This is a genomic window from Polaromonas sp. P4_F6 (genome assembly GCF_056401275.1).
In genome coordinates, this window is sequence record NZ_JBFUJQ010000001.1 from 561,530 (window position 1) to 1,006,286 (window position 444,757).

A 444,757-nucleotide genomic window follows, 5' to 3' on the forward strand; every position below is an offset into this window, starting at 1 on the left:
AGGAACTCTCGCAGGCGGTGACCCAGCAGGAGGCCGGCCGCATCATCAAGGTGCCCGGCATCGGCAAAAAAACCGCCGAACGCCTGCTGCTCGAATTGAAAGGCAAGCTGGGCGCCGACATCGGCGTGCAGGTCAGCGTGGCCAACGACGCCCAGTCCGACATCCTGCAGGCCCTGGTGGCGCTGGGCTACAGCGACCGTGACGCGGCGCTGGCGCTCAAGGCCCTGCCCAAGGACATAGGCGTGAGCGACGGCATCAAGCTGGCGCTGAAGGCATTGGCGAAATGATGCGGTTCTTGTCGACTCTTGGTTCGACGTTGCTGGCAGCGAATTTGTTTTTATCGGCGACCGGGGTTTTTGCTCAATCGCCCGATGGCATCCTTCTTCGTGAAATTGCACCCTGTCAGGTGCTTCTTGGTGGATACACCTCACCGCCTGAGGCAGAGCATGAACAACCTTGCAGACAGCCTGCAATCAACCAGTTGTTGATTCGAAGGTTTGGCGATCAAACCTATGGCGTATCTCTGGAATACACGGACTATTCGCGGTCTTGGGCGCGACTTCTGGAATGTGGCTTTACCGGCATGGGTGTTCGAAAAGGTTCAGCAATCGTTGTATCCCCGGTGGAAGGGGAAAGCGCAAAAGCGCCGCCGGGCAAGGCATGTCAAATATTGGTAAAGACAATGCCCCCACTTGACGCCAAAAATGAAGCCTATACGCTGGAAATTGGTCCTGATTGCAGTACTGTTTGCAGCCACCCCGAGGATATCAATTCAGTTTCGATAGAGTCGCGCAAAGGAAAACCGTTCTCGCCATCCTTCGATTGTCGAAAAGCATCTACGCTCGTTGAAAAATCCATATGCCTGGATTGGAACTTGTCGGAGCTTGATTTCAAGGTGGCTGAACTTTGGTACGAGAAATATGGGGCGGGAGAAGACATTCCAGGCGAGGCCAGGTCGACCCATGCTAAATGGCTGTTGAGCAGAAACCAATGCCGGTCCGACGTCTCCTGCATTCGAGAGAAGTATCAGCAAAGAGTTAAAGCGTTATGCAATGCGTTAAGTCGAAAAATTGACAAGAGCGGCTCTTGCCCAATTTAAAACCATGAGCATTCAAACTGACGATTTCTCCTCCGGCGACTTCCCGCCCACCAAGCGCGTGATGTCGGCCGCGCCGGCCTCGCCCGGCGAGGAAGCCATTGAGCGCGCGCTGCGCCCCAAGCTGTTTGACGAATACGTCGGGCAGACCAAGGTGCGCGACCAGCTTGAAATCTTCATAGGCGCGGCCAAGAAGCGCCAGGAGGCGTTGGACCATGTGCTGCTGTTCGGCCCGCCCGGCCTGGGCAAGACCACGCTGTCGCACATCATCGCGCACGAGCTCGGCGTGAACCTGCGGCAGACCTCGGGCCCGGTGCTTGAAAAACCCAAGGACCTTGCGGCGCTGCTGACCAACCTCGAAAAAAACGATGTCCTGTTCATCGACGAAATCCACCGCCTGAGCCCGGTGGTGGAGGAAATCCTCTACCCCGCGCTCGAGGACTACCAGATCGACATCATGATCGGCGAGGGCCCGGCGGCGCGCAGCATCAAGCTGGACCTGCAGCCCTTCACCCTGGTGGGCGCCACCACGCGCGCCGGCATGCTGACCAACCCGCTGCGCGACCGCTTCGGCATCGTTGCCCGGCTGGAGTTTTACACACCCGATGAGCTGGCCCGCATCGTGCGGCGCAGCGCCAAGCTGCTCAATGCGCCCATGGACGAGGAGGGCGGTTTTGAGATCGCCCGCCGTTCGCGCGGCACGCCGCGCATCGCCAACCGCCTGCTGCGCCGCGTGCGCGACTATGCCGACGTCAAGGGCAGCGGCCACATCTCGCTGGACATCGCCAACAAAGCGCTGGCCATGCTGGACGTGGACCCGCAGGGCTTTGACGTGATGGACCGCAAGCTGCTCGAAGCCGTGATCCACCGCTTTGACGGCGGGCCGGTGGGCCTGGACAACATCGCCGCCAGCATAGGCGAGGAGCGTGACACGATTGAAGACGTGATCGAGCCCTATCTGATCCAGCAGGGCTATCTGCAGCGCACGCCGCGCGGGCGCATCGCCACGCTGGCCGCCTACCGCCACCTGGGCGTGGCGCCACCGGCCAGCGGCAACGACATGTTCAGCGCCTGAGCATGGGACGGTGGGTGGCGATATCGCCTGGAGCCGATCCCTACTGGTCAGAAATCGGCGCGGTATGGCGTTTCTATAACTCGGTGGTTCTAGGCCTGACGGCGACTGTCATTGTTTCCTACGCCGTGAGCGGGCTGGTGTTCGGTCATTTACCCGTGTTTGTGATGACTGGCTTCTTCATGCTGCACGGGATGCCTGCCTGGCTCGCGGCAGCCGGTACCTTGGTGCTTGCGATGGCTTGGGCGAACCAACTTGTGCAGTGGCATTGGTCGCAGGCTTCAGCGGATTTCTGCCGTCGTTTCCGCATGATGTGTTATGTCGCCTGGGCTACCGCGTGGAGTGTCGCGGTGGTGGTGACGGTGTTTGATGCCAAGCCGTGGGGGCGCTGGGATGGACTGGCGCCCACAGCAGAATGGTTTTTTGCGCCCTTGCCCTGGCTCTGGCGCGACTTGCTGCCGCTGGCGTCACCCCACGTGACGAGCAAGCTCTATGTCGCAGGCGCAGCGGCTTTCGGGCTCTTCGTCGTTTTCCTCAAAAGCACTTGGTGGCCCCGAGGTTTTCCTTTCTTCCTGGGGGTGACCGTTTGTGTAGCAGGCCTTTATTTTCTGGGTGAGGCAGCTTTTGACTACGGCGCCGCCCGCGGACTTGCCGGAGCCTCTGTGAATTTCCCGAATGAGCTGAACGCCAACCCTGGCCGCTATAACGCATGGAACTTCCTGTCATGGTGGGGCGCGGTTACCAGCATGGCGTACGGCACGGTCTTAGTGTCCTGCGCATTCGTTCTCGGCCCGCACGACCTTAAGGCCCGCACCGATTGATCATGAAACTACCAGTGCATTTTGTGAACCGCCACATGGCGCCTGCTGTCCGGAGCGTGACCCTGGTCGGGCTGCTGGCAGGCTGCGCGGCGATCAGCAACCCGACCCCGCCGCGCACACCCAATCCAGCCGTGCCGCTGGCGGCCAGCTCCAGCCTGCCGGAATTTCCCGAGCTGTTCAAGCAGATGAGCAAGCTCTACGCCGACCACCCGCAGGCGCCGAAGATGCAGGACGGCGACGGCATGGGGCAGAAGATTTCCATCGCACGCGTGCGCAAGCCCGGCGCGCTGGACGCGCTGCAGGCCTATCGCGCGCAGGGCCTGCACGGCCGTGTCGTGGTGATTGCGCTGCTGGATGCCGAGGGCAAGCTGCTCGATGTGCGCGTGCTGTCGTCCACGCATGCTGAGCTCAATGAGGCGGTGCTGCAGTCGGCGCGCGAGGCCGAGTACCGCGGCGGGCGCATCAACGGCGCGGCTGCGCCCATGTATGCCGTTTACGGCGTGAACTTCTAGCGCGCAGCCGGCGGCTCAGGTCAGCGCGCCGCGCGCATCGACCCGGAAGATGCGCTGCACGGTGCCGTTGCGCAGGCCGCCCGTCACGCCAATCATCACGTCGTGCAGGTTCACGGTGGGGTCGCAGTGCCCTGGGATCAGCCACAGCATGCGGCCCAGGCCGGGCAGGCGCTTGCTCTCGCCGGCGGGCCGCAGGATGCCGTGCTCGTCGCCGCCGTTGAAAAACTCAAGCTCGCTTTCGGTGTCGAAGGCATGCACCAGCGGCAGGCCGGAGTCGATCGCGTGGCTCTTGTGGCCGGCGTCGCACACCGCGTGGCCGCCGTGGGTGCTGATGACCTGGGTCTTGACGAAAAGCGCATGCTCGAACTGCGGCTGGGCCGGGTCGCGCTCGTTTTTGGCGTAGTCAGCGTCCATGAACATGAAGGAGCCGGCCTGCAGCTCGCCGTAGACGCCGCTGGCCGCTTCCAGCATCAGGCTGCCGGTGCCGGCGCCGGTCACCAGGTCCACCGTGATGCCCTGGGCCTCGACCAGCTTGCGCGTGAGCACCACCGCCTCGACAGCCTTGGCGATGGCGTCGCGCCTTTCGTGCGCGCTGCGCATGTGCTGGGCCTTGCCGTGGTAGGCCTGCAGGCCGGCAAAGCGCAGGGCCGGGTGCTTGCGGATTTCCAGCACCAGTGTGACGGCGGCGGCGCCGGGCTCGACGCCGCAGCGGCCCTGGCCGACGTCGATTTCGACAAACACGTCGATCACGGTGGCCACGCCGGTGGCGCTGCGCGCCTCGGTCATGGCCTGCGCCAGGCGGATCACGCCTTCGGTGCTGTCGACCGCGATGGCCAGGTGGCCGCCCTGGGCCGCGAGCTTTTGCGCCAGCACGGCCACACGCGCCAGTTTGGCCGGGGCAATGACTTCGTTGCTGATGTAGATGTCGGTGACGCCGCCGGCCGCCATGATTTCGGCCTCGGAGGTCTTTTGCACGCAGACGCCGACCGCGCCGGCGCGCACCTGCATCTTGGCCAGCGAGGCGCTTTTGTGCAGCTTGGCATGCGGGCGCCAGCGGACGTTGTGCTTTTTCGCGAACTCGGCCATGCGCGCGAGGTTGCGTTTCATCGCGTCCATGTCGATGACCAGGGCGGGGGTGTCAATATCGTTGACCGGCTTGCCTATCAGTTCAGCCAGGCGGGTGGGCATGGTGCTCATGAGGTGCGTCTTATCTCTTCTGGTATTTGTGATGGCACGCCCAACGGGTCTGGCGAGCCGCCGGAAATTGCGCTGTCGTCCAGTGTGCCATCGTCCAGGTGCTGGGTGTCGGCCCAGCCGACGAGCGTAAAGCCTTCGGGTGTCCAAAGGAGGCGGTTGATGGCCGCATTGCCGAGCTCCCAGGTGCGCGGCGCCTGGATGTCCAGCCGCGTCGCGGCGCGGTAGAGCACGTCCATCACGCCGCCGTGGCCGACCAGCGCGATCAGCTCGCCCGGGTGCGCGGCCGCCAGGCGCTGGGCTGTGGCGACCACGCGGCTGCGCAGGGCGATCAGCGATTCGCCGCCGGCGGGCGCGAATTCGGGGTCGCGCTTGCGCCAGCGCATGGACTGTTCGGGCAACAAGGCCTCGATCTCGGCAAAGGTCTTGCCCTCGAAGTCACCGAAGCCGCGCTCGCGCAGGCCTTCCTCGCGCGTCACTTCAATGCCCTGGACGCGGGCCAGGTACTGCGCGGTTTCCCATGCGCGGGTCAGGTCGCTCGCGTAGATGGCGCTGATGGGCTCGTCGGCCAGCGCCCGCGCCATGCGCTCGGCCTGCCTGCGGCCGGTTTCGTTGAGCGGGATGTCCAGGTGGCCCTGGATGCGTGTATCGACGTTCCAGGTGGTCTCGCCATGGCGAATGGCAATAATGCGCGTTGGTTCCATGGTCATGAAGCCCCCACGTTCGCCCACTGCGTGTGGCTCTCTGCCCCCCGAGGGGGCCGCCCGCCTGCGGCCCGGCAAAGCCGGTTCCGCGGCTCAGACTGGTACAGAACTGTTTCGCAAACTGAAAAATGTGGGGGCCGTATCACCGGGGAATCTCCACGTTAATGCGGCGTGTGCCGGCGGGCGGTTGCGGGAAACCGCGCAGGGCCGAGTCCAGCATGGCGGGCAGCACCGCCAGCGTGTCACCCCAGACGCCGTCGTGCAGGGCGCGTGTTTCAAAGCTGACCTGGTTGGTGCGCAAATCGCGCATCACGATGCTCAGCTCGCGCTTGAAATAAGGCGGCTCGGCAATCCCGCCGCCAATCGGAAACGACAGGCCGACCGAAGCGCCGCGGCTGCCGCCGCCCACAAACACGCCGCTTCCGAAGCCAAAGCCACCGTAGGGGCTGTAACCATAAGGCCCGCGGTCGATGATCTGGGTGTTGGCCGTGATTTGCACGCTGTAGCGCGCGGCGGGCGGGTTGAGCTCCATCCCCACTTTGGCCAGGGCGGTGCGCGCCAGGCCTTCCACATGGTCCTGCTGGCTGCCCGCGGCCTGCTGCGAGGGCAGCCGTTCAAAGCGATAAGGCGTGGCCGGCGCGGGGGGCGGGCCGTTCCAGTTGTAGAAGGCGGTGACGTCGCTGTCGACCACGCGCACGGTGGAGCAGCCCGCCATCAGCAAGGCCATGGCGGCGACGGAAAGAATCACTGCGAATGCGCGTTTCATAAGCTCCCCGGAGTCAGCTGTTGAAGAAAGGCTTCCTCAGCGCGAAGTGATGTCCACGACGGACAGCCCCGGCAGCGCCGGCTCGCGGAACTCCTCGGGGTCGAAGGCCTTGTCGCCGTCGGCATCGGCCACGCCGGTGGCCTTGATGGCCTTGAAGTCGTGGCGCTTGTTGTCCATCAGGTGCGAGGGCACGATGTTCTGCAGCGAGGCGAACATGTTCTCCAGGCGGCCGGGGAATTTTTTCTCCCATTCGCGCAGCATGTTGCCGACCTGCTTGCGCTGCAGGTTTTCCTGGCTGCCGCACAGCGTGCACGGGATGATGGGAAATTCGCGCACCTGGGCCCAGCGCGTGAGGTCTTTTTCGGTGACGTAGGCCATGGGGCGTATCACCACGTTCTTGCCGTCGTCGCTGACCAGCTTGGGCGGCATGCCCTTGAGTTTGGCTGCGAAGAACATGTTCAGGAAAAAAGTCTGCAGCATGTCGTCGCGGTGGTGGCCCAGCGCGACCTTGGTGCAGCCGAGCTCCCCGGCCACGCGGTACAGGATGCCGCGGCGCAGGCGCGAGCACAGCGAACACAGCGTCTTGCCTTCGGGAATCACGCGCTTGACGATGCTGTAGGTGTCCTGGTTTTCGATGTGGAAGGGCACACCCAGCTTGCTCAAATACTCGGGCAGCACATGCTCGGGAAAACCGGGCTGCTTCTGGTCGAGGTTCACGGCCACCAGCTCGAAGTTGATGGGCGCGCGCTTTTGCAGCTTGAGCAGGATGTCGAGCATGGCATAGCTGTCCTTGCCGCCCGAGACGCAGACCATGACCTTGTCGCCCTCTTCAATCATGTTGAAGTCGACAATCGCGCGGCCGACTTCGCGGCACAGGCGCTTTTCGAGCTTGTGGTCCTCGCGCTCTATCTTCATGCTGTTTTGCACGCGCGCCGAGCTTTCCTGCTGCTCGTATTCCGCCACGGCTTCTTCCCAGACTGCGCTCATGTCGTTCGCTCCCATATCGTTCACCACTGTCCCGTCTCGATGCGAATGGCCACTTCGCAGTCGTCAAAAATTTCAAGTTTGGCGATCTTCACGCGCACGCCCAGCACGCCGGGCAGCTGCATCAACCGGTGCGCCAGCTTGCCGATCAGGCTTTCCAGCAGGTTCATGTGCTCGGCCGTGCACTCGCTGATGATGATCTGGCGCACCTTGCGGTAGTCCAGCACATGGTGGATGTCGTCGTCGTGCGGCAGCAGCGGCTGCGTGCCCAGGTTCAGCTCGGCATCGACCTGTATCGGCTGCGGCGCGGTTTTTTCATGGTCCAGAATGCCCAGGTTGGCGTCAAAACGCAAGCCGCTGAGGTTCAGGGTCTGGGTTCCGCGGGTGTTGTACATGGTGCCAGTCTGTGGTGTGTGGGTGGGGGCAAGCGGCGGCTGCGGCTTACATCAGCGAAAAATCGCGCTCGAACTTCATCAGGTGCTGGCCGCCGTCCACCAGCAGCGTGGTGCCGGTGATGGAGCGGTTCTCCAGGGCAAATTTGACCGTGGCCGCGACGTCGGCGGGCGTGGAGGAACGGCCCAGCGGCGACAGCTTGTGCCTGGCCTGGAACTGCTCGTCGCTCAGCAAATGGCTGGTCAGCGTGAGGCCTGGCGCCACGCCGACCACGCGCACCCGCGGCGCGAGCGCCAGCGCCAGCATGGTGCCGGCCGCTTCGAGCGCGGCTTTGGAGAGGGTGTAGCTGAAAAAATCGGGGTTCTGGTTCCACAGCTTCTGGTCCAGCAGGTTGACCACGGCGCCTTGGGCGCCCTGCTCACCTTCCGCACCTTCGCCACGCGCCACGATGTGGGCGTGCAGCGCCTGCGCCAGCAGCACGGCGGCGCCGGTGTTGCTGTGCAGGTGCTTGTCCAGGGCCGCAAAACCGAAGCTGGCGGCGCTGTCCTCTTCAAAGGTGGAAGCGTTGTTGACCACCGCATCGATCCGGCCCATGCGCGCCACCACGGCCGGCAGCAGGCCGCGCACCGCGGCTTCGTCGCCCAGCTCGGCCTGGAAAGCCGCCGAGACGCCCGACAGCCTGGCGCAGTCGGCAACAGTTGCCATGGCCTCGGCTTCGGAAGCGCGGTAATGCACCGCCACCTGCCAGCCACCGGCCGCCAGCGCCAGCGCGATCGCGCGCCCCAGCCGCCGCGAGGCGCCGGTCACGAGGACCACGGGTGGAGAGGACGGAGTTGGGTTCATGGGCGGGCGTTGAGGCTCAAAAAGGGGGCAAAAACGGTGGCGGGGCGCGGGCTGAAGAGGCCGTGGGGATCGCCGACAATGGCGGGTGGTGACCCCATGACCCCGACGACCGATACCCCTATTTTAACGACCGGCCTCGCCGCCCACATTGCCAAGGCCATTGAGGCCGCCGGCGGCTGGCTGGGTTTTGACAAATTCATGGCCCTGGCCCTCTACACCCCTGGCCTGGGCTACTACGCCAACGATTCACGCAAATTCGGCCTGATGCCGGGCGCCGGCAGCGATTTTGTCACCGCGCCCGAGCTCTCGCCGCGTTTCGGCCAGGCCCTGGCGCGCCAGGCGGCCCAGGCGCTTGAGGCCACCGGCACGGCCGAGGTCTGGGAATTCGGCGCGGGCTCGGGCGCGCTGGCGCAGCAAGTGCTTGAGGCGCTGGGGCCCAAGCTGGAGCGCTACACCATCGTCGATCTTTCGGGCAGCCTGCAGGCGCGCCAGCGCGAACGGCTGGCCGCCTATGGCGACAAGGTGCAATGGGCTACGGAACTGCCACCCAGGATGCGCGGCGTGGTGCTGGGCAACGAGGTGCTGGACGCCATGCCGGTCAAGCTGCTGGCGCGCCTGCAGGGTGTGTGGCATGAACGCGGCGTGGTGCTGCACGAAGGCGGCTTTGCCTATGCCGACCAGCCCACCACGCTGCGGCCGCCTTTCGACGTGGAAGGTGCGCATGACTACCTTACCGAAATCCATCCCCAGGCCGAGGGTTTTGTCGCCACCCTGGCCGACCGGCTGGAGGCCGGCGCGGTGTTTCTGCTCGACTACGGCTTTCCGGAACACGAGTATTACCACCCGCAGCGCAGCATGGGCACGGTGATGTGCCACCGCGGCCACCTGGCGGACGCCGATGCGCTGGCCGATGTGGGCGGCAAGGACATCACCGCCCACGTCAACTTCACCGGCATCGCGCTGGCCGGCCAGGAGGCCGGGCTCGAAGTGCTGGGCTACACCAGCCAGGGGCGCTTTTTGCTGAACTGCGGCCTGGTCGACGGCATGGAGGGCGCGCCGCTGGAGCAGCGCGCCATGGTGCAAAAACTGGTCGCGGAGCACGAGATGGGCGAGTTGTTCAAGGTGGTCGCCTTTGGGGCCAAAGGCCGTCCGGTCTGGGAGCCTATGGGCTTTGCCACCGGCGACCGCATGCATACGCTCTAAACTGGCCACCATGATCCGCTGGTTTATCGTCATCTTCCTGGCCCTGGTGCTGATCAGCTGGTTCAGCCCGCTGCTGCAGAAACTGGGGTTCGGCAAGCTGCCCGGCGATTTGCGTTTTCGCCTGTTCGGGCGTGAATGGTTCATCCCGTTGACCACCACCATCCTGCTGAGTTTTATCGCCAGCCTGCTTGCCAAAATTCTTTAAGGAAAACATCCCATCATGAAAGCCTGCGTCGACCTGGGAGGCACCAAGATCGCGGTCAGCCTGATAGAAGCCGGGCAGGAGCTCAGCCTGGCCCAGGCCTCCCGGGTCCTGCAGTCCCGCCGCGTGGAGCCCACCGAAAAATCCGGCCCGACGGATGCCGTGGCACGCCAGGTGCTGCGCATGCTGGGCCAGGCCTGCGAGGCCACCGGCATCACCGAGCAGGACATCACGGCCGTCGGCATCTCGTCCTGCGGCCCTTTCGTGGCGGCGGACGGCATGCTGGAGATTTCCAACCCCAACATTTGCGGCGGCCTGGCCGGCCCGGCGCGCGGCCTGCCCAACGACTGGGTCAGCGTGCCGCTGGAAGCCCCGCTGCGTGCCCGTTTTGGCGAAAAACTTCAACTGGAGAACGACGGCGTGGGCGCCCTGCAGGCCGAGCGCCGCTGGGGCGCGCTGCAGGGCTATAGCCACTGCGCCTACGTGACCTGGAGCACCGGCATAGGCTTCGGCCTCTGCGTGGACGGCCGCATCCTGCGCGGCAAGCACGGCAACGCCGGCCACGCGGGCCACACTTTCGTCAGCGACCACAGCGACGCGCTGTGCGGCTGCGGCAACAGGGGCGACCTCGAAGGCGTGGTGGCCGGCAACGCGATTGCAAGGCGCTTCGCCGGCGCGGGCTACCCCGGCGCCTCCGCGCTTTTTAGCGCCGCACAGTCCGGCGACGCGGCCGCCCAGGCCATCGTCGACGAACTGTGCCGAGTGATGGGACGCGGCCTCTACAACATGGTCGCCACCCTGGACCTGGAACGTATCAGCCTGGGCGGCGGCGTGTTCTGGAACCATCGCGAGTACTTGCTGCCCCGCCTGAGCGCAGAGATCCACGGCAAGCTGCCCGCGTTGACGGATGCATTTGAGCTGGTGGAGGCTGGTTTGGGGGAGAGGGTTGGGGATTTTGGGGCGCTGGCCTTAGTGAGTTGAGTCGGCCGGGTCTTGTTCCGGTCTTGCGCGCTCATCCTCCTCATCCTCCTCTTTCCTCTGCTGAGAGCTGCCGGCCGGGGTTGCCCGGCGGCAACTCACTTTTCTTTGGCGAAGCAAAGAAAAGTACTTCGCCCGCCGGGGCGAGACCCGGCCAACCAACCTACCCCTTGATGATCTTCGCCGGCCTCTTCCAGTTAGGCAAACTGACCTGCTTGCCGCGCGCCACGCTGAGCGAATCCGGCGGCGTACTCTTGGTAATGGTGGACCCACCCCCCACAGTGCCACCCGCGCCTATGGTCACAGGCGCTACCAACACACAATTGCTGCCGATGTGCACGTCGGCCTCAATCACCGTGCGGTGCTTGTTGGCGCCATCGTAATTCGCGGTGATGCTGCCGGCGCCGTAGTTGACGCGTTCGCCCACGGTGGCGTCGCCCAGGTAGGCCAGGTGGTTGGCCTTGGCGCCTTTGGCCAGGGTGGAATTCTTGACCTCGACAAAATTGCCGATGTGGACTTCCGCGCCCAGCTGCGCGCCGGGGCGCAGGCGTGCGAAGGGGCCTATGAGCGCGCCCTCGCCGACTTGCACGCCCAGCTTTTCGCCGTCGATGTGGGTGAAGGGGTGGATCACGGCGCCGGCGGCGATGCTGCAGTTGGCGAGCACGCAGTTCGCGCCTATGCGCACGCCCACGCCCAGGCTGACCTTGCCTTCAAAGATGCAGTTCACGTCGATCTCGACGTCCTGGCCGCAGCTGAGCGTGCCGCGCACGTCCAGGCGCGCCGGGTCGGCCAGGCGTACGCCCTGCTCCATCAGGGCCACGGCCAACCGGCTTTGGTAAACACGCTCGAGCTCGGCCAACTGCACCGGGCTGTTGACGCCGGCCACCTGGGCCGCATCGGTGATCTGGTGGGCCACCACGGCCACACCGTCGGCCACGGCGAACTTCACGATGTCGGTGAGGTAGTACTCGCCCTGGGCATTCTTGTTGTCCAGCCGGGCCAGCCAGGCGCGCAGGAGGCGCGTGGGCACGGCCATGATGCCGCTGTAGATTTCGCGGATCTCGCGCTGGGCGGCGCTGGCGTCCTTGTGCTCGACGATGGCGCGCACCTGCGCCGAGGCTTCGGGGCCGGCGCGCACGATGCGCCCGTAACCGGTGGGGTCGGCCATGCTGAGCGTGAGCAGCGCCAGGCGCTGGCCGTCGCACTGGGCGATCAGGGCCTGCAAGGTGGCGGCCTCGGTCAGCGGCACGTCGCCCGACAGCACCAGCGTGACGCCGTCGTCGGCCAGCAGGGGCAGGGCCTGCTGCACCGCGTGGCCAGTGCCCAGCTGCGGCTCCTGGCGCGCGAACTGCAGCGCCACGGGGGCGCCGGCGGAGGGGCTGAAACGGCCGCAGGCGGCCTCGACCTCGGCCGCGCCGTGGCCGGTGATGACCACCGCCTGGCGCGCCGACACGGAGGCGGCGCATTCGACGACATGCGCGAGCAGGGCTTTCCCGCCCAAACGATGCAGGACTTTGGGTAAGCTGCTCTTCATCCGCGTGCCTTTGCCCGCGGCCATGATGACGACATCGATTGGGGTTGCTGCCATGAAATTTCCTCTGGATCTTGGGGTGGAGACGCGCTCCCGGGCCGCCGGAGCGGGCGCGGGGCACTGCACAAGGATTATCGGCGGGCTGGCGGTGCTGGCGCTGGCCGGGCTGCTGCAAAGCTGCAGCCTCATGAAAATCGCCTACAACCAGGCGCCCGAGCTGGCCTACTGGCAGCTGGACCGCCATTTCGACCTCACCGACGCGCAAAGCCTTCAGGTCAAGGCCGACCTGGAAAAACTGCAGGCATGGCACCGGCAGACGCAACTGCCCGGCTACATCGAGGCGCTGCAAAAGCTGCAGAAACAAATGCCCTCGGACATGGACGCCGCAGCGGCCTGCGCGATCTACACCGACGTGCGCGGCAAGCTGGTGCTGCTGTCGCGCCAGGCGGAGCCGCCCATGGCGACCCTGGTGGGCTCGCTGCAGGCCGGCCAATTAAAAAACCTGGAACGCCGCTTCGCCAAAGGCAATGAGGAGTACCGCGAGGACTTCCTGGAGGCCTCGCCCAAGGCCCAGCGCGACAAGCGCTACAAAGAGGCGGTCAAGCGCGCCGAAATGCTTTACGGGCGGCTCGATAAAAAGCAGCTGGCCGTGATCGAGCGGCGCATAGACGCCTCGCACTTCGACGCGCCGCGCAGCTATGCGGAAAAAATCCGGCGCCAGCAGGACGCCCTGCACACACTGCACCCGCTGGTGGCGGGCCAGGCCACACCCGAAAAAACCCAGGCCGCGGTGCGCGGGCTGTTCGAGCGCACCCTGAACTCGCCCGATGGGGCTTACCGCGACTATATGGAGAAGCTCACGCAGGACGCCTGCGCCACGCTCGCCGAGCTGCACAACAGCACCACGCCGGCGCAGCGCCACAAGGCGGTGGAGACGCTGCACCGCTACGAGCAGGACTTCAGGACGCTGAACGCGCAAAAGTCCTGAGCCGCCGCCCGCTAGGACTTGGAGCCGGCCTGGCCGGGCTTGCCCTGGTATTGGCGCTCGCCACCGCCCATCTGGCTGGACGGCACATCGAAGGGCTGCGATCGGTGCGGCTGGAACTCGCGTGAGCCGCTGCTTTGCTGTTGCTGGCGGTCCATGAAGCGCTGCGGCTGCTGCTGCAGCCGTGCGCCCGGTGCTTGTGCGTGGTTCATGGGAGGCTCCTGGATGACGCGTCGCCGCGGTTTCCTTCGCATGAAAGAACGGTCCATCGAAATGGCATATCGCGGGCAAGAGCAACACCTTAAAACCCGGCGTCGGGGGTGTTTGTAGGCCAACACGCCGCCCGGCTGTCAGCGGCAGCCTACAGTGCTGAATCAGAGCAAAGGGACTTGCGGCGGCGGCGTGTCGTAGTAATCCGCAATACGCTCCAGCGCCCGGGTATTGAGCAGCCGCAGCTTGCCGTCCTGGATTTCGTGCAGGCCCAGCTGGCGCAGGCGCCGCAGGGTTTTGTTGGTGTGCACCAGCGACAGCCCCAGCGCATCGGCGATATGCTGCTGGTTGATGGGGAACTCCACCATGCCGCCATCGGCCATGCCCACGCGTTCCAGCCGTCGGAACAAATGCATGAGCAGCATGGCCACGCGCTCGGTGGCGTTACGCCGCCCGGCGGTCAGCAGGTGGTCGTCCACCATGCCTTCCTCGCGCGCCGCCAGCCAGGTGATGTCATAACCCAGGTTGGGGAAATTGCGGAACAGCTCCCACAGCCTTTCGCGCGGAAACACGCAGAGGCTGGTGTCCGTCACGGCCTCTATGCCGTGCATGGGACCGTCGGCGAATTTCTGCTGCAGGCCGATGAAGTCGCCCGGCAGCAAAAAATTGAGGATTTGCCGCCGGCCGTCGCTCAGGGTTTTGTAGCGAAAGGCCCATCCCGAGTACAGCGTGAACAATTTGCCGTTGGGCTTTTGCTCATAAAGAATGGTGCCGCCGGCCTTCACCGCCGTGGTGCCGGTGCGGAAGGTTTCAATGAACGTCAGTTCTTCGGCGTTCACCGGCATGAAGGCCCCGGTACGCCGCAAGCCGCAGGCACTGCAGTGCGGCGGGCAGATCGCTGAAGTTGGCGTTGGGATACTCATGGAAGACTTATCTTAGGCGTATATCCCTGTGTCTTTTGACATTGTGCGGTGCAAGGCGTGCCGCTACATTGTGCCGCGATGACACTCACAAGCACCTCTCTGTATGAAATCCTTTATGTCAGCACGCTGGCCCCTGAAGCGCCGCTCAGCGTTGTGGGAGATATCGCCGCCAAGGCCCGGCAGGCCAACGCCGAGCGTGCCATCACCGGCCTGCTGATCTTTGACGGCATGCGTTTTTGCCAGCAGCTGGAGGGCGGGCAGAAACAGGTGCTGGCACTGCTGGAGCGCATACGCCAGGACAGCCGCCATACCAACCTGCAGGTCCTGCACCATGGCGAACTGGCCGCCCGGCGCTTCAAGCGCTTCAGCCTGGGTTATTGCCTGGTCGAGGATGACGACGTGCTGGAACGCATGGAAAGCATGGACGGCCAGGCCGCGCTCGATGCTTTTGCCGGGCTGCTGTCCGGGCTGGACCTGGATACCTGAGTACGGCGCTAACCCTGGAGCGCACTCCACATTTCCTGGTCGCGCTCCGCCGTCCAGATGCGCGGATTCTTGATGCCGCTGGCTTCGTCAAACGCGCGGCTCACGTCAAAGGGCAGGCAGTGCTCGTAGATAAACACATGGCCGAAGACCGGGTCCATGCTTTTGCGCGTGTGGGCCATGGCGGCTTTCAGGTCCATGCCGGCGGCGGCCGCTTCCTTGCCGGCCTGGTACAGGGTTTCGACCCAGCGTTTGGTGTAGTCCAGCGCCTTGTTGACGTTGGCCGCACCTTTCATGGCCTCGCCGCGGCCGGGGACTATGGCCTCGGCCTTGAGCGCGCGCAGCGCTTCCAGCGTGGCGGGCCATTCCTCGAGCTGGGCGTCGCCGGTGTAGACACCGGCCTCGTATTCGACCAGGTCGCCTGAGAACAGCACTTTTTCCTCTTCAATCCAGGCAATCGTGTCGCCGCGCGTGTGGCCGGGGCCGGGGTGCCAGACTTGCACCTTCACGCCGCCCAGGTCCAGCACCAGCTTGCCGGGCTTTTCGCCCTTCACCGGATTGCCGCCGTCTATCACCAGGGTCGGCCAGGTCAGGCCGGGCACGCTTTCGGCATTGCGAAAGAGGCGCGGGAAGCGCTCCATCTCGCTTTGCATGTCCTGCGCGCCGCGCTCGACGATCAGCTCGTACGTGCCCTGGCTCGCGATGATCTCAGTCGCGCCTTCGGCCGCGTAGGCGCTGGCGCCCAGCACGCGCACCGCGTGGTAGTGCGTGAGCAGCACGTATTTGATGGGCTTGTCGCTGACAGTGCGTATGCGCTTGATCAAGTCCTGCGCCATCGCCGGAGTGGCCGTGGCGTCGCTGACCATGATGAATTTGTCGCCGATGATGACCCCTGAATTGGGGTCGCCCTCGGCGGTATAGGCCCAGCAATGCGCGCTGAGCTGCTCGAAGGTGATGGTCTTGTCCGTCAGGTCGGACTGCGAGGCGAAGGCTTTGGACATGGGGTTTCCTGGGTGGGGCGCGGCGCAGGGCGGAGCAGCCGCCGCCGGCTTTGCCCGGGAATTTTACTTAAACGTAATGCATTACGAATAGTTGAATCCCGAAACCCCGCGGCTCCCCTGCCCTTATTCGGGCTCTATGCCCGCCGCCTTGATGATTTTTCCCCACTTGAGGGTCTCGTCCGCCTGGAACTTGCGCAGCCCCTCCGGGTTGCTGGTGAAGATCTCGGTGCCGCTGGACTGGTAGAAAGGCGCGGCCGAGGGGCTGCGCGCGGCGCGCGCGAGCATGTCGGCGAGTTTGGCCACCACATCGGCCGGCGTGCCGGCGGGCGCATAGGCGGCAAACCAGTAGGTCATCTCATAACCCTTCACGCCGGCCTCGGCGATGGTGGGCACATCCGGCGCCAGCGGCGAGCGTTGCCGCGTGGACACGCCCAGGGCCTTGAGCTTGCCGGCCTTGACCTGCGGCAAGCCGGTGGCCATGTCGGTGATCATCATGTCGATCTGCCCGCCCAGCAGGTCGGTCACGGCCGGCGGGTTGCTTTTGTAGGGAATGTTCAGGATGTAGGTGCCCGTCATCTGCTTGAACTGCTCGCCCGCGACGCGGCTGGAGGAACTGCCGCTGCCGAAGGACAGCTTGCCCGGTTTGGATTTGGCCAGCTTGATGAAGTCGGCGACGCTGTTCACCGGCAGCGCCGGGTTGACAACCATGATCTGGCCGCCGCGCCCCAGGGCCGTGAGCGGCGCGAAATCCTTGACCGGGTCATAGGGCAGCTTCTTGAACAAATGCTCATTGGCCGACTGCGTGGTGTTGGTGGTGATGAAGACGGTGTAGCCGTCGGGCTTGGCCTTGGCCGCCGCCTGCGCGCCTATAAAACTGTTGGCGCCGGGCTTGTTGTCCACCACCACGCTGGCCTTGCTGTCGTTGGTCACGGCCTGGCCTATGGCGCGCGCCAGCTGGTCGGTGGCGCTGCCGGCGGCAAAGGGCACGATAAAGGTGATGGGTTTGTCGGGAAAGCCCTGGGCCGGCGCCAGAGCGGGCGCCAGCGCGCAGAGCGCGGCGGCGGCGAGCACCAGGGGGCGCAGGCGCGGGCTGGTGAAACGGGGTGTTGAGGGGGTCATGTTTGTCTCCTTTTTTGAATTAAAAGTCGGTCGCCGTCCGTCGCAAGCCTCAGGGCGGACCCGCCAGCAAGGGCGCCAGCGCGGCGGGAATCTCTATGGGCAAATCCAGCAGCCAGAAGGACAGGGCCTTGCCGTGGGTGTCCAGGTTCAGCGCGTCGTTGACGCCGCCGTCCAGCACCTCGTCGAGCACAAAATTGAGCGCCGCCAGCCCCGGCAGCTCAAAACGCTGCACGCGGGCCGGCCGCCTGTGGGCAAAGTGCCGGGCCACCACGGCCTCGGTCACTTGCGCCAGCAGCACGGGGTAAAGATCGGGGTGCCAGGCGATCACGCTGATGTTGGATCGGTTGCCCTTGTCACCGGTGCGGCCGTGGGCGGCGCGGTACAAAGGTACTGTGATACTGGCGCTCATCGCACGTCCTCCAGCATCTCAAAGCGCAGCGGCACCGCCTCGCGCGGTACCAGGCAGGACAAGGTATTGAGCCTGGGCGTCAGCGAAGTGCGCACGCCGCCGCCGCCGGCCGGGCCGCAGCAGTACAGCGCCGTCACTTCACGCGGCAGGCGCTCGGCCTGCGCGCGTTCGGCATGGGTGGCGGCCACGCGCAGGCGCACATCGCGCGCATCACCCGCAGGGGTATCCGCCAGCAAACGGCCCGCGTCGTCGCCCATGATGCTGAGCGCGCCTATCAGGTCCACACGCAGCGCGAGTTCCGGCAGGCGCCGGCGCAGCACCTCGGCGGCCAGGCGGGCGCGCGCCTCGGCGCGCGGGCCGGCATAAGAGATTTCACCCTCGGCCAGCCAGCCGCCTTCATGGCAGACATTGACCTTGAGGCTGGCCGGCCGCGCGTGGCCGCGCACGCCGCTCAGGGCCACGCGGTCGCGCCCGGCCGGGCTGAGCCGCGCGGCGCTGATATCGGCCACTACGTCGGGCGTGAGATACGCGGCCGGATCGTGCACCTCATACAGCAGCTGCTCCTTGACGCCGGCCAGGCTCACCACACCGCCGGTGCGCGCCGCCTTGCCGATGACGCAGTGGCCCTCGCTGTCGATTTCGGCGATGGGGTAGCCCACGGCGTACAGGTCCGGCACCTCCTTGTAGCCGGGGTCGGCGAAATAGCCGCCGCAGACCTGTGCGCCGCACTCGAGCAAATGGCCCGCCATGGTGGCGCGCGCCAGCCGGTCCCAGTCGTCGGCGCGCCAGCCGAAATGCGATATGGCCGGCCCCACCGTCAATGACGGGTCGGCCACGCGCCCGGCCACCACGATCTGCGCGCCGGCGTCCAGTGCGGCGGCGATGGCTTCAGCGCCTATGTAGGCGTTGGCGCTCACCTTGCGTATGCCGTCCATGGCCGCGCCCAGCTGCGCGCGCAGCAGCGGCTCATGCTGCGCGCCCGACAGGTCGTCGCCCGCCACCACGGCGATGCGCGGCGCGGGCAGGCCCATGCCGGCGGCCATGGCCTGGATGTGGCGCGCGGCCGCCAGCGGGTTGGCGGCGCCGAAATTGCTCACGATGCGGATCTTGTGCGCCAGGCAGCGCGCCAGCACGGGGCGCAGCATGTCGTCCAGCAGCGGCTCGAAGCCGGCATCGGGGTCGGCGCGGCGGCGCAGCTGCGCGAGTGCCAGCGTGCGTTCGGCCAGGGTCTCAAAAATCAGGAAGGCCGGCCCGCCGCGCGCGATCAGCGTGTCCACCACCGGCCCGGCGGCATCGACGCGGTCGCCGGAGAAGCCGGCGGCGCAGCCTATCAACAAAGGGGAAGGAGGGGATGAAGTCATGGGCGTGGCGTGCAAGCCCTGAATCTAGGCCTTGGGTACTTATTTGTAAAATTTAAAATACTGATCTATTAATTTGAACTACAGATAAATGGCCCAACCCAACCTCTCGCTGCGGCAACTGCGCGCCTTCCTGGCCCTGGCCGAGCAGCGCAGCTTCACGCAGGCCGCGGCCACCTGCCATCTTTCGCAGCCGGCCTTCAGCGCGCTGATACGCACGCTGGAGGGCGAACTCAACACGCGGCTGTTTGACCGCGACACGCGCAGCGTGGAACTGACGGCCGAGGGCCGGCTCTTCGCTACCTCGGCACGCCGGCTGGTCGAGGATTTCGGCGCGGCCCTGGTCGACCTGAACGACCATGTGGAGCGCCGCAAGGGCCGGGTGCACATCGCCGCCCTGCCCTCGCTGGCGGCGGGCTGGCTGCCCGCGGTGTTCGCCGAATTCAGGAAGGCCTGGCCCGGCATAGAGCTCAACCTCAGCGACCTGCTGTCGGATGCCTGCGTGGACCTGGTGAGGAGCGGCAAGGCCGACTTCGCGCTGGCCTCGACCGGCGTCAGCCATGCGGGCCTGAGCACGCGGCTGGTCTGCACCGACCGCTTTTACCTGGTGTGCCGCAAGGACCACCCGCTGGCAGCCGAGGCCTCGCCCACGCTGAAAAAACTGGCGCCCTACCCTTTTATCCACATGTCGCGCAACAGCAGCGTGCGCCAGGCGCTGGAGGCGGCACTGCATCCGCAGCAGGCCAATACCGTGCTCGAAGTCGACCAGTTGGCCACGGCCGCGGGCATGGTCGAGGCCGGGCTGGGCATCAGCGTGGTGCCGGCGCTGACGCTGTTTCACTTTGAGCGAAAAAGCCTGGTGACCCGGCCCCTGGCCGCCAGCGGCCTGACGCGCAAAATCTACCTGGTGCGGCGGCAGGAGGGCAGCCTGTCGGCGGCCGCGCAGGCCCTGCACGACCTGGTGATTGAGGCCATGAAGGCGCGCACGCCCTGACTCAGGAACTGGCGCCGGACAACCAGTCCGCCGCGCTGCGCGCCAGTGATTCCAGCGGCGCATCACCGGCCAGCGTCAGCACGCCGGGCTCGGCCGAAGGATCCTGCAAGGCCTCGAACTGGCTGGCCACCAGGCTGGGCGGGTAGAAGTGGCCGGGACGCACGGACACGCGGCGCAGCGACTCGGCCTGGCTGATCGCCAGGTGCACAAAGCGCAAGCCCGCAGCCGCGGCGCGCAGGCTGTCGCGGTAGCCGGTTTTCAGGGCCGAGCAGGTCAGCACCACGCCCTCAGGGTGTCGCGCCAGTTCGGCGCCCAGCTGCCGCAGCCAATCGGCACGGTCTTCGTCGGTCAGGGCGATGCCTTGCTGCATCTTGGCGATGTTGCCGGGCGGGTGGAAGTCGTCGCCCTCGATCAGCGGCAGTGAGAGCTGCTGGGCCACCAGGCGCCCGACCGCCGACTTGCCACAGCCCGCCACACCCATCACCACCACGCGCACGGGCAAGCCGCCATGGGGCGTGACGGAAGCGGGAAGGGGGCGGGTCTGGGATGCGGCGGTCATGCATAAATTATCGCGGCCCGCGAGCGCTTGGCGCGCCCATGAGTGACAGCCGAGGCAAAACCGCTGTTGATGGAAGCGCCCGCGCTTTGTTATCGTTGCGCCATGGCCTCACCCAAAAATGATTTTGCAATGTACTGCTGCGAGCTCTTGTCGGGCGTGGGGCCCTGCACGGCCAAACGCATGTTCGGCGGTTTCGGCATCAGCACCGGCGGCCTGACTTTCGCGCTGGTGGCCGACCTGGGCGGTGGCGAGACCTTGTGGCTCAAGGCCGATGAGGCCACGCGCGGCCTGTTCGAGGCCCAGGGCTGCGGCCGCTTCACCTACGAGATGACCCGCAACGGCGTGCGCTCCCCACACAGCCTGGGCTACTACAGTGCGCCCGAAGAGGCCATGGAATCGCCGTCCTTGATGCTGCCCTGGGCGCGCCTGGCACTGAACTGCGCGCTCAGGGCGCGCGCGGCCAAGCCGGCCAAGGAGCCGAAAGCCAAAACAAAAGCCCCCGCCAAGGCCAAAACCCAAGCCAAGGCGGTGCCAGCCAAAAAAAGCCGCGCATAAAAAAACCCGCAGCCTTGCGGCCGCGGGTTCAAAGCTCCCTTGCGGAAGGAGCCACTGACTAGAACGGTATGACTAGACGAGGTTGGACATGGCCAGCACGTTGTAGCGGTGCGGGTGCCGGCGCTGGTCGTCCTTGAAAGTGTCAAAGTCGTGGCCGGCCGCCATGGGGCGGGCGCGGGCGGTCAAAAAAACCATGGCCAGCGGGGTCAGCAGGGCTTCAAACGCCGCTGCCGCACCCAGCACCAGGCCGCGGGCCAGGCGGCCCAGGGCGCCGGCGGCCAGGCCGAAGGCGGCGCGTAAGTCGCTCAGCGGCTGCAGCACGCCGGCGCGCCAGCCGGCCGGCTCGGCGGCGGGCTGCCTGACGGCGGCGCAGGCCGCAACAGGCTCCCAGCTGAAGTAGGCCGATGCGGCATGGCCCGCGCTGAAGGACTCGATCACCAGCGACTCACCGGCCTGGAGCGTCAGGCTTTCGCCCCGGCTCAGGAAATGGTCGCCGGCGCGCACCTCGGCGTCCAGGCTGGCGGAATCAAAGGTGGCCCAGACCCGGCCATGCGCAATTCGCAACACACCGGCCTGGGCGGCGTGCAAGGTCAGGGCCCGTCCCGCACCCAGCTTCCAGAAGCCCGCCAACCCGTCAACCTGGCCGGTGGTGGCATCGGTAGCCTGTTGCAAAAAGCGGTCGCCTGCGTGAGAAGCTGAGTGTTCCATGGTGTTCTCCAAAAAAGGCACAAAGTGAGTGATGAGGGTTGAATCATCTCGCCGCCGGCTTGCGCGGTCCAATGAAATCGCGGTAAGCTATTCATTCCATAATCGCATCAATCAATCAGGCCGAAATTGCCCTAATACCCCCGAACTGTCATGCTGCATTCACAAACACACTTGCGTTCCCGGCCGATTTCCGCAGGCCAGCTCCGGGCTTTCGAGGCCGTGGCGCGGCATCTCAACTTCCGCGCCGCCTCGGAGGAACTGGCCCTGACCCAGTCGGCCGTGAGCCGGCAGATCCAGGGCCTGGAAGAAGACGTGGGTGTGAGCCTTTTCCACCGCCACACCCGGGCCGTGGAACTGACCGCCGCCGGCGGCATCCTGCTGCGGGCCGTCACGCCCTCGCTGGAGCGCATAGACAACGCGGTGCGGCAGATACGCCAGACAGCAGGGCGCAAGAGCGTGTCGCTGACCACGTTTGCCTCCTTCGCCTCGATGTGGCTGATCCCGCGGCTGGAGGGCTTCCAGCGCGACAACCCCGACATCGACATCCGGATTGATGCGTCTGACGTCGCGGTGGACCTGGACATTTCGGATCTGGACCTGGCCTTGCGCTACGCCCCGGCCAGCCACATGCCGCCGGGCGCGATACGGCTTTTCGGCGAGCAGATCACGCCGGTGATCAGCCCCTGGCTGCTCAAAAGCGGGCCGCGCCTGAAAAAACCCGACGACCTCGCGCAGTTCACGCTGATCGAGGCGGGCGACGCCCACCAGACCCACCTGGAATGGCTGACCTGGCGGCGCTGGCTGGACGAGCACGCCAGCCCCAAGCTGGAGGCCAAGCGCTGGCTGTACTTCAATTACGCCTACCAGATGGTGCAGGCCACGCTGACCGGCCAGGGCGTGGTGCTGGCGCGCCTGCCGCTGATCGCCGAAAGCCTGGCCTCGGGCGACCTGGTCGAGCCGCTGCCGCAGACACGCATGGAGTCGCCCATGAGTTACTGGCTGATCGTCGGCCCGCGCAATGTGGCCAGGCCCGAGGTCGTGGCTTTTTGCGACTGGCTCAAAAGCCAGGCTGCGCTCACGCGCGAGGCCATAGGTGACGTGCCCGATCCGGACACGGTGGATAGTCTTGATTAGCCCCCACGGTCGCTCACTGCGTGTAGCCTTCGGCTTCTCCCTGCCCCTTTCATCACGTGAGGGGGCCGCTGCGCCTGCGGCCCGGCAAAGCCGGTTCCGCGGCCCCTGCTGGGTTGGGAGCCCCTCAGCAGCTTTGGGCTCAGGCCGCGCCGCGCTTTAACAAACGCCCTGCCCTCGCCTGCACCCCGGCATGCGCTGCATCGGCATCACCGGCCACATAGGCCAGCTCGCCGTTCACAAACACCTTCTCGATGCCTTCCGACACCGCGATCGGATCCTGGTAGGTCGCCACGTCGCGCACGCGGGCCGGGTCCAGCACCACGACGTCGGCGTGCCAGCCGGGCTGCAGCTGGCCGCGCTGGTGCAGGCGGAAGTTGCGCGCCGACAGGCCGGTCATTTTGTAGATCGCGGTTTCCAGCGGGAAGAGGTTTTGCTCGCGCCAGTAGCGGGCCAGCACGCGGGGAAAAGCGCCCCAGAGGCGTGGGTGCGGATGCTTGTCATGCGGCAACCCATCCGACCCGATCATGGAGAGCGGATGCGCGATGACGCGCTTGACGTCGTCCTCGTGCATCTGGAAATAACAGGCGCCGCCCGGCTGCAGGCGGCGGCAGGCGGTTTTCTGGTCCACGCCCCATTCCTCGGCAATCGAGGCCAGCGTGCGGCCCATCATTTCGGGATGCGGGGTGGACCAGCTCAAGAGGACGTCGATGACGCCGTCAACCAGGTCTTCGCGCAGCACCGTCGAGCCGGCCACATAGGGATAGACATCCATCGCGATGTCCTGGCGCCTGGCCAGCGTATCGATCAAGGGCAGCGTCTCGCGCGTGCGGCCCCAGTTGTCCGGGCCGGCGCATTTGTGGTGCGAGATCACCAGCGGCACGCCGGCCTCGAAAGCGCAGTCACTGGCCTCGTGCATGGCTTCCAGGATCTCGGCCATCTCCGAGCGCATGTGGGTGGCGTAGATGCCGCCGTACCGCGCGACGACACGCGCCAGCGCGGTCACCTCGGCCGCCGGCGCCGGCATGGCTTCGGCGTAGAACAGGCCCGAGGACATGCCGATCGCGCCCTGGGCCATGCACTGCTCCAGCAGAGCGCACATGGCGGCCACTTCTTCGGCCGTGGCCGGCCTGCTGAGGTCCTTCATGCACGCATAGCGCAACGTGGTGTGGCCGATCAGCGGCGCCACGTTGACGGCCGGCTGCGCCTCGGCCACCGCGCCTGCATAGGCATCCACCGAAGGGTACTTGAACGAATTGCCCAGCAGGGTGAGGGCGCCCTGCGGTTCTTCCACCACGAAGGGCGCAACCGACAGGCCGCAGTTGCCGGTGACCACCGTGGTGATGCCCTGCGACAGCTTGGGAAACATTCCGGGTGCGTTCAGCACGATGGCGTCGTCGTGGGTGTGGACGTCGATGAAGCCGGGCGTGATGGCAAGGCCGGTGCAATCGTGCACCTGGACGTCGGCGATGGCCAGGCCTTGCGGCAGGTGGTGGCGCAGGCCCGGGCCGACGGCCGCGATGCGGTCATCCACCAGCAGCAGATCGCCGGGTTGGCCTGGCGCGCCGGAGCCGTCCACCAGCAGGCCGTTTTCAAGCAGGGTGGCGCGGGTCATCGCACTTTTCCTGTCGTGAGCTTGGCATCTTCGTCCCAGTCGAGCCGGGGATGGTGGTGCATGTCCACACCGCGCGTCTCCAGCGTGCGCTGGATGTTTGCCAGCCGGTTCACCGCCTTGTCGCCCAGCCGCTGCGCCACGAGCACGGTGAGAATTTCGATCACCGTCAGGTGCGCCAGGTAGGCTTCGGGACCCACCGGCATCACCGGGTCGGGTGCCACTTCCACACCCAGCACGATGTCGGCCAAGGCCGCCAGCTGTGAGCCGGGCTGCGTCAGCGCGATGACGGTGGCGCCCTGCGAGCGCGCCACGTCCACGGCCTCCAGCAGCGAGGGCATGCCGCCGACGTGGGTGATGGCCATCACCACGCCGCGCGGGCCGATGGTGGCGGCCGAGATCAATTGCAGGTGCGGGTCCAGGTAGCTGCTGGCAGCCAGGCCCATGCGGAACAAGCGCGCCTGCAAGTCCGAGGCCATGAAGTTGGAGGTCACGCCGACACCGTAGCAATCGACCCGGGCGCCGGCGACGATGGCGTCGGCCGCCGCCTGCGTCGCCTCCACGCTGAGCTGGGCCTGCACGCTGTTGATCACGATGGCGGCGCCGCGCGTCACCTTGGTGATCACCTGGCGGGTATCGTCGTCGATGCGCACGCGCCGGTTCAGCGGCGAGCCGCCCACGGCCATTTCCTGCGCCAGCGCCAGCTTGAACTCGCGCAAGCCCGGGTAACCCAGGTCGCGGCAGGTGCGCATGATGGTGGGCACCGAGCTGCCCGCGCGCTGCGCCAGCTGCTCAAAACTTTCATCCAGCACGCGCTGGGGGTCCTGCAGGATCAACTCCAGCACGCTGCGCCTGGACGTGGGTGCGCTGGCGATGGCGTCGGCGATTTTGGCAAGAACTTGTGAGGTCATGAGGACTTTGGTTGCGGTGCACGGAAAGCTGTACAGACCATTACACCAGGGAGATCAAACGGCTTAAAAACACGTGACGAGGGCATCGCAGACCGTGTAATTTTCATCGACAACCGGCATCCAGCGCCATTTGTCGAAGGTGGTGCAAGGATGGGAGATGCCCAGCGCGACCAGGTCGCCGACCTTGAGCGCAGCCAGTTCGGGGCCGCTGCCGCGCAGGTAGGCATGCTGGTCATTGAGCGCCGTGACCTTCCAGTCCGCGGGCGCGGCCACGGGCGCGGCGCCAGGTGCGCTTATCGAGGACAGCGGTATCGGCATTTCCAGGTCATAGGACAGGTCACGCCGGCCCACGGCCAGGATGGCCAGGCCCGGTTCGGGGCAGGATTGCACCGTGGCCCACACCTCGATGGCCGGTTTCAGCCCGTCGCTGTCATGCAGTCGCGCATTGACCGAACTGACCAGGCGTTTGTAGTTGCCGTGGTCGTGCGTGATGTAGCAGCCCGAACGCAGCAGGCCGCGCACCGGCCGCGAGAGTTTGGGCGTGAGCCAGCCGCTGACCAGGTCGAAGATGGCCGAGCCGCCGGCCGTCATCAGGATTTCGTCGCCGTCAAACAGCCCCTGCTGGTCGCAGGCCAGGGCAATGTCGCAGGTGCGCCGCATGAGCGCATCGGCATAGGCCTTGTCGGCCTCCGAATCGCCGGTGGCGCCCTGCCCTTCATAGGTCTCTATGCCGACCAGGCGGCAGGCCAGGCTGGTGCGCAGGGCGGCGGCCAGAGCCATGGCATCGGCTTCGCTGCGCACGCCGGTGCGTGCGCCCATGACGCCGATCTCCAGCAGCACCTCGAAAGGCGCAACCATGGCGGCGTCGTTGGCGCGCGCCCAGACTTCGATCAGCGCGAGCTGGGCCAATGAATCGACCAGGAAGACGATGCGCAGGCCCGGGTATTCGCGCAGCATGCCCTGGATGCCGGCCAGGTCCATGGCGTTCACGACCTGGTTGGCGATGATCAGGCGTTTGGCGCCGGCCGTGATGCCGGCGCGCATCTGCGTGACGGTGGCAAAGGTCAGGCCCCAGGCGCCTTCGTCGAGCTGGCGCTTGAGCAATTGCGGCGACATGGTGGTCTTGCCGTGCGGCGCCATGTCCACCCCCTGGCCTTTGGCAAAGCGCTGCATCCAGCCGAGGTTGTGTTTCATCGCCGACTGCTTGACGACGGCCAGCGGCAGCGGCAGGTCGCCCTTGAGCACGTTCCAGCCCTGTTTGCCCATCTCGGAGCGGCGCACCGGCCCGCTGTTGTGCGGAAAGCCCTTGAAGGAACGGTCAAGTTGCGGGTCGAGAAGGTCTTGCAATGTGGTCATGAGTTTTTTTGGGTGGTCAGGCAGCGGCCAATGTAGCAGCGGGCACGAACGCGACCGGCACGGCGCCGGCGATATCGTCGCGTATGCAGGCCTTGAAGCGGCCATTGCCCATGTCGCGCAGTTCGGGGCGCGCCGTGGAGCAGGCGTCCACCACATGCGGGCAGCGCGTGCGGAACACGCAGCCCGAGGGCGGGTTGACGGGGCTGGGGATGTCGCCCTTGAGCGCGATGCGCTCGCTTTTGTGTTCGGGGTCGGGCTTGGGCGAAGCCGCCAGCAAGGCTTGCGTATAAGGATGCAGCGGCTGCGCGAACAGCTCGGCCGTGGGCGCGACTTCCATCACGCGGCCGAGATACAGCACCACGACGCGGTCGCACAGGTACTCGACCACGTCGAGGTCGTGCGAGATGAACAGCATGGTCAGCGAGAGCCGGTCGCGCAGGTCGCACAGCAGGTTGACCACCTGCGCCTGGATGGACACGTCGAGCGCCGACAGCGGCTCGTCGGCCACGATGAATTCAGGCTCGACCGCGAGCGCCCGCGCCACGCCTATGCGCTGGCGCTGGCCGCCGGAGAACTCGTGCGGGTAGCGGCTGGCATGTTCGCCGCGCAGCCCGACCAGCTCCAGCAGCTCGGCGATGCGTTTGTCACGCGCCTCTTTGCCCTTGGCCAGGCCGTGCACCTGCAGGGCTTCGCCCAGGATGTCCCTGACCCGCATCTTGGGGTTCAGGCTGGCATAAGGGTCCTGGAAAATCATCTGCAGCTTGCTGCGCAGCGCGCGCATGCGGCCGCTCGATGCCGAGCCCAGGTCCTCACCGCGGTACAGCACCTGGCCCGAGGTGGCCTCGATCAGGCGCAGCAGTGTGCGGCCTATGGTGCTTTTGCCCGAGCCGGATTCGCCGACCAGGCCCAGCGTCTCGCCGGGCTGGATGCTGAAGGAGACGTCGTCGACCGCGCGCACCGGTTTGGCGGCCGCGCCGAAATAACGCTGGAGGTTCTTGACCTCAATCAAAGGGGCGCTCATACCGTCTCCACCGTGGCAACAGCTGTTTCTTCCACGCGTATGCAACGCGCGCTGCGGGTCGGCCCTGCCGCCAGCAGCGCCGGCATGGCGTCGCGGCAGGACGGGATCGCCAGGTCGCAGCGCGGCTCAAAGGCGCAGCCCGGCGGCGGCGCCAGCGGGCTGGAGACCTGGCCGCGTATGGCGTAGAGCCGGCGTTTGGCGCCGGCCTGGCCGCTGGCCAGTTCGCGCTTGCGCTGTTGCGCGGGCAGGCAGGCCAGCAGGCCTTGCGTGTAGGGGTGGCGCGGCTGGGCAAAGAGTTCGCGCACCGGCGCGGCTTCCACAATGCGGCCCGCATACATCACGGCCACGTCGTCGGCATGGTGGGCCACCACGCCGAGGTTGTGGGTGATGAAGAGAATGCTCATGCCGGTCTCGGCCTGCAGCCGGCGCATGAGTTCCAGGATCTGCGCCTGGATCGTCACGTCCAGCGCGGTGGTGGGCTCGTCGGCGATCAGCAGCGTCGGGTTGCAGGCCATGGCCAACGCGATCATCACGCGCTGGCGCATGCCGCCCGAGAGCTGGTGCGGGTATTCGTGCAGGCGCTGCGCGGCGGCCGGGATCTCGACCAGCTCCAGCATGCGCAGCGCATGGGCCAACGCGGCCTTGCGGTCCAGCCCCATGTGCAGGCGCACCGATTCAGCGATCTGCTCGCCCACGGTGAAGACCGGGTTCAGGCTGGTCATGGGCTCCTGGAAGATCATCGCGATCTCATTGCCGCGTATGCGCCGCATCTCGGCCTCGGGCAGGGACAGCAGGTCCAGCGTCTGGCCGGCGCGGTTGGTAAACATCGCCTCGCCGCTGACCTGGGTGGAGGCGGTGCGCGACAGGAGGCGCATCAGGGTGAGGCTGGTCACCGACTTGCCGGAGCCGGACTCGCCGACCAGCGCGGTGGTTTTGCCGGGGCGAATGCTGAAGCTCACGTCGGCCACCGAGCGGATCAGGCCTTCGTCGGTATCGAAGAAGGTGCTGAGATGGCGGACTTCCAATCGGTTCACGTCGATTTCCTTCACATCGATTTCCTCAAGCGTGGATCCAGCAGGTCGCGAATGCCGTCGCCCAACAACTGCAGCGAAAGCGCAGTGAGGATGATCGCCAGCCCCGGGAACAGCACAATCCACAGCGCCTGGTGGGCGTACTGCTGGCTGCCGGCCACCATGGTGCCCCAGGTCGGAATTTCAGGCGGCACGCCCACGCCCAGGAAGGACAGCGCGGCCTCGGCCAGGATGGCGTAAGCAAAGATAAAGGAGGTCTGCACCAGGATGGGCGACATCAGATTGGGCAGGATGTGGCGCCACAGGATGCGCGCGGTGGAGACGCCCACGGCGCGCGCGGCCTCCACAAACAGCAGCTCGCGCACCACGAGGGTGGAGGCGCGCACCACGCGCGCCACGCGCGGCGTGTAAACCAGCACCAGGGCCAGCACCACGTTCAGCATGGACGGCCCCAGGATGCCGACCAGCGCGATCGCCAGCAGTATGTCGGGAAAGGACATCATCGCGTCGACCACACGCATCACCGGCGCATCGAGCCTGCGAAAGAATCCCGCGACCAGGCCGAACAGCGTGCCGCTCACCACCGAGCCCAGCGCGGTCAGCAATGCGATGGTCAGCGAATAGCGGCCGCCGAAGGCAATGCGGGCGAAAAGGTCGCGGCCCAGTTCGTCGGTGCCGAACAAATGGGAGGACGAGGGTTGGGACAGCCGCTGGCTCACAGCGGTCTCGTTCGGGTCCAGGCCGCTCAGCGGACCGGCAAAGAGCGACACCAGGACGACTATCGCCAGCGCGATGGCCGCCGCCAGCACGATGCGCCGACGGAACAGCTTGCGAAGAATAAGAGGGAACTTCATCAGAGCGGGCCTTTTCCAGTGGGCACCAGGGAACCGGCTTTGCCGGGCCGCCGGTGCTGCCCCCTCGAGGGGCAGGCGCCGAAGGCGCTTCGGGAGTGAGTCATAGCTTCACCCGAGGATCAACGACGGTGTAGAGCAGGTCGATGGCGAAATTGATGACCACGTAGATCGCGGCCACCACCAGCAGCGCGCCCTGGATCACCGGGTAGTCGCGCCGTATCACCGCGCTCACCACGAGGTTGCCCACGCCGGGCAAACCGAACACGGTCTCCGTCACCACCGCGCCGCCTATCATCAGCGCCACCGTCAAGCCAAGGACGGTGACGATGGGCACCAGCGCGTTGCGCAGCGCATGCTTGAGCACCACCACGTTTTCAGACAAACCCTTGGCCCGCGCGGTGCGCACATAGTCCTCGCCCAGCACGTCCAGCATGGAGGCGCGGGTAAAGCGAATGATCAACGCCGAATTGAGCACACCCAGCACCGCGGCAGGCAGCACCAGGCAATGGATGCGCTCGGCCAGCGAGGCGCCCGGCTCGCCGTAGCCCGAGACCGGGAACCAGCCCAGGGAGACAGCGAATATCTGCATCAGCACCAGGCCGAACCAGAAGCTGGGCACGCTGGCGCCCAGCATCGCGAAGCCGGTAAAGGCCTGGTCGACCGGCTTGCCGCGAAACACCGCCGAGACGATGCCGCAGGGCACACCGATCAAGGCGGCGATCGCGACCGCCATCAGCGACAGCAAGGCGGTGGGCTCAGCCCGTTCCCAGAGCGCCTGGGTCACGGGCCGCTGCAGAAAGATCGATTCGCCCAGGTTGCCGTGCGCCAGTTCACGAATCCACAAGGCGAACTGCACCGGCAGGGATTTGTCCAGGCCGTAGACCTTCTGCACCCGGGCGATGTCTTCGGCCGTGGCCTGGTCGCCCAGCAGCACGGCGATCGGGTCGCCCGGGGCGGCGCGCGTGAGGATGAACACCAGCACTGCCACGATGGCCATGACCACCAGCATGCCACCCAGCCGGGACAAGAGATACCGTGTCATGACTTTTTTCTATTCAGTGGGTTGAATCTTTTAACCATAAAAGGGAATCTGCCTCGAGTCCGGATCACTACGCAACTACGTCGCCACGTTCGACGAAACGAGCCGGAATAAAAGCCAGCTCAAGCCGCGGAACCGGCTTTGCCGGGCCGCAGGCGGGCGGCCCCCATAGCGAGGAAAGGGGCAGCGCGCCGCAGGCTCGCAGTGGGGGAGCGTGGGGGCTCAACTCTTCAGGCTGGTGTTCCAGAAGAACGGATAGGTATAGGGCGTGTAACCCTGCAGCGCCGGGGCGCGCGCCGACAGGCTGGCGAATTTGCCGACCTGGATGTAGGGCACCTCGTCGTAGACCACCTGCTGCACCTTGCCCCATAGCGCCCCGCGCTTGGCCGGGTTCGGCTCCTGGTTCAGCGCGGCCAGCGCCTCCTGCTTGGCAGGCGAGTTCCACCAGCCCGGCGCACCGTCGCCCAGTTGCGGGGGCGAGAGCATGGGCTCGGGGAACAGGCCGGAATGCGTGATGTAGATATCCCACAGCTTGGGGTCGGCGCGGCGCTGCAGTAGCGTGGCCCACTCCACCACGTTCAGCTCGGCCTTGAAGCCGGCGCGCTTGAGCTGCTCGGCCATGATGAGCGCCATGTTGTAGTGAAAGTCGTACTGGCGGCTGGTCAGGATGCGCACCGGCTCGCCCTTGTAGCCGGCCTGCTCGGCCTGGCTCTTGGCCTTCTTTGCGTCGCGCTCGTTGTAAGCGGCGGTGCCGGCTGTCGAATAAAAAGGCGTGCCCTTGGGAAAGTGGTTGCCTTCGGCGATGAAAAAGCGGGTGTCGCCGAAGCCTGCCGCCAGCATTTCGCCTTCGCCCAGCGCGGTCTGCAACGCCTTGCGCACCGGTTGATGCGCCAGCGAGCCTTCCTTGGTGTTGAACACCAGGTAAGGAAAGCCAAAGGAGGGCGTCATGATGGGCACCACCTTGCCGCCGGCCTTTTCCAGCCGCGGCAGGGCCTCGATAGGCAGCAGGTCGGCATAGTGAAACTGGCCGGCCAGCGCGCCTTCCACCCGCGTGTTGGCATTGGGGACCGGCACGAAGCGCAGCTCTTCCACCGCGGCCACCCGCTTGCCGCCATAGCCACTGGCAGCTTCCTTGCGCGCGGCGTAACCGTCAAAGCGGGTGAGCAGCACGTACTGGTCGGGCTTGCGTTCCTTGAATTTGTAGGGGCCGGTGCCCACGTACTCGCGCAGCGGCTGGGCCAGCGACTCCTTGGCCATGATGGCCGCCATGCCCGAGGCCATGGCCAGTTGCGAAAGCAGCGGCGCGTAGGCGTTCTTCAGCGTGATGTCGACCGTGAGCGGCCCCTTGGCCGCCAGGTCGGCCACTTGCACCGCCACCGACTTGCCGCGCGGCGAAACGTCCATCCAGCGCTTGAGGCTGGCCACCACGTCGTCGGCATTGAGTTCACGGCCGCTGTGCAGCATCACGCCTTTTCGCAGGGTGATGGTGTAGAGCTTGCCATCGGCAGAGATTTTCGGCATGGCCTCGGCCAGCATGGGCACCAGCGTCGCCTTGGCATCGAAGGTGAACAGCGGCTCGTAAACGTGCTGCATGATGATGCAGACCAGGTCTGCCGGCGTGGACTGGATGTCCAGCGTCGGCGGCTCGGCCACCATGGCCAGGTTCAAGGCCGATTTGCCGCCCTGCGCGGCGGCCGGGCCGAAACCGGCGCCGGCCGCACCCAGGGCCAGCAGGGAGGACAAGGCGGTGCGGCGGTGCATGCGGATTCCACGGGTCATAAAGAACTCCTGATTGAAGTTAAATTTCACGCTTGAAGATTAATTGGTCTATAAATGGTATTTTTCAGGATAAACCCGAATAAAAGGCGAAATTCTGAAAATATTTTTCATCTTTATGATTAAACGGCACTTAAAAAGGAGTTTTTCATGCCTCTGGAATATTTAGGAAATCCCCCTCTGGCCTCCGACCACCAGCCCCGCCCGTTTTCGCCCGCGGTGCGCGCCGGTGACTTCGTCTATATCTCGGGCCAGGTGCCGGGCGACGAAAAAGGCGAGATCGTGCAGGGCGGCATCGAGGTGCAGACCCGCCAGGTCATGAAAAACCTCCAGGCTGCCCTGGCCCTGGCCGGCTGCACGCTGGACGACGTCTGCAAGACCACGGTCTGGCTACAGGACGCGCGCGACTTTGGCAGCTTTAACCGGGTTTATATGAGCTACTTCACGGGCGGCAAGCCGGCTCGCTCTACTACCGAGGCTCGCCTGATGGTGGATGCGAAGGTTGAGATTGATGTGGTGGCTTATAAGCCGAAGGGCTAGGCCTTGCTTGTTTTGGGGCTGTGATTTTTGCTGAGGACTGCTGGCCAGGCCCCCCCCGGCCAGCCGAACTCAGCAAAGGGGACTCCCGCCGGAGCAGGAGCCGCTCACTGCGACCAGGGCTCCCCCCGGTACCACGCATGCCGCGCCAACCGCAGCATCGGTTTGTCGCCGGACGTATCCCCATAGGCATAAAGCACCACCCCATGGAGCCCGGCCGCGCCAAAGCGCCCGGCCGCCCACTCCCGTAGCCTGACAACCTTCTGCTCGCCATGGCAATTGGGCGTGCGCATGCGGCCCGTGAGGCGGCGGGCCTCGCCCTCGCCCGCCGTTTCCATTTCAGTGCAGAGCAGCGCGTCAAAGCCCAGCTGCCGCGCCACCTGCTTGAGGTAGATGTCGGGCGAGGCGCTGACCATCACGCAGCAGTGGCCAGCCTCGCGGTGCCGGGCCAGCTGTGCCATCGCGTCCTCCCGCAGCTGGCCGGGGAAATCTTTTGCCAGCCATTGCGCGGTCCACTCATCCATCTCGGCAAGGCTGCGGCCGGCCAGCGTGGCCCGCATGAGCTTGCCTTTGGCGACGTGGTTGGGCACGATGCGCAGCGCATAGCCGGCCAGCCAGGGCGAGCAGCGCAGCAGGGCCCACACAAAACGCGGCCAGCCCAGGCCGCGCGCGAGGAAAACCGTGAAGGTGTCGCGCCGGGTCAGCGTGCCGTCGAAATCAAAGGCCGCGACAACCGGGCCGGCATCCTGGGCGCTTAGCTCGGGCATCGCACCTGGCCGCAATAGCGTTCGCAGAAAGGGCAGCCCGTCATGGGCAGCCATTTGGGAATATTGAAGTAGCGCTTGAAGACCGTGCCCAGCACCCCTTCGCGATAAGCCTGGTAGTTAAAGCCCGTGCCTTCGAGGGCGTAAAACGGCACGCCGTTTTGCTCGAAGCTGAGCACGCGCACCGAGGCGAAGTAAGGCGCGAACTCCTCCAGGCGCGGCTTGTCGGCGAGGATGATGCGTATCGTCTTGCCCTGGTACAGCGAAAAATCGACCAGCATGTCATCCTGGCGCGCATGGAACTTGCCGACGCCGAAGACCGGCATGTACTGCCGGCGCTCAAAACCGAATATCGAGGCCGGCGTGTAGGCCTCGCCCATCAGCGCCACGCCGGGCGCCGTGACCTGCTGGAGCATTTCGGCGGTCTTGTAGCTGCGAACGATCTGGGGATAGAGCTTGGACAAAGGCGGTGTTGAGCGCCAGGTGTCCAGCGTGGTCATATACAGCCCCGCCACCACCAGCACATGCAGGCCGGCGAACACGGCCAGCCCCTTGGCGCAGGCCCTGAGTTTGCCCTCCGGCAGGGCAAAGGCCAGGAAGGCAAAACCGAAGGGGTAAAACGACAGCACCCAATGCAGGCCGATGATTTTCTTGGCCGACAGCAGCGCGAAAAACAGCAGCGGCACCACCACCAGGCAGGCCAGCAGGCGCTGCGAGCGCGCCGCGGCCAGCAGCGACTGGCGGTAGCGCACCGCCATCCACAGCGCGGCCGGCGTGACCAGGTAGGCCATCATGCCGATATAGGTCAGCGGCTTGCGCCACTCGAAATTCGCATCTTCATTGCGGTTGTACACATTGAACATGATGTTGGACCAGCCGTGCGACATGTTGTAGGCGATGTTGATCGCCGGGCCGGGCAAGGCGCACAGCACCAGCAGGGCCAAACCGGCCAGGCGCTCGCGGCGATACAGCACGAAGTACACGAGGTAGCTGAGGCCCAGCACCACCGAAAAATACTTGGACAAAAAGGCGCAGCCCAGGAACACACCGGACAGCGCGTACAAACCCCAGGCGGCGCGGTCCATCTGCGCGCGGCGCTCGGCGCGCATCAGCGCGGCGACCGACAGCACCGACCAGAAGATCAGCGGCGTGTCGGTGGTGATCAGGGTGTTGAGCCAGTTCAGCGGCGCCAGCCAGAAAAACAGCACGGCCCAGGCGGCGCGCACCCGGTCCGCGCCCTTCAGCGCCCACCACAGCGCCGCGCCCAGCGCCAGCGGCAGCAGCACGATGGGCAGGCGTATGGACCAGAGGCTGTCGCCCAAGGTGGCGCGCATCAGCGCGATCAGCCAGCCCACCATGGGTGGGTGGTCCGAATAACCCCAGTCGGGGTACACGCCCCACCAGTAGAAAAAGGCCTCGTCGCCGGTGACCGGGAAGCTCACGGAAATCCAGACCCGCAGCAGCAGCGAGAGCAGGCCGGCGGCCAGCAGCCAGCGGCTCAGCGTGACGGGAAAGGCGGCGGAAGCGGCGGAGGCGGCGGAATCGTGGTTCTGGGACATGAAGGCTCAAAAAGGGGAGCGGCGCCGGCGGCAAAGCGGCCGCGGGCAAGGCGGGAGCAGGCTAGCGCAAGCTGATTTCCTTGCGGATGGCCGCACTATAAAGCAAGGCCAGCACGCCCAGGGCCACGGCCAGCCACAGCGTCAGCAGCCGCGCCAGCACGGTGACAGCCAGCGCCGCCGCGGGCGTGGCGCCCTGCGCCACCAGCAGGCCCGTGAGCACGGCCTCGGTGCCGCCCAGGCCGGCGGGCAGCGCGGACAGGGCACCGGCTACCATGGCGACGGCGTAAAAGCCCGTGGCCGTCAGCACATCAAGCCCCACACCCATGCCGCGGCAGACCAGCCAGACCGCGACGCCCTGCGCCGCCCAGGCCGCCAGGGTCAGCCCCAGCCAGCGCCAGGGACGCAGCGCCAGGCAGTGCCAGGCCTCCTGCAGCCAGGGCAGGCGCGCAAACAGCCGGGCGCGGTGTTTGAAGAGCAGGCCCAGCACCGCCAGCAACACCAGCGCAGCCACCGCCAGCAGGCCAGCCAGCAGCGTGGACGCGGCCTGTACCGCCGGATGCCGCAACACCCAGCCGGCGGCCGGCAGGCACAGCAGCAGCAGGCACAGCAGGTCGGCCAGACGTTCAGCGCCGAAGATGGCCAGGCTTTGCCCGGCGCCCAGGGGCTGGCGCGCCAGCATCAGGCCGCGCGCCGCCTCGCCGACATTGCCGGGTGTGGGGGTGAAGGCATAGCCCGCCAGGTAGAGGCGCAGGCCCTGCAGCCAGCCGAAATGGCGGCCGTAATGCGCCATCCAGAGCCGCCAGCGCAGGCCGCGCAGCAGGTAATTGAGCAGGCACAAGCCGGCGGCCTGCGCGCCCGTCCAGGACCAGAGCAGCGCCAGCGAGGCCTTGGGGCTGTCGCCCCAGACCAGCAGCGCGGCCGCGTAGGCCGTGGCCACCACGCCCAGCACCAGCAGCAGGCGCTTGAAGGGAAGGCCCGCCGCGGCCGGCGCGGGTGAAGCGGGCGCGGGCTTCACAGCCAGCGGCTCAGGAAAATGGCCAGCCACAACGCGCCGGCCCCCAGAATCCAGGGGTCGCGCAGCATGTCGCGCGCCACGTCTTCACCGTGGCCGCGGTGCACCTGGTAGGTATAGCGCAGCATGCCGAAGATCACCACCGGCACGGTGTAGAGCAGGCGCTCGCCGTGCTGCATCTGCGCCTCGGGACTGGTGGCGAACAGGCTGTAAGTGGTCAGCGTGGCGGTCATGGTCACGGCCATGAAGGTGTCCAGCAGGGCCGAGGGGTAGTGGGCCATCACCGCGCGCTGGCTGGCCTCTTCATGGAAGCTTTCGGCCTTGCGCTTGGCAAAACCGAGGAACAGGGCCACAAAAATGCCGGTCAGCAGCAGCCAGCGCGAGGGCGGAATACCGACGGCCACGGTGCCGGCCAGAAGGCGCAGCATGAAACCCGAGGCGATGATGGAGACGTCGACCACCGGCACCTGCTTGAGCCGCCAGGAGTACGCCAGGTTGAGCAGCACATAGGCCGCCAGCAAAGCCAGCAGGCTGCGGTGGCCGGCCGCCAGCAGCAGGCCGGCCACCAGCAGCAGGCCGGCCAGCACCAGCGCCACGGGCACCGGCACCGCGCCGCTGGCCAGGGGCCGGTGGCGTTTGCTGGGGTGCAGGGCGTCGCTGGCGCGGTCATGCCAGTCGTTGATGATGTAGACCATGCTGGAGAGGCAGCAGAACGCGGCAAAGGCGTGGAAGACGCGCCAGTCCAGCGCCATGTCCTGCCAGTTTTGGCTGAACACCAGGCCGGCGAACACAAAAACGTTTTTCAGCCACTGGTGCGGCCGCATGAGGCGGACCAGGGCCAGCGGGAAAGAAGAGGAAGAGGGCATCGGGAAAGAGGGGTAACACCCCGGGACACCCCGGGAACAACGAGCTTGAAGCATAACTGAGCGCCGCCGATTCCCGAATACGGCCAAAATGGGGCCATGGCTCTTGCACCCTCCCCCACCCTCACCCCTTCCTCCCCCATCGCCCTGCCCGCCGTCTCGCCCCGCGCCCTGGAGCTGATCCAGGCCCTGGTGCGCATGAACACCGTCAGCGACAACAGCAACCTGGAACTGATCCATTTCGTGCGCGACGAGCTGGCCCGGCTGGGCGTGGCCAGCCGCATCACCACCAACGCCGGCAAGACCAAGGCCAACCTCTTCGCCACGCTGGGCGAAGGCCGGCCGGCCGGCATCATCCTGTCGGGCCATACCGATACCGTGCCCTGGGACGGCCAGGACTGGACGCTGGACCCGCTGTCGGCCGCCATCGAGGGCGGCCGGCTCTACGGGCGCGGCAGCTGCGACATGAAGGGTTTTATCGGCATGGCCCTGGCCCATGCCGGGGACTTCCTGAACAGCCAGGCGCCCTTTGCGCTGCACCTGGCGCTGAGCTACGACGAGGAAGTCGGCTGCCTGGGCGTGAGGGAGCTGATCGCCGACATGAAGGACGCCGGCATCGCGCCGCTGGCCTGCATCGTCGGTGAACCCACCAACATGGTGCCGGCCACCGCGCACAAGGGCGTGTACCGCTACAAATGCTGCGTGCGCGGCAAGGAGGCGCACTCCTCGCTCACGCCGCAATCCGTCAACGCCATCGAGATGGCGGCGCGCGTGGTCGGCAAGCTGCGCGACATGGCCGAGGGCTTTGAGGCCAGCGAGCCGCGCTACGAGGGTTTCGACGTGCCCTTCAGCACCGCCAGCGTCGGGCAGTTCCACGGCGGCATTGCCGACAACGTGGTGCCGCGCGACGCCGAGTTCCGCTATGAATTCCGCAACCTGCCCACGGCAGACGCGCATGCGATGCAAAAAGAGATTCTGGCCTATGCGGAGCGCGCGCAGCCGGCGATGCAAAAAGTCGCACCCGATGCGGGCTTCAGCTTTGAGACGATTTGTGAGGTACCGGCTTTTCTGGGTTCGGCCGGCGACGACGTAACCCGCCTCGCGCAGCGCCTGGCCGGCACGCGGGAAACCACGCTGGTGGCCTTCGGCACCGAAGCGGGCATCTTCAAGGGCGCCGGCATTCCCACCGTGGTCTGCGGGCCCGGCAGCATCACCCAGGCGCACCAGCCCGACGAATTTGTGAGCCTGGAACAGCTGGCGCGCTGCCAGGACTTCATGAAAGGCCTGGTGAACACGCGCGAGCTGCGCTAGGCCTGTCTTTCAAGCTCAAGGCTTGGCGGCAACGGGCTCCATGCCAGTGCCGCGCACAATGAATGCGGCCGCCGGCGAAGCCAGGAAGCGGATCAGGTGTCGGGCCGCTTCGGGTTCCCTGGCGCCCGTCATGAGGCCCGCTGAAAAGAAGATGGTCTGCTGGACTTCATCGGGCAAGGGCCCCACAAAGTCCAGCTCCTTGAAGGGCAGCAATTCACTGACTTGCTGGAAACCGATCTCGGCATCGCCCCGCGCCACCACCGTCCCGACCCGCTCACTGAAAATCTTGCGGGCCTTGTCCTTGATCTGGTCGGCCACGCCCAGGCGCTGAAAAAGCTCTGTCGACAGATAAGTGCCGCTGGCGCTCGCGGAATAGGCAATCGACTTCGCGTTCAGCAAAGTCTGGCGCAAGGCATCCACCGTGCTGATGTCCGGCTTGGGTGTGCCTTTGCGCACCGACATGCCGATCACGGAGCGCGCCAGATCGACACGGCTGCCTGGAATGACCTTGCCCTCCTTGACCAGCGTCTCCAGCCCGGCGTCGGCCAGGATCACGATGTCAAAGGTCTCGCCGCGCGCCAGCCGGCTGGGAATCGAGTCCGGCGCATTGCCAATGGAGGCGCCGTAGCTGGTGATGACCTTGTTCTGGCTGGCCTGTTCATAGAGCGGTATCAGCTGCTGGTAGGCGGCGGTGAAGCCGCCCGAACTGATCACCCGGATATCGGCGGCCAGGGCATTGCCTGCGAGCAGCACGAGGCTGAGGGCGGCCAGGATGACGCGTCGTATCCGCTGGAATGTGAATGTCATGGCAAGGGTCTCCTTTTTGTCGTTGGTTTGGCGCATGTGCGCCAGTGATGTGGCCCGGTGCGTGGCTGGAGCCGGGAATTCAGTCTTCCTTCATGTTGGCGGCCTTGGCGATCGGGCCGAGCCTGGCCTTCTCACCCGCCAGGAATTTGCTGAAGTCGGCGCGGCTGCCGTTGACCGGGTCTATGCCCTGCGGGATCAGGCGGGCGCGCAGTTCCGGGGACTTGAGCGCCGCATTGATCGCGCCATTCATTTTTTCCAGGATGTCTTCGGGCGTGCCGCGTGGGGCAAACACACCGGACCAGTGGCCGATGAACACATTGGGGTAGCCCTGCTCTTCGGCGGTCGGCAGATCCGGCAGCGCCGCGATGCGGCGGTTCCAGGTCGACGCGATGGCGCGCAGCTTGCCGCCCTTGACTTGCGGCAGGACCACCACGCTGGCTTCAGAGGTGGCGTCGACCTGCTTGCCGATCACGGCCACCATGCCCTCCGAGCCGCTCTTGTAGGGAATCACCTCAAGCTTCGCGCCGGACTTGAGCTTGAGCATCTCGGCGACGAAGTGCGGCGTGCTGCCGGTGCCGGCGGTTGAAAAGTTCAATCCGCGGCCCGTTTTTGCCGCGGCTAACAGGCCCTTGAGGTCCTTGATCGGCGAGTCGGCGGACACCACGATGACCGACGGGCTGACCGCCATCATGGCCACGGGCACCAGGTCTTCTTCCTTGTAGGGCATTTTGGTCTTGATCAGCGCATTGGTGATCACGCCGCCGGCAGGTGTCAGGAAGGTATAGCCATCGGGCAAGGCCTTGGCCACCAGGTCGGCGCCCAGCACCGAGCCCGCGCCCGGCTTGTTTTCCACAATGATGGGTTGGCCCAGTTGTTTCGATGCCGCCTCCGCCACGGCGCGGGCCACCAGATCGTTGGCGCCGCCTGGGCCGAAGGGCACGACGAAGCGGATGGGCCGGGACGGCCAGGTATCGGCCATTGCCGACAGTGCGGTGGTGACCAATGCAAGGGCCACGGCAAGACGGGGAAGCAGGTGTTTCATGGGCATCGGCAGCGTCGATTGAAGAGAAAGCGATGCTAGATGGCGCACAATCATTTGTATATTGCAACTTTCTGACTGATTAGTGCATGAGGCGGATCAATTTCGGGCTGGACGAGCTCCAGGCTTTTGTGGCGGTCGCCGAAAAGGCCAGCTTCAGGGTGGCGGCAGAAGACCTGTCCATTTCTCCGCCGGCCCTCAGCCGCCGCATCGACAAGCTGGAGGCGACGCTCGGCAGCCGCCTGCTGGACCGCACCACCCGCCGCGTGTCCCTGACCAACGTGGGGCGGCAGTTCCTGGAGGAGGCGCGCGCCGCCCTCAACGGCCTCGAATATGCGGTGCTCAGGCTGGCGGACAACGCCAGCCTGCGGCGCGGCCAGGTGACGGTTGCCTGCCTGCCGTCGGTGGCGCACCACCTGCTGCCCGGCGTGCTCAAGCGCTTTGCCGACCGGTTTCCCAGCGTCCGGATCAAGGTGGTGGATGAGAGCGCCAATGCGGTGCTGACCAGCGTGCTGTCCGGCGATGCGGACTTCGGTGTGAATTTCGTGGGCGTGCAGGAGCCCGAGATCCGTTTCGAGGCCCTGCGGCAGGAAGACTACGTGCTGGTCATGCCGCGCGACCACCCCTGGGCGCTTCGTGAATCGATCGCCTGGGAAGAGCTGGCTGATGAAAAGATGGTGGCTTTGTCGCGCCAAAGCGGCAACCGGCTGCTGCTGGACAGCGTCCTTTCAAGCCTGCGCCGGCCGCCCAGCGCCTTTTACGAAGTCAACCACGTGACGGGTGCACTCGCGCTGGTGGAGGCCGGGCTGGGGCTGGCGGCGCTGCCGGGCCTGTCATTGCCGCAAACACATGCCACGCTCAAGGGGATTGCGCTGGTCGAGCCCGGCATCCACCGCCTGCTGGGGCTGATTGCGCGCAAAGACCGGCCTTTGCAGCCGGCTGCGGCCATGCTGTATGGGATGTTGAAAGAGCTGGCAGGATGAGCGCCACTCACAATGCCCGCGCCCAAAAAGAAAACGCCTGACTGAGTCAGGCGTTTTTCATGCGGGCCGCTGCGGGGCCGGGGAGTCAAATACTTCAGGTCCTTACCCGGCCGTCGCCCGTCAGCATGGACAGTTCCACGAAGTTGGACGCCACGTGATCCGTCGCCGAAAACGACACGGTGAAACCGCCCATTGACTGGCTGCCCATGCCCTCCAGGCCGGCGATCAGCGACTCGCGGCTGACCTTGGCGGCCCCGCCGCGCTTGAGCCCGTCCACAAAGACCTTGGCGGCCACATAACCCTCCATGCTGGAGAAATTGACCTGGGCGTTGCCCGCCGCCTTGGCCGCATCGACAAACTCGCGCGCGATGAGGCGGGCCGTGTTGTAGGGCGACGGCATGACCTGCGAGACCACCACGCCCGCGCCGTCCTTGCCGAGTTCGTCGGCCAGCGCCTGCGTGCCGACAAAGGACACGTTGTAAAAGGTGCCGCCGTAGCCGGCCTTGCGGGCCTCACGGATAAAGGCCGCGCAGGCCTTGTAGGCGCCGATCTGCACCACCGCGTCGGGCCCGGCCGCGACCAGGGTCTTGACCGCGCCGGCCACGTTCACCGTGTTGCGTTCCACCGTCGCCAGCGCCACCGGCTTGAGGTTTTGCGCCGCCAGGGCCAGCGTCACGCCGTCCAGGCCGGCCTTGCCGTAGGCGTCGTTCTGGTAAAACACCGCGATTTTTTTCAGGCCCAGGCTGGTCAGCTGTTTGACGATGAGGCCGGTTTCGTCGTTGTACGAAGCGCGCACATGGAAGGCGTACTTGTTGAAGGGGTCGCGCAGCGCCATGGCGCCGGTGAAGGGGGCGAAAAACGGCACCTTGTCCTTGGTCGCCAGCGGCAGCGCGGCGATGCTGGTGGGCGTGCCGATGTAGCCAAAGAGCGCGAACACGTCGTCGGCGATCAGCTTGCGGGTGTTTTCGGCGCAGCGCTCGGGCTCGTAGCCGTCATCGAGGTTGCGGATCTCGATCAGGCGCTTGCCGATGCCGCCCTGGGCGTTGACCTGGTCGAAGTAGACCTTGGCGCCCGAGTGGAACTGTATGCCCAGTTGCGCGGCCGGACCGGTGAAGGCGGCCGACTGGCCCAGGATGATTTTGTCGGCCTGGGCATGGGCGACGTTAAAGCCGGCCAGCGTGGAAGCGCCGGCCAGGATGGAAAATTTTCTGCGAGTGAGGTTCATCCCTCGATTCTCGCAACACAACTTACAGCCTGGTTACCCCCATTCGTAACAGTAGGAAAGCCTGTGCGATAGGTCACTACTTTGGGCTTACACGGAAGGCCGGCCGTCAGCAAATTGCCAGCTTTCCAAGGGAATAGCCCTATTCCCGGACCCGCCCGGCGCTATTCCCTGACCCGTCCCAATGCGTCGATCAGGCTGAGCTCGACCAGCTTGGAGCCCACGCGATCGCCGTCGAAGTGGACACGAAAGCCGCCCAGGTTCAGGTCCTGCAGGCTGTCCAGCGCCTTGCGCAGCTTGGCCCGGGTCGGGTCCTTGCCGGCCCTGCGCAGGGCTTCGGTGTAGGTCCAGGCGGCGATATAGCCTTCCAGCATGTAGACATTGGACTTGCCGAGCTTGGCCGCCAGCGCATCGGCCTGCATTTCGCGCACCAGCACGCTTTTGGCGTTGTCCGACTTGGGCGTCACGCGCACCACCACCACGCCGGCGCCGGCCGCGCCCAGCTGTTCGGCCAGCAGGCTTTCGCCGGTGCTCGAAAAACCGTAGATAGGCCCGCGAAAGCCCTTGCTGCGCAGGTCGCGTATGGCATTGGCCGCGCCCGAAGCATCGCTGATCACCAGCACCGACTCCGGTTTTTTGGCCAGCACCTGGTCCACGCTGGTGGCCACGCTGCCGCCGGAAAGCGCCGACTTGGCCACCAGGTTGGCGCCCAGGCCGCCCATGGTGCGCTCGGCCGAATCCAGCGCCGCGAGCGACTCCAGGTCCTTGCCGTGCAGGATGGCCAGCTTGCGCATGCCCAGGGTCTCGGCGTGGCGCGTGATCATCGCGGCCTCTTCGGAATAGCCGGGCCGCACCGAATAGACATTCGGGTAGAGCGAGCCGCGCAGCTCGTCGGCGCCGGCCATGGGCGCGAACAGCAGGATGTCGGTGTCCTTGAGCAGCGGATTGACGGCAGTGACCTGCGGCGAGCCGTAGTAGCCGAATAAAGAGAACACCTTCTGGTCCAGCAGCTTTTTGGTGTTGGCCACGGTGGTGTCGGGGTTGCCCATGTCGTCCAGCGTGCTGAGCTCAATCTTGCGGCCGTTGACGCCGCCGCCCGCGTTGACCCGATCGAAGTAAAGCCGCGCGCCCTGCGCGAAGGGCAGGGCCAGCGTGGCGCCGGGCCCGGTCATGGCCAGGGACTGGCCCAGGGTGACGGCGGTCTTGCTGACGCCGTCCTCGGCATTGGCCCCTGCCGCGAGCAGGCCGGCCAGGGCCGCTACCATGGTGACTCTGGCGGCGGCGCGGAATGCCCGCATTCCGTTCATTGTTGTTGTCATGCTGTGTCTCCCCCGGGATGCGACGATCAAGCCAATATAAAGTTGAACCATGAGCAATACCATCAGCATCTCCCCTAGGACCGAGGCCAACCCTGACAGCCGGCTGAAGCCGGGCGCCGCGCAGGTGCTGGGCGCCTGCCCGCACGACTGCCCCGACACCTGCTCGCTGCTGACCACGGTGGAGAACGGCATCGCCACCCGCGTGCAGGGCAACCCCGCGCATCCGCATACCGGCGGCGTGCTGTGCAACAAGGTCTCGCGCTACACCGAGCGCAGCTACCACCCCGAGCGCCTGCTGGGCCCGCTCAAGCGCAGCGGCCCCAAAGGCAGCGGGCAGTTCGAGCCAGTGAGCTGGGAGGCCGCGCTGGCCGACATCGCGGCGCGCCTCAAGGCCATCGCGGCGCGCGACCCCGAGGCCATCGTCCCCTACAGCTACGCCGGCACCATGGGCCAGGTGCAGGGCGAAAGCATGGCCGGGCGCTTTTTCAACCGGCTGGGCGCGTCTTTCCTGGACCGCACCATCTGCTCCTCGGCCGGCGGCGAGGCCCTGGTGCAGACCCTGGGGGGCAAGGTCGGCATGCGGGTGGAGTTTTTCGCCGAATCCAAACTCATCATCATCTGGGGCAGCAACTCCATAGGCAGCAACCTGCATTTCTGGCGTTATGCGCAGCAGGCCAAGCGCGACGGCGCCAAACTCGTCTGCATAGACCCGCGCCGCAGCGAAACCGCCGAGAAATGCCATGAGCACATCGCGCTGCTACCCGGCACCGACGCCGCGCTGGCGCTCGCGCTGATGCACGAACTCATCATCCACGACTGGCTGGACCACGACTACATCGCGCGCCACACCCTGGGCTGGGAAAGCCCGCAGGGCGGGCTGCGCGAACGCGCGCTGCAGTGGAGCCCCGAGCGCGCCGCCGCCGTCTGCGGCGTGCCGGCCGAACAGATACGCTCGCTGGCGCGCGATTACGGCGAATGCATGGTGAACAGGCAACCGGCCGCCATACGCCTGAACTACGGCATGCAGCGCGTGCACGGCGGCGGCAACGCGGCCCGGGCCATCGCCTGCCTGCCCGCGCTCACGGGTGCCTGGCGGCACCGCGCCGGCGGCGTGCTGCTGAGCAGTTCGGGCCTGTTCCCGGTGGACAAGGCCGCGCTGCAGCGGCCCGAGCTGCTCAAGGGCCGGCAGCCGCGCACCATCAACATGAGCACCATAGGCAATGCGCTGCTGGCGCCTGCCTCGCCGCTGTTCGGCCCGAAGATCGAGGCCCTCATCGTCTACAACAGCAACCCGGTGGCGGTCGCCCCCGAGTCCGGCAAGGTGGTGCAGGGCTTTGCGCGCGAAGACCTGTTCACCGTGGTGCTCGAACACTTCCAGACCGACACCGCCGACTACGCCGACTACATCCTGCCGGCCACCACGCAGCTGGAGCACTGGGATGTGCACGGCGCCTACGGCCACACCGACGCGCTGCTGAACCGCCCGGCCATCGCGCCGCTGGGCCAGGCCAAACCCAACACCCAGATCTTTCGCGAGCTGGCGGCCCACATGGGATTTGCCGATCCGTGTTTTTCCGACAGCGACGAGCAGCTGTGCCGTGCGGTGTTCGGCGACAAGGTCGACTTCCAGCAGCTGCTGGACAAGGGTTTTGCCACGCTGGACCTGCCCGACGCGCCTTTTGCCGAGGGCCGCTTCCCCACGGCCTCGGGCCGCTGCGAATTTTTCAGCGCGCGGCTGGCGGCCCAAAGCGCCGACGGCCTGCCGGACCATGTGCCCAACCATGAGGCCGCGGGTTCTTCCGCGCAATTTCCGCTGGCCATGATCTCGCCGCCGGCGCGCAACTTCCTGAATTCGAGCTTCGTCAACGTCAAAAGCCTGCGCGACATCGAGGCCGAGCCGGTGCTGGAAATCCACGCCGACGACGCCGCCGCGCGCGGCATCACCACCGGCGCCATCGTCAAGGTGTTCAACCAGCGCGGCGAATACCGGGTCAAGGCCGAGGTCTCCGCGCGGGCCCGGCCCGGCGTGGTCAACGGCCTGGGCATCTGGTGGCGCAAGCTGGGCCTGGACGGCACCAATGTCAACGAACTCACCAGCCAGCAACTCACCGACATGGGCCGCGGCCCGGTGTTTTACGACTGCCTGGTGCAGGTGCAGCGCGAGGCGCAGGCCGCCTGAGCTTGCCCATGAAACGCGGCACGCTGAAGCGGACCCTGGCCGTGGCGCTGGCCGCGGCCCTGGGCCTGGCGGGCTGTGCCGACCTGGGCTACTACTGGCAGTCCGTCAGCGGCCATTTGCAGATGCTCAACGCAGCCCGGCCGGTGGATGACTGGCTGAACGACACGCAGGCGTCCGGGCAGCTCAAAGACCGGCTGGCGCTGTCGCAGCGCATACGCAGCTTCGCCGTGAGCGAACTCAAGCTGCCCGACAACCCCAGCTACCGGCGCTACGCCGACCTGCGCCGCAGCGCCGTGGTCTGGAACGTGGTGGCCGCGCCCGAGTTGTCGCTGACGCTCAAGACCTGGTGCTTCCCGGTCACGGGCTGCGTGGGCTACCGCGGCTACTTCAGCGAGGCCGAGGCGCGCGCCGAGGCCGACCGGCTGAAGGCGCAAGGACTGGAAACCAGCGTCTACGGTGTGCCCGCCTATTCCACACTGGGCTGGATGAACTGGGCCGGCGGCGACCCGTTGCTCAATACCTTCATCGGCTATCCGGAAGGCGAACTGGCGCGGCTGATCTTTCATGAGCTCGCGCACCAGGTGGTCTACGCCAAGGACGACACCATGTTCAACGAGTCCTTCGCCACCGCCGTCGAGCGCCTGGGCAGCCAGCGCTGGCTGGACAGCGAGGCCGCCCACGGCAACGATAAAGCCCGCCAGGATTACCTCCAGTTCGACGGGCGGCGCCGGCAGTTCCGCGCGCTGGCGCTGGCCACCCGGCTGGAACTGGCTGCAATCTACGAGCAGAAGCCGGCCAGTGACGCCGACAAAGCCGCGCAGGCGGCCGCGAAAGCCCGGGCCTTCGCGCGCTTTCGCGAGGACTACGCCGTACTCAAGGCCTCCTGGGGCGGCTTCGCGGGCTACGACCCCTGGGTGGCGCGCGCCAACAACGCGGCTTTCGGCGCGCAGGCCGCCTATGATGAGCTGGTGCCCGGTTTCGAAATGCTGTTCGAGCGCGAGGGCCGCGACTGGCAACGGTTTTATGATGCGGTGAAAAGGCTGGCCGGCCTGCCCAAGGAAGAGCGGCGCAAGGCGCTTAAAACGAACAACACGGACAACAACACGGAGACGATCAATGGCTGACATCCACATCCAGCGCGAACACGGCCTGGGCCTTGCCGAGGCACGCAAAATCGCCTTCAAGTGGGCCGAACAGGTCGAAGAAAAGTTCGACATGGAATGCACCTATGAAGAGGGCAAGACCGAAGACCTCGTGAGCTTCACCCGCTCGGGCGTCAGCGGCACGCTGGTGGTCACCAAGGACAGCTTCGACCTGAACGCCAAGCTCGGCTTCCTGCTGGGCGCTTTCAAGGACACGATCGAAGGCGAGATCGTGAAGAACCTGGACACGCTGATCGCGAAAAAGCCCGCCGCAAAAAAAGCAGCCGCCAAAAAGAAGGCCGCCTGAAAATCGAAGGGCGCGGCCCGTGAGCTACAACCTCGCCCGCTTCGACCTGGTGTCCGTGCGCCTGGCCGTGGCTTGCGCCCAGACCGGCAGCCTGACCGCGGCGGCGCGCGATTCGCACCTGGCGCTGGCTGCGGCCAGCCGGCGCATACGCGAACTCGAGGACGCCCTGGGCGAAGCCCTGTTCGAGCGCCACGCGCGCGGCCTGCTGCCCACGGCGGCCGGCCGCGTATTCGTCAAGCACGGCCTGACCCTGCTGCAAACCATGGAGCAGCTGGGCGGCGAACTGGCCGACCTGCGGCGCGGCATCGCGCGCCACATACGCCTGTGCGCCAGCAGCGCCGCCATCAGCCAGTTCTTGCCGCCGCTGCTCGCGCGCTACGGCGAGCTGCAACCGCAGGTGCACATAGACCTCGAAGAGCAGGTGTCCGAGGCCGTGGTGGCCACCCTGCGCGAAGGCCGGGCCGACGCGGCGGTGTTTGTCGAGGGGCCGGACACCACGGGGCTGGACACGCGCCTCTTTCGCGAGGACGAGCTGGTGCTGATACTGCCGGCCGGCCACGCGCTGGCGCGCAGCAAGGCGCCGCTGGCCTTTGTGGATGCGCTCGACGAGGAATGGATCAGCCTGACGGCCGGCGCCGCCATGCTGCAAAAGCAGCAGCAGGCCGCGCTGGCCGCGAACCGGCCGCTGAAACTGCGCATGCAGGTGCGCAGCTTTGATGCGGTATGCCATATGGTGGCCTCGGGCCTGGGCGTGGCCGTGCTGCCCAAAGGCGCCACGCTGCCCCTCATCAAAAGCATGAAGCTGGGCTGGCGGCCGCTGGCCGATGCCTGGGCCAGGCGCCGCCTGCTCGCGGCCACCATGGCGGGCCAGCCCGACGCGGCCATCACGGCGCTGGTGGATTTCCTGGTGGCGCCTGTTGGGCCTGGGAGGCCGAAGGGCGCCCTGCCTTCGCAAAACGCGAAAGCCAGAGGTCCAAAGCGGTAATGGACGCGGCAGGCCCCGGGCGGCACACTGCCGGCCATGGCCTCCACTGAAACCTCCCCTCCCGCCCCCGCCGCCACCGGCCCGCTCGCCGGCCTCAAGGTACTGGAACTGGGCCAGCTGATCGCCGGGCCCTTTGCCGCCAAGACACTGGCGGACTTCGGCGCCGACATCATCAAGATCGAAACCCCGGGCGCCGGCGACCCGCTGCGCAAATGGCGTTTGCTCAAGGATGGCACTTCCGTGTGGTGGCAGGTGCAGTCGCGCAACAAGCGCTCGGTGGCGCTGGACCTCAAAAGCCCCGAGGCGCAGGACATCGTGCGCCGGCTGGCGCTTGACGCCGACGTGCTGATCGAGAACTTCCGCCCCGGCGCCATGGAAGGCTGGGGCCTGGGCCCTGACGAACTGCTGGCGCTGAACCCGCGCCTCATCATGCTGCGCATCAGCGGCTACGGCCAGACCGGCCCCTACCGCGACAAACCGGGCTTCGGCGTGGTGGCCGAAGCCATGAGCGGTCTGCGCCACCTGACGGCCGAACCGGGCCGCGTGCCGGTACGCGTGGGCGTGAGCATAGGCGACACGCTGGCCGCGCTGCACGGCGTGATCGGCATCCTGCTGGCCATGCAGGAGCGCCAGCACTCCGGCAAGGGCCAGGTGATCGACGTGGCGCTCTATGAGGCCGTGTTCAACTGCATGGAAAGCCTGCTGCCCGAATACAGCGCGTTCGGCGCGGTGCGCGGCGCGGCCGGCAGCGCCCTGCCCGGCATCGCGCCCAGCAATGCCTACCTCTGCAAGGACGGCGGCTATGCGCTGGTGGCGGGCAACGGCGACAGCATTTTCAAGCGGCTCATGGCCACCATAGGCCGGGCCGACCTCGGCAGCGACCCGGCGCTGGCCGACAACGCCGGCCGCGTGGCGCGCGTGGCAGAAATCGACGCGGCCATAGGTCAATGGACTTTGGGCCTCACGGTGGACGAAGTGCTGGTAGCGCTCGACAAGGTATCGGTGCCTGCGGGCCGCATCTACACCGTGGCCGACATCGCGGCCGACCCGCATTACCAGGCGCGCGGCATGCTCGATGAAGTGCGTATGGACGACGGCAGCATGCTGGCCGTGCCCGGCATCGTGCCCAAGCTCTCGCGCACGCCGGGCGGCCACCGCCGCAATGCGCCGCAGGTGGGGCAGGACACCGATGCGGTGCTGCGGGAGATGGGACTTTCTGCCGAGCAGATCCAGGCCTTGAAGGACAAGGGCATCGTGGCCGGGAAGGACGCAGCATGAAGAAGCGAATTTATTTCAACGAGGTCGCTACGCGCGACGGCTTCCAGATCGAGCCCAACTTCATTCCCACCGACGAAAAGGTCGCGCTGGTCGATGCGCTGAGCGGCTGCGGCTACGCCAAGATCGAAGTGACCTCCTTCACCTCGCCCAAGGCCATTCCCATGCTGCGCGACGCCGAGGAAGTCATGGGCCGCATACGCCGCGCGCCCGGCGTGGAATACACGGTGCTGGTGCCCAACCTGCGCGGGGCAGAGCGCGCGCTGGAGTCGCGCGCCGACGAGCTCAACCTGGTGATGTCGGTCTCGGAAACCCACAACCTGGCCAATCTGCGCATGCCGCGCGAGAAAAGTTTTGCCGCGCTGTCCGACGTGATTCGCCATGTCGATGGCCGCACGCCCATCAATATCTCACTCTCATGCTGCTTTGGCTGCCCCATGGAGGGCGAGGTGGCCGAGGACGAGGTGCTGCGCTGGAGCGAGCGTTTTGCCGCCTTCGGCGCGGACCGCGTGCGCGGCCTCACGATTTGCGACACCACGGGCATGGCGCACCCGGCGCAAGTCAGCCGTATGGTCGAGGTGCTGCAGCAGCGTTTTGCCGGCCTGCAGCTGACGCTGCACTTCCACAATACGCGCGGCATGGGCCTGGCCAATGTGCTGGCCGCGGTGCAGGGCGGCATCACGCGCTTTGACGGCTCGCTGGGCGGCCTGGGCGGCTGCCCTTACGCACCCGGCGCCAGCGGCAATATCAGCAGCGAAGACGCCATCCACATGCTGGACGCCATGGGCTACGACACCGGCATGGACATCGCCAGGCTGCTGGAAGTGGCGCGGCAAATGCCGGCCATCGTCGGTCATGAAGTCCCCGGCCAGGTCGCCAAGGCCGGCCGCATCAGCGACCTGCATGCACCGCCGCCCTATGTGGCGGAGCTGCGGGAGGCGTCCACATGATCGACCATCTTGACCACCTGGTGCTGACCACGTCGGACGAGAAAGCCTGCGTGGACTTTTACACCCGCGTGCTGGGCATGGCGCTGGAAACCTTTACCGGCGGCACGCCGCCCGTGGAGCGCAAGGCCTTTAAATTCGGCCAGCAGAAGATCAACCTGCATGTCAGAGGGCGCGAGTTCGAACCCAAGGCCCATTTGCCGGTGCCGGGCGCGCTGGACCTGTGCTTTCTGGCCGGCGTCCCCCTTGCCGAGGTGATCAGCCGCCTTGAGCGCGAGCGCTGGCCCGTGATCGAAGGCCCCGTGCTGCGCACGGGCGCGACGCAAAAAATCCGGTCGGTCTATGTGCGCGACCCGGACCTGAACCTCATCGAGATTTCCGAACCCGCCTGAAAACGGCAAACCTACAACTACGACTGGAGACAAGACCATGACTTTCATTTCCCGCAGGACACTGCTGACCGTTGCCGGGCTCAGCACCGCCGCCTGGTTGAACCCGGTGCGCGCACAGCTCGCCGGCAAGCCCATCACGCTGGTGGTGCCCACGGCGGCCGGCGGCACCACCGACATCGCCGCGCGCATGCTGGCCGAACCACTGGGCAAGATTTTGCAGGCCTCGGTGGTGGTGGACAACCGCGGCGGCGGCAACGGCAACATCGCCGGCCAGCTGGTGGCGCGCGGCCCGGCCGACGGCAGCAGCCTGCTGGTGCAGTACTCGGGCTACCAGTGCATCACGCCGCTGATCCAGCCGGTACCGGGTTTTGACCCGGCCACCAGCCTCAAGCCCCTGGGCCACCTGATCGACGCGCCGCAGCTGCTGGTGGTGCGCGGCAATTTCCCGGCCGACAACTTCGCGGACTTCCTCAAGTACGTCAAGGCCAACCCGGGCAAGGTCAACTACGCCTCCAGCGGCAACGGCTCGCTGCAGCACGTGACCACCGAGCTGCTCAAAGACCTGACCAAGACCTTTATGGTGCACATCCCCTACCGCGGCACCGGCCCGGCACTGACCGACCTGCTGGCCGGCACGGTGGACTTCACCATCACCACGCCGCCGCCGCTGCTGCCGCATATACGCGCGGGCAAACTCAAGGCGCTGATGGTGACCGGCCGCACGCGCCTGGCCGCCCAGCCCAATGTGCCGACGGCCACCGAAGCCGGCGTGCCGCTGGTGGCCTCGTCGTGGTTCGCGGTCTACGGGCCCACGGGCCTGTCCGCCGACCTGCAGGGCCGGCTCTCGCTGGCGATCAAGCAGGTGGTGGAATCGGAGAACTTCAAAAAGCGCGCCGAAGAGCAAGGCGCCAAGGCTGTGGTCATGAGCGGTGCCGAGCTGGGCGCCTTGGGCGACAGCGAACGCAAGATGTGGGGCCGGATTGTGAAGCTGGCCAATATCAAGGCAGACTGAAACCGCCCACGGGCAGCAAAAAAAGCGGCACAGCCCCGGCGCAAACTGCGCGGGGGCTGTGCCGCTTTTGTTGTACGAAAGGCCGGGGCTTAGCTCAGGTCAGCAATCAGGTCGATGTACTGCTGCATCGCATCGTCCTGCGACGTGCCCTTGAGGCTGTTCCAGGCGTCCCACTTGGCGCGCGCGACCATGTCGCCGAAGCCGGGCTTTTTGTCGGTGTTGTCGCCGCTGCTGCCTTGCTTGTAGAGCGCGTAGATCTTCAGCAGCGTGGCGTTGTCAGGACGCTCGCTGAGGTTTTTCGAATCGGCCATGGCTTTGTCGAAGGCGGCTTTCAGGTCTGACATGAGGGGATCTCCGTTTTTAGAAGTGGGTCACCAATGAGGTGCTTGGGGTAACTGCCCGGTATCTTAGCGAGGCCGTTCCTTGCAAAATAGGGAAGTTACCCCATCCGGGGTGGATTCGCAGCAGTTTTGCATCGGGAGTGCTCATGGTTACACGCGTTACCGCCCAGGCCGCCGGCCGGAAAGTGGCAAAAAACGTCCAGAAGAACGTCAAGCGGGCCGTCTCGGGAACCCTGGGCATTTCGGGGGAACGCATGAGCAAGGTCGACACGGCCTGGCTGCGCATGGACAACGATGCCAACCTCATGATGATCGTGGGCGTGTGGCAGCTGGCACCCGGCGTCAAGCACGCGGCGGTCCGCGAACGTATTGAAAACAGCCTGCTCAAGTACGACCGCTTCAAGCAGCGCGTGATGGAAGACGCGGCCGGCGCCACCTGGGTGATGGACCGCAATTTCGACCTGGCCAACCATGTGGTGGCCGAGAAACTGCCGAAATCGGCCAACCAGGAGCAGGCCCTGCAGGACCGTGTGGCCGAGCTGGCCACCCGGCGCCTGGACCCGAAACGCCCGCTGTGGCAGATCCACCTGATTGAGGACTACACCGGGCCCGACGGCGTCAAGGGCAGCGCCATGATCGTGCGCATCCACCACTGCATCGCCGACGGCATCGCGCTGATTTCGGTGACCATGTCGCTGGTCGACGGCGGCGCGCCGCCGCCCGAGCGGCGCAAGAAGGCGGCGGCCGCCGGCCCGGAAGACTGGATTACCGACACCCTGCTCAAGCCCTTTACCGACATCACGGTCAAGGCGCTGGGCGCCGTGGGCGAAGGCGCGGCGCGCTCGTTGGGCATGCTGGGGGACCCGAAAAAAGGCATGGAGCAAGGCGTGAGCGGCTCTTTCGACATGGCCAAGGTGCTGTTCCAGCTGCTGTCCGACTCGGCCGCGCTGGCCCTGATGCCCGACGACTCCAAGACCCGGCTCAAGGGCAAGCCCGGCGGCGCCAAAAAAGTGGCCTGGTGCCAGCCGATTCCGCTGGACGAGGTCAAGGCCGTGGGCAAGGCGCTCAACTGCTCGATCAACGACGTCCTGCTCAGCTGCGTAGCCGGCGCCCTGGGCGAGTACCTGAAAACCTTTGGCGACGACGTGGCGGGCCAGGAAATCCGCGCCATGGTGCCGGTGAACCTGCGGCCGCTGGACCAGGCGCACAAGCTGGGCAACCGCTTCGGCCTGGTGCCGCTGGTGCTGCCCATAGGCATAGACAACCCGATCGAGCGCGTCTACGAGGTGCGCCGCCGCATGGCAGCGCTCAAGGGCAGCTACCAGCCGCTGCTGGCCTTCAGCCTGCTGGCGGTGGCGGGCCTGCTGATCAAGCCGGCGCAGGACATGATGCTCAACCTGTTCGCCAAAAAGACCACGGCGGTCATGACCAATGTGCCGGGCCCGCGCGAAAAGCTCAAGTTCTGCGGCTCCACGCTGGAGCAAAGCATGTTCTGGGTGCCGCAGTCGGGCGACATGGGCCTGGGCGTCTCCATCCTGAGTTACGGCGGCGGCGTGCAGTTCGGCGTGATCACCGACAGCACGCTGTGCCCGGAGCCGCAGCGCATCATTGACGAGTTTGTGCCAGAGTTCGCCAAGCTTTCGATTGTGACGCTGATGCTGCCCTGGGGAGAGTGAGCGTCGCCTGAGGCACCGCCGCCTTAAAGGGCGAAGCGACGGGAAGCGATTTCCAGAAGCCCGTCAAAGATCAGGCTGTCCACCAGCTCGAATTTGACCGACATGCTGGGCGCCATCTTCCAGCCCGCGCCGCCGGTCATGATGCATTCGGGCGTCTCGCCGCAGTGGCGCGTGATGTTTTCGACCATGCGCTGGACGGCGCCGGCAATCGCGAAGGTGCCGCCGCTGGTCAGCGCGTCGCTGGTGTTGGTGGGGAAGTCGCGAACCTCGCCGGTGGGCACATGCAGGCCGGCCGTGCCGGACTCGAGCGCGCGCAGCATGATGCCATGGCCCGGCAGGATGATGCCGCCCAGGAATTTGCCGGAGGCGTCTATGGCCTCGACGGTGACCGCGGTGCCCACCATGACGACCACACAGGGCTTGTGCACGCCGCGCGCCAGCAGCCGGTGGCGCGCCCCTATGATGGCGACCCAGCGGTCGGCGCCCAGGCGGGCCGGATGGTCGTAGCCGTTGCTCACGCCCGCCTCCTGCGGGCTGGAGACCACCCAGCGCGGCGCCACGTCCCAGAGCTCCATCTGCTCGGCCACACGCCGCTTGATGGCGTCGCCGGCGACGATGCAGCCCAGGGTGCGCGAAGGGATGGGCAGGCCATTCCACTCCTCTTCGGCCAGCCTGTCGATGTTCTCCAGGAACACCGCCCCCTGTGCCAGCAGTTTGGCGCCGGCCGCGGGCGCCTCGTACTGGGCCCATTTCAGGCGGGTGTTACCCACATCAAGCGCTAGGAAGGTCATTTGGCGGATTATGAACAGGTTTGGCGCCGCGCCCCGGCCGGCGGCCTAGGGGTTTCCAGTAGGGTTTGGCGGGAAATCCAGGGTCAAATCAATCCGAACCAGCAGGCGCGCTGGATGGCGGCCAGCTTGTTGTCGACCCTGAGCTTGGTCATGGCATTGGAGAGGTGGAAATTGACGGTGCGCTCGCTGCAGGCCAGCAGCTCGCCGCTTTCACGCGCGGTCATGCCCTGGAAGGCCAGGCTCAGGCACTCGAGTTCGCGCGGGCTCAGCGGGCTGCGCGCCTCGGCCAGCGCGCGCTTGAGCAGCGGCCAGATGTTGAGCGCCGACCAGGCCAGCAGGGCCGCCTCGCTGCGGTCGTGCCACTGGCGCGGGCTGAACAGGTAGCACTCGAAGGCGCGGCCCACGGTGAGCGGAAAGGCGATGCGCACCACGCTTTGGTAGCCATGGGCCAGCCAGAGCCGGCGCCAGCGGCCCAGGCTCTCGAAAGCCGATTTGGAGATATCCTGCCAGGCCACCAGGGGCGCATCGGAGTCGCGCCAGGGAGCGCCGAAGTCGCGGCTTTCGGCCAGGGCCTCGGCCGCCTCGAGCAGGCGCGGCGGGTGGATGGCCAGCACCAGCCGGTCCTCCTGGCCCGCAAAAGGGTCGGGGCCCAGCACCATCAGGGCCTCGACCGAAAATTCGCGCAGGGCGCACAGCCAGTCGCTGATGACGCCATCGAGGCTCACGCTGTCAAAGTTGGCAGGTAATAGCATTAGCTTGACGGAAAAAGAACCCGGACAATACAGTCACATGTCAAATGCATCATCAGTCAGGTTCCCTGTTGTGCTGGAGAGATCTTTAAAGTGAGGAGCGCCCGCTTCCACGCGTGGCTGGCGCAGCGCCCCTTGCTCCAGTGGCTGCGCGAGGAGCTGGTACTCGCCCCGCTGGAGCCCATTTTGCATCCATCGCCGCGGCGTCTGTGGTGGCTGGGGCTTTCTTTTTTTTCGGGCAATGCCCTGTTCGCCTGGATCTGGTCGGCCTGGCTGCCCCAGCCCTATGAAAACCTGCCCCTGCGCGTGATGGCCAGCCTGCTGGGCTACAGCCTGATGACGCGGCGCGTGAACCACGACCCGAGCAGCCGCCTGGCGCAAAGGGTGTTCGGCCTGGTGTTCTGGGTGGAACTGCCGGTACTGTTCAGCTGGATGTACCTGTGCAACAGCGGCAGCACGGTGTGGCTGGCCACCATGGCGGCCATGGTGCTGATCTACTACCACGTGACCGACTGGCGCCTGGCCACGCTGGGCACCATCACGGGGGGCCTGCTGGCCTTCGGGGCCTTCATGGCCATCGGGCCCGCGGTTCCCTTGCTGCCGCCGGAGCAGCGCGCCGTCCACGCCGTGGTCTTTGCCTTTGCCTGGTCGATCGCGCTGGTGCTCAACCTCTCTTCGGCCAACCTGCGGCGCGAACAACTCTCCAGCACGCTGACCACCATAGGCATCATGGCCCATGAACTTCGCACACCGCTGTCGACGGCGGCCCTGCTGGGCGACGCGATCCAGCTGGAGGTGCAGCGCCAGCCCGACAACCCGCGCGCGCAGCAGCTGGACAAGCTGGCGCTGCGCCTGCACGCCCTGGTGCGCAACATGAACCACCAGATCGACACCCAGATTGCCAATGCCAAGCTGCTGCAGCTGCCGCGCTACACCGAGCGGGTCTGGGCCAGCAAGGTGGTGCAGGACGTTGTGGTGGCCTATCCCTACCAGTCGAGCCGCCAGCGCGACTGTGTCAAGGTCATCATTCATGACGATTTCAGTTTCCGCTCTTCCGCCACCCAGTTTTCCCAGGTGCTGGACAACCTGATCAAGAACGCCCTGCACTCCCTGATGGCGGCCGACTCGAAATACCCGGCCGGCGCGCTGCGCATCGAGGTGGGCCATTCGCAGTATCGCGGCCGCATTATCGTGGCGGACGAGGGCATGGGCATAGACGCCGCCTTGCTGCCGCAGATTTTCAAGCCTTTTTTCTCCAGCAACCGCGGCACCGGCCACGGCCTGGGTTTGGCGTTTTGCCAGCAAGTGGTACAAAGTGCAGGCGGCAACATTCATGTGAAATCCGAGTTTGCCGTGGGCGCCGTTTTTACCATTGAACTGCCCATGGCGCCCTGATGCCCCTGAAAGCCCGTTTGCGACTTTGTACGACTGCTTTTGACAACCCACCCTAAAACGACAAACATGTCCTTTGCACTCTACCGCCGACCGGGAGGCGTGGTCTTTCTGGACGACGACCCGGACTATCTTGAAATGCTGGCCGAGGTCATGCCGCTGGACTGGTATGTGCGCCTGTTCCTGCGGCCTGTGGCCTGCATAGACCTGCTGCTCAAGGAGCCGGCGCGCTGGGAAGCCGACGCCTGGCGCCAGCAGGAAATCATCAACCGCTGGCGCGAGGGCGCTGCCCTGATCCCGCAAATCCTGCAGTACTGGCGCGAAGACGGCACGGCGCGCTTTGCGCTGACCCAGGTCTGCGTGGTCGACTACTCGATGCCGGCGATGAGCGGGCTGCGGGTGCTCAGCGAGCTGACGGGCTGGTCCGGCGCGCGCGTGCTGCTGACCGGGCGCGCCGACGAGCAGCTCGCCGTCTCGGCCTTCAACCGCGGGCTGATCGAGCAGTTCATCCCCAAGCAGTCCCCCGAGATCCGGCTGCGCCTGACCGACGCCATCCAGGCGCTGCTGCGCCAGCCCGACGGGCGGCACCAGCAGACCTGGCGCTCCACGCTGTCGCGCGAGCAGCACGCCCTGCTGTGCGAACCCACCATCGCCCAGGAACTCGAAAACCTGGCGCTGCGCCAGGGCTGGATAGAACATGTGGTGATAGGCGCGCCTTTCGGCGTGCTGGCGCTGGACCGCAAGGGCAGCGCCAGCTGGCTGCAACTGGAGCCGGCGGCCAACCTGCGCGAACTCGCGGAGATCGCCGAGTCCCAGGGCTGGGACGCGGCCACCGTGCAGGATGTGGCCGCGGGCAGAAAACTCATAGACCTCGAACTGCAGCTGGCGCTGGGCGCCGGCCAGAAGCCGCAGCCGCGCCAGGCCTTCGCCATCGCCTCGGGCACGGCCGTGCTGCACGCCGCGCTGTTCAGCGTCGGCGAGGCCTTCAGCCCGGGCTTTATGACCAGCCACGAGCGCTTTATCGCCACCTCCGGCGAACGGCAGCTGCAAGACTAACTATGCCTCGGCCTGGCCGGCCCGGGCGCGCCGCGCGATCGGCCAGTCCCAGGGTTTGACGATGGGGGCGATCTCGCGGGCCACGGCCTCCACATGCTCCAGCTCCGACTCGGTCAGGCCGGCGTTCAGCGTCATGCGCATCATGGCGCGCTTGGCGCTGGTGGCCGGCGCGCAGAACATCGAGGAAAACACATTGCGCTCCTCCAGCCGGTCGCGCAGCACCATGGTGTCGCTTTCCGAGCCGACTTCCAGCGCGATGATCTGCTGGCTGCCCTGGTGGATGGGGTAGCCGAGCTCGCTCAGCGAGGCGCGCAGCCGGCGCGTGTTCGCGTGCAGGCGCTTGCGCGCGTCGTCGCTGCCCCGGATCAGCTCCAGCGTCGCGGCCAGGCCCGCGATCTCGTGCGGCAGCAGGCTGGAGCTGAAGATGTTGGGGAAACTCGAGCACAGGATGTAGTAGCGCATATGGGCCGGGGCGGTGAAAAAGCCGGCGCGGCCCGCGAAGGCCTTGGCCAGGCTGGCGGTGATGAAGTGCACCCGGTCCGTCAGGCCCAGTTCGGCGCACAGGCCGGCGCCCTGGGGGCCGTGCGTGCCCAGCGAGTGGGACTCGTCGACCAGCATCATGCAGCCATGGGCCTCGGCCACGTCCACCATTTCCACCAGCGGGCTGACGGCGCCGGTGGTGCTGTAGACCGAATCCACCACCACAATGCCGGGACCGTTGCGCGCGATCATGCGCGCCAGGTGGGCCGGGTCGTTGTGGCGGAAGGCGAAAGCCGGCGCGCGCGCCGCGTGGGCGCCTTCCCACAGCGAGGCATGGGCCAGGGTGTCCAGGTAGACCGGTGTCTGCGCGTCGGCAATCGCCTGCAGCAAGCCGACGTTGGCCGCGTAGCCCGACTGGCAGATGAAACCGTCGTCCTTGCCGACCCAGGCGGCCAGGGCCGTCTCCAGGGCATGCGTGGGATGCTGGTTCAGGTGGAAGACGCCGGACTGCACCACGAACTCCTGCGCCTTGCGCAAGGACTCGACCTGGGCATGCACGATCTGCGGATGCCCGGTGATGCTCAGGTAGTCGTTGCCGTCCAGGCGTATGGCATTGGAGTCGGGCGTGCGGCCATGGAGCATGAATTTCCCGCCCCATTGCTGGTCCCAGCGCGGCTTGAAGTCGCGCGCGATGCGCTGGCTCAGTTGGGCCCCCAGGGCGGGATTGATGGGCGCCTTGGCGGCGGGTGAAAGTTCGCGTTCGAGTACTTGCATGGGGAGCTCCGTTAGAAAGAGGAACCCCCATTGAAAGCGCTCAAACAAATTGATACGTGTTATCCCCTGTCAGAACTGACAGGGGTCACCCCCATACACCAATTTTCAGAAAAAGTAATGTGAACTATTCACTTCATTTTTTCCAAACTCTCACCTATTGCCTTACATGGCGAAGTTACAAAAGGTACGGTCACCCTGGGATGGCCGGGGATATTCCGGGCATTTTTCACCCTTGCTTCCATGGCAGGCCCTGCAGACGCCAGCCGCCCTTGTGGCCGCGCTGTCCCTGTTCGTCGGCATCGCCCTCAAAGCCCTCCAGGATGTTGTAGGCCTCCAGGCCCAGCTCCGCCGCGCGTTTGGCGGCCGCCACCGAACGCACACCGCTGCGGCATAGCAGCACGGCCTTCTTGCCGGCGGGCACGGCCGCCTTCAGCCCCTCGTCAAAGCCCGCATTCATGGCCATGCCTGGCCATTGCTTCCAGGCCAGCGGCACGGCGCCGGGCACATAGCCCACCCATTCGCGCTCGGCATCGGTGCGCACGTCCACCAGCACGGCCTGACCCGACTGCATCCATTCAAACGCCAGGCGCGCGGGGATGTCTCCGGCATAGCCGGCGGCCGGCCGGACTTGAAGCGGAGAGCCGGCGTTCGCTGCGGTAGAGCTGGTCATGTCATTGCCTGTCATATAAGAAAGAGGAAAAAGCGGAAAAGTGAGAGCGTCCATGCAGTTTATTCCCGGGCCGCGGCCCGCGGCAACAGCAGGGGAAAAGCACGGCAGGCACAATCACAGCGGCAAGCCCGCCCATCGCCGACCGGAGACATCGATGCCGACCACTCGCACAGACCCGCCTCTTTTCCCCGACACCGCGGCCGGCAAGGCGGAGCTCAAGGCCCTGGCCAGGCTGCTGGCCCGGTGGCAGCCACCGCCAACCGGCATGGACGGCCAGCCGCCCTCCGGCAAAAAATCCGCCAAGCCCTGGGCATTGGCCGACCTGGACCCGGCCGCCAAGCCCTTTTCCAGCGGCGACAAGCAGCGCGACAAGGCCCTGGTCGACACCCTGGCGGCGGAACTCGACGAGTTGCAGAACCTGTTCTACGCCGACAAGCGCTTCAAGCTGCTGGTCATCCTGCAGGGCACCGACACCGCCGGCAAGGACGGCACCCTGCGCGGCGTGTTCGGCCGCATCAGCCCGCTGGGCGTGCATACCGTGAGCTGGCGCGCGCCCAATGAGGCCGAGCGCGCCCACGACTACCTGTGGCGCATCCACCAGCAGGTGCCCGCGGCCGGCGAGATCACCCTCTTCAACCGCAGCCACTATGAAGACGTGCTGGTGCCACCCGTCAAGGGCTGGATCACGCCGGCGCAGACGGCCCAGCGCTACCGCCACATCAACGACTTCGAGCGCCTGCTCGCGCAGACCGGCACCGTGGTCCTCAAGTTCATGCTGCACATCAGCCGCGACGAGCAGCGCGAGCGCCTGCAGGCGCGGCTGGACGACCCGACCAAGCAGTGGAAGTTCAACCTCGACGACCTGGAGGCGCGCAAGCAGTGGAAGCAGTACCAGCAGGCTTACGAGGACCTGCTGCGCGCCACCAGCACGCCCTGGGCGCCGTGGACGGTGGTGCCCGCCGACTCCAAGACCCACCGCAACCTGATGATCGCCACCGTGGTGCGTGCAACGCTGGTGCAGCTGGGCCTGCGCTTTCCGCCCGGCGACGCCGCGCTAAAAGGACTCAAAGTGCCCTGACATATCTATCGCTGCGAAACGAAAGCGTTACGCGATTCCCGCCCCGACTGCAAAAACAGTTTCACCCGTATCGGGGGTAATCGAAGAGCCCTCCAGCCGCTGCGTTGGTGGAAACCCTCTTTGTAAGCCTTGGGCAAGGCTGAATGATGAGTGTTCTTAGTGTTCGTATGTTTTCCCACAACAGGAGACAGTCATGACCGAGAGCAAAAGCCCCCGCAGGCGCGGCCTGCTGAAAGGCGCCGCGATTGCCGCCGGCGCCCTGTCCGCCCCCATGGTCGCCATGGCGCAGACAACCTCCTTTCGCTTCCAGAGCACCTGGCCGGCCAAGGACATCTTCCACGAGTTCGCCAACGACTTCGCGAAAAAAGTCAACGACATGGCCGGCGGCCGCCTCAAGATAGAGGTGCTGCCCTCGGGCGCGGTCGTGCCGGCCTTCCAGCTGCTGGAAGCCGTGAACAAGGGCACGCTGGACGGCGGCCACGGCGTGGTGGCCTACCACTACGGTAAAAATTCGGCGCTGGCCCTGTGGGGCTCCGGCCCCGGCTACGGCATGGACTCCAACATGGTGCTGGCCTGGCACAACTACGGCGGCGGCAAGGCCCTGCTCGAGGAAATCTACAAGGCCATCAACATGGACGTGGTGTCCTACCTCTACGGCCCCATGACCACCCAGCCGCTGGGCTGGTTCAAAAAACCCATCGCCAAGGCCGATGACCTCAAGGGCCTAAAGTACCGCACCGTGGGCCTGGCCGTGGACATGTTCACGCTGATGGGCGCCGCGGTCAACCCCCTGCCCGGCGGCGAAATCGTGCCGGCCCTGGACCGCGGCCTGATCGACGCGGCCGAGTTCAACAACGCCTCCTCCGACCGGATGCTGGGTTTTCCGGACGTGGTGAAAAACTGCATGCTGCAGAGCTTTCACCAAAGCGGCGAGCAATTCGAGATCCTGTTCAACAAGACCAAATACAACGCCTTGCCGGCCGAGCTCAAGTCCATCATCGACTATGCGGTGCAGGCGGCCAGCGCCGACATGAGCTGGAAGATGATAGACCGCAACTCCAGCGACTACATCGAGATGAAGAAGCAGGGCATCAAGTTCTACAAGACCTCGGACGCCGTGCTGCGCGCCCAGCTCGACGCCTGGGACAAGACCATCGCCAAGAAGGCCGGCGAGAACCCGCTGTTCCAGAAGGTGCTGGATTCGCAAAAGGCGTTCGCCCAGCGGGCCGTGTCCTGGCACAACGACTACTCCGTCGACTTCAAGATGGCCTACAACCATTATTTCTCCGGCAAGAAAGCCTGACCGCCGGCGCTCGAGTTTGAGCTTGAAGCACAGCAGCCATCCGGTTCCACCTGGATGGCTGCTTTTCTTTGTCACCGCACGCCACCGGAACCGCCATGAACGTTCAACGTCTCCTGCACACCGCCGACGCCATCAGCACCTGGGTGGGCAAGGCTTTTGCCTGGCTCATCGTGGTGCTGATGCTGCTGGTCTGCGCCGAGGTCTTCAAGCGCTACGCGCTCAACGCGCCGACGGCCTGGATCTTCGACGCCAACAACATGCTCTACGGCACGCTGTTCATGATGGGCGGCGCCTACACCCTGGCCCATGACGGCCATGTGCGCGGGGACTTCCTGTACGGCAACATGAAGCCGCGCACCCAGGCGCTGCTGGACCTGGTGCTGTACGTCCTGTTCTTCCTGCCCGGCATCGCCGCGCTGACCTGGGCCGGCTGGACTTATTTCAACGACTCGTGGTCCATCCATGAGCAGACCTTCAACGCCGACCCGATCCCGCTGTACCCCTTCAAGTTCGTGATCCCGCTGGCCGGCGCCATCGTGTTGATGCAGGGAATCGCCGAGATGATCCGCTGCGTGGTCTGCCTCAGGACCGGCGCCTGGACGCCCCGGCTCAGGGACGCCGAGGAGGCCGACGTGGTGGCGCAGCAGCTGGCCGGCAGCGAATTCGTCGACGAGGACGCCAAGCGGCTTGCCATCGAAAAATCCAAGGGAATGAAGGGATAGATGATGAGCAATGCTGCACTCGGCATGACCATGCTCTGCCTGATCGTGGTCGTGATCATGCTGGGCTTTCCCACCGCCTTCACCCTGATGGGCCTGGGCATCATGTTCGGCTTCGTCGCCTTCTACGACCCGTCGGCGCACTGGCTGGACAACAAAATATTCGACCTCATGGTGCAGCGCGCCTTCGGGGCCATGACCAATGAGACCCTGTTGTCCATCCCGCTGTTCGTGCTGATGGGCTATGTGATGGAGCGCGGCGCGCTGGTGGACAAGATGTTCCACAGCGTGCAGCTGGCCTTTCGCAGCGTGCCGGGCTCGCTGGCCGTCACCACGCTGATCATCTGCACCTTCTGGGGTATCGCCAGCGGCCTGGTGGGCGCGGTTGTGGTGCTGATGGGCGTGATCGCCATGCGGCCCATGCTCAACGCCGGCTACGACACCCGGCTGGCGGCCGGCGTGATCACCGCCGGCGGCACACTGGGCATCCTGATCCCGCCCTCGGTGATGATCATCGTCTACGCCGCCGTCGCCGGCCAGTCGGTGGTCAAGCTGTACGCCGCCGCCATGTTTCCCGGCTTCTTCCTGGCTTTGCTCTACCTCGTCTACATCATCGTCTGGGTGCTGATCAATCCGAAAATCGCGCCCAAGCTGCCGCCCGAGCAGCAGCAGGTGCCGGTGCCGCCCTGGCTGCACGCCGTTGCCGGCGCCTACTCGCACCGCATGCTGCCCGCGCTGCTGGCCGCCACCGCCTCACCCGGCCGCGCCCTGAAAGCCGGTGTGGACGGCATGAAGATCACGCGCGGCCTGCTGGCGCGCAGCCTGGGCCTGGCGCTGGTGCCGCTGGCACTGGCCGCCGTCACCCTGGGCGCCGTCTGGTGGTATGTGGTGATCCACTCCCAGGAAGACAACGTCGCCAGCGCCGCGGCGCAGGTGACCCAGCGGGCCCAGGCGCCCGCAGCGGCAGGCGCCGGAACCGGCCTGCAGGAGGCCCCCGGCGCCGAGGCGGTCCAGGCGCCGCCGTCCGCCGGCGGCGTGCAGGAACCGCCGGCCGAAACCAGCGGCCTGCAGGAGCTGTCGGCCCCGCCCGGCGCCGTCGGCGAGCCGGCCGCCGGCCCCGCCAAGGACGAGCCCATGCAGCAGTTCGGCGACCCGGCGGCCGAAGGGCCGCACACCGCCGCCGTTCCCGAGCTGTTCTTCACCGGCTTCTGGATCGCCTGCGCCATCACCTTGCTGCTGCTGGCCTGGTACTACTGGAAGTTCGACGCGGAGCAGTTCGAGATCCTGCGCCTGCTGGTGTCTTCCGTCATGCCGCTGGCCATACTTACTTTCGTCGTGCTGGCGGTGATCCTGTTCGGCATCACGACGGCCACCGAATCCGCGGCGGTCGGCGCGGCAGGCGCCTTCCTGATGGCCTGGCACGCCAAGACCCTGAACTTCCAGCGCATCAAGGAGGCGGTTTTCCTGACCGCCAAGACCACCTCCATGGTGTGCTGGCTGTTTGTCGGCTCGGCGCTGTTTTCGGCCGTGTTCGCCCTGCTGGGCGGACAGGCCGTGATCGAGAGATGGGTGCTGTCGATGGAACTCACGCCGCTGCAGTTCCTGCTGGTGTCGCAGGCCATCATCTTCATCCTCGGCTGGCCGCTCGAGTGGACCGAGATCATCGTGATCTTTGTGCCCATCTTCCTGCCGCTGCTGCAGCATTTCCAGATCGACCCCATCCTCTGGGGCGTGCTGGTCTTCGTCAACCTGCAGGCGGCCTTCCTGTCGCCGCCGGTCGCGATGAGCGCCTTCTACCTCAAGGGCGTTTCGCCTTCGCACGTGACCCTGAACCAGATCTTCGCCGGCATGATGCCCTACATGCTGATCGTGATCCTGTGCATGGTCTTCATGTACATCTGGCCGGGCATGACGCTCTGGCTGCCCAAGTTCCTGTACGGCGGCGGCTGACCGGCCGGTTCCGGCCCCGGGGCGCCCCAATCCCTTGCCCGGGCGCGGGCGCTTGAACAGCCCCCGCTTACGGAGTAAGATTGACGTTTACGTAAACGTCAACTACAGTGGGCGGGGCAGATACGCCACCGCCCGGAGACAACCATGACCGACATGTCCGCTGAATACAAAGCGCTCGCCAGCTATCGCCCCACGCACAAGGTGCGCTTTATCACGGCGGCCAGCCTGTTCGACGGGCATGACGCGGCCATCAACATCATGCGGCGCATCCTGCAGAGTATGGGCGCCGAGGTCATCCACCTGGGCCACAACCGCAGCGTTGACGAAGTCGTCACGGCCGCCCTGCAGGAAGACGCCCAGGGCATCGCCATAAGTTCCTACCAGGGCGGGCATGTCGAGTACTTCAAGTACATGGTCGACCTGCTCAAAAGCCGCGGCGGCGAGCACATCCAGGTCTTTGGCGGCGGCGGCGGCGTGATCGTGCCGCCCGAGATCCGCGAGCTGCATGCCTACGGCGTCACCCGCATCTACAGCCCCGAAGACGGCCAGAAGATGGGCCTGGCCGGCATGATCGGCGAGATGGTCATGCGCTGCGACAAGGACTTGACCGGCTTTGCGCCCAAAAACGTCAAGGCCATTGATGGCCATGGCGAGATGAACTGGCGGGCGCTGGCCCAGCTGATCACTGCACTGGAGAACGGGAAGGCGGATGCGGCGCTGGTTGACAAGGTGCGCACCCAGGCCGCCACTCGCAAGATCCCCGTGCTGGGCATCACCGGCACCGGCGGCGCCGGCAAGTCCTCGCTAACCGACGAACTGATACGCCGCCTGCGCCTGGACCAGAACGACAAGCTGCGCGTGGCCGTGATCAGCATTGATCCCTCGCGCCGCAAGAGTGGCGGCGCGCTGCTGGGCGACCGCATCCGCATGAACGCCATCAACCCCTGGACAGTTCCCGCGGCCGGCCAGAAGAACGCCGACAGCGGCCAGCGCGTCTTCATGCGCTCCCTGGCCACACGCGACTTCGGCTCCGAAATCAGCCAGGCCCTGCCCGACGTGATCGCCGCCTGCAAATGCGCGGGCTTTGACCTTATCGTCGTCGAGACCTCGGGCATAGGCCAGGGCGACGCCGCCATCGTGCCGCATGTGGATGTGCCCATGTATGTGATGACGCCCGAGTTCGGCGCGGCCAGCCAGCTGGAAAAAATCGACATGCTGGACTTCGCCGAGTTCATCGCCATCAACAAGTTCGACCGCAAGGGCTCGCTAGACGCCTTGCGCGACGTCTCCAAGCAGGTGCAGCGCAACAAGGAAGCCTGGAGCACGCCGGCCGACAAGATGCCGGTCTTCGGCACCATGGCCGCACGCTTCAACGACGACGGCGTGACCGCGCTCTACCAGGCCCTCAAGCCGCGCCTGGCCGCGCTGGGCCTGGCGCTCGAAGGCGGCGTGCTGCCCGCGGCCGGCGTGCGCCACAGCACCAACCAGACGCCGGTGGTGCCGGCCGCGCGCACGCGCTACCTGGCCGAGATCAGCGACACGGTGCGCGGCTACAAAAAGCGCGCCCGCGCCCAGGCCCAGCTCGCGCGCGAGGTGCAGCAGCTCAAGGCCGCTGCCGCCATGCTGAAAATCGACAAGCCTGACCGCGCACCGGCCGCCGAAGCCGCGCTGGACCTGGCAGGCCACCGCAAGGCCCGCATGGACGCCGACGCCCGAGCCCTGCTGGCCCAGTGGCCCGACATGCAGGCCGCCTATGCGGGCGATGAATATGTCGTGAAAATCCGCGACAAGGAAATCCGCACCGCGCTGACCACCAAGTCACTCTCGGGCACCACCATCCGCAAGGTGGCCCTGCCGCAGTACGAAGACCACGGCGAAATCCTCAAATGGCTGATGCTGGACAACGTGCCCGGCAGCTATCCCTATACCGCCGGCACCTTTGCCTTCAAGCGCGAGGGCGAGGACCCGACCCGCATGTTCGCCGGCGAGGGCGACCCCTTCCGCACCAACACCCGCTTCAAGCTGCTCAGCGAAGGCATGGCCGCCAAACGCCTGTCCACCGCCTTCGACTCGGTCACGCTTTACGGCAACGACCCGGCCCTGCGCCCCGACATCTACGGCAAGGTCGGCAACTCGGGCGTGTCGATTGCCACGCTCGACGACATGAAGGTGCTGTACGACGGCTTTGACCTGTGCAACCCATCCACCTCGGTCTCCATGACCATCAACGGCCCTGCGCCCACCATCCTGGCCATGTTCATGAACACGGCCATCGACCAGAACCTGGACAAGTTCAAGAAGGACAACGGCCGCGACCCGACCGCCACCGAAGCCGCCAAGATACGCGAATGGGTGCAGGAGAATGTGCGCGGCACGGTGCAGGCCGACATCCTGAAAGAAGACCAGGGCCAGAACACCTGCATCTTCTCCACCGAGTTCAGCCTCAAAGTCATGGGTGACATCGCCCAGTACTTTGTGCACAACCGGGTGCGCAACTTCTACAGCGTCTCCATCAGCGGTTACCACATCGCCGAGGCCGGCGCCAACCCCATCAGCCAGCTGGCCTTCACGCTGTCCAACGGTTTTACCTTTGTCGAAGCGTATCTCGCGCGCGGCATGCACATCGACGACTTTGCGCCCAACCTGAGCTTTTTCTTCAGCAACGGCATGGACCCGGAGTACACCGTGATGGGCCGCGTCGCGCGCCGCATCTGGGCCGTGGCCATGAAGGAAAAATACGGCGCCAACGAACGCAGCCAGAAGCTCAAGTACCACATCCAGACCTCGGGCCGCAGCCTGCATGCGCAGGAAATCCAGTTCAACGACATACGCACCACGCTGCAGGCGCTGATCGCGATTTACGACAACTGCAACTCGCTGCACACCAACGCGTTTGATGAGGCCATCACCACGCCCACCGAGGAATCGGTGCGCCGCGCCATGGCCATCCAGCTCATCATCAACCGCGAATGGGGCCTGGCGAAGAACGAGAACCCCTCACAGGGCGCCTTCATCATCGAAGAACTTACCGAGCTGCTCGAGGAAGCGGTACTCAGCGAGTTCGAGCGCATCGCCGAGCGCGGCGGCGTGCTGGGCGCCATGGAAACCGGCTACCAGCGCGGCCGCATCCAGGACGAGTCCATGCACTACGAGATGCTCAAGCACACCGGCGAGCTGCCCATCATCGGCGTCAACACCTTCCGCAACCCGCACGGCGACGCGGTGCAGGACAAGCTCGAACTGGCCCGCTCCACCGAGGAAGAAAAACAAAACCAGCTCAAGCGCCTGGACGACTTCCACCGCCGCCACGCCGCCGAATCACCGGCCATGCTCAAGCGCCTGCAACAGGCCGTGATCGAAAACCTCAATGTGTTCGAGGTGCTGATGGACGCGGTGCGCGTCTGCTCGCTGGGGCAGATCACCAATGCGCTGTTCGAAGTGGGTGGGCAGTACCGGCGGAATATGTAAATCGCCGGGGGCTGCTCACCCAACTGATCAATGGCAAATTATTTGAGCTATTGACGAACCCTTCCAGCACTGGTGACGATGGATAACTCGACGAAGCTGGAGCCAGAGCGCTGTCCGGGTTTAAAGCTGATCACGTAACCACCAAGGTCAAAATTGCTCATGCCGTCCAAGGCTAGAACGGTCCCTTCGCGGCTGGGCCTGCTGCCTTGGCGGCGTATCGCCTCGGAAATGACGCGAGCGGCGATGTAGCCCTCCATCATGGCGTAGCTCACAGGCACTTCCAGGCTGCGCGCCTTGGCTGCAATGTCGGCAAATTCCTTGACGAGCGGGTTGGAGACCTTGTACGGACTTGGCGTCACTTGGGCGATAGCCACACCTTGCATCTGCTCCGGAGACAGCCGTTTGGAGAGTTGCTCGATGTCGGCGCCCGAGTGCGCAAGCAGTTGAGCCGCGCCGCCGGCGATACGGTACTTCTCAATAAAGCCGGCCGCAGCAGCCCCGCTGGAAACCATGATGATCGCTTGCGGCTGCATGTTCATGAAAGTGTCCACGGCGTCAGTGACGTTGACCGTGTTTGCGACGTAGGAGCCGCGTCCCTCGATAGTCGCCCCGGCTTTCCTGGCCGCATCCTCGGCCGCGGCGATGACCGAAGTCGAGCCCGGCCCAGCCTCATGGAAAAATCCCAGGCGCTTGATCCCGATGGTGGCCAGATGCTCGATGAGTCTGGAAATCTCGTCGCGCAGGCCTGCCCGCACGCTATAGAGGTAGGGAGCGTCCGGCTGGATCTCCGAAGTGCGGTAACCCACCAGGGCAATCTTCTCTTTTGCCAAAATGCCTGCAGACACCAGACCGGCCACATTCCTGCCGCCAAAGTAACCGGCCAGGACCAGCGGCTTATCTTCAGCAATCATCTGCTTTGTCAAGGTGACGGTGTCCTCGGGTGCTCCCCCGTCGTCCTTGCGCAAGAGTGTGAACTTATGACCGTTGATGCCGCCGGCCTTGTTCAGGGCGGTGAAATGCAATTGCATGCCGGCGGCGTAAGCGCGGCCCTGACCGGCCTCCGGCCCTGACATGGGGCCGACCTGGCCCACCACGATCTCGGCGGCGAGTATCGGACCCGTTCCCGTCACAAGGGCAGCCACGGCCAGTGCCGTCAGGGCCTTGGCGAAAGCCGACGATAAACAACGCTTGCGCATGATGAGAGTTTCCTTTTGTGCTGCGAATCTGACGGACCTGGGTATCGATCAGCGGTCAGCAAGGCCGTATTCCAGGGATCAAGGAAGGGACTCTGGCCTGCCTCTTCGTGGGCGGCCGAAACGTGTACCGTCATCGACCTCGGCTTCGAACTGCAGCTGCGCCAGCAGTTGGCGAACCTTGACGCCTTGCGGCCTGGCAAGGCTGTCGCGAAGCGGTGCCAGGCGCTCCTCCGGAAGGATGCCCGTCGTGCATTGTTCGAATTTGATTTGCCGCTCCAAGGCCGAAAACGGATTCAGGAATGACCCTTTGGCGTGTTGAACGACGCGTTCCAGGCGTCGTCCGTCCTTCAAGGTCACGGCTGTGGTGTGGGCAAGCAGCTGCGTCGCGGTTTCTGTACGTGCCGGGTTCAAGCGCAATTCGACGCGTGGCATGAGCCGCCGGGTCATATCGTCATGCACCGCTTGCGGCGTGAAGTCGGCCAAGGTGACCGTGCCGTAACGGAGCATCGTGGCCACCGCGTAAGGCATGGAGAACATGGCTTCGCGGGGATTCCTGGGTTCCGGGTATTTGAGGTTCACCAGGTTGACGCGCCCCACCCATGTTTCGACACGCTCAACGTCCTCCATGCCGAATCGGTATTCGGTGGCGAGGGCTTGCAACGCGTCCAGGCAGCGGTGTGTGGACGCGCAGTTGGGATACAGCTTGAACGCCAGGCCGTGGCTGTCGATCGCCAGCGGACCGTCACCGACCGCAGCCACGGACTGCCAGTCGGCCGCAGAGCCCCCGGCGTAGAGCGCGCCAAACCCGTGCGGGCCTTCCAGGGCTTTCTCGCTGCCCGTGACGCCCGACGCTGCCAGCGATGCGGCCAGGACACCGCCTTGCGCCGCCAGTCCGGCATGTACGGGTTTCGTGTCGGTGCCGAACTGGACCTTGGGTCCAGCTGCCATGGAAACGGCCAGGCTCAGGGCATGCGTCATCCTGGCCGCGTCCAGCCCAAGCAGTCTGCCGCAAGCGACTGCGGCAGCGATCACGCCAATGGTTTGAGTGCCGTGCCAGCCTTTTTCGGCATGAGACCGGTCCATCGCCATCCCGACGCGGGCCATCACCTCGCTCCCGACGATCAGCGCGTCCAGCACGGCGTCCAGCGTGGCGTCAAGCTCGTGGGCTTGGGCCAGAATGGCTGGGATCACAGCGCAGCCAAAATGGCCACCAGCGACGAAAAACATCTCATCCAGCTCCCGCGCATGGGCGGCCGTGCCGTTGGCCAGCGCACTGAAGGCGGCACAAGTCCCGGTGTTGCTACCCACCACCGGGACCGGTCCCGCGACACGCAATCCCGCCCGTACCGAGGCGCAAACCGGATCCCCCGCGCCTGCCACCATGGCGGCGATGGTGTCCTCCAGGGAGTGCTCTGCCGTGCGCAGGGTGGATTCGCCCCAATGATTGGGGACCGTGGCGGCCCAGTGCGCGAGAACATGGGTAGCGGGAACGGAGGAACTGGGCATGCTTGTCTTTGAGGTGTGTTTGGTATGGGGTGCGCCTGTCAGCGCATCCTTGTGTGAAGCGAATAGCCGAAACGCAACTGCAGGCCTACGCGAAAGGCCAGGCAACATCAGTCAAGCTTTACGCCGGCGTTACGGATCACGTCACCCCATTTTTTCGCCTCGCTGTCGATATGCGTCTTGAAAAACTCGGGCGTTCCGCCGAGCGCGACCTGCCCCACTTGCGCGAATTCGGCCTTTGTCGCAGGTGCCTGCAGCCAGTTGTTGATTTCGCGGTTCAGGCGCAGGATCACCGGCCGGGGCGTGCCCGCCGGAGCCACAATGCCGCCCCAGGCTACGACCTCGAAGCCTGCAATGCCGGCCTCCTCCATGGTCGGAACATCCGGCAGCAGCGCCGAGCGACGTTTGCTGGTGACCGCGAGCGCACGCACCTTGCCCGACTGGATGGCGCCCACCATGGACGGCAGGTTGTCAAACATGAAGTCGATCTGCCCGCCGATCAGGTCAGTCTGCGCCTGCGGGGCCCCGCGGTAGGGAATGTGGCTGAAGCTGATGCCGGCTTTTTCCTTGAGGATTTCGCCGCTGAGGTGGCTGGTGGTGCCGTTGCCGCCGGAACCCATGGTCAGACTGCCCGGGTGGCTCTTGGCATAGACGACCAATTCGCGCACCGAGGTTGCGGGCAGGCCATGGCGGACCACCAGCACATTGGGCACCTGCGAGAGCACGGCCACCGGCACCAAGTCTTTGTCGGGGTTGTAGGGCATCTTGGAAATCAGGCTGCGGTTGATGGCCATGGTCACGATATTGCCGAAGCCCAACGTGTAGCCATCGGGCTTGGCGGTGGCCACCGCCTGCATGGCGATGGTGCCTGCCGCGCCCGGGCGATTCTCGACGATCACCGATTGCTTGAGCTTGTCCTGCAGGTAGTAGGCCAGTTTGCGGCTGGTCTGGTCGGGCGTACCGCCGGCGGCCGAGGGCACGATCAGTTTGATAGGCTGGGTGGCGGGCCAATCCGCCGCCAGGACGGTGCCAGCCAGCGTGGCCGCCGCCAGCAGCAGTACAAGGCGTGCTTGAAATTTCGACATCTATAACTCCAACTTCTGTTCTTGAGGGGCCCCTTACCGGGCGCCCTGAATATCTGACATGCGCGATGGCCTGTCCAACGGAATAAACGAATGCCCCCCTGCATTTATTTCATGGCCACACAGCCTTTTTCATTGCGGACGAATCGATGCCATGCCAATAATGGCCGTAACCGCCATGAAATATCCGACGCAGCGCCACCTGCCCTCCATCGTCAACCTCAACACCTTCGAGGTGATTGCGCGGCGCCTGAGCATCACTGCCGCCGCCGATGAACTGGGCCTGACGCAAAGCGCGGTGAGCCGCCAGCTGTCGGACCTGGAGGGCTTTGTCGGCGTTGCGCTGTGCCGGCGCACAACCAGCGGGATGGAGCTGACGGTTGACGGTGCCAGCTACCTGCGGCGGGTACGAACCCTGCTGGACGAGCTGGAGTCAGCGACCATCGCCGCGTCCATGGGCTCCATGCCGGGCAAGATACTGCGGCTGTCTGTGCCCACGACCTTTGGCACGCTGTGGGCCATGCCACGGCTGTGCGCCTTCGCCACCGCGCACCGGCAGATCCAGCTGGACGTGGCCACGCATACCGGGCCCATCAGCATGCGCGACTCGGGGCTGGACGCGGCCATCGTCCACTGCGAAGGGCCGGAGCCTGGCTGCGTGGCCGACCTGCTGCACCCTCTGCACTCCTTTCCTCTTGCGGCGCCCACCCTGAGCCGGCTGGCGGCGCCGCTGACGGGCGCGCAAATGGCAGCACTGCCCTTGCTGCACCAGAGCATGGCGCCCAACTCATGGGCGGCCTACCTGCGGCAGCTGGGCGCGTCTGTAGAAGTCCCGATGCCGGGCGCCCACTACGGTCTGCTGTCGCTTGGATTGATGGCGGCAGAAGCCGGCCTGGGCGTCGCATTGGCGCCGGACTATGCGAGCGCCTCGGCGCTGCAAGCCGGGCGCCTGATCAAACTGAATGACAAGCCCTTCATTTCGCCGCGCAGTTACTTTCTGGTGACGACGAACGAGCGCGCCAAGGCGCCCGTCATCCAATCGCTGCGCCAGTGGTTGACGGGCCAGTCGCCGCCTGGCCCCTGACGCTGCGGCGGTGGCCTGCTGAATGAGGCAGAGGCGGCGTGATTCAACACACGTGGACGGGGAGGATAGAGACTGCTGCCGCCGTTTTTTGACGCTTCATCTCAGGACGGCAACGGGCTCCTGATTGACACTCTGGTAGAGATGCCGGCGGCTGCGCGGATGCGGGCAGATCACCAATGCGCTGTTTGAGGTGGGTGGGCAGTACCGGCGGAATATGTAGGCTGGCCCCTATGAATAGGACTGCCCGTTAATAACCCACGCTGCGGTCCACGGCATTGAGCACCGGCCGGCCGCTGCGCACGCGCTGCAGGTTGTCCAGGATCTGGCCAACGATGGCCGCCGGCTGCGCGGCCGAAGCCATGTGCGGCGTGACCACCACCCGTGGGTGCGTCCATAGCGGGTTCGATGCCGGCAACGGTTCCTGGGCAAACACATCGAGCACCGCACCGCGCAGATGGCCTTGGTCCAGCGCCTGCAGCAGGTCCTCGACCACCAAATGCTCGCCCCGGCCGCAATGCACCAGCGCCGCACCGGGTTTCATGGCCTGCAAGAACTCGCGGTTCAACAGCCCGCGGGTGGCGTCGGTCAGCGGCAGCAGGCAGACCAGCACATCGGGCTCGCGCAGGAAAGCCTTCAGCGTCTGCGGTCCCGCATAAGCAGTGACACCGTCGATGGCGTGCGCCGAGCGCGACCAGCCGCTGACGGCAAAACCCTGGGCCCGCAGCACCCGGGCCACGTGGCTGCCCAGTACACCCAGGCCCAGCAGCCCTACATGGGTTTGGCCGGCGGCTTTTTGTGCCGGCATCTTCCACAGGCGCTGCGCCTGCTGCTGCTGCGCCTGGTCCAGCGCACGGTGGTAGTACAGCACGGCCCACAGCACGTACTCGGCCATGCCGGCGGCCAGGCCGGGGTCCACGATGCGGCAGACCGGCACCTCGGGACGCGGCTGGGCCGGGCCTAGAACATGGTCAACCCCGGCGGCAATCGACGAGGCCAGGCGCAGATTCGGCAGGCTGCGCATCAAACCGGCGGGCGGATACCAGCCGGCCACGGCCTCGACATCGGCGGGATCGGGCATGTCGGGCCACAGGCGTACCTGCAGGCCGGGCACGCAGCGCGCGGCCTCGTGCTGGAAGAGCGTGTGCAGGTCGCTCAGGTCATCGGTGGCACTACAGAGCAGCAGAGTCGGCATGCAGGTACAGGGTCAATCGCGGTAAGAGGGATCGATGCGGTCCAGCCGGCGCAGCCAGGCCTGCCAGAGGACCTGGCGCTCGTGCTCCACGCTCTGCAGCTGCTCGCAGGCGTGCTGGCTCAGGTGCGCGGGGATTTCGGTGACCGGGCCGGCGGTGGCGGCCATCTGGCTGGCCGCCATCTGGATCTCGCAGGCGCGGTTCAGGTAGAACATGATGCAGAACGCGTCGGCCACGGTGCTACCCACCGACAACAGGCCATGATGCCGCAGCAGCAAGGCGATGTTCGCGCCCAGCGACTGCTGGATGCGCTCGCGCTCGCCCAGGTCAAACGCCACGCCCTCGTAGGCATGCACGCCCACACGCTGGTAGAACTCGGCGCTGATCTGGTTCAGCTGCAGCAACCCGCCCTCGCAGGCCGCCACCGCCATGCCGGCCAGGGTGTGGGTGTGCAGCACGCAGTGCGCGTCGTCGCGCGCCATGTGCACGGCGCTGTGGATGGTGAAGCCGGCCACGTTGTAATCGGAGCCACCCGACACCACGCGGCCGCGCATGTCCACCACCAGCAGGTCGCTGGCGCGCACTTCCTCAAACAGCAGGCCGAAGGGGTTGATCAGGAAGCGGTCGTCTTGCGGCGCCGCGCCGTCCGCGCGCGGCAGCCGCACCGAGAAGTGGGTGTACAGCGTGTCGTCCCAGCCGAACAGTGCGGCCAGGCGATAGGCGGCCGCCAGGTCGCGGCGCAGGGTGGCTTCATCAGAGCTAGGGCTCATCTCAGGATTCCAATCCCATGAATCGACGCACGCGCTGCGTTGTGCCATCCGGCGCGTCGGGTTGTTGTATCTGCCGCGGCGCGGCGTCGAGCTGGATCAGGCCGTTCTCCATGAACAGCACACGGTCGGAGATCGCCAGCGCGAAGTCCATTTCGTGGGTCACGATCACCATGGTCATGCCCTCTTGCGCCAGGTCCTGGATCACCTTCAACACCTCGCCGACCAGTTCGGGGTCGAGGGCCGAGGTCGGCTCATCGAACAGCATCACGTCGGGCGACATGGCCAGCGCGCGGGCAATCGCCACGCGCTGCTGCTGGCCGCCGGACAGCTGGTGCGGGTACTTGTGCTGGTGTGCCAGCAAGCCGACCTTGTCGAGCAGTTTCTGGGCCCGGGTCTGGCGCTGCCCGGCATCCGCGGGCTGGCCGTGGTAGCACGGCGCCAGCAGCACATTGTCCAGCACGCTGAGGTGCGGGAACAGGTTGAAGCTCTGGAAAGCCATGCCGATGCGGCGTACGCCCTTGCGCACCCGGCGGCTCTCCAGAGATTCGTGGGCGTGGATGTGGCTTTCGCCGAACAGGATGATCTCGCCCTGGTCGATCTTCTCCAGAGCGTTGATGGTGCGGATCAGCGAGGTTTTCCCCGAGCCGGACGGGCCGATGATGGAGATCACCTGGCCTGCGCCGACCTGCAAACTGACGCCCTTGAGCACCTGGTGCGCACCGTAGGCCTTGTGGATGTTGCGCAGCTCCAGGGCGGCAGGCTGGCCGGGGGCCGCAACCACCGGGCGTATCGCCGCCGGGCCGCCGAGACGGCTGCGCAGGCTGGCGCAGGCCGCATCGTCCAAAGTGGTGGGGCGGCGCAGCTGCAGGTCCAGGCGCTTTTCCAGCCAGCCCAGCAGCGTGCTGAATACGGTGACCAGCATCACGTAATACACCGCCACGCCCAGCAGGGTTTCCATCACCAGGAAATTTTGCGAATACAGCCGCAAGCCGGTCATCAGGAGCTCGGGCAACGAGATCACCGAGACCAGCGAGGTCAGCTTGATGATGGTGACGAATTCGTTGATCAGCGTGGGCAGCGCAATGCGAAACGCCTGCGGCACCACGATCAGCCGCATCGCGCCAAAGCGACCCAGGGCCAACGCGCGGCCTGCCTCGCGCTGGCCGCGCGCCACCGACAGCAGGCCGCCGCGGTGAATTTCCGCCATGTAGGCGGCCTCGGTCAGCACCATGGCGACCAGGCCGGCAAAAAACGGCTCGCCGATCACGCCGCGGCTTGCCGGAAAGATCTGCGGCAGGTTGAATACGAACACCACCACCACCAGCAAGGGCACGCTTCGGAACAACCAGATATAAACCCTCGCCAACGCACTGACCCAACGGGTCGCAGAGATGCGCGCACAGGCCAGGAAGAAACCCAGCACCAGGCCCAGCGTCCAGGCCAGTGAGCCCAGTTGCACCACGGTCACACACGCCCGCCAGAAAACCCTCATGGAAAACAGCGAGAAAAAATACGACCAATCCAGTTCCATGCAAAGGCTCCAGGAGGCAAAACTATCGAAAAGGCGCAGCAGCGCCACGCCCTCGCGTGTTGACTTGCTTGACAACGGCTCCCCAGGCGCAGGCAGGCAGGCAGGATGCCCCCTCCCGTAGAAGCCGTGGAACCGGCTTCGCCGGGCCACGGGCATCGCTCCGTGCAAGGGGACAGGCGAAAGATGCGCAGCACTGCAGCCTGGGGGTGAGACCTTACTTTGCCGCGATCGGCTCAAGGTCGTACTTCTTGACCAGGGCCGCGTACTCGCCGCTGGCTTTCACGGCAGCCAGGGCTTTCTCAAACGCCTGGTACAGGGCCGTGTTGCCCTTCTTCACGTAGATGCCCAGGGTTTGCGGATACACCAGGCCCGTCGAGCTGATGGCGATGCGGCCCTTGCTGCGCTCTGCAAGCATCTTCGCGGCGCCGGCAATCTCAAGCTGCGCCTGGACGTTCTTGGACAGCAGGGCTTGCGACACCTCGGGCGCGGTGGGGAACTCGCTCACCGCCACGGCGGGCTTGCCGTTCGGCACGCAGTATTCGGCGGACAGCTTTTTCAGCGCGGCAACCCAGCTGGTGCCCTGCTGCAAGCCCACTTTCAGGCCGCACAACTCCTGCTCGGTCTTGGGTGCGACGCCGCCGTCCTTGGCCACCATGATGGACGCGCCGGTGCGGGCATAGGCGATGGCATCGGCCTGGGCGGTGCGCTCCGGGGTGATGTACATGCCGGAGATCACCGTGTCGAACTGGCCGCTGCCCAGGCCGAGAATCAGGCTGGGAAACTTGGTGTCCACGAAGGCGGGCTTGGTCTTCATCTCGCGGCCCAGCATTTCGGCCACATCGGGGTCGAAGCCCACCACCTTGTCGCCTTGCCAGGATTCAAATGGAGGATAGGTGATCTCCATGCCGACCTTGATCTGGCCGGGCACGATGGTTTGGGCGAATGCGGCGACCGGCAGCAAGGCCGCCAGTGCGACAGCCAGCAGGCTGCGGTTGAGGGACGCGGTACGGATGGTTTTCATCATGGTAGCTAACTCCTGGGGTGGGTGGACGAACAAGGGAAACGAAAAAGGGTTCAGGCGCCGGCCTGGGACTTCAGGTGGCCGAAGCTGTTCGGCTTCAGCGCGCCGTCGGGCAACGCAATCTCACCGGCCTGCAGCTTGCGTTTGAGGTAGGTGTAGGTCTGCTGGGCTTGCGAATACATGTGCTCGCCGATCGACAGCTCGCTGTAGCGGGTGGTCGCGGCGCCCTTCGCGAACTGCGGCAGCGGCCGGATGCGGGTGTGGTAATCGCAGGCGAAGAACAGCGGGAAGGAATAGCGCTCATGCTGCACCTTGCGGACACGGTGCGAAGTGGCGGGGAAAGCGCCGGCGGTCATCACTTCCAGCATGTCGCCGATGTTGATCACGAAAGCCTCTTCACCGTTTGGGCCGGCTTCGGCATACGGCGGCGCATCGATCCATGCGCCCTGGTCGTTCAGCACCTCCAGGCCCGGCTGGTCGGCCAGCAGCAGGGTGAAGCACTCGTAGTCGGTATGCGCGCCTATGCCGGGGGCGTCGACGGCCTCGGTGTCCACCGGGTAGTGGATCAGCCGCAACTTGGACGGCGGGCAGGTCACCAGGGCCTCGAAGGCGTCTTCGGGCTGGCCCAGCGACAAGGCAAAACCACGGAACAGCTGGCGGCCGAGCGCGAACACGGCCGCGTAGTAGCCGGCCACGGCGGCTTTGAACCCGGGCAGATCCGGCCACTTGTTGTTGCCGATCAGCGGTGTGCCGGCCAGTACCAGCGGGTGGTCATCCGGCGTCTCGAAGCCGATGTCAAACGCCTCCTTGTGGTCGGGCCGGCCTTTGGAATACACCTCTTCGCCCTCGGGCACATAGCCTTTATGGCCCCAGGATTCACCGATGTAGTAGCGCATCTTCCACTCCATCGGCTGCGCGAACAGGGTGCGGCCGGCCTGGCGCAGGCCGGCGATCAGCCCGGCATCGATGCCGTGGCCGACGACGTAGAAAAAGCCCACATCGCGGGCTGCCGCACCGAGTGCGTCGGCCACCGCCTGGCGTTGCGCCAGGCTGTCGCTAAAGAGGCCGCGGATGTTGATCACGGGCAAGGCCGTGAAATTACGTTGTCCGGGTTGCATGGTCAGGGTCCTGCCGTGGTGTGAGGTTGAGAAAGGTGGTGTTGCGACCAGCGTTCGAAATGCCGCCGTTCTTCCAGCGCCATCCAGCGATTCACCTGCCACAGGTCCGCCACCGGGCTGCGGGTGTAGGGCAGCAGATGCATGTAGCCGTCGGGGCCGAACTCGGGGGTCAGCGTGGTGGTGGCGTAGCCCTTGCGCAGCTGCAGCGCCCAGACCGACTCCCAGATGCGTTGGTGGAACGCCAGCTCGGCGGCGTATTCGGGCGCGGCCGGGTCGGGCACCTGCGGGCCCTGGGCGTAGGCCACGCGGGCCTGAACATGGTGCACGCGCTCCAGGAACGGCGTCAGGTCGTCCAGCGGGTCGTCCAGCAGGCGCTCGCACACCACCACCCAGTGGCTGATGTCGGCCGTGTACTGCAGCTGCGGCAGCTGGCGCACAATGTCCAGCGTGACCCAGGGGCTGTACAGCGAGCTTGCGCGGTGGGTTTCAAAAGTGCAGGCGATGCCCGCGGCATCGGCCAGGGCCTGGGCCCGGCCCAGAAAATCCACCTGCGCCGCCAGCGGCCAGCGGTCGTTGCCGGCCAGCAAGTTGACGAAACGGGGAGCCAGTTCCGCCGCGGCATCGAAGGCCCGTGCCAGGTGCCGTAAATGCACCTGCGGCCCGTCTTGCTGGCGCGGAATCACATCGGCGCCGCTGAACACGGTGGCGATGTAGTCCAGCGCTTCGGCCTGCAGGCTGCCACGCAGCGCGCGCCGCGCCGGTGCATCCATCGGCAGGCGGGCCTCCAGGCCGGCGCAACCGGCTTCGCGCAGCTGGGCCACGCACGCGGCCATATCGCCTTGCGCACCCCAGGTAGAGCGGAATATCTTGAGTTCCATGGACAAAGAGCTGTTAGCGGTACGCCACGCCGGGCAGTACACACAGCATTTCGTAAAGCAAGTTCGCTGCCAGCTGGGAGGTATTGCCGCTGAGGTCATACGGCGGCGACACCTCGACCAGGTCACAGCCGACGATGTTCATGCCACGGCAGCCGCGCACGATTTCCAGCGCCTGGATGGCGGTCAGGCCGCCGACCTCGGGTGTACCGGTGCCGGGTGCCCAGGCGGGGTCTATGCCGTCGATGTCAAATGTGAGGTACACCGGCCTGTCGCCGATCTGGGCCCGCGCCTCGGCCATCAGCGGCGCCAGCGACTGGTACCAGCATTGCTCGGCCTGCACCAGGCGAAAGCCCTGGTCCACGCCCCACTGGAAGTCGCCGCTCGCATAGCCTTGCGCGCGCTGGCCGATCTGGACCACGCGGCCGCAGTCCAGCAAGCCCTCTTCCACCGCACGCCGGAAGGTGGTGCCGTGGGCGATTTTTTCACCGAACATGTCGTCGTTGGTGTCGGTATGGGCGTCCACATGCACCAGGGCCACGGGGCCGTGCTTGCGCGCGATGGCCCGCAGAATCGGCAGGGTGATGGTGTGGTCGCCGCCCAGGGTCATGGGCACCACCGGGTACTGCATCAGCCGGGTATAGCTGTCCTCGATGATGCGCACCGACTCCAGCAGGTTGTAGGTATTGATGGCCACGTCGCCGATGTCCGCCACGGCCAGGGAATCGAAGGGGGCGGCGCCCGTGGCCATGTTGTAGGGCCGGATCATCACGGACTCGGCCCGGATCTGGCGCGGCCCGAAGCGGGTGCCGGCGCGCAGCGAGGTACCAATGTCCAGGGGCACGCCGATAAAGGCCGCATCCAGGCCCTCGGCCGTCTCCATGGCGGGCAGCCGCATCATGGTGGCGCGGCCGGCAAACCGGGGCATCTCGTTGCCGCTTTGGGGTTGGTACAGAACTTTGGACACCATGCATAGGCCTTTTCATGTGGCAGCTCGCCTGCGGGCTGCGATGGGTCGAACTTTAGCCAGTCTGGGTTATGAAAAAATAGCAGTAACCAAATAATCAGTTTTAGAATTTCATAACTAAATACAAGGTCGTCCCATGGCACAAAGCGCTGACCTCAAGCTGTTGCGGATTTTTGCGGCCGTGGCCCGCCACCAGGGTTTTGCCCGGGCGCAGCAGGAGCTGAACCTCACCACCTCGGCCATCAGCACCTATATGGCCCAGCTGGAAAGTGATGTCGGCTTCTCGCTGTGCCGGCGCGGACGTGGCGGCTTTGCGCTGACGGCCAAGGGTGAGTTGCTGCTGTCGGAAACCCTGCGCGTGCTGGGCGAGCTGGACAGCTTTGATCTCTACACCCGGTCGCTCAAGGGCGAGCTCGGCGGCACGCTGAAGATGGGCGTGCTCGACACCACGGTGACCGATGCCTCGCTGCCGCTGGCCCAGGCGATAGGGGTGTTTTCCGGCAAGTACCCGGGCATGCACCTGAGCCTGATGATCCGCAGCCCCTATGAGCTGCAGAAGGGCCTCCTCGACAACGAACTCGACATCGCCGTGGGCTTCTTCCCCGCCAAAGCCAATGGCCTCGTCTATCAGCCGCTCTACCGCGAGCAGCAATGGCTGTATTGCAGCGACCGGCATCCCTGCTTTACACAGAAGAAACTGCAGCCAGCGGTGGTTTCCGAACTCAACGTAGTGAGCCGCAGCTACTGGAGCCAGACCGAGCTGGGCCGGCACGGCTTCAAGCGCAGCGTGGCCACGGTGGAGAGCATGGAAGCCCAGCTGATCCTGATACTGTCGGGCGGCTACATCGGCTATCTGCCCGAGCACTATGCCCAGTCCTGGGTCGAGCAGGGCCGGCTGAAGGTGCTGCTGCCCGCCGAGTTTGGCTACCAGTCGCAGTTTTCTCTGGCCTTGCGCCGCGGCCGCAGCCGCGAACTGCCGCTGCAGGCCATGCGCGAGCTGCTGCAAAAGCTTTAGCCGCCCGCCGCGGTATGTCGGCCCGATGGACACGGCTTCACCGGGCTCAAGGCCTCGATGCAAGACCCCTGGCGCGCTTTTGATGCAAAGATGGGGACAGACTTCAGCGCGAATCAACACCTATGCACAAAACCATGATTTCCATGATCGCCGCGTCCATCGCCGCTGCGGCGCTCCTAGCTTTCTGGATCAAGCGCGAGCACAGGCCGGAAGAGACCATCGCCGCGACCCGGGCCTACATCGAAGGCGTAGAGGCTGAGGCCGGCTGGAAAGCCCGTTTGCGCGGCTGCATCAACCCGAGCTCGTTCACACCCTTCCAGACCAATGGCAACCGCCTTCGCCGCCTGGCGGGCAAGCAGGACCCGGACCCGGCGGAAGTCAGCGTGGATTTTTTTGATTGCTCGGTTCGCTTCTACCTGCGCAAGCAAAGCTCAGGGGTCTGGCAGGTCTACAAGGTTCAGAGCCATGCGGGCTAGGGCCTGGTGCCCTTGAACCTGCCCAGCCTGCTGGAGTGCGGGCACTACTCCGGCACATCGCACAATTCGAAGAAAATCACCAACATCCTCGCCACCTGAAAAAGGAAACCTCGATGGCCACCAACGCCTCGCTTGCCAAGCTGTTTGCGCCAACCGGAACGCTGCGCGCCTCCATCAACCTGGGCAACCCCATCCTGGCCAATGCCGACCCGGCCACGGGCGCGCCTTTCGGTGTGTCCATAGACCTGGCAAAAGCCTTTGCGCAGCGGCTGGGCGTGCCCCTGGAACTGGTGGTGCTGGATACTGCGGCCAAGTCCGTGCAGGCGGTGAACGAGGAGCGTGCTGATTTTGGTTTTTTTGCGATCGACCCGGTGCGCGGCAAGGAGATCGCGTTCACCGCGCCCTATGTGCTGATCGAGGGCTGCTACCTGGTGCGCGAAGACTCCCCGTTAAGCGCAAACGAAGAGGTGGACAAAACCGGCCGCCGCGTCGCGGTGGGCCTGGGCAGCGCTTACGACCTGTTCCTGACCCGGGAACTCAAGCACGCCGAAATCGTCAGGGCGCCAAGCTCGCCGACCACGGTGGCCACTTTTATCGAACAAAACCTCGATGTCGCGGCCGGCGTCAAGCAGCAGCTGGAAGCCGATGCCCGGCAGAGGGGTGGATTGCGTTTGCTGCCGGGCCACTTCATGGTGATACGGCAGGCCATGGGCGTGCCCAAGACGCGCGGCGAAGCGGCCGCTGACGAGCTGCGCGCTTTTGTCGAAAAGATGAAGGCCAGTGGTTTTGTGGCCGAGGCCCTGGCGCGCCATGGCATAGAAGGCGCCGCGGTGGCGCCGCCGGGCCAAGGCTAAAGCTTTAGCGTCAGCCGCCGCCAGGCGCCTTCCTGCTGCTCCTGCGCGAGCACCGCACCGGCAAAGCTGAGCTTGCGTTGCTCGGCGGCGGGCAGCAGCAAGACCAGGGTGTCTTGCACAGGCGGCTTAGCGCCCTCGCGGGATACAGCGATGTGCAGGCCTTGTTCGCTGGACTCAACGCGCAGGCGCCACTGCCCATAAGCCCCGCTGCGCCAGGCCTGGCTATGGCCGTCGTCTTCAAAGCAGCTGGCCTCAAAACCGCCCTCACCCTGCTGCGGAAAGACCTGGAAGCCGCGCACATCCTGCGCGCTGGCAAAATGGACCTCGCCGAGGTTGAGCGGTATTGCGCAGCCTTCGCGCGCGAGCACAGGCGGCGGGCCGTCCAGCGGCGCCTCCAGCGTTATGGACTGGCCGGCATCAAAGCGCCGCGCCGTGTGCACCTCGTACCAGCCCCCGGTGCCGGGCAGCCATACGGGGCGCTGCGTCTGGCCGGGTTCGACCACTGACGCGACCAGCAAGTTGGCACCCAGCAGCATGTCGTCGTTTTCCTCCAGGCAGCGCGCATCTTCGGGGAAGTCGTGGTAGGTCGGGCGGATGATGGGCTCGTAGGCGCTGTGGTAGCGCCACACCAGGTCGTACAGATAAGGCATGAGCCGGTAGCGCAGGCGTATCAGCGCGCGTACCTGGGGCGTGGCCTCGGGGTACATCCAGGGTTCGTTGACGGTCTTGTCGTCGTTCCACGAATGGATGCTGAAGCGCGGCAAAAAGATGCCGTGCTGCACCCAGCGCAGCAGCAACTCGGGCCCGGGCGCGGGCCCGGAGAAGCCGCCTATGTCATGCCCGGTGTTGGAGACGCCCGACATCGCCAGGCCCAGGCCCATGCGGATGTTGTAGCGCAGCGTCTCCCAGGCCGTGTAGTTGTCGCCCGACCAGGTCTGCACATAACGCTGCATGCCGGCGGCGCCTGAGCGCGACACCAGGTAAGGCCGCTCGGCGGGCGCGAACTCGGTCTGCGCGGCGTGCGAGGCCTGCATCATCAACAGGGTCTGCAGTGGGCGCACCTCGCGCGCGGGCCGCGGCGCGCCGAAGCCGTGGGCCAGCGCCTTGTCGCTCCAGATTTCGTATTCGTTGTTGTCGTTCCAGGTGGCTGGAATGCCGTATTGCAGCAGCTGTTCGGTGACCTGCTTTTTCCACCAGGCAATGGTCTTGGGGTTGGTGAAGTCGAGGTAAGCGCCGGTGCCGTCCCAGAACTGGATGGCGGTGGGCTGGCCGTCCGGATCCTGCACCAGCAGGCCGGCTTGCCGGGCTTCCTCGAAGCGCGGGTGGTTGCTGAGCAGCGCGGGCTTGATGTTGGGCACCAGGCGCACGCCGCGGTCGAGGTAGCTCTGCACAAAGCGCGCGGGGTCGGGGAATTTGTCGCGGTTCCAGTGGAACACATAACGCCCCCCGCCTATGGAGGTGTAGCCCGAGGACAGGTGAAAGGAGTCGCAGGGAATGTCGTGCTCTTCGCAGCGCTCGAGGAATTCGCCCATGCGCTCCTGCGCATTCGGCGCGTCGGTGTAGCTCATGGTCGAGCCCGAATAACCCAGCGCGTAGCGCGGCGGGAAGATGGGCCGGCCAGTGAGCCAAGTGTAGCGGCGCGTGATGGCGGCCGGGCCGTCGCCGGCGATGTAATACAGGTCGAGGTCGCCGTGGTCGGCCACGAAGTAGCGGTAGTGGCCGTGGTAGTTGTCCATCTCGCGGCCCATGTCAAAGCTGCAGTCGGACAGGGTGTCGTAGAACAGGCCGTAGCTCAAACCGGCGTCGTGCTCGCCACCCTTGCGCGTGATGTAGAAGGGGATGTGTTTGTACAGCGGGTCGGTGCTGCGCGCGCTGTAGCCCATGGGGTCCAGGTTGCACATGCGGTAGCGCTGGCCGGCGCGGTTGGCGTCGCCGGCGCGCTCGCCCAGGCCGAAGTAGGCCTCGCCGCGCTCGCGCTGCAGGTAGTGGTAGACCTTGTCGTCCCACCAGCCGAAGTTGTAGCTCTGGGTGGGGCGGTCGGCGGCGCTGGCCTGCCAGCGGCCCTGGTGCCGGCTTTCCCAGTTGCAGAAGAAGCCCTTGAGCGTGATGCTCAGGCGCACGGCGGCGGTGCTGATGCGCAACTGCGCGCCGTCCTGCACAAGCTCACACGCAAAATCGGGCAGCGAAAAGCCGCTCAGGTCAAATCGGTCGCGGCCTTCGGCGGGCAGGTTCTCCAGGCCGGGCGCCACGGTCCAGCTGCGCGGCATCTGCGGCCGGCCCTGCGGCAGCAGCATCACGCGCACGATGTCTTCTTCAAGCACCCAGATGTGGGCCACGGCGGCGCCGTCGCTGCCCAGCACAAGGTGGTTACCGCTGCGGGATTGCAGGGCGAATACGGGGGGATGGTCCAGGCGCATGGCGGGCGTGTCGTGTGGGATGGGCATGGCGCTCACAGGCGCAGGCCGTTCTGGTCGAAATAATGCAGCTGCTCCGCGGGCGCGCTCACCCGCACGGTGTCGCCGCGCTTGATGCTTGTCTGGCCGCTCAGGATCAGCTCGAAAGGCGCGCCGTCCACCACCGTGCCGTGCAGGATGCTGGTGCTGCCCAGTTGCTCGACCTGCGACACCGCCAGTTGCAGCGGGCCGTCGTCCGCCAGTCGCGCGTGCTCGGGCCTGATGCCCACGGTCTGGGCGCCGGCCTTGGCGCCGGGCATTTCGGCCGCCGGCACGAAGTTCATGCGCGGGCTGCCGATAAAGCCGGCCACAAACTGGTTGCAGGGCCGGTTGTACAGTTCCAGCGGCGAGCCGACCTGCTCGATGCGGCCGGCGCGCAGCACCACGATCTTGTCGGCCATGGTCATGGCCTCGACCTGGTCGTGGGTGACGTAAATCATGGTCGCGCCCAGGCGGGCGTGCAGGTCGCGGATTTCGGCGCGCATGGAGACGCGCAGCTCGGCGTCCAGGTTGGACAGCGGCTCGTCGAACAAAAACAGTTTGGGTTCGCGCACGATGGAGCGGCCTATGGCCACGCGCTGGCGCTGGCCGCCGGAAAGCTGGGTCGGCTTGCGCTGCAGCAGCGGCGTGAGCTGCAGCATGGCGGCGGCGGCGCTGACCTTGCTTTCGATGAGCGCCTTGGCCACGCCCAGGTTTTCCAGGCCGAAGGCCATGTTGTCGTAAACGCTCATGTGCGGGTACAGCGCATAGGACTGGAACACCATGGAGCAGCCGCGGTGCGCGGCGCTGACCTCGTTGACGCGCTGGCCGTCTATGCGGATGTCGCCGCTGCTGGCCGGCTCCAGCCCCGAGATGATGCGCAGCAAGGTGGATTTGCCGCAGCCCGAGGGGCCGACGAAGACCACAAATTCACCGTCGGAGACGGCTAGGTCCACACCATGGATGATGGTGGCTTTGTCGAAGGTTTTGACGACGTTGGCGAGTTCAAGAGTGGCCACGGGAGAGTCCTCGGTTTATTTGACGCCGGCGCTGGCAATGCCGGTCGCGATGTATTTCTGCAGGAAGGCGAAGACCAGGGTGATCGGAATCAGCGTGATCACGGTCATTGCCAGCAGGTAATGCCACTGCGTGTTGAGCTCGCCCTGGAAGGCGTTGAGCGCGAGCTGCAGGGTGAAGTGCTCCGACTTGGACAGCACGATCAGCGGCCAGAGGAAATCGTTCCAGCGCCACATGAAGGAGAAGATGGCCAGCACCGCCATGGCCGGCGCGGCCAGCGGCAGAATGATCTTCCAGTAGATGCGCCACTCGCTGGCGTTGTCCATGCGCGCGGCCTCCAGCAGCTCGTCGGGAATGGTCAGCATGTACTGGCGCAGTAGGAACACGCCGGTGGGCGTGGCCACCGCGGGCAGGATCACGCCCCAGAGGTTGTTGAGCAGGTTGAGCTCCGAGATCACCAGGAAGGCCGGCACCAAAATGATGGTGGGCGGAATCATCAGCGTGGCGATGATCAGCACGAACACCGTCTTCTGCCCGGTGAACTGGTACTTGGACAGCGCGAAGGCCGCCATGGAGTTGAACAGCAGCGTGAGCAGGGTGGCCACCACGGTGATGAACACGCTGTTCCACAAATAGGTGCCGAAGGCGAACTTGCCGAAGATTTCGGTGTAATTGCTGCCGGCGAATTTGAGTTCGTTGACCGGCTTGCGGTCGTTGATGTTGACGCGCAACTCGGTCTGCGGCGCCGCGGGGTCGACCATGGTGGCGACCAAGCCTATGCGCCGCACCTGGGCCAGCTCGCGGGTCTTGCCCTGCTCATCCTTGGCCTGATACAACGGCAGCGGCTTGTCGTAACCGGCCACCACCACTTCTTTCTGGGTGTAGGGCAAAAAGGTGGGCGGGAACTGGCTCAGCGCGCTTTCGGTCTTGAACGACGATGCCACGAGCCACAGCACCGGGCCGAACATCACGATCAGGCCGGCCAGCAGGTAGGCGTAGGAGACCCAGTCGGTCCAATGCAGGTGGGTGCCACCGTGTTTATGGCCCTTGGTACGGGTAAAGAAATTTGCCATGACCCTTGTCCTGTTCTCTGCTTATTTCTTTGTCTTGCCGGCTTCGCTGGCCTTGGACAGCCGCAACTGCGCAAGCGTCAGGGCCATCAGTCCGGCCGCCAGGATCAGCGAGGCCGCTGCCGCCAGGCCGTAGAGGTGGATCTGCTCGGCAAAACCGGTCTGGTAGATGTACTGCACGATGAAGGTGGTGGCCGAGCCCGGGCCGCCGCCGGTGAGCACAAAGACCTCGTCAAAACTTTGCACCGCGCGGATCATTACCAGCACCAGCACCACGATCAGGTTGGGCATGAGCAGCGGCAGCGTGATGCGCCTGAGCACGCGCCAGGGCGGCGCGGCGTCCATCTCGGCGGCTTCATACACATCTTTCGGGATGGCCTGCAGGCCGGCCAGCAGGATCAGCGTGTAAAAGCCCATGTGGGCCCAGATCGACACCACCACCACCCAGAAGAAAGCCCAGTGCCTGTCCAGCAGCCAGTCCATGGGCGAGCCGCCCATGGCCACCAGGCCGGCATTGAACACGCCCTGGCTTTGCAGCAGCCATTTCCAGATCAGCGCCACCACCACCGGCGACAGCAGCACCGGGTAGAAGAACACGCCGCGCCAGAAACCGCGGCCTATGATTTTTCGGTTCAGCACCAGGGCTGTGGCCAGCGAGAAGAACACCATCAAGGCCACCTGGATCAGGCTGAACTTGACCGTGTTGGCAATGGATCGCCAGAAGATGTCGGTGCGGCAGGTTTGCAGGTCCGCATAGTCGCGGCATTCGAGCAGGATGGCGAAATTCTCCAGCCCCGTGAAGGGCCGCTGCGTGGGCAGCAAATTCACCCCGCCGGTCACCGCATACACCAGGTTCACCACAATCGGCAAAAAAGTGAAGATGCTGATGATCACCAGGTTGGGCCCGACAAACAGCCAGCCTATGCGCGATGCGCCCAGCCATTTCTGGCCCAACCGGAAGACCGGCTCGAACAGGTTGAACAAAAAGCCCAGAAAGGCCGAGAAGATTGACATACCGACTCCGATCTACTGTCCCAAGGGCACTCGCTACGCCCCGGCCTTATGCCAGTGACAGCGCGGAACCGGCTTTGCCGGGCCGCAGCTGTCGCCCCCTGCAAGGGGGGAGGCGCACACGCAGTGCGCGCCACGGGGGTGTGCTACTTCTCAGCTTGTTTGACCGCCTCGGCCATGTCGGTGCCGATCTTGGTCACGGCTTCGTCCACACTGATCTCCCCCACGATGGCCTGGGTGACGCGGGTCACGGTCGGCAGCATCAAGGCGCGGTTGTACTTGTAGCCTTGCAGCGCGTAGGCCGGGGCCGCGATGGTGCCGGTGCCGTTGGTAAAGACGGTGAGCGCCGCCTTGGCGGCCGGGCCCGCACTGGTGTAGGCCAGGCCCCGCTTGGCCACCCCGGCGTGGGCTGGAATGGTGTTGGTGCGCGATGCGAATTCGGCGACATTGGCCTCCTGCGCCATGAAGTCCAGGAAGCGGCCGACCTCTTTCGGGGACTTGGTGGTCTTCAGCGCCACCCAGGCCGCGCCGCCGGGCATGCCCGAGCAGGCCGCGGGGCCGCAAGGGTTGGGTACGGCGACCCAGTCGAAGGCATTGCCGATTTCCTTTTGCATGCGGTTGATCTGCCAGGAACCCGACAGGATCATCACCACACGGCCGTTCTTGAATTCGCCCACGGCATCGGCATAGCTGGAGCCGCCCGAGCCGCCCCAGACGTCCTTGAGCATGGTGCCGTCCTTGTGCCAGCCGACGAACTTGCCCACTGCGGTCTTGTAGCCCGCGTCAACCGTGAGGTTGCCCTTGGCGTCGAAGATCTTCGCGCCGTAGCTGACGGCGGGGCCCGCGAAGCGGTGGCCCGAGCGGTCCCAGGCCATGGCGGCCGGGGTCTGCGTGGCCTTGGCCACCTTGCGCGCCGCATCGACCCACTCTTCCCAGGTGGCCTTGGGGCCGGGCATGGGCACCTTGGCCTGCTCGAACAAGGTCTTGTTGACGAAGGGGCCGGTCATGGTCATCTGCGACAGGAAGCCGTAAATGCCCTTGTCGCCCGCCTTGTTGCGCATCCAGGGCAAGGTGCTGCCGAAGTTGTCTTCCCAGTACTTGCGGTCCTTCACATAGGCACTGATGTCGATGTAGTTCTTCGACAGGCCGCCGATCTCGGCGACGCGCGCGATGTCGGGGCCCTGGCCGGCCGCGAGCTGCACGGGCAGCTGCTCGACCACGGTCTTGTAAGGCACTATGTCAAGGATCACCTTGGCGCCGGCGTTCTGGGTTTCATAACGTTTGATCAGGTCGGCCGTGACATCACATTCATTGCCGTCCTGGTAGCACATGACACGGATGTCGGCGAAGGCGCTGGTGCCCAGCGTGGCGACGGCGGCGCCCAGGAGGCCGGCGCGCATGGCGTGCCTGGCGAGGGAACGAAGCTGGAAGTTCATGCTTGTCTCTTTCTGGAAAAAAGGAAGGTGGGCCGATCGGTCGTCGGCTTCAGGATGCGGCGTCGGCCGCCGGCGAGGTGAAAACCATGTCTTCTTGTGCCGTTGTGTTGCGATTCTTGTCGGCTTTGGGCTATTATGGCAAACGTTTGCCAACGCTTGGCAATCGTTTGCCATACTTGTCAGTCGCGGTTTTCTCGGTTATATGTTGTTGATGGCACGCACCGATCGCGCCGCCGGTCGGCCACCCGCCGTCGCCCCCTGTTTTCCCACAATACGACCCATCGATGCTTCGCTTTCCACTCGCCGGACTCCCGCCTCGCCATCCGCCTGTCCGGCCTTCGCGCCAACCTGACATCCGCTGCGGCGTCCTGACCCGGCAGGCCTGCCGTCCGCAGCGATGACCGACGACACCCCGCGCAGGCGCAAGGGCGTCGGCCCGGTTTCGCTGAGCGAAGTCGCCGTGCAGGCCGGCGTCTCCATCTCCACCGTCTCGCGCATCGTGAACGGCGAGACCCGGCGGGCTTCGCCGGAAACGCTGGCGCGCGTGCGCGAGGCGATCAAGACCGTGGGCTACCACCCGAACCAGCTGGGGCGCGCGCTACGCAGCCGCGAGAGCCGCCTGGTCGCGATGCTGGCCGCCAACCTCGACAACCCGGTGATGGCCACGCTGGCCGCCTCCACCGAGGCCGCGCTGCGCCAGGCCGGCTACACGATGATCCTGTGCGACACGCACGACCGGCCGGAGCTGCAGGACGACTATCTCAACGCCATGCGTTCGCAGGTCGTGCAGGGCTACGTGATGGTCGCGGCGCAGCCCAGTGACGGCCTGCGCGACTTCGTGGAGCGCGGTGCGCCCATGGTCTTCGTGAGCCGGCGCAGCCCGTTCGGCACCTGCGCCTTCGTGGGGCCGGACAACCTGGCGGCCGGTGCCGCCGCCGCGGACTACCTGCTCGACCGCGGCATCGACGCGCCGGCCGTGGTATTTCCGTCACGCGGATCGTCCACGACCCGGGAACGCGTGCAGGGCTTCTGCGAGCGGGCCGTCGCCAGAGGCTTGTCGGCCGACCGGATCCGCCGGGTGGAGGCCCCCGGGATCTCGCACCTGGAAATCGGCTACGCCGCCGCGGCCCAGTTCGCGGCGCCCGGTGCCTGGCCGCGTGGCGCGATGTGCATCAGCGACCAGGTCGCCTATGGGCTGCACCGCGTGGCCCGCGAGAGCGGAATCCGGGTGCCCGGCGACTGCGAGCTGGTCGGCATCGACGGCAACCCGATCAATGCCTGGCTCGCCCCGTGGCTCACCTCAGTCGAAATTCCGCACCAGGATTTCGGACCGGTCATCGTGGACCTGATGCTGAGCCTGTGGGGCGGCGCAGCGCCACGCGAACGCCTCATGCCGCACCGCATGGCGGCTGCGCTCGAGAGCTGAAACCAGCCTGCAGCCGGCCCCGGCCACGGTACGCATCAACGGCACCCGCATCGGGCAAACGGCCGCGCAGTACATCGCCGACCGCGCCGAAGGCCGCGGCGTCACGCAGCCGATTGTGGACATCGGTTTTTCCATCGTTGAGTGGGCCACGGCTTGAATTGGTTGTGCGTTGCAGACACGGCACTGCTGGGGAGCTTTCGTACCGAGCTCACTCTCACATGTTGCGAGCAAGACCTGCACGCCTTGCAACTTCGCGGACGGACTTCTGATCCCGAAACGCCCAACGCCTGACGACTGCGCTGCATTGACCACGTCGGGCCCACCACAGATAATGCAACAAAATGTTTATCGAGGAGTAGGTATGCGAAGAAATCGTCAGGCATTAGTAGTAGCACTGGTAACTTTTTTTTTGACCACCGCTTGCTATGCGCAACTTGGTGCAGCACCGCTTCCGCAAATTAAGAAAAAAGCGGGGCCCACGCTCGAAGAGACGACTCAGTGGATCACGCAAAAATTTGAAAGCATCTCCGTCGTTCGAATGACGGGGCAAGGGCGCCTGGACACCGACGAAAAAACCAATATCGAATTTGACGGCTGCAAGCTGAGCGTGATCAGGGAAAGCTACTTGCCCGCACAGAGCGGTCTCCGGGCTGAGTTTGGATATGGGGCCTATTATTTTGATTTGCAGACCATCGAGTCGGAAAAGATTCGGGTGTCGTCTCCTTTTGGGACATACGCACAGGTAGGTCTGTATAGAACAGGCGAAGTCAAAAGCATCAGATCCATGTATCTCACGTACGCCGATCGTGGACAAGGTAGATTGAGCAAGGCTTTTTTGGATTCACAAATGGAGATTCTGAAGTCCTCGCAAAGGGATGGCAGGGAAGATTTCCTCCTAGGGGGAACACGAGAATCGCTTTCTCGTAACGGGACATACTCCGTGAATTTTTCTGTCCCCGATATGGAAACTGCTCAAAGTGCTGCCAATGCCTTCAAGCACGCGGTAGCGCTGTGTCAACAAAAGGCGGCTCAGGAGAAAGCAGCCGAGCCAGCCAAGCCTAAATCCTTGTTCTGAAGGTTTCTGTCATGAACACCTTCGAATTAGCCATCACATAAGCACGCTGGCATGCTTTGCCGAGAAATTGCGGCAAAACCGGCTACTTCCAAAGCGCTTTTCCAAAGTGGGACTGCATGAAAAATCTAAAATTCTTGGGGCTTATCGCCTTATTCCTGGCAGTCAACCTGCCTGCCTTCGGCGTAGATTTGGATCACGGCTTATCGGCTTTAAAGACTGGAAAGTACGCCGAGGCACTGAAAATATTGATTCCAATTGCCAATGGCGGCGACGATGAGGCTCAACGAATTCTGGGGGAGATGTGCTACAAGGGCCAGGGCATGAAGCGGGATCTCGTTGCTTCTTTTAAGTGGACGGAAGTTTCAGCGTCTAACGGCAACAAGATTGCGCAGTACAACCTGGGTTACCTTTACGAAAAGGGCGAGGGAGTCGCCTCCTCCTCATCACTGGCCATTGATTGGTACACCAAGGCTGCCATTCAAGGTTATGTTTTGGCCCAGCACAAACTAGGCGATTTATACGCCTCGTCGGATCGCAATAAGGCTATCTATTGGTATGACGCTGCGGCCCAAAGAGGCGATGACGTAGCCCGTAAGCAGTTCTCAAGTCTGTCCTCCGCGCGCGCAGACGACTCAAGAGTCGCTCAACAACGTGCAGACGCCGAGAAGAAGGAGCAAGAGCGCCTTGAAGAGATTGAGCGGCTGAGAGAACGAAATGAGCGATCTATCCGGGAAGCCCAGGAACAGCAATCGACGCGGGACTACAACGCAGCCATCGGAGCCCAGATACGCCAGAGGGGAGCGCAGGACGCGGCGCTGTTGAACAGAATAGATCGCCAGACAAATGCCGCGTCCGCGAATGCCAATCGAAAACCGGCCGAACAAGCCACGGAACGCGACAGGGCAAGGGCGGAGCGTGAATCTCAAAAACACAATGATGCAGACCGAGACCGTGAAGCACGTGTAGCGTCTACAACAACCACAACGCGAGATGCTGTACGAGACAACAATAGCCAGCAAACTGTAGCCGCCCAAAGAAGCACTTGCATTTTTGAAAATCGCACGAATAGCAGCGACTACTCCGAAGCTGTCGCAAGGGCCAGCCTGCAAAAAGAAATCAACGGTGTGAGGGCGCTCACTCAAAACTCTGCCGGCGATCCGGCCCGCTATCTGAGTGACAGCGGCATCACTTGCCAGAAGGAAGCGACGAATATCAATCCTGAGTACAAGTGCGTGGTTAGCATCAAGACCGAAGTCAAGCTCTTCGGGTCTTGCGGTAAAGACAGTGCTACGGCCGTCCGAGCAAAGTAACCATCAGAAGGGTAGCGAGCTCAATGAGTTAAGTCACATGAGGTACGGGAGCCATGGATTGATTTCAATGAATACCGGCCAATGCTGGGCCCGGACATGTACGCCATGCGCGAGCCGCTGGCCAAGGCCGGGCTGCGCTGCATCGACTGATGCCCATCGATTGAGATTCACGCCCGCGCCTTGGGCCGTGATTCGCTAAACTTTCAAGCATCAGCGAAGCTGCCACCTGGAAGGAGCACCTGCATGAGCACACGGCACCTCACTTACCGCGGCACGGTCTACCCCTGGCATTGCGACCATGTGGGCCACATGAATGTGATGTGGTACGTCGGAAAATTCGACGAAGCGACCTGGAACCTGTTTCACCAAATAGGCATCACCCCCGGCTACCTGCGCGAGCAGGGGCGCGGCATGGCGGCGGTGGACCAGCACATCGAATACAAACGGGAACTCAAGGCCGGGGATGTGGTGACGGTGTACTCGGAGATTCTTGAGCTGCACGACAAGAAAATCCGCTTTCGCCACGAAATGCGCAGCGCGGACGGCGGCGAGGGAGACGGCGAACTCGCCGCGGTGACGACCCTGCTGGGCGTTCACATGAACACACAACTGCGCAAGTACTGCGCATTTCCGCCGGCGCTGGGCGAGCGCATGAAGGGCTTCATGCAGACCCAGGCCTGAGTAAGGCGTGGGCGTAAAAAAAGCGCCCTGAGGGGCGCTTTTTTTGGATGCGGCCTGCAGTCAGCGAGGCCGCATCAGCAAAACCGACTCAACCCTGGTGAGGGCGCTTGCCAGGGTTCTTTTTGCTGCGGGTGTGCGAACCGCGCTCCAGGCTGATCTTCTGGCCGCGGCCGGTGGTGATGGTGTAGCCCTTGGGAGGGACTGGCTTTGGGGCGCAGATGTCGGCTTCGACTCTGATTTTCTTGGGCATGGAGAACTCCGGTTAAAAATGGCGTAGCCCGTGATTTTAAGCCACTCCGGGCTCCGGGCCGCTTCAGGGGGCGGTCAGCCGTACAGGGCGGCCGGCGCCAGCTCCCGGGTGCATTGCTTCTGGACCGCCGTCAGCGCGCGCGACACGGGCTCCCAGGTACTGGCATAGGCCGGCAGCGCATCGGGCGCGAAGGCGGTATGCGGCCAGTCGGAGCCCCAGACCAGGCGCCGGCCGAACAGCGCCGCCATCCTGCGGATCACGTCATAAAGCGCCTCATACGGCGCCTGCGCGCCCAGGCGGTACCAGCCCGAAAGCTTGACCCAGGCGTCCTGGGCCGTGAGCTGCTCCAGCGCGCGCCAGGCCGGGTGGCCGGGCGCTATCCCCGCGTGCATGCCCGCGAGATGGTCCAGCACCGCGGGCACCGGGTTGGCGGCATGCAGGGCCGCGATTGCCGGCAGGTCCTCGGGCGAGGCATACCACTGCACATGCCAGCCCAGGGCGCGCAGGCGCGGCGCCAGGGCCTGGAAACGCTCCGTTGCGCCGCCCTGCGCCGCCTTCAGGCTGTCGCCGACGGGTGACACCAGGTTAAAACGCACCCCGCGCACGCCCAGCGCATGCATGTCGGCCAGCGCCGCGTCGTCCACCGAGGGCGGCAGCACCACCACGCCGCGGTGCCGGCCCCGGCCGGCGCGCAGCGCATCGAGCAGCACGCTGTTGTCGGTGCCATAGACGCTGGGCTGCACCAGCACCAGGTGGCCGAAGCCGTAGGCATGGGCCAGTTGCTCAATGTCGGCCAGCGGCCGGTGCGCGGGGCGGTAGTGGCCCACGGCCACGGGCGCTTGCGCATCGAACACATGGACATGGCTGTCCCAGCCGGGCGCCACCGGGGCTGTCACTGCATTTCGCACGGCCAAGGCTCTAGCCTGCGGTGATCTTGCGGTCTTTGATGATGCGGCCCCACTTGAGCTGCTGGGCCTTGAGAAAGGCCACGGTCAGCGCTTCGGGGCCTTCGGGGAAGACTTCGCCGCTCAGGCTGCGGATGCGGCCCAGCACCTCGGGGTCGGCCATGGTCTTGCGGATGGCCGCGACCAGGGCGGCCCTGGACTTGGCGTCTATGCCGGCGGGCGCCAGCACCGGGTTCCACTCGAGCACCTCGTAGGCTGGCACGCCGGCTTCTTCCATGGTCGGCATGTCGGGCAGCGAGCGCGTGCGGCGCCGGCTGGTGACCGCCAGCGGGCGCAGCCGGCCCGACTGGATTTGCCCCAGCGAGGAGGCCACGTTGGCGAAGAACAGCGGCACCTGGCCGGCCATCACGTCGTTCATGGCCGGGCCGCCGCCGCGGTAAGGCACGTGCACCAGCTTGACGCCGGCCAGGTCCTCGAACAGCGCGCCGGCCAGGTGCTGGGCCGAGCCGTTGCCCGAGGAGGCATAGGCGATCTGCCCAGGCCTGGCCTTGGCCATGCGGATCAGGTCCTTGACGCTTTTGGCTTCAAAGCCGGGCGTGCAGACCAGCACGTTGGGAAACTGCGCCAGCACGGCCAGCGGTGCAAACGCCGTGTCGACGTCGTAAGGCAGCTTGGGATAGAGCGCGGGATTGACCGCGAAGGACGAGGCGTCGACCAGCAGCTGCGTGCCGTCGGGCGTGGCGCGCGCCACCTGGGTCGCGGCGATCTGGCCGCCGGCGCCGGGCTTGTTGTCCACCAGCACGGGCTGGCCCAGGAACTCCGCCAGGCGCGGCGCGATCAGGCGCGCCATCAGGTCGGCCCCGCCGCCCGCGGCATAAGACACCACCAGCGTGATCGGCTTGCCGCCGGCGATCTGGCCGGCCGCACTGGCGGCAAAAGCCCAGGGCGCGGCGACGGCCGCGCCGGTGGCCTGCAGCATCAGGCGGCGCGAGCGGTTCAGCGGCCGGGCCGCGGTTGCGGGGTGATGGGGTTTGGCTGGCATGGTTTCTCCGGTTTCAGGGATGGTTCAAAGACGTGCAAGGACGTGCAAGCAGGTGTTCAGGTGATGGTGACGGTGTAGTGAAAGGCATGGGCGTCGCCGCGCGTGTGGCGCACTTCCACGCAGCGGCCGGCCAGGTCGTAGGCGCTGCGCGTTACCCGCGCGCAGGGGTGGCCGGCCGACAGGGCCAGGTGCCTGGCCTGCGCCATGGTCAGTACGCCGAAGGCAATTTCATCGACCGCACGGGCCACATGCACGCCGCAGCGCTCGGCAAACATCGGGTAGAGCAAATCGCCCCAGGCAGCGGTATCGCCCTCGGCGAGCCCGGCGAACAAGGCCAGCGGCAGCCAAATTTCCTCGTAAACACAGGGTTGGCCCGAGAGCGAGCGCACACGTTGTACTCGCAGCGCGGTGTCGCCAGGCGCCAAGCCCAGGCGGCGTGCCACCTCGGCGGGCGCGAGCAGCAGCTGGCGCGACACGATGCGCGAGGCCGGCACCTCGCCCGTGCCCTCGCCGAAGCGAAAGAAACGCATCATGGTGCCGCCCGTCAAGCCGGCGCGCACAAAAGTGCCGCGGCCATGAATGCGTTCAATCAAGCCCTGGCTGGCCAGCAGTTCCAGCGCGCGGCGCAGCGTGCCCAGCGCCACGCCGTGCTCGGCGGCCAGGGTCTGCTCGGCCGGCAGCGCACTGCCCGGAGGCCATTCGCCCGCCACCACGCGCGCCCGCAAGGCGGCGGCGAGCGCGGCATAGCGGCTTTGGCCCGGCTCGGCGGGCACCACGGTCAGGAGGGGTGCGCTCATGATTGATCTAGTCCTATAGATGACTAGATCATGTCATGCGCCTTGGCTTTCGCCTCCTAGGGTTTTCACGTAGCGATTGGAGCCTGCCCGAAAAAAAAAGCGGCGCCCTTACGGACGCCGCTTTGCGCGGAGAGCCTTGGACCGCGGCTTATTCGATGGTCGCGCCGGAAGCCTGCACGATGCTCTTCCATTTCACGTAGTCGGTCTTGAGCAGGCTGGAGAACTGCTCGGGCGTCATGTTCTGCACCTCCGCGCCCTGGGCGTGGATGGCGGCCTTCATGTCGGCCGTGGCCAGCAGCTTGTTGACCTCGGCATTGACGGTGGCCACGATGTCCTTGGGCGTACCGGCCGGCATGAACAGGCCGTACCAGGTGCTGACGTCAAAGTCCTTGTAGCCCAGCTCGGCCACGGTGGGCACTTCGGGCAGCGAGGTGCTGCGGCGCGCCGAAGTGACGGCCAGCGGGCGCAGCTTGCCCGACTTGATATGCGCGATGGCCGAGGGCAGCGAGGACACCATCAGGTCCACATTGCCGGCCAGCACGTCCATCATGGCCGGATTGGAGCCCTTGTAGGGCACGTGGCGCAGCTTGATATTGGCGGCGCCGTTGAAGATTTCGCCGGCCAGGTGGATGGTGGTGCCGTTGCCGGGCGAGCCGTAGGTGACGCTGTCGGGCGCGGCCTTGGCGGCGGCCACCACGTCGGCCAGGGTCTTGAAGCGCGACTGCACGCCCGTGACGATGACCACCGGCGTGTAGGCCACGTGGGCCACGGCCACCAGGTCCCTGGTCGGGTCGTAGCTCAGGTTTTTGTAGAGCCAGGGCGCGACGACCAGGTTGTCCTTCTGGCCCATGACCATGTCGTAGCCCGTGGGCGCGGCGCGCACGGCTTCGGCGATGCCTATGGTGCCGCCCGCGCCGCCGCGGTTGTCGGGGATCACCGTCCACTTGCTGGCCTCCGTGAGTTTGGTGGCCACCAGGCGCGACAGGATGTCGGTGCCGCCGCCGGGCGGGAAAGGCACGATCAGGCGGATGGGCTTGGTGGGATAACTCTGGGCCTGCGCGGCACAGAGCACCAACGCGAGGGCAAGAAAGGACAGGATTTTGCGAAGCATGGGGGAAGGTCTCCAGATGGGGCTTGCAAGCATAAGGCGACCGGAAAAGATGCCTTGCATGCAGCCGGTTTAGCCCTCGATTTTATTCACCGCCCTGTCTATACAACATGGCGACGCAGCTTGGCCGAGCCGTGATCCGCGGGGGCCGGCGTCTCCATCGGCGATGGCGCAAACATGCAGCAACGCCCGGCAGACGCGATTGCCGGACGCGTCGAGGGACGGGTGTCGGACGCAGTGGCGACCGTGTGTCTTATTCAATATATTCAGCATCCTTAAGATTGATATATTAAACAATAGAATGACTAATATATTTGACATTATTGAACGCCTCGGTAAACTTGCAACATGGCCATCCTCCATGAACTGTCAAACGTTGTGAAGCGCCAGCGTTCCGACATGGGCCTCAGCCAGGAACGCCTCGCCGAGCTGGCAGGGCTGTCGCGCGCCACGATCAACGAGCTCGAGACGGGCAAGCTCACGAACCTGAGCCTCACCCGCGCCGAGCGTCTGGCGAATGCGCTGGGCTTTGGCCTGGGCATGACAGGTGTCCGCAGAGGCAAGTCCGGGCGCGATACCGCCGACGCGCTGGAAACAGCGGCACTGTCTGGAAGCATCAGCTATGGCGATCGGATTTCGGCAGCCACGCTTCGCCACGCCCTGCTCACCGGCGTGGTTCCGCCCAAGCACATCGCGCAACTGCGCGCCCTCCTTGACGAGGCGTCGTTGAGTGTGTTGTCGGCCGCTGCGGCGCAGATCGAAGCCGAGAACGATGTACCGCGCAAGGCGACTTGGCAGAAGATGCGCCAACTGGCCGCGGCAGTGGCTTGTACGCGGCCTGTCTGGCAATGAATCCTGTCCAGTTCGATCGCCCAGGAATCTGGCGCGACCTCTTCACAGCCGCGCTGACGCTGACAGATCACCTTGCAACCGTGGTGCGCAAGCCGACCTGGAGTTTTGGCGGAGGCACTGTTCTGATGCTGCGGCTGAACCATCGCCAGAGCAAAGACGTAGACCTGTTTGTGCCGGACCCTCAGTACCTGGGACATTTCTCACCCCGGCTAACTGACGTGGCCGAAGCATTGACCACGGAGTACCAAGAGGCGGCCGAGTACACGAGGTTGATGCTGCCGATCGGAGAGATCGACATCGTGGTTGGCACACCGCTCACCGACGAACCCTGGGAGGTCGTGGATTTTGACGGCCGGCCCATACGCGTGGAGACGTGCGCTGAAATTGTCGCCAAGAAGATGTGGCACCGGGGCGACCAGGCCAAGGCGCGCGACCTTTTCGACCTCTGCGCGGTTGCAGACCTGGAGCCGGGCGCACTGGATGCTGCCCGGCCGTTCCTGGCCCGTCACTCGGCAGCTTTTCTGGCGCGACTGAAACAATACCGTGAGATCAGCGAAGAAGAGTTCAAGCAGATCGACCGCATCGATTACACCCGTTCCTTCGATGAATGCATGGACCTGGCGGAACGTCTCCTCATGCAGCCATCCCCCGTCTAGATCATCTCCAGCGGGCTAGCGTTGGACGGCGGCTTGAACAGTTCATCCAACTCGTCCAGTTGTTCGCCGCTGAGCTGAATCTGCGCCGCCGCGACGTTCTCGCGCAAGCGGTCCGGGTGGCCGGTTTTGGGGATCGCGATCACGCCCTGCTGCGCCAGCAGCCAGGCCAGCGCAGCCTGGGAGGGCAGCATGCCGTGGTTTTTGGCGAAGCGGGCCAGGCCCGCATGGCGCAAGAGGCGCGCCTGCTCAATCGGTGAATAGGCCATCACCGGCACGCGGCGCTCGCGCAGCCAGGGCAGCAAGTCCCACTCGATGCCGCGCCGCGTGAGGTTGTAGAGCAGCTGGTTGGCCTGCACGTCCTTGCCGCCGGGCAAGGCCCACAGTTCTTTCATATCGGCGATGTCCAGGTTGCTGATACCGTGGTGCCTGATCTTGCCCGCCTTTTGCAGCGCCATGAAGGACTGCAGGGTTTCGGCCAGCGGGACCGATCCGCGCCAGTGCAGCAAATAAAGGTCTATGCGGTCGGTGCGCAAGCGGCGCAGGCTGCGCTCGCAGGCCGCCACCATGCCGGCCTTCGACGCATTGTGCGGATAGACCTTGCTCACGACAAAGGCCTCGTCGCGCCGGCCTTGCAGCGCTTCGCCGACCAGTTCCTCGGACAGGCCTTCGCCATACATTTCCGCGGTATCGATCAGCGTGCAGCCCAGGTCCAGGCCCAGCCGCAAGGTCGCAAGTTCATCAGCGCGCCGCGAGCGCGCATCGCCCATGTTCCAGGTGCCCATGCCGAGGGCGGGAACGGCTTCGCCGCCGGGCAGCAATACGGTTTTCATGCGGTCATCTTAGCCCTCGGCCGCTCATGTCAGTGATGCGGATACGGAATCAATCCACACCGAAGAATTCATGTTTGCGGCGGCCCCGCGACGTAGCATGGCGTGGCTTTCATTGCGCCACGCGCTCACCTGTTGGAGACCCACATGAAGATCATTCGAAGCAAGGATTTCACCGCGACACGCGCCTGGGGCGCGATGACGGTGGCCAATATGCAGGGCATCACCACCCGGCTGCACTGGACCGACAAACCCTACAAGTGGCACATCAACGAAGGCGAGGAAGTGTTTGCGGTGCTCGACGGCCGCGTCGAGATGCGCTACCGCGACAACTGCGGCCAATGCTCGGTGATGCTGGAAACCGGCGACATCTTTTTCGCGAGCGCAGGCACCGAGCATGTCGCCTCGCCGGTGGGCGAGGCCCGCGTATTGGTGGTGGAGGTGGAGGGCAGCGACTGAGAGCCGTTCACAAAACCCTCCTGGCGTTGTTGCGCCGCCTTGCCGTGCTGGTGCACTGTCTGCGGCGACGCGCCTAGCCAGGACCGCTTCGCTGGATTTTCTGAACGGCTCTTACCCCAGCACGCGATCAGGAAGCCGCGTCCGGCAGCGGCAGGTTGACCAGCAGGTTTTGCGGCTTGAGCCTGAGCACGCCGCCAGCGTCCATCGTCATTCCCAGGTAGACCGGCTTGCCCGCCACGTCGGCGCGCATCTCGCGCGGGTCGGCAAACTCCAGCCGGAACAGGCTGACCAGCCGCTGCAGGCGCGCCGGCTCCACCTCGCGGCCTTCATACAAATCATTGAGCAAGGCCGTGGCCCCGGCGTCCAGGCCCACATGCCAGCGCCAGGCTTCGTCGTCCACCTTTTGCACTGGCCGAATGGTGACGGCCACGCCCAGCAAATGGGCTATCCATTTCTGCAGCACGGCGGCCAGCGCTTTCAGGCCCGAGTGCGCGCGCACCACGGTCAGCACCAGGCCGTGGCCCAGCTCGTTGTTGATCTCATGCGTGAGGTCCAGCAAAAAACGGTGGCCGCCCGCCCTTTCGGCCTCTTCGGTTTCCTGCCAATAAGCGGCCGCATTGTCCTCAGCCAATACCCGCAGCTCGATGGCAGGCACAGGCGCGCCGGCCTCGGCCAGGAAGCGGCCGAAGTCACCCACGCCGCCGGTTTCATGGAGCATGTCCAACACCGCCAGGTCGCCGCTGAGCACGCGCCCGCCTTCGGTGCTGATGCGCTGCGGGCGAAACAGCATTTCGGCCGCACGCACTTCATAGGCATCGGTGCAATCGTCCAGCAGGCTGCGCAGCATGGCCTGCACCATCAGGTCGATAAAGAGCGGCGGTATGTCCACGCGGCCCGTGCCATCGCGCGGAAACAGGCCCAGGTAATAGGCCTCCAGCGTGCCCGCGGCCAGCAGGCCGTCGCGAAAGCGCAGGAAATGCGCATAGTTGTCCCGCGCGTCCGCGTCCTGCAGCGCCTGCAGTTCGGCTGGCGCCACCGGCCTTGAGGGCGCAGCCGCCAGCGCGGCATGCAGGGCACGCTCGGCTTCGCAGGACTCCGGCACCAGGGCCAGTTCGGGCCGCGCCAGGAACAGCCGCAGGTAGTCGTCGGTGGGCTGCAGCCAGCCGCGCGGGCTGCGGCGCAATTGTTTGAAGCCGCTGGAGGGCCAGAAATCTTGCATGGGCGACATCGTCGCACATCGTTTAGGTGTGTTTCGGTGCCCGTGCCTTACATCCTGTTTCATCGCCCCCGCGAATGGCGCAATCTTTACCGCTTGTTAGCACTCCATCCATCGTCGGGCGCGTTGTCATGGGTATGGTGGTCCTCATAGGGCCACAGCCTGAGCCACTAGCTTCATCCGGCCTCATCAACGGTCACATCGATGAGGCCCCAACGACAGGAAGAGAGCGTGCACCATGACCCGCACCGACACCGAACCATTTCGCGACGACCCCGGCCAAGAATTCCGGGGCTTTCGTTTCTCAGACCTCTATTGGTACCTTGTGCTGCTGGCGGTCGCCTTTGTGCTGGCGCTGCTGCAGCCCATAGCCTGGGCCCAGCAACCCGCACCGCAGGCTGACGCGATAGACCCGCCCGGCCGCGTGGCCCGGCTCAACCTGGCTGAAGGCCCCGTGAGCTTCGCACCCGGTGACGCCAATGACGCATGGACTGCCGCCAGCTTGAACCGCCCGCTGACCGCCGGCGACAGGCTGTGGACGGGCCCGCAGGCCCGCGCCGAACTCCATGCCGGCTCCACCGCCGTGCGCATGAACGGCCAGACCAGCCTGGACCTGCTCGCGCTGGACGACAACAGCACCCAGCTGCGCCTGGCCCAGGGCACGCTCAAGCTGCGCGTGCGCCAGCTGTTTGACGGCCAGCGCCTGGAAATCGACACACCCAACCTGGCTTTTGTGGTCTCGCAGCCCGGCGACTACCGCCTCGACGTGGACCCGGCCGGCAACACCACGCGCGTCATCGCGCAAACGGGCGGCGGCGTGATTTACGGCGACAACTCGGCCTCGGTCAACCTGGGTGCCGGCCAGCAGGCCAACTTCAGCGGCACGCAGCTGGTGCCGGCCGGGCCGGGCGCCTCGCGCCAGGACGACTTCGACCTGTGGGCCGCGAACCGCGACCGGCTCGAGGACCAGTCGGTGTCCGCGCGTTATGTGCCGCGCGAGACCGTGGGCTACCAGCAGCTCGACAGCTACGGCAGCTGGAGCCAGGACCCGAGCTACGGCGCCATCTGGATACCGCGCGCCGTGCCCGTCAACTGGGCGCCCTACCGCATGGGCCACTGGGCCTGGGTTTCACCCTGGGGCTGGACCTGGGTGGACGACGCGCCCTGGGGCTTCGCGCCCTTTCACTACGGCCGCTGGGCACAGATAGGCCCGCGCTGGGCCTGGGTGCCGGGACGGCTTGCGCCGCGGCCGGTGTACGCGCCCGCGCTGGTCGCCTTTGTGGGCGGCAGCAGCGGTGGCGTGAGCTGGAACATCTCGATAGGCGGCGCGGCGCGCCCCGGCGTGGGCTGGTTCCCGCTGGCACCCGGCGAGGCCTTCCGTCCGGCCTACCGCGTGAGCCCGCGCTACGTCACGCAGGTGAACAACAACATCGTGGTCAACAAGACCGTCAACGTGACCAATAACGTGACCAATGTGTACCGCTACCAGCGCCAACCCGCCGCCGTGACGGCCGTCAGCCGCGAGGACTTCGAGCGCGGCCGGCCGGTGCGCGTGCAGCAGGCGCTGAGCCGCGCCGACCTGGGCCGCGCGCAGCTTGTGGCCGACCGCGGCGCGCTGCCGCAACGCCCGAATCCGGCGGAGCTTCGCGAACGGCAGCGCCCCGTGGCCGCTGCCGCCTTGCCGCCACCGGCAGTGGCCGCACGGCCCGTGCCCGTCGTCAGCAGCCGAGACGACAGGCGTGACGAGCGCCGTGATGGCCGTGACGGCCGCCGCGATGACAGCAACCGCGATGAACGGCGCGCCGGCCCCGCCGCGCCAGTCACCGTGGGAGCCGCACGTCCCGCGCCCGCACCGGAACGCAGCACCCCCGAAGCCAGCCAGCACGCGCAGCGCGAACTGCAACGCCAGCAACGAGAGCAGAAGGAACAGCTGCAGGCCCCGCAGCTGGAGCAGCAGCGCCGCTCGGGTGAAGAGCCCATAGGCCAGCGCGCACTGCGCGAGCAGGCCCAGCGCGACGCGCGGGCCCGCAACGAGGCGCAGGAACGCGCCCAGGCAGCCAATGCCGGCGCGCAAGCCCGCGCCGAGGCCGAGCGCCATGCCGCCGAACAGGCCCAGCGCAACCAGCAGCAAGCCCAGCGCGACCAGCAGCGCCAGCAAAGGGAACAGCGGGAACAAAGGGAAAAGCTGCAAGCCCCCCAGCTGGAACAGCAGCGCCGCTCGGGTGAAGAAGCCATTGGCCAGCGCGCACTGCGCGAGCAAGCCCAGCGCGACCAGGAAAACACGCGCCAGCAGCAGGCGGCGCAAAGGCAGCAACAGCAACAACATCTGCAACAGCAGCAGCACCTGCAACAGCAACAACAGCAACAACAGCTACGTGCCCAGCAGGAGCAGCAACGCCAGCACCAGGCTCAAGCCCAGGAACAGCAACAGCGGCGGCAACAGCAATTGCAGCAACAACAGGCGCAGCGCGAAGCCGCCCAGGCCAGAGACGCGGCGGCCGACAAAGCCGTCCACCAGGCCGACGCCGCCAATCCGCGCGGCCAACGCGGTGAAGGAAACCCCAACCGAAACCGCGAGCAATAAAAAGGCAAAAGGCCAGTGGCGGCAACAGTTTTTACCGGGATGCGGCACTCTTCCCCAAGCAGGGGCCGCGGAACCGGCTTCGCCGGGCCGCAGGCGCAGCGCCCCCGAGGGGCTGGAGCCTGCGGCTCTAAAGCTGCTTGAGCAGCTTTGGACAGGCGACAGAGGCGAAGCGTCTCGCGAGCCGCGGCCTGCAAGGCCTCGCGCATTACGCGAAGCCGAAGGCGAAGTGAAAAGCGTGGGGGCTTTAGATCACGCAAAACTACCTAAGGGTCTGACCGGGTACCGCCTGCGGGAGGGGATGGCTAGGATGACCAGCTGTGTTTCACGGGCCTATGTCCGCGGCTGCATACCCGCCGCGGCCGCCCTGGCGCCCCGTGATGTCCAACCCCTTACCTGCCGGAGAGCGATTTGTCCGTGGAGTTCATTCTCGAAACACGAGGGCTGACCAAGGAATTCAAGGGATTCGTGGCCGTCAACAACGTGGACCTCAAGGTCCAGCGTGGGCACATCCACGCGCTGATCGGGCCCAACGGCGCCGGCAAGACCACCTTCTTCAACCTGCTCACCAAGTTCCTCACGCCTACGCGCGGCAGCATCGTCTACAACGGCAGCGACATCACCTTCGAGCAACCCGCACAGACCGCGCGGCGCGGCATCGTGCGCTCCTTCCAGATCTCGGCCGTGTTCCCGCACATGACGGTGCTGGAAAACGTGCGCGCGGCGCTGCAGCGCAACCTGGGCACCTCCTTCCATTTCTGGAAGGCCGAGGACAGCTTGTTCCACCTGCACGGCCGCGCCCGCGAGCTGCTGGCCGAGGTCGACCTCAGCGCTTTCGCCGACGAGCTCACGGTGAACCTGCCCTACGGCCGCAAGCGCGCGCTGGAACTCGCCACCACGCTGGCGCTGGAGCCCGAGCTGATGCTGCTGGACGAACCTACCCAGGGCATGGGCCACGAGGACGTGGACCGCGTGACGCAGCTGATCAAAAAAGTCTCGGCCGGCCGCACCATCCTGATGGTGGAGCACAACATGAACGTGGTGTCATCGATTGCCGACCGCATCACCGTGCTGCAGCGCGGCGCCATCATCGCCGACGGCCCTTATGCCGAAGTAGCCAAAAACCCGCTGGTGATTGAAGCCTATATGGGCACCGCCAACACCGAGTTGCAGGGAGCCCACTAGATGACCAAAGAGCTCCTCAAGATTGAAGACCTGCACGCCTGGTACGGCGAATCGCACATCCTGCACGGCGTGAACCTCACGGTCAACGAAGGCGAAGTGGTGACCCTGCTGGGCCGCAACGGCGCCGGCCGCACCACCACCATGCGCGCCATCGTCGGCATGACCGGCGCGCGCAAGGGTTCCATCAAGATCAACGGCGAGGAAGCCATCAAGCTCGCGCCACACAAGGTGGCCCGGCTGGGCGTGGGCTACTGCCCCGAAGAGCGCGGTATTTTCGCCAGCCTCACGGCCGAGGAAAACCTGATGCTGCCGCCCACCATAGGCCCGGGCGGCATGAGCCTGGACGAGATCTATGCGATGTTCCCCAACCTCAAGGAGCGCGCCGCCAGCCCTGGCACGCGGCTGTCGGGTGGCGAGCAGCAGATGCTGGCCGTGGCGCGCATCCTGCGCACCGGCGCGCGCCTCTTGCTGCTTGATGAAATCTCCGAAGGCCTGGCGCCCGTCATCGTACAAAAACTCGCCGAGATGATCCTCACGCTCAAGGCCAAGGGCTACACCATCGTGCTGGTGGAGCAGAACTTCCGCTTTGCAGCGCCCCTGGCCGACCGCTTCTACGTCATGGAGCACGGCCGCATCGTCAAGCAGTTTGCCCAGGCCGAGCTGGCCGGCAACATGGGCATGCTGCAGGAATACCTCGGCGTCTGAGGCCGGCGGCCGTCCATTTCCAATTTTTGATTCCCCCGTTCACCCCATCCATACCAGGAGACACCATGAAACTCAAAACACTTGCTGCCGCGCTCGCCCTGGGCCTGACCGGCGCCGCCTTTGCGCAGAACACCGGCCCGATCAAGATCGGCATCATCACCGACATGTCCAGCCTGTATGCCGACATCGACGGCCCCGCCGGCGCGGAAATGCTCAGGTGGGCGGCGCAGGATTTCGGCGGCAAGGTGCTGAACCGCCCCATCGAGGTGCTGAGCGCCGACCACCAGAACAAGGCCGACGTCGCCTCGTCCAAGGCGCGTGAGTGGATAGACAAGGACGGCCTGCAGATGCTGATTGGCGGCACCAATTCCGGCACGGCGCTGGCCATGTCCAAGGTCACCACCGAAAAGAAAAAGCCCTTCATCGTCATAGGCGCCGGCTCGGCCCGCCTGACCAATGAGGACTGCTCGCCCTACACCGTCCACTACGCCTACGACACGGTCTCGCTGGCCAAGGTGGCCGGCTCCGCCCTGGTCAAGGCCGGCAACAAGAGCTGGTACTTCCTGACCGCCGACTATGCCTTCGGCTACTCGCTCGAAGGCGACGCCTCCAACGTGGTCAAGGCCAACGGCGGCACCGTCGCCGGCACCGTGCGCCACCCGCTGAACGCTTCCGACTTTTCGTCCTTCCTGCTGCAGGCGCAGTCTTCCAAGGCGCAGATCCTGGCCCTGGCCAATGCCGGCGGCGACTTCACCAACGCCATGAAGGCCGCCAAGGAATTCGGCATCGGCAAGACCATGAAGGTGGCCGGCCTGCTGGTGTTCATCAACGATGTGCACTCCCTGGGCCTGGCCAACACCGAAGGCCTGCAGCTGGCCGACAGCTGGTACTGGAACCAGGATGACGCCTCGCGCAAGTTCGCCAAGCGCTTCTTCGACAAATACAAACGCATGCCTTCGAGCCTGCAGGCTGCCGACTACTCGGCCACCATGAGCTACCTGAAAGCCGTGCAGGCCGCCGGCACCACCGACTCCGACAAGGTCATGAGCACGCTCAAGGACATGAAGATCGACGACTTCTACAACAAGGGCCAGATCCGCGCCGACGGCCGCATGATCCACGACATGTACCTGTTCCAGGTCAAGGGTTCCAAAGAGTCCACCACGCCATGGGACTACTACAAGACCGTGGCCAAGGTGCCGGGCGAGCAGGCCTTCACCACGGTGGCCGAATCCAAGTGCGCAGCCGTGAAGAAGTAATGGCGCAAGCCTTGAACTGACAAGAAAAGAGAAAACGGAGAAGAACGAGGGGTTTGGTCCAGCCGGTCATTTCGCAGAAATGACCGGCTGCTTCCTTCAAAGCCCCTACGGCTTTCGCCACGACTAACGGCAATCGGTGTCCTGACAGGTTCCCATGGAAATTTTCGGTATTCCCCTGCAAGCATTTATGGGCCAGCTGATGCTGGGCCTGGTCAATGGCGCCTTCTACGCCATGCTGAGCCTGGGGCTCGCGGTGATTTTCGGGCTGCTGGGCATCGTCAACTTCGCGCACGGCGCGCTTTACATGCTGGGCGCCTTCGCCGCCTGGATCATGCTGGACCAGTTCGGCATGAATTACTGGTTCGCGCTGGTGCTGGCGCCGCTGGTGGTCGGCACCCTCGGCGTGGTCATCGAACGGCTTTTCCTCAAGCACCTCTACAAACTGGACCCGCTTTACGGCCTGCTGCTGACCTTCGGCCTGGCCCTGGTGTTCGAGGGCGTGTTCCGTGAAATCTACGGCGTCTCGGGCCAGAACTACAACGTGCCCGACCTCCTGGCCGGCGCCATGGACCTGGGCTTTATGCGCCTGCCGATTTACCGCGCCTGGGTGGTGGTGGTTTCGCTGGTGGTCTGCCTGGGCACCTGGTTCCTGATCGAGCGCACCCGGCTGGGCGCCTACCTGCGCGCCGGCACCGAAAACGCGCCGCTGGTGCAGGCCTTTGGCGTCAACGTGCCCATGATGGTCATGCTGACCTACGGCGCGGGCGCCGGGCTGGCGGCTCTGGCCGGCGTGCTGGCCGCGCCCATCATCCAGGTCAACCCGCTCATGGGCTCCAACCTGATCATCGTGGTCTTTGCCGTCGTCGTCATCGGCGGCATGGGCTCCATACTGGGCTCGGTCATCACCGGCCTGGGCCTGGGCATCGTCGAAGGCCTGACCCGCGTGTTTTACCCTGAAGCCTCCAACATCGTGGTGTTTGTCATCATGGTGATTGTTCTCATGTTCCGGCCCGCCGGCCTCTTCGGAAAAGAGGTTTGAGCATGAGCGCCCTTTCCACCAAAGCCGCCAACATGCTGCGCATCACCTACCTCGTCCTGCTGGCGTTTGCGCTGGCCGCGCCTTTCCTGGGCCTGTACCCGGTGTTTGTGATGAAGCTGCTGTGCTTCGCGCTGTTCGCCTGCGCCTTCAACCTGCTGCTGGGTTTTACCGGCCTGCTGTCTTTCGGCCATGCGGCCTTCTTCGGTTCGGCCGCTTATGTCACCGGCTGGTTCATCAAGTCGCAGAACTGGACGCCCGAGCTGGCCCTGCTGGCCGGCGCGGTGGCGGCCGGGCTGATAGGCCTGCTGGTCGGCCTGGTGGCCATACGCCGCCAGGGCATTTATTTCGCCATGATCACGCTGGCGATTGCGCAGATGGTTTACTTCGTCTGCCTGCAGGCGAGTTTTACCGGCGGTGAAGACGGCCTGCAGGGCGTGCCGCGCGGCAAGCTCTTCGGGCTGTTGCCGCTCGAATCCGACATCACCCTGTATTACGTGGTGGTGGCGATTTTTGTGGCCTGCTTCCTGTTCATCTCGCGCATCGTGCATTCGCCTTTCGGCCAGGTGCTCAAGATGATCCGCGAGAACGAGCCGCGCGCCATCTCGCTGGGCTACAACGTGGATCGCTACAAGCTGCTGGCCTTTGTGCTGTCGGCCGCGCTGGCCGGCTTGGCCGGCTCGATGAAAACCCTGGTCATGGGTTTTGCCACGCTGTCCGACGTGCACTGGTCCATGTCCGGCGAAGTCATCCTGATGACCCTGCTGGGCGGCGTCGGCACCTTCTTCGGCCCGGTCATGGGCTCGGGCATCGTGATCGCGCTGCAAAATCTGCTGGCCGACAAGGTCGGTTCCTGGGTCACCGTCATCATCGGCGTGATCTTTGTACTCTGCGTGCTGGCCTTCCGCAAGGGCGTGATCGGCGAGCTGCAGGCCTTTCTGGAGCGCCGCCGCAATGCCGCCAAGGCGGCATCGCAGCAGGCCTGAACGGCACACCACCCACAAAAAAGCGCGCAGGCCCTGCGCGCTTTTTTACTGGCCGGCCTACTTAGGCAATCACGGCCCGTCCGTCGACAGCGCGTAGTTCACATGCTGGGGCAGCACCAGCAGGCCCAGGCTGTTGGGCACGGCCTCAATGTGCACCTGCGGCTGCGCCGCGCGCACGCTGCCGAAAATCGTGGCAAAGGCGATGTCGGCCGCGTCCCGCCCGGTGGCGAAACGCACAAACCCCATCGGAATCGCCGTGCCCGAGGGGTCGAAGAGGTACCAGCGGTCGCCCAGGTAGACCTCGACATAGGCATGGAAATCCGGCGGGCCCAGCGCGGGGTCGGCGCCGTAGTCCATGCCGCTGGCCATGCGCGCCGGCAGGCTGGCCGCGCGGCACAGCGCGATCATCAGGTGCGCGAAATCGCGGCACACACCCACCCGCTCTATCAGGGTGTCTATGGCCGAGGTCGTGCTGTTGCTGGTATTGCCCTGGAAGCTCACATGCTGCTGCACCCAGTCGCAGATCGCCCGCGCCCGGCCGTAGCCCAGCGGCAGGTGGCCGAACTGGCTGTTGGCCAGGGTCAGCAGGCGGTCCGACTGGCAATAACGGCTGGGATACAAATAAGGCAGCACCTCGCCGGGCAGGGCCAGCGGGCTCAGCTCGGGCAGCGAGCCCGGCTGCGCCTCGTAGTGGACCAGGTCCACCACCGCCGTATAACTCAGCGTGAAGTGGCCGGGTTCGGCGTGCAGGCGCAGAAAGCGGCTTTGCGTGGCAGGGTCGGTGTAGCTGCTGGTGGCCACCGGCTGGCTCAGGCCCAGCGATTCATGCATCACCAGCTGCCGGGGTGTGTAGGCGGCCTGGATGTTGAAGATGAAATCGCAACCCGGCGCCATCACCTCGTAATCCAGCACGGCGGAAAATTCAAGCCTGACCATAGGGTGTCTTATGCCTTGGGGATTGGCTCCGCAAAAGGAGCCTGTATGTCCGCGGCGGCGGGAACCCGCCACCATCGCTACCCATTAGGCGCGCAAAAGAGGCCGGTATTCGCGCCTGGCGATATTTGCCGGGAAACCCTGGCCGCCAAGGCCGACACCGCGGCGTCGCCCGCGCCTACAGATCAGGCCGAGCGGAACTCGCGCCGGTAGGCCGACGGCGAAGTCCCCAGCGTTGCCGCGAAATGCTGGCGCAGCGACACCGCCGAGCCAAAACCCGCGTCGAGCGCGATCTGCTCCATGGAGCGGTCTGTCGATTCAAGCTGGCGCTGCGCCAGGCCCAGGCGCTGGCTGGTGAGCCACTGGCCCACCGTGGTGCCCGTGACCTGCCGGAAATGGCGCGTGAAGCTGCGCCGGCTCATCAGCGCGCGCGACGCCAGCGCGTCCAGGCTGTGCGGCTGGTCCAGGTTTTTCTGCACCCAGGCCAGGATGGCCGACAGCCGGTGGCCCGCGCCCGTGGCCGGCAGGGGCTGCTCCACATACTGCGCCTGCCCGCCCTGGCGCTGCGGCGCCACCACCATGCGGCGTGCCACGCGGTTGGCCACCTCGGCACCGTAGTCCAGGCGCAGCACATGCAGGCAGCAGTCTATGCCCGCCGCCGTGCCGGCCGAGGTCAGCACCTCGCCGTCATCCACATAGAGCACATCGGGCTGCAGCCGCACCTGCGGGTAGCGCGCGGCGAATTCACCGGCCAGCGCCCAGTGCGTGGTCGCCGGCCGGCCGTCGAGCAGGCCGGCCTCGGCCAGCACAAACGCGCCCAGGCACAGGCCCACAATGCGCGCGCCGCGTTGATGCGCGGCCTGCAAAGCCTTGAGCAAGGCCTCGGGCGGGCGCTCCATCGCGTCGCGCCATGACGGCACCACAATGGTCTGCGCCTTTGCGAGCGCAGCCAGGCCTTTTTGCACGCTGATGCCGAAGCCCGAGGTGGTACGCAAGGTGCCCGGCTTTTCGGCGCAGACCACCAGCTTGAAGCGCGGCAGGTCGGCCCCCGAAAAATCGTTGCCGAACACCATGCAGGGCACCGACAGGTGAAAAGGGCTGATGCCGTCAAACGCGACCACGGCCACACTGCCGTCCTGTTTTGCGGGCCTGGCAGGTTTGGCGGCTTTTCGGCTTGGTTTCAGGGTACGCGGTGACATGGCCCGATTCTATCGAGTATTGGCATTTGGGCCACTGTCGACAAAACGGATGCCGGCCAACAATCCCTGCATCACCCACCGCTTTCAACACAGGAAACTTTTCATGACCGCAAGCAACACCCCCAAAGCCCCACGCCGCGCCCTCGTTGTCATTGACGTGCAGATGGAGTACTTCAACGGCGGCCTGCTGATCGAACACCCACCCGTGGCGCAGACATTGCCCAATATCGCGCGCGCCATGGACGCCGCCCGCGCGGCCGGCATTCCGGTCGTCGTGGTGCAGCACAGCGAATCCCCCGCGGCGCCGGTCTTTGCCAAGGGCTCCGCCACCTGGGCGCTGCACGAGGCCGTGGCCAGCCGCCCGCGCGACCACTACATCGAAAAAGCCTGGCCCAGCGTCTACACCGGCACCGACTTTGCCGCCTGGCTGGAGCAGCGCGGCATAGACACCCTGACCGTCATCGGCTACATGACGCACAACTGCGACGCCTCGACGATTTTTGAAGCCACGCACCGCGGCCTGCATGTCGAGTTTTTGAGCGACGCCACCGGCGCCCTGCCCTATGCCAATGAAGCCGGCAGCGCCAGCGCCGAAGAAATCCACCGCGTGTTCAGCGTCGTCTTCCATTCGCGCTTTGCCGCGGCCGGCTCCACCGATGCCTGGATCAAGGCCATAGAAGCAGGCGGCCGGCTTGAGAAAGGCAACATCCTGGCCTCCAACCGCGCGGCGCTGGCCGCGCGCTGAGCTCAGTGCCAGCTGGCGGCCAGCACGGGCGCCAGCGCGGTCTGCTGCGCGGCCGTCAAGCTGGTCTGGCCCATGGCAGGCGGCGTAAAAACGGCCATGGCCTGGACCAGCTTGTCCACCTGGGTATCCAGCAGCAGCTTGCCGTCGCCGGCCTTGATCTGCTCCACATGGTAGGCGTTGCCCAGATACCAGTTTTGAACCGTGGCCTTGTCGGCCGTGCCTATGATGCTGACCTCCAGGTTGTTGCTCGCCCTGCGGAACCACAGCTGGTCCGCGCTGGTGCCGGCCATGAACTGCAGCACGTCGGTGTTGCCGGCCGTGGCGTCGTTTTCCTGGAGGGTGTCGCTTCCGTAGCCCCGGTCCATCTGGTAACGGTCATTGCCCGCACCGCCGGCCATGATGTCATTGCCCAGGCCGCCGTCCAGCACATTGGCCGCGCCATTGCCCGTCAGCGTGTTGGCCAGGGCATTGCCCGTGGCATTGAGGGCGGCAGTTCCCGCCAGCGTGAGGTTCTCGACATTGGCCGTGAGTGTGTAGCTGATGGAGCTCGTGACGCTGTCCAGGCCTTCGTTGAGGTTTTCGACCACCACATCACCCGCGTCATTCACCGTGTAGCTGTCATTGCCGGCCAGGCCCTCGAGCCGGTCGGCACCCACCGTGCCGGCCAGCGCATCGGCGCCAGTGGTGCCCACCATGCGGTTGACCGCCGCGGTGGCCGCACTCACCGTACTTTCAAGCGTGCCGCCACCATCGGTATAACTGACGGCCACGCGCAGGTTCTGCCCGGCCAGCCCTGGCGTGAGCGTGAACGTGGCCGCCGTGGCGCCCGCGATGTCGCTCCAGCTGCCGCCGCCATTCAGCGCGCTTTGCCATTGGTACTTCAGGCTTCCCAGCCCGTCGGCATCGGCCAGCGTGCTGGCAACCGACAGGATGTTTCCCTGCTGCACCGTGGTGGCGGCCGTCACGGCCGCGCCGCTGCGCAGCAGGCTGAGCCCGCCCGTGGGCGCGTCATTGACATTGGCCACTGATGCCGTGGCCGCGCTGGCCAGGCTCTCAAGCTTCCCAAAGCCATCGGTGTAAGAAGCCTTGACGCTGATGGCCTTGCCCACCTGGGCCTGGGCCAAGGTGAGCGTGGCGCCGGTGGCCCCGCTGATCGCCGCGCCATTGGCCAGCCACTGGTAGCTGACCGTTCCCAGGCCGTCCGCGTCGGCCAGGCTGTGGGATGCGCTCAGGACCTGATTTTGCATCGCCGTTCCGCTGATGCTCACCATACCGGTGGGCACATCGTTGACATTCACAACCTTGGCCGTAGCCGCACCGAGCACGCCTTCGGCCGTGCCAAAGCCGTCGATGTAGCTCACTCTGACACTCATGGCCTGGCCGACCTGGGCCTGGCCCAGGGTAAAGGTTTTGCCGACAGCGCCGGCAATCGCCACGCCGCCGGCCAGCCACTGGTAGCCCAGCGCGCCCAGCCCATCGGCGTCGGCCAGTGTGCTGTTGACAGTCAGGACACTGTTTTGTGCGGCGCTGCCGCTGATGCTGGCCGCATCGCGGCTGAGCCGCACGTCAGAGGCGTTCACATCCAGAAAGAGAAGGGTGTCTTTCGTACCCGCCTCATCAGCCGCTTCATTGATGGTGTCGCTGCCATCCCCCTTGGACCATTGGTAAGTGTCGGAGCCAGCGCCTCCAAAAAGAATATCGGCGCCTTGCCCTGCAGCAAAAAAATTGTCGGCGTCCGCAGTGCCATTCAGGGTATCCACATCCATCGTTCCGACGACCGGATTGCCGCCCATGGTGGCCAGGTACAGATCAAACCCCTGCCCATGAACATCGCCGCACTGCCGCAGATCGGCGCGAATCCTAGCGCTCGCCTCCCCCATGACCTCAAGAGTGTCCGAAAAATCGGCGATCATGCCCTGGCCTTGTGCCGGGTTGGCGTCATACCAGGTTCTCAGCATGGCGGCCAAAGCGCTCACATCCAGCGCCAGCGTCTGGGCACCCGCATCCCAGCGCAAGGCAATGCTCTCGTACAGCGGCTTGTACTGGCCTTGGACCATGAGCTGGTCGTACAGTGACCGCCGGAACCCGGTATAAGCCTGATTTAGCAGCGCCGCCGCGTTGAGGTAAGGATCGGTGGAGTATTCCATCTGCAAAAACCCTTGCCCCACAAAAGCCTCGACCGTGTAGAGCCTGCGCGCGTCGATGTACACACCACGGCTGTCGGCCTCATGCTGATCGGCCCCCGTCCAGGCCCAAAGAAGCTGATCCAGCAAATCGAGGCGCGCCGCCACATCCCCGCAGTTCAGGAACCCCTGCAAAAGCGCCTGCAGCCTGCCAGTGCCATCGCGTGCCATGGCCTGGTGCAGACTGTGCACATTGCCAAAACCAGCCAGCTCAGGCAGGGCGGCAATGGTGTTGTTGACGGCCACCAGGTCGGTATCAATGCTGCGCGCGGTATCCACGGCAAACCAGACATCGTCCATTGCACGGCTTTGCCCGTCTAGGGTGGTGAAGCTGCCGGCCTGCAGGTGCAGGTTGTCGTTGGCATCGGTCATGTCCTCGTCGGTGCAGTCGGTGTAGCGGGTGTTCAGGCTTTTGACGCCGGCTTCTGTCAGCGTGAGCAGTTCACCAGCATCGACGACACCGTTGGAGTTCGCGTCCTTGAATACACGCAGACTGGCGAAGGCGCCATCGTCAGCGTTGACTTTGCCGTCCTTGTTGGCATCGAGTTCCGCCAGTGCGACAAAACCGTTGGCGGCTTTGCTGCCGCTGTTGAGAACCGTGTTGTTGCCAAACAGTTCGGTACCGTTGTCGATCTGGCCGTTGCCATTTCTGTCCCAGACCAGCAGGCCGTCGCCCTTGCTCACCCAACCGGTCAGCTCGGAAAACTTGTTGCCGTCATGGTCGAAGTGAATGCCGGCGGATTTGCCAAGGGTTTCCGCGCCGTTCTGGCCGTCGAGGTCCAGGATCAGGGGGCTGATGGTTTGTTCGGCTTGGCCGAATTGGGTTTGCAGGGGGCTGATGAGGTTCTTAATAGCCGCGCCTACATCGCCGACGGTGTATCCATTCCGATTGGAAACCAATTGGGTAGCTGCAGCTGCAAGCCCTAAAACCCCAATCAAAGGTGCCGCGACAGTTGCACCGGTTGTCACGGCTACAACTGCCGCTACAACCGTAGCGGCCCCAGCAACGACTTGAATAACGTCGCCAAGGCTGATGTCACTTGGCGAGACATCATGGTTCAATTCCGCAGCAATCTTGACAAGGGTAAAGCCACCAAGCACGGCTTGAATTTGTCCATTAACAGCCAGGGTTGTAAATGGCCCGGCGAAAGAGGCAAATATGTTCCCCCCCGCGATGCCAACTCCACCAATACTGCCAGAAGTTTGACCGGAGAATGCATCTGAAATTGACGAACCGTTGTCTAGAACGGTTGGGACTATCGCAACGATATCGATGGTTGAAGCCATTCTTACTCCAATTAGTTTTTATCTGGGAAAAAAAATAAACAAACTCGCCGCAACATACATATTCAGGAATGCCAGCGCGAGCAGACGTGCTCCCGGTTTTTTACTTTTTAGAACTCTTTTCAAATTCGAATAAAAAGACTCTCCATTCCTCATCTCATCGAGAAACGGGAAGCTCGCAGCCAGGAAGAGAATTCCAGAGAGAGTGAAATAGGCCAGTTTGTATAAAAGCACTGTGAAATAACTTTCCATGTTTTCGGTAATAGCGTGACTCCCCGCTCAACAAACAAGGGCCAAGTACGGTGTATCTCTATGGCCCATATCGCAGACAGGCATATCGAGGCGGTTGAAGTCCACTTGCGTGAGCCGTCCCACCCCATCAAAGACCCAATCCATAAGCTCCACATTCCTTCTTAGAGCTTCTATGCACTTGCAACAACCCACACCACGAATGTGAAAACAGCAGCCAGCACCACCAGCAAAATACCGATCAGTTCGTAAGACCCGTCACTCAGATTTCTTTTGCGCGTAAATTCAAAAGGCAAGGCGCGCCAAACCGCTCGACCCAGACAGGAGCACAGAAATTCCAAAATATCCCATTCCATATTGATCGCGGCTCTTTACTAGGAAGACTCTTTTATCCGGCGTCCTTATTCCACTTTTTCCTCGGAACCGCCAGTCCGATGACCGCCCACACAACAAAGAGCAACCCAATCAGCACAAGCAAAACGGGATATCCGTTTGCACCGACGAGCTGAATCGCCAGATGCCTGAGCCATCCCCACCTGGCCGACACCCACGACGAAGGCTCCAGGCATTCCATCCAGCCCATGCAGATCGCAAGAGCGCCTATCGCGACTTGAGCTATTCCGCAGTCGCCCAGTTTGAAATTCCATCGACTGGGTAGGGAGGAATTTTTCAATGCCGTCTTTCTTTGCAATCCATCAGTCGCTGGACTGTAAAGACATGCCGGGAAACACGCCAATAGTGTTTAAACATCCGCGCATACGCTTCCCTCATAGAGAGAATGGACACAAACACGCTCATGGACACAGACCCAGACAGGCGTGCGCCTGCCTGCACAGCTCACGTGTTCGGATAGAAAAACGGGATTGAATGCGGAGGACGCTGATGTCCCCCGGAGGTTTTTTCGTTAACGAAAATCAGGCGACGCGAATGCTCGCACAAGAAGCACGGCAGGATACCGGCATAAAGAACAGGGAAAGAATGTCCTCGGAGCGGTGAACACCCCAGGCCTTAATCTTCCAGCAGCCGCACCTTCACGCTCTTGCCCTTGACGCGGCCGGTCGAGAGCTTGTTCAGCGCTTCGTTCGCAATGCGGCGATCCACCGCGACATAGGTCGAGAACTCATTGACGTTGATCTTGCCAACCTGCTCGCGCGTAAAACCGGCCTCGCCGGTCAATGCACCCAGCACGTCGCCGGCGCGGATTTTTTCCTTGCGGCCGCCGACGATCTGCAGGGTCACCATGGGCGGCAGCAGCGGCTCATTGCTGGCGGGCGTCAGCTCGGCCAGTTTGTGCCATTCTGATTCGGTTTTCTGCAGCACTTCGATTTTTCCGACGTGGCCCATCTCGTCCATGCTGGCCAGGCTGATGGCCCAGCCTTCTTCGTCGGCGCGGCCGGTGCGGCCTATGCGGTGGATGTGCACCTCGGCGTCGGGGGTGACGTCGACGTTGATGACCATCGCCAGTTGCGCGATGTCCAGGCCGCGTGCGGCGACGTCGGTGGCGACCAGCACCGAGCAGCTGCGATTGGCGAACTGCACCAGCACCTGGTCGCGCTCGCGCTGCTCGAGTTCACCGAACAGGGCCAGCGCGCTGAAACCCTGGTCTTTCAGATACGCCACCAGGGCGCGGCACTGCGACTTGGTGTTGCAGAAGGCCAGCGTGCTGGCCGGGCGGAAGTGCCGCAGCACCTGTGCGACGGCGCCCAGGCGGGCTTCATCATGGTCGCTGTCGGGCACCTGGTACCAGCGCTGCTGTATCTTGGTTTTTTCATGCTGGGCCTGGACCGTGATGGTTTGCGGCGCCTTCATGAACTGCTGGCTCAGTTTGGCGATGCCTTCGGGGTAGGTCGCCGAGAACAGCAGGGTCTGCCGCTCTTTGGGGCATTGTTTGGCGACGGTGACGATGTCCTCAAAGAAACCCATATCCAGCATGCGGTCGGCTTCGTCGAGCACCAGGGTGTTGAGCGCCTCGAGCGTGAGGTTGCCGCGCGCCAGGTGGTCCATGATGCGGCCGGGCGTGCCGACCACGATGTGGGCGCCGTTTTCCAGGCTGGCGGTCTGGTTGCGCAGCGGCACACCGCCGCACAGCACCACGACTTTGGTGTTTTCCTCGGCGCGCGCCAGGCGGCGGATTTCGGTGGCCACCTGGTCGGCCAGTTCGCGTGTGGGGCACAGCACCATGGCTTGCACCGCAAAGCGCCGCGCATTGAGGTTGGCCAGCAGCGGAATCGCAAAAGCGGCGGTCTTGCCGCTGCCGGTCTTGGCCTGGGCGATCAGGTCCTTGCCCAGCAGCGCCACCGGCAAGCTGGCCGCTTGGATAGGTGTCATGCTGAGATAGCCCAGCTGCTGCAGGTTGGCCAACATGGCGGGGTTCAGCGAAAGGCTCGCGAAATCGGTGTTTGCCGCGCCGGATGCGGGTGTCTTGGAAGGAATGCTCATGCACCGATTATCGGCGCATGGGTATTCAGGGCCTTCAGGCGCCGGTTTGCGCCACGATGGGCAGGAGCAGCTGCGAGGGATATTGCGCCGACAGATGCACCCGGTTGACGGCCGCCTGCCTGTGCTGCGCGCAACCTTCGTCCTCGCCCGAGTTGGGGTTCACATCAAAGCGCGGGAAGTTGCTGCTGGAGATGTCGAGGCGGATGCGATGCCCTTTTTTGAACAGGTTGGAGGTGGGCATGGGCTCGATGGTGATCTCGGCCACTTCACCGGGCGCCAGCAGTTCGGGGTTTTCCCAGGACCGCCGGTAACGGCAGCGCAGGATGCCGTCGGTGAGGTTCATGGCGTAACCCTGCGGGTAGTCGGCATTGGGCGGGTGCACATCGATCAGCTTGGCGGTGAAGTCGGTATCGGGCGCGCTCGAGGAAACCCACAGCCTGATGACGACGGGTCCCGTCACTTCAAGGTCGTCCTCGAGCACGGGGGTCTCAAACACCAGAATGTCCGGCCTTGCCGCGAGCGGCAGGTAAGGCGGCTTCGCGCCGAAAATCCCGCCGTGCGTGCGCTGGTCGTAGGCACCGGCCGTCATCAAAGGCTCGCCCGAGGTGATGGAGCCGCCCAGGGTCGGGACCGGGCAGGCCGGATCGAACTCAAACGCCATCGCGGCGTCCCGCAGCGGGGGCTGGGCTTGCAAGCTGCCGTCTTGCTGCAGGTAATAGGGCCGGAACTCGGTGCCGGGAACCGGCCAATCACCGGCCGTGCACCATCGGCCGCCGTGGTCCAGCCGTCCGCTCGCGGTGCGGCGCCCCGAGCCGCCGCCCATGCGGAAATAGCGCACCGCGGGATCGTCCAGGGCGCGGCCCGTGCCCTCCGGCGCATCGCCCTTGAGCCAGCGGTCAAACCAGGCCAGCCGAAAAGCCAGGTGATCCTCGGCCAGGTTTCCATCGAGCGTGGCTTGCGGGCCAAAGTCGACGTCCCCGGCGAAAGTGACGCTGCGCTCGCCGTGGGTCCACGGCCCGAGCACCAGGCGCGCCGTGCCCTTGGCGCGGCGCGAAATGCCGAGGTAGTTGTCCGTGGTGGTCTGCGCGTAGGGGTCCCACCAGCCGCACATCAGCAGGGTGGGGATGCCGTCAAAGCTGTCGTAGTGCCCGGCGGCATAAAGCTCCGGCTGGCGCCAGTAGGCGTCGAAGCGGCCGTGCTCCCATTGCTCGAACAGGTAGTTCTCATATTCGGGTACCCATTTCAGCGGTGAATGCCCGCGCTTCCAGGGCATGGCGGCGAACCAGGCGGCGATGTCCTCGGCAGCCAGTGCCGCCCGGATGACGGGGTCGCGCAGCGCGGGGCCGGTCCGCTGGGCGTTGGTATAGGCCCAGGTCGCCTGCTTGAGTTCAAACGCGCCGCCGTGGCGGATGCCGCCGCGATAGGCGTTGGCAAAACCGCCGGCCTCCAGGAACATCGCCGCAAGGCCGGCCGGGCGCTGGCTCACCAGCGCGGTCTGTGTGTGCGCCGCATAGGACAAGCCCAGTGTGCCGATGCGGCCGTTGCACCAGGGCTGGGCGGCAACCCAGGCCAGCGTGTCATGGCCGTCGTTGGCCTCTCCCAGGTATTTGGTGAAGACCCCTTCCGACGCGAAGCGCCCCCGGCAGTCCTGCAAGACCACGGCATAGCCGCGGCGCGCGAACCTCGCCGCCACCTCGGCGCGGGAGACGGGGCGCGGATCGCGCGCCGTGCGCTCGCGGACGGTTTCGTTGGTTTTGCCGTAGGGCGTGCGCTCCACCAGCACCGGGAACGGGCCCGGCAGGGCCCGGCCATCGCAAGCCGGCAGGTACACGTCGGTCGCCAGCTGTATGCCGTCGCGCATCACCACCATGACATCGCTTTGGACAGCCACCTCATGCGCCAGGGCCGTTTGCGGCCTTTGCTTCAGATCGTTCATAGCGCGCATCCCCCGGTCAATCGATCTTGAGCTTGCGCTCGGCGATCAGCTGGGTCCAGCGTGCCGTGTCTTCCCGGATGTAACGGGCCAGGTCCTGCGCGCTGCCGGGTGCCGGCTCGCTGCCCTGCGCCACCAGTTGCCTGGCCACCCCGGGGTCGCGCAGTGCCCGCTGCAAGTCCGCGCTGACCTTGTCCACCAGTGCGGCCGGCGTGCGGGCCGGCGCAAACAGGGCATACCAGATGTCGTACTCAAAACCCGGCACGCCCGCTTCAGCCATGGTGGGAAGCTGCGGCAGCAAGGGGGAGCGCCTGGCGCTGGCCACGGCCAGGGCCGTGAGCTTGCCGGTGTTGATCTGCTGGGCCACGCTGGGCACCGCATTGATGCCCAGCTGCACATGCCCGCCCACCAGCTCATTGACGGAAGGCGCGGCCCCCTTGTAGGGCACGTGAACCATCTCGGTCCCCGTCATTGCCAGGAACATTTCCATGGCCAGGTGGTTGGGGCCGCCCGTGCCGCTGGAGCTGTAATTCAGTTGCCCCGGCTTGCTTTTTGCCAGCGCGATGAGTTCCTTGACGGATTTCACGCCGACCGAAGGATGGGTGGTCAGCACCGGGGTGTTGGTCAGCACCTTGCCCACGGGTGTGAAATCCCGGGACGGGTTGTAGGGCAGTTTGCTGTTCAGGAGCGGCGTGGTCACGATGCCGGAGCCGGCGCCCAGCAGCAAGGTGTAGCCGTCCGCGGGCGCCGCCGCCGCGGCCTGCATGCCCGGAACGCCGGGGCGGTTGTCGACAATGACGGGCTGGCCCCAGTACTCCGAGAGCTTGCGCGTGACCACACGCATGGCGTTGTCCGCCGCGGCCCCCGGTGGAAACGGGATGATGATGCGCACGGGTTTGTCGGGGTAGCCGGCGGCCCGGGCGGCATCGGCCGCGGCCAGTCCGGCGAAGGTGCAGAAAGCGGCGGTCAGCAGGAAGAGGCGTCTGAGCATGGAAGTATTCTCCGGGAGAAGGGGTGTATGGTGCTGTCGGGGATGTCGGTGCTCATCAAGCCCCGGCATCAAAAATCGTGGCGGATGCCGGCGCCCACCGAGCGGATGGCGGCGCCGGCCTTGCTTGAGTCCACACCGTCCCGGTCATAAAAGGCCTGCAGTTCGGTGCGCTTGGACAGCGCGTAGGTATAGGCCAGCTGCTGGCGCCTGCGAACGCCGTTCGGTGAAGCCTGCACGTCCCTGCGCAGCAGGTTCAGCACGAGGGCATGGGCACCCTGGCTGTATTTGGCGCCCGCGATCCAGTAATTCACATAGCGGCGTGTGAGCGCGGTGTTCTGGAATTTGTCCTGCCCGGCCAGCACATAGGGCTCCACCGCGCCGAAGGCGTAGCGCACACCGGCTTGCCACTTGCCCGAAAACTCGTTGGCCAGCAGGCCGGACGGACGCGTGTCTTTCCCGAATCCGATCCCGGCCTTGATCGGTCCGGCGGCGTAGTTGAGTCCCAGGTCCAGCGATTTGGAGCCATCCTCGACATCGGGCGTGGCGACCGCGCCGCGCAGGTAATAACGGGCGCGGACGTCAAAGCCCGACAGAGTGGGGCTGGCGTATCCCACGGCATTGGAGGTGCGGTTGCGCGCGTTCAGCATGGACGTGCCGATGGCGGTGGCGCCGGCATCGTTCGCGGCGAAACTGGTGATGGCGGTCACCTGCGAATAAAGGGGCGAGCCGGTGGGGTTGGCGGAATCCAGGCGTCCCAGCGCCAGGGCGCCCCAGTCGCCGCGCAGCCCGACATAGCTGTTGCGATAGGCCGGAACGGTGGCGGCCCCGGTATCCGCGTCGATGCCCATCTCCATCCCGAACAAGGCCGCCAGGCCCCCGCCCAGGTCTTCGCTGCCGCGAATCCCCAGGCGCGACGCGTTGTCGCGCATTTCCGTCATTTCTCCCGCGGGAGCAGCCTTGGTGCTGTTGAGCGTCAGGCGTATCTGCCCATAGATGACGTTCTGGCCGGCCGCCGGCACAGCGGCCGCGGCGAGCAGGAGGCCGCCGAAAAGGATTGCGCACGCATGAAGGTTCATGAAAAAGGTCTCCCGTCGTTGGTTGGATGGATGGCAGAGGGCTGCTGCGACGGGATTCTGGTGCGCGGGTTCGGGACCCGCAACGCTATGATGAATCCGCATTGGGCTATGCGATTCGCAAACAAGTGGCGGTGCGCCCGCAGCTGCAATAGCATGGCCCGGACAGCACGAACAGACGGCGGGCGACATGAATTTCAAGCAACTCGAAGTTTTCCAGGCGGTCATGGCCTCGGGCTCGACCACGGGCGCGGCGCAGCGGCTGGACTTGTCACAGTCGGCGGTCAGCCGCCTGCTGGCCCAGTTTGAAGAAGACCTGGGCCTGCGCCTTTTTGTGCGCGAAAAAGGACGGCTGCTTCCCACGCGCGAAGCCCAGGCCCTGCTGCAGGACACCCAGGGGCTGGTCGACGCCGCACAGTGCTTTCGCCGCCACACCGAGCAGCTGCGCCTGGGCGGGTTCAACCGCCAGCTGCTAAAGGTCGCGGTGCCCGGTACCCTGTCCCAGCAGCTCATGCCGTCCGTGGTGGACAGCTTTGTGCGGCTGCATCCGGGCGTGGTGCTTGAGGTGCTGTCCGGTTCCTATTCGGAGGCGGAGCGGGCCGTGTTGAGCCGTGAGGCTGACATGGGGCTGGTCAGGCTGCCGGTGGAAATCGCCGGCCTTCAGGCAAAGGCCTGCCTCGAAGCGGAGGCCGTCTGCATCATGCCCCGGGGCCACCCTTTGGAGAAACTGGAAACCGTCGGCGTGCTGGACCTGGCTGATGTGTCGCTGGTCCTGCTGGGCCGCCAGCGGCTGATCCGCCACGAGATCGACATGGCGTTCCGGCAGGCTCGCGTGATGCCGCGCATAGGCGCCGAAGTGCACTCCGTGGGCGTGGCCTGCGCTTTCGTGGCGCAAGGCCTGGGGGTGTCCATCGTCAACGCGCTGTTGGCCAGCTATTGCCGTGACATGAATTTCAGCAGCCGCCCGTTTCGCCCCCGTATTGCTTACCAGCTGGGTATTGCCTCACTGGAAAAGTCACCGCTGTCCGCGCTGGGGGAGGCGTTCTCGCGGCACCTGGTCGACGCCATCATGGCGGCGGTGCGGCCTGAAGACTGCACGCGCCGTATCTGAAAAAAGGGCTTCAGCGGTGGCAAAACACCGCCGGCCGCTTCTCGACAAATGCCGCCGTGCCCTCGCGCGCATCCCGCGAGGCGGCCGCAACCATGAACTGCGCGGCCTCTATGGCCAGGCCTTCGTCGATGGAGACATTGAGCCCGCGCGTCACGGCGCGCAGCGAGGCCGCCACGGCGACGGCGGAGTTCTCGGCGATGCGGTCGGCCATGCGCAAACAGGCCGGCAACAGCTCATGGGCCGGGACCACATGGTTGATGAGGCCTATGAGCAGGGCTTCTTCGGCGCTGATGGCGTCGCCGGTGAGGATCATTTCATTGGCGCGCTTGCGCCCTATGTGGCGCGGCAGGCGCTGTGTGCCACCAAAGGGCGGCGGGAAGCCGAGCCGTATCTCGGGCTTGGCAAAGCTGGCGTGCTCGGCCGCGATCGCAATGCTGCAGGCCTCCATGGTTTCGCAGCCGCCGCCGTAGGCCATGCCGTTGACGGCGGCGATGATGGGCTTGGGGTAGTTTTCAATACGCCGTGTCATGGCCTGGCCGCGCATGACGAAGTTGCGGTACGCGGTTTCGGGCGATGCGGCAATGTCGGGCGCGAAACCCGCGATATCGGCGCCTGCGCTGAAAGCCTTGTCGCCCTGCCCCGTCAGCACCAGGCAGCGCACGCTGTCATCGCGCTCCAGGGCCGTGAGCCTGTCCATCAGTTCATCGATCAGTTCGTAACTCAGTGCGTTGAGTTTTTCGGGCCGGTTCAAGGTGAGCACCACATGCTGGCCGCGGCGTTCGGTTTCTATCAGCATGCGGTCTCCGTGCCTTGGGGGGCGGGTGAAAAATCCAGCACGCCGCAACCGCGCGGCGCACCCACAAAATAGGTCGCGGCTTGCGGCGTGACAAAGGACTGGCCGCTTTCCAGCACGATGTCGCTGTCGCGGCGGCCTGCCAGCGCATCGCTGGTGATCCAGAGGCAGCCGCCGGTGCAGGTCAGGACTTCGCCGCGCGGCAGGCGAAAGCGTTCCGGGACGGGCCCGAGCTTGAGCGGGGTTTGCGGGATTTGGGGGGCATGCATGGCGGACTCCTTGGAAAGTGTGGTTTGATTCTTCTTTGGAACCGGCCCCAGCGGCCGGATGGTTTGTCATCCGGGGTATTCCTTTCACTCATGTTGTTCATGCCATGCTGAACCCATCCTCTTCCCACGCACTGCGCGCCATGTCGCTGGACGCGATACGCGGTTTTGAATCGGCGGCACGGCACCTGAGCTTCACCGCCGCGGCCGAGGAGCTGTGCATCACGCAGTCGGCGGTCAGCAAGCAGGTCAAAAGCCTGGAAGACGCGCTGGGCGCGCCGCTGTTCCTGCGCGGCGGCAAGGGCCTGAGCCTCACGCCCCAGGGCCGCGAACTCTATGAGGCGGCGCGCGCCGCACTGTCGCAACTGGCCTCGGCCGTGGACCGCCTGCTGGCGGTGGACAGGGCCTCGGTGGCGGTCACCACCACCCCCTCTTTCGCGGCGCTGTGGCTGGCGCCCAAGCTGGCGAAATTCCAGCAGCTGGAGCCGGCCATCGACGTGCGGGTCGACGCCTCGGAAGCGCGTGTCAACCTCGAGCGTGAAGGCATGGACCTGGCCGTGCGGCTCTATCCGGTGCAGCCTGGCGACGAGAGCCCACCGCTGTTGCAGGAGCAGGCCTTGCTGGTGGCGGCGCCGGCCGTCGCGGCGCGCATCCATTCGGCGGCCGATATCGCGCATATGCCGCTGCTGGTGTATTACGACCCGGCCACACGTTTCCCCTGGATGTCGTGGCCGGACTGGTATGAGCGCCTGGGTTTAAAACAATCGGCGCAGCAGCCCTGCCTGTACTTTTCGCAGTACGAGCATGTGCTGAACGCGGCCGTGCAGGGCGGCGGCATCGCCATAGGCCGCACGCCGCTGGTGCTGCCGCTGCTGCGCGGCGGCCAGCTCACGGTGGTCCTGCCGGGCCAGACGGTGGACGGCCTGGGCTACCGCATCATCACCTCGGCCCACAGTGCGGACAGGCCGGCGGTGCAGAAATTCCGCGCCTGGCTGGAGCGCGAACTGGCGCTCGAAGCGATAGGCTAAGGTTGCCTGGTCCAGCTACCTGTGGCTTCCAGCACCGGCGATAGTTCGGCCTCGCCCCAGCGCAGCGGCAGCGAAGACTCCACCAGGCGCATGGACTGCACCTTGAAACGCATCAGGCGCTGCGCGCCGGCAAAAGCATCCACCTCGGGGCCGTCCCACACGATGTCGGCCGTGACGGCCAGGTAGAGCAAATCGCCGGTGTCGAAATCGACGAACAGCAGGCCGGCGCGCGGGTTCACCACCAGGTTGCCCAGGGTGTTGAAGAAGTAGTTGCCGACAAAGTCCGGCACGGTCAGCGTGCCGTCGGCGTCCACGCGCACAAAGCCGGGCTTGCCGCCGCGGTGCGAGACGTCCACGCCGCCGGCGCGGCCGGCCCGCGCCCCGTCGCCCGCGTAGGCCGTGGCGATAAACAGGGTGTCGGCCTGCTCCATCATGCGGCGCGCCGCATCATTGAGTTGCGCCGACTCGTGCACCACCGGCCCGGTGGCTGAAGTGGGGCGCTCCACATAGACCGGCTCACGCGCCTGGATGTATTTGGGGCAGTTGCCGAAGCTCTGGCTCAGCTCCACCGCAAAGCCCTCGGCATGGAGGCCGCGGACTATGCCATTCATGCGGTTGCGCCTGCGTGTGTGGGGCTCTATCCCCAGCAGGCCTATCGCGGCGCCGTCGGCCAGGGTTTGCTGCAAAGGATCGCCCGCCAGCGGCTGGGCACGCAAGGTCAAATGGCGAGCATCCGGCGAATGGATAAAACCCGGAGGCTGGGCCAGCACCGAGGCCCAAGGCTGGCCGCCAGCATCCACCGTGCCGGCGATGACGAAGGGCAGTTGTTCAAAGAACTCGCGGTGCTGGTCGGGCATGAAGTCGCGTATCACGCGCGGGCCGATTTCTTCCATGCGTTCGCGCACGGCCGCGCCCACGCGCGCCTGCGCCGCGCGCTCGCCTTCATGAAAAGCCGGGGCGTTCATGCGGCCAACCCGATCGGTGTTCTGACCATGGGCACAAAACGCGGCAAGGCTTCGATGCGGGCCAGCCAGGCGCGCAGGCGCGGATAGGCTTCCAGCGAGACATTGCCCTCGGGCGCATGGGCCGCGTAGCTGTAGTTGGCGATGTCGGCCAGCGTGGGCGTGCTGCCCGCAAGAAAAGCCGACTGGCCCAGCTGCTGCTCCATCACCGCGAACAAGGCGTGCGCGCGCTCAATGGCTTCGGGGTTTTCCGGGCGCTTGAACAGCTGCACGACGCGCGCGGCCGCCGGGCCGAAAGCCAGCTGGCCGGCCGCCACCGAAAACCAGCGCTGCACCGCCGCGGCGGCCAGCGGGTCGCGCGGCAGCCATTGCTCGGCATCCGGCGCGTAACGCGCATTGAGGTAGACCAGGATGGCATTCGAATCGGCCAGCGTGACGTCGCCGTCCTGGATCACCGGCACCTGGCCGAAGGCATTCATGGCCAGGAAGGCCGGTGTCTTGTGCGCCTTGGCGGCCAGGTCGATTTCGATGCGCTCAAAAGGCAGGCCCAGCAGCGAGAGGAACAGCTCCACGCGGTGTGAATGCCCGGAAATGGCGAAACGGTAAAAGCGTATGGGCTGGGCGGGCGGGGCTTTGGCGGCGGGTGTGCTCATGGCGGGCTTTCGGTGGGTTGCAATGAAGAATCTCTGGGATGGATTCTGTTTGAACCGATATCCTGAATAAATAGCAAGATTTGCATTTAACTAATCCATTAACTGGATTAATGGCCGTCACAGGCGTAGCATCCCTCCCATGGACAAACTCAAAGCCATGCAGGCCTTTATCCATATTGCCGAGCAAGGCAGCCTCACGGCCGCGGCCCAGGTCATGGAGTCCTCCTTGCCGGCCATGGTGCGCACGCTGGCGGGTTTTGAGGCGCAGCTGGGTGTGCGGCTTTTCAACCGCACGACACGGCGCATCTCGCTGACCGAGGAAGGCCGGCGCCACCTGGAGAGCTGCCGCCAGCTGCTGGCCGCGCTGGCCGATGCCGAGTCGGCGCTTTCGGCCGACGCGGCCGAACCCGCGGGCCAGCTGACCATCACCGCGCCCATGCTGTTCGGGCAAATGCATGTGGCGCCCGCCGTCACGCGTTTTGTGCAGCAGCACGAAAAGATGCGCTGCTCCATGGTGCTGCTGGACCGCGTGGTCAACCTGCTGGAGGAAGGCATAGACGTGGGCATACGCATAGGCGAGCCCGAGGACTCCAGCCTGGTGGCGCAGAAGGTGGGCCAGATACGCCGACTGGTGGTGGCCAGCCCGGCCTGGTTGCGCCGCCACGGCGTGCCCAAACACCCGAAAGACCTGCTCAAGGCCAACTGCGTGCGCGTGACCGACCATTCCCCCACATGGGGCCCGTTCATGGACCAGGGCAAGCCGCTTCGCCTGGCGGTCAGTGGTAATCTGGAGTTCAACCAGATCGCGCCGGCCGTGGCGGCTTGTGCGGCGGGTGCGGGTTTTGGCTCGTTCCTCTCTTACCAGGTGGCGCCGTATTTGCAGACCCAACAGCTGCGCACCGTGCTGGAGGAGTTCGAGCCACCGCCCCGGCCCATCAACATTGTTTACCCGCACGCCCGGCTGCTGCCCATGCGCACGCGGGTGTTTATTGAGTGGATGAAACAGGAACTCAAGGAGTTCCAGCCTTGAGGGCCGGCATTCAGGCACCAGATAAGAGAAGACGATAAGAAGGAACACAGCGCATGCAGACATTTGACTTTGACCTCTTTGTGATCGGCGGCGGCAGCGGCGGCGTGCGCGCCGCGCGCATGTCGGCCCAGCGCGGCGCGCGCGTGGGCCTGGCCGAGGTCGCCGCCATGGGCGGCACCTGCGTCAACGTGGGCTGCATCCCGAAAAAACTCTACAGCTACGCCGCCCACTACGGCGACAGCTTTGAGGAGTCGCACGGCTTCGGCTGGGTCGGCGAGAAGCCGGTGTTCGACTGGGACATCCTCAAGGCCAACCGCGCGCGCGAGATCTCGCGGCTCAACGGCGTGTATATGCAGCTGCTCGAAAGCGCGGGCGTGAAGATCATCAAGGGCTGGGCCCGGCTGCTGGACGAACACACCATTGAAGTCGACGAGCAGAAGTTCACGGCCAAACACATCCTGGTCTCCACCGGCGGCACCGCCACCGTGCCGGCGCTGCCGGGCCGCGAACATGTGCTGACCTCGGACCACATGTTCGACCTCAGCCCTTTCCCGAAGCGACTGATGGTGGTGGGTGGCGGCTACATCGCCTGCGAGTTTGCCTCCATCTTCAACGGCCTGGGCTCGAAAGTGACGCAGGTGCACCGCCGCGACATGCTGCTCACGGGTTTTGACGAGGATGTGCGCCGCTTTATCGCCGCCGAGATGGGCAAGACCGGCATCACGCTGCGGCTGGGCACCGAAGTAAGCGGCATCAGCAAGACCGATAGCGGCCTGCAGGTCGAGTTCAAGGGCGGCGGCGCGGGCCTGGAAGTGGACGCGGTGCTTTACGCCACGGGCCGCGTACCGAATGCGAGCGGCATAGGCCTGGAAACCGTGGGCGTGGCGGTCAACGCCGCCGGCGCGATCCAGGTCAACGAGCACTACCAGACCTCCGTGCCCTCGATCTACGCGCTGGGCGACGTGACGGCGCGCCTGCAGCTCACGCCGGTGGCGCTGGGCGAGGCCATGGTGGTGGTGGACCAGCTTTTCGGGCCGGCCGCCGGCAGGAAGCCGCGCAACATGAGTTATGAGTTTGTGCCGACCGCCGTCTTCACGCATCCCAATATCGGCACCGTCGGTTATTCAGAAGCCGATGCGCGCGCCAGATTCGGCAAGGTCACGGTGTTCCGCGCCGATTTCAAGGCGCTCAAGCACACACTGAGCGGCAGCACCGAACGCACGCTGATGAAGCTGCTGGTCGAGGACGCTACCGACCGCGTGGTGGGCCTGCACATGGTGGGGCCGGACGCCGGCGAGATCGTGCAGGGTTTTGCCGTAGCCATGAAGGCCGGCGCGACCAAGGCGATTTTTGACGGCACGATTGGCATACACCCCACGGTGGCGGAGGAATTCGTCACCATGCGAGAGCCGGTGAAATCCTAGTCAGCATCCGGATCTTCTGGCGTATCGGCATCCGGCTCGCGGTCCTTGAGGCGCTCATCCAGCCGCTTGCGAATAGACCCCGCCTCATCCAGAAACTGCGCCACCGGCACGGCAGGCGCCATGCGCAATGAGGGCGGGTGCAGCGTGGACAGGTAAAGCTTGTTGGACAGGCGCTTGTTCTGCAGCCAGTTGGTACCCAGCAAGGCCACCGTGGCGAGCACGGCGATGCCGGCCACCAGCGCGGCCAGGCCGCGGCGGCGCTGCGGCGCGATGACGGTGAGGTGCACATAGATGCCGGCCGCGGCGCCCAGCAGCAGCAGCATCCCCTCAAAGCGCGCCAGGCTTTCGAGCGAGAACATAAAGGCCAGCAGGCCGGCCAGGGTGGACACCGCCTGGACCGCCAGCGAGCTGAAGCAGGCGATGCGCACATGGCGCCAGAACTGCAGGTGGCCGGTGAACAGCTTGGTGGCCAGCGCCCACAGCCCGGCCCAGACGCTGACCGCCAGGACCACCCCGCCCAGCACGCCGGGCAGTTGCCGCGCAAGCTGCGAGGGCTCGGTCAGCGTGAGCCAGGACTGGCCCAGCACCAGGGCCAGCATGCCGGCCAGGGCCAGCAGCGTCCAGCCGGTGGTGCGCCAGGGGAAATGCGGCAAGAGCTCCTCGGCCGCCACCGGCGCCTCGGCCAGGCGCAGGCCCAGCTTGAGGCGGCCCAAAGCCAGCACCTCGCCGTCGGGCCAGTTGAACTGCGCACCCTGGCCATGCCGGGCGCGGCCCAGGGCCGCGCCGTTGACGCTGTCCAGCACCTGTACGCTGACGCCGCCCTCGGGCGTGCGGTCTATGCGCAAATGCTCGCCGGCCACATGGCTGTCGTCCAGCACCAGGTCGCACGTGAGCGCGCGCCCCACGGTGACGGGCCAGTGCCGCACCTCAAGGCGGGCGACCAGGGCGCCGTTACGGTCGGTGGCCTGCAGCAGGCCCAGGATGGGGGTGGCGCTCATTTGGCGGCCTCCCACTTGAAGCCGGCCAGGTAATGCGCGACCAGCTTGAGGCCGTTCTCAAAACTCACGCCCTGCGCATCCATGCGGCCCTGCACGCCGCGCGTGGACTGGTTGACCGACATGGTCAGCACCGACACGTCGTAAAGGCCGGCCAGCTTGCGGTAGGCGCTCATGCAGACCACGGCGCGCATGGGCATGCCGCCGGTCTCGATAAAGCGTTCCGAGCATTCGGCGGGCGTGGCCTTGCGCGAGCCGCGCGTGGCAAAAAATTCATTGGCAAAGCTTTGCGAGTACATCGCGGAAAAGCGCAGGGGACCCAGCTTGGGCGCGTTGTAGGCTTCGTAGCGCAGGCGTATGTAGCCGGTGTTGAAATCGCCGGCGTACACATGGCTGTCGATCTGGCAGTCGGTTCGCTCCAGGTCGAAGGCCTTGAAGTCGGGCTCGCGCCCGCGGCCCCAGCAGCGGGCCAGCGCGTCGTCGGGCACGGGCACGCTGTAGCCGCCGTGCTTTTGCGCGGTCAGCGGCTGGGCGGTGAAGCGCTTGGTCAACAGGGCCTGGTGCTCGCCGAGCTGGCGCGCGACCTCGGCATGCGCGGGTTTGGTGATGGGCTGGGCCGTGGCCGCCCTGGCCAGCAGGGCCTGGGCGAATTCGGCGGGAATCAGAAAGCTCAGCAGATCTCCGTCCAGGCGCTTGGAGACGTTGACGCCGACCACCTGGCCCGCGTCGTCCAGCGCGGGGCCGCCGCTCATGCCGGGATTGAGCGCGCCGCCGAAAAAGATGCGCGGGTAAAAACTGCGCTGCACCAGGCCGTTGTACGTGCCTTCGGTGACGGCAAAGCCTATGTCCAGCGGGTTGCCCAGCGAATAGATGCGCTCGCCGCGCGCCAGCGGGCGGTCGGCGCCGCGAAAGGCCAGCTGCGGCGTCGCGCCCGCGGCCGGCGCCTTCACGCGCAGCAGGGCCAGGTCGTTGCGCACGTCAAAGGCCAGCAGTTCGACCTCGGCCTCCTTGCCATCCACCGGCACATAAACCCCGCGGTAGCGCTCTGGCTCCAGCGCGAGCTGGCTGGCCACGTGGAAGTTGGTGATGATCAGGCCGTTGGCCGAGACAAAAAAGCCCGAGCCCACGCTGGCCTGGGTGTTGGAGTTGCGCAGCAGGGTGCGTATCTGCACCAGCTTGTCGCGTGTGGTCTCATAGGCGCGCTGGGCGTCGCGGGAAATCTGGGCCGGCGCCGCGGCCGGCGCGGGGGCCTGGGCATGGACGGCCTGAAGGCACAAGGCCCCCAGAAGAACGAGGGCGCCCCGCATCGCGCGCAAGGGCCCAAAGAGTCGCCCAAAGGGCCTGGATGGATTCATCGACGCATTCTAGGGTCTGAAGATGAAGCACGGCTTGCGGGGAGTTGCCGCACAATGGCAACCTACACAGTACACAGCAGAAAGACAGGCCGGCCCTTCATGCCCTATCTCCCTCCCTTTATCGCCCCCACCCGTTACAGCGACCCGGCCGCCGCGCTGGCCCAGGTCCGCGCGATTTACGACCAGCAGATCGCCCATTTGCGCGACGCGATGCAGCGTTACGTGGCCGGCGAAACCCTGCCCGGCCATGTGCGCGCCTGCTACCCCTTTGTGCGCATACACACCGACACGGTGGCGCGCGCCATCCTGGAGACGCCGGACATCGCGCAGTTGAGCTTCGGTTTTGTCGCCGGCCCCGGCCGCTTTGAAACCACGCTGACGCGGCCCGACCTTTTCGGCAACTACTACCTCGAGCAGTTCCGCCTGCTGATGCAGAACCACGACGTGGAGCTCGAAGTCGGCACCAGCGCGCAGCCGATACCCATCCACTTTTCGTTCGCGGAGAACGACCACATCGAAGGCAGCATGACGGCGGCGCGCCGCATGCTGATGCGCGACGTGTTCGACCTGCCCGACCTGAGCGCCATGGACGACGGCATCGCCAACGGAACATACGAGCCCCTGCCCGGCGAACCGCAGCCGCTGGCGCTGTTCACCGCGGCGCGCGTCGACTATTCGCTGCAGCGCCTGCGCCACTACACCGGCACCTCACCGCACTGGTTCCAGAACTTCGTGCTGTTCACCAACTACCAGTTCTATATCGACGAGTTCGTGCGCCTGGGCCATGAAGCCATGGCCGACCCGGACAGCGAGTACATCGCCTTCATCGAGCCCGGCAACGTGGTGACCCGGCGCACCGGCCTGCCCGCCGCCGAGGGCGACGAGCTCGGCGTGCCGCCGCCGCGCCTGCCGCAGATGCCGGGCTACCACCTGCTGCGCGCCGACCACAGCGGCATCACCATGGTCAACATCGGTGTGGGCCCTGCCAACGCCAAGAACATCACCGACCACATCGCGGTGCTGCGCCCGCACGCCTGGGTCATGCTGGGCCATTGCGCGGGCCTGCGCAACAGCCAGCAGCTGGGCGACTACGTGTTGGCCCACGGTTATGTGCGCGAAGACCATGTGCTGGACGAGGAGCTGCCGCTGTGGGTGCCTATCCCGGCGCTGGCCGAAATCCAGGTCGCGCTGGAAAAAGCCGTGGCCGACGTGACCCATGCGGTCGGGCCCGACCTCAAGCGCATCATGCGCACCGGCACCGTGGCCTCCACCGACAACCGCAACTGGGAGCTGCTGCCGGGCAACCAGCCGCAGCGCCGCTTCAGCCAGAGCCGCGCGGTGGCGCTGGACATGGAAAGCGCGACCATCGCGGCCAACGGTTTTCGCTTCCGCGTGCCCTACGGCACCCTGCTGTGCGTGAGCGACAAGCCGCTGCACGGCGAGATCAAGCTGCCCGGCATGGCCAACCACTTCTACCGCGAGCGCGTGGACCAGCACCTGCGCATAGGCATACGCGCCATCGAGCTGCTGCGCGCCGAGGGCATCACGCAGCTGCACAGCCGCAAGCTGCGCAGTTTTTCGGAAGTGGCTTTCCAGTAAGCCGGCTCAGGGCGAGGCGGCGACGGGCTTGCCCTCGCAGGCGCTGCGCAGGTCGGCGGCATAGGCCTTCAGCGCATCGGCCATGCCGAGGTTCAGGGTGGCCATGTACTCGGCGTTGCCGTTGGCGAAGTTCATCTTGGTGCCGAAGCCGTGGTAGCGCTTTTTGACCTCGCCCGCGGGCGTGGGCACGGTGGCCTGCAGCATCACGTAGGAATGCATGTTCAGGCCTGAAGTCCAGGCCTGCGCCAGGCGCAGGGCGACTTCCGCCGAACGGTTCCCGGCCGCCGCCTCGCTCGCCTCGGTCTGCACGCCGGAGGCCTTGAGCGAGGGGAGCGCGCTGGTGGTCCACTTCAGGCCGTCGCCGCTCAGCAGCGACGCGCCGCCCAGCGGCACCCCGGTCGCGCCGGGCATCATGAAAATCGAGCTCCCCACGGTTTCGGTATTCAGGCGCAAATCCTCCACCTTGCGAACATGGATGCGGCAGCCGCGCGGATATTGAACTGGCGCGGGGGCTGCCTGGGTCGGCCGGCCGAAGCTGTTGGGGGCCGGCTCTTCAAACACCATGCTCAGGGCTTCGGTGTCGGTCAGCGCGTGGGCCGCCGGCGGCAGGCCGCAGGCAAGGGCCACCAGGGCGAGGACGGCGCGGAGGATGTGATGTGCGTTCATGGGAAATCCTTTTACTTCTGCACCGAGAACAGGATGCCGCCCTTGTCGCGCAGGACCACGCGGTCGCCCTCCCTGGCGATGAGGTCACCGGCCAGGGGCACGCGCGTGCCGCCCATGGCAAACGTGTACTGGGGCTTGGCATCGGCCTTGCGGGGCGCGGCGGACGCAGCTGGCGTGGCGGGCGCTGGCTGGTTGATATCCAGGCTGGCCATGCGCAAGGTCTGCAGCACGGCGCGCCGCATCATCTCGCGCACCGCGGCGGCTTCCGCGCCGGGCGCGGCGCCCGCCAGCGCGGCCGGTGCCGCCTCCTGGTAAATAAAGCTGCCGGCGTAGCTGCGCTCCGCTGCGCCGTCCTGCCACATCTGCGCATAGCTGCGGGTGGTCAGGGTGAGGGACTTCGGATCCAGCGTGTAGTAGACAAACAGGCGCATGAAGGCGCTGCCGCCTTTTGTCCTGGCGATGCGCGCGTCGAGGGCGCTCTTGGTCGGGATGCGGGCCAGCACTTCGGCGGTGCTCACCTTGAGCGCGAAGCCGGACGTGGCGTCGGCCAGCGCCGCCTTGCTCTCGCCGCGAAAGTCGATGTCGGCCAGGCGGTCCAGGAAAAGTCCCATTTCGGCGCTCATCGCCTCCTGGCGGGACTTCTGCACCGATGCGTCAATGAGCGCGCCTATCAGGCCGCCACCCAGGGCCGCGGAGACGTTGGGCGAGTCGGCGCTGAAGATCACGGTTTCCTGCGGCATCAGCACCTGCACGTCGACATCGCGCACACGGGTGCGGTTTTCGGCGGTCAGCGCCTTGTTGAGCATGGGCGCGCAGCCCTGCAACACGCCGCAAAAAGCCAGCAGCAGGCACGGCCGCAGCAGCGCCGATAAGAATGGACTCATGGGGGACCGCTCCTCGATAGTGCCCCCCTGGGGGGGTCGGTTGTTATGGATTTCGGGGCAGTATAAGTTGGCGCCCCGGCTAAACTGTCCCTGGGCAGACGATCTTGTAGAACTTTTGTAGCAAGCCCACCACACACCCTTCCCTGTCACGATTGCGCCGCACCATGCCGCCTTCCAGCCCCCTGGTCCAGATCACCGAAGCCACGCACGACGTCGTCATCGACATGATGTATGCACGGCCCGACAACTTCACCGGCCAGGTGATCTACGGCCACACACTCTGCTTTCTGCACCCCGAGGCCGAGGCCTGCCTGCGGCGCGCGGTGGCGGGGGCGCGTGCTTTCGGTTTCAAACTTAAGATCTTTGACGCCTTCCGCCCGCATGAGGCGCAGGAGGCGCTGTGGGCGGTTCTGCCCGTGCCCGGTTATGTGGCCGACCCGGCCAAGGGCTCCAACCACACGCGCGGCGTGGCGGTGGACCTGACCCTGCTGGACGAGCAGGGCCATGAGCTGGACATGGGCACGCCGGTGGACACCATGACGGCGGCCTCGCACCATTTTTACGCCGACCTGTCGGCCGCGGTGCAGCTCAACCGCATGAAGCTGCTGACCATCATGCTGGAGGCCGGCTTTGTGCACCACCCCATGGAGTGGTGGCATTACCAGTTGCCCGAGGCGAAAGAGTTCGAGCTGGTCAGCAGCGCGGTGTTTGCCGGCTGCCTGGACGCCGCGGCCTGAGAAGCCGCCCCCGGGCTCAGGCCTGCGCGGGCAAGCCGCCGGGGGTCTTCGCCCCCTCGGGATCGCCCTTTCCCATGATCTCGGCCCGCATTGTCGGCAGGAACTGCGGGTACTCGCGCTGCAAAAAATCCACCAGCGCCTCGCGCACCTTGCAGCGCAGATCCCAGTTCAGGCCCGAGTTGCCTGAGGTCACCAGCACACGCAGCTGCATGCTGCGCTCACCGGCTTCCACCACCTGCAGCAAGCACAAACGCTTGTCCCATTCGGGCGCGGCTTCGCAGGCGCGGCGCGCGGCCTGGCGCAGCGGCTCCAGCGGCATGCGGTAGTCCACCCACAGAAACACCGTGCCTATGATCTGCGCGCTGTTGCGCGTCCAGTTCTGGAAGGGGTTCTCGATAAACCACTGCAGCGGGATGACCATGCGCCGCTCGTCCCAGATCTTGAGCACCACATAGGTGCCGGTGATTTCCTCGACGCGGCCCCACTCGCCCTGCACGATGAGCACGTCGTCGATGCGCAGCGGCTGGGCCAGCGCGAGCTGCAGGCCGGCGATCAGGTTGCTGAACACCGGCCGCGCCGCGATACCGGCCACGATGCCGATCACGCCGGCCGAGGCCAGCAGGCTGGCGCCCAGCTGGCGCGCGCCCGGAAAGGTCATCAGCATCAGCGACAGGCCGGCGATCAGCACCATGACATCGGCGGTGCGCGCCAGCAGCCGCGTCTGGGTATGGATGCGGCGCGCATTGAGGTTGTCTTCGACCTCGACGGAATGCTGGCCGATCACGCCCTGCGCCACGCCGTCGATGGCGCGCAGCGCCAGCCAGGTCAGTGTGGCCAGCAGCAGCAGGGCATTGCCGTGGCGCACCTGGGAGATCAGCGGCAGCGCATCGGGCGCGGCCTGCCAGACGGCTTGCAGCGCGATCAGGGGCAGGGCAAAACGCGTGGGCCGCCAGCTGCGGCGCGCCACCGCGCTGGAGATGGGCAGGTTACGGGTGAGGCGCCAGATCACCGCGGCGCCCACGCGGTGCACCACCAGGGCCAGCACCACGGCCACAACGGCCGAGATCAACACGCGCCAGGCGGAATCCTCCAGCAGGTGAAGATCGGCGAAATTCATCGCGAAGGGCTTCTCATCCGGCCTTGCGCGGGCGCACCAGCGCGGCCGCCGTTTTGGCATTGATGCGCGCGGTCTCCACGTCGGCGTCAAAAGCCAGGGCCACGCCCATGCGGCGTTTCACAAAACTCTCGGGCTTGCCGAAGAGGCGGATGTCGGAATTGGGCACGCGCAGCGCCTCGGCCACGCCCTCGAAGACGATGCCCTGGGCATCGACGCCGCCGTAGATCACGGCGCTGGCGCCCGGGCTCTTGAGCGCGGTGTTGACCGGCAGTCCCAGGATGGCGCGCGCATGCAGCTCGAACTCGTTCTGCCACTGCGTGCACATCGTGACCATGCCGGTGTCGTGGGGGCGTGGGCTCACTTCGCTGAACCAGACGTCCTCGCCCTTGACGAACAGCTCGACGCCGAACAGGCCCTGGCCGCCCAGGTTATCCGTGACGGCCTTGCAGATCTCGCGGCATTTTTTCAGCGCGGCCGGCCGCATGGGGTGCGGCTGCCAGCTTTCCACATAGTCGCCGCTGACCTGCACATGGCCTATGGGCTCGCAGAAATGGGTTTCCACCTTGCCGTCGGCGCCGAGCGCGCGCACGGTGAGCTGGGTGATTTCGTAGTCGAAGTCGATAAAACCCTCGACGATCACGCGGCCGTGGCTCACGCGGCCGCCGGCCATGGCGTAGTCCCAGGCTTTTTTCACGTCAGCGGGCCCGGAGATCTTGCTCTGGCCCTTGCCCGAAGAGCTCATCACCGGCTTGACGACGCAGGGGTAGCCGGTGGTCGAATCAATAGCGGCCTGCAGTTCCTCCAGCGAATCGCAGAACACATAGGGGCTGGTCGGCAGGCCCAGGGTTTCGGCGGCCAGGCGGCGTATGCCTTCGCGGTCCATGGTCAGGCGCGCGGCGCGAGCCGTGGGAATCACGCGCACCGTGCCGGCGGCTTCGAGCTCTTCGAGCATGGCCGTGGCAATCGCCTCGATCTCGGGCACGACCAGGTCGGGTTTTTCTTTTTCAATCAGGGCCTTGAGCTGGGCCGGGTCGCTCATGGTGATGGTGCGCGCATGGTGGGCCACCTGCTGGCCGGGCGCGTTTTCATAGCGGTCGGTGGCAATCGTTTCCACACCCAGGCGCTGCAGCGCGATCAGCACCTCCTTGCCCAGCTCGCCGGAGCCGAGCAGCATGACTTTGGTGGCGTGGGGGGACAAGGGGGTTCCGAAGGTTGTCATAGATATGTAGGTATGGGTAAGCGCTGAAGGGGACGTGGGGAAAGAGAGGGCGGGTAAAGCCGGGGGGCGCCGCCTGGGCTTACTTTACTGCACGGGGCGCGCGCCCCCGGGTAGGACACCTTCTTGCTTAGCCCTTGCAAAGCACCGGACATTGCCCAAGATGATAATTATTCTCAACTAGAACACCTCAACTCACGCGGCCTTGATATGCCGCCTTCCGAAAGACCCCTATGTCCACCCTACCCGCATCCCCATCCGCTCCCGCTCCCGAGGCCGCACCGCGCAAACGCCGTCCACCACGCCGCGTGCAGGTCACCCGCGTGCAAACCTTGAGCCCGCTAATGCGCCGCATCACCCTGCAGGGCGCGGAGCTTGAAGGCTTTGAGGTCAACGACCCGGCCTGTTACATGAAGCTGATTTTTCCCGAGCCCGGCCAGACCGAGCCGGAGCGCCCGCTGCCCGACGGCCCCAGGCCGAAGTCCATGCGCACTTACACGCCGCTGGCCGTGCGCGCGGATGTGCACGAGGTCGACGTCGACTTTGTGCTGCACGGCGACGGCCCCGCGTCCACCTGGGCCGCGCAGGCGCAAACCGGCCAGGTGCTGTTTTTGATGGGGCCGGGGCCCGGCTACAAACTCGCGCTGGACGCGCCCGTGCACATGCTGATCGGTGACGACAGCGCCCTGCCCGCGTTTGAAACCATTCTGGCCGCCTTGCCCTCGAGCGCGCAGGCGCAGGTGTTGGTCGAAGTGGTGGACGCCGCCGAAGAGCGCCCGCTGCACAGCGTCGCCAAAGTCGACGCCCGCTGGGTGGCGCGCGGCGCCGACAACAACAAGGCCGGCACCGCGCTGGAAGCGGCCTTGCGCCAGGCTGGCGCGCCCGCTGCCGACGCCCGCATCTACCTGGCCTGCGAAGCCGCGGCCATGCGCAGCCTGCGCCGGCTACTGATTGAAGAACTGGGTGTGGAGCGCAGCCGCATTGTGGGCCGGGGTTACTGGAAGCTCGGTACGGTCAACCACCCCGACCACGATTACGGCGAGGATTGAGCCCCCTCACTGCCGCGCATAGCTAACCGTCAGCATCTCCCACTGGTGCCCCTCGGGTTCGTTCCAGTAAACACCCTTGCCGCCGAACTGTGTGTCGATCTGCCGGTCCATCGGGCCGCGCACCGTGCTGCGATAGGGAATGCCAGCCGCCTGGATGCGCGCCAGGATGGCGTCGAACTCCTGCGGGCTCACGCGAAAGCAGAAGTGCTGGACGGGGAAGTCCTCGTCGGTGTCGATGAAGTCCAGCGTCAGGCCTTCGTTGACATAGACGGCGGAGAAAGGCCCCAGCGCCGTGGGCGCCCAGGGCACGCCCAGCAGTTCAGCCAGCTGCCGGGCCGCGGCCACCTTGTCGCGGGCCGAAACGATGGAATGGTCGAGTTCGATGGTCATGCGGGTCTCCCTTTGGGGAAACCGCTTTTATAGACCTTTTGCACCCGGCCCATCACACGCGGGCGTCACAAGCCCCCACGCCTTCACAGGTCGAAAAACACCGTCTCCTTGTCACCCTGCATATGGATGTCAAAGCGGTACTGCGGCCCGGCCCCCGTCATTTCGCGCTTGGCGACCAGGGTGGCGCGCCGCGCGGCCGGCACGCTGGACAGCACCGCGTCCTTGGTGTTGGCCTCGGCTTCATCCTCAAAGTAGATGCGCGTAAAGGTGTGCACCAGCAGGCCGCGCATGGTCACGCAGACGTTGATAAAGGGCGCCTGCCCCGCCGCGGCCACGCCGGGCTTGACGGTAAAGAACTCGTAGTGGCTTTGCGGCAGGGTGCCGGTGCCGCAGCGGCCGAAACCGGTGAAGCCGCGCGCTTCAGCGTCGGCCAGCGAGGTGATGGGCTGGCCGCTGCCGTCGGGCTGAGCGATCTCGACCATGGCGTCCATGATGGCGTTGCCGGCGCCGTCAAAGACCTGGCCGGTGATGCGTATGTGTTCGCCTTGGGCATTCGGCTGGGCCAGCACGGGCGTGAACAGGCTTTTGAGGTCGTAGCCGTATTGCGTGGGCGTGAGGCCGTAGGCGAAGAAGGGGCCGACGGTTTGCGATGGGGTTTGTTTGAGCTGGCTCATGGTGATGGTGTCTTCCCGCCGTTTATTCAAAACGCGTGGCCTTGGGGCCGCGCAGCACGATGTCGAACACATAACCGAGCGCGTAGTCGGGCTGGGTCACGTCCAGGCTGAACTTGGAGACCATCAGCTCGCGCACGCTGTCGGGCGCGCCCATGTACATGGGGTCGTAGCTGAGCAGCGGGTCGCCGGGGAAATACATCTGCGTGACCAGGCGGCTGGCGAAGTAGTCGCCGAACAGCGAGAAGTGGATATGCTGCGGCCGCCAGGCATTCGGGTGGTTGCCCCAGGGGTAGGCGCCTGGCTTGATGGTCTTGAAGCTGTAGCGGCCCTGGTCGTCGGTCATGCAGCGGCCGGCGCCCAGGAAGTTGGGGTCCAGCGGCGCGTCGTGCTGGTCGACCTTGTGCACATAACGGCCGGCCGCGTTGGCCTGCCAGACTTCAACCAAGGTGTTGCGCACGGGCCGGCCGTCTTCGTCCGTCACGCGGCCGGTGACGATGATGCGCTCGCCCAGCGGGTCGCCGTTCATGACGGCGTTTTTGGTGAGGTCGTTGTCCAGCGGGCCGAATTGCTCCACACCGTAGACCGGCGCGTTGAGCTGGGCCAGCGCCTGCTTGATAGGCACCAGCGGCTGCTTGGGGCCGCGCAGCAGGGTGGATTTGTAGCCGGGGTAGATATGCGGCGAATGGCTGGTCCAGTCACGCGGGGCGAGAAAGCTGTTGTTCAGGTCGGGTTTCATGCGGGGTGTCTCCGTGGGTCAGATGGGCGGCCTGGACGCTTTTTGAGGCGAATTCCGGCGCTGGAACGACTTTAATCGCACTGAATGGTTATGTATATTGAGATTTTTTCGCTTTATCCATAACCAAATTGGCCGATGATGGTTAAATCAGGCCATGGTCGACGAGCGCATCAAATACCGGCATTTGCAATGCTTCCTCGCGGTAGCGCAGCACGGCAGCCTGCAGAAGGCAGCCGACGTGCTGGCCGTCACCCAGCCGGCCGTTTCCAAAACCCTGAAAGAGCTCGAAGACCTGCTGGCCGTGCGCCTGTTTGAGCGCGGACGCCGGGGCGCGGTGCCCACGCGTGAGGGCGAGGCTTTTTTGCGCCATGCCGGCGCCAGCGTGAGCGCGCTGCGCGAGGCCGTGGCCAGCGTGGCGCAAACGCGGCGCCAGGGCAATGCCGTGGTCGCGATTGGCGTGCTGCCCACGGTGGCGCCCTGGCTGCTGCCGCAACTGCTGCTGCGCCAGGATGCCGAGGCCGGGGAAGGCGCGCACACCAGCCTGCGCATACACACCGGCGCCAACCCCGAATTGCTGGCGCGCCTGCGGCAGCGCGAGCTGGACCTGGTCATAGGCCGCTTTGCCGAGCCGGCCCATATGCTGGGCCTGAGTTTTGAGCACCTGTATGCCGACCCGCTGGTGCTGGCGGTGCGGCCCGGCCACCCGCTGCTGGAACACGCCGCGCTGAAGGCCGGCGTGCTGGCCGGCCTGCAGGCCTTCACGGTGGTACTGCCCACCCAGGGCACGGCGATCCGCCACACGGCGGACGGCTTTTTCCTCTCGCGCGGCCTGGCCCTGCCGGCGCGGACCATAGAGACTTTGTCGGTGTCGATTGCGCGCGGCTACACGCTGCAAAGCGATGCGGTCTGGGTCTCGCCGCTGGGCGCGGTGCGGCCCGAGCTGGACAGCGGTGTGCTGCTGCAATTGCCCGTCAGCATGGCGGGCACCGAGGAACTGGTGGGACTCACGCTGCGTGCCGACATGGCGCCCACGCCGGCTCAGCAGGGGCTGATCGCGAATATCCGGCAACTGGCCGCGGAACGCCGCGGCGAGGCCGCGCCCCGGGCTTAAGCCGGCTCGGCCTGGACGCCGAAACGCGCCGTCAGCTCGCCCAGTCCGAGTTCATCCAGCACTTCGCGCAAACGCGCTTGCGCCGCGCGGGTCTTGCCGGCCTGGGGCTGGGCCGGGCGGCTGGCCAGGATCAGCTCGTTCTTCATCGAGTGCTCCCAGCCCACGAGTTCGGTCACGGTGACCTGGTAGCCGTTGGCTTCGAGCTGCAGGCAGCGCAGCACATTGGTGATCTGGCTGCCGAATTCGCGCGTGTGCAGCGGGTGGCGCCAGAGTTCGGCCAGCGGGGTTTTGGCCAGCGACAGGGCCCGGCTTTTCTTGAGCACGCCGGCCACCTCGGCCTGGCAGCAGGGCACCAGCACCATGTGGCGCGCGCCCTTGGCCAGGCCGAAGGCGATCGCGTCGTCGGTGGCGGTGTCGCAGGCATGCAGCGCGGTGACGATGTCGACGGCGGGCGGCAACTGGTCCGAAGTGGTGGCCTCCTGCACCGTCAAATTCAGGAAGGACATGCGCGCAAAACCCAGGCGCGCGGCCAGGCTGCGCGATTTGTCGACGAGTTCGGCGCGGGTTTCTATGCCGTAGACATGGCCGGCCACGGGCTCACCCGCGTGCGCCACGTTGAAGAACAGGTCGTAGAGGATGAAACCCAGGTAGGACTTGCCGGCGCCGTGGTCGGCCAGCGTGAAGCCGGCTTTCTGCGCAGCGGCCTCCTTAACGTTATTAAGCAGGGGCTCTATGAACTGGTACAGGTGGTAGACCTGCTTGAGCTTGCGCCGCGTATCCTGGTTGAGCTTGCCCTCGCGCGTGAGGATGTGCAGTTCCTTGAGCAGCTCGATGGACTGCCCGGGGCGCAGCTCTTCAATCACTTGCGCGGCGGGGGATGGCTTTGCCGCGCCTTTGGAAGGTTTTGCGGCGCGCGCGGAGCTGGAGGTTTGCATGGCCCCAAGTTTAGTGGGGGTGCTGCGAGGCCCCGCTTCGGGCGGTACAAAGCCCTTTTCATCACGCGCTCCCAGGGGGAGAGGGAGCAAGAAACAGGGGGAAGAAAAACTAAAAAAGGGCTTTTGGCACTTATGGGCGCATAATCGAGCAGTACGGGTGTGCAAAACACCCGCACAAGTTGGTGATCGGTCAGTTTCGCGCGCTACGGCGTTACTTTTGAGTTTGTTGTGCTTTCGGGACCCCATCGCTTTGTTTTTATGTGTTTTTAGGAGTCCCCATGGGCAATAAACTTTACGTCGGCAATCTGCCATACACGGTCCGCGACGAAGACCTGCAACAATCTTTTGGCGCCTTCGGCTCCATTACCAGCGCCAAAGTCATGATGGAGCGCGACACCGGCCGCTCCAAGGGTTTTGGTTTCGTCGAAATGGGCAATGATGCCGAAGCACAAGCCGCAATCGCCGGCATGAACGGCCAGTCCCTGGGCGGCCGTAGCATCACCGTGAACGAAGCCCGTCCGATGGAGGCACGTCCTCCCCGTACCGGCGGCTTCGGCGGCGGTGGTGGCGGTTACGGCGGTGGCGGCGATCGCTCCGGCGGTGGCGGCTACGGCGGCGGCGGTGGCGGCCGTTCCGGTGGCGGCGGCTACGGTGGTGGTGGTGGCGGCGGCCGCGGCGGCTACTAAGCCCTGTTAACCCGCTGACCCAGCTTCGTGCTGGGCCAAGCACCAAAGGCTTCAAAACTTCGGTTTTGGAGCCTTTTTCTTTTGGGGCCGCGCTTTTAGCAGGCCCGCCCCCCGCGCACCTGCAGCCTCTGAAGCATCTTTTTAAATTAACTTGTACACAATTTAATTGTGAGCTACAATTCATCCATGCCCAACAAAACCGACTCCGTGGACGCCATGCTGCAGCTGGACAACCAGCTGTGTTTTGCGCTGTATTCCACCTCGCTGGCCATGACCAAGCTCTACAAGCCCCTGCTCGAGGATCTGGGCCTGACCTACCCGCAATACCTCGCGATGCTGGTGCTGTGGGAGCAGGACGGCCTCACGGTGTCCGAGCTCGGCGAGCGGCTGTACCTCGATTCGGGCACGCTGACCCCTTTGCTCAAGCGCATGGAAACGGCCGGGCTGGTCTCGCGCCTGCGCGCCGTGCAGGACGAGCGCCGCGTGCACATCACGCTGACGGCCGCAGGCCGCAAGCTCAAGGACAAGGCCGCCAAGATTCCGGGCTGCATCCTGAGCGCCACGCAATGCTCGATTCCCGAACTGGTGTCGCTGACGCAGCAAGTGCAATCTTTCCGCAAGCGCCTGACGGCCTGACCTCTTTCACCTATCGATTTTTAACCCGCCCCTGACGGGGTATTTTCCAAAGGAAGCCACCATGACCACGCTCGAAAAAGTTCTCTACACCGCCCACGCCCACACCACCGGCGGCCGTGACGGCAAGTCCAAGACCGACGACGGCCGCCTGGACGTCACCCTGAGCTCGCCCGGCACCTCGGGCACCGGCACCAACCCCGAGCAGCTGTTCGCGGCCGGCTACGCAGCCTGCTTTATCGGCGCGATGAAGGCCGTGGGCGGCATGAAGAAGATCGACGTGCCCGCCGACGTGTCGATCGACTCCAGCGTCGACCTGGGCAAGATCCCCAACGGCTACGGCATCGCCGTGCGCCTGGATGTGACCCTGCCCGGCATGGACCGCGCCGCCGCCCAGGCCCTGGTCGATGCAGCCCACCAGGTTTGCCCATACTCCAACGCAACCCGCGGCAATATCGACGTGACGATTACCCTGAAGTAATCAGGCCTCAGTGTCACTAATGCGGCCCGCCGGTGTTGAACCGGCGGGCCGTTTCATTTACGGTGCGGTGATGAACATCGCCACCTTCCAGGTCCGCAAGGACTCCCTTACCGAAACCCGCTGGCAAACCGCAGCCCCGCTTGCGCTGGCCCCCGGCCAGGTGCGGCTGGCCATCGAGTCCTTTGCGCTCACGTCCAACAACATCACCTACGCGGCCTTTGGTGAGGCCATGAATTACTGGCAGTTCTTCCCGACCGGCGACGACGCATGGGGCTGCATCCCGGTCTGGGGTTTCGCCGTGGTGACGCAATCGCAGTGCGAGGGTGTCGCCGTGGGCGAGAAGTTTTACGGCTACTACCCCATGGGCAGCGAGCTGGTGGCGCAGCCCGCGCGCGTGACATCCGCGGGCTTTTTTGACGGCGCTGCTCACCGGCAAGCGCTGCCGGTGGTCTACAACCAGTACATGCGCTGCGCCACCGACCCGTTTTACGACGCCGCCACCGAGGATGTGCAGTCGCTGCTGCGACCGCTGTTCATCACCTCCTTCCTGATCGACGATTTCCTGGCCGACAACGATTTTTTCGGCGGAGGCACCACCCTGCTGCTGTCCAGCGCATCGAGCAAGACCGCTTACGGCACGGCCTTCCAGCTCGCCAGGCGCGCGGGCCTGGCGGTCGTGGGCCTGACCTCGCCGGGCAATAGGGCTTTTTGTGAAAGCCTGGGCTGCTACAGCCGCGTGCTGGGCTACGAACAGCTGGACAGCCTGGCCGCCGATACGCCCTGCATTTATGTCGATTTCGCGGGCAGCGCCCCCTTGCGCCAGCGCATCCACGACCGCTTCGGCCAGCTGCGCTACAACTGCTCCATAGGCGGCACCCATGTCGACGAACTCGCGGCCAAGGGCGGCAGCCGGGATTTGCCGGGTCCCCGGCCGGTGCTGTTTTTCGCGCCGGCCCAGGTCAAAAAGCGCGTCGCCGATTGGGGCGCGGAAGCCTTCGGCCGCAAGCTCGCGCAAGCCTGGCAGGACTTCACCGGGCAGGTGAGCAGCGCCCAGCCGCCCTGGCTCAGCCCCCGGCGGCATGCCGGCCGGGCGGCCGTGCAGGCGGTGTACCAGGAGGTGCTCGCCGGCAAAGGCGACCCGCGCACCGGCCATATCCTGCTGCCCTGAAAAGCTGTTCGCGGGAACAGCCGTTTACACGCCCCACTGGCTGGGCCCGGCAACTGCGCCGACAATCGGTGCATGACCGAGAAAAGCCAAGCCCCCGCCAGCGCCGCGCTGCATGCCTACGAGACGCTGACCCCTGACCGCGTGCTGGACGCGCTGGCCAGCGTGGGCCTGCTGGGCGACGGCCGCCTGATGGCGCTGTCCAGCTACGAAAACCGGGTCTACCAGGTGCATCTCGAAAGCCCGGTGGGCGAAGCCGAGCTGGCGGGCGACGTGGTGGTCGCCAAGTTCTACCGGCCGGACCGCTGGAGCGACGCGCAAATCATCGAAGAGCACGCCTTCGCGGCCGAGCTGATGGCCGCCGAGATCCCGGTGGTCGGCCCGCTGCTGCTGGAAGGCGCCACGCTGCACCACTTCGGCGGCTTCAGCTTCAGCGTCTCGCCCAGCCGCGGCGGGCGCCGGCCCGAGCTCGACAACCTCGAGGTGCTGGAGTGGATAGGCCGCTTCCTGGCGCGCATACACACCGTGGGCAGCGCAAAACCGTTTGTCCATAGACCGGCGCTCAACCTGCAGACCTTCGGCTTTGCCCCGCGCGACATCCTGCTGGGCGGCGACCACAGCGCGAAAGGCGCCCACGGCTACATCCCGCTGGACATGGAATCGCGCTGGCGCAAGGCCTTTGACGAAGCCATGCTGGTGGCGCAAACCGTGTTCGAGAGCGTGGGCGACGTGCGCACCCTGCGCCTGCACGGCGACTGCCACCCCGGCAATATTTTGTGGACGCCCGAAGGCCTGCCGCTGGCGGGGCCGCATTTTGTCGACCTCGACGACGCGCGCAGCGGCCCGGCCGTGCAGGATTTGTGGATGCTGGTCTCCGGCGACCGGGCCCAGAGCACCCGGCAACTGGGCGCACTGGTCGACGGCTATGAGGAGTTCCGCGAATTCGACCGGCGCGAACTCGCGCTGATAGAGCCGCTGCGCACCCTGCGCCTGGTGCACTACAGCGCCTGGCTGGCGCAGCGCTGGCACGACCCCATCTTCCCCATCAATTTCCCGTGGTTCGGCTCCAGCGACTACTGGAAAGGCCAGGTCGACATGCTCGAAGAGCAGACCGAGGCCATGCAGGAAGCGCCGCTGGTGGTCTAGCGGCTGTCAGCGCCCCCCGGGGACGAAAGGGCGCAAAAAAAGCCCGCATGCAGCGGGCTTTTTTGGGTCGGCCAGGTTCACACCAGCAAAGCGTTGACCCGCCGCACATAGGCCGCCGGGTCGTTCGGCATGCCGCCCTCGGCCAGCAAGGCCTGGTCGAACAGGATGTGGGCGAGGTCGTCGAAGTGTTCGCCGCTTTCGAGCTTCTTCACCAGCGGATGCTGGGCGTTGACTTCCAGGATGGGCTTGACCTCGGGCACGGCCTGGCCGGCCTGCTTGAGCATGCGGGCCAGCTGGGTCGACATGTCGCCGTCCTGCACCACCAGGCAGGCCGGTGAGTCGACCAGGCGCGTGGTGGCGCGCACGTCCTTGGCCTTGTCCTTGAGGGCTTCCTTGAGCTTGTCGAGGATGGGCTTGAACTGGGTCTGCGCCTCTTCGGCGGCCTTTTTCTCGTCCTCGTCCTGCAGCTTGCCCAGGTCCACCGCACCCTTGGCCACCGACTGCAGCGGCGTGCCGTCGAACTCGTGCAGGTAGTTGAGCGCCCACTCGTCGACGCGGTCGGCCATCAGCAGCACTTCAATGCCCTTTTTGCGGAAGATCTCGAGCTGCGGGCTGTTCTTCGCGGCGGCCAGCGTGTCGGCGGTGATGTAGTAGATCGCGTCCTGGCCTTCTTTCATGCGCGCCTTGTAGTCGGCAAAACCCACGCTCACCGTGTCGGTGGTCGAGGAGGCGAAACGCAGCAGCTTGGCCAGGCGCTCGCGGTTCGCGAAATCCTCGCCCAGGCCTTCCTTGAGCACGGCGCCGAACTCGGCGTAAAAAGTCTTGAACTTTTCGGCATCGTTGGCGGCCAGGTCTTCGATCATGCCCAGCACGCGCTTGGTGCAGCCTTCGCGTATGGCCTTGACGGCGCGGCTTTCCTGCAACAGTTCACGCGAGACGTTGAGCGGCAAGTCGGACGAGTCCACCACACCCTTGACGAAGCGCAAATAGGTCGGCATCAGCGCCTGGGCGTCGTCCATGATGAAGACGCGTTTGACGTAGAGCTTCACGCCCGCGGCCTTGTCGCGGTTGAACATGTCCATGGGCGCCTTGGCCGGGATGAACAGCAGCTGCGTGTACTCGGTCGCGCCTTCCACGCGGTTGTGCGTGGTGGCCAGCGGCGCCTCGCTGTCGTAGCTGAGCTGGCGGTAGAACTCGTCGTACTGGTCCTGGGTGATGTCCTTCTTGGCGCGCGTCCACAGGGCCGCAGCCTGGTTCAGGGTTTCCCACTCGCCGGTCGTCACCATCTCGCCGGGCTGGTCGTTTTCGCCCTCTTTCCATTCCTCTTTCTGCATCAGGATGGGCAGCGAGATGTGGTCGGAGTATTTGTTGATGATGCCCTTGAGCTTCCAGGCATTGAGGTAGTCGAGCGAGTCCTCCTTGAGGTGCAGGATGATGCTGGTACCGCGCCCGGCGCGCTCGATCTCGCTGACCTCGAACTCGCCGGTGCCGTCGCTGGCCCAGCGCACGCCCTGGCCCGCCGGCAGGCCCGCGCGGCGGCTTTCCACCGTGATCTTGTCCGCCACGATAAAACCCGAATAAAAGCCCACGCCGAACTGGCCTATCAGCTGCGCGTCGTTCTTCTGGTCGCCCGAGAGTTTGGCCATGAAGTCGCGCGTGCCGCTCTTGGCGATGGTGCCCAGGTTGTCGATGGCTTCCTGCTGTGACAGGCCTATGCCGTTGTCGGTGATGGTCAGCGTGCTCGCGGCCTTGTCGAAGCTCACGCGCACCTTGAGCTCGGCATCGTTCTCGTAGAGCGAAGCGTCGTTGAGCGCCTCGAAGCGCAGCTTGTCGCAGGCATCCGACGCATTGGAAATCAGCTCGCGCAGAAAGATCTCTGGGTTCGAGTACAGCGAGTGGGTGACCAGCTTGAGCAGCTGCGCCACCTCGGCCTGGAAGGAAAGGGTTTGTTTTTGCATGGTCTGGGTCATGGTTGTTTCAAATCTGTTACTAACTCGCTATTTGGACGGGAAATAACCACCCTTATTGGTGGTATTTACCTTTGTTACGTGTAATTCTTTTGGGTTCATTTACGAATAAATCCAATCTTTTCAACGATCTGACGTGATAAATTCCCCACTCCGGTGCTCTGTTACGGTTACAAATGTGCGTTTTTTTGAAATACCTAGTTACAGTTCACTCACCTTCACATTTTGTCCCCCCGTTAACTCGCTCACTCAACCGGAGACCCGTCATGAAAAAGCTTATTTTAGTAATCGCCCTCGGCCTTGCCGCTATCGCCGCCGTGCCCGCCCAGGCAGCCACGGCCACTGGACAGTTCGATGTCACCATCAACCTGACCAGCGCCTGCAAATACGTCAAGACCTCGGACGTGGTGTTCAACTACACCTCGTTCCAGGCCGGCGCCCAGGCACACACCACCGCCGGTGCGTTCACGATCCAGTGCACAAAAACCCTGCCTTACACCCTGGCGCTCGACTCCACCGCCGTAACCGACGATGCCGTTGACCTTGCCTACACCCTGGCACTGAGCGCAGCAGGCGGCACCGGCAACGGTAACACCCAGGCTTACACCGTGACCGGTTCCATGGCTGCTGGCCAGGCCGGCAAGTGCGCCACCGCCGGCGGCGCCTGCTCGAACACCGCAGCGACCAACAAAACCCGCACGCTGACGATCACGTACTAAACGGATCTTGACGTTCGCGGCCCCGATCATGGCAACACCGATGCGCTCGCTCGCAAAGCTGGCTCTCGGTGTGTCCCTGCTTTCGGCGAGCGTTTTCTGTTTTTCCGGTACCGCCGGCGGCCAGTTCGGCGTACAGATCCACCTGAACGGCGGCGACCCCGCCGGCAACGCCTGCACCAGCGCTACGGGCTCGGGCAGCGGCGGCGCCTCGGTGCAGGTCAGCTGCAACTCCAACGTCTTTGTCAATATCGCACAGGTCCGCAGCGTCAGCGCCCAGGGGAATTCTCTGAGCAACTCCCGGTTCATGCCCGGCTACCGCCCCACCCGCGACTCCCTGCTGCCCGATTACTGCCGCAGCGAGGCATCCCGCAACGACCCGGGTCCCCGCATGGCTTGCCGGCTGGATGACCAGCGCCAGGCCTCGGCCGGTGATGAAGCCGACGATGGCTGGGAATTTGAAAGCCGGCGCTACGCCATGGGCCCGGAAGCCGCAGAGATCGAAAAACAGGCCCGCTTGCGCTTTCAGGACATCCGGGGAACGCTCACGGCCGTGCGCCTGGCCCACGCTGGTAATCAGCCGAAATCTATCGAGATGCTGGTATCCTTCTAGGGATGAACGTCCCAAAGCGCCGAAGCAGCCTCGTCACCTATGCTCTCCTGCTGAGTCTGCTTGCGTCCTGGGGTCCCGCCACGGCCGGCGTGTTTTCCGTGACACCCGTGCGCCTTTACATGACGCCGCGTGATCGCGCCATCGCCGTCACCCTGACCAACGAAGCGGACACCGAGGTCGTCCTGCAAGCCGACATCAACACCTGGAGCCAGAAGCCGGACGGCACGGACGAACTGGTGCTGACGGAAGACCTGATCCTGGCGCCGCCCATCATCAAGCTCGCGCCCAAGGCCCGGCAGGTGGTCCGCCTGGCCTTGCTCAAACCCGCCGACGCAAGCCGGCAGCTGACCTACCGCATGATCATCCGCGAGGTGCCGGAAGCCCTGCCCGCGTCCGGCATTCAGGTTCCCATCGCGCTGGCCCTGAGCATGCCGGTATTCATCACCCCGCCGGCGGCCAAGCGCGAGGTCAGTTGCACCAACCAGGCGGCTGACGCCAAGACCCTCACCCTGCAGTGCAGCAATACCGGCTCGGCCTACGCGCAAATACGGGAAGCCGTCGTGACGCGGGGCCCGCAGACGCTGGCCCGCTTTGAAGGCGGCAGCTACATCCTCCCGGGCGCCCGTAAAACCGTCAGCCTCAAAGGCGAGCAAGCCTTGACCGCAGGCCAGGCCCAGCTGGTGGTGACCTTTGACGACGGACAAAGCCTGACGACCAGTATCGCGCTGCCCTGACGGGCGCCCTATCCCATGAGGTGTAGACGGGCTCTACGAAAGCATCCCCTCGCAATAGGCATTGCCGTCCTCTGCTATGGCCTGCCGGCCCAGGCGCAGGTGGCGGCTTCCTCCAATGCGCCGCCCGCTGCCCGCGCCGCCAATGACCGCCTGCTTCCGCTGGAGGTCTTCATCAACAGCACCAAGGGCGGCGTCTGGACGCTGCTGGAGCGCAACGGCATTCTGTATGCGCCCGAGGACGCTTTCGAGGAATGGCGGCTGAACCGCCGCCCCAGCGCGCAGGACATCGATTTCCAGGGCCAGCGCTGGTATGCCCTCTCATCCATCCCGGGCTTCGAGGCGCGCCTGAATTTTGCCGAGCAGTCGGTCGATCTGGTCTTTTCTCCGTCGGCCTTCAATGCCGTGCGCCTGACGCAGGAGTCGGCCATGCGGCCTCCGCTGTCGCCGTCGATCCCGGCGTTCTTTGCCAACTACGACCTCAACTACCTCACCAGCCGCAACCGCGACTCTATCGGCGGAAACACCGTGGCCCGCGACCTGGGCGCCCTGACCGAATTCGGGTTCTCAGGGCAGTGGGGGCTGCTGACCAGCAGCTATGTGGGCCGCAACCTCGTGAGCCAGGACCCGACGCTCAAGGCCTCCTGGCGGCGGCTGGAAACCACCTATACGCGCAATTTCCTGGAGTCCAACAGCACCCTGCGCCTGGGCGACAGCAGCACGCGCACCGGCATCTCTGGGCGGTCGGTCTATTTCGGTGGCGTGCAGTTTGCGAAAAATTTCTCCCTGCAGCCCGGCTTCGTCACCCAACCCATCCCGACCGTCACCGGGCTGTCAGCCGCGCCCAGCACCGTGGAGCTGTACGTCAATGACGCGTTGCGGCAGACCTCCAAGGTGCCTTCCGGCCCCTTCAGCATCGACAACTTCCCCGCCTTGACGGGCGCCGGCGAAGCGCGGGTGGTGGTGCGCGACATCCTGGGCCGAGAGACCGTCATCACCCAGTCCTTTTTCAGCAATGCCAACCTGCTGGAGGAAAACCTCAGCGACTGGAGCTTCGAGCTGGGCGCCATACGCAACCAGCTGGGCATCGAGAACGCCGACTACGGCCCGCGCTTTGTGTCGGGCCTGTGGCGCCAGGGCCTGACCAAAAGCATCACCGTCGAGGCCAACGGCGAATGGTCCCGGCCGCTGGCGCGCGTGGGCGCGGGCGCCAGCTATGAGCTGCCCTTCCAGATGCTGGGCCAAACCGCGGTCTCCTTCAGCCGCAGCGACACCGCCGGCCGCGGCCACAACTGGCTGGTCGGCATAGAGCGCACCGGCTTGCGCCACGGCGTCTCGCTGAGCGCCGAAGGCGCCTCGCGCGGCTACCGGCAACTGGGCATAGACACGGCAAACCCGATGCCGCGGCTGCAGACCACCGCCAGCTACAGTTACAGCACCGACAAGTTCGGAGCCTTCAACATCAGCTATGCGGGCTTTGACAACTATGACCTGGGCAAACTCGACACCCTCAGCGTCAACTACACCATGCGGCTCGGGCCGCACAGCGCGCTGACGCTCAGCGCCACACGGCTCAGCGGAATCTCCACCGGCACCTCGGTGGGCGCGACCCTGATCGTGCCGCTGGAAAACCGCGTCACGATTGCCTCAGGCGTCACCCGCCGCAGCGGCACCACCGAAAGTTATGTGAATGCCAGCCGGGCCCTGAGCGCAGAGACCGGCTGGGGCTGGCGCACGGCGCTGGGTTCGCGCGCCGACGGCGGCTACACCGAGGGCGGCGCCTATTACCAGGGCAGCAAAGGCCTGTTTTCAGCCGACGTCAGCGCGGGGCAGACCCAGCAGAACCTGCGCCTGGGCCTGATTGGGGGATTGGTGATGGCCGAAGGCCAGGCGTTCGCCACACGCCGGGTGCAGGACAGTTTCGCCATTGTCGAAGTGCCGGGCTACGCCAATGTCGGCGTGGGCTTTCAGGGCAGCACGCTGACCCGCACCGACGAGAAGGGCATCGCGCTGCTGCCGCGCTTGCTGCCCTTCCAGCGCAACAGCGTGCGGCTGGACCCGACCGAGCTGCCCATCAGCGCCGAGCTCGACTCCATCGAGCGTGAGGCCGTGCCGGCCCTGCGCGGCGCGGTCAAGATCAGCTTCCCCGTGCGCTCGGGCCGCGGCGCCCTGATACGCATCGTGCTTGACAACGGCGAGCCCGCGCCGGCCGGCGCCGAAATCGAGCTGGTCGGCGACAAGAAGGAGTTTTTTGTCGCCCGGCGCGGCGAAGCCTTCGTCACCGGCCTGCAAACCACCAACAGCCTGCGCCTGAAATGGAACGGCGCGAGCTGCACCTTTAGCGTCGAGCTGCCGCCCGGCAGCCTCGAAGACATCACCCGCGTGGGCCCGGTCCACTGCCCAGGAGTCAAACCTTGAATCTCATGAAAACCTGGCGCCTTGGCGCCGCGGCAGCAGGCCTGTCCCTGCTGGGCGCGGCGCCGGCCATGGCCGCGCTGGTCTGCAACGCCACGGCGACACCCGTGCAGATGGTGTACTTTGAGAACGACCCCAACCCCACCGACGGCGCTTGGACCGTGACCATCAATTGCTCGCGCGGCCCCGCGGACCCGACCACCTCGGCCTACACGCTGCGGGCAGACGACGGCTTCAACCCGGGCGCCGGAAGCAGCAACCAGGCGGTGAACGGCACCGGCACGGCCAACCAGATGGCCTACGACCTCTTCAGGACGGCGCCGGGCAACGGGGAATGGGGCTATACCAATGCCACGGACTTCGCGGGCACCATCAACTTCGGCACGGCCCTGACGGCCAGCGTCACGCACGTCTTTTACAGCCGCATCGCGGCCGGGCTCAACAAGAACGCCAAGCTCTTCACCGATACCGTGACCATGCGGCTGCGCTACGACAACGGGCCCGGCAATACGGACGTCTTTCCGACTTTCCCCGTGAGCATCAACAACCAGTCCGTCTGCCTTCTCAGCACGCCGCCCGGCAACATCCAGTTCAACTACACCTCGTTCCAGGTGGCCGCAGCTACGGCCAGCACGGCGTATGCCGTGCGCTGTACCCAGGGCGAAACCTATACCATGGCCCTGGACGCAACGACGGGAACCCTGCTCACGCTCACTTACACCCTGGCCTTGAGCACCCTCGCCGGGCAGACCGGGACGGGCTTTCCGCAGAATTTCACGATCAACGGCAGCATCCCGGGCGGCCAGTCCGGCACCTGCGGCATGGGCCAATGCACCAGCGCGCCACAAACACGAACCCTGACCATCACCTATTGAGCGGCCACCGCTTCACGGCCTCGCGCCCACACTTGGGCAGCGCATCAGCCCGCACAGTGTGACTTTTGTCACGAATTTGCAGCACCTGCGCCCTCGAAAACGGCGCAAAACAACACCATTCGCGATACTGCTACAAGACGTTACTATCACGGGATAACAGCCATCGCACTTGCACAGACCTGGGCGATGCAACGGAGTCGTCATCGATGAGTGTCTCTTACGTCATGCGCCTCGCCTTGGCCGCCCTGCTGTGCACCTGTGCACTGCAGGCCGAGGCTGCCATCACCTGCACGCTCACCACCACGTCGGTCAGCCTCAATTACACCAATGGGCAGGGGACCAATGCCAATGCCAGCGGCACCATCACCGTGAACTGCACGCGGCTGTCGACGGACCCCACCAGCACGACCTACTGGGTCAGCATTGACTACGGCAGCCGCACAGGCCTCACCCGCCGGGTTTTCCGCCATGGCGGAGGAACCATCAACGCCGACCGGCTCGATGTCAGCGTCTACAAGAGCGGGACCACGACCGACTGGATCAATACCGGCACCGGGCGCGTGAACGGGACATTGAATTTCGGCGCCGCGCTGAGCGCCAGCGTGCCTTTGACCTACGACTTCCGGGTGGGCGCGGGGCAAACCGGCAACACCGCAGGGATCTATGACGAGACCTTCATCACCACCCTTCAGCTCACGACCGCCGGGGCCGTTGTCGCAACCGGGAGCTTCACGCCGACGGTCAGCATCACCGCCCAGTGCTTCGTGGGCCAGGTCGCTTCGGGCAACGCGGCGCCCGGCGCGATTTCACCTTCCACGCTGACCTTGAACTACACCTCTTTTGTGGCCACACCGCAGACCGCCACCATGAATTTCACGGTGGACTGCACGCGCGGCACCAGTTACACCCTGGCACTTTCGCCGACCTCGGGCACGCTGCTGGGCCTGAACTACACCCTGGCGCTCAGCAGCGCGGGTGCCACAGGCGATGGCTTCGCCCAGCCTTACACCGTGACAGGCAGCATCGCGGCCGACCAGGCAGGCACCTGTTCCACAGGCGCCTGTACGGCCACCCAGACCGGGGTGACGGTCACCATCACTTACTAGGTGGGGCGCCCACCCGGGCATCCATCAAGCCCACCGGCCGCCGCCCAGACGCGGCATTTTTGCCGCCTTTCGCTGCCGCAAAATTGATAAAACGCCCGTTTTATTGCCAGAAACCTCTGTCAAAACCATTAATTTGAGGGAAAAATCAAATTTAGCCTGCGATTTGTGTAATAAATCACCAATTAACAGTTTTATTGTTAATTTTACCAATTGCTTCAAATTATCAGATTCGCTAGCATGGACCGCAACAGCTCATCCTCTTGAAGGAGTTGCGCCATGAAGACCGTCAAATTTGCCTTTGTCCTTGCCCTGTCCCTCCAGTCCCTGCTGGGGCTTCACGGCACGGCCCAGGCGCAAACGGCTTCTGGCTCCTTTGACGTGACCATCGTGCTGCGCACTTTCAGTGAAGCCGTGACGGCTGACCATCGCTGCACCCACCGCGGACAGCCCGACGGCAATGCAGGAACCCTGCGTATCAGCTGCCCGGCCACGGTGGACGTCAAGGCCATTGCCAGCGCTTCAGCCAGCAGAAGCGGCCAGACGCAGCGCATGAACACCCTGCCCGATTCCGCCGGCAAGCGCCTGGCCGTGGTGGCGGGCAAGCCCATGCATTCCCTGGAACCAGTGGAATTGACGATTTCGTGGTGAGCACTCGCTAGCGGCACCCAGCTGCCCTGCATTCGTCCGCAACAAAGGCCAGGAGGGCCGGCCACCCAGCCAGGACACCAGCTGCCGCGTAAGCTCCGGCCGCCTCAGCAGCTCCAGGTGGTTCATGCCCTGCGCAATCCACTGGTTCTCGGACGCAACCGCCTGCGTACCGGTCACTGCGGCATAAGCTCAGCGGGTATTTTCGAGGAACCAGTAGCGCCGCTTGCGCACCGGCGTGATGATGGGCGTCACTTTGGAGCCTTCAATGCCGGACCCTTTGGTATTGGGCGCCCCAATGATGAAAGGAACCTGCTTGCTGATCGTTTGCCCCGTGGTCGGTGAGGTGTAACTCACCGTCACCGTACCGGTCACCGGGCTGGGCGGCAATCCGCCACCTACCAGGACCTGGCTGGTTGCGGCCGTGCAGAACAGGGGCGCTGAATATACCTTGGCGATTCCCAGGTTGGCGCTGCAGGAAGCGGTAGAAGTCGGCGACGGCATGTTGGTACTGAAATAAGTGATCCCGCCCACTGACACCGGTGCGTTGACGATTTTTTCTCCGCTGGTGCTCATGGGAATCTGGCAGCCTGCGACCATGCTGCTCGTGCTTCCGACAACGCCGAGATCGGTGGACGTGATCGCCGTGAAAGCAGCAGTCGGCGTGCCCTTGATTAAACGCGTATCCCTGACGGTGAAAAACGCATCGGTACTGGTAGTCGCCAGCGGCTTTTCCCGGTCACCGGAGCCCACCATCACGGCGGAAAAAGTGGGCGTTATCACCACATCGGGCGGATAGAAGAACTTACGGGTTCCCGTGCCGCTGAGCGCAGCCAGCTTGTAAATACCCCAGTCCGCGACGGCAGCACTCGTTGTGGATCCGGTTGTTTTCTCCAGATCGATCCGATAGACATTTCCGCCCAAATCCACCGCGTAAACGCGGTCCACATAGCCGTCAAAGTCCGAGTCGATCAGCGAAACATCCGACGGAACACTGCGGGTCGTGGAGAAGGTCTTGAGAACGGCACCGGTGAAAGCATCCAGCACCAGGACCGCATTGCCCATGGTGGTGCTGCCTTGGGGCGTCACATCTTCCGCCGCCGCGTCGTACCCGGCACCCATGATGAGGACCGGATTGGTGTTGCCCTGGATCTTCGCCACCTTGGGTTCCGACCAGGTCTGGCCCAGGACGGAAATATCGGACTGCGTTTTCCTCCATAAGAATTTCGGGGCTGAAGGGATCGTGACATCCAGGGCGTAAAGAACCCGGCCTCCGCGGCGCATCGCCACATAAAGATAGACCTTGTCGATAGTCCCGTCGGTAAGAACTTTCTGGTAAACGCCAATCGGCCCATCCACAAAATAGTCACGGGGCGTGGGTGTCGAAGCCGTGGTCGGGGTGCCCACCGCCGTTGTGGAGAGCCGTATCTCGGGCGAGTTGGCACGCAGCCGGTTCAATTTGGAGAAATGCTCTTCCGGAATGAAACTCCACAACTCCTGCCCCGCGGTCGTACCCGTCTGGTTGCCATTGACCGCACGCAAGGTGCCGTCGTTGGAGCCATAGAACACGACCACGCCGGTCGCTCCGCCGTAGTTGACAACCGCGGGCCGGGAATGCAGCACGTCGCCGTGAACGCTGGGGCGCACCGTCGTGGTTCCGCCAGGTCCGGACTCGTCGCCGGCGTTGTCATTTCCACGCACCCAGTTGATCAGGTTGTTTCGTTCAGTGGTGCTGGCAACACCCAGCATTGCCGACGTAATGGCGCTGGTGGCCGTCGTGAATTGGGTCGTGGTGCTGCTGGCCAAGTTGGTGTTGGCCGCGCACGAAATGCAGGTAAAGACGTTTCGGCTCGACTGGTCGGCGGCGTATGCCGCGCGAAGTTGCTGGGCGACACCGCCCTTTTCCACCACTTCACCATCCGGGGAGTCGGAGCTGGAAAGCGGTGTTCCCAGCTGCTGGTTAACCCAGAAGCTGCTCGACGAAGTCCAGTAGGACACTGCCGACGGCGAAATAAAACCCGTGGTACCGCTGATGGCGGCATTGCCGTTTTTGTCGCTCAAAAACAAGGTGTCGGTAGCCGCTTCATAGCCAAACTTGTACTGCTTCAGGTTGCCACGCCAGCGCGGGCGGCCATCGCCGTCGGGGCGGAACATGCCCATGAAAATCTGGTTCAGATAGGTTCCCCGTGCGTTCACGCTCACAGGCAGACTGGCCGATGAAAAGACGCTGTTCACCGCCTGTATCTGATTAAGAATCTTGGTCAGGGCATCAACGATCTCCGTGCCGGCACCGCCGGAGCTGACGGAAAAATACTCCCCCCCGCTGTTGGTCGCCATGCTTTTAAGCATGGCCGTCCAACCAGGACCTTGCCCGGTGGTGATTTTGTCGACGTCCAGCGTAAAGGTGGAAATATTCTGCGGCGTTTTTTTCATGAACCGCGCCCATTCATCCGCGACACCGGACTGGGATCCACTTGGAAACAAGGCGATGTCGGCCGGCCTCGTCATGCTCAGGGCCGTATAGGCCGCGGAAAGCTTTGTTGACGCCGTCGAAGTGTCCGATGCGTTGTCCTGGACCGCGCCGTTGCTGATGTAGATGATGTAATTCCGCTGGCAATCGCTCAATACGGGACTGACGTAGGGCGAGCCGGATTTTGACGCCAGCGCATTTCCGGCGATGGCATAAATGGCGTTGGACGCGGCCGTGCCGGAAACGTTGCCGGCGTAATCTGTTTTGGCCTTGTTGTTGCCGGCGTACGGCGCTTTCCCGGCGAAATAGTAGTAGGCCTCTGCCATGGTAAGTCCGGCCTTGCCGCCATTGGACTTGTCACCATTGGAGTTCAAGCTATTGAGCAGCGCCGCCAGTTTGGTCTGGTAATTGGTGTCCAGCAAGCGCACCGCCGAACGAACATAGGCGCCATCGCTGCCCGAGTTGCCGCTACCCGTTTCGGTGAACATCATCATGCCCACGCGAAACTTGTTGGCGGGCAGGGAATTGAAGGTGGAAACCAGCGCGGCTATTTCATTCGTGAAAGCCGTATTCCAGTTGGCCGTGTTGTCCACCACGAAAAGAATGTTGGGTGCGTCGGCAGACGCTGCGCTGCCGCTGTAGATGTCGATGTCGCTGGTGTACTGGGCATAGACAGGCGCGGCCGCCAGAAGGCTCAAGGCAATGGCCGCAAACCGGAGAATTTTTTGACGGATAGCGTTCATGTCATACCCCTAGATGCATGCATTAACGGCATCAGTTTCGAGCACTCGCACGGCAATGCCCTGGTTTAAAGTCACTTTGGCTCCAGATCGCACATCCACCACTTTCGCTCCGATATTCCATTCACTGTTGGCACACAGCGAGTTACCGGCATCAGCGGCTGCATCGGGGATATCCAGCCCGCCTTGCTGGACAACGCTGGACTTCATGCAAGCCAGGTCCGCGGGAAGCGATGGATTGAGTTCGCTGCTTTTAATGGCTTTCGTACGAAAGCAATGCGGCTGCGGGTTCATGGTGGCGGTGTAGTCCATGGTCCCGTTGCCGTCGATGTCCACTTGTATCGGCGTGGCAGCGACATTGGCTGGATTGGTGGTGAAATACGATGAACTGATAGTCTGTTCAAGCGCTTTCTGGCCTACCGCTATAGCTTCCTGGCGGGACTGCATGTTCCCGACAATTCGCAGGTTTCCGGTGGAATCCTTGAAGGCAGTCACGGCAAACAGACTCATCAAGATCAAAAAGATCATGGCCACCACCAGGGTGGCGCCTCGCTGTGAAGCCTTTGCTTTCATGGTATTTCCCTCGGCCCCGCCACGTTGTGCACACGCACGGTGACGGTATAGGCCCGGCGCTTATACGCGTCATTGAACGGCCCGCGGGTGCCGGCCAAGCCCAGATCGTAGGTTTTGCCGTCTACAAAACCGAGGCTTGTTTCGGTGGTACGCGACAGCAAGTGAATTCGAACGCCGACGACATTGCTCCAATCATTGTCGGCCGCGCCAGCCACGCCGCTGAGTCCGCCAAGGTACACGTCAGGCACGCCGTCCGCATTGGTGTCAAAGCCATAGTCATAAGCCACTTCCTGAATGCCCTCGGCCAGCGGCGAGACCACCATCAGGTTGCCGACAAGTTCGGCACGTTTAAGGGTCGGCGTGGTGTCTATCCCGCACTCATTGCAGGAAGCCACGTAATAGATGCGAACCACATAACGCTGGACGGTGTTGATCGCGGCGCAGTCGAGATTTCGCAAGGTGAAGTCCGCTGACGCCGCGGAAAGAATGAACTTGGTGGCGGTGGGGTCGGTTGAGCAGCGGGAGGTCTGCATATAGATGCCGCCGTTGGTGGAAGGGCCAGGCGCCACCGCCGTGGTGTCCAGATGCCGCAAGACCAGGGCAGCTGTCCCGCTCTTGTAATTGGGCAAGCAGGCCGTCAGGGCTGCCGCCTGCGCCGCGGTCAATCCCGTCAAGGCCGCCGGAATGGTCAGCGTCGCATTGTCCCAGCCCAGACCGGTGATCGTCGTGGCGCACAGGCCGGCGGGGGCCGGTGTCCCCACCGTCATGCCGTCCCTGGACAATTCGCCGTAGTAGCCCGCTATGCTGACGTTCTCCGTCAACAACTCCACGGCGTAACGCCCGTTCTCTATCTGGCGGACGCTCTTGTCGATCTCATTGGCGGTCTGGCTGCTGTTGGCGAACAAGGTCGCCAGACCGGCCACCAGAATCAGGCCAATTGCCAGCGCCACCATGAGCTCGACGAGCGAAAACCCGCGCGCATGCCTGCGATCCTGCAAAGAAGTGATGAGGTGTCGGCGGGAGTTCATCACGATGCGAGCGTGGCAATCTGCACCACTGTAGTGACCGTTCTGCGCATATTTTCGCTGGAGTAGGCATTCTGACCGCAGGTATTAGCCGAGGCGCCGGTTGCCTGCACACCCTGCCACGCAATGCTGATCAGGTATTGATTGGCGGCGGGGCTGCTGATGCAGCCGCGAGCTCCCGTCATGGCGCCCAGCTTCGCCGTGCCCTGTACCTCGGCGGCCCCCTGGATCAAGAGACTCCATTCGCACAGGTCCTTGGCGGCTTGCGTGGCTGCTGCTGCGCAGCTTCCGGGATTTGTCGTTCCAATGTCGGTCACCACATAGGCCGCGGCATTGGTGCGATTCAAGGCAATGCGAGCCGAAATATCATTAATGAGTATCAGGGCCTGCGACCTTTGGTAGCCCTCTATTTGCGACAGCGCTGTCTGCGCCTGCAATCCCACAAAACCGAGCACGCCAAATGCAATGACAAGCATCGCAATCAGCAACTCCATCATCGCGGCACCGCGCTGGGAATGTGTAGCGGGGCTCATGATGGACATTCCGTATTGGCGTTTTTCGGCCGGCCCGACGGATCCAGCGAAACACAGCGCGGATGCGTTCCGCCGTCAGTCAGGGCAAACCGCACTATCGTTACGACATTTGTCCGGCCATTCCTGTCAAACGTCACGCTGGCCGGCGAGGCGGTGAACTGCACGCCGCTGCCGACATTGCCCTGCCCGCCTATCACCTCGGATGTGGACGCGACGTTGACACTCCAGCCGTTGACCCACGCGGATGAAGTGGGCGTCACCGTGACATTCTCACCCCGCTTGAGAGCCTCGCTTCGCGCGAAGACAAGGTCGGCAACAACGTTGTACGCAGTCACCCGGACCCGCTGCGCCGCGAGCAATTGCTTGAAAGACGGCGCCGCCATCGCACTGATGACGGCCAGCACCGAGACCGCCACCATCAACTCCAGGAGGGTAAAGCCTTGGGATTTGTGCGGAATCGAGCGCCTCATAGCATGGCCTACCAGCAGTTTGAGGGTGACTTGGTGCCGCTCTGGTCGATGCTCAATGTGCCGCATTTGTCGGCGGCCTGCGAGCCGGAAGGTGTCGCGGTAGCGGTAAATGTTGGCGCTGCGCCCGTACCTACATTGATGACCACGCCATATGTCTGTTGCACGGTGCCCGGAACCGTAATATTCAGGGCACTGGCTGTCGCGACATAGCTGCGAGTGTCAAGCAGCATTTGCTGCTGCCGGGCGGCGATATTCATCAAGACGGCCTGGGCCTCAGCCCGACGGGCTTTGCGCACTTGATCCAGGTAAGACGGGTATCCGATGGCTGCGAGGATTCCGATTACCGCTACGGTAATCATCAGCTCTATCAAGGTAAAGCCATGGTTCGTTTTCATGTGAGGGCTGACTATCAATTTAGTTAGATTCGGTTAAATCTAACCTTTTTTGTATCCTATCCCTTCATACCAAATGATTAATCTCTACCGAAATAAAAACAACAACACAAGGGAAAAATTCCCCCAATTTTGTGCACTTTTGCACGCATGCACCCAAAAAATGCAAAAACACGGGAATAACCGAGCTGACAAATGCGTGAAACACCCAAATCACTTGATGAAAATGATATTAGTCAATTTCATCAAATTTATTGCTGCCAATCAGTTGTCCGACCCACCTAGCCAGCGCACCAGTTGCCGCGTAAGCTCCGGCCGCCTCAGCAGCTCCAGGTGGTTCATGCCCTGCGCAATCCACTGGTTTTCGGGCGGAAAGGCCAGGCAGCGGCCCGGTTCCGCATGCAGGCCCAGCGCGCTGTCCAGCGACACCAGGCCGTCGCCGACCATCCTGCGCGCCAGCGCCTCCCGCACCGCCACCATGGGCCCCTTGCCGGGCGCCAGCGTGGTCGCCGCCACGGTGTAGCAGGCCACGCCGGCCGGCAAAGGCACGGGCTGGCGCGTGTCCGGCTTGCGCTCGAAGCGCGCCGCATCGTGCCAGTCGGCACGCAGCAGGTTGCCGTGGCGCAAATCGGTGATGCCGGCGCTGCGCAGCTGGCCGATCTTCGCGAAGGGTTTGGTCACGATGTTGCCGCCCAGCACGCCATCCACCCAGCTGCCCAGGCGCTCCAGCGGCGCGCCGTGGTGGGGCGTGCCCAGGAACACCAGGGCCTTGAGCTGCGCCAGCCAGCCGTAGCCGGCCGCGGCCGCCTGGTGGCAAGCGCTGCGCGCGACCAGGCCGCCCATGCTGTGCGCCAGCAGCGTGATGTCTTCCACCGGCCGCGGCCAGGCTTTGGCCAGCTGCTGCAGCAGGCCGGCCAGCTGCTCGCCGTTGTCCGAGATGTGCAGGCCGGTGTTGTAGTGCAGGTAGAGCGGGGTGTAGCCCAGTTCGCGCGCCAGCTGTTCGCCGTGGCCACCGGCCGGCGCATCGCTGTTCCACTGCAGGTCGTTCATGCACAGGCCGTGCAGCATCACCAGCAGCTTGCCGCTCGCGCCCGGCAAGCGTTCGGCCAGCGCCTGCGGCTCCAGCAGCAGCGGCCGGCCCGCCGAGCGCAAACGCATGGGAATCACCAGCGGGTTGGCTGTCTCCAGCAGGCGGTCGCCGAGCACACCGCCCAGTGCCGACAGCATGGCCTCGCGCTGCGGCGTCGAGGGGCGCTGGTCGGCCGGCGCCGCCGCGCGCGACAGCAGCGCGTTGGCCGCGCCGCCGGCCAGCCGCGTCACGCCCTTGATGCCGCCGTAGACCAGGCCGGTGATGCCCCGCGCACGCACGCCGCTGCCGCCCGGCATGCGGTCTATGAATTTCGCGCCCAGAGGGCCGAAGGGCCTGGCGACGGCTTTGTAGACATTGCCCTGCACGCTTTCGGCGAGGCCCGTGACGCCCAGGGTCGCCTGGGTGGCGAGTTGCGCCAGCCCCTGGACGTCGGAGACATGCAGCCAGGTGGGCAGCAGCCCGCCGGGATTAAAAGGTGGCGAAGGTGGCGCGCTGCCGGGCGGCTCGGGTGTCTGCATGCCCGATTGTGGGGGTAGGGCCCCGCGCGCGCCAGCGAATGTTGCGGCGCGCCTATTTGCAGAGGCTGAACAGCTCCGCCGGCGCGGCCGGCTCGACAATGCCGCCACTGGGCGGCAGCGCCGGAACGGGTTCGGGCGCGCCCGGGTTGAGCACATTGTGGATGCGCGCGGCCAGCACAAAACGCGGGTAGGCCGCGTCGCCAATGGTGTTGCTGCCGTTGGCCAGCAGGACCACGTCATAGCCGCTGCCGTAGCTCGCGTTGGCCGCGGCGAAGCTGACCGTCTGCCCGGCCGCGCCGTAGCTGCCCGGCCCGCCCAGCGCCGCCAGCCCCATGCCTATGGGCGCGAACTTGCCGCCGCCCAGCGCGGCCGGCGTGCGCATGCGCGCCAGGCTGGCCGCCGAGATCACCGCGCCGCTTTTGAGCGCGCCGTTCCAGCGCACCATGTCCGAGGCGGTGGAGACCACACCGCCGGTCGCGTCAAAACCCGAATTGAGGTCGGGGCAGACGCGCCAGGCATCGCCGGGCTTGACGCGGTAGTGGCCCACCGCGACCCCGGGCCGCGGCTGCGGGCCCAGCAGGTAGGAGGCCGCCATGCCCGCGGGCTTGAACAGCAGTTGCGCGTACGCCGCCTCCAGCGGCTGCCCGCCGGCGCGTTCGATCACGCGGCCCAGCACGATGTAGCCGGCATTCGAATAGTCATAGGCCGTGCCCGGCGCGGCGAACAGGCCCGTCGCCTGCATGTTGGCGAACAGCCGCGCCCGGCTGAGGGGCGGCTCCTGCAGCACGGCCGGCATGCCGTCCAGCAGCAGGTCGTCGGGGTCTTTCTCGGCGCCGGGAATGCCCGCCACCATGCCCATGAGCTGGGCAATCGTCGGGTCCGGCTGGTAGCGCAGCTCGGGAATCCAGCGCGACAGCGGGTCGGCCAGCGAGAGCTTGCCCAGCTCCTGCAGCTTGAGCAGCGCGGCCGCCGTGAGCTGCTTGGTGACCGAGCCTATCTTCACCGGCGTGCCGGGCGTCATGGGCACACCGGCGCGCACATCGGCCGCGCCATAGCCCCGCGTGTACAGCACGGCGCCGCCCTTGCCGACCGCGAGCTGCAGGCCCGGCAAGGCGCCAGGCACGTATTCGGCAACCAGCGCGTCGATCTGCGCGGCCACGGCCGGCGTGATCGCAGGCGGCGCTTCGGCCTGGGCCTGCACGGCGCAGGCTGACAGCGCGAGGCTGCAGGCCGCCGCCACGCGGGCCAGCAAATGAGTGAAACCCCCTCCGGCAGGATGGTGAGCGCGCATCGGTAATCCCTCCATGCTTGTGGGGGCGAGCTTACTGTCTTTGCAGCCGGTTCCGCAACAGCTGCAGGGTGCCGCGCCGCCCGCCAGGCCGGCCGCTCAACCCCGCGACGGCGTCCTGTGCGGCGCCGGGGCGGCGACCGCCGCGCGCAGGCGCGACACCGCCAGGAGCTGGGCCTGCCGGTTTTCCGGCTCCGCTTCATGGGAGGTCTGTTCCGCGCAGTAGGCGAACAAGTCGTCCAGCTCGCTGGATTTGTCGAACACCGCGTCGGCGCCCAGGTCCGCGGCGCGTCGGCGGATTTCTTCCGTGGCGTAGTTGCTGAGCACCACGACCTTCTGGTAGGGCTCGCGCTTGCGGCAACCCGCCAGCACGCCCAAGCCGTTGCCTTCTTTGAGGAAGAGGTCGACGATGGCCAGGTGCCACTCGCCGTTGTGCGAACTCAGCCACTGGCTGGCCTCGGCCTGGGTGGCCCCATGGCCCGTGACCTGGACGGAGGCGATCTCCTGGAGCGCCTCCATCAGGTTTTCCAGGACGATCTCGTTGTCTTCAACCAGGTAGGTAATCAGTGCCATGAAACCCACTTTAGGCCGCCGCCGGGCAAACGCTGCCGTCCGTTGGCGCGCGTCCGGGTAGGACAGGGCACTACCTGCCGACCCTGCGGCGCGCAAGGTTTAAGAGGCCCCTAGAAGTGCTCGTGCGGCGCCAGATAACGCCACTGGCCCACCGGCAAATGCCCCAGGTTGACCCGGCCTATGCGCACGCGCTTGAGCCCGGTCACAAACAGCCCCACCTGCTCGCACATGCGGCGTATCTGGCGTTTTTTGCCCTCCTTGAGCACAAAACGCAGCTGCTCGGGGTTTTGCCAGGAGACCTGGGCCGGCCGCAGCGCCTGGCCGTCTAGGCTCAGGCCGTGGTTCAGCAGGGCCAGCTTTTCGGGCGGGAACAAGGCCTGCACGTTGACGGTTTCAGGACCATAGCTGACGCGCACAAGGTACTCTTTTTCAATCTCGGAGTCTTCGCCTATCAGCTGGCGCGCCACGCGGCCGTCCTGCGTCAGCACCAAGAGGCCTATGGAGTCGATGTCCAGCCGGCCGGCCGGCGCCAGGCCGCGCAGCTGTTCATGGCCCCAGCGCATGCGGCTGTTGCATTCGCGCCAGCGGTTTTGCGGCTGCACCAGCGCCACGGCCGGTTCATGGCCGTCCTCGGCCTGGCCGCTGACATAGCCCACCGGCTTGTTGATCAGGATGGTGACCTGCAGGCGCTGCTGCTGCTCGGCCTGGCGGTCGACCTCGATGCGCGCGTCCACGGCCACGGGCTGGCCCATCACGGCGGGCGCGCCGTTCACGCGCACCCAGCCGCGCGCGATCCAGTCGTCGGCCTCGCGGCGCGAGCACAGGCCCAGTTCGGCCATGCGCTTGTTCAGCCGCACGGTGGCGGCGGGCGCGCCCGGCGCGGCGGCTTGTTTGGGGATGCGAACGGCGGCGCCCACGGGTTTGGGGCCGGCGCCGGGTTTGAGGGGGTTTTGCATTTGCTGGGTACTTTAGGGGCCGGCCTGGGCGGCCGGGTCGCCGCTTATTGTCCCACTCAGCCCACCCAGAGCCGGTAACCCACCGCCGTTTCCGTCAGCAGGTGTTTGGGCTGGGCCGGGTCGGCCTCGAGCTTCTGGCGCAAATGACCCATGTAAATGCGCAAATAGTGGTTCTGCCCCGCATGCGAAGGGCCCCAGACCTCGCGCAGCAGCTGCCGGTGCGTCAGCACCCGGCCGGCATGGCTGACCAGCACCGTGAGCAGCCGGTACTCGATGGGCGTCAGGTGCACTTCCGCGCCGGCGCGCCGCACCAGGCGCGCCTGGCGGTCCACCTCCACCTCGCCGAAGCTGAACAGCGGCTCCTCGGGCGTGCCGTCGGCGCCGGCCCCGCGCGGGCGGCGCAGGTTGGCGCGCACCCGGGCCAGCAGCTCGCCCACGCCAAAGGGTTTGGTCAGGTAGTCGTCGGCGCCGGCGTCCAGCGCGGCGATCTTGTCGGCCTCGTCGGTGCGCGCCGAGAGCACCACGATGGGCACGGCCGACCAGCCGCGCACGTCGCGAATCACCTCCAGGCCGTCGCCGTCGGGCAGGCCCAGGTCCAGCACCAGCAGGTCGGGCTTGCGCGTGCCGGCCTCGGTCAGCCCGCGCCTGGCGGTGTCGGCCTCGAAAACCTGCCAGCCTTCGGCCTCCAGCGCCGCGCGCACAAAACGGCGTATCTGCGGCTCGTCTTCAATGACGACGGCAACGGGTGCGGGATGGGACATGGCTAAAGAAAAAGGGGATCAGGCGGTTTCGGGCAGGCCCTGGGGCGGCGGGCGCCGCGGCAGGGTGATGCTGAATTCTGCACCACCGCCGGCCGCCTGCGGCAGGCTCGCGGCCGCGATCTGCCCGCGGTGCGCCTGCACCACCGCCTGGCAAATCGCCAGGCCCAGGCCCACACCCGGCGTGGCCGACTCGGCCTCGCCGCGCGTGAATTTTTCAAACAGCTCGTGCTCCCGGCCCTTGAGCGCGGCCGGCAGGCCGGGCCCGTGGTCGCGCACCGCCAGCAGCAAGGCCGTGTCCGTCACCTCCGCGCTGACTTCTATGGGCGGCTTGCCGTATTTGGCGGCGTTTTCCAGCAGGTTGACCAGCACACGCTCCATCAGCGCCGCGTCAAATTCGACCAGCGGCAGGTCGGCCGGCAGCGCCGTCACCACGGCCCGGCCGGCCAGCGCGTGCTGCGCCTGGCGTATCGCCGAGCCGACGATTTCCTCGACCGACTGCCAGTCGCTGCGCAGGTTGACCGCGCCGCTTTGCAGCCGCGCCATGTCCAGCAGGTTGTTGACCAGCGCGCTCAGGTGGCGCGCCTCGCCGGCAATCGCGCGCGCCGCCTGCGACTGTTCTTCGCTGAGCGGCGGCGCCGTGCGCTGCAGCGAATCGGCCAGGCCTATCAGCGCCGTCAGCGGCGTGCGCACGTCGTGCGAGATCGCCGCGAGCAGCATATTGCGCAGCTTTTCGGACTCCATCTGCACCACCGCCTGCTGGGCCACATCCACGTAATGCACACGCTCCAGCGCGATCGCGACCTGGCGCGCCAGGGTCTCGAGCTGCTGCACCTGCTCGGGAATCAGCAGCCAGCGCGCCTGCGCGGGCTTGACGGCCAGCACGCCGCGCACCCGCATCGGCGCCTTCAGCGGCAGGTAATGCCAGGCCTGGGCCGACAGCGTGGCGGTGGCCAGCCCGGCCGGCTGTTCGTTGCGAAACACCCAGTCGGCCACGCTGGCGTCAAAATCAGCCGGCGGCTTCGCGGGCGGCAGCAGCTGGTCGTGGCCGTCAGTCGCCAGCACCAGGGCCTGCCCGCCGAAATTGCGCTGGGCGGCCGCTTCGCCGAGCTCCACGACCTGCTCGCTCAGCAAGGCCGCCGACAAATCGCGCGCCAGCTCGAACAGCGACTGCGCGCGGCGCTCGCGGCTGGCCGCGATGCGCGCCTGGAAACGCAGGCCCGCCGTGAGCTGGCCGGTCAGCAGGCCCACCACCAGCATCACGCCGAAGGTCACCAGGTATTGCACATCGCTGACGGCAAAGGACAGGCGCGGCGCGACAAAAAAATAATCAAAGGCCGCGACGTTGAGAAAGGCCGCCAGCGCCGCCGGTCCGCGCCCGAACTTCAGCGCCACCAGCACCGTGCCCAGCAGGAAGAGCATCACGATGTTGGCCAGATCGAAAAAATTCAGCAAAGGGTGGGCCAGAACGGTGATGGCCGCGCTGGCGGCCGCGGCCCAGGCATAACCCGGCACGTTGCCGCGCCAGGCCGCGGCCTCGTCTTCATCGGCCGGGCGCTGCACCGCGCGCGCCAGCCGCCGCGCGCTGTCGGCGTGGCCCACCTCCACAATGTCCAGCGTGGGCGCCAGCATGGCCAGCCGGCGCGTCATGCTGGGGCCGCGCCACAGCGCGCGCCAGCCCGGCAGCTGCGGCCGCCCCACCACCAGTGTGGCGCAATTGAGCTGCTGCGCCTGCGCCACCAGCGCCGCGGCGGCATCGCCGCCCGTCAGCACCGCCGTGGCCGCGCCCAGCTCTTCGGCCAGCTGGATCACCGCCAGGATGCGGTCGCGCCTGGCAACCTCCAGCAGCTGCAGGCGCGGCGTTTCCACATAAGCCGCATGCCAGCGCACATTGAGCTGGCCGGCCAGGCGCGCCGCCGTGCGCACCGTCTGCTCGGCGCCCTCGCGCGGCCCTATGCAGGCCAGGATGGCGCCTTCGGTGTTCCAGACCGGGGTGATGGATTTTTCGACGCGGTAGCTGCGCACGTCGTCTTCCACATGCTCGGCCGTGCGCCTGAGCGCAATCTCGCGCAGCGCGATCAAATTGCCCTTGCGGAAAAAATTCTGCGCCGCACGCTCGGCCTGCTGCGGCATGTAGACCTTGCCGGCCTTGAGCCGCGCCATCAGTTCGTCGGGCGTGACGTCGACCAAAATGATTTCATCGGCGCCGTCCAGCACCGTGTCCGGCACGGTTTCATGCACGCGTATGCCGGTGATGGCGCCCACCGTGCCGTTCAGGCTTTCCAGGTGCTGCACATTGACGGCCGACCAGACGTCGATGCCGGCCTCCAGCAGCTCATGCACGTCCTGCCAGCGCTTGGCGTGGCGCGAGCCCTCCACATTGCTGTGCGCGAGCTCGTCGACCAGCAGCACCGCCGGCTTGCGCGCCAGCGCCGCGTCCAGGTCGAACTCCTTGAGCGTGCGCCCACGGTAGGCCACCTCGCGCAAAGGCAGTTGCGCCAGCCCGGCCAGCAGCTCCAGGGTTTCGCTGCGGCCATGGGTTTCCACCACGCCGACCAGCACATCGCGGCCGGCCTTGCGCTCGCGCTGCGCGGCGCTCAGCATGGCGTAGGTCTTGCCCACGCCGGCGCTGGCGCCGAAGTAAATGCGCAAGCGGCCCCGGCGCGCTTTCTCCTCCTCACCGCGCAGGCGGTCCAGGAGCTCGTCGGGGTCAGGGCGGGAGTCGGGGAAGCTGGCCATGCCGTTACGTCGTGTTCAAGGTGTCAGAGGTCGCTGCGCAAAGGGTAACACCGGGGCTCGCAAAGGAATCATCCGCAGATGACGCAGATTTCCGCAGATTGAAGAAAAAGATTTGTACTCGCGATTTCGTCCTCGCCTGCATGTGCTGGCCATGCGACTTTGCATCGGGATTGTTTTCATCTGCGGAAATCTGCGTCATCTGCGGATAGAAAATTCACTCCAATGCAAGATTGAGTTGCAGCACATTGACCTGGGGCTCGCCCAGAAAGCCCAGCAAAGGCGGCTCGGTGTGCTGCTCGACCAGGGCCCGCACTTTTTCCAGCGGCAGATTGCGCGCCCTGGCCACGCGGGCCGCCTGGTAAAGCGCCGCGGCCGGGCTGATATGCGGGTCCAGCCCGCTGGCCGAGGCCGTGACCAGGTCCACCGGCACAGGCGCGGTATTGCCGGGATCGGCCGCCTTGAGCGCTGCGATGCGGCCCTTGACGGCATCGACCAGCGCGGGATTGAGCGGCCCCTGGTTGGCGCCGCTGGAGGCTGCGGCGTTGTAGGGCATGGGACCCGTGGCCGAGGGGCGGCCCCAGAAATGGCCGGCATCGCTGAAGTTCTGGCCTATCAGCGTGGAGCCGACCGGCTTGCCATCACGAATGACAAGGCTGCCGCCGGCCTGTTTTGGAAACAGGGTCTGGGCCGTGCCAGTCACCACCAGCGGGTAGGCCACGCCGGTGGCCAGGGTCAGCACGGCAAACAGCACGAGTGCGGGACGAAGAATGTTTTTCATGGGTTTTCCTTAAACAAGATTCATGGCCACCAGCAGCAAGTCAATCGCCTTGATGCCGATAAAAGGCACAACCAGGCCGCCCAATCCGTAAATCAACAGGTTGCGGCGCAACAGCGTGGCGGCGCCCACAGCGCGGTACTTCACGCCCTTGAGCGCCAGCGGAATCAAGAACATGATGACCAGCGCGTTGAAGATCACCGCCGACAGGATCGCCGTCGAAGGGCTGCCCAGGCGCATCACATTGAGCGCGGCCAGCTGCGGGTAGGTGCTCACAAAAATAGCCGGGATGATGGCGAAATACTTGGCCACGTCGTTGGCGATCGAAAACGTGGTCAGCGAGCCGCGCGTCATCAGCAAGGCCTTGCCGGTTTCCACGATCTCCAGCAGCTTGGTGGGGTTGGAGTCCAGGTCCACCATGTTGCCGGCCTCCTTGGCGGCCTGGGTGCCGCTGTTCATGGCCACCGCCACATCGGCCTGGGCCAGGGCCGGCGCGTCGTTGGTGCCGTCGCCCGTCATCGCCACCAGGCGGCCTTCGGCCTGGTACCCGCGTATCAGTTTCAGCTTGTCTTCGGGCGTGGCCTCGGCCAGGAAGTCGTCGACACCGGCCTCGGCGGCGATGGCCGCGGCCGTGAGCTTGTTGTCGCCGGTGATCATCACCGTCTTGATGCCCATGCGGCGCAGCTCGCCGAAGCGCTCCTTGATGCCGGCCTTGACGATGTCCTTGAGCTCCACAATGCCCAGCACCATGGCGCCGTCGGCCACCGCCAGCGGCGTGCTGCCGCGGCGCGAGACTTCGTCCGACGCGCGCATCACCTCGGCCGGCACGCTGCCGCCCAGCGCCTCCACATGTCTGCGTACCGCATCGACCGCGCCCTTGCGCAGCTGGCGCGTGCTGCCGTCGGGGCGCAACTGGTCCATGCCGCTCATGCGCGTTTGCGCGGTGAACGGAACCTCGTGGCTGGTGCCCGCCAGGGCTTCACTGGCACCCATGCGCTGGGCCAGCGCCACAATGCTGCGGCCCTCGGGCGTCTCATCGGCCATGGAGGCCTGCATCGCGGCGGTGGCCAGTTTGGCGCCGGCCACGCCGGGCGCCGGCAAAAAGCTCGAGGCCTGGCGGTTGCCGTGGGTGATGGTGCCGGTCTTGTCCAGCAGCAGCACGTCCACGTCGCCGGCGGCTTCCACCGCGCGGCCCGAGGTGGCGATCACATTGGCCTGCATCATGCGGCTCATGCCGGCCACGCCCACGGCCGACAGCAGGCCGCCTATGGTGGTCGGGATCAGGCAGACCAGCAAGGCCACCAGCGCGGTGATGCTGACCACGGTGCCCGAGCCCGCGGCCTGCACGCTGAACACCGAATAAGGCAGCAGCGTGACCGTGACCACCAGGAAGACAATGGTCAGCGCCACCAGCAAAATCGTCAGTGCGATCTCATTGGGCGTCTTCTGGCGTTTGGCGCCCTCGACCATGCTGATCATGCGGTCCAGGAAGGACTCGCCGGGATTGACCACAATGCGCACCACCAGCCAGTCGGACAGCACACGCGTGCCGCCGGTCACGGCCGAGAAGTCGCCGCCCGACTCACGCACCACAGGCGCCGATTCGCCGGTGATGGCGCTTTCATCGACCGAGGCCACGCCTTCGATGACCTCGCCGTCCAGCGGGACCATGTCGCCGGCTTCGACCAGCACCACCGCGCCCTTGCGCAGGTTCTCGGCCTGCTCGGGCAGCCAGGCTGTGCCATGGAAGACCTTGCTGTTGGCTTCCTTGAACTTCTTGGCCCAGGTGCTTTTTTTCAGGCTGCGCAAAGACGCGGCCTGCGCCTTGCTGCGGCCTTCGGCCAGCGCCTCGGCAAAGTTGGCGAACAGCACGGTAAACCACAGCCAGATCGCCACGGCAAAGATAAAGCCTGCCGGCGCCTCGCCCTGCCCCTGCAAGGCCTGCAGGCCCAGCAAGGTGGTCAGAATGCTGCCGATGTAGACGACAAACATCACGGGGTTGCGCCACTGCACGCGCGGGCTCAGCTTGGTGAAGGACGCCGCGACGGCGGGCTTGAGCAGCGCGGGGTCCAGCAGCACAAAAGGTTTTTGGGTAGTCATATCGGTGTGTCTTTCGCGGCGGTTCAAGGGGCGGGCCAGAGCATCAAATGCTCAACCACCGGGCCCAGCGCCAGGGCCGGCACGTAATTGAGCAAGCCCACCAGCAGCACGGTGCCTATCAGCAGCAACACAAACAGCGGGCCGTGCGTGGGCATGGTGCCGGCCGTGACCGGCAGGCGCTTCTTGGCGGCCAGCGCGCCGGCAATTGCCAGCACCGGCACGATGACGCCGAAGCGGCCCAGCCACATCACCACGCCCAGCAGCGTGTTGTAAAACGGCGTGTTGGCCGACAGGCCCGCGAAGGCGCTGCCGTTGTTGTTGCCGGCCGAAGTCAGCGCGTAAAGGATTTCCGAAAAACCATGCGCACCCGGGTTGGCGATGCCGGCCTTGCCGGCGCCGGCCAGCACCGCCACCGCCGTACCGGCCAGCACCAGAATGGGCGTGACCAGGATGACGATGGAAGTCAGCTTCATCTCGTGCGACTCGATCTTCTTGCCCAGGTACTCGGGTGTGCGGCCAATCATGAGGCCGGCGATAAACACCGCGAGGATGGCAAAAATCAGCATGCCGTAAAGCCCGGTGCCGACGCCGCCGAACACCACCTCGCCCAGCTGCATCATCACCATGGGCACCATACCGCCCAGCGGTGTGAAGGAGTCGTGCATGGCATTGACCGCGCCGCACGATGCCGCCGTGGTGATGACGGCAAACAGGCTGGAGGCATTGATGCCGAAGCGGGTTTCCTTGCCTTCCATATTGCCGCCGGCCTGCAGCGCGCTGGCGGTTTGGTCCACGCCCAGGGGCGGCAACAGCGGGTTGCCGGCCTGTTCGGCCGGGGTGATAGCCACCACCGCAACCACAAAGATCAAGGTCATCGCGGCCAGTACAGCCCAGCCCTGGCGCGTATCGCCCACCGCGCGGCCAAAGGCAAAACACAGGGCCGCGGGAATCAGGAAGATGGACAGCATCTGGAAAAAATTGCTCAGCGCCGTCGGGTTTTCATAAGGGTGGGCCGAGTTGGCGTTGAAGAAGCCACCGCCGTTGGTGCCCAGCATCTTGATGGCCTCCTGCGAGGCGACCGGGCCCATGGCCAGGGTCTGCTTGTCGGTCCTGGCGTCTTCCATGACCGGATTGCCCTTGTCGTCTTTCAGGGCCTGGCCGTCAGGGCCGTTTTTGGGCTGCTGGTAGCTGGTGGCTTCCAGCGTGCTCACGTCCTTGTAAGCGTCAAAGTTCTGGATCACGCCCTGGCCCGCCAGGAAAACCGCAAACACCAGCGACAGCGGCAACAGGAGCCAGGCCGTGATACGCGTGATGTCCACCCAGAAATTGCCGATGGCGCCTGTGGCGCGCGCGGCAAAACCGCGGAACAGCGCAAAGACCACGGCGATGCCGGTGGCGGCCGAGAAAAAATTCTGCACGGCCAGCACCAGCATCTGCGTGAGGTAGCTCATGGTCGACTCACCGGCATAACCCTGCCAGTTGGTGTTGGAGACAAAGCTGATGGCGGTGTTAAAGGCCGAATCGGGCGAGATGGCGGCCATGCCGGCCGGGTTCAGCGGCAGCCCGGCCTGCAGGCGCTGCAGGGCATAGACAGCGACCACGCCCAGCGCATTAAAGGCCAGCAGGGCCAGCGCGTACTGCGACCATTTCATGTTCGTATCGGCCGAGGTGCCGGCCAGGCGGTACAGCGGGGCTTCCACCCTGTGCATCCAGCCGGGCAGCCGGCCCGCACACAGGCGCGCCAGCCACAGGCCCAGCGGCCAGGCGGTGGCCAGCAGCGCGACCAGGAAAAGGGCCAGCAGGCCCCAGCTTGAGGCGTTCATCAAAACTCCTCGGCGCAGATCAGCGCATACACGAGGTAGGTCAACAGCACGATGGCGCAGACGCCGCCAAAGCCGTACAAAACGTCAAGGGGGATCATGAGCGGCCCCCTTCGGGCTTTTCGAGCTTCTCAAAGCCCCAGACCAGCAGGACCGTCACGCCCCAAAGGGCGGCGGCACCAACCAGAAACGCAAGATCCATGATCTTTCTCCAAACAACAACGATGGAGAAAGTGTCGGAGCCGGCGTGTAAAAACGGGGATGAAAGACGGGCGGCCGGTATAAAGAAAGCGTAAAAACCGGCCCTAAAACCGCGCTCGCGCCTGGGGCCTGCCAGCGCGGCCAAGCGGGTGGAAGCGCTGTGCACGCCCGCCCAAAGCGATAAAGTCAGGCCATGAACGCACAAGCCGACCCGCATACCATCACCAGCCTGCCGCAACTCGAGGCGCTGTTCGGCGCCGTCGGCGAAGCCTCCTTCAAGAAAGAGGTGGACTATTTGCATCCGGCTTACCAGGCGCTGATCCAGGCCTCGCCTTTCGCGGTGCTGGCCACCGCGGGGCCGGGCGGGCTGGATGCCTCGCCGCGCGGGGACCTGCCGGGCTTTGTCGCCATCCAGGACGACAAAACCCTGCTGCTGCCCGAGCGCCGCGGCAACAACCGCATCGACAGCCTGCGCAACCTGCTGGTCGACTCTCGGGTGGCCTTGCTGTTCCTGGTGCCCGGCGTCGGCGAGACGCTGCGCGTGAACGGCCGCGCCCGCATCACGGTCGCGCCCGAGATGCTGCAGCGCTTTGCCATGGAGGGCAAACCGCCCCATTGCGTGCTGGTGATCAGCGTGGAGTCGGTGTTCTTCCAGTGCGCGCGGGCGCTGCAGCGTTCAAAACTCTGGCAGGCCGCGCCGCCAAGCCGGCCCGATGTGCCCACACCGGGCGCCATGCTGCAGGCGCTGACGGCCGCCGCCATAGACGGCGAAAAATACGACCGCGAGCTGCCCGCGCGGCAAAAGTCCACCTTGTACTGATGGCACACATCACGCCCGAATCCATGGATCTGCTGGCCCGCTCCTGGCGGCGCTGCACCAGCGCACTCGTGCCGCGGACCATCACCGGCAGCGTGTTTGACCAGTTGCTGGCGCGCTATTCGGAGCCGCACCGCCAGTACCACACGCTGCAGCACCTTGCGGAATGCCTTGCACATGTCGAGGCCGTCCGCCACCTGGCCGAGCAGCCCGGCGAAGTTGAGTTCGCGCTGTGGTTCCATGACGGTATTTACGACACACAGCGCCATGACAACGAACGCCAAAGCGCCGACTGGGCGCGCGCCGTGCTGCAAGGCCATGGCGCAGCGCCTGCCGCCGTGCAGCGGGTCGACGAGCTCATCATGGCCACCTGCCACAGCGCGCTGCCGGTAACGCCCGATGCGCAGCTGCTGGTGGATGTGGACCTGTCCATCCTGGGTGCCTTGCCCGGGCGTTTTGCCGAATATGAGGAGCAGATACGGCAGGAATACGCTTTTGTGCCCGAGGAGCTCTTTCGCCAAAAACGCGGCGAGATTCTGCGCGCCTTCCTCGCCCGGCCAGCGATTTACAGCACACCGCATTTCCAGGCCGCGCTGGAAGCCCGCGCCCGGGGCAACCTGCGCCTGGCCATCGCCGGCCTCGGCGGCTAGGTCACCGGCCAGGCCTTAGCGGCCAGGGTTGGTGCGCGCGGCCAGGCCCTCATCTTTGGCCGCGAACACGCTGGAGCGCAGCGCCTCCAGGTCCAGCACGCGCAGGCCGCCGTATTCGATGCGGATAAAACCCTGGTCCTGCAGGGCGCTGAGCGCCTCGTTCACGCGCTGGCGCGACAGGCCCACGAGGTAGGCCATCTCCTGCTGCGTGATGCGCAGCATCTGGCCCACGCCCGGGTACAGCACCGGGTTGAACAGCGCGGCCAGGCTACGCGCCACGCGGATGTCGGGGTTGTTCATGCGGTCGATTTCGCGCGCGGCGATGAACTGGCCCAGGCGCTCGTTGAGCTGGTTCATCACAAAGCGGTTGAAACCGATGGAGTGGTCCAGCAGCCAGTGGAAGGTGTCTATCGGCAAACCGGCCACCACACTTTTGCGCAGCGCCTGGATGTTGTAGCGGTAGGGCTCGCGCTTGAGCGCCGTGCCTTCACCGAACCAGCCGCCGGGCGGCAGGCCGGCAAATGTCATGGTCATGCCCTGGGCGTTGTCGCTGCTCATCTTGAGCAGGCCTTCCACCACGCCGAACCAGTAGGTCACCGGCCGGCTGACACGGCAGACATAGTCGCCCGGTGCGGCGTCACCGACCTGCAACACCGCCACCGCGCGTGCGCGCTCATCCGGCAGCAGCAGGGGCAGCCAGGGAATGCCGCGCAGCTCGTCCGGCGTGGGCGCCCTGCGGCGCAGGTGAAGGGGTGACTCAGTGGCCATGCTCGCAATGTTCAAGCAAGAAAGCGGGTGGGTAGATCAGGGAAAGCCCGGGCGGGCGCAACCCTTGGATTGTCGTTGGGCAGACAGTTGGCCGCGCCTCCAAAGCATAGCATCGGCCTCGCGTAGACAGGCCGTCAAGAGCCCACCGCAATCCCATCACGACCAGGAGACACCCGCCATGACAAGCCTTTTCACCATCTCGAAAGCCGGTTTACCGCCGCCCGCTGATCACCTGACACGCCGCCGCATGCTGGGCGCCCTCGCGGCTGTGCCGGCCGCCCTGTACGGTCCCGCGCACGCGCAAGACAGCAGCCCGGTGCGCATCGCGCAATCCATCGCACTGAGCGGTCCGCTGGGCGAGCTGGGCCAGGCCATGCACCAGGGCGCCAAGGCCTGCTTTGCCGGCATCAACGCCAGGGGCGGTGTGAACGGCCGGCCCATAGAGCTCACGGTGGCCGATGACGGCTACGACGTCAAGCGCGCGCTGGGCAACGTCAAGGGCTTTATCGACGACAAAAGCAACTTCGCGCTCTTCAACTGCATGGGCACGCCCATGATCGAGGCCATGCTGCCGCAGGTGATCGACTCGGGCATGCCGTTTTTCGCGCCGTTTTCGGGCGCGCTGTCGGCGCGGCCGGCGAATGCGCGCAATGTCTTCAACATACGCGCCAGCTACGCCGACGAGGCCGAGCAGCTGGTGCAGCACCTGGCCACCATCGGCATACGGCGCATCGCCATCGTCTACCAGAACAACTCCTTCGGCAAGGAAGTCTTCGACGCCACCCAGCGCTCCATGGCCAAACACAAGCTGGAGGCGACCGCGACGGTCACCGTGGAAAACAACGCCTCGGACGCCGGCCCGGCAGCCGAAAAAGTCGCGGCCTCCAACCCCGAAGCCGTGCTGGTGGGCCTGGCCGGCAAGCCGACCATCGATTTCGTGAAAGCCATACGCACGCAGCGCAAGGGGCTGTCGCTGTATGCGCTGTCCATCATGGGCGCGGCCGCCACGCTCAAGGCCATGGGCGAGGACGTCACCGGCATCGCGGTTTCGCAGGTGGTGCCGCTGCCGGGCAACACCGTGGTGCCCATGGTGCGTGAATTCCAGCAGGCCTGGAAGGCCGCCGGCGTGGCGCTGGAGCCTTCGCACCTGGCGCTGGAGGGCTATATCAATGCCCGCGTGTTCGCCGAAGCACTGCGCCGCGCCGGCAAAAACCCGACGCGCGCAGCCTTCATCGACAGCACCTGGAATTTGAAGCGCTACGACCTGGGCGGCTTTGAAGTGAGCTTCAGCGATTCGGCCCGCAACGCCTCGCGCTTCGTGGAGCTGACCATGGTTTCGCGCGACGGGCGCTTTATCCGATAAACCGGCCGGACCCCGGGGACACCCCAGTAGGACTTACCCGGAAATTGTCGTCGCAATGACACCATAGCGTCAAAGCCGGTCCTACTATTCGCCCCATACCAGCGGTTTTCCTGAAAAACCGCGCAAAACGGAGACAAGAAGCGAATGCAGACCACGTTCCCACGATTGCTGCTCAAACATGCGGCCGAGCGCCCCGGCGCCCCGGCCATGCGCGAAAAAGAGTACGGCATCTGGCAGGCGCACAGCTGGGCCGGCATGGCGCAGCTGGTGGAGCACATCGCCTGCGGCCTGCACCAGTTGGGCCTGCAGCGCGGCGAGCACATGGTCATCATCGGCGCCAACCGGCCGCGCCTCTACGCCACCATGCTGGCCGCGCAGGCACTGGGCGCCATACCGATTCCGCTGTACCAGGACGCGGTGGGCGCCGAATGCATTTTCCCGGTCAACAATGCCGACGTGCGCTTTGCGCTGGTGGAAGACCAGGAGCAGGTCGACAAGCTGCTGGAAATACGCGGCCAGTGCCCGCAGCTGGCGCACATTGTTTACGACGACCCGCGCGGCCTGCGCAACTACGCCGAGGACGGCCTGCAGTCGCTGGACGCGCTGCTGGACGCGGGCCGCGGTTTTGCCGCCGGCCAGCCGGGTTTCTTCCAGGGCGAGGTCGACAAGGCCCGCCCCGACGACGTGGCCGCGATGTTTTTCACCTCGGGCACCACGGGCAACCCCAAGGGCGTGGTCCACACCCACAACACCTTGCTGGACCGCGCCAAGGCCGGCGCCGATTTCGACAGGCTGACCTCCAGCGAGGAAGTGCTGGCCTACCTGCCGCCGGCCTGGGTCGGCCAGAACATCTTCAGCTACGCGCAGTGGCTGGCCTGCGGCTATGTGGTCAATTGCCCCGAAAGCGCGAGCACGGTGACGATTGACCTGAAGGAAGTCGGCCCGACCTATTACTTTGCGCCGCCGCGTATTTTTGAAGGCCTGCTGACTACGGTGATGATCCGCATGGAGGACGCCGGCCGCATCAAGCGCGGCATGTTCCATTACTTCATGGGCGTGGCCAAGCGCGCCGGCCCGGCGCTGATGGACGGCAAGCCCGTAGGCGCGCTGGACCGCGTGCTGTACGCGCTGGGCAGCCTGCTGGTCTACGGCCCGCTGCGCAACACCCTGGGCTTTTCGCGCGTGCGCGTGGCCTACACCGCCGGCGAGGCAATCGGCCCCGACCTCTTTACCTTTTACCGCTCCATAGGCATCAACCTCAAGCAGCTTTACGGCTCGACCGAGACCGCCGTGTTCGTCTGCCTGCAGCCCGACAACCAGGCGCGCGCCGACACCGTGGGCGTGCCCATCCAGGGCGTGCAGATCAAGGTGGCCGAGAACGGCGAGATTCTGGTGAAGTCGGCCGGCCTGCTCAAGGAATACTACAAAAACCCCACCGCCACCGCCGAGGTGCTGAACGCCGACGGCTGGTACCACACCAGCGACGCGGGCTTTATCGACGCCAGCGGCCACCTCAAGATCATCGACCGCGTGAAAGACGTGGGCCGCATCAAGGGCGGCGCCAACGACGGCGCCATGTTCGCGCCCAAGTATGTGGAGAACAAGCTCAAGTTCTTCCCGCACATCAAGGAAGCCGTGGCCTACGGCGACGGCCGCGAGAAAGTCTGCGTGATGCTCAACATCGACTTCGACGCCGTGGGCAACTGGGCCGAGCGCCGCAACCTGCCCTATGCCGGCTACACCGACCTGGCGCAAAAACCCGAGGTCTACCAGCTCATCAAGGAGTGCGTCGAAAAGGTCAACGCCGACCTCAGCGTGGACGCCCTGCTGGCCGGCTCGCAGATCAGCCGCTTCCTGGTGCTGCACAAGGAGCTGGACGCCGACGACGGCGAACTCACGCGCACCAACAAGGTCAGGCGCGGTTTTATCGCCGAGAAATACCAGCCGCTGATCGACGCGCTCTATGGCGGCAAGGCCGAGCAGTTCATTGAAACCGTGGTGAAGTTTGAAGACGGCCGCAGCGGCAGCGTGAGCGCGACGCTCAAGATCAGCGACACCCAGACCTTTGCACCCGTGAAGGCCGCAGCATGAGCAAGAAAATCGGCGACGTCATTCTTGACGTCAAGAACATCTCCCTGAGCTTCGGTGGCGTGAAGGCGCTGTCGGATATTTCCTTCAATGTGAAGGAGCACGAGATACGCGCCATCATCGGCCCCAACGGCGCCGGCAAAAGCTCCATGCTCAACTGCATCAATGGCGTCTATGCGCCGCAGCAGGGCTCCATCACCTTTCGCGGCCAGACCTTCAAGCACATGAACAGCCACCAGGTGGCCGTGATGGGCGTGGCGCGCACCTTCCAGAACCTGGCGCTGTTCAAGGGCATGAGTGTGCTCGACAACATCATGTCGGGCCGCAACCTGAAAATCAAAAGCAACCTGCTGCTGCAGGCGCTGCGCATAGGCCCGGCCGAAAAAGAAGAAATCAGGCACCGCGAGGCGGTCGAAAAAATCATCGACTTCCTGGAAATCCAGGCCTACCGCAAGACGCCCGTCGGGCAGCTGCCCTACGGCCTGCAAAAACGCGTGGACCTGGGCCGCGCCCTGGCCATGGAGCCGCAGGTGCTGCTGCTTGACGAACCCATGGCCGGCATGAACGTCGAGGAAAAACAGGACATGTGCCGCTTTGTGCTCGACGTCAATGACGAGTTCGGCACCACCGTGGTCCTGATCGAGCACGACATGGGCGTGGTCATGGACATCTCCGACCGCGTGGTGGTGCTCGACTACGGCAAAAAAATCGGCGACGGTACCCCCGACGAAGTACGCAACAACGAAGACGTGATCCGGGCCTACCTCGGCACCAGCCACTGACATGGATAAGAACACCAACATGAAATCACAGCGCTCATCGCAACCCACGATGTCCCCAACCAGCGAAAGGGGCCAATGATGGGTTCATTTTTGGAAACCATCATCGGCGGCCTGATGTCGGGCATGCTGTATTCGCTGGTCGCGCTGGGCTTTGTGCTGATCTACAAGGCCTCGGGTGTCTTTAACTTCGCGCAGGGCGCCATGGTGCTGTTCGCGGCGCTGGCCATGGCGCGTTTTTCCGAATGGATCCCGCAGTGGACCGGCCTGGACAGCAAGTTCATCAACAACGCGCTGGCCTTCGCGGCCGCGCTGGCCATCATGGTGGTGGTCGCCTGGCTGATCGAAAAACTGGTGCTCGGCAAACTCGTGAACCAGGAAGGCGTCGCGCTGCTGATGGCGACCCTGGGCATCTCGTATTTCCTGGACGGCTTCGGCCAGACCATCTTCGGCTCCAGCATCTACAAGATCGACGTGGGCATGCCCAAGGACCCCATCTTCCTGCTCGAAAGCGTGTTCCAGGGCGGCCTGCTGGTGAACCAGGAAGACCTGGTCGCCGCGCTGATTGCCACCGCCCTGGTGGCGGCGCTGGCCGCCTTCTTCCAGTACACCGGCACCGGCCGCGCGCTGCGCGCCGTGGCCGACGACCACCAGGCCGCGCAGTCCATAGGCATTCCGCTGAACCGCATCTGGGTCATCGTCTGGAGCGTCGCGGGTTTTGTGGCCCTGGTGTCCGGCGTGATCTGGGGCAGCAAGCTGGGCGTGCAGTTTTCGCTGTCGGTGCTGGCGCTCAAGGCGCTGCCGCTGGTAATCCTGGGCGGCCTGACCTCGGTGCCCGGCGCCATTGTCGGCGGCCTGATCCTGGGCGTGGGCGAAAAACTCGCCGAAGTGTTTATTGGCCCTTACGTCGGCGGCGGTATTGAGATCTGGTTTGCCTATGTGCTGGCTTTGTGCGTTCTGCTCGTTCGGCCTCAGGGTCTGTTCGGGGAGAAGATCATTGACCGTGTCTGAAGCCGCTTCTACCTAAAGAAAAACCATGTTCTACAGAGAAAACGGCCAGTTTAAAACCAGCTACCGGTCCGACCAGCAGATCTTTCCCATCCTGCAGGACCGCATCGCCATAGGCCTGATGCTGGCCTTTGCTTTTGTCGCCGTGCCCCTGCTGGCCAGCGACTATTTGTTCCGCGCCATCCTGATCCCTTTCCTGATTTTTTCGCTCGCGGCCGTGGGGGTCAACATCCTGGTCGGCTACTGCGGGCAGATCTCGCTGGGCTCGGGCGCCTTTATGGCGGTGGGCGCTTACGGCGCCTACAACTTCTTTGTGCGCATTCCCGGCATGCCGCTGATCCCGGCGCTGATCCTGGGCGGCCTGTGCGCCATGCTGTTCGGCATCCTGTTCGGGCTGCCCAGCCTGCGCGTCAAGGGCCTGTACCTGGCGGTGACCACGCTGGCCGCGCAGTTCTTCAGCGACTGGATGTTCCTGCGCATCAAGTGGTTCACCATGGACACGCCCTCGGGTTCGGTGTCGGTGTCCAACCTGCAGGTCTTCGGCCTGCCGATTGAAAGCGCCGTCAGCAAATACCTGTTCTGCCTGGCCATCGTGGTGGTGATCACCCTGCTGGCCAAAAACCTGGTGCGCAGCGCCATAGGCCGCGAGTGGATGGCGATCCGCGACATGGACGTGGCCGCCGCGGTGATCGGCATACGCCCCATGTACGCCAAGCTCAGCGCCTTCGCGGTCAGCTCCTTCATCATCGGCATCGCCGGCGGCCTCTGGGCCTTTATCTACCTGGGCGCCTGGGAGCCTGCGGCCTTCTCGGTGGACTACTCCTTCCGCCTGCTCTTCATGGTCATCATCGGCGGCATGGGGGCCATCATGGGCAGCTTCTTCGGCGCCGCCTTCATCGTGGTGCTGCCGATTGTGCTGAGCCAGCTGCTGCCGGTGCTGGCCGGCTGGCTGGGCATTTCGATTTCCACCGCGGGTGTCTCGCACGCGGAGCTGATGATTTTCGGCGGGCTGATTGTGTGGTTTTTGATTGTGGAGCCGCATGGCCTGGCCAAGCTATGGGCCGTCGGCAAGCAGAAATTGCGGCTATGGCCATTTCCCCATTAAGGCATTCCGGTGCGCCGGCCCTAGGGTTAAGGATTACTCGAAATCACCGATGCGCGGCGGATGGTTAGGTCGTTTACTGAGGTGCCCCTTTTTTCACGGTGTTTATAAATTTTCCAGGAGACAACAATGAAGATTCGTAATGTGATGTTGGCGGTGGCAATCCTCGCCACCGGCGCTTCGTCCCTTGTGACGACCAGCGCATTCGCCCAGGCCAAGGAGCAATTCTTCCCGGTGCTGTCCTACCGCACCGGGCCTTACGCGCCCAACGGCGTGCCCTGGGCCAACGGCTATGTGGACTACCTCAAGCTGGTCAACGCGCGCGGCGGCATCAACGGCGTGAAGATCTCGTTCGAGGAATGCGAAACCGGCTACGACACCGCGCGCAGCGTGGAATGTTATGAACGCCTGAAGGGCAAGAACGGCGGCGCCACCCTGGTGCAGCCGCTGTCCACCGGCGCCACCTTCGCCATCACCGAAAAAGCCCCGGTCGACAAGATCCCGGTGGTGACCGTGGGCTACGGCCGCAGCGAAAGCGCCGACGGCTCCATCTTCAAGTGGAATTTCCCCATCGCCGGCACCTACTGGGTCGCCGCCGACGCCATCCTGCAGGCCATCGCCAAGAAGGAAGGCGGCTTCGACAAGCTCAAGGGCAAGCGCATCGCGCTGGTCTACCACGACTCGCCCTTCGGCAAGGAGCCCATCCCGCTGATGCAGGAGCGCGCCGCCATGCACGGCTTCACCCTGCAGCTGCTGCCCGTGACCGCGCCCGGCGTCGAGCAGAAAGCCACCTGGCTGCAGATACGCCAGTCGCGCCCCGACTATGTCGCGCTCTGGGGCTGGGGCATCATGAACACCACGGCCATCAAGGAAGCGCAAGCCACCGGCTACCCGCGCGAGAAGATGTACGGCGTGTGGTGGGCCGGCGCCGAGCCTGACGTGAAAGACGTGGCTGAGGGCGCCAAGGGCTACAACGCCGTGACCATGCAGCACGGCGCTGAACCCAACTCCAAGCTGGTCAAGGACGTCATGACGCTGGTGCACGGCAAGGGCCAGGGCACGGGCCCCAAGGAAGAGGTCGGCCAGGTGCTCTATATGCGCGGCGCCATGAGCGCCATGCTGGGCGTGGAAGGCCTGCGCGCCGCGCAGGACCGCTTCGGCAAGGGAAAAATCATGACGGGCGAGCAGGTCCGCTGGGGCCTGGAGAACCTGAACCTGACCCAGGCCAAGCTGGACGCGCTGGGTTTTGCCGGCGTGATGCGGCCCATCAGCACCTCCTGCACCGACCACATGGGCTCGGCCTGGGCGCGCATCCACACCTGGGACGGCAAGGAGTGGAAGTTCACCTCCGACTGGCTGCAGGCCGACGAACAGGTGATCAAGCCCCTGGTCAAGGCCACGGCCGCCAAGTACGCGACCGAGAAAAAACTGACGGCGCGCACACCGGCCGACTGCCAGTCTTGAGCGGCGTAGCCGCTCAGGCTGGCTTTGCCAGGTACTGACGGCACCCACCCCAAGCCCTCCCGCCAGGCGGGAGGGGCGCGGCTCTCGCGAGCCGCCAGCCTTGAGGGCTGATCGCCTTGCCGGCAGCCCTCAAGATTGGTCAGGAAAAAATATGGACACACCTAACATCGTTCTCAACGTCAACGGCATCGAGGTTATCTACAACCACGTGATCCTGGTGCTCAAGGGCGTCTCGCTGCAGGTCCCGCAGGGCCGCATCGTCGCCATTTTGGGCGGCAACGGCGCGGGCAAGACCACCACGCTGCGCGCCATCTCCAACCTGCTCAAGGGCGAGCGCGGCGAGGTCACCAAGGGCTCCATCGAGCTGCGCGGCGAGCGCATCGAAAACCTCTCGCCGGCCGACCTGGTCAAACGCGGCGTGGTGCAGGTCATGGAAGGGCGGCACTGCTTTGCCCACCTGACCATCGAAGAAAACCTGCTGACCGGCGCCTACACGCGCGCCGGCAAGGCCGAGGTCGCGGCCAACCTCGAGAAGGTCTACAACTACTTTCCGCGCCTGAAAACCCGGCGCACTTCGCAGGCGGCCTACACCTCGGGCGGCGAGCAGCAGATGTGCGCCATAGGCCGCGCGCTGATGGCCAACCCCTCCATGGTGCTGCTGGACGAGCCCTCCATGGGCCTGGCGCCGCAAATCGTCGAGGAGGTCTTCAACATCGTGCAGGACCTGAACCAGAAAGAGAAGGTCACCTTTTTGCTGGCCGAGCAGAACACCAATATGGCGCTCAAGTACGCCGACTACGGCTACATCATGGAAAGCGGCCGCGTGGTGATGGACGGCGCGGCCGCCGACCTGGCCAACAACGAGGACGTGAAAGAGTTTTACCTCGGCGTGGGCGGCGGCGAACGCAAGAGTTTCAAGGATGTCAAAAGCTACAAACGCCGCAAGCGTTGGCTGGCTTGAGGGTACGAACATGAGCAATTTCTTCGACACCCTGGAACAGCGGCCGCATGCCGAGCGCGAAGCCGCCCAGTTCGCCGCGCTGCCGCGGCAGGTCGCGCATGCGCAATCCCATGCGCCGGCTTTTGCCGGCATCCTCAAGGGCGTGGACGCCGCGGCCGTCACCTCGCGCGCCGCGCTGGCGCGCCTGCCGGTCACGCGCAAGTACGAGCTGCTGGCACTGCAGCAGGCCTCGCGCGAGGCGGGCGGCGATCCTTTCGGCGGCTTCAGTGCGCTGCGTTACGGCGCCGCCATGCCGCGCGTCTTCGCCAGCCCCGGCACGATTTACGAGCCCGACAGCACACGCAAGGACTACTGGCGCATGGCGCGGGCCCTGCACGCCGCGGGCTTCAGGCCGGGGCAGCTGGTGCACAACTGCTTTAGCTACCACTTCGTGCCGGCCGGCACCATGATGGAAAGCGGCGCCCATGCGCTGGGCTGCACCGTCTTCCCGGGCGGCACCGGGCAGACCGAGCAGCAGGTGCAGGCCATGGCCGAGCTCAAGCCCGCCGGTTATGTCGGCACGCCCAGCTTCCTCAAGATCATTGTCGACAAGGCCGCCGAGATGAGAATCGGGCTGCCCAGCGTGACACGCGCCATGGTCTCGGGCGAGGCCTGCCCGCCCAGCCTGCGCGACTGGTTTGCCGAACGCGGCATCGCCGCCTACCAGTGTTATGCCTCGGCCGACCTGGGCCTGATCGCCTATGAAACCGAGGCCCGCGAAGGCCTGGTGCTGGACGAGGGCGTGATCGTGGAAATCGTGCGCCCCGGCACCGGCGACCCGGTCGCCGAGGGCGAGGTCGGCGAACTGGTGGTCACCACCTTGAACCCCGACTACCCGCTGGTCCGCTTCGGCACCGGCGACCTGTCGGCCGTGCTGCCAGGCCGCTGCCCCACCGGCCGCAGCAACACGCGCATCAAGGGCTGGATGGGCCGGGCCGACCAGACCGTCAAGGTGCGCGGCATGTTTGTGCACCCGGGCCAGGTCGCCGACATCGCCAGGCGGTTTCCCGAAGTGCTCAAGGCCAGGCTGGTGGTCAGCGGCGAGATGGCCAACGACAGCATGCACTTCCAGGCCGAGGCGGCGTCCATGCCCGAGGGGCTGGATCAGCGCATAGCCGACGCCATACGCGACGTCACCAAACTGCGCGGCACCGTGCAGCTGCTGGCGCCCGGCAGTCTCCCCAACGACGGCAAGGTTATTGAGGATGCCAGAAGTTACAAGTAGAGCCCCCACGCTTTTCACTGCGCCTTCGGCTTCGTGTAATGCGCTGCCCCCCGAGGGGGCCGCCCGCCTGCGGTCTGGCAAAGCCAGTCCCGCGGCTCATGCTGGGTTGAAGAATCCTGTGCGTGCGAAGGGTGGGTATTCACCAGTGGGGGCCGCGGGTCCGGCTTTGCCGGCCCCAGGCGCCGCCCCCTTGAGGGGGAGCAGGCTACACGCAGTGAGCCTGTACAGGGGTGACCGGGGGCTAGCCCTTACGTAGTTCCCGCGATGTTGAGGCAGTAAGGGGACCGTAAACTTGGCGCCTTCAGATACAAGGAGACGCTCATGAAACGCCTGTTAGTCCTCGCCGCCGCCGCAACCACCGTGTTTGCCGCGCACGCGCAAACCGCCTTCCCCAGCTCCAAGCCCATCAGCCTGGTGGTGCCCTTCGCGGCCGGCGGACCGACCGACCGCGTGGCCCGCGACCTGGCCGAAGCCATGCGCAAGGCCATGGGCGGCAATGCCAACTTCGTGGTGGAGAACGTCAACGGCGCCGGCGGCACCATAGGCGTCGCCAAGGTGGCACGCGCCACGCCCGACGGCCACACCCTGCTGGTGCACCACATCGGCATGGCCGCCGCGCCCGCCCTGTACCGCAAGCTGCCGTACAAGATGCCCGACGATTTTGAGTACCTCGGCATGATCAATGAAGTGCCCATGACCATCATCGGCAAACCGCAGCTGCCCGCCAACAACTACCGCGATTTTGAGAACTACATCCGCGCCAACTCCGGCAAGCTCAACATCGCCCACGCCGGCCTGGGTTCCGCCTCGCACCTGTGCGGCCTGATGTGGCAATCGGCCATCAAGGCCAAGGACGCCATGACCACCATCCCCTTCGGCGGCACCGCGCCCGCCATGAATGCGCTGGTCGGCGGCCAGGTCGACATGATGTGCGACCAGACCACCAACACCACCGGCCAGATCGAAGCCGGCCGCGTCAAAGCCTTTGCCGTGACCACCGCCAAGCCCCTGAGCAACAACAAGCTGCTCAAAGACTACCCCACGCTGCAGGAAATGGGATTGAAGGGCTTTGACCTGACCATCTGGCACGGCCTCTACGCCCCCAAGGGCACGCCCCCGGCCGTGCTGGCCCAGCTCAACACCGCGCTGAAGGCCGCCCTGAAAGACCCCGACTTCATCAAGAAGCAGGAAGGCCTGGGCGCCGTCGTGGTGACCGACAAGCGCGTCGACCCCGCCGCCCACAAGGCGTTTGTGATCGCCGAGATGAACAAGCTCAAGCCCGTGATCGAGGCTGCCGGCAAGTTTGCCGACTGATTGATTCCACGCTGATCTGATTGCCAAGCCGCCCGGTTCGCGCCGGGCGGCTTTTTTTGTATCCGCAGAGGATGCAAACAAAGGCAAAGACATTCTTGATGTCTCTCTCTTTCTTTAATCTGCGGAAATCTGCGTCATCTGCGGATGAATTTTTTATCCACAGATTACGCAGATTTCCGCAGATGAAGAGAAGAAGGAAAAAGCAATCCAAAAAAGTCCAGGGTTTAACCCCCTTGAAGTGACTGCCTGCGGACGCTATCTTCATGCGACCCCCGGCCGCCTGCCGGCCACCCCTCTGGAGAGCCTCTTGAATCCCAAACCTTTTCTTTCGCACCGCTATACAGGCCTGCTGGCCACCGCGCTGGCCGCCCTCAGCACCTTTATGGCCACGCCCTCGGCCTGGGCGCAAACCGCGAACTGGCCCGCCAAGCCCGTCAAGATCGTCGTGCCCTTCGCGCCCGGCGGCACCACCGACATCCTGGCCCGCGCCATGGCGCCTGAACTCTCCAAGGCTTTCGGCCAGCCCTTTGTCGTCGAGAACCGCGCCGGCGCCGGCGGCAACATAGGCGCCGACATCGTCGCCAAGTCCGCGCCCGACGGCTACACCCTGCTCATGGGCACCGTGGGCACACACGGCATCAACAAATCGCTGTACACAAAAATGGCCTTCGACCCGCAAAAGGACTTCGCGCCCATCACCCTGGTCGCGGGCGTTCCCAACGTCATGGTCGTCAACACCGAAAAAGCCAAGGCCGCCGGCATCAACAACGTCACCGACTTCATACGCGCGGCCAAAGCAAAACCCGGCACCTTCAACATGGCCTCCAGCGGCAACGGCACCTCCATTCATTTGGCCGGCGAGCTGTTCAAGACCATGAGCGGCACCTATATGACCCACTTCCCCTACAGCGGCTCCGGCCCCGCGCTGCTCGCGCTGGTGGGCGGCGACATGGATGTCATGTTCGACAACCTGCCCTCCTCCATGGCCCTCATCAAGGCCGGCAAACTTAAAGCTTTAGCCGTCACCAGCTCCGAACGCTCAGCCGCCCTGCCCGACGTCCCCACCGTGGAACAAGCCGGCGGCCCGGCCCTGAAAGGCTACGACGCCAGCTCCTGGTTCGGCCTGCTGGCGCCCGCCGGCACACCGCCCGACATCGTCAACCGCATCCAGCAGGAAGCCTCCAAAGCGCTGGGCACGCCGGCAATGAAAGAAAAGCTATTGGCCCAGGGCGCGATTCCCAGCGGCAACACGCCGGCGCAGTTCACTGCCTTTATCAATGCCGAGCATAAGAAATGGGCGCAGGTGGTGAAGGCTTCTGGGGCGAAGGTGGATTGAGGGTTCAAACCTTTGTACACGCCCACCTTCACAGACGAGTCCCGTGAGTTCGACCATTGCAACTCGCATCTACTGAGACTCCCCCGGGCGTTACAGACGAGCACGTCCTTCCGGCCGGAATAGGCGAGGACGGCAACGACTAAATTCTGAAAAATTTGGTCCACATATTCAGCAATACGAGAGTATTTTTCCTCTCGACCTACTGTCCATTTACTAGCCTTTTTCCCGCGAACGAGAGAAATGCCTCCTCTAATTAGAGTAGAAAGCTACTCAGCAGATTTATTCGGTTCCGAAGTCTGCACCCGCCTCGATCCTTCGATGGGGAGGCCATCGTCGATGGTCTGAAAAGTATCGACCAGCGAGCTTTTCATCTCTCTGTCAGCAGGGTAAATTTCAACTTTGGATCATTTGAAATAGTCCGCTACTTTCTGAATGTCCGCATCGTTGAGATAAACCAAGACTCGCTATAACCTCTTGGGCTGCTAACGAAATCTGACAAGGCCAAGAAATTACTTAAAACATCGGAGGCTCTCAATGACTCGATTCGCCGAGTGGTGCGCTCAAGCCGACATGCCTATAAAAAACCACAAGTTGCAGGTTCTGACAGCAGACCCAGAGCAGCTGGTCGAGGCGGTCGCGATAGTGGCAGAGGTCGTGCCTGATCACTATGTGATGCCGAACCGTCTTGCGGATCTCCTCACCCGCTTGGGACGAGATGCTGTTGCGACATACGTTAGAGCGAAATTGCCCACCACGATGCCCATCAAATCGGGCGACTTGGGTGAAATCCTCTGCACGACTTTCGTGCATGAATACACCCCGTTCAAGCTTGGCATCAAGCGTCTCCGCTGGAAGGACCACCGCAACATGTCCATGCGCGGCGATGATGTGCTGGCATTTAGCCTGGACGCCGAAACGGCAGAACTCAAGATACTCAAGGCAGAGTCCAAAAGCGGGGTCAAGATGCAAACCTCTACTATCGATAAGGCGCGCGAGGCGCTGTCGGATTACGGTGAACTTCCTTCGCCTCACGCTATGAGCTTCGTTGCGGACAGGCTCGAAGCGGCCGCAGACAAGCCGCTGAGAGATGCACTAGATGACGCCCAGCTGAAGCGGAGTTTGAAACCGTCGCAAGTCACCCACATGCTGTTCACGTTCTCTGGCAACAATGCCTCCACGATGTTGACTACAAACTTGAATGAATACGCTGGCGAGTCGCCGCAGCATTATGTTGGCTTGCGCGTTGAAGATCACCAGAACTTCATCAACGCTGTTTTCGCAGCCGTGGAGGGCTGATGGCGACTACCCTCCAAGAACTGCGCGCGAGCATCGAAACCGCTGTTACGCCGGGCTACCGGCAGCAGCTATTAGCAAGAGGACAGGCACGAGGGATGATCTGGCGAGCCGGCTCGCTGCCCATCGATGCTCCCGATTTCAGCCCGGAACTGTCGGAAGACCTCTTGTCCTTTGGCTACTCACTGCTCGTGCACGGTTTGAGATACATCGATTTGGGAGGAGACTTCTCGCTTGCAAGGGTGGCATTCGAAGTCGCTGCCGAGTCCATCGAAGCGGCAGTCGCCCGAGGACAAGTTGACGAGAACCGCGATTTTCACCGTCTGATAGCAGGTGCCGCCTATCATCTCGGTCGTTACTCGGCACGCGCATATTCGCTGTTGTTTGAGGGTTTGGGCGAGTCGAATCTGTCAGTTGTCGAGCGCTGCTTAGCCCAACTCATGCTGCGGGACCTTGAAGGAGTCAACGCTGCGGTGTCAAGTTGGTTTGCGTCGGATGTCGGCTCTGACGGCAACCTAATAGCGACATTCGACGCAGTTGTCGACCCTGATGCCGATGAGGGGGGGAATGACTCTGAAGAGAGTGGCGTTATCGAAGCCATGACGCTCGCGCTGGAGGGTAACTTCCTGTCCGCAATGTCCCAGACATTGCTAGCCCTTGAGCGAGGGGAGCAGTCGCTGATTCTGCAAGCCCAAGAACGCCTACGGGAAGGGCTATCAGTTGCTGGGGAGCTGAATCTTGTCAGTCAGTGGTGGATCCACCGATTGGCGATTCATATCGTCGACGGGCTTTGGACCAGTAGCTTCCACGCGCTACTACCCAGCCAGGGGCCAATTGGCGCAGACGTGGGAAATTGGGTACACCTGCGCAGGCTGTTCATCGCGTCGCTCATGCGTCGTCGTCGTGCGGAGATTGAAATCTGGCCATCACAGACAGAGGCGACGAAGCGCGTACTCGATTTCGATGCCAACTTAATCCTGTCGTTGCCAACCAGCGCGGGAAAGACGCGCATCGCCGAGTTGTGCATCTTGGCCTGCCTTTCCTGTGGCAAGCGGGTAGTTTTTGTAACACCACTGCGGGCGTTGTCGGCGCAGACCGAGGTGACGCTGCGGCGGACCTTCGGCGCGCTAGGCAAGACTGTTTCAAGCCTGTACGGCAGCATTGGAGCGAGCGGTAGCGATGTGGACGCGCTCAAGTCTCAGGACATCGTAGTGTCGACGCCTGAGAAGCTGGACTTCGCACTCCGAAGTGACCCCGAACTGCTGGACAACATCGGACTGGTTGTTTTGGACGAGGGCCACATGATTGGCCTAGGCGAACGCGAGGTCCGGTATGAGGCACAGATTCAGCGCCTGTTAAGGCGTTCCGATGCAGCCACCAGACGGATTGTCTGTCTGTCGGCAATCCTGCCTGAGGGAGACCAGTTGATGGATTTCACAGCATGGCTCACGTCTGACCGGCCGGATGGGCTCATCAAGAACGATTGGCGCCCGACGCGTCTACGATTTGGAGAGGTTGATTGGAATCCGGATAGCAAGCTTGCTCAATTGAAAATCGTTGTCGGAGATGAGCACCCTGTCGTTCCGCAGTTTGTTGTTGGCAAGACCCTCACCGCAAGAAAGAACGCGAAGGTCTACCCGGCATCCCAGACTGATTTGTGTATTTTTAGTGCTTGGCGTTTGATTGAGGATGGGCAGTCGGTGCTGATCTTCTGCCCTCTTCGGGTCTCGGTCATCCCCCTAGCTAGACGCATCATTGAGATGAGTCAGAAAGGACTCATCGCACCAGCGCAGACTCCACCGACAGAGGTCCTGACCTCTGCTCTCGCGGTCGGCGCCGAGTGGTTCGGGCCGGATCACGAAATTCTCAAGTGCCTCCGCATGGGAGTCGCAGTGCATCACGGCGAACTACCGACACCCTTCAGGAAAGAAGTTGAGCGACTGCTCCGAGAAGGAGTACTCAGGCTAACGGTCTCTTCGCCGACGCTCGCGCAAGGTCTGAATCTTGCCGCAACGAGTTTGGTGTTTCATGGCCACTCCCGAGACGGAGAAACTATCGCCGAGTCTGAATTCCGCAATGTGGTGGGCCGCGCGGGGCGCGCATATGTCGATATTGAAGGATTGGTGCTGTATCCGATGTACGACGACCATGACAAGCGTCGCGCCGCGTGGGCTCAGCTCATTGGAAGCACTAAAGGTCGGGAGATGGAAAGCGGTCTTCTGCGACTTCTGATGTCGTTGCTCAGACGTATGGCGAGCAAACTGGGGACCAAGGATGTGAAGACCTTGCTTGAATATGTGGCAGGACAAGGAGGATGGGACTTTCCAGTGGTTAAAAACGAGAAGCGATGGCGTGCCGAGGCCGCTGCGGTGGAGTGGCCGCGGCACCTGACCAGTCTCGATACAGCCATCTTCAGCTTGCTCGGCGACGCTCAAGTCTCTGATGAGGAAGTTGAAGCGAAGCTCGACGAAGTACTGACGTCCTCACTTCTCATGCGTCGACTCGCGCGGCGAGACGAGCCAACACGCAATGCCCTGATTGGCGGATTGAAGGCACGCGCAAAGTTCATCTGGTCCAGTTCTTCGCCCTCGCAACGTCGCGGCTACTTCCTCTCGGGCGTAGGCCTAGCCACGGGCCAGGCACTCGACAATAAAGCAGAGGAACTTGAATACCTGCTTCTGCAGGCGAATGCGGCTGTAGACGTAGGAGAGGTCGATAGGGCAATTGAGGCAATCATTGGTTTTGCGGACATCGCATTCGAGATTTCGCCTTTCACGCCGAAAGCGCTACCTGTGAATTGGAAGCAGATTCTGGAACAGTGGCTTCGGGGGGTACCAGTGCCGCAAATCAATATCAACGACCCCGACGACGCAGTGTCTTTGATTGAGCACGCGTTCGTCTACAACCTCCCATGGGCAATGGAAGCCGTTCGGGTCAGAGCTGAAGCTCACCAAGACCCTTTCTCAGACGACATTACGTTAGCCAACTACGGGAGTGCCAACGCCGTTGCGGCAGTTGAAACGGGTACCTTGTCGGTGGCAGCTTCAATTCTCCTAAAGGCCGGTTTCGCATCCAGGCTAGGAGCTATCCACGCAGTCGACGCCACAACCGCCGATTTCGATTCACCCGCCGGAATGAGGACTTGGCTGGCTTCCGCCGAAGTGCGGGCGCTGCGAGCCAATTTAAACTGGCCGACATTGGAATCGCATGAGCTATGGTTGGAGTTCACCGCGCCTCACGGTGCTGGATACACGGCCCCTTGGTCGGTGACCGCCTACATGGGACCCGTAACCTGGCACGGCGTGCCGATGCCACCCGAGACCCCGTTGCGATTGGGTGGTGGGCCGGGCAAGGAAGATGCGATTTACACTGCGGACTTCAAAGAAGTCGGCAAGATTGGGTATGCATTCAATCATCATGCTGTTGGGCTGACTGTCGCGAAAGCCACAGGGGCCGTCGACAAAATCCTTTTTGAGTATGTCGGGCCCAACGATCTCATAGGGCAGTAGGCAATGGGCAAATCGGCTTCGACTTGCCAGCGACTACTCTGAGGTTACTGCTGCCCAGGCGTACTAAGGGCGTCCGCCTATGAGTACGGACGGGGCGGCAGCCAAGACAAGGCGACTGCGACGTAGTAGTACAAGAGGGCTGCACTCCAAGGGCTAGAGCCAGCCGCGGATGCCTTGAACCGGCTGGGGGGTGAGTGATATTTAAAGTGCCTGCCGCGCGTCACAGCACCTCACAACTTCCATGAAGAAGCCCTGTTTCCAGGGCTTCATACATATAGAGGGGCCACCTTAGCGGCCCTGGCGCCTACCCCCCAAACCACCTCATGCCCAGCCTTGAGGTTACGCTGCAGCATGTCCAGAAAAGGCACGGCGCGCTGGCGCAGGCCTAAGCCGTCACCGAGGACTACGCCGTCTTCGGCATTGGCGTCGTGGGCTTCCTCATGCGCAAGGAATTCCCATCTGCCATTTCCGGCAGCACGCTCATTGCTTCCCGTAATTCATGCCTCTGGAGCCAGGTCTTTAGCCGGTCGGATAGATCGAAAGACCTTTCCTTGCCCTCAGTCCGGCACCACCGCCGTAACCTCAATCTCCACCTGCGCGCGGTCCTCGACCAGGCCGGCAACCTCGACGCAGGTCATGGCCGGGAAGTTTTTTCCCATGACTTCGCGGTAGACGGCGCCCAGTTCCTTGAGCCTGGCCACGTACTCGACGCGGTCCACCACATACCAGGTCATGCGCACCATGTGTTCGGGCCCGGCGCCGCCGGCTTTGAGCACGGCTGCGATGTTTTGCAGGGCCTGTTTGGTCTGCGCGACGAAGTCGTCGCTTTCGAATTCCTGCTTGGCGTTCCAGCCTATCTGGCCGCCCACAAAGAGCAGCGCGCCGCGCGCGAGCATGCCGTTGGCATAGCCCTTGGGTTCGGCCCAGTCAGGGGGTTGGATTTTTTTGAGCATGGGGCGGGTCTCCAGGGGATGTTTTTAAATAGGGCAGCAAAGCCTCGCGCAGTGCGTCGGGAATGCGTAGGGGCTTGCCGTTGGGAACTTCGGAATACACGATCACGCCGTGGGCCTTGAGCCGGGTGTCGCCGGCCTCGCCGTGGATCTCGTACTGCATGCCTATGCTGGAGCCGCCTATGCGCGTGAGCTCCAGCGTGATGGTGAGCGCGTCGCCGTTGCGGCACATGCCGAGGAATTCGGTCTTCAGGTCGACGATGGGCACACCGACACCGCTGGCGATCAGTTTGTGCTCGGGAAAGCCTATGTGTTCCAGGAAGTCTTCCTGCACCTCATGCAGCAGGTAAAAAAACTGCGGGTAAAAAACAATGCCGGCCGGGTCGCAGTGGTGAAAGCGCACGCGCTTGGGAACGCTGAATTTCATGGCTGGCGCAGCTTGAAGCGTTGCAGCTTGCCGGTTTCGGTGCGCGGCAGCTTGTCGACAAACTCGATTTGGCGCGGATATTTAAAGGGCGCCAGCGTCGCCTTGACATGGTCCTGCAAGGCCTTGGCCGTGGCGTCGCCGCCGGCCTCGCCGGGCTTGAGCACGATAAAGGCCTTTACCACCATGCCGCGCTCCTCGTCGGGCAGGCCCACCACGCCGCACTCGGCCACGGCCGGGTGCTTGAGCAGCGCGTCTTCGACCTCAGGGCCGGCCACGTTGTAGCCGGCGGTGATGATCATGTCGTCGGCGCGCGCCTGGTAAAAAAAGTAGCCGTCGGCATCCTGCATGAAGGCGTCGCCCGGGTGGTTCCAGCCGCCCTTCACATAGTTGCCCTGGCGCGCGTCGTCGAGGTAGCGGCAGCCCGTGGGGCCCACCACCGCCAGCTTGCCTATGGTGCCGCGCGGCACTTCGGCGCCGCTGTCGTCCACCACCTTGGCGGTATAACCGGGCACCACCTTGCCGATGGCGCCGCGGCGCACCTCAGCGCCGGCCGCCGAGATGAAGATGTGGAACATCTCGGTCGCGCCTATGCCGTCAATCATCTCAATGCCGGTGGCGTCTTTCCACAGCTGGCGCGTGGCGTCCGGCAGGCTTTCGCCGGCGCTCACGCACAGGCGCAGGCCGGGCACGCCGTGCTGCTTGGCGAAGGCGGCCATCTGCCGGTAAAACGTGGGCGCGGTGTAGCAGATGGTGGCGCCCACCTGCTTGATCAGCTTGACCATGGCCTCGGGCGTATAGCCTATGGAGGGGTAATACACCGAGGCACCGGCCCACATCGGGAAAATCAGCATGCCGCCCAGGCCGAAGGTAAAGGCCAGCGGCGGCGAGCCGACCACGATGTCATCGGGCTGGGCCTTGAGCACATGGCGCGGCCAGGCCTCGCAGGCGGCCAGCACGTCGCGGTGCGTGTGCACCGCGGCCTTGGGCTTGCCCGTGGTGCCCGAGGTAAACGCCATCAGCGCGATGTCGTCGGCCGACACCGGGCAGGGCTTGAAGTTACCGTCCTTCTGCGCCGACAGCACGGCCAGCGAGCCGGGTGCATCCATCAGGTTAAAGGGCACGATGGTGGGCAGCGCGGCGCTGGGCGCCTGGGCGGCCTGCAGTTCGTCGAGCAGCGTGGCATCGCACAGGGCCAGCGCGGGGCGGGCTTTTTCGATGATCTCGCCGAGCTCCTTGGCGCGCAGCAGCGGCATGGTCGCCACCGCCACCAGCCCGGCCTGCACCACGCCCAGCCAGGCCAGCGCCATGCCTATGGAATTGCCGCCGCGCAGCAGCACGCGGTTGCCGGGTTGGAGGCCGAAGTCTTCGGTCAGCACCTGCGCGATGCGGTTCACGCGCTCCAGCGCGTCGGTATAGGTCAGCGTGATCTTGTCCGAGCGCAGCAGCGGCTTGTCGCCGCGCCCCTCGCGAATCGCCTTGTCGAACAGGGACTGCACCAGGTTGGCCTGCGCCGGGATGCGCAGCTCGGGCAGCGCGTATTCCATGCGCGGCAGCTGTTCGGGCGCCGGCAGGCGCTCGTGCACAAAACGGTCCACCTGCGCGGAAGGCGCGGAAGGGGCGGAGGGTGCCGCGGCAAGGCTTTCGATGGTGTCGGAGACGGAGGTGCTCATGATTGCAATTGGGCCTTTCCAATGATGAGTTGCTGCACTTCGGTCGCGCCTTCATAAATGCGCAGCGAGCGTATGTCGCGGTACAGGCTTTCCACCTTGGTGCCCACCTTCACGCCCAGGCCGCCGTGCATTTGCAGCGCCATGTCGATGACCTTCTGCGCGTTCTCGGTGGCCGCCATCTTGGCCATGGCGGCCTCGGCGGTGATGCGCGCGCCGCTGCCCAGGCGTTCGCTCTCGTCGCGCATCCAGGCGGCGCGGTAGGTCAGCAGCGCGGCGGCATCGACCAGGGCCGCCATCTCACCGAGCTTGGCCTGCGTCAGCTGGAAGTCGGCCAGGGTCTGGCCGAACATTTTGCGTTCTTTCGAGAAGCGCACCGCCTCGGCCAGCGCGCGGCGCGCCATGCCCAGCGCGGCGGCCGCCACCGAGGCGCGGAAGATGTCCAGCGTCTGCATGGCCAGCTTGAAGCCACCGTGCAGCACGCCCAGCTGCGCGCCTTTGGGCAGCTTGCAGTGCGCGAACTTCAGCGTGGCCAGCGGGTGCGGCGCCATCACGGCGATGTGCTCGCTGCTGTCCAGGCCCTTGCTGTTGGCATCGACGATAAAGGCCGTGATGCCGCGCGTGCCGGCCTGCGGGTCGGTCTTGGCAAAGGTCACGTAAAAATCCGCGATGCCGCCGTTGCTGATCCAGGTCTTGCTGCCGTTCAGCGTCCAGCCCTCGCCGGTATCGGTGGCCGAGGTCGCCATGGCGCCGGCGTCCGAGCCCGCGTCGGGCTCGCTGAGGGCAAAGGCCGCGATTTTTTGGCCGCTGGCCACCAGGGGCAGGTAGGCCGCCTGCTGCGCGGGCGTGCCCGCCAGCGTGATGGCGCCGCTGCCCAGGCCCTGCATGGCAAACGCAAAATCGGCCAAAGGCGAATGAAAGGCCAGCGTCTCGCGCAGGATCACCAGCGCGCGCGAGTCCAGCTTTTCCAGCGCGCCGCCCAGGGCGCCGTCCTTGCCGGCCGGCACGCAGTAGCGCAGCCAGCCCTGCTCGCCCAGCAGCGCCACCCATTCCTTGCAGGCCTTGCGGTCGTCGCGCTCGTCAACCTGCTGCTGCGGCGCCCAGTCGGCCAGGCGCCGGCCCAGCTCGCGGTGAACCTCGTCAAAAAAAGGCAAAGCCAGGTGGGCGGTGCTCGATTTCATGCCTGAATCCTTGTTGTGCTGCTGTGCTCAGTCGCCGCGGAACACCGGCTTCTGCCTGGCCGCAAAGGCCTCGTAGGCGCGCTTGAAGTCCTTGGTCTGCATGCAGATGGCCTGGGCCTGCGCCTCGGCCTCTATGGCCTGGTCCAGCGTCATGGCCCATTCCTGGTGCAGCATGGTCTTGGTCATGCCGTGCGCGAAGGTCGGGCCCTCGGCCAGTTCGCGCGCCAGTTTTTGCGCCTGGGCCAGCAGCTCCTGCGGCTCATGCAGGGCGTTAAAGAAACCCCACTGCAGGCCTTCCTGCGCACTCATGGCGCGGCCGGTGAACAGCAGCTCCGAGGCGCGGCCCTGGCCTATCAGGCGCGGCAGCAGCGCGCAGGCACCCATGTCGGCGCCGGCCAGGCCCACGCGCGTGAACAAAAAGGCCGTCTTGGCCTGGGCCGTGCCCAGGCGCATGTCGGCCGCCAGGGCCATCATGGCGCCCGCGCCGGCGCAGATGCCGTCGATGGCCGCGATGATGGGCTGCGGGCACAGGCGCATGGCCTTGATCAGGTCGCCCGTCATGCGGGTGAACTCCAGCATCTCGGGCATGCTCATCTTGGTGAGCGGGCCTATGATCTCGTGCACGTCGCCGCCCGAGCAGAAATTGCCGCCCGCGCCGGTGATGACCACGGTCTTCACGTCGGTCGCGCTGTTCAGCGTGCGGAACAAATCGCGCAGCTCCGCGTAGGAGTCAAAGGTCAGCGGGTTTTTGCGCTCGGGGCGGTTCAGGGTCAGCGTGGCGACGCCGTCCTCGAACGAATAAGCGAAATGCTCCGCCTGGTAGTGGGCCATCGCATCGAAATGCGCGTGCATGGGGTTGGCCAGGCCTATGTAGTGTTTCATGGGGTTTCCAGTTTTGCGTCAGCGAGTTGGTTGTGGTGCTGCTTGACCTTGCCCAGCAGCTTGTGCAGCGATTCGACTTCGCGCGGCGACAGGCCCTCGAAGGCCGAGACGATCCAGGCCTCGTGCTCGGCCGCCATTTCGTCAAACAGCTTGCGCCCGCGGGTCGTCAGGCGCACGCGGTAGGCGCGCCGGTCGCCCTCCACGTCCACGCGCTCGACCAGGCCTTCGGCCACCAGCTGGTCGGTGATGCCGGTGACGTTGCCGCCCGTCACCATCATGCGGCGCGACAGCTCGTTCATCTTCAGGCCCTCGGGGCTGCGCTCGAGCTGCGCCATCAGGTCAAAGCGCGGCAGCGTGGTGTCGAACTGCTCGCGCAGCTGGGTGCGAACCTGCTTTTCCACCAGCTGCGTGCAGGTCAGCATGCGCAGCCAGAGGCGCAATGCCTCGGGGTGTTCGCTGTGGCCTCGTGCTTCCATGTCCATGCGGGTCTCCTTGCTGTGTTGGCTTTTGCTTTTTGCTTTTTGCTTTTTATTTACCGGGCGCGGGCTGGGCCGCGAGTGCCTGCTGCTTGGCGATTTCGCGGTAGAGCTGGTCGCGCCCGCTCAGGTAGGGCTTGGGCCAGTTCACATGCCGGCTTTGCAGCTTGGCGGCTTCGTGCAGCGTCCAGGCCGGGTCGGCCAGGTGCGGGCGGGCAATGGCGCAGAGGTCGGCGCGGCCGGCCGCGATGATGCTGTTGACGTGGTCGACTTCCGAGATCGCGCCCACGGCGATGGTCTGTATGCCCACCTCGTTGCGTATGCGGTCGGCAAACGGCGTCTGGTACATGCGGCCGTACACCGGTTTGGCCGCGCGCGTGGTCTGGCCCGAAGACACGTCGATGAAGTCGCAGCCCGCGGCCTTGAACAGGCGCGCGATGGCTACCGCGTCGTCCGCCGTGTTGCCGCCCGGCGCCCAGTCGTGCGCCGAGATGCGCACGCTCATGGGCCGGCCCGCGGGCCAGGCCGCGCGCATGGCGGTAAAGACTTCGAGCGGGAAGCGGCAGCGGTTTTCCAGGCTGCCGCCGTAGTCGTCTGTGCGCTGGTTGGTCAGCGGCGTGATAAAGCTCGACAGCAGGTAGCCGTGCGCGCAATGCAGCTCCAGCCAGTCAAAACCGGCCTCGGCCGCGTAACGCGTGGACTGCACAAACTCGGCCTTCACGCGGTCCATGTCGGCACGCGTCATGGCCTGGGGCAGCTGGTTGCCCGGTCCGTAGGCCACGGCACTGGCCGCCAGCAGCGGCCAGTTGCCGGTTGGCAGCGGCTCGTCGGGCGCTTCCCAGCCCACTTGGGTCGAGCCCTTGGGCCCGCTGTGGCCCAGCTGCATGCCTATCTTGGCGCCCGCGCCCGAGGCATGCACAAAATCCACAATGCGCTTGAAACCCTGGGCCTGCGCCTCGTTCCACAAGCCCGGGCAGCCCGGCGTGATGCGGCCTTCGGGGCAGGGTGAGGTCATTTCCACAAACACCAGGCCGGCGCCGCCCAGGGCCCGCGCGCCCAGGTGCACCAGGTGGAAGTCCTGCGGCATGCCGTCCACCGCGCTGTAGGTGGCCATGGGCGAAACCACAATGCGGTTCTTCAGCGAAAGCTCACGCACCTTCAAGGGCAGCAGCATGGGCGGTGGCGCATGCGGCGCATTGCTCTTGGCCAGCCATTGTTCGTAGCCCTGCAGCCAGGCCGCGTCGCGCACCCGCAGGTTTTCGTGGCTGATGCGCTGTGAACGTGTGAGCAGCGAATAAAAGAACTGTTCGGCCTCCATGCCGCTGTAGCGGTCCACGTTCTCGAACCATTCGGTGGAGTTGCGCGCCGCGTTCTGGATCTTCAGCACCTCGACGGAACGCAGCGCCTCGTAGGCCTGCAGCGCCGCCCTGGCATCGCCGTGCTGGGCGAAGCAGTGGCTCAGTTCTATCGCGTCTTCAAGTGCCAGCTTGGTGCCGCTGCCGATGGAGAAATGCGCGGTATGCGCAGCATCGCCCATCAGCACGATAGGCACCTGCTTGCCGTTGATGGCAGCCTCATGCACCCAGCGCTCGCAGACCACGCGCGGGAAACGTATCCAGATCGCCGAGCCGCGCACATGGGTGGCGTTGTTCATCAGCGCGTTGCCGTCCAGGTATTTAGCGAACAGGCGCTCGCAAAACGCGATGCCGTCCTCCTGGCTCATCTGGTCCAGGCCGTGGGCCTTCCACACCGCCTCGGGCGTCTCGACGATAAAGGTCGAGGTGTTTTCGTCAAACTTGTAGGCATGGGCGGCAAACCAGCCGTGCTCGGTCTGCTCAAACGCGAAGGTAAAGGCGTCAAAGGTCTTGCGTGTGCCCAGCCAGACAAAACGGCAGGCGCGCAGCTCCACGTCGGGCTTGAAGGTGTCCGCGTAGCGGTTGCGGATGCGGCTGTTCAGGCCGTCGCTGGCGACCACCAGGTCGGCGCCGTACTGCGCCGCGATGGCCTGGTCGTCCTGCACGTCGGTTTCAAACACCAGCGCCACGCCCAGCGCCATGCAGCGCTCCTGCAGGATGTTGAGCAGGCGCTTGCGGCCTATGCCGCAAAAGCCGTGGCCGCCGGAGCGCACCGAGCGCCCCTTGAAGAAGACCTCCACGTCATCCCAGTGGTTGAAGGCATCGCCTATCAGCTGCGCGCTGACCGGGTCGGCCGCGCGCAGGTTGCCCAGGGTCTGGTCCGACAGCACCACGCCCCAGCCGAAGGTGTCGAAAGGCCGGTTGCGCTCGACCACCGTCACCTGGTGGGCCGGGTTTTGCAGCTTCATCAGCAGGGCGAAATACAAACCAGCGGGACCACCGCCCAGGCAAAGAATGTGCATGAAAGCGTACTCTCTGGATTAATCTTGCCTTAATTGTTTAGGTTTAAAGTAAATCCGTCAAGCAGGGTTTTTGCCCCCCTCCCGGTTGACCCCCCTGAATTCTTAACCCAGCGGGGGCCGCGGGACTGGCTTTGCCRGRCCGCAGGCGCAGCGCCCCCCCCCGGGGGGCAGCGAACCACACGAAGTGGGGAGCGTGGGGGCTGAATCTTCACCAGCAGGGGCCGCGGAACCGGCTTTGCCGGGCCGCAGGCGCAGCGCCCCCTCGGGGGGCAGCGAACCACACGAAGTGGGGAGCGTGGGGGCCCTATTCCTTCGCCTGGAAGGCCGCTGCGCGGTAAGTGAGCACCAGCGTGTCGCGGAATCCGGCGCCGGGATGCTCGTCGGCCGGCAGGATGGGCGTGGTCTCGTGGATCACCCGGGCGTCGTCCAGCAGCAGCGCCGTGAGCGGCTCCCGCATCACAAAACGCACGCCGTGCGGGCCGTTGGCGTCAAACACCCGGGTCTCGCCGCCCTTCACGCCGTGGCGCCCCACCATCATCACCACCACAAAGTCCACGCCGTCGCGGTGCGCGCCCTCGGGGGTGGGCCGGCCCACGCCGCCCGCGGTGTCGATGCGGAACTGGTGCGCCTCGATATGCCAGCGCTCGGCCGGCTGCACCTGGGCAAACAGCCGGCCCAGGGCGCTGATCAAGTCCGTCCAGGCCGCGGCCGTGGCCACGGCCGGCTCCACCGGCTCGAACCAGCGCTCAAAACCGCCGTGCAGCGCGTTGTAGTCGGTCGGCTGCCAATGCGCGCGGTGCGGCGTTTGCACCAGTGTGCCCGCGGCAAGCTCCTGCACAAAACACGAGTGCCGGCGCTTGCGGTAATGGCCGCCGTCCTTCAGGTGGGCGTCGGGCGGCAGCCGGTCCCAGGAGGGCACCAGGGCATTCCAGGCCGGTGCCCAGGCATCGCCCAGCTCCAGCGTGGCCGTCAGTTCGGCCGGGTTCAGCAGGCTCAGGCCGTCCTGGCTGAGCGCCTGGCGGGCCGACTTGGGGACAGTGGCGATATTGAACATAGTCCGCTATTTTGCTTGAGCCCGGCGGGCTTCCCGCGCCCCAGCCGCGGAAACCCCCTGGCGGCTAAAAAGGTGAAACTTACCTACACACAGGCCGCTCAAACTTTTCCATAATGGTCTGTCAGCACAACTTGAGGAGCCATCCATGCTTTACAAATTCAAATCCAAAGACGCCGGCGATGTGATCATGCTCGAAGCCAACGGCCGCAAGGTCCTCGAGATCATCGGCAAGGACCCCGCCCCCAAAGGCATCATCCTGCCCGAGCAGATGCCCGCCGCCATCGCCGCCCTGAAGGAAGCCATCGCGCACGAGGAAGCCCACGACGCCAATGCCGAGGACGGCGTGGTCCCCGGCGACGGCCTGGGCCTGCGCCAGCGCGCCGTGCCCTTTATCGACATGCTGCAGCGCAACCTCAAGGCCGGGCATGAGGTGGTCTGGGGGGTTTAGGCACCCGGCCGCCGCGGAGGCCTGACTCTCTATAGAGGCAGAAATAAAAAAAGCCCTGGTGACAGGGCTTTTTGCATGGCGGGCGAAGAACCTTAAATATCAACCACACCCAAGCGCTTCAAGGCATCCTTGGCCGGTTCAAGGCCTTGCAGTGCGGCCTTTTTGTACCACTCGATGGCCGCCGCCCTGTCCTGGCTGCCGCCCCATCCGTATTCGTACGCATGGCCCACCTTGTACTGCGACTGCGCAAAACCCGCCGTGGCGGCAGACAGGTGATAGGCAAAAGCCTTGCGCAGATCCGCCGGCTGGCCGACGCCGTATTCCAGGTACCACGCCGCGTTGTGCGCACCGCGCGCCAGGCCCACCTCAGCCGCCCGTACAAACCAGTCAAACGAGGCCTTCACATCGGGCCGCGTGCCCATGCCCCGGTAGTACATCATGGCCAGGTTGTTCATCGCATAGGGGTGCCCCTGCTCGGCCGCACGCCGGTAGTTGTCAAACGCCAGCGGCAGGTCGACCGCCATGCCAATGCCATGCTGCTGGTTCCACGCCAGTGCGGCCTGGGCCAGTACAAAGCCCGCCTCGGCAGATTTGCGGTACCAGGTATTGGCCAGCTCGTGGTTGACCTCCACACCCCGCCCATTGTTGTAGATCGTCGCCACCGCATGCTGGGCGCGCGCATTGCCGCCATGGGCCAGGCGCAGCAAGTCTTCACGCGCGGTGGCTGAGCCCTGGGATGCTGCCGCAAACAGCGGCACCACTTCAGGATTCGGCAGCTGCGAAAGCAGACGGGCAAACGGATCGACCAGCGCCACAGGCACTGCCTTGCCGGCAGCCGCCGCAGTGCTGCTTGCGGCACCCGCCGCCGCAGCCATCTCTGCCTGCGCAGCCGCGCTGCGTTCAGTCGTCGTGCCTGCCAGCGGCTGCACCGCAGCAGTAGCCGCCGTGCCATTCGCACCCACAGTGGGGAACAAGCGCGAAAGCGCCTGGGCCGCGCCCTGCTTCAGGCCCGCCGGGTCCGTCGTCGAAGCGGCAAACTTTTCAATGTACTGGCGCGTCGTATCCGGGTTGCGTGAAAAGCGGTGCGACACCACAAAGGCATCGGCCGCACGCGGCGCCTGCCCCTGCGCGCCCAGCACTTCGGCCAAATTGGCCCAGGCCGCCGCCCGTGCCGGCGCCAGCGCGAGGGTGTAGCGCAGCTGCGCCTCCGCCTCAGAAAACTTGCCCGCGCGGTAGAGCACATAACCGTAGTTGTTGGCGATCTCCTGGTCGGAAGGATCGGCCCGCCGCGCTTTTTCAAAATCAGCCAAAGCTTCGGCCACCTGGTCGGCCTTGAATTTTTCAAGCGCGGTGGTGTTGAGCCGGCGCGCCAGCTTGCGGTCGCCGCGCGCGGGGTAAGGCAGCTCTTCAATCTCGGTCTTGGCATCCCACACCGCATTGGCATCACGCGACGCGGCGCCCGCCAGCATCTTGCTGACCTGGTCCAGGCGCGGCGCGATCTGGGCATTGGGTGCTGCGCCTGCTTGCGCAAACACAAATGGGTGGGCCATCTGAAGCGCGACGGCCAGGATGCAGGCGCTTGAAAAGCTGGTGGCGCGTTGGTGTGCTGTTTTTTTGAACATGAAAACTACCCTCCTCTTGTGCGGGAGAGTTTATCTGTAAGGCGCGTGGGTACTGGGTCTGTGTCCATTCTCTCTATGAGAGATGTGTATGTGCCGATGTCAAAACACTATTGGCACCTTTCTTCTCATGTCTCTACAGTCCGTCCGCTAGTGCATCGCAAACGGAGATGCACATGAGGAAGACTCCATGAATGCTTTTTCTATTTCTTTGTTTTTTGTTATCCCGCTGCTTGATGTCGGCTGCTGGGTGGCTTGGAGGAACACGCAAGGAAGAAAGAGGGGTGCCTTTCTTGTGGCGCTTCTTGTTCTGGGAATACCTCAAGCAGGGTTTCTGTTGTACGTGGTTGCCCGCATCGCTATCGCAATTCTTTCAGGAACGCAGTTATGACATTCGGTGACGCGCTCATTGCGGGGGTGGCGTTGGCTTTAGCGTCTGTTGCACAAGCGAGAACTGAAACGAACCCATTCCCTGAGAAATCACTGGTTGCACCGCACATCCACGTCGAGAAGAAATCTCTATTTCGCCCATGGCTTGGAGGCGACGTGCCAATCGGCCCTTACGATCCGAGCGTCTTCCGACGACATCGCTTGGGAACAATTTCGCTTACAGCAAACGTTCACGCACACCTTGATGCCATTGAGAACACCATTCACTTCCCTGCGTACTTTGAATTGATAAGCCTGCAAACAGGAAAGGTGCTTGGGAAATTTCCGGTTGTGGGAACCCACGATGGGGATTGGTACTTCAACGGCAACGGCGCGATCTACCTGAATCAAAAGCATTTATCACTTTGCGGGATAAGTTCCACCCGCAAATTTGTTGCCACAAACAAGGGCATCGTTGAAGTGCCACAACCGATTCTGTACATCGGGGCTGAAACCGACGTAGTGGAAAACACTCCGCTATACGAATCGCCAACATCCAAAACGATAGTGGCAACTGTCCCCGCCGAAACGAAAGTGACTGTCATTGGCATGCGCATGGGGCCATCGGAAGAGGCAACACCGCCGCTGCTTGTCAAAACGCCGTTTGGTTTGACCGGATGGCGCCGCAGAGACCTCCCCGGAGGTCACTCCTCATTTCAGATTTATCTATGCAACTGATGAAAGCGAAGAAAAGGGTGGCGGCAGTGGAATCGAAGGGAGAAGAAGAATCAAAGGGCACTAGCACGGTCGCTGCCGTGCTGATTGTCGTGTGTGCCGGGTTAGCATGCGTGGTGATGCTGCAGCGTATCTTGGAGAAGAAGACATACACCGCATATGCCCAACGAGACGCTCAATTTGGCGGTTCAAAGATGCCCGCGCGGCACCTGCAATTGAAGGATGCGTCTGAGCAGAAGGTGTTTATAGGATTTAAGTACGCAGACCGCTTGTACTTTGATGCTTCGGCACTCTGTGTACAGCCAGGTTTCAGAATGCGCGCCGATGAGGACGGGCTCATCAAAGTTCCCAGGCAGATTGATGCGGAACTGCTGATGGAAACGCCAGATATCGCAATGCCGGGAAAGCTTGCTCATGAAAGTTGGTCGGCTGTCAGTGCCGGCTCGCCACCCGAAGGCCGCGTCTTTGATACGACGTATCAATGGTTTAGCTACGCCGATGCTCCTCATAGCAACGCCTGCCTCTTTCTTGGGAAGCGGGCTGAGGACAAGACGCCTCAAGAGTTCAGCACGGAAAGATCTGAACCTGTTCTTGGGATAAGAGGGCTTGAGGCCCCAAAAGATCTACGGCTGCATCGACATGAGGGCGCCGTAGAAGTCACCGAAGAAAATCGGCCCGCAATGTTGCTGGAATTCCCGTGGCTACTTGCTTGGCTGAACGAATTCGGCATCGACAGTCCCGACCGCTGCGGGTCTCCTGATGGAATTACACCTGTCACCCTGCTGCTACCGATGAAAGTAGAAATATTCCCCGGAAGCCAGCAGAGCACACACTGGATGGCTGCAACTGGGTGTGACACGCTCGACAAATGGTCGCTTGTGATGACGAATGAAGACGGAACGACTTCATTCATTACTTTGGACAGACCTTCGATTACCTATGACTACTGGCCAACCAAGGTATGGACAGCAGACACAAACAGTGATGGTGTACCGGAGTTTCTAATTAAGGGCCAGTACTACGAAGGGGACCGCTACGTGCTGCTTCGCCTGATCAAAGACGGAAGAGGTAGTTACCGCCTGAGCGAAATCGCCAGTACGGCCTACGACGGCTTGTGATCGCGGCCCGCAGGAAGTGCTCCAGAACCTGCGCGAGAAGGTGCTTGCCGGGCAGGTGCTGCGCCAGCTGTTGCCGGTGGGGCCGGCGCAAGTGAAGCTGGTGACCTGGCCTGCTACCGAGGCAGGTACGTCATGAGATAGAGGGTGTGAAAAGCAGGGAGCGTGCTTTTCTTTTTTTCACGGCACGCGCACGGCACACATCAAGAAGGCATCAAAAGAAGAATGCAAGCCGGAAAGCAAAACGCCTGCATGATGCAGGCGTTTTGGGTTTGGTTGCGCGGGCAAGATTTGAACTTACGACCTTTGGGTTATGAGCCCAACGAGCTACCAGGCTGCTCCACCGCGCGGTATATCTGTATTGTAGCTTACTCTGCCTTGGCCGCGTCAGCGGTAGTGTCTTCCGACACTTCAGGGCGGTCCACCAGTTCGACCAGGGCCATGGGCGCATTGTCGCCAACGCGGAAACCCATCTTCAGGATGCGGGTGTAGCCGCCTGGGCGGGCCTTGTAGCGGGGGCCGATTTCAGCGAACAATTTGACGACCATGTCGCGGTCGCGCAGGCGGTCGAATGCCAGGCGCTTGTTGGCCAGCGTGGGTTCCTTGCCCAGGGTGATCATGGGCTCGACCACGCGGCGCAGTTCCTTGGCCTTGGGCAGGGTGGTCTTGATGACTTCGTGCTGCAGCAGCGAGTTCATCATGTTGCGCAGCATGGCGAGGCGGTGCTCGCTGGTGCGGTTGAGTTTACGTAGTCCGTGTCCGTGGCGCATGATCAATTTCCTTTTTTAAAATCCGGGCAGCCGTATCAGGTACTGCCCGTGCGAGACCCCTTTGAGGCGGGTCTTGGGTTCAACAATTAATTAAATTAACGCTTGTCGAGGCCGGCGGGAGGCCAGCTTTCCAGGCGCATTCCGAGGGTGAGGCCGCGGGAGGCCAGCACTTCCTTGATTTCATTGAGGGATTTACGTCCCAGATTGGGGGTCTTGAGCAGCTCGTTTTCAGTGCGCTGGATCAGGTCGCCAATGTAGTAAATGTTTTCGGCCTTGAGGCAGTTGGCCGAGCGCACGGTGAGTTCGAGCTCGTCGACGGGGCGCAGCAGGATGGGGTCGAACTGCTGCGAGCTGCGCTGAACGGGTGCGTCGAACGCGGCCAGTTCGTTGCCTTCGAGCTGCGCGAACACCGCGAGCTGCTCAACCAGGATCTTGGCCGAGGCACGGACTGCGTCTTCCGCGGTCACGGCGCCGTTGGTTTCGATTTCCAGCACGAGCTTGTCGAGGTCGGTGCGCTGCTCGACGCGGGCGCTTTCAACGGTGTAGCTCACGCGCTTGACGGGCGAGAACGAGGCGTCCAGCACGATGCGGCCGATGGATTTCGGCGACTCGTCGCCATAGCGGCGCTGGTTGCCGGGCACATAGCCGCGGCCGTTTTCAACCTTGATCTGCATGTCGATCTTGCCGCCGTGCGACAGGTTCACGATGACGTGTTCAGGGTTGATGATTTCCACGTCGTGCGGCGTCTGGATGTCGGCGGCGGTGACGGGGCCTTCGCCGTCTTTGCGCAGGCTCAGCGTGACTTCGTCGCGGTTGTGGAGCTTGAACACCACGCCCTTGAGGTTCAACAGGATGTTGACGACGTCTTCCTGCACACCGTCGATGGACGAGTACTCGTGCAGGACACCCGCGATGGTGACTTCGGTGGCGGCGTGGCCGACCATGGACGACAACAGTACGCGGCGCAGTGCGTTGCCCAGCGTGTGGCCGTAGCCGCGCTCGAAGGGCTCCAGAGTCACCTTGGCGCGGTTGGCGCCAAGCTGCTCAACATTGATGGTTTTTGGTTTCAACAAATTGGTCTGCATGCAGTCTTCCTCTCAATACCCTCGGTTCGTTACACCGATAAGGCCGGCGAAGCACACCCTGGCGGCACGGTGCCCCGTGCCGCAGGAACGAAAATTAGCGTGAGTACAACTCGACGATCAACGATTCGTTGATGTCGGCGGCGAACTCATCGCGGTCAGGAACCTTCTTGAAGGTGCCTTCGCCCTTGTCGGCGTTCACATCGACCCAGGCGGGCAGGCCGACCTGTTTTGCGAGCTCGAGGGCTTCGGTGATGCGGGTCTGCTTCTTCGACTTTTCGCGCACGGCGATGACGTCGCCGGTCTTGACCATGTACGAAGGAATGTTGACCGTGCCGCCGTTGACCGTGATAGCCTTGTGCGACACCAGCTGGCGCGCTTCAGCGCGGGTCGAGCCGAAGCCCATGCGGTACACCACGTTGTCCAGGCGGCATTCCAGGATGAACAACAGATTGGCGCCGGTGTTGCCCTTGCGGCGATCGGCTTCTTCGAAGTAGCGGCGGAATTGCTTCTCGAGCACGCCGTACATGCGCTTGACTTTTTGCTTTTCGCGCAGTTGCAGGCCGAAGTCGGAAGTACGGGTACCGGAGGTACGGCCGTGCTGGCCCGGCTTGGAGTCGAATTTGGCCTTGTCGCTGATGGCGCGGCGGGCGCTCTTCAGGAACAGGTCGGTGCCTTCACGGCGGGATAGTTTGGCCTTGGGGCCGAGATAACGTGCCACTTGAGTGTCCTTTTTTCATCTGCTGCATTTACATGCAGGAGCCGGAGGTCGTGACCTGCCGGCGGTGGGCTTGGTAAAAATGCCTGGTGTCTGACGGGCTAAAACGCCCGCCGGACAGCCAGGCACGGGGGATTAAATGCGGCGGCGCTTTTGCGGGCGGCAGCCGTTGTGCGGAACCGGGGTCACGTCGGCAATGGAATTGATCCGGATGCCCAGTGCGCCCAATGCGCGAACAGACGATTCACGGCCGGGACCAGGACCCTTGATTTCGACGTCAAGGTTCTTGATGCCCTGCTCAATGGCGGCGCGGCCGGCGACTTCCGAAGCGACCTGCGCTGCGAAAGGCGTGGATTTGCGCGAGCCCTTGAAGCCCTGGCCACCGGAGGAAGCCCAGGACAAGGCGTTGCCCTGGCGATCCGTGATGGTGATGATCGTGTTGTTGAAAGAAGCGTGCACGTGGGCGATGCCATCGGCCACGTTCTTGCGAACTTTCTTGCGAACGCGCTGTGCGGCGTTATTGCTTGGTGATTTTGCCATGACGACCTCTCAATTATTTCTTCAAAGCTGCAGCGGCCTTGCGCGGACCCTTGCGGGTGCGGGCGTTGGTCCGGGTGCGCTGGCCGCGCATGGGCAGGCCACGACGGTGGCGGAAGCCGCGGTAGCAGCCGATGTCCATCAGGCGCTTGATGTTCATCGTGGTTTCACGACGCAAGTCACCTTCGATGGTGAACAGGGCGATCTGCTCACGGATTTTTTCCAGGTCGCCGTCGGTCAGGTCTTTGACCTTCTTGGCGTAGGCGATGTCGCATGCTTCGCAAATCTTGCGAGCGCGCGTGCGACCGATGCCAAAGATAGCAGTCAAGCCGATTTCGGCGTGCTGCTGCGGCGGAATATTGATACCAGCGATACGAGCCATGTTCGTCCTCTAAAACTCTTGAAATCAGCCTTGACGCTGTTTGTGGCGTGGGTCCGTGCAGATCACACGGACAACGCCCTTGCGACGGATAACCTTGCAGTTGCGGCAAATCTTCTTGACCGAAGCTGAAACTCTCATTTCTATTACTCCTAAACTTTCACTCTGTGCCTACTTGGCACGGAAAACAATGCGTGCCCGCGATAAATCGTAAGGCGTCAATTCAACCGTCACCTTGTCACCGGGAAGGATGCGGATGTAGTGCATACGCATTTTTCCCGAGATGTGCCCCAGTACCACATGTCCATTTTCAAGCTTCACCCTGAAAGTTGCATTGGGGAGGTTTTCCACAACCTCGCCTTGCATCTGGATCACATCGTCTTTAGACATATCCCATCAAATACCCAGTTAACCGCCCAGTGACGTCTTGAAGTTCGCCTTTTTAAGCAACGACTCATACTGTTGCGACATCATGTAGTTCTGCACCTGGGCCATGAAATCCATGGTCACCACGACAATAATCATCAACGACGTGCCGCCGAAATAGAAAGGCACGTTGTATTTCAAAATCAGAAACTCCGGCAGCAGACACACGAATGTGATGTACACCGCACCTGCCAGCGTCAAGCGCACCAGGATTTTGTCAATGTAGCGGGCCGTCTGGTCACCAGGCCGGATGCCGGGAATGAAGGCACCGCTCTTCTTCAGGTTGTCCGCCGTTTCACGGCTGTTGAACACCAGTGCCGTGTAGAAGAAGCAGAAAAACACAATCGCGCTGGCATACAGCATCACGTAAATCGGCTGGCCGGGTGTCAGCGTGCTGGCGATGTCTTTCAGCCAGCGCATGCTGTCACCGGCGCTGAACCAGCCCACCACGGTTGCCGGCAGCAGGATGATCGACGAGGCGAAGATCGGAGGGATCACACCCGCCATGTTCAGCTTCAGCGGCAAGTGCGACGACTGGCCGCCGTAGACCTTGTTACCAACCTGGCGGCGCGCGTAATTCACAAGAATCTTGCGCTGCCCGCGCTCCACGAACACCACGAAGTAGGTCACCAGCACGACGACCAGGACAACGATGATCGCCACAATAATGCTCATGGCGCCGGTTCGCACCAGTTCCAGCAAGCCGCCCATCGCGTTCGGCAAACCGGCCGCGATGCCCGCGAAGATCAGGATCGAGATACCGTTGCCCAGACCACGCTCGGTGATCTGCTCGCCCAGCCACATCAGGAACATGGTGCCGGCCGTCAGGCTAAACACCGCCGTCATGCGGAAACCGAAACCAGGCACCAGGACGAGGCCCGGCGAGCTTTCCAGCGCCACGGCAATACCCATGGACTGGAACAAGGCCAGGGCCAGCGTGCCGTAGCGCGTGTACTGGGTAATCTTGCGGCGGCCGCTTTCACCCTCTTTTTTCATCTGCTCGAACGTCGGAACGACGTAGGTCATCAGTTGCATGATGATCGAGGCCGAGATGTAGGGCATGATGCCCAGGGCAAACACGGTGAATCGCGACAGGGCACCACCCGAGAACATATTGAACAGGTTCAATATGCCGCCTTGCTGGCCCTTGAAAAGCTCTTTCAGCTGGCCAGGGTCAATCCCCGGCACCGGGATGTGCGCGCCAATGCGGTACACCACCAGGGCCAGCAGCAAAAACACAAGCCTGTTGCGCAGGTCACCGTACTTGCCGGTTTTCGCAATTTGAGCCGAGTTGGTTGCCACTGATTTGTCCAGTCAGGTATTTAAGCGATGGAGCCGCCGGCGGCTTCGATCACGGCCTTGGCAGCCGCCGTGGCGGAAATGCCGTTCAGCTTCACAGCCTTGGTCAGTTCGCCGGTCTTGATGACCTTGACGTTCTTGGCCAGCTGGCCCACCAGGCCGGCCGTCTTCAGCGCCAGCAGATCCACTTCGGCCAGGCCGAGCTGCTCCAGCGCGCCGAGGGTGACCTCTGCGTTGAACTTCAGCAGGTGCGACTTGAAGCCGCGCTTGGGCAGGCGACGCTGCATGGGCATTTGACCGCCCTCGAAGCCCACCTTGTGGTAGCCGCCCGCACGGGACTTCTGGCCCTTGTGGCCGCGACCCGACGTTTTGCCCAGGCCGGAGCCGATGCCGCGGCCGACACGGCGCTTGGCATGTTTGGCGCCTTGGCCAGGCTTGATTCCGTTCAATTCCATGATGAGTCTCCGCTCAGACAATCTTGACCAGATAGCTGATCTTGTTGATCATGCCGCGCACTGCGGGCGTGTCCTGCAGTTCGCTGACGCTGTTGACGCCACGCAGGCCCAGACCGCGCACGGTGGCGCGATGCGATTCCTTGGTGCCAATCGGGCTGCGAACCAGCTGGACTTTGAGTTTGGTTTCTTTGGTCATTTCAATGCTGCCTTAACCGAAGATTTCTTCGACAGACTTGCCACGCTTGGCCGCGATTTCCGAGGCGGTCGTGGAGTTGTTCAGTGCATCCATGGTGGCGCGCACCATGTTGTAGGGATTGCTCGAACCATGGCTCTTGGCCACGATGTCGGTAATGCCCATGACTTCGAAAACAGCGCGCATCGGGCCGCCGGCAATGATGCCGGTACCCTTGGGAGCCGGCGCCATCATGACGCTGGCCGCACCGTGGTGGCCGAACACATTGTGGTGAAGGGTACCGTTCTTCAACGAGACCTTGGTCATGTTGCGGCGCGCTTCTTCCATGGCCTTTTGCACGGCTGCTGGCACTTCCTTCGACTTGCCCTTGCCCATGCCGACGCGGCCGTCACCGTCACCAACCACCGTGAGTGCGGCGAAACCGAGGATACGGCCGCCCTTCACGACTTTGGTCACGCGGTTGACCGCGATCATTTTTTCCTTCAGACCATCGTCTGGAGCGTCGTTGTTCGATTTTGCTTGAAACTTAGCCATACTTAATTCCAGTCTGCTTAGAACTGCAAACCAGCTTCGCGAGCCGCATCAGCCAGCGCTTTGACGCGGCCGTGGTACGCAAAACCGGCGCGATCAAACGCCACTTTTTCTACACCTGCTGCTTTTGCCTTCTCGGCAATGCGCTTGCCAATGGCTTGCGCGGCAGCAACGTTTCCGCCTTTACCCGAGGCGCCGATTTCCTTGCGCACTTCGACTTCCGCGGTGGAAGCGGCAGCCAGAACCTTGGTGCCGTCGCCAGAGATAACGCTGGCGTAGATGTGCAGATTGGTGCGGTTGACGGTCAGACGAGCAACGCCTTGCGTGGCAATGCGGATGCGGGTCTGGCGTGAACGACGAAGGCGCTGCTCTTTTTTGGTCAACATGATGCAGCTCCTTATTTCTTCTTGGTTTCTTTGATCGTGATTTTCTCATCCGCATAACGGATGCCCTTGCCCTTGTAAGGCTCGGGAGGACGGACGGCGCGCACTTCGGCGGCGATCTGTCCCACACGCTGGCGATCGGAACCCTTGATCACGACTTCGGTCGGCGTGGGCGTTTCGACCTTGATACCGGCCGGCATGTCCATCACCACCGGATGGGAGTAACCCACCGTCAGGTTCAGCTTGGCGCCTTGGGCCTGGGCCTTGTAACCCACGCCGATCAGGCTGAGCTTCTTCTCGAAGCCCTTGGTCACGCCCGTCACCATGTTGTTCACGAGCTGGCGCATCGTGCCGCTCATGGCATTGGCTTCACGCGAGTCGTTGGCCGGCGCAAAGGTCAGCTTGCCGGCATCGTTCTTGATGGTGACAAGCGCGTTCTGGGCCAGCGCCAGGGTGCCGAGGGCGCCCTTGACGTTGATCTGGTCGTCTTTCATGGCCACGTCCACGCCCTGGGGGACGGAGACCGGCATTTTTCCTACACGAGACATTTCAGTTTCTCCTCAATGCCGCCGTTAGGCCACGTAGCAAAGCACTTCACCACCGATACCGGTAGCGCGGGCTTTACGATCGGTCATGACGCCTTTCGGGGTCGTGACAATTGCCACACCAAGGCCGTTCATGACCTGGGGGATGGCGCCATGGCCTTTGTAGACGCGAAGGCCGGGGCGGCTGACGCGCTCGATGCGCTCAATCACGGGGCGGCCTGCGTAATACTTCAGGGCGATTTCCAGCTGGGACTTGCCTTCGTCGGTCTTGACGGAGAAGCCATCGATGTAGCCCTCATCCTTCAGCACCTGCGCGATGGCAACTTTGACTTTTGACGACGGCACCAGCACAACGGCTTTTTCAACCATTTGTGCATTGCGGATGCGGGTCAACATGTCGGCGATAGGATCACTCATGCTCATTTTGCGGTTCTCCTATGCTTACCAGCTTGCCTTGGTGATACCAGGGATATCACCAGCAAAAGCCAACTCGCGAATCTTGGCGCGAGCCAGGCCGAATTGACGGAACGTACCGCGCGGGCGACCCGTGATCTCGCAGCGGTTGCGCTGGCGAGTCGGGTTGGCGTTGCGGGGCAACTTTTGCAGCTCAAGGCGGGCCAGGGCGCGCTCTTCATCGGAGCGCTTGGCGTCGTTGGACGCAGCCTTGAGTTCAGCGTATTTTTTGGCGAACTTGGCGGCGAGTTTCTCGCGCTTCAGTTCACGTTGCAGTAAAGCTTGTTTTGCCATGTCCCGCCTCAGTTCTTGAACGGAAAACGGAAAGCGGTGAGGAGCGCCTTGCACTCTTCATCGGTCTTTGCCGTGGTGGTGATGCTGATATTGAGACCGCGCAGGGCGTCAACCTTGTCGTACTCGATCTCAGGGAAAATGATCTGCTCTTTCACGCCGATGTTGTAGTTTCCGCGGCCGTCGAAGGCCCGGCCGGAAATACCGCGGAAGTCGCGCACGCGGGGCAGAGCCACGGTGACGAAACGATCGAGGAACTCATACATCTTCACGCCGCGCAGGGTCACCATGCAGCCGATGGGCAGGTCTTCGCGGATCTTGAAACCGGCGATAGCCTTCTTGGCCTTGGTCACGACGGGCTTCTGGCCGGCGATCTTGGTCATGTCGCCGACGGCGTTGTCCATGACCTTCTTGTCGGCGACAGCCTCGCTCACGCCCATGTTGAGCGTGATCTTGGTGATGCGGGGAACCTGCATCGGCGAGGTGTAGCCGAATTTTTCAACCAGGCTGGGGGCGATTTTTTCGCGGTACTGGGTTTGCAGGCGGGCCTGCAAAGCAGCTTGTGCTGCGGGTGCGGTCTTTGCCATGTTATGCAACCTTGATTTCTTCGCCGCTGGACTTGAAGACGCGCACTTTCTTGCCGTCAGCCAGGAGCTTGATGCCAACGCGATCCGCCTTGCCGGTTGCGGCATTGAAGATTGCCACGTTCGACTGGTGAATCGGCATGCTTTTTTCGACGATGCCGCCGGTGGTGCCCTTCAGAGGGTTGGGCTTGGTGTGTTTTTTCACCAGGTTAATGCCCTCAACCACGACATGGCTGTCGTCTTTGCGCAGCGAAATCTTGCCGCGCTTGCCTTTGTCGCGACCGGCGATCACGATGATCTCGTCGCCCTTACGAATCTTGTTCATGGCGCGTCCTTACAGAACTTCAGGAGCCAGGGACACGATCTTCATGAACTTTTCAGTGCGCAGTTCGCGCGTCACTGGTCCGAAGATGCGGGTGCCGATAGGCTCCAGCTTGGCGTTAAGCAACACGGCTGCGTTGCCATCGAATTTGACGAGGGAGCCGTCACCGCGGCGGATGCCCTTGGCGGTGCGAACGACCACAGCGCTGTAAACCTCGCCTTTTTTGACGCGGCCACGCGGAGCGGCTTCTTTGATGCTCACCTTGATGACGTCACCAACGCTGGCGTACCGGCGCTTGGAGCCGCCCAGAACCTTGATGCACATCACGGACTTGGCACCCGTGTTGTCAGCAACATCGAGCTTGGATTGCGTTTGAATCATTTAAATGTGTTCCCAACTTGCACCGGAAGGCAACCCCTTGGGATCGCCAGCCAATCAGTCTTGGGCCTGTCGTCCACACCGCAAACCACTTGCGATGCTTCCGTTAGGCAGAATTCCTCGCCTTTTTAGAGCGAAGCCCACGATTATCACTGAATCGCCTGGCAGTGTCAACCGGCTGGTGTGAAAATATCCCAACAGCGCTTTTGCAGGCGGGCCTGGCGGCCCAAGAACCGCAAAACCGCGGCTGGAACCGGTGCCCCAAGGGAGTGAATTTCAGGGATGAAATCTAGCCCGGCATCAATACGAGAAAGAAAAGTCCGCTATAAAAAGCGGAGCGATTCAGGGCAGTACTCAGTCGGGCAGGCTCAGGTATTGGCCGCAGAGCGCCAAAAATGCGTCGAGCTGCGGATCCACCCCGTTTTCCTGCTGCAGCAGGGCCGCCACTTCCGGTCCCAGGGTCCGGGCCAGTGCGGCGTCCAGGAACAGCAGCCGCGAACGCCGCGCCAGCACGTCTTCCACCGTGCGCGCATATTCATGGCGGGCGGCAAAGCGCACCATGGCCTCCGTCAGGCCGCCGCCCAGTTCGCGGCCGGCACCCGGCAGGCTGTCCAGGGAAGCCGCCTCGCTGCCATATAAATGAGGGCCGGGGGCCTCGCTGATCTTATGGCCCGAGTTGTGAGCGCCAACTAACTTCAAATGCGCGGTGGTGCTGGCGGCCCGCGCGGGCAGCAGGGCCGCGCCAAAACATTTGTCCAGCACGTCCTCCGCCATGGCGCGGTACGTGGTCCACTTCCCGCCGGTCACCGTGACCAGGCCGCTTTTGCTGACCAGCACCGTGTGCTCGCGCGACAGGGCCTGGGTGCTGCCGGCATCCTCGTCCGGCGGCTTGACCAGGGGCCGCAGACCCACCCAGATGCTTTTGATGTCCGCCGGGCCCGGGGCGCGGCTCAGGTAACGCGCCGACTCGCGCAGGATGAAATCGACCTCTTCCCGGAAAGGCAGCGGCTCGCGGGCCAGGTCGTGGCGCGGCGTGTCGGTCGTGCCCAAAATGGTTTTGCCCAGCCAGGGCACGGCAAACAGCACCCGGCCGTCGGCCGTCTTGGGCACCAGCAGGGCATGGTCGGTGGGCAAAAACGAGCGGTCCACCACGATATGGACGCCCTGGCTGGGCGCCACCATGGGCTTGGTGTCGCGGCCTATGGCCTGGCCGTCCTGCAGGCGCAGCTGGTCCACCCAGACGCCGGCCGCGTTCACCACGCAGTTCGCCCGGATCTCAAATGTGCGGCCGGTTTCCTGGTCGCGCGCATGCAGGCCGGCCAGCTTGCCGCCTTCATGGATCAGGCCGGTGGCCTCGCAGTAATTAACCAGCAGCGCCCCCTGGCTTGCGGCCGTGCGGGCCAGCGCCAGCGCCAGCCGCGCGTCGTCGAACTGGCCGTCCCAGTACTTGACGCCGCCCTTGAGGTCGCGCGGCTGCACCGTCGGCAGGTAGGCCAGGGTTTCCCGGCGATTGAGGAATTCGGTCGCGCCCAGGCCGGCCTTGCCGGCCAGCGCGTCGTACATCTTGAGCCCTATGCCGTAGAACGGCGCTTCCCAGAATTTGTAGGAAGGCATGACAAAAGGCAGCGGCTGCGCCAGATGCGGTGCATTGGCCAGCAAGGTGGTGCGCTCCAGCAAGGCCTCGCGCACCAATGAAATATTGCCCTGCGCGAGGTAGCGCACGCCGCCGTGCACCAGCTTGGTGGCGCGTGAGGAAGTGCCCTTGGCAAAGTCGTGCGACTCCACCAGCACCACGGAAAACCCGCGCGCCGCGGCGTCAAGCGCCACGCCCAGGCCGGTGGCGCCGCCGCCGATGATGGCGATGTCGTAGTGGCGCGGCGCGGCCAGGCTGTCCATCAAGTCCTGGCGCCGCGTGGCGGCAGCAGGTGCGAATTCAGTCGACATGGGCTTTGATTCCCGTTCCATACAAACCCATTTTTTTAAAGTGGCGACGAGCTTACCCCAGCGCCGTGGCGGCAAGCGCCGCCCTCATCCGCAAAAAACGGGCCGTACGGCACAACAGCGCCGCACGGCCCCCCGCGGCTTAACGCACCTTGCCGTCTTTCCAGGCCTGCAACAGCTTGTCGTAGTTGATGGTCTCGCCCTTGGGCTTTTCATTGGCCAGCTTGGCCCATGGCGCGCCCTTGTCGCTCAGCCATTTGGCCGGGTCGCTCTTGGGGTTGAGCTTGGGCGCGCAGTGCGCCATGCCGGCGCGCTCCAGGCGTCCCATCACCTGGTCCATCTCGTCGGCCAGGTTGTCCATCGCGCCTTGCGGCGTTTTTTCACCCGTCACAGCCTGCGCCACGTTCTTCCACCAGAGCTGCGCCAGCTTGGGGTAGTCGGGCACGTTGTTGCCGGTCGGCGTCCAGGCCACGCGGGCCGGGCTGCGGTAGAACTCGATCAGGCCGCCGTAGTTGGCGGCGTTCTTGGTGAAGTACTCGTGGTGGATGTCGCTGTCGCGGATGAAGGTCAGGCCCACCACCGATTTTTTGGCCGAAACGGTCTTGGAGGTGATGAACTGCGCATACAGCCAGGCGGCGGCGACCTTGTTGGCGTCATGGTCCTTGAAGAAGGTCCAGGAGCCCACGTCCTGGTAGCCGTTTTGCATGCCCTGCTTCCAGTAGGGGCCGTTGGGGCCGGGCGCCATGCGCCACTTCGGCGTGCCGTCGGCGTTCACGACCGGCAGGCCCTTCTTGGTCATGTCGGCGGTAAAGGCCGTGTACCAGAAGATCTGCTGGGCGATCTGGCCCTGGGCAGGCACCGGGCCGGCCTCGCCGAAGGTCATGCCGCTGGCTTCCTTGGGCGCGTACTTCTTCATCCAGTCCACATACTTGGTCAGTGCGTACACCGCGGCCGGCGAATTGGTGGCACCACCGCGCGCCACCGAGGCGCCCACCGGCGTGCACTTGTCGGCCGCCACGCGGATGCCCCACTCGTCCACCGGCATGCCGTTGGGAATGCCCTTGTCGGCGGTGCCGGCCATGGACAGCCAGGCGTCGGTAAAGCGCCAGCCCAGCGACGGATCCTTCTTGCCGTAGTCCATGTGGCCGTAGATGGGCTTGCCGTCTATGGTCTTCACGTCGTTGGTGAAGAACTCGGCGATGTCCTCATAGGCGCTCCAGTTGAGCGGCACGCCCAGGTCGTAGCCGTATTTGGCCTTGAACTTGTCCTGCAGGTCCTTGCGCGCGAACAGGTCGGCGCGGAACCAGTAAAGGTTGGCGAACTGCTGGTCGGGCAGCTGGTAGAGCTTGCCGTCGGGCGCCGTCGTGAAGCTGGTGCCGATGAAGTCCTTGAGGTCCAGGCCCGGGTTGGTGTATTCCTTGCCCGCGCCGGCCATGTAGTCGGACAGCGCCAGTATCTTGCCGTAGCGGTAGTGGGTGCCTATCAGGTCGGAGTCGGAGATCCAGCCGTCGTAAATCGACTTGCCCGACTGCATGGAGGTCTGCAGTTTTTCAACCACGTCGCCTTCCTGGATGATGTCGTGCTTGACCTTGATGCCGGTGATTTCCTCAAAGGCCTTGGCCAGCGTCTTGGATTCGTACTCGTGGGTGGTGATGGTCTCGGAGACCACCGAGATTTCCTTCACGCCCTTGGCCTGCAGCTTCTTGGCCGCGTCGATGAACCACTTCATCTCCGCCTGCTGCTTGTCCTTGGACAGCGTGGAAGGCTGGAATTCGCTGTCGATCCATTTTTTCGCCTCGGCCTCGCCGGCCCAGCCGGGGCTGGCCATGGCACACACCGCGGCCACTGCCAGTGCCGTATAACGCATCTTCATGACTTGTCTCCTCATTGGTTCACTCCCCGTGGTTGAAGGCTTGTTCGGCTCCGGGGAATATGAGCCGGGTTCCTTTTTCTACGCACTTCTCTTTTCCTCACGTCCCGCCTAGCCCTTGCGCATGATCCATGCGAGCAAGGCCATGGACAGCACAAAACTGATCCAGATGGAGGGGTCCGCCTCAAGCCCCAGCCAGCCGGCCAGCTTGCCGCTGATGCCGACAAAAATCAGGTTCACATAGGCCGCGCTGAGCAGGCCTATGAACAACCGGTCGCCGCGCGTGGTTTCCAGCGGCAGGAAGCCGCGCCGCATCGTCGTCGGCGACTTGATCTCCCACACCGTCATGCCCACCAGCATCAGCACGATGCAGCTGAAAAAAACCGCCACCGGCGTCGTCCAGGCCATCCACTCAAACATATTCACTCCTCCTAGACTCGGCCCATCGCAAAGCCTTTTGCGATGTAGTTACGAACAAACCAGATCACGATGGCGCCCGGGACTATGGTCAGCACGCCGGCCGCGGCCAGCGTGGCCCAGTCCATGCCCGAAGCCGACACCGTGCGCGTCATGGTCGCGACGATGGGCTTGGCGTTGACGCTGGTCAGCGTGCGCGCCAGCAGCAGTTCCACCCAGCTGAACATGAAGCAGAAAAACGCCGCCACGCCCACGCCGGCCTTGATCAGCGGCAGGAAGATGCGCGTGAAAAAGCGCGGAAAGGAATAACCGTCGATGTAGGCGGTCTCGTCGATCTCGCGCGGAATGCCGCTCATGAAACCTTCCAGGATCCACACCGCCAGCGGCACGTTGAACAGCAGGTGCGCCAGCGCCACCGCGATGTGGGTGTCCATCAGGCCCACCGTGGTGTAGAGCTGGAAGAAGGGCAGCAAAAACACCGCGGGCGGGGTCATGCGGTTGGTCAGCAGCCAGAAGAACACATGCTTGTCGCCCAGGAAGCTGTAGCGCGAGAAGGCATAGGCGGCCGGCAAGGCCACGGTGATGGAGATCACCGTGTTGATGGCGACGTAGATCAGGCTGTTGATGTAGCCCGAATACCAGGACGGATCGGTGAAGATGGTCTTGTAGTTGTCCCAGGTGAATTGCTGGGGAAAGAAGGAAAAGCTCGACAGGATTTCGCTGTTGGTCTTGAAGCTCATGTTGACCATCCAGTAGATGGGCAGCAGCGCGAACAGGATGTAGGCGATGAGGAACAGCGTGCGAGCCTGGAATTTCGGTGTGTTCATTCCACGCCCTCCTTCTCCTGCGTACCCACCCGCTGCATCCAGTTGTAGAGGATGAAGCACAGCAGCAGGATGATCAAAAAGTAAATCAGCGAGAAAGCCGCCGCCGGGCCCAGGTCGAACTGGCCGACGGCTTTTTGCGTGAGGTATTGCGACAGGAAGGTCGTGGCATTGCCCGGCCCGCCGCCCGTGAGCACAAAAGGCTCGGTGTAGATCATGAAGCTGTCCATGAAGCGCAGCAGCACGGCGATCATCAGCACGCCGCGCATTTTCGGCAGCTGGATGTAGCGGAACACCGCGAACTTGCTGGCGCCGTCTATGCGCGCGGCCTGGTAGTAGGCGTCCGGAATCGAGCGCAGGCCGGCGTAACCCAGCAGGGCCACCAGCGGCGTCCAGTGCCAGACATCCATCATCAGCACCGTGATCCACGCATGCGTGGCATTGCCGGTGTAGCTGTAGTCAAAACCCACCTTCTGCAGCATCGCGCCCAGCAGGCCTATGTCGGCCCGGCCGTAGATCTGCCAGATGGTGCCGACCACATTCCAGGGGATCAGCAGCGACAGCGCGACCAGCACCAGCACCAGCGAGGCTTTCCAGCCCTGCGCCGGCATGGACAGCGCCAGCGCGATGCCCAGCGGGATCTCGACCGCCAGCACCGCCAGCGAGAAGGTCAGCTGCCGCCACAGCGCCGCATGCAAATCCTCGTCGCGCATGACGGAGGCGAACCACTCGGTGCCGACAAATACGCGCCGTTCGGGCGAGATGATGTCCTGCACCGAATAGTTGACCACCGTCATCAGCGGCAGGATGGCGGAAAAGGCCACGCAGATGATGACCGGCAGCACCAGCAGCCAGGCCTTCTGGTTAACAGGCTTCGTCGTCGTGCTCATGCTTCCACCAGTTCGTCATTGAGGTACAGGCAGGTGTGTGTGCCCATGACCTGCAGCCAGATCTCTTCGCCGACCTGCGGTGCGCGGGAGGCGGGGTTCAAGCGGGCTTTCAGGGTGTGCTCGCCGATACGCGCCGTCAGCATCCAGTGCGTGCCTATGTCCTGCACCAGCGTGACGGTAAAGGGCAGCGCCGCCGGGTCGCCGGGCGCGGTCTTCACCACATACTCGGGGCGCACGCCCAGCTTGAGCTCGCCGTCGGGCATGGCGCGCCCGGGCGGCAGCGCCAGCGGCCGGTCCGCGACGCGCAGCGCGCCGCCGGACACCGTGGCCGGCAGGAAGTTCATGCCGGGCGAGCCGATGAAGTGGCCGACAAAGGTATGGCGGGGCCGCTCGAATAACGCGTCGGCCGAGCCGGTCTGCACCGCGCGGCCGCGTGTCATCACCACCACCTCTTCGGCAAAGGTCAGCGCCTCGACCTGGTCGTGCGTGACGTAGATCAGCGTGAGCTTGAGCTCGTGGTGGATCTGCTTGAGCTTGCGCCGCAGCTGCCATTTGAGGTGCGGGTCGATCACGGTGAGCGGCTCGTCGAACAGCACGGCCGACACATCGGGCCGCACCAGGCCACGGCCCAGCGAAATTTTCTGCTTGGCGTCCGCCGCCAGCCCGGCCGCGCGCTGGTTGAGCTGGCCGCTCATGTCCAGCATCTCGGCGATTTCGCCCACGCGCTTTTTGATCTGCTCTTCGGGCACCTTGCGGTTGCGCAGCGGAAAGGCCAGGTTCTCGGCCACCGTCATGGTGTCGTAGATCACCGGGAACTGGAACACCTGCGCGATGTTGCGCTGCTGCGGCGTCGCGCGCGTCACGTCCACGCCGTCGAACTTGACACTACCCTGCGAGGGCACCAGCAGGCCGGACATGATGTTGAGCATGGTCGTTTTGCCGCAGCCCGAGGGGCCCAGCAGCGCATAGGCGCCGCCGTCGCGAAAGCTCATGTTCAGCGGCAGCAGCGCGTAGTCGCTTTCCTCGCGCGGGTTGGGCCGGTAGGCATGGGCCAGGTCCAGGTCAATGCGCGCCATGAGACCTCCGTGGAGCCAAAAGCAACGCGCCTTCGGCGTCGAAAACATAGACCTGCGCCGGGTCCAGGTACAGGGTGACGGGCGCGCCCAGGTCGAAGTAGTGCACACCCGTGAGCTGCGCCACCAGCTCGCCCACGGCCGTCGCCACGTGGACAAAGGTGTCGGAGCCCGAGATCTCGGCCAGCTCGACCTTGCCGGGCAGTGCCACGTCGCCTTCGCGCGCCGTGACGCGCAGGGCGCTGCCGCGAACCCCTGCCGTGAAAGAGGCCAGGCGCTGCGCCGGCGCGTCCGGCAGCTTCAGCGCCAGCGCCGGGCCGCCCGTCAGCTGCAAGCCCTGGGCGGCGGGCAGCGCCGCGACCAGATTCATGGGCGGGTCGCTGAAGGCCCGCGCCACGCGCAGCGACTGCGGCGCGTGGAAGACCTCGGCCGTCGGGCCGTACTGCAGCAGTTCGCCGCCGTCCATCACGGCGGTGTAGCCGCCCAGCAGCAGGGCTTCGCCGGGCTCGGTGGTGGCGTAAATGACCGTGGAGTCGCCTGCGGCGAAGAGCTGGGTCAGTTCCTCGCGCAATTCCTCGCGCAGCTTGTAGTCGAGGTTGACCAGCGGCTCGTCCAGCAGCATCAGCGGCGCGCCCTTGGCCAGCGCTCGCGCCAGGGCCACGCGCTGCTGCTGCCCGCCCGAGAGTTCAGCCGGGTAGCGGTCCAGAAACATGTCGATGTGCAGGCGCTCGGCCAGGCCGCGCACCTTGCGCTCTATGTCTTTTTCGCCGCGCAGCTTGAGCGGCGAGGCGATGTTGTCGGCCACGCGCAGCGAAGGGTAGTTGATGAACTGCTGGTAGACCATGGCGACGTTGCGCTCGCGCACCGGCATGCCGGTCACGTCGGCCTGGTTGACCAGGACCTTGCCGTGCGTGGGGACGTCCAGGCCGGCCATGATGCGCATCAGGCTGGTCTTGCCGGCCTGCGTGGCGCCCAGCAAAACCGTGACTTCGCCGCTGCGCGGCGCCAGGCTCATGTCGTACAGCCATTGCTCGGCGCCGACTTTTTTGCTGATCTGGTCCAGGGACAGCTGCATCACGCCGCTCCCCCGCCCCGCAGGGGCTGGAACAGGCCGCCGGGCACCCCGGACGGGGCCAGGGCAGGCAAGAAATTTGAAACAGTCAACAAGAAAGCGTCTCCCGAGGATTTGTAGACAGAACTTGATAAGTTCGGTTTTTTTCTATTTTTCTTCCTTTCTGATTGTTTTATCTAATTGTTTTCCCTTATCTGTTTCCTTTTGTTTCGATATAAAGTTTCCCCAAGGCCATACAGCTGTCATTCTTAGGTCCTTTTAATTCCCCGATTTCCCCTTAGATCCCCCCAGACTTGGACCCGCGTGAACTCCAATCCCAGGCAAATCAAGCTTCTTGACGTGGTCCGCGCCCACGGCTCGGCCTCCGTCGAGCAGCTTGCCGACAAGCTCAATGTGACGCTGCAGACCGTCAGACGGGACGTGCAGCGCCTGTCCGAAGCCGGCTTGCTGACGCGCTTTCACGGCGGCGTTCGGGTGCCCACCTCCACCATTGAAAACATCGCGCACCGCCAGCGCGAAAGCCTGAATGCCGAAGGCAAGGCGCGCATCGCCGAGGCCGTTGCCAGGCGCATCCCCAACGACTGCTCGCTGATCCTGAACATAGGCACCACCACCGAAGCCGTCGCCAAGGCCTTGCTGAACCACAAGGGGCTGCGCGTCATCACCAACAACCTCAATGTGGCGGCCATCCTGTGCGGCAACACCGACTGCGAGGTCATCGTGGCCGGCGGCGTGGTGCGCGCGCGCGACCGCGGCATCGTGGGCGAGGCGGCGGTGGACTTCATGCGCCAGTTCCGTGTCGACATCGCCGTCATCGGCATTTCCGGCATAGAGCCCGACGGCTCGCTGCGCGACTTCGACTACCGCGAGGTCAAGGTCGCGCAGACCATCATCGAGCACGCCCGCGAGGTCTGGCTGGCCGCCGACAGCAGCAAATTCAACCGCCCGGCCATGGTCGAGCTGGCCAGGCTTTCACAGATTGACCGGCTGTTCACCGACATGCCGCCGCCCGAGCCCTTCCCGGCCCTGCTGGAGGAAGCGGACGTGAGCTGCGAAGTGGCCCATTCCTGAGCGCCGGGCAACAGCGGTTTTCATACACTCCAGCGCATGACCTACCTCCTTGCCCTCGACCAGGGAACCTCGAGTTCCCGCAGCATCGTGTTTGACGAACACGGCCACATCGTGGCCCTGGCGCAGCAGGAGCTGCCGCAGATCTACCCCCGGCCCGGCTGGGTCGAGCACGACCTGAATGAAATCTGGCGCACCCAGCTGGCCACGGCGCGCGAGGTGCTGGACAAGGCCAACATCAAGGCCGGCGACATACGCGCGCTGGGCATCACCAACCAGCGCGAAACCACCGCCCTCTGGAACCGCAAGACCGGCCAGCCGGTGCACCACGCCATCGTCTGGCAGGACAGGCGCGCCGAAGCCACCTGCGCCGAACTGCGCGAGCAGGGCAAGGAACAACTGATCCAGTCCAAAACCGGCCTGCTGGTTGATGCCTATTTTTCAGGCACCAAGCTCAAGTGGCTGCTCGACAACGTGCCCGGCGCGCGCGCGCAGGCCGAGCGCGGCGAACTGGCTTTCGGCACCATAGACAGCTGGCTGATGTGGCAGCTCACGGGCGGCGCGCTGCATGCCACCGACGTCAGCAACGCCTCGCGCACCATGCTCTTCAATGTGCACAACAACCAGTGGGACACGGAACTGCTGGACCTGCTGGGCATCCCGGCCTCGCTGATGCCCCAGGTGCTGCCCTCCAGCGCGCATTACGGCGAGGTGCGGCCCGAGCTGCTGGGCCATGCGATTGCCATAGGCGGCGTTGCCGGCGACCAGCAAAGCGCCCTTTTCGGCCAGGCCTGCTTCAAGGCCGGCATGGCGAAAAACACCTATGGCACGGGCTGCTTCATGCTGATGCACACGGGCGGGCAGTTCCAGACCTCGCACAACGGGCTGCTGACCACCAGCGCGGCCCAGCCAAGCGCACAAACCCAGTTCGCCATCGAGGGCAGCGTGTTTGTGGGCGGCGCTGTGGTGCAGTGGCTGCGCGACGGCCTGCATGCCATCAAGGGCAGCGCCGAAGTGCAGGCGCTGGCCGAAAGCGTGCCCGACTCGGGCGGCGTGATGATGGTGCCGGCCTTTACCGGCCTGGGCGCGCCCTACTGGAAACCCGACGCGCGCGGCACCATCACCGGGCTCACGCGCGGCACCACCGTCGCCCACATCGCGCGCGCCGCGCTGGAAAGCATCGCCTACCAGAGCGCGGCCCTGCTGCAAGCCATGAGCCGCGACGCGGTCGGCGCCGGCGCCGCGCCCGTGGCCGAGCTGCGCGTGGACGGCGGCGCCTGCGTCAACGACCTGCTGATGCAGTTCCAGGCCGACCTGCTGGGCATCCCGGTGATTCGCCCGGCCGTCATTGAAACCACCGCGCTGGGCGCCGCCTACCTGGCGGGGCTTTCCAGCGGCGTGTACCGCAGCACCGAAGAACTCTCGGGCATGTGGCGTGCCGAGCGCAAGTTTTTGCCCACCCTGGGCGCGGACCGGGCGGCCGAGCTGATGGCGCGCTGGGAGCAGGCGGTGCGGCAAACCGTGCTGCAGTGAACGCTGCCTGCGCCGCTGTCACATTTCCCACAGGGGCGGCCGCTAGACTGGCCGCATGAACACCCCCGCCACGTCTCTTTCGAAGCGCCGGCTCATCCTCGGCGCCGGCGCGGCCGCCGTGCTGGGCCTGGCCGGCTGCGCGGCACCGCCGTTGCCGCCCGCGGCGGGCCAGCCGCCCCGCGCACGCCTGCGCCTGATCGGCGAATCCCGTTTTGCGCACCGCCTGCAATTCCAGGGCAGCACCGTGGGCGGGCTGTCGGGCATGGACTACGACCCGGCCGGCGACCTCTATTACCTGATCAGCGACGACAGCTCCAGCATCAACCCGGCGCGCTTTTACACCGCGCGCATCGCGCTGGGCATGGACAGCCTGGGCGCGCCCGAGCTGCTGGGCGTGGCCACGCTGCGCCAGGCCGACGGCAGCGCCTACCCGTCCGCCCTGCAAGGCGGGCCGGTGCCCGACCCGGAAGCCATACGCTGGCGCGCGGCCAGCAACACCCTGCTGTGGACCAGCGAAGGCCATCCGCCCAGCGGCACCGCGCCCTGGCTGCGCGAAACACGTCCCGACGGCAGCTTCGTGCGCGAATTCGCCCTGCCGGCGATGTTCAATTTCCAGGCCGGCGCGGGGCCGCGCGGCAACCTGACGCTCGAAGGCCTGGCGCTGGCGCCCGACGGCCGCACGGCCTGGATCGCCATGGAAAACGCCTTGCTGCAGGACGGCCTCGTGCCCAGCGTAGAGGCGCCGGGCGGCCCCTGCCGCTTCACGCAGATAGACCTCGCCAGCGGCAAGGCCCTGCGGCAGATCGCCTATGTGCCCGACGCCATCCCGCGCGCGCCCGTGCCGCCCACCGCCTTTGCCGACAACGGCGTGGCGGAAATCCTGATGCTGGACGCCGAACGCATGCTGGTGCTGGAGCGGGCTTATGTGACGGGCTCGGGCAATTCGCTGCGCCTTTACCTGATCGACACCGGCCAGGCCAGCGACACGCTGGAGCTTCCCGCCCTGCGGCCGGGCGCTTACCGGCCGGCCGGCAAAACCCTGCTGGCCGATTTTTCGGCCTTTACCGGCCCGGGCGCCGGCCCGCGGCTCAAACAGCTGGACAATAGCGAAGGCATGAGCTGGGGCCCGGTGCTTCCCAACGGGCGCCGCAGCCTGATGTTCATCAGCGACGACAATTTCAGCCCCCGGCAAATCAACCAGTGGCTGGCCTTTGAATTTTTGGACTGACAACGCATGACTTCCATTTCCCGTGCAAACACCGACCACATCGCCTTCATAGGCGGCGGCAACATGGCCAGCGCCATCATCGGCGGCCTGCTCAAGCAGGGCCTGCCGGCCGGCCAGATCCAGGTGGTCGAGCCTTTTGCCGAGCAGCGCGCCAGACTCACGCAGCAATTCGGCATTCAGGTCCACGAAGGCCCGGGCGCCTGGCTGGCCGCCGCCGGTCTGGTCGTCTGGGCGGTCAAGCCGCAAGTCTTCAAGGATGCAGCCCTGCAAACGCGCTTTCACACCAAAAACGCCCTGCACCTGAGCGTGGCGGCCGGCGTGCGCTCCGGCAGCATCGCGCACTGGCTGGGCACCGAGCGCGTGGTGCGCGCCATGCCCAACACGCCGGCGCTGGTTGGCAAGGGCATGACGGCGCTGTTCGCCCGCGAGGCCGCCACCGGCGCCGACCGGCAGGCGATTGAAAAAGTGCTCAAGCCCACGGGCGAGTACCTGTGGCTGGCCGAAGAAGCCCAGCTGGACGCGGTGACCGCGCTGTCCGGCTCGGGCCCGGCCTATGTGTTTTATTTCATCGAGGCCATGATCGAGGCCGGCACCGATATGGGCCTGCCCCTGGCGCAGGCGCGCCAGCTCGCGATCGGCACCTTTGTGGGCGCTTCCGCGCTGGCACAGGCCTCGGACGAGCCGCCGCAGGAGCTGCGCGCACGGGTCACCTCCAAAGGCGGGACGACTTACGCGGCGCTGACATCGATGGAGCAGGACCGCGTCAAGATGCAGTTCATGCGCGCCATCCACGCCGCCCGGCAACGCGCCGCCGAGCTGGGCGACGAGTTCGGCGGCGCCTGAAAGACGCGTCAACCGCCCGGCGGCGGCAAACGTTGAACAGGAGCGTACGTGCAGCTTGTCTTGATCCACACCCTGTGGGACACCCCGGCAGCATCCGCGTTACAACTTTTTCCAACATCCGGAGCTTCACATGAACAAACTTCTGTCCACCCTCATCAGCGCAGCCGTCCTCGCCATGCCCCTGGCCGTGATTTCCACGTCCGCATCGGCCCAGGCTCCTGCCGCCGCACCTGCAGCAGCCCCCGCCGCCGCGCCCGCAGCAGCACCTGAGAAAAAGGCTGCCGCTCCCGCCAAGGCAAAGGCCAAGAAAGCCAAGCGCAAGGCAAAGGCCAAGAAGGCCGCCGTCTGATCAGCCCAGGCTGACGCAAAAAAGCCCGCTTCAAGCGGGCTTTTTTATGGGCGCCTTCCGGGCCCTGCGCGGTCAGCGGCCCAGGTAAGACAGGGCGATGCCCGCAAAAATCGCAAAACCCAGCCAGTGGTTGAGGCGAAAAGCCTTGAAGCAGTCCTCGCGCCCGCGCTTGCGGATCAGCCAGCCATGCCACAAGGCCTGCAGCAGGGCTACACCCATGGCGACCCAAAAAACGGGCGATTGGCGCACCATGTCCGGCAGGACCCAGGCCCAGACCACCAGGTAGGCCGCGTAGCACAGCATCACCGCCGCCACGTCAAAACGGCCCAGCGTGATGGCCGAGGTTTTCATGCCTATCTTGAGGTCGTCGTCGCGGTCCACCATGGCGTATTCGGTGTCGTAAGCCACCACCCAGAACAGGTTGCCCAGCAGCAGCACCCAGGCCAGCAGCGGCACGCGCGACTGCACGGCGGCAAAAGCCATGGGAATGCCGAAACTGAAGGCCACGCCCAGCACGGCCTGCGGCATGGACACATAACGCTTGGCAAAAGGGTAGGCCAACGCGATCGCCAGCGCCGCGAACGACCAGGCGATGGTGGCGGTATTGGTGGTGAGCACCAGGCCGAAGGCCAGCAGCGCGAGCACCGCGCCGACGACGAGCGCTTCGCGCACCGACAGCGCCCCGCTGGTGACCGGCCGCTGGGCCGTGCGTTTGACGTGGCGGTCGAAGTCCCGGTCGGCCACGTCGTTGACGCAGCAGCCCGCACTGCGCATCAGGATGGTCCCCAGCGTGAACACCGCCACCAGGTGCCAGCCCGGAAAGCCGTGCGAAGCCACCCACAGCGCCGACAGCGTGGGCCACAGCAGCAGCAGCCAGCCCGCCGGGCGGTTCCAGCGGATCAGCTGAAGATAAAGGGCGAGCTTATTCTTCAAGCAGCGAGCGCAGCATCCACGCGGTCTGCTCGTGTACCGTCAGGCGCTGGGTCAGCAAATCGGCCGTCGGTTCGTCATGGGCCTTGTCGGCCAGCGGGAACAGCTCGCGCGCGGTGCGGGCCACGGCCTCATGGCCTTGCACCAGGATGCGCACCATTTCGAGGGCCTTGGGCGGCAGCACCGGCACATCGGGAATCGAAGCCAGCTTGCTGAACTGCGCATAAGAGCCCGGCGCGGGATGGCCCAGCGAGCGTATGCGTTCGGCGACGGGGTCGACCGCGGCCCAGAGTTCGGTGTACTGCGTCATGAACATCAGGTGCAGCGTGTTGAACATGGGGCCCGTCACATTCCAGTGGAAGTTATGGGTGGTGAGGTAAAGCGTGTAGGTGTCGGCCAGCAGGCGGCTCAGGCCCTTGGCGATGGCCGCGCGGTCTTTTTCGCTGATGCCGATGTTGATGGAGGGTGCGGCTTTTCCGGCGGCTTTGCTGACAGGTTTGGCGGAAGACTTGGCCATGGTGTTTCCTTTTTTTAAAAATTCAGGGGCAACTTTAACGAAATCGGGACGACGGCCGCAACAGCCGCCGTCAATGCGCGCCATAGGCGGGATTCAAGACAGGCGGATGACGCCGGGCAGCTCGCAGGCGTAGATGGCGTTGCGCAGCGCGGCGATGGCTTCATAACGCGTGAAGCTGCGCCGCCAGGCCAGTACCACGCGCCGGCTCGGCACGTCGCCCTCGAAGGGCAGGTATTTGATGAACGAAGGTTGCTCTGCGGCCACCTTGCCGCGGCCCGGGGCGGGTTTTCCTTTCACCGCCTTTTTGGCGGCGGCCTGCTCGGCCAGCGCTTCCTTGGGCACGCCCAAACGGGGTACCAGCGTAATGCCCATGCCGGCCGCCACCATGTGCTTGATGGTCTCCAGCGAGGAGCCCTCAAAGCTCTTGCTGATGCCCTCGGCGCTGCTGGAAAAGCGCGCGAACTCGGGGCAGACCTCCAGCACATGGTCGCGAAAGCAGTGGCCGGTGCCCAACAGCAGCATGGTTTCCTTCTTGAGCTCCTCGGCCGTCACGCCGCCGCGCGCGGCCAGCGCATGCGCGCTGGGCACGGCCGCCATGAAGGGCTCGTCATAGAGCGGCGCAATCGCCAGGTTGGCGTCCGGGAAGGGCTCGGCGAGGATGGCGCAGTCGATCTCGCCGGTGCGCAGCTCCTCGAGCAGCTTGACGGTGAAATTCTCCTGCAGCATCAGCGGCATCTGCGGCGTCATCGCAATGGCCTGGCGCACCAGGTCGGGCAGCAGGTAAGGGCCTATGGTGTAAATGACGCCCAGGCGCAGCGGGCCGGACAGCGGGTCCTTGCCGCGCTTGGCGATTTCACGGATGTTGTCGGCCTGCTCGAGCACGCTCTGGGCCTGGCGCACGATCTCCTCGCCCAGCGGGGTGACCGTGATTTCATTGGCATTGCGCTCAAACAGCTTGACCTGCAACTCCTCTTCCAGCTTCTTGATGGCCACGCTGAGCGTGGGCTGGGAAACGTGGCAGGCATCGGCGCCCTTGCCGAAATGCTTTTCCCGGGCAACGGCGACGATGTATTTGAGTTCGGTCAGCGTCATGGGCTTATTGTCCTGCTTTTCTCGCCTGCCGTATCGCGGTGTTCAGGCCTTGAGGTACTCCGCCTTGCCGCCCAGCCAGCGCAGGATGTGCCGGTGCGCGAGTTCCGCATGCCGGTCCAGCATGGTGGGTGCCAGGCCGCGCGCCCAGGCCAGCAATTCGGTATCGGTGGCCAGGTCGGCAAAACGCAGCAGCGGCGCACCCGACTGCCGCGCGCCCAGGAATTCGCCCGGCCCGCGGATTTCCAGGTCGCGCCGGGCGATCTCGAAGCCGTCGTTGGTCTGCGCCATGGCCTTGAGGCGCTCGCGCGCCATCTCGCCGAGCCGGGGCGCATCGCCGGTGGAATACAGCAGCACGCAGGCCGAAGCCGCCGCCCCGCGCCCGACCCGGCCGCGCAGCTGGTGCAGCTGGCTCAGGCCGAAACGCTCGGCGTGCTCTATCACCATCAGCGAGGCATTGGGCACGTCCACGCCCACCTCTATCACCGTGGTGCTGACCAGCACACCCATCTGCCCGCCGGTGAACAGCGCCATGACCGCCTTTTTTTCAGCCAGCGGCATGCGCGAATGCAGCAGGCCGACCATCACGCCGGGCAAGGCCGCGCTCAAGGCTTCATGGGTCTGGGTCGCGTTGACGAGGTCGATGGACTCGCTTTCCTCGATCAGCGGGCAAACCCAGTAAATCTGGCGCCCCTCGGCGAGCTGGCCGCGTATGCGAGTGATCACCTCGTCGCGCCGCGCGTCGCTGACCACCTTGGTCACGATGGGTGTGCGGCCGGGCGGCAGCTCGTCGATGGTGGAGACGTCGAGGTCGGCGTAATAACTCATGGCCAGGGTGCGCGGAATCGGGGTGGCGGTCATCATGAGCAAATGAGGTTCTTCGCCGCCTTCAGTCATCTTGCTGCGCAAGGCCAGGCGCTGCGCCACGCCGAAGCGGTGCTGCTCGTCGATGATGGCCAGCGCCAGGTTCTTGAACTTCACCTTGTCCTGGATCACCGCATGCGTGCCCACCACCAGGCCGGCGTCGCCGCTTTCTATCATCGCCAGCATCTCGCGCCGCTCCTTGGCCTTCTGGCTGCCGGTCAGCCAGGCGGTCTTGATGCCCAGGGGCTCCAGCCAGCCAATGAGCTTGCGGAAATGCTGCTCGGCCAGGATTTCGGTGGGCGCCATCAGCGCGCATTGCCAGCCCGCGTCCATGCAGCGGGCCGCGGCCAGCGCCGCCACCACGGTCTTGCCGGCGCCCACGTCGCCCTGCAGCAGGCGGTGCATGGGGATGTTTTTCTTCAGGTCCGCCTCGATTTCCCCGCAGACGCGCTGCTGGGCCGCGGTGAGCCGAAAGGGCAGGCGCTCCAGCAATTGTTCTTCCAGCGTGCATTGCGGGCCGCGCATGGCCGGGCCCGTGAGCGCCGGCGCGCGCATGGCCGCGCGTATGCGCCTGGCCTGCAGCTGCGACAGCTGCTGGGCCAGCAGTTCCTCGGCTTTCAGGCGCTGCCAGGCCGGGTGGCTGCGGTCTTCCAGCGTGGCCAGCGACACGTCGGGCGTCGGGTGGTGCAGGAACTGCAACGCCTCGCGCAGGCTCCACAGGGCTTGCGGCAAGCCCTTGCCCAGCACTTCCTGGGGAAGCGTCTCGCGCAGGTCGGCGCGGAACAGCCCGCTGAGCACCGCCTTGCGCAAATAGTTCTGCGGCAGGCCGGCCACCGTGGGATAGACCGGCGTCAGCGCGCCCGGCAGCTCGCCCTCGGCCAGCCTGAAACTCGGGTGGATCATCTCGCGCCCCACAAAACCGCCGCGTATCTCGCCGCGCACGCGCACGCGCGCGCCTACGCTCAGCGTCTTCTGGTGGGCCGGGTAGAAATTGATGAAGCGCAGCACGCAGGTGTCGCTGCCGTCGTCCACCGTCACGCGCAGCTGGCGGCGCGGGCGAAAGGCGACGTCGCTGTGCGTCACCACGCCCTCGATTTGCACCAGGTCGCCGTCGCGGGCGTCGGCCAGGCGCACGATGCGGGTTTCGTCCTCGTAACGCAGGGGCAAATGCAGGGCCAGGTCGATGTCGCGACGCAGGCCCAGTTTTTCCAGGGCTTTTTGCGCCGGCGACTTGGCCGGGGCTTTTTCAGGCCTGGCCTGGGCCGCAGCCAGTTCTCCGGCCTCGGGCGGGGCGGGTTTGCGGGCAGGAGCACCAGGTGGCGACATGGGACAATTGTGCCTTCATGAGCACCCATTTCACCCTCAGCGATTTTGATTTCGCACTGCCCGAAGAACTCATAGCCCAGCACCCCGCTGCCCAGCGCAGCGCCTCGCGCCTGCTTGACGGGCGCAACAGCCCGCCGGTGGACCGGCGCTTCACCGAACTCCCCGGCCTGCTGCAGCCCGGCGACCTGCTGGTCTTTAACGACACCAAGGTGGTCAAGGCCCGCCTCTTCGGCCAGAAAGCCAGCGGCGGCAAGCTGGAATTGCTGATTGAGCGGGTGCTGTCACCCCATGCGGACCAGGGCCATGAGGTCGCCGCCCATATGAAGGTCAGCAAAAAACCGCTGCCGGGCGCGGTGCTGCAGATGGACGGCGGCTTTACCGCCACCTTGCTGGGCCGCTGGCCCGAGGAAAGCGGGCCGCTGTACCGCTTTCGCCTGAGCAGCGATCCCTACGCGCTGATGGCGCAGCACGGCCATGTGCCGCTGCCGCCTTACATCACCCACACCGATTCCGCCGAGGACGAGCAGCGCTACCAGACGGTGTTCGCCAAAAACCCGGGCGCCGTGGCGGCGCCCACGGCCGCGCTGCATTTTGACGAGGCCGTGCTGGCCGGGCTGGAGGCGCGCGGCATCCGGCGCGCCAGCGTGACCCTGCATGTGGGCGCGGGCACCTTCCAGCCCGTCAAGGCCGAGAACATCGCCGAGCACACCATGCACTTTGAGCGCTTCGAGGTCCCGCAGGCCACGCGCGAAGCCGTCGCCGCCTGCAAGGCGCGCGGCGGCCGCGTGGTGGCCGTGGGCACGACCACGGTGCGCGCGCTGGAGTCGCACGCCAAGTTCGGCCCCGACTGCAATGACACCAACATCTTCATCACGCCGGGCTTTGAGTTCGCCGTGGTCGACCTGCTGCTGACCAACTTCCACCTGCCCAAAAGCACCTTGATGATGCTGGTCAGCGCGTTTTCGGGCTATGAGCACATCATGGCGCTGTACCGGCATGCGATCGCCCAGCGCTACCGCTTTTTCAGCTATGGCGATGCCATGCTGCTGGCGCGCCAACCCCCTCTGGCCCGCAACTGACGGGGCCTGAGGGCGCCTGAATCTCCCCGCGTACACCTGCGACAATCCCAAGATGCTCGAATTTGAAGTTCTGAAGACCGACGCGCCGGCCGGCGAAGGCGCCGGCGCCTACCTCGGCAGCTATGCCCGCCGCGGCAAGCTGACGCTCAACCACGGGGTGGTGCAAACCCCCATCTTCATGCCGGTCGGCACCTATGGCACGGTCAAGGGCGTGATGCCGCAATCGTTGCATGACATGGGCGCGCAAATCATCCTGGGCAACACCTTCCACCTCTGGATGCGGCCCGGCCTGGACGTGATGCAGCAGTTCGGCGGCCTGCACAAGTTTGAAAGCTGGAACAAGCCCATACTGACCGACAGCGGCGGCTTCCAGGTCTGGTCGCTGGGCGAGATGCGAAAGATCTCCGAAGAGGGCGTGAAATTCGCCTCGCCCGTCAACGGCGACAAGCTGTTCCTGACGCCCGAAATCTCCATGCAGATCCAGACCGTGCTCAACAGCGACATCGTGATGCAGTTCGACGAATGCACGCCTTACGACACCAAGGGCCACATCACCACCGAAAGCGAAGCGCGCCATTCCATGGAGCTGAGCCTGCGCTGGGCAAGCCGCTGCGTCGCCGAATTCAACAAGCTGGAGAACCCCAACGCGCTGTTCGGCATCGTGCAGGGCGGCATGTTTGAAAATCTGCGCCAGGAATCGCTGGACGCGCTGGTCCAGCTGGACCTGCCGGGCTATGCCGTGGGCGGCGTCAGCGTGGGCGAGCCCAAGGAAGAGATGCAGCGCATCATGGCGCACACGCCGCATCGCCTGCCAGCGCACAAGCCGCGTTACCTCATGGGCGTGGGTACACCCGAAGACCTGGTCGAGGGCGTGGCCGCCGGCGTCGACATGTTCGACTGCGTGATGCCGACCCGCAACGCGCGCAACGGCCATATGTTCACGCGCTTCGGCGACCTGAAGATACGCAACGCGCGCTACAAGACCGAAGACCAGCCGGTGGACGCGACCTGCAGCTGCTACACCTGCAAGAATTTTTCGCGCGCCTATATGCACCACCTGGACCGCTGCGGCGAAATGCTGGGCCCCATGCTGTCCAGCATCCACAACCTGCACTACTACCTGAACCTGATGCAGGAAGTGCGCGATGCGCTGGATGCCGGCCGCTTCGGTGAATTCAGCGCGCGGTTCCGTGCCGACAGGCAGCGGGGGGTGTAATGAACATCAACTTGCAACGCTGGATAGACCGCTGGGCCGGCATTCCGCTGTGCGCGGCCGTTTCCGCGGTGGACGCCGTGGCGCGGCGCTTTCGCAAGGATTCGGGTGCCGACGCGGCGCCGCGCGCCATCGTGGTGATTTTGCTGTCGGAAATGGGCAGCCTGGTGCTGGCCCACGAGATGTTCGCGCGCCTCAAACAGCGCTACCCCGATGCGCCGCTGCATGCCCTGCTGTTCGGCAAGAACCGCGAAATCCTGGACCTCATGCAGGTGGTGGACCCGGCCAACGTGCACACGGTGGACGACAAGTCGCTGGGCGGCCTGCTGTCCAGCCTGTGGAAGGCGATCGGCGAGCTGCGCCGCGCGCATGTCGACGTGGCGATTGACTGCGAGCTGTTCTCGCGCATCAGCAGCTTGCTGTCGTACGCCAGCGGCGCGCGCATCCGCGTGGGCTTTCACCGCCACACGCAGGAAGGCCTGTACCGCGGCTCGCACATCAACCGGCCGGTTCCCTACAACCCCTACCACCACATCAGCGCGCAGTTCCTGACGCTGGCGCGTGCGATTGATTCGACGGCCGTGCCCAAGTCCAAACTGCCGGCCAACCTGGCGGCCGCGGGCACCGGCAAAGCGCCGCCGCACGTGCAGTTGGACCCGGCGCTGGTGCCGGGCATCCAGGCCCGCCTCGCGCAGGACTTCCCCGCGATCGCCGGCAAGCCGCTGGTGCTGGTCTACCCGGGCGGCGGCATCCTGCCGATACGCGCCTGGCCGCTGGATTCCTACACCGCGCTGTGCCGGGGCCTGGTGGCCGACGGCTGCGCCGTGGCCGTGATAGGCCTGAAGGACGACCAGGCACTGGCGCGGCAGCTGGTGGCCAATGTGCAGGCAGCCTTTCCAGCCAGCCCGGTGATCGATCTCACCGGCTACACGCGCTCTATCTCCGAGCTGCTGGCGCTGTTCCATGTGGCGCGCCTCCTGGTCACCAACGACGGCGGGCCGGGCCAGTTCGCGGCGCTCACGCCGATCTGGACGCTGATGCTGTTCGGTCCCGAAACCCCGGGCCTGTACGCGCCGCTGACGCCGCAGTGCCATTCCTTTTACAGCCAGTGGCCCTGCTCACCCTGCCTGACTGCCTACAACCACCGCTCGTCTTACTGCGACGGCGACAACCAGTGCCTGAAAGTCATCGCGCCGGACACCGTACTGGCCAAGGCGCGCGAGTGCCTGGCGACGCCCTGAACCCATACCCCCTGATGTCCACACTCCGATCTTTTGCCGAGGCCGTGATCCGGCGCCTGCCCGAGCGCCTGCAGCCCATGGTGCGCTGGCGCTTCATCAAGTTCGGCGTGGTGGGTGCCAGCGGCACGGTGGTCAACCTCGCGGTGCTCTATTTCGCGCAGGAATTTTTGTTCAGCTGGATCGCTGATTTCCATGACCGGCTCAACTACTCCATCGCGCTGGCCATCACCGTCGCCACCATCAGCAACTTCTACTGGAACCGGCGCCTGACCTGGCGCGACCGCAAGCACGAAGTCCACCATTCGGCGCTGTTCCTGTTTTCCAAGTACGTGATGGCTGCCGGCCTGGCCATCGTGCTGCAGTCGCTGCTGACCAAATGGCTGGCCCTGTACATGCACTACCTGCTGGCCAATGTGCTGGCCATCGTGCTGTCCAGCGTCTGCAATTTTGTGGCCAACGACCGCATGACTTTTCGCCGCCGCCGCGCCAAAATTGCGGCCGATGCCGCCGCGCACCCACCCCCCGCCGATGTCCATGACAAGCCCTGAGTCCCTGAAAACACGCTTTCCCGCCCACCGCATCTGGATAGGGCTGGCCCTGCTGGTCGCGCTGGGCTACCTGTTCGGCCTGGCCGGCGACCACATCCCGCGCAACGGCGACGAGCTGGTTTACGCCCACATCGCGCGGCTCACGGCGCAAACCGGCAACTGGCTGCCGCTGGTCAGCTCCTACGATTTCATGCGCAACACCAAGCCGCCCGTGCTGTTCTGGCAGGCCATGGTGGCCGGCGGCTGGGGCGAGCACTGGACGCTGCTCAACCTGCGCCTGCCCAGCATTGCCTACACCTGGGCCATTGCGCTGATGACGGCGCTGCTGGCCTGGAAGGTCGTCCAGGGCGAAACCGCGCCGGCCGACCGCCGCCGCCACGCACTGGCCATGGGCGCCATCGCCGCCATCGTCTACCTGTCCTTCTTCAGCACCTACCGCTACGGCCGGCCCTACCTGACGAGCGCACCCGAAACTTTCTGGCTGTTCGGCGTGTTGTTTGCGATTGCCTGGTCGCCCGCAAAGCTGCTGGCCTCGCGCTGGCAGTTTCCGCTGCTGGCGGGCATCGCCATAGGCATAGGCTGCCTTTACAAGTCTTTTGTCATGGTGGTGCCGGTGGGCTTTGCGCTGGCGCTGTGCTACCAGCTGCTGGGTGCGCGCAAGCCGGTCTGGGAAGTCTTGCGGCCCGGCATCGTCGGCGACGGCCTCAAGGTGGCGGCCATCTGCGCGCTGGCCCTGGCGATTTTCGGCCTGTGGTTTGCCATAGACCCGCAGCCGGGCGAGGTCTGGCGCGAATTCGTCGTCGGCGAGAACGCCGGCAAGATGAACTCGTCCAAAGGCTACTTCGCCATTGCCTTCAGCGGCAGCAGCGGCATCCTGACCATACTCACGGGTTACTACTCCAACGCGCTGTTCCTGCTGCCTGTCGCGGTGGGCTGCACCTGGGCGGCATGGAAAGCCTGGCGCCAGCGCAAAGGCACGGGCCAGTCCATCAGCGATACCGAAAAAGCCCTGTGGATATGGCTGCTGGCCTTCGCACTGGTGTTCATGGTGCCCACGCAGCGTTCCACGCGTTACCTGATTCCCGCCATGCCGGCGCTGGCCGTGCTGATCGCGCTGTACTGGGAGCGCATCGCGCGCATCTGGTTCAGCCTGACCCTGGTGATCTGCCTCATAGGCGCGCTGGCCATGGGCCTGATCGGCTATGGCGGCGTGCGCGCCACGCAGGACACCTGGCTGTTCTCGCCGCTGTACTGGATCTTCCTGGCCGTGCTGGCCGCCGCCTGCATTGCAGGCATGGCCAGGCCCCGATGGACCCGGCCCGTCGCCGCGCTCAGCAGCTTTGCGGTGCTGTTCGCGCTGGCCTGGGTCACCGCGCCCTTCAACGGCGACATGGGCCGCTTCCGCAATGAAACCAATGCGCTGCTCAAGGGCCAGGCCGTATCTGTGCCCAGCAACTTCAATGGGCATTTCGAGCGCTATGAGTTCATCATCCCCGGCGCCAAAATCGTGCCCTACTTCGCCGCACAGCCGGTGGATTACCAGGACGTGGACGCGCTCTTCAAGAACACGCGCTACGCCCTGGTGCAGCGCCGCCCCGGGGAAAAACCCTGCGAGCCCTGCCGCGTCATCGACGAGCGCTGGGACCTGCGTTCGCGCCAGGACGAAAAAGAAGGCACGCTGGGCGCCTTCAAGTCGCCGGAAACCTTCTGGTACGCCAAAGAGTACCTGGTCGAGCGGGCCGCGCCGTAGTCCCTTGCTGCTCCATCCCTGCAAACAAACAACAACGAGGAAACACCATGCTCCGACTCACCCGATTTGCAGGGATGCTGGCCCTGGCGGCCATGCTGGCGCTGGGCGGCTGCGCCACGGCCATCAAGCCGCATGAAACCAGCGGCGCGCCCACATTGGGCTTCCAGAACATGGCGCTCAACCCAGGCAACGGCGGGGAGCTGGTCAACGCCGACGCGCTGCGCCCGGGCGACATCATCCTCACGGCCGAAAACGGGCTGAACTCGGTCGGCATACGCCTGATCACGCTGTCGCCGGTGAGCCATGCCGCGGTCTACATGGGCAACCGGCAGATCGCCGAAGCCGTGGGTTCGGGCATACGCATCCGCAGCGTGGACGCGCTGCTGGAAGACGAAGCGACGGTGGTGGCCTTTCGCCACCCCGACCTCACGGCCGGGCAGGCCGTGAAGATCAACAGCTTTGTGGCCAGCCACGAAGGCCAGAAATACAACTACGTCGGTGTGATGCTGCAGGCCCCGTTCGCGCTGGAGCGGCGCATGTGCGAATTGCCGCTGGTGCCGTCCATGGTGCGCGACTTCTGCATACGCGGCATCGCGGCCGTGCAGCTGGGCCTGGGGCGCAACGACCAATTCTTCTGCTCGCAGTTCATCCTGGAGGCCTACCGCAGCGCCGGCCTGCCGCTCACCGATGCCGACCCGCGCCTGATCAACCCCGGCGACCTGCTGCACATGAGGGAGGGCGACGTGCCCTCCATCCGGATTCACAAGCCGCTGCAGTATGTGGGCCACCTCAAGGCGGCCCCCCAGGTCGCAGCGGCGGAGCAGTTCGGTCAATAGAACCGCTCCGCGCCAGGTTCAGCCGCCCACATGCATGGTGAACTCGGCGCCGTTGGACAGCTTGCACTGCCCGGTGCCCAGGGTGGACGAGTTCATCTGGTAGCGGCAGCTGATGTAATTGCCCCGGCTGCCCGAGCCGTTGGCCACGCCTTCACGCGTCGATGAGCCCGCGATGCGCGTGGCCTCCCCGGTAAAACTTTCGCCGTTGATGTTGGTGGTGAACGTCCCGCGCCCGTTCATGTCGTTGGTCACCACCGCGCCCACCATGCCGTAGGCACGGGCCATGTCGTTGGCCGGGTACAGCCGCGCCGCAAAGGTCGTGCTGGCCGGGACAGCCGGCGTGACGTAGACCGTGGAAGTGACCGGCGGATGGCTGGGCTGGACCGGCACAACATAGCAGCCCGTCAGGGCCGTGGCACCCAGCACCGCGGCGGCCAGAGCCGTGCGGCGAGACAACCGTGAGAGGCGTGACAGGGGGAGAAGGGAAGACAAGGAAGAAGCGATCTTCATAAATAACCCGAAGGCCCAAGCACATGCTTGTGGCCGCAGTGTGCGGCGGGCCTGTCAAAAGGTTGCATTTAAAGATACAAGACTATGCTATTTATACGACAAGCATCAAAATCAGATACCTCACCAAAACTCTGGACGCGGGCATCCGCGAAATAGCCGACCCACAGCGCAATGCCGGCACCTGAGGCAACATCAGGCCTTCCCCTTTTCTTTTTTGCCGCAAAGATGACCATGCAATACCGCCGCCTAGGAAACAGCAACCTCAAAGTCTCCGTCCTGTGCCTGGGCACCATGATGTTCGGCAAGCAGACGCCTTTTGAGGAAGCGGCACGCATCGTGGCCTCGGCCCGCGAGCACGGCCTCAACTTCATAGACACCGCCGACGTCTACAACCAGGGCCAGTCCGAAAAAGACGTGGGCAAGCTGCTGGCCGGCCAGCGGCAGCACTGGGTGCTTGCCAGCAAGCTGGGCAATGCGGTCAGTGACAACATCAATGAAAGCCATTACTCGCGCCGCTGGCTGGTGCAGCAGACCGACGCCATCCTCGCGCGGCTGCAGACCGACTACCTGGACATCCTCTACCTGCACCGCGACTACCACGAGGAAAACCTCGAGGAAGCGGTGCGCGCGCTGGGCGACTTGATACGCGCGGGCAAGCTGCGCAGCTTCGGCCTGTCCAACTTCCGCGGCTGGCGCATCGCCGAGGTGGTGCGGCTGTGCAAGGAGCTGGGCGTGCCGCAGCCCGCCGTGTGCCAGCCTTACTACAACCTGCTCAATCGCGGCCCGGAAGTCGAAATCCTGCCGGCCTGCGGCCACTACGGCCTGGGCGTGGTGCCCTACAGCCCGCTGGCGCGCGGCGTGCTCACCGGCAAATACCCGCCCGGCCAGCCGCCGGCCGAAGGCACGCGCGCCGGCAACGGCGACAAACGCATCCTGGAGACCGAGTTCCGTGAAGAGTCACTGCTGATCGCGCAGAAGATCAAGGCCCGTTGCGAAGGCAAAGGCCAGGTGCCCGGCCAGTTCGCCGCGGCCTGGGTGCTGGCCAATCCGCTGGTCAGCTCGGTCATCGTCGGCCCGCGCACCCTGCCGCACCTGGAAGACGTGTACGGCGCGGTGGAACTGGTGCTGGACAAGGACGACGAGGCCTTTGTCAATGAACTGGTGGTGCCGGGCCACGCGTCCAGCCATGGCTATAACGACCCGGGCTATCCCTTCTTCGGCCGTCCAGTCTGACTGGCGATATACCCTTTCCACGGCCTTCGGTATGTCATCAATAGCAACTTGCGCCCGCAAGACGAGGGCAACCCGCGCAATAGGCCCGGAATGCCTAGTTCTGTTTCTGGAACAGCTCCAGCCGAGACTCGGTGGCGAGCTCCGCTTTACGCGCGGTCATGGCAATTTCATAACGAGTACCAGGCAGGGGCAGGCGCGGTGAAAAGCTGAAGGAGAAGTTTCCTGCGCCGTCCGCCTGGACCCGCTCGGAAAGCACATCCTGCGCCACACCGAACAGACCGGCAACCGGTGCAATGGCATGGACCTTGACGTCGACCGTGGCGCCTGGCGCAGTCTTTCCGCGCACTGTGGTGGAATTGCCCTCCACAGCGGTATTGTTGGCATGGCTGGTGACCTGCAGCGGCACCGTGGTGAGAACGGCGGCAGCAGCTCCGCTCACGTCAAAGACCCAGACCTTGTTCATCGTATTGCCCACCAGGTCTTTGGCTGACACGTCCACCGTATAGCGTCCGGGCGGCAGGTCGCCGCGGTAGCTGAAGAACTGCGCCGTGATGTTGCTCTCGGCAGTCACGTTGCGGCCGGACAGCAGGATGCGAACACTCTTCGGGTCTACACCAACACCGCCCGCATCGTCAAAGGATGCCGACACCGAAGTGGCGGCGTTGCTCGCCACGACTTCGCCTTCACGAGGGGACAGGTTGCGCAGCACGGGTGCCTTGGCATCCATCGTCAAGGGCTGGGCCAGGGTGGAAGTGACAACCTTGTCGCCCATGCGCAGCCGGGCCACGACAGGCCGGGACGGCGCCAGGTTGTCGAGCCGCCGGATGGTGTAGTTGCCTTCATAGACGCCGGGGCGGGTTTCGCGCATGGCAACGTTGTCCATGACGCCGGGGATGTCAAAAGTAGCGGTCGCGCCGGGCATGCCATTGAGCATAAATCGTAGTTCTGCGCCTGGCTCTATCTTCTCGACAGGCGCCACGGCAAAGCGATCAATTTTCAGCACTGCGGGTGGCGGTCCTGCCACTGCGGGCGGTGCTGCAGCGACCGGATTACCCGAAAATCCGGCGGGAAAACTGTAGTCGGCAGCAGCGCTACGGTTGCGTACCTTGATGGTCGCACGGATCAGGCTGGTCTCGGCAATTCGGTCCTGCCGCCTGACGGTGTATTCGCCGCGGTAAACGCCCCGCGAAACTTCCTTGAGCGGAATGTTGCGCTGGACCCCGCGAATACGCAAGCTGGCTTGCCCGCGCGGTGTCGCTTCAACGGTGAATTCAAGGTCAGCACCTGAGCTCAACCCCCCATCGGAATTAACCTGCAGGGAGCGGACTTCGGGCATGGCAGCCTGGGCCATCACCGTGGCTGGCATCAGCGCGCCGACAGCGGCAACAACCGGCAAGAGAAAAAACAGCGATGCCACCTGATGACGAATATGTGCTTTCACGATGGAACCTTTTGTAAGTTAGATGACTGAATGTGCGCGCATCCACAGACTTCGTCTGTAGGCAAAGGGAGGCGCCCCGAGTAGTCATAGAACGTCCTGCGCCAGTCATGTTCTGCCCAAACTCAAGGTATGGCGGCGTCCTGCTGCGAACCAGCTGCGGTTGCACCGCAGGCATGGCAAAACTTCGCAAAAGCGCTCTTGCGCGTCGTGCATTGGAGGCAATGGTCAAACAGGCCTATGCCGCAATGCGGGCAAAAATCGATCTCCGTGTTCTTGAGGTCCACGGCCCGCTCGCAGCCGGGGCACACGCTTTTTGACAGCCGCTTGAGCGCTGTGTCGTAGCTCAGTTCCTCACGGCGCTGCGCGTCGGGCAGCTGTTCGGCCCGTTTCTGCTTTTCGAGGTAGCGGTTCAATGCGACGATGGCCTGCCGGCCGACCAGCGCCGTCACAACAATGCCCACGATGTAGCGCACATAGCCGCCGTAGCTGGGCAGGTAGGGCACCAGCTCGACGAAAAAGGCGAACAGGGCAAAGAAGATAAAGCCCCAGACAAAAGGCCAGTAAGTGCTTTTGCGTTTTTTCGCGAACAGCCAGCCGGCCGCCACCAACAGCGGAAGCGTCAGGGCCAGGCGGTACAAAAACACGCGCAGTTCCACACGCCGGTATTCGGCGTTGAGCTGCACTTGCGCGGCCTCCTCCATCTCCATGAGCTTGCGGCGTTCACGCGCGGCTCCCTGGCGCGCATCGAGCGCGGCCTGCTGCTGCGCCTCGACGGCCACGCCGGCCGCGCGTTCGCGCTCCTTGAGCGCATCCAGCGCCCGCGTGCGCGAAACCAGCTCCGGGTCCTGCTCGGGCAGCTGGGTGGCGTGGCGTGTGGACAGCCAGTTGTTAAAGGTTTCGCGCGCGGCCGCCGAATCGGCCTGGGCCGCCCGGCGCTTGAGCTGGGCCTGCTCCAGCGCGATCTGGGCGTCCTGCCCTGCGCGCTCGGCGGCCTTGATCGCGTTGCGCAGCGCGGTGGCGGCATTCACATCCATGTAATCGTCGAGCGAGAGCTGTTTCTCGACCTTGGGCAGGTCGCCCACCACCGTGCCGCCCAGGCCTATCAGGAAGCCGGCAAACACAAAAGCCACCAGCCAGAGGCCGCGGTGCATCCATTTTTCCGTCAATCGCAAGGTATTGGCCATGCTTGTCTCCAGTTTCCGAGCATCACAAACACATCGCTCACAGCCTGACCACCATCATGGGTTTGCCGTCCGTCATGCGGGCCCTTTGCAGCCAGGCAAAGACCGAGTCCACCGTGACGGTTTCGATGCGATCGGCAAATCGCTTGTCGTTGGGGTGGTCGTCGAACGCGACGTTCGCGGCCGTCATGCGGCCGCCCAGCCGGGTCAAAGGGCCCAGCTTGAGCACCGTGGGCTCGTAGCCCTTGAACTGCAGCCAGGCCTGCGCCTGCTCGCGCGTGGCCACGCCGGGCTCCGCGGCGGCAGCCATGGTTTCAATGGCCCACTGGTTGGACTGCTGGTATTTGCGGCCCCAGGCATAACTGACGACGCTGTAGGGCTTGTGGTGCATGGCCGTGATCCGTGCCGGGTCCTGCAGCAGCGCCAGCAGCTGCGCCTGGGCTTCGGGCGACGGCGCGACCCAGGCTGCTTCGAAGCGCCACAAGTCGTCAAGAAAGAACTCGCCCAGCCCCTGGCGGTAAATCGCCGAGTCGCTGGTGCCACAGCTGTTGAGCTTGTGCACCACGCGCCAGGTCATGCCACCCTGCCCGTCAGGCAACTGGTAGGCTAGGCCCAGGTGCGAATAGCGCACACCGTACTTGCCGAGATCCTGGCCGGCCCGCGCCAGCAGCACGACTTTTTCGCCGCTGGCGTTGAGCGAGGCCAGGGTCTTTTCGGCGAGCGTCATGGCGCGCTCCACGGTCTGGGGGGTGGTCTTGCGGGCTTCGCAGGAACGCCCGGCATAGGCGGCAGGTGCCGCACCTAACGCGACGGCCAGCAGCAGCGGCAAAAGGGCTTTCAAGATTTTCATGGGATGGCTCCGGCTTATTGAGTCAGGCGTTCGTTGTGCAGCAGCGCGCGGCCCAGCGCGTTGGGGATAAAGGCAATCGCCTCCCCGGCCGCCGACAGCACCACACCCGCGCCCACCACACTGACGACCACGGCCGTCCCGGCCACCACGGACACGCCGGCCACACCCCGGCCCACCACCTCTATGCTGGCGCGGGCGCCGTCGGAGGCACGCTCCAGCACATACAGTGTTCCGCGGGCCGTGCTCTCGACGGTCTTGACCACCAGCACGGTGCCTGCCGTGGACAACACCACCGGAATGGCCACGACGGAGCCCGCGGCGGCACTGCCGCCGACCACCACGGAAGCCACCGGCAGGGCCGACACGGCGCTCAGGGCCGAGGCTTCCGATTGGGCTTGCGCGTTGAACGCGGCGCTTCCCGCCAGGGCGATGCAAACAGCGGACAGATAGGTGGCAAGTCGATTTTTCATGATGTTTCCTTGGCGTGTGTGCGGTGCTTATTCATTGGCCGCGTGGCTGCGGGCGGCACGGCCCATGCGGGCTTCGCTGAGGTCGGCTTCATGGCTGTCGCGCAGGGTCTTGGCCAAGGTGAAGCTGCAGGTGATCAGATAGAGCCAGCTCACGCCCAGGAAAGCCTTGTAGGTTTCGTTGATCTCCATGCGCCACAGGCCCCAGCCGGTGAGCGACATGGCCAGGAAGAAGCCGCCCCACACCACCAGCCTGAACATGGGCGTGTCGGCCAGCTTGCCTTCGGCTTTGCTTTGCTGCTGGTCGCGCACATACTTGGCCAGCACAAAGGCCGCCGACAGGCAGAAGAAATAACCCATGACCATGAAAGCGCGGTCCAGGTCCCGGCCGGGCAAATAGGACAAGCCCACGGCGCAGAGGAAAACAGCGATCAGGAAAGAAACCCAGACCTGCAGTTGCCAGGGTTTGGAGTCACGGTGTATCAGCGTCTGCATAAAAACCTTGCGGTGGTTGAGGTGCCGCCACTGTGCGGCCGGCGCCCCGCAAATCATGCAGATGACAATACAGTCCTTAAAAAAGGACTCCGGAGTATCGAATTTTGATACCCAATACCCGGCTAGGGCTGCTTCAACAGCTCGGCCATTCGCGAATTGAACAGGGCCGGATCCTCGATCTGCGGGATATGCCCGACGCCTGGCAGAACCACCAGCCTTGACCCGGCGGCCAGCCGCTGCAGGGCCTGGGCCTGGGACAGCGGTGTGATGCTGTCCTCCTGCCCCCAGACCAGGGTCAGGGGCACGGACAGCTTGCGATAAGCCTCAGGCCTCTCGCTCGGGGACTTTCCGCTTTCGCCGGCAAACTGCACGGCCCAATCGCCCAGGCTTGCCGTAAAGCCGTGCAGCACAAAAGGCTGGCGATAGAGCGCCGTGCGCGAAGGCGTGACGACTTCCTTGCGGGCCACGAACTTGCGCAGCCAGAACTCGCTGAACAGCGGCTGGGTGCCCACCGTGGCAATGAGCGCCGTGCGCAGCGGACGAACGCCGAAAAGGCCGGCCACCACGCCGCCGCTTTCCGCCGGCGCGGGATTCTCCCTCAGGCCGATCGCCGCGTCGACGAGGATCAGGCGGCGCACATGATCGGGCTGCAGCATGGCGGCTTCGGCGGCCGGCCCGCCGCCATAGGAATGGCCCAGCAGCGTCACCGGGCCCAACCTCAGCGCATCGATCAGGCCGATGATGCGGCGCGCCTGCGCGCCGCGGCTGTAGTCGCGCGAGGCGGGGCGCGTGCTGAAGCCGAAAGGCGGGAGGTCGACCGCGATGACTCGGTAGCCGGCAGCGGCCATGGCCTGCACGTTCTGGTCCCAGGTGCCGCTCCAGGCGCCTGTGCCGTGGGTGAGTACCAGCGGCGGCGCGGCCGGGTCGCCGAACTCCTGCACGTAGAGCTCAACATCATGCGCATGCAGCCAGCGCCCCTGCGCCGGTGCGGCCTGGCGCGGGCTGCGGTCCTCGACCCACAGCATGCGCGCCCAGGACAGCCCCAGCAGCAACAGCAGGCACAGCAAGGCGGCGCCCACCAGCCGCAGCGCCACGGACGGCCACCGGCGCGCGGGACGGCGTGGTGCTGGTGCCGGCACCCGCTTTGCCCCGGGCTTAGTAGTCAAAGACATGCTCGACTTGCAGCTTCGCCGCCTTCCACTGCCGCAGGGCCTCGGCCAGGTGGGCCACGGGCAGCGTCATCACCACGCGCTGGGTGCCCGGCTGCGTGAGTATGGGCTGCACCAGCAGCGGCGTGGCGGGGCTTTCGGGTTTCCAGGCGCCGGGCGCGAGCACGCTGACCAGGATGAAGGAGTCGTTGCCGGCGATTTCGCTGAAGTTGACTCCCTGCCCGGCCAGTGCCTGGGCATAGGTCATAAAGGCTTCGTAGCGCGGAATGGTGACCAGCGCCGCACCGTCCGGCAGGGGCTGCAGCAGCTTGAGCTCGGGCAGGGCCGCATCCGCCGCGGGCGCTGGCCTGGCCACCACGGCGGTCACCGGCAGGGGCGCATCGTAAATCGACTTGGTGCCCAGCTTGATCAGCTTCGCATAAGCCATCTTGATGGCGTATTCGGTCGTGAGGGCAAAGCGCCGCTCCCATTTGCGAAGCATGTCGGGGCCGGTCGCCGGAACGCCTTGCCAGAGGCCGGCCATCGCCTTGCCGAAGTCGTACTCGTACCAGGGCTGCACGCGGATGAAACGCACGTAATCCTGCGCCACGGCCGCGGCATGCCGGTCTTCCGGCGTCGACCGGCCGGCCGTCGACTCGGCAAGGCGGCCGATCAGGGTTTCATAGGCCGACTTCAGGGCATATTCCACGCTGGTGCTGGTGCCTATCACCATGATCATGAGGTGGTAGCCGGCGTTGAGGTCCAGGCCGCGCCGGCGCGTCTCGTCAAACACCGCCTTGTAGCTTTCCCAGAACTGCGCGATATGCCCGTAGTAGGGGAAACGGCTGGGCGCGCTCGCGGCAATGAACTCGCCGTATTCATACGGGCTGAACACCAGAAACCATTCGGGGTAGGTCAGCAGCGTCTGCTCCACGCCGCGCACGTGCTCGGCACCCGCCACGGGCTTGGCGGGCGCCGCGGCGATGCCGCAGGCCAAGGCAAGCCCCGCGACCAGCGCGCCCACGGCGCCCAGCCTGCGGATGCCGCGCATCATGCCGGCACCCGCGCGCCGGCTTTGGTGAAAGCCAGCAGGACATTGTCGGAAGGGTCATGGGCCTGCAGTTCCCGCTGGCCCGTGTCGCTGAGCCCGCGCTCGCCCAGGTAGGCCACCCAATGCGCGACGGGCCTGAAATGGCGCAGCTCGCGCTGGTTGCTTTCCCAGGCCACGTTCAGGCCGGCGTTAAAGACGGCGTGCACCAGCGACACAAAGGTGTGCATCTCAGGCGTCGTGACGTCGTGGTCGCGCAGGATGAAGGTGCCGCCCGGCTTGAGGACCCTCACGATGGAAGCGACAAAACTGTCGAGCTTGTCCAGCGGGCAGTGGTGCAGGCCTATGTAGCAGGTCACGAGGTCCGCGCTGGCATCGGGCATGGAGGCGGGCAGGGGATCGTAGTCGCCCATGGGCACAAAGCCGCCGATTTTCCGCAAACCGCCGCGCTCCGCGATATCGACCGGCGAATTCGTCGGCGCCAGGTCATTGACGAGGGTGATGGGGCCGGTGACGTCCACGCGCTTGCGCAGCTCGCTGATGTAGCGGCCCGTCGAGCCAATCTCGACATAACCGTCGATGCGTTTCCTGCCCTCCAGCAGGCGCAGGGTCTGCTCGGCCATCTCCTTCTTTTGCTTGAAGAGCGCGGGCAGCGCATGCGTCAGGTCGGCCAGCAGGGGCTTGATCTTCGGCAGCTCGCGCTGCAGCCGGCGGTAAATCGCCTCGTCATCGTCAAGCTCCGCCGAAGTGCTCTTGATCAGCGTATGGAAACGGTCTTCGGGATAGAGGCGGTAGATGTTCTGCAGGAATTTGTAAAAACCGTCGCGCCAGCCGACGTCGGAAAAAACGGCCCTGAATTCCGAAGCGGGTTTGCTGTTGTCCATGGCGTCGATCGAAGTGGCGGGATTGGCTGAATTGGCGGATTCGGCAAGCGTGGGGGCGTAATAGGTGTCCCACAGCACGTTGCGGAGCCTGTACTGCGGGTCAAGCCGCCGCTTCATCGCAAACAGCTCCTGGGCTCTCGGGTAAGCCGCGTGAAACTGCCGGGCCGTGGCGTGCGGCTGATAGGGCAGGTAGTAACTTCCGCCCGCGCTGATGGCCGCGTCTATGAGTTCACGCGTCCAGACCGACACACGGTTGATCGCGTTGTCGCGCGTGCGCTGCTTGTAATACAGCACAAAGGCGAAGGTTTCCCCTCGGGACCAGGCCAGCAGCGTGCCCGGGTCCTGCTGCGCGTGGCGCACCGACACGTTGAGCGCGTTGACCTTGTGGCGCCGCAGGATCTCCGCCATCCTGGACACAAAATCGTCGAAGCGTTCGACCGGAATAAAGTACTCCTGCAACACATAGGTGGTGTGCTTGCGCGAAGCGGGTTCGAGCTCCGCCACGTCGTAGCCGGCTTCGAAATTGCGCCAGTGCACCTTGCGGAACCTATAAAGCAGCGGGTCGATCAGGTACTCGCGGCGCCATTTCCCGAGCGGGGTCTCCGTCACGGCCCAGACAAAGTAGCGGTTCAGCGGATAGCTCTGGCCGCCCTGCTGCAAGCGCCGCGGCTCGGTGGCCGCCTCGTCGGTGCGTGCCCAGGTCACCGAGCGGACCTTGCGGTAGTGCGGCGGGTACAGGTCGGCATTATGGAAAACAGCATCCTGGAAATGCCGGACCTTGGCCTTGAAATGGCTGATGTATTCCGCGGCGCTCATCTTGCGCGCCAGGCGCTTGACCTTGACGTTGTCCGCCAGGCTCAGTTCCGCCTCGACGATCACCCCCACGCCGCCATAGCCGCCTATCACCGCATAAAACAGTTCCGCGTTCGCGGCCGGCGAGGCTTCCTGCACGCTGCCGTCGGCCAGCACGACCTTGATCGCGCGCACCGACAGCACCACCGGCCCCAGCCCCATGTAGCGGCCGTGGCAGTTGACGCTCAGCGCGCCGCCCACCGTGAAGTTGGCATAGGTCTGCATGATCTTGACGGCCAGGCCGTGCGGATCGACGAAGCGCTGGATGTCGCACCAGCGTATGCCGGCCTGCACACGAATGACTTTTTCCTGCGGGAAAAAGGCGATCACCTGGTTCATGTCGCGCATGTCCAGGTGCAGGCTGCCCGGGCTGGCGGTCTGGCCGCCCATGCTGAAATGCCCGCCGCCTACGGAAACCGGCCCGTCGGTGCGGCGTAGGGCATCGGCCACATCGGCCACGGTTTTCGGCTTGCTGATGGCCCAGACCGCCACCGGGTTCAAACCGGTGACGTCGTTGACGATCAATGTGTTTTGCTGCATCCCTCGCTCCCTCTTTTTAACCAGAACCCTAGCCCACCACAAGGTAGTCGCCGTGCGCCTGCAGGGGATCCGGGCCCCAGCGGTTGCCGTCGGCGACGCCGCGCCTGAGGGCCAGCTGCCAGACCAGCCAGAGCGCCCCCAGCACGGGGACGGCGGCCAGCAAGAGCCACCAGCCGGAGTAGTTCCGGTCATGGAGGCGCCGGATGCAGATCAGCACCAGCGCTGCCAGCACCGGCAGGTTGATCAGCCAGGTCAGGATGCCGGACGAGGCATTGCCGAGCGCGGCCCACACCAGGTAGAACAGCCCCCAGACGATGAGGCCGTGAAGCCAGAATCCCCCGCGCGACAAACGCCCTCCGGCCTTGAAGAATCGAAGTGATTTCATGTGTTTTCCTGTTGCAGAAGTTGTGCCACCCGGACCTGCAGGTCCGCGGGCGCGACTTTTTCAGCCGCCAGTGGGGCGCCTACGTTAAGCCCCACCCGGTTGAAAAACCCCCGGCGAAACGGCTTGCTCATCGCGGTCCCGCTTTCCACGCGGCTGAAAAACGATCCCCAGAGGTTGGTCAGTGCCATGGGCACGACGGGCACCTGCAAGCCGTCGCGTTCGGCGTTTTCCAGGATCTTCATGATGCCGCCCTTGAAAGCCTGGAGTTCGCCGTTCTTGGTGATGCCGCCCTCCGGGAAGATGGCCAGCAGGTCGCCATCGCGCAACACCTTGGCGGCCGCCTCGAAGGCCGCTTCGTAGAGCGCCGGGTCTTCGGTGCGCGGCGCGATCGGGATGGCCTTGGCCAGGCGGAACAGCCAGCCCAGCACCGGCATTTTGAAGATGCGGTGGTCCATCACAAAGTAGATGGGACGCGGGCTGGCGGCCATCAGCAGCACCGGGTCGACAAAACTCACATGGTTGCAGGTCAGCACGGCCGCGCCCTGCGCCGGGATGTGGTCGTCGCCGCTGATCTTGAAGCGGTAGACCAGGCGCGAGGCGATCAGCGCGATAAAGCGCAGCAGGTATTCGGGCACCAGCATGAAGATGTAGAAGGCCACCACCGCGTTGGCCAGGCCCGTGAAAAGGAAGATCTGCGGGATGCTGAAGCCGGCCTTGAGCAGGGCGCCGGCCAGGACGGCGCTGACGATCATGAACAGCGCGTTGAGAATGTTGTTGGCCGCGATGATGCGGGCCCGGTGCGTGGGCTGGCTGCGCAGCTGGATCAAGGCATACATGGGCACGCTGTACAGGCCCGCGAACAGGCTCAGCAGCGCGAGGTCAATCATCACGCGCCAGTGGGCATGCTGCGCCATGAATTCGCCCACGCTCATGATGGATACGGCGGGCAGGCCGCGCGAGGCGAAATACAGGTCCACCGCGAACACGCTCATGCCGATGGCGCCCACAGGCACCAGGCCGATCTCCACGTGGCGCTTGCTGAGCACCTCGCAGAGCAGCGAGCCGGTGGCGATGCCGACGGAGAACACCACCAGCAACAGGGACGCGACCTGCTCGTTGCCGTGCAGCACTTCCTTGGCAAAGCTCGGGAACTGGCTCAGGAACACGGCGCCGAAGAACCACATCCAGCTGATGCCCAGCATGGAGCGGAACACCACCAGGTTGCCGTTGGCAAGCTTGAGGTTGCGCCAGGTTTCCGTCACCGGGTTCCAGTTGATCTTCAGGCCTGGGTCGGTCGCCGGCGTGAGCGGGATGAACTGCGAAACCAGCCGGCCAACAAGGGCCAGGCCCACGCAGGCCATGGCCACATAGTCGGGCCCGACCTGCGGCACGGCCACCATCAGCCCGCCCACGACCTGGCCCAGCAGGATGGCGACAAATGTGCCCATCTCGACCATGCCGTTGCCGCCCGTGAGTTCGCGCTCATTGAGCGCCTGCGGCAAGTAGGCGAACTTGACCGGGCCGAAGATGGTGGAATGCAGCCCCATCAAAAAGGTGCAGCCCAGCAACACCGGCACCTGGACGTTGGGGTTGCCGCTCATAAAGCCAACGGCCGCGATCAGCATGATCACCACTTCGAGGTTTTTGACGAAACGGATCACCCGGGTTTTTTCAAACTTGTCGGTGAGTTGTCCGCTGGTGGCCGAAAACAGCAGAAAGGGCAGGATGAACAGTGCGCCTATGGCCAGCCCGGCCAGCGCGGGCGGTAACCAACTCACGCTGAGCTGGTAGGTCACCATCACGGTGAAGGCGAACTTGAAGAGGTTGTCGTTGGCCGCGCCGGAAAACTGCGTCCAGAAAAAAGGCGCAAAGCGGCGCTGCTTGAGCAGGGCGAACTGATTGGGGTGCCCCTGGACTGGCGGCGGCGACACCGGTGCGGCCGTATCAACACTCATGCGTGACTCCTCGTTTTGATTGTTGTGCGGCGGGCTGCACGCCTCAGCGAGTCGCCCGCTCTGTTTTTGACTGCTGCATGGGATTCTGCCTTGATTTCACGCGCGGCCAGCAGGGCCGACACCACGGGCCAGGCGGCACAGGCGGCCACCATGTGTTTGAGGCTGTGGCCCGACACCAGGTGCCCCGTCCATTCATAGACGGCGTGGTCGCCCAGCTCCAGCAGCTTGGCCAGCGCATAGATCGCGATCAGCATCGCCCAACGCACCGGCAGCTCCCGCGATTGCGCGGGACGCAGGCAGGCAAAGCCGAGGATGAGCACCATGCCGCCTCCCTGCAAGACCGCCCACGGCAGCAGATTGCCGCCCAGCGACCAGGCATAGACCGAAAGCGGGCCCAACACGAGTACGGCCGTGGCCAGCGCCATCCCGGCGCGCGTACTCACGGCCCGCATCGCCGCCAGGCCCAGCAGCCCGGCAAAGGCCAGCACCATGCCGCCGCGGTCCCAGGCCAGGCCGGCGTCGCCGGGCTGCAGATGGTAGGCCGCGGACACCGCCGCCGTCACCCACAGGCCGCCGAAAAAAAGCCCGGCCATGGCCGCCGCCGCGGCACTGACGGCCTGCTCACGCAGGGCCCGCAGCAGCGCCCAGATGCCCACCATGCCCCACAGCGCAAAGGGCAGGTTGCTGATGACGTCCATGGCGTGCGGCAGCCAGCCCCAGCGGCGCTGGTCGGCGAAGTCGTGGTAATGGACGGGCTGGGCCACCGAAGGCCCCAGCAGCGCGGCCGCCAGCAACAGCAAGAAGACGGCGGCAAGCACGCATTCACGGCGCAAGGCCAGGGCAGCCGGGCGCGCGTGCCAGGGGAGCGGCTCGACCCGGCGGTGAAGAATGGAGGGGGTGGTCTGCATGGAAAGCTCCTCTGTCTATCTGTATATGAGTGAGCCGCACTGTGAGGGGCGGCGTGGGCCGCAGGCATCAAAATTCAGCGCGGTGGAGCCGCTTCAAACCGAAAGTACCGATAATCGATACCCATGAGCACCACCGCCGATCTCGTCACCGTCCTTAAAAAAGAACTCAAGGCCGCGCGCATGACCTACGCGGACCTGGCCGCCAAACTGGGCATGGCCGAATCCAGCGTCAAGCGCATGCTGGCCAAAGGGGACATGCCGCTGTCGCGCATAGACGCGATCTGCCGCGCGCTCAAGCTGGACTTTGCCGACCTCGCCAGGCGCATCGCCGACACCCAGCCGCTGCTGGCCGAACTGACCGAAGCACAGGAAAAAGCCGTGGTGGCCGACAAAAAGCTGCTGCTGACCGCGATTTGTGTGCTTTCGCAATGGACGCTGGAGCAGATCACCAGCAGCTACCGGCTCTCGGAGGCCGAGTGCATCAAATACCTGGCGCAGCTGGACCGCATAGGCATCATCGAGCTCAAGCCGCTGAACCGCTACCGGCTCAAGCTCGCCAAGACCTTTCGCTGGCGCCCGCATGGGCCGGTGATGGACTACTTCCGCGAGAACGCCTTGCTCGACTATTTTTCCGGCGGCTTCGACGGCGAGGGCGAAGGCCTGCTGCTGGTGCATGGCTCCATCAGCCGCGGCCTGGCGCCCTCCTTCCTGGAGCGCATGCAGCGCGTGGCCCAGGATTTTGCCCAGCAGCACCAGACGGACCAGAAGCTGGGCGAGAAAGACCGCGAGGGGTTCACGCTGCTGCTGGCGATGCGCAGTTGGGAGTTTGAGGCTTTTGCCGCATTGAGGAGGTAACACCCCCGTCCAGGCTCACTGCGTGTAGCCTGTTCCCCCTCAAGGGGGCGGCGCCTTGGGCCGGCGGACCCGGACCCTTGGCCCCCGCTGGCTGGGTAGGCCCGGCATAAATTGCATGCAATTACATTAGTCAGCTAAGAAAATATCGCGCTTACTGGTAATATTCAGCCGTTCTAAGCCGAAACACGAATTTTGTGCATGCAATTCTTAACGGAACCGCGATGAACTCGAGCTTCACCTACGTCGGCCTGCCCATCCCCGTGGCGGCCAATCTGACCGACACCAAGTACTTTTTCCAGGCGCTGGACAATTTTTCGCGCGTGATGGCGATACGCCCGGGGGACCGGGTGCTGATGCTGGCCGACCCGCTGCTGGACCCGCGGGTGATCGACGCGGTGATCGGCATTGCCAAATCGCGCGGGGCCGAAGTGCGTGTTTATATGGAGCCCAGTACCCAGGTGACGGCCGTGCCCGAGGAAGTGCATGCCATGCTCAAAAAAGCCACTTTTGTGGTGTCGACCTGGTTCTGCTCCATCCTCGATCCTTTGTGCATCAAGCTGCGCCGCGCCGGCCAGCGCTGGGTCAAGATCACCTACTTTCGCAACCTCGATTTGCTGCACACGCCGCAGGCGCGCTTTCCGGTCGACCTCATCGGCGAGATCATCCGCGGCACGGCGGCACGCTACCCGGCCGAGGGCGGCTTCGACCTGCGCTTTACCGACCCGCGCGGCAGCGACTTTCGCATCAGCTTCACGCAGGAAATGCGCGCCAACCAGCTGGCCACGAACCGCTGGCGCGGCCAGATGACGGCCGAGGAGGACGGCTGCTATGTGCATTACCTGCCCACGCACGGCCCCAACCTCTGGGACCACAACTCGGTCAAAAACGACTTCAAGGCCGTGGTGCCCATGGCCGGCGTGCTGTACCCGCAATGGGCGGTCGGCTTTGCCAAGCCCTTTGAGGAAAAAATCGCCGTGCGTTTCGAAGGCGACACGATTTCCTCGGTTGATGGCATCTCGGAAGAAGCCGTGGTCCTGCGCGAAATGCTGGTGGGCGGCCGCATGATTGAAGGTGGCGGCTGCGGCTTCAACCCCAAGGCGCCGCGCCACACGGTCTATCCGGCCGGCTCCAACGCGCCCGGCGCGCTGCATTTCGGCATAGACCTGGCCCAGCCCAGCGACTACATACGCCGCGTCATGCCCGACTGGGAAGAGCCGCCGGTGCACATGGACCTGATCACGCTGGATGCGACGGTGACCGCAGGCGGCAACACCTTGATCAAGGACGGCTTTTTGTGCGCACTGCGCGACCCGGCCGTGGTGGCGCTGGCCGCGCGTTATGGCGACCCGGTGGAGTTGCTCGAAGCGCAGGTGCTCTAAGCGGGCGCCGTAAATACGGTCAGCACGCCGGTGTAACCGTAGAGGTGATGGCGAGCGATTTCGCCGCCGGCAAAAAAACCCACCAGCGGCACATCGCCCAGCGCGCGCCGCACGATCTGCATCTCGGCGCTGGGCGCGCCGAAGTGCGGCCCGCCGCGGCCTGAGCAGCTCACGTAGACCGCGCCGGCAATACGCCTGGCCGCATGCGGCGCCGATTCGGCTTCCGAGGCGCTCAAGGCGCTGGCGACTTCCAGCGTGACTTCCTCGGGCTCCAGCTCTTCGCGGATTTCGGCACAGACACGGATCAGGTCGGCACGCGCGGCTTCCATATTGCGTTCGCAAAAGGCCAGCTTCATGCCCACGGCCGGCACCTCGGCGATGGCAATACCCCGGCGCGACGGGTCCAGCCCTATCAGGTGGCGCACGCGCACCTCGGCGCCGAACTGGCCCGCGCGCCGGCCCGCGGCATGGGCTGCACCGTCATCGGGAATGTCGGCCGGCCGGCTCAGGCCGACCAGGGTGGTGCGCACCTTGGCCAGCGCCTCGCGCGGCTGGTCCAGCGACACGGCCAGGTCCGCCAGCATGACGTCCAGCGCCGGCTTGCCGTCAAGCTCCGTCACCACATTGGACTCACAGGCAGTGATTTCATGGTCGGCCGACACTGGCCGGCAACCCTGGGTGATGCGCGACATCAGCGCCGCGCCCTGGCCGAAAGCCACGCCGCTGAGCCCGCCGCTGAACACGCCGCCGGCCGCGCCCTGGCCCTTGACGTTGCCGTGCCCGCTGAGCGCGAACTGCACGGTGCCGGAGCGGCTGGAGGCCAGGCCGCCGAACACATAGCCGCTCTGGGTGCGCTGCGCCATCTCGTCTATCAGGTCGGCCACATCGGGCGTGCCGGCATCGGCGTGCACCAGCGCGGTGTGCGCCTTGAAGCGGCCGCTGCTGGCCGGTGGCAGCGGCGACACACCGGAAAACACCCGGTACTGGTCGTGCGGCAGTTCGCACAGCATCACCGTGAGGGCCGGCTCGTCGAAGTACTCGACATTGTTGGAGGCGATGCCCACGCCCACCGTGCCGCTCCAGTCGGTGATGTCGGGCAACTCGGCGCTCAGGTGGTCGAGGATGTCCTGCGCATGGGCCGCGTAATGGTCGGTGATGTAAAGCAACGCCAGCGTGGGCGACTTGGCGTAGCCGGGCAGCGCCTGGTAGGCGCGCAGCTGCGCCAGCACCAGGCCGGCCGCCATCTGCCATTGCGGATGGGTGGCGTGGCCGTAGGGGAAAAGCTTCATGGGGTCCTGGTGAAATTCAGTGGAAGTGGAAGTCGGGGGTGAATCCGGCGCGGTTCAGCGTGCGGTTTTGCGCGCAGCCGCCTTGCGCGCCGGCGCCTTGGCTCTGGTTTTGGCGGCGGGTTTGGCAGGCGCCTTGCCGGCGGCCGGCGTGGGCCAGCCCTGGCTGCTGCGCAGCGCGGTGTTCATGGCCGCGCGCGCGCCGCCCGCCATGGTTTTGCCCGCCGTTTCGGCCATGTTGCGGGCCATGCCCGTGGCCATGCCGGTGGCGGTTTTCATCGCGTCCTTGGCCAGGCCGGTGGCCAGGCTTTTGGTCGTGTCCATCGCGGTTTTCTTGGCCGCATCCTTCATCGCGTCGGTCGCGATCGCCTGGAACTGCTGGGTCAGCGCGCCCCACCACTGCATGGGGTCGACCACCCCGGCCGGCGCGGCGGCGGCCTTGCCCGCGGCGGGGGCTTTGGCCTTGGCGGCGGGCTTGCCCGTCCCAAAACTCGAGGGCGGCACTTCCAGCCCCGAAAACGTCCTGGCCTTGTCGGCCACACGCTGCACGCCGCCGGCCACGCTGTCGGCGACCTTGAGCTTGAAGGCGTTGGCCACGTCGCCCATGTTGAAGTTCATGCCCTTGAGCGTGGCCAGGGTCATTTTCTGCACTTCCAGCGCCTGGATGGTGGCCTTGAGCGCCGTGGCGTTCTGGTCCAGCCAGAACTGCACGGCCTTGAGCTCCTCGATGCGCTTGTCGAGTTCCTCGACGTTGAGCGTGGGCGCCACCCAGTTCCCGAGGTTGGGCAACTGCGGGATGCTTTGCGTGGCGCTGCCGGCCGCCTGTTTGGCCAGGTTCTGCAGAAAATCAAAGCCGGGCACCAGCTTGCCGAAACCGGGGAAGGAAGGGTTGTCTGCGTCACTCATGAATGTGTCTCCTGGCATGTTGTGCATGATGGCATTGAAGGGCGGGGCGGCAGGGCATCCCGGCTCGCGCCCTTGTCTTCATTGTGCAGCGCCGGGGCGGGACGTCAACCGGTTTTTGGCCCTTGCCCGCGCGCACGGCCTGATAAGCTTGCGCCATGGCCTATACCTTCGCCTCCGCCACGGTGCTCCTGCTGCTGATCACCGACCCTTTCGGCAACATCCCGATTTTTGCCAATGCCCTCAAAGGCGTGGCGCCCGAGCGGCGCATGTTCGTCATCCTGCGCGAGGTGCTGATCGCCTTTTTGCTGCTGCTGGCCTTTATGTTCGTCGGTGACGGGTTTCTGCGCCTCATGAACCTCAGCGACCTGTCGCTGCAGATCGCCGGCGCCGTCGTGATGTTTCTGATTGCGCTGCGCATGATCTTCCCTTCGGACCAGCCCGAGGCCGCGCCCCTGCTGGGCGAGCCGCTGATCGTGCCGCTGGCCATTCCCGCGCTGGCCGGCCCGTCGGCGCTGGCCACCGTGATGCTGCTGGTGTCGCAGGCGCCGGAGCGCCGGATTGAATGGGTTGCCGCGCTCTGCGTCACCATGGCCGTCTGCGCCGTGGTGCTGGTGCTGTCCGAGCGCATACAGCGCGTGGCCGGCGACCGCGTCATGATGGCCTTCGAGCGCCTCATGGGCTTGATCCTCGTGGCGATTTCGGTCGAGATGTTGCTGCGCGGCATACGGCTGTTCATCACCCAGACCGGGGCCGCTGCATGAAAACATCCGCGCAACGCCTGGTCCTTCTTGCCGCCTGCGCGCTGGCCTCGCCCTGGGCGCATGCCGTGCAGGACTGCGAAGTCAACGGCGAAAGCGTCAACCCCAACAACGGAAACACCACCGCCGGCAAGACCGGCATCATGCGCTGCAAGGACCGGGACTCGGGCCAGCTGGTGCGTGAACAGGAACTGCAGGGCGGCAAGTTCATGGGCCTGGTGCGCTCCTACCAGAACGGCAAGCTGCAGCGCGAATACAGCGAAAACGAGCGCGGCAACCGGCACGGCCGCGCGCGCGAATTCGCAGCGGACGGCCAGGTGCTGCGCGACGCCGTGTACGACAACGGCACCGAGGCCGGCCTGGCGCGCAGCTTTCACGCCAATGGGCAGCTGCGGCGCATCGTGTTTTACGGGCCGCGCGCGGGCGGCAGTGTCGAGCAGGCCTATGCCGAATTCAACGATCGCGGCCAGCTCCAGGCCATGCGCTGCGGCGACAAGCCGCTGCTGGCGGCGCCGGCCGACGACGCCCGCTGGTGCGGCTTTTCGGGCAGCGCCTCCAAGGTCGAACTGTTCAGCAGCAGGGGCGTGCTGAACGGCAGCAGCAGTTACCTGGCGGGAAAACGCATACGCCATGAAACACTGGGCGAGAGCGGCAAGCCCGATTACCTGGACGAGGTATCGGGCAGCACCCGCATAGAGCGCCATTTCAACAACGCCGGCGTCAAGCGGCGGGAAATCCAGTGGAAGCTGGACGGTGAAAACCCCAGGAATTCACTCAAGGAGCGGGAGCAGGAATTCGCCGACAGCGGCACCCTGACGCGTGACCGGAAATGGTCCGAAGGCAAACTGGTGAACGACCAGTCCTATTACCTCAACGGCCAGCCGCGCAGCAAAACCGAGTTCGGCGGCGAGGGCGACAGCGCCTGGCTGCAAGCCACCGACTACTTCGACAACGGAACAGTCGCCAGGACAGGACGCTACAGCAACTCCAGCCGCTACCGGCAATTGCCGCTGGGCACACACCAGCGCTTCAATGAAGCCGGAAAGCTGGTGGCCGAATCGAGCTACGACGACCGCGGCCGCATCACGCGCGAAAAAACCTGGGACAACGAAGGCAAGCTGCTGAGCGACGATGCGGTCTTTGAAGACGGCTCGCGGAAAACATATTCCAGATAACACCCCCGTCCAGGCTCACTGCGTGTAGCCTGTTCCCCCCTCAAGGGGGCGGCGCCTGCGGCCCGGCAAAGCCGGTTCCGCGGCCCCTGCTGGACTTATTCAGGGTGACTCAGACAGCCTCGACAACTTTTTGGTCGATGGCACCGAAGACCGATTGCCCATCCTTGCCTTTGGCCTCGATGCGAATCGTGTCGCCGTATTTCATGAACTCGGTCTTGGGCTTGCCGTCCTCTATGGTTTCGATCGCGCGTTTTTCGGCGATGCAGCTGTAGCCGTGGCTCCAGTCCTTGTTGCTGACGGTGCCCGAGCCCACGATGCTGCCGGCGCGCACATTGCGGGTCTTGCAGATGTGAGCAATCAGCTGGCCGAAGTGGAAGGTCATTTCGGGGCCGGCCTCGCACATGCCGACCTTGCGGCCGTTCCAGGTGCTTTGCAGGGTCAGGTGCAAACGGCCCTTGTCCCAGGCATCGCCCACCTCGTCGGGCGTCACCGCCACCGGGCTGAAAGCGGTGGCCGGCTTGCTCTGGAAGAAGCCAAAGCCCTTGGCCAGCTCGTTGGGGATCAGGTTGCGCAGCGAAACGTCATTGGCCAGCATCAAGAGGCGCACGCCTTCGAGCGCCTGGGCCGGCGTGGCGCCCATGGGCACGTCGCCCGTGATCACGGCGACCTCGGCCTCGAAGTCGATGCCGAAGTCCTCGCTGGCCACCACCACGTCGTCGCAGGGACCTATGAAATCGTCGCTGCCGCCCTGGTACATCAGCGGGTCGCTGTAAAAGCTTTCGGGCACTTCGGCGTTGCGGGCCTTGCGCACCAGCTCCACATGGTTGATGTAGGCCGAGCCGTCGGCCCACTGGTAGGCGCGCGGCAGCGGCGCCATGCAGCGCGAGGGCTCGAAGGGAAAGGCGTGGCGCGCCTTGCCGTTGTTCAGCGTTTCATAGAGGTCCTGCAGCTGCGGCGACATGAAGTTCCAGTCGTCCAGCACCTGCTGCAGTTTGCCCGCAATGCCGGTCGCATAATGGGCCGTGGAGAGATCGCGCGACACCACAACGAGCTGGCCGTCGCGTGAAGAGTCTTTGTAAGTGGCGAGTTTCATCGATATCCTGGTGGGTGGCTGCCGGCTTTCGCCGCAGGCCTTGATTGTGCCGTGTATGCCGTGGCCGGCGGCGGCTGGCGGACCCGCGTTACGATCCATGCATCCACAGCCCCACGGCGAAACTGAAATTCTAGTCAAGCCCTTCAAGCCCATGAAAGCAAGCCCCGGCGCCACCGCCCCCGCACGCCGCAGCACGGCGCCGCAGCGCGCGGGCATACAGTCGCTCGAAGTCGGTTTTGCCCTGCTGGAAGTGCTCTCCACCTCGCCTGGCGCCCTGATGCTGCGCGACCTGGCGGCGGCGGCCGGCATGAGCGCGGCCAAGGCCCACCGCTACCTGGTGAGTTTCCAGCGGCTGGGACTGGTGGTCCAGGACCCGGCCACCACGCTGTACGACCTGGGTCCGGCGGCGCTCAAGCTGGGTCTTGCATCCCTTTCCAGGCTGGACAGCGTGAAGCTGGCCCGCCAGCGCCTGCAGCCCCTGATGGCGCAGACCGGCCAGACCCTGGCCCTGGCCGTCTGGGGCAACCAGGGGCCCACGCTGGTGCACTGGGAAGAATCGCCGCGGGCCGTGACGGTCAACCTGCGGCTGGGCGACGTGATGCCGCTGCTGTCTTCGGCCACGGGCCTGTGCTTTACCGCGTTTTCATCGCCGCGCCTGCTGGCCGCAGGCAAGCCGCAGGGCCGGCTGGCGCTGCTGGTCAAGGAGGAACTGGCGCGCAACCAGAAGCTGGCGCGCCAGGACGTCCCCACCACCATGGCCGGCCTGGCCGAGGTGCTGGAAGACGTTCGCCGCCGCGGCATGGCGCGCGCCGTCAATACATTGCTGCCGGGCGTGGCCGGCTTTTGCGCGCCGGTCTTCGACGCCGACGGCCACCTGGCCCTGGGCATGGTGGCGCTGGGCTCGCTGGCCACCTTTGACGCCGACTGGGACGGCGTAGTGGCCCGGCCGCTGGCGGCGGCGGCCCGGCAACTTTCGCGCGACCTGGGCTTCGAAGCGGCATGAGCCTGCTGGCCGCTTACCCCTATCCCGCCCCGCCGCGGCGCGCACTGGCCTTGCTGGCCGTGCTGGTGCTGGTCGCGCACACGCTGGTGCTGACCTCGGTGCCTATGCGCCTGGGCCTCGGACGGGATGCCGCGCCGCCGCCCGCGCGGCCTTTTGTGACGCGCAGCATCCCGCCGCCGCGCCAGGCCGCGCCCCCGCCGGCTGCGCGGCCCGAGGCCGCACCGGCGCCCAGGCCCGCCAGGAAAAAACCCGCGCAACACCCCCGTGATGCCGAGCCAGTCCTGCTACCCGAGCAGCGGCCGGCCAGCCATGTGCCCGATGCGCCCCCCCCCACAAACCTGCTCGCGGAATCAGCCGCCCAGGCCGAAACCCCCGCCGCGAGCGCATCCGGGGCAGCGCCCGCCGGCCCCGCCGAGGCGCCGGTGAGCACCATCGCCTTGCCCGCAAGCATCGTGCTCGACTACAAAATGACCGGCAGCGCCAAGGGCTTGAACTACCACGCGAACGCCGAGCTGCGCTGGCAGAATAGCGGCGACGCCTACGACGTCCTGATGCGCGTCAGCGCCCCGTTCCTCGGTTCGCGCAGCATGGCCAGCACCGGCCAGCTCAGCCCCGAGGGCCTGGCGCCCACGCGTTTTTCCGACAAATCCCGAACCGAAGTGGCCGCGCATTTTGAGTCCGGGAAAAACCAGATCAGCTTCAGCGCCAACACGCCCACGCTGCCCTGGGTCAAGGGTGCGCAGGACCGGGTCAGCGTGTTCATGCAACTGGGCGGCATGCTGGCGGGCAACCCGGCCGGCTTCCCGGCGGGGTCGACCATCTCGATCTACACCGTGGGCCCGCGCGATGCCGAAACCTGGACTTTCCTGGTGGAAGCCGAGGAAAAAATCTCCCTGCCTTTCGGCGAACTGGCCGCGGTCAAGCTCACGCGCCAGCCGCGGCGCGAATTCGACCAGAAGGTCGAGATCTGGTACGCGCCTTCGCTGGGCTACCTGCCGGTGCGCAACAAGATCACGCAGTCCAATGGGGATTTCATCGACCAGCAGCTCAGCGCCCTCAGCAAGGGTTGAGGGCCCCCTTATCCCACGCTGGGCCGCGCTGAACCGCGTTGCGAATGCCGCACGCTGGTGCCCGCTTTATGTGCGGTTTCACACGATGTCGCGCGTCTTTACCGAACACTTGCATACCGGATGGTGCGGACTCTTGAACTTGGCCTCATCGTAGCTATCTGACGAGAAAGGACTTCACCATGCACATGCTTTACGACTCCGACTCCTTTGCCGTGCTGCAGATTCACGCGAACGCGCCGGAAGAATCCGCGCCCGCGCCCGCCATTCCCCAGCTGGCCCGCCACGGCTTTGAAATCGTGGACAAGCGCTCGGGCAAAGAGGTCTACCTGGACGGCTCCTGGGCCGAAATGTTCCAACAACGTTTGAGCGCATGGGCACAGAACACGCCCACGCAGGAAGAAATCGAAGATACGCTGGAGGGCTATAGCGGGCTGGCCAATACGCCCATGTCGATGCACTGAGCCCCCACGGTCGCTCACTGCGTGTAGCTCCCTGCCCCCCGAGGGGGCCGCTGCGCCTGCGGCCCGGCAAAGCCGGTTCCGCGGCCCCTGCTGGTGAAGAGGGGGCCTCCCCGTCGCTCTATGCCCTTTTTTCTTGTCACTCAGCAGGCGGGCTTTCAGTTTGCGCTGCCAAGCGCTTCTCGTAAATCCACCGGTACATGGGTTCAGCCAGCAGCAGCACGGCCGCCAGCCTGGTGACGTGAAAGGCCGTGACCACCGGCACACCCAGCTGCAAGACCTTGGCCGTGATGGCCATTTCGGCGATGCCGCCGGGTGAGGTGCCCAGCAACAGCGTGGCCCAGTGCTGGCTGGTGAACTGGGCCAGCGACCACGCAAACCCCGCGCACAGCGCGATCATTCCCACCGTGGCCAGCGCCACCGAGCCCAGCCAGCGCGGCGCCATGTGCACAAAGCCGCTGGTAAAACGCACGCCCAGGCTGATGCCTATGACGAGTTGCGCGGCATTGGTCATCCATTGCGGCAGGGCTGAGAGCGTGAAGCCAAAAGCCGTCAGCAGCAGCGACACCACCAGGGCGCCTATGAACCAGGGGTTGGTGCGCTCCAGCTTGAGCATGACCCAGCAGCCTGCGCCGGTCAGCACGGCCAGCAGGGCCAGACCCGGCCACTGCACCACGCGCGCGCCCGGCAAGGTGGCGTCCAGCCCGTGCAGGCCCGCCCACTGGAAACCAAAGGGAATGACCAGCGTGACCAGCAGCACGCGCAGGCTGTGCGCCGAGGCCACCAGGTCGGTCTGCGCGCCGTGGCGCTCGGCCATCAGCGTCATTTCCGAGGCTGCGCCTATGGGCGCGGCAAAGTAGGTTGTGATGCGAGAAAGCCCTTTGACCTGGAACGGCCCGGGCCCATGGTGCACCCGGTAAAGCCAGGCCCCAAAAGCCAGCCCCAGGGCCAATGCCCAGGCAATGTTCAGCGCAATCGCCCACCACAGGCCGGCCAGCAGGGTGACAACCTGGGGCGTGAAGTACAGGCCCAGCGCGCAGCCGATCACCCATTGCCCGGTGTTGCGCAGCGGCGTCCAGCTGGCCGTCGGGCCGCCCAGCATGGAGGCCACAGCGGTCGCCAGCAGCGGGCCAATCATCCAGGGCAGGGGCGTGCGCAGCCAGACACACAGGGAGGCGGCGGCCCAGGCCATGAGCAGCGTCAGGACGACGCGCGCGGAAAAAGCGCGGGCAGGGAGGGGAAAGGACAGCATGGCTTGGGGCGCGGCCGACAAAAACCGGCTGGAGTAGTATCCAACGATGCCTTATTTTGCCGCCCCTCGTCCTTTGGCATGGCTGCTGTGCACGGCCGCGATGGCCCTGGCCGCCGGCTGCGCGGGCCGGCCCGAGGCGCCCATGCTGCAGGCGCCCGGCGGCGACAGCGCGCAAACATCGGCCCGGCTGGAGGCCGTGCTTCCGGCGGAGGTCCTGATCCTCGGCGAACAGCACGATGCGGCCGAACATCATGAGATCCAGCAGCAGGTCGTCGCCCTGCTGGCCGCGCGCGGCACGCTGGCCGCGCTGGCGCTGGAAATGGCCGACACCGGCGCCAGCACCTCGGCGCTCAAGCCCAGCGCCACCGAGCAGCAGGTGCGCAACGCACTGGCCTGGAACGACAAAGGCTGGCCCTGGGCCGCCTACGGCCCCGCGGTGATGGCGGCCGTGCGCGCCGGCGTGCCGGTGCTGGGCGCCAACCTGCCGCGCGCGCTGATGCCGGCCCGCATGGCCGACAGCCGGCTGGACCTGCAGCTGCCGGGCCCGGCCCTGAAGGCGCAGCAGCAATTGATGCGCAGCGGCCACTGCAACCTGCTACCCGAGAGCCAGGTCACGCCCATGGCGCGCCTGCAGATCGCCAAGGACATCACCATGGCCAACACCCTGGCCCAGGCCGCCTTGCCGGGAAAAACCGTGGTACTGCTGGCCGGCAGCGGCCACGCGGACCGCCAGCTGGGCGTGCCGCAACACCTGCCTGCCGATGTGAAGGCCAAAGCCGTTCGCCTGCGCGCCGGCGGCGCGGCGGCCAGCGACCAGGCCGAGGCCTTCGATGCCGTGTGGGAAACGCCCGCGCTGCCCGAAAAAGACTACTGCGCGGGCCTGGACAAACTAATGCCCAAGCCCTGAGCGCCGGCTGCAGCCGCGCCTGATGCTTCAGGCGTGTTTGCGGATCGCGTCGGCCACCACGTTGACGATGCGGTCTATGTGCGCGTTCTCGACGATATAGGGTGGGCAGACCACGATGTTGTCGGCCGCCGGCCGCACCAGCACGCCGTGGTGGAAGCACTCCATGAAGACGTCGTAGGCGCGCTTGCCGGGCGCGCCGGCCACGGGCGCCAGTTCCACCGCGCCGGCCAGGCCCAGGGCGCGTATGCCGACCACATTGGGCAGGCCCTTGAGGCCGCTGTGCATGGCATCGCCCAGCACCTTGCCCATTTGCCCGGCGCGCTCGTAGAGTTTTTCTTCCTTGAACAGGTTGAGCGTCGCGATCGCCGCCGCGCAGGCCACCGGATGGCCCGAATAGGTGTAGCCGTGGAAAAACTCGATGGCATGCTCAGGCGCGCCGCTGTTGGCGTTCATCATGCCGTCGTAGATGCGGTCCGAGCAGATCACGCCGCCCAGCGGGATCACGCCGTTGGTTACGCACTTGGCGAAATTCAGCATGTCGGGCACCACGCCGTAGTAGTCGGCGCCGAAGCCCGTGCCCAGGCGGCCGAAGCCGGTGATGACCTCGTCGAAGATCAGCAGGATGCCGTGCTTGTCGCAGATCTCGCGCAGGCGCTTGAGATAGCCCTTGGGCGGCAAATACCAGCCGGCGCTGCCGGCCACCGGCTCCACGATGACGGCGGCCACATTGCTGGGGTCGTGCAGCGGCAGGATGCGGTTTTCGAGTTCCAGCAGCAGGTCCTCCTGCCACACCGGCTCTGTGCCGTTGATGTAGGCATGGTTGACCGGGTCGTGGATGAAGCGCATGTGGTCCACGCGCGGCAGCAGAGCGGCGCCGTAGACCTTGCGGTTGGCCGGAATGCCGCCCACGCTCATGCCGCCGAAGCCGACGCCGTGATAACCCTTCTCGCGGCCTATGAAGATGTTGCGGTGGCCCTCGCCGCGCGCGCGGTGGTAGGCCAGCGCGACCTTGAGCGAGGTGTCGGCCGCCTCCGAGCCCGAGTTGCAGAACAGCACCTTGTTGAGGTCGCCGGGCGCCATGCCCGCGATGACTTCGGCGGCCTTGAAGGCCTGGTCGTTGCTGGCCTGGAAGGCGGTCGCGTAATCCAGCGTGTCCAGCTGCTTCTTGATCGCGTCGTTGATGGGTTTGCGGTTGTGGCCGGCGCCGACGCACCACAGGCTGGATATCCCGTCTATGACCTGGCGGCCGTCGTGCGTGGTGAAGTGCATGCCGTCGGCGGCCACGAACACGCGCGGGTCCTTTTTGAAGCTGCGGTTGGGCGTGAAAGGGAGCCAGTGGTGCTCCATGTTGAAGTCCTGATAGGCCATGGCGTGTTTCCTGCATCTGAAATGGGGGTGTTCTGGCATTCTGGCACTTCCGGGCGGACGCCGGCCTCACCTGCGACAATTCATCCCCTATGAATCACGCTTATATCCTCACCCTGTCCTGCCCGGACCGTATGGGCATTGTTCATGCCGTGTCCGGCTTCCTGCTGGACAACGGCGGCAATATCGAAGAAGCCGCGCAATACAACGACCACGACACGGGCCTGTTTTTCATGCGGGTGCAGTTCGCCTGCGACAAGCTGAGCCACGAGGAGCTCTCCAGCCGGCTCAAGGCCTTTGCCCAGCCCTTCGGCATGGGCTGGAAGCTGCACGCCACCACCCAGCCCATGCGCACGGTCATCATGGTCAGCAAGGAAGGCCACTGCCTCAACGACCTGCTGTTTCGCTGCAAGTCGGGCCTCTTGCCGGTCGACGTGCGCGCCATCGTCTCCAACCACCGCGAGTTCTACCAGCTGGCGGCCAGCTACAACATTCCTTTCCACCACATCCCCGTCACGGCGGCTACCAAGGCCCAGGCCGAGGCGAAGCAGCTGGAAATCATCGAGTCCGAAGGCGCCGAACTCGTGGTGCTGGCGCGCTACATGCAGGTGCTCTCCAACGAGCTGTGCCAGAAGCTCTCGGGCCGCGCCATCAACATCCACCACTCCTTCCTGCCCAGCTTCAAGGGCGCCAAGCCTTACTACCAGGCGCATGACCGCGGCGTGAAGCTGATAGGCGCGACCGCTCACTATGTGACGGCCGACCTCGACGAAGGCCCCATCATCGAGCAGGACGTGGCACGCGCCGACCACAGCAAGACCGTGGAAGACCTGACCGCCATGGGCCGCGACACCGAAAGCCAGGTACTGGCGCGCGCCGTCAAGTGGCACAGCGAGCACCGCGTGCTGCTCAACGGCCACAAGACCGTGATTTTTAAATAAGCACCATGGCCACGCCGGCGCGCATTCCTCCGATCCAGTGCCTTCTGACCTTCGAGGCGCTGGCGCGGCTGCGCAGCGTGACCCAGGCGGCCGAGGAGTTGTGCGTCACGCCCAGCGCGGTCAGCCACCGCGTCAAGCAGCTCGAGCAGATCATTGGCACCAAGCTGTTCGGGCGCGCCGATTTTTCGCTGACCACCGAGGGCAGCGAATACCTGGCCCATGTGCGCGAAGGCTTGGCCACCTTGCAGAAATTTCCGGGCGCGGCCGGCCAGAGCAGCGCGCCCGGCAAACGCAAGCTGCGCCTGGCGGTCACGCCGACCTTTGCGCGCTCCATCCTGATTCCGCGGCTACGCCAGTTCACCGATGCCTACCCCGAAATCGACCTGACCTTGCAGGTGTCGATTCCGCTGCTGGACGTGGTGGCCGAGGATGCCGACCTCATCGTGCGCTTCGGCACCGGCCGTTATGCCGACCTCGAACACGTCTGCCTGAGCAAGGACGAAGTCGCGCCGCTGGCCTCGCCCGCCTTTGTGCGCGAGCACGGCCCTTTTGAAGCGGCCGAAGACCTGGAAGGCGAAAGCCTGCTGCGTTCGCCGCTGGAGCCCTGGCGCACCTGGTTTGCCGCCCATAAACTCGATTGGCCCGAGCCCGCCGACGGCTCCCAGTTCAACGACATCGGCCTGATGTGCGACGCGGCGGCGGCCGGCATGGGCATCGCGCTGATACGCCTCAAGCTGGGCGCACCCTGGCTGGAAAACGGCTCGCTGGTGCGCCTGGGCAGCAACGCCGTCTTCGCCGGCAATGTCCCCAGCCCGCATGCGCACTACCTGTGCTGGCGCACCGGCACCATGGACCGCTGGGAATGCGCGGCTTTTGCCGACTGGCTGCGAAAAAGCCTGGGCTAGCAGTACTAGGGCCCCCAAGCGCGTGAATGGGACGCCTCTACCCGGCGTGCAAAGCCTTAACGAGCGCTCACCCTGCCGGGGCTTTGCACCTGTTCAAGGCCTTTTTGACTTGTAGCGCATTTTGCGTACGCCGATAGCGTTAACGGATCCCATGCGTCCGACAAGTGGTTTTGCGCTCATACCGCCTCATGCCTATGATGGGCTGGCCGTGGCACCCTACGAGGACCCGGCCAACGGCGCATGGTCAAAAAATCAACTTGTTCAACGAGGGGAATTCTCATGAGAAAAAATCAATTAGCCGCCGGTCTGGCCGGCATCCTGCTCTCCATGCTGGCCATTTCACCCCTGGCTCACGCCGAGGGCAAAGCGGCCGGCAAATCCGTCAAACCCGGCACCTTCTGTACCATCCAGGACGCCAAGGCCTGCCAGGACGCCGTGACGCCCGCGCAAATCCTGTCGCGCTTCAAGGCCGGCAATACGCGCTTTGTCTCGGGCAAGCCGCGCCACCAGAACTACCTCAAGGAAATGAAGGCCACGGCGGACGGCCAGTTCCCGCTGGCCAGCGTGGTGTCCTGCATAGACTCGCGCGCACCGGCCGAAATCGTGTTCGACCAGGGCATAGGCGACCTCTTCAACGCGCGCGTGGCCGGCAACATCGTCAATGAAGACATCCTGGGCAGCCTGGAATTCGCGCACAAGGTCGTGGGCGCCAAACTGCTGGTGGTGATGGGCCACACCAGCTGCGGCGCCATCAAGGGCGCGTGTGACGACGCCCAGCTGGGCAACCTGACCGGCCTGATCGGCAAGATCAAGCCGGCCGCAGACCTGATCTCCGCCGACATCAAGGACCGCACGTCCAAGAATTACGCCTTTGTGGAGATGGTGGCCGAGAGCAATGTACGGCTCACGGTCGAGACCATCCGCGAGAAGAGCCCCATCCTGCGCGAGATGGAGCAAAAAGGCGAGATCATGATCGTGGGCGCCATGTACGACGTGAAGACCGGCAAGGTCAAGTTCTACGACACGCCCGGCGCCAGCAAGGCCCCGGGCACGAAGTCCTGAAGCCCCGGGTGGCATTTCACGCACGGCTTTAAATTTCTTCAACCCGGCGGGGGCCGATTGGCCTACAGTCTGGTTTCATCTTTGGAGCCAGACCATGAACGCCCCCGCCTCGCCTGAACAACACAGCCTGCTTGAAAGATCAGAGCGGCAGTCGCAGGTGGTGCGCGCGCTGCAGGCCGTGCTGCCCGCGCATGCCCTGCTCTGGAACGCCGAAGACACCACGCCCTATGAATGCGACGGCCTGACCGCCTACCGCCAGCGGCCGCTGGTCGTGGCCCTGCCCCAGACCTATGGCCAGGTACAGGCCGTGCTCAAGGCCTGCCATGCGCTGGACGTGCCGGTGGTTGCGCGCGGCGCCGGCACCGGGCTTTCCGGCGGCGCCATGCCGCACAAGCTGGGCGTCACGTTGTCGCTGGCCAAGTTCAACAAGATCCTGAAGCTGGACGCCGCCAGCCGCACGGCCGTGGTGCAGGGCGGCGTGCGCAACCTCGCGATCTCCGAGGCAGCCGCGCCGCTGGGCCTGTATTACGCGCCCGACCCTTCCAGCCAGATCGCCTGCACCATAGGCGGCAACGTCGCCGAGAACTCGGGCGGCGTGCACTGCCTCAAGTACGGCCTGACGGTACACAACGTGCTCAAGGTCAAGGGTTTCACGATTGAAGGCGAAGATGTCGAGTTCGGCGGCGAGGCGCTCGACGCCCCCGGCTTCGACCTGCTGAGCATCATCATCGGCAGCGAAGGCATGCTGGCCGTGACCACCGAAGTCACCGTGAAGCTGGTGCCCAAGCCCCGGCTGGCGCGCTGCATCATGGCCAGCTTTGACGACCTGCGCAAAGCCGGTGATGCCGTGGCCGCCGTGATCGCCGCCGGCATCATCCCGGCCGGGCTGGAAATGATGGACAAGCCCATGACGGCCGCCGTGGAGGATTTTGTGCATGCCGGCTACGACCTCAGCGCCGAAGCGATCTTGCTCTGCGAAAGCGACGGCACGCCCGAGGAGGTTGAGGAAGAGATAGGCCGCATGAGCGAAGTGCTGCGCCGCTGCGGCGCCACCGCCATCGCGGTGAGCCGCGACGAAGCCGAACGACTGCGCTTCTGGAGCGGCCGCAAGAACGCCTTCCCGGCCTCGGGCCGCATCAGCCCCGACTACATGTGCATGGACTCCACGATCCCGCGCAAGCGCCTGGCCGACATTCTGCTGGCGATCGCCGGGATGGAAAAGAAGTACCAGTTGCGCTGCGCCAATGTGTTCCACGCGGGCGACGGCAACCTGCACCCGCTGATTTTGTTCGACGCCAACGACCCCGACCAGTTGCACCGCTGCGAACTCTTCGGCGCCGACATCCTGGAAACCAGCGTCGCCATGGGCGGCACGGTGACGGGCGAGCACGGCGTGGGCGTGGAAAAACTCAACTCCATGTGCGTGCAGTTTTCGGCCGAGGAAAACGAGCAAATGTTCGGCGTCAAACGCGCTTTCGACAGCAAGGGCCTGCTCAACCCCGGCAAGGTGATCCCCACCTTGAACCGCTGCGCCGAGTACGGAAAAATGCTGGTGCGGGCCGGGCAGATCAAACATCCTGACTTGCCGCGGTTCTAAACAAGGGCCGGGGCACGGCCGGATCGGGATCACGGAGACTGCGCAAAAAAACCGAGGCAAGGTCATGCACACAACACGGCCCAGCGGCGCCAGCACTTCCCTCACCACACCTGGACGGCTTCTTTGCGCCCTCGCAGGCGTCTTGCTCGCATGGCTTCCGCAATCGGGGCTCTGCCAACAAGGCTCTTCATTGCCCAACCTCGAGTCCTTCGACAAGGCCGTGCTGGAGGTCATGAAGAAACACGACATCCCCGGCGCCAGCCTGGCCGTGGCCAAGGACGGCAGGCTGCTGCTTGCCAAGGGCTATGGGTATGCCGACAAGGACAAACAGGAGGCCATGACGCCGCAAACCCTCACCCGCATGGGCAGCATCAACAAGACCTTGACGGCGGTCATGGTGCTCAAGCTTGCGGAGGACGGGAAACTGAAGCTGGACGACGCGGTGCTGCCCCTGTTCGAGAAAGCCGGGATAACGTCCAAGCCGCCCGCCGACTCACGTGCCGGGGACATCCGCATACGCCACCTGCTGCAGCATTCGGGCGGGTTTGACCGCGAGCGTTCGGGTGACCCCTTCTTCCAGCCGCGGCTCAGGGAGATTGCCCGCCGGCAAGGCGTGTCGCCCGTCAGCTGCGACGCCATCATCCGCGATTCGCTGCAGGAGAAACTGGACTTCACGCCCGGCGAGCGTTTTGCCTATTCCAACACCGGCTATTGCATGCTGGGGAGAGTGGTGGAGATCGTCAGCGGCGAGTCCTACCGGGCTTTTAGCAGCCGGGAGTTTCTGCAGCCCGTCATCGGCAAAGGCTTTCAGGCCGCCAGCAGCACCGAAAGCCGGCCCGGCGAAACCAAGTACTACCCATTTCCCGGCGAGCCGCTGCAGCGAGGCGCGCCCGGCGTCTCGAACGCGAACGTGCCCAGCCCCTATGGCTCCTATTCGGTCGAAAACATGGATGCGCTGGGTGCCTGGATTGCGACGCCGACGGAGGTCCTGAAATTTTTCCTGGCGATAGACGGCGCCCGGGGAAAGCGCCTGCTCAATGAAGAGTCCCTGCGGGCCATGCGCAGCGAGCCTGTGCTGGCCAAAGAAGGCAACCCGCGCGCCTTCTACGGGGCGGGCATCCATGTGGTCAGAAGCGACAAGGGCGACAACTGGTGGCACACCGGCAGCCAGCCGGGCCTGCAAACCCTGGCACTCAGGACCCGGCAGGGTTATGCCTGGGTGGTGGCCTTCAATTCCAGGCCCGAGCATGCCGAGCGCCGCGCCTTCTTCAAGGACATAGACCAGGCGCTGTGGGGCGCGGCCAATGCGGTCAAGGAATGGCCGCAAGGAGACCTGTTTGCCAACAACCCCTAAAGGCTTGACGCGATGACAGCGCTGCGCGGATTGGCCTGGTTACTGGTTTTTCAATCGATGGGGGAACTGTTGTCGCGCGGCTTTTCCCTGCCCTTCCCGGGGCCGGTGATAGGCATGGTTTTGCTGCTCTTGGCCCTGCGTTCAGAGCTGGTGCGAAGCCCTGTGTCAGTGTGCGCAGACTTTCTGCTCTCGCACCTTTCGTTACTCTTTGTGCCCGTCGGCGTGGGGGTCATGACCCATCTTTCGCTGGTCAGCCAGTACGGCGCACGCATTTTGCTGGCCGTGGTGCTGTCCACTTTGGCCGGTCTGCTGGTCACGGTGTTGACCCTGCACCTGTTGCGGGACCGCAGCGAGGCCGCCCCCAAGGACCCGCCCCATGCCTAAATTTGTCGAACTCTGGGTCTACCTGTCGGCCACGCCACTGTTCGGCCTGACGGCCACGCTGGTGGTGTATGTGCTGGCGCAAGCGCTGTATGCCCGCCTGGGGCAGGCGCCCTGGGCCAACCCGGTGCTCTGGACGGTGGTGTGCCTGGCCGGCGCACTGCTGGCCACCGGCGTGCCTTATCCCACCTACTTCGCGGGCGCGCAGTTCATCCATTTCCTGCTGGGCCCCGCGGTGGTGGCGCTGGCCTGGCCGCTGTGGCTGCGCCGCGAGGAACTGCGGCGGCGCTGGGGCCGGCTCTTGCTGGCCGCGCTGGCCGGCGGCATCGCGGCCGGCGGCTCCGCACTGCTGATGGGCTGGGCGCTGGGCCTGCCTGCGGAAGTGACCTTGTCGCTCGCGCCCAAATCGGTCACCGCGCCGGTGGCCATGGGCATCGCTGAAAAAATAGGCGGGATCCCCGCGCTGGCGGCGGTGTTCGCGGTGATCACCGGCCTGGTGGGTGCGCTCAGCGGCAAATACCTGTTTGACGCCCTGCGGATTCCGCGTGACGCCGAGGGCTGGGCCGCGCGCGGCTTCGCGCTGGGCACGGTGTCACACGGCCTGGGCGCGGCGCGTGCGCTGCAGGTCAATGCCGATGCGGGCGCCTATGCCGGCCTGGCGCTGGGCCTGCAGGTGGTGCTGGCCTCCGCGTTGATACCGTTGCTGTTTCGCTTCCTGTAGCCACACGCGAAAACGCCACATCACTTCCCGTCGCGAACGGCGGGAAGTGATGAGGCTTCTTCACTGGCGCGGCTGGGCCGCGCCCTTTTATGGCTCTAAGTCTCCTACACCGCCTGCAAACCCGGCTTTACCACGCTGGCGGGTTTTGCCGCAGCCAGTGCGCCGAACAAAATCTCGCCCGAAAGCTGGCCGCCTTCTTCAATCACCAGCTTGCCGTAGCGGATGATGCCCGTGACCTTGCCGGTCGAGTAGATCACCAGCTTCTGGCGCACCGTGAGGTTGCCGTTGAACTCGCCGCGGATTTCAGCCACGTCGATTTCCGCCGAGCCCTTGAAGGCGCCCTGCTCGGAGATCTGGATCACGCGCGAATCCATGGTGGCTTCCACCAGGCCTTCGACGACCAGGGTGTCGCAATCGGTGATCTCCACGCCCTTGAGCTTGATGTTGGGCCCCACCGTCAGCTTGCTGCCGCCTTCCTTGGTGGCGGTGGTGGAGGGCGAAGCTTCGCTCACGGCTTTGGCGGCATTGTTCTGCTGGCCGGACAGCGGGGCCGAATGCAGCGTGCTGGCGGAGCCGGTATTGCTGTAGCCGTTTCCGGGGCTGTTGCGCAGGCCCGTCGGTGTCTCGTTTTCTCGCTTGCCAAAGAACGGTGTTGCCATGTGAGTTCCTTCAAAAAAGAAGGCATGGTACGTCTGCGAAAAATTAAAAGCTTGAGCAGCATGCAAGAGAGGTAACGAAATTAATTCTTACATTCCCCCTCAGATGTCCCGGGAACAGCCTAGGCGTGTAGCATGTGGCGCACCATGATTGCCGACAGCGAACCTCACGGCTTCACGCTTTTCGCCACCGCCATCGGGCAGTGCGCGCTGGTATGGAACGAACACGGCATCGCCGCCGTGCGCCTGCCCGAGCAGACCGAAGGCCGCATGCTGTCGCGACTGCACCGGCAGTTCCCCTTGCTGGAGGCCGCCGCGCCGCCGCCCGCCATGCAGCAAGCCATAGACGCCATGGTGGCCCTGTTCGAAGGCGAGGCCCGCGACCTGCGCTTTTGCGCGCTGGACCTGCGCCACGAGACGCCCTTTCACCGGCGCGTTTATGCGGCCGCGCAGGACATCCCGCCGGGCAAGACCAAGACCTATGGCGAGATCGCCGCCCTGCTGGGCGAGCCCGGTGCGTCGCGCGCCGTGGGCCAGGCGCTGGGCCACAACCCTTTTCCGGTCATCGTGCCCTGCCACCGCGTGCTGGCTTCGGGCGCGCGCTCGGGCGGCTTTTCGGCGCCCGGCGGCGTGTCGACCAAGCTGCGCATGCTGCTGATCGAGGGCGCCGAGATAGGCGGCGCGCCCGGCCTGTTTGACCGTGAGCCGCCGCCTTCCTCACATTGAATTTTTTGGCTTCATACGAAACACCCACACCCATGGCCTCCACACCCAATTCCGCATCGCCATCCATACGCCTGTACTCGGCCCGCCTCAGCATGTTCGGCGCCAAGGTGCAGATCGCCGCCATCGAAAAAGGCATCACCCTGGAGGTCGTCATGGTGCCTTTCTCGCAGGCCCAGGGCTATTCGCCCAAGGATCCGGAGGTGGTGCGCATCAACCCCAAGAAGCAGGTGCCGGTGCTGGTGCACGGCGACGTGGAGATCTTCGACTCCACGCAGATCCTGGAATACCTTGAAGACCTGCGGCCCGAACCGGCGCTGTGGCTCACCGGCATCCGCCAGCGCGCACTGGCCCGCCAGCTGGAGCACCGCTCGGACGAGGTCTACTTTCCGCACGTCATCAAGCTCATGGGCCTGCAGGACAGGCTGGACGACCCGCAGGCCGTCGCGGCGCTGCAGGGCGCGCGGGATTTTTACCGCTACCTCGAAGCGCTGCTGGGCGAGCAGGACTACATGCTCGGGGATTTTTCCAATGCCGACATCGCCCTCTACATGGCCATGGTGTTCGGCGAGCGCATGAGCGCCCCTCTCACCGCCGAAACGCCGCGGCTGCTGGCCTGGCGGGGCAGGATGAGCGCGCGCCCCTCGGTGCGGCAGGTGCTGCGGCCCATGGCCGAATACCTGCTGTATGACGGCCATGGCCGGCCTTTGCCTGCCTTTATGGCGGCCATGCTGCAAGGCGACTGAGTTTCAGGCCTGCCATCAGCATGGCTGCTGCAAATGAGCCATGCAAAAAGCGCCGCTTTGGCGCAAACTGGCGACCCGGCCACGCCAACAACTCCAAGACGCGCAGGCCGGGTCATAAAGGAGTTCAGCATGCCCCGCCATACCCCCATAGAGCGCTACCGCAATATCGGCATCAGTGCGCACATCGACGCCGGCAAGACCACCACGACCGAGCGCATCCTGTTTTACACGGGTGTGAACTACAAGATAGGCGAGGTCCATGAAGGCACGGCCACCATGGACTGGATGGAGCAGGAGCAGGAGCGCGGCATCACCATCACTTCGGCCGCGACCACGGCCTTCTGGAAAGGCATGGCGGGCAACTATCCCGAGCACCGCATCAACATCATCGACACCCCGGGCCACGTGGACTTCACCATCGAAGTCGAGCGCTCCATGCGCGTGCTCGACGGCGCCGTCATGGTCTACGACGCCGTGGGCGGCGTGCAGCCGCAGTCGGAAACCGTCTGGCGCCAGGCCAACAAATACAAAGTGCCGCGCCTGGCCTTCGTCAACAAGATGGACCGCGTGGGCGCCGACTTTTTCCGCGTGCAGCGCCAGATCAGCGAGCGCCTCAAGGGCGTGGCCGTGCCGGTGCAGATCCCGGTGGGCGCGGAAGAGCATTTCCAGGGCGTGGTGGACCTCGTCAAGATGAAGGCCATCATCTGGGACGACACCAGCCAGGGCGTGCACTTCGAGTACGGCGACATCCCGGCGGAACTGCTGGAAACCGCCAACGAATGGCGCACCAAAATGATCGAGGCGGCCGCCGAGGCCAATGACGAGCTGCTCAACAAATACCTGGCGGGCGAGCCCCTGAGCGAGGATGAGATCAAACAAGGGCTGCGCCAGCGCACCATCGCCAACGAGATCGTGCCCATGCTCTGCGGCAGTGCCTTCAAGAACAAGGGCGTGCAGGCCATGCTGGACGCGGTGATCGACTACATGCCCTCGCCGGTGGATGTGCCCGCCATCCTGGGCCACACCGAGGATGACGTGGGCGAGGCCGAGCGCCACCCGAACGACGACGAGCCCTTCTCGGCGCTGGCCTTCAAGATCATGACCGACCCCTACGTCGGCCAGCTGATTTTCTTTCGCGTGTATTCGGGCGTAGTCAAAGCCGGCGATACGGTCTACAACCCCGTCAAGGGCAAGCGCGAACGGCTGGGCCGCATCCTGCAAATGCACGCCAATGAACGCAACGAGGTCAAGGAAGTGCGCGCGGGCGACATCGCGGCGGCCGTGGGCCTGAAGGACGCGACCACCGGCGACACGCTGTGCGACCCGGCCCACGTGATCATCCTTGAGAAGATGGTGTTCCCCGAGCCGGTGATCTCGCAGGCGGTGGAACCCAAGACCCAGGCCGACCAGGAAAAAATGGGCATCGCGCTGAACCGCCTGGCGCAGGAGGACCCGTCCTTCCGTGTGCACACGGACGAGGAGTCGGGCCAGACCATCATCTCGGGCATGGGCGAGCTGCACCTGGAAATCCTGGTGGACCGCATGAAGCGCGAGTTCGGCGTCGAGGCCAATGTCGGCAAGCCGCAGGTCGCCTACCGCGAAACCATACGGCAGGCGGTGAACGACGTCGAGGGCAAGTTCATCAAGCAGTCGGGCGGGCGCGGGCAGTACGGCCACGCGGTAATCAACCTGGAGCCGCAGCCTTCAGGCAAGGGCTATGAGTTCGTCGACGCCATCAAGGGCGGCGTGATCCCGCGCGAGTACATTCCCGCCGTCAACAAGGGCATACAGGAGACGCTCAAGGCCGGCGTGCTCGCGGGCTACCCGGTGGTGGACGTGAAGGCCACGCTGGTGTTCGGCTCCTACCATGACGTGGACTCCAACGAGAACGCCTTCCGCATGGCCGGCTCGCTGGCCTTCAAGGAGGCCATGCGCCGCGCCAAGCCTGTGCTGCTGGAACCCGTGATGGCGGTGGAGGTGGAAACGCCCGAAGACTTCATGGGCAATGTGATGGGCGACCTCTCGTCGCGGCGCGGCATGGTGCAGGGCATGGAGGACATCGCGGGCGGCGGCGGCAAGCTGGTGCGCGCCGAGGTTCCGCTGTCGGAGATGTTCGGCTATTCCACCACCCTGCGCTCGCTGACCCAGGGCCGCGCGACCTACACCATGGAGTTCAAGCGCTACGCTGAAACCACGTCCGACGTGGCCGCGGCCATCATGCGCGGCAAGGGCGGTTAGGGCGGCTAGGCGCGGGCGATCAGGTGGTGGCTTTCATGGGCGCGTTGCTGACGGCCCAGGAATACAGCGCCACAAATATCAGTGCGTCAAACACCGCGCCGAAGCAAATGTAGAGCACGGGCATGAACAGCACGGACAGGTGCTGCATGATGAAGGCCTGGGCCAGCACCTGGTGGGGAACCAGGATCGCGAAGAATGCCAGGATGAGCACGGTATGCAGCAGCTTGGTCAGCAGGCTCTGGTTCAGGATGTAGTAGCCCATCGCCAGCATCACCGGCGTCGCCACCATGACGCCGTAGCCTATGGTCATGAGCTCCTCGCTATGGCGGCCTATGCTGTAGGGGAAATCGGACGGTGAGAACCAGAAATAGGCCAGCGCGATGAACTGCAGCACGCAGACGATGCGTACCGGGTATTTGAGCGGCAGCTTCGCGTCCTTCATGTTCAGCGAGAGCGCGAACGCGGCCAGCGTCACCAGGGCGGTCACCACCAGCGTGGTCTGGCCGGGCATGGGGGCGCCTTCCGAGACCACGCCCATGAGCAAGGGGTGCTGTCCCGCCTCATTGGCGCGGGCCGTCAGGCTGAACGGCAAATCCAGCCTGGCGGACCAGAACAGGATGCAGTTGCGCCAGAAATCCAGCAGCAGGGGCTTGGCCCACAGCAAAAACCCGCACAGCAGTATCGGCAGCACAACGGCCTGCGCCGCCAGGTACGGGGTCACCCGTAGCGGCGTGATGGCCCGGTGCGGCCGCACCTTGACCCGAAGCGCTCGCGCTCGGCGTGCGGCATCAAAGGTTTTATGGAAGACCTGGTCATGCTCGCGCGCTTGCGCCGATACGGAATTTGCTCGGGTGCTCATGGCGGCCTTCAGAAGTTGTGGAAGATTCCGACGTTCAGGCCGGTGCGGCGATACAGCGGGTTGCTGTAGCGGTTCGCCCCCACCAGGATGCCGGTACGCGGGTTCAGCCAGTGCCGCCAGGCAATGCTGGCCTCCCGGCTGTCAAAGTTCACCAGTTGTGTGTTGGGCCCGATCGCAAGATAGCCCTCGCCACCCCAGGCGTAGCGCGCAGTGACCAGGTCCTGCTTGTCGCGCCCATAGGTCACCGCGGCAAATTGCTGCTGGGTGCGCACAGCCCCGGGGTTGCTGCTGTTGAGCCGCACACCGCCTTCAACAATCCAGGGCGCCTCGAAATAGTAAGCCGCGCCCAGGGAAACACTGCGGTCGCTGTGGCCGTCAGGGGCTTTGTAGTACCCGATACCGATGTTGCCGACGAGATTTCGCCCGGGCAGGAATTTGCGGTAAAGCGTTGCATCGGCCCGGTAACGCGGCAGGTAAAAAGCACCGTCGCCCGCGCCCACGGCGAGCGAGCCGTACCAGTCTTCATTGAAGGTGTAGGTGTCGCCCAGCCCGATGAAAGCGCCGTCTTCATTGAAGCGGCGTTGGACGGAGGCTTCGGCCTGAAACGTGTGGCGCGACATGCCGTAGGCGCCTCGCAAGGTGAGGTCATTCCAGTTTCCGTAGCCGCCACTGAGGCTCTGCGCGCCGGTGCTCAATTCCAGGCTTCGCACGGGCTCCGCGGGCACCGGCGCCGCAAGCGCGGGGGCGGCGCCTTGCTGGTCGGCGGGAAACGGCTGGGAAAAGGCCGGCGCGGCACAGAGCATCGCACACAGCGGGAAATAAAGGGTTTTCTTGAGCATGCTGCTCCTCTCGAAAAGGGAAAAAAAAGAAAGGGCCGGCCGTGGCGTCTTCAAGCTTGGGCGGCTGTCATCCGCAGCTGGCTTCTTTGGCCGCCGGCTTGAGGCCTTTGCTGAGCACGATCTGCAAGGCTGCCTCGTCAGTGACAGCCCATCGTGAAGAGTGGCGCAGAGGCGCCGCCTCCCGCAACCAGCAGCGTGCGCTGGCGGTGTCGCCCTGCCGCATCGCGAGCACGGCGAGCAGGCCCCATGGGTAGTCCGCCTTGCCCTGGCTGAGCCATTCGGCGCGGTGTGCCGCCATCCACGCGCGGTAGTAAGAACCCGCCTCGGCGGGCAGCAGCGGAAAGTCCAGCAGCAAGGGAAATATCTGCGCCACCTGGTGGGGGTAGAAGGCCTGCTTTTCGGAGCGCTGCTCCAGCTGGGTTGACACCAGGAAGTGCTTGTCAACGGGATTCCAGAAGGTGTCGCGTATCGCCTTGGCCAGCCTGTCCGCCTCGGCCTGCGCGGCCGGCTTGCGCTGCGCCTTGAGCGACCAGACCTCCAGGTTGTCCATGAACAGCCCGTGCAGCACCAGCGGAGACACCATGTAAATGCCGCGCGAAGGCTGGAACAGATGCTCCAGCGCGGCCTTGCTGGTCGCGTGGCTCTTGAGCCACAAGGGGTTTTTGCCCAGCTTCTCCGGCATGGTCTCCAGCAGGCGCATCCACATGGCAAGCAGGGAATCGTCGGCGTCCGCCGCGTTGCAGGACGCCCAGTGTCCGGCCGCATCCCTGCAAAACCTGTCGAAAGTGCCGTCGGGTTTTTGCCTGGGCACCAGCCAGTCGGCAAACTTCCCGGCGGGCGCCGAAACGTCCATGCCGTTGTCATGCGCCAGCAGCAGCGCCTGCATCGCGAAATAGGGATCGACGGAGTTCCCGCCGTTCAAGACCGTGATGGCACCGGCCTCATCGGCGTAGCCCTGCAGAACCAGCGCAGGCGCGGCCGTCGCAAGGCTTGCGGCACCGGCCAGCAGCATCACGGCGCCTGAGCATAAAAGGCTTTTGAGGCTCATAGGGGTTTGACCATGCCGATCTCGTGCGCCCACAAGGTTCCGTACACGGTCACGCCGTCTTCCACAATGAGGTTGGCGGCACTCACGGTGGTCTGCGCGTGCGGCAGCCCGATCACGGCGCCGGCGCCTATCAACACATCACTCTCTGAAATAAGCGGACCCCAGACACGCGCATCGGCGAAAACGTAAATCCGCTTCTCGCAGGTCAGGGCGCCCCGCACGGACGCTCGCGGGCCAATGCTCACGCCGTCGCGCGCCTTGACGTCGCCAAAAATGGTGGTCGCCGCGCCTACAGTGAGAAACCCGGTCACCACCAGCGAGCCCTGGTAGGTCTTGCCGGGGGGCAGCGCGCAGTCCCCCCGAATGAGGTAGAGCTCGGGCGTCTGGCGGATGGCACCCGGCAGGTCGGCGTAGCCCGCCGGCGACTGCTCATAGGTTTGCGGCTGCGGCACGGTGCTGACATGCGAGCCAAAACGCAGCACCGGCGCGTGCAGGCGCTCGAACCAGGTTTCGGTACCCAGTTCAATGGCGCCTCCCGCGGATATCCTCCTGAGCCCTATGCTGTTCGCCCCGAGGCGGACAACGCCGTCGGCATGCACCCAATCGCTGATCTCGCTGTGCGGCCCCAATGCGACATCGCCCGTGGCGTACAGGGCCGCAAACGCGGAGTCGGCCCCGGCCCGCAAGCTGCCGTCCACGTAGACCGGCTGCAGGCTTCGAACGGCCCCCGCGCTGTCGATGCCGGCGCGCGAGATCAGCCGCTTTTCCGCCCGGCGCCAATCCATGTCGGTCGCCGAGTCGGCCACAAAGTCGAATTCCTCATAACCCGTGGAAGGGCCGGCCCCGAGCTTTGCCATGGCGTCCGCGCGCAGGCGGCGCGCGAAGTGGTCGATGTCGCTGGTGTAGTGGGCGGACACCGGCAGCGGCTCGGCATCCGACGGGTAAAGCCACTCGCGGAATGCCGGAACAAACGGCAAAGTCAACAGCAGCAGGCATACCGCCGCGAAAGCGGCGTAGGTCAGGTAATTGGGTGTCATTTCAGGGGGGCCTCGCGATAGCGGATGGTTTTGTCCCAGACCATTTCGCGGCTGAGGACACGGTCGAGCAACAAGCTCCAGACGGCGCCGGAGATCGCGAACAGGCTGACCAGGAAGCCCAGCATGTTGAAAGGCAGCAGGCGAAGGCGCTTGCGGTTGCCGTCGATCAGCACGGCGATCACGATTTCAAAGAAGGCCGCGAAATTTCCCAGGGTGCCGTAAACCATCAGCGCAAAAACCGGGATCAACACCGACAACAAGGAACCCGCATTCAGGAAATAAAGGCCCAGGGCCAGGCACCAGCCCACCAGCATCACCAGGGGCACCACGAACACAAAAAGCAGCAGCAAGCCATCAAGGCGCTGGGCACCGGTCAGGTAGGTGCTGGTGGCGAATTTCCACCAGTAGCGGGACATCACCTGGTTGTGCCCCTTGGCCCACCTTGTCACCTGCTTGATGCGCACGCTCCAGTCTTGCGGCACCTCCTCGTAGCATTCGCTGCGGTTGGTGTAAACCGTTTTCCAGCCGTTGAACATCAGGCGATAAGTGATGTCGGTGTCTTCGGCCAGCGTGTCGTCGTGCCAGCCGCCCACGGCCGCCACGGCGGACAGGCGCACCCCGCCCACCGTGCCGCCGTACTGCGGCATCAGGTTCATGTTCATGCGCGCCTGCTGGTCCACCTGGTAGCCGCCCGATCGCTCAAGGTCGAGCAGCCGCGTCAGCAAATTCACGCCGCTGTTGGCGGGGACCACGCGCCCCATCACGGCGCCAACCTCGGGGTCAAAAAACGGCGCCACCAGCTGTTTGAGCAGGCCCCGGCCGGGCACGTAGTCGGCGTCAAAAATGATGGCGATATCGCCTTGCGCGAAAGCCAGCGCGTCCTTCAGGGCGGCGGATTTCCCGGCCTTGCCGCCGACCCGGTGAAACGGCCAGATGCGCGAAGGGTGGCGCTCCACGTACTCGTCGATGATCCCGGCTGTCCCGTCCTGGGAGCGGTCGTTGACGGGAATGATCTTGAGCCGCTCGTGCGGGTAATCGGTATTGAGCAAGGCTTCCATGCAGCCTGCGATCACCTTTTCCTCGTTATGGGCCGCGATGAAAACGGTGATCATCGGCCACGAGGCCACGCTGATATCGATGTAGGGGTGGCGCTGCACGCCGGTCAGGCGATTCATGGTGAACATGAAATGCCGCAGGCCGTACAGCATCATGACCAGCACGATCAGAAACAGCAGCGACGCCATCACGGCGGCGACCGGGTAGGTCTTGAATGCGGGCACCAGAGCCTGCGCGTCTTCCGGTTGCGCGAAAGCCGGCAATGCGGCCGCCAGGCTGATAAAAATAGCCAGGCTGGTACGCGAGAGGAAGTGTTTCATGAGGCTTGTTCCATTCACAGCCGCTCAGGCCAGTTCAGGCAAGGCGACGGCTTCATCAGCCAGGCTGCGCGCCAGTGCTTCGACGATGCGCTGCGACGCGGCGCCGTCGCCGAAGGGGTTTCCGGCCTGCGACATCCGCGTGTAGGCCGCCGTGTCCGTCAAAAGACGAAGTGTCTCCCGCACAATCACCGGGCGCGACGCACCGATCAGCAGGGCGCAACCGGCCTGAACCGCTTCGGGCCGCTCCGTTTCCTCTCGCAACACCAGCACCGGAACGCCGAAGGTAGGCGCCTCTTCCTGAAGGCCGCCGGAGTCGGTCAGCAACAGGCAGGCATCGACAAGCGCCTGCTGCATCTGCGTGTAATCCAGCGGCGGCACCAGCCTGACATTGGGCAGGCCGCCCAGGATGGCGTTGACGGGCTTCTGGATCACCGGGTTCAGGTGCACCGGAAACAGCACTTCCAGCTCAGGCTGCTGCCGGGCGATCTCGGCGATGGCATGGCAGATCTCGGCCACATCGTCACCCCAGTTCTCGCGCCGGTGAACCGTCACCAGCAGATGGCCGCGCCCCGGCACCGACCGGCGGATGCCGTGGCGTTTGCAGGCCCAGCGCTGGGCGTCGATCACGGTGTTGCCTGTGAGATGGATTTTCGAATCGGCAATGCCCTCGGCCTGCAGCGCCGCCTCGGCGCCCTGTGTGGGTGCGAAGTGAAACTGCGCGAGGCGGCTGATCATCTGCCTCAAGCCTTCTTCGGGAAAAGGACGGTTCAGGTTGTACGTGCGAAGCCCCGCCTCGACATGCGCCAGCGGAACGCGGTGGTAGTAGGCGGCGAGCCCGCCCTGAAAGGCGCTTTCGGTGTCGCCCTGAACAATGACGAGGGACCAGGCCTGCTGCTGCATCACCACGTCCAGCTGTTGCCTGCAGCCCGCGCTGAACTCGACCAGGCTGGCGCCGGCGCGCTTCAGAGAGATGTCAGGCGTCACATCAAAGCAGTCAAATACCTGCTGGGCCATTTCAGCGTGCTGGCCGGTGTGCAGCCATTGCACGCGGGCCCAGGGGGCTTCACGCAGCGCGTGGTAGACCGGTGCGAGCTTGATGATTTCGGGGCGTGTGCCCGAGACGATAAGGATGTTGTGCATATGCCTGCTTCTGAAGGGGGATGGACGGGTTCATCGGCCTGGAAGCGGCAAACGAAAGAGAAAGGGGGAGAAATGAAAGAGGCCCGGGTAAAGCCCGAAGCTCACGCGGCGTGGGCCGCAATGCTCGCGTTGCTTGCAGCCTCTTGGCCGTGAAGATCCACGATCACCACCAGATCGCCGCCAAAACGGCCGACGCCGAGTTCGCTGATCAGCTGCTGCTCCTGCTCGGCGGAATCCATGCGCAGAAAGCACAGCGCCTGGCGTTTTCCGGCGTGTCCCGCGGCAAGAATGTCCAGCCGGGCAATAGAGCCGAACCGGGAGCAAATGGAGAGCAGCACGGGCCGCAAAGCACCGATGTCCGGGTAGCCGTTGAGCTGATCGAGGGTTGTATCCATGTTTACTTCCTGCTAAATATTGAGTTGGTTCCGTTTTCAATTCGCCTTAATTGAAAACTTAAGTACAAATATCAATGTAAGAAGCGATTCCAGAGGAAACACTGAGGGAAAGCCGCCGCCGGCTGTAGGACGAGGAGCCCCCGCCACCCGCTTGGCCTGCAATTGGCCCGCTTCACGCCACTTTCATCGCGGCCCAAAGATGCGCCTTGCACGTTCCCGCCGTCTGTGCGCCAGCGAACCAACAAGCCGGAATCACGGGGCTTTCGCTGCGGGCTTAGGTTGATCTGCGCTTGTCCTACCGCGCTGGGCGTCAATAGATGTCAGCCGCGGGCGCGCCAAGCTGTTGTGATCTTTGGGTCGATTTGTCCTGGAGGGCAACCGGCGCAACAACCGGAACCTCTATGGCATTCATCGCTCAGCTGGCAGCAAACAAACGCACCGAAAAAAATGACTCGCTTGGGTCCGCCGCGCGGTGGGCCGGCTGATCCATGGACAAACACCTCTCACTGTTTCCGGTGCAGCTGGACTACAACCCCGCGGATGCGGGGGCGCAAATGCTGGACTTGCTCGAACGGGCCGCGAAGGCCGGCGCGTGGGCGGTGGACTTGCCCGCGCGCCGCTTCACATGGACCGCCCAGCTGGCAACCCTGCTCGGGATTGCGCCCGCGGCGGCGCCGTCGTTCGAGGATGCGCTTGCTTTCTACGCACCGGAATCCCGCGTGCTGATGGCCGGCGCGTTCGAGGCCTGCATGGAACACGGCACGCCCTTCGACGAAGAAGCCCAGGTGATTGCGGCTGGCGGGCGGCAGCTGTGGATGCGTTCCCTGGGCGAAGCGCTGTGTGACGCATCCGGCCGGGTCGTGCGCATACAGGGAATACTGCATGATCTCACCGACAAAAAAAAGGCGGAGCAAGACGCCTTGCGCCTGACCATGCGCCTGAGCACCACCCTGGCCAGCATCACGGATGCCTTTGCCACGCTGGACATGGAGGGCCGCTTTACCTATGTGAACCCCGAGAGCGAACGCCTGTTGCGCCGCAAAAGCCGGGACTTGCTGGGCCAGACACTCTGGCAGGCGGTCCACGCAAATCGCGGCGGGCGCCTGCGGCGGGAGCTCAGCCGCGCGCTGGCCAACGGCCAGCCCGTGGAGTTTGAAGAGTTCTACGCGGAATTCGGCAAGTGGCTGGAGTTGCGCGCCTACCCCTTTGAGGAAGGGCTTGCCGTGTACTTTCGCGATATCACCGAACGCAAGGCGGCCAAAGACGAGATCGAACACCTGGCCTTCTATGACGCGCTGACCCAGCTGCCCAACCGCCAGCTGCTGATGGACAGGCTCCAGAGTTCGCTGGCGGGCGGCTCGAGCCACTCGCGGATAGGCGCGCTGATGTTCATCGACCTCGACCACTTCAAGGTCCTTAACGACACGCTGGGCCACTCCAAGGGCGACCTGCTGCTCCAGAAGGTGGCCTCGCGCCTGCAGGCATGTGTCCGGCACAACGACACGGTGGCCCGGCTCGGGGGTGATGAATTTGTGGTCCTGCTCGAAGACCAGGGCGAACAACCCGCAACCGCCATCGCGGGCACCCGGGTGGTCGGCGAGAAAATCCTGGCGGCACTGAGCGAACCTTATGACCTGGCGGGCCACGAGCACCATGCCACCTGCAGCATAGGCATCACCCTCTTCAGCCAGCAGCAGGAAAGCATAGGCGACCTGCTCAAGCAGGCCGACCTGGCGATGTACGGCGCCAAGGCGGCGAGCCGCAACACCCTGTGCTTTTTCGACCCGCAGATGCAGGCGGCAGCGACCGCCAACGCCGCCACCAATGTGGAACTGCGCCAGGGCCTGCGCAACCGGGAATTCCTGCTGCACTACCAGCCCCAGGTGGGCAGCGAAGGACTGATGGTCGGGGTGGAGGCCCTGGTCCGTTGGCGGCATCCGCAGCGCGGACTGGTGCCGCCCGATGCATTCATCTCGCAGGCGGAGGAAAGCGGCCTCATCCTGCCGCTCGGAAAATGGGTATTGGAAACGGCCTGTGCACAGCTGGCCGCCTGGGCCGGGCGCGCGGAGACCGCCGGCCTCAGCATTGCCGTCAACGTCAGCGTGCGCCAGTTCCGGCACCCCGATTTTGTGGAGCTGGTGATGGCCGCGATTGCTGAAGCGGGCATCAGCGCCCACAGGCTGAAACTGGAGCTGACCGAAAGCCTGCTGGCCTCGAATATCGAGGTCACGATCGCCAAGATGGGCATTCTCAAACGCGCCGGCGTCACCCTGTCGATTGATGATTTCGGCATGGGCTATTCGGCGCTCTCCTACCTCAAGCACCTGCCGCTGGACCAGCTGAAAATCGACCGCAGTTTTGTGAAGGACGTCCTGACGGACCCCAACGACGCCGCCATCGCCCGCACCATCATCGGCCTGGCGCAAAGCCTGGGCCTGGGCGTCATGGCCGAAGGCGTGGAGACCGAAGCCCAGCGCAAATTCCTGGCGCGCCACGGCTGCGGTTGCTACCAGGGCTACCTGTTTTGCAAGGCGCTCCCCATCGAGGAACTTGAAAGTTTCATGCAGGGCAAGAGGGCGTGAGGGCGGCGCGTGCATTGCTGCGAAGGATGGCGCCAGGAAGGCAAAAACATCTACGCCCTCAGGGTCTGCCGGCGCCCGTTGCGTATTTCTGCCGGAGTTCTACACTGAAATTCCCTTGGCTACACACGGAGGTTGTCATGGATACCCTCAATCGTTGGCAAGACAGGCTGGAGATTTTCGCGGGGCTCTGGCTGTGCATCGCGCCTTGGGCGCTGGCGCTGCCCGCGGCGGCCGCATGGTGCTCGGTGGTGGTGGGCGTTGCCATCATCGTCCTCGCATCGCAAGACCTCTTTCTTCCCAACCACATGGATGACTGGGCCAACGTCCTGCTGGGCGTGGGCCTGATGATCTCGCCCTGGGTCTGGGGCTACAGCGGGCACGACAACGCCCTGCTCAATGCGCTGCTCATGGGCTTGGTGGTGGCACTGACCTCGGGCTGGGCCCTGGAGCGGGTGCTTTATGACAAGTTCAAGGTCTGGAGAGAGCATCATCACGCGCATTGAGGCCGGGTCTTGCGCCGGCGGGCGCGGACTCTTCTTCTGCTCTCTCTACTGAGGGCTGCTGGCCGGGTCTCGCCCCGGCGGGCGAGGCACTTTTCTTTGCTTCGCCAAAGAAAAGTACCCAAAAGAAAGGCGACCCGCAGTCTGGGTCCCTTCGCTTCGCTCCGGGCAACCTGCGGTGCTCGAGCCAAGCGGGGTCTGGCTAAACTCGCTCCGCTGCGCTTCGCTCAGACAACGCCAGCCCTGATCCGCTTGTCTCTGCGCTCCTCGGCCCAGCCAGGACGGGGCAATCGGGAGCGGGGACAGAAGACAAAGAAACCAAGACAAATACAAACAAGGACACGCCATGGCGTGTCCTTGTTTCTTCGGGTATTCGGCTGTTTGGTATTCCTGTCCCCACCCCTTGTGKATGCGCCGAGGAGCGSAGGTTCAGGCGGATAAGGGATCGCGATTGTCTGAGCGAAGCGCAGCGTAGCGAGTTCGAGCGAGACCCCGCCTGAACCGAGCACCGCAGGTTGCCCGTAGCGAAGCGGAGGGACGCAGCAACCAGGGTCGCCTTTCTTTTGCTTACTTTTCTTTGGCGAAGCAAAGAAAAGTGAGTTGCCGCCGGGCAACCCCGGCCAGCAAGCCTCAGCAGAGAAACCAGAAAGACGAAGAGAGGAGAAGGAAAGAAGGGGAAGAGCGCCTCCGCCGGAGCAAGACCCGGCTAAAGAAACCTCTCCAGTAGCCGACGTGACGCGCGATCCAAAGCCGTCATGTCGCGCACGCTGTACTGCACCCCCTGGCTGCCGGCAATCAAAAGCCCGGTCCGCGCCAGCCGCCGTATGTCCTCCTCACCTTTGAGGATGAACGAAGTCTCGCCCCGGTCGGTCTCGACCGTCCAGACGCTGGGCGTGCCGAAGCTGGAGACGCTTTTGAGCCGCGTGATCTCGGGCACAAAATCGCGCAGCGCGAGTTCTTCCTCGAGCAGCGCGCGCGCCGCCGGCGCCACGGCCCGCAGGCTGTCTACCCAGGCAACTTCGTGGCCCTCGGTGTTGACCAGCGAGATGCCTTCGTCGGGGGCGGCAATCGGGAAGGCGCGCACCGGCACCACGCCGGCATGCGGCTGGCCGGCCGCGTCGATAAAGACCAGGCGGCCGGAGGCGTCGCGCGCCAGCGGCAGGGATGAGCCTGGGGTGGTGGAATCAGTCATGGCGATTTCCTGGCTTATGCGTTGTTGACGTGCTGGGCCGCATGGGCGATCTGCGAGGTGGCCACGGCGATGCGGCGCTCTTCGGCTTCCAGGCCGCCTTCTTCGTTGTCGACCTGGCGCGCCTGGGCTTCATACAGCCGCCAGTAGGCGCCCTGCTGGGCCATGAGTTCGTCGTGCGGGCCGACTTCGACCACCTGGCCGCGGTCCATCACGACCAGGCGGTCGGCCTTGCGCAGCGTCGACAAGCGGTGGGCAATCGCAATCGTGGTGCGGCCCTGCACCAGGTTGTCGAGGGCGCGCTGGATTTCCTTTTCGGTCTCGGTGTCGACCGAGGACGTGGCTTCGTCGAGGATCAGGATGCGTGGGTCTATCAGCAGCGCGCGCGCAATCGAGATGCGCTGGCGCTCGCCGCCCGACAGGCCCTGGCCGCGTTCGCCCACCAGCGAGTCATAGCCCTGCGGCAGGCGCAGGATGAATTCATGCGCATGGGCGGCGCGCGCGGCCGCGACGATCTCGGCGCGTGTGGCGCCGGGCTTGCCGTAGGCGATGTTCTCGGCAATCGTGCCGAAGAAGAGGAAGGGCTCTTGCAGCACCAGGCCGATGTGGCGGCGGTAGTCGGCCACGCCGAAGCGGCGTATGTCGGTGCCGTCCACGCTGATCGCTCCATCGCTCACGTCGTAGAAACGGCAGATCAGGTTGACCAGCGTGCTTTTGCCGGAGCCGCTGTGGCCCACCAGGCCTATCATCTCGCCGGGCCGTATCTGCAGGTCCAGCCCGCGGATCACCGAGCGGTTGCCGTAGCGAAAGCCCAGGTTCTTCATGTCGATGCGGCCCTCGAGCACGCCGGTCTTCACCGGGTTGGCGGTTTCGGGTACGTTGGAGACATGGTCCAGGATGTCGAAGATGCGCTTGGCGCCGGCCGCGGCCTTTTGCGTGACCGAGACGATGCGGCTCATGGAGTCGAGCCGGCCGTAGAAGCGGCCTATGTAGGCGATAAACGCCGTCAGCACACCGACCGTGATCTGCTGCCGGGACACCAGCCAGATGCCGAATGCCCACACCACCAGCAGGCCCACTTCGGTCAGCAGCGAGACCGTGGGCGTGAACAGCGACCAGGTCTTGTTGAGCTTGTCGTTGACGGCCAGGTTGTGCTGGTTGACCTCGCGAAAACGCTGGGCTTCGCGCTTTTCCTGGGCAAAGGCCTTGACCACGCGGATACCGGGAATCGTGTCGGCCAGCACATTGGTCACGTCCGACCAGACGCGGTCTATCTTTTCAAAACCGGTGCGCAGCTTGTCGCGCACCACGTGGATCATCCAGGCGATGAAGGGCAGCGGCAGCAGGGTCACCACCGCCAGCCAGGGATTGATGGAAAACAGGATGACCGCGGTCATCACGATCATCAGCACGTCGGTCGCGAAATCCAGCGCGTGCAGCGACAAAAACACGCAGATGCGGTCGGTTTCCGAGCCTATGCGCGACATCAGGTCGCCGGTGCGCTTGCCGCCGAAGTAGTCCAGCGAAAGCTCCAGCAGGTGGTCGAAGGTGGCGGTGCGCAGGTCGGCGCCTATGCGCTCGGACACCAGGGCCAGCAGATAGGTGCGCGCCCAGTTCAGCGCCCAGCCCAGCAGCGCCGCGCCCAGCAGGCCGCCCAGCAGGGCGCCGACCTTCCAGGGCTCTATCTGCTGGCCGTTCTGGAAGGGGATCAGCACGTCGTCCATCAGCGGGATGGTCAGGTAGGGCGGCACCAGCGTGGCGGCCGTGGAGGCCAGCGTCAGTAGAAACCCGGCCAGCAGCTGGTGGCGGTAGGGGTGGGCAAAACGCCAGAGGCGCAGCAGCACCCAGGTGGAGGGCGGCGTGTGCAGCTCGCGGGCGCAGGCCGGGCATTCCTCGCTGTCGGGCGGCAGCGGCAGGTCGCATTCGGGGCACAGCGCCGCCTCGTCGGCCGGGGGCGCCTCGGCCAGGCCCTGGGCGGCCTGCTGCTGGACGAACAGCCGCACCAGGCGCAGCGCCTGCACATTGGCGCCCAGGGTAAAGCGCCAGCCGGCCAGGCGCCGGCCGTCCTGGTGCAGCTCCAGCGTGCCCACGCCGGCATGGTCGAAATGGCGCAGCGACAGGCCGGCCAGGCCCTTGCCGGTGGCGTCCACCGTAGGCCAGGACGCCCATTCACCGCCGGGGCCGCGGGCCAGCAGGCGGCGGTCCGTCAGGGCCAGCAGGCCGGTGGCGAAACGAAGTTGGCTGTCCAAGTCAACCGTAAGCGTACACAGAACGTTTTCCTGGGTTGCAAGTTGTGAGCGAAGCCCCGCCAAGGCGGGGTCGGTTAGGCTGGAGTCGTCTGCCGGGTGTTTGTGTTGCATTGTGTTGGTGAATTCTTGGCGTCCCGCATCTGGCGCGGCTGGGTTTTCGCAGGTTTTGTCTTCGCGCGTGGGGAACCCGAACAGGGGATTTTCGCCGAATGCGGCCTGGAACGACAAATTTGACCCTCAATCCCCGAAAATGGCGAAACCGGCTGCCGGCCCCCACCCCCAGCCAGGCTCGTTCGCGATAAGAACAAAGACACAACGCACATAACGAGACATACAGGGATCCACAGGGGCCTTCACCGGCCTCACACTGAAATTCATCGGCCAGGACCGCCGCTTTGCACCGACGGGTGCGGCCGCCCTGCCTGGCCGACCATGCTGCGAACCATGAGCCCTCAGGACGACATCAAGCTGCTGCGCATCAACTACTTGCGCGGACCCAATATCTGGACTTACCGGGCCGTGCTTGAGGTCTGGCTGGACCTCGGCAAACTCGAGGACTTCCCCTCCAACGAGCTGCCGGGCTTCAACGACCGCCTGGTCGCGCTGCTGCCGGCCCTGCTCGAGCACCACTGCGGCGTGGGCGAGCGCGGCGGCTTCATCCAGCGCCTGCGCGAAGGCACCTGGTCCGGCCATGTGCTGGAGCACGTGGTGATCGAGCTGCTCAACCTGGCCGACATGCCCACCGGCTTCGGCCAGACGCGCAGCACCTCGCAGCGCGGCGTCTACCGTATGGTGTTCCGCGCGCGCGACGAGCAGGTCGCCCGCACCGCGCTGGCCGAGGGCCACCGCCTGCTGATGGCCGCCATCAACGCCACGCCCTACGGCCCGGCCGATGTGCAGGCCGCCGTCGACGCGATACGCGACAAGGTCGACGACTGCTACCTCGGCCCCAGCACCGCCTCCATCGTGGCCGCCGCCACCGACCGCCGCATCCCCCACATCCGCCTGAACGAGGGCAACCTGGTGCAGCTGGGCTACGGCGCCAGCCAGCGCCGCATCTGGACAGCCGAAACCGACCTGACCAGCGCCATCGCCGAGGGCATCGCCCACGACAAGGACCTCACCAAAAGCCTGCTGGCCACCTGCGGCGTGCCCGTGCCCGAGGGCGAGATCGTCGCCACGGCCGAAGAGGCCTGGGAAGCGGCCGAGGACATAGGCCTGCCGGTGGTCGTCAAGCCCTCCGACGGCAACCACGGCCGCGGCGTCTCGCTGGACCTCAAAACCCGCGCCGAGATCGAGGCCGCCTTCGCGGTGGCCGCCCGCCACGGCAGCGAGGTCATGGTCGAGCGCTTTGTGCGCGGCCATGAGCACCGCCTGCTGGTCGTCGGCGGCCGCGTCGTCGCCGCCGCGCGCGGCGAAGCCGCCTGGGTGACCGGCGACGGCAGCTCCACGGTGTCGCAGCTTGTCGACGCCCAGCTCAACACCGACCCGCGCCGCGGCGTGGGCGAGGACTTCCCGCTGGGCCGCATCAACACCGCCGAAGACGGCGCGGTCATCCTCGACCTGCAGCGCCAGGGCCTGGCGCCGGACGCCGTGCCCGCCGCCGGCCGCGAGGTGCTGATACAGCGCAACGGCAATGTGGCGCTGGACTGCACCGACGCCGTCCACCCCGAGGTCGATCACATCGTCTCGCTGGCCGCGCGCGTGGTGGGCCTGGACATCGCCGGCGTCGACGTGGTCGCGCAGGACATCTCGCGCCCGCTGCACGAGCAGGGCGGCGCGATTGTCGAAGTCAACGCCGGCCCGGGCCTCCTGATGCACCTCAAACCCGCCGAAGGCGCGCCGCGCCCGGTGGGCCGCGCCATCTGCGACCACCTGTTCCCGCATTCGTCCGACAGCGACAACCCCAACGACGGCCGCATCCCCATCGTCGGCATCGCCGGCTCCGCCGGCAACTACCGCGTCGCGCGGCTGGTGGCCTGGCTGCTGCACCTGTCGGGCCGGCACACCGGCCTGGCCTGCCAGGCCGGCCTCTTCCTGGACCAGCGCTGCGTGGACGCCTCCGACTGCGCCAACTGGGAAGCCGGCCAGCGCCTCCTGATCAACCGCGCGGTGCAGGCCGCCGTGTTTGAAAACGGCGCCGACACGATTTTGCGCACCGGCCTGCCTTATGACAAATGCCAGGTCGGCGTGGTCACCGACCTGGGCGGCGCCCAGGGCCTGGCCGAGTTTGACATCACCGAAGACGAGCAGATGTTCAAGGTCATGCGCTCGCAGGTCGACGTGGTGCTGCCCGGCGGCGCCGCCGTGCTCAACGCCGGCGACCCGCGCATTGCCGAAATGGCCGAGCTCTGCGACGGCGAAGTGATCTTCTACAGCATCGACGCCAAGGCCGCGGCCATCGCCGCGCATTGCGCCCAGGGCGGCCGCGCGCTGTATGTGCGGCAGGACCAGGTGGTGCTGGCCACCGGTGCCAGCGAGGCCTTTTTGCCCGGCCTGGGCAAGCTGGGCGCCTGGCGCGAGCGCCGCGGCCTGACCGAAGACGCCTTGCTGGCGGCCGTGGGCGCTGCCTGGGCCCTCGGCATTCCGCTCAACCTGATAGGCGCCGGCATGGAAGCCTTTGAAACCACCCCTAAAACAGCCGGGAGTGCCGAATAATGGAAGTGTCCCGCATCCGGGCCCTGCGCGGCCCCAACCTCTGGAGCCGCCACACCGCGCTCGAAGCCATCGTGGCCTGCGGCGCCGTTGAGTGCAACATCGCCGGCCTGGCCGGCTTCGAGCCGCGCGTGCGCGCGCTGTTTCCCGGCATGGGCGCGCTGCGCCAGACCGGCCACGCCGGCCCGGTCTCGCTGGCCCATGTGCTCGAAGCCGCCGCGCTGGCGCTGCAAACCGCTGCCGGCTGCCCCATCACCTTCAGCCACACGGCCGCCACTGTGGAAGCCGGCACCTACCAGGTCGTCGTCGAATACAGCGAGGAAGCCGTGGGCCGCCTGGCCGTTGAACTGGCCCAGGCCCTGATCCACGCGGCCCTGCGCGACACTGCCTTCGACCTCGAGGCCGCCATCGCCCAGCTGCGCGACCTTGACGAGGACGAGCGCCTGGGACCCAGCACCGGCGCGATCGTCGACGCCGCCGTCGCGCGCGGCATTCCGTATCGCCGCTTGACCAAGGGCAGCATGGTGCAGTTCGGCTGGGGCGCCAAGCAGCGCCGCATCCAGGCTGCCGAGGTTGATTCCACCAGCGCGGTGGCCGAATCCATCGCGCAGGACAAGGACCTCACCAAAAAGCTGCTGCGCGCCGCCGGCGTGCCGGTTCCGCTGGGCCGGCCCGTCACCGACGTTGACGACGCCTGGGCCGCGGCCCGGCAGGTCGGCCTGCCGGTGGTCGTCAAGCCGCAGGACGGCAACCAGGGCAAGGGCGTGACCGTCAACATCAACACGCGCGAACACCTGGAAGTCGCCTACAAGACCGCCGCCGAACATGGCGAGGTCATGGTCGAGAAATTTTTGCCCGGCAGCGACTTCCGCCTGCTGGTGGTCGGCAACAAGCTGGTCGCCGCCTCGCGGCGCGAGCCGCCGCAGGTGGTGGGCGACGGCCTGCACACCGTGCGCGAGCTGGTCGACATCGTCAACCAGGACCCGCGGCGCGGCGAAGGCCACGCCACCTCGCTGACCAAGATCCGTTTTGACGACATCGCCGTCGCGCGCCTGGAAGTGCAGGAGCTCACGCCCGAATCGATTCCCGCCAAGGGCAGGCGCGTCATCCTGCGCAACAACGCCAACCTCAGCACCGGCGGCACCGCCACCGACGTCACCGACGACGTGCACCCCTCGGTTGCCGCGCGCGCCGTGGCCGCCGCGCAAATGGTGGGCCTGCACATCTGCGGCGTCGACGTGGTCTGCGAAAGCATGCTGCGCCCGCTCGAATCGCAAAACGGCGGCGTCGTCGAAGTCAACGCCGCGCCCGGCTTGCGCATGCACCTGTCGCCCTCCTACGGCAAGGGCCGCGCCGTCGGCGTGGCCATGATCGACGAGCTGTTCCCCCCTGGCGACAACGGCCGCATCCCCATCGTTGCCGTGACCGGCACCAACGGCAAGACCACCACCACGCGCCTGATCGCCCACCTGATGGCCGCCGAGGGCCTGCGCACCGGCATGACCAATACCGACGGCGTCTACATCAACGGCCGGCAGACCGACAGCGGCGACTGCAGCGGCCCCAAGAGCGCGCGCAATGTGCTCATGCACCCCGACGTCGACGCGGCCGTGTTCGAGATCGCGCGCGGCGGCGTGCTGCGCGAAGGCCTGGGCTTTGACCGCTGCCAGGTTGCCGTCGTCACCAACATCGGCAGCGGCGACCACCTGGGCCTGAACTACATCACCACCGTCGAAGACCTGGCCGTGCTCAAGCGCGTCATCGTGCAGAACGTCGCGAACACCGGCTACGCCGTGCTCAATGCCGCCGACCCCATCGTCGCCGACATGGCCGCCACCTGCCCCGGCAAGGTCATCTTCTTCGCGGCCGACCGCCACCACCCGCTCATGGCCACGCACCGCGCCCAGGGCAAACGCACCGTCTACATCGATGGCCCCGTGCTGGTCGCCGCCGAAGGCGCCTGGGTCGAGCGCATCCCGCTGCAGGGCGTGCCCGTCACACGCGGCGGCAGCATCAGCTTCCAGGTCGAGAACGTCATGGCCGCCGTCGCCGCCGCCTGGGGCGCGGGCCTGAACTGGGACACCATCAAGAGCGGCCTGGCCAGCTTCGTCAACGACGCGCACAACGCGCCCGGCCGCTTCAACGTCATGGACTACAAGGGCGCCACCGTGATCGCCGACTACGGCCACAACCCGGACGCCATGCGCGCCCTGGTCGCCGCCGTCGACGCCATGCCCGCCACGCCGGGCCAGCGCCGCAGCGTCGTCATCAGCGGCGCCGGCGACCGCCGCGACAGCGACATCCGCGACCAGACCATCATCCTGGGCAGCGCCTTCGACGACGTCATCCTCTACCAGGACGCCGCCCAGCGCGGCCGCGCCGACGGCGAGGTCATGGCCTTGCTGCGCCAGGGGCTGGAAGGTGCGGCCCGCACCCGGCGCATCGATGAGATACGCGGTGAGTTCCTGGCGATCGACACCGCGCTCGAGCGGCTGTCACCGGGCGATCTTTGCCTGGTGCTGGTGGACCAGGTGCAGGAAGCGCTTGAGCATTTGGCTGCTCGGGTCAGGGAAGCCAAGGAAAAAGTAGCGCACTGAGGCCGGGGCTTGCTCCGGCCTTCGCGCTCTTCCTCTTCATCCTCCTCTTTCCTCTGCTGTGAGCTGCTGGCCGGGTCTCGCCCCGGCGGGCGACCTACTTTCTTTTGGCGAAGCAAAAGAAAGTGAGTTGCCGCCGGGCAACCCCGGCCAGCAAGCCTATGCAAAGAGCGCATTGACGGGACAAGCCTCGGCTTAATGCGACCCCCGATGAGCCCACCCAGTTGTATGTTTCTCAACATAACTAAACAACTCATACATCGCCATCGCCATCGCCCCAATTACCACCAAGCCCGCAAAAGCCAAGGCCAGCCGTTGTTGCGAGCCGGCACTCTGCATCAAGTAGCCAATGCCCGAGTCGCCGGCCGTCATTTCGGCCAGCACCGTGCCGACAAAGGCCAAGGTGATGGAAACCTTGAGCGAGGCAAAGAAGTAGGGCATGGAGCGCGGCAGGCCGACCTTGACGAGTACGTCCCAGCGTTTGGCGCCCAGCACGCGCAGCACGTCCTCGAGTTCGGGCTCCAGCGTGGCGAGACCCGTGGCCATGTTGACGGTGATGGGAAAGAACGAGATCAGGAAGGCGGTGAGGATGCCGGGGCCTATGCCTATGCCGAACCAGACGATCAGGATGGGGACAATCGCGGCCTTGGGCACGGCGTTAAAAGCCACCAGCAGCGGGTACACCGCCGCATAGGCCAGTCGCGAGGAGCCGACTAAAAAACCCAGCAGCACGCCGACGATGATGGACAGGCCGAAACCGACCAGGGTGACCCAGAAGGTTTTCCAGGCGGCTTCGGCGATCGGCGTGGCGAACTCGGCCATGGCCTGGGCAATCGCGAGTGGCGCGGGGAAAATGAACTCAGGCACCGTGAAGATGCTGCACACCAGCTGCCACAGCAAGACCACGGCCGCCAGCAGCGCCCAGGGCGCCCAGCGCTCCAGCTGTTTGTTGTTCAGGGTCATGGCGCGGCCCCGCCGCGCACCGCGCCTATGTGGCCGCGCAGCTCGTGCACGATGTCGCTGAATTGACTGGTGTAAGTGACTTCCAGGTCGCGCGGGCGCGGCAGGTCGATTTCGCGCCTGACGACAAAACGGCCCGGGCTTTTGCTCATCACGTACACCGTGTCGGCCAAAAACACCGACTCGCGCAAATCATGCGTGACCAGGATCACGTTAAAGCGCTGCTCGGTCCAGAGGTCGCGCAAGATGCACCAGAGTTCCTCGCGCGTGAAGGCATCCAGCGCGCCGAAGGGCTCGTCGAGCAGCAGCATCTTGGGCTCGTGGATCAGCGCGCGGCAAATGCTGGCGCGCTGCTGCATGCCGCCCGAGAGCTGCCAGGGGAATTTGTCTTCATAACCGGCCAGGCCCACCTTTTGCAGCAGGCGGCGTGCGCGTTCCTCGAACTCCTTGCGCCTGGCCTTGAACTGGCTGCGGTAAGGCTCGACGATCTCCAGCGGCAGCAGCACATTGCCCACCGTGGTGCGCCAGGGCAGCAGCGAGGGTGCCTGGAAGGCCATGCCTGAAATTTTGAGCGGCCCGGTCACGGGCCGGCCGTCGATCAGGATGCGGCCGGAGGAGGGCATCTTCAGGCCCGTGGCCAGTTTCATGAAAGTGGACTTGCCGCAGCCCGAAGGCCCGACGATGGCGATGAACTCGCCCTGCCGCACCTGCAGGTCTATGGCCTCGACGGAAAATTGTTTGCGTGCGAGCAGCTCGTCGTTATACGCAAGCCAGACGTCGCTGAAATCAACGAAGTGATGGGAGTCGGCTGTAGCCAGGGACATGCTTATTTCTTGGGCACCGGCAATACATTGAGTTCAGCCGCCGTGGGCAGGAAGCTGCCGTTCCACACCAGCGCAGGGTCGACGCGGGTCTTGGTGCCGAAGGCGTCGGACACCTGCGAGGCCATCAGCGTGAGGCGCGGGGCTTTTACCTGGCCGAAGCCTTCGGCGCGCGCGTCGGGGCTGTTGACCACGGTGTCTATGGCCAGGCGCAGGCGGCGCACTTCCAGCGGCACGTTGATGATGCCGTCGCGCGCCTTGACGAATTCAATCGCGGCGGCCGGGTCGGCCACCACGTCTTTCACGCCCTTGGTGAAGGCCTGCAGGAAGGCCTTGATGGCCTCCGGGTGCTCCTTGATGAGCTTGGGCGAGGCGATCACCACATTGCCGTAGTGCTTCACGCCGAAGTCGGCATAGGGCAGTACCACCACGTCCTCGGCCTTGACGCCGCGCGCCTCGAGATTGAGCAGCGAGGTGAAGGTAAAGCCGGTGATGGCATCCACCTCGCCGCGCGCCAGCATGGTTTCGCGCAGCGGCGGGTCCATGGTGACCCACTGGAAGCCGGTGACCTTGTTGGCCTTGGCAAACACCGGGAAGGCGCGGCGGCCGGCGTCGAACACCGGTGCGCCCATTTTTTTGCCGTTGAGGTCGGCCGGTGTCTTGATGCCCGACTTCTTGAGCGCCATCACCGAAGCCGGCGTGTTGTTGTAGACCATCATCACCGCCACCGGCTTGTTGGGCGCGTCGGGGTTGTTGGCGTGAAACTCCATGACCGAGGCCAGGTCGGCAAAACCCATGTCGTAGGTGCCCGAGGCCACGCGCGTGACCGCGCCGCCCGAGCCGTTGCCGGCGTCCACCGTGACGTCCAGCTTGTTGGCCTTGAAGTAGCCCTTGGCCACCGGCGTGAGGAAAAGCGCGGAAGGGCCTTCAAAACGCCAGTCGAGCTGGAATTTGATGGGCGTGTTCTGCGCCTGCGCGCCCAGGGCCGTCAGGACAAGCACGGCCCCGGTCATCAGGGCGGCCAGGCGGGGGAGGGCAAAAGCGCGATTTTTCATATCGGGAAATTTCTTGTAGGGGTGGCGAAAAGAGGAGCGAAAGGGGCGGCAGGCGGATTCCACGGAAGAGGCTGCGGCCGTGAAGCAAGGCAAACCCCAAAACGATACAGCAAAAACAGTGCCTGCCGTGCCTGCGGAGTCGAACTTTCGGCTTGACGCGAGGAGCCCGCTGTTGTCTTCCGGACCGGCGGGCTCGGCAAGCTGGCGGCGCGCGTTGGCTAAAGCGCAACAGATATGCCCTTCGACTGCTGTCAATGCTCGCAGCTTGTAATTTCTCACGAATGGAATTGGGTGATTGCGCTTGTCATATTTGTCATATTTTTGGCGCATGCGCTTGCCGGCTCTCCGCCCCATGATCCTGCTGCCGCTACGCGGCCCCGGGGTGCAGCCTTGACTGATTCAAAAAGAAGCGTGTCCGCGCGGCGATCAGGGGCCCGGGGATGACAGCTGTCGTTACAGCTGTTTACGTTTGATCGGGGCCGGTGGGCCTGCATGCGTGGGCTCCACCCGCTTTTACCTGTCAGTCCTGACAGGAAAGCACCCCCAGGCAGTCTTTGACTATTTTCGCGGCCCGTCCATAGAGTGCCATCGTGTGAGAGGGATTAAGCCGCAAGGCCGTACAGCTCCTGGCCCTAGCAAAGCCTTTGGGGCGGCGGCTGAAGCGATCTAACAACGATGTATTCAGACAGGGATTTCATGAAAACGCCTTTTTCGCTGCTGCGCCGCCAGATGTTGTCTATCCTGGGCCTGGGGGTCCTGACAGGGGGGATGGGGGGAGCGGGCAGTGCCTGGGCCCAGGCCGCGGCAGCCGGCAAAAAGCCGGCGGCCACGGGGGCGGGAGGGGGCAACTGGCGCTTTCTGATCAATGAAGCCGTGGGTGGTGACACCAACTCCTTTGTGCTGACCAACCGCTACCGGCCTGTTGCCGATTTCATCACCGCCCAGCTCAAGGGCCGGCCCATCGTGGTGGAGCCCATGGTCGACATCAAGCGCTTCATGGCGGTGGCCCAGGGCGCCAGCAAGCCCGAGTTCGTCTTCGGCAAGTCCGTCAACCAGCTGGCCAAGCTGGTGCGCGACAACGGCTACCAGCCGGTGGTGCGGCGCGCCGACCCCTACAAGGCGGCCTTTATCGTGGCCAAGGATTCCCCGATCAAAACCCTCACGGATGCGGCCGACTCAAAGGTCATCATGCCCGACGAGTTCGCGGCCACCAGCGCGGTGGCCCTGGCGGAACTGCGGCGGCAAAAACTCGGCCAGATCCGCGTGACGCATGTGCGCTTCCAGGAGGAAGTCGCGCAGTTCGTGAAATCCGGCATGGGCCAGATTGGCGTGGTCAACCCCACCATCGCCAAAAAGTGGGTGGAAGACGGCGGGCGCGTGGTGGCTGAAACGCAGCCGGTCGTGAACTGGTCGATTCTGGCCGGTCCCGGCGTGGCCGCGGACATGGTGCAGCAGCTGCGCGATGCGCTGCTGGCCGCCAATCCCGAAAGCAGCGCCGTCATGGCATCGATGGGCGTGAAGGCCTGGGCCAAAGCCGAAAGAAAGGATTACCTGGATTTGTTGGACTACACGAGGGAGTAAAAAATGGACGTGTTGATTCGAACGAAGCTGCTTTCGCCGTCCGCATGGCGAAGCGGGTTGCTGGCCGCCGTGCTGGCGCTTTCCTGCGGCGCGCAGGCCCAGGACAAAAGGGCCGTGCCGCCCAACATCGAGCGGGCCGCGGCGGAAATCGCCGCGGAACTCGCGAGCAACTGCCCCCTGGCGCCGGCCGGCGATGTCGGCGCCTACAACCAGTGCCGGCAAGCCCTGTTCGGCCCCAGCCAGCTGCGCGCGCACGTGGCGCCCATCATGCTGTGGGGCCGGCAGAACAAAAAAGAGAACGCCACGCTGCGCCAGACCAACCTCACGCAGTTCGCGCCGGACGCCTGGACCGGCATGTATGCGCCGCTGTTCATGTTCAACGGCCGGCATACCGTGGAATGGGTGGCCGACGAGAAGATGTTCCTGGTGCGGCTGGAAGCGGCTTTTCGCAACCGCCTGGCGCCGGGCCAGTTTCCCTACCCGTTCTGGCACGACGAGGCCAAGTGGGCCATGTACGAGAACGCCCGCAGCATGATGCTGTGGATGAGCCCCGAAACGGCGACCATCAAGGTGGCGCAGTTCACCGACGTGGCGCCCACACCGCTGCTGCAGCCGGTGGTGGCGGTGCAGCATGAGAAATACCAGGGCCCCTGGCTGTGGACCGACGAAAAAGGCCACACCCAGCCGGCGGTGACCCTGTTCGACGGCCTGTACCGGCCGGAAAACCCCTATCTGGGCAGCGTGGACAAACGCTACCGGGACCTGGCGGCGCAGATGCGCGAGTCGCAGTGCGTGAACTGCCATGTGCCCAACAACCCCGACAAGATGAGCCGCCTGGTGCTGCTGTCGACGCCCGCGCATGCCGCGGCCGAAGTGGACCGCTTGATCAAGGCCGTGCGGGAGGACCGCATGCCCATGGACGAGTTCAGGTTGAGCTACGCCCTGTCCGAAGACAACAAGAAGTGGCTGCTTGAGAGTGCGCTGGCATTCAAGGCAAGCCTGACCGCTGCCAGGCAATGGGAGGACGAGGCAGCAAAGAAGACCGTGCAATCCGCTATCAACCCTTTGAAGGTGATCAAATGAATACTGCATTGCTGTCACACGTAACCGGTCGCCGCGCGGTTCTTCGCGGCGTGGTGGGCGCCGCCGCGGCTGCCGTGGCCTGGCAGGGCTTTCCCTCGATCAGCTGGAGCCAGCAGCAGGCCGGTGGCGCGGAGCGCTGGCGGCTGCTGATCAACGAGGCGGTCACGGCGGACCTCAGCATTTCCATGCTGGCCCTGCGCTACCGCGGCTGGGCCGACTACCTGGGCGGGCAGATCCGCAGCAAGCAGGTGGTCGTCGATCCTGTCATCGATATCCAGAATTTCGTGCGGCAGGCATCGTCGGACCAAAAGCCGCTGATGATCTTCGGGAAATCCGTCAACCAGCTGTCCAAGCTGGTTCGCGACGGGGGCTACCAGCCCCTGGTGCGCCGGCCCGAGCCTTACAAGGCGGCGTTTATCGTGAACAACAATTCGCCGATCACCAGCATCGGCCAGCTCAGCGGCAAAAAAATCCTGATGCCGGATGAGTCTTCCGCCACGGTGGCGGTTGCGCGCGCCGAGATCCGCCGCATGAATGTGCGCGAGCCCTATATTTCCTACACGCGCTACCAGGATTCCGTCTCGGCCCAGGTGGCGGCAGGCCTTGCCGAAGTGGGTGCGGTCAATCCAACGCTGGCGAGGAAATGGCAGGAAGGCGGCGGCCGCATCATCGGTGAAACCCAGCCTGTGGTGAACTGGTCCGTGCTGGCCGCTCCCGGCGTGCCGGCCGACATGGTCAGCAAGCTGACGGAGTCGCTGCTGGCCATGAACAGCCAGTCGGCCGGCATTCTGTCGGAGATAGGCGTCAAGCAGTGGGTCAAGGCCGACCGCAAGGAATACCTGGCCCTGCTGGACTACACCCACGAGTGAGGTGAATCGGCGCGGGGTCTAGGCGCGTTCAGGGCACATTCAGGGCGCGACCGGGTGCCCCGCCATGGCCTCCAGGGCCAGCACCAGGGCTGAATGATCGGCCTGTGCATGGCCCAGCGCCGCGCAGGACTGCATCAGCTGCGCGGCATTGGCCGTTTGCGGCAGCGCCACGCCCAGGGTCCGCGCGCTCTGCAGCGCGAGGTTCAAGTCCTTCTGGTGCAGCGCGATGCGAAAACCGGGCGCGAAGCTGCGATTGATCATGCGCTCGCCATGCACTTCAAGAATGCGCGAGGCCGCGAAGCCGCCCATCAGCGCCTCGCGCACCTTGGCCGGGTCGGCGCCGGCCCGGGAGGCGAACACCAGGGCTTCGCCGACGGCGGCGATGTTGAGCGCCACGATGATCTGGTTGGCCACCTTGCAGACCTGGCCGTCGCCGGCGCCGCCTACGCGCGTGACGTTCTTGCCCATCAGCGCGAGCAGCGGCCTGATGCGCTCAAAAGCCTGTTCTTCGCCGCCCACCATGATGCTCAGGCTGGCGGCCTTGGCGCCGACCTCGCCGCCCGAGACCGGTGCGTCCAGGTAGTCGCAGCCCAGGGCCTGGATTTTTTCCGCGAAGCCGCGCGTGGCGATGGGGTCTATGGAGCTGCAGTCGACCACGACTTTTCGCAGGCTCGATGTTTCCCGGCCCGAGGCCTTGAGGCCGGCGGCCACGCCGTGCTCACCGAACAGCACGGCCTGCACGTCGGGCGTGTCGGGCACCATGATGAAGATGATGTCGGCCCGCTCGGCCACGCCCTGGGCCGTGGTGCAGAGGGTGGCGCCGCCGCCCGCCAGGGCCTCTGGCACCGTGCCGCGGGTGTTGACGAACAGCATGTGGCCGGCCTTGAGCAAATGGCCGGCCATGGGGGCGCCCATGATGCCCAGGCCTATGAAGCCGAGTTTGAGTCCTGACTTGATCATGATGACGGCCTGCCCTTATGCGGTGAGCGCGCTGCGCCAGCCCAGGCCGGCGGCCGTGGTGGTTTGCGGCTGGTATTCGCAGCCTATGGCGCCGCTGTAGCCGATGGCGTCGATGTGGCGCAGCAGCCAGCGGTAGTTGATCTCGCCGGTGCCGGGTTCATGGCGGCCCGGGTTGTCGGCCAGCTGGATGTGGCCTATGCGGCCCAGGTGTTTGCTGAGCGTGGCGGCAAGCTCGCCCTCCATGCGCTGCGCGTGGTAGATGTCGTACTGCACAAACAGGTTGTCCGAGCCGACTTCGTCGGCGATGGCCAGCGCCTCGTCGGTGCGGGTCAGGAAGAAGCCGGGGATGTCGTAGTGGTTGATGGGTTCTATCAGCAGGCGTATGCCGGCCTGCTTGAGCGCGGCGGCCGCGTGGCGCAGGTTGGCGACCAGGGTGGCATGGGCCTCCTCCCGCGCCACGCCGGCGGGCAGTTTGCCCGCCAGGCAGTTGAGCTGCTTGCAGTCCAGCGCGGCGGCGTAGCCGATGGCGCGGGCCAGGCCTTCGCGGAATTCGGCCTCGCGGCCCGGGTGGCAGGCGATGCCGCGTTCGCCGGCTTCCCAGTCGCCGGCCGGCAGGTTGTGCAGCACTTGCGTGAGGCCGTTGTCCTTGAGCGCGGCGGCCAGCGCCTGTTTGGGATAGGCATAGGGGAACAGGTATTCCACGGCGTCGAAGCCGGCGGCGCGGGCGGCCGCGAAGCGTTCCATGAAGGGAAGTTCGGTGAACAGCATGCTCAGGTTGGCGGCGAATTTCGGCATAGGGATCTTTCGGTCGGGTTCAGTCAAGCAGCGCGCAGTCGATCGCGGTGGGCGCGTCGGATTTCTTCAGGGCGAGTTCCTCGAACTCGTTGATGTTGTCGATCTCGGTGCCCATGGCGATATTGGTCACGCGCTCCAGGATCACCTCGATGACCACGGGCACCTGGAACTCCTTCATCCAGGCCTCGGCCTGCCGCACGGCGGGCGCGAATTCCTCCTGCCTGAGCACACGCAAGGCCTTGCAGCCCAGGCCCTCGGCCACCTTGAGGTGGTCCACGCCGTAGCCCCTGACGGCCGTTTCCTCTTCAGGCGTGTTGATGTTGTCAAAGCCCAGCTGCACGCAGTAGTCCATCTCGAAGCCGCGCTGGGCCTGGCGTATCAGCCCGAGGTAGGAGTTGTTGACGACGATGTGCAGGTAAGGCAGCTTGAACTGCGCGCCCACGGCCAGTTCCTCGACCATGAACTGGAAGTCGTAGTCACCCGACAGCGCGACGATCTTGCGCGTGGGGTCGGCGGCGCGCACGCCCAGCGCGGCCGGCACCGTCCAGCCCAGCGGGCCGGCCTGGCCGCAGTTGATCCAGTGGCGCGGCTTGTGCACGTGCAGGAACTGCGCGGCGGCGATCTGCGACAGGCCTATGGTGCTGACGTAGCAGGCGTCGTCGCCGAAGGCATTGTTCATGCACTGGTAGACGCGCTGCGGTTTCATGGGCACGCTGTCGAAGTTGGTCTTGCGCAGCAGGGTGCGCTTGCGTTCCCGGCATTCGGCCGCCCATGGGCCGCGGTCCTTGAGCCGGCCGTCGGCCTTCATCTCGCCGGCCACTTGCACGAAGAGCTCGAGCGCCAGCTTCGCGTCGGAAACGATGCCGTAGTCGGGCGCGAACACGCGGCCTATCTGCGTGGGCTCTATGTCCACGTGCACGAACTTGCGGCCCCGGGTGTAGACCTCGACCGAGCCGGTGTGGCGGTTCGCCCAGCGGTTGCCCATGCCCAGCACGAAGTCCGAGGCCAGCAGGGTGGCGTTGCCGTAGCGGTGGCTGGTCTGCAGGCCGCACATGCCGGCCATCAGCGGGTGGCTGTCGGGAATCGCGCCCCAGCCCATCAGGGTGGGGATGACCGGCACGCCGGTGATCTCGGCCAGTTGCACCAGCAGGGGCGAGGCGTCGGCGTTGATGACACCGCCGCCGGCCACGATCAGCGGCCTGGCCGCTTCATTGAGCATGGCCAGCGCTTTTTCAACCTGGGCGCGGGTGGCGCAGGGTTTGTAGACCGGCAGCGGCGAATAGGTGTCCGGGTCGAACTCGATCTCGCCCATCTGCACGTCAAAGGGCAGGTCTATCAGCACCGGCCCTGGCCGGCCCGAGCGCATCAGGTGAAAGGCCTGCTGGAAGGCGCGCGGCACCTGGGCGGGTTCGCGCACCGTCACGCTCCACTTGGTCACGGGCTTGGAGATCGATTCGATGTCCACCGCCTGGAAGTCTTCCTTGTACAGGCGCGCGCGTGGCGCCTGGCCGGTAATGCAGAGGATGGGAATCGAGTCGGCCTGGGCCGAGTAGAGGCCGGTGATCATGTCGGTGCCGGCCGGGCCCGAGGTGCCTATGCACACGCCGATGTTGCCGGGGCAGGCGCGGGTGTAGCCCTCGGCCATGTGCGAGGCGCCTTCGACGTGGCGCGCCAGGATGTGGCCTATGGTCCCTTGCTTGCGCAAGGCCGCGTACAGCGGGTTGATCGCCGCGCCGGGAATGCCGAAGGCCTGGGTCACGCCTTCTTTTTCCATCACCCAGACCGCGGCCTGGATGGCCGTCATTTTTGCCATGTTTGAACTCCTTGGATGGAGCCGACTGTAGGCAGGCAAGGCGTCGTCCGGAAGGCGGCGGGCTGCCATAAAAGCTATTCCATGCAGGAATAAATGGCCCCGGGATTCACCGATAACTCACTATGATGAAAGCATGGACAGATTGCAGGCAATGCACATGTTTGTGCGTGTGGTGGAGACCGGCAGCTTCTCGAAAGCGGCGCGTGAATTCGCCACCACCCAGCCCACGGTGACCAAGCAGGTGGCGGCCACCGAGGCGCGCCTGAAGGTGCGGCTGCTCAACCGCAACACGCGCGGCGTCAGCCTTACCGAGTCGGGCGCGCTGTACTACGAGAAATGCAAATCCATCGTGCGCGAGGTGGAAGAGGCCGACAGCGTTGCGCGGCTGCGCCAGACGCAGGCCCAGGGCCTGCTGCGCATAGGCACTTCGGTGGCCTTCGGCCGCCGCGTCATCGTGCCGCTGGCGCTGGACTTCATGGCCAGGCACAAGCAGGTGCAGCTGGACCTGAGTTTTGAGGACCGCTATGTCGACCTGGTGGCCCAGGGCATAGACGTGGCGGTGCGCATGGGCAAGCTGGCCGATTCCACGCTGGGCGCGCGCTTTCTGGGCATGAACCCCTGGGTGCTGGTGGCCTCGCCGGCTTACCTCAAGAAGTCGGGCACACCCAAAAAGCCGGCCGATCTGAGCGGCCACAACGCGCTGGTCTACAGCAGCGTGCAGGGCGACGACGTGTGGCGGCTGTTCACGCCCAAAGGCGAGCCGGTGACGGTGCCGGTGACCGGCCGCCTGCATTCGAACAACCTGTCGGCAGTGCTGGCGGCGGCGCGCGGCGGCCTGGGCATCGCGGCGCTGCCGCGTTATGTGGCGGGCGATTCACTGGCCTCGGGCCATATCGTGGAAGTGCTCAAGGACCATGCCCTGCCCGAGCAGGAAATCCATGCGGTGTTCCCTTCGCCCAAGCTGCTGCCGGGCAAGGTCCAGGCCTTTGTGGCTTTTCTGCAGGGGCGCTTCGGCGAGCGCTGGTGGGAGACTTTGCCCAAGGCCTGAGATGGTCTTTAGCTGACCTTGCGCAGCGGCGGCCGCGCCAGCTGCGTGAGCGCCGCGCGCAGGCGCTCGCCGCCGGCCGCGGTATCGGGTGCCGACGAGCCCAGCGCGGCTTCGACGCTGCCGATGTGCGCGAGCATCAGTTCACGGGCCGACTCCAGCTGGCCTTGCTCCAGCGCGGCCACGATGGCCGCGTGCTCGGCGCAGGACTGGCCCGCGTCATGTTTGGACTGGTAGAGCGAGGCGGCCAGCGTGGTGCGTGCGGTCAGGTCGCGCAGCACGTCGCACAGCAGCCGCTGGCCCAGGCATTCGGCCAGGCAGACGTGGAAGTCGGCCAGCAGAAAAGCCCGGGTGGCGGCGTCGGCCTCTTCGATGGCCTGCTCTTCCTGGGCGATGTGATCGCGCAGCCTGTGCAGCACCGACTGCAGCGGCCGCCCGGCCTCGCGAAGAATGCCGCCCTCGATGATGCGCCGGGCCGAGAAGGCGTCGCGCGCTTCCTCGACCGAGGGCTCGACCACATACCAGCCCTTGCGCGTGCGCACTTCCACGAAGCCGCGTGCCTGCAGCTGCATCAGCGCCTCGCGCACCAGGGTGCGGCTGACGCCGAAGAGCTCGGCCAGCTCCTGCTCGCCCAGGCGCTCGCCGGGCGAGAGTTTCTGCGCGAGTATGGACTCGACGACTTGCTGGGCGATCTGGACCTGGCTGCTGCTCATGGTGCTGCGAGTGTAGCGGCTGGGGTTCAGCGCGGGTGGCGGTTTGTCAAGCCTTGGCCGGGACGGCGCCGACTTCGATGTCCATGTCGTCCTCGGTGGGCGGCACATAGCGGCCGTCGAGCACCGCATGGGCCCGTTCGCGGTCTATGTCGCCTTCCCAGGCTGCCACCGCCACGGTGGCCACGCAGTTGCCGATCAGGTTGCCCAGGGCGCGGGCGATGCCCATGAACCAGTCCACCGACAGCACCAGCACCAGGCCTATGGCCGGGATCGCGGGGATCGCCTGCAGGGTGGCGGCCAGCACCACGATGGCCGAGCCGGGCACGCCGTGCGCGCCCTTGGAGGTGACCAGCGAGATCGCCAGGATGGTCAGCAGGTCGGCCATGGAGATGGGCGTGTTGGTGGCCTGGGCGATGAAAACGGCCGCCAGCGTGATGTAGATGGAGAAGGCGTCGAGGTTGAAGGAGTAGCCCGTGGGAATCACCAGGCCGACGGTGGAGTCGCGTATGCCCATGCGCTTGAGCTTGGCCATGATCTGCGGCAGCACGCTGTCCGACGAGGTGGTGGCAAACACGACCATCAGCTCCTCGCGCAGGTACTTGAGCAGCTTGAACAGGCTGAAGCCCGACAGCCGCATGATGGTGCCCAGCACCACGGCGACGAAGATGATCACGGCGGCGTAGAACAGCACCACCAGCATGCCCAGCTGCTTGAGCGAGCCTATGCCGTACTTGCCGACGGTGAACGCGATGGCGCCCAGCACGCCCAGCGGCGCGAGCTTGATGATGATGCCCATGGTCTTGAAGAGCACGTGGGCCAGGTCGTCGACCAGGCCGACCACCTTCTGGCCCCTGTCGCCCAGCATGGCCAGCGCGCAGCCGAACAGCACCGAGAACAGCAGCACCTGCAGCACGTCGCCGTTGACGAAGGCGCTGACCGCGGTGGTGGGGATCAGCTTCATGAGGAACTCCACCGTGCCGCCGCCGGTGAGCTTGCCGGCGTTTTCGACATAAGCGCCCATGGCCTTGGGGTCCAGCAGCTTGGGGTCCACATTCATGCCGGCGCCGGGCTGGAACACAAAGGCCAGCACCAGGCCTATCACCAGGGCGATGGTGGTCACCACCTCGAAGTAAATCAGCGACTTGACGCCGACCCGGCCGACGCGTTTGAGGTCTCCCGCACCCGCGATGCCGTGGACCACGACGCAGAACACGATCATGGGAATCAGCATCTTGATCAGTTTGATAAAGCCGTCGCCCAGCGGTTTGAGCTTGACGGCCGTCTCCGGCCAGATAAAGCCGACGAACACGCCGACGATGAGGGCCAGGATCACCTGGCCAAACAGTGAGCGGAAAAACTTGGGCATGGCTGTCTCCGGAAGAGTCGTTGCGGGGTAGCAAGTTCTTGCGGGCAAGACTTGCATACAAGAAATGTAGACAAGTAGTTTTGGCGCTACCACAGGGTTATCCCGGGCGATTCCAGCTGATTCGGTCAACACTGACGCAACCGTTCGCGCGGGTGCCGCAAAGCAAAACACCCGCCGTGGCGGGTGTTTGATGGGGGCGGGGCGGCCTGGCTCAGGCCAGCAGGTCGCGCAGCGTGCGGGCGATCACCTTGGTGGCGCGGCGCAGGTCTTCCAGCTCAAGGCGCTCGTCGGCGCGCTTGGCATGCGATTCGAGCACGGTGCGCGGTCCGGCGCCGTAGATCACGCCGGGAATGCCGGCTTCGGCATAAAGGCGCACGTCGGTGTACAAGGGCGTGCCCATGGCCGGGATTTTCTGGCCGAACAGCGCCTCGCCGTGCTTCTGGATGGCCTCGACCAGCGGCCGGTTGCCGGGCAGCGGCCGCATGGAGTTGGCCAGCAGCAGGCGCTTGATGTCGATCGTGATGCCCTTGCGTTCAGCCGCCGCGTCGGCGATCACCTTGCGGATATTGGCTTCGACCTCGGCCGGGTTCTCTTCGGGGATCATGCGGCGGTCCAGCTTGAACGTCACCTTGCCGGGCACCACATTGGTATTGGTGCCGCCTTCGATGCGGCCCACGTTGAGGTAGGGGTGCTTGATGCCCTCGACCTTGGACGTGACTTGCTGGTAAAGCGCGTTCTGCGCGTAGAGCGCGTTGAGGATGTGCACCGCGCCCTGCAGCGCATCGACGCCGGTGTCGGGAATCGCGGCATGGGCCATCTTGCCGTGCACCGTGACTTCCATCTGCAGGCAGCCGTTGTGGGCGGTGACGACTTCATAAGAAAAACCGGCCGCGATCAGCAGGTCGGGTTTGGTCAGGCCATTTTTGAGCAACCAGCCCGGGCCCATCTCGCCGCCGAATTCCTCGTCGTAGGTGAAGTGCAGCTCGATAGCGCCCTTGAGCGGCGCGCCCAGTGCCTCGAGCGCACGCACCGCGAAGGTGAAGCTCGCGAAATCGCATTTGCTGACGGCGGAGGCACGGCCGTAGATCTTGCCGTCCACGATTTCGCCGCCGTAGGGGTCTTTGGTCCAGCCCTCGCCGGGCGGCACCACGTCGCCGTGGGCGTTCAAGGCAATGGTTTTCCCCTCACCCTTTCCTTCGCCGCTACCGCCATATTTGCGCCGCACGATCAGGTTGGTGATGGACTCCATGCCGTAGCCGCGCACTTCGGCCTCGGGCACGGGGTGTTTCTCGGCTTCGAAGCCAAAGGCCTTGATGAGTTCGGCGGTGCGCTCGGCATGCGGCGCGTTATTGCCCGGCGGTGTGTCGGTGGGTACGCGTATGAGCTGCTGCAGGAATGCGGTTTCCTCGTCGAAGTGGGCGTCAATCCAGCTGTCGAGCTTTGCGTAGTCTGTGGAAAAGGTCATGGTGGTCAGGGGGCGAGATGGGTGAGCAGATGGGTGAAAGCCTGGATCGCAAGCTCGATGTCGTCGCTGGTGCTGCTTTCCAGCGGGTTGTGGCTGATGCCGGAGTTCTGGCCGCGCACAAACAGCATGGCTTGCGGCATCACCTTGTGCAGCTTCATGGCGTCGTGGCCGGCGCCGCTGGGCATGGCATGCAGCGGCACGCCCAGGGAGTCGACCGCGCGCTCCCAGCGCTGCTGCCAGGCCGGCGCGCTGGGCGCGGCGGCGGCGCGTTCGGTCAGCTCGGTCGTGAAGTGCACGCCGCGGCGTTCGCAAATCGCCTTGAGTTCGGCCAGCACATCGGCCACCAGCGCGTCGCGCTGCGCATCGACGGGCGCGCGCATGTCCAGCGAAAACAGGCAGCGCCCCGGCACCACGTTGATGGAGCCGCTGGGCACCTGCAGCATGCCCACGGTGCCGACGGAGTCGCCGTCCTGCGCCGCGCGGTGCTCCACATACAGCAGCAGTTCGGCGGCGGCGGCAGCCGCGTCGCGGCGGCGGTTCATGGGCGTGGTGCCGGCATGGCTGGCCATGCCGGTGATTTCGCAGAGGTAGCGCACATTGCCGTTGATGGAGGTGACGATGCCCAGCGGCAGGTCCAGCTCGTTGAGCACCGGGCCCTGCTCGATGTGCACTTCGACAAAACCGAGGTAGTTGCCGGCATCGCGTTTGATGCGGCCGATGTCTTCGGGCTTCAGGCCGGCGTTCAGCATGGCCTCGCGCATGGTGATGCCGTCGGCGTCTTTCTGGTCCAGCCACTCGGGCTTGAAGTCGCCTATCAGCGCGCCCGAACCGAGGAAGGTGGCCTTGTAGCGTTGGCCTTCCTCTTCGGCAAAGCCCACGACCTCGATGTTGAAGGGCAGGCGCTTGCCCTGGCGGTGCAGCTCGCGCACGCAGGCCATGGGCGCGAAGATGCCTAGGCGCCCGTCGTACTTGCCGCCGTTGCGCACGGTGTCGTAGTGGCTGCCGGTCAGCAGGGTCTTGGCGCCCGGCGCCGAGGCCTTGTAAACCCCCACCACATTGCCCACCGCATCGATGCTCACCTCGTCAAAGCCGCAATCGCGCATGGTGCTGCTGATGTAGGCCGCGCAGGCGCGGTGTGCGTCGGTCAGGTAGGTCACCGTGAGCTGGCCCTTTTCAAGGTAGCCCGGGTCGCTGTACCGGGACAGGGCTTCGTGCCAGTCCCAGACGTCGTTGCCCAGCGCGGGCGTGGCGGCAAACTTGTCGTTGAGCCTGAGCTCCACCACGCGGTGGATGTTGCGCAGGTTTTCCTGCAGCTCGAAATCGGGGTGGTTGAGCAGGCGGCGCGCGAAGGTCTCGATGATCTGCTGGCGGCTCAGGCCGCTGCCGCGCGGGCCGCGTACCGCGAGGATGAAGGGGAAGCCGAATTTCGCGTTGTAGTCGGCGTTCAGTTTTTGCAGCGTGGCGAATTCTTCGGGCGTGCAATCCGCGAGGCCGGCCTTGCCTTGCTCGCTGGTCGACTCCGCAGTGAGGGATTTGCTCACCATGGCCTTGCCGGCCAGTTCGGGGTGGGCTTGTATGAGCTTGACCTGCGCGTCCTTGCCGGCACCCCGCAGCACCTGGGCCATCGCGTGCTTGAGATGCGCCAGCGAGCGGAAGGGGCGGGCGTCCAGCGCTTTTTCGGCCACCCAGGGGGAGTGCTCGTAAAGCCCGTCCAGCAGCTGCAGTGCCTGCTCGCGCGGCGCGGTGTTGACCTGTTCAAGGGTGATGGCCATGTTCAGCTTTCCTGCCGGGGCATGTAAGGGTGGGTGGCCTGCCAGTGGCGGGCGATGTCGAGGCGGCGGCAGATCCAGACGCGGTCGTGCTTTTGCACATGGTCCAGGAAACGCTGCAGCGCCACGATGCGGCCGGGCCGGCCCAGCAGGCGGCAATGCATGCCTATGCTGAGCATCCTGGGCGAGGCGTCACCTTCGGCGTACAGTGCGTCAAAGCTGTCACGCAGGTAGATGAAGAAGTCTTCTGCCTGCGCAAAACCCTGGGGCAGGGCAAAACGCATGTCGTTGGTGTCCAGCGTGTAGGGCACGACCAGCCGCGGCACGACGGCGCCGTCGGTGCGTGTGACCTCGGTCCAGAAGGGCAGGTCGTCGCCGTAGTAGTCGCTGTCGTATTCAAGCCGCCCGTCGTCGGCCACCAGCCGGCGCGTGTTGGGGCTGTCGCGGCCGGTGTACCAGCCCAGCGGGCGTGTGCCGGTGAGTTTTTCAATCGCGTCCAGGCCCAGGCGCATGTGTTCGCGTTCCGTGGCTTCGTCGATCTGCTGGTAGTTGATCCAGCGCCAGCCGTGGCAGGCGATTTCATGGCCCAGCTCGGTGAAGGCCGCGGCCACTTCGGGGTGGCGCTGCAAGGCCATGCCGACGCCGAAGACGGTCAGCGGCAGCCCGCGCTTTTCAAACTCGCGCAGGATGCGCCACACGCCCACGCGGGAGCCGTATTCATAAATGCCTTCCATGCTCAGGTGGCGGTCGGCGTAGCTGGGCGGGTTGGCCATTTCGGACAGGAACTGCTCGGAGCCGGCGTCGCCGTGCAGCACCGAGTTCTCGCCGCCTTCTTCGTAATTGAGCACAAACTGCACGGCGATGCGGGCCTGGCCGGGCCATTGCGCGTGCGGCGGGTTGCGGCCGTAGCCAATCAAATCTCTTGGGTAGTTTGTACTCATGACAGCGCCATCGAAATATCGTTGGTCGGTACCTTGCGGTCGAAGGCCAGGTTTTCCTCGACGTGCAGCAGGTGTTCGGTCATCAGGCGCACGGCCAGGGCTTCGTCCCTGGCGGCCAGGGCCTTGACGATTTCCGCGTGCTCGTCGTTGGAGTGTTCGGCGGCGGTGGCCGTCTGGTACATCAGCGTGATCAGCGCGCAGCGCGAGATCAGCTCGCCCAGCATCTGCGCCAGCACCTCGTTGCCCATGAGCTCGGCCATGCGCACATGGAAGTCGCCCAGCAACTCGGTGCGGCCGGGCACGTCGTCAAGCGCGGACTTCTCGCGCGCCACGTGCTCCTTGAGCGCCTTGATCTTGGCGGGCGTGACCTCGCGCACAAAGGCGCGCGTCATTTCGGCTTCCAGCATGCGGCGCACCGCGAATACCTGGCGCGCTTCCATCGCCGAGGGCGCGGCCACAAAGGCGCCGCGCGCCGGCTCCAGGCGTATCAGCCGGTTTTGCGACAGCTGGAACAGCGCCTGCCGCACCAGCGTGCGCGAAACGCCGAAATGGTCGGCGAGTTTTTGTTCCGCCAGCTTGATGCCCGGGTGCAGCCGGTGCTCCACAATGGCCTTGGTCAGCGCCTCGACGATGGCGTGGGTGGTGGATGATTCCATCGGGCCATGATAGCCGCATATTCAAAAACTGTATACACTTTTGGTAAACCGAAATCACAAAGGGACTGCCATGGGCTTGAGCACACATGTACTGGACACCATGCACGGCGTGCCGGCGGGCGGCATGAAGGTCTCGCTGTTCACCACGCAGGGCGGGCAGGCCGCGCTGGTGAAAACCTTCAGCCTGAACGCCGACGGCCGCAACCCCGACGGGCCGCTTTATGACAACGCCAGCCTCAAAGCCGGCACCTACCGCCTGGTGTTCGAGGTCGCGGCGTACTTCAAGGCGCGCGGCGTGGCGCTGCCCGAGCCGGCTTTCCTGGACCAGGTCAGCCTGGACTTTGGCGTGGCCGACACCGGCAGCCATTACCACGTGCCCCTGCTGGTCAGTCCCTGGAGTTACTCGACTTACCGCGGCAGTTAATCAGATAAGGGAAAGCACGGTCCCCGCCGTGTCATCCCCGCGTCATGGGGCGCGGCGACAATCAACGGTTTTGACCACTTATTCCCCTTCCCCCATGAATGCCAAGCCAATGGGCGCCCTGAGCCGCCGCCAAGCCCTGCTGCTGTCCGCAGGCACCGCCGCCAGCCTGGCGCTTCCCGCCGCCATGGCGCAAGGCCCTTCCGGCGTTTACCCGGACCGCCCGGTCAAGATCGTGGTGCCCTTTGCGCCCGGTGCCGGCACCGACGCGATGGCGCGGCTGGTCGCGCAAAAACTCGGTGAAGTCCTGAACGCCAGCTTTGTGGTCGACAACCGCGCCGGCGCCTCGGGCGCGATAGGCACGCAGTTTGTGGCGCAGTCGCCGGCCGACGGCTACACCCTGCTGCTGGTGGCCTCGCCCTTCACCACCGTGGCGGCTTCGCTGCCCAGCGCCAACTACGACCCGCTGCGCCAGTTCACGCCGGTCGGCATGATCGCCAGCGGCCCGCTGGTCTGGGCCGCCAACACCAAGCTGCCGGCCAACAACATGAAAGAATTGGTGAGCCTGGCCAGACAAAAGCCGGGCGCGCTCAACTACGGCTCGGCCGGCGCGGGCGGCGTCAACCACCTGGTGCTGGAGCTGCTCAAAGCCCGCACCGGCACCTTTATCACCCACATTCCGTATCGCGGCGTGGCGCCCGCCACCATGGACATGATTGGCGGGCAGATCCACCTCGTCACCGGCACCATCCCGGCACTGCTGCCCTTCATCAAGAGCGGCAGCGTCAAGCCGCTGGCCGTCACCAGCGCCAAGCGCTCCAGCGCGCTGCCCGACGTGCCCAGCATGGCCGAAGCCGGCCTGCCCGGCATCGACGTGGTCAACTACTTTGCGCTCATGGCGCCCACCGGCACCCCGCCGGCCATCGTCAACACCTTGAACGCCGCCATCAACAAGGTCGTCGCCATGCCAGAGGTGGTCACCCGCTTCAAGGCCGACGCCGTCGAAGCCGCCCCCGGCTCCCCCGCGCTGCTGGGCCACTTCATCGAAGCCGACTACCGCGCCTGGCGCAATGTCGTGAAGACGCAAAATCTGCAGATTGAATAAGGGACGCGCCTGAAACGGAGAGCCCCAAAAGGCGATGCGAAGCGAGCCGCCCAAGGCCAGCATGAGCCGCGGAACCGGCTTTGCCGGGCCGCAGGCGGGCGGCCCCCTCGGGGGCAGGGAGCTACACGCAGTGAGCGACCGTGGGGGCTCTAGTTCTGTCCTTCAGTGAGCGTGTCCAGCTGGAACTTCCCGCTCTGGTGCCACAGCCAGGTGTCGGTATAGACCACCTTGCCCATGCGTGTGGGTGCCGGGAAGGGCGAGGCTTCCTCGATCATTTTGGTGATTTCCGCCATCACTTCAGGCGCATGTTTGGGCGCGCGCATCCAGTCCAGGCGGGTCACGCGGCCGGTGCGGTCGATCTCCACATTGAGCACGCCCACCGCATACAGCAGCGGCGGCATGCGGCCCTTGTAGATGCGGTCCGAATTGAGGCCGTAGATGTGCGTCGCGCCGTCTTCGCGGTAAGCACGCGGCGTGGTGGCCCCTGAGCTTCTGGCCGAGCCTTTCGGGCCCGCGATAGGCCCGATGACCGGTGAGTCGGGTGCGGTGGCAGAGCCGGCGGACGCGGGCGTGGCCTCGGGTGCGGTCTTGCAGGCGCTCACCACGGCGGCGGCCGCGGCGGACAGCAGGGCCACCAGCCAGAAGCGGCGCGGGGTGGCGGAGGAAGAAGAAGGCATCTCGGGTTTTGTCATGGTTTGCCTTTCGGCGGTTCATGGGATTTTGTGTATACCCGTCATCATGCGCGCGAAGCGCGCGCTGCCCGGGTGGTGCTAAGGTCTAATTTAGCCCACTATTCCATCCGCTTACAGCGCAAACACGTCACCAATGGTTTCTCGCAACACCGGTTTGTTACTGGAGTCCCTGCTGGCCCGCCTGGCTTCGTCGCCGGCGGTGCTGGTGCAGGTGGCCCAAACCCAGGGCTCGGTCCCGCGCGAGGCGGGCACCTGGATGGCGGTGTTCGCCGAGGCCATCGTGGGCACCATAGGCGGCGGCCACCTGGAATACGAGGCCATCGCGCGGGCCCGCGCGCTGCTTGGCGGCGCTGATCCAGTCGGCGCCCACGCTTCTCTGCGCGTGGCGCTGGGCCCTTCGCTGGGCCAGTGCTGCGGCGGCGTGGTGCAACTGCGCTTTGAGCGGGTGCAGGCCGGCGATGCGGCGGCGCTGGCGCAGCGGCTGGGCTCGCCGCGGCTTGCGCCGGTGGCGTTGTTCGGCGGTGGCCACGTCGGCCATGCGCTGGCGCGGGTGCTCGCGCCTTTGCCGTTTGAGCTGAGCTGGATAGACAGCCGCGACGGCATATTCCCGGACAGCGTGCCGCCGCGCGTGAGCTGCGAACATTCCGATCCGGTGCAGGCCGCCGTGCCGGGCCTGGCGCCGCAGTCGCGTGTGTTGATCATGAGCTTTAGCCACGCCGAAGACCTGGATGTGCTGGCCGCCTGCCTCCAGCGCCAGCGCAAGCAGGGCGATTTGCCCTATATAGGCCTGATAGGCAGCAAGAGCAAATGGGCGGCCTTTCGCCACCGGCTGGAGGCCAGGGGCTTCACGCCGGCCGAGCTCGCGCATGTCACTTGCCCCATAGGCGTGCCGGGCATCACGGGCAAGGAGCCCGAGGTCATCGCCGTTGCCGTCGCTGCCCAGTTGCTGCAGACCATCGATGCAAACCGGGAGAAGGCCGCGAAGGCTTTGCGCTGAGCGTCAAAGCCGATAAACTTGCACCACCAGGTCGCAGCGGAGCCGGGAAAGCAGGTGGCCAAGCCGCAAGCTTTCTTTTGTTCGTGACCCGTTTTCTGCTTACAGCGCCCGCAGTGGTGAGCAGCCTTGCACAAGTTGAGCGCTATGGAAAACTATCTACTCGACTGGGCCAACCTGCTGCTGCGCTGGGTCCACGTCATCACCGCCATCGCCTGGGTCGGCTCCTCGTTTTATTTTGTCTTCCTCGACAGCAGCCTCACGCCGCCCGTGGATGAGGACTTGAAAAAGCAGGGCGTGAGCGGCGAACTCTGGGCCGTGCACGGCGGCGGTTTTTACCACCCCGTCAAATACGCGGTCAGGCCGCCGCAGCTGCCGGCCCACCTGCACTGGTTTTACTGGGAGAGCTACAGCACCTGGCTGTCGGGCTTTGCGCTGTTCACGGTGTCCTACCTCTGGCATGCCGGCACCTACCTGGTCGACAAATCGCTGATGAACTGGTCGCCCGGCGCGGCGGCCGCCGTGGCGCTGTCATTCTTTGTGGTGTTCTGGATGCTCTACGACGGCATCTGCCAGCTGTTCGGAAGACGGAAGAACGGGGATGCCATCGTCGGCGCGCTGGTTGCGGTGCTGGTGTGCATCGCGTCCTGGCTGGCCTGCCATTGGTTTGCCGGGCGCGCGGCCTTTTTGCTGGTGGGCGCCATGATGGCCACGGCCATGAGCGCCAATGTGTTTTTCTGGATCATCCCCGGCCAGCGCAAGGTGGTGGCCGCCATCCAGGCCGGCGAGCCTGTGGACCCGGTGCACGGCCAGCGCGGCAAGCAGCGCAGCGTGCACAACACCTACTTCACGCTGCCGGTGCTGTTCGCCATGCTGAGCAACCACTACAGCTTCACCTGGAGCCATCCGCAGAACTGGCTGGTGCTGATTTTGATGATGCTGGCTGGCGCGGCGATACGCCAGTTTTTTGTGCTGCGCCACGGCTACAAGCTGGGCCGCAACCGGCATCCGCTGGCCTATGCGTTGGCCGGTGTGGCCGTCATCCTGGGTGTCATTGTCTGGATGAAGCCGGCGCCTACCGCCGTGGCTGCGGCTTCCGCCACCCCGCCGGCAACAGGCTACGGCCAGGTGCAAACCATCCTGGCCCAGCGCTGCTACCAGTGCCATGGCGAGCAGGTGCAGATGAAGAATGTGCGCCTGGATTCGCCCGCGGCCCTCAAGCTGCACGCCGCGCAGGTCTACCAGCAGGCCGTGGTCACACGGCTCATGCCCATGAACAACGCGACCGGCATCACCGAGGCGGAGCGGCAGGTGATCAAAAGCTGGTTCGACGCCGGCGCCAAAACAGAGTAGCGCTTACCAGTCGGTCGCAAGCCCGGCGGCCCGCGTCGACGGCTTCTCGAAATGCCGTGCCAGGAAATCCACAAAAGCCTTGACCCGGGCCGAATGCTGGTGGCGGGCCGGGTAGACCGCATGGATGTCGGCCGCCGGCGTGCGGTAGTTCTCCAGCACCTGCACCAGCCTGCCGCTGCGCAGGTATTTGGCGATGTCCCATTCGGCGCGCATCAGGATGCCGTGGCCGTCCAGCGCCCAGTTCACCGCGATCTCGCCGTCGCTGGTGCTGAGGTTTCCGTGCACCTTGACGGCCTGCGTGTGTTTGCCCGATGCCAGGCGCCAGATGCCGTAGGCCTCGTCGCCCTGGCGTATGCCTATGCAGTTGTGCCGCGCGAGGTCGTGCGGCACCTTGGGTGTGCCGTGGCGCGCCAGGTAGGCCGGTGAAGCGCAGAGCAGGCGGCGGTTCGGCGCGATCAAACGCGCCACCACGCGCGCGTCGGGCGGTTCGCCAAAGCGTATGCAGACGTCAAAGGCGTCCTCGGTCAGCGGCGGCGGGTTGACCGTGAGCTGCAGCTGCACCTCCATGTCGGGATGGGCTTTGACAAAACGCGAGATCAGCGGCGCCACATGGCTGCGGCCAAAGCCCAGGGTGGCGTTCACGCGCAGAAGGCCCTTGGGCGCCGCCACGGCGCTGGAGACCTGCTGCTCCATGTCGTCGATGTCGGCCAGGATGCGGCGCGCGTGCGTGAGGTAAATCTCGCCTTCCTGCGTGAGGCTGGCGCGCCGCGTCGTGCGGTTGAGCAGTTGCACGCCCAGCCTGGCCTCCATCTGCGCCAGCCGCTTGCTGACCGCCGCCGTGCTGACGCCCAGCTCGCGGGCCGTGGCCGACAGGCTGCCGTAGCGCGCCAGCAGGCTGAAAAAAGCCATCTCGGAAGGGGCGGGGTTGGACGAGGTCATTCGTAACTTGAAGTTAACAATGTCCTCACTTTAAGGCCTTTTGTTGTCCCCGCCAATCGCTACATTGGACGCCTCACAACCCGAGGAATCCCATGAAGACTTACAAGATCGCCTGCATCCCCGGCGACGGCATCGGCAAGGAGGTCATTCCGGCCGGCCAGCAGGTGCTGCAGGCCCTGGCCGCCACGCAAACCAATTTCCGCTTCGAGTTCACGTCCTATGGCTGGGGCGGCGACTGGTACCGCGAGCACGGCGTCATGATGCCCGACAAGGGGCTGGACGAGCTGCGCGACAAGGACGCCATCCTGTTCGGCTCGGCCGGCGACCCGCACATCCCCGACCACATCACGCTCTGGGGCTTGCGCCTGAAGATCTGCCAGGGCTTTGACCAGTACGCCAATGTACGGCCCACACGCATACTGCCGGGCATAGACGCGCCGCTCAAGCGCTGCGCGCCCGAGCAGCTCAACTGGGTGATCGTGCGCGAAAACTCCGAAGGCGAGTATGCGGGCGTGGGCGGCCGGGCCCACCAGGGCCATCCGATCGAGGTGGCGACCGATGTCTCGATGATGACGCGCGCCGGCGTCGAGCGCATCATGCGCTACGCCTTCAGGCTGGCGCAGTCGCGGCCGCGCAAGCTGCTCACCGTGGTCACCAAGTCCAACGCCCAGCGCCACGCCATGGTGATGTGGGACGAAATTGCACTGCAAATCAGCAAGGAGTTCCCCGACGTCAGCTGGGACAAGGAGCTGGTCGATGCCTGCACGGCCCGCATGGTGAACCGCCCGGCCTCGCTGGACACCGTGGTCGCGACCAACCTGCACGCCGACATCCTGAGCGACCTGGCCGCCGCGCTGGCCGGCAGCCTGGGCATCGCGCCCACCGGCAATATCGACCCCGAGCGCCGCTACCCCAGCATGTTCGAGCCCATCCACGGCTCGGCCTTCGACATCATGGGCAAGGGCCTGGCCAACCCGGTCGGCACTTTCTGGAGCTGCGTGATGCTGCTCGAGCACCTGGGCGAGCACGCCATCGCCGGCCAGCTGATGCAGGCCATCGAATCGGTGACGGCCAACGCCTCCCTGCACACGCGCGACCTCGGCGGCCAGGCCACCACGGCGCAAGTCACCAAAGCGGTCTGCGGCTGCTTTGCCGTGGCCGCGGCGGCCTGATTCCAGAAAACCAACACAAGGAGACAAGACATGCGATCACAACAACAAAGACGCGGCGGGCATTTTTTAAGGCTGGCCCACGCGCTGGCCCTGGGTGCCCTGGCGGCAACAAGCTTGATGGGTGCCCCGGCTTTTGCGCAGGCCTGGCCCGCGCGGCCCATCAGCCTCATCGTGCCTTTCCCGGCGGGCGGCACGACGGACGTGCTGGCACGCGCCGTGGGGCAGGAGCTGTCGAAAAGCCTGGGCCAGCCCGTGGTGGTGGAAAGCCGGCCCGGCGCCGGCGCGACGCTGGGTGCGGATTTTGTGGCCAAGTCCAAACCCGACGGCTACACCTTGCTGATGGGCGCGGTGCACCACACCATCGCCACCAGCGTGTACAAAAAACTGCCTTATGACTTCCAGAAGGATTTCGCGCCCGTCAGCACTGTGGCGCTGGTGCCCAATGTGCTGGTGGTGAACCCGGCCGTCCCGGCGAAGAATGTGAAAGATCTGCTGGCGCTGGCCAAGGCGGAGCCCGGCAAGCTGACCTACGGCTCCAACGGCAACGGCACGGGCCAGCACCTCATAGGAGCGCAGTTTGAAAGCATGGGCGGCGTGCAGATGCTGCACGTGCCTTACAAGGGCAGCGGGCCGCTCACCACCGATTTGCTGGGCGGGCAAATCACCATGTCCTTTGACACCATCACGCCGGTGCTGCCGCACATCAAGGCGGGCAAGCTGCGCGCGCTGGCCGTGACGACAAACAAACGGTCTGCGGCCTTGCCCGATGTGCCCACGCTGGACGAAGCCGGCCTGAAGGGTTTTAACCTCGGCACCTGGTTCGGCGTGCTGGCGCCGGCGGCCACGCCCAGGGACATCGTGGCGCGCCTGAGCACCGAACTGGCCAGGATCGTCAACTCGCCGGAGTTTCGCAAGAAGATGGACGACATAGGCGCCGAGCCCGTGGGCAATACGCCCGAGCAGATGGCGCGGCAGATCGCGGAAGACACCGAACGGTTCGCGAAGCTGGTGAAAGACGCCAAAGTCGCGATCGACTAGGCGCCAGGCCCGTCATGCCATGGTCGATTTCGAAAACAGGTTGAGCACCACCACCCCCGCGATGATCAGAGCCATGCCCACCATGCCCCAGAGGTCTATCTTCTGCTGGTGGACAAAAAAGCCGGCGATGCTGATCAGCACAATGCCCAGGCCGGACCAGATGGCATAGGTCACGCCGGTGGGAATGGACTTCATGGTGACCGTGAGCAGGTACAGCGCCACGCCGTAGCCCGCGATGCTGATCAGCGAAGGCACCAGCCGGGTAAAGCTCTCGCTGGACTTGAGCGCCGTGGTGGCGATGACTTCGGCAACGATGGCAATGCCCAGGGCGAGGTAGGCGTTCATGCGGTGTCTGCTTTCTTCTTAGGTGGGTGAGGGGTGAAGAGCCATTCTAGGCAGCGCATGTTTTGGCCGTATCCCCCAAACCCCGCGGGTTTGCCGGGTTACTGCCCGGTTACCACGGCACAATCGAGGGTGGAGACCTTTCAATGACCGCAGCCAAGACACCCCACACGATTCCCGATGCCACCAAACAGCCGCGCGAGTTCCTCGAGCACCTGTACCGCGCCGCCGTCACGCGCGCGCTGCCGCTGGAGAACACCGCGCGCTACCTGCCCCAGCCGCCCACCCAGGCCAGCGGCGGCCGCACCATCGTGATAGGCGCGGGCAAGGCCGGCGGCTCCATGGCGCAGGCGGTGGAGGCCTTGTGGCCGGCCGACGCGCCGCTCGAAGGCCTGGTCGTCACGCGCTACCACCACATCCCGCCGCGGCCCGAGGGCCTGAAGCAGCGCATAGAGATCGTCGAGGCCGCCCACCCGGTGCCCGACGCGGCAGGACTGGCGGCCGCCCAGCGCATCCTGGCCATGGTGCAGGGCCTGACCGAAAACGACCTGGTGCTGTGCCTGATCTCGGGCGGCGGCTCGGCCTTGCTGACCCTGCCGGCCGAGGGCCTGACGCTGGAAGACAAGCAGCGCATCAACAAGGCGCTGCTTAACAGCGGCGCGAATATTTCCGAGATGAACTGTGTGCGCAAGCACCTCTCGCGCATCAAGGGCGGGCGCCTGGCCGCGGCCTGCGCGCCGGCGCGTGTGGTAACCCTCACCATCAGCGACGTGCCGGGGGACGACCCGTCCATCATCGCCAGCGGCCCCACGGTGCCCGACGCGACCAGCTGCGCCGAGGCGGTGGCGATTTTGCAGCGCTACGGCATCGAAGTGCCCGGCGCCATCATGAGCCTGCTTGAGCAGGGCGCGCTGGAAACCCCCAAGCCCGGCGACGCCGTCTTCAAAGGCCACGAGGTCCACATGATCGCCACGCCCCAGCAGTCGCTGGAAGCCGCCGCTGCCGCGGCGCGCGCGGCCGGCCTGCAGGCTTACATCCTGAGCGACGAGATGGAAGGCGAATCGCGCGAGGTCGGCAAGGTGCATGCGGCGCTGGCGCGCGCCGTGGCGCTCAAGGGCCAGCCTTTCAGCAGGCCCTGCGTGATTTTGAGCGGCGGCGAGACCACGGTCACGGTCAAGAAGCAGCCCGAAGGCACACCGCGCGGCCGCGGTGGCCGCGCCGGCGAATTCTGCATGGGCCTGGCGCTCGGGCTGCAGGGCCAACCAGGCGTGTACGCGCTGGCGGCCGATACCGACGGCATAGACGGCGTGGAAGACAATGCCGGCGCCTTTGTGGCGCCCGACACCTTGCAGCGCGCGCTGGCCAAGGGTATGAAGATAGACCAGTACCTGGACCGCAACGACGCCTATGGCTATTTCGAGCCGCTGGGCGGCCTGGTGATCACCGGCCCCACGCACACCAACGTTAACGATTTCAGGGCGTTGCTGGTGCTGTAAACAGAGGGCGGGGACGTTAAAGTGTGGGCTGGTTCGCATGAGGAGTCAGCATGTCCAATGGCAAAGATACACCGTCATCGCTTGACGCCCACGACAAAGCGGCGATCGAGGGCGCGATCGAAAAGGTCAACCGGCAGCTCAAGATACTGCGGGCCTTCAAGGTATCGGTGACGCAAACGGACTGGGACTCGAGCGTGGAGTCCCTGCAGAAGAAAATCAACACCACCTTGGCCGACAGCTTCGGCGCGGGCACGCCCGAGTACCGGCAGTTCGCCGTCGCGATTCAGGACTTTTTGCTGGATAAAACCTTCGGTGACCGCTTCTCGGACGAGGAACGCCAGCAAAAAGTCAAGGACGGTGTCGACCTGGCCACGGTTCGCGTGACCGAAGCCAAAAAACTGCTGACCGAGCGCCTTGAGGGTTCGGCCGGCGCCGCGCCGGAGGCGGCCCCGGTTGTGGAGGCGAAACCGGTATCGGCACCATCGCCGCCGCCTGAGCCAGCACCAGCACCAGCACCCCCTGAGCCTGAACCCGCAGCAGCCCCAGCCCCCGCGTCGTCATCTCCCACTCCAGAGAGGATTCCCATGTCCATGACTGAATTCCCTTCTCCCTCTTCCGCTGTGGCGCCCGGTACCCGTGTGGCCATCCTGGGCCTGGGCGGTGATGCCGTGGGCGATGCGTGCGAGTTCGTGGAACGGCTGGGCCTGGAGGCGGCGGTACTCGACGCCGTTTCCATCGACCAGCTTGAGGGGCTGCGCAATTTAGGGTTTGTGCTGCTCCTGCCCGGCAACAAAGCTGATTCGCCCGCGGCCATGCTGGCCATAGGCTTCATGCTGGCCGCGCTCGGCCGCAGCCGCATTGCCTGCCTGCTGTCCGAAGGCGACACCCTGCCGGATGTCCTCAAGGGCGCGACCAGCATCACGGTCGACGACGCGGACTTGTGGCAACTGCTGTTGGCGCGCGAGATGAAGCGCGCGGGCCTGGACGTGGACCTGAACCGCGCCGTGTGAGCGGCGTCAGACCGCCGTCAAACCGCCTGCGCCCTGGACACCCGCCGTTTCAGGCGGATGCGTCACGATGGACTTGAGCTCAGGCCGGGCCGCCTGCAAGGCCTGGAGGTCGGGCACAGGCCGGCGCAGGCTGTCGCTGCCCGCAAACACCTGTTCCAGCGCCTGGCTCGCGGCCAGCAGCTGCGCATCGCCATGCAGCCGCCCTATGACCTGCAGGCCGAAGGGCATGCCGTGCTCGTCCTTGCCGCAGGGCAGGGCCAGCGCCGGGTTGGTGGCCAGCGTCACCACATAGGTCAGGCCCAGCCAGTGGTAGTAGTTGCGCATGGCCTGGCCGTCAATATGGCCGGCGAAGAGCTCGGTCCAGGGGAAGGGCGTGACCGGTGTGACCGGCGCCAGGATCAGGTCGTAGTGCTCGAAGGCTTTGGCAAAGCGGCGCGAGATGCGCGTCTGCTCCAGGTGCGCCCAGGCGCGGTCGGCCAGCGTGATGGCGGCGGCGATTTCCATGTTGTCGCGCACATTCGGGCCCAGCGTTTCCGGGGCCTTGCGGTAGGTGTCGGCAAAGGCCGCGACAAAACTCTCGGCACGCAGCGTGTCGAAAGCGCGGTCGGCATCGCCCAGCTGCAGGTCCACCGGTTCGCAACTGGCCACCAGCGGGCGTATGGCCTCCACGCGTTGGCGAAACACGCGGCGTATCTCCGGGTCCACGATGCACATGCCGAAATCTTCCGTGGTGCCTATGCGCAGTGTGGACAGGTCCACCGGCTTGAGCGGCCAGAAGGCGGAAGCGTCCACCGGATAGGACAGCGGGTCGCGCGCATCGGCTCCCACGCTGGCGGACATCAGCAGCGCCGTGTCGGCCACATTGCGGCCCATGGGCCCCAGCACCGAAATGACCGACCAGCCCAGCGGCCGCGCGTCGTTGGCCACCAGCCCGGGCGAGGGCCGCAGGCCGACCACACCGCACAGCGAGGCCGGTATGCGCAGCGAGCCGCCGGTGTCCGAGCCGGTGCAGACAGGCAGCATGCCGGCCGCCAGCGCCGCCGCCGAGCCGCCCGAGGAGCCGCCCGCATTGAGCGCGGGGTTAAAGGGGTTGCCCGTCGCGCCCCAGACCGGGTTGCGGGTGTTGGCGCCCGCGCCCATGTCGGGCACATTGGTCTTGGCCGTGACGATGGCGCCCGCCGCGCGCAGCTTGGCCACGAGTGCGTTGTCCTTGGCCGGCACATTGCCGCGCAGCCCGATATTGCCGTAGGTGGTCAGCAGGCCCGCGGTGTCCTGCAGGTCCTTCACGCCCAGCGGCAGCCCGTGCAACGGCCCCAGCGGTCCGCCGCGCATCACCTGCGCCTCGGCCTCGCGCGCGGCTTCACGCGCCCGCGTGAAGTCGGTCGCGCAGATCGCATTGATGGCCGGGTTGAGGTTTTCGATGCGGCTGATACAGGCGTCCATCAACTCCACCGGCGACACCTGGCGGCTGGCGATCAGGCGGCGGAGTTCTACGGCGGAGATGTCTGGAAGCGTGGAGGGCATGGTGTGTTTGTTCAGTCGGTTTTGATCTGGGAGCGTTCGGCCAGCGCCTTCATGCGCGCAATCTCGGTGGTGACCATGCCGGACCAGTCGGGAACCGCGGTGTAGCCGGGCTCGAAGCCTGCCCCTTTGAGTTTGTCGATGATCTCAGGGTTGGCCATCACCGTGGCCAGCGCTTTTTCGAGCCGCGCCTTGACGGGTGCCGGCAAGCCCTTGGGCCCCACCACGGCCAGCCAGGCATTCATGTCGACAGCGGGGTAGCCGGCTTCGGCCATGGTGGGCACATTCGGCAGCAGGGCCGAGCGTTTGTTCATGGCCACGGCCAGCACGCGGACCTTGCCGGACTTGAGCTGCTGCGAGGCAGCGACCACGGTGTCGAAGGACACCGGGATCTGCCCGCCCATCAGGTCGGTCATCAGCGGGCCGGAGCCCTTGTAGGGCACATGCGTCATCTTCAGGCCCGTGGCCGTATTGAACATCGCGCCGGCGAAATTGGAACTGGTGCCGTTGCCGAAGCTGCCGTACAGGTATTTGTCGGGGTTGGCCTTGGCGGCGGCCACAAACTGGTGCACGTCGGTGGCGGTGACCGAGGGGTTCACCAGCATCGCCAGCGCCACCGAGCCCACCAGGCCTATCGCGTCAAAACCCTTGGCCGGGTCGTAGGACAGCTTGGGCTGCAGCGCCGGGTTCAGCGTGAAGGTGGAGTTGGAACTCACCAGCAGCGTGTAGCCGTCGGGCTTGGCGGCGGCCACCGCGGCCGCGCCTATGGCGGTGCCGGCACCCGGCTTGTTCTCTATCACCACGGGCTGGCCCAACTGGTCGCCCAGAGCCTTGCCCAGGATGCGCGCCAGCACGTCGGCCGCGCCGCCGGCCGGGAAGGGCGCGACCAGCGTGATGGGCCGCTCCGGAAAGTCGGCGGCATGGGCGGGCCCGCCCATGGCTGCCAGCCCGCAGAAGACGATGCCGCCGGCGATCAGCGTGCGGCGCAGTGCATTGAATGACATGTGTTGCATGGTAGGCCTCTTTTGAAGTTTCGGTCGAGAGTGGGGCGGGGGTGGTGTCAAGGTCATCGCAGGCGGGCGGGCGACAGTGCGCGGGCCTCCAGGCCCTGGCGCAACAGTTCTTCAGGCAGCGCGGCCTCGCGCAGCAGCGCATCGGCCAGCGAGCTGGCGCCCGCCGCGCTCTGGATGCCGTAGCCGCCCTGCGCCGCGAGCCAGAAAAAGCCGGGGCCGGCGTCGTCATGGCCTATCACCATCTCGCCATCGGGCACAAAGGAGCGCAGGCCGGCCCAGGTGCTGGCGGGCCGGCGTATGGTCAGGGTCGTGACGCTTTCAATCTGGTGTATGCCCATGGCGATGTCCAGTTCCTCGGGCACCACGTCGTGCGGCACCGTAGGGTCCGCATTGGCGGGCGAGCCCAGCAGCTGGCCCGCGTCGGGCTTGAAGTAATAACTTTCATCGACACCGACCACGGCCGGCCAGTGTGAAGCGTCCACGCCCTCGGGGCCCTTGAAGGTGAAGGCGCTGCGGCGGTGCGGCACCAAGCCTATGGGCCGCACGCCGAACACGGCGGCCAGCTCATCGGCCCAGGCCCCCGCGGCATTCACCACGGTGCGGGCGCGCAGGGCCTGGCCGTCGCTGAGCTCCACGGTCCAGCAGCGGCCGTCGTGCGTGGCCCGCGTCACGCCGGCGCTGGTGCGCAGTTCGCCGTCCGCCCCCGCTTTCTGGCGAAAGCCGCGCAGAAAACCCTGGTGCAGGGCGTGCACATCCATGTCCTGCGCGCCGGCGTCGTAGAGCGCGCCGTGCACCAGATCGGGCCGCAAACAGGGCACATGGGCCAGCGTGGTGCCGGCGTCCAGCGTCTGCAGGCCGGGGCAGTTCGTCAGCAATTCCTTGCGGGTGTTCGCCAGCATTTGTTCCTGGCCGTGCGTGGCCAGGTAGAGCACGCCGCGCGGCTGCATCAGGTCCGGGGCAAAACCCTCGGGCGGCCGTTCGTAGAAGGCCCGGCTGGCGCGCGTGAGCGCCCGCACCATGGGCGGCCCGTAGGTTTCCATGAACATGGCGGCCGAGCGGCCCGTGGAGTGGTAGCCCGGCTGGGACTCGCGCTCGAGCAGCGCGATGCTGCGCAAGCCGGCCAGGCGCCAGGCCAGGGAAGCGCCCGCAATGCCGGCGCCGACGATCAGTATGTCAAATTCTCTCATTTGAGAATTCTCACATGCGAGAATCGTGCCTGTCCAGCCGATTTACCCGATTTGCCCCAAACAAAGGGAAAACACCATGTCCGCCCGCCCAGCACGATCCGCCCGCGCCCCCGCTGCCGCCCCCGAGGCCGACCGCGTGCAACTCGGCCTGAGCCTGCGCGGCCATCGCAAGGCCCGGCGGCTGACACTCAAGGACCTGTCCGGCCATTCCGGCGTGGCGCTGTCCACCCTGTCCAAGATGGAGCTGGGCCAGATCTCGGTCAGCTATGAAAAGCTGGCCGCCGTGGCCCGGGCGCTGGCGCTCGATGTGGGGCAGCTGATAGACGCGCGTGGTGCAGCGCCGGCGGGGGCTGCGGCACCCGTCGTGGTGTGGTCTGAAGCAGGCGGGGAGGCGACCTATAGCTCGGGCCACTACGACTACCGCGCGCTGGCCAACGGGTTTCCGGGCAAGCGCATGACGCCCGTGCTGGGCCGCGTCATCGCACGGCAGCGGGAACAGTTCCCCGACTTCATCCGCCATCCCGGGCAGGAGTTTGTCACGGTGCTTTCCGGCCGGGTACGCATCGAGTTTGAAACCGGTGAAATCGTCGAAGTCGGGCGCCATGAGTCGGCCTATTTCAACAGCGGCGTCGGCCACATCTATACCTCGCTGGGCCGTGCCGACGCGCGGATACTGGTGGTGATGAGCGAGTAGCTTGTGTTGGGGGGGGGCGAGCCCTTAGGCCGACAGCTTTTCCCAGGTCAGGTCAAACTTCATCAAATACTTGCGCAGCCGGTCCGCGTCGTTCACCACGCTGCGCTGCGTGCGCGAGACATGAAACAGCGCCCGCCCGGCGTCGCTGAGGGAAGCGCTCTTGCGGCACACCTCGATCACCGCCTGCAGCTGCAGCCGGTCAAAATAATCGAGCGAGTCCGCGGCGCTGCCCAGCAAGGCGGCGAGCGAGACGCCGCTGCCGCCGGCCTCCGCCCCGGTGGCTTGCCACTGCCAGCGCAGGCGCGCGATCTCCGCCTCCACCAGGGCCAGCCCTATGCGGCCGTTGTCGCCCAGTGTTGCAAGCCTTGTGATGGAGGCGCTCAGGTCGCGGAAATTGCCGGTCCATACGGCCTCGGCCGACTGCGCGAAGCGCAGGTAGGCGGCGCGGGCCTCGGTGGTCATGCGGGTTTTGCGGCCCAGGTCTTCGGAGGCCAGCATGAGCTGGTGGTCCATATTGGGTTCGATATCTTCCCGGCGCTGGCCCAGGCCGGGCAGGGTGTAGGTCCACAGGTTGATGCGTGCGAACAGGTCTTCGCGGAAGTGCCCGCGCGCGACTTCCGCGCGCAAATCCTTGTTGGTGCCGGCTATCAGCTGGAAGCTGCTGTCGACCTCTTTGTCGGCGCCCACGGGCAGGAAGCGTTTTTCCTCAACGGCCTTGAGCAGCATGGCCTGCTCGTCCAGGCCCAGCTCGCCGATCTCATCGAGAAACAGCACGCCCTTGTCGGCCGTGCGCAGCAGCCCAGGGCGGTCGCTGGCCGCACCGGTGAAGGAGCCCTTCTTGTGGCCGAACAGGGTCGAGGCCGCGCCGTCGCCGTGCAGTGTCGCGCAGTTCACATCGACGAAACCGCCGCTCACTTGGTGGCGCGACTTTTTGAGTTCGAAAATGCGCCGCGCCAGCATGGACTTGCCCGCGCCTGTGGGCCCGGTCAACAGGATGGGCGCCTTGCTCTGCACGGCGATGCGCTCGATTTCCTCGATCATGCTGTTGAAGCGCGGGTTGCGCGTGGCAATACCGCTTTTGAGGAAGGAGACCGCATCCTGCTGCGCGACGGCGAGCCGCGCATTGATCGCGTCATAGCGCGACAGGTCCAGGTCTATCAGCTCGTAGCTGCCCGTGCCCTGGCCTTGCCGGCCCCGCGGCGGCGCCGTCTGCAGCAGCACGCCGGGGATAAAGCGCGCCTCCACCAGCAAAAACAGGCAGATCTGCGCGACGTGGGTGCCGGTGGTGATGTGGGCCCAGTACTCTTCGCGCTCGGTATCAAAGGGATAGGCGCTCATCCGGTCATAGAGCGCGCCGTAGACCTCGCCGAAATCCCAGGGGTTGGCCAAATTCATCTCGACCAGGCGGACTTCTGTGCCGGGCGAGAGCTGGACCACGTCGTCGCGTACCCGCTCGGCCAGCGGCTTGTTGCGCGCGTCGTGCATCAGTTCCAGCCGGTCGATGAGCAGGTCTTCGTGCTGCGCGATTGAGACCGTGGGCCGCCACTTTTCCCAACGCCCCGAGCCCAGGCCCGAGTCGAGCTGGGTGCCGAGGAAACCCATCACTACTTTTTTCTTCATATTTCTAATGTACTAGCTTTAAAGCTAGAAAAGTAAGAAATGCGCATCGCTGAATTAGATTGCTCTGCACATTGATTTGAAGAAATATTCAATCAAATCAAAGATCTTCCTCGTTGCTCGAGGGCTTTTGGCAAAGCTGGCACGGCGCCTGCAATAAAGAAGATGTCAGATGAGAAAGTTGTTCGCTCACAAGCAGGGGTTTCCGGGAAGCCGGGCCCCGCTGGTGCAGGAAGCACAGGTTGTCCTGGGCGTCCTGTATGCCGCGGCAACCGATGCGCTGGCGCCAAGGCATGCGGTCAAGGGGCGGCTCGGGTAGATGAGCCGCCCCGTCAGGTTCGACTCCTGATGCCATTGTTCTGTAGCTCAGATGGTTAGAGCACCGTGTTGTTAATACGGCTGTCGCGGGTTCGATTCCCGCCGAACGCTGACTTGAAAAATCAGCTTTATTGGAAGTCAAGTGTGCCGCGAGTGGGAAAAGTGGATGCAGCTTGCAGCGGGAAACCGCGGCAGTTTGCGGGGCCTGAACCCACCGGCAACAGTCGCCAGTGCAAAGGTACTGCGACACCGGACGGCGAAGACGCTGGTCGTGGCATCGAAAGATCTCACGCCCAGGCCCTTCACCTGAAAGTGCCCGCACCCTGAGTCCGCGGCTGTTGCCGATGCGGACTATGAGTTTGTTGAACTGGAAAAAAAGAATAAGGGAAAAGAAAAATGTTTGGATTAAAACAATACAAGGTCAAGAAAAACGAACGCGGCCTGCTGCTGCGCAACGGCGACTTCGAGCGCGTGCTGCAGCCCGGTAAACACTGGGTGTATGCCGGCGTCGACAACGTCCGCGTGGAAACCTTTGCGATGGAGCAGGCGGCGTTCACGCACGGCCTGGCCGATTACTTTATGGCCAAGGAGCCTGAAGTGGTGGCCCGGGAATTTGTCCAGGCCGCGCTGTCGGATTCGCAGGCGGGCCTGCGTTACGAGAACGGCTCGCTGGTGGAAGTGCTGGCACCGGCCACCCGCAAGCTCTACTGGAAAGGCCTGAACGACATCCGCATCGACGTGGTCGATATCGACCAGGGCCTGGCGGACAGCGAAAAGCTGCCGACCGGCCTGGTGGCCACGCTGGGCCAGACCCAGCTGCGCCAGCGCCCGGTGAGGGGCCTGGACGGCGTGCTGCTGGTGCAGGTGCCGGACTTCCATGCCGGTGTGCTGACGCTGGACGGCAAGGTGGCCGGGCTGCTGGGCGCCGGGGCTTATGGTTTCTGGCGCTACGGCCGCAAGGTGGACGTGGAATGCATTGACCTGCGTTCCCAGGCGCTTGAAGTCAGCGGGCAGGAAATCCTCACGCGCGACAAGGTGAGCCTGCGCCTGAACCTGACGGCCACCTGGCGTTACGAGGATGTGCTGAAGGCCTTCGCCCAGTGGGGCAAGCCCTCGGAGCAGATCTACCGCGAACTGCAGCTGGGACTGCGCGCGGCCGTGGGAACCCGCACGCTGGATGAGCTGCTGGAGAACAAGGCCGCGCTGGACGAGATCATTGCCGGGTATGCCCGCGACCGCCTGGCGGGCGCCGGCATGAAGCTCGAAAGCCTGGGCGTGAAAGACATCATCCTGCCCGGCGAGATGAAGGCCATCCTGGCGCAGGTGGTGGAGGCCGAGAAGTCGGCCCAGGCCAATGCGATCCGCCGCCGCGAAGAAACCGCGGCCACGCGTTCGCTGCTCAACACGGCCAAGGTCATGGAGGACAACCCGATTGTCCTGCGCATGAAGGAACTGGAGACGCTGGAACGAGTGGCCGAGCGTATCGACAAGATTTCCGTCATCGGAGGTCTGGACCAGGTGCTCAACGGGCTGGTGAAGCTGCGTTGAGGATTAAAAAGGGCGCGCTGGCACAGAAGGGAGCGCCACTGCCAAAAATGTTGATTGCCGGCAGGCCGGGTAACACCGGGTGCGGCGGGAAAGCCGGTTGACGGGCAAGGTTGAGGATGCAGGTGCTGGCTCCGATGACGGGTCTGCCACTGGCGCGCGTTTCCAACCGTCAGCTGGGCCACAGGCGTAAAACACCGTGGTCGCCGTATTGATGCGGGTTCGAATCCCGCCGCGTCCACCAAGTGAGTAATTGTTATGAACAGAAAAAAGATCATGTTGAAAGAAGATCGCACCCAGGAACGTATCGGCTACGTGCTGGATGGTGCTGGCTGGGCCACATTCAGTTTTCGTGCCGATGCCGGGCCCATGGCGTTCGCCGTGTCATACCTGCATGATTCGCTGGACGATCTCGCGCGCATGGGGGTCGATCTGGCCAATGGTGCACCGGGCGCCGCTGCGGTCTTTATGGACGAGCCGGGCGAGGTCCAGTTCGTGGTGACGGGCGGCCAGGACGAGCTGAACTTCGAGCTGCGCAGCTACACCGACTGGGCGAGCTGGGGAATGACAGCCGCTGACGACTACAGGTTGTTGGCAAGCGGGAGTCTCCCGCGCGTGGAGCTGGTGCGCAACATCCATGCGATCCTGGAGAGGATTTATGTGGAATTGGGGCCTGTGAAATACCGCGAACTCTGGGTGGAGCACGATTTTCCGCTGAGTAGATACGAACAGCTCATTGCGGCATTCGAGAAGCGGCCTCGGACCTGCTAGAAGTAGAAGAAAAACAGAAGAGAGAAATGAAAATGGAACAGAACTACCAACAACACGAAGTCACCGGCGGTGTGCCGGTGAAGATGTGGACCAAGGGCGTGCCGGTGGAAGCCCAGGCCCTCAAGCAGCTGGAAAACTCCGCGCGCCTGCCTATTGTGTTCAAGCATGTGGCCGTGATGCCCGACGTGCACTACGGCCTGGGCGCGACCATAGGCAGCGTGATCCCGACCTTCAAGGCCATCATTCCGGCAGCGGTCGGTGTGGACATCGGCTGCGGCATGATGGCCTGCAAGACCACGCTGAGCGCCGAAGACCTGCCCGACAACCTGGGGCCCCTTCGTACGGAAATCGAAAAAGCCGTGCCGCACGGCTCCGCGCCCAAGACCTACCGCCGTAACGGCTCGGTGCGCGAAGTCGGCGCCTGGACGAATCCGCCCAGCGCGGCCGATGCGGCCTGGGGCCAGCTGGTCGATGAGTTCGAGGCGCTATGCCTGGACTACCCGCGCCTGAAGAACACCAACAACCACCGCCACATGGGAACCTTGGGCGGCGGCAACCACTTTGTCGAGGTTTGCCTCGATGAAGGCGGCGGTGTCTGGATCATGCTGCACAGTGGTTCGCGCGGGGTGGGCAATGCCATAGGCACGCACTTCATTGAGCTTGCCAAGAAGGATGCAGAGCTGCACCAGCGCAACCTGCCCGACAAGGACCTGGCTTACCTCGAAGAGGGCTCGCAGTACTTTGGCGACTATGTGCGCGGCGTGGGTTGGGCGCAGAAGTTCGCGCGCCTGAACCGTGAGGTGATGATGCAGGCTGCGATCGGTGCGCTGCGCAAGGTGATCAGCAAGCCCTTCGAGACGCACCTGGAGGCGGTGAATTGCCACCACAACTATGTGCAGAAGGAAACGCACTTTGGGCAGGAGGTGTTTGTGACCCGCAAGGGCGCCGTGAGCGCCAAGGCGGGAGAGCTGGGGATCATTCCCGGCAGCATGGGCGCCAAGAGTTTTATCGTGCGCGGCAAGGGCAACCCCGACAGCTTCATGAGCTGCAGCCACGGCGCCGGCCGCACCATGAGCCGCACCCAGGCCAAGAAGCTGTTCACGGTGGACGACCAGGTCAAGGCGACCGAAGGCGTGGAATGCCGCAAGGATGCCGACGTGATCGACGAGATCCCGATGGCCTACAAGGACATCGACGCCGTGATGCTGGCGCAAAGCGACCTGGTGGAGGTGGTTTACACCCTCAAGCAGGTGGTGTGCGTGAAGGGATAGGGTGAGCCTCCGAGGGAGGAGGTCGCCCTGGCCCAAGTATCTAAAAAAACAAGAAACAGGAAAGAAGAAAAACAATGATTGAACTCGATGGCTCGCAAGGCGAAGGCGGCGGGCAGATTCTGCGTACGGCGCTGGCGCTGAGCCTGGTGACGGGCAAGCCCTTTCGCATGGACAACATCCGCGCCAAACGGCCCAAGCCGGGTCTGATGCGCCAGCACCTGGCCTGTGTGAATGCGGCTGTGGCGGTAGGCGGTGGCGTGGGCGAGACTTGCGCTGCCAATGCCAACGGCCAGCCCGTGCAGATCGGCGAAACCACGCTGCTGTTCACGCCCGGCAAGGTGCGAGCGGGCGACTATGAGTTTGCGGTGGGCTCGGCCGGTAGCTGCATGCTGGTGCTGCAGACCGTGCTGTGGCCGCTGCTGCAGGCCAAAGAGGCTTCGACGCTGCTGCTCAGCGGCGGCACGCACAACCCGATGGCGCCCTCCATCTCCTTTTTGCAGCTACTGGCGCCCTACTTCGGTGGCGGCGGTGAAGCGCTGTTTGACATCGAGCTGCGCCGGCATGGTTTTTATCCCGCCGGGGGCGGGGAGGCGCGCGTGCGCCTGAAGCCGCCGGCCCAGGGCTTTGCCGCCATCGACATCATGCAGCGCGGCGTGCTGCTGGAGGCTTATGCCGAATGCCTTCATGCCGGCCTTCCGAAAGGCGTGGCCGAACGCGAGCTGGCCATGCTGCAGCAGGGGCTGGGCTGGGATGAAAGCCGCCTGCGTAACCGTGGGCTGCGCAACAACGAGGGACCGGGTAATGCGCTACTGGCCGTCCTGCGCTATGAGCACATCACCGAGGTGTTTGCGGCCTATGGCGAAAAAACCGTCAGTGCCGAACAAGTGGCGCACCGCCTGCTGAACGAGGTCAGGGGCTACCAGGCGCACCAGGCGCCGGTGGGCCCGCACCTGGCGGACCAGCTGATGATCCCGATGGCGCTGGCGGCGATGCAGGGAAGAACGGGCCGCTACTGGGCGACGGAGTTGACCGAGCACACCCGCACCAATGCCCGCACGATTGAGGCTTTCCTGCCCGTGAAGTTCTCCTGCGAGGTGCGGGAAGGCGGTATCGTGATTTCGATCACGGCCTGATGGATGGGAACAAACCCGTGGCGCGCAGGATGTCAGCGCGCCGCGGGTTTTGTCGTGCCCTCGTCCGGCGCCATGACCGCGGTGTCTCTTTGCATCAAGGCGCGCACCAGCCAGGCAAACCATGCCGCGGCAATCGCCGCCGCCATCCACACCAGCATCTGCCCCAGCCGCGCCTGGTCGTCCAGCAGGTAGGCGTTGCAGACGCGCAGCGGCGAAGTTTCATAGAGGTTGCCGACCACCGCCATCATGGGCAGCACATTGCCCAGGAAGAATCCCTGCACCAGCAGGCCCGCCGGCCGCCACGACAGGCGGATCGCGGCGCCGCAGGCCAGCAGGGCCAGGTGTTTGAGGGCTTCGATGCGGCCGTCCACCAGCGCCAGGTCCAGCACGCGGGGAATCATCAAGATCGCGAGTATCAGTGCGACGGCGAACAGGCCGCTGATGCCGTGGGCATTCCAGCGCTGCAAGTGCGCCGTCCAGCGGCCCGGTAGTACCGCGGCGAGCAGGTAGCCGGCCACCATCAGCAAAGGGTATTGCACCAGCATGTGCCGCGTCATGCTGGCCTCCAGGCCGTGGCGCACACCGGGCCAGGCCAGCAGGCACAGCAAGACTCCGGCGATGCAGGCCAGCGCGCCACGCGAAAGAACAGCCGGCATCTTCATGGCCTTCATGGCGACGGCGCGGCGGTGCCCGCGAGGTGCCGCGCATAGTCGAGCGCGAGTTGCTGCTCCGCATAGTCAAAGATGCGAACCAGCCGGCCTTTCTGGTCGACGACCAGCAGCGCCGCGTTGTGCTCAAAATCGCCGCGCCCGTCGGGCACCACTACGACCTGGAAATCCGCCAGCAGGCGCTGGGTGCCCCGCGGATCAGGCGCACGCACAAAACGCCATAGCGCGGGGTCGGCGCTCAGTCGCGCCGCATAGGCTTGCAGCACGCCCGGTGTGTCATGGCCGCCGTCAAAGCTGATCGACAGCAGCTTCACCTGGCCGCCCTGGCCGCCGCGTTCCTGCAGCGCGCGCTGCAGTTGCTGGAAGCTGCTGCCCATTGCGAGGCAGACGGTCTGGCATCGTGTGTAGACAAAATCCACCAGGGTGACCGATTGCCCGTCCGCCAGGTATTGCGGCAGCGCCTGCGGGGCGATGCCGGGTCCGTCGATGCTGACCGCCGGGCTTGGCACCGGTTGCAAGGCGACTTCAAGCCGGCGTGCGCCCTCGGCGGTCCAGACCTGGAAGCCGTGCGTCAGCCATGCGGCGGCGGCATAGCCCGCCAGGGCCAGCATGGCGCTCAGCAAGGCGGTGCGAAACATGGGAAAGCTCAGGAGGCTTTGCCCGCCAGCGTCTTGAGCTCGGCGCCGCCGTTAAAGGGCGTGGTGCGCGTGCCGGCCTTGCGTTCGGCCTCGAACAGTTCAGGCTTGATGGCGCCCGCCTTGTTGGACCATTCGGAGCGGATGTAACTGGCCACCGCGGCCAGCTCGGCGTCGCTCAATTGCGGGAAGGCCGGCATGGCGCCCTTGAAGCTGTTGCCCATGACCGTGATCTCGCCGGTGATGCCGTGCAGCAGGATGTTGGCCACGGTGCGCTCATCGCCGGCCACCCACTCGGAGCCGTCCAGCGGCGGGAACACGCCCGGCAGCCCCTTGCCGGTAGCCTGATGGCAGGCCACGCAGTTGGCGGTGAACAGCTGTTTGCCGTTGGCGGAGGCGCCCGCGGCACCGGCCGCCGGGCCGGACAGGTCGGCCAGGGTGCGTTTGTCGCCGAGGTCGGCGCGGCCGAATGAGCCGGACAGCGCGATGTAGCCCGCACCCCACAGCACCAATGCCGCCGCCCCGACCAGGAAGAGCAGTGGAATCGGCTGGCTTTTTTCGGAGGGTTCGGCTTGCTCGCGCTCCTGTGCCCGGCTCTCGGAAGTCTTGTCGTTCTGCATGGCGTTACCTTGTGGGGCTCAGGGCTTGGGGGCGGGCGGCAGCACCGGGTAGGTGTGGTTCAGGCCCTGCAGGTACTTGACCAGGTCCAGCGCCTGGGGCGTGGGCACCACCACCTGGCCCACGTTGGGCCCGTAGGCGGGCGGCAGGGCCAGCGGCGTCTCGCCTTCGCTTTCCGCGTCTTTGGCGTCCTTGACGACGAAGAGATAGGGGTAGGATGGCATGATGGAGCCGGGCACATAGGCGCGCGGCTGGTACAGGTGGCCCAGGTGCCAGTCCTTGCTGGGCTGGCGCGCCCCGATGTTGAACAGGTCGGGACCGGTGCGCATGCTGCCCAGCAGGTGGGGCTTGTCGTAGAAATAATCGCCGGGCACCGAGGCCCGGCCCCAGCCGCGCTCCGCATCGGGGCCGAAGTTGCGGTCGCGCGGCTGCTGGCTGTGGCAGTACACGCAGCCGTTGGCGATATAGACCTCGCGCCCGCGCAGCTGCGCGCTGGTGTAGCCCTTGAGCTGGGGCGGCGGCTTGATGTCGCGCACCTGCATATAGGGCATGACGACCAGGGCCGCCGTGGCAATGCCCAGCGCCACCATGGCGCCCGAGGCCAGCTTGACTTCATTTTCCATGTGCAGCCCCCAGTTCCGTGCTTTGCGGCTCGTTGGGCCAGAACAGGGCGGCGCCCGCGCGGCCCGGCCCGAAGCGCAGCGCCATGGCCAGGAAATGGCCGACGAACACCAGGTGGCTGAGCACCATCAGGCTGCCCCCGACGGATCGCCACTGGAGGTAGGGCAACGTGACCTCCACCGAGGCCATAAAGGGCCGCGCCGCGTCCAGCATGGCCACACCCTGGAGCCAGCCGCCTATGGTGAGCCCGACAAAATAAATCATCGCCCCCACGGCCGCCAGCCAGAAATGCAGGGTGATCAGTTTGGGGTAGGGCCACTCCCAGTTCAGCACCCGTGGCATCATGAAATAGATGGCGCCGAACAGCACCATGGTGACGAAGGCATAGGCGCCCAGGTGGGCGTGGGCCACCGTGAAATGGGTGAAGTGCGTGATCTGGTTGACGCTGCGCAGCGCCTCCAGCGAGCCCTGCAGCGAGGATGCCAGGTACATCAGCCCGCCGAACATCATGAAACGCAGCGTGGGCGAATAGCGCGCCAGGTGCATGCGCCCCCGCAGGGTGGCGCCCATATTGATGCTGAAGGCGATCACCGGAATCACCATCATGACGCTCTGCACGATGGACAGCGTGATCAGCCAGCCCGGCACCGGCCCGCCTATGAGGTGGTGGCCGCCGACCTGCCCGTAGAAAAACGCCAGCGTCCAGAAGCCGAGCAGCGAGAGGTTGTAGGAGCGTATCGGCCGGCCTATGACCTTGGGCAGGAAGTAATAGATGGCGCCCACGCTGACCGGCGTGAACCACAGGCCCAGCACGTTGTGGCCGTACCACCAGTTGGTGGTGGCCTGCTGCACCCCGGTGTGCACACCGGGCATCTTGCCGACCAGGAAGAGCAGCGCGATCCACAGCAGCGCCGCCGTCATGTACCAGACGCTGACGTAGAGGTGCGAAACCTTGCGGTTGACCAGCGTGTACAGCACCGGCAGGATCACCAGGGCAAAGCCGGCGAACATGAAGATCGCGATCTGCCACGGGATCTCCAGGTATTCCATGCCGTCGTTCCAGCCGGTGGCGATGGCGCCTATGCCGCCGGCGATGCCCATGTTGATGAGCGCGCCGCCCAGCATGACCCAGATGGCGCCGTACAGCCGCGTGCGCAGCAGGCGCGGCAGCAGCCACACGATCATCCCCAGCGCGGCATTGGTGATCCAGCCGTAGAGCACGCCGGTCAGGTGCACCGTGCGTATGCGGCCGAAGGTCAGCCAGGCATAGTCGGTGAGCCAGTCGGGCTCATGCAGCTTGATGGACGAGATCAAACCCGCCGCCGAGCCCACCACCAGCCACATGCAGGCAAAGGTAATGAACATGAACACCGGGAAGGCGGTGGAGCGGTCGGAACTGATGCGGTCCAGCAGCTCGGCGGCGTCCGCAGCGTGCGCCTGGAGGCCGCCTTCCTTGGCCGCCTGCTGCATGGACGCCTGGGCGGCGCCCTGCAGGGCCGGGTCGTCCACCTGGCCGACTTCGCCGTGCGCGAAGATCACCGAGGCGGCGGTCGGGTTCTCCACCAGCAACCCTTTGCGCAGCGACCAGATGAATACAAACAGGCCGATGATGGAGAGCAGAAAGGCGCCCAGCAGGCTGAAGACGGCGCTGTCCATCATGCGGCCCCTTCTGTCTGTGCGGCCTGCCCGCTGTTCCGGGGGGAAACTGTCATGAATCATTCCTCCGCTATGTGTGTTGAAGGGACGCTTGCGCCTGGCGACAGCCTTTTTGGGGCCCTTGGGCCGAGGCCGGCAGTGGCTGCGTGCGGAGCGCCCATCCTACGCCTTTGGCTCCTCGCAGGCCAGCCTGCAAAGCCGGGAATGCGCCGTCTGCTATGAATTTTGTAGCTTTTTTGCGTTCGATGCGGCGGGCATGGGCGCGCGCCCGGAATTTTTGTACGAATTAAGTTTCGCCTCATGAAGGCGTGTTAGCCTCGCCCGCATGTTGAACCGCATCCCCTCCTTCCTGCGCCATGTCGGGCCCGGCGTTGTCACCGGCGCCGCCGACGACGACCCATCCGGCATCGCCACCTACACGCAGGCGGGGGCGCAGTTCGGCACCGGGCTGCTCTGGACGGTGTTTTTATCGCTGCCCTTCATGATCGCCATCCAGTTGGTGAGCGCTCGCATAGGGCGGGTCACCGGCAAGGGCGTGGCGGCCAACCTGCGCGAGCACACGCCGCGGGCCTTTCTGATGAGCATGGTTTTCTTGCTGGTGGTCGCCAACACCATCAACATTGCCGCCGACATCGCCGCCATGGGCGAGGCGCTGCAGCTCGCGGTGGGCGGCGGCGACCATTTCCATGCGGTGGCTTTCGGCGTCATCACGGTGCTGCTGCAGGTGTTTGTGCCCTACCGCAAGCTCGCGCCCATCCTCAAGTGGCTGACGCTGTTCCTGTTCGCCTATGTGATCGCCGTGTTCCTGGTGCAGGTGCAGTGGGCCCAGGTGCTGCACGACCTGGTGATTCCCAAGCTGCAATGGACCTCGGGCTACTGGATGATGATCGTCGCGCTGCTGGGCACCACGATCTCGCCTTACCTGTTTTTCTGGCAGGCCTCGCAGGAAGTCGAAGAGCTGCGCCTGAAGGGCGGCGGCCCTGGATCGGAAAAGGAAGTGCGCCGCGACCTGCGCCGCGTCAAGCGCGACACCTACATCGGCATGTTTTTCTCCAACGCCATCGCCTTCTTCATCATGGTGCTGGGTGGGGCGGTGCTGTATGCGGCCGGCATCCACGACGTCACCTCGGCCGCGCAGGCGGCGCAGGCCTTGCGGCCGCTGGCCGGCGACTTTGCCTTTGCGTTGTTTGCGGGCGGCATCATCGCCACCGGCCTGCTGGCCGTGCCGGTGCTGGCCTCGTCGGCCGCCTACGCGGTGGCCGAAGCCTTCGGCTGGCCCGAGGGCCTGGAGCGCCACTGGTACGAGGCCAAGCGCTTTTACGCCATCATCGTCATCGCCACGGTGGTCGGCACCGGCATGGACTTCACCAGCATAGACCCGATGAAGGCGCTGTACTGGAGCGCCGTGATCAACGGCGTGGTGGCCGTGCCCATCATGGCCGGCCTGATGCTGCTGGCCGGCCGCAAATCGGTGATGGGCAAGTTCACCTCGGGCTTCAAGACCACCTGGTTTGGCTGGGGCGGCGTGGTGGTGATGGGTTTTGCGGTGTTGATGATGTTGCTGGACTTGTTCCGGCCATTCTTCTAGGACCGGTCACTCTTTATTCCTCTCCAAGAGGGGAAGCAGATTCATATCCGCAGATTACGCAGATTTACGCAGATAAAGATAAACAGACAAACCCGATGTGAGGTCGTATGGCCAGCATAAGGGAATAGGCCTGAAGCCTTGGGTAAAAAAGTCTTGTTTTTAATCTGCGGAAATCTGCGTAATCTGCGGATAAATTCCTATCCTAGGAACCGTCACGGCGCATGACCCACAAACGCTGCGGCCCCGCACCCTGTTCGCCCAGCTTGTCATAAGGATTGCGCAGCCGGCATTTGTCGATCGACAGGCAGCCGCAGCCTATGCAGTCATCCAGCGTGTCGCGCAGCTTTTTGAGCTGCGCCATGCGCTCGTCCAGGTCGGCGCGCCAGGCGGCCGACAGGCGCTCCCAGTCCGCGCGGCTGGGCGCGGCCTTCGCGGGCAGGGTGGACAGGGCCGCCTCGATGTCGGCCAGCGCAATGCCCACCCGCTGCGCCACACGCACAAAAGCCACACGCCGAAGCATCTCGCGCGCATAACGGCGCTGGTTGCCTTCTGTGCGGGTGCTGCTGATCAACCCCTTGGTTTCATAAAAATGCAGGGTTGAAACCGCCACGCCGCTGCGCCGCGCCATGTCGCCGACCGAGAGCGTGGGGAAGATGCCGGCCTGTTCGAGTTCCGTGCCCATGGCTTTCCTTGAAAAAAGTGCTTGACCTCAACTTTACTTGAGGTTTCAAACTCCTGCTTTTACGGGCCAACCCGGCCCGCTTTTTTCAAAGAAGGAGTTGTTTCCATGTCCAGCGATTCATCCAGCCCCGCTTCCACTTCTGCCTCTGCCTCCGTGTTCCGCGTCGACAAGTTTGTCGTGCCCTCGCAGTCCATCTCCGCTTTTGTCGAGCGCATCCACCAGGTCCAGCGCATGCTGGGCGAGCAACCGGGCTGCCTGCAAAAACATGTGCTGACCCAGACCGGCGACAGCAGCGAGTTCGATGTGGTGACGGTGGTGGAATGGGCCAACGCCGATGCGGTAGCCGCCGCCCAGGCCGTGATGCAAAAGCTGCTCGCGAGCGAGGGCTTTGATATCCAGGCTTTCAGGAAAAAGCTGGGGGTGCGTGGGGATTCGGGGATGTATCGGGAGGCGTGAGCAACAACTTCGGTACTGCACTAAAGCACAGTCGCAACTCCGAGTTTGTTAGCTTCTGACCGCGCATCGCGCAATAGGTCTATACATTCTTATCGATTTGCGAATTCATCCAGCAGAGCCACTACCTGAGCTTCATTTCGCGCCATGGCGAATGAGCGCGCGGTATGTCCGTTGGCCGCCAACGATATATCGGCTCCCTGATCAAGAAGTTTTTTGACAAAGTCAATCTTGCCCATTTCGGCTGCACGATGTAGGGCTGTGAAGCCGCGCAAGTCACGAGCGTTAGGGTCCGCGCCGTGCGCCAGTATGAAGTCAAAGGCTTCCGCGTTGCTGCCTTGGGCCGCGGTCATTAGTGCTGTCGCCCCTTCACTTGATCTGGCGTCTATGTCGGCGCCTGCATCTTTCAGAATCGAAAGAACTTGGGGATTCCTGCTGGCCAACGCCCATTGAATCGGCGTAAGTCCATCTGCAGCCAGAAGATCAACGGGATCGCCCGCCTTAAGTCTAGAACGTACGGCATCGATATCTCCTCGGGCCACCGCAATATGGAGCAGGGAGTGCGTCCTCAAGGGCTTGTCTGGAAGCTCGTAGAGAACTTCTTCAGCCGTCGCGAACAATGCAAGTTTTCCAAACTGCGCCATGCACCAGGTTGCGGCAGCGTCTGGCGAGAGTTCTAAACCGACGGGGAGCGGTACGGGGTAGGGCAGTTGAAGAGCGTGGCTCCGAAGCAAAAAGTCCAACAAACGCTGATTTGTACGGGCATCTGCATGGTCTGGAAGCAGGGTGCCATGCAATTCATAAATTTGCGCATAACCATCTTGCACTGTGAAGTGCGCGATGGCTTGTACTTGGCGCGTCCAACTCCGCACACAGATAATCGTTCCCTGATGGACGAACAATGCCCATTTGTGTTCCATTTGCCGCGGAATAAACAGCACTCCGTCGGCAATCCGGTGATCTACTGGGTACCGCAAATCAATTGCTAAACGGAGGTCACTCTGGGGTATCTCACCGACAAACCCTTGGCCATCGTCTTGGCCGAATGAGACGGCATTGGTGGCACATCGTGGGTCAACAGAAGTTGACAGCATGGTTTGCGTAAAGGGCCGTACGTCCAGCAATTGAACACCCCAAGGGTTTTCAGATGCAGCAATCGGGATTGGTGTAGTGGCAGCGGGGGCTGGTTTTCGAGTGCCGTCAACTGTATGCATGGGCGACGAACTATTTACCTCCGGTGCAACGGGCTTTGCCTTGCGAAAGATGCTTCGAATCCAATGCCCAACCATGCCTTAACCTTGAACTAAAGTAGTTGCCCGATCATAGACGGGAGATCTCAAGGGTTTTACCCTATCCGCGATAGGTGGTGCTACTCATGAATGGCGTCGTGCTTTGAATTGAGCGCGTTTCCCGGATGTCAGTTTGGGTGACACTGACCTCTTCACCTGAGTGAAAAGGGATGTGCGTTGCGGCAAGCGTTTTGCTCGGGTAAGGAATTAGTCAAGCGTCACAGCCCTCAGCACACTCTCCGCCGTAGCCGGCGCATCCATCACCACAAGCTGATCTTTCGCCTTCACAGCTCCCACCGCATCCCGCATCGCCTCATACACGCTGATCGCCAGCATCAAGGGCGGCTCACCCACGGCCTTGCTGCCGAAGACGTTGTCTTCGCGGTTGGGCTCAGGCCACAGGGCTATCCTGAAGTGTTCCGGCACGTCGCCGGTCGCGGGGATTTTGTAGGTGCTGGGCGCGTGGGTGGTCAAGAGGCCCTTGTCGTTCCACACCAGTTGTTCAGTCGTGAGCCAGCCCATGCCCTGGATAAAACCGCCTTCGATCTGGCCTATGTCTAGGGCCGGGTTGATGCTGGTGCCCACGTCGTGCAGGATGTCGACCTTGAGAACCCGGCTTTCGCCGGTCAAAGTATCTATCGCGACTTCAGTGCAGGCCGCGCCGTAGGCGAAGTAGTAGAAAGGCCGGCCGGTCAGGGTGGTTTTGTCGTAGTGGATTTTCGGCGTGCGGTAAAAACCGTCGCTCCACAGCTGTATGCGATTGGCATAAGCCAGTTTCACGACCTCGGTGAAGGGCCGCGCGCCTGCCGGCGTGATGACCTCGCCGCTTTCAAATTGCACGGCGCCTGCGCCGCAGCGGTCCAGGCCGGCGACGAACTGCGCGAGGTTGTCGCGCACATTGCGGGCCGCGTATTGCGCGGCGCGCGCGTTAAGGTCGGTGCCGGCCGAGGCCGCGGTGGCCGAGGCGTTGGGGACTTTGCTGGTGTCGCTGGCCGTGGCCAGCACCTGGGCCAGGGGCACGCCGAGTTCGTCGGCCACGATTTGCGCGACCTTGGTGTTCAGGCCCTGGCCCATTTCGGTGCCACCGTGATTCACCTGCACGCTGCCGTCGGTATAGACATGCACCAGCGCGCCGGCCTGGTTGAACAGCGTGGCGGTGAAGGAGATGCCGAATTTGACGGGGGTGAGGGCGATGCCGCGCTGGATGACTTCGCTTCTGGCATTCCAGGCCGCGATGGCCTGGCGGCGCTGGCGGTAGTGCGAGGTCTGCTCCAGCTTGGCCAGCAGCGGTTCAAGGATGTTGTCCTCGACCTTCATCTGGTAATGGGTCACGTTCCGCTCGCCGATGCCGTAGAGGTTTCGCCTGCGCACGTCCAGCGGGTCCAGGCCCAGGCTGCGCGCGATGTCGCCCATGATGGTTTCGATGACGATCATGCCCTGCGGGCCGCCGAAGCCGCGGAAGGCGGTGTTGCTCTGGGTGTTGGTTTTGCAGCGGTAAGAGGCGATCTCCACGTCTTCAAGGAAATAGGCGTTGTCGGCATGGAAGACCGCGCGGTCGGCCACCGGGCCTGAAAGGTCGGCGCTAAAGCCGCAGTTCACGGCCATCATGAGCTTGAGGCCGGTGAGCCGGCCGCTGTCGTCAAAACCCACCTCGTATTCGTAGGCAAAGGGATGGCGCTTGCCGGTGACCATAAAGTCGTCGTCGCGGTCCAGCCGCAGCTTGACGGGGCTGTTTAGCTTGTGGGCGGCAATCGCGGCCCAGACGGCCATCTGGCCCGACTGGGTTTCCTTGCCGCCAAAGCCGCCGCCCATGCGCCTGCACTCCACACGCACGGCATTATTGGCAATGCCCAGCGCGTGCGACACCCAGTGCTGGATCTCGCCGGGGTGCTGGGTGCTGGAATACACCAGCCATTGCTGCTGCTCCTGCGGCACGACGTAGGCCACCTGGCCCTCGAGGTAGAAGTGTTCCTGGCCGCCCACTTCGAGGGTGCCGCGCAGTGTGTGGGCTGCTTTTTTGAGGGCAGCCGCTGCATCGCCGCGTTTCACAAACACCGGCGGCAGCACATAACTTTCAGCCTTGAGCGCATCCTGCACCTTGAGCAGGGCCGGCAAGGGTTCTATGTTGCACACCACCTTGCGCGCGGCGCGGCGCGCCTGCATCACGGTGTCGGCCACCACCACGCCTATGACCTGGCCTATGTGCTGCACGGTATCTTGTGCGAACACTGGCTCGTCATGCGAAAAATTGCCCAGTACAGGGTCACCGGGAATGTCGCGCGCGAGGATCACGTCGCGCACACCGGGCATGGCCAGGGCCGCGGTGGTGTCTACGCCCAGCAGCTTGCCGTGCGCCACCGTCGACAGGATGGGTGCGGCATGCAGCGTGCCGCGCAACTCGGGAATGTCGTCGACATAGGTGGCGGCGCCGGCCACCTGCGCGCGCGCGCTTTCATGCGGCGTGGATCGGCCGGCCGCGCGTGCGCCGGCGGGCTGGCGGGCCAGCGATTGTTTTTGGGCCGGGTCGGCGGGCGGCATGCTGTCGGCGCGCGCATTGGGCGTGCGCACCGCGGGGTCGGCCACCACGTCGCGGCTCACGGACATGTCCTTGGCATTCATGCGGCCTCCTCCAACCGGAAGGAGGCCAGGTTGATCTGCTGCAGGCCCCGGCTTTCGAGCCAGTAGCGCTGCAGCAAATTGCCCAGCACCTCGCTGCGGTAGGCGGCCGAGGCCCGCATGTCGGAGATGGGCGAGAACTCGGCGCGCAAGGCGGCCATGGCCTGGCGCACGGTGGCCTGGGTCCAGGGCTTTCCGGTAAGCGCTGCCTCGGTCCGCACCGCGCGCACCGGCGTGGCGGCGACGCCGCCCGCGCCAATTGAGGCGGCGATGACCTGGCCGTCCTGCACTTGCAGGTTGATGGCCAGGCAGACGGCGGAGATGTCGTCGTCGTAGCGTTTGGAGATTTTGTAGACCCGTAGCCGTTCCGGCCCCTCACCCCAGCCCTCTCCCCAGAGGGGCGAGGGAGCAATACCGGTTTTCTCTTCAGTCCCCTCTCCCCCTGGGAGAGGGTTAGGGTGAGGGCCACCCGGCCTGGGTACCTTCACCCAGGCCAGCACCTCATCCGCCGCCATCACATTCTGGCGGTAGCCGGTGTAAAGCTTCTCCAGCGGCATCTCGCGATGCCCGCGCACGCTCATCAGCACCACGTTGGCGCCCAGCGCGATCAGCAGCGGCATGGAGTCGCCAATCGGCGAGCCATTCGCGACATTGCCGCCCAGGGTGCCCGAGTTGCGCACCGGCAGGCCGGCAAAGCGGGCCGCGAAGTTGTGCAGCTGCGGGCGGTCCTTCACCAGCGCCGCGTAGGCATCGGCCAGCGTCACGGCCGCGCCTATGGCGATGTGATGCGGGTAGTGTTCAACACGCCGCAGCTCTTGCACCTTGGTGACGTCAATCACCTGGCCGAATTCCCTATGCATCTTGGTGACCCAGAGACCCACGTCGGTGCAGCCGGCGACCAGCTGGGCGCCGGGTTGTTCAGCACGGGCCTGCAGCAGGCCGGCCAGGGTGCGCGGGGCCAGGTAGGCTGTTTCGGCCACGCCGGGCTCCGAGCGCAGGGACTGGAGCTTGCGCAGCAGCGCGGCTTCATCAACCTTCACGGGCGGCAGCGCGGCCATGGCCTGCGCGGCGTCCAGGATGGGCCGATAGCCGGTGCAGCGGCAGAGGTTGCCCGAGAGTTCTTCCTGCGCGAGCTCGCGGCTAATGGGCTCGCCCTTGCAAACGTGGTTCTGGTACATGCCGAACAGGCTCATCACAAAACCGGGGGTGCAGAAGCCGCATTGAGAGCCATGCTGGTCGACCATGGCTTGTTGGGCCGGATGCAGGGCACCGTCTTGCGCCAGGTCCTCGACTGTCCACAAGGCCAAACCGTCAACCGAATGCGCCAGCCGTATGCAGCTGTTGATGGCGCGGTACTGGACCTGCCCGCCCGAGGCCTCGCCCAGCACCACGGTGCAGGCGCCGCAGTCGCCCTCGCCGCAGCCTTCCTTGGTGCCGGTGCAGGCCATGTCCTCGCGCAGCAAGTCCAGCAGGGTGCGGCTGGGTGGTACATTGCTGACGGAAACAACTTCGCCCCGCCTGATGAAGCGGATGGGTCTGGAAGAAAGTGGAACAGCCATGCTTCAGGTTAAACACTCGCGCCGTGCCCGGCATATCAAAGCCCATATCAAGCGCATGGGTGAAAAGGTATGAAAGACCAGGCGCTTTTCGACAAGATAGACCTCCATCTCATCAGGGTCTTGAACACCGTGCTTACTGAACGCAGCGTATCACGCGCCGCCATCCGATTGGGTATGTACCAGCCCGCCGTCAGCGCGGCGCTCAAGCGCCTGCGCGTGCTGGCCGGCGACCCCATCCTGGTGCGCTCGGGCGCGGGCATGGTGCCCACCGATGCCGGCCTGCGCATGATCGAGCCCTCGGCCAGCATTTTGCGCGCGGCCGGCATGCTGTTCAGCGACGCCCGCGGCTTCGACCCGGCCACGGCCGACAGCACCTTCCGCCTGGCGGCCAGCGACTACCTGGACCCGCTTTTTTTGCCGCAGCTGGTCGCGCAGGTCAAGGCGCAGGCGCCGCGCTGCCGCATCGAGATCCAGCCGCTGTCGGCCGACTCCGACTACCGCGCGCAGCTGGCCCAGGGCCAGGCCGACATCGTGATCGGCAACTGGGCCGCGCCGCCCGATGACCTGCACATGGCGCGCCTGTTCGGCGACGAGGTGGTGTGCCTGGTGGCCAAGGACCACCCCGCGGTGCGCCGCGGCTGGGACACCGCGAGCTGGCTGGAAGCCGAACACATCGCGCCTTCGGCGCTGCACCCGGGCGCCAAGGGCGTGATCGACGAGCACCTGGACGCGCTGGGCCTGGCGCGCAACATCACGGTGCGTTGCCCGCATTTCGGCCTGATGCCGTCCATGGTGGCATCAAGCTTGCTGGTGATGACCACGGGCCGCCAGTACTGCGAACGTTTTGCCGGCATCCTGCCGGTCGCCATACTGCCCAGCCCGGTGGAGTTCCCGCGCATGATGTATTACCAGCTCTGGCATGAACGCACGCATGCCTCGAATGCCGCGAAATGGCTGCGCGAGAGGGTCAAGTCCGTGGCCTCCATGCTGCGAAAAGAATGACTTCCCGTGACGGCCGGGCATGTGCCGCCGGCCTGGCTCCCTAGAATACCGACCACCCCAAAAAACGGACACCACGAGACAAATGAGCACAGCACAGCCCCCCACCGACAGCCCCTCCGGGCCGCAAGCGCGGCTGCGGCTGGAGGGCATCAGCAAAAGTTATCCCGGTGTGCTGGCCAACAGCGGCATTTCGCTGACCGTGCGGCCCGGCGAGATCCACGCCGTGCTCGGCGAGAACGGGGCCGGCAAGTCCACGCTGATGAAAATCATCTACGGCGCCGTCCGGCCCGACGCCGGCACCGTGGCCATGGACGGCCAGAGCGTGACGGTGCGCAACCCGCACGAGGCGCGGGCCCTGGGCATCAGCATGGTGTTCCAGCATTTCAGCCTGTTCGACACGCTCACCGTGGCCGAAAACGTCTGGCTGGGGCTGGACAAACACCTGAGCCTGGCCGAGGTCTCGTCCCGCATCGTACAGACCACCCAGGCCTACGGCCTGCAGCTGGACCCGACGCGGCCGGTGCACACGCTCAGCGTCGGCGAGCGCCAGCGCGTGGAAATCGTGCGCGCGCTGCTCACGAATCCCCGGCTGCTGATCCTGGACGAGCCGACCTCGGTGCTGACGCCGCAGGCCGTCGAAAACCTGTTTGTCACCTTGCGCCAGCTGGCCGCGCAGGGCTGCAGCATCCTCTATATCAGCCACAAGCTGCATGAAATCCGCGCGCTGTGCACCGCCTGCACGGTGCTGCGCGGCGGCAGGGTCTCGGGCGAATGCGACCCGCGCCAGGAATCGAATGCTTCGCTGAGCCGCCTCATGATTGGCGCCGAGCCGCCCGCGCTGGAGCACCGCGAGCTGCACGCCGGCGCCGTAGTGCTGGACGTCAAGCAGCTGGATTTGCCCAAGGAAGAACAGTTCGGCGTGGACCTGCACCAGGTGGCGCTGCAGGTGCGCGCCGGCGAGGTGGTGGGCATTGCCGGCGTCTCGGGCAACGGCCAGAAGGAATTGCTCTACGCGCTCTCGGGCGAAGACACCCGCGCCGCCGGCGATGCGATCGTGGTCAAGGGCCAGGCGGTGGGCAAGCTCGGGCCACACCGGCGCCGCGCGCTGGGCCTGCATTTTGTGCCCGAGGAGCGCCTGGGCCGCGGCGCTGTGCCTTCGCTTTCGCTGGCGCGCAACCTGCTGCTCACGCGCAAGGAGTCCGTCGCCGGCAACGGCTGGCTGAACCGCGGCGCGCTGCAGGCGCAGGCCGAGCGCATCATCGCCGCCTACAAGGTCAAGTCGGGCGGGCCGCAGGCCGTGGCCAAGTCGCTGTCGGGCGGCAACCTGCAGAAATTCATCATGGGCCGCGAGATCGATGCCCAGCCCACGCTGCTCATCGTGTCGCAGCCGACCTGGGGCGTGGACGTGGGCGCGGCCACGCAGATACGCGGCGAGCTGCTCAAGCTGCGCGACGCCGGCTGCGCGGTGCTGGTGGTCAGCGAGGAGCTCGAGGAGCTGTTCGACATCTGTGACCGGCTTTATGTGATGGCCAAGGGCCAGCTTTCGCCTTCGCTGCCGCGCGCCGACGCGACCGTGGAGCGCGTGGGGCAGTGGATGAGCGGCCTGTGGTCGCAGACGGAGGTGGCCCATGGCGCAGCTTGAAGTCCGCCCCCAGCCATCCGCCTTCTGGAGCTATGCCTCGCCGCTGCTGGCCCTGCTGATCACCGTGCTGATAGGCGTGGCGCTGTTCGCGGCCCTGGGCAAGGACCCGGTCAAGGGCCTGCAGGTGTTTTTCTGGGAACCGATCAAGTCGCCGTATGCCATCGGCGAGCTGCTGGTCAAGGCCACGCCGCTGCTCATCATCGCGCTGGGGCTGGCTGTCTGCTTTCGCTCCAATGTCTGGAACATAGGCGCCGAAGGCCAGTTTGTCATGGGCGCCATCGCGGCCGGCGGCATCGCGCTGCTGGCGGAAAAAACCACCGGCCCCTGGATTGTTCCGGCCATCCTGCTGGCGGGCATCGCGGGCGGCATGGCCTGGGCCGGCCTCACGGCCCTGCTGCGCGACCGCTTCAACGCCAACGAGATCCTGGTCAGCCTGATGCTGGTCTATGTGGCCGACATGGTGCTCAACTTCCTGGTCTTCGGGCCCTGGAAGGACCCCAACGGCTACAACTTCCCGCAGACAAAGACCTTTGAGGCCGTGACGCAGATCCCGCGGCTCATGCAGGGCTCGCGCGTGAACATCGGCATCCTGCTCGCGCTGCTGGGCGTGGCCGGGCTGTGGCTGTTTTTGTTCCGCACCTATGCGGGCTTCCGGCATGAAGTGAGCGGCCTGGCGCCCGCGGCCGCGCGCTATGCGGGCTTCTCGTCGCGCCGCGCGCTGTGGCTGGCGCTGCTGACTTCGGGTGCCGCCGCGGGCCTGGCCGGCGCGCTGGAGGTGGCCGGCCCCATAGGCCAGCTCACGCCCTATGTGCCGGCGGGCTACGGTTTTGCCGCCATCATCGTCGCCTTTGTGGGGCGGCTGCACCCGGTGGGCGTGGTGTTCTCGGCCATCCTGATGAGCATGTTTTATATAGGCGGCGAGCTCGCGCAGTCGCGCCTGGGCCTGCCCAAGTCCATCACCGGCGTGTTTCAGGGCCTGCTGCTGTTCAGCCTGCTGGCCTGCGACACCCTGATCGCCTACCGCCTGAGGCTGGCCAAGCCCATCACCATGCCGGTGGCCACGCCGCCGTCGTCCGAAGTCCTCAAAGGAGCCGAGTGATGGATTCCACCGCGCTGCTGATCGCCGCGACGCTGAGCGCCGGCACCGTGCTGGCCATCGCGGCCCTGGGTCTGCTCATCAATGAAAAAGCCGGCATCGTCAACCTGGGCGCCGAGGGCATGATGCTGTGCGCCGCCATCGCCGGTTTTGCCACGGTGGTGCACACCGGCAACAGCTGGCTGGGCTTTGCCGCCGGCATGGCGGCGGGCGCCTTCCTGGCGGCTGTTTTCGGCGTGCTGGTGATCTGGCTCAATACCAACCAGTACGCGACCGGCCTGGCGCTGAGCCTGTTCGGCGCGGGTTTTTCGGCCTTTGCCGGCATCAAGTACGTGCAGGAAAAACTGCCCGAGCAGCCGCACTACCCGATTCCCTTCCTGGCCGACGTCCCGCTGCTGGGGCCGGCGCTGTTCCGCCAGCATCCCATGGTCTATATCGCGATGGCGCTGACGGCCGGGCTGGTCTGGTTTTTGTACCGCACGCGCGCCGGCCTGGTGCTGCGCTCCGTCGGCGAAAGCCCCGAATCGGCGCATGCGCTGGGTTACCCGGTGCGGCGCATACGGCTGGCGGCCGTGGTGGCCGGCGGCGCGCTGTGCGGCCTGGCCGGCGCCTATGTGTCGGTGGCCTACACGCCGCTGTGGGTCGAGGGCATGATCGCCGGCAAGGGCTGGATCGCGCTGGCGCTCACCACCTTCGCCACCTGGCGCCCGGCACGGGTGTTGCTTGGCGCTTACCTGTTCGGCGGGGTGACCATGCTGCAATTCCACCTGCAAAGCCTGGGCGTGAACGTGCCCACGCAGTTTTTGAGCATGCTGCCCTACCTGGCCACCATCGTGGTGCTGGTGCTGATCTCGCGCAACCCGCTGTGGATTCGCGTCAACATGCCCAGCTCCATCGGCAAGCCGTTTTACCCCGGGGCTTGAGGACCTGTCCCGGGTTTCCGCCGCATAATTGCATTTTTTCCGTGCACCCTGTTTTACTTTCTTCACCTTCCTTCCACGAAAGCGAGATGACATGACTGACCTGCAAAAACGTTCCCTGCTCAAGCTGGCGGCCCTGTCCGCGGTGGCTGCGGCGGCCCTGGTGGGTTGCGGCAAAAAGGAAGAGGCGGCACCGGCAGCTCCGGCCGCCGCGCCCGCGGCTGCGGCGCCCGCCGCCAAGGCCGAGCCCCTGAAGGTGGCGTTTGCCTATGTCGGCCCGGTGGGCGACGGCGGCTGGACCTATGCCCACGACAACGGCCGCAAGGCGGTGCAGCAGGCCTACGGCGACAAGGTCGTCACCAGCTTCGTCGAAAAAGTGCCCGAGTCGGCCGACGCCGAACGTGTGATCCGCGACATGGCGGCCCAGGGCAACAAGCTGATTTTCGGCACCACCTTCGGTTACATGGAACCCATGCTCAAGGTCGCCGGCGACACCAAGGACGTCAAGTTCGAGCACGCCACCGGCTACAAGCAGGCCGACAACATGCGCACCTATGACAGCCGCACCTACGAAGGCGCTTACATGGCCGGCGTGATCGCCGGCAAGATGAGCAAGTCCGGCACGCTGGGCGTGGTCGGCTCGGTGCCGATTCCCGAGGTGGTGCGCAACATCAACAGCTTCACGCTGGGCGCGCAGTCGGTCAACCCCAAGGTCAAGACCAAGGTGGTCTGGGTCAACGAATGGTTCAACCCACCCAAGGAAACCGAAGCCGCCACGGCTCTCATCAACGGCGGAGCCGACGTGCTGTTCCAGAATACCGATTCCTCCGCCGTGCTGCAGACCGCCGAAAAAATGGGCAAACGCGCTTTCGGCTGGGATTCCGACATGACCGCCTACGGCCCCAAGGCCCACCTGGCCTCGGCCGTGATCAACTGGGGCCCTTACTACGTGAAGGCCGTGGGTGAGGCGCTTGAAGGCAAGTGGAAGGGCAACACCGCTTCCTGGTGGGGCGTCAAGGAAGGCGCGATCGACATCGTCTCGATTGCCGCCGACGTGCCCGACGACACGAAAAAGCGCATCGACGAAGTCAAGGCCGGCCTGAAGGACGGCAGCTTCTCGATCTGGAAGGGCCCCATCACCGACAACACCGGCAAGGAACTGCTGGCCAAAGACGTGGTGGCCGACGACAAATTCCTGGGCGGCCTGAAGACTTACGTCAAGGGCGTTGAGGGCAAGGTGCCCGGCAACTGATGAGTCTTTCACCCCCTCTCCTCCGGGAGAGGGGATGGATCCGGATTCGGCTGCCTTCAGGCAGCCTTTTGTTTTTCAGGGAGCCGATATGTCTTTTTCCGTCAAACCCGTGGCCGTGGACCGCCTGCCCGAGCTACTCAGGCGCATGCCCAAGGCCGAGCTGCACATGCACATCGAGGGCTCGCTGGAGCCCGAGCTGATCTTCGCGCTGGCCAGCCGCAACAATGTCTCGATTCCCTACGCCAGCGTTGAAGAGCTGCGCGGCGCCTACGCCTTCACCAACCTGCAGAGCTTTCTCGACATCTATTACGCCGGTGCCAGTGTGCTGATCACCGAGCAGGATTTCTACGACATGGCCCAGGCCTACCTGCGCAAGGCGGCGGCCGACAATGTGCTGCACACCGAGATGTTTTTCGACCCGCAGACCCACACCGCGCGCGGCGTCAGCATGGCCACCGTCGTCAATGGACTGCACCGCGCCTGTGTGAACGCACAGGCTGAATTCGGCGTCAGCGCCTCGCTGATCCTGTGCTTTTTGCGCCACCTGAGCGAGGAAGACGCGTTCGAGACGCTGGAGCAGGCCTTGCCGTTCCGGGACAAATTTATCGGCATAGGCCTGGATTCAGGCGAGGTCGGCAACCCGCCCGAAAAATTCGCACGCGTCTTTGCGCGCTGCCGCGAGCTGGGCTTTCACCTGGTGGCCCATGCGGGCGAGGAAGGCCCGCCTGAATATGTGTGGACGGCGCTCGACGTGCTCAAGGTCGAGCGCGTGGACCACGGCGTGCGTTCCAGCCGCGATGCCTCGCTGATGCGGCGGCTGGCGCAAGACCGCATTGCGCTCACGGTGTGCCCGCTGTCCAACCTCAAGCTCTGCGTGTTCCCCGACCTGGCCAGCCACAACCTGCGCGAACTGCTGGACGCCGGCCTGGCGGCCACGGTCAACTCGGACGACCCGGCCTACTTCGGCGGCTATATGAACGAGAACTTCACGCAGACCTTCGCGGCCACCGGCATGGATGCGCGCCATGCCTACACGCTGGCGCGCAACAGTTTTGAGGCGAGTTTTATCGACGCCTCGGCCAAGGCGCGTTATGTGGACCGCCTCAACGAAAGCTTTGAGCGCTTCAGTTAGGGACCACGGGGTTATTCCCGCCGCCGGCTGTCCCGGCGGCGGCCCAAACGTATGATCCGGGTAGAACCCTAGAGCAAGCAAGGACCCCCGGGCATGGCCTCCACATCGCAGCCGCATCAAGAGTCTTCCCCCGCGCCGCACGGCGCCTGGCCCATCGCGCTGGCCGGGCTGGTGGCACTGGCCGTGGCCATGGGCATAGGGCGTTTTGCCTTCACGCCGCTTTTGCCCATGATGCTCAGCGACGGCGTGGTTGACCTGCCCACGGCCAGCTGGCTGGCCAGTGCCAACTACTTCGGCTACATGCTGGGCGCGATTCTCTGCACCTTGCAGCCCTGGCTGTGGGCGCGCTTCAAGGGGCTGCCTTCGCTGGCTTACTCTTCACTGGTGCGCGCCGGGCTGCTCGCCACCGGTGTGCTGACCCTGGCCATGGGCTGGCATTTCCCGGCCGCGTGGCCGCTGCTGCGCTTCGCGGCCGGCGTGACCAGCGCGGTGGTGTTTGTGTTCACTTCGGGCTGGTGCCTCTCGCAACTGGCCAGGCGCGGCGTGCCCGCGATGGGCGGCATTATTTATATGGGCCCGGGCGCCGGCATTGTGCTCAGCGGCCTGTTCGCCACCGGCATGGTGGCCTGGCACTGGACGGCGGCCACGGGCTGGATGCTGTTTGGCGCACTGTCCTTTGTGCTGGCGGCCCTGGTCTGGCATGTGCTGCGCGGCGGCGACGAGCGCCTGATCGCGCTGGCGCCGCGCGCCGCCGCCTCGCCCGGTGCGGCCCCACACCACGGCCAGGCCGAAATGACTTTGCTGACGCTGGCCTACGGCCTGGCGGGTTTTGGCTACATCATCACCGCCACTTTTTTGCCGGTGATCGCGCGCGCGGCGCTGCCGGGCTCGGCCTGGCTGGACATGTTCTGGCCCATCTTCGGCCTGGGCGTGATGCTGGGCGCACTGCTGGCCACGCGATTGCCGCCGGGCAAGGACTTTCGCCTGCTGCTGGCGGGCTGTTATTTCCTGCAGGCCCTGGGCATCGCAGCCAGCCTCTGGAGCCCCAGCCTCGCGGGCTTTGCGATTGGCAGCCTGATGCTGGGCATCCCGTTCACCGCCATCACTTTTTTTGCGATGCAGGAAGTGCGCCGCCTGAAACCCGCCACGGCCGCGAGTTTTATGGGCCTCTTGACCGCCACCTATGGTGTCGGCCAGATCCTGGGCCCGCCGCTGGTGGCGGTGCTGCTGCGCCACACGCCCAATGCGGGCGCGGGCTTTACGCTGTCGCTGGAGATTGCCGCGGCCACGCTGTTGGTGGGCGCCGGCCTTTATCTCTGGATGGCCAGGGCCTACCCGGTGCTGCCGGCGCTGCCGTCCGGCCAGACCGTTGCGGGCAAATAGGGCGCCTGGTGTCAGCCCGGGCCGGGCTGCTGCACCAGCGCCATGGCGAACTTGCCGCCGCCCACCGACCAGTCCGAGTAGTCGTTCTCGTGCATGAAGATAAACACATCGTCGGGCGCCACGCCGGCGTTGGTTTTTAAATTGCGCGCAATGGCCGCGTAAAGCGCGCGTTTCATCGCGTCGCTGCGGCCGCGCCGCAGCGTGATCTCCACGACCACCGGCCTATCCGAGCGTGCCATGCCGTTGAAGGTCGGGTCGAAGAAAAACTGCCCCGCGCCGTAGTCGTTCACCATGTTGAAGAGCTCGTCTTCGGGCATGCCTATGCTCTCGACCAGGGCCTGGTGTATGCCCATGACGATGCCATGCCGGTGTTCGGGGCTGGTGCTCTGGTGGACGTTGGTGCGGATAAAGGGCATGTGATTTTTCCTCAATTGAAGTTGTTGCGGGCGAGCTGCCTGTTTTGCCAGGGTGTCGCGAATTTTGCCGAGGAAGGTCCACCAGGAAAAACGATTTCTTGGCGCGTCGTATGTGCAATAAACTCACATCATGAAGCGCCGCCTCCCACCCCTGAATGCCTTGCGCGCCTTTGAGGCCGCCGCCCGGCTGGGCCGCATGACGGCCGCCGCCGAGGAGCTGTCGGTCACGCCCGGCGCCATCAGCCGGCAGGTGCGGCAGCTGGAACAGGCGCTGGGCGTGGTGCTGTTCGAGGGCGCCAAAAACAAGCCGCAGCTGACGGCCGCCGGCGCCTCGCTGTGGCCGGCGCTGTCCGCCGCGCTGGACCAGATGGAAGCCGCGGTGCGCGAGGTGCGCAGCGGCGAGGCCGGAACGCTGGACGTGTGCTGTTTCAGTACCTTTACCGTCAAATGGCTGATTCCGCGCCTGTACGGCTTTAACGCGCTGCACCCCGACACCGAAGTCCGCCTCAGCGCGGCCGAGCATGCGCCGGACCTGGACCGCGACCGTTACGACCTCGTCATCACGGTCGCCGAGCGTGACAGCCAGCCCTCGGCCACCTTGCTGCCGCTGTTTGTGGAGCGCCTGGGGCCGGTCATGGCGCCCGCGCTGGCGGCCCGGGCGGCCCTGCGCCAGCCCCAGGACCTGGCTGGCCTGCCGCTGCTGCACACGACCACGCGGCCCGACGCCTGGCACATGTGGTGCGCCTCGCGCGGCCTTGACCTGGCGGTGCAGGCCGGGCCGGCCTTTGAGCACTATTACTTCACGCTGGAGGCTGCGGTGGGCGGGCTGGGCGTCTGCATTGCGCCCTGGCACCTGGTGATGGACGACCTGCGTGCCGGCCGCCTGGTGGCGCCCCTGGGCTTTGAGGAAAGCGCCTACCAGTACGTAGCCAGGCGGCGTGCCGGGCCGCATGCGCGGCTGGACAGCTTTTGCGGCTGGCTGCAGCAGCAGGCGCGCGAGATGCCCGTGCCTTGAGGCTTTGAGGCCGTAATCCGCCCGCAAATCCCCTGAAATCCCGCCATCCGGCCTGAACCGGTAAAATCAGGACTTCAGCGTGCTGCCCCGGCGCGCCCGCATCTCTGTTTATCTCCGGGGCCATGTAGAGGACCACCATGTATAAAAACCTCGCGACCCCCGGTCTTTCGGCTTGTGCGGGCGCCTGTTTTATTTCCCCTGTTCAACTTCCTGTTTCGCTGCGGCTGATGCCCGCGGCGGGCTGCGGCCGTGGCCGCGCGAAAGCCGCGCCATGAGCTACCAGGTCAAGGAAATTTTCTACACGCTGCAGGGCGAGGGCGCCAATGCCGGGCGGCCCGCGGTGTTCTGCCGCTTTGCGGGCTGCAATCTCTGGTCCGGCCGCGAGCAGGACCGCGCCACGGCTATCTGCCGGTTCTGCGACACCGATTTTGTGGGTACCAACGGCACCTTGGGCGGCAAGTTCGCCGATGCCGATGCGCTGGCCCAGCAGATCGAAGCGCAGTGGCCGGCCGGCGACAGCGCCCACCGTTTTGTGGTCATGACGGGTGGCGAGCCGCTGCTGCAGGTCGATGCCGAATTGATTGCCGCGCTGCATGCGCGCGGGTTCCAGATCGCGGTCGAGACCAACGGCAGCATCGCCGCGCCCGAGGGCATAGACTGGATTTGCGTGAGCCCCAAGGCCGGCGCCCCCTGGGTGCAGCGCGCGGGCCAGGAGCTCAAGCTGGTCTGGCCCCAGCCAAGTTTTGACTTGGCCGAGCTCGAGGCCGCCGACTTCACGCACCGCTACCTGCAGCCCATGGACAACCCGCAGCGGCAGCAAAACACCGAAACCTGCATACAGCTGTGCATGGAGCGCCCGGCCTGGCGGCTCAGCCTGCAGACCCACAAGATCACGGGCATCCGATGAAACAAGCCTCCCCACATCCCCCCATGCGCTGCGAGATCAGCCAGACTTTTTACTTTGACGCGGCCCACACGCTCAAGCGCGCCATCGAGGCCGAAGGCAGCAAGCGCGTGCACGGCCACACCTACAACGCCGAGGTGTTTGTGGCCGGCGAGCCCGATGCGGCCACCGGCATGGTCATGGACCTGGGCCTGGTGCGGCGCGAAATCGCCGTGCTGCGCGAGGAGCTGGACCACCACCTGCTCGACGACGTGAAAGAGCTGGGCCCGCCCACACTCGAAAACCTCTGCCAGTTCATCTTCCGCAAGCTGGACGCGCGCCTGCCGGGGTTGACCTCGGTGCGTGTCTGGCGCGCCTCGCTGGGCGACGGCTGCCGCGTGAGCCGCTGAGGGGCTCTTGTTCCCTCTCCCTCTGGGAGAGGGTTAGGGTGAGGGCCAGCGGCGCACGATACCCCTTATCGGTTTTTACATATCGCCACGCGCACCTGCTGGGGTAACCTAGCCCCATGAAAGCCTACCGCGCCGCCATTCTGTATTTCACCGGCCCCGCCCAGGCCGCCTACGAGGCCGACGGCCTGCTGGTGGTGGGCCCGGACGCCCAAGGCCGCCAGGTGGTCCAGGCCGCGGGCAGCTACCAGGCGCTGGCGCCGCGTTTTGCCGAGCTGCCTGTCGAACACCTGCCGGGCCGCATCATCGCGCCGGGTTTTGTGGACATGCACATCCATTACCCGCAGCTCGACGTGATCGGCTCGCCCGCCGAAGGCCTGCTGCCCTGGCTGGAAAACTACACCTTTCCCGAGGAAAGCCGCTTTTCGGCCGCCGGCCACAGCGCCCAGGCCGCCGGCTTTTTTATGGACGAGCTGCTGCGCAACGGCGTCACCACCGCGCTGGCTTTTGCCACCTCGCATCCCGCGTCCGTCAACGCGCTGTTCAGCGAAGCGCAAAAGCGCAGCCTGCGCCTGATGACCGGCAAATGCCTGATGGACCAGAACTCGCCCGAGGGCGTGCGCGACGAGACCGTGCAAAGCCTCATCGATACCGAAACCCTGATCCAGCGCTGGCACGGCGTGGACCGGCTCGGTTATGCCATCACGCCGCGTTTTGTGCCCAGCTGCAGCGAAGCCCAGCTGCGCGGCGCCGGCGAGCTGGCCGCGAAATACCCCGACGTCTGGATACAGTCCCACGTCGCCGAGAACAAGGACGAGATCGCCTGGGTGCGGCAGCTGTATCCGAAGGCGCGCAGCTATTTGAGCGTTTATGAACAGTTCGGCCTGCTGCGCCCGCGCGCCGTCTATGCGCACTGCATACACATAGACGACGAAGACCGCGCCTTGATGCGCGCCACCGGCACGGCCGCCGCCGTCAGCCCGACCAGCAACCTCTTCCTGGGCAGCGGGTTTTTTGACTACGAGGGCGCCGAGCGCATCGGCTACCCCTACGGCCTGGCCAGCGACGTGGGCGGCGGCACCTCCTTCAGCCCCTTCCACACCATGCTGGCCGCCTATTACGTGGGCCGCGAAGGGCAGACCAAGCCGGGCCTGTCGCTCTCGCCGCAGCAGCTGTGGTGGCAGCACACGGCCGGCGCGGCGCGCGCGCTGGGCCTGGAAGGTGTGGTCGGCAACCTGCAGCCCGGCTGCGAGGCCGACTTTGTGGTGCTCAACCCGCAGGCCACGCCGCTGCTGGCGCGCAAGACCGCGCTGGCCGGCAACCTGGGCGAGCTGCTGTTCGCGCTGATCGTGCTGGGCGACGACCGGGTGATTGAGCGCACGGTGATTTCGCAGGCGGACGGTGGCTGAATCGTCATCCGTGGATAAAAGAATTCATCCGCAGATGACGCAGATTTACGCAGATTGAAAACAAGCAATCTTGTATCGAGGCTTAACCCCTGCACCCATGCGCTGACACACGACTCAATCGTGTTTGTCCTTATCTGTGTCAATCTGCGTAATCTGCGGATATAAATCTGCTTATTTCCTTCGGATCCGCTTCAGGCCACCACACTGCTCTGGTTCGGAATCCCCTCCATGGGCGCCTCATCCGTGCCAATCGTCGTCCGCGTGAACGACTCCACCTGCTGGCGCGCGGCCTCGGGGTCGCGCAGCCAGTCGGCGTAAAAGCTGAAGGGGCAGGTGGGCGTTCCCTTGTCGCCGTCGCCCGAGTTGATCATGCCGGTGTAGCCGCGGTGCAGCAGCTTGAACAAGTGGTTCTCCGACTGGCCGTTGCGGCGGAAGTCGCGGATCAGGCTCTTGGACAGCGCCGCGTACTGCACGCCCATTTCCTCCTCGCCGCATTCGCCCAGCGTGCGGCCGTCAAAGCCTATCAGCGCTGAATGGCCGAAATAGGAATACACGCCGTCGAAACCCGAGGCATTGGCGACCGCCACATAGGTGTTGTTGGCAAAGGCCATGGCCTTGGAGATCAGGATCTGCTGCTCCTTGGCCGGGTACATATAACCCTGGCAGCGCACGATCAGCTCGGCGCCCTTCATCGCGCAGTCGCGCCAGATTTCGGGGTAGTTGCCGTCGTCGCAGATGATGAGGCTGATCTTCATGCCCTTGGGCCCGTCGCTCACATAGGTGCGGTCGCCCGGGTACCAGCCTTCAATCGGTACCCAGGGCATGATCTTGCGATACTTCTGCACGATCTCGCCCTGGTCGTTCATCAGGATCAGCGTGTTGTAGGGCGCCTTGCGCGGGTGCTCCTCGTGCCGCTCGCCGGTCAGCGAGAACACGCCCCAGACCTTGGCGCGCCGGCAGGCGGCCGCGAAGATCTCGGTCTCAAAGCCCGGCACCGTGGCGGCGTTCTCGTGCATCTCCTTGCTGTCGTACATGATGCCGTGGGTGCTGTACTCGGGGAAGATCACCAGGTCCAGGCCGGGCAGGCCCTTCTTCATGCCTTCGAGCATGCGTGCGATGTTGTTGGCGTTCTCCACCACCTCGGCTTTGGTGTGCAGGCGCGGCATCTTGTAATTGACCACCGCCACGCCGACGGTGTCCTTGCTGCTTGAAATATCGCCGTGAATCATGTCGTGCTCCTTGCGAAGAGTGGCTTCAGTGACTGATCATCCAGGGGCGTTTGCTGGGGAAAGCCTTGTTGCCGTTGGGCGCCGTCAGCGTGGCGCCGCGCTTGCCGCTCGAGCAGCAACCGCAGCCGGCAGGGTGCTTGAGCCGTGCGTAGTCGCCGGAGCGCTTGGGCTCATGCCGCGCGCGCTCGTTGGTGTCCATCGCGCGGCGCGCGCCGTCCTCCATCAGTGCCAGCGCGGGCGCGACGGACAGGATGCGCGCGGCCGGGCTGCCGCAGGACGGGCAGGCGGCAGCCTGGTTGCGCATGGAGACCGAGCGCAGCGCGTCAAAGCTGCCGCATTGGGGGCAGTCGTAGTCATAGGTGGGCATGGTGCGGCGCCTTTTCCGTGTCGTTGTGGTCAACGCAGGTCGGGCGACAGCGGCATGCTGATCTTGCCGTCGATGTGCTTGACCGGCCCCGAGGCATTCGGGTTGATGTCGAAGTCGAAGATACCGGTGGGCAGCCACAAGGTGGCGCAGGAATTCGGCACATCGACCACGCCGCTGATGTGGCCCTGTACCGGCGCTGTGCCCAGGATGGAATAGGCCTGCGCGCCCGAGTAACCGAATTTTTTCAGGTATTCGATGGCGTTGAGGCAGGCCTGGCGGTAGGCGACGTTGACGTCCAGGTAGTACTGCTTGCCGGCCTCGTCGACCGAGATGCCTTCAAAGATCAGGTAGTCGTCGTAGCGCGGCGTGATCACGCTGGGCTTGAAGATGGGGTTCTTGATGCCGTACTTGGCCATGCCGCCCTTGATCAGCGTGACCTTCATATGCACCCAGCCGGCCATCTCGATGGCGCCGCAGAAGGTGATTTCGCCGTCGCCCTGGCTGAAGTGCAGGTCGCCCACCGACAGGCCCGCGCCGTCGACATAGACCGGGAAGTAGACCTTGGAGCCGCGCGACAGGTCCTTGATGTCGCAGTTGCCGCCGTGTTCGCGCGGCGGCACGGTGCGCGCGCCTTCGGCCGCGGCCTTGTCGCGCGCCGCACCCGTCATCTTGCCCATGTGGGCCGTGCCGGCCGAGGGCGGGTTGGCCAGGCCCGTGCGCGCCGGATCGCTGTCTATCAGCGCCTGCTCGCGCGTGTTCCACATCTCCAGCATGGCCTTGTCGGGCAGGCAACCGATGAGGCCGGGATGGATCAGGCCGGCGAAGTTCACGCCCGGCACATGGCGCGAACTCGTGAACATGCCCTTGAAGTCCCAGATCGATTTTTGCGCTTCGGGAAAGTGGTCGGTCAGAAAGCCGCCGCCGTTCTTCTTGCTGAAGAAGCCGTTGAAGCCCCAGAGGCTGTCCTGCTTGGCGCCTATGTCCAGCAGGTCCACCACCAGCAGGTCGCCGGGTTGCGCGCCCTTGACGCCGACCGGGCCCGAGAGGTAATGCACGGTCGAAAGGTCGATGTCGCGCACGTCGTCGGCGCTGTCGTTGTTCTTGATGAAGCCGCCGGTCCAGTCGAAGGTTTCCAGGATGAAATCGTCGCCCGGGTTGACCCAGCAGGCCATGGGGATGTCCGGGTGCCAGCGGTTGTGGATGTTTTCGTTGAGGGTGGGCGACTTCGTCAGGTCAACCTTGATCAGCGTGTCGGTCATGCCATATCTCCTGGTGGTGATGAATAAAGGGACAAGGAAAAGAAAATCAGACGGAAAGAAACTGTTTGATGCGCGCCGTGTCGGTGCCGGCCCGGGTGCTTTCATGCACCAGCTGCCCGCCCTCGATCACGAACAGCCGGTCGGCCACGTCCATCGCGAAGCTCAGCACCTGCTCGGACACCACAATCGTGATTTCGCGCATCTTGCGAATCTCGTTGAGGGCGCGCGCGATGTCCTTGATGATGGACGGCTGTATGCCCTCGGTCGGCTCGTCGAGCAGCAGCACCTTGGGGTTGGTCACCAGCGCGCGGGCGATCGCCAGCTGCTGCTGCTGCCCGCCAGAGAGGTTGCCGCCCTTGCGGCCGCGCATGTTGAAGAGCACCGGGAACAGCGCGTAAATCTCGTCCGGGATCTGTTTGTGCTTCGCGTTCTCCAGGCCGGTCAGGATGTTCTCCTGCACCGTCAGTGTCGGGAAAATCATGCGGCCCTGCGGCACATAGGCCACGCCCTTGGCGACGCGCTGGTAGCTTTCGTCCTTGGAGATGTCCAGGCCGTCGACCGCTATCGTGCCGGACTTGAGGGGCAATATGCCGATCAGCGACTTGAACAGCGTGGTCTTGCCCATGCCGTTGCGGCCCATGATGGCCACGGTTTCGTTTTTCTTGGCGCTGAACGTGATGCCGTGCAGCGCCTCGCTCTGGCCGTAGCTGACGTGGAGGTTGTTGACGTTGAGCATGGTTTTCTCCTTGATCCGTTGTGCTTAGTGGCCCAGGTACACGTCGATCACGCGCGGGTCGGCCTGCACTTTTTCCATGGACCCTTCGGCCAGGATCTTTCCCTGGTGCATGACGGTCACCTTGTCAGCGATGCGCTTGACGAACTCCATGTCGTGCTCGATGACGATCATGGCGCGGCCCTTGCAGATGCGTTTGAGCAACTCGGCCGTCAGCTCGCGCTCGCGCACGCTCATGCCGGCGATCGGCTCGTCCAGCATCAAGAGCTCCGGGTCCTGCATCAGCAGCATGCCGATTTCGAGCCACTGCTTTTGCCCGTGCGAGAGCAAGCCGGCTTCGGTGTCCAGCTGGCCGTCAAGGCCGATCTCGGCCGCCACGGCCTGCACACGCGCCTTGACCTCTTCGCTGCGCTTGAAGAACAGCGCGCCGAACACGCCGCGCCCGCGCGGGAACGAGACTTCCAGGTTCTGGAATACGCTGAGGTTTTCGTAGATCGAAGGCGTCTGGAACTTGCGGCCTATGCCGGAGCGCACGATCTGGTACTCGGGCAGTTTCGTCATCTCGGCGTTCTTGAACTTGATGCGGCCGTGGCTGGCGCGGGTCTTGCCGCAGATCAGGTCCAGCAGCGTGGTCTTGCCCGCGCCGTTGGGGCCAATGATCACGCGCAGCTCGTTCTGGTCGACATAAAGGTTCAGGCTGTCTATGGCCTTGAAGCCGTCGAAGGAGACCGTCAGGTCCTCGACCGACAGCACGAAGTCGTTGGGGGTCATGGCGGGAGCGATCATGGCGGCTTCCTTGGGGAGTTCAGGTTCGCTGACCGCTCAAACCGGCAGGCAGCGAGGGCGTTTCATGGGCCGCGGCTGGTGGGGGCACCATCGGTGGGGCGGCAGGCGGCGCGACTTTTTCGCGACGTGCAAAGCGTTTGGCCAGCCAGGGCTTGACGCGCTGGGTGTAGACGCCGGCCAGGCCGTCGGGGAAGGCGAGCACCACGCCCAGGAACATGCCGGCCATCAGGAACAGCCAGAGGTCGGGAAAGCTTTCCGAAAAATAGGTCTTGCCGAAATTCACCAGCAGCGCGCCGTAGACCGCGCCCACCAGCGACATGCGTCCACCGACGGCGGCGAAGATCACCATCTCGATGGAGGGCACGATGCCGACCAGCGAAGGCGACATGAATCCCACCTGCAGGGTGAACAGCGCGCCGCCTACGGCCGACAGCATGGCCGCGAAACAAAAGGCGAAGACCCGGAACATGGCCACGTCGTAGCCCGAAAAGCGGACCCGGTCTTCCTTGTCGCGCATGGCCAGTAGCAGCGTGCCCAGCTTGCTTTTCTGTATCCAGGTGCACAGCACGATGGCGCCCAGCAGCAGGCCGGCGCAGAGGAAGTAGAGGATGTACTTGGCGCTGTCGGTGCGCGTGTCCCAGCCCAGGATGGTCTTGAGGTCGGTCATGCCGTTGACGCCGCCGGTATACCCCTGCTGGCCGATGATGAGCACCGTGAGGATCAGCGCCACGGCCTGCGTGATGATGGCGAAGTACACCCCGCCCACACGCCGCTTGAACATGGCGTAGCCGATGATGAAGGCCAGCAGCGTGGGCACCACCAGGATCAGCAGCAGCGTGAGCGGGAAGGAGTGGAAGGGCTTCCACCAGATCGGCAGCGCGGTGATCTGGTTCCAGTCCATGAAGTCGGGAATGCCGGGCGTGGACTGGATCTTGGTGGTGATGGGGTCGCTGGCCTCGAGCTTCAAAAACATCGCCATGCCGTAGCCGCCCAGGCCGAAGAACACGCCCTGGCCCAGGCTCAGCACGCCGCCGTAGCCCCACAGCATCACCAGGCCCAGCGCGACGAAGGCGTAACTCAGGTATTTGCCCACGAGGTTGAGGCGAAACAGGTCCAGCGCCAGCGGAAAGGCCACCAGCAGCACCAGGGCCAGCAGGGCGACGTTGCCCAGGCCGTTGCGCGTTATCCATTGCTTGAGGCTGTTCATGAAAAACTCCGGTTGTCTAGATGGGAATGAGGTGAAAGCTCAGCGCCGCACCTTGGAGGCGAACAGGCCTTGCGGGCGCAGCATCAAAATCGTCACGATGGTCATCAGGGTCAGCACCTTGGCCATGGAGCCGGTCATGAAGAACTCGGCGACCGACTGGGTCTGGGCGATGCCGAAGGCCGAGACCACGGTGCCCAGCAGGCTGGCCGCCCCGCCGAAGGTGACGACCAGGAAGGCGTCGACGATATAGAGCGAGCCGCTCGTGGGCCCGGTGGAGCCAATCGTGGTGAAGGCCGCACCGGCCACGCCGGCAATGCCGCAGCCGATCGCAAAGGTCAGCCTGTCGGTCTTTTTGGTGTTGATGCCGGTGGCGTTGGCCATCACGCGGTTGGCGACCGTGGCGCGCACGCGCAGGCCCCAGCGCGACTTGTGCAGCGCGACCAGCACGCCGCAGGTCACCACCAGCGTGAGCGCCATCACGAACAGGCCGTTGATCGGGATGTCCAGGCCGGGGGCCGGCGCCCAGGAGCCCATCAGCCAATCGGGCAGGGTGGGGCTGACCTCCTTGGCGCCGAAGGTGGTGCGAAAGATCTGCTGCATGCCCAGCGACAGGCCCCAGGTAGCGAGCAGCGTGTCCAGCGGGCGTTTGTAGAGATGGCGAATGAAAGCCCATTCGGCCAGCCAGCCGACGGCGAAGGCGAAGATAAAGGCCGCCGCGATGGCGAAGGGAAAGTAGGCCTGCATGAAGCCGGGCGCGTAGATTTCCGACAGGTGCGAAAACAGGTAGATGGTGTAGGCGCCTATGGTCATGAACTCGCCGTGCGCCATGTTGATGACGCCCATCTGGCCGAAGATGATGGCCAGGCCCAGTCCCATGAGCAGCAGCACGGAAAACAGGCTGAGCCCGGCAAAGCCTTGCATCAGGCCGATGTTGAGCATTTCGGAAAGGTTCATGGTGGGCTCCGGTGCGGCGGGTCAATCAAAAAGGCAATACGGCAGTCAAGAAAGCCCCTGCCGGCTCACCCCGCCGCATGGCGGAGTGAACCGGTAGGAGCCAGCGCTCACGCTTACTGGTAACCCTTGGGGAAGGGGTTGGGTTCGATCAGCGCCGGGGATTCGGCCACGACCTTGAACTGCCCGTCGGCCTGCGCCTGGCCTATGCGGGCCTTGCTCCACAGGTGGTGGTTTTCATGCAGCTTCACGTAGCCTTCGGGGGCGGTCTTGAGTTCAATGCCGGTAGAGGCCGCGGCGATCTTGTCCACGTCGAAGCTGCCGGCTTTCTCGACCGTGGCCTTCCACAGCCAGGGGCCGAGGTAGCCGGCCTGCGTCACGTCGCCTATCACCGCGTCCTTGCCGTACTTGGCCTTGAAGGCGCTGACGAAGGCTTTGTTGTTGGGGTTGTCCAGCGACTGGAAGTACTTCATGGAGGCGTAGAAGCCGTTCATGTTCTCGCCGCCTATGCCCAGCACTTCGTCTTCGGTCACCGAGATGGTCAGCAGGAACTGTTTGGCGGCGGTGACGCCCGCGGCCTTGAGCTGTTTGTAGAAGGCCACGTTGGAGCCGCCGACCACGGCGATGAAGATGCAGTCGGGTTTGGCGACCTTGATCTTGTTGATCAGCGAGTTGAAGTTGGTGTGGCCCAGGGGGTAGTACTCCTCGCCGACGACCTTGCTGCCTTCCAGGTGCCCTTCAATGTGCTTGCGGCCTATCTTCATCGAGGTGCGCGGCCAGATGTAGTCGGAGCCGACCAGGAAGAAGGTCTTGGCCTTCTTTTCTTTCGAGGCCCAGTCCAGGCCGTAGAGGATTTGCTGCGTGGCTTCCTGGCCGGTGTAGATCACGTTCTTGCTTTGCTCCAGGCCTTCGTAAAAGGTCGGGTAGTACAGCATGCCGTTTTCTTTTTCGAAGATGGGAAGCACGGCCTTGCGCGAGGCCGAGGTCCAGCAGCCGAACACGGCGGCGACCTTGTCGTTGACCAGCAGCTTCTTGGATTTTTCGGCGAAGGTCGGCCAGTCGGAGGCGCCGTCTTCCTTGATGACCTTGATCTTGCGGCCCAGCACGCCGCCCATGGCGTTGATCTGGTCGATGGCCAGCTGCTCGGCCTGGATGGAGCCGGTTTCGGAAATCGCCATGGTGCCGGTGGACGAGTGCAGCTGGCCCACGGTCACTTCGGTGTCGGTCACGGCCAGCTTGGTGGTGTTGACCTTGGCCGTGGGAAACTGCTGCGCCTGTGCCCAGCCCGGCAGGCCGGCCAGCGGCAGGGCGGCGGCCACGCCCTGCATGAGGCGGCGGCGGTTGATGAGGGAAGATGGGTCGCGATCGTCGTTGGACATGCTGGGCTCCTGCGGTTGGTGAAAAGCTGAAAGGTTGATGGGGTGAAAGCTTGCGTCGGGGTCAGGTGAATCATGTTCACAAGGGCCGCGCATCCCTATACGTCAATCAACGTAGCCACGCTTGCACCACATGCGGGCACACTTCTTGCAGGACGCCGGGGGTGTGTAGCCGCAGCCCCATGGCCGTTTGACGGAGACCGCCTTGACCATCGCCACCCAGAAAATTTTTCGTATTCGCCGCGAGTACAACGCCTGGGTGGCCGACGAATCCATCGAGGACTACGCGCTGCGTTACACGCCGCGCGGATTTCGCAAGTGGTCGGAGTGGCGTGTCGGCAACACGGCCTTCGGCGCCATGTCCTTCCTGGCGCTCGAGGCCATAGGCGGCGCCATTGCGCTCAACTACGGCTTCACCAACGCGCTGTGGGCCATCCTGGTGGTGGGGCTGATCACCTTTTTCACCGGCCTGCCCATCAGCTACTACGCGGCGCGCTACGGCGTGGACATGGATTTGCTCACGCGCGGCGCCGGCTTCGGTTACCTGGGCTCGACCATCACCTCGCTGATCTACGCGAGCTTCACCTTCATCTTCTTCGCGCTGGAGGCGGCCATCATGGCGCTGGCGCTGCAGATGTACCTGGACATCCCGATCGCCTGGTGTTACGTGATCAGCGCGATCGTCATCGTGCCCATGGTGGTCCGCGGCATCACGCTGATCTCGCGCCTGCAGATGTGGACACAGCCGCTATGGGGCGTGCTGCTGCTGCTGCCCTACCTGGCCGTGTTCTGGAAGAACCCGCAGGCGTTTTCGGACTTCACGGGGCTGACGGGCCGCAGCTCGGGCAGCAGCGAGTTCGACCCGCTCATGTTTGGTGCGGCGGCGACCGTGGCGTTCTCGCTGGTGGTGCAGATCGGCGAGCAGGTGGACTTTTTGCGCTTCCTGCCTGAAAAAACGCATGCGAACCGCCGGCGCTGGTGGGCCGCGGTGCTGATGGCCGGGCCGGGCTGGATCGTGCTGGGCATGCTGAAGATGCTGGGCGGCGCCTTCCTGGCCTTCCTGGTGCTGCAGCATGAGCTGCCGGCCGCCAAGGCGGTGGAGCCCACGCAGATGTACCTGGCGGGCTTTGCCTACGTCTTCAGCGACCCGGCCTGGGTGCTGGCCGCGACCGTGGTCTTCGTGGTGGTGTCGCAGCTCAAGATCAACCTGACCAATGCCTACGCCGGCTCGCTGGCCTGGTCCAACTTCTTCGCGCGCCTCACGCACAGCCACCCGGGGCGCGTGGTGTGGCTGGTGTTCAACGTCGCGATCGCGCTGCTGCTGATGACGCTGGACGTTTTTTCGGCACTCGAAAAAGTGCTGGGCCTCTACAGCAACGTGGCGATTGCCTGGGTGGGCGCGCTGGTGGCCGACCTCGTTATCAACAAGCCGCTGGGCCTGAGCCCGCCCGGCATTGAATTCAAGCGCGCGCATCTGTACGACATCAACCCGGTGGGCCTGGGCTCCATGCTGCTGGCGACCATCGTCTCGGTGTTCGCCTATACCGGCGCCATGGGCCCGCGGGCCGAGGCCTTTTCGCCCTTTATCGCGCTGGGCCTGGCGCTGCTGCTGTCGCCGCTGCTGGCGTGGGTGACCAAGGGGCGTTATTACGTCGCCCGCAAGCCGCAGGCCATGGGCGTGCCGGGCCAGAGGGTGCGCTGCCATGTCTGCGAGAACGCCTTCGAGGCCGAAGACATGGCCAGTTGCCCGGCCTACGGCGCGCCCATCTGCTCGCTGTGCTGCACGCTGGAGTCGCGATGCCACGACCGCTGCAAGACGCGCTCGCGCGCGGCCGAGCAGGCCGAGGAATTTTTAAGCAAGCTGCTGCCCAGCGCGCTGTCGAGCCGCGTGAACTTCCGCGTCGGCCACTACATGGTGGTGATGCTTTCGCTGTGCGCGCTGCTGGCCACGGTGATGGGCATGGTCTACATGCAGGAGACCGCCTTCCCGCCCTCGGGCGACCTGGCCGGCCTGCTGCGCTCGGCTTTTGTGAAGGTGTTCGCCATGCTGCTGCTGATCGTCGCGGTGTGCAGCTGGTGGGTGGTGCTGGGCAGCGAAAGCCGGCGCATGGCGCAGGACGAGTCGAACCGGCAGAACCAGTTGCTGTCGCGCGAGATCGAGGCGCACCAGCGCACTGACGCCGCGCTGCAGACCGCCAAGGAAGTGGCCGAGTCGGCCAACCAGGCCAAGACGCGCTACGTGGCCGGCATGACGCATGAGCTGCGCACGCCGCTCAACAGCATCCTGGGCTATTCGCAGATCCTGCTCAAAAGCGAAGCGCTGGCCAATACCCCGCGCGAAGCCGTGCAGACCATACAGCGCAGCGGCGAACACCTGCTGCAGCTGGTCGACGGCCTGCTGGACCTGGCGCGCATCGAGGCGGGCCGGTTGCGGCTGGAGCCGATTCCCGTGCCGCTGCCCGACTTCCTCGAAGGCCTGGTCAGCATGGTGCGGCCGCAGGCCGAGGCCAAGGGTGTGGATTTTTTCTACACCCACAGCGGCCGCATGCCGGCCTGGGTGCAGGCCGACGCCAAGCGGCTGCGCCAGATCATCATCAACCTGCTGAGCAATGCGGTGATGTTCACCGACGCGGGCAGCGTGAAACTGCATGTGGATTGCCGGCGCGAGGTGATCCGCTTCGATGTGGTGGACACCGGCATAGGCATCGCGCCGCAGGACCAGCAGCGCATCTTCCTGCCCTTCGAGCGAGGCGCCGCGGGCCGGCGCCGCGGCGAGCCAGGCACCGGCCTGGGCCTGACCATCACGGGCCTGCTGACTGCGCTGATGGGCGGCGACTTGAGCTTGCACAGCGAACCCGACAAGGGCAGCACCTTCAGCGTGCGCCTGTATCTGCGCGAGATCGACGACCCCGGCCCGCTGGCCGACCCGCCGCACCAGATCGCGGGCTTTTTCGGCAAGCGCAGGACGCTGCTGGTGGTCGATGACCAGCCGGTGCAGCGCCAGATGCTGGCCGGCATGCTCACGCCGCTGGGCTTTGACATCAAGGAGGCGGCCAGCGGCCTGGAGTGCATAGACAGCCTCAAGGACGGCGTGCCCGACGCCATCCTGCTGGACATCAGCATGGACGACCTGGACGGCTGGGAAACCGCGCTGCAGATACGCAGCCGGGGGTATGCCGAGGTGCCCATCATCGTGGTGTCGGCCAATGTGTTCGAGAACCAGGCCTCGCGCCTCAAGGCGGCGGGCTGCCAGGCTTTTGTCGGCAAGCCTGTGCTCGAATCCGAGCTGATGGACGCCTTGCAGCGCCACCTGGGACTGGAGTGGGTGACCTCGGTGGTGTCGCCTGCGCCGCCGGCGGCCGGCGTGGCGGCGGAAAACTCGCTGGGCTTGCCCGAGGAGGCGCGCGCCGGGCTGATACGGCTGGTGAAACTGGGCCATGTGCACGGCCTGCACCGCCTGCTGGACCGCATCGCGGCCGAAGACCCGGCGCTGGCCGCGAGCTGCGCGCGGCTGCGCGGCTTTGTGAGCCGCTGCGAGCTGGAACTGCTGCTGGACCATTTGACGGAGGGCGCCAATGCTTGAAGCCGCTGACGAACAGCGCCCGGTGGTGCTGGTGGTCGACGACGCCCCCAGCAGCCTGGGCATGCTCTGCGACACGCTGGAAGGCGAGGGTTACACCGTGCTGGTAGCGCGCGACGGCGATTCGGCGCTGCAGCGCCTGGAGCTGGTCGCGCCCGACGCCATCCTGCTGGATGCCGTCATGCCCGGCCTGTCGGGCTTTGACACCTGCAGGCGCATCAAGGCCGACCCCGTCATGGCTCATATCCCGGTGATCTTCATGACGGGACTGTCGGAGACGCCGCACGTGCTGGAGGGCTTTGCCTGCGGCGGCGTCGACTACGTCGTCAAGCCGCTGCGCGCGCAGGAGGTGGTGGCGCGCCTGCACACCCACACACGCAATGCGCGCATGACTCGGCTGGCGCGCGAGGCGGTGGACGTGGCCGGCTTCGGTGTGGTGCTGGTCGATGCGCGCGGGCGCATCGCCTGGCGCTCGCCGCAGGCCGCCCTCTGGTTGCAAGGCGCCGGGGGCGGGGCGCAGCCGGGGCGCTTGCCCGATTCCGTCCATGCGGCGCTGGAAGGCGACGCCGGCGAAGTGCTGCTGGGCCTGGCCGGCGTGCAGCTGTCGGTGCGCAACATGGGCCGGGTCGGCATAGGCGAAACCATGCTGCTGCTGGAGCAGCGCGGCGCCAACGCGGCCTCGCCCTCGCGCCTGGCCAATGCCGCGCTGACGCCGCGCGAAACCGAGGTGCTCTCCTGGCTGGCCAAGGGCAAGACCAACCGCGACATCGGCGACATCCTGGGCATGAGCCACCGCACGGTCAACAAGCACCTGGAGCATATTTTTGAAAAGCTGGGCGTCGAGACCCGGGCGGCCGCCGCGGCGCTCGCCACCGGACATGTGTTTTGACCTGGATCTCCAGCATCGACGGTCACCGGCAGCTCCCAAATCCATAGCGACCGGCTGCACTTGGCCGGCCGGCGGCCGGCTTGCCTACAATCGGGGCACAGTGAGGAGTTTCCCCGAATGAGCATCAAGAGCGACAAATGGATACGCCGCATGTCCGAGCAGCACGGCATGATCGAGCCTTTCGAACCCGGCCAGATCCGGCAACGTGACGGCCAGAAGATCATCAGCTACGGCACCAGCAGCTACGGCTACGACATCCGCTGCGCGCCCGAGTTCAAGGTCTTCACCAACATCCACAGCACGGTGGTCGATCCCAAGAACTTCGATGAAAAAAGTTTTGTCGACTTCCACGGCGACAGCTGCATCATTCCGCCCAACAGCTTCGCGCTGGCGCGCACCGTCGAATACTTCCGCATCCCGCGCAATGTGCTGACCATCTGCCTGGGCAAAAGCACTTATGCGCGCTGCGGCATCATCGTCAACGTCACGCCCTTCGAGCCCGAATGGGAAGGTTATGTGACGCTGGAGTTCTCCAACACCACACCGTTGCCCGCCAAGATCTACGCAGGCGAAGGCTGCGCCCAGGTGCTGTTCTTTGAGAGCGACAAGGACGACGTCTGCGAGGTCTCGTACAAGGACCGCGGCGGCAAGTACCAGGGGCAGGTTGGGGTGACGCTGCCCAAGGCTTAAAAAGGGCCGAGGGGCGCTTGCCCTCGCGGGCGGCCCTTATTTGACCAGCAGCACCGGGACATCACTTTCCGCGACCACGCGCTGGGCCACGCTGCCGATCAGCGCGCGGCTCAGCAAACCCTGGCCGTGCGTGCCCATGACGATGAGGTGGGCCTTCTCGCGTTTGGCGGCGCGCAGGATTTCGGTGGTGGGCGTGCCGACCACGGCGATGGTCCTGAAGGACAGCTTGTGGCGCTTGAGGAAGCGTTCTATGGGCGCCAGCACCTTTTGCGACTCTTCGGCATGGTAGGCCTTGACGTTGGCCGATCCCAGCATGCTTTTGACGCGGCCCGGCACGGGCGCCTGCACATTGACCACGACCACCTCGCCTTCGGCGCCGGCCAGGTCTTCATGGTTGACCAGGAAGGCCAGGGCTTTTTTGGTGTACTTGCTGCCGTCGGCAGCGAACAGGATCTTCATGGTGTTACCTCCGGTGTGGACGGGCCAGCCTAACACCCGCACCGCCATTCGGGTGTAGGTGGGCACCTGCTTGCGTCTGGCTGCCCCGGCAAACCCCCTGATGCCCTTGCGCTGCGGCGCCCGCCGCTTCTGTTCCTGTGTCTTTATCGGCCCAAAGACGCAAGGGTCATAAAAATACGCACATGGCCTCTTTAGTGTAGAAACATCGTGTTACATTCGCGGCCACGAGGGATAGCCGATAAGCACGAAAAAAGGGAGGCAAAAATGTCTGTTTACCCATCAGGGACACCTATCAAGGCGCGGCCTTGCCAGCGACCCGCGCCCTCAGGTCGCGATGTTCCGGTAGCCCGGGCGTGATGCGCCTGACAGCCGGCTGGGTGCTGGGGCTCAGCTTTGTACTGGGCGGTTGCGCCTCGATTACCAGTGGTACCAGCCAACGCATTGCGGTGACGGCGGTGTGTGAGGGCGACATCGTGCCCGCCGCGTCCTGCACGCTGAGCAACGACAAGGGAAGCTGGCAGCTCACCACACCCGATTCCACGCTGATCCGGAAATCCTACGGCGAGCTTGCCGTCGCCTGCAGCAAGGGCCAGTCGAAAGGCGTTGCGAAGTTCGTTTCCAAGAACAACAACGGTGCCTGGGGCAATATCCTCGCGGGCGGCCTGATCGGCTACGCGGTCGATTCAGGCAACGGAGCAGGTTTCAATTACCCCGAAGAAGTGGCGGTCGTGCTTGGCAGCCCCTGTCCGCCGCCGTCAGTTTCAACAGCACCAGTTTCAACAACGCCAACGAAGGAGTGAGGATATGAGGTTTCTGAAATTATTGGGCGCGGCTATCGGCGCCGCCGTGGTTCTGCAGCTCACCGGCTGCGCCAGTTCAGCCACGCCGCAGGCCATGACGGTGAAGCCGGGCAGCGTCGCGACGGTCAACCCCAAGCTCAAGGGCTCGGTCAAGCTGGGCGAAGTGACGGGCGGCAAGGCCACCAACCCGATGTGGACCTCGCAGGTGGACGGCGCCAGTTTCAAGAAGGCCTTGGAAGACAGCCTGGCCATCAGCGGTTACCTCGCCACCGATCCGGCGCAGGCCAAGTACGCCGTATCGGCAAACCTGGCGGAACTGGACCAGCCCCTCATGGGATTCACCCTGGACGTGAAGTCCAATATCACCTACAAGCTGACGGGCCAGGGTGTGGCGCGCGACTATCCCGTCAAGGCCACCGGCAGCGCCACTGTGTCGGACGCCTTTGTGGCCGTGGAGCGGCTGCGCCTGTCCAACGAACGCTCCATTCTTGAGAACATCAAGGAATTCCTCAACCAGCTGGCGAAATTCAGCGAGTGAGAATGAAAGGCCTGTTGGGCGCCGCGAGCTTGTAGCGCCGGCGACCCGAGGGCCGTTCAGGCCAGCGCCGTGCGCGCCGCGGCCAAATCCCAGCCCGCCCAGCCGCAGCTTTTGAAGAGCACCGGCCCGGCGGGTTTTTTCATGTCCTGGCGTATCACCTCGCCCAGGCTGGCGAAGCGGGCCACGTCCAGGCCCGCCTGCAGCAGGTCGCCGGCTTCATGCACGGCGTCGGGGGTGTCGACCAGCACGCTGCCCTGAGCCGCGACGTACTGGCACAGGGCGGCGCTGAGCTCCACCATGGACGGCGCGTAGGCGCCCACGGCGCTGATAAAACCGTCGTCGCGCGGCAGGGCGCTGAGCACCACGCCGCCGGCCGGCGTGCAGGTGGCGGCCAGCGGGCAGTCGGCCAGGGCGACGTCGGCGTCGGGCACGACGCGGCCGTTCAGGCCCAGCGACTGGGCGTGCTGCGCCAGGGCCTGGGCGCTGGCATGGCTGCGCGAGGTAATGCGGAAGTCGCGCACGCCCAGGCCCTGGGCAAAGGCTTCGAGGTGCGCCACGCCCTGCACGCCGGCGCCGACGATCAGCATGGGACCCCGGGTATTGGGCGCCAGCCGCTGCGCGGCCAGCAGCGAGACGGCGGCGGTGCGCCTGGCGGTGACGGTGGGGCCGTCCAGCATCAGCCGGCGCCGGCCGGTGGCCACGTCAAATACCACCACGTCACCCTGGATGGCGGGCAGGCCGCTGCCGGCGTTGGCGGGGGTCAGTGTGATGAGCTTGGCGATCGCGGTGCGGGCGTCCAGCGCCGGCATCACGAACAGACTGCCGCCGCCCGGCAGGGCCTGCACCACCCGCTGCGGCACCTGGACCGACTCGTCCTTGAGCAGGCGTATGAGTTCGGTGACCAGCAGCGGGTAGGGTAGCCGCGCGGCGGTCTGTCCGGCGTCCAGCGAGGTGGGATACGGGTGGAGCGTCATGCCTGCGATGGTAAGCGGGATGGCCCGCGAAGTGGTGGATGGGCCGCCGCACCGGTGAGTTTCACGAGAGGTTTTTATCCTACAGCGGGACGGGCAAGGCGCCGAATGGACTATTGCAAGCCCGCCCTAGCATGGTGTAACCAACGGGGAGGTTGCCATGTTTTCTGTGCATTTGAGGAAATTCGATGAACTGCCATACAAGACGCTGCTGATGGTCGCGGCGGGCCTGGTGATCCTGTGCCAGCTGGCCGCCCTGGCCTTTGTGGCGGATTCGCAGGTAACAAAGGCCAAGGTGCGCGACGAGCAGCGGCGCGCCGAGCTGGTGGTGATCGCGCATTGCATGGAAACCAGCGCGGGTCCCGCCCGCCATAACTGCATCCAGCAAGCCCGCGTCATCCCCGGCGCATCGCCGCCGCCCGCCGTCGACGGCGCGCCCAAGGTGCCGGCTTTTGCCGAAGCCTCGGCTTCCGCGGGCAGCGTGATGCCGGCCCACCCGGCGCGCTCGCCTCAGGGTTTGATGGCCGCGTCGTTTTCCATTCGTTAAGGTCCGTTGACAAGCCCTGCTTGTCAGGCCCGCGTAGGGCCTGCGCGGTTAGCATGGGTGATGCCACCGTCACGTCCTCTTTCTCGCCTCTATCAGCCGCGCAACCCGCTGTTCTGGCTGATGCTCACGCTCAACGGCCTGTCGCCGCTGCTGGCCTGGGTGGTGCACAACCACCCCTTGACCGCCTGGGCCACGCTGCTGCTCACCGGTTTTGCGCTGGGCAACGCCATCCTCGGCACTTTTTTGCTGTGGCGCTTGCTGCGCGACGAACCCGCCGCGCCCGCGCCGGATTCCGGCACGCGGGACGACACCCTGGCTAGCTGACGGCCCCCGCACCTTTGGCGATGTCGCGCGGCGTGGCCAGCGCGGTCGCCACGGCCAGCCGCAGCCCGCGCACGATTTCCTCCAGCGGCATGCTGGGCGCGCCCTGTTCGGGCAGGTAGGGCACATGGATAAAACCGCCGCGCGTGCGCTTGAAGCCGCGTTTGGTAGCCAGCGCGTGCATGAGCGCATAAAACACGTGGTTGCAGACAAAGGTGCCCGCCGTCTGCGAGACCTCGGCCGCCACACCCGCCGCTTGCAGCGCCTGCAGCATGGCCTTGACGGGCAGGCTGCTGAAATAGGCCGCCGGCCCGCCGGCCACCACCGGTGTGTCCACGGGCTGCGCGCCCAGGTTGTCGGGGATGCGTGCGTCGTTGACGTTGATGGCAATGCGTTCCAGCGAGATCGCGCCGCGCCCGCCGGCCTGGCCCACGCAGGCCACCAGCGCCGGCTTGTGCAGCTGGAGCAGCCGCGTGAGTTCAACCATCGATGCCTGGAACACGGTGGGCAGCTGCGCCGCCACCACCAGGTGGCCGCCTATGCGCTTGCCGTGCAGCGCCTTCACCGCCAGCCAGCTGGGGTTCAGGGGCTGGCTGCTGTGGCCGGTGTCGCCAAAGGGGTCAAAGCCGGTCAGCAGCACGCGGGGAAGGGACGCGGTGGAGATAGAGGAAGTGGAGGAAGAAGGCATGCCGCCATTGTGGGGGAGGGCGGCTTTTTGGCTACCATGGCCTGATGAACAACACACCCTCGCACCCGGGCATTGCCGCGCTGGTCGCCGACCTGGCACGCGCCCGCCTTGAAGCCCGGCCGCTGCCCTGGCCTGCCGACGTGCCGGCCGATGTGCCGCTGGCCTATGCCACCGCGCTGGCCGTGCGCGCCGCGCGAAGCGCCCAGGGCGATGCTCCCGTGGGTTACAAGATCGGCTTTACCAACCGCACCATCTGGCCGCGTTATGGGGTCTACGGGCCGATCTGGGGCACGGTGTGGCACAGCAGCCTGGTGCAAATCGACGCCGCCGCGCCCAATGAGGGTGTGCTCTCGCTCAAAGGCCTGTGCGAGCCGCGCATAGAGCCCGAGGTGGTGTTCGGCCTGCGCGAGGCACCGCCGCTCGATTGCACAGCCGCGCAGCTGGTGGCGGCGATAGCCTGGGTGGCGCATGGCTATGAAATCGTGCACACGCATTTCCCGGGCTGGAAGTTCAGCGCCGCGCAGGCCGTGGCCGACGGCGGCCTGCACGGCCGGCTGCTGGTGGGCCATACGGTGGCTTTGCCCGCCGCGACGGAGCCCGAGGCGCTGATGGAAGCGCTGGCCGGCCTGCGGCTCAAGCTCTATGCCGACGGTGTGCTCAAGGACCAGGGCCTGGGCGCCAATGTGCTGGACGGCCCGGTGCAGGCCTTGCTGCATTTTGTGCGCGAGCTGCGCGCCACGCCGGACGCGCCGGCCTTGCGGGCGGGCGATGTCATCACCACCGGCACGCTGACCGACGCCTGGCCGGTGCAGGCCGGGCAGCGCTGGCATACCGATGTAGAGGCGGCCGGGCCGCTGGCCGGCGCGCTCAAGGGGCTGGCGGTTCGGTTTGAATAAGCGAACAACTATTTTTTGATCACGGCGCCGGTTTCGCTGTCGAACTTCACCACGCGCACCTGGCCGTTCTGGCCCGGGAAGTCGTCAAACACCGCGCGCACCAGGTAGGGCACGACCAGCGGCAGGTCGCCGCTGCCGCCCTCGTAAATGGCGCGCGATTCAAACACTGTGCGCGGCGGCTTGCCGGGCGGCGTGCCCTTGGTGTCGAGCAGGCGCAGGCGCAGGCTGTTGGTGTAAACCGTCACATTGACCGGCCGGTCGCCCACATAGCGCGGCCCGAAGGGGTCGGGCACCCAGCCGCCGCCGTAAAGGCGTCCCGCGGCATCGCGGTAGGGCGGCAGGAACACCATGTTGTCCTGGTAGACCGGCTGCAGCCAGGTTTTTTCCTCGCTGCGGCTGCTGGCCGCCACGTCGACCTGCAGGCGGCCGGCCTGGCCTTCGGGCGCGCGCTTGAGGCCGCGTTTTTCGAGTTCGGCCTGCACATAGCCTTCATAGGTGGCCTGCTCCAGCTGCCGCGTGGTGTCCATGGGCGTGATGTAGCTGAAGGTGCTGCCCGCCGCGTCGGCGGGCCACTGGTTGAAACTGGTCACGCGGGTGGTGATGGGGCTGGCGCAGGCCGTGAGCAGCATGGCCAGCAGCAGCGCCAGGGCCAGGCGCGGCGAGAACAACGAGACGGTGCCGGCGCTGCGCTGCGGGCCGGGGCCTGTGGGCGAGGAAAGGGCAGAAGTGTTCATGGGAAATGGATACACCGGGCTTCAATTTTGTTCCGCGGCGGGGGCGCCGCTCAAGTAAAGTCGGCGCATGCGCTGACACGCGCCCGGGGCATTGCGGCGGTGCGTGCCCTGCGGACGCCAACAAGTATTGCACGGTAAGTGCATTGGACAAGGGGAAGATCATGAAATGGGAAGGCAATCGCGAATCCGACAACGTCGAAGACCGCCGCGATGACGGCGGCGGGGGCGGCGGCTTCGGTTTTGGCGGCCGCAGCATAGGCATAGGCACCATCGTGGTGGCCCTGGTCGGCGGCTGGATCTTCGGCATCAACCCGCTGACCATCCTGGGCCTGCTCAGCGGTGGCGGGCCGCCGGCCCAGGTGCAGCAGCAGGGGCCGGCCCACAAGCCGCCGGCCGACGACCGCATGGCGAAGTTCGTCTCCACCGTGCTGGCCGACACCGAGGACGTCTGGACCGACGTATTTGCCAAGGGCGGCGCCACTTACAAAAAACCCCGGCTGGTGCTGTTCCGCGGCGCCACGCCCACGGCCTGTGGCCAGGGCCAGGCGGCCATGGGGCCGTTTTATTGCCCGGGCGACCAGAAGGTCTACATCGACCTCGGTTTTTACGAAACCCTGCGCAACCGCCTGGGCGCGCCCGGCGACTTCGCCCAGGCCTATGTGATCGCCCACGAGGTGGGCCACCATGTGCAGAACCTGCTGGGCATCAGCGCCAAGATGGACCAGATGCGCGGCCGCGTCAGCAAGACCGAATACAACGCGCTGAGCGTGCGGTTGGAACTGCAGGCCGACTGTTTTGCCGGGGTCTGGGCGCACAACGCGCAGAACGCCCGCCAGATCCTGGAGCAGGGCGACGTTGAGGAAGCCATGAATGCGGCCGCGAAAATCGGCGATGACGCCCTGCAACGCGCCGGCGGCGGCGCGGTGGTGCCCGAAAGCTTCACCCACGGCACCAGCGCCCAGCGCCAGCGCTGGTTCGACACCGGCTTTAAAACCGGCAGCGTCAAGGCCTGCGACACCTTTAGCGCCCGGAATTTATAGCCTGTCTGGCCATACTCATTGACTGGCGGGGATGGCGGGCTATAAGATTGATAGCAATATGGGGCCGGAGGCAGCCCGGGCGCCGGACCTGCGGCAGGCCCTGAAACCGCGAATCCCCAGCAAAACCAGCCAATCGGCCCAAAGTGCGACAATACGGGGCTGAGGAAGCCCTGCACAAGCCCTGCCGCGCGGTCGAGATCGCGCGGACCCGGGCGGTCTGCGGTGTTACCTTTCCCGCCAACGGCTGTGCTGTTGGCCGCACGCGCGCCCAGGCAACCCCATCCCCCGATACGCGCGCTACCACCGACAGAGATACCCGCAAGCGTTAAGCAGAGCTTTCTTATGACATCCTCTTTTTCGAATCTTTCGCTGGCCGAACCGCTGGCCCGCGCCGTCGCCGAAATGGGCTACGAGACCATGACCCCCATCCAGGAGCAGGCCATTCCGGTCGTGCTGCAGGGCAAGGACGTCATGGGCGCCGCGCAGACCGGCACCGGCAAGACCGCCGCTTTTTCGCTGCCGCTGCTGCAGCGCATGATGAAGCACGAAAACCCCTCGACCTCGCCCGCGCGCCACCCGGTGCGCGCGCTGGTGCTGCTGCCCACGCGCGAACTCGCGGTGCAGGTGGCCCAGCAGGTCGAGCTCTACGCCAAGTACACCAACCTGCGCAGCACCGTGGTGTTCGGCGGCATGGACATGAAGCCGCAGACGGCCGAGCTCAAAAAAGGCGTGGAAGTGCTGGTGGCCACCCCGGGCCGGCTGCTGGACCACATCGAGGCCAAGAACGCGGTGCTCAACCAGGTTGAATACGTGGTGCTGGACGAAGCCGACCGCATGCTGGATATCGGTTTCCTGCCCGACCTGCAGCGCATCCTGAGCTACCTGCCCAAGCAGCGCATCACCTTGCTGTTCTCGGCCACCTTCTCGCCCGAAATCAAGCGCCTGGCCTCCAGCTACCTGCAGGACCCGGTCACCATCGAAGTGGCCCGCTCCAACGCCACGGCCTCCACCGTCGAGCAGCACTTCTACAGCGTGGGCGCCGACGACAAGCGCCGCGCGCTGCACCAGATCCTCAAAGAACGCGGCATGAAGCAGGCCTTTGTGTTCGTCAACAGCAAGCTGGGCTGCGCGCGCCTGGCCCGCTCGCTGGAGCGCGAGGGCCTGAAGACCGCCGCGCTGCACGGCGACAAGAGCCAGGACGAGCGCCTCAAGGCCCTGGAAGCCTTCAAGAAGGGCGAAGTCGACCTGCTGGTCTGCACCGACGTGGCCGCCCGCGGCCTGGACATCAAGGACGTGCCGGCGGTGTTCAACTTCGACGTGCCTTTCAACGCCGAGGACTATGTGCACCGCATTGGCCGCACCGGCCGCGCCGGCGCCTCGGGCCTGGCCGTGAGTTTTGTGGCCAGCAGCGACAACCGCCTGGTGGCCGACATCGAGAAGCTGATCAAGACCAAGATCGAGCTGGAACCCCTCGAGTTCGAGGAAGACCGCCCGCGCATCAAGGAGCAGGGCCGCATCAACGACGGCCGCCGCATGTACCGCGAAGGCGAGGACGGCACCAGCCCGCGCGAGGCACGCCAGCCGCGCGAGCGCCGCGAATACACGCCGCACCGCCAGCCGGCCGCGCCGCGCGACCCCTTCTTCGACCAGCCCTATGAGCCGACGGTCGCGCCCGACGCCCAGCCCGCCTGGGAAGCCGCCGCCAAGGCCGCCCCCGCGCGCAGCGGCGTGTCGGCCAACATCAAGCCCAAGAAAAAAGTCGCGGCGCTGTTCAAGACCCAGTCCACGGTCTGAACCGCGGCCTGAAAGCCGCCCCGCCGTCGGTCCAAGCCTACGGCGGCTAGAGGGGCTGTCCGGTGCGGGCCGCGCGGCCCGCCTTTTACGCTGTCCCCATGATGGCGAATTCCGACCCCGACCTGAAGCCCCCTCCGCCGGCGGCTTTCGGGTTTGCCGCGCTCTCCCCCCAGGTCCTGAAAATCTTCCGCCCCTTGTGGCGCGCCGTCGACCACTGGATTGACGCCGGCGGCATGCGCATGAGCGCGGCCATGTCTTTTTACGGCATCCTGAGCCTGGCGCCGCTGCTGGTCCTGCTGGTCGCCGTGCTGGGCTGGTGGCTGGACCGCGCCTATCTCGAAACCAGCCTGGTCGACCAGATCCGCAGCGTCGTCGGCGCGCAGGGCGCCCAGGTGGTGCAGCAGGCGCTGTCCAGCGCCCAGGCGCCTTCCGAGGGCATCACGGCTTCGCTGTTTGCCTTTGCGCTGCTCCTGTCGGGGGCGACGGGCGTGTTCGCGGAATTGCAGGATGCGTTTGAGCGCCTGTGGCGGCAAGGCAGCGGCGAAGTGCCGCAGCAGAAGTGGTGGCACGGCGCTTCCGTGCGCCTGCGCGGGGTGGCCTACATCCTGGCTTTCGGTTTTCTGCTGCTGGTCTCGCTGGTGATCTCGACCTTTTTAAGCCTGCTGTCGGGCTGGGCGGGCAGCTACCTGCCGGTCGAAAAACTCGCCTGGGTGCTCAACGAACTCGTGTCTTTCGGTTTTTGCGTCGCACTGTTTGTGGCCCTCATGAAAATGAGTGTCGGCCCCAAACCCGCTTTACGCTATCTGGTGATGGGGTCAGCCGCGGGGGCCATCCTCTTTGCGGTCGGCAAGCACCTGATGGCCTTTTACCTCTCCACCGCCGCCGTGGTGTCGGCTTATGGCGCGGCCGGCTCGCTGGTGGTGATCCTGATGTGGATCTACTTTTCATCGGCCGTGCTCTTGCTGGCCGCCAGCATGGCGCGCGCCTGGGCCGACGAGGCCGGCCGGCGCCGGCCCGCCTCAGCCTGATTTGCCGGCCTTGCCGGGTTTTTGCGCCTGTTCGCAGGGTACTGCGATCAGCTCAAACGTTCCGGCCTGCGCCCCCAGTCTGGCCGCCGTGAGGCAGCCGCCCCAGACGCAGCCGGTGTCCAGCGGCAGGGTGTTGTTGCGCAGGCGCGGCGCGGCGCCGTCCTTGGCCAGGGTGGACCAATGGCCGAAGGCCAGCGGCGTGCCGGCGGTCTTGCGCCCGGGCACCTCAAACCACGGCAGGTAGCCGGCGGGCGCGCCATCGGCGCCTTCGGTGCTGTCGAACTCCATCACACCTTCGGGCGTGCAAAAGCGCAGGCGCGTGAGCGCGTTCACCACCACGCGCAGCCGGTCGGCGCCCTGCAGGCTGTCGCTCCAGCGCTCCGGCGTGTTGCCGTACATGGCGCCGAAAAAATCCTTGAGCTCGCCGCCGCGCAGCACCTGCTCCACTTCGGCCGCCAGCGCCAGGGTTTGCGCCACCGTCCACTGCGGCAACACGCCGGCGTGCACCATCAGCCAGCCGTGGCGCTGCAGCGCCATGGGGCGGTGCCGCAGCCAGTCCAGCAGCGTGCCGGCGTCGCCGGCTTGCAGGATTTCCTGCATGGTGTCGTGGCGGCCCGGCTTGCGCGCGCCCTGCCACAGCGCGAGCAAATGCAGGTCGTGGTTGCCCAGCAGGCACTGCGCGGCGTCGCCCAGGGCGGCCAGGCGGCGCAGCACCTTGAGCGACTCGGGGCCGCGGTTGACCAGGTCGCCGAGGATATAGAGGGTGTCGCGGCTGGGCGAAAAATCCAGCTTCTCCAGCAACCGCCCCAGGGGCGCGTCGCAACCTTGCAGGTCGCCGATACAGTACATTGACATGTGTTTATTTTGCGCCAGGCCTCATGGACTTTTTGCTGATTGCTTTTTTGACGCTGCTCAACGGCGTATTTGCCATGTCGGAAATGGCCCTCGCCTCCAGCCGCAAGGCCAGGCTCACGGCCATGGGGGAGTCCGGTGACAAGGGGGCGCAGTCCGCGCTGGGCCTGCTGGACAACCCCACGCAGTTTCTCTCCTCGGTGCAGGTGGGCATCACCTCCATCGGCATGCTCAACGGCATCATCGGCGAGGCGGCTTTCAGTGACGGCCTGGCCGCCTGGATACAGACTTTCGGCGCGCCGCAGCGCGCCTCCCAGATCACCGCCACCGCGCTGGTGGTGACCGTCATCACCTTCATCACCATCGTCTTTGGCGAGCTGGTGCCCAAGCGTATAGGCCAGCTGTACCCGGAAACCGTCGCGCGCCTGGTGTCGCGGCCCATGATGTGGGTGGCGACAGGCTTCAAGCCCTTTGTCCGGCTGCTGTCCATCAGCACGCTGGCGGTGCTCAAGCTGCTGCGCATCGACAACACAGCCGGCCGCGCCGTGACCGAGGAAGAAATCGCCGCCAGCCTGGAAGAGGGCGTGGACGCCGGCCTGATCGAGGAGCACGAGCACCAGATGGTGCAGAACGTGTTCCTGCTCGACGACCGGCTGCTGACCTCGCTGATGCTGCCGCGCTCCGACATCGAGTGGCTGGACGCCTCCGACACGGTGGCCCAGGCCATCGCCAAGGCCGGCGCCACCGGCCATTCCTGGTACCCGGTGTGCCGCGGCAGCCTGGACGACGTGGTGGGCGTGGTCAACGTCGCCAAGCTGCTCGCGCTGCGCGGCCAGATCCAGCCCGCCGCCTCCGGCCAGGAACAAGGCCCGGGCGCCGTGCCCTCGGTGGCCGACCGCATAGGCGCGTACGCGGTGCCGGCCGTTTTTGTGCCGGAAACCCTGACCGGCATGGAACTGCTGGAGCAGTTCCGCGCGCGTTCCACCCGCATGGTGTTTGTGGTCGACGAATACGGCGTGGTGCAGGGCCTGATGACGCCCATGGACATGCTGGAGGCCATCACCGGCGAGCTGCAGCCCGGCGCCCAGGTTGACGCCTGGGCCACCGAACGCGAGGACGGCAGCTGGCTGATCGACGGCGTCATGCCCGTGGCCGAACTCAAGGCCAGGCTGGACATCAAGGAACTGCCGGACGAAGGCAAGGGCCGTTACAACACGGTCGCCGGCCTGCTGCAAAGCGTCTCGGGCCGGCTGCTTAAAACCGCCGAGATCGTCGAATGCGCGGGCTGGCGCTTTGAAGTGCTGGACCTGGACGGCAAGCGCATCGACAAGGTGCTGGCCAGCTTGTTGCCGGAAGCCGACTCGCCTGAGTTGTAATCCTTTGTTCTGGATGCTGTTGCGGCTTCGCTGCTTTTAGGCGCTGTTGCGTGACATAAGTCACTACTTGCCGCAGGCTGGCGTGAGGTGAGACGCCGCAACAACACCCAAGTACGTAAATGGTTGTAACTTCAAGGGTGCTGTGTTTAAACTGAAAAAAAGTTAAGGCGCACATGTTTGATGTTTTTGTGTTGGCACTGACGGCCACGGCGGTGTCGGGAATGGCGACGGGAGCGGCTTGCCACCACGGCTGGCTGGCGCGTGCTGCCCGCAAAAAAAGGCGTATTCCCGCGCAATGGCACCTCCAGCCCAGGCCTTTATTGCTCGATGCCGAGCAGGAAGTCTGGCACTGGCTGCAGCGCGCATTTTTCGACCACCACGTGGTGGTCAAGGTCCCGGTCATCCGTTTTGTCTCGCCGCGCAACGAGGCCGAAGGCCAGCGCTCCTTCGAGCTGCTCAAAAACGTCTATTGCAGCTTCACGGTCTGCGCCGCCGACGGCACCGTCATCGGTTGCCTGGACGTGCCCGGCCCGCATGGCCTGAGGGCCAGCAGCCGCGACCTCAAGCGAAAACTGTTCGCCGAATGCGGCATCGCCTATGCCGTGGTGCGCGCCGGCAACCTTCCCACGCTGGAAGACGTGCGCGCCGCCTTCCTCGGTGAAATCGATTTGTCGGACGATGAAGCGCCGTCCTCGCCGGCCGTGCTCGGCGAGCCGCCCATGGCCTGGCCGCTGGAGGCCGAGGCCGACGCCCTGGCCACCGTGCCCGACACCATGCGCGCGGCCGACGGCGGCGCCCTGGTCGCCGACGCGCCGCCCGTGGAACAGATGCAGCAGTTGAACCCCGCGGCAAACCAGGTGGACATGGCCGCCATGGCCGCGGCCCGCAGCAGCCTGCGCGCCAAGCTGGAGCGCAACCGCAAGATACGTTTTACCAACTTCGACCCGCTGAGCACCGGCTCCGGCATTGTTCACGACAATGCCGATCACCAGTTCGCCGTGGCCTGGGAAGACTCCTTCATCACGCCCGAGGACGCCCCGCCGCCCGCCGGCGCCTGAACCACCCGGGTGGGCCCGGCGCTCCCGCTCAGTTCGCCTTGGCGGTGTCAATGAGCGTTTTCATCTCCGCCGGCATGGCCGTGAACAGCGGCTTGCCGCCGGGCTTGGCCGGCTTTAAAAACCACTGCTCGTACCAGCCCTGGGCGGCGCCGCTGCGCATGGACTCCTTGATGGAGGCATTGACCAGCGCGCCCATGGCGGCATCGCCCTTGCGGTAGCCGATGGCGATGGTCTCCACCGACAGGCGTTCCGGCAGTATGGTGTAGTTGCCCGCGTCGGGCAGGCTCGCAAGCTGCGCTGCCAGCATCACGCCGTCGCGCGCATAACCGGCCGCCCAGCCCAGCTGCAGCTGCCCCAGCGCGGCGTCGGGGTTCACGGCCTTGGCGTGTTGCCAGCTCAGCGCGTGCGATTGCGCGAAGCGGTCCAGCGCCGGCACGACGGTGCTGCCGTCTATGCCGACGATGCTTTTGCCCTTGAGCTGCTCCAGCGTGCTGATCATGTCCTTGTTGCGCACGGCGACCTGGATGGCATCCACAAAAATCGGCGTGGAGAAATCCATGCGCGCGCGGCGCTCGGGCGTGTCGGTCACGTTTTCGCAGAGCAGGTCCACGCTGCCCTCGGCCAGCAGGCGCACGCGCACGTCCACTTCGGTCGCGATGTAGCGCACCGGCAGGTTTTTGTTGCCGGCGGCCTGGCGCAGGCTTTCAATCATGGGCTTGCAGAAATCGATGCTGTAGCCCGTCGGCTTTTCCGGCGTCTGGTGAAACGAGAAAGGCGCGGCAAGTGCGCGGTAGCCCACATTGATCTGGCCGCGGCTCTTGATCTTTTCCAGCGTGGCCTGGGCGGATGCCCCTTGCGGGAGGGCGACGGCCAGCAGGGCCACGGCGGCGGGCAACAGCGCTTGAAATGGTGTCTTCATCAGAACCTCCCGTTGTTCGGTCCCATTCTTAGGCAAAGGCCCTGAATACGCAACGCCGCCAGGGCAGGGCTTCCCCGGGTACGACCAAGGTACTCATTGTTAGTAGCCGCCGCTGCGTGATGGCGTCAAAAAGCCCCTGGTTCACACGAACAGGGGCTTTTTAAGCTGCGGCGAAGATAGACCGGGTTCCCGGTTTTGCCGGGCGCGGTATCCGGGGTTTAGCGCACGATGCAATCCACTGCGGGCCTGGCACCTGTCGACGAGCCGGTGGGCGAGGTCGGCTGGTTGAACGCCGGCGGCAGCGTGAATGGGAGCCCCGGGTTTTTCGGCACCATGGCAGGCACCTGCATAGGCGAGGCGGTGTAGCCAAACTGGCCGGCCGCGAAATTCGTGGTGCCGGCCGGGTTGGTGACCTTGATCAAACCGTCCAGCACGGCCACATACAGCCCCGGCGCGCGCGCGCCGGTGGGCGAGGGTATGGCCGGAGTGTTCTGCGCCAGGGCCGCGGTGGAGGCCAGCGCGGCCAGCAAGGCCAGCGAGATCGACGTGAATTTTTTCATGGGGTTTCCTGCGATGTGGGTTGTCGAAGAAGTTGCTCGGGCGGCCTTATAGCTACCTGAGCGAAACCTCCATGCTGGCGCTGCCCTGCAGATTGCCCGCAGGCGTGGTGATCACGGTGGCGTCCTGGCTGCGTTTGCCCAATGCGCCGGCCGTGCTGCTGAAGCCGCCTTGTGCCAGTTCCAGCTCCACCTTGTCGAGTTCGGGTTTGCCCGCGTCGTAGCGGTAGCGCGTCAGCACCAGCAGGGACTCGGGCTGCAGCACCATGGCCGCGCCGTCCACAAACTCCAGGCGGCCGAAGGTGTTGCGCCCGGTGCTGATGGTGTCGCCCTGGCGCAGCGGCGAGTTTTCGGCCAGCACCCGGCTGCGGCCCTCGGCGCTTTTGGCCACCATCAGGCCCGAGACCTTGGTGACGGTGCCCACCACCTGGGCCTGCGCCAGCGGGGCCAGTACCAGCAGGGCCAGTGCCAATGCGGGGAGCAGGCGGGTGAAAAAAGTTGGCTGCTTCATGTCATGCGCCTTTAATTGCAATACATTTTTTTGGCCGGCTCGTTTTTGGCGACGGTCGTTTTGACTTCCGCCGACTTGTCGTCCTTTTTGTCGGGAGCCAGCTTGTCCTTGTCCTCTTGTGTTGCCGTGCTGCCGGCCGCGGGGATGGAGACCGGCATGGAGGCGACCTGCTCGGGGGTGGATTCGCTTGGCGGCGGGGTAAAAAACAGCGCTGCGCCGGTAGCGAGCGGTCTGATGCTGGAGTCCAAGGCCGTGGTGACGGCTGTGGTGGCGGGCTGGATTGCGACCGCGACGGGGATGGCGGCCGACAGCACCTGGCAGAGCACTGAATTCGGCGCGATCGAGCAGATGTTCGCGGACGAAGCGGTTGTCGTGATGCGGGCAACGGTAGTGCCTGTGCCGGGGTAGCTAAGGGCCAGGCTCGCCGTGCCGGAGCTGGAGGTGATGTTGGGTGCATCGACCGTACTGAAACTGCCGCTGCCCGAACCCGTTGCCGTCAGAAAGTTGTAGGTCGAATCGGCAGGCGGCACAAAGCCGTTGAGCCCGCGGACGTTGAGCCTGCCGTTCAGGCTGGCGGTGTTGCTGATGGCGAGCCTGTCAAAGCTGTCGGTGCCCGCCAGTCTGATGTTGAGCACCCCGGTGCTGCCCTGCGTGTACTTGCCCTGGACGAACAGCGTGCCGGCGGACCCTGCCGTGCCCGGTGACACGGTGCCGTTGTTCAGCAGCGTCCCGGTGCCGCCCAGCGCCAGGGTGCCGGTACCGGCCAGCGTGCCGCCGGCCTGCACATTGACGCCCGCGGCGTTGATGGCCGAGCCGCCCGCCAATGTCGTCGTGCCGCCCGCGATATTGAGCGTGCCGTTGCCACTGCCCCCGCTTTGCGACACGGTGAGCGCGCCGCCGTTCAGCGCCAGGTCGGCATTGAGCTGCACCGCGTGGTTGTCGGCCGGGTAGTTGTTCAGGTAGTTGCTGTTCAGGTTCAGGGCCAGCTTGTTCGACGTGCTGGTGATGGGCGCGTTGATGATGATGTTGTTGTTGGCGTTCAGCGTCAAAGCCGCATCGCCCCCGGCGCTCTTGGTGATGGCGGCCGACACCGTGATGTCGCCGTGCACCATGTCCATGGCGGGGTTGCCCGTGCCCGTGGTGATGCTCACGTTCGTGCCGGCATCAAGCTGGGCAACAATCGTCGCCGCGTTGATACGGGCACCGGTCTCATTGGACACAATCGCATTGGTGCCCATGACGCCGGCATCCGGCCCGGCCGCCACGATCTCGATGCTGAACGGGTCGATATGCCATTCGCCGCCCTGGCCGACCGTCGGCACATTCACCACGTCGAGTGAACGGTGGCCCGAGGTATCGGCATAACCGCCGCGGCCAGCACTGCCCGTGGCCGACACCTGGCCGTCTATCGATGCCGCGTTCTCGGCGATCAGCACCACATTGCCGCCCGTCGTGCCGTTGGCGCTGATGCTGGACGTGGCCGAGGTCCTGACGTCGCCCGAGGCGCGCAAGAAAATCCGGCCCCCCTCGCGCACCGCGCTGGAGGCACTGATCGTGCCGCTGTTGCTCACCAGGCCCGCGGCCAGGCCTATGCGCCCGGCTTCGGCCGTGATCTGGCCTATGTTCCTGGCTTCGCCCGGCGTGCCGGTGATGGCGACGGAAACGCCGGGTGTCGCGGTGTCCACCAGCTGCACGGTTTGCCCCGCCGCCAGCAGCACCTCGCCCTGGGGCGCATTCAGGCTGCCGGTATTGGCCACATTGGCGCCCACCAGGTAGATGCTGCCGCCGCTGGCCGCGTTGATGGTGCCGGCATTGCGCACATCGCCCGGCGTGCCCGTGCCCTTGAAGTTCATGCGGCCGGCCAGGAAATCGCTGTCGCTGACGTTGAGGGAACTGGCGATAAACCGCGCCACGTCAATCCGCGCGCCTGGGCCCACCATGATGCCGGCCTGGTTGATCAGCCACAGGGCGCCGTCGGCCCGGATGCCGCCAAGAATCTGGGACGGGTCGCCGCCGTTGACCCTGGCCAGCAGGGCCGCCGAGCTGTTCAGCTGGCGCAGGTCGACCAGCGCGGCCGAGCCCACATTGAAGCTCGAAAAATTGGCGATGGCCTGCTGGCTGGTCTGGTTAATGGTCAGCGTGTTGCCGCTCTGCGCGAAGCTCGCGCTGCCGGACGTGACGTTCCAGCCCGTGGGCAGGGCGCCGGCCGGCAAGCCCTGGGCAAAAGCCTGCGTGGCACATGCCACCCACAGGGCGCTGGCCAGCAGCGAGAGGCGAAGGGGGCCGGAATGCAAGTGCGTGGACATGGGCATGGTGGTCTACCTTGTGTTCTTCTTCAGAACGCCAGCGAGGCGTTCAGGTGGGCATTCCAGTCGCCCCGTTTTTCCGTGAGGGAGCTGCCCGCGTTGTTCACGCGCGCCAGGTCCACATTCAGGCTGAAATCGCGGCTCATCACATAACGCAGGCCCGCGCCCATGCTGGACACCGTGACGCTACCGGGCAGGCCGCTGCTGCCCACCTTGTTGTTGCTGCCATGGCCCGCGTCAATAAAAAACACGCCGCGCAGCTGGCCGGGCAAGCCGACACGGCCGGAGAGCTCCGGCGTATAGAGCTCGGCATTGGCCACGATGCCGCTGTCGGCCGTCACCGCCCGCTCCTGGAAGCCGCGCACCGTCGTGGAGCCGGCCAGGCCGAACTGCTCGCCCGCGAGCAGCGGCGTGTCGGTGTACTGGGCGCTGCCGGCCAGGCGCAGCTGCCAGCCGCTGGCCAAAGACTTGAACAGCGAGGCACTGGCGCGCGCGGCCATGAAATCGTCACGCGTGCTGCGGTTGCCCGGCGTCAGGTAAGAGTAGCGGTCCGTGCGGCCGTCGATATTCGTGTAGCGATCGCCGCTGGGAATATTGCGCGACAGGCCGACGCTGTAGCCCGACACCTGTTCGGCACCCTCGGTCTGGCTGCTGTAAGTGATGCTCAGCGGCGTGGTCTTGTAAGGCACACAGGAGGCAATCGGCGGTGTAGGCGGCGCGATGCTGACCGTGACGCCGCCGACTTCGCAGCGCGAGTCGATGAATTTGTGGTCCAGCCCCAGCACCAGCTTGGCCGTGCTTTCGCCGCTGCGGCCCAAAAAATGGTTCCAGCGCAGGCCGTACACATCGCCCTTGCCCGTAAAGCCCAGCAGGCCGCCCAGCACGGGCGAGCTGGCCGGCGAATTGACGCTCGATCTGCCGTAAATAAAGTCGACGCTGTCGCCATACGCATACAGCGGGACGCGGTAGCCCACCGAATAGACATTCAGGTTCACGCCCGAAGGGCTGTCGGGCGAGGTGGTGTAGGCCAGCGTGCCCACATGGTCGCGGTTAAACAGGTTGGCATGCTGCACGGCCACGCCGGTGCGCCAGCGGCCGCTGGACGGCGAGCCCGTGTTGTCCAGCGTGGTGATGATGCGCAGCGGCTTGTGGTCGTCGACCAGCACCTTGGCGTCTATGGTGCCCGGCTTGTCGCCCTCGGCCAAGGTGACGCCGACCTGCTTGGCCGGGCTTTCATTGGCCAGCTGTATCGATTCGGAAATCGCGCCCAGGCTGGGCGAGCGGCCCACCTGCAGCCGCACCAGGCTGGCGCGGATATTCGCCTCGTCGAAATGCTGGTTGCCGGTCACGGTGATCGAGGAAATCACGGTTTCCCGCACCAGCAGCTTCACCGCGCCGCCGGCCAGTTCCTGCTCGGGCACCGACACCAGCACCGTGCTGTAGCCGGCCTGGCGATAAGCCTGCTGCAAGGCCTCGACCGCAAGCTGGATATCGGCAAAGCCGCGCTGCGGGCCGGCGAGAGGGCCCACCAGGCGATCCACTTCCGCCGCGGGCAGCAGGGTGTTGCCCTCGACCTGAAAACGCGTGATCTCAAAACGCTCATCGGCCGCCAGGGCCGCTGCAGCGGCAGTCAGCGCCAGCGCGCCGCTCAGGCCGCAACGGGCCAGGTAAGTGATCAATCGGCTTCGACTCATTTGTTCTCATCCACGGGGACCGGTGGGCTGAACAAATGGCTTGGAAAATGGAGCTCTCAAAGGGCTCTGTTCAGGGCGTCGCTCATCGTAACAGGACGTAAGTAAAAGGCGTGTTTTTGCCTGTGCGTTTTACAAATGAGGCTCTTCCGTGTTGTGACCTCGCCGCAGTTGTGCGGGAAGTGATGGCAACCACGGTAGCGGTATCAGGTCCGGAACGGGCTTGCTTCAAGCCTTGATATCGAACAGCGCCGCCCCATGCCGCATCAGGCTGCGCGCGACCACCGTGCGATGGATTTCGGAGGTGCCATCGAAAATCCGGTAAATCCGCGCGTCGCGGTAGTAGCGTTCAATCGGGAGCTCCTTGCAATACCCCATCCCTCCAAATACCTGGACGGCTCGATCGGTCACGCGGCCCAGCATCTCTGCGGCCTGAACCTTGACCATGGAGATCCAGTCGCGGGCATCAAGGCCTTGGTCGATCATCCAGGCGGCATGCAGAACCATCAGGCGGGCCGAGTTGATTTCGATCACGCTGTCCGCGAGCATTTGCTGCACCAGCTGGAAGTCCGCGATGGGTTTGCCAAACTGTTTTCGCTGTGCGGCGTAGTCGACCATCAATTTGAGCACGTGGCTGGCTTTTCCCACTGCCCGCGCACCGACCTGCGCCAGCCTGACGCGACCCAGCACGCCCAGGGCCTGCTGCAAGCCCTTGCCTTCATCGCCGAGCAGTGCGATGGGCTCAAGGGGGACGTTGTCGAACCACAACTCGAGGTGGCTGGTGCCGCGCAGGCCCATCATTTTCTGGTCCTTGCCGAGGGTAAAGCCAGGCAGGCCCTTGTCGACGAGGAACAGCGATATCTTTTTCTTTTCGTCCTTGTCGTCGGCCGCGCCGGTCAGCGCCGACACCACAAAGAAGTCGGAAACTTCGCCGTCGCTGATGAAGTGCTTGCTGCCCGAAAGGCGCCAGCCGTCGGCGGTCTTGACGGCACGCGTCGTGATGCCGCCGGCATCCGAACCGGCACCCGCTTCGGTGATGGCGATGGAGCATACCCGTTCGCCGCGTACCGTCGGTTCGAGCCAGCGCCCCACTTGCTCCCCGCGGGCGGCAAGCAGCACCTCATAGACATTGCCAAACGCGCGGCGAATCAGGATGTCGGTGGTATGACCGAACTGCTCTTCCAGCAGCATGGTATCGACCGCACCGAGCCCGCCACCTCCGAACTGGACGGGCATGTTCGTGGCGTACAGGCCGAGTGCCCTGGACTTTTCGTGGATGGCGCGCGCCTTGTCCGGATCCAGAAAGCCCTGCTGTTCGACTTCGTCCTCAAGCGGCCGGAGCTCTTCGTCGATGAAACGGCGTACCGTTGCGACCAGCATTTTCTGTTCTTCGTTGAGTGCGAAATCCATGTCTTTCTCCAGGTCGTCTTGGATGCGGCGCCCCCTACCGGGCGCCCCGGCAATTCGATGCCCGCATGAGGGATGAGGCGTACAGGAGCCCGGCGGCGCTGTTATCCCGGTCGGCGGCGTTTTAGAGGACCGCAGCTTGCGTGTCGCTATCTTCTAACGACCTGTCCACACCGGTTTGCGTTTCTCGGCGAAGGCCAGCGGACCCTCGATCGCGTCCTGGCTGGCCAGCATTTTTTCCGCCGCCGTATAGCGGGCGCTCATGGCGGTTTGCAGGTCGGGCATGTCCAGACTTTGCAGCATCACCTGTTTGGAGGCCTGCACCGCCAAGGGCGCACAGGCGAGCACACGTTCGGCCAGGGCGAACGCCGCGGGCATCAATTCCTGGTGTGGCACCACTTCGTTGATCAGGCTGATGCGCCTGGCTTCGTGTGCGTCAATGCGCCGGCCGGTCAGGATCAGCATCATCGCGTCTTTCATCGGCATCTCGCGCGCCAGCCTTTGCAAGGCTCCACCGCCCAGGGCGGCCAGGCCCACCAGCGGCTCGGGCATGGCGAAGCTGGCGCTGTCCGAGGCGACCGCCAGGTCGCAGGCGGCGACCATCTCGGCGCCACCTCCGAGGCACAGGCCGTTGACCGCCGCGATCACTGGTTTGAAGAGATCGAAGCGCGTGGTGATGCCGCCAAAGCCGCTGGCCGGTTTGCGGTGCTCGCCCGTTCGTGAGAGTTCCTTCAGGTCGGTGCCTACGCAAAATGCGCGGTCTCCGCTTCCGGTGACGATGGCAACGTGCAGGTCTGGGTCCGCAGCATAGAGATCAAAGGCATGCGCCATCTCGAAATGGGCCGCGGGGTTCAAGGCGTTCAGGACCTGCGGGCGGTTGATCGTGATGGTGAGGACACGCCCGTGCCGCTCGTACCTGCAGTGCTCGAAAGAGGGATCGGCCATCCTCGCGTCCCCCTCTTATTTGGCAGCTGGCTTGAGTGTTTCGACGACCTGAGCCTTGCCGTTGACGATTTTGACGATAAAGCTCTCGCGATCAAGGTCGCCCTTGTCGTCGTATTTGACGTCGAACAGCACGCCAGGGTATTGATTGGCAGAGATGCTGGCGCCGTGCATCGCGGTAGCGAAGGCCTTGGAATCGATCTTTCCTATCTTGTCGAAGATGGCCTTGGCGGCGTGCATGCCGGTATAGCCCTTCATGGCGTTGTGGTCCGCCTTTGACTTGTATTCGTCGAGGTAGCGTTTGGCAAAAGCCTGCACCGTCGGGTTCGGCGCATCCGGGGTCAAGCCTACGTGCGCCACCACGCCGTTGGCCGCGTCCCCCGCGAGTTCGATGACCTTGTCGTTTGCCAGGGTGGTCTCGCCGATCACCGGCTTGTCATAGCCTTGCTTGCGCACTTCCTTCAGCACTCGGGCGGATTCCTCCTCGTTGCTGTAGACGAAGAGGGCATCCGCGCCAGACTGCTTGGCCCGCAGCACAGCGCTGGAGAAATCGAGTTGGCCGGCCTCCGTCGAAATATCGGCGAGAACCTTGATGCCGGCGGCCTGGAGTTCCTTGAGGACCATGTCGCGGCCGCCCTTGCCAAAATCGTTGTTCACGTAAATGATGGCCACGCTTTTGGCCTTGACGCTGTCCTTGATGTAGCGGACCACCTTGGGCATGGCGGCGGCCTGGGTGAAGGAGCTGCGGAACACGTAGGGGTTGCCCTGCTGGGTGATCGCGGCGGCCTCGCCGCCTATCACGTTGGGAACTTCCGCCCGGCGGGTTTCGGTCATGCTGACCAGAATCGAGCCCGAAAAAACCGGCCCCATCACCAGCGGCGCGCCCTGGTCAATGGCCTTGGTGGCCAGTGATTTGGCGATGCCGGGATTGGACTGCGTGTCCCAGGCGCTGTAGCTGATCCTGCGGCCCAGCACGCCACCGGCCGCATTGATTTCCGCAACGGCCAGCTTCACGCCGTTGTTGTAGTTGGTGCCCGCGGTGGCACCGGTTCCTGATAGCTCGACCAGCCCGACGATGGGAACAGGCTGTGCAGGTTGTGCGGCGGTGAGGGTGTGCATGGCCGCAAAGGCCATGCCTGCAGCGGCGAGGCGCAGTGGTTGAAGCATTTTGTCTCCTGGTGAATCGTTATGTCCGGTTCCAGAGTCCCTGGAACCGCAGGAAATGCTAGGCGCCGCACCATGGTTCGTCCATCCGATGAATCCGATTTGGATCATCGCGAAATTCGATAATGGAGGGCAGGGGTGTGGTTGATCTCGATCCCGCCTTCAGGGAACGGCCGTTCGGCGTCCGGTCCGCCGGTGCCTGCGGTCATTCATTCGGTCGCTGAGGAACCGAATCCACCGCCGCTCAGGACTTCAGGAACAGGTTGGCGCAAACGCCGCGCAGCCACCGATTGGCGGCATCGTGGTGGTAGCGCGCGTGCCAGTGCTGCTTGACGGTGAACGATGGAATCGCCACCGGGCAGGCCAATACCCTGAGGCCGGCCATGCGCGCGAGTGTTTCCCCGATCTGCCGGGGCAGGGTCGCGAGGAGGTCGGTGGAAGACAGGATGGCGCTCAGGCCCAGGAAGCCCGGCAGCTCGAGCAACACCTTGCGCTCAATTTTCTGGCGCTTCAAGGCGTCGCCCAGCAATATCGAACCCGTGCCCGAGCCGATCAGGATGTGCGACTCGTCGGCATATTGCTCAAGGCTCAATGTCTCGCCGATGCGCGGGTGGCCGGCATTGGCCAGGCAGACCCAGTCCTGCGTGAACAGGGTCTGCTGGTAGAAGCCCGCTTCGAGCTGGGGAATGAGCCCGATCGCGATGTCGGCATCGCCCGCCTGCAGGGCACGCGGCATGTCGGCGTCTATGCGCGCCGCATCCAGCCGAACGCCTGGCGCCAGTGCGCGTACATGCGAGAGCAGTTGGGGCAGCAGGGTGACGTGGCTCGCGTCCGTCATGCAAATGCGAAAGGTCCGCAGCGCGGATGCCGGGTCGAAGAGCGGCTCGAGTTCTGAAAGCTGGCGCAGGGATTCGAGCGTCGCCCGAACGATGGTGATCAGGGTTTCGGCGCGAGGCGTTGGTTGCATGCCCTCTGTCGTTCGCACAAAGAGGGGGTCATTGAAGTGTTTGCGCAGCTTGACCAGCCAGGTACTGACGGTCGGCTGGCTCAATCCGAGCAGGTCCGCCGACCGGGTGACGCTGTTGGTGCTGTAGAGCAGGTCAAACAGGCGCAGCAGATTCGTATCCACCATATCGGACGGGGTCGACTGGATTGGGGTGCTCATACCTGTATTGAAAAACGCAATGATGCCTATTCTAGGCATTGGATAGACGAGTGTTGGGTGCCTCCCTAGCATCCATGCTTATGAAAATCTGCATATTGGGAGCCGGCGCGCTGGGGTGTGCGATCGGCGCCGTGTTGACCGAAGCCGGCCATGAGGTCTGGTTGATCAATCGCGGCCAGGCACTGGTGAAAACCCTAGTCCGCGACGGGCTCAAGGTGCGCGACGAGCGCGGCGACAGGCTGGTTCCGGTGCATGCCGCGACGCATTGCGACCGGGTGGATGCCGGCACGGGGCCGGCAGACCTGGTTGTTGTACTCGTCAAATCCTTCCATACCCGTGAGGCGATCGAGTCGGCCCACGCGGTGATCGGGCCCTCAACCGTCGTGCTCTCGCTGCAGAACGGCCTGGGCCATGAGGATGTGCTGGCCGAAGTTGTTGGGCGCGAGCGCGTTCTCGCCGGCAAGACCTATGCGGGCGGCGTGACGCTCGGTCTGGGCCACATCATCTCGGGTACGCGCGGCAAGGAAACCATCGTCGGCGAGCTTGACGGCCGGGTCAGTGAACGTGCGCTGCGTATCGCCGAGACCTTCACCAGCGCTGGCCTTGTGACGACCGTGAGCCGCGACATCATGGGCACCATGTGGGACAAGCTGCTGGTCAATGTGGCGACAGGCGCATTGAGCGGCATTACCCGGCTGAGCTACGGCGAGCTCTATGCGATTCCCGAAGTCGAAAACTGCGCCATGGCGGCCGTCGCCGAAGCCATCGCGGTCGCGCGCGCCGGTGACATCGTGCTCACCACCTCCGACCCGCGGCAGCCCTGGCTGAAGGCCGCCGAGGGCCTGCCGCCCGAGTTCAAGGCCTCCATGCTGCAGAGCCTTGAGAAGGGCTCGGTCACCGAAATCGACTATGTCAACGGCGCGGTCGTGCGCTGGGGCGCGCGCTACGGCGTTGCGACACCGGTCAATTCCGCGCTGGTCGCTTGCATCAAGGGCATAGAGCGAGGCCTCCCGCTGTCAAGCACCGCCAAACAAACATAAACATAAACACAAACACAAACACAAACACCAATAGAAACAGAGACATGAGCTATCCCCAAAAATCCTATGTTGAGCACGTCGCGGTACGCGTTCGCGACATCCAGTGGCACATCGACTTTTTCTACCAGGTACTCGGCATGGACGTGCGCGAGATCGAAGGCCCCACCGATGCACCGAGCCAGTACTGGACGATTGGCGGCATGCAGCTGATGTCCACGCCCGGCTTTGAAGCGCCACCGAGCAACGACGCGGGCTGGCTCGCGCACATCGGCATCATGGTCGAGGATCTCGACGCCGCGATTGCCGAGGCGCACAAGTGGAAGGTCAAGCCGCTGCCCCAGGGCCGCAACTGGCTGCAGCTGCCGGACGGGCTGGCCATCGAATTGATCCAGGCCAGCGGCAACTCGGTGGTCGAAGTCCTGGCCGTCAACCCAAGGGCCCAGTGATGCCCCAATTCACCACATCCGAAAAATACTGGGACGATGCGGTCGTCGGCGACAGCTGCAAGAGCCCGACCTACACCGTGACGGCGGAGCGCATCGACGCCTATGCCGAACTTACCGGCGATTTCACGCCCGTGCACGTGGATGAGGAATACGCGCGCAACAGCCATTTCGGCCAGCGCGTGGCACACGGCCTCATGGGCCTCTCGGTGGCCGACGGGCTGAAGACCCAGTGCGAGTACCGCTTCCTGCCCGGCATGTCGCTGGGCTGGACATGGGATTTCGCGCTACCCATCTATATCGGGGACGTGCTGCACATTGAGTTCACCGTGGGCAGCATGCGCGCCTCTAAAAGCAAGCCGGACTGGGGCATCGTGGTATTGCCCACCCGCCTCTTCAACCAGAAGGGCCAGGTATTGCAGCAGGGCGAGCACCGCCTCATGATCCCGCGCCGCCCCGGTGCCAACCCCTCCACGGAAACCGCACCATGACGCTCCAATCCCTGCCGCTTAAAGGCATCCGTGTCATCGACTATTCGCACTTCCTTGCCGGTCCCTATATGGGCCGCTGCCTCGCGGCACTCGGCGCTGAGGTCATCAAGGTGGAGCGCCCCACCATGGGCGACGCCGGCCGCGCGCATCCGTTCTTCGTGAACGGGCAGAGCGGCTATTTCCTCCAGCAAAACATGGGCAAGCAGGGGCTGTGCGTCAACCTCAAGGACCCGCGCGGCCTGGAGATGATGCACAAGCTCACCGACACGGCGGACGTGTTCCTCGAAAACTACCGGCCCGGCGCACTGGACCGGCTCGGCCTTGGCTATGCCGAACTTTCGAAGCGAAATCCCAAACTCGTTTACTGCTCCGTCTCAGCCTACGGCCACACCGGCCCTGATTCACATCGCGCGGGCTTCGGCCTGATCGCCGAGGCCAAGAGCGGCATCATGGCCATGGTCGGTAGTCCGGGCGAGGCGCCGCCGCTGCTGCGCATTGCACTGGGCGACATGTACACCGGCATCCACGGCGTCGCCGCGGTCTGCGCGGCCCTGCTGGGCCGCGTGAGTTCCGGGCTGGGCCAGCACATCGACATGGCTCTCTACGACTGCCTCGTTTCGATGCATGAATACGCGGTGCAGTGCTACACCTTCTCCGGCGGCACCGAGATCCCGGTGCAAACCGGCCACGATCTTCCGCAATCGACGCTCTATGGCGTGTTCAGCGCAACCGACGGCTATATCGTGATCGCCGCCCAGGTGGACGATGCCTGGAAGCGGCTCGCGGCCCTGGTAGGCGGCCCCGCCTTCGCCGCCGACGCGCGCTTTCACAGCGCCAGCGGGCGCAACGAAAACCGCCTTGAAATCCTGCCCGTCGTGAGGACCTGGGTGTCGACCCGCACGGTTGCGGATTGTCTCGCGCAGCTCGATGCCATCGAAGTGCCGAGTGCCAAGGTCCAGGGCATCGACGAGGTGATCGCCGATCCCCAGGTGCTCGCGCGCGGCATGCTGATCGAGCAGGAGCATCCCGTCCTCGGCAAGGTCAAGCTGCCCAACCTGCCTTTCCACTTCTCGGGCTGCGACACGACGATCACGATGCCGGCCCCGCTGATGGGCCAGCACAACCGAAATATTGCCGCGAGCCTTGGCTACCCGGCGGCGGAGATCGACCAGATGGTCGCGGACGGCGTGTTGTACGCGGAGGCCGCCGCGAAATAAGGGCTGGAGCCTGAAACAGGATTCGGAACAAAAAAGCCAGCCCACTGGCAGCAATCGGAGACAAGTAAATGACTGACCAATACGCCGTGATCGGCCGGCCGATCGGGCACAGCAAATCGCCGTTGATACACGGCATGTTCGCCGAGGCCACCGGCCAGGACATGGCCTACCGGGCCATCGAGGGCGCGCCCGAAAGCTTTCGCGCCCAGTTGGACCAATTCCGGGCTTCCGGCGGCCGGGGCATGAACATCACCGCGCCTTTCAAGCTCGATGCCTTCGCCTATGCGGGAAAGCGCTCCGAGCGGGCCGAGCTGGCCGGGGCGGCGAACGCGCTCAAGTTCGAAAACGACGCGGTGTATGCGGAGAATTTCGACGGCGTGGGCCTGGTCCGTGACGTGACCCACAACCTTGGCTGCGCGCTCAAAGGCAAACGCATCCTGATGCTGGGTGCGGGTGGCGCCGCCCGCGGTGCATTGCTGCCGTTTCTTGCCGAAAAGCCGGCATTGTTGTTGATCGTCAACCGGACCCTTTCAAAATCCTCCCAATTGGTCAGCGAGGTCAGCAGCGATATCCCGTTGACATCGTGCGGTTATGGGGACCTGGCCGGCCAGCATTTCGACCTGGTCTTCAACGCCACCTCGGCCAGCCTCAGCGCCGAGCTGCCGCCTGTTCCTGCAACTGTTTTTGCCAGTTGCGAGCTGGCCTACGAACTGGCCTACGGAAAAGGTTTGACCCCCTTTCTTCGCCTTGCCCGTAACGCCGGCGTCAAACGCATTGCCGACGGCGTCGGCATGCTCGCCGAGCAGGCCGCCGAAGCTTTCAAGTGGTGGCGCGGCGTGAGGCCCGACACCCGCGTGGTGATCGAAAAACTGACCGTACCCCTGGGTTGAAAGGGGGATATCCGATGGATTACAAATTCGACTTCAATCCGGTCATCAACGGATTTCCGGACCTGCTGATGGGCTGTGCCGGCACCCTCGGCCTGGCCTTTGCGGGCCTGCTGCTTTCTTCGGTGATCGGCGCCGTCGGCGTTGCGCTCAGGGGCTCGCATGTGGCCCCGGTGCGCTGGACGGTCATCACTTTCGTTGAACTCATTCGCAACACGCCCTTCCTGGTCCAGATCTATTTTGTGTTTTTCGCCCTGCCCCTGGTGGGCATACGGCTGGACCCCACACCAACGGCCATCATTGCCCTGGGCGTGAACGGCGGCGCCTATGCCATCGAGATTTTGCGCGGCGGCGTGCAGGCCATCGACAAAGGGCAAATCGAAGCGGGCCACGCCCTGGGCCTGAGCAAGCTCCAGGTGTTCCGCCTGATTGTTTTCAAGCCCGCCCTGCGCGCGGTCTTTCCCTCCCTGGCCAGCCAGTTCATCCTGCTGACCTTGACGACGAGCATTGCCTCCGCGATCTCGGCCTATGAACTGACCTCGGTCGCGCAGCGCATCGAATCGGATTCGTTCCGCAGTTTCGAGGTCTACGGCACGGTGACCTTCCTCTATCTTGCGATGTCGACGGCGCTGCTCATGGGCATGAGCGCCATCGCCCAGCGGATGTTCAGCTACCCGGTGAAATAGATGGACTCCTTCACCCTCTCCCAATTCCTGTTCCTGCTCAAGGGCCTGCAGTGGACGGTTGCGCTGTCGCTGATCGGCCTGTCCCTGGGCGCCGTGGCCGGCCTGCTCATCGCGCTCGCACGAACTTCCGGCTTCAAGGCGCTCAAGCGCATCACCGGCGGCTACATCATGCTGTTTCAGGGAACACCTTTGCTGATGCAGTTGTTCGTGACCTACTACGGCCTGGCACTGATTGGGCTGAAGCTTGACCCGTGGGCGTCAGTCGCGATCGGTTTCACGCTGCATGCCAGCGCTTTCCTCGGTGAAATCTGGCGCGGCTCCATCGAAGCGATCCCGCGCGGCCAGACCGAGGCGGCCAATGCCCTCGGCGTCAACTACCTCACGCGGATGCGCAAGATCATCTTGCCCCAGGCGCTGCGCATTTCCCTACCGGCGACGATCGGTTTCCTGGTCCAACTGATCAAGGGCACTTCGCTCGCGGCGATTGTCGGGTTCAACGAACTGGCCCGCAGCGGCAGCATTGTCTCGAACCAGAACTTCAAGCCGCTGCTGGTCTATGCCGTTGTCGCCATTCTTTACTTCTCGATGTGCTGGCCGCTCTCCCTCTATGGGTCGCGGCTGGAACGCCGACTTGCCACGGGCGCCCGGTGACCGCTCCTGACAACTTCCCAGTCACCCGCTTCCAAAAAAATCTAAACCGGAGACCATGACATGACTTTCAAAACGATTTCTTCCAAGCGCCGCCAGCTGATGCTCGGCGTTGCAGGCCTGATCGCCGCCGCCACGCTGGTCACCAGTCCGGCGCGGGCCATTACCTCGGCCGAGATCAAGGCCAAAGGAAAGCTGGTGGTCGGCATCCAGGCCGCCAATCCGCCCTGGGGCTTTGTCGATTCGACGACCGGCCAAGCCGACGGCATCGACGCCGACATGGCAAAAGCGTTTGCCAAGGAGCTCGGCGTGCCGGTGGAGTTCGCCGGCCTGGAGGTCGCCAACCGTATCCCGGCGCTGACGTCCGGACGTGTCGACGTGCTGTTCGCGACGATGGCCATGCTTCCGGACCGTGCCAAAGCCGTGCAGTACAGCAAGCCCTATATCGGCAACTCGATTTTTCTGGTGGCGGCCAAGTCCGTGGTGATCAAGACCAATGCCGACATGGGCAAGCTGGTGATCGGCGTACCGCGCTCGAGCACCCAGGACAGCGACGTGACCAAGAACGCCCCTCCCGGCACGGTTATCCGCCGCTTCGACAACGATGCCGCCACGATACAGGCGATGCTTTCCGGGCAGGTGCAGGCCGTCGGCGGCAATGTGTTCTATGCGCGCCGCCTCAATGAAGCCGCACCCAACACCTACGAGAACAAGCTGGAATTCACGCAGCTGTTCAACGGCGCCTGCACGCGGCTGGAAGACAAGGAGCTCAACGGCGTGTTGAACGCCTTCATCGACAAGATCAAGGCCAACGGCGAGCTCGCCAAGATCCAGCAGAAGTGGACCGGATCGTCGATGACGAACTTCCCGGCCAGCATCGAAGGCGTTCCCTTCGTCGCCAAGTAATCCCGCCTTGAGGAAAGAGCCAGAGCCATGAGTCAAACCGACAACCAGCCCGCCGGCGCGGGCACCCCGATGATCGTGATGGAAGACGTTGATAAGTGGTACGGCTCGTTCCAGGCCCTGACGGGCATCAACCTGTCGGTCCGCGCGGGAGAAAAAATTGTCCTGTGCGGGCCGTCGGGTTCGGGCAAGTCCACGCTGATACGCTGCATCAACCACCTTGAGGGCTATTCCAAGGGGCGAATCCTCGTCGACGGCATCGCGCTGACTGATGACGCCAAGGCCATCAACGCCGTGCGCGCCGAGGTCGGCATGGTGTTCCAGCAGTTCAATCTTTTCCCGCACTTGACGGTGCTTGAAAACTGCACGCTCGCGCCCATCAACACGCGCAAGCTGTCCAAAGCCCAGGCGGAAGCAACGGCGCGGCGCCTGCTCGAGCGGGTGCGGATCGGGGAGCAGGCTGAGAAATACCCGGCGCAGCTGTCTGGCGGCCAGCAGCAGCGGGTGGCGATTGCGCGCGCGCTGTGCATGGAACCCAAGGTCATGCTCTTCGACGAACCGACCTCGGCGCTGGACCCCGAGATGGTCAAGGAGGTGCTCGACACCATGGTGGCGCTGGCGAACGACGGCATGACCATGATTTGCGTCACGCATGAAATGGGCTTTGCGCGCGCCGTGGCGGACCGCGTGATCTTCATGGCCAGCGGGCAGATCATCGAAGAAGGCCCTCCCAAGGAGTTCTTCGCGAACCCGAAACACGAGCGCACGCGGGCATTTCTCGGTGACATCCTGGCCGGGCACTGAAGCCGGAACCAGGTCAGCTCCGCACAGAGGAAGCCCATGCCAAAAACCAGGATCGCGGTAGCCGGTGCCGGCTATATCGGGCAAGCCCACGTGGGCGTGTTGCGCAGCAGTCCCAGCTGCAGCTTGTCCGCCATTGTCGATCCGGCGCCTGGCGCCGCCGCGCTGGCGGCCGCTGCCGGCGTGCCGCATTACGCATCGCTGGAGCAACTGGTTTCGAAGGACCCTCCCGATGGCATCGTGCTTGCGACGCCCAACCAGCTGCATGTTGAGCACGCCCTGTGTTGCATCGACGCCGGTTTGCCGATGCTGCTCGAAAAGCCGCTGGCACCGACATTTGCCGAAGGCGAGCGCCTGGTCCAGTTGGTCGAGCGCTCCGGCGCCAAGGTGCTGATCGGCCATCATCGCGCCCACAGCCCGATCATGGCCAAGGCCAGCGAGGTCGTGCGGTCCGGCCAGCTCGGCCGGCTGGTTTCGGTGACTGGCAGTGCAACCTTTCTGAAGCCCGACCATTATTTCGATGACGCGCCATGGCGGCGGGAGCCGGGCGCGGGGCCCATCCTGCTCAACATGATCCACGAGGTCCATAACCTGCGCATGCTCTGCGGCGAGATTGTGGCGGTGCAGGCCATGGCTTCGCACGCTGTACGCGGGTTTCCTGTGGAAGACACCGTGGCGATCTCCCTGAGCTTCGCAAGCGGCGCGCTCGGGACCTTCATGCTTTCGGATACAGCCGCCAGCGCCCGAAGCTGGGAGCAGACCTCGCAGGAAAACAAGGCCTACCCCAGCTACGACGACGAGGATTGTTACGTCATCTCAGGCACCAACGGCAGCCTGTCGGTGCCGACCATGAGGCTCAAAACCTACCCGCGCCCCGAAGACCGCTCCTGGTGGAAACCGTTTGAACAGGGGGTGGTCGGCATGGTTCGCGACGACCCGATCAAGCGCCAGATGGAGCATTTCGGTGCGGTGGTACGCGGCCAGGCGCAACCCCTGGTGAGCGCGAAGGACGGCCTGGCCAACCTGCGCGTGACCGAAGCGATCGTGCAGGCGGCGAAGTCCGGCCGCACGGTGGAACTTTGATTTTTCACAGAAGAAGGAACCCGATGAAGATACTCATGCTGCACGGCATCAACCACAACATGTTCGGCAAGCGCGACCCGGTCCAGTACGGCACCATCACGCTTGACGAGATCAATGCCACCCTCATGGCGCTGGGCCGGGAACTCGGCGCGGGCATTGAGCATTTCCAGACCAACAGCGAGAGCGCCATGTGCGAGCGCATCCACCAGGGCTTCACGGACGGCGTCGATGCCGTCCTGATCAACGCCGGCGCCTGGACCCACTACAGCTACGGGATTCGGGATGCGCTGGCCATCCTCACGGTGCCCGTTGTTGAAATCCATATGTCCAATATCCATGCCCGGGAGCAGTTCAGGCACCATTCGGTCTTCGCTGAAATCGTCAAGGGCCAGATTTGCGGATTTGGCGTCGACAGCTACACACTGGGCTTGCGCGCGGCGGTGTCGGCCGTACAGGCCGCCCGACGGACGGCTTGAACCCGATCGTTGCGAGGTCTACGATGCGCCGATCCATTGCCACCGTGTCGCTGTCGGGCATGCTGAGGGAGAAGCTGCAGGCCGCGGCGGCCGCGCGGTTTGACGGTGTCGAGATATTCGAGAACGATTTGCTGCAGTTCCCGGGTTCGCCGCGCGATGTGCGCCGCATTGCCGAGGACCTGGGCCTCTCGATCGACATGTTCCAGCCCTTCCGTGACTTCGACGGCGTGACCCCGGCGCAGTTGCTGCGTAACCTGGATCGCGCGGAGCGCAAATTCGACGTCATGCAGGAACTCGGGGCGCCGCTGATACTGGTGTGCACCAACGCCCAATCCGACGCGTCGGGGGATGTCGAAATCCTGGCCGAGCAGATGCATCAGCTCGCCGAGAGGGCGGGGCGGCGCGGGCTGCGGGTCGGGTATGAGGCGCTCGCCTGGGCGCCGCAGATCAACCGTTTCGGCCAGGCCTGGCAGGTCGTGCAGCGCGCCAACCACCCGCACCTGGGGATTGTCCTGGACAGCTTTCACACGCTGGCCCTGCGCGATGACCCGCTGCCGATCGCACAGATTCCGGGAGACAAGATCTTTTACGTGCAGCTGGCCGATGCGCCCTGGGTCAAGCTCGATGTTCTCAGCCACAGCCGCCACTACCGCTGTTTTCCAGGGCAGGGCGAGTTTGAGATGGCGAAGTTCACGGCCGCGGTGCTCGATGCCGGTTATACAGGCCCGCTGTCGCTCGAAATTTTCAACGACGAATTCCGCGCCGCGCCGGCGCGCGCCACGGCGGCCGACGCGATGCGCTCGCTGCTCTGGCTCGAGGAACAGATGAGGGACGTGGCCTCGCTGAAGACCGGGAAATCCCATGGCGAAAGCCGCAGGGTCTCGCTGTTTGACCCACCGCCGCCGCCGGTCCTGCGCGGCTGGTCTTTTGTCGAGTTTGCGGTTGACGCCGGCAGCGCGGCACGGCTCGCCCAGTTTTTGCAGGCCATAGGGTTTCGGCGTATCGGCAAACACCGCTCCAAGGCGGTCGACCTTTATGGCCAGGGCGAGGTGAGGGTGGTGCTCAACCTCGAGGAAGATTCTTTCGCGCGCGCCTATTTTGAGGCCCACGGGGTGTCGGCCTGCGCCACCGCGCTGGCGACCGACGATGCCCTGGCGGCGCTCAGCCGCGCCGAGGCGCTAGGCTGCACGCGTGTGGCCGGCCGGGTGGGCCAGAACGAGCTGACGATTCCGGCGGTGCGCGCGCCCGACGGCAGCCTGCTTTACTTCTTTGACGTGCACGCAGGCGGCGAACATGGCTTCGAAGCCGATTTCATCATCGACAACGCGCCGTTTGCCGGAACAGCCTTTGGCGACGGCGCACGCATTGACCACTTGGTCCAGGTCCTGCCGGCCGGCCAGGTCGAGCCCTGGACCCTGTTTTATCGCGCAGTTTTGGGTTTGAAACCCGCGTCAAGCACCGTCATGCACGACCCTTACGGCATCATCAGGAACCGTGTCATGGAGTCCTCGGGCCGGGAGGTCCGGTATGCGCTCAATGTCTCGGAGCGTGAGAACACATCCACCGCCAGGACGGTGTCGCAGTTCGGCGGCGCGGGTGTCCAGCAGATCGCAATCTCCGTGGGCGACCTCGTGGCCGCCATGCGCAGGCTCAAGGCGCAGGGCGCAAGCCTGCTTGCCGTTCCCGGAAATTACTACGATGACCTGGCGGCGAAATACGACCTTGACCCGGCGCTGCTCGCGTCCATGCGGGAGCTCGGCATCATGTACGACCGGGATGCCGACGGTGAATTTTTCCAGGCGTATACGACGCCATTTGACGGCCGATTTTTCTTCAGCATGATTGAGCGCTGCGGCAATTACCAGCAATACGGCATTGCCAACGCCCCCGTGCACCTGGGGGCACTGGCGCAATGGCGGGACGCCGCCGCCTGAAGACGCGTCTGCCTGCCACCCGACAATATTCCATCGTCTCCATCAGGACCATCAAGAAGGCCTTCATGATCAGCGGCAAAACCACCTTCATCGCCCACATCGGATTTCCCACGCATTCGTTCAAGGCGCCGATGATCTACAACCCTTACTTCGAGCAGGCAGGCATTGACGCGGTCGTCGTGCCCATGGGATGCCGCGCCGAAAACTACGCGGCTTTCCTGAAGTCAGTCTTCACGCTCGAAAACATCGGTGGCGCGCTGATCACCATGCCCCACAAAGTCAGCACGGTCGGCTTGCTCGACGAGGTTTCGCCCACGGCACTGATCGCCGGCTCGTGCAACGCGGTTCGCCGCGGTGCCGACGGCCGCCTTCAGGGCGATATGTTCGACGGGGAAGGATTCGTGCGTGGCATCCAGCGCAAGGGCCTGAACCTGCCCGGCAAGCGGGTGCTGGTCGTGGGAAGCGGCGGCGTCGGCTCGGCGATTGCGGCCTCACTGGCCGCAGCCGGCATTGAAGCGATCAGCCTTTTTGACGTCAACGCCGCGTCCGCTGAAGCACTGGCCGGCCGGCTCAAAAAGCATTACCCCAAACTGGGCGTGAGCACTGGGTCCAACGATCCCGCCGGCCACGACCTGGTCGTCAATGCCACGCCCATGGGCATGGAGGAGGGCGATCCCCTGCCGATGGATGTCTCGCGCATCGAGCCAGGCACTTTTGTCGGCGAAGTGGTCATGCGCAGCGAAACCACGGCCTTCCTGAAAGCGGCCATCGCGCGCGGATGCCAGGTTCAGGTGGGGACGGACATGTTGTTCGAGCAGATTCCGGCGTACCTGGAGTTTTTCGGCCTTCCCACTACAACCCCGGAGATTCTGCGTTCGGTCGCCACAATCAGGTATTGAACTGGCGAATTGGCGCCAGTTTCCTGTCGCGGGGGCCTGCTGCTTAGGCATGGGCGAAAAAAAAGCCTCCGTCAGGAGGCTTTTTTGATGCGGAACCCGGCTGTCACCAGAGATGACACCAGCAATCACCTGCAAGTGACCACTATCGCTGTTTCCCGCTGAATTGGTGCCGGAGAGATGAATCGAACACCCGACCTTCTCATTACGAAGGCTGGCCCGCGATTGAACTGTCCGCAGTTTTCCAGGGAAATCAATAGGGTTACAGGACCCAAATGAGACGCCCCGCATCAATTGCGGCGTTCACGTCTGCCGGGATTGTCCTCAGCGAGGGTAAACACTTCCTCTAATTGGAGGGTTGGTCCATCCGGGATTTTCGTAACAATGTTGCAATGGATGAAAAACTCTTCGGCCTAATTGTCGGTCTTGTTGCCGGCGCGATTGGCTATTGGTTCACCACGTTCTGGATGAAACCGATTCTTCAGTACAGAGAGCTGCGTTCAAAAATCATCGCCGATCTGATTTACTACGCACAAGTTACTACGGCTGAGGGCATGAACGAGAGCATGCAGAAACTTTATGAGGAACGCGTATTGGCCAATAGGCGTAGCGCTGCCGAAATGGCCGCGTGTCTTTTGGAGCTCCCATTCTGGTACAAGTGGTGGCTCACGCGGTGGGGACACACACCCTACAAAGTGGTCAGTGACTTAATCGGATTCTCTAATACAACGGACTACGATAAAGCTGATCTCCGAACAAGAAGCATAAGAAGATCTCTCGGCCTTAAGCCTGAAGAGGACTAAAGACGGTCTAACAACAAAGGAGGGGGCATGACGCGCGAAAATTTACTTCAATCAATAGCAGCCACTATTAGTACCTACCGCGCTGGAGAGTTACCAGCCGCTACGCCAGATCACGTCGACAGATGGGCGTCACAATTCACGCCGGCGAATCAGCTTGCTTTTCTTCGCGAATTCGATCATGTCATCAAACAGACGTTTGTGACAAAGGCGCGGGTCATGTCCTTCGTTGAGGCGTTGGCAACCAACGCGAAGCTCACAGGAGGCAATCCTCCAGCTTACTGGTCCGGATCAACTGTGCTGAAGCTTCAGAAAGTTGGCTTTAGTCAGAGGTCGATGGTCGACCTTTTAGATGAAGTATTGCTAAGGAATTTTGGATTTAAAACAAATCATGCGCTGTTGAATTCCGTCGAAATCTGACCCACTTAGCGCAGTAATTTCCATCCAAAACTGACCCACGTAGGCACTACTCTGCTTGTTTTAAAAGCAGAGGGAAATTAGGAGTGATAGACGTGGCGACATTGAATGTCATCAGGCGTTGGGCATTGCGGGATCAGATGTCCATCCGCGAGATCTCCAGGCGTACAGGCCTGGCTCGCAACACAATAAAGAAGCACCTGCGGTCGGAAGAGAGTGAGCCCAAGTACCCAAGGCGGGCCAGCTCAAGCAAGCTCGATCCCTACGCCGAGAAGCTGGCCACCTGGCTAGTTATCGAGGCAACAAAATCGCGGAAACAGCGGCGCACTTTGAGGCAGATCCACACAACTCAACCCAAAAAGGAGAAGATTAAGAACTTATCCACATCGTGAGCACGTTCTGCTCACAAAGAGTGTGGGTCAAGATTCGATGGAAAACTCGGGTCAGACTTCAGTGCAATTCAACAGGGGGATCAACAATCAAGACATTGATTTTTTTCGCCACCACTCATCTGTTCGGTAAATAGCAGGTAGGTCACCGTCTGGGTCTAAGCCGAGGGAATCAAGCTCATCAAACCATGCATTTCTCAACGAGCTTGGTAGGGCACTCCCGCACCAGGGGCAGTAGTTAATCAGTTGAAGGCTCGTTCCATCGTCGGCGTATCTGATCCCGAACTCTCTAAATTTCGGGTCAAAGTGAAGATGCAAGTCTCCACCTTCAATGTGATTTTTTAGCTCCGTGCAGCAATCTATCCGCATGGAAATCAGTGCCCGCTTTTGTTCCGTCAAAATTAGTTCGGACGGTGACCGAACAACACGCTTGAGATGTCTTGTCGCAGAGTAGACGGAAAAGCTACAACTAATTGGTGACTATTAGACTCCGTCGAAGCATCATCAACGCTTGCAGTCCAATCTTCAATCGCCGACTGAAGAGTTTCTAAGTAAATGCGGCAATCTGATGCATTTTCGGACAACGGTAAATCCTGGTGCAGGATCACGATCTTCTTTTCCTGTATCCACCCAAAGTCACGCAAACAATCAAAAAACGCATCCCAGTTCGACCCAAAATACTCAGGGAATTGCCCTGCGCTTTCGAATGCAGCAAACAAGCTCGCTTTGAATTGGATTCCTTCTGGAACCTTCAGTACAAAGGTACCGGTGGGGATGCTGTAGGTCAATGGATCTATGAACTCAAAAGCAATGTTCATGATCATTAGGGAATAGGAATGAACGTGAGGTAGGGTTCGGTGCAATTCAACAAGCTACGAACTGACTTTCACTAGCTTGCCATCTCGAAACTCAAATCGCACATCCTCAAACATGATGTCACCGGTTTCAGGCTCTGGCTTGAGAACAATTGAGCCTTGAGGCTGAGAAGCGACGTATGCGTTTAATCGCTTCATCACTTGCTCCTTTGGTTGTCCATTCCAATCGTGGCCTATCAAGCCGATGAGAAGTTTGATGTGCCTGGAAGATGTTTCCTGTCCGGCGTCTGTGTAGGTGCGAGTAATACCCTGGTCGAATACTCGGTAGACCAAGCCGATGCAACAGAGCGCCAGAATTACAGTTGCTATCTTCCACTTGTTCGGAGCATTCATTTGCCAGCACCGATTGCGTTATTGGAAAAAGTTCGGCATTGATTTGGATTCCAAGGCTTCCAGCTGTAGGGTGGGCGATTCCTGGAAAAATCTTCGGCGTATTTATTAACCTTCTTCTCGTCTGCGTTCCTATCGCAACTCATCTCGGCAGCGGTATTGTGCCCAGCCCTTTCAGACAATGCCTTTTTTAAGGCCTCCATGGACGCGGCGGTGGGCTCTCCAGTCGCTGGGTCCATCTTTAAATTGGGAACCGGAACACGTCGGACATTGCCTTCCTGCTCAGATCGCTTGTCGCCAATCACCAATGGGCTCGATGAAGGATACCGGCCATACTCATAGTAACGAGTCGATCCTTGTGCGTCATACGTTGCAACTCCACCATGTCCACCGAGGCTCGTTGACGTGAACCCTAAACCTGTATCAATTGGGTAATCTGGAAATAGAACTGTGCATGCAGCCAAGCCCATCGGGTCCGCCATTGATAAAGGACTACCTTCGACGTAGGCGTATTGATTTATGCCGCCCTCCATACCGATAGGGTCGGCCTGCATGTAGCGCGCCAGAGCGTTGCCGCCCAGGCCCAGAAGCCCTATCACCACCACACTGGCTTTGATGAATTTGTAAACACTCATACGAACTTCCTCCCTTAGTTGCGTTTTACTTTTCTCACTGTTTGTAGATACCTTGCATCTGCTTCTGTGTTGGGCTCTCTCCATCCAAGCTCTTCGGCTTTTTGAAACCAGGCATGATTATTCCGGCTCAGGTCTTCGAATCGTGATCTGTCTGCCGCTGGAATGTCTTTGGGGGCAGGGTATTTTTGAAGAAAGTCCCTCTTCAAAATCAGGTAATAAGCATAACCTTTGTTCAGCATTGCATCGGCATTCTTGGGGTAGTACTCCAATGCCAAGTCAGATAAGGCGATGATCCGTTCAGGATTGCCTCGGAATTTGTAATGCTCCATGAGCGGGTCCATCAAGACTGTCACGACAGCCTCTTTCTTGCTGAAGGGGCGCATGTAGATGCCGCTCTTCAGTGCTTGCGGAGTCATCGGCGTATCTCGCTGATAGCTCTCGTCTGCCTTTTGATTGCCGCCAGATGTGGCTTCCAGGTTGTAAGAGCGACCTGCCTCATCCCGGTATTTCACAAAGAAATGACCGGGCGCTTCGGCGAAGGTCGCGTCCAGTCCCAACTTTTGTGCCAACAGGACAAACAACGTTGGCATCGAAACGCAGTTGCCCCTTCTCGTGGTGAGGTAGGTTGACAGCAGCTTGCTATTAACCCGTTGTCCGAATGGATCGTCCAGGTCGTATTGGAAGGGTTGCCTGTTGTTCCAGCTACCCGCGTCGTACAGGTATGACCGAAGCATGGAAGCTGTTTTTAAGCTGGGAGCATTGGCGCCGGCTGACGCCTTGACGGAAGCAGCCATTGCATCGAGCTTTTGAAGATTGGCTTCGACATCTACGCTGGGGTCAACCATGTGGTCGATGGTTAGCTTGACCTTCGCCAAGTCAATTTCTGCGTCTGGCTTCTGCAGAATGGCGCGTAGCGTCTGGACCTCGGGGTCAACGCGTTGGGCATGGACTGGGCTGTGAATCACCGTCACCAGCAACAGGACGGCCCACATACCCATAGCAAGTGGCAAGCGGGCGTGTCGCATGTGCTGTTCAGATGGGCAAAAGGAGGGTCACGGTGACGATGCTATCGGGGTGTGTTTGGTCGTAGCGCAACCCACAAGGGTACTACTGAAGCCAACGAGCACGATCGTGCAAATTACCCAGAAAGCAAAAAGCCCTCAATTGAGGGCTTGTGCTTGAATGGAAAACCAACTGTCATCAGATTTGACATCAGCTGTTTCCTGTAAGTAACCACTCTCGCGTTTTAGCGCGTGAAATGGTGCCGGAGAGATGAATCGAACACCCGACCTTCTCATTACGAATGAGCTGCTCTACCGACTGAGCTACACCGGCTTATTTTGGAATACAGCCCGAGATTATAGCCCGGAGTGGTAGGAGGTCACCCGTTCGACCTCATTTTTGGAGCCCAGCATGACGCTGACCCGCTCGTGCAGCTTGGTTGGCTGCAAATCCAGGATGCGCTGTTTGCCGTTGGTGGAGGCGCCGCCGGCCTGCTCGACCAGCCAGCTCATGGGGTTGGCTTCGTACATCAGGCGCAGTTTGCCGGCCTTTTCGGGCTCGCGTTTGTCCCAGGGGTACATGAACACGCCGCCGCGGGTCAGGATGCGGTGCACGTCGGCCACCATGGAGGCGATCCAGCGCATGTTGAAGTCCTTGCCGCGCGGGCCGTCCTTGCCTTGGAGGCATTCGTCGATGTAGCGTTTCACCGGCGCGTCCCAGTGCCGCATATTGCTCATGTTGATGGCGAACTCTTTCGTGTCCTCGGGAATCCTGACGTTTTCCTCGGTCAGCACAAAAGAGCCCTGCTCGCGGTCCAGGGTGAACATGGCCACGCCGTCGCCCACCGTCAGCACCAGGGTGGTCTGCGGGCCGTAAATGCAATAACCGGCCGCGACCTGCTTGTTGCCGGCCTGCAGAAAGTCTTTTTCTTCGACGCCGGCATGGCCTTCGGGCTTTTTGAGCACGCTGAAGATGGTGCCTATGCTGACGTTGACGTCGATGTTGCTGGAGCCGTCCAGGGGATCGAACAGCAGCAGGTATTCACCCTGGGGGTAGCGGTTGGGCACCACATAAATGCTGTCCATTTCTTCCGAAGCCATGGCCGCCAGGTGGCCGCCCCATTCATTGGCCTCGATCAGCACCTCGTTGGCGATGATGTCGAGCTTTTTCTGGACTTCGCCTTGCACGTTCTCGCTGGAGGCCGTGCCCAGCACGCCGCCCAGCGCGCCTTTGTTGACGGCCTGGCTGATGCTTTTGCAGGCGCGCGCCACGACTTCGAGCAGCAGCCGCAGCTGCGACGGGATGTGGCCGTCCATGCGCTGCTGCTCCACCAGGTAGCGGGTCAGGGAGATTTTCTGGGACATGGGGGGGCTCCGTTCGATGAAAGGTTGGATCGGTTGGGCGGCGATGTGGTTGCCGGGTATGGCCGGGCGAGGTGATCAGCGGAGCTTGCCTGGCTGTTTGCGCTCTTCAAATTCGGCCAGCGTGGCCTGGGCGCTCTCCAACAGGTACTCGTCGTCCTTGGCGCGCGCAATGTCCACGCGTTGCTGGAAGAAGGCGCGTGCTTCGGCAGTCCGACGTGTTTCGTGCGCGAGCACCCCGAGCTGGAACAAGGCGTCGAGCACGATGTCGGTGTCCTCCAGGGCCTTGCCCAACGCCAGGCGCTGTTGCAGCCAGGTTTTTGCCTCGGCATGTTTGCCCAGCTCGTAGGCATTTTGCGCCAGGTTGTTGATGACACCCGAGAGGCGCTTGTCCGTGCCGAAGCCGAAGGCGGCTTGCGCATCGGTGAGCAGTTGCCGGTTGTGCGCCAGCGCTTCGGCGAAGCGGCCGGCCTCGTGCAGGGCGTAGCCTATCTCTTCGCGAATACCCAGCTTCTGCTCGGTGCCCAGCGTGGCGCCTTCGTGCGCGGCCCAGTGGGCCGATTGCTGAAGGTGTTCGATAGCGGTGTCGTAGTCCTCAGCCTCCAGAGCCGACTCGCCGAGGGCGTAGTGTTGTTCGTAGCGTTCGGTGGGCGTGAGGCCGCCCTTGGCGGCGCGCATGGCCAGGGCACGCAGGCCCAGGGGCAGCCCTTCGCTGTCCTGCTGGCGTTTGTGGAACACCACGAACTGCAGCCACAGCAGGTCAGCCATTTCGTCGGAATCGGCTCCCACGGCCTCGGCCAGGGGCTGCAGCGCGGCCAGGTCGGCCGACATGCGTGAACCGCTGAACATGCTGCTGGCGTCGTACACGGTGCTGCGCAACCGGTTGAACTTCTTCGCAAACCGCTTTGCGGGGGTACCAAATGAGAAAAATGCCATGGTGGTGTCGTCCTCGTTCAGTCGGCCAGTGCGCGGGAAACCACCTCGTGCGTGTCTTTGCTCAAATCGGTCTTGGCCGCGACGCGCGCAATCGCCTCGCGCGCCGCGCTGCGGTAGGGCTCGGCCAGCTTGCTCCAGCGGTCCAGGGCGCGCGCCAGGCGGGCGGCGACCTGCGGGTTGATGGCGTCGAGTTCCATCACGCGCTCGCTCCAGAACACATAACCGGCGGCATCGGCGCGGTGGAAGCCGGCCGGGTTGCCCTGGCAGTAGGTGCTGACCACGCTGCGCGCGCGGTTGGGGTTGCGCAGGCTGAAGTCGGCATGCTTCATGAGCTGCTTGACGGCCGGCAGGATGTTGCCGCCGCGGTCCGGCGCGCCGGCCTGCAGGCCGAACCATTTGTCGATGACCAGGGCTTCGTCCTTGAACATGGCGTGGAACAGCGGCAGTGCCTCGCCGGCCAGGGCATGGCCGCTGGAGACCAGCGCGGCCAGCGCGTTGAAGCGGTCGGTCATGTTGCCGGCGTCCTTGAAGCGCTGCAGGGTCTTGCGCGGCCAGCCGGCATCGCCGGTGCTTTGTGCCGCCAGGCACAGATAGGTCAAGGCCATGCCCGCGAGCGCGCGGCGGCCGCTGGAGACAGGGTCAGGCGTGTAGGCGCCGGTGTCGTGGTTGGCTTCGTAGACGGCCTCCCAGTCGGCCGCCAGGGCCGTGGCCAGCTGCAGGCGCATGGCCTCGCGCACCGCGTGGATGCGCTGCGGGTCCACCACCTCGAGCTGCTCGGCCAGGTAGGTTTCGGACGGCAATGTGAGCACCAGCTCCTTGAAGGCTGCATCCAGGCCGGGGTGGCGCAGCACCTGGCGCATGGCGTCCAGGTAGGCCTCGTCGAGCACGGCGGCGGGTGTCACCTCAGCCGTGATGGCCGCGATGGCGCGGTTGACGGCCAGGCGCTGGCCGGCTTCCCAGCGGTTGAAGGGGTCGCTGTCGTGCGCCAGCAGGTGCAGCAGCTGGGCGTCGCTGTAGTCGAACTCCAGCACCACCGGGGCGCTGAAGCCGCGCAGGATGGACGGCACGGGCTCGGCGGCTATGCCGTTGAACGTGAAGGTCTCTTCGGCCTGCGTGAGCACCACGGTGCGCGTGCGGGCGGGGGCCTGGCTTTCACCAGCCAGTTGCAGCGGCAAATCCTGGCCGTCCGCGCCCAGCAGGCCCAGGCCGACCGGGATCACAAACGGCTGTTTGACGGGCTGGCCCACCGTGGGCGCGCAGCTTTGCGACAGCGTGAGGGTGTAAGTGCGGGCGTCGGCGTCGTAGCGGCCTTGGGCGTGCACGCGCGGCGTGCCGGCCTGGCTGTACCAGCGCTTGAACTGGGGCAGCAGGCGCGCCAGGTCCGACATGGGGTTGGCGTCGGCAATCGCCTGCGCGAAGTCGTCGCAGGTGACGGCCTGGCCGTCGTGGCGCTCGAAATACAGCGTCATGCCGCGGGCAAAACCCTCGCGCCCCACCAGGGTCTGCATCATGCGCACGACCTCGGCGCCTTTTTCGTAAATGGTGACGGTGTAGAAGTTGCTGATCTCGACATAGCTGTCGGGCCGCACCGGGTGGGCCATGGGGCCGGCGTCCTCGGGGAACTGGGCGGTGCGCAGCACGCGCACGTCCTCGATGCGCTTGACGGCGCGGGCTGAAGGGGCGCCGGCCAGGTCCTGGCTGAACTCCTGGTCGCGGAACACCGTGAGGCCTTCCTTCAAGCTCAGCTGGAACCAGTCGCGGCAGGTGACGCGGTTGCCCGTCCAGTTGTGGAAGTACTCGTGGCCGACCACACTCTCGATGTTGGAAAAGTCCACATCGGTGGCGGTGGCCTGGTTGGCCAGCACGTACTTGGTGTTGAAAATGTTCAGGCCCTTGTTTTCCATGGCGCCCATGTTGAAGTCGCTGGTGGCGACGATCATGAAGCGCTCCAGGTCCAGCGGCAGGCCAAAGCGGGCCTCGTCCCAGGCCACCGAATGCATCAGCGAGGCCATGGCGTGCTCGGTCTTGTCGAGGTCGCCGGGGCGCACATAGACCTGCAGCGTGTGCTGCTTGCCGGCGCGCGAGGTGATGCGCTGCTCACGGCTGACCAGCTGGCCCGCCACCAGGGCGAACAGGTAGCTGGGCTTTTTGTGCGGGTCCACCCATTTGGCGAAATGCCGCGCGCCGTTGGGGCCGGGCTCCAGCGGGCCCTGGTCCACCAGGTTGCCGTTGGACAGCAGCACCGGGTACTGTGCCTTGTCGGCGCGCAGGGTCACGGTGTAGCTGGCCATCACGTCGGGGCGGTCCAGGAAGTAGGTGATGCGGCGGAAGCCCTCGGCCTCGCACTGCGTGAAGAAGGAGTCGTTGCTGACGTACAGGCCCATCAGCTTGGTGTTCTTGGCCGGGCAGGTGGTGGTGAAGATTTCGAGCTCGAAGGGCTCGTGGCCTTCAGGCAGGTTTTCCAGCACGAGGCGGCTGCCTTCCATCTTGAAGGAGGTGCCCTGGCCGTTGACCAGCACGCGCGCCAGGTTGAGCTCCTCGCCGTCGAGCTTGAGCGGCTGGGGCGGCACGTCGGGGTTGCGGCGCATGCGCATCTTGTTGAGCACGCGGGTCTTCGCCGGGTCCAGGTCGAAGCACAGGTCGACGGTGTCTATCCAGTAGGCGGGGGCGATGTAGTCGGCGCGGTTGATGACCACCGTGGGCCCTTGTCCAGATCCACGGTCATCGGGCATTTGCAACATGGCTACTTCCTCAAAACAATCTTAAAAACTCAAACAATCACTCAGCGAAAGCCCGGGCGGCCGCGCCGGCCGCCGCGGGCATCAAACGCCCTGCTTCAGCGAGGCTTCGATAAAAACGTCCAGGTCCCCGTCCAGCACCTTCTGCGTGGCCGAGACCTCGACATTGGTGCGCAGGTCCTTGATGCGGCTGTTGTCCAGCACATAGCTGCGGATCTGGTGGCCCCAGCCCACGTCGGTCTTGGTGTCTTCCAGCTTTTGCTGGGCTTCCTGCTGCTTGCGCAGCTCGAAGTCGTACAGCCGCGAACGCAGGCGCTTCCAGGCCACGTCGCGGTTGCTGTGCTGGCTGCGGCCGTCCTGGCACTGCACCACGATGCCGGTCGGGATGTGCGTCAGGCGCACGGCCGAGTCGGTCTTGTTGATGTGCTGGCCGCCGGCGCCGCTGGCGCGGAAGGTATCGGTGCGCACGTCGGCCGGGTTGATCTCGATCTCGATGGAGTCGTCGATTTCAGGATAGACAAAGACCGAGGCAAACGAGGTGTGGCGCCCGCCCGAGGAGTCAAACGGCGACTTGCGCACCAGGCGGTGCACGCCGGTTTCGGTGCGCAGCAGGCCGAAGGCGTATTCGCCCTCGATCTTGATGGTCGCGCCCTTGATGCCGGCGGTGTCGCCGGGCGATTCGTCCTCGACCGTGGTCTTGAAGCCCTTGCGCTCGGCGTACTTGAGGTACTGGCGCAGCAGCATGCTGGCCCAGTCGCAGGCTTCGGTGCCGCCGGCGCCGGCCTGGATGTCCAGGAAGCAGGGCAGGGGGTCGGCCGGGTTGTTGAACATCCGGCGGAATTCCATTTTTTCGACCTCGGCGGCGATCTTGGCGGCTTCGCCTTCAATCGTCGCCATGCCGGCGTCGTCGCCTTCGCCCTTGGACATCTCGAAGAGTTCGCTGTTGTCGGAGAGCTCGGAGCTCAGGCGGTCGATCACATGGACCACGTCTTCCAGCGATTTTTTTTCCTTGCCGAGTTCCTGCGCGCGCTTGGGGTTGTCCCAGACCTTGGGGTCTTCAAGCGCGGCGTTGACTTCGTTCAGCTTGCGTTCTTTGGCAGGGTAGTCAAAGATACCCCCGAAGCTCGTTGACCCGGTTGCTGAGGTCGACGAGCTGGTTGCTGATGAGGTTGATGCGTTCTGCTTCCATGGTTCTTCTGTCCTGAATAAGGTGGTAGCCGCAAGAGGGCGGCTGAACCCGTCATTTTCTCATGACACGGGGGTTATTACTCCAGAAAGCCCTCAATCAGTGTTGCCAGCTGTTCCGGCTGGTCGTGGTGCAGCATGTGGCCGGCGTCCTGGATCACGGCGACCCGGGCCTGGGCCACCTGTTTCAGGCGCTCGTGGTACTCGGCCAGGCTGTATTTGCCCTGCCACCAGGTGGCCAGCGAGTCGTCGGAGGCCTCGACGGCCAGCGTGGGCGCGCTGATGCAGCGGTAAATCGCCAGCGCTTCGTCGACGCGGTAAAGCTGGGCGCTGGTGATCTTGTGCGCGGCTTCGCCCAGGATGTTCCATTTCCCCGCCGCATCGGGCCGTGCCCAGTGGCTGGCCAGCCAGCCTGCCTTGTCGGCCGACAGCCGCGGGTTGGTTTTCATGAGGCGGCGCGCCACGCCGTCCACGCTGTCATAGGCCTTGAGCGCGAGTTCGCCGCGCCGCAGGCTTTTGAGCTCGTCCATCCATTTGGCATAACGGCCCGGCGCCTGCTCGGGCTTGCTGGGCGGCAGGCCGAAACCTTCGAGGTTGACCAGCCGGCGTATGCGCGCGGGCCGCACGCCGGCATACAGCATGGCGACATTGCCGCCCATGCTGTGGCCGACCAGGTCCACGGCTTGTTCGCCCACATAGTGGTCCAGCAAAAAATCCAGGTCGGCCAGGTAGTCGGCAAACCAGTAGTTGTCGGCGGGGCTGCCGTCCGGGCCCGAGCCCGTGAGCCCAAAGCCGCGCCAGTCGGGGGCGATGATGGTGCGGCCTTGCGCAAAGGCGTCGGACAGGGCGTCCACCATGAACTGGTAGGAAGCGGCTACGTCCATCCAGCCATGGACCAGGACAAGTGGTGCCCCCACGCTCCCCACTGCGTGTGGTTCGCTGCCCCCCGAGGGGGCTGGCCTTGCTTGGGGCGGCCCGGCGCTGGCGGCCGCGGCGTCGGTCTGGGGTGCCTGCCAGATGCGCACGTGGTAGCTGAGGCCGCGTATAGGGACAAACTCGCTGCGGGAGGAGCGTTTTTCTTTGTACATTGGACCCCATGATAAAGAGACAAGACACAAAGCGCAGTCAACACAGAGACAAGCCGGCCAACGCACAAGCCGACCACTACGCGGCGCTGCACGCCGGCTTTCGCTGGCAGGTCGATGAATTTTTCAACATCGCCGAGGCCTGCTGCAGCCGCTGGGCGCGGGCCGAGCCCCGAACCGCCATCCGGGCTCACAAGCCGGGCGCGAAGACGGTGTTGCACAGCTTCCAGGAGCTGCAAAAGGCCGCCGATGCGCTAAGCCAGGTGTTGACGGGCCTGGGTGTGCAGCGCGGCGACCGCGTCGCCATCGTGATGCCGCAGCGCCTGGAAACCGCCGTGGCCTATATGGCGGTGTTCCAGATGGGCGCGGTGGCCATGCCACTGTCCATGCTGTTCGGGCCTGAGGCGCTGGAATACCGGCTGCAGGACAGCGATGCCGCGGTGGCCATTTGCGACGAGAGTTCCATCGCCAGCCTCAAGGCGATTCGCGGCAACTGCCCGGCGCTGCACACGGTGATCGCCGCCGGCAGCGCCCGGGGCCAGGGCGATCTCGACTACGACAGCGCGCTCGCGGCGCAAAAGGGTGTCTTCACGGCCGCCAAGACCAAGGCCGATGAAGGCGCCATCCTGATCTACACCAGTGGCACCACGGGCCCGCCCAAGGGGGCGCTGCTGCCGCACCGCGCATTGATAGGCAACCTGCCGGGTTTTGTCTGCAGCCACAACTGGTTTGGCTTTGACGGCAAAACCAATCAAAAATCGGACGCGGTTTTCTGGTCTCCGGCGGACTGGGCGTGGACGGGCGGGCTGATGGATGCTTTGCTGCCCAGCCTGTATTTCGGCCGGCCCATAGTCGCCTTTAACGGGCGCTTCAGTCCCGAGCTGGCCTTCAGCCTGATGGCGGAGCAGGGCGTGACGCACACCTTTTTGTTCCCCACGGCCCTCAAGGCCATGATGAAGGCTTACCCTCGGCCCGGGCAGCACTTCAAGTTGAAATTGCAAGCCATGATGAGCGCCGGTGAGGCCGTGGGCGATGCGGTGTTTGCCTACTGCCAGGAGCAGCTCGGCGTCACCGTCAATGAAATGTTCGGCCAGACCGAAATCAACTACGTCGTGGGCAACTGCAGCCGCTTCTGGCCTGCCCGGCCGGGCAGCATGGGCAAAGGCTACCCGGGCCACCGCGTGGCGGTGATAGACGACGAAGGCAATGAATGCGCTGTGGGCGTGCCTGGCGATGTCTCGGTGAACCGTTATGACGTGCACGGCGATCCCGACCCGATTTTCTTTTTGGGCTACTGGAAGAAAGAGACCGCGACCCGCAATAAATTCACCGGCGACTGGTGCCGCACCGGCGACCTGGCGCGCCGCGATGCCGAGGGCTACCTTTGGTACGAGGGCCGCGCCGACGACGTGTTCAAGGCAGCGGGCTACCGCATAGGCCCGGGCGAGATCGAGAATTGCCTGGTCAAGCACGCGGCCGTCGCCAACGCGGCCGTGGTGCCCAAACCCGACCGCGAACGCGGCGCCGTGGTCAAGGCCTATGTGGTGATTGCGCCCGACCAGGTCGCGGCCCGCGCGGCGCATCCGGGCGGTGCGGCCGGGTTTGACGAGGAACTCACCGCGAAACTGCAGGCGCATGTCAAAACCATGCTGGCGCCTTATGAGTATCCCAAGGAGATTGAGTTCATAGACGCGCTGCCCATGACGACCACGGGCAAGGTGCAGCGGCGGGTGCTGCGCTTGCAGGAAGAAGAAAGATTCAAGGCGCAGTCGCCGGCCTGACGCGGACATAAAAAAAGCACCCGAAGGTGCTTTTTTTATGAGTTACCCAATGTTCAGCGGGCTGCGACCTGCTCTGCCACATAGATTTCGACGCGGCGGTTTTTATCGCGGCCTTGCTGCGTGCTGTTGTCGGCCACAGGCTCGCGCGAACCGCGGCCGTCGGTCACGATGCGGGTGCGGGCCACGCCGCGGCTGACCAGGTAGTCGCGGGCCGAGTCGGCACGGTCTATGGACAGCGGGTTGTTGATGGCGTCCGAGCCGGTGTTGTCGGTGTGGCCGATGATGGTGACCGTCGTGACCGGGTTCTGGTTCAGGCTGGTCGCGAACTGGTTCAGGATGGGCGCGAAGTTGGGCTTGATGGCCGAGCGGCCCACGTCAAACGAGACGTCGCTGGGGATGTCCAGCTTCAGGCGGTTGTCGGTGGTCTGGCTCACGGCCACGCCGGTGCCCACGGTGGCACGTTCCATCGCGGCTTTCTGGTCCTGCATCTTCTTGGACCAGATATAGCCGCCGCCCGCGCCAACCGCACCGCCCAGCACCGCGCCGGTGGCCGCACCCTTGGAGCCGCCGGTGGCCGCGCCCAGCAGCGCACCCGCCACCGCGCCTATGCCGGCGCCCTTGGCCGTGTCGGACTGGGTTTCCGTCATGTTGGCGCAGCCGGACAGCGTGACGGCGGCCAGGACGGCGCAGCTCAGGGAAGTGATGGTCAGTTTGTTCATGGAAATTCTCCTCGGGAAAAATTGAGTGATGTCGTTATAAAAGTGTGCTTTTGAATTCAGTTCAGGATTCAGCCACGGGGGGATTAAATCGCCGGTCTGTGAATACTAGGCCGGCAATTGGTGAGCAGTTGTAAGACAAGGGCCCGAATCGGGGCCGCCAGCACGCCGTGTTCAGAGCCCTTAAACTAGCCGCTTTGTGAACTTCGTCACACTCGCTTCTCATTGGCGCAACAGTGTTTCGAGGCCTGCATCCATCCCACTCCAACCGCATTAAGCGCAAATCCCATGAATAAAGTTCAACTCGGCTCCAGCGACCTGCATGTGACCCCTGTCTGCCTGGGCACCATGACCTTTGGCGAACAGGTGGATGAAAAAACCTCGCACGCCATCCTGGACCGCTCGCTGGCGCGCGGCGTCAACTTCCTGGACACGGCCGAGATGTATTCGGTGCCGGCGCGCGCCGAGACTTTCGGCTCCACCGAGACCATCATCGGCAACTGGTTCGCCAAAAACCCGTCGGCGCGCGCCAAGCTGGTGGTGGCCAGCAAGGTGGCCGGCCCCTCGCGCGGCATGCCCTGGGTGCGCGAAGGCAGCGGCATGACAGCCAAGGACATCGTGGCTTCGTGCGACGCCAGCCTGAAGCGCTTGCAGACGGACGTCATTGACCTGTACCAGATCCACTGGCCCGAGCGCCATGTGCCGGCCTTCGGCGCGCTGTACTACAACCCCGCGCAGGAACGCTCGGCCACGCCCATCCATGAACAGCTGCAGGCGCTGGCCGGCCTGGTCAAGGCGGGCAAGGTGCGCGCCATAGGCCTGTCCAACGAAACGCCTTATGGCGTGCATGAGTTTGTGCGCCTGGCCGAGCAGCACGGCCTGCCGCGCGTGGCCTCGGTGCAAAACCCCTACTGCCTGGTCAACCGCACGGTGGAAAACGGCCTGGATGAAAGCATGCACCGGCTGGGCGTTTCGCTGCTGGCCTATTCGCCGCTGGGCTTCGGCCTGCTGACGGGCAAGTACGACGAATCGGGTTTCGAAGGCGCGAATGCGCCCAAGGAGGCGCGTATCGCCAAATTCGAGTCCACGCGCAAGCAGCGCTGGGGCCGCCCCGAGGCACTGGCCGCCGCGCGGCGCTACAACGCGCTGGCGCGCGCCAACGGCCTGACGCCCACGCAAATGGCGCTGGCCTTTTGCTACACCAAATGGCAGGTGGCCAGCACCATCATCGGTGTGACCTCGGTCGCGCAACTTGACGAAGACCTGGATGCCTGGGGTACCACGTTAAGCCCTGAAGTGCTCGCTGAGATCGACAAAATCCGCTGGGAGCTGCGGGACCCCGCGCTCTAGAGATGGCTTCCCCCCGACGCGCCTTCGGCGCCTCCCCCCTCCGGGGGCGTCCGCTGCGGCCCGGCGAAGCCGGTTCCGCGCCGACCCTTGGTGTGGAGCGACCTGGTGAGTAAGAAGGGCCACGTCAGCGAAACGCCGGCGACCCAACTGCTGAAAGCCCGCAAGGTCGAGTTCACCGAGCACCCCTATGAGTACCTGGAGCACGGCGGCGCCCAGCACAGTGCCGAGGTGCTGGGCTTTGATCCCTTCACCGTCGTCAAGACCCTGGTCATGCAGGACCAGGACGCCAGGCCGCTGCTGGTGCTGATGCACGGAAACCGCAAGGTCTCGACGAAAAACCTGGCGCGGCAAATAGGCGCCAAGTCGGTCGAGCCCTGCAAGCCCGAGGTCGCCAACCGGCACAGCGGCTACCTGGTGGGCGGCACCTCGCCCTTCGGCACGCGCAAGGCCATGCCGGTCTATATCGAGGAAAGCATCCTGGCTTTGCCTAGAATCGCCATCAACGGCGGGCGGCGCGGTTACCTGGTCGGGCTGGACCCGCAGGTGTGCGTCACATTGCTCGGTGCAAAATCGGTGAACTGTGCGCTGAGCCTGGACAATGCCGCCGGCTACGGCTGAACGCCGGCATCAGGAGCCGGCACCAAGAGCCGGCAAAGGGCCGGCAGCCACTATCTATAAGAGGGAGACCCCATGGTTTACGCATATTCAATAGTCGCCACGCTGCTGGCCTACCTGCTCGGCTCGCTGTCCTTCGCGGTCATCGTCAGCAAGCTCATGGGCCTGAGCGACCCCAGGAGCTACGGCAGCAAAAATCCGGGCGCCACCAATGTGCTGCGTTCGGGCAGCAAGCCGGCCGCCATTGCCACCCTGCTGCTGGACGGCCTCAAGGGCTGGCTGCCGGTGGTGCTGGTGAAATGGTTTGGCGCCGACTACGGCCTGGGCGACGGCACCATGGCCGCCGTCGGCTTCGCGGCTTTCCTCGGGCACCTGTACCCGGTGTTTTTCCAGTTCAAGGGCGGCAAGGGCGTGGCGACGGCGGCGGGCGTGCTGCTGGGCGTGAGCTGGGTGCTGGGCCTGGCCACGCTGGCGACCTGGGTGATCATCGCCTTTTTCTCGCGCTACTCCTCGCTGGCGTCCCTGGTCTCGGCGGCTTTCGCGCCCCTGTATTACCTCTTCGGCGACCGGGAAGCCTGGTATGTCGACAAGGCCATGCTGCTGGTGATGTTCGCGATCAGCGCGTTGCTGGTGTACCGCCATCGCGAGAACATCAACAAGCTGCTCAAGGGTACGGAGTCAAAGCTGGGAAGCGGCAAGAAAGCCTGAGCCAGCGCGATCCTTGTTCCGGCTAGAAGCGCCGGGTCAAGACCATTTCTTCATTGGTGCGGTTCATCTGGAAGCGCGTGAGGAAGCTGTTGCCCAGCAGGATAAAAGGCATTGTGCGAGGCGCCACCACGGCCGGCACGTTATACACCTCCACATCCCCCACACGCACCGAGGCGAGCGAGGTCTGCCATCCCATGACGGTGCCGTTGGCCGTGTTCAGTTGTACGGGCCGGCCGGATTTGTAGTCAACCCCCATGCGCTCGGCATCGGCCAGCGACATGGACACGGCGCTCGCGCCGGTGTCGACCAGGAACTGGGCCATCTTGCCGTTGATCTGGCCCTGCGTCATGAAGTGGCCGCCGCTGCCCGCCGTCAGCACAATGCGGTTGCCCTGTCCGGCCTGGGTGCCCGGGCCGCCGCCGGCGCCCACGCTCATGGGTGCTTCGCCGATGCGCAGCGCATGGCGCTTGCCGCCCAGCTCCACCACCGCCTGGTCGCCCGCGATGGAGACCACCTTGACGCCCTGGTGGGTCTCCCCGGGGGCCACCGTCTTGGGCGGGCCGCCGTCCACAATCAGCAAGGCCTTGTTGCCCATCATGCCGGCCAGGCCCACGGTCTGGGCCTGTGCGGCGCCGTGGGGCAGGGCCAGCGTTATCAGCAAAGCGGCCCGTGAACAGGCGCCGCAGCTGGCGGCTGCCACGCCTTTTAACACCCGGGCAGGGGATTTCATTTCAATCCCGGAAGTTATTGAAGCTCAGCGGAAAGTCGCTGATTTCGGCGCGGATCATGGCCATGGCCGTCTGCAGGTCGTCGCGCTTGGCGCCGGTCACGCGCACCGCGTCGCCCTGGATGGAGGCCTGCACCTTGACCTTGCTACCCTTGATGAGCTGCTGGATTTTTTTGGCCTGCTCGGCCTCTATGCCGTTGCGCACCTTGGATACCTGCTTGACCTTGTCGCCGCCGATTTTTTCGGCCTTGCCGATATCCAGGAAGCGGATGTCCACGCCGGCCTTGGTGAGCTTGTTGCGCAGGATGTCGTTGATCTGGTCGAGCTGGAAGTCGCTGTCGCCGATCAGCGTGATGTCCTTGTCCTTGAGCTCGATGGAGGCGGAGGTGCCCTTGAAGTCGAAGCGCGTGGCGATTTCCTTGCCGGTGTTTTCCACGGCGTTTTTGACCTTGACCAGATCGGCTTCAAGAACGGTGTCGAAAGAGGGCATGGTGCGAGTCTTTATGAGGGGGACGGTAAGGGAGTAAGGGGGAGGCGTCGGGGTGAGACAATCCCCCGGATGTTAGTCGAGAAAAACGTTCCGCTCCAGCATTCCAACAGCTTTGGCATCGTGGCCAAGGCCCTGAGCCTGGTCCGGGTGGCCGATGAAGCCGATATTGCCGCCGTGCTGCGGGATCCGGCCCTGAAGGCCGCCCCCAAGTTCGTGCTGGGCGGCGGCAGCAACATCGTGCTGACCGGCGACGTCAAGCCGCTGGTGCTCAAGGTCGAGATCATGGGCAAACGGCTGCTGCGCGAAGACGCCAAGGCCTGGATCATCGAGGCCGGCGCCGGTGAAAACTGGCACGACCTGGTCAGCTGGACCCTGCAAAACGGCTACCCGGGCCTGGAAAACCTGGCATTAATTCCCGGCACGGTGGGCGCGTCACCGGTGCAGAACATAGGCGCTTACGGCGTGGAACTGCAGGACCGCTTTGAATCGCTGGACGCCATCGACCTGACGACAGGGCGGCCCTTTACCCTCAATGCCGCGCAATGCGCCTTCGGCTACCGCGATTCGGTGTTCAAGCACAGCAGCGCGGCCCCCGCCCCGGGCGGCCACGGCTTCGGCCTGGAAGGCAAAGCCGTCATCACCCGGGTGCGCCTGGCCCTGCCCAAAACCTGGAAGGCCGTGCTGGGTTATGCCGACATCGAGAAAAAGATGCAGCAGCTGGGTGTGCAGGCGCCGGATGCCATGCAGATTTATGAGTGGATTTGCGAGATCCGCAAGGCCAAGCTGCCCGATCCCAAGGTGATTGGCAACGCCGGCAGCTTTTTCAAGAACCCCACGGTGTCGCCCGAGCAGTGCGCCGACATCATCCAGCGCGAACCCAAGATTGTTCATTACCACCTCGCCGACGGCGCGGTCAAGCTGGCCGCGGGCTGGCTGATAGACGCCTGCGGCTGGAAAGGCAAGTCCATAGGCAATGCCGGCGTCTACGAAAAACAGGCGCTGGTGCTGGTCAACCGCGGCGGCACGGCCGACCCGGTGACGGGCGGCGAGGTCATGACCTTGGCCAAGGCCATCCAGACCAGTGTGTATGAACGCTTCGGCATCCTGCTGGAGCCTGAACCGGTGGTGGTCTGACATGGCACGTTTAGGAAAAGTGTATCGGGGCCCGGAGGTATCGCCCTTGCGCCGGCTGGTGCTGCGGCATTCGCGTTCCACCGCGGCCATGCTGGCCTTCGTCTGGGTTGGCTTGATGCTGGGCGCGATATTGACGGGTTGGCGTCCGCCGGGCTGGGGCATGAGCGCGATTTTCGTTTCGTTCGCCTTCATGCTGAGCGCCGGCATCTGGGCGGCCCGCGAGCGCAGCCGGCTGGTGCGTGAGGCCCCGTTGCCCCGCTTCCTCAGGCGCAAGCTGATGGACGCCTATCCGCACCTGAGCCTGCGCGATACCGAACTCGTGGAACGCGGCCTGCGCCAGTTCTTCATCGCCTGCCAGCGCAGCAACAAACGCTTTGTCGCCATGCCCTCGCAGGTGGTCGACAGCATGTGGCACGAGTTCATCCTGCACACCTCGGCCTACCGTGAGTGGTGCGACCTGGTGATAGGGCGCTTCATCGACCACGTGCCGGCCGAAGTGCTGGGCCGCAAGGCCTCCACCAACGACGGCCTGCGCCGCGCCTGGTTCTGGGCTTGCCGCGACGAGTCCATCAACCCCAAGCAGCCCAGCCGGCTGCCACTGCTGTTCGCGCTGGATGCCAAGTTCGCGATTCCCGGCGGCTTTGTCTACCTGGCCGATTGCAAGGGCGTGCGCCGCGAGGATGGGCAGGGCGGGGTCCACACCTACTGCGGTGAAAGCTTTTCAGACGGCAGCTACAGCGGCGATGCCGACGGCTTTGGCGGCAGCCAGTCCTCGAGCAATAGCGAGTCCAGCAGCGGCGGAGATTCTTCGGATGGCAGCAGTGGGTGCAGTTCGGGTTGTGGCTCGGGCTGCGGTGGGGGTGGCGACTGAGCCTGCCATGAAAAAAGCCGCCCTGGGGCGGCTTTTCTTTGGGGGGCCTCAGCGGCTTATTCGCCGGTTTTACCCAGTTGCGGGATGGCCGCGCCGGGCTCCAGCGACAGCAGGCCGGAGCGCGTGTAAATCCCCAGCTTGGCCCGCGTATCCGTAATGTCCAGATTGCGCATGGTCAGCTGCCCAATGCGGTCGGCTGGCGAGAACGGCGCGTCTTCCACCTTTTCCATACTCAGGCGTTCGGGCGCATAGGTCAGGTTGCTGGAGACCGTGTTCAGGATGGAATAGTCGTTGCCGCGGCGCAGCTCGACCGTGACTTCGCCGGTGATGGCGCTGGCCACCCAGCGCTGGGCGGTTTCGCGCAGCATGATGGCCTGGGGGTCGAACCAGCGGCCCTGGTAGAGCAGGCGGCCCAGCTTGCGGCCGTTGTCGCGGTATTGTTCGATGGTGTCTTCGTTGTGGATGCCGGTGACCAGGCGCTCGTAGGCGATGAACAGCAGCGCCAGGCCCGGGGCCTCGTAGATGCCGCGGCTCTTGGCTTCGATGATGCGGTTTTCGATCTGGTCGCTCATGCCCAGGCCGTGGCGTCCGCCTATGCGGTTGGCTTCCAGGATCAGCTCGACCATGCTGGGGAAGGTTTTGCCGTTCAGCGCGACGGGGCGGCCTTCTTCAAAGCGCACGGTGACTTCCTCGCGCTTGACTTCGACTTCGTCTTTCCAGAAGGCCACGCCCATGATGGGGTTGACGATCTTCATGCCGGTGGAGAGCTCTTCCAGGTCTTTGGCCTCGTGCGTGGCGCCCAGCATGTTGGAGTCGGTGGAATAGGCTTTTTCGGCCGACATCTTGTAGCCGAAGCCGGCCTTGGTCATAAAGGCCGACATTTCGGCGCGGCCGCCGAGCTCGTCGATGAAAAGCTGGTCCAGCCAGGGTTTGTAAATCTTCAGGCCTGGGTTGGTCAGCAGGCCGTAGCGGTAAAAACGCTCGATGTCGTTGCCCTTGAAGGTGCTGCCGTCGCCCCAGATGTTGACGTCGTCGTCTTTCATCGCCGACACCAGCATGGTGCCGGTCACGGCACGGCCCAGTGGCGTGGTGTTGAAGTAGGTCACGCCCGCAGTGGTGATGTGGAAGGCGCCGCTCTGCAGGGCGGCAATGCCTTCGGCGGCCAGCTGGCTGCGGCAGTCGATCAGCCGGGCTTTTTCGGCGCCGTACTGCATGGCCTTGCGCGGGATCTCGTCGTAATCGGGCTCGTCGGGCTGGCCCAGGTTGGCGGTGTAGGCGTAGGGAATCGCGCCCTTGAGCTTCATCCAGTGCAAGGCGGCGCTGGTGTCGAGTCCGCCCGAAAAGGCGATGCCGACTTTCTGGCCGGCGGGAAGGTTCTGGAGTATGGTGGCCATGAGGGTTTCCTGGAAGGCGTGGGAAGGATCAGCCGAAGTGGCAGATGTAGTGGTAAGCCGCTTCGCCGGCGGCGACGCGGATCTCGAACTTGGCGTTGCCGGGGACGCTGAATTTTTCGCCGGCCGAGGATTTGACCCAGCTGTCGCTGCCGGCCAGCTTGTATTCGCAGGCGCCGGCCACGCATTCCATGATCTCGGGCGCGCCGGTGTTGAAGGTCAGGGTGGCCGGCAGGATCACACCCACCGATTTTTTGCTGCCGTCGGCGAAGGTGATGCCGTGGCTCACGCATTTGCCGTCAAAGTACACATTGGCCTGGGTGCTGACGCTGACGTTGTCGATTTTTTCGGTGGGCATGTGGAGGGCTGAAAAGAGGGCGAAAGGTAGAAAAAGGCGAGGAAAGCGCCGCGCATCGCGGCCCGCCGCCAAAAACCACTGATTTTAGGTCACGACGGGCCTTGGGGCCGTGCCGGCCTTGAATCCACCGGGCCCTCTATCGCGTACCCCCATGAATAACCCAGAATGTTGTCCATGAAAGCACAAAGCCCGGATCTTCAATTGATTGCGCTGATAGACCGTGTGGCCGGGGCCGATGAAAAAGCCCTGCGGGAGCTCTATGACCTGAGCTCATCCAAGCTGTACGGCGTCGCGGTGCGTGTGGTGGGCAAGCGCGAATGGGCCGAGGACGTGCTGCAGGAGGCGTTTTTGACCATCTGGCGTATTGCCGGTGACTACAAGGCCAGCCTTTCGCCGCCCATGGCCTGGCTGGGGCTGATTGTCAGAAGCCGCGGCCTGGATTTTCTGCGCCGCCGCGCCTCCGACCGGGCCGACCTGATGCAGGAGCTGGACGATGTGCTCTCCGACACCGTGGCGGGCGACTCGCCCAACCCCATGGACACCACCCAGGCCAGCGAGCAGGCCTGGGCCCTGCACCAGTGCCTGGGCCGGCTGGAACAAAAACAGCGTGAAGTGGTGAGCCTGGCTTATTTGCGCGATCTGAGCCATAGCGAGCTGGCCGAGCAGTTGAAGCTGCCTTTGGGTACCGTGAAAACATGGATACGGCGAGGGCTTGAGCAGCTGCGCGGCTGCATGGCGAGGTTTGCATGAACATCCAGAACAACCCCGCCCTGATGGAGCAACTCGCGGCCAGCTATGCGCTGGGCACCTTGCGCGGCGGCGCGCGCCGCCGTTTTGAGGCGCTGGCGCGCGACAACGCCACCCTGCGCGCCGCGGCGCTGGTCTGGCAAAGCCGGCTGGCTTCCGTGGCCGAACTGCAGCCGCAGGCGGCACCCAGCCCGGCGGTCTGGACGCGCATTGAAAACCTCGTCAGGGCCGACAAGGAGGCGCGCGCCATGCAGGCCGCGCGCGGCGCCGCGCCGGCGGCAGCCGGCTGGTGGGCCAGCCTGGGCCTGTGGCGCGGCGCGAGTGCCGCAGGCGCGCTGGCGGCGGTGCTGGCCATCGTGGTCGGGCTCAACGTGAATTCGCGGCTCAGCGGGCAGGTCGGCGAGCTGTCGGCCAGACTCACGGCCACGCCGGAGATTGAATACGTGGCCGTGCTGACCGACGACAAGGCCGCGGCCTCGCTGCTGGTGACTTTTGACCCCAAGAACAAAACCCTGGTGCTCAAGCGCGTGGGCGGCTTTCGGGAACAAGCCGACAAATCGCTGGAGCTGTGGGCCCTGCCGCCCGGTGCGGCGCCCAAATCACTGGGTGTGCTCAATGCCGACCCGGTGGTTCGCCTGGCTGCCGTGGGTACCGACATGCGGCAGGTGCCGACGCTGGCGATCACACTGGAGCCCAAGGGCGGCGTGCCGCCGGGCAGCGGGCCGACCGGGCCGGTGCTGTTCAAGGGCGCACTCCTGGAAACGCCGAAGTAAGGGTCATTTGGTCATTCCAGGCGGGCAGCAAAAAGGGGCGTTGGTAACGCCCCTTTTTTTGATTCAGCCGGAACCGGCGGCTCTAACGGGTTTTAGCGCCAGTGGTGATGGCCGTAGCCCCGGCTGTAGCCGAAGTTCAGCGACAGGCCTATGGGGGCGTAGTAAGGCGCGTAGTAGGGCCGGGGATAGTAGGCCGGATAGACCACGGGCTGCACATAGGCCGGCTGCACGTAAACAGGTTCCGGCGCCGGCTGCACATAGGCCTGGGGCTGCTGGGGCGCGGACTGGAAGGTTTGCGGCGCGGGCGCCATGGCGCCGACCGGCGTCACCTGCAGGCGCACGTACTGGCCGGGGTCGTTGGCCATCTGGGTGCTGTACTGCGTGCCCTGGTATTCATAGACCACGTTGTAGTGGCTGGGGCGGTTTTCGTAATAGGTCTGCGTCGTGCACTGCTGCATGTTCTGGACCTGGGTGTTGTTGCCCTCGATGCGGTCGCCGATCATGGCGCCGCCGACCAGGCCTATCACCGTGGCCACCGCACGCCCGCCGCCGTTGCCGATGGCATTGCCGGCTGCGCCGCCGGCCAGCGCGCCCATCAAGGCGCCTGCGCCGGAATTGGGGCTTTGCGTGACGACCGGCTGGTTGGTGCACACCTGGCGCGGCACGGCGACCTGCTGCACCACCGGCGTGCTGGAGATCACCCGCGCCAGGATGTCCATGGCGGAGGCGGGCACGGCGGCAAGGCCTGCGGCCGCGGCGATGGTGGAAAGGACGAGTGCTTTTTTCATGGTTTGAACCCCTTTTCAGCAAATCGCTGAAGTTGCGCCGCCGGAGGGTGCTGCCCGTGGTGCGGACGGCGGCTCTGGCAGCTGGAACGATTTTAGTAAGTCAGAGCCGTTTTGGGGCTTGGAGTTCGGTAAATCGGCTGTAAAGCTGTCCGAAGAACGTAAAGCACGCTCAAAGCAGCCCCAGAAACGTGAAAAAACACCTGTTTGTGGGGCATGCAAGGTACTAAACCCGCGCCGCCCAGCCTGCGGCGTCAAAACCGACCGTGATGCCCTTGCCCCAGTCCACCACGGGCCGCTTGATGACGCTGGGGTTGGCCTGCATCAAGGCCTGGGCGCCGGCGCTGTCGGCCGCACCGGCCTGCGCCGCCGCGTCCAGCTTGCGCCAGGTTGTGCCTTTGCGGTTCAGCAGGGTTTCCCAGCCGGCGGCCTGGGCCCAGCGCTTGAGCTGCTCGGGCGGCACGCCTTGTTTTTTGAAATCATGGAACTGGTATTCGACGCCGTTTTCAGCCAGCCAGGTCCTGGCTTTCTTGACCGTGTCGCAATTCGGGATGCCGTAAAGAATGATCATGCAAAGATTCTGGCAGATGTAGAGAAATGGGTGCGCCAGCAGGCCAATTGCAGGGCTGGAATAATCAAACGGCGCCGGGCCATCCGGCAGCCCCTGTTTGCCTCAACCATTTCACGGACCCCCATTCATGACCGCTGCTTCGGCCACGCCCGTTTCGCCTCCCGCCGTGCTGTACCCGCCCATAGAGCCTTTTCGCACCGGCATCCTGGAAACCGGCGATGGCCATTCAATTTACTGGGAGCTGTGCGGCAATCCCAAGGGCAAGCCGGCGGTGTTCCTGCACGGCGGCCCGGGCGCCGGCTGCTCGCCCGAGCACCGCCGCCTGTTCGACCCCGAGCGCTACTGCGTGCTGTTGTTCGACCAGCGCGGCTGCGGCCGCTCGCGCCCCGCCGCCTCGCTAGACAACAACACGACCTGGCACCTGGTGGCCGACATCGAACGGCTGCGCAGCCTGCTGGGCGTGGAGCGCTGGCTGGTGTTCGGCGGCTCCTGGGGCAGCACGCTGGCGCTGGCCTATGCCGAGGCGCACCCGGCCCGGGTGTCGGAACTCATACTGCGCGGCATCTTCGCGCTGCGGCGCGCCGAAGTGCTGTGGTACTACCAGGAGGGCGCCTCCTGGCTGTTTCCCGATCTGTGGGAAGATTTTCTCGCGCCCATCCCCGAGGCCGAGCGCGGCGACCTGATGGCCGCCTACCGCAAACGCCTGGTCGGCAGCGACAGGGCGGCGCAACTGGCGGCCGCCCGCGCCTGGAGCCTCTGGGAGGGCCAGACCATCACGCTGCTGCCGGACCCGGCCTTCACCGCGCTGCACGGCGGCGACGACTTTGCATTGGCTTTTGCGCGCATCGAAAACCATTATTTTGTGCATGCCGGCTGGCTCGAAGAAGGCCAGCTGATACGCGACGCGCACAAGCTGGCCGGCATTCCCGGCGTGATCGTGCAGGGCCGCTACGACGTGGCCACCCCGGCCAAAACCGCCTGGGATTTGCACCGCGCCTGGCCCGAGGCGGATTTCCAACTGGTCGCCGATGCTGGCCATGCTTTTAACGAGCCCGGCATCCTGCAGCGCTTGATCACGGCCACGGATCGCTTCTCTCGCTGAACGGGGGTATTCGAGCTTTGCGACAATGCGGGCCTGTATGGAACAACCGCAACTCACAACACTAGACGACTGGCTGGCCTACTGCGAGCACCTGCACCCCGTGGGCATAGACATGGGCCTGACGCGCATCAGCGCCGTCGCCAAACGCATGGGCCTGGCCTTTGACTGCCCCATCATCACCGTGGCCGGCACCAACGGCAAGGGCTCGACCTGCGCCATGCTCGAAGCCATCCTGCTGCAGGCCGGCTACCGCACCGGCGTCTTCACCTCGCCCCACCTGCTGCATTTTGAAGAGCGTTGCCGTGTGCGCGGCGACATCGTGAATGCGCCCCAGCTGGTGGCCCAGTTCGCGCGCGTCGAGGCGGCCCGCACGCAGGGCGGCGAGGCGATCTCGCTGACCTATTTTGAATTCACTACCCTGGCCATCCTGCAGCTGCTGGCCGACGCGAAGCTCGATGTGGTGGTCCTGGAAGTCGGCCTGGGCGGGCGGCTGGACGCGGTCAACATGCTGGACGCCGATTGCGCGGTGATCACCAGCATAGACCTGGACCACATGGAATACCTGGGCCCCGACCGCGAAAGCATAGGCCGCGAGAAAGCCGGCATCATGCGAGCCGGCAAGCCGGTCATCGTGAGCGACCCGGTGCCGCCGCAAAGCATTGTTGACCACGCCGCCACAGTGGGCGCTGACTTGTGGCGCTTCGGCACCGACTTCAATTTTTCGGGCGACAAGCAGCAATGGGGCTGGGCCGGGCGCGGCCGGCGTTATGCCGGCCTGGCCTACCCGGCGCTGCGCGGTGCCAACCAGCTGGTCAATGCCTCGGGCGTGCTTGCCGCGCTGACGGCCTTGCGCGACCGTCTGCCGGTCACGGCCCAGGCGGTGCGCAACGGCCTGTCCATGGTCGAGCTGCCCGGCCGCTTCCAGATCGTGCCCGGCCAGCCCACGCTGGTGCTGGACGTGGCGCACAACCCGCATTCGGTGGCCGCGCTGGCCGAAAACCTCGACGCCATGGGTTTTTACCCCTGCACCCACGCGGTGTTCGGTGCCATGGCCGACAAGGACCTGGCCCCCATGCTGGCGCGGGTCGCACCGCTGATCGACAAGTGGTATTTCACCGATTTGCCGACGCCGCGGGCCGCCACGGCCGCCGATTTGCAGGCCCGCTGGACGGCCGCCAACACCCGGCCCGATGCCACCGCCGGCAGCTACGCCTCCCCCGAAGCGGCGCTGCAGGCGGCGGTCAAGGCCGCAACCCCCGCTGATAGAATTGTCGTGTTCGGCTCGTTCTACACGGTGGGCGGCATTTTGAAGGACGGCGTGCCGCGTCTTTCGGCCCCGCACCTGGCCCCCTGAAGCGGTTTTTGGAGGGCTTTCAGCCCACGCTCACCGCTAACGTCACCCTTATCGGATTCAAGCCACACCATGCCGTTTTTCAACTTCCGCCGGGGCGGCGCCAACACTGCCCCCAATGCCGGGCCAGCCGCTCAACCGGAAAGCGTGGAAGTGATGCGCAAGCGCGCCAAGCACCGGCTGATTGGCTCGGCCGTGCTGGTGCTCATAGGCGTGGTGGGTTTCCCGCTGCTGTTTGACACCCAGCCCCGGCCGATTCCGGTCGACATCCCCATCGAAATCCCCGGCAAGGGCACGGTCAAGCCGCTGGCCGTGCCGGCTGCGCCCACCGCCGCGGCCCCCGCGCCGGCGGCTGCGCCTGCCCCCACCCCTGCCGCGCCCGCCGAAAAGGTGGCCGCCGCCGCCAGCCTGGCGCCCAAGGAAGAAATCCTGCCGTCCAAGCCGGCCGCCGCCGCGTCCGCACCGGCCGTCGCCAAGCCCGAAACCAAACCTGAGCCCAAACCCGAGGCCAAGCCGGCGCCCAAGCCTGAGCCCAAACCGGCCGCCAAGCCCGAACCCAAGCCCGTCGCCAATGCCGACGCCGCCCGCGCCAGTGCGCTGCTCAACGGCACCACGCCGCCGGCCGCCAAACCGGCCGCTGCCGAGGCCGAAGGCCGGTTCGTGGTCCAGGTGGGCGCGTTCTCCGACGTCACCAAGGCACGCGAAGCACGACTGAAGGTGGAAAAAGCGGGCCTCAAAACCTATACACAAGTGGCTGAAACCAAGGACGGCAAGCGCATAAGGGTCCGTGTGGGCCCATTTGCCACCAAGGCCGAGGCGGAAAAAGCGGCCGGAAAAATCAAGGGCCTTGATTTGCCCGCCGCCATCCTGACCTTGTAATGATCCGTGGCGGCTGTTGACTGGATTTTTGGGGGGGTGCTGGTTTTTTCCATGCTGCTGGGCGCATGGCGCGGTTTGGTGTACGAGGTGTTGTCGGTGCTGGGCTGGGTGGTGTCGTTTTTTGTGGCGCAATGGTTTGCGCCCGACCTGGCCGCCCGGTTGCCCGTGCAGTCGGCCGCCGACCCGGTGCGGTATGCGGCGGCGTTTGTGCTGATCTTCATCGCCGCGGTGTTCGCGGCGGGGCTGCTGGCGTATTTGTTCAAGAAGCTGGTGGCGGCGGTCGGCCTGGCGCCCGTGGACCGCGTGCTGGGCGCCGCGTTCGGCGTGCTGCGCGGCGTGGTGTTGTTGCTGGCCGCGACCGTGGTGATCGACATGACGGCACTGAAAACCAGCGACTGGTGGCGGGAATCGAAAGGCGCGCCGGTGCTGGCGGCCACGCTCAAAGCCTTGAAGCCGGTGTTGCCCGAACAGTTTGCGAAATATTTAACCTAACTTTGAAGAGTCAACTCATCATGATCGGAACACCATGTGCGGGATAGTCGGCGTCGTCAGCAAAGCCCCCGTCAACCAGCTCATCTATGACGGCCTGCTGCTGCTGCAGCACCGCGGCCAGGATGCGGCGGGCATCGTCACGCAGCAGGGGCGCAAGTTCTACATGCACAAGGCCAAGGGCATGGTGCGCGACGTGTTCCGCACCCGCAACATGCGCGCGCTGCCGGGCACGGTGGGCCTGGGCCAGGTGCGCTACCCGACGGCCGGCAACGCCTACAGCGAGGACGAAGCCCAGCCTTTTTATGTCAACGCGCCCTTCGGCCTGGTGCTGTCGCACAACGGCAACCTGACCAACGCGGCTGAGCTCAAGGCCGAGCTCTTCAACACCGACCACCGCCACATCAATACCGACAGCGACTCCGAAGTGCTGCTCAACGTGCTGGCGCACGAGCTCGAAAAAACCACGCGCGGCCTGCCGCTCAAGCCCGTCGACGTGTTCGCCGCGGTGCGCGGCGTGCACAAGCGCGTCAAAGGCTCTTACGCCGTCGTCGCGCTGATCGCCGGCCACGGCCTGCTGGCCTTCCGCGACCCCTTCGGCATTCGCCCGCTGTGCATAGGCCGCGGGCAGAACGAGGGCGGCGACACCGTCATGGTGGCCAGCGAATCGGTGGCGCTGGAAGGCACCTCGCACCAGTTCGAGCGCGACATCGCGCCGGGCGAAGCCGTCTACGTGGACATGGAAGGCGTGGTGCATGCCGAGCAGTGCGCGCCCAATGCCAAGCTCAACCCCTGCATTTTTGAATTCGTCTACCTGGCGCGTCCCGACTCGGTGCTGGACGGCATCTCGGTCTACCAAGCCCGCCTGAACCTGGGCGAAACGCTGGCCAAGCGCGTGGTCTCCACCGTGCCGCCCAGCGAGATCGATGTGATCATCCCGATTCCCGAATCCAGCCGCCCCAGTGCCACGCAGCTGGCGCACCTGCTGGGCATTCCCTACCGCGAAGGCTTCGTCAAGAACCGCTATGTGGGCCGCACCTTCATCATGCCGGGGCAGGGCGTGCGCAAAAAATCCGTGCGCCAGAAGCTCAACGTGATCGCCAGCGAGTTCAAGGGCCGCAACGTGCTGCTGGTCGACGACTCCATCGTGCGCGGCACCACCAGCCGCGAGATCGTGCAGATGGCGCGTGATGCCGGCGCGCGCAAGGTCTACCTGGCCAGCGCCGCGCCGCCCGTGCGTTTTCCCAATGTCTACGGCATCGACATGCCCACGCCGGGCGAGCTGGTGGCCCACGGCCGCAGCATCGAGGAAATCCGTGAGGTCATAGGCTGCGACGCGCTGATCTACCAGGACGTGGACGGCATGAAACGCGCCATAGGCTCGCTCAACGCCAAGCTCGACGGCTTTGACGCCTCCTGCTTCGACGGCGTCTACATCACGGGCGACGTCACGGCCGAAACCATTGCCGCGATGAACTCGCAGCGTGCCGATGCCGCCGCCGAAGAAGGCGACGTCGATGCCTCGCGCCTGGCGCTGCCCAACCCGCAAGAAGCCTGAGCATGACCAGCAAAAGAAAACTGCCCGACAACCTGCACCGCGACACGCTGGCCGTGCGCGTGGCGCTGGAGCCCAGCCAGCACGGCGAAAACTCCGAGGCGCTGTACCTGACCAGCGGCTTTGTGCAGCCCGATGCCGAGACCTCGGCGCGGCGTTTTGCCGACCCGACGGAAGGCTACACCTACGGCCGCACCTCCAACCCCACGGTCACGAGTTTTGAGCGCCGCCTCGCCGCGCTCGAAGGCACGGAAGCGGCCATAGGCGCCTCGACCGGCATGGGTGCCATCCTCATGATGTGCATGGGCCTGCTCAAGGCCGGCGACCACGTGATCTGCTCGCGCTCCATGTTCGGCTCGACCATCGCCCTCATCGGCCGCGAGTTCGGCAAGTTCGGCGTGGAAACCACCTTTGTCTCGCAGACCGACCTCAGCGAGTGGAAGGCCGCCCTGCGACCCGGCACCAAGCTGCTGTTCGCCGAAACGCCGACGAACCCGCTGACCGAAGTCTGCGACATCCGCGCGCTGGCCGACCTGGCGCACAGCGTGGGCGCTTTGCTTGCGGTCGACAACTGCTTTTGCTCGCCGGCCCTGCAACGCCCTGTTGAATTCGGCGCCGACCTGATCATGCATTCCGGCACCAAGTACCTGGACGGCCAGGGCCGCGTGATGGCGGGCGCGCTGTGCGGCCCGTCCAAGCTCATCGTCGACGTGTTCGGCCCGATTGTGCGCACCGCCGGCATGACGCTGGCGCCCTTTAACGCCTGGGTCGTGCTCAAGGGGCTGGAGACGCTGGGCATACGCATGCAGGCCCAGAGCGCCAACGCGCTGGCCGTCGCGCAGTGGCTGGAAACCCAGCCCGCCGTCAAGCGTGTCTATTACCCGGGCCTGGCCTCGCACCCGCAGCACGCGCTGGCCATGCGCCAGCAGTCGGGGCTGGGCGGCGCGGTGCTGTCCTTCGATGTGCGCGGCGACACGCCCGAAGCGGCGCGCGCCAACGCCTTCCAGGTGATCAACAGCACGCAGGTGCTCAGCATCGCCACCAACCTGGGCGACACCAAGACCATCATCAGCCACTCGGCCACCACCTCGCACGGGCGCCTCAGCGAAGAGCAGCGCCAGGCCGCCGGCATAGGCCAGGGCCTGCTGCGCGTGGCCGTCGGGCTGGACCACGTGGACGACATCAAGGCCGACCTTTCCCGCGGCCTGGACCGCATCGCATGACAGTTCAAATGACGCAAAAGACCCGTACCCGCTTCGCCCCTTCCCCGACCGGCTTCATCCACCTCGGCAACATCCGCTCCGCGCTCTACCCGTGGGCTTTTGCCCGCGCCACCGGCGGCGACTTCATCCTGC

429 protein-coding genes, 3 tRNA genes and 2 pseudogenes (2 of these 434 cut by a window edge) are annotated in these 444,757 nt (G+C 64.8%); 198 read left to right on the forward strand and 236 right to left on the reverse strand.

What is annotated here, in order from left to right:
• The 5 genes in view from ruvA to AC1DUN_RS02670 are tightly spaced (at most 4 nt apart) and all read left to right on the forward strand, a layout consistent with a single transcriptional unit that may run on beyond the window.
• Positions 1–287, forward strand: partial view of a Holliday junction branch migration protein RuvA gene (ruvA, locus tag AC1DUN_RS02650; RefSeq protein ID WP_007867616.1) — the 3' portion only. The gene continues 286 nt to the left of window position 1, outside the view; 287 of the gene's 573 nt are visible here — the last part of the coding sequence; the start codon falls outside the window, past its left edge; it ends in the stop codon at positions 285–287.
• The gene (locus AC1DUN_RS02655) at positions 284–1,099 is read left to right on the forward strand and encodes a lysozyme inhibitor LprI family protein (RefSeq protein WP_477712594.1); all 816 of its coding nucleotides are present in this window, start codon (positions 284–286) and stop codon (positions 1,097–1,099) included. The genes ruvA and AC1DUN_RS02655 overlap by 4 nt, the downstream gene beginning before the upstream one ends.
• Positions 1,100–1,103: 4 nt before the next feature.
• Complete coding sequence (ruvB, locus tag AC1DUN_RS02660; RefSeq protein ID WP_477712595.1) at positions 1,104–2,171, forward strand: Holliday junction branch migration DNA helicase RuvB; 1,068 nt, start codon at positions 1,104–1,106, stop codon at positions 2,169–2,171.
• Between the two features lie 2 nt (positions 2,172–2,173).
• A complete protein-coding gene (locus AC1DUN_RS02665) occupies positions 2,174–2,989 on the forward strand; it encodes a hypothetical protein (RefSeq protein ID WP_477712596.1) in 816 nt (271 codons plus the stop codon).
• Positions 2,990–2,991: 2 nt separating this feature from the next.
• Complete coding sequence (locus AC1DUN_RS02670; protein WP_477712597.1) at positions 2,992–3,501, forward strand: energy transducer TonB family protein; 510 nt, start codon at positions 2,992–2,994, stop codon at positions 3,499–3,501.
• Positions 3,502–3,516: 15 nt separating this feature from the next.
• Here the strand turns inward: AC1DUN_RS02670 and AC1DUN_RS02675 are convergent, their stop codons facing one another.
• The 6 genes from AC1DUN_RS02675 to AC1DUN_RS02700 form a co-directional block, all read right to left on the reverse strand.
• Positions 3,517–4,698 (reverse strand): DSD1 family PLP-dependent enzyme, encoded by a 1,182-nt coding sequence (locus tag AC1DUN_RS02675; RefSeq protein WP_477712598.1) that lies wholly within the window; start codon positions 4,696–4,698, stop codon positions 3,517–3,519.
• The gene (locus AC1DUN_RS02680; RefSeq protein ID WP_477713120.1) at positions 4,695–5,399 is read right to left on the reverse strand and encodes a histidine phosphatase family protein; all 705 of its coding nucleotides are present in this window, start codon (positions 5,397–5,399) and stop codon (positions 4,695–4,697) included. The genes AC1DUN_RS02675 and AC1DUN_RS02680 overlap by 4 nt, the downstream gene beginning before the upstream one ends.
• A gap of 142 nt (positions 5,400–5,541) precedes the next feature.
• Positions 5,542–6,165 (reverse strand): DUF4136 domain-containing protein, encoded by a 624-nt coding sequence (locus AC1DUN_RS02685; RefSeq protein ID WP_477712599.1) that lies wholly within the window; start codon positions 6,163–6,165, stop codon positions 5,542–5,544.
• 36 nt (positions 6,166–6,201) lie between these two features.
• On the reverse strand, positions 6,202–7,152 hold the full coding sequence (gene ttcA, locus AC1DUN_RS02690; protein ID WP_477712600.1) for a tRNA 2-thiocytidine(32) synthetase TtcA: 951 nt from the start codon (positions 7,150–7,152) through the stop codon (positions 6,202–6,204).
• 20 nt (positions 7,153–7,172) lie between these two features.
• Positions 7,173–7,544: a dihydroneopterin aldolase gene (locus tag AC1DUN_RS02695; RefSeq protein ID WP_007867594.1), complete on the reverse strand. Its 372-nt coding sequence runs from the start codon at positions 7,542–7,544 to the stop codon at positions 7,173–7,175.
• A gap of 46 nt (positions 7,545–7,590) precedes the next feature.
• Complete coding sequence (locus AC1DUN_RS02700) at positions 7,591–8,385, reverse strand: SDR family oxidoreductase (RefSeq protein ID WP_477712601.1); 795 nt, start codon at positions 8,383–8,385, stop codon at positions 7,591–7,593.
• A 96-nt stretch (positions 8,386–8,481) separates the two neighbouring features.
• On the opposite strand from AC1DUN_RS02700, the gene AC1DUN_RS02705 reads away from it, so the two are divergent.
• From AC1DUN_RS02705 to AC1DUN_RS02715, 3 genes are read left to right on the forward strand one after another with little or no spacing between them, the layout of a single operon-like run.
• Positions 8,482–9,588: a class I SAM-dependent methyltransferase gene (locus AC1DUN_RS02705; protein WP_477712602.1), complete on the forward strand. Its 1,107-nt coding sequence runs from the start codon at positions 8,482–8,484 to the stop codon at positions 9,586–9,588.
• 10 nt (positions 9,589–9,598) lie between these two features.
• Positions 9,599–9,793, forward strand: a complete 195-nt coding sequence (locus tag AC1DUN_RS02710; RefSeq protein WP_477712603.1) for a DUF2905 domain-containing protein — start codon at positions 9,599–9,601, stop codon at positions 9,791–9,793.
• 15 nt (positions 9,794–9,808) lie between these two features.
• Positions 9,809–10,771, forward strand: coding sequence for an ROK family protein (locus AC1DUN_RS02715; RefSeq protein ID WP_477712604.1), 963 nt, complete (start codon positions 9,809–9,811; stop codon positions 10,769–10,771).
• Positions 10,772–10,931: 160 nt separating this feature from the next.
• On the opposite strand, the gene glmU is transcribed toward AC1DUN_RS02715, so the two are convergent.
• Positions 10,932–12,356, reverse strand: a complete 1,425-nt coding sequence (gene glmU, locus AC1DUN_RS02720; RefSeq protein ID WP_477712605.1) for a bifunctional UDP-N-acetylglucosamine diphosphorylase/glucosamine-1-phosphate N-acetyltransferase GlmU — start codon at positions 12,354–12,356, stop codon at positions 10,932–10,934.
• Here glmU and AC1DUN_RS02725 point away from each other — a divergent pair.
• Positions 12,355–13,287 carry a DUF6279 family lipoprotein gene (locus AC1DUN_RS02725; protein WP_477712606.1) on the forward strand — a complete coding sequence of 311 codons (933 nt, stop codon included), beginning with the start codon at positions 12,355–12,357 and terminating at the stop codon, positions 13,285–13,287. The two genes, glmU and AC1DUN_RS02725, sit on opposite strands and share 2 nt — an antisense overlap.
• Before the next feature lie 11 nt (positions 13,288–13,298).
• Here the strand turns inward: AC1DUN_RS02725 and AC1DUN_RS02730 are convergent, their stop codons facing one another.
• Both AC1DUN_RS02730 and AC1DUN_RS02735 read right to left on the reverse strand, forming a co-directional pair.
• Positions 13,299–13,496, reverse strand: coding sequence for a hypothetical protein (locus tag AC1DUN_RS02730; RefSeq protein ID WP_477712607.1), 198 nt, complete (start codon positions 13,494–13,496; stop codon positions 13,299–13,301).
• 162 nt (positions 13,497–13,658) lie between these two features.
• Positions 13,659–14,417, reverse strand: a complete 759-nt coding sequence (locus tag AC1DUN_RS02735) for a Crp/Fnr family transcriptional regulator (protein WP_477712608.1) — start codon at positions 14,415–14,417, stop codon at positions 13,659–13,661.
• Between the two features lie 78 nt (positions 14,418–14,495).
• On the opposite strand from AC1DUN_RS02735, the gene AC1DUN_RS02740 reads away from it, so the two are divergent.
• The gene (locus AC1DUN_RS02740; protein WP_477712609.1) at positions 14,496–14,903 is read left to right on the forward strand and encodes a BLUF domain-containing protein; all 408 of its coding nucleotides are present in this window, start codon (positions 14,496–14,498) and stop codon (positions 14,901–14,903) included.
• Positions 14,904–14,911: 8 nt separating this feature from the next.
• Here AC1DUN_RS02740 and AC1DUN_RS02745 read toward each other — a convergent pair whose 3' ends face one another.
• The 4 genes from AC1DUN_RS02745 to AC1DUN_RS02760 all read right to left on the reverse strand — a co-directional run bounded on the left by AC1DUN_RS02745 (position 14,912) and on the right by AC1DUN_RS02760 (position 18,790).
• Complete coding sequence (locus AC1DUN_RS02745; protein WP_477712610.1) at positions 14,912–15,901, reverse strand: MBL fold metallo-hydrolase; 990 nt, start codon at positions 15,899–15,901, stop codon at positions 14,912–14,914.
• 123 nt (positions 15,902–16,024) lie between these two features.
• Positions 16,025–17,020 (reverse strand): Bug family tripartite tricarboxylate transporter substrate binding protein, encoded by a 996-nt coding sequence (locus tag AC1DUN_RS02750; protein ID WP_477712611.1) that lies wholly within the window; start codon positions 17,018–17,020, stop codon positions 16,025–16,027.
• Between the two features lie 49 nt (positions 17,021–17,069).
• Positions 17,070–17,429, reverse strand: coding sequence for an AtuA-related protein (locus tag AC1DUN_RS02755; protein WP_477712612.1), 360 nt, complete (start codon positions 17,427–17,429; stop codon positions 17,070–17,072).
• Positions 17,426–18,790, reverse strand: coding sequence for an acyclic terpene utilization AtuA family protein (locus AC1DUN_RS02760; protein WP_477712613.1), 1,365 nt, complete (start codon positions 18,788–18,790; stop codon positions 17,426–17,428). The genes AC1DUN_RS02755 and AC1DUN_RS02760 overlap by 4 nt, the downstream gene beginning before the upstream one ends.
• Positions 18,791–18,878: 88 nt before the next feature.
• Here AC1DUN_RS02760 and AC1DUN_RS02765 point away from each other — a divergent pair, with 88 nt between their 5' ends.
• Positions 18,879–19,781 (forward strand): LysR family transcriptional regulator, encoded by a 903-nt coding sequence (locus AC1DUN_RS02765; protein ID WP_477712614.1) that lies wholly within the window; start codon positions 18,879–18,881, stop codon positions 19,779–19,781.
• Position 19,782: 1 nt separating this feature from the next.
• Here AC1DUN_RS02765 and AC1DUN_RS02770 read toward each other — a convergent pair whose 3' ends face one another.
• A complete protein-coding gene (locus AC1DUN_RS02770) occupies positions 19,783–20,340 on the reverse strand; it encodes a gluconokinase (RefSeq protein ID WP_477712615.1) in 558 nt (185 codons plus the stop codon).
• 102 nt (positions 20,341–20,442) lie between these two features.
• Between AC1DUN_RS02770 and AC1DUN_RS02775 the strand changes: the two genes are divergently transcribed.
• Positions 20,443–20,895: a TfoX/Sxy family protein gene (locus tag AC1DUN_RS02775; RefSeq protein WP_477712616.1), complete on the forward strand. Its 453-nt coding sequence runs from the start codon at positions 20,443–20,445 to the stop codon at positions 20,893–20,895.
• A gap of 72 nt (positions 20,896–20,967) precedes the next feature.
• Here the strand turns inward: AC1DUN_RS02775 and AC1DUN_RS02780 are convergent, their stop codons facing one another.
• Positions 20,968–21,603 (reverse strand): DUF2917 domain-containing protein, encoded by a 636-nt coding sequence (locus tag AC1DUN_RS02780; protein ID WP_477712617.1) that lies wholly within the window; start codon positions 21,601–21,603, stop codon positions 20,968–20,970.
• A 150-nt stretch (positions 21,604–21,753) separates the two neighbouring features.
• Between AC1DUN_RS02780 and AC1DUN_RS02785 the strand changes: the two genes are divergently transcribed.
• Positions 21,754–22,737, forward strand: a complete 984-nt coding sequence (locus AC1DUN_RS02785; protein ID WP_413327802.1) for a LysR substrate-binding domain-containing protein — start codon at positions 21,754–21,756, stop codon at positions 22,735–22,737.
• A 139-nt stretch (positions 22,738–22,876) separates the two neighbouring features.
• Here the strand turns inward: AC1DUN_RS02785 and AC1DUN_RS02790 are convergent, their stop codons facing one another.
• From AC1DUN_RS02790 to AC1DUN_RS02825, 8 genes are all read right to left on the reverse strand, one after another.
• Positions 22,877–24,349, reverse strand: a complete 1,473-nt coding sequence (locus tag AC1DUN_RS02790; RefSeq protein WP_477712618.1) for an N-acyl-D-amino-acid deacylase family protein — start codon at positions 24,347–24,349, stop codon at positions 22,877–22,879.
• Positions 24,346–25,257, reverse strand: coding sequence for a MurR/RpiR family transcriptional regulator (locus AC1DUN_RS02795; RefSeq protein WP_477712619.1), 912 nt, complete (start codon positions 25,255–25,257; stop codon positions 24,346–24,348). The genes AC1DUN_RS02790 and AC1DUN_RS02795 overlap by 4 nt, the downstream gene beginning before the upstream one ends.
• A gap of 63 nt (positions 25,258–25,320) precedes the next feature.
• A complete protein-coding gene (locus AC1DUN_RS02800; RefSeq protein ID WP_477712620.1) occupies positions 25,321–26,613 on the reverse strand; it encodes an alanine racemase in 1,293 nt (430 codons plus the stop codon).
• Between the two features lie 16 nt (positions 26,614–26,629).
• Positions 26,630–27,634, reverse strand: coding sequence for an ABC transporter ATP-binding protein (locus AC1DUN_RS02805; protein WP_477712621.1), 1,005 nt, complete (start codon positions 27,632–27,634; stop codon positions 26,630–26,632).
• The gene (locus AC1DUN_RS02810) at positions 27,631–28,683 is read right to left on the reverse strand and encodes an ABC transporter ATP-binding protein (RefSeq protein WP_477712622.1); all 1,053 of its coding nucleotides are present in this window, start codon (positions 28,681–28,683) and stop codon (positions 27,631–27,633) included. Before AC1DUN_RS02810 ends, AC1DUN_RS02805 begins: the two co-directional genes overlap by 4 nt.
• Positions 28,680–29,519 carry an ABC transporter permease gene (locus tag AC1DUN_RS02815; RefSeq protein WP_477712623.1) on the reverse strand — a complete coding sequence of 280 codons (840 nt, stop codon included), beginning with the start codon at positions 29,517–29,519 and terminating at the stop codon, positions 28,680–28,682. Before AC1DUN_RS02815 ends, AC1DUN_RS02810 begins: the two co-directional genes overlap by 4 nt.
• 100 nt (positions 29,520–29,619) lie before the next feature.
• A complete protein-coding gene (locus tag AC1DUN_RS02820) occupies positions 29,620–30,561 on the reverse strand; it encodes an ABC transporter permease (protein ID WP_477712624.1) in 942 nt (313 codons plus the stop codon).
• 219 nt (positions 30,562–30,780) lie between these two features.
• Complete coding sequence (locus AC1DUN_RS02825; RefSeq protein WP_477712625.1) at positions 30,781–32,337, reverse strand: ABC transporter substrate-binding protein; 1,557 nt, start codon at positions 32,335–32,337, stop codon at positions 30,781–30,783.
• 147 nt (positions 32,338–32,484) lie between these two features.
• Here AC1DUN_RS02825 and AC1DUN_RS02830 point away from each other — a divergent pair, with 147 nt between their 5' ends.
• Entirely contained in the window at positions 32,485–32,874 is a 390-nt protein-coding gene (locus AC1DUN_RS02830; RefSeq protein ID WP_477712626.1) for a RidA family protein, read from the forward strand.
• Positions 32,875–32,978: 104 nt separating this feature from the next.
• Here the strand turns inward: AC1DUN_RS02830 and AC1DUN_RS02835 are convergent, their stop codons facing one another.
• The 4 genes from AC1DUN_RS02835 to AC1DUN_RS02850 all read right to left on the reverse strand — a co-directional run bounded on the left by AC1DUN_RS02835 (position 32,979) and on the right by AC1DUN_RS02850 (position 37,072).
• A complete protein-coding gene (locus AC1DUN_RS02835; protein WP_477712627.1) occupies positions 32,979–33,638 on the reverse strand; it encodes an HAD family hydrolase in 660 nt (219 codons plus the stop codon).
• On the reverse strand, positions 33,626–35,194 hold the full coding sequence (locus tag AC1DUN_RS02840) for an ArnT family glycosyltransferase (protein ID WP_477712628.1): 1,569 nt from the start codon (positions 35,192–35,194) through the stop codon (positions 33,626–33,628). Before AC1DUN_RS02840 ends, AC1DUN_RS02835 begins: the two co-directional genes overlap by 13 nt.
• 61 nt (positions 35,195–35,255) lie before the next feature.
• The gene (locus tag AC1DUN_RS02845) at positions 35,256–36,209 is read right to left on the reverse strand and encodes a lysylphosphatidylglycerol synthase transmembrane domain-containing protein (RefSeq protein ID WP_477712629.1); all 954 of its coding nucleotides are present in this window, start codon (positions 36,207–36,209) and stop codon (positions 35,256–35,258) included.
• Entirely contained in the window at positions 36,206–37,072 is an 867-nt protein-coding gene (locus AC1DUN_RS02850) for a decaprenyl-phosphate phosphoribosyltransferase (protein ID WP_477712630.1), read from the reverse strand. The genes AC1DUN_RS02845 and AC1DUN_RS02850 overlap by 4 nt, the downstream gene beginning before the upstream one ends.
• 96 nt (positions 37,073–37,168) lie before the next feature.
• Here AC1DUN_RS02850 and argE point away from each other — a divergent pair, with 96 nt between their 5' ends.
• Complete coding sequence (gene argE, locus AC1DUN_RS02855; RefSeq protein WP_477712631.1) at positions 37,169–38,380, forward strand: acetylornithine deacetylase; 1,212 nt, start codon at positions 37,169–37,171, stop codon at positions 38,378–38,380.
• Between the two features lie 15 nt (positions 38,381–38,395).
• Here argE and AC1DUN_RS02860 read toward each other — a convergent pair whose 3' ends face one another.
• Positions 38,396–39,187 (reverse strand): substrate-binding domain-containing protein, encoded by a 792-nt coding sequence (locus tag AC1DUN_RS02860; protein WP_477712632.1) that lies wholly within the window; start codon positions 39,185–39,187, stop codon positions 38,396–38,398.
• Between the two features lie 79 nt (positions 39,188–39,266).
• On the reverse strand, positions 39,267–40,229 hold the full coding sequence (locus AC1DUN_RS02865; protein WP_477712633.1) for a Bug family tripartite tricarboxylate transporter substrate binding protein: 963 nt from the start codon (positions 40,227–40,229) through the stop codon (positions 39,267–39,269).
• A gap of 86 nt (positions 40,230–40,315) precedes the next feature.
• On the opposite strand from AC1DUN_RS02865, the gene AC1DUN_RS02870 reads away from it, so the two are divergent.
• Entirely contained in the window at positions 40,316–41,209 is an 894-nt protein-coding gene (locus AC1DUN_RS02870; RefSeq protein WP_477712634.1) for a LysR family transcriptional regulator, read from the forward strand.
• 94 nt (positions 41,210–41,303) lie between these two features.
• On the opposite strand, the gene AC1DUN_RS02875 is transcribed toward AC1DUN_RS02870, so the two are convergent.
• Together AC1DUN_RS02875 and AC1DUN_RS02880 are read right to left on the reverse strand one after the other, a co-directional pair.
• A complete protein-coding gene (locus tag AC1DUN_RS02875; protein ID WP_477712635.1) occupies positions 41,304–42,434 on the reverse strand; it encodes an ABC transporter substrate-binding protein in 1,131 nt (376 codons plus the stop codon).
• A gap of 161 nt (positions 42,435–42,595) precedes the next feature.
• Positions 42,596–43,750, reverse strand: a complete 1,155-nt coding sequence (locus AC1DUN_RS02880; protein WP_477712636.1) for an ABC transporter substrate-binding protein — start codon at positions 43,748–43,750, stop codon at positions 42,596–42,598.
• Between the two features lie 49 nt (positions 43,751–43,799).
• Here AC1DUN_RS02880 and AC1DUN_RS02885 point away from each other — a divergent pair, with 49 nt between their 5' ends.
• The 8 genes from AC1DUN_RS02885 to AC1DUN_RS02920 are packed head-to-tail and all read left to right on the forward strand — an operon-like array spanning position 43,800 to position 51,989.
• On the forward strand, positions 43,800–45,929 hold the full coding sequence (locus tag AC1DUN_RS02885; RefSeq protein WP_477712637.1) for a molybdopterin-containing oxidoreductase family protein: 2,130 nt from the start codon (positions 43,800–43,802) through the stop codon (positions 45,927–45,929).
• An 8-nt stretch (positions 45,930–45,937) separates the two neighbouring features.
• Positions 45,938–47,053, forward strand: coding sequence for an aminopeptidase (locus AC1DUN_RS02890; RefSeq protein ID WP_477712638.1), 1,116 nt, complete (start codon positions 45,938–45,940; stop codon positions 47,051–47,053).
• The gene (locus tag AC1DUN_RS02895) at positions 47,046–47,378 is read left to right on the forward strand and encodes a polyhydroxyalkanoic acid system family protein (protein ID WP_477712639.1); all 333 of its coding nucleotides are present in this window, start codon (positions 47,046–47,048) and stop codon (positions 47,376–47,378) included. Before AC1DUN_RS02890 ends, AC1DUN_RS02895 begins: the two co-directional genes overlap by 8 nt.
• A 19-nt stretch (positions 47,379–47,397) precedes the next feature.
• Entirely contained in the window at positions 47,398–48,363 is a 966-nt protein-coding gene (locus AC1DUN_RS02900) for a LysR family transcriptional regulator (RefSeq protein ID WP_477712640.1), read from the forward strand.
• A gap of 36 nt (positions 48,364–48,399) precedes the next feature.
• Positions 48,400–49,641: a CaiB/BaiF CoA transferase family protein gene (locus AC1DUN_RS02905; protein ID WP_477712641.1), complete on the forward strand. Its 1,242-nt coding sequence runs from the start codon at positions 48,400–48,402 to the stop codon at positions 49,639–49,641.
• Entirely contained in the window at positions 49,638–50,588 is a 951-nt protein-coding gene (locus AC1DUN_RS02910; protein WP_477712642.1) for a hydroxymethylglutaryl-CoA lyase, read from the forward strand. Before AC1DUN_RS02905 ends, AC1DUN_RS02910 begins: the two co-directional genes overlap by 4 nt.
• Entirely contained in the window at positions 50,585–50,977 is a 393-nt protein-coding gene (locus AC1DUN_RS02915) for a VOC family protein (RefSeq protein ID WP_477712643.1), read from the forward strand. Before AC1DUN_RS02910 ends, AC1DUN_RS02915 begins: the two co-directional genes overlap by 4 nt.
• Before the next feature lie 37 nt (positions 50,978–51,014).
• On the forward strand, positions 51,015–51,989 hold the full coding sequence (locus AC1DUN_RS02920) for a Bug family tripartite tricarboxylate transporter substrate binding protein (RefSeq protein WP_477712644.1): 975 nt from the start codon (positions 51,015–51,017) through the stop codon (positions 51,987–51,989).
• A gap of 89 nt (positions 51,990–52,078) precedes the next feature.
• Here AC1DUN_RS02920 and AC1DUN_RS02925 read toward each other — a convergent pair whose 3' ends face one another.
• Entirely contained in the window at positions 52,079–52,333 is a 255-nt protein-coding gene (locus AC1DUN_RS02925) for an acyl-CoA-binding protein (RefSeq protein ID WP_477664459.1), read from the reverse strand.
• Positions 52,334–52,476: 143 nt separating this feature from the next.
• On the opposite strand from AC1DUN_RS02925, the gene AC1DUN_RS02930 reads away from it, so the two are divergent.
• Complete coding sequence (locus tag AC1DUN_RS02930) at positions 52,477–54,006, forward strand: wax ester/triacylglycerol synthase family O-acyltransferase (protein ID WP_477712645.1); 1,530 nt, start codon at positions 52,477–52,479, stop codon at positions 54,004–54,006.
• Between the two features lie 23 nt (positions 54,007–54,029).
• Here AC1DUN_RS02930 and AC1DUN_RS02935 read toward each other — a convergent pair whose 3' ends face one another.
• On the reverse strand, positions 54,030–54,797 hold the full coding sequence (locus AC1DUN_RS02935; protein ID WP_477712646.1) for a type III pantothenate kinase: 768 nt from the start codon (positions 54,795–54,797) through the stop codon (positions 54,030–54,032).
• Between the two features lie 83 nt (positions 54,798–54,880).
• Complete coding sequence (locus AC1DUN_RS02940) at positions 54,881–55,549, reverse strand: helix-turn-helix transcriptional regulator (RefSeq protein ID WP_074575918.1); 669 nt, start codon at positions 55,547–55,549, stop codon at positions 54,881–54,883.
• Between the two features lie 90 nt (positions 55,550–55,639).
• Here AC1DUN_RS02940 and AC1DUN_RS02945 point away from each other — a divergent pair, with 90 nt between their 5' ends.
• Positions 55,640–56,941 (forward strand): sensor histidine kinase, encoded by a 1,302-nt coding sequence (locus tag AC1DUN_RS02945; RefSeq protein ID WP_477664455.1) that lies wholly within the window; start codon positions 55,640–55,642, stop codon positions 56,939–56,941.
• A gap of 66 nt (positions 56,942–57,007) precedes the next feature.
• The gene (locus tag AC1DUN_RS02950) at positions 57,008–57,994 is read left to right on the forward strand and encodes a response regulator (RefSeq protein WP_477664454.1); all 987 of its coding nucleotides are present in this window, start codon (positions 57,008–57,010) and stop codon (positions 57,992–57,994) included.
• Here AC1DUN_RS02950 and cqsA read toward each other — a convergent pair whose 3' ends face one another.
• Positions 57,995–59,248 carry an alpha-hydroxyketone-type quorum-sensing autoinducer synthase gene (gene cqsA, locus AC1DUN_RS02955; RefSeq protein WP_477664453.1) on the reverse strand — a complete coding sequence of 418 codons (1,254 nt, stop codon included), beginning with the start codon at positions 59,246–59,248 and terminating at the stop codon, positions 57,995–57,997.
• Between the two features lie 226 nt (positions 59,249–59,474).
• A complete protein-coding gene (locus AC1DUN_RS02960) occupies positions 59,475–59,918 on the reverse strand; it encodes a rhodanese-like domain-containing protein (protein ID WP_477712647.1) in 444 nt (147 codons plus the stop codon).
• A gap of 154 nt (positions 59,919–60,072) precedes the next feature.
• On the opposite strand from AC1DUN_RS02960, the gene AC1DUN_RS02965 reads away from it, so the two are divergent.
• The 5 genes from AC1DUN_RS02965 (at position 60,073) to icmF (ending at position 68,436) form a co-directional block, all read left to right on the forward strand.
• On the forward strand, positions 60,073–60,996 hold the full coding sequence (locus AC1DUN_RS02965) for a PPK2 family polyphosphate kinase (protein ID WP_477712648.1): 924 nt from the start codon (positions 60,073–60,075) through the stop codon (positions 60,994–60,996).
• Between the two features lie 193 nt (positions 60,997–61,189).
• Positions 61,190–62,299, forward strand: coding sequence for a TRAP transporter substrate-binding protein (locus tag AC1DUN_RS02970; protein ID WP_477712649.1), 1,110 nt, complete (start codon positions 61,190–61,192; stop codon positions 62,297–62,299).
• Positions 62,300–62,394: 95 nt separating this feature from the next.
• On the forward strand, positions 62,395–63,021 hold the full coding sequence (locus AC1DUN_RS02975) for a TRAP transporter small permease subunit (RefSeq protein ID WP_477712650.1): 627 nt from the start codon (positions 62,395–62,397) through the stop codon (positions 63,019–63,021).
• The gene (locus AC1DUN_RS02980) at positions 63,022–64,968 is read left to right on the forward strand and encodes a TRAP transporter large permease (RefSeq protein ID WP_477712651.1); all 1,947 of its coding nucleotides are present in this window, start codon (positions 63,022–63,024) and stop codon (positions 64,966–64,968) included.
• Between the two features lie 144 nt (positions 64,969–65,112).
• Positions 65,113–68,436, forward strand: coding sequence for a fused isobutyryl-CoA mutase/GTPase IcmF (gene icmF / locus AC1DUN_RS02985; protein WP_477712652.1), 3,324 nt, complete (start codon positions 65,113–65,115; stop codon positions 68,434–68,436).
• 47 nt (positions 68,437–68,483) lie between these two features.
• Here icmF and AC1DUN_RS02990 read toward each other — a convergent pair whose 3' ends face one another.
• The 3 genes from AC1DUN_RS02990 to AC1DUN_RS03000 all read right to left on the reverse strand — a co-directional run bounded on the left by AC1DUN_RS02990 (position 68,484) and on the right by AC1DUN_RS03000 (position 72,220).
• Entirely contained in the window at positions 68,484–69,632 is a 1,149-nt protein-coding gene (locus AC1DUN_RS02990; RefSeq protein WP_477712653.1) for an ABC transporter substrate-binding protein, read from the reverse strand.
• A gap of 78 nt (positions 69,633–69,710) precedes the next feature.
• A complete protein-coding gene (locus tag AC1DUN_RS02995) occupies positions 69,711–71,138 on the reverse strand; it encodes an MmgE/PrpD family protein (RefSeq protein WP_477712654.1) in 1,428 nt (475 codons plus the stop codon).
• Between the two features lie 107 nt (positions 71,139–71,245).
• Positions 71,246–72,220: a Bug family tripartite tricarboxylate transporter substrate binding protein gene (locus AC1DUN_RS03000; protein WP_477712655.1), complete on the reverse strand. Its 975-nt coding sequence runs from the start codon at positions 72,218–72,220 to the stop codon at positions 71,246–71,248.
• 175 nt (positions 72,221–72,395) lie between these two features.
• Here AC1DUN_RS03000 and AC1DUN_RS03005 point away from each other — a divergent pair, with 175 nt between their 5' ends.
• On the forward strand, positions 72,396–73,301 hold the full coding sequence (locus AC1DUN_RS03005) for a LysR substrate-binding domain-containing protein (protein ID WP_477712656.1): 906 nt from the start codon (positions 72,396–72,398) through the stop codon (positions 73,299–73,301).
• Positions 73,302–73,548: 247 nt separating this feature from the next.
• Here AC1DUN_RS03005 and AC1DUN_RS03010 read toward each other — a convergent pair whose 3' ends face one another.
• The 7 genes from AC1DUN_RS03010 to speB form a co-directional block, all read right to left on the reverse strand.
• A complete protein-coding gene (locus tag AC1DUN_RS03010; RefSeq protein WP_477712657.1) occupies positions 73,549–74,493 on the reverse strand; it encodes a 2-hydroxyacid dehydrogenase in 945 nt (314 codons plus the stop codon).
• 12 nt (positions 74,494–74,505) lie between these two features.
• Positions 74,506–75,261, reverse strand: coding sequence for a class II aldolase/adducin family protein (locus AC1DUN_RS03015; RefSeq protein ID WP_477712658.1), 756 nt, complete (start codon positions 75,259–75,261; stop codon positions 74,506–74,508).
• Between the two features lies 1 nt (position 75,262).
• On the reverse strand, positions 75,263–76,792 hold the full coding sequence (locus tag AC1DUN_RS03020) for an amino acid ABC transporter permease/ATP-binding protein (RefSeq protein WP_477712659.1): 1,530 nt from the start codon (positions 76,790–76,792) through the stop codon (positions 75,263–75,265).
• Between the two features lie 214 nt (positions 76,793–77,006).
• A complete protein-coding gene (locus tag AC1DUN_RS03025) occupies positions 77,007–77,816 on the reverse strand; it encodes a transporter substrate-binding domain-containing protein (RefSeq protein WP_477712660.1) in 810 nt (269 codons plus the stop codon).
• Positions 77,817–77,866: 50 nt separating this feature from the next.
• The gene (locus tag AC1DUN_RS03030) at positions 77,867–78,931 is read right to left on the reverse strand and encodes an isopenicillin N synthase family dioxygenase (RefSeq protein WP_477712661.1); all 1,065 of its coding nucleotides are present in this window, start codon (positions 78,929–78,931) and stop codon (positions 77,867–77,869) included.
• A gap of 2 nt (positions 78,932–78,933) precedes the next feature.
• On the reverse strand, positions 78,934–79,809 hold the full coding sequence (locus tag AC1DUN_RS03035) for a sugar phosphate isomerase/epimerase family protein (protein ID WP_477712662.1): 876 nt from the start codon (positions 79,807–79,809) through the stop codon (positions 78,934–78,936).
• 13 nt (positions 79,810–79,822) lie between these two features.
• Entirely contained in the window at positions 79,823–80,776 is a 954-nt protein-coding gene (gene speB, locus AC1DUN_RS03040) for an agmatinase (protein ID WP_477664687.1), read from the reverse strand.
• 133 nt (positions 80,777–80,909) lie between these two features.
• Here speB and AC1DUN_RS03045 point away from each other — a divergent pair, with 133 nt between their 5' ends.
• The 3 genes from AC1DUN_RS03045 (at position 80,910) to AC1DUN_RS03055 (ending at position 83,118) form a co-directional block, all read left to right on the forward strand.
• Positions 80,910–81,788, forward strand: coding sequence for a LysR family transcriptional regulator (locus tag AC1DUN_RS03045; protein WP_477712663.1), 879 nt, complete (start codon positions 80,910–80,912; stop codon positions 81,786–81,788).
• Between the two features lie 134 nt (positions 81,789–81,922).
• Positions 81,923–82,264: a hypothetical protein gene (locus AC1DUN_RS03050; RefSeq protein ID WP_477712664.1), complete on the forward strand. Its 342-nt coding sequence runs from the start codon at positions 81,923–81,925 to the stop codon at positions 82,262–82,264.
• Positions 82,265–82,377: 113 nt separating this feature from the next.
• Entirely contained in the window at positions 82,378–83,118 is a 741-nt protein-coding gene (locus AC1DUN_RS03055) for an ABC transporter substrate-binding protein (protein WP_477712665.1), read from the forward strand.
• On the opposite strand, the gene AC1DUN_RS03060 is transcribed toward AC1DUN_RS03055, so the two are convergent.
• The 5 genes from AC1DUN_RS03060 to AC1DUN_RS03080 form a co-directional block, all read right to left on the reverse strand.
• Positions 83,115–85,535 carry a TIM-barrel domain-containing protein gene (locus tag AC1DUN_RS03060; protein WP_477713121.1) on the reverse strand — a complete coding sequence of 807 codons (2,421 nt, stop codon included), beginning with the start codon at positions 85,533–85,535 and terminating at the stop codon, positions 83,115–83,117. The genes AC1DUN_RS03055 and AC1DUN_RS03060 overlap by 4 nt on opposite strands.
• A gap of 32 nt (positions 85,536–85,567) precedes the next feature.
• Complete coding sequence (locus AC1DUN_RS03065) at positions 85,568–86,569, reverse strand: ABC transporter ATP-binding protein (protein ID WP_477712666.1); 1,002 nt, start codon at positions 86,567–86,569, stop codon at positions 85,568–85,570.
• Positions 86,570–86,584: 15 nt separating this feature from the next.
• Positions 86,585–87,640, reverse strand: a complete 1,056-nt coding sequence (locus AC1DUN_RS03070; protein WP_477712667.1) for a carbohydrate ABC transporter permease — start codon at positions 87,638–87,640, stop codon at positions 86,585–86,587.
• A 21-nt stretch (positions 87,641–87,661) separates the two neighbouring features.
• On the reverse strand, positions 87,662–88,651 hold the full coding sequence (locus AC1DUN_RS03075; protein ID WP_477661617.1) for a carbohydrate ABC transporter permease: 990 nt from the start codon (positions 88,649–88,651) through the stop codon (positions 87,662–87,664).
• Positions 88,652–88,794: 143 nt separating this feature from the next.
• Positions 88,795–90,084 (reverse strand): ABC transporter substrate-binding protein, encoded by a 1,290-nt coding sequence (locus AC1DUN_RS03080; RefSeq protein WP_477712668.1) that lies wholly within the window; start codon positions 90,082–90,084, stop codon positions 88,795–88,797.
• A gap of 397 nt (positions 90,085–90,481) precedes the next feature.
• On the opposite strand from AC1DUN_RS03080, the gene AC1DUN_RS03085 reads away from it, so the two are divergent.
• The 5 genes and pseudogenes from AC1DUN_RS03085 to AC1DUN_RS03105 all read left to right on the forward strand — a co-directional run bounded on the left by AC1DUN_RS03085 (position 90,482) and on the right by AC1DUN_RS03105 (position 94,576).
• Positions 90,482–91,510, forward strand: a complete 1,029-nt coding sequence (locus tag AC1DUN_RS03085) for a LacI family DNA-binding transcriptional regulator (protein ID WP_477712669.1) — start codon at positions 90,482–90,484, stop codon at positions 91,508–91,510.
• Positions 91,511–91,523: 13 nt separating this feature from the next.
• Positions 91,524–91,667, forward strand: a pseudogene (locus tag AC1DUN_RS03090) (GntR family transcriptional regulator); the annotation flags it as partial.
• Between the two features lie 204 nt (positions 91,668–91,871).
• Positions 91,872–92,585: a hypothetical protein gene (locus AC1DUN_RS03095; RefSeq protein WP_477712670.1), complete on the forward strand. Its 714-nt coding sequence runs from the start codon at positions 91,872–91,874 to the stop codon at positions 92,583–92,585.
• Between the two features lie 116 nt (positions 92,586–92,701).
• A complete protein-coding gene (locus AC1DUN_RS03100) occupies positions 92,702–93,895 on the forward strand; it encodes a tetratricopeptide repeat protein (protein ID WP_477712671.1) in 1,194 nt (397 codons plus the stop codon).
• Between the two features lie 243 nt (positions 93,896–94,138).
• Positions 94,139–94,576, forward strand: coding sequence for an acyl-CoA thioesterase (locus tag AC1DUN_RS03105; RefSeq protein WP_477712672.1), 438 nt, complete (start codon positions 94,139–94,141; stop codon positions 94,574–94,576).
• An 88-nt stretch (positions 94,577–94,664) separates the two neighbouring features.
• Here AC1DUN_RS03105 and AC1DUN_RS03110 read toward each other — a convergent pair whose 3' ends face one another.
• From AC1DUN_RS03110 to AC1DUN_RS03130, 5 genes are all read right to left on the reverse strand, one after another.
• Complete coding sequence (locus AC1DUN_RS03110) at positions 94,665–94,826, reverse strand: hypothetical protein (protein WP_007863796.1); 162 nt, start codon at positions 94,824–94,826, stop codon at positions 94,665–94,667.
• Positions 94,827–94,900: 74 nt separating this feature from the next.
• Positions 94,901–95,734: an amidohydrolase family protein gene (locus tag AC1DUN_RS03115; RefSeq protein ID WP_477712673.1), complete on the reverse strand. Its 834-nt coding sequence runs from the start codon at positions 95,732–95,734 to the stop codon at positions 94,901–94,903.
• Positions 95,735–95,744: 10 nt separating this feature from the next.
• Positions 95,745–96,773 (reverse strand): tripartite tricarboxylate transporter substrate binding protein, encoded by a 1,029-nt coding sequence (locus tag AC1DUN_RS03120; protein ID WP_477712674.1) that lies wholly within the window; start codon positions 96,771–96,773, stop codon positions 95,745–95,747.
• Positions 96,774–96,829: 56 nt separating this feature from the next.
• The gene (locus AC1DUN_RS03125; protein WP_477712675.1) at positions 96,830–97,570 is read right to left on the reverse strand and encodes a GntR family transcriptional regulator; all 741 of its coding nucleotides are present in this window, start codon (positions 97,568–97,570) and stop codon (positions 96,830–96,832) included.
• A 148-nt stretch (positions 97,571–97,718) separates the two neighbouring features.
• Complete coding sequence (locus AC1DUN_RS03130; protein ID WP_477712676.1) at positions 97,719–98,681, reverse strand: tripartite tricarboxylate transporter substrate binding protein; 963 nt, start codon at positions 98,679–98,681, stop codon at positions 97,719–97,721.
• A 345-nt stretch (positions 98,682–99,026) separates the two neighbouring features.
• Between AC1DUN_RS03130 and AC1DUN_RS03135 the strand changes: the two genes are divergently transcribed.
• Both AC1DUN_RS03135 and AC1DUN_RS03140 read left to right on the forward strand, forming a co-directional pair.
• The gene (locus tag AC1DUN_RS03135; RefSeq protein ID WP_477712677.1) at positions 99,027–99,530 is read left to right on the forward strand and encodes a helix-turn-helix transcriptional regulator; all 504 of its coding nucleotides are present in this window, start codon (positions 99,027–99,029) and stop codon (positions 99,528–99,530) included.
• A complete protein-coding gene (locus tag AC1DUN_RS03140; protein ID WP_477712678.1) occupies positions 99,527–100,186 on the forward strand; it encodes a nucleotidyl transferase AbiEii/AbiGii toxin family protein in 660 nt (219 codons plus the stop codon). The genes AC1DUN_RS03135 and AC1DUN_RS03140 overlap by 4 nt, the downstream gene beginning before the upstream one ends.
• Here AC1DUN_RS03140 and AC1DUN_RS03145 read toward each other — a convergent pair.
• On the reverse strand, positions 100,183–101,016 hold the full coding sequence (locus tag AC1DUN_RS03145; RefSeq protein ID WP_477712679.1) for an aldo/keto reductase: 834 nt from the start codon (positions 101,014–101,016) through the stop codon (positions 100,183–100,185). The two genes, AC1DUN_RS03140 and AC1DUN_RS03145, sit on opposite strands and share 4 nt — an antisense overlap.
• 144 nt (positions 101,017–101,160) lie before the next feature.
• Between AC1DUN_RS03145 and AC1DUN_RS03150 the strand changes: the two genes are divergently transcribed.
• Positions 101,161–101,472 carry a cupin domain-containing protein gene (locus AC1DUN_RS03150; protein WP_074575890.1) on the forward strand — a complete coding sequence of 104 codons (312 nt, stop codon included), beginning with the start codon at positions 101,161–101,163 and terminating at the stop codon, positions 101,470–101,472.
• 127 nt (positions 101,473–101,599) lie between these two features.
• Here AC1DUN_RS03150 and AC1DUN_RS03155 read toward each other — a convergent pair whose 3' ends face one another.
• Positions 101,600–102,691 (reverse strand): DUF6352 family protein, encoded by a 1,092-nt coding sequence (locus AC1DUN_RS03155; protein WP_477712680.1) that lies wholly within the window; start codon positions 102,689–102,691, stop codon positions 101,600–101,602.
• Positions 102,692–102,926: 235 nt separating this feature from the next.
• On the opposite strand from AC1DUN_RS03155, the gene AC1DUN_RS03160 reads away from it, so the two are divergent.
• The 6 genes from AC1DUN_RS03160 (at position 102,927) to AC1DUN_RS03185 (ending at position 110,440) form a co-directional block, all read left to right on the forward strand.
• Positions 102,927–105,272 (forward strand): DUF6600 domain-containing protein, encoded by a 2,346-nt coding sequence (locus tag AC1DUN_RS03160; RefSeq protein WP_477712681.1) that lies wholly within the window; start codon positions 102,927–102,929, stop codon positions 105,270–105,272.
• Between the two features lie 408 nt (positions 105,273–105,680).
• A complete protein-coding gene (locus tag AC1DUN_RS03165; RefSeq protein WP_074575888.1) occupies positions 105,681–106,454 on the forward strand; it encodes an ABC transporter ATP-binding protein in 774 nt (257 codons plus the stop codon).
• Entirely contained in the window at positions 106,455–107,159 is a 705-nt protein-coding gene (locus AC1DUN_RS03170) for an ABC transporter ATP-binding protein (protein ID WP_074575887.1), read from the forward strand.
• 65 nt (positions 107,160–107,224) lie between these two features.
• Positions 107,225–108,418: an ABC transporter substrate-binding protein gene (locus tag AC1DUN_RS03175; protein WP_477712682.1), complete on the forward strand. Its 1,194-nt coding sequence runs from the start codon at positions 107,225–107,227 to the stop codon at positions 108,416–108,418.
• Between the two features lie 154 nt (positions 108,419–108,572).
• Positions 108,573–109,457: a branched-chain amino acid ABC transporter permease gene (locus tag AC1DUN_RS03180; protein ID WP_477712683.1), complete on the forward strand. Its 885-nt coding sequence runs from the start codon at positions 108,573–108,575 to the stop codon at positions 109,455–109,457.
• A 2-nt stretch (positions 109,458–109,459) separates the two neighbouring features.
• The gene (locus tag AC1DUN_RS03185; RefSeq protein ID WP_477712684.1) at positions 109,460–110,440 is read left to right on the forward strand and encodes a branched-chain amino acid ABC transporter permease; all 981 of its coding nucleotides are present in this window, start codon (positions 109,460–109,462) and stop codon (positions 110,438–110,440) included.
• 69 nt (positions 110,441–110,509) lie between these two features.
• On the opposite strand, the gene AC1DUN_RS03190 is transcribed toward AC1DUN_RS03185, so the two are convergent.
• Positions 110,510–111,376 (reverse strand): transglutaminase-like domain-containing protein, encoded by an 867-nt coding sequence (locus AC1DUN_RS03190; RefSeq protein ID WP_477712685.1) that lies wholly within the window; start codon positions 111,374–111,376, stop codon positions 110,510–110,512.
• A gap of 182 nt (positions 111,377–111,558) precedes the next feature.
• Positions 111,559–112,572 (reverse strand): GlxA family transcriptional regulator, encoded by a 1,014-nt coding sequence (locus AC1DUN_RS03195; protein WP_477712686.1) that lies wholly within the window; start codon positions 112,570–112,572, stop codon positions 111,559–111,561.
• Between the two features lie 103 nt (positions 112,573–112,675).
• Here AC1DUN_RS03195 and AC1DUN_RS03200 point away from each other — a divergent pair, with 103 nt between their 5' ends.
• Positions 112,676–113,317: a cysteine hydrolase family protein gene (locus tag AC1DUN_RS03200; protein WP_477712687.1), complete on the forward strand. Its 642-nt coding sequence runs from the start codon at positions 112,676–112,678 to the stop codon at positions 113,315–113,317.
• Positions 113,318–113,319: 2 nt separating this feature from the next.
• On the opposite strand, the gene AC1DUN_RS03205 is transcribed toward AC1DUN_RS03200, so the two are convergent.
• From AC1DUN_RS03205 to AC1DUN_RS03235, 7 genes are all read right to left on the reverse strand, one after another.
• Positions 113,320–116,400, reverse strand: coding sequence for a calcium-binding protein (locus AC1DUN_RS03205; RefSeq protein WP_477712688.1), 3,081 nt, complete (start codon positions 116,398–116,400; stop codon positions 113,320–113,322).
• A gap of 405 nt (positions 116,401–116,805) precedes the next feature.
• Positions 116,806–117,036, reverse strand: a complete 231-nt coding sequence (locus tag AC1DUN_RS03210; protein WP_477712689.1) for a hypothetical protein — start codon at positions 117,034–117,036, stop codon at positions 116,806–116,808.
• A gap of 170 nt (positions 117,037–117,206) precedes the next feature.
• Positions 117,207–117,389, reverse strand: a complete 183-nt coding sequence (locus tag AC1DUN_RS03215; RefSeq protein WP_477712690.1) for a hypothetical protein — start codon at positions 117,387–117,389, stop codon at positions 117,207–117,209.
• A gap of 652 nt (positions 117,390–118,041) precedes the next feature.
• Entirely contained in the window at positions 118,042–119,472 is a 1,431-nt protein-coding gene (gene dbpA / locus AC1DUN_RS03220) for an ATP-dependent RNA helicase DbpA (RefSeq protein ID WP_477712691.1), read from the reverse strand.
• A 34-nt stretch (positions 119,473–119,506) separates the two neighbouring features.
• The gene (locus tag AC1DUN_RS03225) at positions 119,507–121,408 is read right to left on the reverse strand and encodes a CocE/NonD family hydrolase (protein WP_477712692.1); all 1,902 of its coding nucleotides are present in this window, start codon (positions 121,406–121,408) and stop codon (positions 119,507–119,509) included.
• Positions 121,409–121,424: 16 nt separating this feature from the next.
• Positions 121,425–122,396 (reverse strand): Bug family tripartite tricarboxylate transporter substrate binding protein, encoded by a 972-nt coding sequence (locus tag AC1DUN_RS03230; protein ID WP_477712693.1) that lies wholly within the window; start codon positions 122,394–122,396, stop codon positions 121,425–121,427.
• A gap of 68 nt (positions 122,397–122,464) precedes the next feature.
• The gene (locus tag AC1DUN_RS03235) at positions 122,465–123,472 is read right to left on the reverse strand and encodes a porin (RefSeq protein ID WP_477712694.1); all 1,008 of its coding nucleotides are present in this window, start codon (positions 123,470–123,472) and stop codon (positions 122,465–122,467) included.
• A gap of 187 nt (positions 123,473–123,659) precedes the next feature.
• Between AC1DUN_RS03235 and AC1DUN_RS03240 the strand changes: the two genes are divergently transcribed.
• Positions 123,660–124,580 carry a LysR family transcriptional regulator gene (locus AC1DUN_RS03240; protein WP_477712695.1) on the forward strand — a complete coding sequence of 307 codons (921 nt, stop codon included), beginning with the start codon at positions 123,660–123,662 and terminating at the stop codon, positions 124,578–124,580.
• 10 nt (positions 124,581–124,590) lie between these two features.
• On the opposite strand, the gene AC1DUN_RS03245 is transcribed toward AC1DUN_RS03240, so the two are convergent.
• Positions 124,591–125,376, reverse strand: coding sequence for a crotonase/enoyl-CoA hydratase family protein (locus AC1DUN_RS03245; protein ID WP_477712696.1), 786 nt, complete (start codon positions 125,374–125,376; stop codon positions 124,591–124,593).
• Positions 125,370–125,642, reverse strand: coding sequence for a DUF2917 domain-containing protein (locus tag AC1DUN_RS03250; protein WP_477712697.1), 273 nt, complete (start codon positions 125,640–125,642; stop codon positions 125,370–125,372). Before AC1DUN_RS03250 ends, AC1DUN_RS03245 begins: the two co-directional genes overlap by 7 nt.
• A gap of 104 nt (positions 125,643–125,746) precedes the next feature.
• Here AC1DUN_RS03250 and AC1DUN_RS03255 point away from each other — a divergent pair, with 104 nt between their 5' ends.
• Complete coding sequence (locus AC1DUN_RS03255; protein ID WP_477712698.1) at positions 125,747–126,667, forward strand: LysR substrate-binding domain-containing protein; 921 nt, start codon at positions 125,747–125,749, stop codon at positions 126,665–126,667.
• On the opposite strand, the gene AC1DUN_RS03260 is transcribed toward AC1DUN_RS03255, so the two are convergent.
• Positions 126,664–127,632, reverse strand: coding sequence for a pyridoxamine 5'-phosphate oxidase family protein (locus AC1DUN_RS03260; protein WP_477712699.1), 969 nt, complete (start codon positions 127,630–127,632; stop codon positions 126,664–126,666). The two genes, AC1DUN_RS03255 and AC1DUN_RS03260, sit on opposite strands and share 4 nt — an antisense overlap.
• A complete protein-coding gene (locus AC1DUN_RS03265) occupies positions 127,629–128,282 on the reverse strand; it encodes a glutathione S-transferase family protein (RefSeq protein WP_477712700.1) in 654 nt (217 codons plus the stop codon). Before AC1DUN_RS03265 ends, AC1DUN_RS03260 begins: the two co-directional genes overlap by 4 nt.
• Before the next feature lie 139 nt (positions 128,283–128,421).
• Between AC1DUN_RS03265 and AC1DUN_RS03270 the strand changes: the two genes are divergently transcribed.
• Positions 128,422–129,312 (forward strand): LysR family transcriptional regulator, encoded by an 891-nt coding sequence (locus tag AC1DUN_RS03270; protein WP_477712701.1) that lies wholly within the window; start codon positions 128,422–128,424, stop codon positions 129,310–129,312.
• A 53-nt stretch (positions 129,313–129,365) separates the two neighbouring features.
• Entirely contained in the window at positions 129,366–130,736 is a 1,371-nt protein-coding gene (gene gorA / locus AC1DUN_RS03275; protein ID WP_477712702.1) for a glutathione-disulfide reductase, read from the forward strand.
• Here the strand turns inward: gorA and AC1DUN_RS03280 are convergent.
• Together AC1DUN_RS03280 and AC1DUN_RS03285 are read right to left on the reverse strand one after the other, a co-directional pair.
• Positions 130,733–131,734, reverse strand: coding sequence for an FHA domain-containing protein (locus AC1DUN_RS03280; RefSeq protein ID WP_477712703.1), 1,002 nt, complete (start codon positions 131,732–131,734; stop codon positions 130,733–130,735). The two genes, gorA and AC1DUN_RS03280, sit on opposite strands and share 4 nt — an antisense overlap.
• Positions 131,731–133,008, reverse strand: coding sequence for a S1 family peptidase (locus AC1DUN_RS03285; protein ID WP_477712704.1), 1,278 nt, complete (start codon positions 133,006–133,008; stop codon positions 131,731–131,733). The genes AC1DUN_RS03280 and AC1DUN_RS03285 overlap by 4 nt, the downstream gene beginning before the upstream one ends.
• A gap of 177 nt (positions 133,009–133,185) precedes the next feature.
• Here AC1DUN_RS03285 and AC1DUN_RS03290 point away from each other — a divergent pair, with 177 nt between their 5' ends.
• Positions 133,186–134,685: an AMP nucleosidase gene (locus AC1DUN_RS03290; protein ID WP_074579424.1), complete on the forward strand. Its 1,500-nt coding sequence runs from the start codon at positions 133,186–133,188 to the stop codon at positions 134,683–134,685.
• Positions 134,686–134,691: 6 nt separating this feature from the next.
• Here the strand turns inward: AC1DUN_RS03290 and AC1DUN_RS03295 are convergent, their stop codons facing one another.
• Positions 134,692–135,351 (reverse strand): hypothetical protein, encoded by a 660-nt coding sequence (locus AC1DUN_RS03295; protein WP_477712705.1) that lies wholly within the window; start codon positions 135,349–135,351, stop codon positions 134,692–134,694.
• A gap of 11 nt (positions 135,352–135,362) precedes the next feature.
• Positions 135,363–136,235 carry a hypothetical protein gene (locus tag AC1DUN_RS03300; RefSeq protein ID WP_477712706.1) on the reverse strand — a complete coding sequence of 291 codons (873 nt, stop codon included), beginning with the start codon at positions 136,233–136,235 and terminating at the stop codon, positions 135,363–135,365.
• A gap of 164 nt (positions 136,236–136,399) precedes the next feature.
• On the opposite strand from AC1DUN_RS03300, the gene ddpX reads away from it, so the two are divergent.
• Positions 136,400–136,972 carry a D-alanyl-D-alanine dipeptidase gene (ddpX, locus tag AC1DUN_RS03305; protein ID WP_477712707.1) on the forward strand — a complete coding sequence of 191 codons (573 nt, stop codon included), beginning with the start codon at positions 136,400–136,402 and terminating at the stop codon, positions 136,970–136,972.
• A gap of 16 nt (positions 136,973–136,988) precedes the next feature.
• Here the strand turns inward: ddpX and AC1DUN_RS03310 are convergent, their stop codons facing one another.
• Together AC1DUN_RS03310 and purT are read right to left on the reverse strand one after the other, a co-directional pair.
• Positions 136,989–138,089 (reverse strand): mechanosensitive ion channel family protein, encoded by a 1,101-nt coding sequence (locus tag AC1DUN_RS03310; RefSeq protein ID WP_477712708.1) that lies wholly within the window; start codon positions 138,087–138,089, stop codon positions 136,989–136,991.
• A 13-nt stretch (positions 138,090–138,102) separates the two neighbouring features.
• Positions 138,103–139,308, reverse strand: coding sequence for a formate-dependent phosphoribosylglycinamide formyltransferase (gene purT / locus AC1DUN_RS03315; RefSeq protein WP_477712709.1), 1,206 nt, complete (start codon positions 139,306–139,308; stop codon positions 138,103–138,105).
• A gap of 230 nt (positions 139,309–139,538) precedes the next feature.
• Between purT and AC1DUN_RS03320 the strand changes: the two genes are divergently transcribed.
• Entirely contained in the window at positions 139,539–140,354 is an 816-nt protein-coding gene (locus AC1DUN_RS03320) for a siderophore-interacting protein (RefSeq protein ID WP_477712710.1), read from the forward strand.
• A 6-nt stretch (positions 140,355–140,360) separates the two neighbouring features.
• On the opposite strand, the gene AC1DUN_RS03325 is transcribed toward AC1DUN_RS03320, so the two are convergent.
• The 3 genes from AC1DUN_RS03325 to pcaH form a co-directional block, all read right to left on the reverse strand.
• Positions 140,361–140,744: a VOC family protein gene (locus AC1DUN_RS03325; RefSeq protein ID WP_477712711.1), complete on the reverse strand. Its 384-nt coding sequence runs from the start codon at positions 140,742–140,744 to the stop codon at positions 140,361–140,363.
• A gap of 83 nt (positions 140,745–140,827) precedes the next feature.
• Positions 140,828–141,418, reverse strand: coding sequence for a protocatechuate 3,4-dioxygenase subunit alpha (gene pcaG / locus AC1DUN_RS03330; RefSeq protein ID WP_477712712.1), 591 nt, complete (start codon positions 141,416–141,418; stop codon positions 140,828–140,830).
• A 22-nt stretch (positions 141,419–141,440) separates the two neighbouring features.
• Complete coding sequence (gene pcaH / locus AC1DUN_RS03335; protein WP_477712713.1) at positions 141,441–142,154, reverse strand: protocatechuate 3,4-dioxygenase subunit beta; 714 nt, start codon at positions 142,152–142,154, stop codon at positions 141,441–141,443.
• Positions 142,155–142,308: 154 nt separating this feature from the next.
• On the opposite strand from pcaH, the gene pcaQ reads away from it, so the two are divergent.
• The gene (pcaQ, locus tag AC1DUN_RS03340; RefSeq protein ID WP_477712714.1) at positions 142,309–143,265 is read left to right on the forward strand and encodes a pca operon transcription factor PcaQ; all 957 of its coding nucleotides are present in this window, start codon (positions 142,309–142,311) and stop codon (positions 143,263–143,265) included.
• Here pcaQ and AC1DUN_RS03345 read toward each other — a convergent pair.
• Positions 143,262–144,200 (reverse strand): class I SAM-dependent methyltransferase, encoded by a 939-nt coding sequence (locus tag AC1DUN_RS03345; protein WP_477712715.1) that lies wholly within the window; start codon positions 144,198–144,200, stop codon positions 143,262–143,264. The genes pcaQ and AC1DUN_RS03345 overlap by 4 nt on opposite strands.
• A 278-nt stretch (positions 144,201–144,478) precedes the next feature.
• Between AC1DUN_RS03345 and AC1DUN_RS03350 the strand changes: the two genes are divergently transcribed.
• From AC1DUN_RS03350 to AC1DUN_RS03370, 5 genes are all read left to right on the forward strand, one after another.
• Positions 144,479–144,886 (forward strand): RNA recognition motif domain-containing protein, encoded by a 408-nt coding sequence (locus AC1DUN_RS03350; protein ID WP_477712716.1) that lies wholly within the window; start codon positions 144,479–144,481, stop codon positions 144,884–144,886.
• 186 nt (positions 144,887–145,072) lie between these two features.
• Entirely contained in the window at positions 145,073–145,522 is a 450-nt protein-coding gene (locus AC1DUN_RS03355) for a MarR family winged helix-turn-helix transcriptional regulator (protein WP_477661569.1), read from the forward strand.
• A gap of 61 nt (positions 145,523–145,583) precedes the next feature.
• Positions 145,584–146,000 (forward strand): organic hydroperoxide resistance protein, encoded by a 417-nt coding sequence (locus tag AC1DUN_RS03360; RefSeq protein ID WP_007865659.1) that lies wholly within the window; start codon positions 145,584–145,586, stop codon positions 145,998–146,000.
• Positions 146,001–146,070: 70 nt separating this feature from the next.
• On the forward strand, positions 146,071–147,168 hold the full coding sequence (locus AC1DUN_RS03365; protein ID WP_477712717.1) for a DUF2855 family protein: 1,098 nt from the start codon (positions 146,071–146,073) through the stop codon (positions 147,166–147,168).
• 72 nt (positions 147,169–147,240) lie between these two features.
• The gene (locus tag AC1DUN_RS03370; protein WP_477712718.1) at positions 147,241–148,311 is read left to right on the forward strand and encodes a serine/threonine protein kinase; all 1,071 of its coding nucleotides are present in this window, start codon (positions 147,241–147,243) and stop codon (positions 148,309–148,311) included.
• A 77-nt stretch (positions 148,312–148,388) separates the two neighbouring features.
• Here AC1DUN_RS03370 and htpG read toward each other — a convergent pair whose 3' ends face one another.
• Complete coding sequence (htpG, locus tag AC1DUN_RS03375; RefSeq protein WP_477712719.1) at positions 148,389–150,269, reverse strand: molecular chaperone HtpG; 1,881 nt, start codon at positions 150,267–150,269, stop codon at positions 148,389–148,391.
• A 275-nt stretch (positions 150,270–150,544) separates the two neighbouring features.
• On the opposite strand from htpG, the gene AC1DUN_RS03380 reads away from it, so the two are divergent.
• The 6 genes from AC1DUN_RS03380 to AC1DUN_RS03405 all read left to right on the forward strand — a co-directional run bounded on the left by AC1DUN_RS03380 (position 150,545) and on the right by AC1DUN_RS03405 (position 156,734).
• Positions 150,545–150,997 (forward strand): spore coat protein U domain-containing protein, encoded by a 453-nt coding sequence (locus tag AC1DUN_RS03380; protein ID WP_477661566.1) that lies wholly within the window; start codon positions 150,545–150,547, stop codon positions 150,995–150,997.
• A gap of 28 nt (positions 150,998–151,025) precedes the next feature.
• Positions 151,026–151,607 carry a hypothetical protein gene (locus AC1DUN_RS03385; protein WP_477700899.1) on the forward strand — a complete coding sequence of 194 codons (582 nt, stop codon included), beginning with the start codon at positions 151,026–151,028 and terminating at the stop codon, positions 151,605–151,607.
• A 2-nt stretch (positions 151,608–151,609) separates the two neighbouring features.
• Complete coding sequence (locus tag AC1DUN_RS03390; RefSeq protein WP_477661564.1) at positions 151,610–152,341, forward strand: fimbrial biogenesis chaperone; 732 nt, start codon at positions 151,610–151,612, stop codon at positions 152,339–152,341.
• A gap of 99 nt (positions 152,342–152,440) precedes the next feature.
• Positions 152,441–154,756, forward strand: coding sequence for a fimbria/pilus outer membrane usher protein (locus AC1DUN_RS03395; protein ID WP_477700898.1), 2,316 nt, complete (start codon positions 152,441–152,443; stop codon positions 154,754–154,756).
• A gap of 5 nt (positions 154,757–154,761) precedes the next feature.
• Positions 154,762–155,628 (forward strand): spore coat protein U domain-containing protein, encoded by an 867-nt coding sequence (locus AC1DUN_RS03400; protein WP_477661620.1) that lies wholly within the window; start codon positions 154,762–154,764, stop codon positions 155,626–155,628.
• Between the two features lie 206 nt (positions 155,629–155,834).
• Positions 155,835–156,734, forward strand: coding sequence for a spore coat protein U domain-containing protein (locus AC1DUN_RS03405; protein WP_477712720.1), 900 nt, complete (start codon positions 155,835–155,837; stop codon positions 156,732–156,734).
• A 24-nt stretch (positions 156,735–156,758) separates the two neighbouring features.
• On the opposite strand, the gene AC1DUN_RS03410 is transcribed toward AC1DUN_RS03405, so the two are convergent.
• On the reverse strand, positions 156,759–156,953 hold the full coding sequence (locus AC1DUN_RS03410) for a hypothetical protein (RefSeq protein ID WP_477712721.1): 195 nt from the start codon (positions 156,951–156,953) through the stop codon (positions 156,759–156,761).
• 57 nt (positions 156,954–157,010) lie between these two features.
• On the opposite strand from AC1DUN_RS03410, the gene AC1DUN_RS03415 reads away from it, so the two are divergent.
• Positions 157,011–157,382, forward strand: coding sequence for a hypothetical protein (locus AC1DUN_RS03415; protein ID WP_477712722.1), 372 nt, complete (start codon positions 157,011–157,013; stop codon positions 157,380–157,382).
• Positions 157,383–157,571: 189 nt separating this feature from the next.
• Here AC1DUN_RS03415 and AC1DUN_RS03420 read toward each other — a convergent pair whose 3' ends face one another.
• The 16 genes from AC1DUN_RS03420 to AC1DUN_RS03495 all read right to left on the reverse strand — a co-directional run bounded on the left by AC1DUN_RS03420 (position 157,572) and on the right by AC1DUN_RS03495 (position 176,300).
• Entirely contained in the window at positions 157,572–160,592 is a 3,021-nt protein-coding gene (locus tag AC1DUN_RS03420) for a pilus assembly protein (RefSeq protein WP_477712723.1), read from the reverse strand.
• 9 nt (positions 160,593–160,601) lie between these two features.
• Positions 160,602–161,162 (reverse strand): pilus assembly PilX family protein, encoded by a 561-nt coding sequence (locus AC1DUN_RS03425; protein WP_477712724.1) that lies wholly within the window; start codon positions 161,160–161,162, stop codon positions 160,602–160,604.
• On the reverse strand, positions 161,159–162,190 hold the full coding sequence (locus AC1DUN_RS03430; protein WP_477713122.1) for a PilW family protein: 1,032 nt from the start codon (positions 162,188–162,190) through the stop codon (positions 161,159–161,161). Before AC1DUN_RS03430 ends, AC1DUN_RS03425 begins: the two co-directional genes overlap by 4 nt.
• A complete protein-coding gene (locus AC1DUN_RS03435; RefSeq protein WP_477712725.1) occupies positions 162,190–162,720 on the reverse strand; it encodes a type IV pilus modification PilV family protein in 531 nt (176 codons plus the stop codon). The genes AC1DUN_RS03430 and AC1DUN_RS03435 overlap by 1 nt, the downstream gene beginning before the upstream one ends.
• Positions 162,717–163,190, reverse strand: coding sequence for a GspH/FimT family pseudopilin (locus tag AC1DUN_RS03440; protein WP_477712726.1), 474 nt, complete (start codon positions 163,188–163,190; stop codon positions 162,717–162,719). The genes AC1DUN_RS03435 and AC1DUN_RS03440 overlap by 4 nt, the downstream gene beginning before the upstream one ends.
• An 8-nt stretch (positions 163,191–163,198) precedes the next feature.
• Positions 163,199–163,585 (reverse strand): type IV pilin protein, encoded by a 387-nt coding sequence (locus AC1DUN_RS03445; protein ID WP_477712727.1) that lies wholly within the window; start codon positions 163,583–163,585, stop codon positions 163,199–163,201.
• A 261-nt stretch (positions 163,586–163,846) separates the two neighbouring features.
• Complete coding sequence (locus AC1DUN_RS03450; RefSeq protein ID WP_477712728.1) at positions 163,847–165,190, reverse strand: esterase/lipase family protein; 1,344 nt, start codon at positions 165,188–165,190, stop codon at positions 163,847–163,849.
• A gap of 52 nt (positions 165,191–165,242) precedes the next feature.
• Entirely contained in the window at positions 165,243–166,481 is a 1,239-nt protein-coding gene (locus tag AC1DUN_RS03455) for a serine hydrolase domain-containing protein (RefSeq protein ID WP_477712729.1), read from the reverse strand.
• 96 nt (positions 166,482–166,577) lie between these two features.
• Positions 166,578–167,051 carry a response regulator gene (locus AC1DUN_RS03460; RefSeq protein ID WP_477712730.1) on the reverse strand — a complete coding sequence of 158 codons (474 nt, stop codon included), beginning with the start codon at positions 167,049–167,051 and terminating at the stop codon, positions 166,578–166,580.
• 110 nt (positions 167,052–167,161) lie between these two features.
• Positions 167,162–168,007 carry a pseudouridine synthase gene (locus AC1DUN_RS03465; RefSeq protein ID WP_477712731.1) on the reverse strand — a complete coding sequence of 282 codons (846 nt, stop codon included), beginning with the start codon at positions 168,005–168,007 and terminating at the stop codon, positions 167,162–167,164.
• Positions 168,008–168,063: 56 nt separating this feature from the next.
• Entirely contained in the window at positions 168,064–168,768 is a 705-nt protein-coding gene (gene kdpE / locus AC1DUN_RS03470; protein WP_477712732.1) for a two-component system response regulator KdpE, read from the reverse strand.
• 18 nt (positions 168,769–168,786) lie between these two features.
• Entirely contained in the window at positions 168,787–171,504 is a 2,718-nt protein-coding gene (locus AC1DUN_RS03475; protein WP_477712733.1) for a DUF4118 domain-containing protein, read from the reverse strand.
• 214 nt (positions 171,505–171,718) lie between these two features.
• The gene (gene kdpC, locus AC1DUN_RS03480; protein WP_477712734.1) at positions 171,719–172,282 is read right to left on the reverse strand and encodes a potassium-transporting ATPase subunit KdpC; all 564 of its coding nucleotides are present in this window, start codon (positions 172,280–172,282) and stop codon (positions 171,719–171,721) included.
• A 9-nt stretch (positions 172,283–172,291) separates the two neighbouring features.
• Positions 172,292–174,379 (reverse strand): potassium-transporting ATPase subunit KdpB, encoded by a 2,088-nt coding sequence (kdpB, locus tag AC1DUN_RS03485; RefSeq protein ID WP_477712735.1) that lies wholly within the window; start codon positions 174,377–174,379, stop codon positions 172,292–172,294.
• 23 nt (positions 174,380–174,402) lie between these two features.
• Positions 174,403–176,202, reverse strand: coding sequence for a potassium-transporting ATPase subunit KdpA (gene kdpA / locus AC1DUN_RS03490; RefSeq protein WP_477712736.1), 1,800 nt, complete (start codon positions 176,200–176,202; stop codon positions 174,403–174,405).
• Complete coding sequence (locus AC1DUN_RS03495) at positions 176,202–176,300, reverse strand: potassium-transporting ATPase subunit F (protein ID WP_436156902.1); 99 nt, start codon at positions 176,298–176,300, stop codon at positions 176,202–176,204. The genes kdpA and AC1DUN_RS03495 overlap by 1 nt, the downstream gene beginning before the upstream one ends.
• 293 nt (positions 176,301–176,593) lie before the next feature.
• Here AC1DUN_RS03495 and AC1DUN_RS03500 point away from each other — a divergent pair, with 293 nt between their 5' ends.
• Both AC1DUN_RS03500 and AC1DUN_RS03505 read left to right on the forward strand, forming a co-directional pair.
• On the forward strand, positions 176,594–177,220 hold the full coding sequence (locus tag AC1DUN_RS03500) for a pyridoxamine 5'-phosphate oxidase family protein (RefSeq protein WP_477712737.1): 627 nt from the start codon (positions 176,594–176,596) through the stop codon (positions 177,218–177,220).
• On the forward strand, positions 177,220–177,867 hold the full coding sequence (locus tag AC1DUN_RS03505) for an HD domain-containing protein (protein WP_477712738.1): 648 nt from the start codon (positions 177,220–177,222) through the stop codon (positions 177,865–177,867). The genes AC1DUN_RS03500 and AC1DUN_RS03505 overlap by 1 nt, the downstream gene beginning before the upstream one ends.
• A gap of 15 nt (positions 177,868–177,882) precedes the next feature.
• On the opposite strand, the gene AC1DUN_RS03510 is transcribed toward AC1DUN_RS03505, so the two are convergent.
• Positions 177,883–178,635, reverse strand: a complete 753-nt coding sequence (locus AC1DUN_RS03510) for a Crp/Fnr family transcriptional regulator (protein ID WP_477661548.1) — start codon at positions 178,633–178,635, stop codon at positions 177,883–177,885.
• A 178-nt stretch (positions 178,636–178,813) separates the two neighbouring features.
• Between AC1DUN_RS03510 and AC1DUN_RS03515 the strand changes: the two genes are divergently transcribed.
• The 12 genes from AC1DUN_RS03515 to AC1DUN_RS03570 all read left to right on the forward strand — a co-directional run bounded on the left by AC1DUN_RS03515 (position 178,814) and on the right by AC1DUN_RS03570 (position 196,116).
• Complete coding sequence (locus AC1DUN_RS03515; protein ID WP_477712739.1) at positions 178,814–179,998, forward strand: ABC transporter substrate-binding protein; 1,185 nt, start codon at positions 178,814–178,816, stop codon at positions 179,996–179,998.
• Between the two features lie 144 nt (positions 179,999–180,142).
• Entirely contained in the window at positions 180,143–182,089 is a 1,947-nt protein-coding gene (locus tag AC1DUN_RS03520) for an AMP-dependent synthetase/ligase (protein ID WP_477712740.1), read from the forward strand.
• The gene (locus AC1DUN_RS03525; RefSeq protein ID WP_477712741.1) at positions 182,086–182,868 is read left to right on the forward strand and encodes an ABC transporter ATP-binding protein; all 783 of its coding nucleotides are present in this window, start codon (positions 182,086–182,088) and stop codon (positions 182,866–182,868) included. The genes AC1DUN_RS03520 and AC1DUN_RS03525 overlap by 4 nt, the downstream gene beginning before the upstream one ends.
• Positions 182,869–182,946: 78 nt before the next feature.
• Positions 182,947–183,876: a branched-chain amino acid ABC transporter permease gene (locus AC1DUN_RS03530; RefSeq protein WP_007872990.1), complete on the forward strand. Its 930-nt coding sequence runs from the start codon at positions 182,947–182,949 to the stop codon at positions 183,874–183,876.
• A 25-nt stretch (positions 183,877–183,901) separates the two neighbouring features.
• Positions 183,902–184,978, forward strand: coding sequence for a branched-chain amino acid ABC transporter permease (locus AC1DUN_RS03535; protein WP_477712742.1), 1,077 nt, complete (start codon positions 183,902–183,904; stop codon positions 184,976–184,978).
• Between the two features lie 126 nt (positions 184,979–185,104).
• Complete coding sequence (locus AC1DUN_RS03540) at positions 185,105–186,439, forward strand: ABC transporter substrate-binding protein (RefSeq protein ID WP_477712743.1); 1,335 nt, start codon at positions 185,105–185,107, stop codon at positions 186,437–186,439.
• Between the two features lie 151 nt (positions 186,440–186,590).
• Positions 186,591–187,400, forward strand: coding sequence for an ABC transporter ATP-binding protein (locus AC1DUN_RS03545; RefSeq protein ID WP_477712744.1), 810 nt, complete (start codon positions 186,591–186,593; stop codon positions 187,398–187,400).
• Between the two features lie 10 nt (positions 187,401–187,410).
• Complete coding sequence (locus AC1DUN_RS03550; protein WP_477712745.1) at positions 187,411–188,664, forward strand: phenylacetate--CoA ligase family protein; 1,254 nt, start codon at positions 187,411–187,413, stop codon at positions 188,662–188,664.
• Between the two features lie 321 nt (positions 188,665–188,985).
• The gene (locus AC1DUN_RS03555; protein ID WP_477712746.1) at positions 188,986–189,978 is read left to right on the forward strand and encodes a tripartite tricarboxylate transporter substrate-binding protein; all 993 of its coding nucleotides are present in this window, start codon (positions 188,986–188,988) and stop codon (positions 189,976–189,978) included.
• Positions 189,979–190,360: 382 nt separating this feature from the next.
• Positions 190,361–191,314, forward strand: coding sequence for a Bug family tripartite tricarboxylate transporter substrate binding protein (locus AC1DUN_RS03560; RefSeq protein ID WP_477713123.1), 954 nt, complete (start codon positions 190,361–190,363; stop codon positions 191,312–191,314).
• Between the two features lie 534 nt (positions 191,315–191,848).
• Positions 191,849–192,610, forward strand: coding sequence for a Hachiman antiphage defense system protein HamA (locus tag AC1DUN_RS03565; RefSeq protein WP_477712747.1), 762 nt, complete (start codon positions 191,849–191,851; stop codon positions 192,608–192,610).
• Positions 192,610–196,116 carry a DEAD/DEAH box helicase gene (locus AC1DUN_RS03570; protein WP_477712748.1) on the forward strand — a complete coding sequence of 1,169 codons (3,507 nt, stop codon included), beginning with the start codon at positions 192,610–192,612 and terminating at the stop codon, positions 196,114–196,116. The genes AC1DUN_RS03565 and AC1DUN_RS03570 overlap by 1 nt, the downstream gene beginning before the upstream one ends.
• Before the next feature lie 266 nt (positions 196,117–196,382).
• Here the strand turns inward: AC1DUN_RS03570 and AC1DUN_RS03575 are convergent, their stop codons facing one another.
• From AC1DUN_RS03575 to AC1DUN_RS03615, 9 genes are all read right to left on the reverse strand, one after another.
• On the reverse strand, positions 196,383–196,613 hold the full coding sequence (locus AC1DUN_RS03575; protein ID WP_477713124.1) for a DUF1840 family protein: 231 nt from the start codon (positions 196,611–196,613) through the stop codon (positions 196,383–196,385).
• 60 nt (positions 196,614–196,673) lie between these two features.
• Positions 196,674–197,069 carry a RidA family protein gene (locus AC1DUN_RS03580; RefSeq protein ID WP_477712749.1) on the reverse strand — a complete coding sequence of 132 codons (396 nt, stop codon included), beginning with the start codon at positions 197,067–197,069 and terminating at the stop codon, positions 196,674–196,676.
• A complete protein-coding gene (locus AC1DUN_RS03585; RefSeq protein ID WP_477712750.1) occupies positions 197,044–197,493 on the reverse strand; it encodes an acyl-CoA thioesterase in 450 nt (149 codons plus the stop codon). Before AC1DUN_RS03585 ends, AC1DUN_RS03580 begins: the two co-directional genes overlap by 26 nt.
• On the reverse strand, positions 197,490–199,163 hold the full coding sequence (locus tag AC1DUN_RS03590; protein WP_477712751.1) for a benzoate-CoA ligase family protein: 1,674 nt from the start codon (positions 199,161–199,163) through the stop codon (positions 197,490–197,492). The genes AC1DUN_RS03585 and AC1DUN_RS03590 overlap by 4 nt, the downstream gene beginning before the upstream one ends.
• Positions 199,160–200,341: an acyl-CoA dehydrogenase family protein gene (locus AC1DUN_RS03595; RefSeq protein ID WP_477712752.1), complete on the reverse strand. Its 1,182-nt coding sequence runs from the start codon at positions 200,339–200,341 to the stop codon at positions 199,160–199,162. Before AC1DUN_RS03595 ends, AC1DUN_RS03590 begins: the two co-directional genes overlap by 4 nt.
• Before the next feature lie 27 nt (positions 200,342–200,368).
• Positions 200,369–201,223 carry an enoyl-CoA hydratase family protein gene (locus tag AC1DUN_RS03600; RefSeq protein ID WP_477712753.1) on the reverse strand — a complete coding sequence of 285 codons (855 nt, stop codon included), beginning with the start codon at positions 201,221–201,223 and terminating at the stop codon, positions 200,369–200,371.
• Positions 201,220–201,705: a MarR family winged helix-turn-helix transcriptional regulator gene (locus tag AC1DUN_RS03605; RefSeq protein ID WP_477712754.1), complete on the reverse strand. Its 486-nt coding sequence runs from the start codon at positions 201,703–201,705 to the stop codon at positions 201,220–201,222. The genes AC1DUN_RS03600 and AC1DUN_RS03605 overlap by 4 nt, the downstream gene beginning before the upstream one ends.
• A gap of 46 nt (positions 201,706–201,751) precedes the next feature.
• A complete protein-coding gene (locus AC1DUN_RS03610) occupies positions 201,752–204,076 on the reverse strand; it encodes a bifunctional salicylyl-CoA 5-hydroxylase/oxidoreductase (RefSeq protein WP_477712755.1) in 2,325 nt (774 codons plus the stop codon).
• Positions 204,077–204,380: 304 nt separating this feature from the next.
• On the reverse strand, positions 204,381–205,130 hold the full coding sequence (locus tag AC1DUN_RS03615; RefSeq protein WP_477712756.1) for a 2OG-Fe dioxygenase family protein: 750 nt from the start codon (positions 205,128–205,130) through the stop codon (positions 204,381–204,383).
• A gap of 145 nt (positions 205,131–205,275) precedes the next feature.
• Between AC1DUN_RS03615 and AC1DUN_RS03620 the strand changes: the two genes are divergently transcribed.
• Positions 205,276–205,578, forward strand: a complete 303-nt coding sequence (locus tag AC1DUN_RS03620; RefSeq protein ID WP_074579319.1) for a DUF1840 domain-containing protein — start codon at positions 205,276–205,278, stop codon at positions 205,576–205,578.
• Positions 205,579–205,670: 92 nt separating this feature from the next.
• Here the strand turns inward: AC1DUN_RS03620 and AC1DUN_RS03625 are convergent, their stop codons facing one another.
• Positions 205,671–207,200 (reverse strand): tetratricopeptide repeat protein, encoded by a 1,530-nt coding sequence (locus tag AC1DUN_RS03625; RefSeq protein WP_477712757.1) that lies wholly within the window; start codon positions 207,198–207,200, stop codon positions 205,671–205,673.
• 187 nt (positions 207,201–207,387) lie between these two features.
• On the opposite strand from AC1DUN_RS03625, the gene AC1DUN_RS03630 reads away from it, so the two are divergent.
• The 3 genes from AC1DUN_RS03630 to AC1DUN_RS03640 are packed head-to-tail and all read left to right on the forward strand — an operon-like array spanning position 207,388 to position 209,419.
• Positions 207,388–207,588, forward strand: a complete 201-nt coding sequence (locus AC1DUN_RS03630) for a hypothetical protein (protein ID WP_477712758.1) — start codon at positions 207,388–207,390, stop codon at positions 207,586–207,588.
• Positions 207,585–208,304 (forward strand): hypothetical protein, encoded by a 720-nt coding sequence (locus tag AC1DUN_RS03635; protein WP_477712759.1) that lies wholly within the window; start codon positions 207,585–207,587, stop codon positions 208,302–208,304. The genes AC1DUN_RS03630 and AC1DUN_RS03635 overlap by 4 nt, the downstream gene beginning before the upstream one ends.
• Complete coding sequence (locus tag AC1DUN_RS03640) at positions 208,295–209,419, forward strand: hypothetical protein (protein WP_477712760.1); 1,125 nt, start codon at positions 208,295–208,297, stop codon at positions 209,417–209,419. Before AC1DUN_RS03635 ends, AC1DUN_RS03640 begins: the two co-directional genes overlap by 10 nt.
• 270 nt (positions 209,420–209,689) lie before the next feature.
• Here the strand turns inward: AC1DUN_RS03640 and AC1DUN_RS03645 are convergent.
• The 26 genes from AC1DUN_RS03645 to AC1DUN_RS03770 form a co-directional block, all read right to left on the reverse strand.
• Positions 209,690–209,766, reverse strand: a tRNA-Met gene (locus AC1DUN_RS03645).
• Positions 209,767–209,784: 18 nt separating this feature from the next.
• Positions 209,785–210,186 carry a 50S ribosomal protein L17 gene (rplQ, locus tag AC1DUN_RS03650; RefSeq protein ID WP_007869297.1) on the reverse strand — a complete coding sequence of 134 codons (402 nt, stop codon included), beginning with the start codon at positions 210,184–210,186 and terminating at the stop codon, positions 209,785–209,787.
• A 95-nt stretch (positions 210,187–210,281) separates the two neighbouring features.
• Entirely contained in the window at positions 210,282–211,271 is a 990-nt protein-coding gene (locus AC1DUN_RS03655; protein ID WP_007869294.1) for a DNA-directed RNA polymerase subunit alpha, read from the reverse strand.
• Between the two features lie 94 nt (positions 211,272–211,365).
• A complete protein-coding gene (rpsD, locus tag AC1DUN_RS03660; RefSeq protein ID WP_007869291.1) occupies positions 211,366–211,989 on the reverse strand; it encodes a 30S ribosomal protein S4 in 624 nt (207 codons plus the stop codon).
• Positions 211,990–212,121: 132 nt separating this feature from the next.
• On the reverse strand, positions 212,122–212,526 hold the full coding sequence (gene rpsK / locus AC1DUN_RS03665) for a 30S ribosomal protein S11 (protein WP_007869288.1): 405 nt from the start codon (positions 212,524–212,526) through the stop codon (positions 212,122–212,124).
• 13 nt (positions 212,527–212,539) lie between these two features.
• Positions 212,540–212,905 (reverse strand): 30S ribosomal protein S13, encoded by a 366-nt coding sequence (gene rpsM / locus AC1DUN_RS03670; RefSeq protein ID WP_074579313.1) that lies wholly within the window; start codon positions 212,903–212,905, stop codon positions 212,540–212,542.
• Between the two features lie 24 nt (positions 212,906–212,929).
• Entirely contained in the window at positions 212,930–213,043 is a 114-nt protein-coding gene (gene rpmJ, locus AC1DUN_RS03675; RefSeq protein ID WP_028820150.1) for a 50S ribosomal protein L36, read from the reverse strand.
• Between the two features lie 30 nt (positions 213,044–213,073).
• Positions 213,074–213,292, reverse strand: coding sequence for a translation initiation factor IF-1 (gene infA, locus AC1DUN_RS03680; RefSeq protein ID WP_007869286.1), 219 nt, complete (start codon positions 213,290–213,292; stop codon positions 213,074–213,076).
• A gap of 18 nt (positions 213,293–213,310) precedes the next feature.
• Positions 213,311–214,630, reverse strand: coding sequence for a preprotein translocase subunit SecY (secY, locus tag AC1DUN_RS03685; RefSeq protein WP_477712761.1), 1,320 nt, complete (start codon positions 214,628–214,630; stop codon positions 213,311–213,313).
• 20 nt (positions 214,631–214,650) lie between these two features.
• Positions 214,651–215,082, reverse strand: a complete 432-nt coding sequence (rplO, locus tag AC1DUN_RS03690; protein ID WP_007869279.1) for a 50S ribosomal protein L15 — start codon at positions 215,080–215,082, stop codon at positions 214,651–214,653.
• Between the two features lie 13 nt (positions 215,083–215,095).
• On the reverse strand, positions 215,096–215,278 hold the full coding sequence (gene rpmD, locus AC1DUN_RS03695) for a 50S ribosomal protein L30 (RefSeq protein ID WP_007869277.1): 183 nt from the start codon (positions 215,276–215,278) through the stop codon (positions 215,096–215,098).
• Between the two features lie 12 nt (positions 215,279–215,290).
• Positions 215,291–215,809 carry a 30S ribosomal protein S5 gene (gene rpsE, locus AC1DUN_RS03700; protein ID WP_036838811.1) on the reverse strand — a complete coding sequence of 173 codons (519 nt, stop codon included), beginning with the start codon at positions 215,807–215,809 and terminating at the stop codon, positions 215,291–215,293.
• Positions 215,810–215,826: 17 nt separating this feature from the next.
• Positions 215,827–216,192 (reverse strand): 50S ribosomal protein L18, encoded by a 366-nt coding sequence (gene rplR, locus AC1DUN_RS03705; RefSeq protein ID WP_007869273.1) that lies wholly within the window; start codon positions 216,190–216,192, stop codon positions 215,827–215,829.
• Positions 216,193–216,203: 11 nt separating this feature from the next.
• Positions 216,204–216,737, reverse strand: a complete 534-nt coding sequence (gene rplF, locus AC1DUN_RS03710) for a 50S ribosomal protein L6 (protein WP_007869269.1) — start codon at positions 216,735–216,737, stop codon at positions 216,204–216,206.
• Between the two features lie 24 nt (positions 216,738–216,761).
• The gene (rpsH, locus tag AC1DUN_RS03715) at positions 216,762–217,157 is read right to left on the reverse strand and encodes a 30S ribosomal protein S8 (protein ID WP_007869267.1); all 396 of its coding nucleotides are present in this window, start codon (positions 217,155–217,157) and stop codon (positions 216,762–216,764) included.
• An 18-nt stretch (positions 217,158–217,175) separates the two neighbouring features.
• The gene (rpsN, locus tag AC1DUN_RS03720) at positions 217,176–217,481 is read right to left on the reverse strand and encodes a 30S ribosomal protein S14 (RefSeq protein WP_007869264.1); all 306 of its coding nucleotides are present in this window, start codon (positions 217,479–217,481) and stop codon (positions 217,176–217,178) included.
• Positions 217,482–217,489: 8 nt separating this feature from the next.
• The gene (gene rplE, locus AC1DUN_RS03725; RefSeq protein ID WP_413326983.1) at positions 217,490–218,065 is read right to left on the reverse strand and encodes a 50S ribosomal protein L5; all 576 of its coding nucleotides are present in this window, start codon (positions 218,063–218,065) and stop codon (positions 217,490–217,492) included.
• A 1-nt stretch (position 218,066) separates the two neighbouring features.
• Complete coding sequence (gene rplX, locus AC1DUN_RS03730; RefSeq protein WP_007869250.1) at positions 218,067–218,387, reverse strand: 50S ribosomal protein L24; 321 nt, start codon at positions 218,385–218,387, stop codon at positions 218,067–218,069.
• Positions 218,388–218,396: 9 nt separating this feature from the next.
• Positions 218,397–218,765 carry a 50S ribosomal protein L14 gene (gene rplN, locus AC1DUN_RS03735; protein WP_007869247.1) on the reverse strand — a complete coding sequence of 123 codons (369 nt, stop codon included), beginning with the start codon at positions 218,763–218,765 and terminating at the stop codon, positions 218,397–218,399.
• Positions 218,766–219,116: 351 nt separating this feature from the next.
• On the reverse strand, positions 219,117–220,706 hold the full coding sequence (locus tag AC1DUN_RS03740) for a glycerol-3-phosphate dehydrogenase/oxidase (RefSeq protein ID WP_477712762.1): 1,590 nt from the start codon (positions 220,704–220,706) through the stop codon (positions 219,117–219,119).
• Between the two features lie 139 nt (positions 220,707–220,845).
• Positions 220,846–222,576 carry an ABC transporter substrate-binding protein gene (locus tag AC1DUN_RS03745; protein ID WP_413326977.1) on the reverse strand — a complete coding sequence of 577 codons (1,731 nt, stop codon included), beginning with the start codon at positions 222,574–222,576 and terminating at the stop codon, positions 220,846–220,848.
• Between the two features lie 108 nt (positions 222,577–222,684).
• Positions 222,685–222,993, reverse strand: coding sequence for a DUF2160 domain-containing protein (locus AC1DUN_RS03750; protein ID WP_477712763.1), 309 nt, complete (start codon positions 222,991–222,993; stop codon positions 222,685–222,687).
• An 11-nt stretch (positions 222,994–223,004) separates the two neighbouring features.
• Entirely contained in the window at positions 223,005–223,817 is an 813-nt protein-coding gene (locus AC1DUN_RS03755; RefSeq protein WP_074579302.1) for a carbohydrate ABC transporter permease, read from the reverse strand.
• A complete protein-coding gene (locus AC1DUN_RS03760; protein ID WP_477661523.1) occupies positions 223,814–224,704 on the reverse strand; it encodes a carbohydrate ABC transporter permease in 891 nt (296 codons plus the stop codon). The genes AC1DUN_RS03755 and AC1DUN_RS03760 overlap by 4 nt, the downstream gene beginning before the upstream one ends.
• The gene (locus tag AC1DUN_RS03765) at positions 224,701–225,780 is read right to left on the reverse strand and encodes an ABC transporter ATP-binding protein (protein WP_477712764.1); all 1,080 of its coding nucleotides are present in this window, start codon (positions 225,778–225,780) and stop codon (positions 224,701–224,703) included. The genes AC1DUN_RS03760 and AC1DUN_RS03765 overlap by 4 nt, the downstream gene beginning before the upstream one ends.
• On the reverse strand, positions 225,767–226,852 hold the full coding sequence (locus AC1DUN_RS03770; protein WP_477712765.1) for an ABC transporter ATP-binding protein: 1,086 nt from the start codon (positions 226,850–226,852) through the stop codon (positions 225,767–225,769). The genes AC1DUN_RS03765 and AC1DUN_RS03770 overlap by 14 nt, the downstream gene beginning before the upstream one ends.
• 300 nt (positions 226,853–227,152) lie before the next feature.
• On the opposite strand from AC1DUN_RS03770, the gene AC1DUN_RS03775 reads away from it, so the two are divergent.
• The 5 genes from AC1DUN_RS03775 to AC1DUN_RS03795 all read left to right on the forward strand — a co-directional run bounded on the left by AC1DUN_RS03775 (position 227,153) and on the right by AC1DUN_RS03795 (position 231,870).
• The gene (locus AC1DUN_RS03775; RefSeq protein ID WP_477661520.1) at positions 227,153–227,920 is read left to right on the forward strand and encodes a DeoR/GlpR family DNA-binding transcription regulator; all 768 of its coding nucleotides are present in this window, start codon (positions 227,153–227,155) and stop codon (positions 227,918–227,920) included.
• A 36-nt stretch (positions 227,921–227,956) separates the two neighbouring features.
• Positions 227,957–229,450, forward strand: coding sequence for a glycerol kinase GlpK (glpK, locus tag AC1DUN_RS03780; protein ID WP_477712766.1), 1,494 nt, complete (start codon positions 227,957–227,959; stop codon positions 229,448–229,450).
• Between the two features lie 55 nt (positions 229,451–229,505).
• Positions 229,506–230,678 (forward strand): esterase-like activity of phytase family protein, encoded by a 1,173-nt coding sequence (locus AC1DUN_RS03785; RefSeq protein ID WP_477712767.1) that lies wholly within the window; start codon positions 229,506–229,508, stop codon positions 230,676–230,678.
• Positions 230,679–230,684: 6 nt separating this feature from the next.
• Positions 230,685–231,521: a pyrroline-5-carboxylate reductase gene (gene proC / locus AC1DUN_RS03790; RefSeq protein WP_477712768.1), complete on the forward strand. Its 837-nt coding sequence runs from the start codon at positions 230,685–230,687 to the stop codon at positions 231,519–231,521.
• Between the two features lie 130 nt (positions 231,522–231,651).
• The gene (locus tag AC1DUN_RS03795) at positions 231,652–231,870 is read left to right on the forward strand and encodes a hypothetical protein (RefSeq protein ID WP_477712769.1); all 219 of its coding nucleotides are present in this window, start codon (positions 231,652–231,654) and stop codon (positions 231,868–231,870) included.
• Between the two features lie 72 nt (positions 231,871–231,942).
• Here AC1DUN_RS03795 and ubiA read toward each other — a convergent pair whose 3' ends face one another.
• The 4 genes from ubiA to recG form a co-directional block, all read right to left on the reverse strand.
• On the reverse strand, positions 231,943–232,803 hold the full coding sequence (gene ubiA, locus AC1DUN_RS03800; protein ID WP_477712770.1) for a 4-hydroxybenzoate octaprenyltransferase: 861 nt from the start codon (positions 232,801–232,803) through the stop codon (positions 231,943–231,945).
• Positions 232,793–233,317, reverse strand: coding sequence for a Dps family protein (locus AC1DUN_RS03805; RefSeq protein WP_477712771.1), 525 nt, complete (start codon positions 233,315–233,317; stop codon positions 232,793–232,795). The genes ubiA and AC1DUN_RS03805 overlap by 11 nt, the downstream gene beginning before the upstream one ends.
• 93 nt (positions 233,318–233,410) lie before the next feature.
• Positions 233,411–234,409: a LysR substrate-binding domain-containing protein gene (locus AC1DUN_RS03810; RefSeq protein ID WP_477712772.1), complete on the reverse strand. Its 999-nt coding sequence runs from the start codon at positions 234,407–234,409 to the stop codon at positions 233,411–233,413.
• 42 nt (positions 234,410–234,451) lie between these two features.
• Positions 234,452–236,596 carry an ATP-dependent DNA helicase RecG gene (gene recG / locus AC1DUN_RS03815; RefSeq protein WP_477712773.1) on the reverse strand — a complete coding sequence of 715 codons (2,145 nt, stop codon included), beginning with the start codon at positions 236,594–236,596 and terminating at the stop codon, positions 234,452–234,454.
• 17 nt (positions 236,597–236,613) lie between these two features.
• Between recG and queA the strand changes: the two genes are divergently transcribed.
• The 6 genes from queA to AC1DUN_RS03845 are packed head-to-tail and all read left to right on the forward strand — an operon-like array spanning position 236,614 to position 243,263.
• Positions 236,614–237,675, forward strand: coding sequence for a tRNA preQ1(34) S-adenosylmethionine ribosyltransferase-isomerase QueA (gene queA / locus AC1DUN_RS03820; protein ID WP_477712774.1), 1,062 nt, complete (start codon positions 236,614–236,616; stop codon positions 237,673–237,675).
• 52 nt (positions 237,676–237,727) lie between these two features.
• On the forward strand, positions 237,728–238,891 hold the full coding sequence (gene tgt / locus AC1DUN_RS03825; RefSeq protein WP_477712775.1) for a tRNA guanosine(34) transglycosylase Tgt: 1,164 nt from the start codon (positions 237,728–237,730) through the stop codon (positions 238,889–238,891).
• Positions 238,891–240,129 carry a glycosyltransferase family 9 protein gene (locus AC1DUN_RS03830; RefSeq protein ID WP_477712776.1) on the forward strand — a complete coding sequence of 413 codons (1,239 nt, stop codon included), beginning with the start codon at positions 238,891–238,893 and terminating at the stop codon, positions 240,127–240,129. Before tgt ends, AC1DUN_RS03830 begins: the two co-directional genes overlap by 1 nt.
• 14 nt (positions 240,130–240,143) lie before the next feature.
• Positions 240,144–240,677 (forward strand): GtrA family protein, encoded by a 534-nt coding sequence (locus tag AC1DUN_RS03835; protein ID WP_477712777.1) that lies wholly within the window; start codon positions 240,144–240,146, stop codon positions 240,675–240,677.
• Positions 240,658–242,427, forward strand: coding sequence for an ArnT family glycosyltransferase (locus AC1DUN_RS03840; protein WP_477712778.1), 1,770 nt, complete (start codon positions 240,658–240,660; stop codon positions 242,425–242,427). Before AC1DUN_RS03835 ends, AC1DUN_RS03840 begins: the two co-directional genes overlap by 20 nt.
• A gap of 47 nt (positions 242,428–242,474) precedes the next feature.
• Positions 242,475–243,263, forward strand: a complete 789-nt coding sequence (locus tag AC1DUN_RS03845) for a YaeF family permuted papain-like enzyme (protein WP_477712779.1) — start codon at positions 242,475–242,477, stop codon at positions 243,261–243,263.
• Positions 243,264–243,281: 18 nt separating this feature from the next.
• On the opposite strand, the gene AC1DUN_RS03850 is transcribed toward AC1DUN_RS03845, so the two are convergent.
• Positions 243,282–243,755, reverse strand: a complete 474-nt coding sequence (locus AC1DUN_RS03850) for a hypothetical protein (protein WP_477712780.1) — start codon at positions 243,753–243,755, stop codon at positions 243,282–243,284.
• A gap of 249 nt (positions 243,756–244,004) precedes the next feature.
• Between AC1DUN_RS03850 and AC1DUN_RS03855 the strand changes: the two genes are divergently transcribed.
• Complete coding sequence (locus tag AC1DUN_RS03855; RefSeq protein WP_477712781.1) at positions 244,005–245,006, forward strand: aldo/keto reductase; 1,002 nt, start codon at positions 244,005–244,007, stop codon at positions 245,004–245,006.
• A gap of 94 nt (positions 245,007–245,100) precedes the next feature.
• Here the strand turns inward: AC1DUN_RS03855 and AC1DUN_RS03860 are convergent, their stop codons facing one another.
• From AC1DUN_RS03860 to AC1DUN_RS03910, 11 genes are all read right to left on the reverse strand, one after another.
• Entirely contained in the window at positions 245,101–246,447 is a 1,347-nt protein-coding gene (locus AC1DUN_RS03860; protein ID WP_477712782.1) for a hypothetical protein, read from the reverse strand.
• A 122-nt stretch (positions 246,448–246,569) separates the two neighbouring features.
• A complete protein-coding gene (locus AC1DUN_RS03865; protein ID WP_477712783.1) occupies positions 246,570–247,631 on the reverse strand; it encodes a serine endopeptidase in 1,062 nt (353 codons plus the stop codon).
• A gap of 37 nt (positions 247,632–247,668) precedes the next feature.
• Positions 247,669–248,478, reverse strand: a complete 810-nt coding sequence (locus tag AC1DUN_RS03870; protein ID WP_477712784.1) for a DUF2145 domain-containing protein — start codon at positions 248,476–248,478, stop codon at positions 247,669–247,671.
• Between the two features lie 14 nt (positions 248,479–248,492).
• Positions 248,493–248,948 (reverse strand): hypothetical protein, encoded by a 456-nt coding sequence (locus tag AC1DUN_RS03875; protein ID WP_477712785.1) that lies wholly within the window; start codon positions 248,946–248,948, stop codon positions 248,493–248,495.
• A gap of 27 nt (positions 248,949–248,975) precedes the next feature.
• The gene (locus tag AC1DUN_RS03880; RefSeq protein WP_477712786.1) at positions 248,976–249,440 is read right to left on the reverse strand and encodes a YiaA/YiaB family inner membrane protein; all 465 of its coding nucleotides are present in this window, start codon (positions 249,438–249,440) and stop codon (positions 248,976–248,978) included.
• A gap of 122 nt (positions 249,441–249,562) precedes the next feature.
• Complete coding sequence (locus AC1DUN_RS03885; RefSeq protein WP_477712787.1) at positions 249,563–250,534, reverse strand: alpha/beta fold hydrolase; 972 nt, start codon at positions 250,532–250,534, stop codon at positions 249,563–249,565.
• 61 nt (positions 250,535–250,595) lie between these two features.
• Positions 250,596–251,642 carry a hypothetical protein gene (locus AC1DUN_RS03890; RefSeq protein WP_477712788.1) on the reverse strand — a complete coding sequence of 349 codons (1,047 nt, stop codon included), beginning with the start codon at positions 251,640–251,642 and terminating at the stop codon, positions 250,596–250,598.
• Positions 251,639–253,912 (reverse strand): FAD-binding protein, encoded by a 2,274-nt coding sequence (locus tag AC1DUN_RS03895; protein WP_477712789.1) that lies wholly within the window; start codon positions 253,910–253,912, stop codon positions 251,639–251,641. Before AC1DUN_RS03895 ends, AC1DUN_RS03890 begins: the two co-directional genes overlap by 4 nt.
• A 28-nt stretch (positions 253,913–253,940) precedes the next feature.
• Positions 253,941–254,297 (reverse strand): DUF805 domain-containing protein, encoded by a 357-nt coding sequence (locus AC1DUN_RS03900; protein ID WP_477712790.1) that lies wholly within the window; start codon positions 254,295–254,297, stop codon positions 253,941–253,943.
• Positions 254,294–256,252, reverse strand: a complete 1,959-nt coding sequence (locus AC1DUN_RS03905; RefSeq protein WP_477712791.1) for an MFS transporter — start codon at positions 256,250–256,252, stop codon at positions 254,294–254,296. Before AC1DUN_RS03905 ends, AC1DUN_RS03900 begins: the two co-directional genes overlap by 4 nt.
• Positions 256,249–257,160, reverse strand: coding sequence for a hypothetical protein (locus tag AC1DUN_RS03910; protein ID WP_477712792.1), 912 nt, complete (start codon positions 257,158–257,160; stop codon positions 256,249–256,251). The genes AC1DUN_RS03905 and AC1DUN_RS03910 overlap by 4 nt, the downstream gene beginning before the upstream one ends.
• A gap of 123 nt (positions 257,161–257,283) precedes the next feature.
• On the opposite strand from AC1DUN_RS03910, the gene AC1DUN_RS03915 reads away from it, so the two are divergent.
• Both AC1DUN_RS03915 and AC1DUN_RS03920 read left to right on the forward strand, forming a co-directional pair.
• Positions 257,284–258,015, forward strand: coding sequence for a helix-turn-helix domain-containing protein (locus tag AC1DUN_RS03915; protein ID WP_074579254.1), 732 nt, complete (start codon positions 257,284–257,286; stop codon positions 258,013–258,015).
• A 221-nt stretch (positions 258,016–258,236) separates the two neighbouring features.
• Positions 258,237–259,394 (forward strand): hypothetical protein, encoded by a 1,158-nt coding sequence (locus AC1DUN_RS03920; RefSeq protein WP_477712793.1) that lies wholly within the window; start codon positions 258,237–258,239, stop codon positions 259,392–259,394.
• Here the strand turns inward: AC1DUN_RS03920 and AC1DUN_RS03925 are convergent.
• Positions 259,391–260,683, reverse strand: a complete 1,293-nt coding sequence (locus AC1DUN_RS03925) for an FIST signal transduction protein (protein ID WP_477712794.1) — start codon at positions 260,681–260,683, stop codon at positions 259,391–259,393. The genes AC1DUN_RS03920 and AC1DUN_RS03925 overlap by 4 nt on opposite strands.
• A 54-nt stretch (positions 260,684–260,737) precedes the next feature.
• A complete protein-coding gene (locus AC1DUN_RS03930) occupies positions 260,738–261,586 on the reverse strand; it encodes a PhaM family polyhydroxyalkanoate granule multifunctional regulatory protein (RefSeq protein WP_477712795.1) in 849 nt (282 codons plus the stop codon).
• A gap of 155 nt (positions 261,587–261,741) precedes the next feature.
• On the opposite strand from AC1DUN_RS03930, the gene AC1DUN_RS03935 reads away from it, so the two are divergent.
• Positions 261,742–262,347, forward strand: coding sequence for a MarC family protein (locus tag AC1DUN_RS03935; protein WP_477712796.1), 606 nt, complete (start codon positions 261,742–261,744; stop codon positions 262,345–262,347).
• Positions 262,344–263,519, forward strand: a complete 1,176-nt coding sequence (locus tag AC1DUN_RS03940) for a toxin-antitoxin system YwqK family antitoxin (RefSeq protein WP_477712797.1) — start codon at positions 262,344–262,346, stop codon at positions 263,517–263,519. The genes AC1DUN_RS03935 and AC1DUN_RS03940 overlap by 4 nt, the downstream gene beginning before the upstream one ends.
• A 109-nt stretch (positions 263,520–263,628) precedes the next feature.
• Here the strand turns inward: AC1DUN_RS03940 and AC1DUN_RS03945 are convergent, their stop codons facing one another.
• On the reverse strand, positions 263,629–264,612 hold the full coding sequence (locus AC1DUN_RS03945) for a fumarylacetoacetate hydrolase family protein (protein WP_477661492.1): 984 nt from the start codon (positions 264,610–264,612) through the stop codon (positions 263,629–263,631).
• A 151-nt stretch (positions 264,613–264,763) separates the two neighbouring features.
• On the opposite strand from AC1DUN_RS03945, the gene AC1DUN_RS03950 reads away from it, so the two are divergent.
• From AC1DUN_RS03950 to AC1DUN_RS03960, 3 genes are all read left to right on the forward strand, one after another.
• Entirely contained in the window at positions 264,764–265,615 is an 852-nt protein-coding gene (locus tag AC1DUN_RS03950; protein WP_477712798.1) for an IclR family transcriptional regulator, read from the forward strand.
• Complete coding sequence (locus AC1DUN_RS03955) at positions 265,612–266,685, forward strand: DUF3108 domain-containing protein (protein ID WP_477712799.1); 1,074 nt, start codon at positions 265,612–265,614, stop codon at positions 266,683–266,685. Before AC1DUN_RS03950 ends, AC1DUN_RS03955 begins: the two co-directional genes overlap by 4 nt.
• Positions 266,686–266,864: 179 nt before the next feature.
• Positions 266,865–267,146, forward strand: coding sequence for a BTH_I0359 family protein (locus tag AC1DUN_RS03960; RefSeq protein WP_477712800.1), 282 nt, complete (start codon positions 266,865–266,867; stop codon positions 267,144–267,146).
• 136 nt (positions 267,147–267,282) lie between these two features.
• Here the strand turns inward: AC1DUN_RS03960 and AC1DUN_RS03965 are convergent, their stop codons facing one another.
• The gene (locus tag AC1DUN_RS03965) at positions 267,283–268,395 is read right to left on the reverse strand and encodes an AbrB family transcriptional regulator (RefSeq protein WP_477712801.1); all 1,113 of its coding nucleotides are present in this window, start codon (positions 268,393–268,395) and stop codon (positions 267,283–267,285) included.
• Between the two features lie 46 nt (positions 268,396–268,441).
• On the opposite strand from AC1DUN_RS03965, the gene AC1DUN_RS03970 reads away from it, so the two are divergent.
• Positions 268,442–269,302, forward strand: a complete 861-nt coding sequence (locus AC1DUN_RS03970; RefSeq protein WP_477712802.1) for a ChaN family lipoprotein — start codon at positions 268,442–268,444, stop codon at positions 269,300–269,302.
• Between the two features lie 27 nt (positions 269,303–269,329).
• Here the strand turns inward: AC1DUN_RS03970 and aptA are convergent, their stop codons facing one another.
• Positions 269,330–270,670 (reverse strand): omega-aminotransferase AptA, encoded by a 1,341-nt coding sequence (gene aptA / locus AC1DUN_RS03975; protein ID WP_477712803.1) that lies wholly within the window; start codon positions 270,668–270,670, stop codon positions 269,330–269,332.
• Positions 270,671–270,759: 89 nt separating this feature from the next.
• Here aptA and purU point away from each other — a divergent pair, with 89 nt between their 5' ends.
• The 7 genes from purU (at position 270,760) to AC1DUN_RS04010 (ending at position 277,628) form a co-directional block, all read left to right on the forward strand.
• On the forward strand, positions 270,760–271,608 hold the full coding sequence (gene purU, locus AC1DUN_RS03980) for a formyltetrahydrofolate deformylase (protein WP_477712804.1): 849 nt from the start codon (positions 270,760–270,762) through the stop codon (positions 271,606–271,608).
• A 5-nt stretch (positions 271,609–271,613) separates the two neighbouring features.
• Entirely contained in the window at positions 271,614–272,513 is a 900-nt protein-coding gene (locus AC1DUN_RS03985) for a LysR substrate-binding domain-containing protein (RefSeq protein WP_477712805.1), read from the forward strand.
• 279 nt (positions 272,514–272,792) lie between these two features.
• Complete coding sequence (locus AC1DUN_RS03990; protein ID WP_477712806.1) at positions 272,793–273,575, forward strand: carbonic anhydrase family protein; 783 nt, start codon at positions 272,793–272,795, stop codon at positions 273,573–273,575.
• A 94-nt stretch (positions 273,576–273,669) separates the two neighbouring features.
• Positions 273,670–275,172 carry an FAD-linked oxidase C-terminal domain-containing protein gene (locus tag AC1DUN_RS03995; RefSeq protein WP_477712807.1) on the forward strand — a complete coding sequence of 501 codons (1,503 nt, stop codon included), beginning with the start codon at positions 273,670–273,672 and terminating at the stop codon, positions 275,170–275,172.
• Between the two features lie 190 nt (positions 275,173–275,362).
• On the forward strand, positions 275,363–276,526 hold the full coding sequence (locus tag AC1DUN_RS04000) for a serine hydrolase domain-containing protein (RefSeq protein ID WP_477712808.1): 1,164 nt from the start codon (positions 275,363–275,365) through the stop codon (positions 276,524–276,526).
• A 12-nt stretch (positions 276,527–276,538) separates the two neighbouring features.
• Entirely contained in the window at positions 276,539–276,910 is a 372-nt protein-coding gene (locus tag AC1DUN_RS04005) for a CidA/LrgA family protein (RefSeq protein WP_477712809.1), read from the forward strand.
• Positions 276,903–277,628, forward strand: coding sequence for an LrgB family protein (locus AC1DUN_RS04010; RefSeq protein WP_477712810.1), 726 nt, complete (start codon positions 276,903–276,905; stop codon positions 277,626–277,628). Before AC1DUN_RS04005 ends, AC1DUN_RS04010 begins: the two co-directional genes overlap by 8 nt.
• A 104-nt stretch (positions 277,629–277,732) precedes the next feature.
• Here the strand turns inward: AC1DUN_RS04010 and AC1DUN_RS04015 are convergent, their stop codons facing one another.
• A complete protein-coding gene (locus AC1DUN_RS04015) occupies positions 277,733–278,287 on the reverse strand; it encodes a bactofilin family protein (protein WP_477712811.1) in 555 nt (184 codons plus the stop codon).
• Positions 278,288–278,419: 132 nt separating this feature from the next.
• On the opposite strand from AC1DUN_RS04015, the gene AC1DUN_RS04020 reads away from it, so the two are divergent.
• From AC1DUN_RS04020 to fusA, 3 genes are all read left to right on the forward strand, one after another.
• Positions 278,420–279,010: a methylated-DNA--[protein]-cysteine S-methyltransferase gene (locus AC1DUN_RS04020; protein WP_477712812.1), complete on the forward strand. Its 591-nt coding sequence runs from the start codon at positions 278,420–278,422 to the stop codon at positions 279,008–279,010.
• Positions 279,011–279,042: 32 nt separating this feature from the next.
• Complete coding sequence (locus tag AC1DUN_RS04025; protein ID WP_477712813.1) at positions 279,043–279,753, forward strand: glutathione S-transferase family protein; 711 nt, start codon at positions 279,043–279,045, stop codon at positions 279,751–279,753.
• A 129-nt stretch (positions 279,754–279,882) separates the two neighbouring features.
• Positions 279,883–281,991, forward strand: coding sequence for an elongation factor G (fusA, locus tag AC1DUN_RS04030; RefSeq protein WP_477712814.1), 2,109 nt, complete (start codon positions 279,883–279,885; stop codon positions 281,989–281,991).
• 19 nt (positions 281,992–282,010) lie between these two features.
• On the opposite strand, the gene AC1DUN_RS04035 is transcribed toward fusA, so the two are convergent.
• The 7 genes from AC1DUN_RS04035 to AC1DUN_RS04065 form a co-directional block, all read right to left on the reverse strand.
• Positions 282,011–282,850, reverse strand: a complete 840-nt coding sequence (locus AC1DUN_RS04035) for a hypothetical protein (protein WP_477712815.1) — start codon at positions 282,848–282,850, stop codon at positions 282,011–282,013.
• An 8-nt stretch (positions 282,851–282,858) separates the two neighbouring features.
• A complete protein-coding gene (locus AC1DUN_RS04040; RefSeq protein WP_477712816.1) occupies positions 282,859–283,689 on the reverse strand; it encodes a YaiO family outer membrane beta-barrel protein in 831 nt (276 codons plus the stop codon).
• A 67-nt stretch (positions 283,690–283,756) separates the two neighbouring features.
• Positions 283,757–284,737 (reverse strand): hypothetical protein, encoded by a 981-nt coding sequence (locus tag AC1DUN_RS04045; RefSeq protein WP_477712817.1) that lies wholly within the window; start codon positions 284,735–284,737, stop codon positions 283,757–283,759.
• Positions 284,734–285,774, reverse strand: coding sequence for a bactofilin family protein (locus tag AC1DUN_RS04050; protein ID WP_477712818.1), 1,041 nt, complete (start codon positions 285,772–285,774; stop codon positions 284,734–284,736). The genes AC1DUN_RS04045 and AC1DUN_RS04050 overlap by 4 nt, the downstream gene beginning before the upstream one ends.
• Positions 285,771–287,150 carry a glycosyltransferase family 2 protein gene (locus AC1DUN_RS04055; RefSeq protein WP_477712819.1) on the reverse strand — a complete coding sequence of 460 codons (1,380 nt, stop codon included), beginning with the start codon at positions 287,148–287,150 and terminating at the stop codon, positions 285,771–285,773. The genes AC1DUN_RS04050 and AC1DUN_RS04055 overlap by 4 nt, the downstream gene beginning before the upstream one ends.
• 24 nt (positions 287,151–287,174) lie before the next feature.
• The gene (wecB, locus tag AC1DUN_RS04060; RefSeq protein WP_477712820.1) at positions 287,175–288,290 is read right to left on the reverse strand and encodes a non-hydrolyzing UDP-N-acetylglucosamine 2-epimerase; all 1,116 of its coding nucleotides are present in this window, start codon (positions 288,288–288,290) and stop codon (positions 287,175–287,177) included.
• Between the two features lie 101 nt (positions 288,291–288,391).
• Complete coding sequence (locus tag AC1DUN_RS04065; protein ID WP_477712821.1) at positions 288,392–288,685, reverse strand: hypothetical protein; 294 nt, start codon at positions 288,683–288,685, stop codon at positions 288,392–288,394.
• A 488-nt stretch (positions 288,686–289,173) separates the two neighbouring features.
• Between AC1DUN_RS04065 and AC1DUN_RS04070 the strand changes: the two genes are divergently transcribed.
• Both AC1DUN_RS04070 and AC1DUN_RS04075 read left to right on the forward strand, forming a co-directional pair.
• Complete coding sequence (locus AC1DUN_RS04070; RefSeq protein WP_477712822.1) at positions 289,174–291,267, forward strand: putative bifunctional diguanylate cyclase/phosphodiesterase; 2,094 nt, start codon at positions 289,174–289,176, stop codon at positions 291,265–291,267.
• 137 nt (positions 291,268–291,404) lie between these two features.
• Positions 291,405–291,770, forward strand: a complete 366-nt coding sequence (locus AC1DUN_RS04075; protein ID WP_477712823.1) for an SPW repeat protein — start codon at positions 291,405–291,407, stop codon at positions 291,768–291,770.
• Between the two features lie 703 nt (positions 291,771–292,473).
• On the opposite strand, the gene AC1DUN_RS04080 is transcribed toward AC1DUN_RS04075, so the two are convergent.
• Together AC1DUN_RS04080 and AC1DUN_RS04085 are read right to left on the reverse strand one after the other, a co-directional pair.
• Positions 292,474–292,959: a cyanophycin metabolism-associated DUF1854 family protein gene (locus AC1DUN_RS04080; RefSeq protein ID WP_477712824.1), complete on the reverse strand. Its 486-nt coding sequence runs from the start codon at positions 292,957–292,959 to the stop codon at positions 292,474–292,476.
• Between the two features lie 14 nt (positions 292,960–292,973).
• Positions 292,974–295,316, reverse strand: a complete 2,343-nt coding sequence (locus AC1DUN_RS04085; RefSeq protein ID WP_477712825.1) for a cyanophycin metabolism-associated ABC transporter — start codon at positions 295,314–295,316, stop codon at positions 292,974–292,976.
• A gap of 333 nt (positions 295,317–295,649) precedes the next feature.
• Between AC1DUN_RS04085 and AC1DUN_RS04090 the strand changes: the two genes are divergently transcribed.
• Together AC1DUN_RS04090 and cphA are read left to right on the forward strand one after the other, a co-directional pair.
• Positions 295,650–297,863 (forward strand): cyanophycin synthetase, encoded by a 2,214-nt coding sequence (locus AC1DUN_RS04090; RefSeq protein WP_477712826.1) that lies wholly within the window; start codon positions 295,650–295,652, stop codon positions 297,861–297,863.
• Positions 297,863–300,457: a cyanophycin synthetase gene (gene cphA / locus AC1DUN_RS04095; protein WP_477712827.1), complete on the forward strand. Its 2,595-nt coding sequence runs from the start codon at positions 297,863–297,865 to the stop codon at positions 300,455–300,457. Before AC1DUN_RS04090 ends, cphA begins: the two co-directional genes overlap by 1 nt.
• A gap of 192 nt (positions 300,458–300,649) precedes the next feature.
• On the opposite strand, the gene AC1DUN_RS04100 is transcribed toward cphA, so the two are convergent.
• Genes AC1DUN_RS04100 through AC1DUN_RS04110 form a run of 3 tightly spaced genes read right to left on the reverse strand, consistent with a single transcriptional unit; the run spans position 300,650 to position 303,248 of the window.
• A complete protein-coding gene (locus AC1DUN_RS04100; protein WP_477663583.1) occupies positions 300,650–301,417 on the reverse strand; it encodes an ABC transporter permease in 768 nt (255 codons plus the stop codon).
• Positions 301,414–302,238, reverse strand: coding sequence for an ABC transporter ATP-binding protein (locus tag AC1DUN_RS04105; RefSeq protein WP_477712828.1), 825 nt, complete (start codon positions 302,236–302,238; stop codon positions 301,414–301,416). The genes AC1DUN_RS04100 and AC1DUN_RS04105 overlap by 4 nt, the downstream gene beginning before the upstream one ends.
• A 2-nt stretch (positions 302,239–302,240) precedes the next feature.
• Positions 302,241–303,248, reverse strand: a complete 1,008-nt coding sequence (locus AC1DUN_RS04110; RefSeq protein ID WP_477713125.1) for an ABC transporter substrate-binding protein — start codon at positions 303,246–303,248, stop codon at positions 302,241–302,243.
• Positions 303,249–303,986: 738 nt separating this feature from the next.
• On the opposite strand from AC1DUN_RS04110, the gene AC1DUN_RS04115 reads away from it, so the two are divergent.
• From AC1DUN_RS04115 to AC1DUN_RS04125, 3 genes are read left to right on the forward strand one after another with little or no spacing between them, the layout of a single operon-like run.
• Positions 303,987–304,871 carry a phosphate/phosphite/phosphonate ABC transporter substrate-binding protein gene (locus tag AC1DUN_RS04115; RefSeq protein ID WP_477712829.1) on the forward strand — a complete coding sequence of 295 codons (885 nt, stop codon included), beginning with the start codon at positions 303,987–303,989 and terminating at the stop codon, positions 304,869–304,871.
• A 3-nt stretch (positions 304,872–304,874) separates the two neighbouring features.
• The gene (locus tag AC1DUN_RS04120) at positions 304,875–305,954 is read left to right on the forward strand and encodes a hypothetical protein (RefSeq protein ID WP_477712830.1); all 1,080 of its coding nucleotides are present in this window, start codon (positions 304,875–304,877) and stop codon (positions 305,952–305,954) included.
• Positions 305,951–306,823 carry a phosphate/phosphite/phosphonate ABC transporter substrate-binding protein gene (locus AC1DUN_RS04125; protein ID WP_477712831.1) on the forward strand — a complete coding sequence of 291 codons (873 nt, stop codon included), beginning with the start codon at positions 305,951–305,953 and terminating at the stop codon, positions 306,821–306,823. The genes AC1DUN_RS04120 and AC1DUN_RS04125 overlap by 4 nt, the downstream gene beginning before the upstream one ends.
• A gap of 39 nt (positions 306,824–306,862) precedes the next feature.
• On the opposite strand, the gene AC1DUN_RS04130 is transcribed toward AC1DUN_RS04125, so the two are convergent.
• The 3 genes from AC1DUN_RS04130 to gcl are packed head-to-tail and all read right to left on the reverse strand — an operon-like array spanning position 306,863 to position 310,391.
• The gene (locus AC1DUN_RS04130; protein WP_477712832.1) at positions 306,863–307,783 is read right to left on the reverse strand and encodes a 2-hydroxy-3-oxopropionate reductase; all 921 of its coding nucleotides are present in this window, start codon (positions 307,781–307,783) and stop codon (positions 306,863–306,865) included.
• Positions 307,784–307,798: 15 nt separating this feature from the next.
• The gene (hyi, locus tag AC1DUN_RS04135; protein ID WP_477712833.1) at positions 307,799–308,578 is read right to left on the reverse strand and encodes a hydroxypyruvate isomerase; all 780 of its coding nucleotides are present in this window, start codon (positions 308,576–308,578) and stop codon (positions 307,799–307,801) included.
• A 19-nt stretch (positions 308,579–308,597) separates the two neighbouring features.
• Complete coding sequence (gcl, locus tag AC1DUN_RS04140; RefSeq protein ID WP_477712834.1) at positions 308,598–310,391, reverse strand: glyoxylate carboligase; 1,794 nt, start codon at positions 310,389–310,391, stop codon at positions 308,598–308,600.
• A gap of 133 nt (positions 310,392–310,524) precedes the next feature.
• Between gcl and AC1DUN_RS04145 the strand changes: the two genes are divergently transcribed.
• Positions 310,525–311,439 (forward strand): LysR family transcriptional regulator, encoded by a 915-nt coding sequence (locus tag AC1DUN_RS04145; protein ID WP_477712835.1) that lies wholly within the window; start codon positions 310,525–310,527, stop codon positions 311,437–311,439.
• An 8-nt stretch (positions 311,440–311,447) separates the two neighbouring features.
• Here AC1DUN_RS04145 and AC1DUN_RS04150 read toward each other — a convergent pair whose 3' ends face one another.
• The 6 genes from AC1DUN_RS04150 to AC1DUN_RS04175 form a co-directional block, all read right to left on the reverse strand.
• Complete coding sequence (locus AC1DUN_RS04150) at positions 311,448–312,149, reverse strand: GntR family transcriptional regulator (RefSeq protein ID WP_477712836.1); 702 nt, start codon at positions 312,147–312,149, stop codon at positions 311,448–311,450.
• A 46-nt stretch (positions 312,150–312,195) separates the two neighbouring features.
• Entirely contained in the window at positions 312,196–313,515 is a 1,320-nt protein-coding gene (locus tag AC1DUN_RS04155) for a C4-dicarboxylate transporter DctA (RefSeq protein ID WP_477712837.1), read from the reverse strand.
• A 211-nt stretch (positions 313,516–313,726) separates the two neighbouring features.
• Positions 313,727–314,980: a M20 family metallopeptidase gene (locus AC1DUN_RS04160; protein WP_477712838.1), complete on the reverse strand. Its 1,254-nt coding sequence runs from the start codon at positions 314,978–314,980 to the stop codon at positions 313,727–313,729.
• Between the two features lie 5 nt (positions 314,981–314,985).
• Positions 314,986–316,752, reverse strand: coding sequence for a 2-oxo-4-hydroxy-4-carboxy-5-ureidoimidazoline decarboxylase (gene uraD, locus AC1DUN_RS04165; RefSeq protein WP_477712839.1), 1,767 nt, complete (start codon positions 316,750–316,752; stop codon positions 314,986–314,988).
• A gap of 2 nt (positions 316,753–316,754) precedes the next feature.
• Positions 316,755–317,690 carry an allantoinase PuuE gene (gene puuE, locus AC1DUN_RS04170; RefSeq protein ID WP_477712840.1) on the reverse strand — a complete coding sequence of 312 codons (936 nt, stop codon included), beginning with the start codon at positions 317,688–317,690 and terminating at the stop codon, positions 316,755–316,757.
• Positions 317,687–318,346, reverse strand: a complete 660-nt coding sequence (locus AC1DUN_RS04175; protein WP_477712841.1) for a GntR family transcriptional regulator — start codon at positions 318,344–318,346, stop codon at positions 317,687–317,689. Before AC1DUN_RS04175 ends, puuE begins: the two co-directional genes overlap by 4 nt.
• A gap of 70 nt (positions 318,347–318,416) precedes the next feature.
• On the opposite strand from AC1DUN_RS04175, the gene uraH reads away from it, so the two are divergent.
• Together uraH and AC1DUN_RS04185 are read left to right on the forward strand one after the other, a co-directional pair.
• On the forward strand, positions 318,417–318,770 hold the full coding sequence (uraH, locus tag AC1DUN_RS04180) for a hydroxyisourate hydrolase (RefSeq protein WP_477712842.1): 354 nt from the start codon (positions 318,417–318,419) through the stop codon (positions 318,768–318,770).
• Between the two features lie 94 nt (positions 318,771–318,864).
• Complete coding sequence (locus AC1DUN_RS04185; RefSeq protein ID WP_477712843.1) at positions 318,865–319,872, forward strand: tripartite tricarboxylate transporter substrate binding protein; 1,008 nt, start codon at positions 318,865–318,867, stop codon at positions 319,870–319,872.
• 149 nt (positions 319,873–320,021) lie between these two features.
• On the opposite strand, the gene AC1DUN_RS04190 is transcribed toward AC1DUN_RS04185, so the two are convergent.
• Complete coding sequence (locus tag AC1DUN_RS04190) at positions 320,022–320,564, reverse strand: hypothetical protein (RefSeq protein ID WP_477712844.1); 543 nt, start codon at positions 320,562–320,564, stop codon at positions 320,022–320,024.
• Positions 320,565–320,697: 133 nt separating this feature from the next.
• On the opposite strand from AC1DUN_RS04190, the gene xdhC reads away from it, so the two are divergent.
• Both xdhC and AC1DUN_RS04200 read left to right on the forward strand, forming a co-directional pair.
• Positions 320,698–321,561, forward strand: coding sequence for a xanthine dehydrogenase accessory protein XdhC (gene xdhC / locus AC1DUN_RS04195; protein WP_477712845.1), 864 nt, complete (start codon positions 320,698–320,700; stop codon positions 321,559–321,561).
• A gap of 144 nt (positions 321,562–321,705) precedes the next feature.
• Complete coding sequence (locus tag AC1DUN_RS04200) at positions 321,706–322,911, forward strand: urate hydroxylase PuuD (RefSeq protein WP_477712846.1); 1,206 nt, start codon at positions 321,706–321,708, stop codon at positions 322,909–322,911.
• Between the two features lie 3 nt (positions 322,912–322,914).
• Here the strand turns inward: AC1DUN_RS04200 and AC1DUN_RS04205 are convergent, their stop codons facing one another.
• A complete protein-coding gene (locus AC1DUN_RS04205) occupies positions 322,915–323,850 on the reverse strand; it encodes a LysR family transcriptional regulator (protein WP_477712847.1) in 936 nt (311 codons plus the stop codon).
• Between the two features lie 92 nt (positions 323,851–323,942).
• Here AC1DUN_RS04205 and AC1DUN_RS04210 point away from each other — a divergent pair, with 92 nt between their 5' ends.
• Both AC1DUN_RS04210 and AC1DUN_RS04215 read left to right on the forward strand, forming a co-directional pair.
• Positions 323,943–325,022 (forward strand): tartrate dehydrogenase, encoded by a 1,080-nt coding sequence (locus tag AC1DUN_RS04210; protein WP_477712848.1) that lies wholly within the window; start codon positions 323,943–323,945, stop codon positions 325,020–325,022.
• A gap of 30 nt (positions 325,023–325,052) precedes the next feature.
• On the forward strand, positions 325,053–326,060 hold the full coding sequence (locus AC1DUN_RS04215; protein ID WP_477712849.1) for a Bug family tripartite tricarboxylate transporter substrate binding protein: 1,008 nt from the start codon (positions 325,053–325,055) through the stop codon (positions 326,058–326,060).
• A 12-nt stretch (positions 326,061–326,072) separates the two neighbouring features.
• On the opposite strand, the gene AC1DUN_RS04220 is transcribed toward AC1DUN_RS04215, so the two are convergent.
• Positions 326,073–326,405, reverse strand: a complete 333-nt coding sequence (locus AC1DUN_RS04220) for a DMT family transporter (protein WP_477712850.1) — start codon at positions 326,403–326,405, stop codon at positions 326,073–326,075.
• 143 nt (positions 326,406–326,548) lie between these two features.
• Here AC1DUN_RS04220 and AC1DUN_RS04225 point away from each other — a divergent pair, with 143 nt between their 5' ends.
• Together AC1DUN_RS04225 and AC1DUN_RS04230 are read left to right on the forward strand one after the other, a co-directional pair.
• On the forward strand, positions 326,549–327,898 hold the full coding sequence (locus tag AC1DUN_RS04225; protein WP_477712851.1) for a glycerate kinase type-2 family protein: 1,350 nt from the start codon (positions 326,549–326,551) through the stop codon (positions 327,896–327,898).
• A 50-nt stretch (positions 327,899–327,948) separates the two neighbouring features.
• Complete coding sequence (locus AC1DUN_RS04230) at positions 327,949–328,908, forward strand: hypothetical protein (protein ID WP_477712852.1); 960 nt, start codon at positions 327,949–327,951, stop codon at positions 328,906–328,908.
• A gap of 6 nt (positions 328,909–328,914) precedes the next feature.
• Here AC1DUN_RS04230 and AC1DUN_RS04235 read toward each other — a convergent pair whose 3' ends face one another.
• Genes AC1DUN_RS04235 through AC1DUN_RS04245 form a run of 3 tightly spaced genes read right to left on the reverse strand, consistent with a single transcriptional unit; the run spans position 328,915 to position 332,629 of the window.
• Positions 328,915–330,432, reverse strand: coding sequence for an amidase (locus AC1DUN_RS04235; protein WP_477712853.1), 1,518 nt, complete (start codon positions 330,430–330,432; stop codon positions 328,915–328,917).
• An 11-nt stretch (positions 330,433–330,443) separates the two neighbouring features.
• Positions 330,444–331,442 carry a Bug family tripartite tricarboxylate transporter substrate binding protein gene (locus AC1DUN_RS04240; RefSeq protein ID WP_477712854.1) on the reverse strand — a complete coding sequence of 333 codons (999 nt, stop codon included), beginning with the start codon at positions 331,440–331,442 and terminating at the stop codon, positions 330,444–330,446.
• Positions 331,443–331,495: 53 nt separating this feature from the next.
• Positions 331,496–332,629, reverse strand: coding sequence for an NAD(P)/FAD-dependent oxidoreductase (locus AC1DUN_RS04245; protein WP_477712855.1), 1,134 nt, complete (start codon positions 332,627–332,629; stop codon positions 331,496–331,498).
• Between the two features lie 76 nt (positions 332,630–332,705).
• Here AC1DUN_RS04245 and AC1DUN_RS04250 point away from each other — a divergent pair, with 76 nt between their 5' ends.
• On the forward strand, positions 332,706–333,323 hold the full coding sequence (locus tag AC1DUN_RS04250; protein WP_477712856.1) for a helix-turn-helix domain-containing protein: 618 nt from the start codon (positions 332,706–332,708) through the stop codon (positions 333,321–333,323).
• Positions 333,324–333,347: 24 nt separating this feature from the next.
• On the opposite strand, the gene rtcR is transcribed toward AC1DUN_RS04250, so the two are convergent.
• A complete protein-coding gene (rtcR, locus tag AC1DUN_RS04255; protein WP_477712857.1) occupies positions 333,348–334,943 on the reverse strand; it encodes an RNA repair transcriptional activator RtcR in 1,596 nt (531 codons plus the stop codon).
• Positions 334,944–335,296: 353 nt separating this feature from the next.
• Between rtcR and AC1DUN_RS04260 the strand changes: the two genes are divergently transcribed.
• The 5 genes from AC1DUN_RS04260 to rtcA all read left to right on the forward strand — a co-directional run bounded on the left by AC1DUN_RS04260 (position 335,297) and on the right by rtcA (position 339,978).
• A tRNA-Asn gene (locus tag AC1DUN_RS04260) sits at positions 335,297–335,369 on the forward strand.
• A gap of 285 nt (positions 335,370–335,654) precedes the next feature.
• The gene (locus AC1DUN_RS04265; protein WP_477712858.1) at positions 335,655–336,806 is read left to right on the forward strand and encodes an SPFH domain-containing protein; all 1,152 of its coding nucleotides are present in this window, start codon (positions 335,655–335,657) and stop codon (positions 336,804–336,806) included.
• A gap of 273 nt (positions 336,807–337,079) precedes the next feature.
• A complete protein-coding gene (locus AC1DUN_RS04270; RefSeq protein ID WP_477712859.1) occupies positions 337,080–337,574 on the forward strand; it encodes a hypothetical protein in 495 nt (164 codons plus the stop codon).
• Positions 337,575–337,606: 32 nt separating this feature from the next.
• Positions 337,607–338,845, forward strand: a complete 1,239-nt coding sequence (locus AC1DUN_RS04275; RefSeq protein WP_477713126.1) for an RtcB family protein — start codon at positions 337,607–337,609, stop codon at positions 338,843–338,845.
• A gap of 74 nt (positions 338,846–338,919) precedes the next feature.
• Entirely contained in the window at positions 338,920–339,978 is a 1,059-nt protein-coding gene (rtcA, locus tag AC1DUN_RS04280; RefSeq protein WP_477712860.1) for an RNA 3'-terminal phosphate cyclase, read from the forward strand.
• Between the two features lie 32 nt (positions 339,979–340,010).
• Here rtcA and AC1DUN_RS04285 read toward each other — a convergent pair whose 3' ends face one another.
• From AC1DUN_RS04285 to AC1DUN_RS04305, 5 genes are read right to left on the reverse strand one after another with little or no spacing between them, the layout of a single operon-like run.
• A complete protein-coding gene (locus tag AC1DUN_RS04285; protein ID WP_477712861.1) occupies positions 340,011–340,649 on the reverse strand; it encodes a hypothetical protein in 639 nt (212 codons plus the stop codon).
• A complete protein-coding gene (locus AC1DUN_RS04290; protein ID WP_477712862.1) occupies positions 340,646–341,284 on the reverse strand; it encodes an SCO family protein in 639 nt (212 codons plus the stop codon). The genes AC1DUN_RS04285 and AC1DUN_RS04290 overlap by 4 nt, the downstream gene beginning before the upstream one ends.
• Positions 341,285–341,292: 8 nt before the next feature.
• Positions 341,293–341,901 (reverse strand): c-type cytochrome, encoded by a 609-nt coding sequence (locus AC1DUN_RS04295; RefSeq protein ID WP_477712863.1) that lies wholly within the window; start codon positions 341,899–341,901, stop codon positions 341,293–341,295.
• Between the two features lie 18 nt (positions 341,902–341,919).
• Entirely contained in the window at positions 341,920–342,522 is a 603-nt protein-coding gene (locus AC1DUN_RS04300; protein WP_007871606.1) for a cbb3-type cytochrome c oxidase subunit II, read from the reverse strand.
• Positions 342,512–344,176, reverse strand: coding sequence for a cbb3-type cytochrome c oxidase subunit I (locus tag AC1DUN_RS04305; RefSeq protein ID WP_477713127.1), 1,665 nt, complete (start codon positions 344,174–344,176; stop codon positions 342,512–342,514). The genes AC1DUN_RS04300 and AC1DUN_RS04305 overlap by 11 nt, the downstream gene beginning before the upstream one ends.
• 325 nt (positions 344,177–344,501) lie before the next feature.
• On the opposite strand from AC1DUN_RS04305, the gene AC1DUN_RS04310 reads away from it, so the two are divergent.
• Complete coding sequence (locus AC1DUN_RS04310) at positions 344,502–345,764, forward strand: NRAMP family divalent metal transporter (RefSeq protein WP_477712864.1); 1,263 nt, start codon at positions 344,502–344,504, stop codon at positions 345,762–345,764.
• 202 nt (positions 345,765–345,966) lie between these two features.
• On the opposite strand, the gene soxR is transcribed toward AC1DUN_RS04310, so the two are convergent.
• Positions 345,967–346,446 (reverse strand): redox-sensitive transcriptional activator SoxR, encoded by a 480-nt coding sequence (soxR, locus tag AC1DUN_RS04315; RefSeq protein WP_477712865.1) that lies wholly within the window; start codon positions 346,444–346,446, stop codon positions 345,967–345,969.
• A 105-nt stretch (positions 346,447–346,551) separates the two neighbouring features.
• Here soxR and AC1DUN_RS04320 point away from each other — a divergent pair, with 105 nt between their 5' ends.
• Positions 346,552–346,902 carry an antibiotic biosynthesis monooxygenase gene (locus AC1DUN_RS04320; RefSeq protein ID WP_477712866.1) on the forward strand — a complete coding sequence of 117 codons (351 nt, stop codon included), beginning with the start codon at positions 346,552–346,554 and terminating at the stop codon, positions 346,900–346,902.
• Positions 346,903–346,991: 89 nt separating this feature from the next.
• Here AC1DUN_RS04320 and AC1DUN_RS04325 read toward each other — a convergent pair whose 3' ends face one another.
• The 3 genes from AC1DUN_RS04325 to AC1DUN_RS04335 all read right to left on the reverse strand — a co-directional run bounded on the left by AC1DUN_RS04325 (position 346,992) and on the right by AC1DUN_RS04335 (position 352,363).
• On the reverse strand, positions 346,992–348,113 hold the full coding sequence (locus AC1DUN_RS04325; protein ID WP_477712867.1) for an ankyrin repeat domain-containing protein: 1,122 nt from the start codon (positions 348,111–348,113) through the stop codon (positions 346,992–346,994).
• A gap of 282 nt (positions 348,114–348,395) precedes the next feature.
• Positions 348,396–350,726, reverse strand: a complete 2,331-nt coding sequence (gene xdhB / locus AC1DUN_RS04330) for a xanthine dehydrogenase molybdopterin binding subunit (protein ID WP_477713128.1) — start codon at positions 350,724–350,726, stop codon at positions 348,396–348,398.
• Positions 350,727–350,803: 77 nt separating this feature from the next.
• Entirely contained in the window at positions 350,804–352,363 is a 1,560-nt protein-coding gene (locus AC1DUN_RS04335; RefSeq protein WP_477712868.1) for a xanthine dehydrogenase small subunit, read from the reverse strand.
• Positions 352,364–352,432: 69 nt separating this feature from the next.
• On the opposite strand from AC1DUN_RS04335, the gene AC1DUN_RS04340 reads away from it, so the two are divergent.
• From AC1DUN_RS04340 to AC1DUN_RS04370, 7 genes are all read left to right on the forward strand, one after another.
• Positions 352,433–353,365 (forward strand): LysR family transcriptional regulator, encoded by a 933-nt coding sequence (locus AC1DUN_RS04340; protein WP_477712869.1) that lies wholly within the window; start codon positions 352,433–352,435, stop codon positions 353,363–353,365.
• 82 nt (positions 353,366–353,447) lie between these two features.
• Positions 353,448–355,007: an ABC transporter ATP-binding protein gene (locus AC1DUN_RS04345; RefSeq protein WP_477712870.1), complete on the forward strand. Its 1,560-nt coding sequence runs from the start codon at positions 353,448–353,450 to the stop codon at positions 355,005–355,007.
• Positions 354,994–356,106 carry an ABC transporter permease gene (locus AC1DUN_RS04350; RefSeq protein ID WP_477664804.1) on the forward strand — a complete coding sequence of 371 codons (1,113 nt, stop codon included), beginning with the start codon at positions 354,994–354,996 and terminating at the stop codon, positions 356,104–356,106. Before AC1DUN_RS04345 ends, AC1DUN_RS04350 begins: the two co-directional genes overlap by 14 nt.
• Entirely contained in the window at positions 356,106–357,026 is a 921-nt protein-coding gene (locus AC1DUN_RS04355; RefSeq protein WP_477664805.1) for an ABC transporter permease, read from the forward strand. The genes AC1DUN_RS04350 and AC1DUN_RS04355 overlap by 1 nt, the downstream gene beginning before the upstream one ends.
• 91 nt (positions 357,027–357,117) lie before the next feature.
• Positions 357,118–358,275 carry a BMP family ABC transporter substrate-binding protein gene (locus AC1DUN_RS04360; RefSeq protein WP_477664806.1) on the forward strand — a complete coding sequence of 386 codons (1,158 nt, stop codon included), beginning with the start codon at positions 357,118–357,120 and terminating at the stop codon, positions 358,273–358,275.
• Positions 358,276–358,363: 88 nt separating this feature from the next.
• Positions 358,364–359,407 carry an adenosine deaminase gene (locus tag AC1DUN_RS04365; protein ID WP_477712871.1) on the forward strand — a complete coding sequence of 348 codons (1,044 nt, stop codon included), beginning with the start codon at positions 358,364–358,366 and terminating at the stop codon, positions 359,405–359,407.
• Positions 359,408–359,500: 93 nt separating this feature from the next.
• Entirely contained in the window at positions 359,501–360,790 is a 1,290-nt protein-coding gene (locus tag AC1DUN_RS04370) for a YbfB/YjiJ family MFS transporter (protein WP_477712872.1), read from the forward strand.
• Between the two features lie 11 nt (positions 360,791–360,801).
• Here AC1DUN_RS04370 and AC1DUN_RS04375 read toward each other — a convergent pair whose 3' ends face one another.
• Positions 360,802–361,206 carry a tautomerase family protein gene (locus AC1DUN_RS04375; RefSeq protein ID WP_477712873.1) on the reverse strand — a complete coding sequence of 135 codons (405 nt, stop codon included), beginning with the start codon at positions 361,204–361,206 and terminating at the stop codon, positions 360,802–360,804.
• Positions 361,207–361,336: 130 nt separating this feature from the next.
• On the opposite strand from AC1DUN_RS04375, the gene AC1DUN_RS04380 reads away from it, so the two are divergent.
• The 4 genes from AC1DUN_RS04380 to guaD all read left to right on the forward strand — a co-directional run bounded on the left by AC1DUN_RS04380 (position 361,337) and on the right by guaD (position 364,920).
• The gene (locus AC1DUN_RS04380; protein ID WP_477712874.1) at positions 361,337–362,221 is read left to right on the forward strand and encodes a LysR substrate-binding domain-containing protein; all 885 of its coding nucleotides are present in this window, start codon (positions 361,337–361,339) and stop codon (positions 362,219–362,221) included.
• Positions 362,222–362,492: 271 nt separating this feature from the next.
• Positions 362,493–363,128 (forward strand): 7-carboxy-7-deazaguanine synthase, encoded by a 636-nt coding sequence (queE, locus tag AC1DUN_RS04385; RefSeq protein ID WP_477712875.1) that lies wholly within the window; start codon positions 362,493–362,495, stop codon positions 363,126–363,128.
• A gap of 23 nt (positions 363,129–363,151) precedes the next feature.
• A complete protein-coding gene (locus tag AC1DUN_RS04390; protein WP_477713129.1) occupies positions 363,152–363,514 on the forward strand; it encodes a 6-pyruvoyl trahydropterin synthase family protein in 363 nt (120 codons plus the stop codon).
• A 116-nt stretch (positions 363,515–363,630) separates the two neighbouring features.
• Positions 363,631–364,920, forward strand: a complete 1,290-nt coding sequence (gene guaD / locus AC1DUN_RS04395; RefSeq protein WP_477712876.1) for a guanine deaminase — start codon at positions 363,631–363,633, stop codon at positions 364,918–364,920.
• 191 nt (positions 364,921–365,111) lie between these two features.
• Here the strand turns inward: guaD and AC1DUN_RS04400 are convergent, their stop codons facing one another.
• The 8 genes from AC1DUN_RS04400 to urtA all read right to left on the reverse strand — a co-directional run bounded on the left by AC1DUN_RS04400 (position 365,112) and on the right by urtA (position 372,831).
• On the reverse strand, positions 365,112–366,149 hold the full coding sequence (locus AC1DUN_RS04400) for an aliphatic amidase (protein ID WP_477712877.1): 1,038 nt from the start codon (positions 366,147–366,149) through the stop codon (positions 365,112–365,114).
• A gap of 25 nt (positions 366,150–366,174) precedes the next feature.
• Positions 366,175–366,516 (reverse strand): zinc ribbon domain-containing protein, encoded by a 342-nt coding sequence (locus tag AC1DUN_RS04405; protein WP_477712878.1) that lies wholly within the window; start codon positions 366,514–366,516, stop codon positions 366,175–366,177.
• A 29-nt stretch (positions 366,517–366,545) separates the two neighbouring features.
• On the reverse strand, positions 366,546–367,775 hold the full coding sequence (gene fmdA, locus AC1DUN_RS04410) for a formamidase (protein WP_477712879.1): 1,230 nt from the start codon (positions 367,773–367,775) through the stop codon (positions 366,546–366,548).
• 46 nt (positions 367,776–367,821) lie between these two features.
• Entirely contained in the window at positions 367,822–368,511 is a 690-nt protein-coding gene (gene urtE, locus AC1DUN_RS04415) for an urea ABC transporter ATP-binding subunit UrtE (RefSeq protein ID WP_477712880.1), read from the reverse strand.
• Between the two features lie 24 nt (positions 368,512–368,535).
• Positions 368,536–369,279 carry an urea ABC transporter ATP-binding protein UrtD gene (urtD, locus tag AC1DUN_RS04420; protein ID WP_477713130.1) on the reverse strand — a complete coding sequence of 248 codons (744 nt, stop codon included), beginning with the start codon at positions 369,277–369,279 and terminating at the stop codon, positions 368,536–368,538.
• 34 nt (positions 369,280–369,313) lie between these two features.
• Complete coding sequence (gene urtC / locus AC1DUN_RS04425; RefSeq protein ID WP_477712881.1) at positions 369,314–370,501, reverse strand: urea ABC transporter permease subunit UrtC; 1,188 nt, start codon at positions 370,499–370,501, stop codon at positions 369,314–369,316.
• Between the two features lie 39 nt (positions 370,502–370,540).
• A complete protein-coding gene (gene urtB, locus AC1DUN_RS04430) occupies positions 370,541–371,455 on the reverse strand; it encodes an urea ABC transporter permease subunit UrtB (protein WP_477712882.1) in 915 nt (304 codons plus the stop codon).
• 113 nt (positions 371,456–371,568) lie between these two features.
• Complete coding sequence (gene urtA, locus AC1DUN_RS04435) at positions 371,569–372,831, reverse strand: urea ABC transporter substrate-binding protein (protein ID WP_477712883.1); 1,263 nt, start codon at positions 372,829–372,831, stop codon at positions 371,569–371,571.
• 202 nt (positions 372,832–373,033) lie between these two features.
• Between urtA and AC1DUN_RS04440 the strand changes: the two genes are divergently transcribed.
• The 3 genes from AC1DUN_RS04440 to dcd all read left to right on the forward strand — a co-directional run bounded on the left by AC1DUN_RS04440 (position 373,034) and on the right by dcd (position 377,987).
• Positions 373,034–376,411, forward strand: a complete 3,378-nt coding sequence (locus tag AC1DUN_RS04440) for a hybrid sensor histidine kinase/response regulator (protein WP_477712884.1) — start codon at positions 373,034–373,036, stop codon at positions 376,409–376,411.
• On the forward strand, positions 376,404–377,297 hold the full coding sequence (locus AC1DUN_RS04445; protein ID WP_477712885.1) for a response regulator: 894 nt from the start codon (positions 376,404–376,406) through the stop codon (positions 377,295–377,297). Before AC1DUN_RS04440 ends, AC1DUN_RS04445 begins: the two co-directional genes overlap by 8 nt.
• A 117-nt stretch (positions 377,298–377,414) precedes the next feature.
• A complete protein-coding gene (gene dcd, locus AC1DUN_RS04450; RefSeq protein WP_477663929.1) occupies positions 377,415–377,987 on the forward strand; it encodes a dCTP deaminase in 573 nt (190 codons plus the stop codon).
• Positions 377,988–378,023: 36 nt separating this feature from the next.
• Here the strand turns inward: dcd and AC1DUN_RS04455 are convergent, their stop codons facing one another.
• Positions 378,024–378,446 (reverse strand): universal stress protein, encoded by a 423-nt coding sequence (locus tag AC1DUN_RS04455; protein ID WP_477712886.1) that lies wholly within the window; start codon positions 378,444–378,446, stop codon positions 378,024–378,026.
• Positions 378,447–378,799: 353 nt separating this feature from the next.
• Here AC1DUN_RS04455 and AC1DUN_RS04460 point away from each other — a divergent pair, with 353 nt between their 5' ends.
• Both AC1DUN_RS04460 and AC1DUN_RS04465 read left to right on the forward strand, forming a co-directional pair.
• Positions 378,800–379,246: a hypothetical protein gene (locus AC1DUN_RS04460; protein ID WP_477712887.1), complete on the forward strand. Its 447-nt coding sequence runs from the start codon at positions 378,800–378,802 to the stop codon at positions 379,244–379,246.
• A gap of 4 nt (positions 379,247–379,250) precedes the next feature.
• Positions 379,251–379,784: a YajG family lipoprotein gene (locus tag AC1DUN_RS04465; protein WP_477712888.1), complete on the forward strand. Its 534-nt coding sequence runs from the start codon at positions 379,251–379,253 to the stop codon at positions 379,782–379,784.
• Between the two features lie 56 nt (positions 379,785–379,840).
• Here the strand turns inward: AC1DUN_RS04465 and AC1DUN_RS04470 are convergent, their stop codons facing one another.
• On the reverse strand, positions 379,841–380,758 hold the full coding sequence (locus AC1DUN_RS04470) for a delta(1)-pyrroline-2-carboxylate reductase family protein (protein ID WP_477712889.1): 918 nt from the start codon (positions 380,756–380,758) through the stop codon (positions 379,841–379,843).
• Between the two features lie 157 nt (positions 380,759–380,915).
• Between AC1DUN_RS04470 and AC1DUN_RS04475 the strand changes: the two genes are divergently transcribed.
• Together AC1DUN_RS04475 and AC1DUN_RS04480 are read left to right on the forward strand one after the other, a co-directional pair.
• Positions 380,916–381,302: a hypothetical protein gene (locus tag AC1DUN_RS04475; protein WP_477712890.1), complete on the forward strand. Its 387-nt coding sequence runs from the start codon at positions 380,916–380,918 to the stop codon at positions 381,300–381,302.
• A gap of 60 nt (positions 381,303–381,362) precedes the next feature.
• Positions 381,363–381,626 (forward strand): hypothetical protein, encoded by a 264-nt coding sequence (locus AC1DUN_RS04480; RefSeq protein ID WP_477712891.1) that lies wholly within the window; start codon positions 381,363–381,365, stop codon positions 381,624–381,626.
• Here AC1DUN_RS04480 and pcp read toward each other — a convergent pair.
• Positions 381,619–382,311: a pyroglutamyl-peptidase I gene (gene pcp, locus AC1DUN_RS04485; RefSeq protein ID WP_477712892.1), complete on the reverse strand. Its 693-nt coding sequence runs from the start codon at positions 382,309–382,311 to the stop codon at positions 381,619–381,621. The two genes, AC1DUN_RS04480 and pcp, sit on opposite strands and share 8 nt — an antisense overlap.
• Positions 382,312–382,355: 44 nt before the next feature.
• Here pcp and AC1DUN_RS04490 point away from each other — a divergent pair, with 44 nt between their 5' ends.
• The gene (locus AC1DUN_RS04490; protein ID WP_477712893.1) at positions 382,356–383,207 is read left to right on the forward strand and encodes a 2-keto-4-pentenoate hydratase; all 852 of its coding nucleotides are present in this window, start codon (positions 382,356–382,358) and stop codon (positions 383,205–383,207) included.
• 8 nt (positions 383,208–383,215) lie between these two features.
• On the opposite strand, the gene AC1DUN_RS04495 is transcribed toward AC1DUN_RS04490, so the two are convergent.
• On the reverse strand, positions 383,216–383,941 hold the full coding sequence (locus AC1DUN_RS04495; protein ID WP_477712894.1) for a DUF4136 domain-containing protein: 726 nt from the start codon (positions 383,939–383,941) through the stop codon (positions 383,216–383,218).
• Positions 383,942–384,102: 161 nt separating this feature from the next.
• Between AC1DUN_RS04495 and ypfJ the strand changes: the two genes are divergently transcribed.
• The 3 genes from ypfJ (at position 384,103) to AC1DUN_RS04510 (ending at position 387,803) form a co-directional block, all read left to right on the forward strand.
• A complete protein-coding gene (gene ypfJ / locus AC1DUN_RS04500; RefSeq protein ID WP_477712895.1) occupies positions 384,103–384,981 on the forward strand; it encodes a KPN_02809 family neutral zinc metallopeptidase in 879 nt (292 codons plus the stop codon).
• A 342-nt stretch (positions 384,982–385,323) separates the two neighbouring features.
• The gene (locus AC1DUN_RS04505; protein ID WP_477712896.1) at positions 385,324–386,775 is read left to right on the forward strand and encodes a DEAD/DEAH box helicase; all 1,452 of its coding nucleotides are present in this window, start codon (positions 385,324–385,326) and stop codon (positions 386,773–386,775) included.
• A 98-nt stretch (positions 386,776–386,873) separates the two neighbouring features.
• Positions 386,874–387,803 carry a YihY/virulence factor BrkB family protein gene (locus AC1DUN_RS04510; protein ID WP_477712897.1) on the forward strand — a complete coding sequence of 310 codons (930 nt, stop codon included), beginning with the start codon at positions 386,874–386,876 and terminating at the stop codon, positions 387,801–387,803.
• Here the strand turns inward: AC1DUN_RS04510 and AC1DUN_RS04515 are convergent.
• Positions 387,795–388,658: a symmetrical bis(5'-nucleosyl)-tetraphosphatase gene (locus AC1DUN_RS04515; RefSeq protein WP_477712898.1), complete on the reverse strand. Its 864-nt coding sequence runs from the start codon at positions 388,656–388,658 to the stop codon at positions 387,795–387,797. The two genes, AC1DUN_RS04510 and AC1DUN_RS04515, sit on opposite strands and share 9 nt — an antisense overlap.
• A gap of 23 nt (positions 388,659–388,681) precedes the next feature.
• Between AC1DUN_RS04515 and AC1DUN_RS04520 the strand changes: the two genes are divergently transcribed.
• On the forward strand, positions 388,682–390,031 hold the full coding sequence (locus AC1DUN_RS04520) for a hemolysin family protein (RefSeq protein ID WP_477712899.1): 1,350 nt from the start codon (positions 388,682–388,684) through the stop codon (positions 390,029–390,031).
• A gap of 173 nt (positions 390,032–390,204) precedes the next feature.
• Positions 390,205–391,089: a DUF2726 domain-containing protein gene (locus AC1DUN_RS04525; protein ID WP_477712900.1), complete on the forward strand. Its 885-nt coding sequence runs from the start codon at positions 390,205–390,207 to the stop codon at positions 391,087–391,089.
• Between the two features lie 28 nt (positions 391,090–391,117).
• On the opposite strand, the gene AC1DUN_RS04530 is transcribed toward AC1DUN_RS04525, so the two are convergent.
• From AC1DUN_RS04530 to AC1DUN_RS04570, 9 genes are all read right to left on the reverse strand, one after another.
• Entirely contained in the window at positions 391,118–392,008 is an 891-nt protein-coding gene (locus AC1DUN_RS04530) for an amino acid ABC transporter substrate-binding protein (RefSeq protein WP_477712901.1), read from the reverse strand.
• Between the two features lie 218 nt (positions 392,009–392,226).
• On the reverse strand, positions 392,227–392,568 hold the full coding sequence (locus AC1DUN_RS04535; protein WP_477663945.1) for a hypothetical protein: 342 nt from the start codon (positions 392,566–392,568) through the stop codon (positions 392,227–392,229).
• Positions 392,569–392,620: 52 nt separating this feature from the next.
• A complete protein-coding gene (locus AC1DUN_RS04540; RefSeq protein WP_477712902.1) occupies positions 392,621–393,076 on the reverse strand; it encodes a FecR family protein in 456 nt (151 codons plus the stop codon).
• Between the two features lie 11 nt (positions 393,077–393,087).
• Positions 393,088–395,388: a two-partner secretion domain-containing protein gene (locus tag AC1DUN_RS04545; protein ID WP_477712903.1), complete on the reverse strand. Its 2,301-nt coding sequence runs from the start codon at positions 395,386–395,388 to the stop codon at positions 393,088–393,090.
• Between the two features lie 23 nt (positions 395,389–395,411).
• Positions 395,412–397,076 (reverse strand): ShlB/FhaC/HecB family hemolysin secretion/activation protein, encoded by a 1,665-nt coding sequence (locus AC1DUN_RS04550; RefSeq protein ID WP_477712904.1) that lies wholly within the window; start codon positions 397,074–397,076, stop codon positions 395,412–395,414.
• A 225-nt stretch (positions 397,077–397,301) separates the two neighbouring features.
• On the reverse strand, positions 397,302–398,483 hold the full coding sequence (locus AC1DUN_RS04555; RefSeq protein WP_477712905.1) for an acyl-CoA dehydrogenase family protein: 1,182 nt from the start codon (positions 398,481–398,483) through the stop codon (positions 397,302–397,304).
• A 153-nt stretch (positions 398,484–398,636) separates the two neighbouring features.
• Positions 398,637–399,425: an enoyl-CoA hydratase-related protein gene (locus AC1DUN_RS04560; RefSeq protein ID WP_477712906.1), complete on the reverse strand. Its 789-nt coding sequence runs from the start codon at positions 399,423–399,425 to the stop codon at positions 398,637–398,639.
• Positions 399,426–399,440: 15 nt separating this feature from the next.
• Positions 399,441–400,589, reverse strand: a complete 1,149-nt coding sequence (locus AC1DUN_RS04565; RefSeq protein ID WP_477712907.1) for an ABC transporter substrate-binding protein — start codon at positions 400,587–400,589, stop codon at positions 399,441–399,443.
• A 241-nt stretch (positions 400,590–400,830) separates the two neighbouring features.
• The gene (locus tag AC1DUN_RS04570) at positions 400,831–401,751 is read right to left on the reverse strand and encodes a LysR family transcriptional regulator (RefSeq protein ID WP_477712908.1); all 921 of its coding nucleotides are present in this window, start codon (positions 401,749–401,751) and stop codon (positions 400,831–400,833) included.
• Positions 401,752–401,831: 80 nt separating this feature from the next.
• On the opposite strand from AC1DUN_RS04570, the gene AC1DUN_RS04575 reads away from it, so the two are divergent.
• The 16 genes and pseudogenes from AC1DUN_RS04575 to AC1DUN_RS04650 all read left to right on the forward strand — a co-directional run.
• Entirely contained in the window at positions 401,832–402,791 is a 960-nt protein-coding gene (locus AC1DUN_RS04575) for a ketopantoate reductase family protein (RefSeq protein ID WP_477713131.1), read from the forward strand.
• 44 nt (positions 402,792–402,835) lie between these two features.
• The gene (locus tag AC1DUN_RS04580; protein ID WP_477712909.1) at positions 402,836–403,237 is read left to right on the forward strand and encodes a VOC family protein; all 402 of its coding nucleotides are present in this window, start codon (positions 402,836–402,838) and stop codon (positions 403,235–403,237) included.
• A complete protein-coding gene (locus AC1DUN_RS04585; RefSeq protein ID WP_477712910.1) occupies positions 403,237–403,725 on the forward strand; it encodes a MaoC family dehydratase in 489 nt (162 codons plus the stop codon). The genes AC1DUN_RS04580 and AC1DUN_RS04585 overlap by 1 nt, the downstream gene beginning before the upstream one ends.
• Positions 403,722–404,942: a CaiB/BaiF CoA transferase family protein gene (locus AC1DUN_RS04590; RefSeq protein ID WP_477712911.1), complete on the forward strand. Its 1,221-nt coding sequence runs from the start codon at positions 403,722–403,724 to the stop codon at positions 404,940–404,942. The genes AC1DUN_RS04585 and AC1DUN_RS04590 overlap by 4 nt, the downstream gene beginning before the upstream one ends.
• 68 nt (positions 404,943–405,010) lie before the next feature.
• On the forward strand, positions 405,011–405,832 hold the full coding sequence (gene aroE, locus AC1DUN_RS04595) for a shikimate dehydrogenase (RefSeq protein WP_477712912.1): 822 nt from the start codon (positions 405,011–405,013) through the stop codon (positions 405,830–405,832).
• A 14-nt stretch (positions 405,833–405,846) separates the two neighbouring features.
• Complete coding sequence (locus AC1DUN_RS04600) at positions 405,847–406,515, forward strand: amino acid ABC transporter permease (RefSeq protein ID WP_477712913.1); 669 nt, start codon at positions 405,847–405,849, stop codon at positions 406,513–406,515.
• Positions 406,516–407,166, forward strand: a complete 651-nt coding sequence (locus AC1DUN_RS04605) for an amino acid ABC transporter permease (RefSeq protein ID WP_477712914.1) — start codon at positions 406,516–406,518, stop codon at positions 407,164–407,166. It abuts the gene before it with no gap.
• Positions 407,167–407,226: 60 nt separating this feature from the next.
• Complete coding sequence (locus AC1DUN_RS04610) at positions 407,227–408,069, forward strand: transporter substrate-binding domain-containing protein (RefSeq protein WP_477712915.1); 843 nt, start codon at positions 407,227–407,229, stop codon at positions 408,067–408,069.
• A 27-nt stretch (positions 408,070–408,096) separates the two neighbouring features.
• A complete protein-coding gene (locus AC1DUN_RS04615) occupies positions 408,097–408,870 on the forward strand; it encodes an amino acid ABC transporter ATP-binding protein (RefSeq protein ID WP_477712916.1) in 774 nt (257 codons plus the stop codon).
• A 36-nt stretch (positions 408,871–408,906) separates the two neighbouring features.
• A complete protein-coding gene (locus AC1DUN_RS04620) occupies positions 408,907–409,950 on the forward strand; it encodes a Gfo/Idh/MocA family protein (RefSeq protein WP_477712917.1) in 1,044 nt (347 codons plus the stop codon).
• Positions 409,951–409,973: 23 nt separating this feature from the next.
• Positions 409,974–410,426, forward strand: a complete 453-nt coding sequence (gene aroQ / locus AC1DUN_RS04625; RefSeq protein ID WP_413329298.1) for a type II 3-dehydroquinate dehydratase — start codon at positions 409,974–409,976, stop codon at positions 410,424–410,426.
• Positions 410,427–410,449: 23 nt separating this feature from the next.
• Positions 410,450–412,360, forward strand: a complete 1,911-nt coding sequence (locus AC1DUN_RS04630) for a bifunctional sugar phosphate isomerase/epimerase/4-hydroxyphenylpyruvate dioxygenase family protein (protein WP_477712918.1) — start codon at positions 410,450–410,452, stop codon at positions 412,358–412,360.
• Positions 412,361–412,425: 65 nt separating this feature from the next.
• A complete protein-coding gene (locus AC1DUN_RS04635; RefSeq protein WP_477712919.1) occupies positions 412,426–413,259 on the forward strand; it encodes a shikimate dehydrogenase family protein in 834 nt (277 codons plus the stop codon).
• A gap of 389 nt (positions 413,260–413,648) precedes the next feature.
• Positions 413,649–414,059, forward strand: coding sequence for a hypothetical protein (locus tag AC1DUN_RS04640; protein WP_477712920.1), 411 nt, complete (start codon positions 413,649–413,651; stop codon positions 414,057–414,059).
• Between the two features lie 27 nt (positions 414,060–414,086).
• Complete coding sequence (locus AC1DUN_RS04645) at positions 414,087–414,476, forward strand: phosphoribosyltransferase-like protein (protein WP_477712921.1); 390 nt, start codon at positions 414,087–414,089, stop codon at positions 414,474–414,476.
• An 83-nt stretch (positions 414,477–414,559) separates the two neighbouring features.
• Positions 414,560–414,817, forward strand: a pseudogene (locus AC1DUN_RS04650) (IS21 family transposase); the annotation flags it as partial.
• 135 nt (positions 414,818–414,952) lie between these two features.
• Here the strand turns inward: AC1DUN_RS04650 and AC1DUN_RS04655 are convergent.
• The 11 genes from AC1DUN_RS04655 to AC1DUN_RS04705 all read right to left on the reverse strand — a co-directional run bounded on the left by AC1DUN_RS04655 (position 414,953) and on the right by AC1DUN_RS04705 (position 425,012).
• Positions 414,953–415,231, reverse strand: a complete 279-nt coding sequence (locus AC1DUN_RS04655) for a DUF6980 family protein (RefSeq protein WP_477713132.1) — start codon at positions 415,229–415,231, stop codon at positions 414,953–414,955.
• Between the two features lie 32 nt (positions 415,232–415,263).
• Positions 415,264–415,680, reverse strand: coding sequence for a barstar family protein (locus AC1DUN_RS04660; RefSeq protein WP_477712922.1), 417 nt, complete (start codon positions 415,678–415,680; stop codon positions 415,264–415,266).
• A 54-nt stretch (positions 415,681–415,734) separates the two neighbouring features.
• Positions 415,735–416,070, reverse strand: coding sequence for an Imm58 family immunity protein (locus AC1DUN_RS04665; RefSeq protein ID WP_477712923.1), 336 nt, complete (start codon positions 416,068–416,070; stop codon positions 415,735–415,737).
• Positions 416,067–416,702, reverse strand: coding sequence for an RHS repeat-associated core domain-containing protein (locus AC1DUN_RS04670; protein WP_477712924.1), 636 nt, complete (start codon positions 416,700–416,702; stop codon positions 416,067–416,069). Before AC1DUN_RS04670 ends, AC1DUN_RS04665 begins: the two co-directional genes overlap by 4 nt.
• A gap of 14 nt (positions 416,703–416,716) precedes the next feature.
• Complete coding sequence (locus AC1DUN_RS04675) at positions 416,717–417,727, reverse strand: transglutaminase family protein (protein ID WP_477712925.1); 1,011 nt, start codon at positions 417,725–417,727, stop codon at positions 416,717–416,719.
• Between the two features lie 234 nt (positions 417,728–417,961).
• Positions 417,962–418,037, reverse strand: a tRNA-Thr gene (locus AC1DUN_RS04680).
• Between the two features lie 23 nt (positions 418,038–418,060).
• Entirely contained in the window at positions 418,061–419,068 is a 1,008-nt protein-coding gene (locus tag AC1DUN_RS04685) for a class 1 fructose-bisphosphatase (protein ID WP_477712926.1), read from the reverse strand.
• Positions 419,069–419,143: 75 nt separating this feature from the next.
• A complete protein-coding gene (locus tag AC1DUN_RS04690; protein ID WP_477712927.1) occupies positions 419,144–420,001 on the reverse strand; it encodes a tetratricopeptide repeat protein in 858 nt (285 codons plus the stop codon).
• A gap of 17 nt (positions 420,002–420,018) precedes the next feature.
• Positions 420,019–422,742 (reverse strand): aminopeptidase N, encoded by a 2,724-nt coding sequence (pepN, locus tag AC1DUN_RS04695; protein ID WP_477712928.1) that lies wholly within the window; start codon positions 422,740–422,742, stop codon positions 420,019–420,021.
• Positions 422,743–422,823: 81 nt separating this feature from the next.
• Positions 422,824–423,928, reverse strand: a protein-coding gene (gene prfB / locus AC1DUN_RS04700) for a peptide chain release factor 2 (RefSeq protein WP_139200916.1) whose coding sequence is annotated in 2 segments (ribosomal slippage) — positions 422,824–423,846 and positions 423,848–423,928 — 1,104 coding nt in all. Because the reading frame shifts where the segments join, the coding sequence is not laid out codon by codon here.
• Between the two features lie 76 nt (positions 423,929–424,004).
• Positions 424,005–425,012, reverse strand: a complete 1,008-nt coding sequence (locus AC1DUN_RS04705; protein WP_477712929.1) for an alpha/beta fold hydrolase — start codon at positions 425,010–425,012, stop codon at positions 424,005–424,007.
• Between the two features lie 8 nt (positions 425,013–425,020).
• Between AC1DUN_RS04705 and AC1DUN_RS04710 the strand changes: the two genes are divergently transcribed.
• Positions 425,021–426,790, forward strand: a complete 1,770-nt coding sequence (locus AC1DUN_RS04710; protein WP_477712930.1) for an acetate--CoA ligase — start codon at positions 425,021–425,023, stop codon at positions 426,788–426,790.
• Positions 426,791–426,843: 53 nt separating this feature from the next.
• On the opposite strand, the gene AC1DUN_RS04715 is transcribed toward AC1DUN_RS04710, so the two are convergent.
• Positions 426,844–427,509 (reverse strand): YiaD family glycine zipper/OmpA-like lipoprotein, encoded by a 666-nt coding sequence (locus AC1DUN_RS04715; protein WP_477663955.1) that lies wholly within the window; start codon positions 427,507–427,509, stop codon positions 426,844–426,846.
• A 285-nt stretch (positions 427,510–427,794) separates the two neighbouring features.
• Here AC1DUN_RS04715 and AC1DUN_RS04720 point away from each other — a divergent pair, with 285 nt between their 5' ends.
• From AC1DUN_RS04720 to plsY, 3 genes are all read left to right on the forward strand, one after another.
• On the forward strand, positions 427,795–428,856 hold the full coding sequence (locus AC1DUN_RS04720; RefSeq protein WP_477712931.1) for an aldo/keto reductase: 1,062 nt from the start codon (positions 427,795–427,797) through the stop codon (positions 428,854–428,856).
• A gap of 105 nt (positions 428,857–428,961) precedes the next feature.
• Entirely contained in the window at positions 428,962–429,474 is a 513-nt protein-coding gene (locus AC1DUN_RS04725; RefSeq protein WP_477712932.1) for an aminoacyl-tRNA deacylase, read from the forward strand.
• Between the two features lie 72 nt (positions 429,475–429,546).
• The gene (gene plsY / locus AC1DUN_RS04730; protein WP_477712933.1) at positions 429,547–430,179 is read left to right on the forward strand and encodes a glycerol-3-phosphate 1-O-acyltransferase PlsY; all 633 of its coding nucleotides are present in this window, start codon (positions 429,547–429,549) and stop codon (positions 430,177–430,179) included.
• A gap of 22 nt (positions 430,180–430,201) precedes the next feature.
• On the opposite strand, the gene AC1DUN_RS04735 is transcribed toward plsY, so the two are convergent.
• Both AC1DUN_RS04735 and AC1DUN_RS04740 read right to left on the reverse strand, forming a co-directional pair.
• Entirely contained in the window at positions 430,202–430,909 is a 708-nt protein-coding gene (locus AC1DUN_RS04735) for a retropepsin-like aspartic protease family protein (protein ID WP_477712934.1), read from the reverse strand.
• 1 nt (position 430,910) lies between these two features.
• Complete coding sequence (locus tag AC1DUN_RS04740) at positions 430,911–431,396, reverse strand: YajQ family cyclic di-GMP-binding protein (RefSeq protein ID WP_007866093.1); 486 nt, start codon at positions 431,394–431,396, stop codon at positions 430,911–430,913.
• 69 nt (positions 431,397–431,465) lie between these two features.
• On the opposite strand from AC1DUN_RS04740, the gene murB reads away from it, so the two are divergent.
• Positions 431,466–432,530 carry a UDP-N-acetylmuramate dehydrogenase gene (murB, locus tag AC1DUN_RS04745; RefSeq protein ID WP_477712935.1) on the forward strand — a complete coding sequence of 355 codons (1,065 nt, stop codon included), beginning with the start codon at positions 431,466–431,468 and terminating at the stop codon, positions 432,528–432,530.
• Position 432,531: 1 nt separating this feature from the next.
• Positions 432,532–433,401, forward strand: coding sequence for a glycine-rich domain-containing protein (locus AC1DUN_RS04750; protein WP_477712936.1), 870 nt, complete (start codon positions 432,532–432,534; stop codon positions 433,399–433,401).
• A gap of 56 nt (positions 433,402–433,457) precedes the next feature.
• On the opposite strand, the gene argG is transcribed toward AC1DUN_RS04750, so the two are convergent.
• A complete protein-coding gene (gene argG, locus AC1DUN_RS04755) occupies positions 433,458–434,795 on the reverse strand; it encodes an argininosuccinate synthase (protein ID WP_477712937.1) in 1,338 nt (445 codons plus the stop codon).
• 28 nt (positions 434,796–434,823) lie between these two features.
• Positions 434,824–435,150 carry a pyrimidine/purine nucleoside phosphorylase gene (gene ppnP, locus AC1DUN_RS04760; RefSeq protein ID WP_477712938.1) on the reverse strand — a complete coding sequence of 109 codons (327 nt, stop codon included), beginning with the start codon at positions 435,148–435,150 and terminating at the stop codon, positions 434,824–434,826.
• A gap of 174 nt (positions 435,151–435,324) precedes the next feature.
• Here ppnP and AC1DUN_RS04765 point away from each other — a divergent pair, with 174 nt between their 5' ends.
• Together AC1DUN_RS04765 and AC1DUN_RS04770 are read left to right on the forward strand one after the other, a co-directional pair.
• The gene (locus tag AC1DUN_RS04765; protein ID WP_477712939.1) at positions 435,325–435,900 is read left to right on the forward strand and encodes an RNA polymerase sigma factor; all 576 of its coding nucleotides are present in this window, start codon (positions 435,325–435,327) and stop codon (positions 435,898–435,900) included.
• Positions 435,897–436,670: an anti-sigma factor gene (locus AC1DUN_RS04770; protein ID WP_477712940.1), complete on the forward strand. Its 774-nt coding sequence runs from the start codon at positions 435,897–435,899 to the stop codon at positions 436,668–436,670. The genes AC1DUN_RS04765 and AC1DUN_RS04770 overlap by 4 nt, the downstream gene beginning before the upstream one ends.
• A gap of 92 nt (positions 436,671–436,762) precedes the next feature.
• On the opposite strand, the gene AC1DUN_RS04775 is transcribed toward AC1DUN_RS04770, so the two are convergent.
• Both AC1DUN_RS04775 and AC1DUN_RS04780 read right to left on the reverse strand, forming a co-directional pair.
• Positions 436,763–437,458, reverse strand: a complete 696-nt coding sequence (locus tag AC1DUN_RS04775; RefSeq protein WP_477712941.1) for a glycine zipper 2TM domain-containing protein — start codon at positions 437,456–437,458, stop codon at positions 436,763–436,765.
• Between the two features lie 223 nt (positions 437,459–437,681).
• Positions 437,682–438,026, reverse strand: a complete 345-nt coding sequence (locus AC1DUN_RS04780) for an ArsC family reductase (protein ID WP_477712942.1) — start codon at positions 438,024–438,026, stop codon at positions 437,682–437,684.
• A 169-nt stretch (positions 438,027–438,195) separates the two neighbouring features.
• On the opposite strand from AC1DUN_RS04780, the gene pip reads away from it, so the two are divergent.
• The 7 genes from pip to gltX form a co-directional block, all read left to right on the forward strand.
• On the forward strand, positions 438,196–439,128 hold the full coding sequence (gene pip, locus AC1DUN_RS04785) for a prolyl aminopeptidase (RefSeq protein WP_477713133.1): 933 nt from the start codon (positions 438,196–438,198) through the stop codon (positions 439,126–439,128).
• A 37-nt stretch (positions 439,129–439,165) separates the two neighbouring features.
• On the forward strand, positions 439,166–440,482 hold the full coding sequence (gene folC / locus AC1DUN_RS04790; protein WP_477712943.1) for a bifunctional tetrahydrofolate synthase/dihydrofolate synthase: 1,317 nt from the start codon (positions 439,166–439,168) through the stop codon (positions 440,480–440,482).
• Between the two features lie 69 nt (positions 440,483–440,551).
• Positions 440,552–441,358, forward strand: a complete 807-nt coding sequence (locus tag AC1DUN_RS04795; RefSeq protein WP_477712944.1) for an SPOR domain-containing protein — start codon at positions 440,552–440,554, stop codon at positions 441,356–441,358.
• Between the two features lie 6 nt (positions 441,359–441,364).
• The gene (locus AC1DUN_RS04800; protein ID WP_477712945.1) at positions 441,365–441,850 is read left to right on the forward strand and encodes a CvpA family protein; all 486 of its coding nucleotides are present in this window, start codon (positions 441,365–441,367) and stop codon (positions 441,848–441,850) included.
• Positions 441,851–441,884: 34 nt separating this feature from the next.
• The gene (gene purF / locus AC1DUN_RS04805) at positions 441,885–443,405 is read left to right on the forward strand and encodes an amidophosphoribosyltransferase (RefSeq protein ID WP_413327776.1); all 1,521 of its coding nucleotides are present in this window, start codon (positions 441,885–441,887) and stop codon (positions 443,403–443,405) included.
• 2 nt (positions 443,406–443,407) lie between these two features.
• The gene (locus AC1DUN_RS04810; protein ID WP_477660619.1) at positions 443,408–444,625 is read left to right on the forward strand and encodes an O-succinylhomoserine sulfhydrylase; all 1,218 of its coding nucleotides are present in this window, start codon (positions 443,408–443,410) and stop codon (positions 444,623–444,625) included.
• Positions 444,626–444,633: 8 nt separating this feature from the next.
• A protein-coding gene (gltX, locus tag AC1DUN_RS04815) for a glutamate--tRNA ligase (RefSeq protein WP_477713134.1) crosses the window boundary here: on the forward strand, positions 444,634–444,757 show its start. 1,271 nt of this gene lie beyond the right edge of the window; only the first 124 of its 1,395 coding nucleotides appear in the window; the start codon lies at positions 444,634–444,636; the stop codon falls past the right edge of the window.

Bases quoted from the DNA above. Each gene is read 5' to 3' on its own strand.
- AC1DUN_RS03440 (WP_477712726.1), bottom strand. From the start codon at position 163,190: ATGAGGCGCTCGATTCCGCACAAATCCCAAGGCTTTACCCTCCTGGAG.
- AC1DUN_RS04350 (WP_477664804.1), top strand. From the start codon at position 354,994: ATGGCGCAGCTTGAAGTCCGCCCCCAGCCATCCGCCTTCTGGAGCTAT.
- AC1DUN_RS03640 (WP_477712760.1), top strand. From the start codon at position 208,295: ATGCAACTGATGAAAGCGAAGAAAAGGGTGGCGGCAGTGGAATCGAAG.
- tgt (WP_477712775.1), top strand. From the start codon at position 237,728: ATGCTCGAATTTGAAGTTCTGAAGACCGACGCGCCGGCCGGCGAAGGC.
- purU (WP_477712804.1), top strand. From the start codon at position 270,760: ATGAATCACGCTTATATCCTCACCCTGTCCTGCCCGGACCGTATGGGC.
- AC1DUN_RS04080 (WP_477712824.1), bottom strand. From the start codon at position 292,959: ATGACTGATTCCACCACCCCAGGCTCATCCCTGCCGCTGGCGCGCGAC.
- AC1DUN_RS02680 (WP_477713120.1), bottom strand. From the start codon at position 5,399: ATGGAACCAACGCGCATTATTGCCATTCGCCATGGCGAGACCACCTGG.
- AC1DUN_RS04090 (WP_477712826.1), top strand. From the start codon at position 295,650: ATGAGCCCTCAGGACGACATCAAGCTGCTGCGCATCAACTACTTGCGC.
- AC1DUN_RS03625 (WP_477712757.1), bottom strand. From the start codon at position 207,200: ATGTTCAAAAAAACAGCACACCAACGCGCCACCAGCTTTTCAAGCGCC.
- AC1DUN_RS03070 (WP_477712667.1), bottom strand. From the start codon at position 87,640: ATGGCAAATTTCTTTACCCGTACCAAGGGCCATAAACACGGTGGCACC.
- urtE (WP_477712880.1), bottom strand. From the start codon at position 368,511: ATGCTCAACGTCAACAACCTCCACGTCAGCTACGGCCAGAGCGAGGCG.
- AC1DUN_RS04200 (WP_477712846.1), top strand. From the start codon at position 321,706: ATGGAAAACTATCTACTCGACTGGGCCAACCTGCTGCTGCGCTGGGTC.
- AC1DUN_RS03435 (WP_477712725.1), bottom strand. From the start codon at position 162,720: ATGAGCCCCGCTACACATTCCCAGCGCGGTGCCGCGATGATGGAGTTG.
- AC1DUN_RS03180 (WP_477712683.1), top strand. From the start codon at position 108,573: ATGGAAATTTTCGGTATTCCCCTGCAAGCATTTATGGGCCAGCTGATG.
- AC1DUN_RS04535 (WP_477663945.1), bottom strand. From the start codon at position 392,568: ATGAAAAAATTCACGTCGATCTCGCTGGCCTTGCTGGCCGCGCTGGCC.
- AC1DUN_RS03290 (WP_074579424.1), top strand. From the start codon at position 133,186: ATGCCCTATCTCCCTCCCTTTATCGCCCCCACCCGTTACAGCGACCCG.
- AC1DUN_RS04665 (WP_477712923.1), bottom strand. From the start codon at position 416,070: ATGAATGCTCCGAACAAGTGGAAGATAGCAACTGTAATTCTGGCGCTC.
- AC1DUN_RS02960 (WP_477712647.1), bottom strand. From the start codon at position 59,918: ATGACCAGCTCTACCGCAGCGAACGCCGGCTCTCCGCTTCAAGTCCGG.
- AC1DUN_RS03565 (WP_477712747.1), top strand. From the start codon at position 191,849: ATGACTCGATTCGCCGAGTGGTGCGCTCAAGCCGACATGCCTATAAAA.
- AC1DUN_RS03195 (WP_477712686.1), bottom strand. From the start codon at position 112,572: ATGTCACCGCGTACCCTGAAACCAAGCCGAAAAGCCGCCAAACCTGCC.
- AC1DUN_RS03475 (WP_477712733.1), bottom strand. From the start codon at position 171,504: ATGGCCAGCTTCCCCGACTCCCGCCCTGACCCCGACGAGCTCCTGGAC.
- rplQ (WP_007869297.1), bottom strand. From the start codon at position 210,186: ATGCGCCACGGACACGGACTACGTAAACTCAACCGCACCAGCGAGCAC.
- AC1DUN_RS03930 (WP_477712795.1), bottom strand. From the start codon at position 261,586: ATGAGTGACGCAGACAACCCTTCCTTCCCCGGTTTCGGCAAGCTGGTG.
- AC1DUN_RS03535 (WP_477712742.1), top strand. From the start codon at position 183,902: ATGTTCTACAGAGAAAACGGCCAGTTTAAAACCAGCTACCGGTCCGAC.
- AC1DUN_RS04130 (WP_477712832.1), bottom strand. From the start codon at position 307,783: ATGATCAAGTCAGGACTCAAACTCGGCTTCATAGGCCTGGGCATCATG.
- AC1DUN_RS02820 (WP_477712624.1), bottom strand. From the start codon at position 30,561: ATGACACGGTATCTCTTGTCCCGGCTGGGTGGCATGCTGGTGGTCATG.
- AC1DUN_RS03145 (WP_477712679.1), bottom strand. From the start codon at position 101,016: ATGAAAACCGTATTGCTGCCCGGCGGCGAAGCCGTTCCCGCCCTCGGC.
- AC1DUN_RS03895 (WP_477712789.1), bottom strand. From the start codon at position 253,912: ATGCAGCAAAACACATTGATCGTCAACGACGTCACCGGTTTGAACCCG.
- AC1DUN_RS04025 (WP_477712813.1), top strand. From the start codon at position 279,043: ATGGCCTCCACACCCAATTCCGCATCGCCATCCATACGCCTGTACTCG.
- AC1DUN_RS04285 (WP_477712861.1), bottom strand. From the start codon at position 340,649: ATGAAGGCCATGAAGATGCCGGCTGTTCTTTCGCGTGGCGCGCTGGCC.
- AC1DUN_RS03365 (WP_477712717.1), top strand. From the start codon at position 146,071: ATGAACATCGCCACCTTCCAGGTCCGCAAGGACTCCCTTACCGAAACC.
- AC1DUN_RS04325 (WP_477712867.1), bottom strand. From the start codon at position 348,113: ATGCATACAGTTGACGGCACTCGAAAACCAGCCCCCGCTGCCACTACA.
- xdhC (WP_477712845.1), top strand. From the start codon at position 320,698: ATGGTTTCTCGCAACACCGGTTTGTTACTGGAGTCCCTGCTGGCCCGC.
- AC1DUN_RS03385 (WP_477700899.1), top strand. From the start codon at position 151,026: ATGGCAACACCGATGCGCTCGCTCGCAAAGCTGGCTCTCGGTGTGTCC.
- AC1DUN_RS03020 (WP_477712659.1), bottom strand. From the start codon at position 76,792: ATGGAACTGGATTGGTCGTATTTTTTCTCGCTGTTTTCCATGAGGGTT.
- AC1DUN_RS03540 (WP_477712743.1), top strand. From the start codon at position 185,105: ATGAAGATTCGTAATGTGATGTTGGCGGTGGCAATCCTCGCCACCGGC.
- AC1DUN_RS03110 (WP_007863796.1), bottom strand. From the start codon at position 94,826: ATGCCCAAGAAAATCAGAGTCGAAGCCGACATCTGCGCCCCAAAGCCA.
- AC1DUN_RS03570 (WP_477712748.1), top strand. From the start codon at position 192,610: ATGGCGACTACCCTCCAAGAACTGCGCGCGAGCATCGAAACCGCTGTT.
- AC1DUN_RS02710 (WP_477712603.1), top strand. From the start codon at position 9,599: ATGATCCGCTGGTTTATCGTCATCTTCCTGGCCCTGGTGCTGATCAGC.
- AC1DUN_RS04050 (WP_477712818.1), bottom strand. From the start codon at position 285,774: ATGACACCCAATTACCTGACCTACGCCGCTTTCGCGGCGGTATGCCTG.
- rpsH (WP_007869267.1), bottom strand. From the start codon at position 217,157: ATGAGCATGAGTGATCCTATCGCCGACATGTTGACCCGCATCCGCAAT.
- rpsM (WP_074579313.1), bottom strand. From the start codon at position 212,905: ATGGCTCGTATCGCTGGTATCAATATTCCGCCGCAGCAGCACGCCGAA.
- AC1DUN_RS03855 (WP_477712781.1), top strand. From the start codon at position 244,005: ATGCAATACCGCCGCCTAGGAAACAGCAACCTCAAAGTCTCCGTCCTG.
- AC1DUN_RS02730 (WP_477712607.1), bottom strand. From the start codon at position 13,496: ATGAACCACGCACAAGCACCGGGCGCACGGCTGCAGCAGCAGCCGCAG.
- AC1DUN_RS04465 (WP_477712888.1), top strand. From the start codon at position 379,251: ATGAGGTTTCTGAAATTATTGGGCGCGGCTATCGGCGCCGCCGTGGTT.
- AC1DUN_RS04565 (WP_477712907.1), bottom strand. From the start codon at position 400,589: ATGCTTCAACCACTGCGCCTCGCCGCTGCAGGCATGGCCTTTGCGGCC.
- AC1DUN_RS03580 (WP_477712749.1), bottom strand. From the start codon at position 197,069: ATGCTCAAAAAAATCCAACCCCCTGACTGGGCCGAACCCAAGGGCTAT.
- AC1DUN_RS02750 (WP_477712611.1), bottom strand. From the start codon at position 17,020: ATGACCCCCTCAACACCCCGTTTCACCAGCCCGCGCCTGCGCCCCCTG.
- AC1DUN_RS03125 (WP_477712675.1), bottom strand. From the start codon at position 97,570: ATGAGCGCACCCCTCCTGACCGTGGTGCCCGCCGAGCCGGGCCAAAGC.
- AC1DUN_RS04705 (WP_477712929.1), bottom strand. From the start codon at position 425,012: ATGTACAAAGAAAAACGCTCCTCCCGCAGCGAGTTTGTCCCTATACGC.
- AC1DUN_RS04375 (WP_477712873.1), bottom strand. From the start codon at position 361,206: ATGCCCTTTATCCGCACCAACGTCCACCAGAGCACCAGCCCCGAACAC.
- AC1DUN_RS02950 (WP_477664454.1), top strand. From the start codon at position 57,008: ATGTCCTTTGCACTCTACCGCCGACCGGGAGGCGTGGTCTTTCTGGAC.
- icmF (WP_477712652.1), top strand. From the start codon at position 65,113: ATGACCGACATGTCCGCTGAATACAAAGCGCTCGCCAGCTATCGCCCC.
- AC1DUN_RS04780 (WP_477712942.1), bottom strand. From the start codon at position 438,026: ATGATCATTCTTTACGGCATCCCGAATTGCGACACGGTCAAGAAAGCC.
- AC1DUN_RS03120 (WP_477712674.1), bottom strand. From the start codon at position 96,773: ATGCCAGCCAAACCCCATCACCCCGCAACCGCGGCCCGGCCGCTGAAC.
- AC1DUN_RS03055 (WP_477712665.1), top strand. From the start codon at position 82,378: ATGGCCACCAACGCCTCGCTTGCCAAGCTGTTTGCGCCAACCGGAACG.
- AC1DUN_RS04560 (WP_477712906.1), bottom strand. From the start codon at position 399,425: ATGGCCGATCCCTCTTTCGAGCACTGCAGGTACGAGCGGCACGGGCGT.
- AC1DUN_RS04010 (WP_477712810.1), top strand. From the start codon at position 276,903: ATGCCTAAATTTGTCGAACTCTGGGTCTACCTGTCGGCCACGCCACTG.
- ypfJ (WP_477712895.1), top strand. From the start codon at position 384,103: ATGAAATGGGAAGGCAATCGCGAATCCGACAACGTCGAAGACCGCCGC.
- AC1DUN_RS03945 (WP_477661492.1), bottom strand. From the start codon at position 264,612: ATGAAACTCGCCACTTACAAAGACTCTTCACGCGACGGCCAGCTCGTT.
- purF (WP_413327776.1), top strand. From the start codon at position 441,885: ATGTGCGGGATAGTCGGCGTCGTCAGCAAAGCCCCCGTCAACCAGCTC.
- AC1DUN_RS03030 (WP_477712661.1), bottom strand. From the start codon at position 78,931: ATGCAACCCGGACAACGTAATTTCACGGCCTTGCCCGTGATCAACATC.
- AC1DUN_RS02715 (WP_477712604.1), top strand. From the start codon at position 9,809: ATGAAAGCCTGCGTCGACCTGGGAGGCACCAAGATCGCGGTCAGCCTG.
- AC1DUN_RS02825 (WP_477712625.1), bottom strand. From the start codon at position 32,337: ATGACCCGTGGAATCCGCATGCACCGCCGCACCGCCTTGTCCTCCCTG.
- AC1DUN_RS03495 (WP_436156902.1), bottom strand. From the start codon at position 176,300: ATGATCCCCCTTGACGTTTTGTACGGCTTTGGCGGCGTCTGCGCCATC.
- AC1DUN_RS03630 (WP_477712758.1), top strand. From the start codon at position 207,388: ATGAATGCTTTTTCTATTTCTTTGTTTTTTGTTATCCCGCTGCTTGAT.
- AC1DUN_RS04220 (WP_477712850.1), bottom strand. From the start codon at position 326,405: ATGAACGCCTACCTCGCCCTGGGCATTGCCATCGTTGCCGAAGTCATC.
- AC1DUN_RS04795 (WP_477712944.1), top strand. From the start codon at position 440,552: ATGCCGTTTTTCAACTTCCGCCGGGGCGGCGCCAACACTGCCCCCAAT.
- AC1DUN_RS03875 (WP_477712785.1), bottom strand. From the start codon at position 248,948: ATGAAAAATCGACTTGCCACCTATCTGTCCGCTGTTTGCATCGCCCTG.
- AC1DUN_RS04480 (WP_477712891.1), top strand. From the start codon at position 381,363: ATGCCACCGTCACGTCCTCTTTCTCGCCTCTATCAGCCGCGCAACCCG.
- AC1DUN_RS04275 (WP_477713126.1), top strand. From the start codon at position 337,607: ATGGAACAGAACTACCAACAACACGAAGTCACCGGCGGTGTGCCGGTG.
- murB (WP_477712935.1), top strand. From the start codon at position 431,466: ATGTTAGTCGAGAAAAACGTTCCGCTCCAGCATTCCAACAGCTTTGGC.
- AC1DUN_RS02890 (WP_477712638.1), top strand. From the start codon at position 45,938: ATGAAACGCGGCACGCTGAAGCGGACCCTGGCCGTGGCGCTGGCCGCG.
- AC1DUN_RS03250 (WP_477712697.1), bottom strand. From the start codon at position 125,642: ATGCATGCCCCCCAAATCCCGCAAACCCCGCTCAAGCTCGGGCCCGTC.
- AC1DUN_RS04230 (WP_477712852.1), top strand. From the start codon at position 327,949: ATGTCCAATGGCAAAGATACACCGTCATCGCTTGACGCCCACGACAAA.
- AC1DUN_RS04115 (WP_477712829.1), top strand. From the start codon at position 303,987: ATGAAAACGCCTTTTTCGCTGCTGCGCCGCCAGATGTTGTCTATCCTG.
- pcaH (WP_477712713.1), bottom strand. From the start codon at position 142,154: ATGAAACCCGACCTGAACAACAGCTTTCTCGCCCCGCGTGACTGGACC.
- speB (WP_477664687.1), bottom strand. From the start codon at position 80,776: ATGGTGTCCAAAGTTCTGTACCAACCCCAAAGCGGCAACGAGATGCCC.
- AC1DUN_RS02795 (WP_477712619.1), bottom strand. From the start codon at position 25,257: ATGACCTCACAAGTTCTTGCCAAAATCGCCGACGCCATCGCCAGCGCA.
- AC1DUN_RS04215 (WP_477712849.1), top strand. From the start codon at position 325,053: ATGCGATCACAACAACAAAGACGCGGCGGGCATTTTTTAAGGCTGGCC.
- AC1DUN_RS04045 (WP_477712817.1), bottom strand. From the start codon at position 284,737: ATGAGCCTCAAAAGCCTTTTATGCTCAGGCGCCGTGATGCTGCTGGCC.
- AC1DUN_RS03840 (WP_477712778.1), top strand. From the start codon at position 240,658: ATGTCCATGACAAGCCCTGAGTCCCTGAAAACACGCTTTCCCGCCCAC.
- AC1DUN_RS03100 (WP_477712671.1), top strand. From the start codon at position 92,702: ATGAAAAATCTAAAATTCTTGGGGCTTATCGCCTTATTCCTGGCAGTC.
- AC1DUN_RS03260 (WP_477712699.1), bottom strand. From the start codon at position 127,632: ATGAACGCCCCGGCTTTTCATGAAGGCGAGCGCGCGGCGCAGGCGCGC.
- AC1DUN_RS04235 (WP_477712853.1), bottom strand. From the start codon at position 330,432: ATGCCCTCCACGCTTCCAGACATCTCCGCCGTAGAACTCCGCCGCCTG.
- AC1DUN_RS02830 (WP_477712626.1), top strand. From the start codon at position 32,485: ATGCCTCTGGAATATTTAGGAAATCCCCCTCTGGCCTCCGACCACCAG.
- queE (WP_477712875.1), top strand. From the start codon at position 362,493: ATGAGCTACCAGGTCAAGGAAATTTTCTACACGCTGCAGGGCGAGGGC.
- AC1DUN_RS03765 (WP_477712764.1), bottom strand. From the start codon at position 225,780: ATGGCGCGCATTGACCTGGACCTGGCCCATGCCTACCGGCCCAACCCG.
- AC1DUN_RS02895 (WP_477712639.1), top strand. From the start codon at position 47,046: ATGGCTGACATCCACATCCAGCGCGAACACGGCCTGGGCCTTGCCGAG.
- AC1DUN_RS03935 (WP_477712796.1), top strand. From the start codon at position 261,742: ATGGCCTATACCTTCGCCTCCGCCACGGTGCTCCTGCTGCTGATCACC.
- AC1DUN_RS03920 (WP_477712793.1), top strand. From the start codon at position 258,237: ATGAACTCGAGCTTCACCTACGTCGGCCTGCCCATCCCCGTGGCGGCC.
- AC1DUN_RS04675 (WP_477712925.1), bottom strand. From the start codon at position 417,727: ATGCGACACGCCCGCTTGCCACTTGCTATGGGTATGTGGGCCGTCCTG.
- AC1DUN_RS04190 (WP_477712844.1), bottom strand. From the start codon at position 320,564: ATGACAAAACCCGAGATGCCTTCTTCTTCCTCCGCCACCCCGCGCCGC.
- AC1DUN_RS04035 (WP_477712815.1), bottom strand. From the start codon at position 282,850: ATGAGCACCCGAGCAAATTCCGTATCGGCGCAAGCGCGCGAGCATGAC.
- AC1DUN_RS03010 (WP_477712657.1), bottom strand. From the start codon at position 74,493: ATGCCGACTCTGCTGCTCTGTAGTGCCACCGATGACCTGAGCGACCTG.
- AC1DUN_RS04615 (WP_477712916.1), top strand. From the start codon at position 408,097: ATGAGTCAAACCGACAACCAGCCCGCCGGCGCGGGCACCCCGATGATC.
- AC1DUN_RS04245 (WP_477712855.1), bottom strand. From the start codon at position 332,629: ATGAGAGAATTTGACATACTGATCGTCGGCGCCGGCATTGCGGGCGCT.
- AC1DUN_RS03310 (WP_477712708.1), bottom strand. From the start codon at position 138,089: ATGAATTTCGCCGATCTTCACCTGCTGGAGGATTCCGCCTGGCGCGTG.
- AC1DUN_RS03170 (WP_074575887.1), top strand. From the start codon at position 106,455: ATGACCAAAGAGCTCCTCAAGATTGAAGACCTGCACGCCTGGTACGGC.
- AC1DUN_RS03160 (WP_477712681.1), top strand. From the start codon at position 102,927: ATGACCCGCACCGACACCGAACCATTTCGCGACGACCCCGGCCAAGAA.
- AC1DUN_RS02880 (WP_477712636.1), bottom strand. From the start codon at position 43,750: ATGACAACAACAATGAACGGAATGCGGGCATTCCGCGCCGCCGCCAGA.
- rpmD (WP_007869277.1), bottom strand. From the start codon at position 215,278: ATGACCAAAGAAACCAAACTCAAAGTCCAGCTGGTTCGCAGCCCGATT.
- AC1DUN_RS04335 (WP_477712868.1), bottom strand. From the start codon at position 352,363: ATGGCTGTTCCACTTTCTTCCAGACCCATCCGCTTCATCAGGCGGGGC.
- AC1DUN_RS04770 (WP_477712940.1), top strand. From the start codon at position 435,897: ATGAACATCCAGAACAACCCCGCCCTGATGGAGCAACTCGCGGCCAGC.
- AC1DUN_RS04345 (WP_477712870.1), top strand. From the start codon at position 353,448: ATGAGCACAGCACAGCCCCCCACCGACAGCCCCTCCGGGCCGCAAGCG.
- AC1DUN_RS03075 (WP_477661617.1), bottom strand. From the start codon at position 88,651: ATGTCAATCTTCTCGGCCTTTCTGGGCTTTTTGTTCAACCTGTTCGAG.
- AC1DUN_RS04570 (WP_477712908.1), bottom strand. From the start codon at position 401,751: ATGAGCACCCCAATCCAGTCGACCCCGTCCGATATGGTGGATACGAAT.
- AC1DUN_RS04205 (WP_477712847.1), bottom strand. From the start codon at position 323,850: ATGACCTCGTCCAACCCCGCCCCTTCCGAGATGGCTTTTTTCAGCCTG.
- AC1DUN_RS04470 (WP_477712889.1), bottom strand. From the start codon at position 380,758: ATGACGCTCCACCCGTATCCCACCTCGCTGGACGCCGGACAGACCGCC.
- AC1DUN_RS02675 (WP_477712598.1), bottom strand. From the start codon at position 4,698: ATGAGCACCATGCCCACCCGCCTGGCTGAACTGATAGGCAAGCCGGTC.
- AC1DUN_RS03530 (WP_007872990.1), top strand. From the start codon at position 182,947: ATGGGTTCATTTTTGGAAACCATCATCGGCGGCCTGATGTCGGGCATG.
- AC1DUN_RS03910 (WP_477712792.1), bottom strand. From the start codon at position 257,160: ATGCAGACCACCCCCTCCATTCTTCACCGCCGGGTCGAGCCGCTCCCC.
- AC1DUN_RS03225 (WP_477712692.1), bottom strand. From the start codon at position 121,408: ATGAACGATCTGAAGCAAAGGCCGCAAACGGCCCTGGCGCATGAGGTG.
- AC1DUN_RS03360 (WP_007865659.1), top strand. From the start codon at position 145,584: ATGACCACGCTCGAAAAAGTTCTCTACACCGCCCACGCCCACACCACC.
- rplX (WP_007869250.1), bottom strand. From the start codon at position 218,387: ATGAACAAGATTCGTAAGGGCGACGAGATCATCGTGATCGCCGGTCGC.
- AC1DUN_RS03280 (WP_477712703.1), bottom strand. From the start codon at position 131,734: ATGAGCGCCACCCCCATCCTGGGCCTGCTGCAGGCCACCGACCGTAAC.
- rpsE (WP_036838811.1), bottom strand. From the start codon at position 215,809: ATGGCTAAGTTTCAAGCAAAATCGAACAACGACGCTCCAGACGATGGT.
- AC1DUN_RS04540 (WP_477712902.1), bottom strand. From the start codon at position 393,076: ATGAAGCAGCCAACTTTTTTCACCCGCCTGCTCCCCGCATTGGCACTG.
- AC1DUN_RS03295 (WP_477712705.1), bottom strand. From the start codon at position 135,351: ATGAACGCACATCACATCCTCCGCGCCGTCCTCGCCCTGGTGGCCCTT.
- AC1DUN_RS02815 (WP_477712623.1), bottom strand. From the start codon at position 29,519: ATGAAGTTCCCTCTTATTCTTCGCAAGCTGTTCCGTCGGCGCATCGTG.
- dbpA (WP_477712691.1), bottom strand. From the start codon at position 119,472: ATGAGCATTCCTTCCAAGACACCCGCATCCGGCGCGGCAAACACCGAT.
- AC1DUN_RS04735 (WP_477712934.1), bottom strand. From the start codon at position 430,909: ATGAAATCCCCTGCCCGGGTGTTAAAAGGCGTGGCAGCCGCCAGCTGC.
- AC1DUN_RS02910 (WP_477712642.1), top strand. From the start codon at position 49,638: ATGAAGAAGCGAATTTATTTCAACGAGGTCGCTACGCGCGACGGCTTC.
- AC1DUN_RS04505 (WP_477712896.1), top strand. From the start codon at position 385,324: ATGACATCCTCTTTTTCGAATCTTTCGCTGGCCGAACCGCTGGCCCGC.
- AC1DUN_RS03870 (WP_477712784.1), bottom strand. From the start codon at position 248,478: ATGAAAATCTTGAAAGCCCTTTTGCCGCTGCTGCTGGCCGTCGCGTTA.
- AC1DUN_RS03265 (WP_477712700.1), bottom strand. From the start codon at position 128,282: ATGAGCACACCCGCCGCCAAAGCCCCGCCCGCCCAGCCCATACGCTTT.
- AC1DUN_RS04340 (WP_477712869.1), top strand. From the start codon at position 352,433: ATGAAAGACCAGGCGCTTTTCGACAAGATAGACCTCCATCTCATCAGG.
- AC1DUN_RS04040 (WP_477712816.1), bottom strand. From the start codon at position 283,689: ATGCTCAAGAAAACCCTTTATTTCCCGCTGTGTGCGATGCTCTGTGCC.
- AC1DUN_RS02685 (WP_477712599.1), bottom strand. From the start codon at position 6,165: ATGAAACGCGCATTCGCAGTGATTCTTTCCGTCGCCGCCATGGCCTTG.
- uraH (WP_477712842.1), top strand. From the start codon at position 318,417: ATGGGCTTGAGCACACATGTACTGGACACCATGCACGGCGTGCCGGCG.
- AC1DUN_RS04405 (WP_477712878.1), bottom strand. From the start codon at position 366,516: ATGCCCACCTATGACTACGACTGCCCCCAATGCGGCAGCTTTGACGCG.
- urtC (WP_477712881.1), bottom strand. From the start codon at position 370,501: ATGAACAGCCTCAAGCAATGGATAACGCGCAACGGCCTGGGCAACGTC.
- AC1DUN_RS03990 (WP_477712806.1), top strand. From the start codon at position 272,793: ATGAGAAAAAATCAATTAGCCGCCGGTCTGGCCGGCATCCTGCTCTCC.
- AC1DUN_RS04640 (WP_477712920.1), top strand. From the start codon at position 413,649: ATGGATGAAAAACTCTTCGGCCTAATTGTCGGTCTTGTTGCCGGCGCG.
- AC1DUN_RS02860 (WP_477712632.1), bottom strand. From the start codon at position 39,187: ATGACATTCACATTCCAGCGGATACGACGCGTCATCCTGGCCGCCCTC.
- AC1DUN_RS03370 (WP_477712718.1), top strand. From the start codon at position 147,241: ATGACCGAGAAAAGCCAAGCCCCCGCCAGCGCCGCGCTGCATGCCTAC.
- AC1DUN_RS03805 (WP_477712771.1), bottom strand. From the start codon at position 233,317: ATGGCCAAGTCTTCCGCCAAACCTGTCAGCAAAGCCGCCGGAAAAGCC.
- AC1DUN_RS02725 (WP_477712606.1), top strand. From the start codon at position 12,355: ATGAAATTTCCTCTGGATCTTGGGGTGGAGACGCGCTCCCGGGCCGCC.
- AC1DUN_RS04510 (WP_477712897.1), top strand. From the start codon at position 386,874: ATGATGGCGAATTCCGACCCCGACCTGAAGCCCCCTCCGCCGGCGGCT.
- AC1DUN_RS04150 (WP_477712836.1), bottom strand. From the start codon at position 312,149: ATGAGCAGCAGCCAGGTCCAGATCGCCCAGCAAGTCGTCGAGTCCATA.
- AC1DUN_RS03135 (WP_477712677.1), top strand. From the start codon at position 99,027: ATGGCCATCCTCCATGAACTGTCAAACGTTGTGAAGCGCCAGCGTTCC.
- AC1DUN_RS04070 (WP_477712822.1), top strand. From the start codon at position 289,174: ATGGACAAACACCTCTCACTGTTTCCGGTGCAGCTGGACTACAACCCC.
- AC1DUN_RS04305 (WP_477713127.1), bottom strand. From the start codon at position 344,176: ATGGACAGCGCCGTCTTCAGCCTGCTGGGCGCCTTTCTGCTCTCCATC.
- AC1DUN_RS03740 (WP_477712762.1), bottom strand. From the start codon at position 220,706: ATGTCGACTGAATTCGCACCTGCTGCCGCCACGCGGCGCCAGGACTTG.
- AC1DUN_RS03590 (WP_477712751.1), bottom strand. From the start codon at position 199,163: ATGAGCACCTCCGTCTCCGACACCATCGAAAGCCTTGCCGCGGCACCC.
- wecB (WP_477712820.1), bottom strand. From the start codon at position 288,290: ATGCACAACATCCTTATCGTCTCGGGCACACGCCCCGAAATCATCAAG.
- fusA (WP_477712814.1), top strand. From the start codon at position 279,883: ATGCCCCGCCATACCCCCATAGAGCGCTACCGCAATATCGGCATCAGT.
- AC1DUN_RS03500 (WP_477712737.1), top strand. From the start codon at position 176,594: ATGAACGCACAAGCCGACCCGCATACCATCACCAGCCTGCCGCAACTC.
- AC1DUN_RS04240 (WP_477712854.1), bottom strand. From the start codon at position 331,442: ATGCAACACATGTCATTCAATGCACTGCGCCGCACGCTGATCGCCGGC.
- AC1DUN_RS03390 (WP_477661564.1), top strand. From the start codon at position 151,610: ATGAACGTCCCAAAGCGCCGAAGCAGCCTCGTCACCTATGCTCTCCTG.
- ppnP (WP_477712938.1), bottom strand. From the start codon at position 435,150: ATGCCCACCGAAAAAATCGACAACGTCAGCGTCAGCACCCAGGCCAAT.
- AC1DUN_RS03835 (WP_477712777.1), top strand. From the start codon at position 240,144: ATGTCCACACTCCGATCTTTTGCCGAGGCCGTGATCCGGCGCCTGCCC.
- AC1DUN_RS04655 (WP_477713132.1), bottom strand. From the start codon at position 415,231: ATGCGGATAGATTGCTGCACGGAGCTAAAAAATCACATTGAAGGTGGA.
- AC1DUN_RS04300 (WP_007871606.1), bottom strand. From the start codon at position 342,522: ATGGAAAATGAAGTCAAGCTGGCCTCGGGCGCCATGGTGGCGCTGGGC.
- AC1DUN_RS03760 (WP_477661523.1), bottom strand. From the start codon at position 224,704: ATGAGCACGACGACGAAGCCTGTTAACCAGAAGGCCTGGCTGCTGGTG.
- AC1DUN_RS03865 (WP_477712783.1), bottom strand. From the start codon at position 247,631: ATGGCCAATACCTTGCGATTGACGGAAAAATGGATGCACCGCGGCCTC.
- AC1DUN_RS04740 (WP_007866093.1), bottom strand. From the start codon at position 431,396: ATGCCCTCTTTCGACACCGTTCTTGAAGCCGATCTGGTCAAGGTCAAA.
- AC1DUN_RS02755 (WP_477712612.1), bottom strand. From the start codon at position 17,429: ATGAGCGCCAGTATCACAGTACCTTTGTACCGCGCCGCCCACGGCCGC.
- AC1DUN_RS03960 (WP_477712800.1), top strand. From the start codon at position 266,865: ATGCACATGCTTTACGACTCCGACTCCTTTGCCGTGCTGCAGATTCAC.
- rplN (WP_007869247.1), bottom strand. From the start codon at position 218,765: ATGATTCAAACGCAATCCAAGCTCGATGTTGCTGACAACACGGGTGCC.
- AC1DUN_RS04600 (WP_477712913.1), top strand. From the start codon at position 405,847: ATGGATTACAAATTCGACTTCAATCCGGTCATCAACGGATTTCCGGAC.
- AC1DUN_RS04125 (WP_477712831.1), top strand. From the start codon at position 305,951: ATGAATACTGCATTGCTGTCACACGTAACCGGTCGCCGCGCGGTTCTT.
- AC1DUN_RS02905 (WP_477712641.1), top strand. From the start codon at position 48,400: ATGGCCTCCACTGAAACCTCCCCTCCCGCCCCCGCCGCCACCGGCCCG.
- folC (WP_477712943.1), top strand. From the start codon at position 439,166: ATGGAACAACCGCAACTCACAACACTAGACGACTGGCTGGCCTACTGC.
- AC1DUN_RS04145 (WP_477712835.1), top strand. From the start codon at position 310,525: ATGGACAGATTGCAGGCAATGCACATGTTTGTGCGTGTGGTGGAGACC.
- AC1DUN_RS03025 (WP_477712660.1), bottom strand. From the start codon at position 77,816: ATGATGAAAACCATCCGTACCGCGTCCCTCAACCGCAGCCTGCTGGCT.
- AC1DUN_RS03525 (WP_477712741.1), top strand. From the start codon at position 182,086: ATGAGCAAGAAAATCGGCGACGTCATTCTTGACGTCAAGAACATCTCC.
- AC1DUN_RS03830 (WP_477712776.1), top strand. From the start codon at position 238,891: ATGAACATCAACTTGCAACGCTGGATAGACCGCTGGGCCGGCATTCCG.
- AC1DUN_RS02995 (WP_477712654.1), bottom strand. From the start codon at position 71,138: ATGCCCAGTTCCTCCGTTCCCGCTACCCATGTTCTCGCGCACTGGGCC.
- rplF (WP_007869269.1), bottom strand. From the start codon at position 216,737: ATGTCTCGTGTAGGAAAAATGCCGGTCTCCGTCCCCCAGGGCGTGGAC.
- AC1DUN_RS02700 (WP_477712601.1), bottom strand. From the start codon at position 8,385: ATGAACCCAACTCCGTCCTCTCCACCCGTGGTCCTCGTGACCGGCGCC.
- AC1DUN_RS03380 (WP_477661566.1), top strand. From the start codon at position 150,545: ATGAAAAAGCTTATTTTAGTAATCGCCCTCGGCCTTGCCGCTATCGCC.
- AC1DUN_RS04120 (WP_477712830.1), top strand. From the start codon at position 304,875: ATGGACGTGTTGATTCGAACGAAGCTGCTTTCGCCGTCCGCATGGCGA.
- rpmJ (WP_028820150.1), bottom strand. From the start codon at position 213,043: ATGAGAGTTTCAGCTTCGGTCAAGAAGATTTGCCGCAACTGCAAGGTT.
- AC1DUN_RS04750 (WP_477712936.1), top strand. From the start codon at position 432,532: ATGGCACGTTTAGGAAAAGTGTATCGGGGCCCGGAGGTATCGCCCTTG.
- AC1DUN_RS03510 (WP_477661548.1), bottom strand. From the start codon at position 178,635: ATGGCCACTGAGTCACCCCTTCACCTGCGCCGCAGGGCGCCCACGCCG.
- AC1DUN_RS03200 (WP_477712687.1), top strand. From the start codon at position 112,676: ATGACCGCAAGCAACACCCCCAAAGCCCCACGCCGCGCCCTCGTTGTC.
- AC1DUN_RS03455 (WP_477712729.1), bottom strand. From the start codon at position 166,481: ATGCGCGCTCACCATCCTGCCGGAGGGGGTTTCACTCATTTGCTGGCC.
- AC1DUN_RS04495 (WP_477712894.1), bottom strand. From the start codon at position 383,941: ATGAACACTTCTGCCCTTTCCTCGCCCACAGGCCCCGGCCCGCAGCGC.
- rtcR (WP_477712857.1), bottom strand. From the start codon at position 334,943: ATGAAGAAAAAAGTAGTGATGGGTTTCCTCGGCACCCAGCTCGACTCG.
- AC1DUN_RS04455 (WP_477712886.1), bottom strand. From the start codon at position 378,446: ATGAAGATCCTGTTCGCTGCCGACGGCAGCAAGTACACCAAAAAAGCC.
- AC1DUN_RS04585 (WP_477712910.1), top strand. From the start codon at position 403,237: ATGCCCCAATTCACCACATCCGAAAAATACTGGGACGATGCGGTCGTC.
- purT (WP_477712709.1), bottom strand. From the start codon at position 139,308: ATGACAACCTTCGGAACCCCCTTGTCCCCCCACGCCACCAAAGTCATG.
- AC1DUN_RS02745 (WP_477712610.1), bottom strand. From the start codon at position 15,901: ATGTCCAAAGCCTTCGCCTCGCAGTCCGACCTGACGGACAAGACCATC.
- AC1DUN_RS03150 (WP_074575890.1), top strand. From the start codon at position 101,161: ATGAAGATCATTCGAAGCAAGGATTTCACCGCGACACGCGCCTGGGGC.
- AC1DUN_RS03750 (WP_477712763.1), bottom strand. From the start codon at position 222,993: ATGTTTGAGTGGATGGCCTGGACGACGCCGGTGGCGGTTTTTTTCAGC.
- AC1DUN_RS04710 (WP_477712930.1), top strand. From the start codon at position 425,021: ATGATAAAGAGACAAGACACAAAGCGCAGTCAACACAGAGACAAGCCG.
- AC1DUN_RS04365 (WP_477712871.1), top strand. From the start codon at position 358,364: ATGTCTTTTTCCGTCAAACCCGTGGCCGTGGACCGCCTGCCCGAGCTA.
- AC1DUN_RS03245 (WP_477712696.1), bottom strand. From the start codon at position 125,376: ATGCTGATAGAAACCGAACGCCGCGGCCAGCATGTGGTGCTCACCTTG.
- AC1DUN_RS03810 (WP_477712772.1), bottom strand. From the start codon at position 234,409: ATGACGCTGACCGAACTCAAATACATCGTCGCCGTTGCCCGGGAAAAG.
- recG (WP_477712773.1), bottom strand. From the start codon at position 236,596: ATGTCGCCACCTGGTGCTCCTGCCCGCAAACCCGCCCCGCCCGAGGCC.
- AC1DUN_RS04250 (WP_477712856.1), top strand. From the start codon at position 332,706: ATGTCCGCCCGCCCAGCACGATCCGCCCGCGCCCCCGCTGCCGCCCCC.
- AC1DUN_RS04015 (WP_477712811.1), bottom strand. From the start codon at position 278,287: ATGGCAACACCGTTCTTTGGCAAGCGAGAAAACGAGACACCGACGGGC.
- AC1DUN_RS03880 (WP_477712786.1), bottom strand. From the start codon at position 249,440: ATGCAGACGCTGATACACCGTGACTCCAAACCCTGGCAACTGCAGGTC.
- AC1DUN_RS04550 (WP_477712904.1), bottom strand. From the start codon at position 397,076: ATGAGTCGAAGCCGATTGATCACTTACCTGGCCCGTTGCGGCCTGAGC.
- kdpB (WP_477712735.1), bottom strand. From the start codon at position 174,379: ATGACTACCCAAAAACCTTTTGTGCTGCTGGACCCCGCGCTGCTCAAG.
- AC1DUN_RS04370 (WP_477712872.1), top strand. From the start codon at position 359,501: ATGGCCTCCACATCGCAGCCGCATCAAGAGTCTTCCCCCGCGCCGCAC.
- AC1DUN_RS03985 (WP_477712805.1), top strand. From the start codon at position 271,614: ATGGCCACGCCGGCGCGCATTCCTCCGATCCAGTGCCTTCTGACCTTC.
- AC1DUN_RS02670 (WP_477712597.1), top strand. From the start codon at position 2,992: ATGAAACTACCAGTGCATTTTGTGAACCGCCACATGGCGCCTGCTGTC.
- AC1DUN_RS03190 (WP_477712685.1), bottom strand. From the start codon at position 111,376: ATGGTCAGGCTTGAATTTTCCGCCGTGCTGGATTACGAGGTGATGGCG.
- aroQ (WP_413329298.1), top strand. From the start codon at position 409,974: ATGAAGATACTCATGCTGCACGGCATCAACCACAACATGTTCGGCAAG.
- xdhB (WP_477713128.1), bottom strand. From the start codon at position 350,726: ATGCCGCCCGCCGACCCGGCCCAAAAACAATCGCTGGCCCGCCAGCCC.
- plsY (WP_477712933.1), top strand. From the start codon at position 429,547: ATGGTTTACGCATATTCAATAGTCGCCACGCTGCTGGCCTACCTGCTC.
- AC1DUN_RS04620 (WP_477712917.1), top strand. From the start codon at position 408,907: ATGCCAAAAACCAGGATCGCGGTAGCCGGTGCCGGCTATATCGGGCAA.
- AC1DUN_RS03610 (WP_477712755.1), bottom strand. From the start codon at position 204,076: ATGCACATTCTTTGCCTGGGCGGTGGTCCCGCTGGTTTGTATTTCGCC.
- AC1DUN_RS03270 (WP_477712701.1), top strand. From the start codon at position 128,422: ATGGACAAACTCAAAGCCATGCAGGCCTTTATCCATATTGCCGAGCAA.
- AC1DUN_RS04660 (WP_477712922.1), bottom strand. From the start codon at position 415,680: ATGAACATTGCTTTTGAGTTCATAGATCCATTGACCTACAGCATCCCC.
- AC1DUN_RS03550 (WP_477712745.1), top strand. From the start codon at position 187,411: ATGAGCAATTTCTTCGACACCCTGGAACAGCGGCCGCATGCCGAGCGC.
- AC1DUN_RS04110 (WP_477713125.1), bottom strand. From the start codon at position 303,248: ATGACCGGGGCCGTGCTTGTCCTGACGGCCCTGGGCGCGCAGGCGCAG.
- AC1DUN_RS04720 (WP_477712931.1), top strand. From the start codon at position 427,795: ATGAATAAAGTTCAACTCGGCTCCAGCGACCTGCATGTGACCCCTGTC.
- AC1DUN_RS03300 (WP_477712706.1), bottom strand. From the start codon at position 136,235: ATGAGTCCATTCTTATCGGCGCTGCTGCGGCCGTGCCTGCTGCTGGCT.
- hyi (WP_477712833.1), bottom strand. From the start codon at position 308,578: ATGCCGAAATTCGCCGCCAACCTGAGCATGCTGTTCACCGAACTTCCC.
- AC1DUN_RS03350 (WP_477712716.1), top strand. From the start codon at position 144,479: ATGGGCAATAAACTTTACGTCGGCAATCTGCCATACACGGTCCGCGAC.
- AC1DUN_RS02775 (WP_477712616.1), top strand. From the start codon at position 20,443: ATGGCCTCACCCAAAAATGATTTTGCAATGTACTGCTGCGAGCTCTTG.
- AC1DUN_RS02930 (WP_477712645.1), top strand. From the start codon at position 52,477: ATGGTTACACGCGTTACCGCCCAGGCCGCCGGCCGGAAAGTGGCAAAA.
- AC1DUN_RS03140 (WP_477712678.1), top strand. From the start codon at position 99,527: ATGAATCCTGTCCAGTTCGATCGCCCAGGAATCTGGCGCGACCTCTTC.
- rplO (WP_007869279.1), bottom strand. From the start codon at position 215,082: ATGGAATTGAACGGAATCAAGCCTGGCCAAGGCGCCAAACATGCCAAG.
- AC1DUN_RS04685 (WP_477712926.1), bottom strand. From the start codon at position 419,068: ATGTCCCAGAAAATCTCCCTGACCCGCTACCTGGTGGAGCAGCAGCGC.
- AC1DUN_RS02885 (WP_477712637.1), top strand. From the start codon at position 43,800: ATGAGCAATACCATCAGCATCTCCCCTAGGACCGAGGCCAACCCTGAC.
- AC1DUN_RS04715 (WP_477663955.1), bottom strand. From the start codon at position 427,509: ATGAACAAACTGACCATCACTTCCCTGAGCTGCGCCGTCCTGGCCGCC.
- AC1DUN_RS02740 (WP_477712609.1), top strand. From the start codon at position 14,496: ATGACACTCACAAGCACCTCTCTGTATGAAATCCTTTATGTCAGCACG.
- AC1DUN_RS03770 (WP_477712765.1), bottom strand. From the start codon at position 226,852: ATGCAGCTGTCCCTGGACCAGATCAGCAAAAAAGTCGGCGCCGAGCAA.
- AC1DUN_RS03425 (WP_477712724.1), bottom strand. From the start codon at position 161,162: ATGAAAGCAAAGGCTTCACAGCGAGGCGCCACCCTGGTGGTGGCCATG.
- AC1DUN_RS03940 (WP_477712797.1), top strand. From the start codon at position 262,344: ATGAAAACATCCGCGCAACGCCTGGTCCTTCTTGCCGCCTGCGCGCTG.
- AC1DUN_RS04270 (WP_477712859.1), top strand. From the start codon at position 337,080: ATGTTGAAAGAAGATCGCACCCAGGAACGTATCGGCTACGTGCTGGAT.
- AC1DUN_RS04445 (WP_477712885.1), top strand. From the start codon at position 376,404: ATGCTTGAAGCCGCTGACGAACAGCGCCCGGTGGTGCTGGTGGTCGAC.
- rtcA (WP_477712860.1), top strand. From the start codon at position 338,920: ATGATTGAACTCGATGGCTCGCAAGGCGAAGGCGGCGGGCAGATTCTG.
- AC1DUN_RS03905 (WP_477712791.1), bottom strand. From the start codon at position 256,252: ATGAGTGTTGATACGGCCGCACCGGTGTCGCCGCCGCCAGTCCAGGGG.
- ruvB (WP_477712595.1), top strand. From the start codon at position 1,104: ATGAGCATTCAAACTGACGATTTCTCCTCCGGCGACTTCCCGCCCACC.
- AC1DUN_RS04490 (WP_477712893.1), top strand. From the start codon at position 382,356: ATGAACAACACACCCTCGCACCCGGGCATTGCCGCGCTGGTCGCCGAC.
- AC1DUN_RS02970 (WP_477712649.1), top strand. From the start codon at position 61,190: ATGACCGAGAGCAAAAGCCCCCGCAGGCGCGGCCTGCTGAAAGGCGCC.
- kdpC (WP_477712734.1), bottom strand. From the start codon at position 172,282: ATGAAAAACATTCTTCGTCCCGCACTCGTGCTGTTTGCCGTGCTGACC.
- AC1DUN_RS03515 (WP_477712739.1), top strand. From the start codon at position 178,814: ATGACAAGCCTTTTCACCATCTCGAAAGCCGGTTTACCGCCGCCCGCT.
- rplE (WP_413326983.1), bottom strand. From the start codon at position 218,065: ATGGCAAAGACCGCACCCGCAGCACAAGCTGCTTTGCAGGCCCGCCTG.
- AC1DUN_RS02875 (WP_477712635.1), bottom strand. From the start codon at position 42,434: ATGAACCTCACTCGCAGAAAATTTTCCATCCTGGCCGGCGCTTCCACG.
- AC1DUN_RS03050 (WP_477712664.1), top strand. From the start codon at position 81,923: ATGATTTCCATGATCGCCGCGTCCATCGCCGCTGCGGCGCTCCTAGCT.
- AC1DUN_RS02655 (WP_477712594.1), top strand. From the start codon at position 284: ATGATGCGGTTCTTGTCGACTCTTGGTTCGACGTTGCTGGCAGCGAAT.
- AC1DUN_RS04085 (WP_477712825.1), bottom strand. From the start codon at position 295,316: ATGCAACACAAACACCCGGCAGACGACTCCAGCCTAACCGACCCCGCC.
- pcaG (WP_477712712.1), bottom strand. From the start codon at position 141,418: ATGAGCCAGCTCAAACAAACCCCATCGCAAACCGTCGGCCCCTTCTTC.
- AC1DUN_RS04100 (WP_477663583.1), bottom strand. From the start codon at position 301,417: ATGACCCTGAACAACAAACAGCTGGAGCGCTGGGCGCCCTGGGCGCTG.
- AC1DUN_RS04265 (WP_477712858.1), top strand. From the start codon at position 335,655: ATGTTTGGATTAAAACAATACAAGGTCAAGAAAAACGAACGCGGCCTG.
- AC1DUN_RS02965 (WP_477712648.1), top strand. From the start codon at position 60,073: ATGCCGACCACTCGCACAGACCCGCCTCTTTTCCCCGACACCGCGGCC.
- AC1DUN_RS03970 (WP_477712802.1), top strand. From the start codon at position 268,442: ATGCCTTATTTTGCCGCCCCTCGTCCTTTGGCATGGCTGCTGTGCACG.
- ddpX (WP_477712707.1), top strand. From the start codon at position 136,400: ATGCCGCCTTCCAGCCCCCTGGTCCAGATCACCGAAGCCACGCACGAC.
- AC1DUN_RS04775 (WP_477712941.1), bottom strand. From the start codon at position 437,458: ATGAAAAAAGCACTCGTCCTTTCCACCATCGCCGCGGCCGCAGGCCTT.
- AC1DUN_RS02770 (WP_477712615.1), bottom strand. From the start codon at position 20,340: ATGACCGCCGCATCCCAGACCCGCCCCCTTCCCGCTTCCGTCACGCCC.
- AC1DUN_RS03320 (WP_477712710.1), top strand. From the start codon at position 139,539: ATGTCCACCCTACCCGCATCCCCATCCGCTCCCGCTCCCGAGGCCGCA.
- AC1DUN_RS02800 (WP_477712620.1), bottom strand. From the start codon at position 26,613: ATGACCACATTGCAAGACCTTCTCGACCCGCAACTTGACCGTTCCTTC.
- puuE (WP_477712840.1), bottom strand. From the start codon at position 317,690: ATGAGTACAAACTACCCAAGAGATTTGATTGGCTACGGCCGCAACCCG.
- AC1DUN_RS02705 (WP_477712602.1), top strand. From the start codon at position 8,482: ATGACCCCGACGACCGATACCCCTATTTTAACGACCGGCCTCGCCGCC.
- AC1DUN_RS03955 (WP_477712799.1), top strand. From the start codon at position 265,612: ATGAGCCTGCTGGCCGCTTACCCCTATCCCGCCCCGCCGCGGCGCGCA.
- AC1DUN_RS03925 (WP_477712794.1), bottom strand. From the start codon at position 260,683: ATGAAGCTTTTCCCCTACGGCCACGCCACCCATCCGCAATGGCAGATG.
- aptA (WP_477712803.1), bottom strand. From the start codon at position 270,670: ATGGCCTATCAGGACTTCAACATGGAGCACCACTGGCTCCCTTTCACG.
- AC1DUN_RS03950 (WP_477712798.1), top strand. From the start codon at position 264,764: ATGAAAGCAAGCCCCGGCGCCACCGCCCCCGCACGCCGCAGCACGGCG.
- AC1DUN_RS04400 (WP_477712877.1), bottom strand. From the start codon at position 366,149: ATGATTCACGGCGATATTTCAAGCAGCAAGGACACCGTCGGCGTGGCG.
- AC1DUN_RS02765 (WP_477712614.1), top strand. From the start codon at position 18,879: ATGGCCCAACCCAACCTCTCGCTGCGGCAACTGCGCGCCTTCCTGGCC.
- AC1DUN_RS02870 (WP_477712634.1), top strand. From the start codon at position 40,316: ATGAGGCGGATCAATTTCGGGCTGGACGAGCTCCAGGCTTTTGTGGCG.
- AC1DUN_RS03345 (WP_477712715.1), bottom strand. From the start codon at position 144,200: ATGCAAACCTCCAGCTCCGCGCGCGCCGCAAAACCTTCCAAAGGCGCG.
- AC1DUN_RS03105 (WP_477712672.1), top strand. From the start codon at position 94,139: ATGAGCACACGGCACCTCACTTACCGCGGCACGGTCTACCCCTGGCAT.
- AC1DUN_RS04545 (WP_477712903.1), bottom strand. From the start codon at position 395,388: ATGCCCATGTCCACGCACTTGCATTCCGGCCCCCTTCGCCTCTCGCTG.
- AC1DUN_RS03615 (WP_477712756.1), bottom strand. From the start codon at position 205,130: ATGTTCAATATCGCCACTGTCCCCAAGTCGGCCCGCCAGGCGCTCAGC.
- AC1DUN_RS03155 (WP_477712680.1), bottom strand. From the start codon at position 102,691: ATGCAAGATTTCTGGCCCTCCAGCGGCTTCAAACAATTGCGCCGCAGC.
- AC1DUN_RS04765 (WP_477712939.1), top strand. From the start codon at position 435,325: ATGAAAGCACAAAGCCCGGATCTTCAATTGATTGCGCTGATAGACCGT.
- AC1DUN_RS03445 (WP_477712727.1), bottom strand. From the start codon at position 163,585: ATGAAAACGAACCATGGCTTTACCTTGATAGAGCTGATGATTACCGTA.
- AC1DUN_RS04295 (WP_477712863.1), bottom strand. From the start codon at position 341,901: ATGCAGAACGACAAGACTTCCGAGAGCCGGGCACAGGAGCGCGAGCAA.
- pepN (WP_477712928.1), bottom strand. From the start codon at position 422,742: ATGTTGCAAATGCCCGATGACCGTGGATCTGGACAAGGGCCCACGGTG.
- dcd (WP_477663929.1), top strand. From the start codon at position 377,415: ATGAGCATCAAGAGCGACAAATGGATACGCCGCATGTCCGAGCAGCAC.
- AC1DUN_RS04055 (WP_477712819.1), bottom strand. From the start codon at position 287,150: ATGAAACACTTCCTCTCGCGTACCAGCCTGGCTATTTTTATCAGCCTG.
- AC1DUN_RS04320 (WP_477712866.1), top strand. From the start codon at position 346,552: ATGTCCAGCGATTCATCCAGCCCCGCTTCCACTTCTGCCTCTGCCTCC.
- AC1DUN_RS03655 (WP_007869294.1), bottom strand. From the start codon at position 211,271: ATGCAGACCAATTTGTTGAAACCAAAAACCATCAATGTTGAGCAGCTT.
- AC1DUN_RS03000 (WP_477712655.1), bottom strand. From the start codon at position 72,220: ATGTCGAAATTTCAAGCACGCCTTGTACTGCTGCTGGCGGCGGCCACG.
- AC1DUN_RS04020 (WP_477712812.1), top strand. From the start codon at position 278,420: ATGTGGCGCACCATGATTGCCGACAGCGAACCTCACGGCTTCACGCTT.
- AC1DUN_RS03045 (WP_477712663.1), top strand. From the start codon at position 80,910: ATGGCACAAAGCGCTGACCTCAAGCTGTTGCGGATTTTTGCGGCCGTG.
- AC1DUN_RS02735 (WP_477712608.1), bottom strand. From the start codon at position 14,417: ATGAGTATCCCAACGCCAACTTCAGCGATCTGCCCGCCGCACTGCAGT.
- AC1DUN_RS02975 (WP_477712650.1), top strand. From the start codon at position 62,395: ATGAACGTTCAACGTCTCCTGCACACCGCCGACGCCATCAGCACCTGG.
- AC1DUN_RS02915 (WP_477712643.1), top strand. From the start codon at position 50,585: ATGATCGACCATCTTGACCACCTGGTGCTGACCACGTCGGACGAGAAA.
- AC1DUN_RS03085 (WP_477712669.1), top strand. From the start codon at position 90,482: ATGACCGACGACACCCCGCGCAGGCGCAAGGGCGTCGGCCCGGTTTCG.
- AC1DUN_RS04390 (WP_477713129.1), top strand. From the start codon at position 363,152: ATGCGCTGCGAGATCAGCCAGACTTTTTACTTTGACGCGGCCCACACG.
- AC1DUN_RS02790 (WP_477712618.1), bottom strand. From the start codon at position 24,349: ATGACCCGCGCCACCCTGCTTGAAAACGGCCTGCTGGTGGACGGCTCC.
- AC1DUN_RS04210 (WP_477712848.1), top strand. From the start codon at position 323,943: ATGAAGACTTACAAGATCGCCTGCATCCCCGGCGACGGCATCGGCAAG.
- AC1DUN_RS02835 (WP_477712627.1), bottom strand. From the start codon at position 33,638: ATGCCCGAGCTAAGCGCCCAGGATGCCGGCCCGGTTGTCGCGGCCTTT.
- AC1DUN_RS02935 (WP_477712646.1), bottom strand. From the start codon at position 54,797: ATGACCTTCCTAGCGCTTGATGTGGGTAACACCCGCCTGAAATGGGCC.
- AC1DUN_RS03600 (WP_477712753.1), bottom strand. From the start codon at position 201,223: ATGAAACACTACATAGGCCTGGCCAACCCCATGCACGCGCATTTCGAT.
- AC1DUN_RS03845 (WP_477712779.1), top strand. From the start codon at position 242,475: ATGCTCCGACTCACCCGATTTGCAGGGATGCTGGCCCTGGCGGCCATG.
- AC1DUN_RS04185 (WP_477712843.1), top strand. From the start codon at position 318,865: ATGAATGCCAAGCCAATGGGCGCCCTGAGCCGCCGCCAAGCCCTGCTG.
- AC1DUN_RS03755 (WP_074579302.1), bottom strand. From the start codon at position 223,817: ATGAACACACCGAAATTCCAGGCTCGCACGCTGTTCCTCATCGCCTAC.
- AC1DUN_RS03415 (WP_477712722.1), top strand. From the start codon at position 157,011: ATGAAGACCGTCAAATTTGCCTTTGTCCTTGCCCTGTCCCTCCAGTCC.
- AC1DUN_RS03465 (WP_477712731.1), bottom strand. From the start codon at position 168,007: ATGCAAAACCCCCTCAAACCCGGCGCCGGCCCCAAACCCGTGGGCGCC.
- cphA (WP_477712827.1), top strand. From the start codon at position 297,863: ATGGAAGTGTCCCGCATCCGGGCCCTGCGCGGCCCCAACCTCTGGAGC.
- AC1DUN_RS03785 (WP_477712767.1), top strand. From the start codon at position 229,506: ATGAACACCCCCGCCACGTCTCTTTCGAAGCGCCGGCTCATCCTCGGC.
- AC1DUN_RS03230 (WP_477712693.1), bottom strand. From the start codon at position 122,396: ATGCTCAGACGCCTCTTCCTGCTGACCGCCGCTTTCTGCACCTTCGCC.
- ttcA (WP_477712600.1), bottom strand. From the start codon at position 7,152: ATGAGCGCAGTCTGGGAAGAAGCCGTGGCGGAATACGAGCAGCAGGAA.
- AC1DUN_RS03795 (WP_477712769.1), top strand. From the start codon at position 231,652: ATGAACAAACTTCTGTCCACCCTCATCAGCGCAGCCGTCCTCGCCATG.
- AC1DUN_RS02665 (WP_477712596.1), top strand. From the start codon at position 2,174: ATGGGACGGTGGGTGGCGATATCGCCTGGAGCCGATCCCTACTGGTCA.
- AC1DUN_RS04065 (WP_477712821.1), bottom strand. From the start codon at position 288,685: ATGGATACAACCCTCGATCAGCTCAACGGCTACCCGGACATCGGTGCT.
- guaD (WP_477712876.1), top strand. From the start codon at position 363,631: ATGAAAGCCTACCGCGCCGCCATTCTGTATTTCACCGGCCCCGCCCAG.
- AC1DUN_RS03215 (WP_477712690.1), bottom strand. From the start codon at position 117,389: ATGGAATGGGATATTTTGGAATTTCTGTGCTCCTGTCTGGGTCGAGCG.
- AC1DUN_RS02920 (WP_477712644.1), top strand. From the start codon at position 51,015: ATGACTTTCATTTCCCGCAGGACACTGCTGACCGTTGCCGGGCTCAGC.
- aroE (WP_477712912.1), top strand. From the start codon at position 405,011: ATGACTGACCAATACGCCGTGATCGGCCGGCCGATCGGGCACAGCAAA.
- AC1DUN_RS04075 (WP_477712823.1), top strand. From the start codon at position 291,405: ATGGATACCCTCAATCGTTGGCAAGACAGGCTGGAGATTTTCGCGGGG.
- gorA (WP_477712702.1), top strand. From the start codon at position 129,366: ATGCAGACATTTGACTTTGACCTCTTTGTGATCGGCGGCGGCAGCGGC.
- AC1DUN_RS03620 (WP_074579319.1), top strand. From the start codon at position 205,276: ATGCTTTACAAATTCAAATCCAAAGACGCCGGCGATGTGATCATGCTC.
- queA (WP_477712774.1), top strand. From the start codon at position 236,614: ATGAGCACCCATTTCACCCTCAGCGATTTTGATTTCGCACTGCCCGAA.
- AC1DUN_RS04475 (WP_477712890.1), top strand. From the start codon at position 380,916: ATGTTTTCTGTGCATTTGAGGAAATTCGATGAACTGCCATACAAGACG.
- AC1DUN_RS03005 (WP_477712656.1), top strand. From the start codon at position 72,396: ATGAAATATCCGACGCAGCGCCACCTGCCCTCCATCGTCAACCTCAAC.
- rpsN (WP_007869264.1), bottom strand. From the start codon at position 217,481: ATGGCAAAACAAGCTTTACTGCAACGTGAACTGAAGCGCGAGAAACTC.
- urtA (WP_477712883.1), bottom strand. From the start codon at position 372,831: ATGTCCAACGACGATCGCGACCCATCTTCCCTCATCAACCGCCGCCGC.
- AC1DUN_RS03520 (WP_477712740.1), top strand. From the start codon at position 180,143: ATGCAGACCACGTTCCCACGATTGCTGCTCAAACATGCGGCCGAGCGC.
- AC1DUN_RS02695 (WP_007867594.1), bottom strand. From the start codon at position 7,544: ATGTACAACACCCGCGGAACCCAGACCCTGAACCTCAGCGGCTTGCGT.
- urtB (WP_477712882.1), bottom strand. From the start codon at position 371,455: ATGAACCTTTCCGAAATGCTCAACATCGGCCTGATGCAAGGCTTTGCC.
- AC1DUN_RS03210 (WP_477712689.1), bottom strand. From the start codon at position 117,036: ATGGAAAGTTATTTCACAGTGCTTTTATACAAACTGGCCTATTTCACT.
- AC1DUN_RS03235 (WP_477712694.1), bottom strand. From the start codon at position 123,472: ATGAACCTTCATGCGTGCGCAATCCTTTTCGGCGGCCTCCTGCTCGCC.
- AC1DUN_RS03095 (WP_477712670.1), top strand. From the start codon at position 91,872: ATGCGAAGAAATCGTCAGGCATTAGTAGTAGCACTGGTAACTTTTTTT.
- htpG (WP_477712719.1), bottom strand. From the start codon at position 150,269: ATGCAAAAACAAACCCTTTCCTTCCAGGCCGAGGTGGCGCAGCTGCTC.
- rpsK (WP_007869288.1), bottom strand. From the start codon at position 212,526: ATGGCAAAATCACCAAGCAATAACGCCGCACAGCGCGTTCGCAAGAAA.
- AC1DUN_RS04605 (WP_477712914.1), top strand. From the start codon at position 406,516: ATGGACTCCTTCACCCTCTCCCAATTCCTGTTCCTGCTCAAGGGCCTG.
- AC1DUN_RS04530 (WP_477712901.1), bottom strand. From the start codon at position 392,008: ATGAAGACACCATTTCAAGCGCTGTTGCCCGCCGCCGTGGCCCTGCTG.
- AC1DUN_RS04610 (WP_477712915.1), top strand. From the start codon at position 407,227: ATGACTTTCAAAACGATTTCTTCCAAGCGCCGCCAGCTGATGCTCGGC.
- AC1DUN_RS04380 (WP_477712874.1), top strand. From the start codon at position 361,337: ATGAAGCGCCGCCTCCCACCCCTGAATGCCTTGCGCGCCTTTGAGGCC.
- AC1DUN_RS04690 (WP_477712927.1), bottom strand. From the start codon at position 420,001: ATGGCATTTTTCTCATTTGGTACCCCCGCAAAGCGGTTTGCGAAGAAG.
- AC1DUN_RS03400 (WP_477661620.1), top strand. From the start codon at position 154,762: ATGAAAACCTGGCGCCTTGGCGCCGCGGCAGCAGGCCTGTCCCTGCTG.
- gcl (WP_477712834.1), bottom strand. From the start codon at position 310,391: ATGGCAAAAATGACGGCCATCCAGGCCGCGGTCTGGGTGATGGAAAAA.
- AC1DUN_RS03595 (WP_477712752.1), bottom strand. From the start codon at position 200,341: ATGAAATCGAGCACCGCCCACCTGGCTTTGCCTTTTTTTGACGAGGTT.
- AC1DUN_RS03890 (WP_477712788.1), bottom strand. From the start codon at position 251,642: ATGATGCGCGGCATCCGCAGGCTGGGCGCCGTGGGCGCGCTGGTCGCG.
- AC1DUN_RS04670 (WP_477712924.1), bottom strand. From the start codon at position 416,702: ATGAGTGTTTACAAATTCATCAAAGCCAGTGTGGTGGTGATAGGGCTT.
- AC1DUN_RS04155 (WP_477712837.1), bottom strand. From the start codon at position 313,515: ATGCCCAAGTTTTTCCGCTCACTGTTTGGCCAGGTGATCCTGGCCCTC.
- AC1DUN_RS03015 (WP_477712658.1), bottom strand. From the start codon at position 75,261: ATGAGCCCTAGCTCTGATGAAGCCACCCTGCGCCGCGACCTGGCGGCC.
- AC1DUN_RS04580 (WP_477712909.1), top strand. From the start codon at position 402,836: ATGAGCTATCCCCAAAAATCCTATGTTGAGCACGTCGCGGTACGCGTT.
- AC1DUN_RS03915 (WP_074579254.1), top strand. From the start codon at position 257,284: ATGAGCACCACCGCCGATCTCGTCACCGTCCTTAAAAAAGAACTCAAG.
- AC1DUN_RS03745 (WP_413326977.1), bottom strand. From the start codon at position 222,576: ATGAAGATGCGTTATACGGCACTGGCAGTGGCCGCGGTGTGTGCCATG.
- AC1DUN_RS02980 (WP_477712651.1), top strand. From the start codon at position 63,022: ATGATGAGCAATGCTGCACTCGGCATGACCATGCTCTGCCTGATCGTG.
- AC1DUN_RS02925 (WP_477664459.1), bottom strand. From the start codon at position 52,333: ATGTCAGACCTGAAAGCCGCCTTCGACAAAGCCATGGCCGATTCGAAA.
- AC1DUN_RS04515 (WP_477712898.1), bottom strand. From the start codon at position 388,658: ATGTCAATGTACTGTATCGGCGACCTGCAAGGTTGCGACGCGCCCCTG.
- AC1DUN_RS03355 (WP_477661569.1), top strand. From the start codon at position 145,073: ATGCCCAACAAAACCGACTCCGTGGACGCCATGCTGCAGCTGGACAAC.
- AC1DUN_RS02840 (WP_477712628.1), bottom strand. From the start codon at position 35,194: ATGTCCCAGAACCACGATTCCGCCGCCTCCGCCGCTTCCGCCGCCTTT.
- AC1DUN_RS03965 (WP_477712801.1), bottom strand. From the start codon at position 268,395: ATGCTGTCCTTTCCCCTCCCTGCCCGCGCTTTTTCCGCGCGCGTCGTC.
- AC1DUN_RS03505 (WP_477712738.1), top strand. From the start codon at position 177,220: ATGGCACACATCACGCCCGAATCCATGGATCTGCTGGCCCGCTCCTGG.
- AC1DUN_RS04175 (WP_477712841.1), bottom strand. From the start codon at position 318,346: ATGGAATCATCCACCACCCACGCCATCGTCGAGGCGCTGACCAAGGCC.
- AC1DUN_RS03325 (WP_477712711.1), bottom strand. From the start codon at position 140,744: ATGACCATCGAACTCGACCATTCCATCGTTTCGGCCCGCGACAAGGTG.
- AC1DUN_RS04630 (WP_477712918.1), top strand. From the start codon at position 410,450: ATGCGCCGATCCATTGCCACCGTGTCGCTGTCGGGCATGCTGAGGGAG.
- AC1DUN_RS03405 (WP_477712720.1), top strand. From the start codon at position 155,835: ATGAGTGTCTCTTACGTCATGCGCCTCGCCTTGGCCGCCCTGCTGTGC.
- AC1DUN_RS02940 (WP_074575918.1), bottom strand. From the start codon at position 55,549: ATGCTATTACCTGCCAACTTTGACAGCGTGAGCCTCGATGGCGTCATC.
- fmdA (WP_477712879.1), bottom strand. From the start codon at position 367,775: ATGACCGACACGCTGATCAAGGTTGACCTGACGAAGTCGCCCACCCTC.
- AC1DUN_RS04575 (WP_477713131.1), top strand. From the start codon at position 401,832: ATGAAAATCTGCATATTGGGAGCCGGCGCGCTGGGGTGTGCGATCGGC.
- AC1DUN_RS03130 (WP_477712676.1), bottom strand. From the start codon at position 98,681: ATGCTTCGCAAAATCCTGTCCTTTCTTGCCCTCGCGTTGGTGCTCTGT.
- AC1DUN_RS02990 (WP_477712653.1), bottom strand. From the start codon at position 69,632: ATGCGCAAGCGTTGTTTATCGTCGGCTTTCGCCAAGGCCCTGACGGCA.
- AC1DUN_RS04590 (WP_477712911.1), top strand. From the start codon at position 403,722: ATGACGCTCCAATCCCTGCCGCTTAAAGGCATCCGTGTCATCGACTAT.
- AC1DUN_RS03255 (WP_477712698.1), top strand. From the start codon at position 125,747: ATGCTGAACCCATCCTCTTCCCACGCACTGCGCGCCATGTCGCTGGAC.
- kdpE (WP_477712732.1), bottom strand. From the start codon at position 168,768: ATGTCCCATCCCGCACCCGTTGCCGTCGTCATTGAAGACGAGCCGCAG.
- AC1DUN_RS04160 (WP_477712838.1), bottom strand. From the start codon at position 314,980: ATGACCTTTTCCACAGACTACGCAAAGCTCGACAGCTGGATTGACGCC.
- glpK (WP_477712766.1), top strand. From the start codon at position 227,957: ATGACCTACCTCCTTGCCCTCGACCAGGGAACCTCGAGTTCCCGCAGC.
- AC1DUN_RS02865 (WP_477712633.1), bottom strand. From the start codon at position 40,229: ATGAAACACCTGCTTCCCCGTCTTGCCGTGGCCCTTGCATTGGTCACC.
- AC1DUN_RS04105 (WP_477712828.1), bottom strand. From the start codon at position 302,238: ATGTCCCTGGCTACAGCCGACTCCCATCACTTCGTTGATTTCAGCGAC.
- AC1DUN_RS04520 (WP_477712899.1), top strand. From the start codon at position 388,682: ATGGACTTTTTGCTGATTGCTTTTTTGACGCTGCTCAACGGCGTATTT.
- cqsA (WP_477664453.1), bottom strand. From the start codon at position 59,248: ATGCAAGTACTCGAACGCGAACTTTCACCCGCCGCCAAGGCGCCCATC.
- urtD (WP_477713130.1), bottom strand. From the start codon at position 369,279: ATGACCCCCAACGACTTCGTGCTGTCGGTCGAGGACCTGACGGTCTCC.
- AC1DUN_RS03080 (WP_477712668.1), bottom strand. From the start codon at position 90,084: ATGAACTTCCAGCTTCGTTCCCTCGCCAGGCACGCCATGCGCGCCGGC.
- AC1DUN_RS03430 (WP_477713122.1), bottom strand. From the start codon at position 162,190: ATGAACTCCCGCCGACACCTCATCACTTCTTTGCAGGATCGCAGGCAT.
- AC1DUN_RS04810 (WP_477660619.1), top strand. From the start codon at position 443,408: ATGACCAGCAAAAGAAAACTGCCCGACAACCTGCACCGCGACACGCTG.
- AC1DUN_RS03060 (WP_477713121.1), bottom strand. From the start codon at position 85,535: ATGCGCCTGGACCATCCCCCCGTATTCGCCCTGCAATCCCGCAGCGGT.
- glmU (WP_477712605.1), bottom strand. From the start codon at position 12,356: ATGGCAGCAACCCCAATCGATGTCGTCATCATGGCCGCGGGCAAAGGC.
- AC1DUN_RS03585 (WP_477712750.1), bottom strand. From the start codon at position 197,493: ATGAAATTCAGCGTTCCCAAGCGCGTGCGCTTTCACCACTGCGACCCG.
- AC1DUN_RS04225 (WP_477712851.1), top strand. From the start codon at position 326,549: ATGACCGCAGCCAAGACACCCCACACGATTCCCGATGCCACCAAACAG.
- AC1DUN_RS03185 (WP_477712684.1), top strand. From the start codon at position 109,460: ATGAGCGCCCTTTCCACCAAAGCCGCCAACATGCTGCGCATCACCTAC.
- AC1DUN_RS03995 (WP_477712807.1), top strand. From the start codon at position 273,670: ATGAACGCCCCCGCCTCGCCTGAACAACACAGCCTGCTTGAAAGATCA.
- AC1DUN_RS02785 (WP_413327802.1), top strand. From the start codon at position 21,754: ATGCTGCATTCACAAACACACTTGCGTTCCCGGCCGATTTCCGCAGGC.
- infA (WP_007869286.1), bottom strand. From the start codon at position 213,292: ATGTCTAAAGACGATGTGATCCAGATGCAAGGCGAGGTTGTGGAAAAC.
- AC1DUN_RS04555 (WP_477712905.1), bottom strand. From the start codon at position 398,483: ATGGATTTCGCACTCAACGAAGAACAGAAAATGCTGGTCGCAACGGTA.
- pcp (WP_477712892.1), bottom strand. From the start codon at position 382,311: ATGCCTTCTTCCTCCACTTCCTCTATCTCCACCGCGTCCCTTCCCCGC.
- pcaQ (WP_477712714.1), top strand. From the start codon at position 142,309: ATGGTCGACGAGCGCATCAAATACCGGCATTTGCAATGCTTCCTCGCG.
- AC1DUN_RS03545 (WP_477712744.1), top strand. From the start codon at position 186,591: ATGGACACACCTAACATCGTTCTCAACGTCAACGGCATCGAGGTTATC.
- AC1DUN_RS03555 (WP_477712746.1), top strand. From the start codon at position 188,986: ATGAAACGCCTGTTAGTCCTCGCCGCCGCCGCAACCACCGTGTTTGCC.
- AC1DUN_RS03460 (WP_477712730.1), bottom strand. From the start codon at position 167,051: ATGGCACTGATTACCTACCTGGTTGAAGACAACGAGATCGTCCTGGAA.
- AC1DUN_RS03560 (WP_477713123.1), top strand. From the start codon at position 190,361: ATGGCCACGCCCTCGGCCTGGGCGCAAACCGCGAACTGGCCCGCCAAG.
- proC (WP_477712768.1), top strand. From the start codon at position 230,685: ATGACTTCCATTTCCCGTGCAAACACCGACCACATCGCCTTCATAGGC.
- rplR (WP_007869273.1), bottom strand. From the start codon at position 216,192: ATGTTGACCAAAAAAGAGCAGCGCCTTCGTCGTTCACGCCAGACCCGC.
- AC1DUN_RS04310 (WP_477712864.1), top strand. From the start codon at position 344,502: ATGTTGAACCGCATCCCCTCCTTCCTGCGCCATGTCGGGCCCGGCGTT.
- AC1DUN_RS02850 (WP_477712630.1), bottom strand. From the start codon at position 37,072: ATGCCCTCTTCCTCTTCTTTCCCGCTGGCCCTGGTCCGCCTCATGCGG.
- AC1DUN_RS03900 (WP_477712790.1), bottom strand. From the start codon at position 254,297: ATGAAATCACTTCGATTCTTCAAGGCCGGAGGGCGTTTGTCGCGCGGG.
- kdpA (WP_477712736.1), bottom strand. From the start codon at position 176,202: ATGAACGCCTCAAGCTGGGGCCTGCTGGCCCTTTTCCTGGTCGCGCTG.
- AC1DUN_RS04525 (WP_477712900.1), top strand. From the start codon at position 390,205: ATGTTTGATGTTTTTGTGTTGGCACTGACGGCCACGGCGGTGTCGGGA.
- AC1DUN_RS03035 (WP_477712662.1), bottom strand. From the start codon at position 79,809: ATGGAACTCAAGATATTCCGCTCTACCTGGGGTGCGCAAGGCGATATG.
- AC1DUN_RS03450 (WP_477712728.1), bottom strand. From the start codon at position 165,190: ATGCAGACACCCGAGCCGCCCGGCAGCGCGCCACCTTCGCCACCTTTT.
- AC1DUN_RS04290 (WP_477712862.1), bottom strand. From the start codon at position 341,284: ATGTTTCGCACCGCCTTGCTGAGCGCCATGCTGGCCCTGGCGGGCTAT.
- AC1DUN_RS04635 (WP_477712919.1), top strand. From the start codon at position 412,426: ATGATCAGCGGCAAAACCACCTTCATCGCCCACATCGGATTTCCCACG.
- AC1DUN_RS04005 (WP_477712809.1), top strand. From the start codon at position 276,539: ATGACAGCGCTGCGCGGATTGGCCTGGTTACTGGTTTTTCAATCGATG.
- uraD (WP_477712839.1), bottom strand. From the start codon at position 316,752: ATGGCCATCACCCTTGAACAGGTCAACACCGCGCCGCGCGAGCAGGCA.
- AC1DUN_RS03240 (WP_477712695.1), top strand. From the start codon at position 123,660: ATGAATTTCAAGCAACTCGAAGTTTTCCAGGCGGTCATGGCCTCGGGC.
- AC1DUN_RS03175 (WP_477712682.1), top strand. From the start codon at position 107,225: ATGAAACTCAAAACACTTGCTGCCGCGCTCGCCCTGGGCCTGACCGGC.
- argE (WP_477712631.1), top strand. From the start codon at position 37,169: ATGGCTCTTGCACCCTCCCCCACCCTCACCCCTTCCTCCCCCATCGCC.
- soxR (WP_477712865.1), bottom strand. From the start codon at position 346,446: ATGGGCACGGAACTCGAACAGGCCGGCATCTTCCCCACGCTCTCGGTC.
- AC1DUN_RS04360 (WP_477664806.1), top strand. From the start codon at position 357,118: ATGACTGACCTGCAAAAACGTTCCCTGCTCAAGCTGGCGGCCCTGTCC.
- AC1DUN_RS04645 (WP_477712921.1), top strand. From the start codon at position 414,087: ATGACGCGCGAAAATTTACTTCAATCAATAGCAGCCACTATTAGTACC.
- AC1DUN_RS02760 (WP_477712613.1), bottom strand. From the start codon at position 18,790: ATGACTTCATCCCCTCCTTCCCCTTTGTTGATAGGCTGCGCCGCCGGC.
- argG (WP_477712937.1), bottom strand. From the start codon at position 434,795: ATGGCCACCATACTCCAGAACCTTCCCGCCGGCCAGAAAGTCGGCATC.
- AC1DUN_RS03635 (WP_477712759.1), top strand. From the start codon at position 207,585: ATGACATTCGGTGACGCGCTCATTGCGGGGGTGGCGTTGGCTTTAGCG.
- AC1DUN_RS02805 (WP_477712621.1), bottom strand. From the start codon at position 27,634: ATGAGCGCCCCTTTGATTGAGGTCAAGAACCTCCAGCGTTATTTCGGC.
- AC1DUN_RS03605 (WP_477712754.1), bottom strand. From the start codon at position 201,705: ATGGACATGGAAGCACGAGGCCACAGCGAACACCCCGAGGCATTGCGC.
- AC1DUN_RS04355 (WP_477664805.1), top strand. From the start codon at position 356,106: ATGGATTCCACCGCGCTGCTGATCGCCGCGACGCTGAGCGCCGGCACC.
- AC1DUN_RS03420 (WP_477712723.1), bottom strand. From the start codon at position 160,592: ATGAACGCTATCCGTCAAAAAATTCTCCGGTTTGCGGCCATTGCCTTG.
- AC1DUN_RS02780 (WP_477712617.1), bottom strand. From the start codon at position 21,603: ATGGAACACTCAGCTTCTCACGCAGGCGACCGCTTTTTGCAACAGGCT.